This window comes from Caballeronia sp. EK, assembly GCF_014384845.1.
Lineage (GTDB): Bacteria > Pseudomonadota > Gammaproteobacteria > Burkholderiales > Burkholderiaceae > Caballeronia > Caballeronia jiangsuensis.
Genome location: NZ_JACSUE010000007.1, coordinates 225,966 through 622,127, shown reverse-complemented (window position 1 = coordinate 622,127; position 396,162 = coordinate 225,966). Strand labels below are relative to the sequence as shown.

General features: G+C 62.0%; 354 protein-coding genes, 3 pseudogenes and 3 riboswitches (1 of these 360 cut by a window edge). Of the genes and pseudogenes, 183 read left to right on the top strand and 174 right to left on the bottom strand.

From position 1 onward, the window contains the following. A partial coding sequence (locus IAG25_RS41205; protein ID WP_222946613.1) for a hypothetical protein occupies positions 1-244 on the top strand: 244 nt, incomplete at its 5' end. Beyond that, a complete protein-coding gene (locus tag IAG25_RS24260; RefSeq protein WP_187607101.1) occupies positions 189-440 on the top strand; it encodes a hypothetical protein in 252 nt (83 codons plus the stop codon). The genes IAG25_RS41205 and IAG25_RS24260, both read left to right, overlap by 56 nt. A gap of 162 nt (positions 441-602) precedes the next feature. On the opposite strand, the pseudogene IAG25_RS24255 reads toward IAG25_RS24260, so the two are convergent. After that, positions 603-758, bottom strand: a pseudogene (locus IAG25_RS24255) (phosphate acyltransferase); the annotation flags it as partial. Here IAG25_RS24255 and IAG25_RS24250 point away from each other — a divergent pair. Both IAG25_RS24250 and IAG25_RS24245 read left to right on the top strand, forming a co-directional pair. After that, positions 742-2,022 (top strand): site-specific integrase, encoded by a 1,281-nt coding sequence (locus IAG25_RS24250; RefSeq protein WP_187607100.1) that lies wholly within the window; start codon positions 742-744, stop codon positions 2,020-2,022. The pseudogene IAG25_RS24255 and the gene IAG25_RS24250 sit on opposite strands and share 17 nt — an antisense overlap. Before the next feature lie 260 nt (positions 2,023-2,282). Next, complete coding sequence (locus IAG25_RS24245; RefSeq protein WP_187607099.1) at positions 2,283-2,675, top strand: hypothetical protein; 393 nt, start codon at positions 2,283-2,285, stop codon at positions 2,673-2,675. A gap of 269 nt (positions 2,676-2,944) precedes the next feature. Here IAG25_RS24245 and IAG25_RS42145 read toward each other — a convergent pair whose 3' ends face one another. The 7 genes from IAG25_RS42145 to IAG25_RS24210 form a co-directional block, all read right to left on the bottom strand. Beyond that, positions 2,945-3,235, bottom strand: coding sequence for a DUF805 domain-containing protein (locus IAG25_RS42145; protein WP_309243964.1), 291 nt, complete (start codon positions 3,233-3,235; stop codon positions 2,945-2,947). Positions 3,236-3,502: 267 nt separating this feature from the next. Further along, a complete protein-coding gene (locus IAG25_RS24235; protein WP_187607098.1) occupies positions 3,503-4,105 on the bottom strand; it encodes an HAD-IB family hydrolase in 603 nt (200 codons plus the stop codon). Further along, on the bottom strand, positions 4,105-5,184 hold the full coding sequence (locus IAG25_RS42265; RefSeq protein ID WP_255503883.1) for a hypothetical protein: 1,080 nt from the start codon (positions 5,182-5,184) through the stop codon (positions 4,105-4,107). The genes IAG25_RS24235 and IAG25_RS42265 overlap by 1 nt, the downstream gene beginning before the upstream one ends. Positions 5,185-5,205: 21 nt before the next feature. Then, positions 5,206-5,847: a TerD family protein gene (locus IAG25_RS24225; RefSeq protein ID WP_187607097.1), complete on the bottom strand. Its 642-nt coding sequence runs from the start codon at positions 5,845-5,847 to the stop codon at positions 5,206-5,208. Positions 5,848-5,859: 12 nt separating this feature from the next. After that, complete coding sequence (locus IAG25_RS24220; RefSeq protein WP_187607096.1) at positions 5,860-6,495, bottom strand: vWA domain-containing protein; 636 nt, start codon at positions 6,493-6,495, stop codon at positions 5,860-5,862. A gap of 40 nt (positions 6,496-6,535) precedes the next feature. Then, positions 6,536-7,114, bottom strand: coding sequence for a TerD family protein (locus IAG25_RS24215; RefSeq protein WP_187607095.1), 579 nt, complete (start codon positions 7,112-7,114; stop codon positions 6,536-6,538). A 45-nt stretch (positions 7,115-7,159) separates the two neighbouring features. Beyond that, a complete protein-coding gene (locus IAG25_RS24210; RefSeq protein ID WP_187607094.1) occupies positions 7,160-8,209 on the bottom strand; it encodes a DUF475 domain-containing protein in 1,050 nt (349 codons plus the stop codon). Positions 8,210-8,720: 511 nt separating this feature from the next. On the opposite strand from IAG25_RS24210, the gene IAG25_RS24205 reads away from it, so the two are divergent. Both IAG25_RS24205 and IAG25_RS24200 read left to right on the top strand, forming a co-directional pair. Then, on the top strand, positions 8,721-9,470 hold the full coding sequence (locus IAG25_RS24205) for a hypothetical protein (protein WP_187607093.1): 750 nt from the start codon (positions 8,721-8,723) through the stop codon (positions 9,468-9,470). 12 nt (positions 9,471-9,482) lie between these two features. Continuing rightward, entirely contained in the window at positions 9,483-9,899 is a 417-nt protein-coding gene (locus IAG25_RS24200) for a DUF4279 domain-containing protein (RefSeq protein WP_187607092.1), read from the top strand. Between the two features lie 100 nt (positions 9,900-9,999). On the opposite strand, the gene IAG25_RS24195 is transcribed toward IAG25_RS24200, so the two are convergent. Further along, on the bottom strand, positions 10,000-10,992 hold the full coding sequence (locus IAG25_RS24195; RefSeq protein WP_187607091.1) for a LysR family transcriptional regulator: 993 nt from the start codon (positions 10,990-10,992) through the stop codon (positions 10,000-10,002). Positions 10,993-11,105: 113 nt separating this feature from the next. On the opposite strand from IAG25_RS24195, the gene IAG25_RS24190 reads away from it, so the two are divergent. Beyond that, a complete protein-coding gene (locus IAG25_RS24190; RefSeq protein WP_187607090.1) occupies positions 11,106-12,455 on the top strand; it encodes an NAD(P)/FAD-dependent oxidoreductase in 1,350 nt (449 codons plus the stop codon). Between the two features lie 74 nt (positions 12,456-12,529). Here IAG25_RS24190 and IAG25_RS24185 read toward each other — a convergent pair whose 3' ends face one another. After that, entirely contained in the window at positions 12,530-13,348 is an 819-nt protein-coding gene (locus tag IAG25_RS24185; protein WP_187607089.1) for a hypothetical protein, read from the bottom strand. Positions 13,349-13,636: 288 nt separating this feature from the next. Then, a complete protein-coding gene (locus IAG25_RS24180; RefSeq protein ID WP_187607088.1) occupies positions 13,637-13,885 on the bottom strand; it encodes an adhesin in 249 nt (82 codons plus the stop codon). A gap of 349 nt (positions 13,886-14,234) precedes the next feature. On the opposite strand from IAG25_RS24180, the gene IAG25_RS24175 reads away from it, so the two are divergent. After that, positions 14,235-15,767, top strand: coding sequence for a complex I subunit 4 family protein (locus tag IAG25_RS24175; RefSeq protein ID WP_187607087.1), 1,533 nt, complete (start codon positions 14,235-14,237; stop codon positions 15,765-15,767). Positions 15,768-15,772: 5 nt separating this feature from the next. On the opposite strand, the gene IAG25_RS24170 is transcribed toward IAG25_RS24175, so the two are convergent. Both IAG25_RS24170 and IAG25_RS24165 read right to left on the bottom strand, forming a co-directional pair. Continuing rightward, positions 15,773-17,176, bottom strand: coding sequence for an ATP-binding protein (locus IAG25_RS24170; protein ID WP_187607086.1), 1,404 nt, complete (start codon positions 17,174-17,176; stop codon positions 15,773-15,775). Next, positions 17,173-18,834, bottom strand: a complete 1,662-nt coding sequence (locus IAG25_RS24165; RefSeq protein WP_035503922.1) for an FAD-dependent oxidoreductase — start codon at positions 18,832-18,834, stop codon at positions 17,173-17,175. Before IAG25_RS24165 ends, IAG25_RS24170 begins: the two co-directional genes overlap by 4 nt. A 408-nt stretch (positions 18,835-19,242) precedes the next feature. Between IAG25_RS24165 and IAG25_RS24160 the strand changes: the two genes are divergently transcribed. The 4 genes from IAG25_RS24160 to IAG25_RS24145 all read left to right on the top strand — a co-directional run bounded on the left by IAG25_RS24160 (position 19,243) and on the right by IAG25_RS24145 (position 23,550). Next, the gene (locus IAG25_RS24160; RefSeq protein WP_187607085.1) at positions 19,243-19,830 is read left to right on the top strand and encodes a PAAR domain-containing protein; all 588 of its coding nucleotides are present in this window, start codon (positions 19,243-19,245) and stop codon (positions 19,828-19,830) included. A gap of 4 nt (positions 19,831-19,834) precedes the next feature. After that, on the top strand, positions 19,835-20,599 hold the full coding sequence (locus tag IAG25_RS24155) for a peptidoglycan recognition protein family protein (protein ID WP_187607084.1): 765 nt from the start codon (positions 19,835-19,837) through the stop codon (positions 20,597-20,599). 686 nt (positions 20,600-21,285) lie between these two features. Further along, positions 21,286-22,590 (top strand): dicarboxylate/amino acid:cation symporter, encoded by a 1,305-nt coding sequence (locus tag IAG25_RS24150; RefSeq protein ID WP_035503884.1) that lies wholly within the window; start codon positions 21,286-21,288, stop codon positions 22,588-22,590. 12 nt (positions 22,591-22,602) lie between these two features. Continuing rightward, positions 22,603-23,550: an amino acid ABC transporter substrate-binding protein gene (locus tag IAG25_RS24145; RefSeq protein ID WP_187607083.1), complete on the top strand. Its 948-nt coding sequence runs from the start codon at positions 22,603-22,605 to the stop codon at positions 23,548-23,550. Positions 23,551-23,560: 10 nt separating this feature from the next. Here the strand turns inward: IAG25_RS24145 and IAG25_RS24140 are convergent, their stop codons facing one another. From IAG25_RS24140 to IAG25_RS24105, 8 genes are all read right to left on the bottom strand, one after another. Continuing rightward, the gene (locus tag IAG25_RS24140; protein ID WP_187607082.1) at positions 23,561-25,213 is read right to left on the bottom strand and encodes a response regulator; all 1,653 of its coding nucleotides are present in this window, start codon (positions 25,211-25,213) and stop codon (positions 23,561-23,563) included. Between the two features lie 114 nt (positions 25,214-25,327). Next, the gene (locus IAG25_RS24135) at positions 25,328-26,851 is read right to left on the bottom strand and encodes a sensor domain-containing diguanylate cyclase (RefSeq protein ID WP_187607081.1); all 1,524 of its coding nucleotides are present in this window, start codon (positions 26,849-26,851) and stop codon (positions 25,328-25,330) included. A 150-nt stretch (positions 26,852-27,001) separates the two neighbouring features. Further along, positions 27,002-27,256: a hypothetical protein gene (locus tag IAG25_RS24130; RefSeq protein WP_187607080.1), complete on the bottom strand. Its 255-nt coding sequence runs from the start codon at positions 27,254-27,256 to the stop codon at positions 27,002-27,004. A 13-nt stretch (positions 27,257-27,269) separates the two neighbouring features. Next, a complete protein-coding gene (locus IAG25_RS24125; protein WP_187607079.1) occupies positions 27,270-28,205 on the bottom strand; it encodes an electron transfer flavoprotein subunit alpha/FixB family protein in 936 nt (311 codons plus the stop codon). Beyond that, on the bottom strand, positions 28,205-28,954 hold the full coding sequence (locus tag IAG25_RS24120) for an electron transfer flavoprotein subunit beta/FixA family protein (RefSeq protein WP_375336536.1): 750 nt from the start codon (positions 28,952-28,954) through the stop codon (positions 28,205-28,207). Before IAG25_RS24120 ends, IAG25_RS24125 begins: the two co-directional genes overlap by 1 nt. A 35-nt stretch (positions 28,955-28,989) precedes the next feature. After that, positions 28,990-30,129 (bottom strand): acyl-CoA dehydrogenase family protein, encoded by a 1,140-nt coding sequence (locus IAG25_RS24115; protein WP_187607077.1) that lies wholly within the window; start codon positions 30,127-30,129, stop codon positions 28,990-28,992. A 12-nt stretch (positions 30,130-30,141) separates the two neighbouring features. Further along, positions 30,142-31,320, bottom strand: coding sequence for an acyl-CoA dehydrogenase family protein (locus IAG25_RS24110; protein ID WP_187607076.1), 1,179 nt, complete (start codon positions 31,318-31,320; stop codon positions 30,142-30,144). 38 nt (positions 31,321-31,358) lie between these two features. Further along, a complete protein-coding gene (locus IAG25_RS24105; RefSeq protein WP_187607075.1) occupies positions 31,359-33,485 on the bottom strand; it encodes a 3-hydroxyacyl-CoA dehydrogenase NAD-binding domain-containing protein in 2,127 nt (708 codons plus the stop codon). Positions 33,486-33,597: 112 nt separating this feature from the next. Between IAG25_RS24105 and IAG25_RS24100 the strand changes: the two genes are divergently transcribed. Next, complete coding sequence (locus IAG25_RS24100) at positions 33,598-34,518, top strand: LysR family transcriptional regulator (RefSeq protein ID WP_187607074.1); 921 nt, start codon at positions 33,598-33,600, stop codon at positions 34,516-34,518. 15 nt (positions 34,519-34,533) lie between these two features. On the opposite strand, the gene IAG25_RS24095 is transcribed toward IAG25_RS24100, so the two are convergent. The 3 genes from IAG25_RS24095 to IAG25_RS24085 are packed head-to-tail and all read right to left on the bottom strand — an operon-like array spanning position 34,534 to position 36,109. Further along, on the bottom strand, positions 34,534-34,854 hold the full coding sequence (locus IAG25_RS24095; protein ID WP_187607073.1) for a CcdB family protein: 321 nt from the start codon (positions 34,852-34,854) through the stop codon (positions 34,534-34,536). Next, positions 34,855-35,142, bottom strand: coding sequence for a type II toxin-antitoxin system CcdA family antitoxin (locus IAG25_RS24090; RefSeq protein ID WP_187607072.1), 288 nt, complete (start codon positions 35,140-35,142; stop codon positions 34,855-34,857). Positions 35,143-35,200: 58 nt separating this feature from the next. Continuing rightward, complete coding sequence (locus tag IAG25_RS24085) at positions 35,201-36,109, bottom strand: DMT family transporter (protein ID WP_187607071.1); 909 nt, start codon at positions 36,107-36,109, stop codon at positions 35,201-35,203. Positions 36,110-36,195: 86 nt separating this feature from the next. On the opposite strand from IAG25_RS24085, the gene IAG25_RS24080 reads away from it, so the two are divergent. Next, complete coding sequence (locus tag IAG25_RS24080; RefSeq protein ID WP_187607070.1) at positions 36,196-37,065, top strand: LysR family transcriptional regulator; 870 nt, start codon at positions 36,196-36,198, stop codon at positions 37,063-37,065. Here the strand turns inward: IAG25_RS24080 and IAG25_RS24075 are convergent. Together IAG25_RS24075 and IAG25_RS24070 are read right to left on the bottom strand one after the other, a co-directional pair. Further along, the gene (locus IAG25_RS24075; protein WP_187607069.1) at positions 37,057-38,043 is read right to left on the bottom strand and encodes an FkbO/Hyg5 family chorismatase; all 987 of its coding nucleotides are present in this window, start codon (positions 38,041-38,043) and stop codon (positions 37,057-37,059) included. The two genes, IAG25_RS24080 and IAG25_RS24075, sit on opposite strands and share 9 nt — an antisense overlap. 3 nt (positions 38,044-38,046) lie before the next feature. Further along, positions 38,047-38,310 carry a hypothetical protein gene (locus IAG25_RS24070; protein ID WP_035510257.1) on the bottom strand — a complete coding sequence of 88 codons (264 nt, stop codon included), beginning with the start codon at positions 38,308-38,310 and terminating at the stop codon, positions 38,047-38,049. A 171-nt stretch (positions 38,311-38,481) separates the two neighbouring features. On the opposite strand from IAG25_RS24070, the gene IAG25_RS24065 reads away from it, so the two are divergent. Further along, complete coding sequence (locus IAG25_RS24065) at positions 38,482-40,668, top strand: hybrid sensor histidine kinase/response regulator (protein ID WP_255503881.1); 2,187 nt, start codon at positions 38,482-38,484, stop codon at positions 40,666-40,668. 6 nt (positions 40,669-40,674) lie between these two features. Here the strand turns inward: IAG25_RS24065 and IAG25_RS24060 are convergent, their stop codons facing one another. Next, a complete protein-coding gene (locus tag IAG25_RS24060) occupies positions 40,675-41,268 on the bottom strand; it encodes a nitroreductase family protein (RefSeq protein ID WP_187607067.1) in 594 nt (197 codons plus the stop codon). A gap of 23 nt (positions 41,269-41,291) precedes the next feature. Next, positions 41,292-42,623 carry an LLM class flavin-dependent oxidoreductase gene (locus tag IAG25_RS24055; RefSeq protein ID WP_255503880.1) on the bottom strand — a complete coding sequence of 444 codons (1,332 nt, stop codon included), beginning with the start codon at positions 42,621-42,623 and terminating at the stop codon, positions 41,292-41,294. Here IAG25_RS24055 and IAG25_RS24050 point away from each other — a divergent pair, their 5' ends adjacent. Genes IAG25_RS24050 through IAG25_RS24025 form a run of 6 tightly spaced genes read left to right on the top strand, consistent with a single transcriptional unit; the run spans position 42,624 to position 49,041 of the window. Further along, positions 42,624-42,818 carry a hypothetical protein gene (locus IAG25_RS24050; RefSeq protein WP_187607145.1) on the top strand — a complete coding sequence of 65 codons (195 nt, stop codon included), beginning with the start codon at positions 42,624-42,626 and terminating at the stop codon, positions 42,816-42,818. It begins immediately after the preceding gene. 57 nt (positions 42,819-42,875) lie between these two features. Continuing rightward, the gene (locus IAG25_RS24045; protein WP_187607065.1) at positions 42,876-43,613 is read left to right on the top strand and encodes an SDR family NAD(P)-dependent oxidoreductase; all 738 of its coding nucleotides are present in this window, start codon (positions 42,876-42,878) and stop codon (positions 43,611-43,613) included. 38 nt (positions 43,614-43,651) lie between these two features. Then, entirely contained in the window at positions 43,652-45,316 is a 1,665-nt protein-coding gene (locus IAG25_RS24040) for a rhodanese-like domain-containing protein (RefSeq protein ID WP_187607064.1), read from the top strand. Beyond that, on the top strand, positions 45,313-46,509 hold the full coding sequence (locus tag IAG25_RS24035; protein ID WP_187607063.1) for an LLM class flavin-dependent oxidoreductase: 1,197 nt from the start codon (positions 45,313-45,315) through the stop codon (positions 46,507-46,509). The genes IAG25_RS24040 and IAG25_RS24035 overlap by 4 nt, the downstream gene beginning before the upstream one ends. Continuing rightward, positions 46,506-47,837 carry an LLM class flavin-dependent oxidoreductase gene (locus IAG25_RS24030; protein ID WP_187607062.1) on the top strand — a complete coding sequence of 444 codons (1,332 nt, stop codon included), beginning with the start codon at positions 46,506-46,508 and terminating at the stop codon, positions 47,835-47,837. Before IAG25_RS24035 ends, IAG25_RS24030 begins: the two co-directional genes overlap by 4 nt. A gap of 1 nt (position 47,838) precedes the next feature. Continuing rightward, positions 47,839-49,041 carry an SfnB family sulfur acquisition oxidoreductase gene (locus tag IAG25_RS24025; RefSeq protein ID WP_255503879.1) on the top strand — a complete coding sequence of 401 codons (1,203 nt, stop codon included), beginning with the start codon at positions 47,839-47,841 and terminating at the stop codon, positions 49,039-49,041. 50 nt (positions 49,042-49,091) lie between these two features. Here IAG25_RS24025 and IAG25_RS24020 read toward each other — a convergent pair whose 3' ends face one another. Genes IAG25_RS24020 through IAG25_RS24010 form a run of 3 tightly spaced genes read right to left on the bottom strand, consistent with a single transcriptional unit; the run spans position 49,092 to position 51,785 of the window. Then, positions 49,092-50,090: an ABC transporter substrate-binding protein gene (locus IAG25_RS24020; RefSeq protein ID WP_187607060.1), complete on the bottom strand. Its 999-nt coding sequence runs from the start codon at positions 50,088-50,090 to the stop codon at positions 49,092-49,094. Between the two features lie 26 nt (positions 50,091-50,116). Then, positions 50,117-50,881, bottom strand: coding sequence for an ABC transporter ATP-binding protein (locus IAG25_RS24015; RefSeq protein WP_187607059.1), 765 nt, complete (start codon positions 50,879-50,881; stop codon positions 50,117-50,119). Continuing rightward, positions 50,868-51,785 carry an ABC transporter permease gene (locus tag IAG25_RS24010; protein WP_187607058.1) on the bottom strand — a complete coding sequence of 306 codons (918 nt, stop codon included), beginning with the start codon at positions 51,783-51,785 and terminating at the stop codon, positions 50,868-50,870. Before IAG25_RS24010 ends, IAG25_RS24015 begins: the two co-directional genes overlap by 14 nt. A gap of 246 nt (positions 51,786-52,031) precedes the next feature. Between IAG25_RS24010 and IAG25_RS24005 the strand changes: the two genes are divergently transcribed. Beyond that, positions 52,032-52,658, top strand: coding sequence for an NADPH-dependent FMN reductase (locus IAG25_RS24005; RefSeq protein ID WP_187607057.1), 627 nt, complete (start codon positions 52,032-52,034; stop codon positions 52,656-52,658). Positions 52,659-52,706: 48 nt separating this feature from the next. On the opposite strand, the gene IAG25_RS24000 is transcribed toward IAG25_RS24005, so the two are convergent. Together IAG25_RS24000 and IAG25_RS23995 are read right to left on the bottom strand one after the other, a co-directional pair. After that, positions 52,707-52,931 carry a hypothetical protein gene (locus IAG25_RS24000; protein WP_187607056.1) on the bottom strand — a complete coding sequence of 75 codons (225 nt, stop codon included), beginning with the start codon at positions 52,929-52,931 and terminating at the stop codon, positions 52,707-52,709. Positions 52,932-53,063: 132 nt separating this feature from the next. Continuing rightward, on the bottom strand, positions 53,064-53,813 hold the full coding sequence (locus IAG25_RS23995) for a DUF2278 family protein (protein ID WP_187607055.1): 750 nt from the start codon (positions 53,811-53,813) through the stop codon (positions 53,064-53,066). A gap of 217 nt (positions 53,814-54,030) precedes the next feature. On the opposite strand from IAG25_RS23995, the gene IAG25_RS23990 reads away from it, so the two are divergent. Then, positions 54,031-54,402 (top strand): NUDIX hydrolase, encoded by a 372-nt coding sequence (locus tag IAG25_RS23990; protein ID WP_187607054.1) that lies wholly within the window; start codon positions 54,031-54,033, stop codon positions 54,400-54,402. Between the two features lie 28 nt (positions 54,403-54,430). Here the strand turns inward: IAG25_RS23990 and IAG25_RS23985 are convergent, their stop codons facing one another. The 3 genes from IAG25_RS23985 to IAG25_RS23975 all read right to left on the bottom strand — a co-directional run bounded on the left by IAG25_RS23985 (position 54,431) and on the right by IAG25_RS23975 (position 57,464). Further along, complete coding sequence (locus tag IAG25_RS23985; protein WP_187607053.1) at positions 54,431-56,023, bottom strand: MFS transporter; 1,593 nt, start codon at positions 56,021-56,023, stop codon at positions 54,431-54,433. Positions 56,024-56,068: 45 nt separating this feature from the next. After that, entirely contained in the window at positions 56,069-56,434 is a 366-nt protein-coding gene (locus IAG25_RS23980) for a BON domain-containing protein (RefSeq protein WP_187607052.1), read from the bottom strand. A gap of 94 nt (positions 56,435-56,528) precedes the next feature. After that, the gene (locus IAG25_RS23975; RefSeq protein WP_187607051.1) at positions 56,529-57,464 is read right to left on the bottom strand and encodes a LysR family transcriptional regulator; all 936 of its coding nucleotides are present in this window, start codon (positions 57,462-57,464) and stop codon (positions 56,529-56,531) included. Between the two features lie 121 nt (positions 57,465-57,585). Between IAG25_RS23975 and IAG25_RS23970 the strand changes: the two genes are divergently transcribed. Next, positions 57,586-58,443 carry an oxidoreductase gene (locus tag IAG25_RS23970; RefSeq protein ID WP_187607050.1) on the top strand — a complete coding sequence of 286 codons (858 nt, stop codon included), beginning with the start codon at positions 57,586-57,588 and terminating at the stop codon, positions 58,441-58,443. A gap of 189 nt (positions 58,444-58,632) precedes the next feature. Further along, positions 58,633-59,562, top strand: a complete 930-nt coding sequence (locus IAG25_RS23965; RefSeq protein WP_187607049.1) for a LysR substrate-binding domain-containing protein — start codon at positions 58,633-58,635, stop codon at positions 59,560-59,562. Between the two features lie 144 nt (positions 59,563-59,706). On the opposite strand, the gene IAG25_RS23960 is transcribed toward IAG25_RS23965, so the two are convergent. From IAG25_RS23960 to sdhC, 15 genes and pseudogenes are all read right to left on the bottom strand, one after another. Next, positions 59,707-60,876, bottom strand: a complete 1,170-nt coding sequence (locus tag IAG25_RS23960) for an FAD-dependent oxidoreductase (RefSeq protein ID WP_187607048.1) — start codon at positions 60,874-60,876, stop codon at positions 59,707-59,709. Continuing rightward, on the bottom strand, positions 60,873-61,043 hold the full coding sequence (locus IAG25_RS23955) for a rubredoxin (protein WP_035510294.1): 171 nt from the start codon (positions 61,041-61,043) through the stop codon (positions 60,873-60,875). Before IAG25_RS23955 ends, IAG25_RS23960 begins: the two co-directional genes overlap by 4 nt. Positions 61,044-61,065: 22 nt before the next feature. Then, positions 61,066-62,121, bottom strand: a complete 1,056-nt coding sequence (locus IAG25_RS23950; protein WP_187607047.1) for an aromatic ring-hydroxylating oxygenase subunit alpha — start codon at positions 62,119-62,121, stop codon at positions 61,066-61,068. A gap of 266 nt (positions 62,122-62,387) precedes the next feature. Then, the gene (locus tag IAG25_RS23945) at positions 62,388-63,398 is read right to left on the bottom strand and encodes an SEL1-like repeat protein (protein ID WP_187607046.1); all 1,011 of its coding nucleotides are present in this window, start codon (positions 63,396-63,398) and stop codon (positions 62,388-62,390) included. A 139-nt stretch (positions 63,399-63,537) separates the two neighbouring features. After that, complete coding sequence (locus tag IAG25_RS23940; RefSeq protein WP_187607045.1) at positions 63,538-64,815, bottom strand: SEL1-like repeat protein; 1,278 nt, start codon at positions 64,813-64,815, stop codon at positions 63,538-63,540. 355 nt (positions 64,816-65,170) lie between these two features. After that, a complete protein-coding gene (locus IAG25_RS23935; protein WP_187607044.1) occupies positions 65,171-66,448 on the bottom strand; it encodes an SEL1-like repeat protein in 1,278 nt (425 codons plus the stop codon). Positions 66,449-66,452: 4 nt separating this feature from the next. After that, positions 66,453-68,396 carry a phospholipase D-like domain-containing protein gene (locus IAG25_RS23930; RefSeq protein WP_187607043.1) on the bottom strand — a complete coding sequence of 648 codons (1,944 nt, stop codon included), beginning with the start codon at positions 68,394-68,396 and terminating at the stop codon, positions 66,453-66,455. Beyond that, positions 68,393-70,788: pseudogene (gene vgrG / locus IAG25_RS23925) on the bottom strand (type VI secretion system tip protein VgrG). Before vgrG (IAG25_RS23925) ends, IAG25_RS23930 begins: the two are co-directional and overlap by 4 nt. A 674-nt stretch (positions 70,789-71,462) precedes the next feature. Next, on the bottom strand, positions 71,463-73,322 hold the full coding sequence (ilvD, locus tag IAG25_RS23920) for a dihydroxy-acid dehydratase (RefSeq protein WP_187607042.1): 1,860 nt from the start codon (positions 73,320-73,322) through the stop codon (positions 71,463-71,465). A gap of 107 nt (positions 73,323-73,429) precedes the next feature. Further along, complete coding sequence (locus IAG25_RS23915) at positions 73,430-74,062, bottom strand: TetR/AcrR family transcriptional regulator (RefSeq protein WP_187607041.1); 633 nt, start codon at positions 74,060-74,062, stop codon at positions 73,430-73,432. Position 74,063: 1 nt separating this feature from the next. Then, positions 74,064-74,486 carry a nuclear transport factor 2 family protein gene (locus IAG25_RS23910; RefSeq protein WP_187607040.1) on the bottom strand — a complete coding sequence of 141 codons (423 nt, stop codon included), beginning with the start codon at positions 74,484-74,486 and terminating at the stop codon, positions 74,064-74,066. Positions 74,487-74,676: 190 nt separating this feature from the next. Then, the gene (locus IAG25_RS23905; RefSeq protein WP_008354056.1) at positions 74,677-75,378 is read right to left on the bottom strand and encodes a succinate dehydrogenase iron-sulfur subunit; all 702 of its coding nucleotides are present in this window, start codon (positions 75,376-75,378) and stop codon (positions 74,677-74,679) included. 21 nt (positions 75,379-75,399) lie between these two features. After that, positions 75,400-77,175 (bottom strand): succinate dehydrogenase flavoprotein subunit, encoded by a 1,776-nt coding sequence (sdhA, locus tag IAG25_RS23900; RefSeq protein ID WP_187607039.1) that lies wholly within the window; start codon positions 77,173-77,175, stop codon positions 75,400-75,402. A 5-nt stretch (positions 77,176-77,180) separates the two neighbouring features. Further along, positions 77,181-77,549: a succinate dehydrogenase, hydrophobic membrane anchor protein gene (gene sdhD, locus IAG25_RS23895; protein WP_187605503.1), complete on the bottom strand. Its 369-nt coding sequence runs from the start codon at positions 77,547-77,549 to the stop codon at positions 77,181-77,183. A 2-nt stretch (positions 77,550-77,551) separates the two neighbouring features. Further along, positions 77,552-77,962, bottom strand: coding sequence for a succinate dehydrogenase, cytochrome b556 subunit (gene sdhC, locus IAG25_RS23890; RefSeq protein ID WP_035500390.1), 411 nt, complete (start codon positions 77,960-77,962; stop codon positions 77,552-77,554). 217 nt (positions 77,963-78,179) lie between these two features. On the opposite strand from sdhC, the gene IAG25_RS23885 reads away from it, so the two are divergent. Then, positions 78,180-79,076 carry a LysR family transcriptional regulator gene (locus tag IAG25_RS23885; RefSeq protein WP_187607038.1) on the top strand — a complete coding sequence of 299 codons (897 nt, stop codon included), beginning with the start codon at positions 78,180-78,182 and terminating at the stop codon, positions 79,074-79,076. 109 nt (positions 79,077-79,185) lie between these two features. Then, positions 79,186-79,935 (top strand): carbonic anhydrase family protein, encoded by a 750-nt coding sequence (locus IAG25_RS23880; RefSeq protein ID WP_187607037.1) that lies wholly within the window; start codon positions 79,186-79,188, stop codon positions 79,933-79,935. On the opposite strand, the gene IAG25_RS23875 is transcribed toward IAG25_RS23880, so the two are convergent. Next, complete coding sequence (locus IAG25_RS23875; RefSeq protein WP_187607036.1) at positions 79,932-81,515, bottom strand: alanine/glycine:cation symporter family protein; 1,584 nt, start codon at positions 81,513-81,515, stop codon at positions 79,932-79,934. The two genes, IAG25_RS23880 and IAG25_RS23875, sit on opposite strands and share 4 nt — an antisense overlap. Positions 81,516-81,755: 240 nt before the next feature. On the opposite strand from IAG25_RS23875, the gene IAG25_RS23870 reads away from it, so the two are divergent. Beyond that, the gene (locus IAG25_RS23870) at positions 81,756-82,268 is read left to right on the top strand and encodes a DUF2165 family protein (protein ID WP_187607035.1); all 513 of its coding nucleotides are present in this window, start codon (positions 81,756-81,758) and stop codon (positions 82,266-82,268) included. Then, a complete protein-coding gene (locus IAG25_RS23865) occupies positions 82,265-83,257 on the top strand; it encodes an alpha/beta fold hydrolase (protein WP_187607034.1) in 993 nt (330 codons plus the stop codon). The genes IAG25_RS23870 and IAG25_RS23865 overlap by 4 nt, the downstream gene beginning before the upstream one ends. 7 nt (positions 83,258-83,264) lie before the next feature. Here IAG25_RS23865 and IAG25_RS23860 read toward each other — a convergent pair whose 3' ends face one another. After that, positions 83,265-84,212, bottom strand: a complete 948-nt coding sequence (locus IAG25_RS23860) for a TauD/TfdA dioxygenase family protein (protein WP_187607033.1) — start codon at positions 84,210-84,212, stop codon at positions 83,265-83,267. Positions 84,213-84,251: 39 nt separating this feature from the next. Continuing rightward, entirely contained in the window at positions 84,252-85,265 is a 1,014-nt protein-coding gene (locus IAG25_RS23855; protein ID WP_187607032.1) for an ABC transporter substrate-binding protein, read from the bottom strand. Between the two features lie 214 nt (positions 85,266-85,479). On the opposite strand from IAG25_RS23855, the gene IAG25_RS23850 reads away from it, so the two are divergent. Further along, positions 85,480-86,310, top strand: a complete 831-nt coding sequence (locus IAG25_RS23850; RefSeq protein ID WP_187607031.1) for a class I SAM-dependent methyltransferase — start codon at positions 85,480-85,482, stop codon at positions 86,308-86,310. Here the strand turns inward: IAG25_RS23850 and IAG25_RS23845 are convergent. Genes IAG25_RS23845 through IAG25_RS23835 form a run of 3 tightly spaced genes read right to left on the bottom strand, consistent with a single transcriptional unit; the run spans position 86,307 to position 88,465 of the window. Then, positions 86,307-86,690: a DUF1801 domain-containing protein gene (locus tag IAG25_RS23845; RefSeq protein ID WP_187607030.1), complete on the bottom strand. Its 384-nt coding sequence runs from the start codon at positions 86,688-86,690 to the stop codon at positions 86,307-86,309. The genes IAG25_RS23850 and IAG25_RS23845 overlap by 4 nt on opposite strands. A gap of 53 nt (positions 86,691-86,743) precedes the next feature. Further along, on the bottom strand, positions 86,744-87,283 hold the full coding sequence (locus tag IAG25_RS23840; protein ID WP_187607029.1) for a DUF4142 domain-containing protein: 540 nt from the start codon (positions 87,281-87,283) through the stop codon (positions 86,744-86,746). A 42-nt stretch (positions 87,284-87,325) separates the two neighbouring features. Beyond that, a complete protein-coding gene (locus tag IAG25_RS23835) occupies positions 87,326-88,465 on the bottom strand; it encodes a GGDEF domain-containing protein (protein ID WP_187607028.1) in 1,140 nt (379 codons plus the stop codon). Between the two features lie 233 nt (positions 88,466-88,698). On the opposite strand from IAG25_RS23835, the gene IAG25_RS23830 reads away from it, so the two are divergent. The 3 genes from IAG25_RS23830 (at position 88,699) to IAG25_RS23820 (ending at position 89,861) form a co-directional block, all read left to right on the top strand. After that, a complete protein-coding gene (locus tag IAG25_RS23830; protein ID WP_187607027.1) occupies positions 88,699-89,283 on the top strand; it encodes a glutathione binding-like protein in 585 nt (194 codons plus the stop codon). Positions 89,284-89,387: 104 nt separating this feature from the next. Further along, a complete protein-coding gene (locus tag IAG25_RS23825) occupies positions 89,388-89,594 on the top strand; it encodes a hypothetical protein (RefSeq protein ID WP_187607026.1) in 207 nt (68 codons plus the stop codon). A gap of 51 nt (positions 89,595-89,645) precedes the next feature. Then, positions 89,646-89,861, top strand: coding sequence for a hypothetical protein (locus tag IAG25_RS23820; RefSeq protein WP_187607025.1), 216 nt, complete (start codon positions 89,646-89,648; stop codon positions 89,859-89,861). An 18-nt stretch (positions 89,862-89,879) separates the two neighbouring features. Here the strand turns inward: IAG25_RS23820 and IAG25_RS23815 are convergent, their stop codons facing one another. Beyond that, a complete protein-coding gene (locus tag IAG25_RS23815; protein ID WP_187607024.1) occupies positions 89,880-91,781 on the bottom strand; it encodes a potassium transporter Kup in 1,902 nt (633 codons plus the stop codon). Positions 91,782-91,998: 217 nt separating this feature from the next. On the opposite strand from IAG25_RS23815, the gene IAG25_RS23810 reads away from it, so the two are divergent. After that, positions 91,999-92,412 carry an RcnB family protein gene (locus tag IAG25_RS23810; protein WP_187607023.1) on the top strand — a complete coding sequence of 138 codons (414 nt, stop codon included), beginning with the start codon at positions 91,999-92,001 and terminating at the stop codon, positions 92,410-92,412. A gap of 113 nt (positions 92,413-92,525) precedes the next feature. Here the strand turns inward: IAG25_RS23810 and IAG25_RS23805 are convergent, their stop codons facing one another. Next, positions 92,526-92,729: a hypothetical protein gene (locus IAG25_RS23805; RefSeq protein ID WP_035500185.1), complete on the bottom strand. Its 204-nt coding sequence runs from the start codon at positions 92,727-92,729 to the stop codon at positions 92,526-92,528. A 151-nt stretch (positions 92,730-92,880) separates the two neighbouring features. After that, positions 92,881-94,089, bottom strand: coding sequence for a glycoside hydrolase family protein (locus IAG25_RS23800; protein WP_255503878.1), 1,209 nt, complete (start codon positions 94,087-94,089; stop codon positions 92,881-92,883). 496 nt (positions 94,090-94,585) lie between these two features. On the opposite strand from IAG25_RS23800, the gene coxB reads away from it, so the two are divergent. The 6 genes from coxB to IAG25_RS23770 all read left to right on the top strand — a co-directional run bounded on the left by coxB (position 94,586) and on the right by IAG25_RS23770 (position 100,968). After that, positions 94,586-95,641 carry a cytochrome c oxidase subunit II gene (gene coxB / locus IAG25_RS23795; protein WP_375336535.1) on the top strand — a complete coding sequence of 352 codons (1,056 nt, stop codon included), beginning with the start codon at positions 94,586-94,588 and terminating at the stop codon, positions 95,639-95,641. Beyond that, a complete protein-coding gene (gene ctaD, locus IAG25_RS23790; RefSeq protein WP_187607021.1) occupies positions 95,638-97,623 on the top strand; it encodes a cytochrome c oxidase subunit I in 1,986 nt (661 codons plus the stop codon). The genes coxB and ctaD overlap by 4 nt, the downstream gene beginning before the upstream one ends. Continuing rightward, a complete protein-coding gene (locus IAG25_RS23785) occupies positions 97,620-98,234 on the top strand; it encodes a cytochrome c oxidase subunit 3 (RefSeq protein WP_187607020.1) in 615 nt (204 codons plus the stop codon). The genes ctaD and IAG25_RS23785 overlap by 4 nt, the downstream gene beginning before the upstream one ends. Position 98,235: 1 nt before the next feature. Beyond that, positions 98,236-98,673: a hypothetical protein gene (locus IAG25_RS23780; RefSeq protein ID WP_187607019.1), complete on the top strand. Its 438-nt coding sequence runs from the start codon at positions 98,236-98,238 to the stop codon at positions 98,671-98,673. A gap of 5 nt (positions 98,674-98,678) precedes the next feature. Next, complete coding sequence (locus tag IAG25_RS23775; protein WP_255503877.1) at positions 98,679-99,980, top strand: c-type cytochrome; 1,302 nt, start codon at positions 98,679-98,681, stop codon at positions 99,978-99,980. 112 nt (positions 99,981-100,092) lie between these two features. Beyond that, complete coding sequence (locus tag IAG25_RS23770) at positions 100,093-100,968, top strand: glucose 1-dehydrogenase (RefSeq protein ID WP_187607018.1); 876 nt, start codon at positions 100,093-100,095, stop codon at positions 100,966-100,968. Position 100,969: 1 nt separating this feature from the next. Here IAG25_RS23770 and IAG25_RS23765 read toward each other — a convergent pair whose 3' ends face one another. The 4 genes from IAG25_RS23765 to IAG25_RS23750 form a co-directional block, all read right to left on the bottom strand. Further along, a complete protein-coding gene (locus tag IAG25_RS23765) occupies positions 100,970-101,350 on the bottom strand; it encodes a hypothetical protein (RefSeq protein ID WP_187607017.1) in 381 nt (126 codons plus the stop codon). Between the two features lie 26 nt (positions 101,351-101,376). After that, positions 101,377-102,009: a LysE family translocator gene (locus tag IAG25_RS23760; protein ID WP_187607016.1), complete on the bottom strand. Its 633-nt coding sequence runs from the start codon at positions 102,007-102,009 to the stop codon at positions 101,377-101,379. A gap of 90 nt (positions 102,010-102,099) precedes the next feature. After that, positions 102,100-102,795, bottom strand: a complete 696-nt coding sequence (locus tag IAG25_RS23755) for a nitroreductase (RefSeq protein ID WP_187607015.1) — start codon at positions 102,793-102,795, stop codon at positions 102,100-102,102. A gap of 111 nt (positions 102,796-102,906) precedes the next feature. Beyond that, positions 102,907-103,653, bottom strand: a complete 747-nt coding sequence (locus tag IAG25_RS23750; protein WP_187607014.1) for a glucose 1-dehydrogenase — start codon at positions 103,651-103,653, stop codon at positions 102,907-102,909. A gap of 164 nt (positions 103,654-103,817) precedes the next feature. On the opposite strand from IAG25_RS23750, the gene IAG25_RS23745 reads away from it, so the two are divergent. After that, positions 103,818-104,642, top strand: coding sequence for a class I SAM-dependent methyltransferase (locus IAG25_RS23745; protein WP_187607013.1), 825 nt, complete (start codon positions 103,818-103,820; stop codon positions 104,640-104,642). Here the strand turns inward: IAG25_RS23745 and IAG25_RS23740 are convergent. From IAG25_RS23740 to IAG25_RS23730, 3 genes are all read right to left on the bottom strand, one after another. Continuing rightward, a complete protein-coding gene (locus IAG25_RS23740; protein ID WP_187607012.1) occupies positions 104,639-106,264 on the bottom strand; it encodes an FAD-dependent monooxygenase in 1,626 nt (541 codons plus the stop codon). The genes IAG25_RS23745 and IAG25_RS23740 overlap by 4 nt on opposite strands. Before the next feature lie 105 nt (positions 106,265-106,369). Further along, positions 106,370-106,657: a DUF1634 domain-containing protein gene (locus IAG25_RS23735; RefSeq protein ID WP_187607011.1), complete on the bottom strand. Its 288-nt coding sequence runs from the start codon at positions 106,655-106,657 to the stop codon at positions 106,370-106,372. Beyond that, positions 106,654-107,520 (bottom strand): sulfite exporter TauE/SafE family protein, encoded by an 867-nt coding sequence (locus IAG25_RS23730; protein ID WP_187607010.1) that lies wholly within the window; start codon positions 107,518-107,520, stop codon positions 106,654-106,656. The genes IAG25_RS23735 and IAG25_RS23730 overlap by 4 nt, the downstream gene beginning before the upstream one ends. A 135-nt stretch (positions 107,521-107,655) precedes the next feature. On the opposite strand from IAG25_RS23730, the gene IAG25_RS23725 reads away from it, so the two are divergent. Continuing rightward, positions 107,656-108,537, top strand: a complete 882-nt coding sequence (locus tag IAG25_RS23725; RefSeq protein ID WP_187607009.1) for an IclR family transcriptional regulator — start codon at positions 107,656-107,658, stop codon at positions 108,535-108,537. A 662-nt stretch (positions 108,538-109,199) separates the two neighbouring features. On the opposite strand, the gene IAG25_RS23720 is transcribed toward IAG25_RS23725, so the two are convergent. Beyond that, positions 109,200-110,273, bottom strand: coding sequence for a porin (locus tag IAG25_RS23720; protein WP_035500200.1), 1,074 nt, complete (start codon positions 110,271-110,273; stop codon positions 109,200-109,202). A 470-nt stretch (positions 110,274-110,743) separates the two neighbouring features. On the opposite strand from IAG25_RS23720, the gene IAG25_RS23715 reads away from it, so the two are divergent. The 14 genes from IAG25_RS23715 to IAG25_RS23650 are packed head-to-tail and all read left to right on the top strand — an operon-like array spanning position 110,744 to position 123,890. After that, positions 110,744-111,061: a non-heme iron oxygenase ferredoxin subunit gene (locus IAG25_RS23715; protein WP_035500201.1), complete on the top strand. Its 318-nt coding sequence runs from the start codon at positions 110,744-110,746 to the stop codon at positions 111,059-111,061. Position 111,062: 1 nt separating this feature from the next. Then, positions 111,063-111,371 (top strand): recombinase-like helix-turn-helix domain-containing protein, encoded by a 309-nt coding sequence (locus tag IAG25_RS23710; RefSeq protein WP_187607008.1) that lies wholly within the window; start codon positions 111,063-111,065, stop codon positions 111,369-111,371. Positions 111,372-111,388: 17 nt separating this feature from the next. Next, positions 111,389-112,450 (top strand): aromatic ring-hydroxylating dioxygenase subunit alpha, encoded by a 1,062-nt coding sequence (locus IAG25_RS23705; protein WP_035500204.1) that lies wholly within the window; start codon positions 111,389-111,391, stop codon positions 112,448-112,450. Continuing rightward, the gene (locus tag IAG25_RS23700) at positions 112,443-113,186 is read left to right on the top strand and encodes an SDR family oxidoreductase (RefSeq protein WP_187607007.1); all 744 of its coding nucleotides are present in this window, start codon (positions 112,443-112,445) and stop codon (positions 113,184-113,186) included. Before IAG25_RS23705 ends, IAG25_RS23700 begins: the two co-directional genes overlap by 8 nt. A gap of 29 nt (positions 113,187-113,215) precedes the next feature. Next, complete coding sequence (locus IAG25_RS23695; RefSeq protein WP_035500207.1) at positions 113,216-113,743, top strand: cupin domain-containing protein; 528 nt, start codon at positions 113,216-113,218, stop codon at positions 113,741-113,743. A gap of 7 nt (positions 113,744-113,750) precedes the next feature. After that, positions 113,751-114,611, top strand: coding sequence for an alpha/beta fold hydrolase (locus IAG25_RS23690; RefSeq protein WP_187607006.1), 861 nt, complete (start codon positions 113,751-113,753; stop codon positions 114,609-114,611). Then, a complete protein-coding gene (locus IAG25_RS23685; RefSeq protein WP_187607005.1) occupies positions 114,608-115,468 on the top strand; it encodes an IclR family transcriptional regulator in 861 nt (286 codons plus the stop codon). The genes IAG25_RS23690 and IAG25_RS23685 overlap by 4 nt, the downstream gene beginning before the upstream one ends. After that, the gene (locus IAG25_RS23680; RefSeq protein ID WP_187607004.1) at positions 115,465-116,274 is read left to right on the top strand and encodes an SDR family oxidoreductase; all 810 of its coding nucleotides are present in this window, start codon (positions 115,465-115,467) and stop codon (positions 116,272-116,274) included. Before IAG25_RS23685 ends, IAG25_RS23680 begins: the two co-directional genes overlap by 4 nt. Further along, entirely contained in the window at positions 116,267-117,934 is a 1,668-nt protein-coding gene (locus tag IAG25_RS23675) for a thiamine pyrophosphate-binding protein (protein WP_187607003.1), read from the top strand. The genes IAG25_RS23680 and IAG25_RS23675 overlap by 8 nt, the downstream gene beginning before the upstream one ends. Continuing rightward, complete coding sequence (locus IAG25_RS23670) at positions 117,927-118,751, top strand: aspartate dehydrogenase (RefSeq protein WP_187607002.1); 825 nt, start codon at positions 117,927-117,929, stop codon at positions 118,749-118,751. Before IAG25_RS23675 ends, IAG25_RS23670 begins: the two co-directional genes overlap by 8 nt. A gap of 15 nt (positions 118,752-118,766) precedes the next feature. Continuing rightward, on the top strand, positions 118,767-120,257 hold the full coding sequence (locus IAG25_RS23665) for an aldehyde dehydrogenase (protein ID WP_187607001.1): 1,491 nt from the start codon (positions 118,767-118,769) through the stop codon (positions 120,255-120,257). A 10-nt stretch (positions 120,258-120,267) separates the two neighbouring features. Next, positions 120,268-121,233: a VOC family protein gene (locus IAG25_RS23660; RefSeq protein ID WP_035500218.1), complete on the top strand. Its 966-nt coding sequence runs from the start codon at positions 120,268-120,270 to the stop codon at positions 121,231-121,233. Continuing rightward, positions 121,226-122,443: an NAD(P)/FAD-dependent oxidoreductase gene (locus IAG25_RS23655; RefSeq protein WP_187607000.1), complete on the top strand. Its 1,218-nt coding sequence runs from the start codon at positions 121,226-121,228 to the stop codon at positions 122,441-122,443. Before IAG25_RS23660 ends, IAG25_RS23655 begins: the two co-directional genes overlap by 8 nt. 28 nt (positions 122,444-122,471) lie before the next feature. Next, complete coding sequence (locus tag IAG25_RS23650; RefSeq protein WP_187606999.1) at positions 122,472-123,890, top strand: MFS transporter; 1,419 nt, start codon at positions 122,472-122,474, stop codon at positions 123,888-123,890. Positions 123,891-123,939: 49 nt separating this feature from the next. On the opposite strand, the gene IAG25_RS23645 is transcribed toward IAG25_RS23650, so the two are convergent. The 3 genes from IAG25_RS23645 to tssB form a co-directional block, all read right to left on the bottom strand. Next, positions 123,940-125,058, bottom strand: a complete 1,119-nt coding sequence (locus IAG25_RS23645; protein ID WP_187606998.1) for a nucleoside hydrolase — start codon at positions 125,056-125,058, stop codon at positions 123,940-123,942. Positions 125,059-125,219: 161 nt separating this feature from the next. Beyond that, the gene (tssC, locus tag IAG25_RS23640; RefSeq protein ID WP_187606997.1) at positions 125,220-126,773 is read right to left on the bottom strand and encodes a type VI secretion system contractile sheath large subunit; all 1,554 of its coding nucleotides are present in this window, start codon (positions 126,771-126,773) and stop codon (positions 125,220-125,222) included. A 50-nt stretch (positions 126,774-126,823) separates the two neighbouring features. Then, positions 126,824-127,336 (bottom strand): type VI secretion system contractile sheath small subunit, encoded by a 513-nt coding sequence (tssB, locus tag IAG25_RS23635; RefSeq protein WP_187606996.1) that lies wholly within the window; start codon positions 127,334-127,336, stop codon positions 126,824-126,826. A 495-nt stretch (positions 127,337-127,831) separates the two neighbouring features. Here tssB and tssK point away from each other — a divergent pair, with 495 nt between their 5' ends. From tssK to tssE, 6 genes are all read left to right on the top strand, one after another. Beyond that, complete coding sequence (gene tssK / locus IAG25_RS23630; protein ID WP_187606995.1) at positions 127,832-129,184, top strand: type VI secretion system baseplate subunit TssK; 1,353 nt, start codon at positions 127,832-127,834, stop codon at positions 129,182-129,184. Beyond that, on the top strand, positions 129,181-129,909 hold the full coding sequence (locus tag IAG25_RS23625) for a DotU family type IV/VI secretion system protein (RefSeq protein ID WP_187606994.1): 729 nt from the start codon (positions 129,181-129,183) through the stop codon (positions 129,907-129,909). The genes tssK and IAG25_RS23625 overlap by 4 nt, the downstream gene beginning before the upstream one ends. A 5-nt stretch (positions 129,910-129,914) precedes the next feature. Then, entirely contained in the window at positions 129,915-131,588 is a 1,674-nt protein-coding gene (locus tag IAG25_RS23620; protein ID WP_187607139.1) for an OmpA family protein, read from the top strand. A 95-nt stretch (positions 131,589-131,683) separates the two neighbouring features. Continuing rightward, the gene (locus IAG25_RS23615; protein ID WP_035500229.1) at positions 131,684-132,169 is read left to right on the top strand and encodes an Hcp family type VI secretion system effector; all 486 of its coding nucleotides are present in this window, start codon (positions 131,684-131,686) and stop codon (positions 132,167-132,169) included. A gap of 114 nt (positions 132,170-132,283) precedes the next feature. Continuing rightward, positions 132,284-134,956, top strand: coding sequence for a type VI secretion system ATPase TssH (tssH, locus tag IAG25_RS23610; RefSeq protein ID WP_187606993.1), 2,673 nt, complete (start codon positions 132,284-132,286; stop codon positions 134,954-134,956). A gap of 11 nt (positions 134,957-134,967) precedes the next feature. After that, positions 134,968-135,396 (top strand): type VI secretion system baseplate subunit TssE, encoded by a 429-nt coding sequence (tssE, locus tag IAG25_RS23605; protein ID WP_035500231.1) that lies wholly within the window; start codon positions 134,968-134,970, stop codon positions 135,394-135,396. A 19-nt stretch (positions 135,397-135,415) separates the two neighbouring features. Here the strand turns inward: tssE and IAG25_RS23600 are convergent, their stop codons facing one another. The 3 genes from IAG25_RS23600 to sauS form a co-directional block, all read right to left on the bottom strand. Continuing rightward, positions 135,416-136,756, bottom strand: coding sequence for an MFS transporter (locus IAG25_RS23600; protein WP_035500232.1), 1,341 nt, complete (start codon positions 136,754-136,756; stop codon positions 135,416-135,418). A gap of 61 nt (positions 136,757-136,817) precedes the next feature. Then, positions 136,818-138,452 carry an AMP-binding protein gene (locus IAG25_RS23595; protein WP_187606992.1) on the bottom strand — a complete coding sequence of 545 codons (1,635 nt, stop codon included), beginning with the start codon at positions 138,450-138,452 and terminating at the stop codon, positions 136,818-136,820. Next, a complete protein-coding gene (gene sauS / locus IAG25_RS23590; RefSeq protein ID WP_187606991.1) occupies positions 138,449-139,912 on the bottom strand; it encodes an acylating sulfoacetaldehyde dehydrogenase in 1,464 nt (487 codons plus the stop codon). The genes IAG25_RS23595 and sauS overlap by 4 nt, the downstream gene beginning before the upstream one ends. A gap of 211 nt (positions 139,913-140,123) precedes the next feature. Here sauS and IAG25_RS23585 point away from each other — a divergent pair, with 211 nt between their 5' ends. Then, entirely contained in the window at positions 140,124-140,885 is a 762-nt protein-coding gene (locus tag IAG25_RS23585; protein ID WP_187606990.1) for an IclR family transcriptional regulator, read from the top strand. A 43-nt stretch (positions 140,886-140,928) separates the two neighbouring features. Here IAG25_RS23585 and IAG25_RS23580 read toward each other — a convergent pair whose 3' ends face one another. The 3 genes from IAG25_RS23580 to IAG25_RS23570 all read right to left on the bottom strand — a co-directional run bounded on the left by IAG25_RS23580 (position 140,929) and on the right by IAG25_RS23570 (position 144,336). After that, positions 140,929-142,368, bottom strand: coding sequence for an amino acid permease (locus IAG25_RS23580; RefSeq protein WP_035500237.1), 1,440 nt, complete (start codon positions 142,366-142,368; stop codon positions 140,929-140,931). A 104-nt stretch (positions 142,369-142,472) separates the two neighbouring features. After that, on the bottom strand, positions 142,473-142,862 hold the full coding sequence (locus tag IAG25_RS23575; protein ID WP_035500240.1) for a nuclear transport factor 2 family protein: 390 nt from the start codon (positions 142,860-142,862) through the stop codon (positions 142,473-142,475). A 40-nt stretch (positions 142,863-142,902) separates the two neighbouring features. Further along, positions 142,903-144,336, bottom strand: a complete 1,434-nt coding sequence (locus tag IAG25_RS23570) for an NAD(P)/FAD-dependent oxidoreductase (RefSeq protein WP_187606989.1) — start codon at positions 144,334-144,336, stop codon at positions 142,903-142,905. Positions 144,337-144,579: 243 nt separating this feature from the next. Between IAG25_RS23570 and IAG25_RS23565 the strand changes: the two are divergent. The 4 genes and pseudogenes from IAG25_RS23565 to IAG25_RS23550 form a co-directional block, all read left to right on the top strand. Further along, positions 144,580-144,771: pseudogene (locus tag IAG25_RS23565) on the top strand (DUF3311 domain-containing protein); the annotation flags it as partial. Positions 144,772-144,800: 29 nt separating this feature from the next. Next, positions 144,801-146,204, top strand: coding sequence for a sodium:solute symporter family protein (locus IAG25_RS23560; RefSeq protein WP_187606988.1), 1,404 nt, complete (start codon positions 144,801-144,803; stop codon positions 146,202-146,204). Then, entirely contained in the window at positions 146,201-147,853 is a 1,653-nt protein-coding gene (locus IAG25_RS23555) for an amidohydrolase (RefSeq protein WP_187606987.1), read from the top strand. The genes IAG25_RS23560 and IAG25_RS23555 overlap by 4 nt, the downstream gene beginning before the upstream one ends. Further along, positions 147,850-148,794: a CobW family GTP-binding protein gene (locus tag IAG25_RS23550; protein ID WP_255503875.1), complete on the top strand. Its 945-nt coding sequence runs from the start codon at positions 147,850-147,852 to the stop codon at positions 148,792-148,794. Before IAG25_RS23555 ends, IAG25_RS23550 begins: the two co-directional genes overlap by 4 nt. On the opposite strand, the gene IAG25_RS23545 is transcribed toward IAG25_RS23550, so the two are convergent. After that, positions 148,741-150,474, bottom strand: a complete 1,734-nt coding sequence (locus IAG25_RS23545; RefSeq protein ID WP_187606986.1) for a cobaltochelatase CobT-related protein — start codon at positions 150,472-150,474, stop codon at positions 148,741-148,743. The two genes, IAG25_RS23550 and IAG25_RS23545, sit on opposite strands and share 54 nt — an antisense overlap. Beyond that, positions 150,471-151,457, bottom strand: a complete 987-nt coding sequence (locus IAG25_RS23540; protein ID WP_187606985.1) for an AAA family ATPase — start codon at positions 151,455-151,457, stop codon at positions 150,471-150,473. The genes IAG25_RS23545 and IAG25_RS23540 overlap by 4 nt, the downstream gene beginning before the upstream one ends. Positions 151,458-151,610: 153 nt before the next feature. Between IAG25_RS23540 and IAG25_RS23535 the strand changes: the two genes are divergently transcribed. From IAG25_RS23535 to pdxR, 8 genes are all read left to right on the top strand, one after another. Beyond that, positions 151,611-152,366 carry an IclR family transcriptional regulator gene (locus tag IAG25_RS23535; RefSeq protein ID WP_187607137.1) on the top strand — a complete coding sequence of 252 codons (756 nt, stop codon included), beginning with the start codon at positions 151,611-151,613 and terminating at the stop codon, positions 152,364-152,366. A gap of 114 nt (positions 152,367-152,480) precedes the next feature. After that, entirely contained in the window at positions 152,481-153,329 is an 849-nt protein-coding gene (locus IAG25_RS23530) for an IclR family transcriptional regulator (RefSeq protein WP_187606984.1), read from the top strand. A gap of 281 nt (positions 153,330-153,610) precedes the next feature. Beyond that, positions 153,611-155,377 carry a sulfoacetaldehyde acetyltransferase gene (xsc, locus tag IAG25_RS23525; RefSeq protein ID WP_051626776.1) on the top strand — a complete coding sequence of 589 codons (1,767 nt, stop codon included), beginning with the start codon at positions 153,611-153,613 and terminating at the stop codon, positions 155,375-155,377. Positions 155,378-155,440: 63 nt separating this feature from the next. After that, entirely contained in the window at positions 155,441-156,454 is a 1,014-nt protein-coding gene (gene pta, locus IAG25_RS23520; protein WP_187606983.1) for a phosphate acetyltransferase, read from the top strand. Between the two features lie 9 nt (positions 156,455-156,463). Further along, positions 156,464-157,288, top strand: a complete 825-nt coding sequence (locus IAG25_RS23515) for an IclR family transcriptional regulator (RefSeq protein WP_250486411.1) — start codon at positions 156,464-156,466, stop codon at positions 157,286-157,288. Positions 157,289-157,497: 209 nt separating this feature from the next. Continuing rightward, positions 157,498-159,171: a GMC family oxidoreductase gene (locus tag IAG25_RS23510; protein ID WP_187606982.1), complete on the top strand. Its 1,674-nt coding sequence runs from the start codon at positions 157,498-157,500 to the stop codon at positions 159,169-159,171. Positions 159,172-159,202: 31 nt separating this feature from the next. After that, a complete protein-coding gene (locus IAG25_RS23505; RefSeq protein WP_035500259.1) occupies positions 159,203-160,516 on the top strand; it encodes an MFS transporter in 1,314 nt (437 codons plus the stop codon). Between the two features lie 129 nt (positions 160,517-160,645). Continuing rightward, positions 160,646-162,163 carry a MocR-like pyridoxine biosynthesis transcription factor PdxR gene (pdxR, locus tag IAG25_RS23500; RefSeq protein ID WP_187606981.1) on the top strand — a complete coding sequence of 506 codons (1,518 nt, stop codon included), beginning with the start codon at positions 160,646-160,648 and terminating at the stop codon, positions 162,161-162,163. Positions 162,164-162,173: 10 nt separating this feature from the next. Here pdxR and IAG25_RS23495 read toward each other — a convergent pair whose 3' ends face one another. After that, complete coding sequence (locus IAG25_RS23495) at positions 162,174-162,707, bottom strand: cytochrome b (protein ID WP_187606980.1); 534 nt, start codon at positions 162,705-162,707, stop codon at positions 162,174-162,176. Further along, positions 162,704-163,765, bottom strand: coding sequence for a catalase family peroxidase (locus tag IAG25_RS23490; RefSeq protein ID WP_187606979.1), 1,062 nt, complete (start codon positions 163,763-163,765; stop codon positions 162,704-162,706). The genes IAG25_RS23495 and IAG25_RS23490 overlap by 4 nt, the downstream gene beginning before the upstream one ends. 111 nt (positions 163,766-163,876) lie before the next feature. On the opposite strand from IAG25_RS23490, the gene IAG25_RS23485 reads away from it, so the two are divergent. Further along, a complete protein-coding gene (locus IAG25_RS23485) occupies positions 163,877-164,605 on the top strand; it encodes a class I SAM-dependent methyltransferase (RefSeq protein WP_187606978.1) in 729 nt (242 codons plus the stop codon). A gap of 45 nt (positions 164,606-164,650) precedes the next feature. Here IAG25_RS23485 and IAG25_RS23480 read toward each other — a convergent pair whose 3' ends face one another. The 7 genes from IAG25_RS23480 to IAG25_RS23450 all read right to left on the bottom strand — a co-directional run bounded on the left by IAG25_RS23480 (position 164,651) and on the right by IAG25_RS23450 (position 170,831). Then, the gene (locus IAG25_RS23480; RefSeq protein WP_035500266.1) at positions 164,651-164,980 is read right to left on the bottom strand and encodes a ribbon-helix-helix domain-containing protein; all 330 of its coding nucleotides are present in this window, start codon (positions 164,978-164,980) and stop codon (positions 164,651-164,653) included. An 89-nt stretch (positions 164,981-165,069) separates the two neighbouring features. Beyond that, a complete protein-coding gene (locus IAG25_RS23475; protein WP_187606977.1) occupies positions 165,070-166,653 on the bottom strand; it encodes a GMC family oxidoreductase in 1,584 nt (527 codons plus the stop codon). A gap of 36 nt (positions 166,654-166,689) precedes the next feature. Continuing rightward, entirely contained in the window at positions 166,690-167,340 is a 651-nt protein-coding gene (locus tag IAG25_RS23470; protein ID WP_187606976.1) for a twin-arginine translocation signal domain-containing protein, read from the bottom strand. Positions 167,341-167,401: 61 nt separating this feature from the next. Further along, complete coding sequence (locus tag IAG25_RS23465) at positions 167,402-167,800, bottom strand: VOC family protein (RefSeq protein ID WP_187606975.1); 399 nt, start codon at positions 167,798-167,800, stop codon at positions 167,402-167,404. A gap of 121 nt (positions 167,801-167,921) precedes the next feature. Further along, positions 167,922-169,484, bottom strand: coding sequence for a glycerol-3-phosphate dehydrogenase/oxidase (locus IAG25_RS23460; RefSeq protein ID WP_187606974.1), 1,563 nt, complete (start codon positions 169,482-169,484; stop codon positions 167,922-167,924). Positions 169,485-169,495: 11 nt separating this feature from the next. Then, complete coding sequence (locus tag IAG25_RS23455; protein ID WP_187606973.1) at positions 169,496-169,963, bottom strand: cupin domain-containing protein; 468 nt, start codon at positions 169,961-169,963, stop codon at positions 169,496-169,498. A 7-nt stretch (positions 169,964-169,970) separates the two neighbouring features. After that, positions 169,971-170,831: a class I SAM-dependent methyltransferase gene (locus IAG25_RS23450; RefSeq protein ID WP_187606972.1), complete on the bottom strand. Its 861-nt coding sequence runs from the start codon at positions 170,829-170,831 to the stop codon at positions 169,971-169,973. Between the two features lie 116 nt (positions 170,832-170,947). On the opposite strand from IAG25_RS23450, the gene IAG25_RS23445 reads away from it, so the two are divergent. Then, a complete protein-coding gene (locus IAG25_RS23445) occupies positions 170,948-171,871 on the top strand; it encodes a DMT family transporter (protein ID WP_187606971.1) in 924 nt (307 codons plus the stop codon). Between the two features lie 4 nt (positions 171,872-171,875). Here IAG25_RS23445 and IAG25_RS23440 read toward each other — a convergent pair whose 3' ends face one another. After that, on the bottom strand, positions 171,876-173,618 hold the full coding sequence (locus IAG25_RS23440; protein WP_187606970.1) for an IlvD/Edd family dehydratase: 1,743 nt from the start codon (positions 173,616-173,618) through the stop codon (positions 171,876-171,878). Positions 173,619-173,947: 329 nt separating this feature from the next. Here IAG25_RS23440 and IAG25_RS23435 point away from each other — a divergent pair, with 329 nt between their 5' ends. The 5 genes from IAG25_RS23435 to IAG25_RS23415 all read left to right on the top strand — a co-directional run bounded on the left by IAG25_RS23435 (position 173,948) and on the right by IAG25_RS23415 (position 179,201). After that, positions 173,948-175,054, top strand: a complete 1,107-nt coding sequence (locus IAG25_RS23435; protein ID WP_187606969.1) for a sugar ABC transporter substrate-binding protein — start codon at positions 173,948-173,950, stop codon at positions 175,052-175,054. Next, on the top strand, positions 175,054-176,064 hold the full coding sequence (locus tag IAG25_RS23430; protein WP_187606968.1) for an ABC transporter permease: 1,011 nt from the start codon (positions 175,054-175,056) through the stop codon (positions 176,062-176,064). Before IAG25_RS23435 ends, IAG25_RS23430 begins: the two co-directional genes overlap by 1 nt. Further along, entirely contained in the window at positions 176,064-176,870 is an 807-nt protein-coding gene (locus IAG25_RS23425; RefSeq protein ID WP_051626770.1) for an ATP-binding cassette domain-containing protein, read from the top strand. Before IAG25_RS23430 ends, IAG25_RS23425 begins: the two co-directional genes overlap by 1 nt. Before the next feature lie 19 nt (positions 176,871-176,889). Next, on the top strand, positions 176,890-177,633 hold the full coding sequence (locus IAG25_RS23420; RefSeq protein WP_187606967.1) for a FadR/GntR family transcriptional regulator: 744 nt from the start codon (positions 176,890-176,892) through the stop codon (positions 177,631-177,633). A 302-nt stretch (positions 177,634-177,935) separates the two neighbouring features. Continuing rightward, complete coding sequence (locus tag IAG25_RS23415) at positions 177,936-179,201, top strand: hypothetical protein (protein ID WP_255503874.1); 1,266 nt, start codon at positions 177,936-177,938, stop codon at positions 179,199-179,201. Here the strand turns inward: IAG25_RS23415 and IAG25_RS23410 are convergent. The 10 genes from IAG25_RS23410 to IAG25_RS23365 form a co-directional block, all read right to left on the bottom strand. Beyond that, entirely contained in the window at positions 179,194-179,529 is a 336-nt protein-coding gene (locus tag IAG25_RS23410; RefSeq protein WP_187606966.1) for a Rieske (2Fe-2S) protein, read from the bottom strand. The two genes, IAG25_RS23415 and IAG25_RS23410, sit on opposite strands and share 8 nt — an antisense overlap. Beyond that, entirely contained in the window at positions 179,526-180,344 is an 819-nt protein-coding gene (locus IAG25_RS23405) for an intradiol ring-cleavage dioxygenase (protein WP_187606965.1), read from the bottom strand. Before IAG25_RS23405 ends, IAG25_RS23410 begins: the two co-directional genes overlap by 4 nt. Next, entirely contained in the window at positions 180,341-181,396 is a 1,056-nt protein-coding gene (locus IAG25_RS23400) for a maleylacetate reductase (RefSeq protein ID WP_187606964.1), read from the bottom strand. Before IAG25_RS23400 ends, IAG25_RS23405 begins: the two co-directional genes overlap by 4 nt. Before the next feature lie 14 nt (positions 181,397-181,410). Then, positions 181,411-182,874, bottom strand: a complete 1,464-nt coding sequence (locus IAG25_RS23395; protein ID WP_187606963.1) for an aldehyde dehydrogenase family protein — start codon at positions 182,872-182,874, stop codon at positions 181,411-181,413. 87 nt (positions 182,875-182,961) lie between these two features. Further along, positions 182,962-183,957 (bottom strand): hypothetical protein, encoded by a 996-nt coding sequence (locus IAG25_RS23390; RefSeq protein ID WP_062261360.1) that lies wholly within the window; start codon positions 183,955-183,957, stop codon positions 182,962-182,964. Between the two features lie 44 nt (positions 183,958-184,001). Then, positions 184,002-184,493: a hypothetical protein gene (locus IAG25_RS23385; RefSeq protein ID WP_035500417.1), complete on the bottom strand. Its 492-nt coding sequence runs from the start codon at positions 184,491-184,493 to the stop codon at positions 184,002-184,004. A 137-nt stretch (positions 184,494-184,630) separates the two neighbouring features. Continuing rightward, the gene (locus IAG25_RS23380; RefSeq protein WP_187606962.1) at positions 184,631-185,077 is read right to left on the bottom strand and encodes a nuclear transport factor 2 family protein; all 447 of its coding nucleotides are present in this window, start codon (positions 185,075-185,077) and stop codon (positions 184,631-184,633) included. Between the two features lie 23 nt (positions 185,078-185,100). Further along, positions 185,101-185,478 carry a c-type cytochrome gene (locus IAG25_RS23375; protein WP_187606961.1) on the bottom strand — a complete coding sequence of 126 codons (378 nt, stop codon included), beginning with the start codon at positions 185,476-185,478 and terminating at the stop codon, positions 185,101-185,103. Further along, positions 185,475-187,199, bottom strand: coding sequence for an FAD-dependent oxidoreductase (locus tag IAG25_RS23370; protein ID WP_187606960.1), 1,725 nt, complete (start codon positions 187,197-187,199; stop codon positions 185,475-185,477). The genes IAG25_RS23375 and IAG25_RS23370 overlap by 4 nt, the downstream gene beginning before the upstream one ends. Positions 187,200-187,224: 25 nt before the next feature. Then, the gene (locus IAG25_RS23365) at positions 187,225-188,157 is read right to left on the bottom strand and encodes a transporter (RefSeq protein ID WP_255503873.1); all 933 of its coding nucleotides are present in this window, start codon (positions 188,155-188,157) and stop codon (positions 187,225-187,227) included. Between the two features lie 257 nt (positions 188,158-188,414). Between IAG25_RS23365 and IAG25_RS23360 the strand changes: the two genes are divergently transcribed. Further along, the gene (locus IAG25_RS23360; protein WP_187606959.1) at positions 188,415-189,260 is read left to right on the top strand and encodes a helix-turn-helix domain-containing protein; all 846 of its coding nucleotides are present in this window, start codon (positions 188,415-188,417) and stop codon (positions 189,258-189,260) included. 20 nt (positions 189,261-189,280) lie between these two features. Further along, on the top strand, positions 189,281-190,246 hold the full coding sequence (locus IAG25_RS23355; protein ID WP_035500298.1) for a LysR family transcriptional regulator: 966 nt from the start codon (positions 189,281-189,283) through the stop codon (positions 190,244-190,246). A 7-nt stretch (positions 190,247-190,253) separates the two neighbouring features. On the opposite strand, the gene IAG25_RS23350 is transcribed toward IAG25_RS23355, so the two are convergent. The 5 genes from IAG25_RS23350 to IAG25_RS23330 form a co-directional block, all read right to left on the bottom strand. Beyond that, on the bottom strand, positions 190,254-191,174 hold the full coding sequence (locus IAG25_RS23350; protein WP_187606958.1) for an AEC family transporter: 921 nt from the start codon (positions 191,172-191,174) through the stop codon (positions 190,254-190,256). 118 nt (positions 191,175-191,292) lie between these two features. Continuing rightward, entirely contained in the window at positions 191,293-192,342 is a 1,050-nt protein-coding gene (locus tag IAG25_RS23345) for a catalase (RefSeq protein WP_187606957.1), read from the bottom strand. Positions 192,343-192,401: 59 nt separating this feature from the next. After that, positions 192,402-192,770: a c-type cytochrome gene (locus IAG25_RS23340; RefSeq protein ID WP_309243960.1), complete on the bottom strand. Its 369-nt coding sequence runs from the start codon at positions 192,768-192,770 to the stop codon at positions 192,402-192,404. Between the two features lie 9 nt (positions 192,771-192,779). Continuing rightward, entirely contained in the window at positions 192,780-193,184 is a 405-nt protein-coding gene (locus IAG25_RS23335) for a hypothetical protein (RefSeq protein ID WP_187606956.1), read from the bottom strand. Positions 193,185-193,561: 377 nt separating this feature from the next. Continuing rightward, positions 193,562-193,783 (bottom strand): hypothetical protein, encoded by a 222-nt coding sequence (locus tag IAG25_RS23330; protein WP_255503872.1) that lies wholly within the window; start codon positions 193,781-193,783, stop codon positions 193,562-193,564. Positions 193,784-194,209: 426 nt separating this feature from the next. On the opposite strand from IAG25_RS23330, the gene IAG25_RS23325 reads away from it, so the two are divergent. Together IAG25_RS23325 and IAG25_RS23320 are read left to right on the top strand one after the other, a co-directional pair. Further along, a complete protein-coding gene (locus IAG25_RS23325; RefSeq protein WP_187607133.1) occupies positions 194,210-194,677 on the top strand; it encodes a zinc-finger-containing protein in 468 nt (155 codons plus the stop codon). Between the two features lie 28 nt (positions 194,678-194,705). Next, positions 194,706-195,179, top strand: coding sequence for a hypothetical protein (locus IAG25_RS23320; protein ID WP_187606954.1), 474 nt, complete (start codon positions 194,706-194,708; stop codon positions 195,177-195,179). A 21-nt stretch (positions 195,180-195,200) separates the two neighbouring features. Here IAG25_RS23320 and IAG25_RS23315 read toward each other — a convergent pair whose 3' ends face one another. The 3 genes from IAG25_RS23315 to IAG25_RS23305 all read right to left on the bottom strand — a co-directional run bounded on the left by IAG25_RS23315 (position 195,201) and on the right by IAG25_RS23305 (position 200,816). Then, positions 195,201-197,276 (bottom strand): TonB-dependent receptor, encoded by a 2,076-nt coding sequence (locus tag IAG25_RS23315; protein WP_255503893.1) that lies wholly within the window; start codon positions 197,274-197,276, stop codon positions 195,201-195,203. Between the two features lie 1,354 nt (positions 197,277-198,630). Then, complete coding sequence (locus IAG25_RS23310; protein WP_187606953.1) at positions 198,631-199,608, bottom strand: ParB/RepB/Spo0J family partition protein; 978 nt, start codon at positions 199,606-199,608, stop codon at positions 198,631-198,633. Further along, positions 199,605-200,816, bottom strand: coding sequence for an AAA family ATPase (locus tag IAG25_RS23305; RefSeq protein WP_187606952.1), 1,212 nt, complete (start codon positions 200,814-200,816; stop codon positions 199,605-199,607). Before IAG25_RS23305 ends, IAG25_RS23310 begins: the two co-directional genes overlap by 4 nt. Before the next feature lie 645 nt (positions 200,817-201,461). Here IAG25_RS23305 and IAG25_RS23300 point away from each other — a divergent pair. After that, entirely contained in the window at positions 201,462-202,868 is a 1,407-nt protein-coding gene (locus IAG25_RS23300; RefSeq protein WP_187606951.1) for a replication initiation protein, read from the top strand. Positions 202,869-202,917: 49 nt separating this feature from the next. Here IAG25_RS23300 and IAG25_RS23295 read toward each other — a convergent pair whose 3' ends face one another. Further along, the gene (locus tag IAG25_RS23295) at positions 202,918-204,186 is read right to left on the bottom strand and encodes a YbfB/YjiJ family MFS transporter (protein WP_187606950.1); all 1,269 of its coding nucleotides are present in this window, start codon (positions 204,184-204,186) and stop codon (positions 202,918-202,920) included. Between the two features lie 134 nt (positions 204,187-204,320). Here IAG25_RS23295 and IAG25_RS23290 point away from each other — a divergent pair, with 134 nt between their 5' ends. The 8 genes from IAG25_RS23290 (at position 204,321) to asnB (ending at position 213,639) form a co-directional block, all read left to right on the top strand. After that, a complete protein-coding gene (locus IAG25_RS23290; protein ID WP_187606949.1) occupies positions 204,321-204,590 on the top strand; it encodes a hypothetical protein in 270 nt (89 codons plus the stop codon). A 30-nt stretch (positions 204,591-204,620) separates the two neighbouring features. After that, positions 204,621-206,729, top strand: coding sequence for a phosphocholine-specific phospholipase C (locus IAG25_RS23285; RefSeq protein ID WP_187606948.1), 2,109 nt, complete (start codon positions 204,621-204,623; stop codon positions 206,727-206,729). Between the two features lie 264 nt (positions 206,730-206,993). After that, the gene (locus tag IAG25_RS23280) at positions 206,994-207,509 is read left to right on the top strand and encodes an NUDIX domain-containing protein (RefSeq protein WP_238216915.1); all 516 of its coding nucleotides are present in this window, start codon (positions 206,994-206,996) and stop codon (positions 207,507-207,509) included. A 208-nt stretch (positions 207,510-207,717) separates the two neighbouring features. Beyond that, positions 207,718-207,846 (top strand): hypothetical protein, encoded by a 129-nt coding sequence (locus IAG25_RS41510; RefSeq protein WP_255503871.1) that lies wholly within the window; start codon positions 207,718-207,720, stop codon positions 207,844-207,846. Between the two features lie 459 nt (positions 207,847-208,305). Then, positions 208,306-208,494, top strand: a complete 189-nt coding sequence (locus IAG25_RS23275) for a hypothetical protein (RefSeq protein ID WP_187606947.1) — start codon at positions 208,306-208,308, stop codon at positions 208,492-208,494. Between the two features lie 445 nt (positions 208,495-208,939). Further along, positions 208,940-210,166: a glucosamine inositolphosphorylceramide transferase family protein gene (locus IAG25_RS23270; RefSeq protein WP_255503870.1), complete on the top strand. Its 1,227-nt coding sequence runs from the start codon at positions 208,940-208,942 to the stop codon at positions 210,164-210,166. 271 nt (positions 210,167-210,437) lie between these two features. After that, a complete protein-coding gene (locus IAG25_RS23265) occupies positions 210,438-211,571 on the top strand; it encodes a glycosyltransferase family 4 protein (RefSeq protein WP_187606945.1) in 1,134 nt (377 codons plus the stop codon). A 46-nt stretch (positions 211,572-211,617) separates the two neighbouring features. Beyond that, positions 211,618-213,639, top strand: coding sequence for an asparagine synthase (glutamine-hydrolyzing) (asnB, locus tag IAG25_RS23260; protein ID WP_187606944.1), 2,022 nt, complete (start codon positions 211,618-211,620; stop codon positions 213,637-213,639). Between the two features lie 389 nt (positions 213,640-214,028). Here the strand turns inward: asnB and IAG25_RS23255 are convergent, their stop codons facing one another. Then, the gene (locus IAG25_RS23255) at positions 214,029-215,159 is read right to left on the bottom strand and encodes an MraY family glycosyltransferase (protein ID WP_187606943.1); all 1,131 of its coding nucleotides are present in this window, start codon (positions 215,157-215,159) and stop codon (positions 214,029-214,031) included. Between the two features lie 782 nt (positions 215,160-215,941). Here IAG25_RS23255 and IAG25_RS23250 point away from each other — a divergent pair. The 10 genes from IAG25_RS23250 (at position 215,942) to IAG25_RS23205 (ending at position 229,508) form a co-directional block, all read left to right on the top strand. Next, positions 215,942-218,182 (top strand): polysaccharide biosynthesis tyrosine autokinase, encoded by a 2,241-nt coding sequence (locus IAG25_RS23250; RefSeq protein ID WP_187606942.1) that lies wholly within the window; start codon positions 215,942-215,944, stop codon positions 218,180-218,182. A gap of 94 nt (positions 218,183-218,276) precedes the next feature. Next, a complete protein-coding gene (gene tviB, locus IAG25_RS23245; protein ID WP_187606941.1) occupies positions 218,277-219,554 on the top strand; it encodes a Vi polysaccharide biosynthesis UDP-N-acetylglucosamine C-6 dehydrogenase TviB in 1,278 nt (425 codons plus the stop codon). Between the two features lie 116 nt (positions 219,555-219,670). After that, on the top strand, positions 219,671-220,882 hold the full coding sequence (locus IAG25_RS23240) for a glycosyltransferase family 4 protein (RefSeq protein WP_035500332.1): 1,212 nt from the start codon (positions 219,671-219,673) through the stop codon (positions 220,880-220,882). Beyond that, positions 220,875-221,948, top strand: coding sequence for an SDR family oxidoreductase (locus IAG25_RS23235; RefSeq protein WP_187606940.1), 1,074 nt, complete (start codon positions 220,875-220,877; stop codon positions 221,946-221,948). Before IAG25_RS23240 ends, IAG25_RS23235 begins: the two co-directional genes overlap by 8 nt. After that, a complete protein-coding gene (locus IAG25_RS23230; RefSeq protein WP_187606939.1) occupies positions 221,945-223,111 on the top strand; it encodes a glycosyltransferase family 4 protein in 1,167 nt (388 codons plus the stop codon). Before IAG25_RS23235 ends, IAG25_RS23230 begins: the two co-directional genes overlap by 4 nt. Before the next feature lie 10 nt (positions 223,112-223,121). Continuing rightward, a complete protein-coding gene (locus tag IAG25_RS23225) occupies positions 223,122-224,285 on the top strand; it encodes a glycosyltransferase family 4 protein (RefSeq protein ID WP_187606938.1) in 1,164 nt (387 codons plus the stop codon). After that, positions 224,285-225,304, top strand: a complete 1,020-nt coding sequence (locus IAG25_RS23220) for a hypothetical protein (RefSeq protein ID WP_187606937.1) — start codon at positions 224,285-224,287, stop codon at positions 225,302-225,304. Before IAG25_RS23225 ends, IAG25_RS23220 begins: the two co-directional genes overlap by 1 nt. Positions 225,305-225,351: 47 nt before the next feature. Then, a complete protein-coding gene (locus IAG25_RS23215; RefSeq protein WP_238212433.1) occupies positions 225,352-226,434 on the top strand; it encodes a hypothetical protein in 1,083 nt (360 codons plus the stop codon). Positions 226,435-226,439: 5 nt separating this feature from the next. Continuing rightward, positions 226,440-227,450: a polysaccharide deacetylase family protein gene (locus tag IAG25_RS23210; protein WP_187606936.1), complete on the top strand. Its 1,011-nt coding sequence runs from the start codon at positions 226,440-226,442 to the stop codon at positions 227,448-227,450. Positions 227,451-227,573: 123 nt separating this feature from the next. After that, the gene (locus tag IAG25_RS23205) at positions 227,574-229,508 is read left to right on the top strand and encodes an acyltransferase family protein (RefSeq protein ID WP_187606935.1); all 1,935 of its coding nucleotides are present in this window, start codon (positions 227,574-227,576) and stop codon (positions 229,506-229,508) included. A 49-nt stretch (positions 229,509-229,557) separates the two neighbouring features. Here the strand turns inward: IAG25_RS23205 and murJ are convergent, their stop codons facing one another. Continuing rightward, positions 229,558-230,943 carry a murein biosynthesis integral membrane protein MurJ gene (murJ, locus tag IAG25_RS23200; protein WP_187606934.1) on the bottom strand — a complete coding sequence of 462 codons (1,386 nt, stop codon included), beginning with the start codon at positions 230,941-230,943 and terminating at the stop codon, positions 229,558-229,560. Between the two features lie 209 nt (positions 230,944-231,152). Then, the gene (locus IAG25_RS23195) at positions 231,153-231,716 is read right to left on the bottom strand and encodes a serine O-acetyltransferase (RefSeq protein ID WP_187606933.1); all 564 of its coding nucleotides are present in this window, start codon (positions 231,714-231,716) and stop codon (positions 231,153-231,155) included. A 1,092-nt stretch (positions 231,717-232,808) separates the two neighbouring features. On the opposite strand from IAG25_RS23195, the gene IAG25_RS23190 reads away from it, so the two are divergent. Beyond that, positions 232,809-234,017: a hypothetical protein gene (locus IAG25_RS23190; RefSeq protein WP_187606932.1), complete on the top strand. Its 1,209-nt coding sequence runs from the start codon at positions 232,809-232,811 to the stop codon at positions 234,015-234,017. A 70-nt stretch (positions 234,018-234,087) separates the two neighbouring features. On the opposite strand, the gene IAG25_RS23185 is transcribed toward IAG25_RS23190, so the two are convergent. Further along, positions 234,088-235,299 (bottom strand): GDSL-type esterase/lipase family protein, encoded by a 1,212-nt coding sequence (locus tag IAG25_RS23185; RefSeq protein WP_222946608.1) that lies wholly within the window; start codon positions 235,297-235,299, stop codon positions 234,088-234,090. A gap of 286 nt (positions 235,300-235,585) precedes the next feature. Beyond that, positions 235,586-237,958, bottom strand: coding sequence for a penicillin-binding protein 1A (locus tag IAG25_RS23180; protein WP_187606931.1), 2,373 nt, complete (start codon positions 237,956-237,958; stop codon positions 235,586-235,588). A 331-nt stretch (positions 237,959-238,289) separates the two neighbouring features. On the opposite strand from IAG25_RS23180, the gene IAG25_RS23175 reads away from it, so the two are divergent. The 3 genes from IAG25_RS23175 to IAG25_RS23165 all read left to right on the top strand — a co-directional run bounded on the left by IAG25_RS23175 (position 238,290) and on the right by IAG25_RS23165 (position 241,489). Beyond that, on the top strand, positions 238,290-239,654 hold the full coding sequence (locus tag IAG25_RS23175; RefSeq protein WP_255503869.1) for an NAD(P)/FAD-dependent oxidoreductase: 1,365 nt from the start codon (positions 238,290-238,292) through the stop codon (positions 239,652-239,654). 14 nt (positions 239,655-239,668) lie between these two features. Further along, positions 239,669-240,016: a cupin domain-containing protein gene (locus tag IAG25_RS23170; protein WP_187606930.1), complete on the top strand. Its 348-nt coding sequence runs from the start codon at positions 239,669-239,671 to the stop codon at positions 240,014-240,016. 66 nt (positions 240,017-240,082) lie between these two features. Next, positions 240,083-241,489, top strand: coding sequence for an amino acid permease (locus IAG25_RS23165; RefSeq protein ID WP_187606929.1), 1,407 nt, complete (start codon positions 240,083-240,085; stop codon positions 241,487-241,489). On the opposite strand, the gene IAG25_RS23160 is transcribed toward IAG25_RS23165, so the two are convergent. After that, entirely contained in the window at positions 241,467-242,294 is an 828-nt protein-coding gene (locus IAG25_RS23160; RefSeq protein WP_029672377.1) for a cupin domain-containing protein, read from the bottom strand. The two genes, IAG25_RS23165 and IAG25_RS23160, sit on opposite strands and share 23 nt — an antisense overlap. 89 nt (positions 242,295-242,383) lie before the next feature. After that, positions 242,384-242,926, bottom strand: a complete 543-nt coding sequence (locus IAG25_RS23155) for an Lrp/AsnC family transcriptional regulator (protein WP_187606928.1) — start codon at positions 242,924-242,926, stop codon at positions 242,384-242,386. A 144-nt stretch (positions 242,927-243,070) separates the two neighbouring features. On the opposite strand from IAG25_RS23155, the gene IAG25_RS23150 reads away from it, so the two are divergent. Continuing rightward, positions 243,071-244,087, top strand: coding sequence for a 1-aminocyclopropane-1-carboxylate deaminase (locus IAG25_RS23150; RefSeq protein ID WP_187606927.1), 1,017 nt, complete (start codon positions 243,071-243,073; stop codon positions 244,085-244,087). Positions 244,088-244,090: 3 nt separating this feature from the next. On the opposite strand, the gene IAG25_RS23145 is transcribed toward IAG25_RS23150, so the two are convergent. The 3 genes from IAG25_RS23145 to ppnP form a co-directional block, all read right to left on the bottom strand. Next, a complete protein-coding gene (locus IAG25_RS23145) occupies positions 244,091-244,963 on the bottom strand; it encodes a nucleotidyl transferase AbiEii/AbiGii toxin family protein (protein ID WP_375336534.1) in 873 nt (290 codons plus the stop codon). Continuing rightward, positions 244,941-245,960 carry a type IV toxin-antitoxin system AbiEi family antitoxin gene (locus IAG25_RS23140; RefSeq protein WP_187606926.1) on the bottom strand — a complete coding sequence of 340 codons (1,020 nt, stop codon included), beginning with the start codon at positions 245,958-245,960 and terminating at the stop codon, positions 244,941-244,943. Before IAG25_RS23140 ends, IAG25_RS23145 begins: the two co-directional genes overlap by 23 nt. 81 nt (positions 245,961-246,041) lie before the next feature. Continuing rightward, positions 246,042-246,362, bottom strand: a complete 321-nt coding sequence (gene ppnP, locus IAG25_RS23135; protein WP_061161676.1) for a pyrimidine/purine nucleoside phosphorylase — start codon at positions 246,360-246,362, stop codon at positions 246,042-246,044. A gap of 242 nt (positions 246,363-246,604) precedes the next feature. Between ppnP and vgrG (IAG25_RS23130) the strand changes: the two genes are divergently transcribed. The 7 genes from vgrG (IAG25_RS23130) (at position 246,605) to tssF (ending at position 259,206) form a co-directional block, all read left to right on the top strand. Continuing rightward, positions 246,605-248,974: a type VI secretion system tip protein VgrG gene (gene vgrG / locus IAG25_RS23130; protein WP_187606925.1), complete on the top strand. Its 2,370-nt coding sequence runs from the start codon at positions 246,605-246,607 to the stop codon at positions 248,972-248,974. A gap of 3 nt (positions 248,975-248,977) precedes the next feature. Then, positions 248,978-251,347, top strand: a complete 2,370-nt coding sequence (locus tag IAG25_RS23125) for a hypothetical protein (RefSeq protein ID WP_187606924.1) — start codon at positions 248,978-248,980, stop codon at positions 251,345-251,347. 22 nt (positions 251,348-251,369) lie between these two features. Then, positions 251,370-251,915, top strand: coding sequence for an XAC2610-related protein (locus IAG25_RS23120; RefSeq protein ID WP_187606923.1), 546 nt, complete (start codon positions 251,370-251,372; stop codon positions 251,913-251,915). A gap of 370 nt (positions 251,916-252,285) precedes the next feature. After that, positions 252,286-252,546 (top strand): PAAR domain-containing protein, encoded by a 261-nt coding sequence (locus IAG25_RS23115; RefSeq protein ID WP_187606922.1) that lies wholly within the window; start codon positions 252,286-252,288, stop codon positions 252,544-252,546. 3 nt (positions 252,547-252,549) lie between these two features. Continuing rightward, positions 252,550-253,860, top strand: coding sequence for a hypothetical protein (locus IAG25_RS23110; protein WP_187606921.1), 1,311 nt, complete (start codon positions 252,550-252,552; stop codon positions 253,858-253,860). Further along, positions 253,826-257,350 carry an ImcF-related family protein gene (locus tag IAG25_RS23105; RefSeq protein WP_187606920.1) on the top strand — a complete coding sequence of 1,175 codons (3,525 nt, stop codon included), beginning with the start codon at positions 253,826-253,828 and terminating at the stop codon, positions 257,348-257,350. The genes IAG25_RS23110 and IAG25_RS23105 overlap by 35 nt, the downstream gene beginning before the upstream one ends. Further along, a complete protein-coding gene (gene tssF / locus IAG25_RS23100) occupies positions 257,347-259,206 on the top strand; it encodes a type VI secretion system baseplate subunit TssF (RefSeq protein WP_187606919.1) in 1,860 nt (619 codons plus the stop codon). Before IAG25_RS23105 ends, tssF begins: the two co-directional genes overlap by 4 nt. A 245-nt stretch (positions 259,207-259,451) precedes the next feature. On the opposite strand, the gene IAG25_RS23095 is transcribed toward tssF, so the two are convergent. Continuing rightward, a complete protein-coding gene (locus tag IAG25_RS23095; protein ID WP_187606918.1) occupies positions 259,452-260,303 on the bottom strand; it encodes a class II aldolase/adducin family protein in 852 nt (283 codons plus the stop codon). A gap of 781 nt (positions 260,304-261,084) precedes the next feature. On the opposite strand from IAG25_RS23095, the gene IAG25_RS23090 reads away from it, so the two are divergent. Further along, the gene (locus IAG25_RS23090; protein WP_029672391.1) at positions 261,085-261,813 is read left to right on the top strand and encodes a Crp/Fnr family transcriptional regulator; all 729 of its coding nucleotides are present in this window, start codon (positions 261,085-261,087) and stop codon (positions 261,811-261,813) included. 632 nt (positions 261,814-262,445) lie between these two features. Here IAG25_RS23090 and IAG25_RS23085 read toward each other — a convergent pair. The 6 genes from IAG25_RS23085 to IAG25_RS23060 form a co-directional block, all read right to left on the bottom strand. After that, positions 262,446-263,273, bottom strand: coding sequence for an ABC transporter permease (locus IAG25_RS23085; protein ID WP_029672435.1), 828 nt, complete (start codon positions 263,271-263,273; stop codon positions 262,446-262,448). A 14-nt stretch (positions 263,274-263,287) separates the two neighbouring features. Further along, positions 263,288-264,541, bottom strand: coding sequence for an ABC transporter permease (locus IAG25_RS23080; protein ID WP_187606917.1), 1,254 nt, complete (start codon positions 264,539-264,541; stop codon positions 263,288-263,290). Between the two features lie 26 nt (positions 264,542-264,567). Next, positions 264,568-265,614 (bottom strand): ABC transporter substrate-binding protein, encoded by a 1,047-nt coding sequence (locus IAG25_RS23075; RefSeq protein ID WP_029672433.1) that lies wholly within the window; start codon positions 265,612-265,614, stop codon positions 264,568-264,570. A gap of 1 nt (position 265,615) precedes the next feature. Then, positions 265,616-266,797: an ABC transporter ATP-binding protein gene (locus IAG25_RS23070; protein WP_187606916.1), complete on the bottom strand. Its 1,182-nt coding sequence runs from the start codon at positions 266,795-266,797 to the stop codon at positions 265,616-265,618. 19 nt (positions 266,798-266,816) lie between these two features. Continuing rightward, positions 266,817-267,956, bottom strand: a complete 1,140-nt coding sequence (locus IAG25_RS23065) for a Rieske 2Fe-2S domain-containing protein (RefSeq protein WP_187606915.1) — start codon at positions 267,954-267,956, stop codon at positions 266,817-266,819. Positions 267,957-268,129: 173 nt separating this feature from the next. Further along, entirely contained in the window at positions 268,130-269,056 is a 927-nt protein-coding gene (locus IAG25_RS23060; protein ID WP_029672430.1) for a LysR family transcriptional regulator, read from the bottom strand. A gap of 175 nt (positions 269,057-269,231) precedes the next feature. Here IAG25_RS23060 and IAG25_RS23055 point away from each other — a divergent pair, with 175 nt between their 5' ends. From IAG25_RS23055 to IAG25_RS22995, 13 genes are all read left to right on the top strand, one after another. After that, on the top strand, positions 269,232-270,581 hold the full coding sequence (locus tag IAG25_RS23055; protein ID WP_187606914.1) for a flavin-containing monooxygenase: 1,350 nt from the start codon (positions 269,232-269,234) through the stop codon (positions 270,579-270,581). A gap of 31 nt (positions 270,582-270,612) precedes the next feature. Further along, positions 270,613-271,047 carry a RidA family protein gene (locus tag IAG25_RS23050; protein ID WP_035500367.1) on the top strand — a complete coding sequence of 145 codons (435 nt, stop codon included), beginning with the start codon at positions 270,613-270,615 and terminating at the stop codon, positions 271,045-271,047. Between the two features lie 20 nt (positions 271,048-271,067). Further along, complete coding sequence (locus IAG25_RS23045) at positions 271,068-271,745, top strand: DUF1028 domain-containing protein (RefSeq protein WP_187606913.1); 678 nt, start codon at positions 271,068-271,070, stop codon at positions 271,743-271,745. Next, positions 271,738-272,901, top strand: a complete 1,164-nt coding sequence (argE, locus tag IAG25_RS23040; RefSeq protein ID WP_187606912.1) for an acetylornithine deacetylase — start codon at positions 271,738-271,740, stop codon at positions 272,899-272,901. The genes IAG25_RS23045 and argE overlap by 8 nt, the downstream gene beginning before the upstream one ends. 77 nt (positions 272,902-272,978) lie before the next feature. Further along, positions 272,979-274,400 (top strand): purine-cytosine permease family protein, encoded by a 1,422-nt coding sequence (locus tag IAG25_RS23035; protein WP_187606911.1) that lies wholly within the window; start codon positions 272,979-272,981, stop codon positions 274,398-274,400. Positions 274,401-274,596: 196 nt separating this feature from the next. Further along, on the top strand, positions 274,597-275,928 hold the full coding sequence (locus IAG25_RS23030; RefSeq protein WP_187606910.1) for an epoxide hydrolase family protein: 1,332 nt from the start codon (positions 274,597-274,599) through the stop codon (positions 275,926-275,928). A gap of 203 nt (positions 275,929-276,131) precedes the next feature. Then, the gene (locus IAG25_RS23025; RefSeq protein ID WP_187606909.1) at positions 276,132-277,151 is read left to right on the top strand and encodes an alcohol dehydrogenase; all 1,020 of its coding nucleotides are present in this window, start codon (positions 276,132-276,134) and stop codon (positions 277,149-277,151) included. 172 nt (positions 277,152-277,323) lie between these two features. Beyond that, positions 277,324-277,728, top strand: a complete 405-nt coding sequence (locus IAG25_RS23020; RefSeq protein WP_187606908.1) for a thioesterase family protein — start codon at positions 277,324-277,326, stop codon at positions 277,726-277,728. Positions 277,729-277,755: 27 nt separating this feature from the next. Next, the gene (locus tag IAG25_RS23015; RefSeq protein ID WP_187606907.1) at positions 277,756-279,099 is read left to right on the top strand and encodes a phenylacetate--CoA ligase family protein; all 1,344 of its coding nucleotides are present in this window, start codon (positions 277,756-277,758) and stop codon (positions 279,097-279,099) included. Beyond that, entirely contained in the window at positions 279,096-279,866 is a 771-nt protein-coding gene (locus tag IAG25_RS23010) for an enoyl-CoA hydratase/isomerase family protein (RefSeq protein WP_187606906.1), read from the top strand. Before IAG25_RS23015 ends, IAG25_RS23010 begins: the two co-directional genes overlap by 4 nt. Then, positions 279,863-280,582: an HAD family hydrolase gene (locus IAG25_RS23005; protein WP_187606905.1), complete on the top strand. Its 720-nt coding sequence runs from the start codon at positions 279,863-279,865 to the stop codon at positions 280,580-280,582. Before IAG25_RS23010 ends, IAG25_RS23005 begins: the two co-directional genes overlap by 4 nt. Then, a complete protein-coding gene (locus IAG25_RS23000; protein WP_187606904.1) occupies positions 280,579-281,712 on the top strand; it encodes a branched-chain amino acid ABC transporter substrate-binding protein in 1,134 nt (377 codons plus the stop codon). The genes IAG25_RS23005 and IAG25_RS23000 overlap by 4 nt, the downstream gene beginning before the upstream one ends. A 76-nt stretch (positions 281,713-281,788) precedes the next feature. After that, entirely contained in the window at positions 281,789-283,624 is a 1,836-nt protein-coding gene (locus tag IAG25_RS22995; protein ID WP_187606903.1) for a sigma-54 interaction domain-containing protein, read from the top strand. On the opposite strand, the gene IAG25_RS22990 is transcribed toward IAG25_RS22995, so the two are convergent. The 7 genes from IAG25_RS22990 to glyA form a co-directional block, all read right to left on the bottom strand. Further along, positions 283,591-284,151 carry a hypothetical protein gene (locus IAG25_RS22990; RefSeq protein WP_187606902.1) on the bottom strand — a complete coding sequence of 187 codons (561 nt, stop codon included), beginning with the start codon at positions 284,149-284,151 and terminating at the stop codon, positions 283,591-283,593. The two genes, IAG25_RS22995 and IAG25_RS22990, sit on opposite strands and share 34 nt — an antisense overlap. Positions 284,152-284,987: 836 nt before the next feature. Next, positions 284,988-285,590, bottom strand: coding sequence for a dimethylsulfoniopropionate lyase (locus IAG25_RS22985; protein ID WP_187606901.1), 603 nt, complete (start codon positions 285,588-285,590; stop codon positions 284,988-284,990). 37 nt (positions 285,591-285,627) lie between these two features. Continuing rightward, entirely contained in the window at positions 285,628-286,824 is a 1,197-nt protein-coding gene (locus IAG25_RS22980) for a M24 family metallopeptidase (RefSeq protein ID WP_309243959.1), read from the bottom strand. Between the two features lie 13 nt (positions 286,825-286,837). After that, on the bottom strand, positions 286,838-287,962 hold the full coding sequence (locus tag IAG25_RS22975) for a hybrid-cluster NAD(P)-dependent oxidoreductase (RefSeq protein WP_187606900.1): 1,125 nt from the start codon (positions 287,960-287,962) through the stop codon (positions 286,838-286,840). A 124-nt stretch (positions 287,963-288,086) separates the two neighbouring features. Further along, positions 288,087-288,635 (bottom strand): GNAT family N-acetyltransferase, encoded by a 549-nt coding sequence (locus tag IAG25_RS22970; RefSeq protein WP_187606899.1) that lies wholly within the window; start codon positions 288,633-288,635, stop codon positions 288,087-288,089. Between the two features lie 27 nt (positions 288,636-288,662). Then, complete coding sequence (locus IAG25_RS22965) at positions 288,663-289,271, bottom strand: helix-turn-helix domain-containing protein (RefSeq protein WP_187607126.1); 609 nt, start codon at positions 289,269-289,271, stop codon at positions 288,663-288,665. A gap of 703 nt (positions 289,272-289,974) precedes the next feature. Beyond that, positions 289,975-291,222 carry a serine hydroxymethyltransferase gene (glyA, locus tag IAG25_RS22960; RefSeq protein ID WP_187606898.1) on the bottom strand — a complete coding sequence of 416 codons (1,248 nt, stop codon included), beginning with the start codon at positions 291,220-291,222 and terminating at the stop codon, positions 289,975-289,977. A 264-nt stretch (positions 291,223-291,486) separates the two neighbouring features. Further along, a riboswitch (guanidine-I (ykkC/yxkD leader) is annotated at positions 291,487-291,594 on the top strand. Positions 291,595-291,652: 58 nt separating this feature from the next. Between glyA and IAG25_RS22955 the strand changes: the two genes are divergently transcribed. The 7 genes from IAG25_RS22955 (at position 291,653) to atzF (ending at position 301,275) form a co-directional block, all read left to right on the top strand. After that, positions 291,653-292,717, top strand: a complete 1,065-nt coding sequence (locus IAG25_RS22955; RefSeq protein ID WP_035511463.1) for a putative urea ABC transporter substrate-binding protein — start codon at positions 291,653-291,655, stop codon at positions 292,715-292,717. Between the two features lie 30 nt (positions 292,718-292,747). After that, positions 292,748-293,572 (top strand): ABC transporter permease, encoded by an 825-nt coding sequence (locus IAG25_RS22950; protein ID WP_187606897.1) that lies wholly within the window; start codon positions 292,748-292,750, stop codon positions 293,570-293,572. Beyond that, positions 293,569-294,342, top strand: a complete 774-nt coding sequence (locus tag IAG25_RS22945) for an ABC transporter ATP-binding protein (RefSeq protein WP_187606896.1) — start codon at positions 293,569-293,571, stop codon at positions 294,340-294,342. The genes IAG25_RS22950 and IAG25_RS22945 overlap by 4 nt, the downstream gene beginning before the upstream one ends. 17 nt (positions 294,343-294,359) lie before the next feature. Beyond that, positions 294,360-295,067: an urea amidolyase associated protein UAAP1 gene (locus IAG25_RS22940; protein WP_187606895.1), complete on the top strand. Its 708-nt coding sequence runs from the start codon at positions 294,360-294,362 to the stop codon at positions 295,065-295,067. Positions 295,068-295,080: 13 nt separating this feature from the next. Then, entirely contained in the window at positions 295,081-295,725 is a 645-nt protein-coding gene (locus IAG25_RS22935) for an urea amidolyase associated protein UAAP2 (protein ID WP_035511453.1), read from the top strand. A gap of 164 nt (positions 295,726-295,889) precedes the next feature. Beyond that, a complete protein-coding gene (uca, locus tag IAG25_RS22930; protein WP_187606894.1) occupies positions 295,890-299,444 on the top strand; it encodes an urea carboxylase in 3,555 nt (1,184 codons plus the stop codon). Between the two features lie 31 nt (positions 299,445-299,475). Continuing rightward, the gene (gene atzF, locus IAG25_RS22925; protein ID WP_187606893.1) at positions 299,476-301,275 is read left to right on the top strand and encodes an allophanate hydrolase; all 1,800 of its coding nucleotides are present in this window, start codon (positions 299,476-299,478) and stop codon (positions 301,273-301,275) included. 4 nt (positions 301,276-301,279) lie between these two features. On the opposite strand, the gene IAG25_RS22920 is transcribed toward atzF, so the two are convergent. After that, a complete protein-coding gene (locus IAG25_RS22920; RefSeq protein ID WP_187606892.1) occupies positions 301,280-302,470 on the bottom strand; it encodes an MFS transporter in 1,191 nt (396 codons plus the stop codon). A gap of 19 nt (positions 302,471-302,489) precedes the next feature. Continuing rightward, positions 302,490-303,599 (bottom strand): alkene reductase, encoded by a 1,110-nt coding sequence (locus tag IAG25_RS22915; RefSeq protein ID WP_187606891.1) that lies wholly within the window; start codon positions 303,597-303,599, stop codon positions 302,490-302,492. Positions 303,600-303,867: 268 nt separating this feature from the next. Here IAG25_RS22915 and IAG25_RS22910 point away from each other — a divergent pair, with 268 nt between their 5' ends. Next, complete coding sequence (locus tag IAG25_RS22910; protein WP_187606890.1) at positions 303,868-304,989, top strand: Gfo/Idh/MocA family protein; 1,122 nt, start codon at positions 303,868-303,870, stop codon at positions 304,987-304,989. Positions 304,990-305,063: 74 nt separating this feature from the next. Continuing rightward, the gene (locus tag IAG25_RS22905) at positions 305,064-305,957 is read left to right on the top strand and encodes a LysR family transcriptional regulator (protein ID WP_222946624.1); all 894 of its coding nucleotides are present in this window, start codon (positions 305,064-305,066) and stop codon (positions 305,955-305,957) included. Here IAG25_RS22905 and IAG25_RS22900 read toward each other — a convergent pair. Then, positions 305,930-306,640, bottom strand: a complete 711-nt coding sequence (locus IAG25_RS22900; protein WP_187606888.1) for a GNAT family N-acetyltransferase — start codon at positions 306,638-306,640, stop codon at positions 305,930-305,932. The two genes, IAG25_RS22905 and IAG25_RS22900, sit on opposite strands and share 28 nt — an antisense overlap. Positions 306,641-306,736: 96 nt before the next feature. On the opposite strand from IAG25_RS22900, the gene IAG25_RS22895 reads away from it, so the two are divergent. Then, positions 306,737-307,714, top strand: coding sequence for a GlxA family transcriptional regulator (locus IAG25_RS22895; protein ID WP_187606887.1), 978 nt, complete (start codon positions 306,737-306,739; stop codon positions 307,712-307,714). Positions 307,715-307,719: 5 nt separating this feature from the next. Here the strand turns inward: IAG25_RS22895 and IAG25_RS22890 are convergent, their stop codons facing one another. Then, the gene (locus IAG25_RS22890; RefSeq protein WP_187606886.1) at positions 307,720-308,421 is read right to left on the bottom strand and encodes an SDR family NAD(P)-dependent oxidoreductase; all 702 of its coding nucleotides are present in this window, start codon (positions 308,419-308,421) and stop codon (positions 307,720-307,722) included. A 196-nt stretch (positions 308,422-308,617) separates the two neighbouring features. On the opposite strand from IAG25_RS22890, the gene IAG25_RS22885 reads away from it, so the two are divergent. Beyond that, entirely contained in the window at positions 308,618-309,607 is a 990-nt protein-coding gene (locus tag IAG25_RS22885) for a molybdopterin-dependent oxidoreductase (RefSeq protein ID WP_187606885.1), read from the top strand. Positions 309,608-310,095: 488 nt separating this feature from the next. Here IAG25_RS22885 and IAG25_RS22880 read toward each other — a convergent pair whose 3' ends face one another. The 8 genes from IAG25_RS22880 to IAG25_RS22845 all read right to left on the bottom strand — a co-directional run bounded on the left by IAG25_RS22880 (position 310,096) and on the right by IAG25_RS22845 (position 315,164). Beyond that, positions 310,096-310,353: a hypothetical protein gene (locus tag IAG25_RS22880; RefSeq protein WP_035511913.1), complete on the bottom strand. Its 258-nt coding sequence runs from the start codon at positions 310,351-310,353 to the stop codon at positions 310,096-310,098. Positions 310,354-310,397: 44 nt separating this feature from the next. Continuing rightward, positions 310,398-310,655, bottom strand: a complete 258-nt coding sequence (locus IAG25_RS22875) for a hypothetical protein (RefSeq protein WP_187606884.1) — start codon at positions 310,653-310,655, stop codon at positions 310,398-310,400. A 44-nt stretch (positions 310,656-310,699) separates the two neighbouring features. After that, positions 310,700-310,957 (bottom strand): hypothetical protein, encoded by a 258-nt coding sequence (locus IAG25_RS22870; protein ID WP_035511911.1) that lies wholly within the window; start codon positions 310,955-310,957, stop codon positions 310,700-310,702. Between the two features lie 453 nt (positions 310,958-311,410). After that, positions 311,411-311,668 carry a hypothetical protein gene (locus tag IAG25_RS22865; RefSeq protein WP_187606883.1) on the bottom strand — a complete coding sequence of 86 codons (258 nt, stop codon included), beginning with the start codon at positions 311,666-311,668 and terminating at the stop codon, positions 311,411-311,413. A 481-nt stretch (positions 311,669-312,149) separates the two neighbouring features. Next, positions 312,150-312,407 carry a hypothetical protein gene (locus IAG25_RS22860; protein WP_187606882.1) on the bottom strand — a complete coding sequence of 86 codons (258 nt, stop codon included), beginning with the start codon at positions 312,405-312,407 and terminating at the stop codon, positions 312,150-312,152. Positions 312,408-312,447: 40 nt separating this feature from the next. Beyond that, the gene (locus tag IAG25_RS22855; RefSeq protein ID WP_187606881.1) at positions 312,448-312,705 is read right to left on the bottom strand and encodes a hypothetical protein; all 258 of its coding nucleotides are present in this window, start codon (positions 312,703-312,705) and stop codon (positions 312,448-312,450) included. 44 nt (positions 312,706-312,749) lie between these two features. Continuing rightward, on the bottom strand, positions 312,750-313,007 hold the full coding sequence (locus tag IAG25_RS22850) for a hypothetical protein (protein WP_035511911.1): 258 nt from the start codon (positions 313,005-313,007) through the stop codon (positions 312,750-312,752). A 330-nt stretch (positions 313,008-313,337) separates the two neighbouring features. Next, the gene (locus IAG25_RS22845) at positions 313,338-315,164 is read right to left on the bottom strand and encodes an alpha/beta fold hydrolase (protein ID WP_187606880.1); all 1,827 of its coding nucleotides are present in this window, start codon (positions 315,162-315,164) and stop codon (positions 313,338-313,340) included. A gap of 456 nt (positions 315,165-315,620) precedes the next feature. Between IAG25_RS22845 and IAG25_RS22840 the strand changes: the two genes are divergently transcribed. From IAG25_RS22840 to IAG25_RS22815, 6 genes are all read left to right on the top strand, one after another. Further along, a complete protein-coding gene (locus tag IAG25_RS22840) occupies positions 315,621-316,694 on the top strand; it encodes a M4 family metallopeptidase (RefSeq protein ID WP_187606879.1) in 1,074 nt (357 codons plus the stop codon). A 95-nt stretch (positions 316,695-316,789) separates the two neighbouring features. Continuing rightward, positions 316,790-317,092 (top strand): protealysin inhibitor emfourin, encoded by a 303-nt coding sequence (locus IAG25_RS22835; RefSeq protein WP_187606878.1) that lies wholly within the window; start codon positions 316,790-316,792, stop codon positions 317,090-317,092. Between the two features lie 447 nt (positions 317,093-317,539). Continuing rightward, on the top strand, positions 317,540-318,304 hold the full coding sequence (locus tag IAG25_RS22830) for a helix-turn-helix transcriptional regulator (protein WP_255503864.1): 765 nt from the start codon (positions 317,540-317,542) through the stop codon (positions 318,302-318,304). 217 nt (positions 318,305-318,521) lie between these two features. Further along, entirely contained in the window at positions 318,522-319,208 is a 687-nt protein-coding gene (locus tag IAG25_RS22825) for a response regulator (RefSeq protein ID WP_187606876.1), read from the top strand. A gap of 80 nt (positions 319,209-319,288) precedes the next feature. Beyond that, a complete protein-coding gene (locus tag IAG25_RS22820) occupies positions 319,289-319,615 on the top strand; it encodes an HdeA/HdeB family chaperone (protein WP_187606875.1) in 327 nt (108 codons plus the stop codon). 232 nt (positions 319,616-319,847) lie between these two features. Further along, on the top strand, positions 319,848-320,288 hold the full coding sequence (locus IAG25_RS22815; RefSeq protein WP_035508847.1) for a cupin domain-containing protein: 441 nt from the start codon (positions 319,848-319,850) through the stop codon (positions 320,286-320,288). Between the two features lie 11 nt (positions 320,289-320,299). On the opposite strand, the gene IAG25_RS22810 is transcribed toward IAG25_RS22815, so the two are convergent. Then, on the bottom strand, positions 320,300-320,668 hold the full coding sequence (locus tag IAG25_RS22810; RefSeq protein WP_187607125.1) for a DUF2784 domain-containing protein: 369 nt from the start codon (positions 320,666-320,668) through the stop codon (positions 320,300-320,302). A gap of 181 nt (positions 320,669-320,849) precedes the next feature. Here IAG25_RS22810 and IAG25_RS22805 point away from each other — a divergent pair, with 181 nt between their 5' ends. The 3 genes from IAG25_RS22805 (at position 320,850) to IAG25_RS22795 (ending at position 324,607) form a co-directional block, all read left to right on the top strand. Continuing rightward, positions 320,850-321,806 carry a GlxA family transcriptional regulator gene (locus IAG25_RS22805; protein WP_238294924.1) on the top strand — a complete coding sequence of 319 codons (957 nt, stop codon included), beginning with the start codon at positions 320,850-320,852 and terminating at the stop codon, positions 321,804-321,806. Positions 321,807-321,948: 142 nt separating this feature from the next. Beyond that, entirely contained in the window at positions 321,949-323,160 is a 1,212-nt protein-coding gene (locus IAG25_RS22800) for a M24 family metallopeptidase (RefSeq protein ID WP_187606873.1), read from the top strand. Between the two features lie 79 nt (positions 323,161-323,239). Further along, positions 323,240-324,607: an MFS transporter gene (locus IAG25_RS22795; RefSeq protein ID WP_255503863.1), complete on the top strand. Its 1,368-nt coding sequence runs from the start codon at positions 323,240-323,242 to the stop codon at positions 324,605-324,607. An 8-nt stretch (positions 324,608-324,615) separates the two neighbouring features. Here the strand turns inward: IAG25_RS22795 and IAG25_RS22790 are convergent, their stop codons facing one another. The 3 genes from IAG25_RS22790 to IAG25_RS22780 are packed head-to-tail and all read right to left on the bottom strand — an operon-like array spanning position 324,616 to position 328,806. After that, positions 324,616-325,557, bottom strand: a complete 942-nt coding sequence (locus IAG25_RS22790) for an SGNH/GDSL hydrolase family protein (protein WP_255503862.1) — start codon at positions 325,555-325,557, stop codon at positions 324,616-324,618. A 49-nt stretch (positions 325,558-325,606) separates the two neighbouring features. Continuing rightward, positions 325,607-327,424, bottom strand: a complete 1,818-nt coding sequence (locus IAG25_RS22785; RefSeq protein ID WP_187606871.1) for a right-handed parallel beta-helix repeat-containing protein — start codon at positions 327,422-327,424, stop codon at positions 325,607-325,609. 32 nt (positions 327,425-327,456) lie between these two features. Beyond that, a complete protein-coding gene (locus IAG25_RS22780) occupies positions 327,457-328,806 on the bottom strand; it encodes a hypothetical protein (RefSeq protein WP_187606870.1) in 1,350 nt (449 codons plus the stop codon). A gap of 462 nt (positions 328,807-329,268) precedes the next feature. On the opposite strand from IAG25_RS22780, the gene IAG25_RS22775 reads away from it, so the two are divergent. Beyond that, positions 329,269-330,258 carry a GlxA family transcriptional regulator gene (locus tag IAG25_RS22775; RefSeq protein ID WP_187606869.1) on the top strand — a complete coding sequence of 330 codons (990 nt, stop codon included), beginning with the start codon at positions 329,269-329,271 and terminating at the stop codon, positions 330,256-330,258. A gap of 59 nt (positions 330,259-330,317) precedes the next feature. On the opposite strand, the gene IAG25_RS22770 is transcribed toward IAG25_RS22775, so the two are convergent. Then, entirely contained in the window at positions 330,318-330,866 is a 549-nt protein-coding gene (locus IAG25_RS22770; protein ID WP_250486529.1) for a putative colanic acid biosynthesis acetyltransferase, read from the bottom strand. Positions 330,867-330,982: 116 nt separating this feature from the next. After that, positions 330,983-332,473, bottom strand: coding sequence for a glycosyltransferase family 4 protein (locus IAG25_RS22765; protein WP_255503861.1), 1,491 nt, complete (start codon positions 332,471-332,473; stop codon positions 330,983-330,985). 295 nt (positions 332,474-332,768) lie between these two features. On the opposite strand from IAG25_RS22765, the gene IAG25_RS22760 reads away from it, so the two are divergent. Continuing rightward, positions 332,769-333,926, top strand: a complete 1,158-nt coding sequence (locus IAG25_RS22760; protein WP_187606867.1) for a glycosyltransferase — start codon at positions 332,769-332,771, stop codon at positions 333,924-333,926. Positions 333,927-334,046: 120 nt separating this feature from the next. After that, complete coding sequence (locus IAG25_RS22755; RefSeq protein WP_187606866.1) at positions 334,047-335,459, top strand: lipopolysaccharide biosynthesis protein; 1,413 nt, start codon at positions 334,047-334,049, stop codon at positions 335,457-335,459. Positions 335,460-335,497: 38 nt separating this feature from the next. Here the strand turns inward: IAG25_RS22755 and IAG25_RS22750 are convergent, their stop codons facing one another. Beyond that, the gene (locus IAG25_RS22750) at positions 335,498-336,751 is read right to left on the bottom strand and encodes a glycosyltransferase WbuB (protein WP_187606865.1); all 1,254 of its coding nucleotides are present in this window, start codon (positions 336,749-336,751) and stop codon (positions 335,498-335,500) included. Between the two features lie 29 nt (positions 336,752-336,780). Between IAG25_RS22750 and IAG25_RS22745 the strand changes: the two genes are divergently transcribed. From IAG25_RS22745 to IAG25_RS41500, 4 genes are all read left to right on the top strand, one after another. Further along, positions 336,781-337,002, top strand: coding sequence for a hypothetical protein (locus tag IAG25_RS22745; RefSeq protein ID WP_187606864.1), 222 nt, complete (start codon positions 336,781-336,783; stop codon positions 337,000-337,002). 229 nt (positions 337,003-337,231) lie between these two features. After that, entirely contained in the window at positions 337,232-339,445 is a 2,214-nt protein-coding gene (locus IAG25_RS22740) for a polysaccharide biosynthesis tyrosine autokinase (protein ID WP_255503859.1), read from the top strand. A gap of 42 nt (positions 339,446-339,487) precedes the next feature. Next, positions 339,488-340,606, top strand: a complete 1,119-nt coding sequence (gmd, locus tag IAG25_RS22735; RefSeq protein WP_187606862.1) for a GDP-mannose 4,6-dehydratase — start codon at positions 339,488-339,490, stop codon at positions 340,604-340,606. A gap of 671 nt (positions 340,607-341,277) precedes the next feature. Beyond that, a complete protein-coding gene (locus tag IAG25_RS41500) occupies positions 341,278-341,880 on the top strand; it encodes a glycosyltransferase family 4 protein (protein ID WP_309243958.1) in 603 nt (200 codons plus the stop codon). Between the two features lie 31 nt (positions 341,881-341,911). Here the strand turns inward: IAG25_RS41500 and IAG25_RS22725 are convergent, their stop codons facing one another. Both IAG25_RS22725 and IAG25_RS22720 read right to left on the bottom strand, forming a co-directional pair. Beyond that, a complete protein-coding gene (locus IAG25_RS22725) occupies positions 341,912-342,928 on the bottom strand; it encodes a phytanoyl-CoA dioxygenase family protein (RefSeq protein ID WP_187606861.1) in 1,017 nt (338 codons plus the stop codon). A 36-nt stretch (positions 342,929-342,964) separates the two neighbouring features. Continuing rightward, the gene (locus IAG25_RS22720) at positions 342,965-343,915 is read right to left on the bottom strand and encodes a GDP-L-fucose synthase family protein (RefSeq protein WP_187606860.1); all 951 of its coding nucleotides are present in this window, start codon (positions 343,913-343,915) and stop codon (positions 342,965-342,967) included. 407 nt (positions 343,916-344,322) lie between these two features. Between IAG25_RS22720 and IAG25_RS41495 the strand changes: the two genes are divergently transcribed. The 4 genes from IAG25_RS41495 (at position 344,323) to IAG25_RS22700 (ending at position 348,901) form a co-directional block, all read left to right on the top strand. Then, positions 344,323-344,796, top strand: coding sequence for a hypothetical protein (locus tag IAG25_RS41495; protein WP_187606859.1), 474 nt, complete (start codon positions 344,323-344,325; stop codon positions 344,794-344,796). Continuing rightward, on the top strand, positions 344,793-345,911 hold the full coding sequence (locus tag IAG25_RS22710) for a DegT/DnrJ/EryC1/StrS family aminotransferase (protein WP_187606858.1): 1,119 nt from the start codon (positions 344,793-344,795) through the stop codon (positions 345,909-345,911). Before IAG25_RS41495 ends, IAG25_RS22710 begins: the two co-directional genes overlap by 4 nt. A 99-nt stretch (positions 345,912-346,010) precedes the next feature. After that, entirely contained in the window at positions 346,011-347,489 is a 1,479-nt protein-coding gene (locus IAG25_RS22705; protein ID WP_187607122.1) for a mannose-1-phosphate guanylyltransferase/mannose-6-phosphate isomerase, read from the top strand. Positions 347,490-347,524: 35 nt separating this feature from the next. Beyond that, a complete protein-coding gene (locus IAG25_RS22700; RefSeq protein ID WP_187606857.1) occupies positions 347,525-348,901 on the top strand; it encodes an undecaprenyl-phosphate glucose phosphotransferase in 1,377 nt (458 codons plus the stop codon). Between the two features lie 30 nt (positions 348,902-348,931). Here the strand turns inward: IAG25_RS22700 and IAG25_RS22695 are convergent, their stop codons facing one another. Continuing rightward, positions 348,932-349,699 carry a class I SAM-dependent DNA methyltransferase gene (locus IAG25_RS22695; protein WP_187606856.1) on the bottom strand — a complete coding sequence of 256 codons (768 nt, stop codon included), beginning with the start codon at positions 349,697-349,699 and terminating at the stop codon, positions 348,932-348,934. Between the two features lie 580 nt (positions 349,700-350,279). Between IAG25_RS22695 and IAG25_RS22690 the strand changes: the two genes are divergently transcribed. Continuing rightward, a complete protein-coding gene (locus IAG25_RS22690; RefSeq protein WP_309243957.1) occupies positions 350,280-351,203 on the top strand; it encodes a GlxA family transcriptional regulator in 924 nt (307 codons plus the stop codon). 110 nt (positions 351,204-351,313) lie between these two features. Here the strand turns inward: IAG25_RS22690 and IAG25_RS22685 are convergent, their stop codons facing one another. Next, positions 351,314-353,233 carry an AAA family ATPase gene (locus IAG25_RS22685; protein ID WP_187606854.1) on the bottom strand — a complete coding sequence of 640 codons (1,920 nt, stop codon included), beginning with the start codon at positions 353,231-353,233 and terminating at the stop codon, positions 351,314-351,316. A 514-nt stretch (positions 353,234-353,747) separates the two neighbouring features. On the opposite strand from IAG25_RS22685, the gene IAG25_RS22680 reads away from it, so the two are divergent. Further along, a complete protein-coding gene (locus IAG25_RS22680; RefSeq protein WP_035508907.1) occupies positions 353,748-353,909 on the top strand; it encodes a DUF1328 family protein in 162 nt (53 codons plus the stop codon). A gap of 60 nt (positions 353,910-353,969) precedes the next feature. Here the strand turns inward: IAG25_RS22680 and IAG25_RS22675 are convergent, their stop codons facing one another. From IAG25_RS22675 to IAG25_RS22655, 5 genes are all read right to left on the bottom strand, one after another. Continuing rightward, positions 353,970-354,149 carry a hypothetical protein gene (locus IAG25_RS22675; protein ID WP_187606853.1) on the bottom strand — a complete coding sequence of 60 codons (180 nt, stop codon included), beginning with the start codon at positions 354,147-354,149 and terminating at the stop codon, positions 353,970-353,972. Positions 354,150-354,164: 15 nt separating this feature from the next. Then, positions 354,165-355,871, bottom strand: coding sequence for an FAD-dependent oxidoreductase (locus tag IAG25_RS22670; RefSeq protein ID WP_187606852.1), 1,707 nt, complete (start codon positions 355,869-355,871; stop codon positions 354,165-354,167). 22 nt (positions 355,872-355,893) lie between these two features. Beyond that, a complete protein-coding gene (locus IAG25_RS22665) occupies positions 355,894-357,240 on the bottom strand; it encodes an MFS transporter (RefSeq protein WP_187606851.1) in 1,347 nt (448 codons plus the stop codon). A gap of 143 nt (positions 357,241-357,383) precedes the next feature. Further along, complete coding sequence (locus tag IAG25_RS22660) at positions 357,384-358,202, bottom strand: helix-turn-helix transcriptional regulator (RefSeq protein ID WP_187606850.1); 819 nt, start codon at positions 358,200-358,202, stop codon at positions 357,384-357,386. A gap of 57 nt (positions 358,203-358,259) precedes the next feature. Continuing rightward, the gene (locus tag IAG25_RS22655; RefSeq protein WP_187606849.1) at positions 358,260-359,513 is read right to left on the bottom strand and encodes a cation:proton antiporter; all 1,254 of its coding nucleotides are present in this window, start codon (positions 359,511-359,513) and stop codon (positions 358,260-358,262) included. 115 nt (positions 359,514-359,628) lie between these two features. Then, positions 359,629-359,717: riboswitch (glycine riboswitch) on the top strand. A 2-nt stretch (positions 359,718-359,719) separates the two neighbouring features. Further along, positions 359,720-359,824, top strand: a riboswitch (glycine riboswitch). A gap of 65 nt (positions 359,825-359,889) precedes the next feature. Here IAG25_RS22655 and IAG25_RS22650 point away from each other — a divergent pair. Both IAG25_RS22650 and IAG25_RS22645 read left to right on the top strand, forming a co-directional pair. Next, positions 359,890-361,164, top strand: coding sequence for a D-amino acid dehydrogenase (locus IAG25_RS22650; protein WP_187606848.1), 1,275 nt, complete (start codon positions 359,890-359,892; stop codon positions 361,162-361,164). Between the two features lie 39 nt (positions 361,165-361,203). Then, positions 361,204-361,677 carry a VOC family protein gene (locus IAG25_RS22645; RefSeq protein ID WP_187606847.1) on the top strand — a complete coding sequence of 158 codons (474 nt, stop codon included), beginning with the start codon at positions 361,204-361,206 and terminating at the stop codon, positions 361,675-361,677. Positions 361,678-361,681: 4 nt separating this feature from the next. On the opposite strand, the gene IAG25_RS22640 is transcribed toward IAG25_RS22645, so the two are convergent. Beyond that, the gene (locus IAG25_RS22640) at positions 361,682-362,737 is read right to left on the bottom strand and encodes a substrate-binding domain-containing protein (protein ID WP_187606846.1); all 1,056 of its coding nucleotides are present in this window, start codon (positions 362,735-362,737) and stop codon (positions 361,682-361,684) included. A 227-nt stretch (positions 362,738-362,964) separates the two neighbouring features. Between IAG25_RS22640 and IAG25_RS22635 the strand changes: the two genes are divergently transcribed. The 5 genes from IAG25_RS22635 to IAG25_RS22615 are packed head-to-tail and all read left to right on the top strand — an operon-like array spanning position 362,965 to position 368,379. Beyond that, positions 362,965-363,957: a substrate-binding domain-containing protein gene (locus IAG25_RS22635; protein ID WP_187606845.1), complete on the top strand. Its 993-nt coding sequence runs from the start codon at positions 362,965-362,967 to the stop codon at positions 363,955-363,957. A gap of 7 nt (positions 363,958-363,964) precedes the next feature. Beyond that, the gene (locus tag IAG25_RS22630) at positions 363,965-365,485 is read left to right on the top strand and encodes a sugar ABC transporter ATP-binding protein (RefSeq protein ID WP_187606844.1); all 1,521 of its coding nucleotides are present in this window, start codon (positions 363,965-363,967) and stop codon (positions 365,483-365,485) included. After that, the gene (locus IAG25_RS22625) at positions 365,478-366,491 is read left to right on the top strand and encodes an ABC transporter permease (protein WP_187606843.1); all 1,014 of its coding nucleotides are present in this window, start codon (positions 365,478-365,480) and stop codon (positions 366,489-366,491) included. Before IAG25_RS22630 ends, IAG25_RS22625 begins: the two co-directional genes overlap by 8 nt. Continuing rightward, the gene (locus IAG25_RS22620; RefSeq protein WP_187606842.1) at positions 366,488-367,507 is read left to right on the top strand and encodes an ABC transporter permease; all 1,020 of its coding nucleotides are present in this window, start codon (positions 366,488-366,490) and stop codon (positions 367,505-367,507) included. Before IAG25_RS22625 ends, IAG25_RS22620 begins: the two co-directional genes overlap by 4 nt. Beyond that, complete coding sequence (locus IAG25_RS22615; RefSeq protein WP_187606841.1) at positions 367,504-368,379, top strand: sugar phosphate isomerase/epimerase family protein; 876 nt, start codon at positions 367,504-367,506, stop codon at positions 368,377-368,379. The genes IAG25_RS22620 and IAG25_RS22615 overlap by 4 nt, the downstream gene beginning before the upstream one ends. A gap of 686 nt (positions 368,380-369,065) precedes the next feature. Here the strand turns inward: IAG25_RS22615 and IAG25_RS22610 are convergent. Further along, a complete protein-coding gene (locus IAG25_RS22610; protein WP_187606840.1) occupies positions 369,066-370,367 on the bottom strand; it encodes an aspartate aminotransferase family protein in 1,302 nt (433 codons plus the stop codon). A gap of 76 nt (positions 370,368-370,443) precedes the next feature. Here IAG25_RS22610 and IAG25_RS22605 point away from each other — a divergent pair, with 76 nt between their 5' ends. The 6 genes from IAG25_RS22605 (at position 370,444) to IAG25_RS22580 (ending at position 375,315) form a co-directional block, all read left to right on the top strand. Continuing rightward, positions 370,444-371,328 (top strand): LysR family transcriptional regulator, encoded by an 885-nt coding sequence (locus IAG25_RS22605; protein WP_187606839.1) that lies wholly within the window; start codon positions 370,444-370,446, stop codon positions 371,326-371,328. Positions 371,329-371,548: 220 nt separating this feature from the next. Then, positions 371,549-372,058 (top strand): helix-turn-helix domain-containing protein, encoded by a 510-nt coding sequence (locus IAG25_RS22600; RefSeq protein ID WP_187606838.1) that lies wholly within the window; start codon positions 371,549-371,551, stop codon positions 372,056-372,058. Next, entirely contained in the window at positions 372,055-372,462 is a 408-nt protein-coding gene (locus IAG25_RS22595; protein ID WP_187606837.1) for a VOC family protein, read from the top strand. Before IAG25_RS22600 ends, IAG25_RS22595 begins: the two co-directional genes overlap by 4 nt. Positions 372,463-372,524: 62 nt before the next feature. Beyond that, positions 372,525-373,028, top strand: a complete 504-nt coding sequence (locus IAG25_RS22590; protein WP_187606836.1) for an SLATT domain-containing protein — start codon at positions 372,525-372,527, stop codon at positions 373,026-373,028. A gap of 150 nt (positions 373,029-373,178) precedes the next feature. After that, positions 373,179-374,162, top strand: a complete 984-nt coding sequence (locus IAG25_RS22585) for a phytanoyl-CoA dioxygenase family protein (protein WP_187606835.1) — start codon at positions 373,179-373,181, stop codon at positions 374,160-374,162. Between the two features lie 58 nt (positions 374,163-374,220). Next, positions 374,221-375,315: an acyltransferase family protein gene (locus IAG25_RS22580; RefSeq protein WP_187606834.1), complete on the top strand. Its 1,095-nt coding sequence runs from the start codon at positions 374,221-374,223 to the stop codon at positions 375,313-375,315. Between the two features lie 12 nt (positions 375,316-375,327). Here the strand turns inward: IAG25_RS22580 and IAG25_RS22575 are convergent, their stop codons facing one another. Continuing rightward, positions 375,328-375,531 (bottom strand): hypothetical protein, encoded by a 204-nt coding sequence (locus IAG25_RS22575; protein WP_187606833.1) that lies wholly within the window; start codon positions 375,529-375,531, stop codon positions 375,328-375,330. A gap of 238 nt (positions 375,532-375,769) precedes the next feature. Between IAG25_RS22575 and IAG25_RS22570 the strand changes: the two genes are divergently transcribed. Beyond that, positions 375,770-376,720 carry a hypothetical protein gene (locus IAG25_RS22570; protein WP_187606832.1) on the top strand — a complete coding sequence of 317 codons (951 nt, stop codon included), beginning with the start codon at positions 375,770-375,772 and terminating at the stop codon, positions 376,718-376,720. An 8-nt stretch (positions 376,721-376,728) separates the two neighbouring features. Here IAG25_RS22570 and corA read toward each other — a convergent pair whose 3' ends face one another. The 4 genes from corA to IAG25_RS22550 all read right to left on the bottom strand — a co-directional run bounded on the left by corA (position 376,729) and on the right by IAG25_RS22550 (position 381,207). Then, positions 376,729-377,706, bottom strand: coding sequence for a magnesium/cobalt transporter CorA (gene corA / locus IAG25_RS22565; RefSeq protein WP_187606831.1), 978 nt, complete (start codon positions 377,704-377,706; stop codon positions 376,729-376,731). Between the two features lie 156 nt (positions 377,707-377,862). Continuing rightward, positions 377,863-378,081, bottom strand: a complete 219-nt coding sequence (locus tag IAG25_RS22560; protein WP_187606830.1) for a hypothetical protein — start codon at positions 378,079-378,081, stop codon at positions 377,863-377,865. Between the two features lie 240 nt (positions 378,082-378,321). Further along, positions 378,322-380,247 carry a bifunctional diguanylate cyclase/phosphodiesterase gene (locus IAG25_RS22555; RefSeq protein ID WP_187606829.1) on the bottom strand — a complete coding sequence of 642 codons (1,926 nt, stop codon included), beginning with the start codon at positions 380,245-380,247 and terminating at the stop codon, positions 378,322-378,324. 117 nt (positions 380,248-380,364) lie between these two features. Continuing rightward, positions 380,365-381,207: an EamA family transporter gene (locus IAG25_RS22550; RefSeq protein WP_187606828.1), complete on the bottom strand. Its 843-nt coding sequence runs from the start codon at positions 381,205-381,207 to the stop codon at positions 380,365-380,367. Positions 381,208-381,312: 105 nt separating this feature from the next. On the opposite strand from IAG25_RS22550, the gene gcvA reads away from it, so the two are divergent. The 3 genes from gcvA to IAG25_RS22535 all read left to right on the top strand — a co-directional run bounded on the left by gcvA (position 381,313) and on the right by IAG25_RS22535 (position 386,078). After that, the gene (gene gcvA, locus IAG25_RS22545) at positions 381,313-382,221 is read left to right on the top strand and encodes a transcriptional regulator GcvA (protein ID WP_187606827.1); all 909 of its coding nucleotides are present in this window, start codon (positions 381,313-381,315) and stop codon (positions 382,219-382,221) included. 283 nt (positions 382,222-382,504) lie between these two features. Continuing rightward, positions 382,505-384,937 (top strand): glucose/quinate/shikimate family membrane-bound PQQ-dependent dehydrogenase, encoded by a 2,433-nt coding sequence (locus IAG25_RS22540; protein WP_187606826.1) that lies wholly within the window; start codon positions 382,505-382,507, stop codon positions 384,935-384,937. Between the two features lie 157 nt (positions 384,938-385,094). Then, positions 385,095-386,078, top strand: a complete 984-nt coding sequence (locus tag IAG25_RS22535) for a porin (protein WP_255503888.1) — start codon at positions 385,095-385,097, stop codon at positions 386,076-386,078. A gap of 19 nt (positions 386,079-386,097) precedes the next feature. Here IAG25_RS22535 and IAG25_RS22530 read toward each other — a convergent pair whose 3' ends face one another. From IAG25_RS22530 to leuC, 3 genes are read right to left on the bottom strand one after another with little or no spacing between them, the layout of a single operon-like run. Then, a complete protein-coding gene (locus tag IAG25_RS22530; protein WP_187606824.1) occupies positions 386,098-387,420 on the bottom strand; it encodes a 2-hydroxycarboxylate transporter family protein in 1,323 nt (440 codons plus the stop codon). A 58-nt stretch (positions 387,421-387,478) separates the two neighbouring features. Continuing rightward, positions 387,479-388,123 (bottom strand): 3-isopropylmalate dehydratase small subunit, encoded by a 645-nt coding sequence (leuD, locus tag IAG25_RS22525; protein WP_187606823.1) that lies wholly within the window; start codon positions 388,121-388,123, stop codon positions 387,479-387,481. Continuing rightward, positions 388,116-389,510, bottom strand: a complete 1,395-nt coding sequence (gene leuC / locus IAG25_RS22520) for a 3-isopropylmalate dehydratase large subunit (RefSeq protein ID WP_187606822.1) — start codon at positions 389,508-389,510, stop codon at positions 388,116-388,118. Before leuC ends, leuD begins: the two co-directional genes overlap by 8 nt. A gap of 105 nt (positions 389,511-389,615) precedes the next feature. Between leuC and IAG25_RS22515 the strand changes: the two genes are divergently transcribed. Then, positions 389,616-390,506: a LysR substrate-binding domain-containing protein gene (locus IAG25_RS22515; RefSeq protein WP_187606821.1), complete on the top strand. Its 891-nt coding sequence runs from the start codon at positions 389,616-389,618 to the stop codon at positions 390,504-390,506. A gap of 94 nt (positions 390,507-390,600) precedes the next feature. Further along, positions 390,601-391,764 carry a phytanoyl-CoA dioxygenase family protein gene (locus IAG25_RS22510; protein ID WP_187606820.1) on the top strand — a complete coding sequence of 388 codons (1,164 nt, stop codon included), beginning with the start codon at positions 390,601-390,603 and terminating at the stop codon, positions 391,762-391,764. A gap of 674 nt (positions 391,765-392,438) precedes the next feature. On the opposite strand, the gene IAG25_RS22505 is transcribed toward IAG25_RS22510, so the two are convergent. The 4 genes in view from IAG25_RS22505 to IAG25_RS22490 are tightly spaced (at most 7 nt apart) and all read right to left on the bottom strand, a layout consistent with a single transcriptional unit that may run on beyond the window. Beyond that, entirely contained in the window at positions 392,439-393,161 is a 723-nt protein-coding gene (locus tag IAG25_RS22505) for a FadR/GntR family transcriptional regulator (protein WP_187606819.1), read from the bottom strand. 7 nt (positions 393,162-393,168) lie between these two features. Next, complete coding sequence (yjfF, locus tag IAG25_RS22500) at positions 393,169-394,191, bottom strand: galactofuranose ABC transporter, permease protein YjfF (RefSeq protein WP_187606818.1); 1,023 nt, start codon at positions 394,189-394,191, stop codon at positions 393,169-393,171. Next, positions 394,188-395,246 carry an ABC transporter permease gene (locus tag IAG25_RS22495; RefSeq protein ID WP_187606817.1) on the bottom strand — a complete coding sequence of 353 codons (1,059 nt, stop codon included), beginning with the start codon at positions 395,244-395,246 and terminating at the stop codon, positions 394,188-394,190. Before IAG25_RS22495 ends, yjfF begins: the two co-directional genes overlap by 4 nt. Beyond that, positions 395,239-396,162, bottom strand: partial view of a sugar ABC transporter ATP-binding protein gene (locus IAG25_RS22490; RefSeq protein WP_187606816.1) — the 3' portion only. Its footprint extends 597 nt past the window's final position; only the last 924 of its 1,521 coding nucleotides appear in the window; the start codon falls outside the window, past its right edge; the stop codon is at positions 395,239-395,241. The genes IAG25_RS22495 and IAG25_RS22490 overlap by 8 nt, the downstream gene beginning before the upstream one ends.

Below are 396,162 nucleotides of genomic sequence, written 5' to 3'. Positions count from 1 at the left end.
TCGACTACCCGGCTTCTTCTCTGAGAACTCTGACAAAGTGGTGTCCATCAAATCGAAAGTGATGGACATCATTGTGCTGCGTACTGAGGTCACCCCCTACAACGGTCGAGACGAGCCGCTTACATTGCAAATACGGCTTCAGAGATTTGCAGCCGAAACGCATAACGCTGCCAACGAAGGAACAGGTCATGACCAGCGCGGAACTGACGGACATCCCCAGCCGAGAACTTGTCCATTTACTTGATTGGATGGTTTGGGAGATGAACCACCGAGGGCGCGATGACGTCCTGATGTGGCGCAAAGAGTTATTGGCCCGGCGCGACGCTGAATCGACAGACGTGACGCGAGCTATCGCCGTTTGCGACGATTACCTGGCGCCGGAGGGCTCGGAGGAAGCTCGGCTCGCCCAAGCGAAGGCGTGGCCCGAGCTCAAATCGTAACGCGGGAGATACGGTGAGGAAGACTGGCGCTGGTTGCCAGCTATCCGCCCCCTCACATCAAAAGCGGCCCCATCGATAGGGTCGCTCTTGTTTCTTGCACCCTTTCTATCCGAACTTACGCCTGCGCTCATCGCGTTGCCCAACCTGTCCTTCGATATTGACTTATGAGCGAGCTGAATATTGGCTCCGGTACGCTCCCGCATCTGCAACAAGGAGTGCCGTCATGTTGACGATTCGTCGCACAGTCGCCGATGCTGTCAGGACATGAACGGGCTTGGCCGCACCAAGCAGAATCGGCCCAATGGCAATGTTGTTGCGCGTCCCGCTTCGTGAAGGTCGTTCAACCGACCAAACATACGCAAATTATTGGGCAACTTTGCTCTGGGGATTCGAGGAGTTCTATAACAATCAAGTGTCAAGGGAAGACTTTGTACAGTTTGTCTACCTGAGCAAGACACAACAGGAGGCCGTCCCTGACTATGCTTGGGTTGACGTTTCTGACCTTCGAGCTATCCATACTCCGCACTCGTGTCGAGCTACCTATGCCACAAACCGCACGGGCTTGCTCGAAATGTCGGACATTGCTCTGCAGTTAGGACACGAAAGTACCGTCGTCACAGCGCACTATGCTGTATCGACATCAGAAATCATAGCCGAAAAGCTAGCATATGCAGACCGCATGATGCTCGCCGACTTCGGCCTAAGCGTGGTTCGTCCCGACAAGCCTGAGTCTGCCCTTCGACAGGGATTCCAGCGCGACCGCGATGCGACTATCAGAGACTTTATGTTTGCGCCGGCTGTCGCACTGTGGAGCATCGACGAGCTCAGCAAGACGAATGGCGGCCTCGACGCGTTACGAAAAATTCCAATGAGCGAGATTGTGTTTCGTGAAACACATATCTGCCCTGTTGGCGAGGCGTGTCCATCCGAGGTCGTCGAAAAGCTTGGCGCCCCGAAGCGGTGCGGCATGTGTCCATTAGCGATGAAGTGCGTAGACCATTTGCCTGGAATCGCTGCCAAGATGAATCAGCTCAAAATGAGAGTTAGGGTTGACATACGGCGCGCAGAAGCTTTGGACGCTCGGGGCGAACCAGAAGCCGTCGTTGACGCGCTATATGAAGCGGCCGAATCGGACGCCAACGAAATTGTCGGCTGGCAATTGAGTCATGACATCCTGTTGCAAATGCGGCGCGGTCAGTCGGGTTCGACCGAGTACCATGTTCAAGCTCCGGAGGTTGTGCAAAAGCACCTAGACTTGGTCACAACGGACCGCAAGATGAGCGAGTTTCTTCTCCAGAGGATTGTTGAAGCTGACGCTTACCCGAGTCTTGCCGACCCAGAAATCCAGCGTATCGCCGACCGATTTCACCGGCTTTTAATGGGCGCGTCTGTTCCGGACGCTGTCGACGACCCGGTTGCCAGCCTAGCTGGATTGATAAGAACGCAGTTGGCGCCACGAGGACTCACGTTGAAAGACTTGGCCAACTACGTAGACCACGCTGAGCAACGCTATGTAGCGACGTTGCCAGTTCTATTTGTGAAGTCTTCCGAGCAGTTTGCGCAAACCGGTTCGGAACTTTAACTATGGTGCAATCAAGTAACAATTTCGCAGCCTACCAGGCTGGTTTGGTAGAGACGCATCTCGCGAGAATCAACGCGGAGTTGAAGGACATCAGCGGGCGCTCGCGACTACAATTCGCAGATTTAGATAGTCTTGTCAAATACATCGCCAAGTTAACCGGGCTTCACCGAACTACACTGAAGCGGAACGCTGTTTATCGCAAAGTCCTTCCGACTTCCTTGCACAGCAGCCGGGTGCTACCTCCTTGGTGGACGTAGACAATGCCGTCACCTGAACTTTTACGGGCGATGGTGGAGGAACAGCGCCTGACCATCGCGAACCTCAATACCCAAATGAATGCCCTAAAGGCACGATTTGCCCAATTGGATTCAAACAGCGGCGCCGCCAATCTGCAGCCAATGGGTCCTTCGACGGTCAGTTATAGCGCGAACGAAGTCGCGTTCCAAGACACCGCGATGGCGCTGTGGCAACTCATCCAACATCTTAATCAGACTGCCGGCGTGGAGAGCATCGTGGTCGATGAAGAGTCCGGTGTCATCATCGACACCGCCATTCCGAATCCGAGCAAGCGACGTGAGATGGCTATTGGCCCAGAGCGAACAAAGTCATTCATGGCATGGTTTGCAGCGAACAAAGAACTGCTCAAACGGTGAAGAACCTAATGCGCACTCCGGTGCACATTATGAGTATTCTACAGACCCATATAGCGTCAGCCCTTCATCCCTTCGAGAAACTTATATGGACCGGGATTGGTTTAGATAATGGTTCGAGTCCCGCCCTGGGCACCAAATCATATTCCGGAAACGCCAGGCCGACCGGCCAGGCTCAGAAGCTTTTCGATGGCGGCGGACTGTCTTTGCTTGTCACGCCAGCCGGATAACGCCATGCGGGCGTTTCTTCCCCAGAGCCGCCGCCAGAAGGCTCAGCCCCGCTTCGGGTCCTGACCGTAGTTGTTGCTGCCCTTCTGGCCGTCTTGCACCAGAAAAAAGAGGTTCACGATAGGCAGAAGCAGCCACCAGCCGCTGCGCCCCGTATCGTGCAGCCGCCGCACGCCTACTGCGATACTGGGAAGAAAAAGGGCGAAGTTGAGAAGCGTGCCCGGCGCGTCGCCCAGAGCCAGCAGCTCTTCGATGAACACGACGAAGAACGTGAAGATGCCCACGAACAACGCGAAGAACCAATACTCTTTGCGTCGCGCGCGACCGCCGAACACGGCGTATTTCTTGAGAGCCGCGAGAAACCAGCCAAAGCCGCTCTTCTCGAATGATACTTCCTTGACGACCTGCGTCGATAACTGCGGCGCGCCGCAATTGGGACAACTCGGCGCGGTCTGGTGAAGCTGCTTCCCGCAGCCAACGCAACTCATCATACTCATCTCACTTCTCCCTCGAATTAGCGTCGCCGCCCGTTATTTGAATTGGATTGCCCACGAGCGACACGCTTTGATCATCGTCCGCCGCGGATAAGCCCCACTTCCTGCCTAGTTGCGGAAGGGCTTGTAGAACCGATGCCTCGCCTGCTGCAACATCTCGGTATCGCCAGCGCTGTCGCCGTATGCATAGACTTCGAAGTCTGCGAGCGGCTTGCCGAGTAACGCTTCGACGCGGGTCACCTTCTCGACCGCGCGGCAATTCAGGCCTTTCATGCGCCCGGTCGCCCGCGCGCCGTCGCATTCGATTTGCGTGCAGAGCAGATCATCGAAACCGAGCCCCTCTGCGATGTGCTCGAGATAAAGATCGAGCGATGCGCTGACCATGATGAGCCGATGCCCGCGCTCCCGATGCCAGCGAATTCGCTCCAGCGCGCCCGGCCGATACCACTTCGTTACATCGATCGCATGGTCGCGTCCGGCCGATTCGAGGCGCGCCCGATCGGCTCCGGTGAAAAGACGGGCGAGCAGGCGCTCCTTGAACCGGTCTCTCGTCGACAGTCCCGAGCAGACCTGAAGCGCCTGCAGGCCGAGCGAAGCGAACGCGAGGTTCACGCGGACCTTCCCGAACGCCTTGAACAGGTATGGCGCGAACGTGTCCCGGGTGGTGATGGTGCCGTCGAAGTCGAACAGCGCGAGGGTCTGCATCGTCATCAGGCTTCGACCATCTGAACGACGGCAAGCCGGCCGCCATCGCCTCGGGCAAGAAGGATCTGCTGGCCATCCTTGATCTCGAGCTTTGCGCCGATCGGGACATCGGCTTCGGCAGTCACGTCTCGAAGACCGGGCAGCCGTTCGTTGACGAGCCACCACTTGTCCCGATGGAACACGAAGTAACCCACGCGTGGCTTCTGATCGTCGCTCAAGCGTTCGTTCGGCACGATGAGACTGTTAGCGTGCCAAAGGAACAGCGATTGGTTGGTCCAGACCATCAGACGATGATTGTCCGGACGAAAATTGCCTTCCTTTCGCGACGAGTACAGGTTCAGAATCGGCAGCTTGCCCTTGAAGGGTGTGTTGCAGAAGGGGCATTTCGGCTTCGTCGAATTGTCGAAGACGTACCACTTCTGTTCGCAAGCGGTGTTCTGACATGGCTGAATCAGATCGACGGTCTTGACCAGTGCGCCTTCCCAGTCGCCCGCGGATGGACGCTTCGACGGATCGTGGAGGCCATCCACGAAGGCCGCCTTGAAGCAATTCGCGAGATAAGGTCCGGTGATCGTGTAGGGAAGCTTCTCGGTATCGGCCCAGGGCAACTCGGTGGGCCTCATGTTCTTCACCCGAATGCGGTTGCTCGCATCGGTCGGATGTTCCACGAACAACGCGCGTTCGCCCATTGTGAGCGACTCGTCGCGCTGTTCATCCTGCATGTCATGCACCTTGCCGCCACGTAGAGGATGACGGTATAGCAGGTACATGTAGATCAGCACGGCGAGCGCGTGCTGGTCCGTCTCGCGTCGTGGCAGGCTGCGTTTCGGATCGTCTTTCGCGAGGTGCGTGGTCTTGACGACTTCAGGCGCGATAAAGTCCTGCGTGCCTACGACGTCGGGTGGATACTCGCGAGCCTCGATGTCGAAGGTGATGATAGAGACGTGAACGCTCTCCAGCGCAAAGGGATCTTGCCGAAGCGCGCCGATCATCGCCTGCATGCCGACATTCACCGAGAGAATGGGCTCGCCGCGCATGGAACCGGACGTGTCGAGAAGGATGTAGACAGGAAGCCGCCTGCTCATGATGTCGCTCGCCGGTTACGCTCAGAGATACTTCTTCAGCCAGGTCACGAACGTGTCGGACTGATCGGGGCTGCCGATCGCATCGAACTTCCAGCCGTTCGTCTCGCGTTTGAGTTCCGCGAACAGCATGGAGCGGCAGTCGCTGAAAGCCGCGCCGCCCGACAGGTCGAAGCGCACCATTTCCTTGCTCTTGCCGTCTTCCGCGCGGATATACGCGTTACGCACCTTGTCGAAGCTCTGCTCGCGCTTCGCGCCTTCATAGATCTGAACGACGAAGACGATCTTTTCGTACACGTCGGGCAGATCATTCAGCTTGACGATGATCTGCTCGTCGTCGCCATTGCCCGAACCCGTGCGATTGTCGCCGGTCAGCCAGATGGTGCCCGTCCTGTGATGCAGGCTGTTGAAGAACACGACATCCCCGCCGACGAGCGTCGGACGGCCTTCCTTCAGCTCGCCCAGATGATGGACCTTGCCGTCTTTCTGGCAAAGGAATGCGACGACATCGAGGTCGTATTCCTCCGCCTTCTTCCCGAACAGACTGGCGAGAATGCCGGTGTTGCTATCGTTGATATCCCAGCCGAGCCCGATGGTGACCATCGACAGATCGTATTCGTTCTTCTTCAGGCTGACGCCCTGGCCTTTCTTTAGAGTGACTGCCATTTGATGATCCCGTTACAGCACCACGTTGACTTCCGGCGGCGGCGGCGGGAGATCGCCGAGACCGCTGACTTCCTTCTGCTGGTCGACCTTCTGGCTTCCCGTCGACACCGACGCCGACACCCACTTGAAGAAGGCTTTGATCGTGCTCGAATCCGCCGTGTCCAGTGCGACAACGACTTCGGTGATTTGCTTGAGGACAGCTGTGTCCGCGCCCTGACCCGCCGCGCACGCGACGATCACGCCCGTGCGAACCTTGCGCAGCTTTTGCAGGCCGCGCGCCCAGTCATCGGTCGGAACGCCGTCGGTCATGATGAAGACGAGCGGCTTCCAGTCGCCCTTGACTTCGGCGGTGGTCTTGTTCACTTCCGCGTCGATACGGGCGGCCAGTAACGCGAGCGCGTCGCCCAGCGCGGTCGTGCCGCTTGCCGCGAGATTCGGCGTCTGGAAAGCGGACAACTCGGTCAGGGGTACGGCCTGGCGCGCCGAGCTATCGAACGTGATCACCGAAAGATGCGCCGTTTCGAGCGCGTACGGATCCTGGCGCAGCGTCGAGACCAGAATCTGCACGCCGTTCTTGAGGGCCTCGATGGGCTCGCCGCTCATGGAACCGGACGTGTCCAGCAGCAGATAGACAGGGAGTCTTCTCATATCTTCCTCGTATTCTTTGATTTTTCGCCGCCGATCGCGATTACGCGACCTGGACGCCGAACTGCCCGCACAGCGCTTCGAGACCGCCCGCGTAGCCTTGGCCGACGGCCTTGAATTTCCATTCGTCGTTGTGGCGATACACTTCGCCGAAGATCACAGCCGTTTCGGTGCTGTAGTCTTCCGACAGATCGAAGCGCGCGATTTCGACGTCGTTATCGAGATTCACGATGCGCATGAATGCGCCCGACACCTGGCCGAAGTTCTGACGGCGCGCTTCGGCATCGTCGATGGTCACGCACACGACGACGCGCTTCACGTGATTCGGGACGAGCGTGAGGTCGATCTGCAGCGCTTCGTCGTCGCCCGCGCCCGCGCCGGTGCGGTTGTCGCCGGTATGTTCCACGGACCCGCAACGCGAGCTCAGCTGGTTGTAGAAGATAAAGTCCTCATCGCCGCGCACTTTGCCGCTTTCGGCGACCATGAATGCGCTGGCGTCGAGATCGTAGTCATCGCCGTCCGTGACGCGGGCTTGCCAGCCAAGACCGACGAGAATGCGCGACAGCGAAGGCGCGGACTTCGACAACGAGATGTTGCCGCCTTTGGATAAAGAAACTGCCATGACTCTGCCTTGCGACAATAACGAGGAGGTTGAAGGGTGAGCGCGTCAGTTCGCTTCGGCGTTCGGACGTGAATTGTTCTTACGGTGAATCAGCGACGACGTCATGGCCGCCGCGATGAACGCCACGCCAATGAAACCGGTCACCACTTCGCTGACGTGCCAGACGATGCTGCCGAGCATGATGAGAGCGAGCGCGCCGATCGCGTAGTGCGCGCCGTGCTCGAGGAACACGTATTCATCGAGCGTGCCTTTCTCGACCAGATAGACGGTCAGCGAACGCACGAACATGGCGCCGACCGCGAGGCCGAGCATGATGATCACCACATCGCGGGTGATGGCGAACGCGCCGATCACACCGTCGAACGAGAACGATGCATCGAGCACTTCGAGGTAGAGGAAGCCCATGACGCCCGATCGCTTCGCGACACGGCCTGCGGCGTCGGCCTGTTCGTCGTCTTCGAAGAAGACACTGAGGCTATCGACGAGCGCATACAGGAAGATGCCACCGACGCCGCCAACCATGACGGAGATGCGCGACGGCGTGTCGAGGGGAAAGAGCGCCTGGATCAGCAGCAGGATGGCGAGCGCGCAGATGGTGCCCGTGGAGCCGAGCTTGCCAAGGCCAGCGAGCTTCGCTTCCATCACGCCGAGCCAGTGAAGTTCTTTCTCGTCATCGAAAAGAAACGACGCGAAGACCAGGAACAGAAAGATGCCGCCGAACGCCGCGATGCCAGTGTGAGCGCCCGCGAGATAGGCGGAGTACTGGTCGGGCGCTTCCAGCGCCATTTGCGCGACGCTGAGCAAGCCCTGGCCCGTTGCCACGGCGACGACGAGAATCGGGAACAGCAGGCGCATGCCGAAGACCGCAACGAGAATGCCGACGGTCAGAAAAAGTTGGCGCCACTTCGGGTCCATATCCTTCAGGATCGCTGCATTGACCACTGCGTTGTCGAACGACAGGCTGATCTCCATCACGCCCAGCAACAACACCAGCGCGACGGCTGCAATGCCATTGCCTGTCGATGACTCGCCCCATAGGAAGCCTGAGATCACGCAAACGAGAGTGAAGAGGATCGAGTAACGAAAGTAACGCATCGGGAGTACCTTGGATGTTTTTTTATGAGCCGACGAGTTGTCTCATTGGCTTCTTCTAACGCATGCGATTCTGTTCGCATAACTATGCATTATCTGCACGCGCACTCAAATTCCGCTCACGGCAGCAGATGAGACGGACATACTGAACATTTATACGCCTCAGGATTGTCGCCTCTCATCAGCAACCACCATCATTCTCATTTTCAGCGGATGGTTACATATAGAAAAGGGATTGTAAATTGCACCGCTGGGCGGGGATCTGAACGTTGGATCAACGCAACTAGCGACTATCTTTGACACTATTTAATTTCAGATAGTTTATAAGAAGTACTGAAAATATTAATATTCGTATTATCTGGTTTGAATTTCAACCGATTGCGCCAATAGCCGCGCCCGTTCAATCAGGTTTCGTTTCGCTTCGATTAATGTGTCTTTGTGTGCAGGAGTGAAAGCTTGATCGATTAGCCATGCTATCAATACCCTCCATCATAAACAGAGAGAGAGGCAGAAGTTGATCCAAGAAATTCGGCTGGCGAACCGCTCACTGACACTGCGTAGGCGGCGCGACGTTCATTTCACCAGCGGGGCCGAGGAGCACCGCGCCGAAAAAAGCGGGCAAGCGTTTCTCGCTGGCTCGTTCGAATGGATGCGCGATAAGGCGTTCATGTCGAAGCTGAAAGAACTTCTGAACATTGACGAGGCCGCCCCCTCAAAAGTGCGCCGGAAAGTGCAACGCGCCTTCGAACTAGGCGAAGTGGTGACGATTCCGGACCCGCCAAACAACGGACTGCGTGGCGGACGCGACGGCGATGCGCCCAAGCCGCGCCCAGCCACTTTCACCCCGTCGCAACTCTTCAAGAACGCACCGCGCATAGCACGCACAGGCTCATACTATGACCGCCCGCTTCAACCACGACTTTTCGCGGACGATTGCATGACGGCTTGGCTCGCCAAGCCCGGCGACCTGCTACCCGATGGCGGTGGCGACTCGGACCAGGGCGGCTCATTGCTTGATGATGCGCAGACGTTCGACTATCAGCCCGATATACCGGATGGTGATTTAGAAGAACTGGCGGGGACAACGAATGAGCGATACGCGGCGAAAATGCTGGGCTATGACAGCTCTACGTTCCGCGAAATGATTCACAGATTCAAGAGAGTCAACGGCGTCGGGCCAAAGGATGACCTTGAATTCGAAAAGAACGGCGACGTGTCGCTCGATGGCGAATACATCGACAACTTGCACGACTACGGCAATTAACCGGGGGCGACAATGACTAGTCACGCACTTGCGTCTGCGAGTTTCACGATAACAGGCGATCGCGTCACGCCGGACTGGTGGACACAGTACTTCGGCGTACAGCCGGATGTGGCCGTAACGAAGGGGGAGCCGCTTAAGGACTGGACAGGACAAGGCCGCACCTTCGCACGGCGGACAGGGGTGTGGGGTATTGACAGCGAAAAGGCGGTTCGAAGCGATCAGTTGGCGTCTCATCTGCGTTATCTTGTCCGGGTGCTGGAACTGCCGCGATCGGACCTTAAAGCGCATATCGAAAGTGTCGGAGCAAAGATGCGCTTTTTTTGCTATTGGGTGAACGAGGCAGGGGACCGCGTGCCCGACGTACCCGACGATATCCGCACCATAATGGAGTCGTTGGGCGGCACCATCGAGATTGACGAGTATCGGTAGGCGGATCCTCGATTTCAGCGGGCGCGCGTCGCGCAGGTCATCTGCGTGTCGAATAGAAGGCGCGCTTCGATCTTCGATGGCTCGCGCCACGTGCTGCCAATCAGACCTTCCGACGAACACCAGTCGCATCGCCGACTTCCATCTTCTTCCGTCCCGAACGCGCCTTATGCATCTCCGGCGGCGCAGTCAACCCCGCCACCGCCGCTCCCGACTGCATCAAAAATTCCCTGAACGCATTGGCAACCTGAGGCAGACGTCGCTCCGACATATGCACCACATGCCACGCGCGCTCGATCGGCGTCGATGGCACGGGAAGCGTCGCGAGCAAGCCCGCCTGCATCTCCAGCGCGCACGCGTGCAGCGAAAGAAACGCGACGCCTAGTCCCGCTTCGACGAGCTGCTTGATCGCCTCGTTGCTCGATAGCTCCGATGCGGCATGCAGCTTCAGTCCCGCCTCCTTGAAAAGCCCTTCGATCGCGACGCGCGTGCCCGAGCCGCGCTCCCTGACGAGCAGATTCGCCGATTCGAGATCGGGCAGGCTCAGGCGCTTCGCATGCATGAGCGGATGCGACGGCGCGGCGACGAATGCCATCGGATGCTTCGCGAATGCCGCGGCGTTCGTGCGCAATTCGCGCGGTTGCCGTCCCATGATCGCGAGATCGATTTCATTCGTCGCGAGCATGCGCACGATGTCATCGCGATTGCCGATGCGGAACTGCAGCTTCACGCCGGGCCGTTCTTTCGTGAAGCGCACGAGCAACGGCGGCACGAGATACTCCGCCGTCGTGATTGCGCCGATGCGCAACGTGCCGCCCAGCTCGCCGCGCAGCGCCGCCACTTCCTCGCCCGCCTCGTTCCACAGACTCAGAATCTCGTTCGCATAACGCGCCATCACCTCGCCCGCGGCCGTGAGTTGCACCTCGCGCCCCACTCTGCGCAAAAGCGGCGTGCCCGCCGCCTCGCCCAGCAGCGAAATTTGCAGCGATACCGCGGGCTGCGTGAGGTGCAGTTCGTCGGCGGCGCCCGAGATGCTGCCCACGCGCGCAACGGTCTGCAGCGTGCGCAATTGCCGAAAGGTCGTCGTCTTTAACATTAGTAAAAACTTATGGGTCGGTGATAAATACTAAATAGCGCAAATGTTTCCGCGACCTTATATTTTTTCCAACGAGGTCGTCAAGCATCCAACAGCACTCCGGGAGATCCACGATGTTGAATCCTTATGCGCAACACCAGGTCGATTCGCCCCATCGCATCGTTATCGTGGGCGGCGGCGCCGCAGGGCTCGAGCTCGCGACGCGTCTCGGCAATGGCGTCGGCAAGCGTCGCCGCGCCGAAGTGATCCTCATCGACCGTTTCCCGACGCACTTCTGGAAACCGCTCCTGCACGAAGTCGCTTCCGGCCAGATCGACGCGTCGAGTCATCAGATCGATTACGCCGCGCACGCGAAGTGGAATCACTTCCGCTTCGAGCAGGGCGCGCTCGCGAGCATCGATCGTGGCCGCCGCGAGATCGTCATCGACGAGACGACCGATATCGACGGACGCCCGCTGCTGCCGAAGCGAACGCTCGCATTCGATACGCTCGTGCTCGCGCTCGGCAGCGTAACCAACTTCTTCTCGATTCCCGGCGCCGAACAGCACGCGTTGACGCTGGAGACGGTGGAGCAGGCGGAGACGTTCCGGCGGCGTCTGTTGTCGAGCCTGCTGCGTTCGAGTCACGCACGGCAAGCGACGCCCGGCGCGGTCGCATCGCCTGTTTCCGTGACCGTGATCGGCGGCGGCGCGACCGGCGTCGAACTGGCCGCCGCGCTGCGCGGCTCGGCCGAAATGCTGCGCGACTACCACCTCGCGTCGCTCGATCCGGCCAGCGATATCCGCATTCGTCTGCTGGAAGGCGCGCCGCGCGTGCTGCCCGCGCTGCCCGAGCGCATCTCGACGCGCGCTCAGGACGTGCTCGCCGGACTCGGCGTCGAGGTTCGGCTCGGCTGCCGGGTGCGCGCGGTGGACGCGAATGCCGTATCGACCGTGGATGGCGAAACGCTCGCCAGCGACATCACGATCTGGGCCGCGGGCGTGGAAGGGCCGCCCGTGCTGCGCACGCTCGAAGGTTTGCCGTTGAACAGGCTCGGACAGGTCATCGTCGATGGAACGCTGCAGATCGAACCCGGTTCGGGCATCTATGCGATGGGCGACTGCGCCGCGTGCGCCGCGTCGAAAGGGGAAGCGCTCGTGCCGCCGCGCGCGCAGGCCGCCTGGCAGCAGGCCGTCTATCTCGCCGATGCGCTCGCGCGCCGCCTCGACAATCGCGCCGTGCCGCTTTTCTCATATCGCGATCAGGGCACGCTCATTTCGTTCGGACGCGCGGGGGCGGCGGGCGCGCTGATGAGCGAGTTGCTGCGGCAGCCGCTTTTTATCGACGGATGGTTCGCGGCCTCGTGCTACCGGCATCTGTATCGCCGGCACATCATGGGCCTCACGGGCGTCAAGCGAGCGGTGATGTACGCCGCGAGCCAATGGCTTCGCGAACGCGTGCGGCCGACGGTGAAGGTGAACTGAAGAAGTGGATCGGGCGCGCCGCCATATGGACCCGGCAGCACGCGGTCGTGCTGCGCCCGATCATAAAGCGCGGATCATTGAAGATCCCACCACATAGACTCGTAAATACGCATGGCGAACCGATACTCCGATGAGTCGCGCGACTCGCACAGCAGCAGCGGCTCGATTGCGCTCACGTCGAGGGCAGGATCGCCTGCAAACAAGAGGCGTCGAATTGCACTCATCAGTGTATTTTTTCGTTCACTCAAGTGCTGCGATTGATCCAGCTCGTCGTACGCGATAGTCGAGGCGCTCATGTGTCTTGGCGTGGCAAGAAACGGCACGGTAATGTTGGCATTCAATGCGCCGGATGCAATCCAGTCCCGATACAGAATGTCGATGGGATATCTGATGTCTGGTCCTGCTTCAAAGAGCTTGCGCAGCGTTTCCTTTCCCTTGGGAGTAACAACGTAAGCAGCAGAGCAAAAAGCATAGACCGCATGCGCATTCGGGAAAGCCACGCCTACCATCTCGTGGCGATCGGCGCCCTTCGAGTCTTCCTGTTTCCGACCGGGCATATTCGTCTCTGCCGCCCTCATGAGCTGTGGCACGGCATCCTGAAAAGGAGCGCAGTCCAGGAAAAACATGTCGATTCCCGGATGAGTCGCGATTATGTTTTCGACTACGCCTTCGTTAATGACATGCGGGAGATATCGACTGAGTTCTACGTCGTCTTCGAGAATAATCGTCGCAGCGTCTTGATCGGATTCCAGGATAATCCGCTCATGCGAGCGACGGCATGCCCATACGCCATTTTGACCAACGGTGTCGAAGGGGCCATCGAGCGCCCCGTCAACCGCGCGAAAGCGCTGAAAACATTGGGCCAAGCCGATTTCTTCGAGTTGCGATTGCATTGAAGCGAGTCGGTCTTCGCTTCGGTCCAGATTAATAAAATAACCGTCTAACTTAATCACAATTTACTGCCGCACGAGAAGAGATTTACGATAACATCACCGAAACGCAGCTTATCCGTTCAAGCGGAGGCGTGTCGAGATGTGAAGAGCGAAAATCACAAATCTCTCTTTTTCGACTATGTAAATAATCGACAAGCGACGCGAATATCCGCGCGATCGCTCTGGGCGCGACTAGCCTGGTCAACCTCTCGGTTACTCTCTGCGCAAACCGTTCAACCGGCTGCCGTTTCACCGCATTGCCATTGCCTCGCCGGGCTGCGCGTGGCCCGATACGAGGCATTGCGATCTGAAGGCGTCGCGCTGGCTGCTCGCGGCGGCCTGACTGAAACCCTTGCTCAGCGCGTCGAACTCGACTTGCGCGGCGCTCTGGGCGCACGACGCCGCGCCGATGTCGCGGCCCTCCGCGTGGAGCATCGCGCGATCGGCGACGAGATATGCGACGAGCGCGAACACGACGGCCCTGAAAGCTTTTTTCATGCTTGTCTCCTTGCGTTCTAGGCTAAGGGCCAGCCGGCTCCGGGCAAATCAGGGCAACCCCGAACCGAACGTATGATTTATTCGACGCGACGGCCCCACGACCCGTCATCGGTAAAAATGTCAATGCCATCCGACGCAATGAATTTGATACGCCGCAATTCCCCAAAATCTTTTCTTTTCGGTTATGCTCGTTAACCCTTAGGAATACGCCTAGCGTATTCGGGTTGCGCTTCCGGATCCAAACCTCCGCGCATCTCGTCCTGCCTTACATTCCACTGTCGCCACGCGCTTCCAGCGAGCACGTCCATCGCGTGCTGGCCGTGCCTTGCGCCTGATTCAAGCCAAGCTTATGCATCTGCCGTCCGTTCTCAGCTTTCTCATCTGGATTCCCGTGGTGTCGGGCATCTTCGTGCTGACCTTCAGCGCGTCGGCCACGCTCGCGCGCGCCGTCGCCCTGTTCGGCGCGATCCTCGGCCTGCTGCCGGTCGTGCCGTTGCTGTCGCGCTTCGATGCGTCGTCGAGCGCGATGCAGTTCGTCGAGCGCGTCGAGTGGCTGCCGCAGTTCGGCATCTCGTACCATCTGGGCGTCGATGGCATTTCGCTGTGGTTCACGGTGCTCACGGCGGTGACGACGCTCATCATCTTCATCGCGTCGTGGCAGTCGGTCACGAAGCAGGTCGCGCAGTACTACGGCGCGTTTCTCGTGCTCTCGGGCTGCATGCAGGGCGTGTTCGCGTCACTCGACGGCATGCTGTTCTTCGTGTTCTTCGAGGCGTCGCTGATTCCGCTGTATCTGCTGATCGGCACATGGGGCGGCGAGCGGCGCGTGTATGCGGCCATCCGCTTCTTCTTTTTCTCGCTGCTCGGCTCGCTCGCGATGCTGGCCGCGCTGATCTATCTCTGGACGCAGGCGCATACCTTCGATATCGACGCATGGCGTCATCTGAAGCTCGGCTTCACGCCGCAGATCGCCGTCTTCGTCTGTTTCCTCGCGGCGTTGTCGGTCAAGGTGCCGATGTTCCCGGTTCACACGTGGCTCCCCGACGTGAATTCGGAAGGCCCGACAGGCGCTGCGGTGCTGCTCGGCATGCTCAAGATCGGCGGCTACGGCATGTTGCGCTACGTGTTGCCGATCGTGCCGGACGCTTCCCACTTCTTCGCCCCGGCGATGATCGCGCTGTCGCTCGTCGCCGTGATCTACGGTAGCCTCGTCGCGCTCGCGCAGACGGACATGCGCAAGCTGCTCGCCTACTCGGCGGTCGCGCACATGGGTCTCGTGACGCTCGGCCTCTTCACCTTCGACCGCATGGGCACCGAAGGCGCGGTCGTGCAGATGCTGTCATACGGCATCGTGTCCGGCGCGATGCTGCTGTGCACGGGCGTGCTCGTCGAGCGCACGAAGAACGGTTCGATCGATGCCTACGGCGGCGTCGCCAACACGATGCCCCGCTTCGCCGTCTGCGCGATGCTGTTCTCGATGGCCAATGTCGGCCTGCCCGGCACGTCGGGTTTCGTCGGCGAATTTCTGGTGCTGATGGGCGCCATCCGCCTCAATTTCTGGATCGGCGCGGCGGCTGCATCGTCGCTGATCCTGAGCGCGGCCTACACGCTGTGGATGGTCAAGCGCGTGATCTTCGGCGCGGTGAAGAACGAGCGCGTGGCCGGCCTGCGCGACCTCGGCAAGCGCGAACTCGCGCTGTTCGGCGCGATGGCCGTGCTGGTGCTCGGGATCGGCGTGCATCCGAAGACGTTCACGGACGCGATGGGCCCGTCCGTCGAGAACCTGATGTCGGCGGTACAGGGCTCCACATTGCCCGACGATGCCAGCGCGCCTTCCTACAACGCGCGTCATGAAGCGGTATCGGAGCGCACGCCGGGCTGACGTCGTCAAGCGGGCGCGGCACGCCGATGCACGAGCGGCAGCCGCACCTGGAACGTGGTCCCGCCTTCGTTCGCGACCACGGTGAGCCTGCCGTCATGCCGATGCACCACGGTCCGGTATGCGATGTGCAATCCGAGACCGTTGCCCTTGCCCGGCGGCTTGGTCGTGAAAAACGGCTCGAAGAGCCGGGGCATGACATCCTCCGGGATGCCGGGTCCGGTATCCGAGATTTCGATCACCGCGCAGTTGCCTTCCCGATGCGAGCGGATCGTGAGCTCGCCGCTTTCGTCCATCGCATCGACGGCGTTGTCGATCAGATTGGTCCACACCTGATTCAGCTCGCTGCCGTACACCGGGACGGGCGGCAGCGCGCGATCGTAGTCGCGCGTGACGGTGACGCCATGCTTCAGGCGATGCTGCATGATGGTCAACGTGTCCTCGATACCGTTGTGGATATCGACCACCTGCAACGGCGCCTGATCCATGTAGGAGTACGACTTCATCGCCTTCACGATTTCGGAGATGCGACCCGCGCCGAGCCAGGTCTGCTCGGACAGAAAGCGCATTTCGAAGGTCGCGGCGAGCCAGCCGATAGCCGCGCCGAATTGCTCGCGGCTCACACGTGACGCAATGGCTTCGAGTTCGTCCGGCGCGAAGCCGGCCGCCACGAGCCGCGGCGCGATCAGCCAGGGCTTCTCCAGTCCGTGCGACGAAAGCCACTGCGCGAAATGGTCTTCGGCTTCGCTTTGCCGCAATGCGCCCTGAGGCGTGGCATCGACGGCGGGCGGCGCGCGGCTCGCCCATTCATCGAGCGTATCCATGATGCCGGCGGGCAGCGCGCTGAGGACGAGCGCGCGCGTCGCCCGATGCAGGCTGTCGAGTGCATCGCGCATACCGTCCGCCGCGCGCGCCACGGCCGCCGCCGGATTGTTCAGCTCGTGCGCCAGCCCCGCCGACAACCGTCCGAGCGCGGCCAGCTTCTCGCCGCTGAGAATGAACATGTCGTATGCGCTGATGCGGCCGTACATCGACCGGAAGATCTGGCTGCTGAAGGACTCGCATTCGTTCATCAGCGTGCGCACGACGCTCTCGGTCAGCGAGACGAGATAGCAATCGGTGCTGGCGGTGAAGGTCAAGGGCAGCGGCATCCGCGCGAGCAGCGAAGCCTCCGCGATCGAAACCGGCGCGGCGCGCGTATCGTCGATCACCTGCCGGCCCGCGACACGCTTTTCCGTCAGCAACTCGCCTTCGAGCAGGATGAAGTGATGCGTGACCGTCTGACCTTCGCGCATCAGAATCTCGCCGCGCTTCAGGCGAAGCTCGCTCAGATTCGAGAGCAGCCATTGCTTGCGCCCGGCGGACAGCCCGGCGAAGAGCGGCATCTCGAAGAGCATCGATGGATCGCTCATGGATTCGCGAGATATTGATGAATGAAGTGCACGGCGATCGAGCCTTCGCCCACCGCGGCCGCGACGCGCTTGACGGAATCGGCGCGCACATCGCCCGCCGCGAAGATGCCGGGCACGCTCGTTTCGAGCAGGAACGGATCGCGGCCCGGCTGCCATCCCGCAGGCGCGCGGCCGCCTTTGACGAGCGCGCGGCCCGTCAGCAGAAAACCGTGCTCGTCCCGTTCGACGACGCCGCGCAGCCATTCCGTGCACGGCGCCGCGCCGATGAACACGAAGAGGCCGCTCGCCGGGACCGTTTCCGAACGCCCGGTCTGCACGTCGCGCAACGTGATCTCCGCGAGGTGGCCGTCGCCGCTCACGCTCTCGACTTCGGTATGCGGCCGCACGCGAATCGTCTCGGTCTCGTGAATCTGTTCGACGAGATAGTGCGACATGCCCACGCTCAGCGATGGTCCGCGACAGAGAATCGTCACCGAGCGCGCGTACTTCGACAGGAACATCGCGCCCTGACCCGCCGAATTCGCGCCGCCGACGATAAAGAGATCCTGATTCGAGCAGGCGACCGCTTCGACCAGCGCCGCGCCGTAATACACGCCGGCGCCGGTGAGTTCCTGCACGCCGCGGGCTTCGAGCTTGCGGTACGACACGCCGCTCGCGACCATCAGCGCGAGACAGCTCACTTCCGATCCATCGGAGAGCCTGACGAACTTGTACGGCGGCTCGATGCGCAGCCCTACCGCGTGCTGCGTGAGGATCATCTCGGCGCCGAAGCGACGCGCCTGCGCGAGCGCGCGCCTCGACAGGTCCGCTCCGCTCACGCCCGACGGAAAGCCGAGATAGTTGTCGATGTGCGAGCTCGTGCCCGCCTGCCCGCCTGGCGCATCGCATTCGATGATCGCGACATGCAGCCCTTCCGATGCGCCGTACACGGCCGCCGCCAGTCCCGCCGGCCCGCCGCCGACGATGACGAGGTCATAGAACGGCGTTGTCGAGCGCGTGTGCAGCCCGACCTTCTCGGCGATCTGCGCGATCGTCGGGCGGCTCGTGACGGTGCCGTCCTCGAACACGACCACGGGCAACTGACGCTGACCGGGAGCGAGCGCGTTCAGGAGCGGATCGGCCTCGGCGTGCCGCTCGACGTCGAACCAGCGAAACGGAATGTGATTGCGCGCCATGAAGTCGCGCAACTGATGCCCTTGCGGCGACCAGCGATGATCGAGAATCCGGATGCCCTGAAACGCCGAGCGCGAGGACGCGTGCCAGTCGGCGAGCAGATCGTCGAGCGCGGGATAGAAATTCTGCTCGGGCGGATGCCAGGGCTTGAGCAGATACTGGTCGAGATGCACCGTGTTGATCGCGCGGATGGCGGCATCGGTGTCGGCGTAAGCGGTCAGCAGCACGCGCTTCGCTTCGGGAAACAGTTCGATGGCCTGTTCGAGGAACTCGATGCCGCTCATCTTCGGCATGCGCTGATCCGCGATGAACAGCGCCACGGAACGATTCTGCAGCCGCAAATGCTGCGCCGCTTCCAATGCCGCCGGGCCCGAATTCATGCGCACGATCTGATAGTGCTCGCCATAGGCGACCTGCAGATCGCGCGCGACCGCGCCGGCCACGATCGGGTCGTCGTCCACGGCGAGGATCACGGGCTTGTCCATGATGGTTCGTGCGCCCATGCGTGCGGCGCGGCTTCCGTTGCAGACATTGTAGACGCTGCGGTGAGGAGGTTTCGGGCAGCTTTCGGCATTCACAGGACAGCGCCGGCGAGCCGTTGCTCGTCATGCGCCTCGCGAGCTGCCGCCCGCTAGCGGCAGCGTCACGCAAAAGACCGTTTCGTCGCTACTCGCGCTTCCGCTCAAAACGAGCGGAAAGCTCGGGAAAACCCGCGGACATCATCCTGCGACGACGTCAAAGTTTGTTGATTTGATATTTAGTTTTCCACGTCCCGTTGCGCTTCTCCGACGCGTTCGTATGCTGGCAACACCTGCTCAATCGAGTAGATTTCTTTGAGAACATAGACATATGCCAAAAAGCAAGCATAACGAATCATATAGCGGAGACCGAACATGATGCGACGATTCGCAGTAGTCGGGGACAAGCTCAGTAACAACGGAGAAATCTGCGATTACAAAGGGCTGATTTTCATGTTGGGTGGACATCAGGCTGCCCTCATCAATGGGGCAGCCTATTGTCCAATCTGCAAGACAACCGGATACATTGCCAAGGACGGCGGCCCACGTCGAATGAGCTTAGGTGCGAGCGAGATAGCGCTGGAGAATGATGTCGTCGTCTGTGGTTGCCCGGAACATCCCCGCATCTTTGCGAAGCTCGCGGGAGAGGCGTGGTACGACGATCTGGCCGAAAATCTTGGCGTCATCGGTTCGCGTGCTGCGTCAAACGGTTCGATCGAAGAGGCGACCAAGCGGAGCCAAAATGAAGACAAGCATACGAGCTGGTTCTACGTTTGGGACAGCGTTACAGGCGAGCCGCTGCGTAATCGGAATTTCGTCGCTCACGTAGCGGGAATCGATCAATCCGGCAGAACGGACGACAGCGGCTACGCAAAGATAGAAACAGACGGTGAGAGTTCTATCGATATGCACGTCATTTTCTCGTCACCCAAACGCGAATTAAGTCCAGGGAGAGCCGCGTAAGTATATGGCCGCAGATTACGACATTGAACATTGGACATCCACGCGTTCGGCACTGGGAGGTAGCAAAAATAACGCAATATCGATCTCTGTGGATAATCAAGCCGCAACTCGGCACGTGATTATCAATGCGCTGCGCAAACAAGGCTATGAGCTGATCGAGCGATCGGATTGGCACGCAAAACCCCCGAGTGGTAACTTGCGCGAGAGTCATTGGGATTATCAGGACATTGTTTTGCATCACGCAGGCCGTAGCTACTCCTGTGGCGCGCCGTCCATTGAAGAAATGCAACGTGTGCAAGCCGAGGATATGGGTAGAAGCCCGCCCTTCGACGATGCAGGATACCACTACGCTATCTCGTGCCAAGGTGAAATATACGAGGGCCGTGATATTAGATTTACCGGCGAACACGTTGCTGGCGACAATACGGGCAAGATTGGAATAGTTTTTCTTGCGGACCTTGTGCAGGCGGGTGAGGCCTATAAAGAGGAATATAGCCGCTTGTCCTTCGTTGATAAGCTTAAGAACCTTCGCGGAATCTTAACCGATCAGATCGTTCTTCGGCATGACAAGCCGACGCTCGAACAAATCAGAGCAAGCAGAACGTTGTGCAGCGTGCTAAAGGATTTTTTTAATATTAAAAGACTAGGTGAGCATCGAGAATATCAGCGGCTTGCAACAAACAAGGGGCGAGCATGTCCCGGAAATCTGGGAATGGATATTGTCAAATTGCTGCGCTCAGAGCTTCGCTTATCTGATCCCGGGGCGTAATCTGTTATGAGAATAAAGAGGGGCGTTGCCTTTTCTTTGATGATTGTAGTTTTGCTCATCCTCGGCTTTTGTCTAAGCGTTGGATATTACCACTCTTATATAGATCATGAGGACAATGTAATTTACTTCTTGAAAAAACGACCAACCCTAAGGAGAGAGTTCATCAATCCATTTGCGAATGAAGGAAATCCGTTGCCTTTGAATGAGCTAACGCCGGACGTACGAAAAGCGCTATCCGACTATTGCAAATATGCGTACGGAAAATTGATCGACGACGAGAAGTCCCTGAAAGACTGCAGGGAACGGATGATACGGGAAGTTCAATAATCGAACGCACGGTACGTCACATTGTCTGCCAAGGCCAGTCGCTCTCGCTTGCGCGAACTCGCGAGAGCGCCATCCAAATTCGGACACCCGTATCACCATCACTGATCGATGCGATGAATCGGGTGCGATTTCCCCCGCAACAAGACTTCACGTCCCCAATCACCCCGAAAGGCTTATGATAAGCACCTGCCGCCGTGCGCATCCACGCCCGCAAAACGTGGAAACGCGCCACACTCGGCAAGGATCGAGAAGCACGCTAACATCTGATCATACGCGGACCGCACGCCCGCCTTGCATCGCCTGCTCCACCCGAAATTTGAAATGCAATCGTTCGATATGCAGTCAATGGAGGCCTGGACATGAAGAAGAATTCCGCCGCCGTCTGGATCCTGGTCGCGATGGTCATCGGCATCGGGGTCGGCTACATGATCTACACGAGCTTCCCCGACAAAAAGACCGCCACCGAAGTCGCCGGCTACATCGCGCTCGTGTCGGACGTCTTTCTGCGGCTCATCAAGATGCTGATCGGTCCGCTCGTGTTTTCCACGCTGGTCGTAGGCATCGCGCACATGGGCGACGCGGCCTCCGTCGGGCGTGTGTTCGCCAAGGCGCTGGGCTGGTTCATCACCGCCTCGCTCGTTTCCCTGCTGCTCGGCCTGCTGATGTCGAATCTGCTCAGACCCGGCGACAACCTGGGCTTGCCATTGCCCGATATCGGCGCATCGGCGAATCTCGCGACCTCTAAATTCACGCTGAAGGACTTCGTCGGCCACATGGTGCCGCGCTCGTTCGCCGAAGCGATGGCCAACAACGAGATCCTGCAGATCGTCGTTTTCTCGATGTTCTTCGGCGTCGCGCTCGCCGCGCTCGGCGATAAAGGCAAGGTCCTGCTCGCCGCGATCGATCAGCTTTCGCACGTGATGCTGAAAATCACCGGCTACGTGATGAAGCTCGCGCCGCTCGCCGTGCTCTCCGCGATGGCCGCCACCGTCGCGGTCAACGGGCTGACCATCCTGCTGAAGTTCGCCGTCTTCATGGCGGATTTCTATCTCAGCCTGTTTCTGCTGTGGGGCCTGCTGGTGCTCGCGGGCTTCGCGTTTCTGCGGCGGCGCGTCTTCAGGCTCCTGTCGCTCATCAAGGAAGCGTTCATGCTTTCGTTCGCGACCGCGAGTTCCGAAGCCGCGTATCCGAAGATCCTCGACGCGCTCGACCGCTTCGGCGTAAAGCGCAAGATCTCCAGCTTCGTGATGCCAATGGGCTACTCGTTCAACCTCGACGGCTCGATGATGTACTGCACCTTCGCGACGCTCTTCATCGCGCAGGCATACAACATCCATCTGTCGCTCAGCACGCAGATCACGATGCTGCTGATCCTGATGCTGACGTCGAAGGGCATGGCCGGCGTGCCGCGCGCGTCGCTGGTCGTGATCGCGGCCACGCTCAATCACTTCAACATTCCCGAGGCGGGCCTGCTGCTGATCCTCGGCGTGGACACCTTCCTCGACATGGGCCGCTCCGCCACGAACGCGGTCGGCAATTCCATCGCGAGCGCGGTGGTCGCCAAGTGGGAAGGCGAGCTGTTGTCGGAACGGGACGCGGCAGCCAATGCGGCGCGCATCGAAGCCGAACAGGAAGCCTCGCTGGCGCATCCGGCGCAGGTCTGAGGGAGGCGAGCCATGAAGACGCAGCGCTTCTGGGCGGCGCTGGCTCTGGCCAGCCTGCTCGCCGTGGCCTTCGTCGCGCGTGCGGCCGACGACGTGCAGACGCCTCCGCCGAACAATGACGCCTACGCGCCCGCAACCTTGTCGGGCACGCTCGCCAAGGCGCGCGACACGGGCACGATCACGCTCGGCTATCGCGAATCGTCGGTGCCGTTCTCCTATCTCAATGCGCGCAAGGAGCCGATCGGCTACTCCATCGAACTGTGCAAGGCACTCGTCGCGGCGGTCGGCAATGCGGTCCACAAGACCCTGAAGATTCAGTGGGTGCCGGTGACGCCGGAGAATCGTATCGATGCGGTCGCCGATGGCCGCGTCGATCTCGAATGCGGCTCGACCACGAGCAACGTCGAGCGGCAAAAGCGCGTGGCCTTCTCGCCGATCTTCTTCGTGGCCGGCACCAAGGTGATGGTCAAAAAAGGCTCGCCGATCCGTTCGTTTCGCGATCTCGCGGGAAAGAAGGTCGCGGTGACGGCAGGCACCACCAACGAAAAGGCGCTGCGCGACATCGACAGGAAGTTCGGCCTCGGCATTCAGTTGCAGGTCGTGCCGGACCACGCGGAAGGCTTCGCGCGCGTGGCGAACGGCCAGGCCGATGCATTCGCCACCGACGACGTGCTGCTGTACGGCCTCATCGCCGAGAACGCGGCGAAGGGCGGCGCGTATCAGGTGATCGGCGATTATCTGTCGTATGACCCGTACGGCATCATGTATCGCAAGAACGATCCGCAACTCGCGCAAGTGGTGAGGGACACGTTCCAGGAGCTCGCGGCGGACGGCGAAATCGAGCGGCAGTACAAGCGCTGGTTCCTGCAACGTCTGCCGTCGGGCACGAGCCTCGACATGCCGATGAGCGCGCAGCTCGAAAGCATCATCGAGACGATGGCGGGCGGCGAGGCGCAGTGAGCGCGCGCCGCTATTCGTCCACCAGTTGGCGCACGCGGGCGGCGAGCGTTTCGATCGCGAACGGCTTGGTCAGCACCTGCATGCCGGGCTCCAGGCGGCCGTTGCCGATCACCGAGTTTTCCGCGTAGCCGGTGATGAAAAGCACCTTCAGATCGGGACGCGTCTGCCGCGCGGCATCGGCCATCTGACGGCCGTTCATGCCGCCGGGAAGCCCGACATCGCTGATGAGCAAATCGACCCTGACATTCGATTGCAACAGCTTCAGCCCGGCCACGCTGTCGGCCGCTTCGATGACCTGATAGCCGGCCTCTTCGAGGACATCGACGATCAGCATGCGCACGCTCGGTTCATCGTCGACGATCAGCACCGTCTCGCCCGCCTCCGCGCCCGAGATGGGCGAAGCGGCGTGATCGGCGGCGTCGCCATCGACACCGCCATAGAAACGCGGCAGATAGATGCACACCGTCGTGCCCTGCCCGGCTTCCGAATAGATCCGCACCTGACCGCCCGATTGTCTCGCGAAGCCGTAGATCATCGAGAGTCCGAGGCCGGTGCCCATGCCGATCGGCTTGGTGGTGAAGAACGGATCGAACGCCTTCGCGATCACGTCGGGCGTCATGCCGGTTCCGGTGTCGGTCACGCACAGCGACAGGAACTGGCCTTCGGGCATGTCGTGGGTCTGGGCCGCGCGCCGGTCGATCCATCTGTTGGCGGTTTCGATCGTGATGCGCCCGCCGTCGGGCATCGCGTCTCTTGCATTGAGGCACAGGTTCAGCAGCGCGTTTTCGAGCTGCCCCGAATCGACCAGCGCGGGCCACAGGCCCGCCGCGCCGACAGCCTCGACCTTGATGCCCGGCCCGGCCGTGCGCTGGATCATATCGGTCATGCCGTTCACGAGCGCGTTGACATCCGTGGGCCGCGGATCGAGCGTTTGCCGCCGCGAAAACGCGAGCAGCCGGTGCGTCAGCGCCGCCGCGCGCCGCACCGCGCCTTGTGCCGCGACGACGTACTTGTCGACCTCGGCGATGCGCCCCTGGCTCAGCCGGATGCTCAGCAACTGCAGCGAGCCCGACACGCCCGCCAGCAGATTGTTGAAGTCGTGCGCGAGGCCGCCGGTGAGCTGGCCGACCGCTTCCATCTTCTGCGCCTGTCGCAGTTGCTCTTCCGCGCGCATCAGCTCCGCCGTGCGCTCCGCGACCCGCTGTTCGAGCGTTTCATTGAGCGAGCGCAGCGACGCGTCCGCGCGATCGCGTTCCTCCTCGGCGTGCTTGCGCGCCGAGATATCGCGAAACAGCACCGATACCTGCCGCAGGCTTGCCGGTTCGACGCGCGCCGCCGACACCTCGATGTGCCGTCCCGCTGTCAGAAAGTAGCGCTCGAATCGGGTTGGGACGCCGGTGAGCAACACGGTGCCGTAGAGTTCGATCCAGTGGTCGGCCTCGGTCGGATCGATCTCGCGCAGGGTCTTGCCCATCACGTCCGGAATGCCCGTATGCCGCTCGTATCCCGAGTTCGCTTCGACGTGAACATAGTCGCTGAGCGGTCCATGCGGGCCGTCGAAGAATTCGATGATGCAGAAGCCATCGTCGATTGCGTTGAAGAGCGCGCGATAGCGCGCCACGGCGGAGAGACGATGTGCGTCGGAATCGGGGACTTGGGTCATCGGAGGGAATACGGTTGATCGCGCGGCGAGAGCTACGGCAACCCTAGCACACGGCGCACCCGATAAAAACGTCTCGTGCGCGCGACGAACTTTCGTCCAGTCTTCCGCGGTATTTCAGGCGGGGCTCGCCAGCATCACCCGATTGCGGCCGCGTGCCTTCGCGTCGTAGAGCGCCTCGTCGGCGGCGCGGATGAGCGCGCTCACGTCGTCATCGCGCTCTGGTCGCCAGCTCGCGAGGCCGATGCTCGCCGTGACGCGGCCGAACTCGCTGCCCGCGTGCTCGATCGACAGATCGCTGATGGCCGCGCGAATCTTCTCCGCGATTTTCGCGGCGCCATCGGCGGGGGTGTCGGGCAACACGACGACGAATTCCTCGCCGCCATAGCGCGCGGCGGTATCGCCGGGCCGCCGGATGTTGTCGCCGATGCAGCGCGCGACGGCGGCGAGCGCATCGTCGCCGGCCTGATGGCCGTAGGCATCGTTGAACGCCTTGAAGCGATCGATATCGACGAACAGCAGGGAAAAGAGACTGCGCGTGCGACACGCCCTGCGCCATTCCTGATCGAGAATCTCGCCCAGCGTGCGGCGATTGTGCAGCCCGGTCAGTCCATCGGTGCGCGCGAGCAATTGCAGTTCCGATTCCGCGCGCATGCGCCTTCTGAATTGCGCGGCGAGCACGAACGACAACGCGATGAAGCCGGCCGCGAGCACGCCCATCGACGAACCGATGATGAGCGCGCGCCGCCGCCACGCCGCGTAAATGTCCTCTTCCCCTTCGGCCACCATGATGATCAGCGGCAGGCTCGGAAAGTTGCGGAAATAGTAGAGGCGGCGCCGGCCGTCGATCGACGATGTCTCCGTGAAGCTGCCCTGCTCGGCCGCGCGGAAGTGCCTGAAGGTGTCGGCCTTGCTGATGTCGCGGCCGATCACGAGCGGATCGAAGGGTTGACGCATGATCATCACGCCGTCGTGATTGATCAGCGACACGGCGCCGTGCGGCCCGAGCGAAAGACCCGCGAAAAGATTGCGAAAGTATTCGAGGTTGATGGAGAGCATCGCGACGCCCGCGAACGAGCCGTCGGGATGCGACAGCCTGCGGCTGAGCGCGATACTGGGCGCGCCGCCGCGCAGTCGCGACGTGTAAGGGCTGCTGAGATAAAGCCCTGTGTCGGGGTTGTCGCGCTGAACCGTGAAGTAACGGCGGTCGGCAAAGTTACCCGCTCTGGGCGGCACGCTGCCGGAATCGATGACGATTTTGCCGGTCTCGTCGAGCACGAGGATCGAGCCCAGATCGCGGGCGGTCGCGGCCCGGTCGAACAGCACGTCGTTGCGCAGCCGGGGCGACAGGTTGATCACATCGTCGCGCTGTACGCCCTCGACGACGGCTTGCAGCGACAGCTCGTACAACTCGAAATTACGCTCGATATCGCGTTCGGCGAGCAGCGCCAGATTGCGCGACGTGTCGCGCGCGCGATCGAGCGCATCGACTCTGCCCTGATACAGAACCAGCGCGCATAGCCCCATCATGACGAGCGCGATGAGCGTGCCGCACAGCACGATGACGTTCGGCGTCGATGTTCGCGCGCGCGGCGGCGGCTGCGTGTTGAGACTCGGGTTGTAGATTTTTTCGGTTGCCACTATTTGGGTGTCCCCGGAATCCTGACTCGCGAGTTTTTGTTTGCTCTGAACGGTCCTCGGTCAGCGAGCAGGTCGTTATTCTCTCCTATTTGTCTGATTCAGGTGTGGGGAAGGGATTTTGGACGCATCGCAATACAAACCAACGCTATCTCAACGACGCCCCTCCGCCCTCTTGAGCCTGCCGCTGTAATGCCGCTCGCGCGAAACGCGGATCGCCGTGTCGAAGTCCGGTTCCGTCGCGAGATGCTTGTGATCCACGCTGACGAGCCATCCTTGCGCAGAACGGCACCAGCGGATTCGGCCTTCGTCGTAGAGTTCGGAGAACCAGCGCCAGAGCGTCGCGTCCTCCTTGTCGGCGAGCTTGGCCGCGTCGCTTCGCACCTTGTCTTGAATGATCGCCAGCATGGTTGTCGTGGCCTCAGGCCAGTTCGTTCGCGAGTTCCGGCACGAGCGTGAAGAGATCGCCGACGAGACCGTAGTCGGCCACGCTGAAAATCGGCGCTTCCGGGTCTTTGTTGATCGCGACGATGACCTTCGAATCCTTCATGCCGGCCAGATGCTGAATCGCGCCCGAAATGCCGACCGCCACGTACAGTTGCGGCGCGACGATCTTGCCGGTTTGACCGACCTGGTAATCGTTCGGCACATAGCCCGCATCGACTGCTGCGCGCGATGCGCCCAAGGCCGCGTTGAGTTTGTCGGCGAGCGGTTCCAGCGTCTTCGTGTAGTTCTCGCCGCTGCCCAGCCCACGTCCACCCGACACGATGATGTGCGCGCTCGTCAGTTCCGGACGATCGAGCTTCGTCACTTCACGGCTCACGAACTGCGAGATGCCTGCGTCGGCTGCGGCTTCGATCTTTTCGATCTGAGCGTTACCGCCTTCGGCCGCAACCGGATCGAAACCCGTCGCGCGAACGGTGACGACCTTGATCGAATCGCTCGATTGCACCGTTGCAATGGCGTTGCCCGCGTAGATCGGACGCTCGAAGGTATCGGCGCTATCGACGGCGGTGATATCGCTGATCTGCGCGACATCGAGATGTGCGGCGATACGCGGCGCGATGTTCTTACCGTAAGCCGTCGCGGGCGCGAAGATGTGCGAATAGTCCTTCGCGATGTTCAGTACCGTGCCTTCGATGTTTTCAGCCAGGCCGTCCGCGAGTTGAGGCGCATCGGCGAGAAGCACTTTCGAAACGCCCGCGATCTTCGCCGCTGCATCCGCCGCGCCCTGCGCGTTCGAACCTGCGACCAGCACATGCACATCGCCGCCAACCTTCGCCGCCGCTGCAACCGTGTTGAGCGTCGCTGCCTTGATCGACGCGTTGTCGTGCTCCGCAATAACGAGAGTCGTCATCAGATTACCTTCGCTTCGTTCTTCAGTTTTTCGACCAGCGTCTTCACGTCCGGCACCGTAATGCCCGCGCTGCGTTTCGACGGCTCGACAACTTTCAGCGTCTTCAGACGCGGCGTAACATCGACGCCCAGATCGGCGGGCTTCACCGTCGTCAGCGTCTTCTTCTTCGCCTTCATGATGTTCGGCAGCGTCACGTAGCGCGGCTCGTTCAGGCGCAGATCAGTGGTGACCACAGCGGGAAGTTGCAAAGAAAGCGTTTCTGCGCCGCCATCGACTTCGCGCGATACAGTCGCCTTGCCATCCGAGACCACGACTTTCGAAGCGAAAGTCGCCTGCGGCAGACCTGCCAATGCAGCAAGCATCTGACCGGTCTGATTCGAATCATCGTCGATAGCCTGCTTGCCGAGAATCACGAGTTCGGGCTTCTCCTGATCGACGAGCGCCTTCAACAACTTCGCGACGGCCAGAGGCTGCAAGTCCTCCGACGTCTCCACCAGCACAGCGCGATCCGCGCCGATGGCCAGCGCGGTACGCAACGTCTCCTGACACTGCGTCACACCGCACGACACAGCGATAACTTCCGTCGCAACACCTGCTTCCTTCAATCGCACAGCTTCTTCGACGGCAATCTCATCAAACGGATTCATCGACATCTTCACGTTGGCGATATCGACGCCCGTGTTATCCGACTTCACCCGGACCTTCACGTTGTAGTCGACCACGCGCTTTACAGGCACAAGTATCTTCAAATCCATCTCCCGGTTCGTTTTTGCATGACACGCGCTCAAGCCAGCGAAGCGCGCCCCAGTTCGATATATCGGGCGAGATGATGATCTTCATCGCCCAGTTGATGATCGATCATCACGAGCCGCTTCGCGTAATGCGCGAGCGGCAACTCCCACGTCATGCCGATCCCGCCATGCATCTGAATCGACTCTTCCGCGACACGCGCGCCGATGCGCCCGATCGAATACTTCGCCGCCGACAAGGCGCGTTCACGCGCGACGCCCGATTCACCGACCGCCGCCGCCGCATTGATCGCCGCCGAGCGCGCCTGCTCGATTTCGAGCAGGACATCGGCCATGCGATGCTGCAGCGCCTGAAACGCGCCGATGGGCGCGCCGAACTGCTTACGCGTGCGCAGATATTCGAGCGTGTGCTCCTTCGCGACATCCATCGCGCCGACCGCTTCCGACACGAGCGCGACGAGTCCATAGCCGAGCGCATGCGTGAGCACGGCGTAGCCATCGCCTTCCGTGCCGACGAGCGCATCGGCTTCGAGTCTGACGTTATCGAGCGACACCTCCGCGGCCCGTCCGCCATCGATCTTGCGATAGCCGCGCACATCGACGCCCGCTGCATCGCGCGGCACCACGAAGAGCGAAATGCCCGCTTCGTCATGATCGCCGCCCGATGTGCGCGCCGACACGAGCAACACATCCGCATGCTCGCCCTGCTGCACGACGCCCTTCGCGCCGTTCAGCAACCAGCCGTCGCCGAGCCGCGTGGCGCGTGTGCTCACGCGTGCACGTTCGTAATGCGAGCCGGGTTCGTCGTGCGCGAATGCCGCGATCGTCGCGCCTTCGATCATCTTCGCGATGATCCCGCGCTGCATATCGCTGCCGGCATATGCGAGCGCACGTCCGACGATCAGCGCATCGAGAAACGGTTCGACGACGAGCCCTCGCCCGAGCGCTTCGAACACGACGCTCACATCGAAGCCATCGCCGCCGAACCCGCCGGCCGCTTCATCGAAGAACGCGCCAATGATGCCGAGCTCGCAGAACCGCAGCCACATATCGCGGCTATATCCTTCTTCGGAACGCGCGATCTTGTCTCGCGCATCGAACCGATATTGCTCGGCGACGAAGCGGTTCAGCGAATCCGCGAGCATCCGCCGGTCTTCCGTGTGCTGGAAATTCATCGTGCGACTCCTTTAAAGCCCGAGCATCATCTTCGAGATGATGTTCTTCTGTATTTCGTTGGAGCCGCCGAAGATCGACAGCTTGCGATTGTTGAAGTACTGCGCCGCCGCGTTGGACGCCTCGTCGTCGCATTCGTCTTCGATGAATTGCTGCGCATACGGACCCATCGCGCGACGCATCAGCGACGAGATCTCCTGACGGATTTCGGTGCCGCGAATCTTGAGCATCGAGCTTTCTGCGCCCGGCACGCCGCCGCCCGCAACCGCCGCGAGCACGCGCAGATTCGTCGTCTTCATGTTCTCCAGATCGATCTCGACACGCGCAAGCCGCGCGGCGAACAAGGGATCGTCGATGAGCGCGCGGCCATTGCCTTGCAGCTTGCTCGCCGCCGCCTTGAGCCGGCCCAGCGCCGCCACCGAGAAGCCCACGCCCGCGATGTTCGTGCGCTCGTACGTCAGCAGATACTTCGCATAGGTCCAGCCCTTGTTCTCCTCGCCGACGAGATTGGCGGCAGGCACGCGCACATCGGTGAAGAACACTTCATTGACTTCGTGCTCGCCATCGAGCGTGATGATCGGACGCACTTCGACGCCCGGCGTGTTCATGTCGATCAACAGGAAACTGATGCCCTCCTGCTTGCGCACATCCTGCGCCGTGCGCACGAGGCAGAAGATCATGTTCGCGTAGTGCGCGAGCGTGGTCCACGTCTTCTGGCCATTGACGATGTAATACGTCTCGCCGTTCTCGATCGTGCGCACGGCTGTCGTGCGCACCGATGCCAGATCCGAGCCCGCGCCCGGTTCCGAATAACCCTGACACCACCAGTCGGAGCCATCGAGAATGCGCGGCAGCCAGTGACGCTTTTGCGCTTCGCTGCCGTACTTGATGAGCACCGGCCCGAGCATGTTCACGCCGAAGGGCACGATACGCGGCGCGCCCGCAATCGCGCATTCGTTCTCGAAGATGAACTTCTGTATCGCGGTCCAGCCGGGTCCGCCGTATTCCTTCGGCCAGTGATTCGCGAGCCAGCCCTTCGCGTTGAGAATGCCGTGCCATTGCGCCATGTCGCCGCGCGTGAGGCGCTTGCCGGTATGCACTTTTTGCGCGATGCCTTCCGGCAAGGACGTGCGCAGGAAGTCCAGCACTTCGGTGCGAAACGCCTCTTCTTCTGCGGTGAATTTCAGATCCATGACTGCGGTTCCATGAAGAGTTTGACGAAGCCCACGGCTCAGGCTGTCTGATTGATGCTCGCGAAGTTCCTGCCGCGCGCGACCAGATCGACGATCAATGGCGACGCGCGCCAGAAGAGCGGATCTTCCTTCGCGAATTCGCGGATATCGTTGAGGACAGTGTCGAGGCCGACGCTATCGGCGTAATGCATCGGGCCGCCGCGATAACGCGGAAAGCCGAAGCCGTGCATCAACGTGGCATCGACATCAAGCGGACGCTGCGCGATACCTTCATGCACGATATTCGCGCCTTCGTTGATCATCGCGGCCATGTAGCGGCGCACGATCTGCTCGTCGTCGAACGTGCGCGGCTCGACGCCCGCACGCACGCGCTCGGCATCGATGATCGCTTCGACTTCCGTATCCGGCGTGCCGGTACGCGCGCCGTCTTCATAGCGATAGAAGCCGCGTCCCGTCTTCTGGCCGAACCAGCCGCGCTCGCATAGCTCATCGCCGATGCGCACATAACGCGCGTTCGGATCGCGCGTCGCGGCGCGGCGCTTGCGCGCGGCCCAGCCGATATCGCCGCCCGCGAGATCGATGACCTGATACGGTCCCATCGGAAAGCCGAAGTCGCGCACAGCCTTGTCGATCCGATACGGCGACGCGCCGTCTTCCATCAGATGATCCGCTGCCGCGCGATACACCGCGAGCATGCGATTGCCGATGAAGCCGTCGCACACGCCCGCGCGCACCGCGACCTTCCTGAGCTTCTTCGCAAGCTCGAAACCCGTCGCGACGACATCGGCGGCGACACGCGCGGGCACGACCACTTCGAGCAGCTTCATGATGTTCGCGGGCGAGAAGAAATGCAGACCGAGCACGTCTTGCGGACGCGAGATGCTCGCCGCGATGTCGTCGATGTCGAGATAGGACGTGTTGGTCGCGAGCACCGCGCCGGGCTTGCATACGCGATCGAGTTCTGCGAACACGGCCTTCTTCACGGCCATGTCCTCGAACACGGCTTCGATGACGAGATCGGCATCGGCGAGCGCATCGTAGGTCGTGTCGCCATTGAAGCGCTGCAGCGCGCTCGCCTTCGTTTCGGGCGTCATGCGGCCTTTCGCGATCAGGCCGTCGTAGACCTTTTCGACATGCGCGCGGCCGCGTTCGAGCGATGCGTCGTCGCGTTCGATCATCGTCACCGAAAGACCCGCATCCAGCAGCGCCACCGCGATGCCCGCGCCCATCGTCCCGCCGCCGATCACGCCGACTACGCGAATCGCGCGCGGTTTCGCGTCGCGCGTTTCGGGCGACTTCTGCGCCTCGCGCTCGGCGAAGAAGGCGTGCACGAGTCCGCCGCGCTGCGGACTCTCGCGGCATTCGAGGAAGCGCTCGCGCTCGAAGCGCAGGCCTTCGTCGAACGGCAGATTCAAGGCCGCTTCCACGCATTCGACGATCTTCAGCGGCGACAGCAACCCCCGCGATTTCTTCTGCGTGTCGGTGCGCGCGGCGGCGATCGCGGCGGCGCTGGCTTCCTTGTCCGCGAGACCGCGCGCGTTCTTCGTGCGGCGCGGCGCGGCCTGCGTCGCGAGCAGTTCGTGCGTGTAGGCGAGGCCTTCGGCGAAGACGTCATCGCTCTGGCCGACGCGATCGACGAGACCGAGGCGCAGCGCTTCCTGCGCGCCGGCATGACGGCCGCTCAGCATCAGCGACAACGCCGCCTGCGCGCCGATCAGACGCGCCGAGCGCTGCGTGCCGCCCGCGCCGGGCAGAAGGCCCAGTTGCACTTCGGGCAGACCGAGCTTCGCGCCCTCGACGGCGATCCGGTAATGCGACGCCAGCGCGACCTCCAGCCCGCCGCCGAGCGCCGCGCCGTGAATCGCCGCGACGACCGGCTTGCTGCAAGCCTCGATGCGATTGCACACCTCGGGCAGCGAGGGCGGCACCGCGGGCTTGCCGAACTCGCGGATATCCGCGCCGGCGATGAAGTTGCGGCCCGCGCCCACGATCAGCACCGCGCGCACGGCGGCGTTCGCATCGGCGGTTTCGATCGCATCGATGAGGCCGCGCCGCACGTCGGCATTGAGCGCGTTAACGGGCGCGTGATCGATCGTCACGACGAGGACGCTGCCACGCAAGGCGTGCTGGACAGCTGCGGTTTCGGGCGCGCTCGAAAGCGTCATGGATGGCGACTCCGGTTGAGTATGTGCAAGCATTCTCGCGGGGACAAGCTTCCTTGACAATTACAGCGGCCATTGACAGACTGTCAAATCGCATTTGACAATCGGACGTACCGTGGACGTCAACGAACTCACGCTGCTGGTCGAAATCCTCGATGCGGGCAACCTCAGCGAAGCGGCGCGCCGCCTGAAAATGAGCCGCGCCAATGTCAGCTATCACCTGAATCAGCTTGAAAAGTCGGTCGGCCTGCAGCTCGTGCGGCGGACTACGCGCCGTGTCGAGCCGACCGAACTCGGCCTCGAACTCTACGAGCATGGCCGGTCAATCAGGAACGCGCTGCTCGCGGCGCAGGAATCGGTGTCGACGTTGGGGCAAAGGCTGCAGGGACGCGTGCGGCTATCGGTGCCGAGCGGCTACGGGCAGCTTGTGATGTCGGAGTGGCTGATCGCGTTCAAGCGCGAGTATCCGGATATCGTGCTCGACGTGATGTTCGAGAATCGCGTCGAGGATCTGCTGCGCGATGAAGTCGATATCGCTGTGCGCGTGATGCCAGAGCCGCCGCCGAGTCTCGTCGCGCGCGACATGGGGCCGGTGCGTTACGTCGCGTGCGCATCGTCCGGTTATGCCGATGCGCACGGCATGCCGACGCGGCTCGAAGAACTCGGCGTCGTGCCGGTGATCACCGCGTCGGTGGTCGGCAAGCAGACGCGCGTGGCCGCCTATCTCGACGACGAGCGTCACGAAGTGCTGCTGGAGCCGAGCGTGATCTCGGAGAACTTTCTGTTTCTGCGCGATGCGATTCTCGCGGGTCTGGGCGTCGGGATCGTGCCGGATTACGTCGTGGCGGACGACATGCGGCGCGGCGAGGTCGTCACCGCGCTCGATGAATGGCGGCTCAGCATCTTCGGCACGCATATGTACATGCTGTATATGCCGAACCGGCATCATACGCGCGCGACGCTGGCGTTTATCGAGTTCATGCTGGATCGGTCGCGGAAGGCGGGACGCGGACGGCTTCTTCCAGGCACGCACTAACCGAAACGTGCGCGGTCAATAGCCACCGAAAAGTCGGTCTCGCGCATCAGCGATCAGGCCGCGGAATTCGGCAAGCGAACCGATCCTCTTGCCAAGCGCGCCGGCCGGGATGGCTGCCATTGCCGGCGTGTCCAGAAAACAATCTTCACCGTCGATCACGAAGCTCGGGAGCAGATCGGATGGTGTACCTGAATAGCCCAGGACTTTCGAGCGTCGTAGAGGAATCACCACGCGAGTGGGCAGGCTCCCGACATGATCGCTTTGCAAGTCGACCACGTAAGGCGTGCTTTTCCGCGAATCTTCGTTGGGATTGATGTAAAGGTCAAAACGGGCCATTTAAAACGTCCGATACTTCGCCAGAGGCAGGCCTTCGCGTTCTACCATCACGGTATACGCCTTGACGAGTTCGGCATTCTGTTCTGCCCACTGGCGGGCCTCAACTTCCTGAACCTCTTCACGCAACCCTCTCTCGCTCGCGCGGGAAACATTGACGTTCAGTTCCTTCGCACGCTCCAACAAATCCGAGGGTAGCGAAACATTGGTCGGCTTGCGCGAGACCTTTAAGCCCTTCTCAGGCTGGCTTGCCGAGGCAAGCTCGGTGCGCGCTGCGAGTGCGCGAATCATGTTCATCTCCTATGCGCATAGACTATGTGCATAGTATCTCACACTGCTTGCTGCGGCGTCACCCATGCCGCCCCCGCTCCGCGAACCATATCGCCACCGACATCAACCCAATCCCCGCCATCTGCACGCCGCTCAGACGCTCGTCGAAAACCATCCAGTCGATGACGATCGCCACCGCTGGATAGACGAACTGAAACACCGCGATGCGCGCGGTATCGAGCCGCGCCATGCCGATATACATCAGCGTGTACGCGAGGCCCGTGTGGATCAGCCCGAGGCCCGCCAGCCAAGCCCACGACATGCCCCACGCGGGCCAGCCATGCTGCATCGGCCAGACCCACAGCAGCATCGTGCCGACACCGCACTGCCACCACGCGAGAATGCCGGCGGGCATGTCGCGCAGACGTTTCGCGATGATCGTCACGCACGCCATGCACAGCGAGCCCGCCAGACACGCGGCAACGCCCAGCCAGTATCCCGGCTGCAGCGCGCCGCCCGCCGCATGCTCGACGATGCCCGTCGCCAGCACGAGCCCGCACATCGCAAGCGAAACCGCAGCGACGCGCAGCCCGCCGATCGCTTCTTTCAGCCACAACGCGGCGAATAAAAGTACCCACATCGGCTGCACATGGAACAGCACAATCGCGACGCCCGCCGATATCCGCTCGACCGCGCCGAAGAACAAGGCCCAGCTCAGGACCATCAGCATGCTGGCCGCCAGCACCCACGGGCCGTTGGCTCGCGTGAGAAGCAGAGCGCGCGTTTGCCGCCGAGCGATCACCCAGACGCTCATGCCCAACAGCCCGAATGCGCAGCGAAACCACGTCGCGGTCAGCGGATCGGCGTTTGCTTCGTGCAGAAACACGCCGATCGTGCCGAGCAGCGCGCAGCCGGCGATGAACGGCCACGCGCCTGCCGTGCGTCGAGCCTCGCCCTGCGCAACGAAAGATGATGAGTTCGTGTTCATGACCGCAGTGTGTGCCGCGACGCATCGAACGAAAAGCGCATAATTCGAACTTCATCCATTCGATTTTCGAAAGCGACCTGAAGCCGATGAAACATCACGATCTGCAAACGGACTGGCTCAAGTGCTTCGTCGCCGTCGTCGACGCGGGGTCGCTGTCGAGCGCGGCCAGTGAAGTGCATCGCTCGCAATCGGCGGTGAGCATGCAGTTGAAGAAGCTCGAAAGTGCGCTTGGGCTGCGGCTAGTCGAGCGCGGCTCGCGCACGCTCGCACTGACTCACGACGGACAGACATTGCTCGGATATGCGCGACGCATCCTCGATCTGCACGCGGAAGCTCAGGTCGCGCTGCAGGGCGAGCAACTCACCGGCCGCGTGCGGCTCGGCGTGCCCGACGACTACGCGGCAAAATATCTGACGCCCGTGCTCAAACGCTTTGCGCCGCGCCACAGCGGCGTCGAAATCGAGCTGATCTGCGAACAATCGACGTCGCTCATTCCGCGTGTCGCGAATGGCGAGCTCGACATCGCGCTCGTGTCACGCGACCACGGCCGGCGTGGCACGTCGCTTTTTCATGAGCCGATGGTCTGGGTCGGCGCCGCGCAGTTCGAGTTATGGCGGCGCGATCCTTTGCCGATCGCCGTCTACGAAAGCACGAGCCTCGCGCGGCGCAGTGCGATTCATTCGCTCGCGCAACAGGGACGCAGATATAAGGTGGTCTATAACAGTTCGAGTCTCGCCGGGCAGATCGCCGCCGTCGAAAGCGGCCTGGCCGTGGCGGCGCTGACGCAATGCAGCGCGCCGGAACATTTGCGGATTCTGGGCCGCGAAGAAGGTCTCGGGCCGCTCGAACCGATGGAAGTCGCCGTGTACCGCAGCCGCGATTCGCGCGGCTCCAAAGCCGTCGATAGTCTGCACAGCCTGCTCGTGAAGACGCTGCGGCAATCCGCGTCAGTCTGAGCGATGCCGATGTGACGCGATCCCCTCGATCTCGACGAGCAGATCGCTGCGGCAGATATCGACGTTCAGATAGCGAACGCTCGCGTCCGGATGAAACGTGGCCTGCGCCAGTTTCATCACGCGCGGCAAATCCGCCGCATGCCGGTAGTACACCTTGATCTGGTCGAGTTCGCGCAGCGTATAGCCGCCACGCGAACCCTGCGCTTGCAGATTCTCCGAGCCGATCAGGTGCGCGATATTGCCGGTCGCCACGCTCCACTGCTTGTCGAGATCGCCTTCGTGCACGGTCTCGTGTCCGAGAATGCTGGCCGTGCCGGATACGAAGAGCGTGTCGCGCAATTGCGTGCCGCGCGCGAAGCTCGGCGATTTCGGACCGTAACGCTGCGGATACTCGTACGCGGGCGTCTGGCGCGAGTTCTCGATATGGCGTATCGGACTTTCGCGGCACGCCAGAAAATAGAAGCCGACGCCATCGCCCCATGTACCGATGCCCGTCGCCGCCGGCATGCCCGACGCGTGAGCATAGTCCTGCTCGAATGCGACAGCGCGCCCACGGCAGAAATCGCGATACACCTCAAGCCCTTCCTGATTCGCGCCGTTGATGTGCGGAATGAAGTTCCACATGCGGAAAATCTTCGGGAACTTCAGTTCGCCAACGAGCGCGAACGCATGGCCATAGGTTTGACGCGTGGCTTCGGTGTAGCGGTCGGAAACGGGGATGAAACCCGCGCAAAACAGGAACTCGTCGTCGTGCGCGAAGACGAGATCGTTGAAGCTGCCGCTGCGGATCGGTCCGGCGCTCGTCCAGATTTCGGCGAAGCCGTCGCGCGCGTCGTCGCACATCCCGAGGTGCAGCGTGGGCACGCCGTTCTCGATGCACGGCGCGCCGCTCGCATCACTGAAGACGATGCGAGCGAGCAAGTCCTCGCCGCATGGGGCGTCGATAGCGATGAAGCGGGACTCGATCGTCGCGGTCATCGATTATTCATCGGCCTGATCGCCGAACAGGTCCGCAGTCGCGACCCGATCCTGCAAGGGCGGCAACGCGCCGCTGCGCACCTGTTCGAGGACGGCCGGCGGCAGCCAGGTTTCTTCCATGGCGCTGATGCCGTTCTCGATCATCTGCTGGAGGAAGAACGATTGCTTGCGCCCCGTCACTTCCGCCAAGAGTCGCAGCCGTTGCTCGAATTGTGGATCGACCCGCACTGCGACCACCTTCAGCTTGTTTTCGGCGGTCCTTCTCACTGCATGCTCCTGTCACGTTCGTGCGCGCCGCAAGCGGGCGCGCGCATGCGGTGCTTATACCACAGCTCATCTACGGCACGACCGTGCGCGGCGCTGAAGCACGTGCGTGCTACCATCGAAACGGCGTATCGCTCGCGTCCGACAAGACCCGCGCACGCCTTACACAGCGTCATGAACGAATCAGAAGAACACTCCGGACTCGGCACCGCAGAGCCGTTGCCTTCCCTTCCTCCGCTCGACTTTCGCGCCGCGCGCAGGCGGCTCTTCGCCGCGCTCATCGCGTCCATCGTCATCCCGTTCGCGTTTTTCTGCCTGTACGGCTACTACACCTATGAACGCGCGCTCAGCGAAACGGGCCAGTCGCTCGAACGGCTGGTGCGCATCATCGACGAAAAAGCGAACACGGTGCTCAGCATCAACCGCGAGTTGATTGCGCGCATCGACGAGATGCTCGGCAATGGCGACGAGGACTTCATCGCGCGCAGTCAGCCCGAACTGCACGACAAGCTCGCGCATCTCGCACAGAGCCACGCGCAGATCGCCGCGCTGTCCGTGCTCGACAGTCACGGCAGGCTCATTCTCAGCAGCCGCTTTTTTCCGGCGCCGAACGTGTCCATCGCCGATCGCGCCGATTTCATCGCGACGCGCGACACGCGTTCGACGTTCCACGTCTCCATGCCCGAGCGCGGGCGCGTGAAGAACACCGACATCATCAATACGCTGAGCGCGCGCTTCGCGAACGACGGGCGCTTTCTCGGCGAGATTTCGATCTCCGTGCGGCGCGATTATCTGATCGGCTTCTATCGCGAACTCGCCGCGCGCGATCCCGCGCTCACGCTCGCGCTGCATCGCGACGACGGCGCCGTGCTCGCGCGTTATCCGCCTGCGTCCGTGCCCAATCCGCCCGATCGCCATCTCGTGCTCGCCGACGCATTCGCGCAAGGCAAGCCAACGGGCCTCATGCGTTACCTGTCGCCGCTCGACGACGACGAAAAGCTCGCCGCCTGGCGGCGCGTCGGCGACTATCCGGTCTATGCCGCCGCGGGCTTCTCCATCCACGACATACGGCTCGCATGGTGGCGGCGGGATGTATCGATTGCATCGATTGGGCTGATTCCGTGCATCGCGCTGTGGGTGCTGATCGGCTTCTCGCTGCGCCGCCTCAAGGCCGAAGAAGCGGCGTGGCATAACTGGCGCGGCGAACTCGCGCTGCGCCGCTCGGCCATCGCCGCGACGAGGCGATTGCAGCGCATGGGCGCGCTCGGCACGCTGGTTGCGAATGTCGCGCACGACTTCAATAATCTGCTGATGGTCGTCACGGCCAACATGGAGATGGCGCGGCGCAAGGGCTTCAATGACCTCGAAAAAGAAGTCAGCGCGGTGGAGCGCGCATCGACCAATGCGCAATCGCTCGCGCGTCGTCTTCTGAGCGTCGCGCGCCGTCAGCCGTTGCAGATGCAGGTCATACGGCTCGATCGCTGGATGGCGGAATCGGAGCCGCTCGTACGCGCGTCCGTGGGCGACAAGGTGACGCTCGGCACGCGTGTATCGGATGCGACGTGGCCCGTGCGCGTCGATGCGACCGAACTGACATCGGCGCTCATCAACATCGCCGTGAATGCGAAAGACGCGATGCCCAATGGCGGCGATTTTCAGATCGCATGCAGCAACGTGCGCTATGCGGAAGCGCACGACGGTCTCGGCGCCGGCGATTATGTCGTGATCTCGTGCAGGGACAGCGGCATGGGCATGCGGCCCGATGTCGCGAGGCAGGCGTTCGAGCCGCTTTTCACGACCAAGGGCGCGGGCGCCGGCACGGGGCTCGGCCTCGCGCAAGTGCTGGCGATGGCCGAACAGGCGGGCGGCACCGCGCGCGCGAATTCGGCGTGGGGCTTCGGCACGACCATCGATATTTATTTGCCGCACTGGACCGGCGAAGCCGAAGCGCTCGCAGAGGCGCCGCCTGTCGAGGCCATCGAACACACCGCGCTTTCGTCCACCGTGCTCCTCGTGGAAGACAACGAGGAAGTCGCGGCCGGACTATGCGCCGTGCTCGACGTGCTCGGCTGGCAGACGCGTCACGCAGCGTCCGGCGATGCCGCGAAGCAGATGCTCGAAGCGGGAAACGCGTTCGATCTCGTGCTCTCCGACATTCAGATGCCCGGTAATTACGACGGCATCAAGCTCGCGGAATGGATCAAGACGACGCGCCCGACGCAGCCGGTCACGCTGATGACGGGCTACGCCGATCAGCTCGACGAGGCGCGCCGCACGGGCTTTGCGATTCTCGCGAAGCCTTTCAATATCGACGATCTTCAGCGGCTGCTCAACGGTCTCTCGATGCGCGCCGCGAAGTGAGTTCGATCAACGCGTTTCGCGCCACGCGCCGAATTGCGCGATATCTTCGAGCGACAGGCGCGCACGCGGCGCGAGCTCACGCTCGGCCAACGATGCAGGCAGCGCGCGGGCGTCGCCATGATGCGCAATGGAAATCACCGAGAGCGCCGTGAAGCGCTCCGGGATATCGAACGTTTGTTTGAGGCCGTTCGCGTCGAATCCGCCCATCGCGTGTGCGGCGAGTCCCTGCGCGTGCGCCTGAAGCAAGAGCGCCATCGCGGCCGCGCCCGCATCGTAGGCTGCGCTCGCGTTGATCTCGCCTTTCGCGTTCAGCGTGTCCGCGAGCACCGCGATCAGCACTTGCGCATTCGCATTCCATGATCGATTGAACGGCACGAGCAATTCGAATGCGCGCGCGAAGGCATCGGCATCCTGCGCCTTCTCGAACACGACGAAGCGCCAGGGCTGCACGTTATACGCCGACGGCGCCCAGCGCGCCGCTTCCAGCAACGCGACCACCTGCGCATGCGCGACGGCGCGATCCGCATAAGCGCGCGGGCTCCATCGTCCCGCGATCAGCGGATGAATGGCGATATCGGTAGGAGCGGGTCGATGTGTCATGAATGAATCGAATAATAATTTAGTCATAAAACGCGATGACGCGCGCCCGGATGCGTTTCGTTGAGACGCGGCCCGCGCCCGGCAAAGAGCTTTTCGCGCAACGTGCCCTCGGCATACGCGGTGCGATAACGTCCGCGACTCTGCAATTCCGGCACCACGAGATCGACGAACGATTGCAGGCTTTCCGGCATCACGAGCCTTCGCAGATTGAAGCCATCGACGCCGGTTTCATCGGCCCACGCGATCAGTTGATCCGCGACCTCGCGTGGATCGCCGACGATGAACGGCCCGCGCCCGCCGATCTGATCGAAGCGCGTCATGTCGCGCGGCGTGATCGGACGGCCCGCGCGTTTCGTGAGATTCTCGACCGTCGATTGCAGCGCGTTGCTCTTCACATAGCGAATCGGCTCGTCGATGCCGAGCGCCGCGAAGTCGATGCCCGTCCATCCCGAGACAAGCGTGAGCTGCCCGAGCACATCGACGTATTCCGCGTATTCGGCGTGCAGTTCGCGCGCCTCCTTCGACGTGCGCGCGACGACCACTGTCGCGCCGAGATACAGCAGGATGTCGTCGGCGGCGCGGCCGGCATCGAGCGCATGTTGACGGATATCGCGCGCGGCCTGCGCGACGATCGCGGGCGTCTGTCCTTCGAGGAACACGCATTCGGCATGCTTGCCCGCGAACGCCTTGCCACGTCCCGACGCGCCCGCCTGATACAGCACCGGCGTGCGCTGCGGCGACGGATCGGCGAGATTGAAGCCATCGACTCGGTAATACGGCCCTTCGTGCCGCACACGGCGAATGCGCGACGGATCGGTGTACTGACCCGTGCGCCTGTCACGCACGACGGCGCCATCGGCCCAGCTTCCTTCCCATAGCTTGTACACGGCTTCCAGAAAGTCCTCGCCCGCCGCATAACGTTCATCGTGCTCGCGCGCCGTATCGAGGCCCATGCCGCGCGCCGCGCTCTCCAGATAACCGGTGACGACGTTCCACCCCGCGCGCCCGCCGGTCAGATGATCGAGCGTGGAAAAGCGCCGCGCGAACTGATACGGATGCTCATACGTGAGGTTCGCCGTCACGCCGAAGCCGAGATGTTTCGTCGCGTACGCCATTGCGGGCACGGTCAGCATCGGATCATGCGATGGCGATTGCGCCGCGGAATGGTGCGTCGCATCGGTGTTGCCGCCGTAGACATCGTAGATGCCGAAGACATCGGCGAGAAACACGCCGTCAAAGAGACCGCGCTCGGCGGTCTGCGCGAGATCGACCCAGTAAGCGAGCGTGTTGTGCTCCGTCGAGCGGTCTCGCGGATGCCGCCAGAAGCCCGCCCACGAATGCGCAGGCGCGTTCATGTGAAACGCGTTGAAGTGGATGTGCCTGCTCATGTGCGCAATGCGTCGCCGGATATGCCGAAGAAAAATCATAAGAGCGATGTCCTTCGGCACAAACCAATTTACGCTGCTAAGCAAATGAATACGTTTCGCACATACGCAGCTATTCAAAGCATCGAATCGTTCGAAAGCATCGCTGAAAAGATCGGTTTGTGACGACTGTGCGCGCGACGAAGATAAGTTTCTTTTCTCTGACGTCGAGGCGCGCACATCATGAGTTCGACTTTCGAAGATCGCGTCTATTGGGTGACGGGCGCATTCGGCGCATTGGGCGCGGCCACGGTAAAGCGTCTCGCGGATGCGGGCGCGCACGTGATCGCGTCGTCACGCAACGTCGATACGGAACGCTTCGCCGATGCGCCGCGCGTCGTGCCGCTTTCCGTCGATGTCGCCGACGATCACAGCGTGCGTTCCGCGTTCTCGCATATCGAAGAGCGCTTCGGTCGTCTCGACGGGCTCGTCACGAGCACGAATGTCGCCGCGTTCGGCGACTTTCTCGATCTCACCGATGACGACTGGCAACGCGTCATCGACGCCAAGCTGCTCGGCTCCGTGCGTCCGATCCGCGCCGCGCTGCCACGCTTCATCGAACAGGGACGCGGCGCGATCGTCGCGATCAGCGGACGTGGCGGCATCGCGCCGCCGCCGAATCACTTTCCCGGTTCGAGCGTGAATGCGGCGCTCGATCTGCTCGTGCAAGGGCTCGGACGCAAATACGGACCGCAGGGCGTGCGCGTGAACGCGGTCGCGCCCGGTCCGATCCGCTCGCCGCGCTTCGATGCGATGGCGACCGCGCAAGCAGGCGACGAGCTCACGCGCCTCACCGCGCTCGACGGCCCCGGAACGCCCGAGGACGTCGCGGCGGCGGTCGCCTATCTGCTTTCCGACGACGCGCGCTTCGTCACCGGCACGCGGCTTTATGTCGACGGCGGCGGGCCGCCCTACGCCTGATGCCATCTTCCTGACTACGCACAAAGGATTCATCGCCCATGCCTCGCTTCGTTTCTCCCGCGCAATTGCGCACGCTCATCGCTCAACGTTCCGAACTCGCCGTGCTCGACGTGCGCGAGGAAGGCGTGTCGGCAAGAAGGCGTCTTTTCTATTCGTCGGTCGCGCCGGTCGGCCGGCTCGGGCTCTTGATCGAACGGCTCGTGCCACGGCGCGGCACGCCTGTCGTTCTCGTCGATACGAACGGCGAGCACACGCCGCGCGCCGCCGCGCTGCTCGCGCGCTGGGGCTATACGGATGTGTCGATACTCGAAGGCGGCGTCGATGGCTGGGCGAACGCAGGCTATGAAGTCTTCAGCGGCACCAACGTGCCCGGCAAGGCGTTCGGCGAAGTGATCGAACACGAACTCCATACGCCGAACATCGACGCGGAAACACTGAAGGCGCGCCAGGACGCGGGCGACGATCTCGTCGTGCTCGACTCGCGTCCCTTCGGCGAATTCAACACGATGAACATTCCGGGCGGCATCGACTGCGCGGGCGCGGAGCTCGTCTATCGCGCGCTCGCGGCAGCGCCTTCGCCGGAGACGCTGATCGTCGTGAATTGCGCGGGCCGCACGCGCAGCATTCTCGGCGCGCAATCGCTCATCAACGCGGGCGTGCCGAATCCGGTCGCGGCGCTGACGGGCGGCTCGATGTCGTGGCTGCTCGCGGGTCTCGAACTCGAACATGGAGAGATCCGCACCGCGCCGCGTCCCGACGCCGACACGCTCGCCGCCGCACGCGAGCTTGCGATCGCGGCCGCGCGCAAGGCCGACGTGCCGATCATCAATCGCGAGACGCTCGCCACGCTGGAGCGCGAAAAGGGCGAACGCACGCTGTATCGCTTCGACGTGCGCGATCCGCTCGAATACGAAGCGGGTCATCCGTCGGGCTGGCGTTCGGCACCGGGCGGCCAGCTCGTGCAGGCGACCGACGAATACATCGGCACATTGCACGCGCGCGTGGTGCTGCGCGACGACGATGGCGTGCGCGCGCGCATGACTGCGTCGTGGCTCAGGCAACTCGGCTATCTCGACGTGCGCGTGCTCGACGACGATGCAAGCGCCGCGCTAAGCGCCGATGCGTTCGAAGCCGGTCCCGAGCCGCTCGCCGTGCGTCCGCATGGCGCGCGCACGCGCTGGATCGAGGCGGATCAGTTGCGCAAGTCGATCGAAGAAGGCGCGGCGCAAGCGATCGACATCGACAACAGTCTCGCTTTCAGGCGCGGCCACGTGACCGGGGCGCGCTTCGTCGCGGCGAGCGAACTGCTCGCGCATCTCGACGACTTCCCGAACGACAAGCAAGTCGTGCTGACTTCGGACGATGGCGTGCTCGCGGGTCTGGTCGCCGCCGAGCTTGCGCGCGAAAAGCCGCACATCGCCGCGCTGATCGGCGGCACGCGTCGCTGGAGCGCGCTCGGGCTGCCGCTCGAATCGGGCGACAACAACAACCTCACCGGCGACGACGACGCCTGGTACAGCCCGTATCACGCCGCGCCGGATCGCGTCGCCGGGCAGATGAACGCGTACCTCGAATGGGAACTGCAGCTCGTCGCGCAACTGGAGCGCGACGCGATCGCATCGATCGACGTGCTCGACTTCGAGACCGCGACTGCGGCGCGCAGCCACGAGCGTTTGAGCGCGCTGAAGGAGAGCGCCCTGTGACGCCTGCGTTCGACGGCACCACGAGCCCCGCCGACATCCCCGGAAGCCCGCTGCACGCGGCGTTTCAGCAGCCGCTGATGCTCGGCCTCTTCCTGCCGATCCAGAACGGCGGCTGGTCCATCTCGACCTTGCCGCGCGGCACCGACTGGCGCTTCGATTACAACGCGCGTCTCACGCAAAAGGCCGAGGCGCTCGGCTTCGATCTCGTGTTCGGCCTCGCGCAATGGCTCGGCAAGAACGGGCATGGCGGCACGCTCAAGTATCGCGAGCAATCGCTCGATGCGTTCATCGCGACGAGCGCGCTCGCCGCGATCACCGAGCGCATCGTGCTCATCTCGACGGTGCATGCGCTCTATGGTCCGTGGCATCCGCTGCATCTCGCGAAGTTCGGCGCAACGCTCGATCATATTTCCAACGGGCGCTGGGGCATCAATCTCGTGACCGGACATGTGGCGAGCGAATGGGCGATGTTCGGCCAGCCGATGATCGAACACGACGAGCGCTATGTGCGCGCGGCGGAATTCGTCGGTGTGCTCGACACGCTCTGGCGCAGCGACGCGAACCTTCATATCAGGACGAAGCACTGGCAATTGAACGATGCGTTCGTGAGCCCGCGCCCGCGCTTTCATCGGCCCGTGCTGGTGAACGCGACGGGCTCGGCGGCGGGCATCGATTACGCTGTGCGGCATTCGGATCTCATCTTCATCACGAGCCCCGCGGGCGCGGATTTCAACGACGCCATCGGCGCATTGCCCGCGCATACCGCGACGATTCGCGAAGGCGCGCAACGCGTGAACCGGCGCGTGCGCACATTGATCAATCCGACCATCGTGTGCCGGCCGACCGAGCGCGAGGCGCGCGCGTATCACGATGCGATCGTCGCCCATGCCGACGAAGGCGCGCTCGATGGCTTCGTCGGCATGCACGGACGCAGCGATGCGAAGGCGTGGGCGAAGCACAAGCGCGAGCAACGCATTCTCGGCGGCAATCTGCATCTCATCGGTTCGCCCGAACAGATCGTCGAGCAATTGCTCGCATTGAAGCATGCCGGATGCGACGGCGTGCAGCTCACCTTCTTCGACTTCGAACCCGATCTCGCGTATTTCGGCGACGCCGTATTGCCGCTGCTCGTCGAGGCGGGCTTGCGCATTCCGGCTTCCGCTCATCAACCGCATCTTCATACGACATCATGAGCCACACGCGACAACTGCATCTGAACACCAACGTCACCGGTGTCGGACGTCATCCCGCAGGATGGCGCACGCTCGACAATCCACGCTCGATCATCGATCTGAGCTTCTTCAAGGAGATCGCCGCGATCGCCGAGCGCGGCAAGCTCGATGCCGTGTTTCTCTCCGATCTGCTCGCGCTGCGCAATCACGCCGAAGGACCGTCGCAGGCGCTGGAACCGACCGTGCTGCTGACCGCGCTCGCGGGCGCGACGACGCATATCGGCCTGATCGGCACGGCATCGACGACATTCAACGATCCGTTCAATCTCGCGCGGCGCTTTGCATCGGTCGATCATTTGAGCGGCGGGCGCATCGCCTTCAATGCGGTCACGACCTACGATGCCGCCGCCGCCGCGAACTTCAGCCACGACGTGCCGCTCACGACCGAGGAACGCTATGCGCGCGCGCAGGAGTTCGTCGAAGTGGTGACGAAGCTGTGGGATAGCTGGGAAGACGAAGCGGTTATCGCCGATCAGAAGGCGGGCCGTTATGCCGATCCATCCCGCGTGCATGCGATCGAACATCGCGGGACTTACTTCTCGGTGCGCGGGCCGCTCACCGTGCCGCGCAGTCCGCAAGGGCGGCCCGTGCTCGTGCAGGCGGGCTCGTCGGAAGGAGGCCGTGCGCTTGCTGCGCGCTTCGCCGATGCCGTGTTCACCGCGCAGACGACCTTGCCCACGGCGCAGGCGTTCTATGCCGAGATGAAGGAGCGCGTGCGGGTGCATGGACGCAATCCCGATCACTTCCTGCTGTTGCCCGGCTTGTATCCGGTGATCGGCGGCACGGAGCGCGAAGCGCGCGAGCGCAAGGCCGAGCTGGATGCCCTGCTCGATACCGATCGTGAAGTCGCGCGTCTTGCGGGCGCGCTCGGCCTCGCGCCGGATGATCTGCATATCGATGCGCCTTTGCCTTTTGAACTCATCGCGAAGGTGAAACGTCCGGATCTCTCCCGTGGCTTCATCGATTCGACTGTTGCGCTCGCGAAGAGCGAAAGCCTCACGGTGCGCGGTCTGCTGGATCGCAACCCGGGAGCGCACCGGATCATCGTCGGCACGCCGGAGCAGATCGCCGACGATATCGCGCTCTGGTTCAACGAGCGCGGCGCGGATGGCTTCAATCTCAACGCGGACGTGTTTCCTTCCGGACTCGCGGCGTTCGTCGATCATGTCGTGCCGTTGTTGCAGAAGAAAGGCATTTTCCGGCGCGATTACGAAGGCACGACCTTGCGCGAGCATCTGGGCTTGCCACGGCCGGAGAGTCAATATGCGCGTGCGGCGCGGGCGGCGTGACATGCATATCAATCTTATCCGGTCGGACAATGAAGCACTCGAAATCGCGCGCCGTCTTGCGAGCGAATTCGCCGTCGATGCAGCGCGCCGTGATCGCGAGCGCCATCTGCCTTCGAACGAAGTCGAAACGTTCAGCGGGTCGGGGCTGTGGGGCATCAACGTGCCGCGTGCGTTTGGCGGCGCGGATGTTTCGGTTGGCACGATCGTCGATGTGTTCGAGATCATATCGGCGGCCGATTCATCGCTTGGACAAATTCCGCAGAATCATTTCGCCACGCTCGAACGGTTGAAACACGACGGAACGCCGAGCCAGCAGGACTTCTTCTTTTCACGCGCGCTTGCGGGAGAGCGCTTCGGCAATGCGACCGCGGAACCGGGCGACAAGCTGCCGTCGGAGCATGAGACGCGTGTGCGTCGCAGCGGAAGCGGATTCGTGCTGTCGGGGCGCAAGGTCTACTCGACGGGAGCACTCTTCGCACACTGGATTCCCGTCGCCGCGCGTGACGACGATGGTTTGACTGTCACCGCATTCGTCGCACGGCATGCGCGCGGCGTCGAAGTTATCGATGACTGGTCCGGCTTTGGGCAGCGCACGACGGCGAGCGGTCAGGTGCGGCTCGATAATGTCGAGCTAGACGAGTTGCAGATCGTGAAGCGCGGCCGCCGCGCGAATATCGATGCGGCCAACGCGGTCTCGCAACTCATTCATGCGGCGATCGATCTGGGAATCGGGCACGCGGCGCTCGACGATACGAAGCGGTTTCTGAGAGAGTTGTCGCATCCGGCGCGTGGAAGTGCCGTGACACGCGCGGTCGATGATCCGTTTTCGCTGCGTGATATCGGCGCGCTGACGGTTGCATATCACGCGGCGCAGGCGCTGACAATGCGTGCGGCGGCGCTTATCGATGCAGCGCGTGGAGAAGCGGAGCGGAGCGATGTGGCTGCGGCTATCGTCGCGACGGCCGAGGCCAAGATACTCACTACGCAATTCGCGCTCGATGCGTCGAACAAGCTTTTTGAATTGGCGGGAACGCAATCGACGCTGGAAAAGCATAACCTCGATCGGCATTGGCGCAATGCGAGAACGCATACGCTGCATGATAGCGTGCGGTGGAAGTATCACGCGGTGGGGCAGTTTGCGCTGAATGAGTTGCTTTGCGATCCGTTTACTTATGCGCATCCATATAGCGCGATTCAGGCGTAAAAAAAGGCGCGCCACACGGCGCGCCTTTTCTCATAAGCAGATGACACCCATCACTTCGCCGCCATCGCCTGCGCATCGAACACCGGATTGAACTCCACATCGACCTTGATCTTGTTCTTGATATCCCCCGACCGATAAAGCGTATCCGCAATCCGCTGCTCTCTCGCGACGAGCTGCTTATCGAGCGGATAAAAAACCGACCTTCCATTCTCCGCAGAAAACTTCGCCCGCGCCGGGCTCTGCTTCATCTTCTCCAGATAGATCTTCTCGACCGCCGGCACGTTCTGCGACCACCACGTCCACGAATTCTTCAGGCGCCCGAGAAAATCGCCTAATGCCTGACTCCTAACCGGATCGCGCAGCACTTCCGTACGTGCCGTGAACACCGACAACGCCGGAATATCGAGTTCATCGCTCTTGATGACGACCCGCGCATCGCCCTTGTCGACGGTCTCCTTCACAGGTCCATAGCCGCCCGAATACACCGCAACCTGCCCCGCATTGAACGCGGACGCCGACACGTTCCCATCGCCGAACTTCACGCCCTGAAAATCCTTCGGCCGCAGATCGGCCTTGTTATACGACAGCACGTATTGCAGATAATTGAAGCCGCCAAAGTTATAACCCCACGTCTTGCCGCGAAGATCAGCGAGGTTCTTCACGTCGGCTTCCTTGCGCACGACCGTGACGATAGGCGGATAGCTACTGTCGGGATTGCGCCATCCCGCGATGATCTGCAACGGCGCCGTCTCCGGCGTCCACGGCGCGCGCGCGTTGCCCTGCTCGATAATGAGCGACGTATCGCCCATCAGCCCCACATCGAGCACTTTCGAATAGAGCGCGGAGAGCTGCGCGGCAGGCCCGGTCAGCACGGCCCATTTAACCTTGTACGGCGCGCCGTCGAGCACGTGCGATGCCTCGACGATCAGCGGCCACGCGGCGTCCTGCGTGCCGATGGTCAGCGTGAGCGGTTCGTCGGCAAATGCGGACGCCGACACGCCGAAGAGACTCGCGACGAATAGAGCGGTAAAGCGTTTCCTGATGCGCATGGATGTGTGGTGAGTGAATTAAATCGTTATGCCGCTTTGCGCGGCGAATCTTGCGTGACGCCGAGTTCGGCGAGCAGCCGCGTTCTGAGCGCAATGGATGCTTCGTCGCTGCGCGAGCGCGGACGCGGAAAATCGACGACCACATCCGCGCTGATCTCGCCTTGCGACAGCACGACGATACGATCCGACAGCAGAATCGCCTCGTCGATGTCATGCGTGACGAGCACGACCGCCGGCGTATGCGCGCGCCACAAGCGCGCGACCAGTTCATACATGCGGATGCGCGTGAGCGCATCCAGCGCGGCAAAGGGTTCATCGAGCAACAGCAGCTTCGGCTCTCGCACGAGCGCACGCGCCAGTGCGACGCGCTGCGCTTCGCCGCCAGAAAGCGTCTTTGGCCAGCCATCGGCATGGGTCGCGAGTCCCACTTCATCGAGCGCGGCCAGTGCGGAAGGCTTCGCGGCGCTGAGGCGGTCATGACCGATCACGACGTTCTCCCACACGCGCTTCGCCGGCACGAGACGCGGTTCCTGGAACACGACAGAGCGCGCACCCGCGACACGCACGCGGCCGCTGTCGGCCTGATCGAGGCCTGCAAGAATGCGCAGGAGCGTCGTCTTGCCCGCGCCCGATGCGCCGAGCATCGATACGAACTGGCCGCGTCTCACGTTGAGCGATACATCCTTCAGCACCGCGCGGCCCGCGAACACGCGGCTCACGCCATCGAGTTCGAGCGCGGTCTCGCGTTCGTCGCGCACGGACCTGGCGTATGCGTTATCAGGCGAGTTCAAAGCGCGGCCTCCAAGGAAGAGCGAGATGTTCGAGCGCACGCATGATGAGATCGGTCACGATGCCGAGCGCCGCATACACGAGAATGCCCGCGATGATGATGTCCGCGCGCTGGTTCTGGTTCGCGTTCACGAGGATGTAGCCGATGCCGTTCTGCGCGTTGATCTGCTCCGCCACCACGAGCGCGAGCAACGCCACCGCCGACGAATAGCGCACGCCGACGAGTATCGAAGGCAGTGCCGTCGGCAGAATGATGCGCAGCGCGATCTGCCGGCTCGACAGGCCGAACACGTTCGCCGCTTCGAGCAGTTTCGGATCGACACCGCGCACGCCCGCATAGGTGTTGAGATACATCGGGAAAATGGTGGCCGCGAGGATCACCGCGACCTTCGCGCCTTCGCCGATGCCGAACCACGTAATAAAAAGCGGAATCAGCGCGATGAACGGAATCGTGCGCAGCATCTGCAATGGCGCATCGACGATTTCCTCGCCCACACGCCACAGCCCCGCAAAAAGTCCCGCGAACAAGCCGACGCCACCGCCGATCGCGAGGCCCGTCGCCGCGCGCACGAGCGACACGCCGATCGCGCTTTGCAATTCGCCATCGGCGATCAGTTCCTTCAATGCCCCGATGATGACCGTGGGCGACGGCAAGGTTTCGGGCGCGACGAGTTGCAGCGACGACGCGAGCTGCCACAACACGATGATCGCGAGCGGCACGCCGACACGCAACGCCCGCGAGCGCAGCACGGACCATTGCAGCACGGTGCGGCGGCGCACTTCGCGCGTCGGCAGATCGATGAGCGCGCGTGGATCGACGGCGCGTGCATCGGCGCCATGAGTGCGATCAGGCGTCGTGCCCGGATCGAGCCCGAGCGCGGCGGATGGAAAGCGTGGGACGTTCATGGGCGTTCGTCGGAATCCGAAAGGAATGGAACATCCGATGGTACGGTCGCATGTCCTCACGTCAAACGAACGCTTTGCAAGATGCTATGCGCAGTCCGCGTCATTTGGATTCCAACGATCCGATAAAGGCGCGAACCGTGCATTGCTTAGCAGATTCGCTTCGTTGGCGAATGTGGCGCGCTCCCCTAACGTATGCGGATGATGTCTTGGGGATATCAGACAGCCTATTTTCAGGGAGTATCGATCTTGTCTCGATTCATTTCATCGCGCGGGCCACGGGTGGTCGGCATCGGCGGCACGACGCGGCCTCAATCATCGACCGAACGGGCACTCGCATTCGCATTGCGCGGCGCACAGGAAAGCGGCGCGAGCGTGCAGCTTTTCGGCGGCGCGTTCCTGCATAGCCTGCCGCACTATGCGCCGGAATCGCGCGAACTCACCGACGAGCAACATGAACTCATCGAGGCCGTGCGCGCGGCCGATGCGCTCATCATCGCAACGCCCGGCTATCACGGCGGCATCTCGGGCCTCGTCAAGAACGCGCTCGATACGCTGGAGGAACTGCGGCTCGACGAGCGCCCTTATCTCGACGGACGCGCGGTCGGCAGTATCGTCACGGCATATGGATGGCAGGCGGCGGGCACGGTGCTCACGTCGCTGCGCTCGATCGTGCACGCGTTGCGCGGCTGGCCGACGCCTTTCGGTGCGACGATCAATACGCTGGAGACGCGCTTCGAATCAGCCGATACCTGTTCGGATCCGAAGGTCGTCGAGCAGCTTCGCACCGTGGGGAAACAGGCGTCGAGCTTCGCGCTGGCGTTCGGTGCGGCGCGGGCGGACGCGTATCACGAAGTGGAACTCGCACAGCATTGAGTCACCGATGATAAAGCTGCGCATCGCGCGCAGCTTGTCTCTTTCGTTTCAGTGCAGCGGGGATTCGCTGGGCAACTGGAACGCATCGACGGTATAGCCCATGTTGAAATAGCCCGCGCGTGCGTAGGCGGAAATATGTTCGAGCTGTTCCGCGCGCGTGGTTTCGCTGACGGCGTGCGCGTCCTGCGCCGCCGATTCTTTCGTGAAGTGCTTACGCACGCGCCCGGCCGGCGCCGATAGCGCCTGCCAATAGTGAGTCAGGAATTGCGGCATGGCTCGCCCCCTCGGTGCACGAATAGCTCAACTCTAGGCTGTCAAAATCGTTTGGACAAACAAGGTTTTCTGCAATGCATTGCAGGGTGCACCGGGTTGGCGCATGGGCCGTAGTTCAAATGATCGCGCGTATCACTTCGCACCATCCAGAATCGGATGCGACTGCCCCGCTATCGGCCGCCCGCGATTATCGGTCGGCACGAGTTGCGTCTGGAATGCGACGAAGAGCGCCTGAAACTTGCCATCCACTTCGATCATCACCGCGCCGTCCTGAAACACGCCGTTCTCGTTCGAATGGTCCTTGATATGGCTGCCCTTGCCCGGCTTTGGGTTGCCCTGATTCATGTGCGTTTCGTGCAGCCCGTCTTTGCCCGGTTCGAACAGGAAGCCGAAGCCGTAGACAGTGACTTCTTTCGCAGGCTTCCATCCGAGGCGATCGTCGCTATAAGCGGGCGTCTTGTAGACATAGTCGATGCCGCTCGACGACATATCGAGTTGCAGCATCTCGTTGAGCAGCGCGTTGATATCGTTGTGCTCGTCCTTGGTGTCGAGCGGAATTGGACGCATCGCCGTGAGATCGAGAAGGCGCTTGTCGTGCACGTAATCGAGCTTCGGGAAATTCGATGTGGCGATGCCCGCAGGCAGCCGGGCGAGATCCGCGGTCATCGGATGATCGAAATATTGATCCCACAGATACAGCACGAGATAACCCGCCGGGCCCGTCAGGGAGCTGTCCGATTTCACATTGGTGACGATGTTGAATGGCTTGCCATTCGTGTCTTCACCGACGATCACATAATGCGGATCGCCCTTGTAATTCTGGAGATAGGGAACGCCGAGCGTGACCGTGCCCTTGAACAGAACATATTCATTGCGCGCCATGATGCTGCTCCATGAAGTGAACGATCATTTGATTCGACAAGTGTGACATTCCTGCGATCGAAACGTGATCCAGCGGAACACGTCTTGCTGAAACGCAATTCGGAAATGCCGCCGTCATCGAGCGCTCCACAATGAAACTGTCATTGGTACACTAGAACCCGCCTGCACGACGCACCGCGCACATTCACATGAACAGAAAATAAAAGTCGGAGCCAGTTTGAGGAAGCGAGCCACGGTCATCTGTCGAAAAGGCAACCGGATATTGCTGGTTGCACGACGTCGCACCAAATGGGCGCTGCCCGGCGGCATGCTCAAGCGAGGCGAGCATCTGCCGGACGCCGCGCTGCGCGAGCTCAAGGAAGAGACACGTCTCGCAGGCAAGTCGGCAAAATTTCTGTTCCACCATCGAGGACGGCAGAAGCACCATCACGTCTTCTTCTGCGATGTGCCGAAAAGCGCGAAACCCCGCGCGAGCAACGAGATATCGCGGTGCCGCTGGGTCCACGTTTCCGAAATCCCGCGGCTCGCCACCACTGCGCCGACCAGGCTGATCGTCAAAGCGCTCGCCGACGAAAAGCGCAAGCGCTGAGCCTTCCTCGCTCGCGGCGACGAAACCGTCAAGCGCCCTGCTGTTTCGCATCGCCGTACACGACGCGCACCGCAGGCACGAACCACGCGAGACACAAGCCGACGAATGCCGCCATCGCGGCCACCACGAGCCCGACGTGAATCGATGCGACCAGCGCCATGCGCGCCGAATGCATCATCGCATCGCCCGACTGGCCCGCGGCGACGAGGCGTTCGATCAGCGCCGACTGTTCCGCACGATCGATCAGCAAATCCGGGCTCGCGAACGATTTGAGCCACTGCGTCGCCTGATACGCATCCAGCGGACGATGCACGTTGCGCGCATAGAAGTGCCCGAGCAATGCGCCCGTGATCGCGGTGCCGAGCATGCCGCCGAAAATGCGCAGCGATTGCAGCAATGCCGTGACCGCGCCGATCTGATCGTGCGCGACGATCTGTTGCGAGCAGATCGTGAGATTCGTCGCGACGAGCCCGAGGCCGAGTCCGCTCGCGCCCATGCACGCCATCCACACGGCATGCGGCTCATGGCCGTTGAGCGACACGAGCGCGAGGCAGCCTGCCACGCACAGCGCAAAGCCCGCGTACATGAGCACGTTGGCGCGCGGAATGCGGGTAACGATGCGATTGTTGAGCATGCTGCCGACGCTGGTGCCGAGAAGGAGCGGCGTGATCAGCATGCCCGAATCGTGCGGCGACATGCCGTAGCCGCCCTGAAACAGCAGCGGAATGTAGAAGGCCATCGAGAAGAGCGCGAAGCCGCCGAGCACGGAGATCGCGAAGAGCGCGGCGAGCTTGCGGTCGACGAGCACATCGACGGGCACGACGGGATAGCCCATGCGCTTCTCCCAGAAGTACAGCGTCGCGCCGAACACCAGTGTGATGAGCGCGAGCACGATCGTCATGCCGCTCACGCCTTCCTTCGGCAAGAGTTCGATCAGCAGTTGCAAAGCGCCGAGCGTCACCGCGACGACACACGCGCCGAGCCAGTCGAGTTGAATCCGTCCGCGCTGCTTCAGACGATGCAGATTCGGCACGAACAACAGCACGAACAATAGCGAGACGATGCCGATGGGCACGTTGACGAAGAACACGAGCCGCCAGCCGCGCATCTGCGTGAGCATGCCGCCGAGCGTCGGGCCGATCACGTTGGCCACGCCGAATGTCGACGTGACGAGCACGAGCCAGCGCAGACGCAGCTTCGGATCGGGAAAGAGATCGGCCACGGCGGCGAATACCGTCCCGAGCAGGATGCCGCCGCCGATGCCCTGCACGCCGCGCGCGATCACGAGAAACAACATGCTGTTCGCGAAGCCGCACAGCACGGACGCCAGTGTGAACAGCACGATGGCCGCGAGCAGAAAAGGCTTGCGTCCATACAGATCGCCGAGCCGCCCGAAAATCGGAATCGTGATGACGGATGCGAGCATGTACGAGGTCGCGACCCACGCGTACAGATCGAAGCCCTTCAGTTCCGCGACGATGCGTGGCATCGCGGTGCCGACGATGGTCTGGTCGAGCGCGACCAGCATCGTGACGAAGGCGATGCCGAGCATCGCGAGCAGCGATTCGCGAAACGGCAGGCGCTGCCGTTCCGGATCGTGAACGTCAGCGAACGAGTTCATGACGGGCGCGAGCACGCAAGTTGTTACGCGCTCGCGAGCGGGAGCCTACTGCCCGCCTTCCTGAATCGTCAGAACATTCTTCACGGACGTGACGCCGCTCACGCCTTTCGCGATCGACACGGCCTTGTCGATCTGCTCCGCGTCGGCGGCGTGTCCGGCAAGCGTGATCGCGCCGTTCTTCGCGATCACATCGATGCCGTTCAGATCGACGCCTCCCTTCTGCATCGCCTGCGACACTTTCCTGCTGAGCGCATGGTTGGCCTTGCGGGCCGCCGATTTTGAGCTTCCGGCGCTCGCCGACGGCGTTGCGGACTGGGTCGAGGCCGCATCGCTGGTCTGGGACCATGCGTTGACGGAGAAGGCAATCGCTGATGCAACGGCGGCAAGTCTGAGCGCATTGATCGTTTTCATCGCTTGGCTCCAGGTTGGCTTCATTGACTGTGGTGGCACGAGGGCACGATGCATTCTAGTCGCGGCTTCGCCATATCGCAGGGATTCGGGCCATTCATTTCGCGAACGCGCGCAATTCCGCCGATGACAGGAACAAATCCCCGTTGTCCGCGAGCCTTTCGATCATGAAGTCAATGAACGTTCGCACTCGAAGCGGCTGCTCCGTCCGATGCCGGTAGTAGATGTAGATCGATTCGCGCTGCGTCAGATGCCGCGTGAGCAAGGGCACGAGCCGCCCTTCGCGGATATGCGTGACCGCCGAGAAACTCCCGAGTTGGCCGATCGCGAGACCGGCGAGCACCGCGTCGGCTTCCGCATCGATATCGTTGGTGCAGAGCGCCGCCGCGATCTCGCGATAGACAATCTCGTCGCCGATCATGAATTCCCACGGCGCCTGCTTGCCCGTGTTCGCGCGGCGATAGCCGGTGCAACGATGCGACGCGAGATCGTCGACGGTACGCGGCGCGCCGTGTCGTTCGATATACGCAGGCGACGCGCACACGATGAGCTGGATCGGCACGAGCCGCCTTGCAATCGCGCCGCCAGCGGGCGCCGAGCCGCCGCGCAAACCGACATCGGCGCGTTCCTCGACGAGATCGGTGAAATGGTCGTCGAAACGCACATCAAGCTCGACGTCCGGATAAAGCGCCGCGAACGCCAGCACCGGCGGCCACAACGCGCGCCCGAGCGCTTTCGGCGCGCTGATGCGCAACGGACCGGCGATGTCTTCCTTTGCGCTCTTGGCGTCCGCGATCGCCGATGTGAGCATCGCGAGCGCCGGCTCGACGTTCTGCAATAGCCTCTGCCCTTCCTCGGTCAGCGAGAGCTTGCGCGTCGTGCGATGAAAGAGGCGCACACCGAGCGACTTTTCGAGCTGCATCACCGCGTGACTCGCGGCTTGCGGCGAAATCCCCTGATCAATGGCCGCACGCCGCAGACTACCGAGCGTGGCGGCGCGCACGAAGATCGATATCGCGCGGACCTCGTTCATGGACGCCTCGATTCGCAAATTAAAGTTGATTATCAGTCTAGCGTTTGACGGCTAGTTCGTGCGAATCGGACGCCCTATGCTTCGTTTCACGTTCACCACCACCGACACAACGGAGCACATCATGAGCAACGCAACCCAACAGCAATACAAGCGCGTCTGGTTCATCACGGGCGCATCGCGCGGCCTCGGCGCGCTGATCGCCCGCGCGGCGCTCGACGACGGCAACGCGGTCGTCGCCGCAGGCCGCAATGTCGCGGCGATCGTCGAGCGCCTCGGCGAATCGCCCGCGCTGCTGCCCGTCGCGCTCGACGTCACGAGCGAAGCGCAGGCCAAAGCGGCCGTCGAAGCCGCCGTCGCGAAGTTCGGCCGCATCGACGTGCTGATCAACAACGCGGGCTTCGGGCTGCTCGCGGCCGTCGAAGAATCGAGCGACGCCGACGTGCGCCGCATGTTCGACACCAATGTCTTCGGCCTTCTCAACGTGACGCGCGCGGTGCTGCCCGTGATGCGCAAGCAGAAGAGCGGCCACGTCGTGAACATGTCGTCGATAGGCGGCTATCGCTCGGCAGCGGGATTCGGCGTCTATTGCTCGACGAAATTCGCCGTCGAAGGCATCACCGAAGCGTTGCATGCGGAACTGCAACCGCTCGGCATTCACGCGACAGTCGTCGAGCCGGGTTACTTTCGCACGGACTTTCTGGATGCGTCGTCGCTTCTCGTGGGCAAGGAAATCATCGACGATTACGATGCGACTTCCGGCAATGTGCGGCGCTTCGCTGTGGGCATGAATCACAATCAGCCGGGCGATCCCGAGAAGCTCGCGACCGCGCTCGTCACGCTCGCCGATGCGCACACGCCGCCGCTGCGTCTCGCGCTCGGCACCGACACGCTGAAGGCCATCGCGGAAAAGAACGCGTACGTCACGGCGGAAACGGAAAGCTGGCGCGAGTTGTCGGCTTCGACGGACTTCGCGAGCTGATCGATTGCGCATAACACCGCGACCATTCTCAGCATAGTTCCGCGGGCATGAATCAGGCGGCATAAGGCTTGAGCGGCATCGTCGGTAAAGGCCCTGCGTTGACCATCGCAATATCCGTCCGTATATTGCGATGACACAGGGCCACGACGAACGACAAGATGCCCCCCACGCCAGAGGTCAAGCCGCACGATGTCCAGGGAAAGCATCGACTCGCACATGATTCGTGTGCTGCATACGCTCCTTACCGAGTCGAGCGTGTCGCGCGCCGCCAGTCTGCTCGGACAATCGCAGCCTACGGTGAGCATTGCCTTGCGCCGCTTGCGCGAAATTACAGGTGATCCTTTGCTGGTGCGTAGCGGCAGCCGCATGGTGCCGACGAGCCACGCGCTCACGCTGATCGAGCCGGCCGCGCAGGCGCTCAGCAACATCGACGCGATCCTGCATCCGAACACCACGTTCGATCCCGTCGCGAGCACGCGCACGTTTCGCATCGGCTCGCCGGATTATCTCGACGTGTTCTTCGTGCCCGCCGTCATTGATGCGTTTCATCAGGCCGCGCCGCTCGCGAAGCTCGAATTCAAGCATTTGATGATGGTGGACGGCGGCTACGAGAACGGGCTCGAAACGGGCCTGCTCGATCTCGTCATCGGCAACTGGAGGACGCCGCCGGAGCATCTGCATCTGCAGCCGTTGTGCAAGGATGAACTCGTGTGCCTGATGCGCTCGGATCACCCCATCGGCAATGGCAAGCTCACGCGCGATGCCTACGAAAGCGCCGAGCATCTTTCGGTCACGACGTACAACACGACGGCATGGGGCACCATCGACACGGAACTCGCGCGCAACGGCCTCACGCGCACCGTGACGACCACGCTGCCCTACTTCGGCATGGCGCCGTATGTGCTCGTTCGTTCCGACCTTCTCTTCACGACGACGCGCGCGCTCGCATCGCACTATGCGCGCATTCTGCCGTTGCGCATCGAGCCGATTCCCGGCGAAACGAACGCGTTGACCTACTATCAGCTGTGGCACGAAAGAACGCATCGCAGTGCCGCGACGCGCTGGCTGCGCAAGCTCGTGACGACCGTTTCGCGCACGCTCGTCAGCGACGTCGCCTGAAAAGCAAAAAAACGCCGCGTACAAAGCGCGGCGTCAATGCGTTCAACCGATGAACAAAGCGACAGGCCTTCGGTGCATCATCGGTGAACGCGACGCGGGTCGGTCAGAAGCAAGCTGCGTCGTTATCGTTGTTTGGTCACCGGTTCAGAAGCATCCCGCCGCCATCGCCTTGATGAGCGCGGCCTTGCCTTGCGTCGCCGCGCCGAGCAATGCGAAGCCGAGCGCGCGCTTGTCGGCGGCGTGTTCGCACAGCGCGGAAAGGCCGTCGAGCGGATCGTCGCTCGCCGGAGCAAAACGCCATGTGCCGGATTCATTCGGCGGCACGACGACCGTCGGCGATGCGGGCGATTTCACCGTGATCGGCATGACGGGAAATTCGACGCGCGTCGGCTCGCCGGCGAGCGTGCGTGCGAGTGCGCGCGCGGCATGCATGATCGGCAGGACATACGGCTGCACCTTGCCTTCGATTGCCGCGCAATCGCCCAATGCATAGATATCGGGCGCGCTGGTTCTGCACCACGCGTCGGTGCGAATGCCGATGTCGATATCGAGCCCCGCCTGCGCAGCCAGTTCGGTGCGAGGGGCAAGACCGATCGCCGATAACACCACATCCGCGCCGATGACTTCGCCATCGTTCAACGTGACGTCGTAACCTGATTCACGCCTGTTCACGCACGTAACCGATTGCCCCAGGCGCAGGCGAATACCATGACGATCCAGTGCACGCGCGAATGCGTCGCCGGCGAGTTCGGGAAGCAATCGCGAAAGCGGCGTGGCCGCGGGATCGATCAGCGTCACGTCGTAGCCCGCGAGCGCGAGATCGTTGGCGAACTCGCAGCCGATCAATCCCGCGCCGAGCAGCGCGATCGATTTCGCGCCTTCGATACGCGCCCTGAAACGCGTGTAATCGTCGAGACTGTTCACGGAAAGCACGTCGGACGCGCCATCGCCGACAAGCGGAATGCGGCGTGCGTCCGCGCCCAGCGCGAGCACGAGCTTCGCGTAACGAAGCGGCGCGCCGTTCACGATCACCTCATGCGCATCGGCTGCGATGCGCTCCACCTTGCGATGCGCGATGATGCCCGCGTTCAGTTGCGCGCGCATTGCGCCGGCATCGAACGTGACGAGTTCATGCGGCGCCTTCTTCATCGCGAGCGCGTTGGAGAGCGTCGGCTTCGAATAGAAATCGCCGGCATCTTCGCTGATGAGCACGATGGGCACGTTCTTGTCGAGCTTGCGCAGTTCGCGCGCGACCGTATAACCGGCGATGCCCGTGCCGACGATGATCACGCGATCTTCAGTATCAGTGCTCATGCCGTCACCACCTGCATGTCGAAGTCCTGCTTGCCGGTGCCGCAATCGGGGCAGAGCCAGTCATCGGGCACGTCTTCCCAGCGCGTGCCCGCCGCGATGCCCGCTTCGGGCAAACCTTGCGTTTCGTCGTAGCGAAAGCCGCAAATCACGCATTCCCAGATCTTCATGATGATGTGCTCCGTATGCGCTTCAGCGGACGTAGTTCTGGCCAAGCCCGATCTCGGCGAGCGCGCGGCGATACGCACCCGACGAGCGATCCGCGAGGATGGGCGCTTCGGCGGCGCGATCGATCGGCAAGTCTTCGGGACATTGCAGTTCGACGATCGCGCGGTCTTCTTCGAACACCTGCCGGTTGAACGCGTAGACGTCATCGAGCGGCAAGTCCCTGTCGAAGTTCCGCGCGATCGGCACGAACAGACGCGTGAGGCGCGCGGACACGGGGCTCGCCGCATTGAGGATCGCGAGCCGACCGCCTTCGGGAAACTGCACGGTGAGACGCGCGAAGAACGGTACATCGACTTCGAACACGCGGCGCCACAGAAAGCCATCGGGCGCGCGATGCTGCATCGACTTCGGGAAGTTGCTCACGCTGCTCACGTATTCGGCGCGCATGCCGTTGTCGCGACGCTCGACCGTATAGTTGGGCACGACGGGATTGCGCCGGTCCGCGAAGCTGTGATGATGAATCCACGCGAAGTGCGCGACATCGATGAAGCCTTCGGTCTGACGTCCCGCCGATGCCTTGATGTCGATGGAAGGCGGAAGGATCTGCTGGAAGCCTTCGGTGTTCCATGCGGGAAAGTCGGGCAACGGTTGCGCGCCGCCGCCGAGCGAGACCCAGACGAGGCCGTAGGCTTCCTGCGCGGCATACGTCGTCAGGCACAGGCGATCGGGGATCGGCCCGCCTTCCTGCGAAGGAATGTGGTTGCACTTGCCGTTCGCGCCATACGAGAGGCCGTGATACGGGCACACGAGGTTGCCGTTCTCGACCCAGCCCTGGCTCAACGGCGCGCCGCGATGCGGACACACATCGCGCGCGGCCACGAGCGTGCCGTTCGAGCGGAACACGACGAGCGATTCATCGAGCAATTGCGCTCTGAAAGGCTTGTCCGCGATATCCGACGCGAACGCGACCGGGTGCCAGTACTGGCTCAGGATTTGCCAGTCATGCGGATCGAACGTGCAGTTGCGAGGAAGGTTGGGTGCGCGCTGGAAGGTGAGCGGCGCGACGGTGGGGGTCGCCATGATTGTTGTCTCCAATCTGCTGGATCTTGGCGGTCTTGCACGGTGCGACCGCGTGGAGATAACGATATCGGTGTGTGGTGTGTCGCCCAATCGCTGGGGGGACATTAAGTCTATGTTTTGAGGGGAATGGGGCGTGATGGGGCGATGACGTCAGCGGCACGGCACTTGAGCGGGGAGGCTCTCCAGACGCCGGTTTGCGGACATGCTTTCCAGTGCATGGGCCGTCATGCCGAGCGGCGGCTTGCTGCCCCCCGCGCCGATCTCTGCTATGGCGTCAAAGGCAAGCCTGTCGACGAATCCAGATTCCTCTCTTTCGCCAACCGTTCGATCAACTCATCCGATGGCTTCGGCGGAATCCGGGCGTGCGCCTTCTCCCATTCGAATGTGCCATCCCATGGCGGGAGTTGAGCCGGTGGAAGTGGAACGATCTTGTCTATGTCTGGAACTTTTGGATTGCTCAGTTCGTTCTCGCTTAGAAACTTTCTGATCATTTCGTATCGACGGGATCGCTCGAGATCCCTTCTAACGTCGAGAAAATAGAGTTCCCGAGCATCTGGCCTATCCAAAAACGACTCGGCAAGGCTTGACGCCGAAGCACTGTTCCCAGCCATCACTCCCTTCTGATATGCCAGTAGGGATTCGTTGAATTTCCGATCATCCTCGCGATAGACCCCCAGCTCATACGCCGCCTGCCCGTGTCCCTGATCAGCAGCGCATCGAAGCATCAGATCCGAAACGTCCAATTCTGTTCTATTCTGCGCCAGTAAATCCGAGACATGGTACTGGGCATCGGCATTACCCAAGTCCGCTGCCTTGCGAATGTATTTCAACGCCATCTCAGGATCCTGCTTTAGACCATAACCAGATTTCAGATAGTAGCCAATGTCGTAGTAGCCAGCCGGAATGCCTTGCTCAACGAGCCGCGTCGCCCACTCGACCGCCTCGTGGGCAGCGCTTGGCGAATCAGCGAAACCGCTCGAGACAAGCTGCTGCACGTTATGGTTTGCTTTGTAATGGCCGTGCGCCGCCGCAATCCGATAGTAGCGCGCCACTTCATTGAAATCCTTAGGCCCGTCTCGCGTGTGTAGATAGCGACCGTAACGGAACACCGCGTCAGCATCCGGATCAAGTGCTGGCAGCCGATCTGCTTCACGGCTGCATGTGAACCCAACATTGGCGCGTGATTGCGCCACGTTTTTCGAATCAGGCAAAGGACTCTCCTGCGAGCACGCGGCTAAGGCTAGGATCGTAAAAAGAGCGAGCGCGAGAAATTTCATTTTTCTAGTCGTCAAAGGTTCGCTTCGGATCATCTCCGTGATTCAACTAAGGAAGCGTATGGGACATCTGGTCCATCGAGTGTCCCGCATTTCCGCTGCTGTCAGGTAGGAACAAGCGATGATCGTTAGACGATGGTACTTATGCATCGTCTCCAAAGGAAATCAAGTTCCATACACCATCCGTGTGCATACGGCGCGTGCCTAGTACGCTATCGAGCAGTGCAATGCGGCGCCGCTGTTCGACGTGAAGAAGAGGCAACTCATCCCCCTTCCGAAAGGCTCGTTCGGCACTTTTCGCGACATAGCCCGCAGGCGGGCAAGCTCTCCACACGCCCGTTTGCGGACATGCTTCCAGTGCACGAGTCGTAGTACTGAGCGATAACTTGTTCTCTCCCGCGCCGATCTGCTGTTGCGTCAAAGGCAAGCCGGTCGACGGATCCAGATTCTTCTCTTTCGCCAACCGTTCGATCAACTCATCCGATGGCTTCGGCGGAATCCGGGCGTGCGCCTTCTCCCATTCGAATGTGCCATCCCAAGGCGGAAGTTGGGCCGGTGGAAGTGGAACGATCTTGTCTATGTCTGGGACCTTGGGATTACTAATCTCGTTCTCGTCGAGAAATGACTTGATTTTCTCGTAGCGGCGTGCTCGTTCCTCATCCTTGCTGACGTTAAGTGAGTAGAGCTCGCGGGCCTCGGGTTGATCCAAAAACGCTTTTCTGAGGTTTGATGCGGAAATACTGCTTCCCGATTCCACCCCTTTTTGATATGCAGCTAGCGATTCTTGAAAATCCTTCCTGACCTTAAGATATACGCCTAGCTCATAGGCTGCGCGCTCATGGCCTTGGTCAGTCGCGCATCGAAGCATCTCGCGCCATACGTTAGATTGTCTGTCATATCGCGACAGTAAGTCCGAGATGTAATATTGAGCGTCGGCATTACCCAAATCCGCAGCCTTCCGGATGTATTTCAACGCCATCTCAGGGTCCTGCTTTAGTCCATAACCAGACTTCAGATAGTAGCCAATATCATAGTAGCCAGTCGGAATGCCTTGCTCAACGAGTCGTGTCGCCCACTCGACCGCCTCGTAAGCAGCGCCTGGCGAATCAGCGAAACCACTCGCGACGAGTTGCTGAACGTTATGGTTCGCTTTGTAATGACCGTGCGCCGCCGCAATCCGATAGTAGCGCGCCACTTCATTGAAATCCTTGGGCCCGTCTCGCGTGTGTAGATAGCGACCGTAACGGAACACCGCGTCAGCGTCCGGATCAAGTGCTGACAACCGATCCGCTTCACGGCTGCAGGTGAATGCAACATTGAGGCGTGATTGCGCCACGCTTTGCGAATCAGGTAAAGGACTCTCCTGCGAGCACGCGGCTAAGGCTAGGATCGCAAAAAGAGCGAGGGCGAGAAATTTCATTGTTCTAGTCGTTATAGGTTTACTTCGGATCATCTCCGTGATTCAACTAAGAAAGCGTATGAAACATCTAGTCCATCGAGTTCCCTTCCTTTCCGCTGCTGTCAGGTAGGAACCAGCGATAGCCATCAGCGGTTCGCTCGCGAACTGCAGCGCTTTATCCGGTTCCCCGGCCAGCACTTCGTTCTCGGCATCGAAACGCCCGCTTTCTGATCCAAGTAAAACAGGCGAAACCCCAGCGCGACGCCCTACGCGAGCGCAGGACGTTCGGGCAGCTAGTGTCAGAAGAATTCCTTGATTCTTTGCGATCGTTAAGCGATAGTGCTTACGCCGTACGGCTAAAGTAACCACCCCGCGCTCACGCTTCGTCTCCATAGGAAATCAACTTCCATACACCGTCCGTGTGCATACGGCGCGTGCCTAGTACGCTATCGAGCAGTGCAATGCCGCGCGGCTGTTCGACGTGAAGGAGAGGCAACTCATTCCCCTTCCGAAAGGCTCGTTCGGCACTTTTCGCGATATAGCCCGCAGGCGGGCAAGCCCTCCACACGCCCGTTTGCGGACATGCTTCCAGTGCACGAGCCGTAGTACCGAGCGGCAACTTGCTCTCTCTCGCGCCGATCTGCTGTTGCGTTAAAGGCAAGCCTGTCGACGGATCCAAGTTCTTCTCTTTCGCCAACCGTTCCATCAACGCATCCGATGGCTTCGGCGGAATCTGAGCGTGCGCCTTCTCCCATTCGAATGTGCCATCCCAAGGCGGAAGCTGGGCCGGTGGAAGTGGAACGATCTTGTCTATGTCTGGCACTTTTGGATTGCTTAGCTCGTTCTCGTCGAGAAATGACTCGATTTTCTCGTAGCGGCGTGCGCGTTCCTCATCCTTGCTGACGTTAAGTGAGTAGAGCTCGCGGGCCTCGGGTTGATCCAAGAACGCCTCCGCGAGGCTTGATGCAGACTCACTGCTTCCCGATTCCACTCCCTTTTGATGCACCACTAGCGACTCGTGAAAATCCTTCTTGACCTTAAGATATACACCTAGTTCGTAGGCCGCGCGCCCATGTCCTTGCTCGGTCGCGCATCGAAGCATCTCACGCCATACGTTAGATTGTCTGTCATGTCGTGACAAGATGTCGGATAAGTAGTACTGGGCATCTGCATTACCCAAATCCGCTGCCTTGCGAATGTATTTCAACGCCGTCTCAGGGTCCTGCTTGAGACCGTAACCCAATTTCAGATAGTAGCCAATGTCGTAGTAGCCGGTCGGAATGCCCTGTTCAACGAGTCGTGTCGCCCATTCGACTGCCTCGTGGGCAGCGCCTGGCGAATCAGCGAAACCGCTCGAGACAAGTTGCTGCACGTTATGGTTCGCTTTGTAATGGCCGTGCGCCGCCGCAATCCGATAGTAGCGCGCCACTTCATTGAAATCCTTAGGCCCATCTCGCGTGTGTAGATAGCGACCGTAACGGAACACCGCGTCAGCATCCGGATCAAGTGCTGGCAACCGATCCGCTTCACAGCTGCAGGTGAAAGCAAGATTGGCGCGTATTTGGGCAACGTTTTGCAAATCAGGCAAAGGAGTCTCCTTCGAGCAGGCGGCTAATACTACGATCGTGACAAAAGCGAGGGCGAGAGAATGCATTTCTTTAATCGTTATAGGTTCGCTTCGGACTATCTCTGTAGAATTCAACTAAGGAAGCGTATGGAGTGTTAAGTCCCTCGAGCTTCTCGATCTTGTTCGTTTGAATAATTTCACCCCATTTTTTAAATGCATGCTCGGCATCAAGACGCCCACTCGAACTCTTTTTCCCCACGCCCATGCCCTTGCTATGAATCCGCCAAAGTTTCTCCCGCAAAGGCTGCGTGACCCGAGCGGACTCGTGACAGATATTCAGTTCGCTATCCACCTGCATGCTGCGCAGATTAACGTTGGCTGATCCATGCGTAACGAACACATCGTCGATGATCATCAATTTCGAGTGAATGTACACTTCGTCCCACTGCATGCCTTTCGGCGTATCGGGCGGTACTAACGTGCAAATATGTACCTTGAGGCCTGGAATATCCACCTTCTGCGGATCCTCCGTCTTCGCCCCCTCCAGTTTCGCCTTCACATCGGCCGCGTGCTGAGACGCCTGTGCAGCGTCCTGCTGAAGACGTGCGAAATAGTCTGCGACTCCCACTGCCGAACCGGAAAACGGATCGATCTGGATATGCTCCGCGCGATCAAGCGCCTGATTGGCTTGCTTCTCCGCGTCGAGCGCTTCCTTATACTGCTTCTCGAAGTCGTCCGCCCGTTCAAGCTTCGCAACCCCTGGCAACACATCCGAGCGCCCCAGAGCATTGAGCATCTGGTACGTGCTGACCGTACCGTCGCCCATTCCCTCGTCGCTCGAATTTGTGACGACGAAAAGGTAAAGAGGCGGCTTGCGTCCACCCGCCTGATAAGCTTGCACGAGCTTCATCAGCTTTTCCGCGAACGGGGGAAAACGAAAATATTGATTCTCGATATAGATGAAGTTACTGACGTTATTAAGCGCCTGTAGATATAGCGCTTCGATATCTCTGATGCCGTGTTTGCCGTACTGAGATTGGGTGCGCAGAATCTGCGCCATCACCGGTACGTCATCCTGGCCACAACGAAGGGCCGGTTGCTTAGCGGATCGCCGCTGCTCCGTCAACTTTTGCCCCGTCGCCGCATCCCAGGCCTGACAAAAGTTTGCATTCAGATCAATCAGAATCGGCCCTGTTACTTGGGCGGAAATGTCCTGGCGCGGATGGAAGCCATTACGGCCCATTTGAGGATGTAGTCGTAGATGGCTATGACCGTGGGTGTCCCAGTATTCGTCGAGCGTGTTGTGCCCCATCACAAAGCCCGTCGCAACATCGGGGTATTCATAGTCGATCAACACCATTTTCTGATGGTGCGTAGGGAACGAGGTAAGCGCCACGCTATTCATTACCCTGGCATGCGTTCCACGGTCAGAATATTTACTGTCGTAGGCGCTACGCCATGCAATTTCCGCGCGCTCGATCACGTCGAAATCCCGCGTTGCGAATTCGATCCGGTTGAACGCAGGATCACGTACAACACGAGCCGCGAAATTTACGCTTAGACCGCTCGTGGCGTTCTTTCTGTCCATCTTGACCTGGCCATACCACCACGCGTCGAATTCTTTTTGCGTCGAGTTCCGGTTGTCATTGGCCGTTGTGAAGCGTCCTCCCGGCATCATGTTCTCCGAGAACTGCGCAAGATGCAGCGAGTCGCCCCAAACCAACAAGCGTATCTTCTTGTTCTGACTCGCCTTCTCCAAAAGCAGCTGCCCGATTGGCACGGTGCCCTGCCCAGAGGTGCCGCGCTTGAAGTACATGGACGGTTGAAAGCCCCAACAAACGATGTCGATAGTATGTTGCGCGGCGCTGATCGCATCGTACACCGCGGCAAATGCTTCCTCTCCACACACCAACGGACGATGCGTGGCCGCCTTCGGTTTGTACTCGGCCTCCTGTACATAATGAGGCAACGTCAGCGTCGCGGTATTTCCGCATGCCTGCGCGATTGGTGTCGTAATTGCTGCGGTCTCGCTCATGACTGTGCTTCCGTTTCTGCGTCGTCGTTATTCGGATTCAGAAGGTTGTAATAATGTTGACGATGTGCCGCTCGATCTTCCCCGTCAGCGGTCTCGCCCTGCTCAAAGAAATGAAAGCCTTGGTTCGCCAAATTACCGTTGACGGCGTCACCCCGAAATTCTTCGTTAACTGGAATGTTGTAAGCCACGCCGTTTGCTAGCTCAACTCGATAGGACTGGGTGCCAGGGCGATGATCGACAAGAATTTTTCCCGTCGCATCGATCACGCCCTGCGCCACCAAAGAACCTTTTGCGTATAGCTTGTAAGGAACATCCTGCGGGATGCTGAGCTTCGCGGAAGGCGAGGATGCCATGTTCAAGATGAGCTTTTCGGCCGGGAGTGCGTTCGGCAATGTATTGCTGATTTGCGCGCTGGCCGCACCTGCTTTGCTCCACGCGGCGCACTTTTCCAGAATGTCGCCAGGCGTGCCGTTCTCGATCCGGTTAGCGTTGATCTTGACGTATGACCCGCCTGCGCCAATCCAGACTTCCTTCGCCGCCGAAAGCACGAGACGACCGTTTACGCTGGAGATCGTCACGTCCTTGAGCGCTGACAGCGCCATCTCGTCGTTCTGCGATTGGATCTCCACTTTCCCCTTCGCAAACAGTTTCATCCCCATCCGCTGCGCGAACATCGAAATCGCGTCGCCCGCCGCAACGGTAAATCGCCTAAGCACGCCAATGTCGGCGCTACCGCCCGCTGTCGCGATGAGGTTCTGGTTCGCGCTGAACTGCATGTGCGAGCCCGACACAAGGCCAACGCCGTCGGGAGCGCTTACCAACACGCCCGCCTTCTTCAGTTGGGTCAGAGTCTCGTCAAGAAACTGCTTCTGCTTCTCGTAATCCGCTGCGATCGCCTGCGCCGCCTTGGCCGCTTCGGAGAGCGACTGCATCTGCTGATACGCCTGTTCGAGCAGACCTTGAGCAGGCTGCATGTCGAGTTGCTTGCCGTTCGCTGCAAACTGAGCATCGGCGGAAATGAACACGCCCTTCGCTGCGCGCACCGCCACATGCTCGTCCGAGCGCAATTCCGCGCCCCTACCCCTTTCCTTGCGATCACCATCGACCATATGCCCCAGATTCAGCTCGCTGGTCTGATACGGCGTGGTCAGGTGAATATGCTCGATGCCTTCTTTATCCTCCATGCGCAATTCGTTTTGCGCGGCGGTCCTGATGAGGTTCCGAGTGTTGTTGAGGTTATTGACAAGATCCGGATTCAGGCTGTCATGCAGTGCACCCATGATCACCGGCCTATTCGGATCTTGCGCCGTAAAAATGAGCGCGACTTCCGTCCCGTCAATTAACGGAAAGTGGTGCCCATAGTTGGCGCCCGCATACGGCTTGGCCATCCGGATTGCACGGCTCCTTCCACCGGGACTCCACTCGTCCAGATCGAACGGCATCTTCACGACGTACAGCCCCTTCTCCGTCAAATAGCTGTATTGGTATTTGCCGGGAGAATCCACCCGTGCTGGAAGAATGCCTTCGATCTTCGGTGGCTTGACCGAATCGATGCTCGTGCGCCATCGGCGATCCGCCGGAATCGCGCGGAAGGCAGTCCAATACGACGTGCCACGTCCACCACCACAGCGGATCGACGTGATGAAGAGCCCGTGCGGCGCATCCTTTGGATTCGCATCAAGCCCCATCACCTCGCCGACTTCGAGCGAGAACGGATTGCCCCGGCCGCGATAGCTGATCTGCGTGGCCAGATGCTCCTCGTGACGCCGACGCGCAATCTCGCGACCTTCTTCCAGCGTCTCGTAGTGCTCGCCCCAATGACTATCGACACCGTCCGTGGTCTTGTCGCCCGGCGCGGCGTAGTTTCGTGAAACTGAGTAACGTACTCGAACCGCTTATATTTTCCGCGCAAACTCTTGAAGTCGAAATCGACGCCCAGTCGATAGCCGTAGTGGCGCAACGTATCCGTGATGATTTCGACAACGGATTGCTTTTGAAATAGCCTGCTTTTCCTCGCCCTGGCGAGGTCTGCTATTTCCGGAACGAGCGTGACGCGATAGCGGGTTTCGTCGGCCGATGGCCCGAGGTTCTCGAAGCGCTGAATAACTCCGTGGGTCGAGTACTTCGACGGCATCTTGCTGAAGTCTTTCCATCGCGACCCGAACATCTGTTCCAGGTAATCTTGAGTAGGATCGACGGGCTCGACGGAGAACGTCGCCGGCCTGCCTACGACCTGATCCATCGGAATGTCAACAACCGGGCTTGTGAACTCAATACGGTATTCGTAAAGCTTACTGATTTCTGCTTGCCCACTGAATCGGAGAACCGAGATCGGTGCCGATTGCGGCTTGAGGGTCAAGCTGTAGGCCTGACTGGGTATGACCATCGACATGCGAAGAGAACTCCTGAGGTTGCGCCGTCCGGCTTAATGGAAAACACCGGGGCGGTCCAATTCCAGCTCCATCGGACTCTGCTCTACGATTACGCGATGTCCACCATTCAGCCATTGCGGGGATGATTACATAAATACTTTCTGTTTTTGGTCATAAACATGTCGCAGTCCATATGGATTATGCGATTGCTTGAGGTCAATCAGTAACTTAGGTTTTTAGCGAGAGCCAGCTTTTCGGAGCTGTCTTAAATGCGCATTTCTGAAACTTGAGCGAATCACTCAACGAAGCTGGACATAAGTGTTCGCGTGGCACGTCAGAGTGTTTGTCGCGAGGGGTAGGCGAGGTATCGAGCGTCAGCCCGTGAACGCCCGCCATATTGCAGCGTACGCTGCCTACGACTGATATTGCTGCGTTTAGTCAGTGACATGCCAAGCCCGGCTTTGTCTTCCTTGAAGCCGTTCAGCGCTGATCGAGAGCGAAGATGCGTTCTAAGCGGCGGCCCGCGCACGAATCGAAGCCAGCACCGTCACCAACTTACGGACTCAAACGCCTGAGGCAAATAGCAGGAGCTGGCCGACTACAGCCTATTCACAATCTGTCTCCCGGAAACTCCACGACGACCCATAAAAAAGCCGCTCCAAAGAGCGGCTCTCAACACTGCAATCAACCACCCTCAATCATCAAGCAACGACAAATCCCGCACCGCGCCCTTATCCGCCGACATCACCAGCTTCGCATAAGCCTTCAACGCCGCCGACACCTTCCGCGGACGCTGCTTCGCCGGCTTCCAGCCCTTCGCGTTCTGTTCCTCGCGACGGAGCGCGAGTTCATCGTCGGAGAGCAGCACGTCGATCGTGCGATTCGGAATGTCGATGCGGATCTTGTCGCCGTCGCGCACGAGCCCGATCGCGCCGCCCGCTGCCGCTTCGGGCGAGCAATGACCGATCGACAGCCCCGACGTGCCGCCCGAGAAGCGGCCATCCGTCAAGAGCGCGCACGCCTTGCCGAGACCCTTCGATTTGATGTAGCTCGTCGGATAAAGCATTTCCTGCATGCCCGGACCGCCCTTCGGACCTTCGTATCGGACGATGACGACATCGCCGGCCTTGACCTTGTCGTTGAGGATGTTCTCCACGGCTTCATCCTGCGATTCGGTGACGTGCGCCGTGCCTTCGAACACGAGAATGCTTTCATCGACGCCCGCGGTTTTCACCACGCAGCCGTCCAGCGCGATATTGCCTCGCAGCACCGCGAGACCGCCTTCCTTCGAGAACGCATGTTCGTTAGAACGGATGCAGCCTTCGGCGCGGTCCGTGTCGAGACTCGGCCAGCGCGTGTTCTGGCTGAACGCCGTTTGCGTCGGAACGCCGGCGGGACCTGCCATGTAGAAGGTCCTGACCGCTTCGTCCTCGGTGCGCTTGACGTCCCACTGATCGAGCGCATCTTTCAGCGTGGGCGCATGCACGGTCGGCACGTCGGTATGCAGCTTGCCCGCACGATCCAGCTCGCCCAGGATCGCCATGATGCCGCCCGCGCGATGCACGTCCTCGATGTGGTACTTGTTCGTGTTGGGCGCGACCTTGCACAGTTGCGGCACGGTGCGCGAAAGACGGTCGATATCCGTCATCGTGAAGTCGATCTCGGCTTCGCGCGCAATGGCCAGCAAGTGCAGGATGGTGTTGGTCGAGCCGCCCATCGCGATATCGAGCGTCATCGCGTTTTCGAAGGCCTTGAAGCCCACCGAGCGCGGCAGCACGCGCGCTTCTTCCTGCTCGTAGTAACGGCGCGCCAGTTCGACGATGCCGCGTCCCGCGCGCTTGAAGAGTTGCTCGCGGTCGGCGTGCGTCGCGACGACGGTGCCGTTGCCCGGCAAGGAGAGGCCGAGCGCTTCGGTGAGGCAGTTCATCGAGTTGGCCGTGAACATGCCCGAGCACGAGCCGCACGTCGGGCATGCGGAGCGTTCGACTTCCGCGACTTCCGCGTCGGAGTATGACGAGTCGGCGGCGATCACCATCGCGTCGACGAGATCGAGCTTCTTCAGTTCGATGGCCTTCGTCTTTGGATTCGCGAGGCGCGTCTTGCCCGCTTCCATCGGGCCGCCCGACACGAAGATCACGGGGATGTTCAGGCGCATCGCGGCCATCAGCATGCCCGGAGTGATCTTGTCGCAGTTCGAGATGCAGACCATCGCATCGGCGCAATGCGCGTTGACCATGTATTCGACCGAATCCGCGATGATGTCGCGGCTCGGCAGCGAATACAGCATGCCGTCGTGACCCATCGCGATACCGTCATCGACCGCGATGGTGTTGAATTCCTTCGCCACGCCGCCCGCGGCCTCGATCTCGCGCGCGACGAGCTGTCCCAGGTCTTTCAGGTGCACGTGGCCCGGCACGAACTGCGTGAACGAGTTGACGACGGCGATGATCGGCTTCGAAAAATCTTCGTCTTTCATGCCGGTGGCACGCCACAACGAGCGCGCGCCCGCCATGTTGCGGCCGGCGGTGGAGGTTTTGGAACGGTATGTGGGCATCGTGGTTGCTGTTGGAATATCGCTGAATGAAAGCGGGCCACGAGGGTAAAGGCCCTTGCGCGCCGGAGTCGGCGACCTTTTGGGTCGGGCGGGCGCGAATTTTGGGATTATCCCATACCTGCTTCGTCCAATTCGCTTCGCCTCGCCGCATCCACCAGCGCGCGAATCGCCCAGCGCTTCACCTTGCGCGTACGCGCGTCGTCGAGTTGCAGCACGTCCTTGCAGACCAGCATCGCCTCGGTGCCGATCACGAGCGCGAGCGCCTGAGTCAATGTGTCGATAGCCGCGGGCTTGAACTGATCGTGCGCGGGCTCCAGCGCCGCCTCGATCAACGGCGTGCGGCGATTCTGCCGTAACGGCACTTCCTCCGCGGCTTCGCCCTTCGCCACACGCTCCAGCGAATGCGCGAGCATCATGCGCAGCGGCACTTCGTTGGCGAGAATCATGTCGTGGAGCGCAGCATCGACACGCAGCAAGCGCGCGACCGGATCAGCCGACGCGCGCGCGGAAAAAAGCTTGTCAGCATCCGGCGTATCGACATCGAGCGATGCTTCCAGCAAGAGCGCGTCGACACTCGTGAAGTGCCGATACGCCGTCGCGCGCGACACCATCGCTTCAACCGCAACTTCCTCCAGGCTCGGCTTGTGCCCTTGCTTCATGAGCCGCGATGCCGCCAGCAGCAGATCCTTGCGCGTGCGCTGCTTCTGATTGCCGCGCGTGCTCGTTGACGGATCTGCCATGTCAGGCCTGCGGCAACTGGCCGATGATCGCCGCGAGATCCACCCACACGTTCTCACGCCTGATCTGTCCGCGCTCGCTGAATTCGACCACATGCAGCATGCGAAATTCGAGCGGACGCCCACGGCCTTCGAGCCCGAACGGTCTGCCCGGCGCCTTGCCGCGCCACAACGATTCGTCGATGACGAAGCCATCGCCATAAAGACGCCGCAGACACTCGACCCGGCTCTCCGACAGGTCAGCGAACAACGCTTCGTAGAAAGGCCGCGCACCCGCGCGTCCATGCGCGGGACCGGCGGGCCAGCCGACGACATCGTGTTCGACATCTTCCGTGAGCGTCGCGAGCACGCCTTCGACATCGTCGCGTCGCTCGAAGTTGAAATGCTCGTCGATCTTCCGGTCCATCTCCACAGGGGTCAGCGTCATGATTGCCTCCTTGCGCGGGTCATGCTTTCCGATTCATTCTAGTGAGACAACAGTCTCATTACAAGATCGAAATATCAGCGCCCACAGCTATGGTTAGCTATGCAATCACTTCACTTCGTGGCGAAATCACGGATAAAAAAATGGCGCAGCCTCTTTCGAGGCTGCGCCATTTCTTCGTTCGATCCGGATATCAGACAGCGCGGCGCACCATCAATTCCTTGATCTTGCCGATCGCCTTGGTCGGATTGAGCCCCTTGGGGCACACGTCGACGCAATTCATGATCGTATGGCAACGGAACAGACGGTACGGATCTTCCAGGTTGTCGAGGCGTTCGCCCGTCGCCTGATCGCGGCTGTCCGCGATGAAGCGATAGGCTTGCAGCAAGCCCGCCGGGCCCACGAACTTGTCCGGATTCCACCAGAAGCTCGGGCACGACGTCGAGCAGCTCGCGCACAGGATGCACTCGTAGAGTCCATCCAGTTCGTCGCGCTCCACCGGCGATTGCAGGCGTTCTTTCTCGGGCGGCGGCGTATCGTTGATCAGGTACGGCTTGATCGAATGATACTGGTTGAAGAACTGCGTGAAGTCGCAGATCAGATCGCGCACCACGGGCAGTCCCGGCAGCGGGCGCAGCACGATCTTCTGCGGCAGTTCATTCAGATTCGTCAGACACGCGAGCCCGTTCTTGCCGTTGATGTTCATCGCGTCCGAGCCGCACACGCCCTCGCGGCACGAGCGACGGAACGACAGCGTCTCATCCACTTCCTTGAGCTTCACCAGCGCATCGAGCAGCATGCGTTCATGCGTCAGATCGAGCTCGTACGACTGCATGCGCGGCGCCGCGTCCTTGTCCGGATCGTAGCGATAGACTTCAAAAATACGTTTTGCCATTTCGATTTCCTTGCGCTTTCCTTAGAAGGTACGCGCCTTCGGCGGCACCGATTCGACCGTCAGCGGCTTCATCTGGACCGGCTTGTAATCCAGCCGATCGCCCTCGCTGAACCACAGCGTGTGACGCATCCAGTTCTCGTCGTCGCGATGTTCGTAGTCGCTGTGCGCGTGCGCGCCGCGACTCTCTTTGCGCGCTTCGGCCGATACCATCGTCGCGCGCGCCACTTCGATCAGGTTCGCCAGTTCCAGCGCCTCGACCTTCGCCGTGTTGAACACCTTCGACTTGTCCTTCAGATGCACGTGCTTCACGCGCTCGGCCAGTTCCGCGATCTTGCCGACGCCTTCTTCGAGCAGCTTCGACGTGCGGAACACGCCCGCATGCGCCTGCATCGACGCGCGGATATCGTTGGCGATGTTCTGCGTGTACTCGCCCGAGGTGGATTTCTCCAGCACCGCGAGGCGTTCCATCGCGAAGTCGGCGGCATCGGCCGGCAGCGGCTTGTGCTCTTTCAGTTCCTTCGCGTGCTTGATGATGTGATTGCCCGCCGCGCGGCCGAACACAACCAGATCGAGCAGCGAGTTCGTGCCCAGACGGTTCGCGCCGTGCACCGAAACGCACGAGCATTCGCCCACCGCGTAGAAGCCGTTGACCGGATCGTCATAGCCCTTCGCGGTGCCCACGACCTGACCGTGCATGTTCGTCGGAATACCGCCCATCTGATAGTGGATGGTCGGCACCACCGGAATCGGCTCCTTGATGCAGTCGACATTGGCGAACTTCAGCGCGATCTCGCGAATCGACGGCAGACGCTTCATGATCGTCTCGGCGCCGATGTGCGACAGATCCAGCAGCACGTGATCCTTGTTCGGACCGACGCCGCGGCCTTCCTTGATCTCCTGGTCCATCGAGCGCGAGACGAAGTCGCGCGGCGCGAGGTCCTTCAGCGTCGGCGCGTAGCGCTCCATGAAACGATCGCCGTTGGAGTTGCGCAGAATGCCGCCTTCGCCGCGCACGCCTTCGGTGATCAGCACGCCCGCGCCCGCCACGCCCGTCGGGTGGAACTGCCAGAACTCCATGTCCTGCAGCGCGATGCCCGAGCGCGCGGCCATGCCGAGGCCGTCGCCCGTATTGATGAACGCATTCGTCGATGCCGCGAAGATGCGCCCCGCGCCGCCCGTGGCGAACAGCGTCGTCTTGCCTTCGAGGATATAGACCTCGCCCGTTTCCATTTCGAGCGCGGTCACGCCGAGCACATCGCCATCGGCGTCGCGGATCAGATCCAGCGCCATCCATTCGACGAAGAAATGCGTTTTGGCCGCGACGTTCTGTTGATACAGCGTGTGCAAGAGCGCGTGGCCGGTACGGTCGGCCGCAGCGCATGCGCGTTGCACCGGCTTCTCGCCATAGTTCGCGGTGTGGCCGCCGAACGGGCGCTGATAGATCGTGCCATCGGCGTTGCGGTCGAACGGCATGCCCATGTGTTCGAGCTCGTACACCGCGTTGGGCGCTTCGCGGCACATGAACTCGATCGCGTCCTGGTCGCCGAGCCAGTCGGAGCCCTTGATGGTGTCGTAGAAGTGATAGTGCCAGTTGTCTTCGCTCATGTTGCCGAGCGATGCGCCGATGCCGCCTTGCGCGGCCACCGTATGCGAGCGCGTCGGAAACACTTTGGACAGCACCGCCACCGACAAGCCCGCGCGCGCGAGTTGCAGCGATGCGCGCATGCCCGAGCCGCCCGCGCCGACGATGACCACGTCAAAGCGACGACGCGGCAGGGAAGTCTTGATTGCAGCCATGTTCTTTAAACTCTCCAGAGAATCTGTGCGGCGTAGCCGGCGCATCCGATCAGCCACAGGATGGTCAATACCTGCAAGAGCAGGCGCAAGCTCATCGGCTTGACGTAGTCCATCCAGATGTCGCGAATGCCGACCCACGCGTGGTAGAAGAGGCAAAGCAAGGCCACGAAAGTCGCGAGCTTCATCCACTGGGTCGCGAAAATGCCCGCCCAGCCTTCATAGGAGAAGTTGTGCGCGCCGAAGAACCAGAACAGCAGAATGACGGTATAGACGGCCATCACCACCGCGGTGATGCGTTGCGCGAGCCAGTCGCGCAGACCGTAGTGTGCGCCGACAACCAGGCGCTTGGGGCCGACTCGATTTTGCGTTGCCATGTTTAGAACACTCCGAAGATCTTGAGGGCCATCGCGAGCGTGAGCAACAGCGAAACGATCAGCACGATGAGGGCGGTCTGACGGCCGCCTTCCTTGTTCACCGCGACGTGGGTGTCGAGCAGCAGAAAGCGAATGCCCGCGCAGAAGTGATGCAGATACGCCCACGACAGCACGAGCGTGACGATCTTGACGATGGGGTTGGCGAGAAAGCCCTTGAACGCGTCGAACGAGATCTCCGACGTGAGGCTCTGATCGAGCAGGTACAGGATGAACGGCAGACACACGAAGAGCAAGAGCCCGCTCACACGATGCAGGATGGAGACCTTCCCTGCCAGCGGCAAGCGATACTTCGCGAGCTGGCCGATTCCGATGTTCCGGTATTCCGGCCTTGGTTTTTTCAATGCTTCAGCCACGTTAGACCCCTTCCCAATCTGATTGACGATTCGCGCGTCGTCGATGCACGACACGGGCGCGACTCGTCCAGCCTGATCCGCCTCGAAAAGCGCCCGGCGATGTCGTTGGGGATAAGTTTTTTGCCCGCGCACTGCGCGATAGCGGTATTTTGTCGCGCGATTGATATACTGTCCAATATCTATCTCGTCTTTCTGAAATATCTTTGACAGATATCGCATGGAACTGCGCCACATTCGCTACTTTCTGGCCGTCGCCGAGGAGCGCAACGTAACGCGCGCGGCGGAACGGCTCGGCATCGGCCAGCCGCCGCTTAGCCAGCAGATTCACGCTCTGGAGGACGAACTCGGCGTGCGGCTCTTCCGGCGCACCGGGCATGGCGTCGTGCTGACCGAAGCGGGAGAGGCGTTCGCTGTCGATGCCAAGCGCCTCATGAACGACGCGCGTCTCGCCGTTGAAAAGGCGCAGAGCGCGGGGCGCGGCGAGATCGGGCAACTCAATATCGGCTTCACCGGGTCGGCGGCGTTCAATCCGGTCGTGTCGAAACTCATCCGCTCGTATCGGCAGGCTTATCCGAACGTCACGCTCACACTGACCGAGGGCAACACCGCGCAATTGCTCGCCCATCTCGACGCCGGCCGTGTCGATGTCGCGTTCGTTCGGCTCGGCAGCCAGTCGCCTGCGGGCGTGCAGATCAATCACATCGCGATCGAGCCGATGAAAATCGTGCTGCCCGCCACGCACAAGCTCGCGAAGAAACGCAAGGTGCCGCTCGCGGCGCTGGCGGAAGATCCCTTCGTGATGCTGCCCCGCGAAGCGAGCCCGACCCTGCACGACGTCATCATCGGCGCGTGCCGTGAAGCGGGATTCGAGCCAGTCGCCGGGCAGCAGGCGCCGCAGCTTTCATCAGTCGTGAATCTGGTCGCGGCGGAATTCGGTGTGTCGCTGGTGCCGGCTTCCGTGTGTCAGATTCAGGTCGATGGCGTCGCCTACACCGATGCCCTCGGCAGCGCGATCACGATTCGTCTCGCACTGGCCTCGCGCATCGACGCGACGGCCGCCAAGACCGCCAACTTCCTCGATATCGCGCGCCACATCGTTACGTCATCGGCGTGACATTGTCATCAGAACAAGCGCGCATTGCATTCGACGCGTTTTCGTCCAACACTTCAGTTCGCAAGAAGAGCGTCAAGAAGGCCCAATCCTTGGATCGAGGAGCAAGGTCATGCGCGAAGAAATGAAGCATCCGCTGCAATGCACGCCCGAGTGCCGCCGGGGTTTCCTCAGATCAGTGGCATCCGCAGGTATCGTCGGGCTTGCGGGTCCATCGCTTCTCATGACCTCGGCCCACGCCGATGCGTTGACGCACGCGCAGCGCGACAGCATGACGCCCGAGCAGATCATCGACCTGATGAAACGTGGCAACGAGCGGTTTCAGAAAGGCGAGCGCAAGCCGCGCAATTATCTGCGTGAACAGAAGGCGAGCGCGAAGGGCCAGTATCCCGCGGCCGTGCTGCTCAGTTGCATCGACTCGCGCGCGCCCGCGGAAGTCATCATGGATCTGGGTATCGGGGATATCTTCAATTGCCGTATCGCGGGCAATATCGAAAACGACGACATTCTCGGCAGCATGGAATTCGCGTGCAAGCTGATGGGCGCGAAAGTCGTGCTCGTGATGGGGCACACGTCGTGCGGCGCGATCAAGGGCGCGATAGCGAATGCCGAACTCGGCCATCTCACCGGTTTGCTCGCGCGCATCAAGCCCGCCGTCGATGCAACGCAGTATGACGGCGAACGGTCGGCGACCAACTACACGTTCGTCGATAAAGTGGCGCGCAAGAACGTCGAACTGACCATCGCGCAGATTCGCCGCGACAGCACAGTGCTGAGCGAGATGGAAAGCCAGCACGGCATCAAGATCGCCGGCTCGATGTACAACCTAAGCACGGGCGCGGTGGAGTTTTTCGGCTCCTAAGCTTCGACGCGCTCGCGAACGCCATCCTCTTGCTTCGCGACGCCGCGCTTAGCCGTCCAGTACTCCGTGCGCACGCCGATATCGTCGGATACGAACGGCCCGCGGCGCGTCGACCGGTAGTTCGCCAGCGCCTTGTACACGAGGCGTTGCCCGATCAGCAGAATCGGCACGTTGAGCAGCACCATCACGATATTCATCAGATCCGACAGCGCCCAGAGGTTCGGCAACTCGAGGCCGGCGAGCACCGTGAGCGCGCCGAATGGCACGAACACGAGCGAGCCGACGACGCGAATACCGGTAATGAAGCCGCGACTGCGCGAGATGAAGTTCGCCGATATCTCCGCGAACGAGATCATGCCGAGCAAGGTGGTGAACGCGAAGAGGCCATAACATACGCACATCACGATCTTGACGATGTGCGCGACCCCAACGGGCACGAGCGTTTCGACGGATGCGAGATAGACCGTGATCTTCGACGCCCTCACCGATTCCCACGCCTGCCCGTCGACGGTGCCGGTCCAGACATGCGCCATCACGACGATGAAGCCGGTCATCGTGCAGATGACCATCGTGTCGAAGAACACGCCGAGACTTTGCACGAAGCCCTGTTCGCACGGGTGATCGTTGTCGGCGATCGCGGCGGCCATCGTGATGGTGCCCTGCCCCGCCTCGTTCGACATCAGCCCGCGCTTGACGCCCTGCGCGAGCGCGGTGCCGATTGCGCCACCGAAGAGCGCATGCGGTGCGAATGCGCCGACGATCACCTCATGAAAGAAGTACGGAATCAGCGGCAGATTGATGAGGATGATGACCAGGGACATCAGGCAGAACAGCGTTGCCTTGATCGGCACGAGCACATCGGTATAGGCGGTCACGCGACGAATGCCGCCCATGATGATGAACGAGCACGCCGCGATCAACACGGCGGCGATGACGTAATACACCGTCGACTGACGTGCGAGATGCGTACCGGTCACGGTATCGGCAATAGTGCCGATCGCGGTGAACACGTTGAACGTTTGCGGCGGCACGTTGAAAAGCGCATAGACGATGAACACGAGCGACAAGAACGTGCCGACGATGCGCCTGTCGCCGAGAATGCGCCGTCCATAGAACGGCAGGCCGCCGACGAACTCGTCGTGCTTCTTCTCCTTGAAGAGCTGCGCGAGCGTCGATTCCATGAACGCGGTGGCCATGCCGAAGAATGCGGCGACCCACATCCAGAACAATGCGCCCGGCCCGCCGACGGAAATCGCGCCCGTGATGCCGACGATATTGCCCGGCCCCGCGCGCATCGCGAGCCCGAGCATGAACGATGCGAGCGCGCTGACGCCGGTCTTCGACGACTGTCTGCGCAACATGATGCGCACGATCTTGCCGACGTTCATCGTCTGAATGAAGCGCGTGCGAATCGTGAAATGGATGCCCACGCCGACGAGCAGGAGAATCGCGAACGGGAATTGCCCGAGCACGGGAATGCTTGAATATGCCTTGAAATTAGTGGGGAAATCCCACAAGAAATCCGATACGGGTGCAATGAAGGCAAACAATGCATTCACGGACTGAAAGAGACTTTCCACGCGAGGCGTTCCGAATGTTGATAAACCGGCGTCGTTCGAAGCTGGCCGACGTGCCTGCGTCGGCACGTAATCTTTTGAGGCAGCGATTATACGGCCAGCGATCGACCTCTCTCTGTTGATGGCTATTGGCGAAGCTGAAGAAGTGGCGCGTTCGTGCGGGACAGTTAGTTGCGGCGCGTCGTCATGCCTATCTAATTCTTTTCTCGCACAATCGGGTGCACAACGTGTCAGGAGAACGGGATGACCGAACGACTCGCGAAACTTTTCGCCGTGGCCTCGATGGCCCTGCTGGCATCGCTCGTCAGCTTCGGCAATCTGACGGACTATGGCAGCAACCTGCAATTCGTCGAGCACGTCTTGCGGATGGACACGACGTTCCCCGGCAATGCCAACATGTATCGCGCGATCACGTCACCGATGCTTCAGCATCTCGGCTATGACCTGATCATCCTTCTCGAGACCGTGACCGCGCTGCTCTGCTGGGTGGGCGTCATCGCGATGTGTCGCGCGATGCGGCAAGAGAATGCCGTGTTCGCGCGAGCCAAGCGCTGGGCAATCGCGGGACTCACGCTCGGCTATCTCACCTGGCAGGTCTGTTTCATGTCGATCGGCGGCGAATGGTTCGGCATGTGGCAGTCGCAGCAATGGAACGGCACGGAGAGCGCGTTTCGCTTCTTCATGACCTTCCTCGTGATATTGATCTTCGTGACGCGCGCAGAAACGCATCCACCCTTTTTGAGAACAACCGCATGAACACCAACGATGCAACCAGCGCGATTCAGGTGCGCGATATCGGCAGCTTTCACGTCGGCGGGAAGATGGTCACGCTGTCGGGCATGAGTCCGCGCTCGCGCGTAAGCACGGCGCACGGCGCCGTTCATCCGGTCGATCCCAACGGCGAAGTGATCGTCGGTCAGATGTATGTGCAGTACGTGAGGCTCGCATCGGCGCGCTCCCCTCATCCGCTGTTGCTCTGGCATGGCGGCGGCATGAGCGGCGTGAACTGGGAGACGACGCCCGATGGACGCCCCGGCTGGCAGATGTACTTTCTGCGCGCGGGCTTCGATGTCTATGTGTCCGATGCCGTCGAACGTGGCCGCGCATCGTGGGCGCCCTATCCCGACGTGTATCCCGAGGCGCCCTACTTCCGTACGGCGCGCGAGGCATGGGAAGAAACGTTTCGGTTCGGCCCGGCCGGTTCGTGGCACGCGCAGGCGCAATCGCGCCGGCCTCATGCGGGCATGCGCTTCGATGTATCGAAGATGGAAGCCTTCATGAATCAGTTCGTGCCGCGCTGGTCGACGAACGACACGCTTACGCAACATGCATACGACGCGTTGATCGAACGCCTGCGGGGCAGCATCGTGCTCACGCACAGTCAGGGCGGCAACTTCGGTCTGCGCGCCGCGCTGAATGCGCCCGAGCGCGTGACGGCGGTCATCTCGCTCGAACCTTCAGGCGCGCCCGACCCCTCGCAATATGATCCGCGTATCCTGCGCGGCGTGCCGCATCTGTTCGTCTGGGGCGACTATCTGGAGCGGCATCCGTTCTGGGTCGAGTCCGTGCCGAAGGTGCGGCGATGGCACGATGCGCTCGCCGCGGCTGGCGTCGATACGGAATGGATCGATCTTCCCGCGCGCGGCATCGAGGGAAACAGTCACGCGCTGATGGCCGATGACAACAGCGATGACATCGCGGGCATCGTGCTCGAATGGATGCGGGCGCGGCGGCTCATCGACTGATTCATATTCAGTTCAACGCCACCGCGGCCGCCGCGCCCACCGGCGACCCCTCGATCGCCAGCGACCTCTGCCCATCCGGCCCGACCGGCACATCGCCGACGAGCGTCGTGCGATACAACTGGCGATCGAAGTCGAGATCGAAGATATCCGTGGGCGCGAGATGAGCGGTCGCGCGATTGTCCCAGAACGCAATGCTGCCCGGTTCCCACTTGAAGCGCACCGTGAATTCCGGCCGCGTCACATGCTCCCACAAGAGTTCGAGCAACACCTGGCTTTCACGCGACGCCAGTCCCGCGATGTGCTTGAGGAAGCCCGGACTCACATACAGCGCGCGCTCGCCGGTTTCGGGATGCACGCGCACGAGCGGATGTTCGCTCACGAGCGTGTGATCCGTCACGGCCTTCGTGAACGCATCGGTGCCGCTCGCGCCTTGCGGCGGCGCGAAGCGATGCACGCCACGCAAGCCATCGACGAATGCGCGCAGCGGCGCGGAGAGCTTCTCATACGCAATCACGAGATTGGTCCATTGCGTATCGCCGCCATAAGGCGGGATCGTCACGCCACGCAGGATCGATGCGAACGGCGGATTCACCGCCGCCGTGACGTCCGTGTGCCAGCCGGTCCAGGGACGCAGCAGCGAAGGCCCTTCGAAGCGCGTCGCCTTGCGAAACTTCGAGATCGAGTAGATCTCGGGATGACCTTCGACATGTCCGAACACCGGATGTCCCACCGTGAGCTCGCCGAATTGCGCCGAAAACGCGATGTGCTGCTCGTGACTCAGAAACTGTTCGCGAAAGAAGATCACGCGCCATTTGAGCAGCGCTGCGCGAATCGCTTCGACCTGCGCGGGAGACAGCGCACGCGTGAGATCGACGCCGCCGATCTCTGCACCGATATGCGCCGAGAGCGGATTGACGGTCAACTCTGCTTCTTTCTGGATGGCAGCGGCATTCATTTCGGATTCCTTTATATGTGGGATAAATGGATGATGCGCTCAACTGCCTTGCGCGTTCGCGTCGTCGGCGAAAAAGTAATCGCGCCACGACTTCGGTTCATGACGAATCACGCCGACCTTGTGCAGGAACGCACCCAGTTGCAGCGTGTTTTGCGGCGTCGTCGCGAAGCTGGCTTCCTTGTCGCTCAAAATGCGTTCGACGAACGCCGGCGAAAGCTTCGACCCGTCCTGACGTATATAAATGGCCGCCGCTTGCGCCTTGTCCTTGCCGACGAGCTTCGCAGCATCGTCGAGCGCGGCGCGCACGGCGGCATAGGTCTTCGGATTGTCCTTCCGCCATGCGCCGGAAGTCACGACGACGCTGCCCGTCGATGGACCACCGAGAATGTCGGTGGAACTCGTCACCTTGTGAATCTTCGGGTCTTCGAGTTCCTGATACTGATACGGCGCGTTCGAGAAATGCAGGTTGACGACAGAGTTGCCCGATAACATCGCGGTCGTCGCATCGGCGTGCGGCATGCTGACTTCGAAGCGGTCCAGACGCGCATAGTCGGCATCGCCGAAAGCTTTGGCCGATGCCATCTGCAGAAGCCGTCCCTGCTGCGACACGGCGACGGACACCACCGCGATCCGATCCTTCTCGCCGATATCCCGGATGCTGCGAATGCGCGGATCGTTCGTCACGAGATACACCGGCACCGCGCTTTGCGCCGCCATCGCGCGAAAGTCCTGACGCCCGTGCGTGCGGTCCCAGATCGTCATCAAAGGCCCGATGCCGATGGTCGCGATATCCGCCGCGCCCGACAGCAACGCCTCGTTCACAGCCGCGCCGCCCGAGAGCGTGCTCCATTGCACGTCGATGGCAAGTCCCTCGCGCGCACCCGCTTTCTCGATGAGCTTCTGATCCTTCGCCACTTTCAGCAGCAACGAGCCGATGCCGTATTGATCGACGATCGTCACCTTCCCTTCGGCGTGCGCGCGATGAATCGGCAACGCGAGCAACGCCATCGACGCGAACACGGCGAGTAAACGCTGCAATAAAAATGTCGTCATGCGGGATTTCTTCGAAGAGCGGCGAACGATAAATGTACTCGTCGCTTACTCACACGCGAACGAAGAAATCCCGATACGGATAGCTTCGTCCGCGATAAGCGCGCGGGCAGCGCTCTTTTTCACCGAAAGTTATCTGAAATATTTGGGGGCAGGAAGTGGCTTTTGTCGCGCAGCCACTAACATGAAAGGGGCACGCACACGCGAGGTCACAGCCATGAATCCTTCCGTCAGTTCCACCGGCGCCTACGTGCTCGGCCATTCCGATCCGGAAGTGCAGCGACTGGAGAATCAGGCGCGCTTCATCGGCGATCTGACCGAAGAGATCCTGCGCCGCGCGGGGCTCGCGCCCGGTATGCGCGTGCTCGATCTGGGCTGCGGCACGGGCGATGTCTCGTTTCTGGCCGCATCGCTCGTGGGACCGGACGGGTCGGTGTCCGGCATCGATCAGGCGCCCGGCGTGATCGACAAGGCCCGCGAACGGGCGCGGCAAGCGGGCCTCGGCAACGTGCGCTTCGACGTTGCGAGCGTGGCGGATTTCGAACTCACGGAACCCTTCGACGCCATCATCGGCCGTCTCATCCTGCTGCATCTGCCCGATCCCGCCGCGACCTTGCGCCGCCTCGCCGACCGTGCGGGCGCGGGCACACTCTTCGTCTTTCACGAGATGGACATGAGCACCGCGCGTTCGGTGCCCGAGTCGCCGCTATGCGCGCAGGGCATGCACTGGATCAGGGAGACGTTCACGCGGGCGGGCGTCGAGACCGACATGGGATCGAAGCTCTTTTCGACGTTTCGCCGCGCCGGCCTGCCCGGCCCGCAGATGCTGCTATCGGCGCGCTTCGAAGGCGGGCCCGACTCGTTCGCGTATCAGTATCTGGCCGAGGTGTTGCGCACGCTGTTGCCGCTTGCCGAGCGCTTCGGCGTTGCGAGCGCGGATGCCATCGGCATCGATACGCTGGCCGCACGACTGCGCGATGAAATCGTCGCGCTCGATGGCGTCATACAGCCGCCTGCCTTCATCGGTGCGTGGGCACGCGTGGCCTAGCCGGCCGCTTTCTTCTTCGATTTCGACTGATTGAACTCGATTGCCGCGCGCACGAGATTCTTCAGCGCACGCGCGTCGATCTTGTCGCCCTCGAAAAAATCGATCGCGCGCCGCGCATTGCCCTCGAGTCCCGCGTTGAAGAGCTGTTCGGGATCGGCAAGGCTCGCGCCGTTGGCGAAGGTCAGCTTCACTTTTCCCTTATGCGCGTTAGCCACCGCGATCATGCCGTCGCGATACCACACCGGGCTACCCATGTATTTCCACTCCTCGACGATCCCGCTATCCGCCGCCAGAATGGTCTTGCGCACATTGGCGAATGTCTCGCCGCGCCAGTCCGTGATGCCGGCAATCAACGCGTCGATTCGTTCCGAAGGGCTCATGCATATCTCCGTGCTTTTGCGTTTTGTTTATGCTTCGCTCGACCACCGCGGCGTCAGCGTATCAGACCCGGACTGCCGATCGTGATTTGCAGCCGTTGAGCCTGATCGAGATGAAAAATGAATGACGGTCGCGAGCGGATCAGCAAGGTCCGCACCTCCGCGCTGCGCGCCGTTCGAATATAGCCATCGACGGTATTGACCAGCTTCTGCAAATAAGCGACTTCGCGATCGAGATACGCTTCGTCGAAATCGTAAATGCTGGTCTGATCGAGATCGGCTATATCGTCGCGGCTTTGCTTCGTCAATGCCTCGCTCGTCGCGCTGCGTTGCGGCTGCGTGCCGTATCGCTGCATCAGCGTGGCGATCTCCTGATTGACTTGCGCATGTTCCGACACGATCCGCTTCGCGAAGACCTGCAGGCTATAGGAGCGCGTCTTGCGCAAGGCCAGACTGGCCGTGGCAATTTCCGCCTGATTCGCGACGAAAATCACGCCGAGCATTTGCTCATCGGAGAGGGGCCGTTCCTGCGCGTTCGCACAGAACGTCCACGTCAGCAGCAGCAGCAACGCCGTTGCGATGCGTTTGCCGTTCATCCGCGTCTCCGGGTTATATCGATACTGACGACTCTACCTTGATCAGACCGTCAGCGTGTTGCGGCCCGCGAGCTTCGCACGATACAGCGCGACATCCGCGCGTTGCAGTGCTTCGTGGAAGCTCGCATCCTGCGCGCCGATCTGCGATACGCCGATGCTCGTGGTCCATTCCGGCATGCCTTCGGTGTATTTGCGGCACGCAGCGTGAATCTGGTTCGCGCAGGCCTGAGCATCCGATGCGCGCGACGCCGGAACGATCGCGACGAACTCGTCGCCGCCGAGCCGCCCGAACTCGCCGCCCAGCGACGCGACTTCCGCGCCCGCGAGCCGCGCGAGTTCGATCAGCACGTTGTCGCCCGCGAGGTGACCGTGCCGGTCGTTGATCTGCTTGAAATGATCGAGGTCGATGGCGAGCACGGTCGCGCCCGGCGCGGCGAGGCGCATCGCGTAAAGCTCGAATCCGGCGCGATTCCAGACGCCTGTGAGCGGGTCGCGCAGCGCGGCATCGCGCAAACGGCGTTGCGCTCGTTCGGCAGGAATCGCCAGCAGGCCGAGATTGAGTACGCCCAGTAGCAACTGGTCCGAGAGCATCGGAATCAGCGCGAGGTAATTGATGTGCGAGCCCGACCACGCATAGGCTGCGAGCGTCACGGCATAACCGGGCAGATAACCCAGCATCGCGAATCCGGCGATGCGCCGCGCGCGGCTCTTCTCGCGCCGCCCGCGGCTCTTCTCGCGCCGCCCGCTCGACCAGAGGATGATGCCGGTGATCGCGGCCGAGATCGCGACACTGATCGTATCGCCCGCGTGCGTCAACATCGCCGCTACCGGACCGGGACCGACGATCCATCCCGGCAGGACATGCGCCACCGCGCAACCCAGAATCGGCGCGAGCATCCATGAGCGGAACGGAGGCTTGCCGTCGAAAGCGCGCAGGCCCGAAACGATCAACATGTTGGTGGCCGCGAGCGCGCCGAGCAGCAGGCCGATCAGGACCGGATTGCCGCGCGCGGGCTCGAAGCCGGTCAGCACCGCCGCGTAGAGGAACGCGCTCGCCGACCAGTGCACGAACTGCGGCTCGATCTTGCGACCGAAGCGCACCAGCGCGAAGACGAGCCCGAACGCCGTGCTCGCGAGCACGCTGCAAAGGCGAAGTGTTTCAGTGTCAGGTGTGTGGAACATGGAAAAGCCCGCCACGTGCGGTGGCCGGGACATCGACCGTCATCGACGGCGGACCGCGCATCGCGACAAAACGGCCGTATCATACCTTTCGCCTCCGGGCGCTGCGGAAACGGCACTTTCGGGTCAACGGCACGCACGCGGCAAAACTTTAGCGCCGTCCACCTTTTCGCGGCATGAGCCTTGCTCGCCGAATAGGGTTCCCGCACAGCCATAACGGAAAGGAGACGCGCATCATGAAACTGTATTACGCACCCGGCGCATGCAGTCTCGCCGATCACATCGCGATGCATGAAGCAGGCCTGAACTTCGATCGCGTGAAAGTCGATCTCAAGACCAAGATCACCGAGGACGGCACGCCGTTCAACGAAATCAATCCGAAGAGTTACGTTCCCGTAGTCGAATTCGACGACGGCAAGCGGCTCACCGAGAACATCGCGATTCTCTATTGGGTCGCGCAAAAGGCGCCATCGCTTGCGCCTTCCGGCGACGACGGAAGTTTGCGTCTGCTGGAAATGCTCGCGTTCATATCGACTGAGATTCACAAGCAGTTCGGCCGCGTGTTCCGCCCGTCTTCCGATGCGGAAGCCGCGGCCGCGCGCGAGAAAATCGGCCAGCGCTTCGCGCTCATTGCGAAGACGATGCGTGGCGATTATCTGTTCGGCGACAAGGTGAGCGTCGCGGATGCATATCTATTCACGATGCTGACGTGGGCGCGGAAGATGAGCGTCGATATGCCCGCCGAGCTTCAGGCGTTCTACAAGCGCATGCGCGAGCGGCCGGCCGTGAAGCTCGCATTCGAGCACGAGGGACTTGAGTGACCTGTCGCGCGTGACGCACGGCACATCGCCAGGCGGGTCCGGCACTTGCTGTACCGATAGAAGGCGCGCATCGGCGCGCCATCTCACGATTTCCGGAGGCCATCATGGAGCCAGGCAAGCCTGTGCCGCACGCCACCGCCGATGACATGGACGAACCCGTGGGCCGCGACGAATCCACGCCGACGCCCTCCGAAGACACGAAGCAGCGTCAGCTCGACGAACGCGAAATGCGCACGCACGAGGTATCGGAAAACGAGTTGCCATCGTCGCAGGAAAAGAATCCTGTTCCGCCCGATTCCCGCAAGCCGTGACCTCGCAGCGAGCGGTCGCGACGCGGATTCCACTCACTGGGAGATCACATCATGTCTACCGAGACTTACGTTCGCAACGGGCACCATGTCGAGATCACCATCGATCAGGATCCGACGGGGCAATGCACCTGGTCTTACACTGTCGATGCGGACGGCTACACCGAAATGCGCGATCGCCCGCTGGACACACACGATGCGGCGTTGGAAGCGGCGAAGAACCACGCAAATGCGAAGGCGGACATGCTGCCCGCGGGCACCGCGCAGTGATTGCATGAATCACGCGCGTTACAGCACGACCTGAACGCCAAGTTCAACGACATCTTCACTTCGAAGTCCGTAATATTCCGCGCTCGTTGCCGAATGGAACGCCATCTCGCCGAAGAGGCGCTCGCGCCAGCGCGGGATCTGCCCGTGCGAGCAGCCGGGCGTCGCTTCGTCGCGCGGCAGGAAGAACGTCGTGTGCTTCGGATCGAATCGCCAGTCGCCGAGTTGTCCATCGAGCGATGACAGCAGGCGCGGCAGGTTCGGCCGTTCGACGAAGCCATGACGCGAGATCACTTCATAGCAGCCCGCGCCCAGATCGCGCACTTCGATGCGCGTGTGTTCGTCCACACGCGGCGCCGATTCCGCGCGGTTCGCGAAGATCACCGTCGTCTCGTGCAGCACGCGGTTGTGACGCACGTTGCTCGTGAGCGCGGAAGGCGTAGCGCCCGGCGTGCTGCCCGGATAGACGGCAGTGCCCGGCACACGCGCGGGCGGCTCAGGCTTGCTCAGCACATCGCGCAGGAATTCCGTGAGCGGCGGCGCGTGCGATGCATGTAAATGTGCGAGTTGGAGCCCGCGATGCCATGTCGCCATCAGCACGAACAGCACGATACCGATCGCAACCGGAAACCAGCCGCCTTGTGGAATCTTATGGACGTTGGCCGCGACGAGCAGCGCATCGATTGCGATGAGCGGAACGCTGAGCGCGGCGACCGCGAGCCACGGCCAGCGCCAGATATTGCGCGTGACGCTCACCATCTGCACGGTGGTGATCAGCATCGTGAGACCGACGGCGATGCCATATGCGGATGTCAGCCGGTCCGAACTGCGGAAAGCGATCACGAGGAACATCACCGCGATGAACAGGACCGCGTTCACCGCGGGCACATACACTTGCCCGCGCTGCGATGCGGACGTTTCGATTACGCGAAGCCGTGGCAGGAAGCCGAGTTCGATCGCCTGACTCGTCATCGAAAAAGCCCCTGAAATGACGGCCTGCGATGCGATCACCGTGGCGAGCAATGCTATGAGCACCGTCGGCACCAGCGCCCACGAAGGCGCGGCGAAGAAGAAGGGTTGTCTGGCCGCGCCTGGCTGATACAGAATCGTCGCGGCTTGCCCGAAGTAACCGATGACGATGGCCGGAAACACGACGATCATCCATGCAAGCCGGATCGCGCGCCGGCCGAAGTGACCGATGTCGGCATAGAGCGCTTCGGCGCCCGTCAACGCGAGAATCACGGCACCGAGAATCGTGAATGCGAGCGCGGAGTGCCCGAGCACGAGCGACCACGCATACGCTGGCGAAAGCGCACGCAGCACGTCCGGATGCTCCACGATCCGATAGACGCCCACCGCGGCAAGATACACGAACCAGAGCAGCATGACCGGCCCGAACGACTTGCCGACAACCGCCGTGCCGCGCGACTGAAACAGAAAGAGCGCGATGAGGATCGCCACTGCGATCGGCACGATGAACGGCTCGAACCTGGCGCTCACCTGACTCAGGCCTTCGACTGCGGACAGCACCGAAACCGCGGGCGTGATCATCGAATCGCCGTAGAACATCGCTGCGCCGAACAAGCCCGCCATCAGCAGAAGATGCGGAACGCGCCGCCCCTGTTGCTCGTAGCCCGAACGCGCGAGCGCCGTCAGCGCGACGATGCCGCCTTCGCCTTCATTGTCCGCGCGCATCACGTAGCACACGTACTTGCCCATCACGACGATGACGACGGCCCACACGATCATCGAAAGAATGCCCATCACGATCGATGCATCGACGACGCCCGCGTCGCTCACGCCTTGCCTCAACGCGTAGATCGGGCTCGTGCCGATGTCGCCGAACACGACGCCAAGCGCGCCGAGCATGAGGCCCGAGAGCGCTTTCTTCGGCGCGTGGACATTGTTCGAAGTCGATGTCATCCGACGCGTGGGTCTCCGGTATACCGTGCCGAAGACATAGCAATCCGCATTCCGCACAGGTAATTGGCGCTTTCTTTCAATAGCATTAAGTATTAAATGCGCCTTCTCGCGTAATCAAAGGTAAGCGTTGCTTACACATGCTCACGTCATTCTTCCGATTCATTGCGTACAGTCCCGGCATCGAGATCATCCCTTCGCAACTTTCAAGAGGAAGAACATGAAGAAGAATCGAATCGTCGCCGCGCTGCTTTGCGCGACCATCGGACTGACGACGGGTGCGGTATTCGCGCAGCCCGCACCGAATGGCCCGGACGGCTACCACGACATGAATCGCGGGCCCGGCGGACCCGGCGCGCCCGGCCACGGCCCCGAGATGAACGGTCACAACGGGTACGATCACAATGCCCCGCGCCCGCCCGAGCATGCGAACAACGAGCCGCATCATTCGGATTGGCGCAAGGGCGAGCGCCTGTCGTCCGATTACCGGAATCATCAGTACGTCGTCGACGACTGGCACGGTCACGGCTTGCACCAGCCGCCGCGCGGATATCAATGGGTCGGCGTAGGCGCGGATTATCTGCTGGTCGCGGTCGCGTCGGGCGTTATCGCGCAGGTCGTGATGTCGCAATAACTACGCATTCGCTTCCTTCGTTCGTTTGAACGCCCGGAAAGAAAAGCCCGCCTGTTCAGGCGGGCAATGATGCGCTCAACGAGAGGGGATCGAGGCGCACATCCAAAAAGCAATCAAGCCTTTCCGCGAATCGTATCGGGCGCGTCGCGTTGTTGTGTCGCGCCGCCCGGCCGATCCGGCGTCGTGACCGTCTGATCGAAGATAAAGCCCATCGCGATATGCTCGGTGTTCGTGGAGCCGCAGGCGGGACACGTATCTTCTTCGAGAGCATCGTCCGAGTAAATGAGCTTGTTGCATGCTACACAGCGGATCAGCATCTTTACTCCCGAATATGAGTGAGAAGTAACTCATTTATATGCCAAAAAGAGCGGACAGCCAATTGCTCTTTACACGTATCGCATTAACACTGTATCCACTAAATCCTTAAATGCGCCAGCAAGCGTCGAGCCTGCTCGTCGATCGATAGCTTTATCGCGGATTCGTCGCGATGAAGTTTTTGACCGCCGTGTATGTCGGCTTCTTCGTCACGCCATCGTTCAGCATGATGCCGTATGGGCCTTGTCCTGTCGGCGGATCGTCGTAGAGCTCATAGACCTGAAGCGACTGAATGTTGTATTGCGGCGCGATGGCAAGCAGCGCGCCCATCATGTTGTTGGCCATGAACGTCGCCGCCTGGTCGGCCGTGCCGGGAAAGTTCGGCCGCATGCCCACTTCATTGATCCAGATCGGCTTGCCGAGCGATTGCAGCGTGCCGATCACGTTGTAGCAAAGCGTTCCGCATGCGTGGGTAATGTCGCCCTGCTCCGAGTACCAGTGCCACGCGGTGATGTCCCACGTGACGACCGGATGCCCGCTCGTGCCGTCGGGCTGCGTGCCGTTCGCCAGCATCACGTCCAGGCCCAGATGCATCCACGTATTGCCGCCGATCACGATCTTCCCGGCGGGATCGACCGACTTGATGCCCGCGATCAAGCCGCGTATGACGCCGCGCGCAATCTGGAAGCAATCGTTCTTGTAGTCAGTGCTGTTCACGCCGTCGACCCAGCCGACGAGACACTCCGGCGCCAGTTCGTTGGTTACTTCGTAATAAGCATAGTGCTGCACATTGACGATCTGCTGTGCAAGCGTATAGCTCGCCTGATAGGCCGAGTTTTCGTCGGGGAAGTTGAGCTGCTGCAGGAGCACCGGATAAACCGTCACGCCGGATTGGGCCATCATCTGCGCGACGCTCGCCAGTTTTTGCGCACCGACCACGCTGGAGACATCGCTGCGATACAGCGTGACACCGAGATCCTTCAGTTGCGCGAGTTGCTGTTCGGGCGTCGAGCTCGTGTACGGACCCGCTGCGTTGACATGGCCGTTCATGCCATAGAACACGCTGCCCGAAGGCGCGATCACGGACAGCGCGGTGCTGGCTGCGCCGCTCGCCGGCGCCGGGCTCGACGCGGCCAAAGGCGCCGACGCGCCGCTCTCCGCTGGACTCGATGCAGCCGAAGGACTCGACTGCGCACCACCCGTTGTGGTGGCGCCGCCACCGCCATCGCGGCTACCGCCTCCGCATGCCGCCAGCATGAAGACGACCGTGAAACTCAGCAACGTCGATAGTCGTCCCGGCGAAGCAGTTCGACGCAACCTGAACATGCGTGCAACGGAGGAGATATAAATGCTCTTGGTCATGGCAACTTCGGAATGTCGAAAACGATATCGAGCGATCGTTTCATTGCCGGCAGTGAAACACCCAACCTGCGCGGCGACATCATCGCGAATGAGTGCAGGCCGCGTCCGCAATGGCGAACGCAGCGCGCTTCGATACGAGAAATAAAGGAGCACCCCGATGGCCGATGCGCAAGTAACGCGATGGCCCGGACATGGCGCTCACCGAATGCCACAGGGGATCTTCGCGCTTCGGTTGAACAGAAGCGCGCGAAGAAGGATCGGAATTTTTGTAGATGAAGCGAACATGCAATCGACATGCATGTCACGAATACGTTAGTACATCATATCGTCCGCCCCGGCATATTCAAGCGCTGAAGGCCCCTCGACAAAAATACCAATCGATTCGGTTACGCTGATTAGGCTGAAGAAATATCAGTAAGGCTTTCGTTGGGATCACGGATTGCTTGCGCGAAGAAACCCGGCGCATAACCTTGAGCCCAATCTTTTCCGGAGACGTATGCGGATGCTTGCTATGCACAACGCGATTCATTGTGCAAGGCGAAGCACCCGCGCAGTGATCGCCCCGCTCGTCGCGCTCGTCTATCAAACGAACGTACGCGCTGATGCACCGCTGAACTATTTCCTTCACGCCGATGGCCCCGCCGCCACGCCGACGATGCGCCTCGGCTGGGCGCTCGCGGCACTGGCTGTCATCGTGGCGCTGATCGTGACAGGCTTGCTCGTCGCGGCAATCATGCGCAGGCGGCCACCACCTGCGGAACGCGATGCGGCACACCTTCAGGCTGAAGGCGGCGGAATGCATTGGGTATGGATCGGCACGAGCATTTCGTCGGTGGCGCTGTTCGTCACGCTCGCGTATGTACTCGTCACGCTCGAATCAGTTGCATCGCCGCGCAAGGCGCCGGAGCTGACCATCGCGGTCACGGCCTACGACTGGTGGTGGAAGATCGACTACACGCGCACGAATCGCGGCGAAGCAGGCGTGACCACGGCGAACGAGATTCATATCCCCGTCGGCGAGCCGGTGAAGATCGAGTTGCGCAGCGCCGATGTCGTCCATGCATTCTGGGTGCCGCGTCTCGCAGGCAAGACGCAGACGATACCGGGCGTCGTCAACGAGCAATGGATCGAGGCGGATCATGCGGGCGTGTATCGCGGGCAATGCTCGCAGTTCTGCGGCGCGCAGCATGCGCACATGGCATTCGATGTGATCGCGGAGCCGCGCCCGCAATTCGATGCGTGGTACGCGGCGCAAGCGCTGCCGCATGTTGCGGATGCAAGTGTGAATGCCGGCGCAAAGCTTTTTCTCGATCGATGCGCGGGCTGTCACGCCGTGCGCGGCAGCGATGCAAGCGGCACGCAGGCACCCGATCTCACTCATCTGAACTCGCGCCGTCTCATCGCGGCCGGCGCGTTGCCGAATACCGCATTGAATCAGCTCGACTGGATACGACATGCGCAGCGCATCAAGCCGGATGCGTTGATGCCGTCGATCGCGCTATCCGCATCGGACGCCGCCGCGCTCTCCGCCTATCTTCGGACACTGCAATGACCGAACACGCCGCCACGCCCGCGCCGCTGCAACGCACGCTCACGATCGGCCGTATCGAGCCCGGCAGCGAGCAGGAGAGCAAGCTGCGCGAACTCTGGGAGACGCCGCCCGGCTGGCGCGGCTGGCTCTCGACGGTCGATCACAAGCGCATCGGCTTGCGTTATCTCGTCACCGCTTTCGCGTTTCTGATCGCCGGTGGCATCGAAGCGCTCGTGATGCGCGTGCAACTCGCGCGCCCCGACGCAACGCTGCTCACGCCCGAGCAATACAACCAGCTCTTCACGATGCACGGCGTGACGATGATCTTCCTCTACGCGCTGCCCGTGCTGTCGGGGTTCTCGAACTATCTGTGGCCGCTGATACTCGGCGCGCGCGACATGGCGTTTCCACGCCTGAACGCGCTGTCGTACTGGATCTTTCTGTTCGCCGGACTGTTCCTCTACGCGAGTTTTCCATTCGGCGAAGCGCCCAATGCGGGCTGGTTCAACTACGCGCCGCTCGCGGGACTCACCTACAGCACGGGCCCGAACATCGATATCTATGCGCTCGGCATGGTGTTGCTCGGCATCTCGACGACAGTCGGTTCGATGAACTTCGTCGTCACGTTCTTGCGCATGCGCGCGCCGGGTATGTCGCTCGATCGCGTGCCGGTGCTGGTATGGGGCACGCTGACCGCTTCGGGCGGCAACCTGCTCGCGGTGCCTTCGGTGAGTCTCGCGTTCTTCATGCTATGGCTCGACCGGCGCATCGGCACGCACTTCTTCGATGTGCTCAACGGCGGCCGCGCGCTGCTCTGGCAGCATCTCTTCTGGATCTTCGCGCATCCGTGGGTGTATGCCGTCGTGCTGCCCGCGATGGGCATCGTCTCCGATGCGCTGCCCGTGTTCTGCCGCAGGCCGCTCGTCGGCTATCTGCCGGTCGCACTGTCGACGGTCGCGACGATGGTCGTCGGCTTCGTCGTGTGGATCCATCACATGTTCGCGACCGGCATCCCCGCGCTCGCGCTGTCGTTCTTCGGCGCGGCGAGCATGGTGATCGCGATACCGAGCGCGGTCGCGACCTTCGCGTGGATCGCGACGATCTGGACCGGCAGGCCGGTGTTCCGCGTGCCGTTTCTGTACTTCGCGGGCTTCGTTTTCCTCTTCGTCATCGGCGGATTGTCGGGCGTGCTCACCGCCGCCGTGCCGTTCGACTGGCAGCTCACGGACACCTACTTCATCGTCGCTCACCTGCATTACGTGCTGCTCGGCATCAACGTGTTTCCGGTCATCGGCGGCATCTACTTCTGGTTCCCGAAGTTCACGGGACGCATGATGAGCGAGAAGATCGGGCGCATCGGCTTCTGGATCCTGTTCGCGGGCTTCAACATCGCGTTCTTTCCGATGCATATCGCGGGCCTGCTCGGCATGCCGCGGCGCATCTATACCTATGCGCCCGACATGGGCTGGAACACGGTGAACATGATCACGTCGATCGGCGCGTTTCTGTTCGCGTTCGGCGTGCTCGTGTTTCTGTGGGACTTCGCGTATAGCCTGAGACGCGGCCCCGTCGCGGGCGATAACCCCTGGGATGCGCCGACGCTCGAATGGTCGACATCATCGCCGCCGCCGCCCTATAACTTCGCAATCGTGCCGCGCATCGCGAGCCGTCATCCGCTGTGGGAAGAGCGCATATCGGGCACGATGCGCTCGCGGCTCACCGAGGGTTATGTGCTCGACCAGGGACGCGAAGCGCTCGGCACGACCGCGCTCGACGGCGATCCCGACGTGATCCTCAAGATGCCGGAAGACTCGTACGCGCCCTTCTGGCTCGGCGTCGCTTCGCTGGTTTTCTTTACCGGGCTCGCGTTGACCGCGTGGTGGCTCGCGGCATTCGGGCTTGCCGCGTGCGGCGCGGCCATCGTCGTATGGCTGTGGCCGCGCCGCGAACTCGGCCAGCGCGACGACACGGCCCATCCGCGTGAATCCGGAGCGACGTCATGAGCGATCTTGCGGAAACGCTGCCCGAGCGTGCGCGCTTGCCGGTCGGCAGTCCGGGCGAACGTTCGGGCGGCTGGTGGGGATGTCTCACGCTCGTCGCCACCGAAGCCGGGCTCTTCGGCTATCTGATCTTTTCGTATCTGTATCTCGCGTCGCAGACGACGGAGCGCTGGCCGCCCGAAGGCATGCCGAAGTTCGGACTCGGCATCGCGAACACAGGCATCCTTCTGTCGAGCAGCGTGTTCGTGTGGGCGAGCGAGCGCTTCGTACGGCGCGGCAGGCGCGGCATGGGCGTGGCGATGCTCGCGATCGCCATCGCGCTCGGCACCGCCTTCGTCGCGATACAACTCAAGGAGTGGGCCGATCATCCCTACGGTCTGACGACGCATCTCTACGGCTCGCTCTACTTCACGATCACCGGCTTTCACATGATGCACGTGCTTGTGGGCCTCGTCGTGCTCGCGTTCCTGTTGCTCTGGACCGCGCTCGGCTACTTCGACCGGGCGCGCTCGGCGGCGCTGACCATCGGCGGGCTGTACTGGCATTTCGTCGATGTCGTGTGGCTCTTCATCTTTGCGACGCTGTATCTGTCGCCCTATGTGCTGGCGAGATGAAATGAACGACGCCTCGTCCATCGGTGATCACAGGCATCCGGCGCGCCCCGGCGGCATCGCGCTCGTGCTTGGCCTGCTGCTCGCACCCGCTGCGTGGATAGCGCAAACGACGCTCGCGCAGATGCTCGCCGCGTGGGGATGCTTCCCGCACGAACGTCCGGTGAATGCGCCCGCGATGCCCTGGCTCGAGCGCGGGATCGTGATGCTGGGGTTAAGCGCGTTGCTGCTCGGCGTCGCGGGCGGCGTCATTGCATGGCGCAACTGGCGGCGCACGGGCGAACTTGCGTCGATGCTGAAAGAGCATGGATCGATCGACAGACATGCCGCGCGTGACGCGTTCATCGCACGCGCGGGTGCGCTTGCAAGCGCGCTCTTCGTATTCGCGCTGATCGCGACGGATCTCGCGTGGCTGCTCGTATCGCCATGCGGCGGACGGTGATCGCCATGACGCTCCGACGCCGCGCGCTCCTCTGCATCTTCACGATCGCCTTGTCGACGCAACACGCTCACGCGCAGACGCCCGATCTCATCGCGCGTGGCGCATACCTCGCGAAGGCCGCCGATTGCGCCGGTTGCCACACCGCCGCGCCCGTGCCGGGAAAGGCGCAACCGCATCCGTTCGCGGGCGGCCTGCCGATGGGCTCGCCCTTCGGCACGATCTGGTCGAGCAACATCACGCCGGACGCGCAACACGGCATCGGCCGCTATAGCTACGAGGACTTCGCGCGCGCGTTGCGTGAAGGCGTCGCGCCCGGCGGCAAGCATCTTTATCCGGCGATGCCCTATCCGTCCTTCTCGAAGATCGACGACAACGACATGCGCGCGCTCTATGCGTATTTCATGCACGGCGTGGAACCCGTCGCGCAGGCGGCGCCCGAGACGCGCCTGCCGTTTCCGTTCAACCAGCGCTGGGCGCTCGCGATGTGGAACTTCGCCTTCGCTCCGACAAAGCCATTCGCGCCGGACCCAAAACGCGATGTGCAATGGAATCGCGGCGCGTATCTCGTGCAATCGCTCGGGCATTGCGGCGCCTGCCATACGCCGCGCGGACCGGCTTACGATGAACTCGGCTATACCGAATCGTCGCGCGCCTATCTCACGGGCGGCACCAATGACCACTGGCACGCGCCGAACCTGACGGGGATATCGGGCGCGGGCCTGGGTAGCCTGTCCGCCGACGATATCGCCGCATTTCTGAAGACCGGTCATGGCGCGGGCCTGGTCACATTCGGCAGCATGGTGCAGGTTGTCGAGGACAGCACGCAGTATCTCGACGATCGGGATCTCCGTGCGATCGCGTCGTATCTGAAGACCCTGCCCGCGAGCGGAAGCGGCGGTACTTATGATGCGCACTCGCGCATGGCCACGCAGAGCGTGGCGGCGCTGCGCACCGGCGACGACGAACGCCCCGGCGCGGGTCTCTATCAGAGCGCATGCGCGCGTTGCCACAAGAGCAATGGCGGAGGCGAGCCGTTCAAGTATCCGCGGCTCGCGGGCAATCCGGCCGTGCTCTCGGAGAAGCCGGATTCGCTGGTGCGAATGGTGCTTCAGGGCGGACGCGCGCCATCGACGCAACACGGACCCGAGCCCGAGAAAATGCCCGCCTTCGCCGACAAGCTCACCGATACGGAAATCGCGCGCGTATTGACGTTCGTTCGCTCGGCATGGGGCAACGATGCCGCGCCCGTCACGACGCGCGACATACGAAGCATGCGCGATGCCGTCACCGCTGGAACACGTCAGTGAATTTTTAGTTTTATGTCCTAACGAAATGAATCCGGGAACGACCCATGCTGAATCGCTGACATGGCCGCGTGAGTGGCCGTCCTTTTTACCCGGCACTGGAAGGGAGAACGTCATGACCGATACCGCCCAATCCGAATATCCACGCCCGCCCCTGCCGCCTCAGCAGCAGGACAGGCGTCCCGGACTCACCGCCCCGATGGATCCGCAGCCGGATCACGGCGAATCGACGTACAGGGGCAACAACAGGCTCGCGGACAAGATCGCGCTCATCACGGGCGCGGACAGCGGCATCGGCCGCGCGGTGGCGATCGCCTATGCGCGTGAAGGCGCGGACGTCGCCATCGCGTATCTGGACGAGCATGACGACGCGAAGGAAACCGCGCGCTGGGTCGAGAAGGCGGGACGGCGCGCGCTGCTATTGCCCGGCGATATCACCGACCGCGCGCATTGCAGGCAGCTCGTCGAGAAGACCGCGGAGACGTTCGGGCGCATCGACGTGCTCGTGAACAACGCCGCCTATCAGGCGACCTACGACAAGCTCGAGGACATCAGCGACGACGAATGGGACAAGACCTATTCGACCAATATCGGCGCGATGTTCCGCATCACGAAGGCGGCGCTCGCGCACATGAAGTCTGGCAGCGCGATCATCAACACGACCTCCGTCAACGCGGACGCGCCGAATCCCGGCCTGATCGCGTATGCGAGCACGAAGGGCGCGATTCAGAACTTCACGGGCGGCCTCGCGCAACTGCTGGCCGAGCGCGGCATACGCGCGAATTGCGTCGCGCCCGGGCCGATCTGGACGCCGCTCATTCCATCGACGATGCCGCCGTCGAGCGTCGAGAACTTCGGCAACCAGACGCCGATGAAGCGCCCCGGCCAGCCCGTGGAACTCGCCGCCGCTTACGTGATGCTCGCATCGGATGAGGCGAGTTATATGTCCGGTGCGACCATCGCCGTGACGGGCGGCAAGCCGATCATCTAGGTCAGGCGGCGAGCGGCGTGTGCAGTCGCTGGTCGATGTCTTTCTTTCCGGCAATCAGCGCGAACGCGCGAGCGTCTTCGGCGCAGGCGAAATGGCCCAGGACGCCGCTCGCGCGCTGAATTCCGTCGCCATCGCAGACGATCGTCATCGCCGCATATAGACCGCCGTCGAACGCGGCCATCGGCGTAATGACGAAACCGCGATACGCGAGGCTGGATTGGAGCATGGCACCCTCTCTCTCATTTGATAGCTGTCTTCGCTCTTTTCCGGCGGTGCGCGCCGCCGCAAGGCTGTGAGTCAGATTGTCCAGTGACGCAATCAGCCGACGATTAGGGAAAACCAGAAAAAGCGACGGGATAGCTATCGCTGAAATCGAATACATTTCAGCCCGAGATTTTCGCGGATGGATCAGCGGCGCGCTTCGGTCGCCATTCTCACCGCGAGGCCGGCGAGCACGGTGCCCATCAGCCAGCGTTGAATCAGAAGCCATGTCGGCCTGCGCGCCAGGAAAACCGCGATCGATCCGGCGGTCATCGCGACGATCGAATTGACGCTGATACTCAGCATGATCTGCACGACGCCGAGAGCGAGCGACTGGCCGAGCACGCCGCCGTGCGCCGGATCGATGAATTGCGGCAGCAGCGAGAGATACAGCACGGCGATCTTCGGATTGAGCAGGTTCGTGACGAAACCCATCGTGAAGAGCTTGCGCGGGCTGTCGACGGGCAAATCGCGCACCTGAAACGGCGAACGCCCGCCCGGCTTGACCGCCTGCCACGCGAGATAGAGCAGGTAGAGCGCGCCGCCGAAGCGCAACGCGTCGTAGGCGAACGGGATCGCGATCAAGAGCGCGGTGATGCCAAATGCCGCGCACAACATGTAGAACACGAAGCCGAGCGCCACGCCGCCGAGCGAAATGAGCCCCGCCGTGCGGCCCTGGCAGATCGAGCGGGAAATCAGATAGACCATGTTCGGTCCCGGCGTAAGCGCCATGCCGAGCGCGACGAGGGCGAACGCGAAGAGTTGCGGCGTGTGAGGCATCGGACGTGCTCCGGTTAAAGAGGTCGATGCAGTTTCTCGCGCGTCTGGCCGCGCAGCCAGATACAAATTCGAAGACGCCCGTCGATACAGTCAATCGAAGCCGAGAAAGGTCGAGAAATTCCGCACGGGCTCGCGCGTCATATCGATGGAGTTGATGGGCGATGCTTCATCGGAGAATCCGAGGCTCATGCCGCAGACGACTTCAAGACCGGAAGGCAAGTCGAGCTGCTCCGCGATGACGTCCTGAAAGCGCGCGAACGACACCTGCGCGCAAGTCGCGAGGCCGACCGCACGCGCGGCCAGCATCACCGTTTGAATGAACATGCCGTAATCGAGCCAGCTATATTTCGTGAGCGTGGAATCGATCGCGAAGATCAAACCAATGGGCGCGCCGAAGAAGTCGAAGTTTCTCGCCGTCACGCGCGCACGCTCCTGAAGATCGGACTTCGGTACGCCGAGCGCACCGTAATAGCGCATGCCGAACGCTTCCTGCCGCGACCGCATATCGTGCGGCAACGCATCGGGCATATGCCGCAATGGCGGATGTCCATCGTCGACGTGCGCTCGCCGCAATGCTTCGCTCATCGCGGCCTTGCGTTCGCCCGTCAGCACATAGACACGCCACGGTTGCGTGTTCGAATTGCTCGGCGCGGAGCGCGCGACGTCGAGTATTTCTTCGACTACGCGGCGCGGAACCGGATCATGCGTGAAGCGCCGGATCGCGCGGCGCGAACGGATGGTCGCATCGACGACTAAGGCATCGGGATGAGCGAGACGGTCGATCATGGGGCAAGTGCGCTATGACAGGTTGCCCCATGATGACACGGCGAAAAGCCGCGCCGCCGCGAAGTATCTGCAAGACCATCTTGCACGATGCTCAACGCGGCGCGATTCGCATCAGCGCATGCCGCCGCTCGCGATGAGGCTTTCGCCGGTCATCCAGCGCGCATCGTCGGAAGCGAGGAACACCGCGATCGATGCGATATCGTCCGGCTGGCCGAGACGTCCGAGCGGCGTTTGCGCGAGCGCGGCCGCATCGAATTCGGAACCGATGATGCCCGCGCTGTGCGTGCCTTCGGTCACCACGACGCCCGGGTTGATCGAGTTCACGCGGATCTTTCTCGGGCCGAGTTCGCGTGCGAGCGCGCCAGTGATCGCATCGATGGCGCCCTTGGTGCCGCTATACACCGCGCTCGTCGCCGGCGTAATGCGGGTCACGACCGAGCTGATGTTGACGATGCTCGCGCCTTCGCCGAGATGCTTCGCGGCGGCCTGCGTGGTCAGCAGCGTGCCTAGCACGTTGATATTGAACTGCTTATGAAAGTGCTCTTCGGTGATCTCTTCGAGCGCCGCGAATTCATACACGCCCGAGTTGTTCACGAGAATATCGAGCCGTCCATACGTTTCGACCGCTGCATTCACGATGCCTTGCGCATCCGCGGCCTTCGAGACATCGCCGCCGACGGCGATCGCCTTGCCCTTCGATGCGGTGATGTCCGCGACGACCGCATCCGCGCCCGCCTTGCTGCTCGCATAGTTGACGACGACCGACGCGCCTTCCGCGGCGAGCGCCTTTGCAATGGCCGCTCCAATACCTTTCGACGCGCCCGTGACGACCGCCACCTTGCCTGCGAGTTTGCTCATGATCGAATCCTTGAAGAGATTATTTAATGCCGGGACTGACCGGTCGTGCCCGTTGCACAACCGTCTTGACAGGGTTCAATGTAGACATCTCTTCGAACGCGATAAAGCAGCGTAGAGTGAAAAGACTTGCGGGATCAGACGAATAATCGAACGCGGGAGGCGATATGGACACGAACACGCCACGGCACGACGCCAATTTCGCCGGCCAGATTCCCGAGCTTTACGACCGCTATCTCGTGCCGATGCTCTTCGCGTCCTACGCAGCCGATATCGCGCAACGCGCGGCGGCGCTCGAACCATCGCGCGTACTGGAGACTGCGGCGGGCACCGGCGCCGTCACGCGCGCGATGGCGCACGTGTTGCCCGCACATGTCGATATCGTCGCGACGGATCTGAATCAGGCGATGCTCGATCGCGCTGCAAAGTTGGATACCGGCAGAACCGTGACATGGCAGCAGGCCAATGCTTTGCAATTGCCTTTCGACGATGCGAGCTTCGATATCGTCGTCTGCCAGTTCGGCGCGATGTTCTTTCCCGACAAGACAGCGGCGTTCGCGCAAGCGCGTCGCGTGCTGCGGCCCGGCGGCGCGCTCCTGTTCAACGTGTGGGACCGCATCGAAGAGAACGAGTTTGCGGACACGGTAACCGACGCGCTCGCCCGCGTCTTTCCCGCCGATCCGCCGCTTTTCATGAAACGCACGCCGCACGGCTATTTCGATCGGGACGTGATCGCGCGCGATCTCGCAGCCGCGGGCTTCGATGCGAAGCCGCGCTTCGATACGATCGCGCAACGTAGCCGCGCGTCATCGGCGGATGTGGCCGCTATCGCCTATTGCCAGGGCACGCCCTTGCGCAACGAGATCGAAGCGCGCGGCGGCGCGAGTCTGGATGAAGCGACGTCGGCATGTGCGAAAGCCATCGCGGCGCGCTTCGGTTCAGGCGCCGTCGATGGCAGGATTCAGGCGCATGTGATCGTCGTGCGGCGCTAACGCGTGACGTCTCGGCCCAGCACGCGATCGAGCCATGCGATCAGCGTGTCCGATGAGCAAGACGCGCTTCGGAAGCCGATGTGCCCGTCCGGCCGTATGGCCCACACCGTGCCTTGCTTCGCACCGAACGCATCGGCGAATTCGCCTGCGTTGTCGCAGAGCGTTCGATACGCCTCGCGCGCAGGCTCGAACGATGCCGCGTTCGCTACCTTCGGCGACACGATCAACACGGCGCTCGCTGCCGCGCCGAGTGCGGCGCGCCATGCATCGACGGCCGCATCGAAGGCGGCGATGCGCGCGCTGTCAACGTCATCGATATACGCTACGAGCGTGTGACGTCCGCGCCCGAGATGATCGTGCAAACGCTGCGCATGGCCGATGAAAGCCTCCACGAGACCGCCGGCCTGCGGCGCGCGATCGCCGGGCGCGGGCAACTCCGCGGCCATGTCCGTGCATTCGTCCGTGACGATAGGACTGCCGCCGCGATAACCCACGAGCAATTGCGTCTCGCGCATCGCGGGCTTGATCTCGCCGTGCGCGAGAACCGTGTTCAACGCACGGCTCGTCGATTCGACGACATCGAGCCCGACCGGCCGCCGCTCCGCTTCGTAGCTATCGAGCAGCGCCTGATTCGCGACGCCGCGCGCGGCGAGCGTGAGCTTCCACGCGAGATTGTGCGCATCCTGCAAGCCGGTGTTCATGCCCTGCCCGCCGACGGGCGGATGGATATGCGCGGCATCGCCCGCGAGAAACACGCGCCCGCGCGCATAGTTCTGCGCGATCCGATGACTCACGCGATACACCGACGACCAGCGCATCGACGAGAGCCGCGTACCCTTCGGCAGAATCGGCAGCATGATGCGTTCGATCTCCGCGAAATCGGGCGTGGAGTTCAGCGTGTGGCGGGCGGCATCGTCGGGAAGCAGGACCATCGAGAGCCGATAGCGGCGCGCGGAGCCGCGTACCGGCAGCGCGGCGAGCGCGATCGATCCCGCGCCGCCCTCACCCGACACGTTGAAGCGATACATGCGGCCGCGCGGCAGACCCCACTCGACGTCGACATCGGCGAGCATGAAGGTTTGCGGATACTGATCGCCTTCGTAGGCGATGTTCGATTGCCGGCGCACCGTGCTGCGCGCGCCGTCGCAGCCGACGAGCCAGCGGCACCGAATCGTGCGGTTCTTGCCGCATGCGTCCTGTATGCGCACGTCGATGGCATCGCCTGCATCGCTGAAATCGACGAGCGTCGCGCCGTATTCGACGTGCCCGCCGTTGCGTGCGAGCGCCGCTTCCAGAATGCGCTCGGTCTCGAACTGCGCGAGCGAGAGGGCGCCGTACGGAAGTCCGGCGCGCGGAACCTCGGCGCTGAACGCGGGCGCGCCGTCCTGAAACGTGTCCGCGCCGGTGAGCCACACACCGGCATCGATCGCGTCGCGCGCGATGCCCAGATCCTCGAAAATCTCCAACGTGCGCGCCGTGACGCCGAGCGCCTTCACGAAGAAGACGCGTTCGTCGTGCGCATCGATCACACGCGCCTTCACGCCATCGCGGCGCAGTTCGGCGGCAAGCATCAGGCCGACGGGGCCCGCGCCGGCGATCAGCACATCGGTCGTATCGAACATGGTGCGATATCTCCTGAGGAAACCGGCGAATGCCTTCGTGCGCGACGTCTTCGCCGGCGGTCGTCAGAGAGAATAACCGTTACGTGTGTGCTTGTGGCGGGCGCGTCAGCCCGCGAGCGGCGCGAGACGCAGGCCGATCACGCAGCCCGCCGCGATCACGGCGAGCACCGTCGCGGCGATCGTCACATAGAGGAAGTTTCGTTGCTGCGCGAACACGGCGAGCATCACGACGACGCGCAGCACCGGCAGCAGAATGAAGAGCGCGACGCCCGCGCTCAATGCCTTTGTGTCGAAGAACAGTCCCGCGCCGATCAGCGCGCACGCGGCCCATGTGCCGCACTGGAGAAAGCGGGCGAGCAGACGATCCATCGAAGCTGACGTGGCGCATTTCATCGACCGATGTACTCCATAAGATCGATGCCGAAACCCTGCATGACCATCTGACACGCGACGAGCAGCAGCATCGACAGGAACAGCACGCGCAGACGTTCGCTGCGGACTTTCATCAGCACGCGCGCGCCCACGATCGCGCCGACCACCGAGCCGAGCGCGACTGGTCCCGCGATGGCGCTCACGATCTCGCCGCGCAGAAAATAGGCGCTCGCGCTCGCGGCGGCCGTCACGCCGATCATGAAGTTCGATGTCGCGGTCGATACCTTGATCGGCAGGCGCAGGGCGTTGTCCATCGCCGGAATCTTGAGGATGCCGCTGCCGATGCCGAGCAGCGCGGAAACGAGTCCGGCCGCAACCATCAACGAGAGACCGGCGGGCACGCGCCGCACTTCATACGCGACATCGCGGCGCAGCGTGGCGTCCGGATAGCTCGAATGGAGATCGAGCGCGGCTGCAAGTCCTCGCGCCGGAATCGGCCGCGACATGCCCGCCGTATCTTCGCGGCGAATGAACATCTGCCACGCCGACACGACCAGCACGCCCGCGAAAAGAAAATCCAGCGCGGCCACGGGGACGATGCCCGCGAGGAGCACGCCTGTGAGCGCGCCGAGCGTGGTGCCGGTTTCGAGCACGAGGGCGAGTCGCACGTTCGTGAGGCCGCCGCGCAGAAAGGCCGCCGCGCCGCCGCATGAACACGCGATCACGGACACGATGCTCGTGCCGATGGCGGCGTGCATGTCGATATGGAAGAACATCGTGAGAATGGGCACGATGAACAGGCCGCTCGCCATGCCCAGCATGCCGCCCACCGCGCTGGCACCGACGCCCGCGCAGAAGAGCCAGAGGGTTGCTTCGAAGCTCATTGAATCTGCCTCGGAGAAGTATCGTGATGGCATTAATATAACATGTCATAACAAGTAGCAAAAGCTACGGACGGATGAGGTCCGATCGTCTCGCGCTATGATTTGGCCATTGCACGACGACAACTAAAGCCAACCATGGCCCGACGAAGCAAACAGGAAGACACTCAGGCGCAAACCCTCGACACCACGGACGATGACGCATCGTCCGGCGGCGGTTCGAGCTATCTCGTGCCGGGCCTCGAACGCGGCTTGCGGATCCTGGCGGAATTCTCCGCGCGGGAGCCGGTGCTGGGCGCGCCCGAGTTGTCGCGGCGCATCGGCATTCCGCGCACGACGACGTTTCGTCTGCTGCAAACGCTCGAATCGCTCGGCTTTCTCGAACGTGTGAATGGCGACCGCAATTTCAGGCTGGGCGTCGCTGTGTTGCGGCTGGGCTTCGAATACGTGAACTCGCTCGAACTGACCGATCTCGGCACGCCGGTTCTGGAGCGTCTGCGCGATGCAACCGGTCTGTCGACGCATCTGCTGATCCGCGATCAGCGCGATGTCGTATTCGTCGCGAAGGCGCAGAGTCATGAGCCGTTGTTCAGTTCGGTGAAGGTGCATGTCGGCACTCGGCTGCCCGCTCATGCCACGGTGCATGGACATGTGCTGATGGGCGATCTTTCGCTTGACGCGCTCAAGGCGCTCTATCCCGAGGTTCAACTGGAAAAGTACACGGAGCGTACGCCCGCGACCGTCGATGAACTCTTCGAACGCGTGCAGGAGTGCGTGGCGCTCGGTTATGGATTGAGCGAAGCGTCGTTTGAGCGCGGGATATCGGTGGTCACCGCGCCGGTGCGGGATCATTCCGGAGGGATCGTTGCGGCGGTGGCGGCGACCGTGCCGCGCTCGGATATCGGGGCGGATGATGAGAAGTCTCGGCTCGTTGAGACGATCTGTGGTGCTGCGGTTGAGCTTTCGATGCGGCTCAACTATCGGCCTTCGGCGGATGATCGGACTGCTGCGCTGGCTTGAGGTTTTTTTTCGCCGGATCCCGTTTTCGTGTTGGTTTATTAGCACTGCCCCTGTGCGGGGCGGCAGTCACTTTCTTTGCTGCTGCAAAGAAAGTAACCAAAGAAACAGCTATCCCCAGCCTAAGCACTTCACACCGGCCGCGGCACAGGCGATTGGCCTAATGGCCCGGCAATAGCGAGTGCCCTCGAAGGTCTCGCGGGGCTTGGACCGCGCACGGTCTGCCGCACCAAATGTTTTGCCTCACTGGTTCAGCACCAAATAGCTCCGGCCCGCTACGCGGCCGACCGGTCAATCGGGTGTGCGCGTGCTTCCTCTTCGATGGTTTCCCTTGCATACCCAACGGCAGCGCGTAGCGCTGTGCCGAAGCCATTTCGTGCTGAACCAGCGCGCCAAAACATTTGGTGCGGCAGACCGTGCGCGAGCCAAGCCCAATTGGTCCTTCGAGGGCGACACTTAGGCGAGTGCCATTGGCGGCTGGCAAGCATGGCCAAACTGCGTGTGACCGCGGGCCTGAGCGAGCTGCTTTCTTTGGTTACTTTCTTTGCAGCAGCAAAGAAAGTGACCCCCGCCCCGGGGAGGGGCAGTGCTAATAGACCACCACGAAAACAGGATTCCACGCTAACAGGATTCCACGTTAACGGGATCCCCCGAAAAAACCCCCATCAAAACGAGTGATGAATCCCCGCAAGCACAATAACCTGATTCGCGGTACTCGAAACACCTGCAGTAAAGAACGCCGCCTTAGCACCACCAGTCGCGTGCTCATAAAGCGCATTCACATAAAGCTGCGTCGATTTCGACAACATATAGATATCGCCGATCTCGAACTGCGTCCACCGCCCGCCCGCGAAGGTCGTGGTAGCCGCGCCGCCAGCGATCCAGTTCCAGGCCACCGGCTTGAACGTAAGACCCGCATCGTATGACTGAAACGTATCGGACTGACCATTCGATTGCAGCTTCACGCGCGTATAAAGACCATGCACGACGAACTTGCCGATTTCATATGACGCGCCCGCGCCCATCACTTCCTGCTTGTCAGCCATGTACGTTGCGGCAGGCTGACCCTGGAACGTTGTAAGACCGGTCGTCGCAATCGCAGGGGTGCGGTTGTGCTCGTTCGAATACGTGGCCGCCGCGCTGAACGGACCGTTCGCATACGTGATGCCGAAGCCGTAGTTGCGGCCCGTCGAGAAGTTCGTCGTGTTGCCGAGGCCCATCATCGCGCCTGCGGAAAAGCCATAGAAGTTCGCCGAGCGGAATTTCACCGAGTTGTCGTAGGGCACGACGCCGGTGTCCGCGAGCTGGTCGATGTTGCCCGGATGAAACGCATACCAGCTCGCCGCGAGATACGCGGTGGAGAGCGGCCCGAGCATGTCGAAGCTGAACGGCGTCTGATGACCGAGCGTCAGCGTGCCGACGTTTTCCTGACTCAGCCCGAGATACGCCTGGCGATTCCAGAGCGTGCCCGCTTTCGCGAAGTTGCCGGTGTTCGTATAGAAGCCGTTCTCCAGTTGCGCGACCGTCTTCAAGCCGCCGCCCAGATCCTCGACGATGCGAAAGCCCCAACGGTCCGGCTGCATGTTGCCCTGCTCCTCCATCCATTTCGGATGGCCGCCGACGTTGTTGATATATGCGATGCCGGCATCGAGGCTGCCGTAAAGCGTGACTGTGCTTTGCGCGGCCGCGCCCGTCGCGACCCCGGCTCCGATGAGCCCCGCTGCAATGATGTGCTTCACCCTTCGTTCTCCTAACCGTGTGGTTCAAGGACGGGCTGTGCCCGCTCTCCCGTTCCCGCTTGTAGCCGTTATTGCGCTTTATCCCGGCTCCGGATGGCCGTGCTTCGCGCCGCCCGGAAGGCATCCCGTCGATCTCGATTTATGTTCCACCTATGGATCAACGTACTGCCTATGGAAAGTATAGTGAGGTTTCCAGCGCCAAAACAATAAATTTGAGAGGACATCGGGTAGACCCTGAGGCACGTTGGATGCGTGTCCATCGTGACAAAAAGAGCTTACGAATCAATGTCGAACGGGCGTTCTTACTTGCGGGCAAATGCACGGGCGATCTTTTAAACGGGCTGGATTCAGTGTTTTCACCTAGAGATTCATTTTTTTATTTTCTGAGGCTGAGACCACTCCTATAATGCCCATACACGAACTGATGTTCCTTTAGTGGAACACAGACGAACCAGAGGAAAGGGTGAAAGATGTCTGAACAATGGCGCTGCGCCGGACATGCCGGCGATCTGTCGGAAGACGCACCGATCGAATTCAAGCTCGATGACGGCGCGGAGATCGGTATCTACAAAGTGGGCGACGAGCTGTATGCGCTCGAGAACGTCTGCCCGCACGCATATGCACTGTTGACGCAGGGTTTCGTCGATGGCGACACCGTCGAATGCCCGCTGCACGAAGCGGTGTTTCACATCCCCACGGGCAAATGCCTGAAAGAGCCCGGCGGCCGCGACCTGAAGACGTATTCGGTACGCCTCGCCGGCGAGGAAATCCAGATCAAGGTGGCGTGACATGGAAAAAGTCGTGAACTTCAACCCGAATCTCAAGCCGTGGCTCGCGCCGCAGCCCAACAACGTCGCCGGCAAGGGCGTGATCGAGAAGCCGGGTCAGACAGAGAACTTCATCTGGCAAACGCGCAAGGCCGAGCCTACGCAATACGAGAACGACTTCGGCGATGCGCTCGAACGCGTCTTCGAAGCGGGCGCGCTGGAACTGGAGCAAGTGGTCGCGGGCTTGAACAAGGACGGCTTCCGTACGCCGGAAGGCGCCACGTGGACCGCCGAACGCCTCGCCGCCGAGTTGCGCACGCTCGCTGACTAAAGAAGGAGCTTTCCCCCATGACGTCCCCTCAGCAAACAACTGTCGCCGCCGATCCCGTTCAGGCTTATCTCGATCGCGGCTTGCGTAACTACTGGTATCCCGTCGCGCCGAGCTGGCAAGTGGCGAATGCGCCCATCGGCCTGACGCGCCTCGGCGATCAGATCGTGCTCTGGCGCGACAACGAAGGCAAAGTACACGCGCTCGAAGACCGCTGCCCGCATCGCGGCGCGCGTCTGTCGCTCGGCTGGAATCTCGGCGGCAGCGTCGCATGCTGGTATCACGGCATCGAAATCGATGGCAGCGGCACCGTGCAGAAAGTGCCCGCCGTGTCGGCGTGCCCGCTCGAAGGCCAGAAGTGCGTGAAGTCGTATCCCGTCGAAGAGCATGCGGGCGCGATCTTCCTCTGGTTCGGCGATGACGCCAATAAGGAACCTGCGCCGCTCGTGCTGCCGGAAGAACTCGTCGGCGACGAATACGCGAGCTTCCTGTGCATGTCCCACTGGAAGTGCAATTACCAGTACGCGATCGACAACGTGATGGACCCGATGCACGGTGCGTATCTTCACGCGACATCGCACTCGATGGCCGAAGGCGACAAGCAGGCCGACATGCGCGTGCGCAAGACCGAAACCGGCCTCATGTTCGAGAAGGTGAATCAGCGCGACGTGAACTTCGACTGGGTCGAGCTCGGCGAAACCGGCTGCCTGTGGATGCGTCTCGCGATTCCATACAAGAAGAAGTTCGGCCCGGGCGGAAACTTCGGGATCATCGGCTTCGCCACGCCCGTCGATGACGACAACTGCCAGGTCTATTTCTGGCGCACGCGCAAGGTGTCGGGATGGCAGCGCGATGCATGGCGTTTCCTGTATCGCAATCGACTCGAAGGGCTGCACTGGGCCGTGCTGGAACAAGACCGCTACGTGCTCGAAAGCCTCGCACCGAACGCGCGCAATCACGAATTCCTCTATCAGCACGATGTCGGCATGACGCGTGTGCGCCGCATGCTGAAGCAACGCGCGCAGCAGCATCTCGCCGCGCTCGACGCGCTGCCGAAGAACCCGGAGCACGCTCATGCGTGACGCGCTCGATGGCCGCCGCGTGCTCGTGACAGGCGGCGCTCGCGGACTCGGCGCGGCGTTCGTCAAAGCCCTCGTCGAGAGCGGCGCGCGCGTCGCGTTCGGCGATGTGCTGCATGCGGAAGGCGAGGCGCTCGCACGTGAACTGCCGAATGCGCACTTCTTCCCGCTCGATCTGAACGAGCCGCAGAGCATCGCCGCATTCGTCGAAGACAGCGTGAAAGCGCTGGGCGGACTCGACGCCCTCATCAACAACGCCGCGATCACGAACTCGGGCGGCAAGTCCGCCGATGAACTCACGCCGCAAACGTGGGACGCCGTGATGAACGTCAACGTGCGCGGCTCGTGGCTCATGAGCGTCGCGTGCCTGCCGCATCTGAAGGAATCGGGACGCGGTGCGATCGTGAACATCGCATCGGATACGGCCTTGTGGGGCGCGCCGAAGCTGCTCGCCTACGTCGCGAGCAAGGGCGCCGTGATCGCGATGACGCGTTCGCTCGCCCGCGAGTTCGGCGCGAGCAACGTGACCGTCAACGCAATCGCGCCCGGTCTCACGGAAGTGGAAGCCACCGCCTACGTGCCCGCCGAGCGCCACGAGTACTACCTCAAAGGCCGCGCACTGACGCGCGCGCAAACGCCCGACGACGTGAACGGCCCCGTGCTGTTCCTGCTCTCGGATGCGGCGCGCTTCGTGACGGGCCAGTTGCTGCCGGTGAACGGCGGCTTCGTGATGAATTGATTCGTTCTACTTAGAACCTGGAGAAAGCAATGGCCGATGCAGACATCGAACGCAAATCGTGGGATCAGCCCGCCGACGCGAGCTTCGAGCAATGGATGGACTCGCGTGTCGCGCGCCTCGAAACGCGCCGCTACGACTGGGACGCGCTCAAGTTCCAGGCCGATTACGACCCGAAGTATCGCCGCGCGCAGATGCGCTATGTGGGCACGGGCGGCACGGGCGTCGCGAAGGACATGAACACGGTTCCCTCGGGCAGCTTCACGTTTTCGACGATGGTCATTCCCGCAGGCAACATCGGGCCGAGCCATATTCATATCGACGTCGAAGAGATTTTCTTCGTGCTGCGCGGGAAGATGAAGGTGGTCTGCGAGAAGGACGGACAGACGTGGGAAGCTGTGCTCGGTGAGCGCGATCTCATTTCCGTGCCGCCGGGCGTGTATCGCACGGAGATCAACATCGGCGAGGAAGACGCGCTGATGTGCGTGATGCTCGGCGCATCGAAGCCGATCACGCCGACGTATCCGCCGGATTCGCCCCTGGCGAAGCTCAAGCGCTGAGGCTGCGATGAACAACGAGACGCTCGCGCGCTTTCCGGACATGCACATCGATACCGCGCACGGCATCACGGCTTATCGCGAGGCAGGTGCGTCGCATCTGCACACGCTGCCCGTCGTGTTGCTGCACGGGATCGGGTCGGGCGCGGCGTCGTGGGTTCGGCAACTCGACGTGCTCGGCGCGAAGCGTCGCGTGCTCGCGTGGGATGCGCCGGGTTATGGCGTGTCCACTCGCGTGGCGAATGAATCGCCGGTTGCTTCCGACTATGCGAATGCGCTGCACGCGTGGCTCGATGCGCTGGACATCACGCGTTGCGTGCTCGTCGGTCATTCGCTCGGCGCGATCGTCGCGGGTTCGTTTGCCGCAAGTGCGCCGGAGCGCGTCGCGGGCTTGCTGCTGATATCGCCCGCCGCGGGTTACGGCGCCGCATCGAAACAACTGCGCGAATCGAAACGCGATGCGCGTTTGAAGATGCTGAACGAACTCGGTCCGCAAGGACTCGCACGCGAGCGCAGCGCGAACATGGTCTCGCAATACGCCGATGACACCGCGCGCGAATGGGTCCGCTGGAACATGGCGCGCATCGTCCCCGAAGGCTACGCACAAGCGACGCATCTGCTCGCGAACGCGGACCTCGCGGCGGATATCGCGCGCTTTCATGGGCGCATCGCGGTGGCGGTCGGCGCGGACGACGCGATCACGCCGCCCGCCGCGTGCGCGCCCATCGCGCAGGCCGCGCACGTCAGCCTGCAAGTCATGCCGCGTGCCGGACACGCGGGTTATGTCGAATCACCCGCCGCCTATACGGCGCTGATCGATTCGTTTTGCCAGGGCATCGAATGTCACATGAAAGACGGAGTACCGCAATGACATCCATCGCCACCGAAGACGCCGACAAGGGCGAACCGACTTACATCGTGCCGGGCCTCGAACGCGGACTGAAGATCCTCACCGAGTTCTCGCCGCGCGAACCCGTGCTCGGCGCGCCGGAACTGTCGCGACGCCTCGGCATTCCGCGCACGACGGTTTTCCGGCTGCTGCAAACGCTCGAATCGCTCGGCTTTCTGGAGCGCGCCGACAAGGACCGCAACTATCGCCTGGGCGTGGCCGTCCTGCGTCTCGGCTTCGAATACCTGAGCTCGCTCGAACTGACCGATCTCGGCCTGCCGATCATCGAGGCGTTGCGCGATGCGACCGGCCTCACGAGTCACATCCTGATTCGCGATGGCCGCGATGTCGTGTTCGTCGCGAAAGCGCAGAGTCATGCGCCGATCTTCAGCTCGGTGAAGGTGAATGTCGGCACGCGCCTGCCCGCGCATGCGACGACGCACGGTCACGTTCTGATGGGCGATCTCTCGCTCGACGAATTGCGCGCGTTGTATCCGGAACAGCATCTGGAGCGCTTCACGAAGTCGACGCCCGAGACCGTGGAAGAACTGTTCGAGCGCGTGAAAGTAGACGCCGAACGCGGCTACGCGACGAGTCAGTCGTCGTTCGAGCGCGGCATTTCGGTCGTCACCGCGCCGGTTCGCAACGACACGGGGCGCATCGTCGCCGTCATCACGACGACGATCCCGCGTCCGGAAATCGATGCCGCATTGCTCGGCAGCGGCCTCATCGACAAGGTTCGCGAAGCCGCCGATGCGCTCTCGATGCGTCTCAACTATCGTCCGGCCGCGCGCGCTTCAGCGTCGAGCCGATACATGAAGTCTCTGGGGTTGCAATGATTCAGATCGATCTTTCAGGGCAGGTTGCGGTCGTGACCGGCGGTTCGTCGGGCATCGGCTACGCAACGGCGCGCCTGTTCTTGCAGGCGGGCGCATCGGTGGCCATTTGCGGACGCGACGGCGAACGGCTCAAAGCCGCACAAGCCGCGCTGGCAAAAGAATTTCCGCAAGCGCAATTGCTCGCGTCACGTTGCGATGTGCTCGATGAGAACCAGGTGAACGCCTTCGCGTCACGCATCGAGGAACGCTTCGGCCGCGTCGACATGCTGGTGAACAACGCGGGACAAGGCCGCGTGTCCACCTTCGCCGATACGACCGACGACGCCTGGCGCGACGAACTGGAGCTGAAGTACTTCAGCATCATCCGCCCGACGCGCGCCTTTCTGCCGCTGCTGAAAGACGCGCCCTCGCCCGCGATCGTCTGCGTGAATTCGCTGCTCGCGTTGCAGCCCGAGCCGCACATGGTCGCGACTTCGTCGGCGCGAGCAGGCGTGCTGAGCCTCGTGAAATCGCTCGCGACGGAACTCGCGCCGCAACGCATCCGCGTGAATTCGATTCTGATCGGCATCGTCGAATCGGGGCAGTGGAAGCGGCGTTATCAGGACTATTTCCAACAGGCGCAAGAGCCGCGTCAAAGCTGGCAGGAATGGACCGGCGAACTCGCGCGCAAGAAGAACATTCCGCTCGGCCGCTTCGGGCATCCCGAAGAAGCGGCGCAGGCGCTCTTTTATCTCGCAACAACGCTGTCGTCGTACACGACCGGCAGCCATATCGATGTTTCCGGAGGCTTTGCTCGTCATGTCTAAGAAAACCACGGTCGGCGAACTGATCGCCGCGTTCCTCGAACAATGCGGTGTGCGCACGGCGTTCGGCGTGATCTCGATTCACAACATGCCGATCCTCGATGCGATCGGCCGTCGCGGCAATATCCGCTATGTCGGCGCACGCGGCGAAGCGGGCGCGCTGAACATGGCCGATGGCCTCGCGCGCGTCTCGGGCGAACTGGGCGTCGCGTTCACGTCGACGGGCACCGCCGCCGGCAATGCGGCGGGCGCGATGGTCGAAGCCCTGACCGCGGGCACGGCGCTCCTGCATGTCACGGGGCAGATCGAAACCGAATATCTCGATCAGGACCTCGCGTATATCCACGAAGCGCCCGATCAGTTGTCGATGCTGCAATCGATCTCGAAGGCCGCGTTCCGCGTGCGCACGGTCGAAACCGCATTGCCGACGATCCGCGAAGCCGTGCGCGTCGCGCTGACCGCGCCTGCGGGTCCGGTAAGCGTCGAGATTCCGATCGACATTCAGGCTGCCGAAATCGAATGGCCCGCCGATCTGGCCGCGCCGCATGTCGGTGCGCTCACGCATGACAGCCTGCGCGTGAAGCAACTCGCCGATGCGCTCACGAACGCCAAGCGCCCGCTGCTGTGGCTCGGCGGCGGCACGCGTCATGCGAAGAGCGCGGTCGAGCGGCTGGTGAAGCTCGGCTTCGGCGTGGTGACGAGCGTGCAGGGACGCGGCGTGCTGCCGGAAGATCATCCGGCGACGCTCGGCGCGTTCAATGTGCATCCGTCCGTCGAAGCGTTCTACAAGACGTGCGATGCGCTCGTCGTCGTCGGCTCGCGTCTGCGCGGAAACGAAACGCTGAAGTACAAGCTCGCGCTGCCGCAACCGCTCTATCGCATCGACGCCGATGCGCTCGCCGACAGCCGTGGCTATCGCAACGAGCTGTTCGTGCATGGCGACGCATCGCGCGTGCTCGACGAACTCGCGACGCTGCTCGAAGGCCGCATCCGTATCGATCCGGCATTCGCGAGCGATCTCGCCGCCGCGCGCGAAACGGCGGTCGCGGAGGTATCGAAGGGACTGGGACCGTACAAGCGCCTCGTCGATTCGCTGCAACGCGCGGTCGGCCGCGATTACAACTGGGTCCGCGACGTGACGATCTCGAACAGCACGTGGGGCAATCGCCTGCTGAAGATTTTCAATCCGCGCGCGGGCGTGCATGCGCTCGGCGGCGGCATCGGCCAGGGCATGCAGATGGCGATCGGCGCGGCGCTTTCGGGCGCGGCGAAGAAGACCGTCGCGCTCGTCGGCGATGGCGGTCTGATGGTCAATGTCGGCGAACTCGCCACGGCCGTGCAGGAAAAGGCGAACGTGATGATCGTGCTGATGAACGATCAATGCTATGGCGTCATCCGCAACATTCAGGACGCGCAGTACGGCGGACGCCGCATGTTCGTCGATCTGCATCAGCCGGATTTCGCGCAGTTCTGTGCGAGCCTCGGCCTCGCGCATCGCCGCATCACGTCGCTCGATCAGGCCGATGACATCGTGCGCGAAGGACTCGCCATCGACGGTCCGGTGCTCGTCGAAGTGGACATGCTGTCGGTCGGCTCGTTCGCGACCGCGTTCGCAGGCCCGCCGGTGAAGAAGGAAGAGCCGAAGGAGCCGGAATATGCGTGATCCTCGTCACGCACAGCACGCGATCGATATCGCGATGATCGGCTTCGGCGCGATCGGCAGGGCGGTGTTTCAGGCGCTCGATAACGATCCGCTCGTGCGCATCTCGCATGTCATCGTGCCGGAGCGCGATCGCGATCACGTGCGCTCGGTGCTCGGCGATCACGTCGATGTCGTGTCGCACGTCGATGCGCTCGCGAGCCATCCCGAGTTCGCGCTCGAATGCGCGGGACACGCGGCGCTCGTCGATCACGTCGTGCCGCTCTTGAAGTCGGGCACGGACTGCGCGGTCGCATCGATCGGCGCGCTGTCCGAAGCCGGCCTGCTCGATGCGCTCTCCCGCGCCGCCGACGAAGGCGCGGCGACTATCACGCTGTTGTCGGGCGCGATCGGCGGCGTCGATGCGCTCGCGGCAGCGAAGGAAGGCGGCCTCGACGACGTGCAATACACGGGCCGCAAGCCGCCGCTCGGCTGGCTCGGCACGCCCGCCGAAAGCGTGTGCGATCTGAGGTCGCTGACGGCCGAGAAGGTCATTTTCGAAGGGACCGCACGCGATGCCGCGCGGCTCTATCCGAAGAACGCGAACGTCGCGGCGACCATCGCGCTCGCCGGGCTCGGGCTCGACGGCACGCGCGTGCGGCTGATTGCCGATCCGGCTGTCGAGCGCAACGTGCATCGCATCGTCGCACGCGGCGCGTTCGGCGAGATGTCGCTCGAAATGTGCGGCAAGCCGCTGCCGTCGAATCCCAAGACATCCGCGCTCACCGCGTTCAGCGCGATCCGTGCGTTGCGCAATCGCGCCGCGCGCTGCGTCATCTGAAGGAGCTTTAGAACGATGAATCATCCCGACACTTCGCTCGTGACGTCCGGCGATATCTTTATCGGCGGCGAATGGCGCCAGGGGCGTGGCAATCAGTACGCGAGCATCTATCCCGCCGATCAGAGCGTCAACGCGGAAATCAGCACGGCGAACGCCGACGATGCGCGGGAAGCCGTCGAGATCGCGGATCGTGCTTTTAGAAAGGCCGACTGGGCCGGATTGAAGCCGCATCAGCGGGCCGCCGTTCTGCATCGCATCGCAGGTCTGATCGAAGCGCGTCACGAAGCGCTCGCGCAATTGCAGCGCCGCGACAACGGCAAGCCGATCAGCGAAACGCGCGCGCTCGTCACGAGTGCGGCGAGCACGTTCCGCTACTTCGCGTCGTGCCTCGAAACGCTCGAAGAAGAACTCACGCCTTCGCGTGGCGACTATCTGACGATGAGCGTGCACGAGCCGCTCGGCGTCGTCGCGGCGATCACGCCGTGGAATTCGCCGATTGCTTCCGACGCGCAGAAGCTCGCGCCCGCGCTCGCCGCCGGCAACGCCGTCGTGCTGAAGCCCGCCGAAGTGACGCCGCTCGCATCGCTCGCACTTGCGCGCATCTGCGAGGAAGCGGGTGTGCCGAAGGGCGTCGTCAGCGTGTTGCCGGGCAAAGGTTCCGTGATCGGCGATGCGCTCGTGCGGCATCCGCTCGTGAAGAAAGTCGCGTTCACGGGCGGCACGGAAGTCGGTCGCGGCATCGCGCGGCTCGCCGCCGAGAAGCTGATGCCGGTGTCGCTCGAACTCGGCGGCAAGTCGCCGACCATCGTGTACGCCGATGCCGATCTCGATCACGCGGTGAACGGCGTGCTCTACGGCATCTTCAGTTCGTCGGGTGAATCGTGCATCGCGGGTTCGCGGCTCTTTGTCGAGCGCAAGGTGTACGGCGAATTCATGGCGCGGCTCGCCGATGGCGCGAGGAAGCTGCGCGTCGGCGACCCGACGCGCGAGAACACGCAGATGGGCCCGCTCATCACGGGGCAGCATCGCGAAAGCATCGAGCGCTTCGTCGCGCTCGGTCTCGAAGAAGGCGGCGCGCTCCTGTGCGGTGGCGAGCGTCCCACGGGCGATGGCCGTGAGAAAGGCTTCTTCTATCTGCCGACGATCATCGAAGGTCTTAGCAACGACGCGCGCATGTGTCAGGAAGAGATCTTCGGACCGGTGCTCGCCGCCCTGCCCTTCGACGACGAAGCCGCGCTGCTCGAACAGGCGAACGACAGCGTGTTCGGCCTCGCGGCAGGCATCTGGACGCGGGACTACAAGCGCGCATGGAAGATGTCGCGTGCATTGAACACCGGCACGGTCTGGATCAACACCTACAAGCAGTTTTCGATTTCGACGCCTTTCGGCGGCTGGAAAGACAGCGGCATGGGACGCGAGAAAGGCCGTCTGGGCCTGCGCGAATACATGCAGCAGAAGAGCCTGTACTGGGGCTTGAACGATGCCCCGCTGCCGTGGGCGAACTGAAGGAGTTGCCATGACGATTCTCGGCATTGAACGAATCACGTACGGCGTGACGGACCTCGACACCTGCCGGCGCTTTTTCGCCGACTGGGGCCTGAAGGAAGTCGCGCACGACGAAACGCGCGCGCGTTTCGAAACCCTGAACGGCTGCGAAGTGCTGCTCGCGCTGTCCGACGACCCCGCGCTTCCGCCCGCCTTCGAAGGCGGTCCGACACTGCGCGAAGTCACGTGGGCCGTCGCGACGCGCGAAGAACTCGATGCACTGCGCGGACGCTTCGCGGGCCAGCCCGGCCACGTCGAAACGGATGACGCGGTGGGCTGCATCGATCCGAACGGCATGGCGATACGCGTCGAAGTCACGAAGAAGCGCGACATCGACGTGAAAGGCTCGCCCTCGAACGTGTGGGGACAAACCCTGCGCGTCGATACGCCGAGTCCCGTGTACGAGCGCGCGGAGCCGGTGGAAGTGGGACACGTCGTGTTCTTCACGAACTGCGTCGCGGAGCAGGAGAAGTTCTATCACGAGCTGCTCGGCTTCGAGACGTCGGATCGATATCCGGGCCGCGGCGCGTTCATGCGCTGCGCGCCGCACGGCGGCCATCACGATCTGTTCCTTTTGCAATTGCCCGACGGCAAGCGCGGCCTGAATCACGTCGCGTTCACCGTGCGCGATATCCACGAAGTATTCGGCGGCGGCCTGCACATCAGCCGCTGCGGCTGGACGACCCAGCTCGGGCCGGGACGTCATCCGGTTTCGTCGGCGTACTTCTGGTACTTCAAGAATCCGGCGGGCGGACTCATCGAGTATTACGCCGATGAAGACGTGCTCACGCCCGAATGGCAGCCGCGCGATTTCGAGCCCGGCCCGACCGTGTTCGCGGAATGGGCCGTCGATGGTGGTCTCGACGGCAACACGCGCCGCCAGAAAGATGCGAAGGCGCCGGAAGGCAAGTTCATGACGGAGCGCAAAAATGGCTGATCTTCAAACGGTCGTGGTGATCGGTGGCGGACAGGCGGCGGGCTGGATCGTGAAGACGCTGCGCAAGGAAGGTTTCGATGGCCGCCTCGTGATGATCGCCGACGAGATTCATCTTCCCTACGAGCGCCCGCCGCTGTCGAAGGCCGTGCTCGCGGGCGATGCGGATATCGACACCGTGCGCATCGTCGATCACGAAGCGTTCGCCGAGCTGAACGTCGAAGCGTGGCAGCCGGAATGCGCGGCATCGATCGATCGGGACGCGCGCATCGTGCGCACCGCGAGCGGACGCGAAGTGCACTACGACCGCCTCGTCATCGCGACGGGCGGCGCGGCGCGGCGTCTGCCGGAGTCGCTTGTGAAGACCTCGCATCTCGCCTATCTGCGCACGCTCGACGACGCGATGCTCATCGGCAAGCGTCTGCGCGAGAGTCATAGCAAGCGGCTACTCGTGATCGGCGGCGGATGGATCGGCCTCGAAGTCGCGGCGACAGCGAAGAAGCTCGGCGTCGATGTGACGGTGATCGAAGGCGCGCCGCGTTTGTGCGGACGTTCGGTGCCCGAAAGCGTGTCCGATTTTCTGCTGAAACTGCATCGCGATAACGGCGTGGATGTGCGCCTGAATGCATCGCTCGTGTCGCTCGATGACTTCGGCAACGGCGTGCGCGCGCAACTCGCCGACGGCACGACGGTCGATGCCGATTTCGCGGTTGCGGGCATCGGCCTCGCGCCGCATACGGCGATCGCGGAACGCGCGGGCATCGACGTGAACGATGGCATCGTCGTCGATGAATTCGGCGCGACCAACGATGCGCATGTGTTCGCGTGCGGCGATGTCGCCAATCATCCGAACGCGTGGCTGAAGCGCCGCGTGCGCCTCGAATCGTGGGCGAACGCGCAGAACCAGGCGATCGCGACGGCGCGAGCGGTGCTCGGCGTGCGCACGCCGTATGCCGAGATTCCGTGGTTCTGGTCGGATCAATACGACGTGAACCTGCAGATTCTCGGCGACATTCCGGCGGGCGCGGCGCCGGTCGTGCGCGGCGATCTGGACGCGCGTCGCGCGTCGCTGTTCTTCTTCGAGGGCGATGCATTGCGCGGCGTCATCGCGATCAACGCGACGCGCGATCTCAAGGTCGCGAAGAAATGGATGAGTCAGGGGCGCGCGGTCGATATCGCGGCGCTCGCGGACACCGCGAAAGCACTCGCATAACACACAGACGGGAGCAGGCATGAGGAGCATGGGCAATACGGCCGTTCAACACGGCGGCACCGCCACGACAGTCGCCGACGCGGCCACTGCCGCTCACGCGGTCACGAAGGGATCGATCATCGCGCGCATCGAGCGGCTGCCCGCCAACGCGATGCAGGTGCGCGCGCGTATCCTGATCGGCGCGGCGACGTTCTTCGATGGCTTCGATGTCATCGTCATCGCGGCGACGCTGCCGCTGCTCATCCAGAAATGGGGGCTTACGCCGGGGCAGGTCGGCTTTCTGATCGCGTCGGGCTCGATCGGGCAACTGATCGGCGCGTTCCTGTTCCCGTCGCTCGCGGAACGCTACGGGCGCGTGCGCTCCATCGCGTGGAGCTCGGGCATCATCGGCCTGACGAGCATCGCGTGCGGTTTCGCGCCTTCGTTCGCGGTGTTCGTCGCGTTGCGGATCGTGCAGGGCCTCGGGCTCGGCGGCGAGTTGCCGGTCGCGGCGACGTACATCAACGAGATCACGCGTGCGCATGGACGCGGCCGTTTCGTGCTGCTGTATGAGATCGTGTTTCCGATCGGCCTGCTCGCATCGAACGCGCTCGGCGCGTGGATCGTGCCGCGCTTCGGCTGGGAAGTGATGTACTTCATCGGCGGCGTGCCGCTCCTGCTGTTCTTCCTGCTGCGCACGCTGGTCCCGGAATCGCCGCGCTGGCTCGGCGAACGCGGCCGCATGCGCGAAGCCGGCGACGCGCTCAACGCGTTCGAAGCCACCGTGAAGCAGCCGCTGCCGCCGATCGGCAATCTCGCCGAGTTCGAAGCGATGGCGAACCGTCATCCGAAGCGCCGCCGTCTCGATCTGATCGGCCCGGCGTATCTGAAGCGCACGATCGCGGTCGCGCTTCTGTGGATGACGTGCGGCGTGATTCAGTACGTCCTCTCGACGTGGCTGCCGACGATCTACAAGACCGTCTATCACGCACCGTTGCAACTCGCGCTGAATCTGGCGGTGGCGGCATCCGTGCTCGGCGTGATCGGCTCGCTGACATGCGCGCTGATCGTCGACAAGGTCGGGCGCAAGCCGGTCATCAACTGGTCGTTCGTGTTGTGCGCGGTGTCGCTGGTATGTGCGGGCGTGTTCGTCATGCAGTCGGTGTATGTGGTCGCGACGTTCTGCGCGCTCGCGCTCGGCTTCATGGCGTGCGGGTTCATTACCGCTTATGTCTATACGCCCGAGCTTTATCCGACGAGCATCCGCGCGTTCGGATGCGGCCTCGGCGGCGCATGGCTCAAGATCGCCGCGATTTTCGCGCCGGCGCTCGTCGGCAAGACGTTGATGGGCGGGAATATGAATGTCGCGTTCTATGCGCTGGCTGTGGTGCCGCTGGTCGCGGCCGTCGCGGTGCATTACATGGGGATCGAGACGAAGGGGAAGGTGCTGGAGCAGTTGGAAGTTTGATGCTTTTGGTGGGCCGGCGGGCTGCACCGCCGGCCCTGAACTTTTGGCGTTACTGGAATTTCACGGGGACGGGGCGCGTCAGCAGATCGATGTAGAAGTTGAAGAATCGGTCGTTGTCGTAGCGCGTCACATAGGTGATCTTTTGCGGCGATGCTCCGGCCTGCGGCGCATCCGGATACACCTTCACGTGCCCCTGATCCTCGCCGGGCGTCGTTTCGATGTCGAGATACGCGCTCTGCGTCTGTGTCGCGTAAGTCGAGTCGAGAAAATAGCCGATCGTCAGCGTGTCGTAGATATCCGTGTTCGTAGAGAATGCGCCCGCGTTCGCGATTGCGTAGACCTTCGTCACCGCCGTCTGTCCCGTCGGCGGATTGACGATCTGGTTGTAGACCGATTCCGTCAGCGGCACGGTGTTGGTCACGTCGAGCGGGATGACTTTCTGCGGGATCGTCGTCTGCAAGAGTGTTCGCACCGCGACGGGATCGAACCACCAGTTCAGCTCGCCGACCGCGTTCGCATTGCCCGGCACATTCATCGCACCGCCCATATAGACGATGCCCTTGATGAGCGGAACGATCTCCGGCGCTTTCTGCACGGCGGTGGCGAGATTGGTCGGCGGTCCGACCTCGATGATCGTCACCTGGTTCGGATAGCGCTTGATCGTCTCGACGATGAAGTCGGCAGCGCTCTGGCTTTGCAGCTTCGCCGTCGTCGCGAAGCCGTCGGGCGGCGCGGTCAGTTGCGACTGGCTCGTCGGCTCGGGACGCATCCATGCGCCGAAGTAGCCGTTCGGATTCGCGGCCTGCTGCGCGCGAATGCTCGCGACGTCGTATTGCAGCGGATAATTCGCGCCGGCATAGACGCCGACCTTGTCCTGCACGCCCATGCGTTCGACCGCCTTCAGCGCCTCGGCTTGTTCCTGCAACAGCCAGTCGTTGCCGGTCACGACGCACAGGCCCAGCAGATTGACCTTGCCCTCGCCCATTAGCTGCGTCGACATCGCGAAGAGCTGGCCGTCGTCGCCCATCGTGTTGAAGTCCGAATCGATGATGATCTTCGGCGCTTTGGAAAACGCGGGCTGGTTGTCGTCGTCGGAACCGCCGCAACCGGCGAGCATGGCGACGATGACAACAGAAACGATCAGGAATGCTGCGCTGCAACCTCGCATGATGTCGTCTCCCGAAGCGATTTGTGTAGTAAGCGCGCCGTGACATGGCGCAATTCATTCTACGATCGATCGGGAGAGCGCGTTTGGCGGCTCGCAAAACGACAACGCCGGAACGACGCATGAGTCGTCCCGGCGTTCCAGGCAAGGCGCTACCGCGATGGTCAGTTCTTCGCCTTCGGCATCTGCGAAACCAGCGACAAGCCAATATCCATGCCTTCCACCTGGAAGTGCGGCACGATGAAGAGCTTGATGCGGAAGAAGCCCGGGTTGTCCTCGATGTCCTCGACCATCACCTTCGCCTCACGCAGCGGATGCGATGCCTGCAGTTCATCGCCCGGATCCTTCATCTCGGTGACGAGGCTCTTGATCCAGTTGTTCAGTTCGAGTTCGAGCAGACGCCGGTCCTTAGTCGTGCCGATGTTCTCGCGCTGAATCAGCTTGAGATAGTGCGCGATGCGCGAGAGCAGGAAGATGTACGGCAGGCGCGCGTTGATGCGGCTGTTCGCGGTCGCTTCCTTGGTCTCGTAGAGCGCAGGCTTTTGCGTCGAGTTCGCCGAGAAGAAGCACGCGAAATCGTGGTTCTTGTAGAACGAGAGCGGGATGAAGCCGAGGTTCGCGAACTCGAACTCACGCGTCTCGGGAATCAGCACTTCTGTCGGGATCTTCGGCTGCACGCCGGTGCCGAGGTCGTACAGATGCACCGGAAGATCCTCGACCTTGCCGCCCGCCTGCGGACCGCGAATCTGCACGCACCAGCCGTTGTTCACGAAGCTGCGCGTCATGTTCGCCGCGAACGCGAACGACGCATTCACCCACAGATAACGATCGTGGTCCGGACCCTTCACCTGCTCTTCGTAGTTGAAGGCGCGAACAGGCGTGGTGTCCTTGCCGTACGGCAGGCGGCCGAGCACGCGCGGCATCACGAGGCCGACGTAGCGCGCATCGTCCGTGTCGCGGAAGCTCTTCCATTTGATGTACTCGGCGCGGTCGAAATAGTTGCCGATGTCCTGGATCGCCGCGACTTCTTCCATCGACTTCTTGCCGAAGAAGGCCGCGCCCACCGCGCCGATGAACGGCATGTGCGCCGCCGCCGCGACCTTCGAGATATTGCGCAGCAAGGCCACGTCCTGCGGCGAATTGGCGAATTCGAAGTCGCTGACGAGCGCGCTGATCGGCTGGCCGCCCGGCGTGTCGTATTCCTCGATGTAGGTCAGGCGATACAGGCCGCTCTGGATCAGTTCGGGCGCGTCGTCGAAGTCGCGGACCAGCGCGTCCTTCGATACGTCCAGCACTTCGATGCGCGCGTTCTTGCGGAAATCCGTGCGCGACACGAGCATCTTCAGGCCGCGCCAGCGGCCTTCCAGCGCCTGGAACTCGGGGTTGTGCATCACCGAATCGAGCTGCCTGCTGATCTGGCGATCCAGCTGACCGATGAAGAAATCGAGCAGCGATTTGTCGAGGCGGTCCACGGGCTTGCTCGTCTGCGCGACGAGATCGAGGAACGCGCCCATGCCGCGCGCGAGACGCTCGTCGGCCGATGCTTCGGAAAGCATGTCGTTGTCGCGGAATGCCTCGAGCGGACGCGCCTGCGCTACCGGGCTCAGATTGATCTTGTTGCACAGCGATGCATAGACGCTGTCGCCATACGACTCTTGCGGGGCGTCGAGCACGACGGTTTCGCCTGCTGCGCTCGCGCGGACTTCTTTCTTACTCATAGATTGTCCTGTCTGGGAAGCTTGTCGGTTGAAGGCTGAAGGCTGAAGGCTCAGGCGTTGCCTTCGGGCTGCGTCGCCGCCGTGGCGATCTGCGAAAGCTCGCCGCGCAGCTTGTCGGAGAGTTCCTTGTTCTTCAGGATTTTTTCGAACTCGCGACGGAACGTACCGTTGTCCAGCAGGTTCGACTTCAGATCGCGCAGCAGATTGCGCACGGCGAGCAGCGCCTGCAGTTCCGGAATCTGCCGGGCCACTTGCTCCGGCTCGAAGTCCTTCATCGAACGGAAGGAGAGGTTGACCGGCATATCGGAGCCGTCGTTCGCGAGCGTGTTCTCGGTGGCGAATTTCAGGTCGGGCGCGTAGTCCGCCAGAACCGCGTCGAAATTGTTCTTGTCGATATTGACCTTCTTGCGCTCGGAAAGCGGCGCCTGCTCGCGCCCCGCGCTGAAGTCGCCCGCGACGAGCAGCTTGAGCGGCAATTCGACCTTCTTTTGCGCGCCGCCGGTATGCAGATCGAGCGTGATCGAAACACGGCTCTTGGGAATCTCTCTCTGAAAGCTATCCATCAATAATCCTTAATAAATAGATGACATGCATCTCAATATAGAGAAGCCGGACCAAAGTCTTTGGGCCTGCCCGACCGGGCGGAAGACATACCCAGTCTACGAATCTGTCTTTCGAACGTCATTGGGGTCTCATTAGAACAGGTTTCACCTCAATAAAAAAGTATCGTTAGCTTGCCTTGATATTTGGAAATCGAGACGGAACAACGCGCGCGGACGTTGATATAAAAAGGTTTTTCAAATCTCTCTCACGGTCTTCCTTCGAGTTCCAAGACGGCGGCTCATTCCAAAATCCGACACTATTTGACACTTCTCGCGGACCGCGATTCGTCTTGAAATTAGTCCACACGCCTCGTGACCGACGGCAAGTTGCTGTTATCAAGCAAAATTTTTATTTTTTGATCGGTAATCAATCCGTTTTCATGAGTAGGTATACGAATTAAATGCAGGCCTATAGAATCCATTCCAATACAAACGAATAGCATCACCAAATATATTATGCGGATCGATAAGCCGCTCTGGCACGAAGGACTGATTCTCACGCAGCAGCATTTCCAGCAACAGGAGCGGTGGACGGAATTCGCCCTGCGGCAGTTCACGTCGGCCGCGCTCGCGCAGCCGTGGGGAACGCTCGACGTCGAGGTCGACGAAGACGCGCTCGCAGCCGGCCGCTTCAAGCTGTCGCGGCTCAGGCTGCGGTTTCCCGACGGCACGCCCATCGATACGTCGCTGGCGCAAGCGCTGCCACCCGCGCGCGATCTCACGCAAGGCGTGAGCGCGGAACGGCAAAGCGTGACCGTGCTGGCCGCGCTCGCGCTGCCCGACGCCAACGGCAACAACTGCCGCATGGACGATACGCCGCTCACGCGTCCGCGCCGCGCGTATCGCGAGTTCGTCAAGGTGGTCGACCTGAACGGAACGGACGAAACCGAGATCGCCGCGGAGCGTCACGCCGTGCGCCTGCTTCTCGACTTCGAGCCGCATGCCGACGACACCGTCTGCGCCATCGCGCGCCTGACGCGTTCGACGAGCGGGCAGTTCCAGCTCGACCGGCGTTACGTGCCGCCTTGCCTGTCGCTGGGCGCGCATGCGCTGCATGTCGAGCGCATCAGCCGGATGGCCGACATCCTGCTCGCCAAGAGCCTCGCGCTCGGCGTGCGACGCAGCGAGCGCATCGAACAGGTCGCCGAATACGGCGTGGCCGACGTGCAGCTGTTCTGGCTCCTGCACTGCATCCATGCGGCGTGGCCGAAGCTGCGGTTCCTCGCGTCGAATCCGAACCTGCCGCCCGAGCGGCTGTATACGGTTCTGGCCGAGCTCGCCAGCGCGTTGATGACCTTCTCCACGAGCGCGCAACTCACGGATATCCCGTCCTACGATCACGTGCGCGCAGACGAAGTGTTCGCGGAGATCGAATCGATGATCCGCAATCTGCTCGACGCGATCATCCCGTCGCGCGTCGTGCCGATCAATCTCACGCACGACAACGCGACGACGTGGAGCGGCAAGATTCTCGACACGCGTATCGCCGACGGCGCCGCCGACTGGTATCTGTCGGTCAACTCGACGCTGCCCGCCTTCGAGCTTATCGAGCGCATCCCGCGGCTGTGCAAGATCGGCGCGCCCGACGAGGTCGATCACATCGTCAATTCCGCGCTCGCGGGCATTGCGCTGAAGGCCGTTCAGCGCGTGCCGGCGGCGATTCCCGTGCGTCTCGACAACCAGTACTTCGCACTCGATGCCGCGAGTCCCGCGCTCGCGCGCATGCTGGCCGCGCGCGCATGCCAGGTCTACCTGCCGACATCCGTGCCGGATGTCTCGCTCGAACTCTACGCGGTGCTGCGCTCATGAACATGCTGTCCACGTCTTCCGCCCATCCGGGTCTCGTCGATGCGGGGCCGGGTGTCGCGCCGGCCGCCGTGAGCGGCATCCGCGATCTGCTGCGCGACACCGCCCTCTTCGTCGCGAACCTGTCGACGGGCGGCACCGTCGAGAATTTCAATGCGTTGCGCACGCGCTGCGCGTCGATGGTCGCGGATCTGAGCGCTGCGCTCGAACGGCGCGCTTATCCGGAAGACGTTCGCGACGATGCAGTGAAGGCGCAATGCGCGCTGCTCGACGAAACGGCGCTGCAACACCTCTCGCACGAGGACAAGCCGCTATGGTCCGCGCAGCCCTTGCAAGTCGAGAAGTTCAAGCAGCACGACGGCGGCGAGCGCGTCTTCGAGCGGCTGGAATTCCGCATGCGCGAGCGTTCGCCACAAGTCGATCTGCTCGAATGCTACGCGGCGATTCTCGGCCTGGGATTTCTCGGCCGATACGCAGTTCACGGTGAAAATGAACGTCAGGCGCTCATCGCCGAACTGAATGCGCTGATCGGGCGCCTCCGCCCCGAAGGCGAGCGCGCCCTCATGATCGATCAGCCGGGCCGGCGCTTCGGCGACTGGTTTCGGCGCATCTCGCCGTGGGCTATCGCCGGACTCGGCTGCGTCGTCGCGCTCGTGACGTGGGTGATCTGGCGCATCGCGCTCGATGCGCAACTCGCCGCGTTGATTCCCCACGCCGTCAAGCCGTGAGCAATATGCAAAGGTTGGGTTATCCGGCGCGCAGCATTGTCGTGTTTGCGGCGCTTCTCGCGCTCGCGGTGCAGTGGTTTGTCGAGCCTTTCGGCAAGGAATGGGTCTGGTTTTCCACGGCCGCCATTGTCGTTGCAGCGACGGTTTTCATCGTCTGGCGCACCCGGCAACTGTCGCGCGCGCGTCGGCGGAGCGCGCATATCCTGCACGCGCTGGGCGCCGCGACCGTCGACATCCCGCTGAATCTGCGCGCCCGCATGCCGCTCGTGCTCGTCACGGGCGATGCGCTCGCCTCGCTCTTCGATCGCGGCGCACATGAGCCGCGCCTCGTATATATCGGCGATGGTGCGATCTGGCTGCGCGTGGATCGTCCGCAGGATCTGCCCGAGGTCGCGCTTGCGATGCGGCAATGGCGCGACGGCCATCCGCCCGATGGTGTCGTGCTGAGCATCGCGCCCGCGCTGCACCTCGACGCCGACGCGCTCTCGCAACGTCTGCGCGTCGCACGTCAGGCGCTCGCCGATGCGTCGCGTCTCGTGAGTGCGCGGCTGCCGGGTTACATCGCCGTCTATCAGCGACTGACGAACCTTGCGCCCCGCGACGCGAACTCAACGCGCGAATGGCACAGCGTATCCGCCGCCGCGCCGATCATCGACGCGAGGCGTTTCGAGATCGTCATCCGGAATGCGGAAAGCGAAGCCTCCGGCGATCGCTATGCGGCCGCTCATGCCGCCGCGCTTGCATCGATCGTCGGCTGGACGCAGCGCGTGATATTCGGCACGCTCACCGATCCGCGCCAGCCGGCCGCGCCCTGGGCGCTTTATGGCGCGGGCTGGATCGATTGCGGGCCCGCGAGCGATGCATCCAGACCGTGGGAGCGTGACGTGCAATCGCAGACGCGCGTTGCGCCCGCGAAAGTCGACGCGACGCCCGCGCCGTGGCCGTTGCCGCAGTCGTTGATCGAAGCGATGCCGCGCCGCGTCGCGATGTCGCCGCGCGTCGCCGCCTTCGCGCACGCAATCGGCATCGCGGCACTCGCTGCGGGCGCCGCGTTTCTCGGCGCCGGCCGCAACAACGCGGCACTGCTCAACCGTATTCACGCGGATCTGGACCGCTACGCATCGATCACGCCGGATCACGACGCGGCCCGGCGCGATGCGCGGCGCTCGCTCGTCGCCGATCGCGACGAACTGGATCGCTACGCCCGCACCGGCGAGCCGCTCAAACTGTCGTTCGGGCTGTATCACGGCGCGCAACTGGTGCCCGCGTTGAATACGGCAATCGCGAGCTATCAGCCGCCGCCTCCGCCGCCCGCCGTAATAACGCTCGACAGCATGTCGCTCTTCGACAGCGGCAAGGCGCAGTTGAAGCCCGGCTCGACGCGCGCGCTCGTCGACGCCGTCGAGATGATCAAGGCGCATCCCGGCAAACGGATACTCGTCGCAGGTCACACGGACAACGCCGGCGACGCCGCCAGCAATCTGAAACTGTCGAACGCGCGCGCGGCGGCATTGCGCGACTGGCTGATCGACGCCTCTGGCATTCCGGCCACGCAGTTCGCGGTTCAAGGCTACGGCGACACGCGCCCGATCGCCGCCAACGGCACGCCCGCGGGCCGCGCGAAGAACCGTCGCGTCGAGATCACGCTGGTGCCGGACAGAACAAATAGCGCGAACTAGCATCGCGAATCGAATCCCCGGGGTTCCCTCTCCGGGATCTTGTCGCTCAGGAGTTTTCCTGGGCATTGCTTGGCAGTACCAAAGAGGAGTAGTAAATGGCAATTCCCGCATACATGTGGCTCAAGGATGACGGCGGCGCCGACATCAAGGGTTCCGTCACGGTGCAAGGCCGCGAAGGCAGCGTCGAAATGGTCGCGTTCGATCACGGCGTGCACATCCCGACCGATGGCAACACCGGCAAGCTGACCGGCACGCGCGTTCACGCGCCGATCACGCTGACCAAGGAAACCGACGCATCGACGCCGTACCTGTACAAGGCGGTGACGAGCGGCCAGACGCTGAAGTCCGTCGAGATCAAGTGGTACAAGATCGACGACGCGGGCAAGGAGAAGGAATACTTCAACACCAAACTCGACAACGTCAAGGTCGTGGCCGTGCGCCCGAAGATGCTCGACATCAAGAATCCCGATTACGAGAAGCACAACCATCTGGAAGAAATCGAACTGCGCTACGAACAGATCACCTGGTCGTACAAGGACGGCAACATCATCCACAAGGACACGTGGAACGAGCGCGCGTAAGCGTCTCATGACGACGTGAGTCGTCGAAGCCAGTCCGCATCGCGGGCTGGCTTTTTCTTCCGAATTCCCGCAGCCCCGCACGCACTCCTTCATCCCCTCGTCACCGAACTTCATATGACAACGCGCGACTCCACTCATCTGCTTCGCCGGCTCAACCCGCACTGCGCCCGTACGCTCGAAGCGGCCGCGAGCCTGTGCCAGTCGCGCTTTTCCGACGAAATTACCGTCGAGCATTGGCTGCTCAAGCTGATCGAAGCAGACGAAGGGGATATCCCCGCGATCCTGCGTCACTATGAAATCGACGTCGATGCAATCTGGAACGCGTTGCTCGCCGCGATCGACCGCCAGCCGCGCAATCTGCGGGGCATGCCGTCGCTCTCCATTCAGCTCGCGAGCGTGCTGCAGGACGCGTGGAATCTCGCGTCGCGCGAGGATATGGAAGGCACGATCCGCTCGGCGCATCTGCTGCGCGCGATCATCGCCGCGCCGCACGTGATGCGCACGCAGGATGCATGGCCGCTTTTCTCGCTGTCCGGTGCGCAGATCGAACGTCTGGTGCCGCGGCTCGGACGCGCTTCGTGCGAGAACGCATCCCAACAGGAAGACGATGAAGCCGATGAACCAAGCGCGCCCTCATCCGATACGAACACACCTGCACCCGCTCAACCGAAACCACCCCGCTCGACCGAAGGCGAAGCGCTCGAACGCTTCGCCATCGATCTGACGGAGAAAGCGCGTCGTGGCGAAATCGATCCGGTGTTCGGCCGCGATCGCGAAATCCAGCAGATGATCGACGTCCTCGTGCGCCGCCGCAAGAACAACCCGATCCTCGTCGGCGAACCGGGCGTCGGCAAGACGGCGCTCGTCGAAGGGCTCGCGCTGCGCATCGCGGAAGGCAGTGTGCCGTCGCTGTTGCGCGAGGTGCGCATCCTCACGCTCGATCTCGGCCTCTTGCAGGCGGGCGCTGGCGTGAAGGGCGAGTTTGAGCAGCGCCTCAAAAACGTGATCGACGAAGTGAAGGCATCGGCGACGCCGATCGTGCTCTTCATCGACGAGGCGCACACGCTGATCGGCGCGGGCAATTCGGCAGGCGGTTCCGATGCGGCCAATCTGTTGAAGCCGGCGCTCGCGCGCGGGGAACTGCGCACGATCGCCGCGACGACGTGGACGGAATACAAGGAATACTTCGAGCGCGATGCGGCGCTGGAGCGGCGCTTCCAGTTGGTCAAGGTCGAGGAGCCGGACGACGATGCCGCCTGCCTCATGCTGCGCGGCCTCGCGACGCGCTACGCGAAGCATCACCATGTGCATATCCGCGACGAAGCGCTCGTCGCGGCGGTCAGGCTCTCGCGCCGATACATCCCCGCGCGCCAGTTGCCGGACAAGGCCGTCGATCTGATCGACACGGCCGCCGCGCGCGTGCGCATGGGTCTCGATACGCCGCCCGCCGAGTTGCAGCGTGCCCGTGCGGCCGCGGCGGCGCTGGAACTCGAACGCGCGACCATCGATGCGGACGAGCGCGCGGGCATCGACGATGCAGCCGCGCGCCGCGACGCGCTCGACGCCGCGATTGCGCAGGCGAACCAGGAACTCGCGGAGATTCAGGCGCGTTATGAGCGTGAGCTGTCGCTGGTTCGCGCGCTGCTGGAGCAACGCGGCGACGGCGCGGCGAAGCCCGACGCGCACGCCTTCGCCGCAGCGAAGCACGCGCTCGACGAAGCGCAAGGCAAGACGCCGCTGATCTTCGCCGATGTCGATGCACAAGCCATCGCGCGCGTGGTCGCCGAATGGACCGGTGTGCCGGTCGGCAGTCTCGTCGAAGATGAACTGCTGAATCTGCTTACGCTGGAGGACCAGTTGCAAAAGCGCGTGGTCGCGCAAGACGACGCGCTCGGCATGCTCGCGCAAAGCCTGCGCACCGCGAAGGCGGGACTCAAGAGCGAGCATGCGCCGCTCGGCGTGTTCCTGTTGACGGGAACGTCGGGTGTCGGCAAGACGGAGACCGCGCTCGCGCTCGCCGATGTGCTCTTCGGCGGCGAGGCCGCGCTCACGACGATCAACATGTCGGAGTATCAGGAAGCGCACACGGTATCGCAGTTGAAGGGCTCGCCGCCGGGTTACGTCGGTTACGGGCGCGGCGGGATTCTGACCGAAGCCGTGCGCCAGCGCCCTTATAGCGTCGTCTTGCTCGATGAAGTCGAGAAGGCGCATCGCGACGTGCTCGACATGTTCTATCAGGTTTTCGACCGCGGCTCGATGCGCGATGGCGAAGGCCGCGAGATCGATTTCCGCAACTGCGTGATCCTGATGACGTCGAACCTCGGCAGCGAACAGATTCACGATGCGACCACCGACACGCCCGACATCGCGCACGCCGCGCTGCTCGACGCCATTCATGATCCGCTCGTGAAGCACTTCCAGCCCGCGCTGCTCGCGCGCTTCCAGACGCTCGTCTACAGGCCGCTGGACGTGAACGCGCTCGGCAGCATCGTGCGGCTGAAGATCGCGAAGATCGCGGATCGCCTGAAGCGTCAGCACGACGTGGCGCTGGTCTGCGACGATTCGCTGATCGCATCGCTCGCCGAGTTGTGCCTGTCGCGCGATTCAGGCGCACGCAACATCGACGCGTTCCTCGATCAGCGCATCCTGCCGACGGTCTCGCGCGAATTGCTCACGCGCATGGCGAGCGGCGCCGCGCCTGCGGAGATACACCTTGCGCAATCCGGGGAAGCGAATCTGACGATCGAATTCATCGATCGCGGCGAGCCCGAGCAAGCCGCCCTCTGAAGCGAGCGACGATGCCAGCCGGTCCATCCCTCTACGAAATGCTGCTCGGCCAGATCGACGGCGAGCCGCTCAGCGATTTCGACGACCGCACGCTCGAAGTCCTGAGCGTGCAGCAAAACGTGCGGCGCATCCTGAATACGCGGGCCGGTGCGCTCAAGCATCTGCCCGACTACGGGTTGCCCGATCTGACCAACATCTACAAGGCGCTGCCCGCGTCCTCCCAGGCGCTCAAGGAGCAAATGGAAGCGACGCTCCTGAAGTACGAGCCGCGCATCCGGGCGATCGACGTGGAGATGGTCGACACGCCCGAACCCGGCCTGCAAGTGAGCTTCGAGATGACCTGTCATCTCAAGCGCGCGGGTCTCGTGCGCTTCGGGACGTATTTCGTTCCGCCGGGTGTTTTCAGGCTGGAGCGGCGCGTGCGCGAGGGGAAAATCTAAAGCCGCCCCTCAGCCCACCCTACTCATGCCACTGCCCCGCCCCTCCCGCAAACGCCGGCACACCCATCTCACCGCGACTCTGCGCCTCCCGCGCCTCATCGGCCTCAACAGTCTTGCTCGTGTCGATGAAAAGCGCCGCGAACGCGCCGACCGCGAGCAGCCCCGCCGAGATCGTGAACGGCACGTTATAGCTGCCCGTCTCCTGAATCAGATAGCCGAACGCAACCGGCGACGCCATCCCCGCGAGACCGAAGCCCGTGTTCATCATGCCGCCCGCCGTGCCTGCATACTTGCCCGCGATATCGAGCGGCAAGGTCCACAACACCGGATTCGTGATCTCCAGGAAAAAGAAAGACCCGGTCAGGAACCACACCGCCGCGATCGGGCTCGGCGCATTGACCATCGGTATGAGGAACGCGAGCGAACCGCCCATGCCGACGACCAGAATGCTGCAACGCGCGAGACGCAGCCGTCCGGTCATCTTGAAGATGCGGTCCGATAGCACGCCGCCCAGCGTATCGCCGATCACGCCCGCGAGCAGCGGCAACGCGGTGAAGAGCGCGAGTTGCTTCAGATCGAAGCCCCGCGATTCCTTCAGATACGAAGGGAGCCACGTCAGATACACCCACAGCAGCCAGCCGTAGCAGAAGTCCACCAGCGTCACGAGCCACATGCGATGAATCAGCTTGCGCCACGGCGTCGGGTTCTTTCTCGCACGCGCGCATTCACCCGCGCGATAGCCGATTTCAGCGGTCTCCTCGGGCGTCACACGGCGGTTTTCGTCGGGTGAATTGGTGAAGACGAAGAGATACAGCACCGTCCACGCGAGACTCGCGATACCGAGCAGAATGAACGCCTCGCGCCAGCCGCTCGCCGCGACCACCGCGAGCACGAGCGGCGGCGTCACCGCGCCGCCGAGCCGCGCGAAGCTATGCGTGATGCCTTGCGCGAAGCCGCGTTCGTGCACCGGCATCCAGAACGTGAATGCGCGCGTCGCGGTCGGGAACGCGCCGCCCTCGCCGATGCCCAGTGCGAGACGCAACAGCACCAGCATGCCGATGCTGCCCGCGAAGCCCGTCGCTAGCGTCGCCGCGCCCCAGATCAGCGAGAGCACGGTCAAGACGAGCTTCGGCCCGAAACGATCGGCGAGCCATCCGCCGACGATCTGCATCACCGCGTACGGATAGGCAAACGCGGAGAAAACGAGCCCGAGTTGTACGGACGTCAGTCCCATCTCCTGGCGAATCAACGGTCCCGCCACGGCGATATTCACCCGGTCGATGTAAGAGATGAAGTACATCAGGCACATCACGCCGAGAATGATATGGCGCGTCTTCACGCGCTGACGTTGCTTGTTCACGTTGTCTCCTTCAGTCCATCTGATGTGGAATGTCAAGTCGTGCGAATTAATTCGCGTCGGCTTACGTTGCAGGCTGCGGACTCTCAACGAGCTTCAGGCGCTGCACCTTGCCCGACGGGCCGCGCGGCAATGCATCGGTAAAGCGGAATTCACGCGGTGTCTTGTAGCGGCCCAGTTCGCGCAGGCAGTACGCGCGCAGTTCCGCGACATCGAGCGAAGCCGCGCCGCCGCTCGGCACGATATACGCGACGATGTCCTGCCCATACGCCGCATCGGGCACACCGACCGCGGCCGCTTCGAGCACGCCGGGATGACGCAGCAGCGCTTCGTCGATCTCGCGCGGCGCGATGTTCTCGCCGCCCTTGATGATCAGTTCCTTCGCGCGCCCGTTGATATAGAAGAAGCCCGCCTCGTCGCGATAGCCGAGATCGCCGGTGCGCAGCCAGCCGTCCGTGGTGAACGCGTTGCGCGTCTCTTCCGGGCGCTTGTAGTAGCCGCTCATCAGTTGCTCGCCGCGCAGCACGAGTTCGCCGGTTTCATTGGACGCGCATTCGCGCCCGTCGAGATCGACGATCTTCGCTTCGCCGCCCGATGGCAGACCGATGCTGCCGAGTCTCCTCATCGTTTCATCATATGGATTACTGAACATCGGTGCGGCGGTTTCTGTCATGCCCATCGTTTCGATGACGCCGATGCCGAAGCGCTCCTCGAATGCGCGATGATGATCGGCCGGCAGCGCCGCCGATGCGCTGCGGCAGAACTTCAGCGCGGAGATATCGCAGTCTTGCTCGCCTTCCGCATTCAACAGATACGCGACGATAGTCGGCACCACGTTGATCCACGTGCATCCGGAATCCGATGCTTCGCTCCAGAACGTGCGCGCGGAAAAGCGCGGCGTCAGCACCGCCGAGCCGCCGTGCCAGAGCGGCGTCAGCAGCGCGACGACGAGGCCGTTGATGTGATACAGCGGCAGCGATACGAGCACGCGATCATCGTCGGTAAGGCGATGCTCCGCGCTGATATTGCGCATGTTCGCGAGCAGGCTCCGATGACTCAGCAGCACGCCTTTGGGCGCGCCCGTGGTGCCCGACGTGTACATGAGCAGCGCGGTATCGCCGGGATTCGGCGCGCCCGCATCGCTCGCGACGATCTGTGTGCCGGGCGTTTCGTCGCGCACCAGCGGAATCGCGCGCGATGAAAGCGCGGGTATGTCCGGCAACTGCGTCGACGCTGGCGAGGTGCGCACCACCGCGATCTCGCGATCCGTGCCTTCGCTGCGCAACGCATCGATCGCCTGGACGATTGTGTCGTGCGTATCGTCCGCGACGAAGATCACGCGCGTATCCGAATGCTCGACGATATAGCTCACCTGCGAAGGCTGGCACAGCAGATTCAGCGGATTGGCGACAAGGCCGCTGTACATCGTCGCGAGCAGCAGGCGCGCGGTCTGGATGCCGTTGCCCATGAAGACGGAGACGACATCGCCCGGAAGCAGGCCGGCTGCCTTGAAACGTGCGTCGAGTGCGATGCAATCCTCGCGCAATGCGCCGAACGTCAGTACGTCGTCGTGAGCGGTGGAAAGCAGGAACGGCTTGTCGGGTGCGCTTTGCGCGCGCGCGTCGATCAACGCGCGTAACGTCGGCGCATCGAGCGGCATCCGATCAGACGCAACGATTCGATCCGGCAGCGCGCTCATCGTCCGACCCTCCGGAAGTAATCGCCGAGAAGCGCGTCGACTTCCGGCACGCGCTCCGCTATCTGGTACGCGACGCGCGTGACGTTCAGGTATTGCCGATAGCCGAGATTCGACGAGAAATTATTGCCGCCCCATGTGCCGCAACCCATCGAGAGCGAGAACGGCAGGCCGTTGTCGAAGTTGCCGCCGGTCGCGAGGCAATGCGCCTGATCGACGATCACGCGCGCCACCGGCAATTGCGTGCCGAGCGTGATTGCGAGCGCATCGTCAGCGCCATGCACGCCGACCGAATGGCCCGCGCCCATATAACCGTAGATGCCGCGCACGATATCGATCGCCGCGCCGATGTCCCGCGCGCGATAGACCGTCAACACGGGCGAGAGCTTCTCGCCGGAAAACGGATGATCCGCTCCGTAGCCGGTCTCTTCGACCATCAGGAACTTCGGCTCGCGCGCGGCGATATCGTCGAGGCCCGCTTCGCGCGCGATCGCGGTCGCAGAACGCGCGGTGCAGCGCGCCGAGAGCTTGCCGTCGTGCCACATCGCCGCCTGCAATTGCGCCTTCTGCGCGGCGTCGAGCATCACGCCGCCCTGCTTCGTCAGCGCATCGAGCATGCGCGCGTAAATGGGCTCCTCGATCACAACGCTGTTCTCCGACGAACAGCTCGTCGCGTTGTCGAACGTCTTGGACACGGCGATCTTGCGCGCCGCATCATCGGGATTCGCGTTCGCCGTGACGATCGATGCGACATTGCCCGCGCCCACGCCGAAAGCCGGCGTGCCGCTCGTATAGGCCATGCGCACGTTGGCCTGCGAGCCGGTCGCGACGACCAGATCGGCGAGGCGCATCAGCGCGGCGGTCGCTGCCTTGCCGATCGGATGCGGCAACATCTGCACGAGATCGGGATCGAGACCGGCCTTCGCGAACTCCGCATGAATGAAGCCGATGAGCGTCGCGCACGACGAATAGCCCTTCGGCGAAGGCGCGACGATGACCGCGTTGCCGCACTTGAGCGCGTTGATGATCTTGTTCGCGGGCGTCGCCGCCGGATTCGTCGATGGCGTGATCGCCGCCACCACGCCGACCGCGCGCGCGATCTCGACGATGCCGTGTTCCTCGTCGCGCGCGATCACGCCCGTCGTCGCGACGCCGTGTAGATCGCGCAGCAGCCCGAGCGTCTTGCGATGGTTCTTGCGAAACTTGTCGTCCGCGTTGCCGAGGCCCGTGTCGCGCACGGCCTGCTCGGCCAGCAGCCGGTTGCGCTGCGGCTCCATGATCGCCCACGCGGCAGCCGCGGCGGCGATGTCGAGGGTCTCCTGTCCCGCCTGCTCGAAGCGTCGTTGCGCGTCGCGCGCTCGCGCCACGAGCGCGCCGACGGCACGCTCCACATCGGGTTCCTGTGTGTTCTGCGCGTTCTCGCTTGGACGCGCGAGCGTTGCGCCGCTTGCCATGTGATTCATGCGATAAACCTCGGCTGTTGGAAGATTGGCGATGCTTTCCAATCTAGTCAGCCGCGTTCGTCGCGCGGTCCCGTTTTCTGGACTAACGCATGCAGCGAAATCGCGAGCATCGGAAATTCAACTTTTCGGGACTTTCACGAGTCCCGAAAACCGGCGTTTTCGACGCACAATGAAATAGAAACGCAAACCACGCAGATGGAGACAAGGCAACGTGACGTCGAATCAATCGAATGCCGCCGCCGTGCGCGCGTTCCGCGTGCTCGAAACGCTCGCCGAAGCGAATCGCCCGCTCTCGATGACCGAGCTCGTCGATGCGTTGGGCCTGCCCAAGCAGACTGTGCATCGCATCCTCGTGCAACTGATGGACGCATGGCTCGTCACGCGCGGCGCGAGCGACAAGCTCTACGAATGCTCGGCGCGCGTGCGCACGCTCGCCATCAATGTGCTGATGCACGCCGGCCCCGCTGCGGCGCGTCATGCGCTCCTGGAACAGCTCGTCGCACGCGTCGGTGAAACCTGCAATCTGACGATGCTTGCGGGTAACGACGTCGTCTATGTCGATCGCGTGGAAACCGGCTGGCCGTTGCGCATGCACTTGCAGCCGGGCTCGCATGTGCCGCTGCATTGCTCGGCAAGCGGCAAGCTGCTGCTGAGTTTTCTGCCGAAGGAACGGCGCGAGCGCATGATCGAGCGCCTGCCGCTACGCTCGTATTCGGAGCGCACGATCACCGATCGCGATGCGTTGCGGCGCGAACTCGCATTGACGCGCCGCCGCATGCTCGCCATCAACAATCAGGAGCATTTGCAGGGACTCGTTGCGATAGCGGTGCCGGTGATGCTCGATCGCAATCGCGCGTGCGCCGCGATCGCCATTCAGGCGCCTGTGGGACGCGTCGCGCTCGATCAACTGCTCGCCTTCGAACCCGATCTGCGCCGCGCGGCCGAAGAAACCGCCAGGACATTCAGGGAATAAAAAGCCGGTTTGCAATGCAGCAAACCGGCCGCCGTCTCAGTGCTTATCGTTCGACGGTTTGCAGATGCCGCGTCGAATGCGCATCGTCTTCGATCTCGGTTTCCTTGCGGCCGCGCTTGAACACCATATACGCGACGATCAGAATGCCCAGGCTCGCGACGCCCAGCCACAACGGCTTGCGCTGATCGGGGATGAAGGCCATTGCGACGAGAATCGCGGTCATCCCGAAGATCGCGAGCCACGTGAGATAGGGAAATCCCCACATGCGCACGCGCAGGTCGTTCGCCTCGAAGCTCGTCATACGGGCGCGCAGACGAAGTTGCGAGAACGCGATCAGCAGGTACACGAAGATCGCCACCGTGCCGTACGAATTGACGAGGAACGCGAACACCGTATCCGGCGAGATATACGACATCACCACCGACACGTAGCCGAACACCGTGCCGAGCAGGATCGCGCGTACCGGCACGCCGCGCTTGTTCACCTTCGCGAGGCCGAGCGGCGCATCGCCGTGACGTGTCAACGCGAACAGCATCCGCGACGCGGCGTACAGGCCCGAGTTGAGCGCGGACAATACGGCGGTGAGGACGATCGCGTTCATCACGTTGGCCGCGGCGGGCATGCCCATTACTTCGAGCGCGCTCACGTAGGGCGTCGCCATCTGATGCGAATTCCACGGCACCAGCGCGACGACGAGCGCCACCGATCCGACATAGAACACGAGCACGCGCGTGATGACCGAATTGGTCGCCTTCGCAACGGCCTTCGCGGGCTCCTTCGCTTCGGCCGCCGCGATCGTGACGATCTCCGCGCCGAAATAGAAGCCTGTCGCGGCGACCGCGCCCGTCATCACCGGACCGATGCCCTTGGGCATGAACCCGCCGTGACCGAGGAAGGTCGTGGCGACGTCGGTCGTGTGCATCGCGGCGGGCCAGAAACCGCATACGTACAAGCCGCCGAGGAACAGGAACACGATGATCGCGCCGACCTTGATCGACGAGAACCAGAACTCGAACTCGCCGTAACTGCCCACTGAAATGAGGTTGGTCAGCGTGAGCACGACCAGCAGCACGAGGCTGATGATCCACGCAGGCACATCGGGTATCCAGAACTGAACGAGCTTCGCGCCCGCGACCGCCTCCAGCGCGATCACGATGACCCAGAAGTACCAGTACATCCAGCCCGTCAGAAAGCCGGCGAGGCGGCCCGGCCCGCGCTGCGTCCTGAAGGCGAGGCGCGCATATTCGTAGAACGAGCCGACGGTGGGCATCGCGCAGGCCATCTCGCCGAGCATGCGCATGACGAGAACCACGAGGCCGCCCGTGATGAGAAAGGAGAGAATCGCGGCGGGCCCGGCCTGCTGGATCACCACACCGCTACCGACGAAAAGTCCGGCGCCTATGACGCCGCCCAGCGCGATCATCGTCATGTGGCGCTGCTTGAGGCCACACTTGAGATCGCCTTGATCCGTGTTCGATTGCATGTCGTCTCCTGCTTTGCTTGTATCGATTCGAGGCTCGCTCGCCGGTTCATTGCCAGCGAGTCGAGTCATTCATTCAGTCATGCGATGCCGGTCTCCTTCATTCTTCAAAGCGCCGGGCGGTCCTTGCGATACGCGTTCTTCACGGCGATCCTGCCGTCGCTGAAGGTGAAGACATCCACCATGCGGGCCTCGACGCGCGAGCCGTCCGCTTTCGTGCCGCGAAACGTCGATTCCGATACGCCGCGCTCGCCGCTCACGAAATGCTCGCCCTCTTTCCACGATGCGTCGGGGAAGGTTTCCCAAGCGAGCGCGAAGCCCTTGCGGACCTCGTCGCGGCCCTTGAAGGTGCGTCCGAGCGCATCGGGTCCGGCCACGCCGTGAAAGACGCATTCTTCAGCCATGCAATTCATCAATGCATCGATGTCGTGGCGATTCCACGCATCGTTGAATGTCTCCAGCAGCCGAATGTAATCCTGATTCGTTTGAGTGCTCATGTCGATATTTTCAGTGCGTTGCGAAAGGGTTCGGCGGGATTCAGCACTTCTCGTCCTGCGCCAGATACTTGTGATAAAGGAATCGTTGACCGACGCGGCGGAACGGCGCGAAGCCTTTCCATCGCACCATGCCCATCACGTTCGGATATTCGAGCGCGGAGTCGTAGATCGGCAGATCGTCGCGGCTGTGCTGCCATTTGCCCGCGACGCGCTCGGCCATGCGCCGCCCCGCATGCGCGGAGAACGACACGCCGTTGCCGCCGTATCCGACCGCATAAAAGATGCTTTCCTGCGGATCGGGCTGCGCGACGCGCGGCATCATGTCGTGACTCACATCGACCCAGCCCCACCACGAATAATCGATGCGAATGCCCTTCAACGAAGGGAACTTGCGATGCAGGCCTTCGATGAGCACATTCATGTGCCGCGGGTTCGCGGCATCCGCGCCCGTGATCGCGCTGCGGCTGCCGATCTGCACGCGATTGTCCGGCAGCAGGCGATAGTAAAAGCGCAGCGTGCGCGTATCGGTGATGACCTCATGCGTGCGGAAGTTGGTCGATGCGATTTCTTCCTGCGTGAGCGGCCGCGTGACGAGCGAGTTCGAAAGAATCGGCATGATTTTCGCGGACAGCGTGCGATGCATGTCGTTGCGCGTGTAGCCGCCGGTCGCGAACGCAACCGCTTTCGCGCGAATCACGCCGCGCGGCGTGCGCACGTGATGCACGCCGCGAATCGTCTCTACGTCGACCACGGGCGTGCTCGTATGCACCTTCACGCCGAGCGAGCGCGCCATGCGCATATAACCGAAAGCGAGCTTGAGCGGATGCACGCCAATGCCATCGGGTTCGTGCAGCGCACCACAATTTTCGCGGTCATCGACATACGATTGCGCGACTTCCTTCGCGCTCAACATGCGCGCGTCGTAGCCAAAGACATCGCGCATCACCTTGCATTCGTTCGTCAGAAAATCCATTTTTCGCGCACGATGCGCGATATACAGATGCCCGCCCGGCTGCGGATCGCACGCGAATTCGCCGATCAGTTTCTTGAAGGTGTCGAAGCCTTCGCGGATTTCCGCGTCGAGCCTGAGCGCCGTCTGCTTGCCCCATCGCTCGATCCATTGCGAGCGATAGAGACGGCCGCTCGCGTTCTGCCCCTGCCCGCCGTTGCGGCTCGTGCAGCCCCACGCGGTGCGGTTGGCATCGACGACGGTAGCGCGGATGCCATGCTCCCGCGCCAGAAAGAGCGCGGTGGAAAGGCCGGTGAATCCCGCGCCGACGATCAGCACATCGACGTCGGCATCGCCGGGCAAGGGTCCGTCGTCTTCTGGCGGCTCGCCGGCGGTCGCGACCCAGTAGGTCGGCGCATAGTCCATCGCCTGACGGCCGATCGGCGAGACGAGCGGGTCGTAGAGCGGATCGTATGGGGCGCACGCGCCTCGAAGGGCCGGCGCAACGTAATCGAGAGTAGCCACCGATAACTCCTTGGAAAGTACCCTCATACTGCACCGAACTTCACGCCCCGCTTAGAGCCACGCCGGAATCATCGTTAGTGCCAGGACGCTCCCTGCATGGGCCGATGCTCGCGGCGCTGGCCCCAGCGATTGGTCCTTTCTGGTACTACGACCGTCCAATTTTGTCTGGTCATACTGGGCCGAATCCTCTTTCTCTCGCGCATTGAAGGCCTCGCGCGGGCCAATGATCATACGGAGTGGTCCATGCTCAAGTTCCTGATCGGAATCGGTTTGCCGTTTGTCGGGGTCATCGGCTTGTTGCCGTGGGCTGCGTCGAACGATTTCTACGTGCTCGGCGTTCCGTTTATTTATGCGTGGATTTTCGGCTGGTTCGTGCTGACGTCGGTGTGTCTCCAGCTTTGCTGGGTTTTGTTCGACAAAAAACGGAACAGCGCGAAGCGCACGGCGCATAAGGAGACATCGGCATGGCTTCCACGGTATTTCTTGGCTTCATCGCGCTGTCGTTGTGGCTCGCGCTGCGTGCAGGCAAGGGGCGCGGCTCGCAGAGCGTGCACGACTTCTTTGTCGCGTCGCGTCAGTTCGGCGCGTGGCTCGTGTTCTTTCTCGCGGCGGGCGAGATCTACAGCATCGGTACGATGGTCGGCTTTCCAGGCGGCATCTATGCGAAGGGCCCGACGTATGGCGTCTGGTTTCTCGGCTATATCCTGCTTGCCTATCCGATCGGCTATTTCGTCGGACCGAAAATCTGGGAAGCGGGCAAGCGCTATAACGCGATCACGCTGCCCGATCTGTTCAAGGGGCATTTCGGAAGCCGCGCACTCGAACTGATCGTTGCGATTTCCGCGCTGATCTTTCTGCTGCCGTGGGGCCAGTTGCAGTTCACCGGACTCGTCGCCGCGCTCAAGGGTCTCGGCTGGAACCTGAATCCGGTGCTGCTCATCATGATCTCCGCGCTGCTCGCGTTCGCGTATATCGCGATCGCAGGCGTGCGGGCATCGGCGTATATCGCCATTCTGAAGGACATCCTGATGGTCGCGGCGATCGTCATCACAGGCATTGCGGTTGCGTGGGAGGCGGGCGTCGAACCGGTGTTCAGGGCCGCGAGCCAGCACGTATCGAACGCGATGTCCGCGCATCAACTCACGTTCTCGATGAGCACGATGCTGTTCCAGTCGCTCGGCTTCTACGTGATGCCGTTTGCGATCCAGAACTTCTTCACCGCGAAAAGCGCGAACACGATTCGCCGCTCGCAAGTGGTGATGCCGCTCTACATGCTGATGTACCCGTTCCTCGTGGTCGCGTCGTACTACGCAATCGCGCAGAACGTGCCGCTCGCCTCGCCCAACGAGGCGTTCTTCACCGCTGTCGTGCATCTGTTGCCACCGTGGCTCGTGGGCCTGGTCGCGGCGGGCGCGTCGCTGTCGGGCCTGCTCGTGCTCGCGGGCATCTGTCTCGCGATCGGGCCTGTGGTCACGCGCAATCTGCTGCCGAACATGCCGGAGACACGTCAGAAGGCCAGCGCCAAAGTGGTGATCGGCGTTTATCTGCTGCTTTCCATCGGCATGACGCTCGCGACGCCGAACCTCATGCTCACGCTCATCAACATGACGTATTACGGCGTCACGCAGTATTTCCCCGGCGTGATCGCGATCGTGCTCGGGCTGCGCGTGGGTGCGCGCGCGATCGCATCGGGGCTGCTCGTGGGCCAGTTGCTTGCGGTCGTCCTGTATGTGTTCCATGTCGATATCGCCGGAATCAATATCGGCCTCATCTGTCTCGCGGTGAATGTGCTCGTCGTGTTTCTCGCCAATCCGAGCGCGGGACGCAAGCATGTTCACGCTGACCTGATCCACTCGAACGACTCATGAATCGAACCGACGACAACGCAGTAAAAGTGCTTGTGGCACGCAAGATTCTGACGATGAATCCGCGTCAGCCCGTCGCGACGCACGTGGCGATTCGCGACGGCAAGATCCTCTCGGTCGGCACGCGCGACGACATGCGCCAATGGACCGATGCCGAACCGGACACGAGCTTCAGCGACAAGGTGCTGATGCCCGGTCTCGTAGAAGGCCATTCGCATCTGATGGAAGGCGCGATGTGGAGCGCGGTCTATGTCGGCTATTACGAGCGGCGCGGACCCGATGGCACGCGCTGGCCCGGCCTGCAATCGCTCGATGCGGTGATCGCGCGATTGCGGGAAGCCGAGCGTCAACTCGATGATGCCGATGCGCCGCTGCTTGCATGGGGCTTCGATCCGATCTTCTTCGGCAGCGAGCGTCTGACGGTGAAGCAGCTCGAACGCGTATCGGCGACGCGTCCCATCGCGATCCTGCATGCGAGCGTGCATCTGATGAACGTGAATTCGCCGATGCTCGAACTCGCCGGCATCGATGAAGACACCGACGTCGACGGCATCGTGAAAGACGAGAGCGGCCAGCTCACGGGCGAATTGCAGGAGTTCGCGGCGATGTTCCCGGTGTATCGCGTGATCGGTGCGAAGCTGTCGCTGTCGGCCAGCGACAACCCCGACGCGATCCGCGCTTTCGGCAAGGTCGCGCAACTCGCCGGCGTGACGACGGCCACCGACCTGCTCAACGATCTGTCCGACAAGGGCATGCGCAATCTCGTCGAAGTTACGCGCGACGCGCGCTTTCCGATTCGTCTCGTGCCCGCATTCGGGCCGCAACGCAACCCCGAAGGCGGACCCGATCGCGTGCTGGAAGCCGTGAAGCTCAACTCGGACAAGCTGCGTTTCGGGCCGGTGAAATTCATCGTCGATGGCTCGATCCAGGGCTTTACCGCACGCCTGCGCTGGCCCGGTTACGTGAACGGACGGCCCAACGGTTTATGGCTGATTCCGCCGGAGCAGTTTGTCGAAACGTTCCTGCCGTTCCATCTGGCAGGCTTGCAACTGCACATCCACACGAATGGCGATGAAGCCACCGAACTCGTGCTGGATGCAATCGAAACGATCCTGAACCGGCATCCGCGATCGGATCATCGGCACACGTTGCAGCATTGTCAGATGGCCGACAGAAGACAACTCGAACGCGCCGCACGGCTCGGCATGTGCGTGAACTTCTTCTCGAATCACATCTACTATTGGGGCGACGCGCACTACACGCAAACGATGGGCGCCGACCGCGCAAACCGCATGGACGCGGCAGGCACGGCGAGCGAACTCGGCATCACGTTCGGTCTGCATTCGGATGCGCCGATCACGCAGCTCAATCCGCTTTTCACCGCGTGGTGCGCCGTGCAACGTCAGACCGCATCCGGGCGCGTGCTGGGCGAAGCGGAGCGGCTGAGCGTCGCCGATGCGCTGCGCGCGATCACGCTCGGTGCGGCCTTCACGATCGGCATGGACGACGTCATCGGCAGCATCGAGATCGGCAAGTTCGCGGATTTCGCCGTGCTCGATGAAGACCCGAGCGAGGTGCCGTCGGAGCGCCTGGGCCAACTGCGCGTGTGGGGCACCATTCTCAGCGGCCGCGCACATCAGGCGCCTGCATGATGACGCCGATTCCTCTTGCCGTCATCGGCGGCTATCTCGGCGCGGGCAAGACCACGATGATCAACGCGCTGCTGACCAACACCGATGGCCGGCGCATCACCGTGCTCGTCAACGACTTCGGTTCGGTCAATATCGATGCGGCGCTGATCCGCGAGCGTAGCGACGATGTGATCGGGCTGGAGAACGGCTGCGTGTGCTGCTCGATCGGCGGCAAGCTGATGGAGACGCTGATCGATATCAGCGCGCGTGAGTTGCGGCCCGATCTGCTCGTGATCGAAGCGAGCGGCGTGTCGGACCCGGTACGCATCGCGCAGGTCGGCATGCTCGATCGCGCGTTCCGGCTTCAGGGCATCGTGGTCGCGGTGGATGCGGAGCGCATCGAAGAGACGCTCGCCGATGCGTATATCGGCGATATCGCGCGGCGGCAGATCGAAGGCGCGAGTTCCATTGTGCTGACGAAGACCGATCTGACTTCCGCCGACGATGTATCTGCCGTGCGTGCGCGTTTGATGGAGATCGCGCATACGCGCATCGTGTTCGAAGCCGATCGCGGCAAGGTGCCGAATACGCTTTTCTTCAGCGATGAACCGTCCTTGCGCGAACGCATCGCACCGCGTGCATTCACGTCATCGAACCACCTTCCCGCCGATCTGCGCAGCGTCACGTTTCGCTCGGATGAGCGCTTTGACCGCCGGCAACTCAAGGCCGCATGCGCGTCGTTCAGCGATCGGCTCTTGCGCGCTAAAGGCTTTGTGCGCCTTCAGGATGGCACCTGTGCGGAGATTCATGTCGTCGGCAAGCGCTGGCATATCACGCGATGCGTTGATGTCGAAGAGACTCGTATCGTGTTTATCGGTCTTTTCGCATCCGACGACATTCATCGCGCGCTAAGTGTGGTGTCTGCGCCGCGTACCGAGCCATGCAGCGAGCTTCGCGAATAAGGTCATATCCGGTGCGACGGACAGATCGACCGCAAAGTGATGCCGATAATACGGGCTGAGATCGAGCCCGACGCCGAGCCCGAGCACTTCAACGGTGCGCGCCGTCTCGTACTGCGCGACGACTTCGCGCAAATGCTGATCGAGATAGTTCGGATCGTTAGCCTGCGCGGTTGCGCTGTCCATCGGGCTGCCATCCGATATCACGACGACGATGCGCCGCGCTTCGCCACGCGCGACAAGCCGCGAACACGCCCACTCCACCGCTTCCCCGTCGATGCCCTCGCGAAAGAGATCGGCCTTGAACAGCGCCGCGATGTCGCCGCGTGCAGCACGCCAGCTCGCATCGCCTTCCTTGAAGATCATGGTGCACGCTTCGTTGAGCCGGCCCGGATGCTTCGGCCGGCCCTTCGTGAGCCAGTCGAGCTTCGCGCGGCCGCCGTTCCATGCGCCGGTCGTGAAGCCGAGCACTTCGGTCGCGACGCCCGCCATGCCGAGCGCGCGCACGAGCACGTCGATCATCACCGCGACAGGCTCGATGCTCGCCTTCATCGAGCCCGAGCAATCGATCAGAAAACTCACCGCGCAATCCGCGTGCGGACGTTCGCGCTCGCGCCTGAAGACGCGCCGCTCATTCGGCGATGCCACCACTTGCGCAAGCCGACGCCCATCGATGCGCCCTTCTTCTTCGCCGAACGACCAGCCGTCGCGACGCGGCACGGTGAGCGCCGCTTGCAACATGCGCGCGAGACGCGGCACGTTGATATGCCGCGCGGCGATCAGATCGTCGAGACGTTCGCGATATTCACGCAGCAACGCGGCGCGAATCAGCGTCGCCGGGCGAATGGTCTTGTCATAGCGCGTGCTGAACACGCGATAGTGCTCGCCCGACGCTTCACGCGCGGTGCTATCGCCACTCGAGGCGAGCACGAGCCGTTCGATGCTGCCTTCTTCATCGTCGATGTCGAACCACGCGCCGAGCATCGTGCGCGCGGCCTCTTGCTTGTCATCGTCGGATGAAGGGTTACTTTCGACGAACGCGTGCTGCACGTCGCGAATCATTTCGCCAATGTTCCGCGCGATGGCGAGCGCATGAACCGCATAAGCGCGTTGACCCGCGCGATGCCGCCGCATGCCCGCAAGCGCATGTCCGAGCGATGGCGCGAGCGCCGCGCGCGTGGCTTCGATGATGCCCTCGGTCGCTTCGAACACAGCGCGCCCGGATAGCCGCGATTCGGCCATCTGCGCGACGGTGTAGATCAACAGGCCGATATCGCTGTCGAGCACGCCTGTCTCATGGCACGCGTGCGACCACGCATCGAATCGATGCCGCACATTGCGCCTCACGCCTTCCATGCCCGCAGGCACGCACGCTTCGCAGCGCAACTGTTCCAGCATGTCGAAGACCATGCGCTCGACCGGCTCATCAGGCGTCATGTCCCGATGCAGCGCGGCGTCCGAATACGCGATGCGCAACGCGGACGCATCGGCGGCGCCGCGTGTCGAATCCAGGTCTTCATCGTCCCTGCTTTCGCCGCGCAAATGCGGCGCATGCAACGGCACCGGCCGCAAGTGACGATACAGCTTGCCGCCGCGATAGTGCAGCGCTTCATCGCCCGTCAAAGCGCGCACGGTGGCCGCGCATAACGCGTCGCGTCGCGCGAGTTCACGCGGCCCGTTCATTTCGCCGACTCGTCGTGCCACTGCGATAGCGTGTTCAGCTCATCGCCGAACGCGCGCTGAAAATATTCCGCGACATTCGGCCGTTCCGCTTCGTCGCACTTGTTCAGGAACGTGAGACGCAGCGCCAGCTTCACGTCGTGGAAAACTTCGCAGTTCTCGGCCCAGTTGATGACAGTGCGCGGCGACATCAACGTCGACAGATCGCCCGCCGCGAAGCCGCGCCGCGTGAGTCCGGCCATGCTCACCATCGAATCGACGAGCGCCCGGCCCGCGTCGTCATCCAGATGCGGCACGCGCGCGAGCACAATACGCGCCTCTTCTTCGCGCGAGAGGTAGTTCAACGTTGCGACCACGTTCCAGCGGTCGATCTGCGCGTGATTCAACATCTGCGTGCCGTGATACATGCCGTTCAGATTGCCGAGGCCGATCGTATTGGTCGTCGCGAACAGGCGAAAAAATCGATGCGGCTGGATCACGCGGTTCTGGTCGAGCAGCGTGAAACTGCCGTCGCGTTCCAGAATGCGCTGGATCACGAACATCACATCGGGGCGGCCGGCGTCGTATTCGTCGAACACGAGGGCCACCGGCCGTTGCAGCGCCCACGGCACGATACCTTCCTGAAACTCGGTGACCTGCACGTCATCACGTACGACGATTGCATCCTTGCCGACGAGATCGAGCCGGCTCACGTGGCCATCCAGATTCACGCGCATGCACGGCCAGTTGAGCCGCGCCGCCACCTGCTCGATATGCGTCGATTTTCCGGTGCCGTGCAAACCTTGCACCATCACGCGCCGGTTGCACGCGAAGCCTGCGAGAATCGCCAGCGTGACCTCGGGATTGAAGCGATACGCTTCGTCGATTTCCGGAACGTGCGGATCGCGCGTGCTGAACGCCGGCACCTGCAAGTCCGTATCGATGCCGAAAAGCGTGCGCACGGACACTTTCCGGTCCGGCTCGTCCAACCATGTGTCGCGCATCATGAGGCTTCGTCTCCCGTGACAGAGGCTCCAGCATATCAATTATATTTTTTCGGAACAATTCATTTCGTTTATTTTTATCCAAACGGCCTATACGGCGCCGATCGGCACCTCATTTAAAATAATGTCGAACGAATTCACATGGAAACCATGCCGATGGACAAGCCCGACACGCCCACGCTGCGCGCCTTCGCGTTGCTGGAATACCTGGTTCAGGCGGGCAGCCCCGTGTCGCTGACGGACATGGCCGACGACATGGGCATGCCGAAGCCTTCGCTGCACCGCATGCTTGCGTCGCTGGAAGCGGGCGGACTCGTGATTCGCGAGCCGGGCGACAAGAACGCCTATGTGGTCGGCCCGCGCCTCGCGCAACTCGGCCTCAATGTGATGACGCACGCCGGCGCGCGACGGCTGCGGCACGCGATCCTCACGCGGCTCGTCTCCGATCTCGGCGAAACCTGCAATCTCACGATGCTGCACGAGAACGAAGTGCTGTATCTCGACCGCGTCGAAGCGCCGTGGCCGCTGCGGCTCGATCTGAAGCCCGGTTCGCACGTGCCCGTCTGGTGCAGCGCGAGCGGCAAGCTGCTACTCGCGCTTCAGCCGCGCGACGAACGCAATGCGCTCGTGCGCGCAATGAAGCTGGAGCGCTACACCGCCAACACGATCACCGACACGGAGATGCTCGAAGCGGAACTCGACCGCATCGCGAAGAAGGGCGTCGCGATCGACAACGAGGAGTTCGTGCAGGGCATCGTGTGCGCGGCGGCGCCCATCGCCGATGCGGGCGGCACATGCATCGCGGCGATCGCGGTTCACGCGCCGGTATCGCGCACGCCGCTGTCGCGGGCGCTGGAAATGGTCCCTCGTCTCAAGGAAGCCGCCGCGGAGCTGGGCAAGACGTTCGGTTGAACAGGCTCTCCAAGCAATAAAAACGCAACCCGGCATTCCGAAAATTGTGGCGCGGTGACGGGACACGCGCGTAAAGTAGCCGTAATTCGAAACCAAACGTTCCGTTTCCGGCCCATGCGCAACGTCACACATCTCGATTCCGCCGAGCATGCCGGCGATGAATCGCGCACGCTCCGTCCGCTCGCCGTGCTGGAACAACTGGCTGCGGCCGGTCACGCTTACACGCTGTCGCAACTAGCGGCGCGCGTGCGCATTCCCAAGGCGACCTTGCTGCGACTGATCGATTCGCTCGAAGCGCAAGGCTATGTCACGCACATGCCCGACTCGCGCGGCACGGACCGCGGCATCGCGCTCGGACCCCGCGCCGCCCAGCTCGCGCTCGCCACGCTCGCCAACAACGCGTTCACGCGCGCCTGCCGTTCGATCCTGCGCTCGCTCGTCGATGCCACGGGCGAAAGCTGCAATCTCACCGCGCTCGATGGCGATACGGTCCTCTATATCGAGCGCGTCGAGACGGCCGAACCGCTGCGCCTGCATATGCAGGCCGGCATGCGGGTGCCGCTGCATTGCACCGCGAGCGGCAAGCTGTTTCTCTCGCAGATGCCGCTCGCCGAGCGTCGCCAGATCCTCGGTCGCCTCACCCTCACGAAGAAAACGCATCGCACGCTGACCGATCGCACGCTGCTCGAAGCCGAGCTCGACCGGCTCGCCGCGCGTGGCATCGGCATCGACAACGAGGAGTTCGTGCTGGGGATGGTGGCCGTGGCGGTGCCCATCACCGATGCCGCGACCGGACGCGTGCTCGCGTGCCTCGCCGCGCACGCCCCGACCGCCCGCGCCAATCTCAACGACCTGCTCCAGGCGGTTCCGCAGTTGCGCGAGACCGCCGTGAAGCTCGCAACGCTCATCGATTCCTCCGATGGACTGACGCTCATGGCGCGCCAGCGCCCCGCAGCGCGCTAGTCCACTCTCCCGCCGAGACGCCCGCCGCGCGGGCCCCGGCGGCGCTTCCCGCTCACCATCGCTAAAAATTCCGAATTTTTTAGAGACAAAACATTCCATTTATTTGAAAAACTGGTTGACGCCGAAATCGGCTCGTCCTACGATGTCTTCACGATACATATTCCGGAACCAAACGTTCCGATTTATTTCACCCGGAGACACTCATGAGCGAGCACGACCAAGCCCGTCCTTCCCAGACCACTCTCGCCGCCACCAGCGCGGCGCCCGCCGGTCCGCAGTCGATGACCCCGTCCGAAGCATTCGTCGAAACGCTCGCCGCCAATGGCGTGACCGAGATGTTCGGCATCATGGGTTCGGCCTTCATGGACGCGATGGACATCTTCGCGCCCGCCGGCATCCGCCTGATTCCGGTCGTGCATGAACAGGGCGCGGGCCACATGGCCGACGGCTATTCGCGCGTGTCGGGCCGTCACGGCGTCGTGATCGGTCAGAACGGCCCGGGCATCAGCAATTGCGTGACGGCGATCGCGGCGGCGTACTGGGCGCACAGCCCGGTCGTGATCGTCACGCCGGAAGCGGGCACGATGGGCATCGGCCTCGGCGGCTTCCAGGAAGCGAAGCAATTGCCGATGTTCCAGGAATTCACGAAGTATCAGGGCCACGTGACGCACCCGGCGCGCATGGCCGAGTTCACGGCACGCTGCTTCGACCGCGCGATGTCGGAGATGGGCCCGACGCAACTCAACATTCCGCGCGACTACTTCTACGGCCAGGTCAAGGTCGAGATTCCGAAGCCGCAGCGTCTCGATCGCGGCCCCGGCGGCGATCAGAGCCTGAACGAAGCCGCCGATCTGCTCGCCGAAGCGAAATTCCCCGTCATCATCTCGGGCGGCGGCGTGGTGATGTCCGATGCCATCGAGGAATGCAAGGCGCTCGCCGAGCGTCTCGGCGCGCCGGTGGTCAACAGCTATCTGCACAACGACTCGTTCCCGGCGAATCATCCGCTGTGGTGCGGCCCGCTCGGTTACCAAGGCTCGAAGGCCGCGATGAAGCTGCTCTCTCAAGCCGATGTCGTGATCGCGCTCGGCTCGCGGCTCGGACCGTTCGGCACGCTGCCGCAGCACGGCCTCGACTATTGGCCGAAGGAAGCGAAGGTCATCCAGATCGACGCGGACCACAAGATGCTCGGCCTCGTGAAGAAGATTTCCGTCGGTATTTGCGGCGATGCGAAGGCGACGGCCATCGCGCTCACGCAGCGGCTCGCCGATCGCAAGCTCGATTGCGATGCGACGAAGGACGCCCGCGCGAAGACCATCGCCACGGAAAAGGCAGCATGGGAGAAGGAACTCGACGATTGGACGCACGAGCGCGATCCGTACAGCCTCGACATGATCGAAGAGCAGAAGAACGAGAAGCCCTTCAGCGGCGGCCAGTATCTGCATCCGCGTCAGGTGTTGCGCGAGCTCGAAAAGGCGATGCCGGAAGACGTGATGGTGTCGACCGACATCGGCAACATCAACTCGGTCGCCAACAGCTATCTGCGCTTCAACAAGCCGCGCAGCTTCTTCGCGGCGATGAGCTGGGGCAACTGCGGCTACGCGTTCCCGACGATCATCGGCGCAAAGGTTGCGGCACCGCATCGTCCGGCCGTCTCGTATGCAGGCGATGGCGCCTGGGGCATGAGCCTGATGGAAACCATGACCTGCGTGCGCCATAACATTCCGGTGACGGCTGTCGTGTTCCATAACCGTCAGTGGGGCGCGGAGAAGAAGAATCAGGTGGACTTCTACAATCGCCGCTTCGTTGCGGGCGAGCTCGACAACCAGAGCTTCGCCGAGATCGCGAAGGCGATGGGCGCGGAAGGCATCGTCGTCGACAAGCTGGAGGATGTCGGGCCTGCGCTGAAGAAGGCCATCGATCTGCAGATGAATCACGGCAAGACGACGATCATCGAGATCATGTGCACGCGCGAACTCGGCGATCCGTTCCGCCGCGACGCACTCTCGAAGCCGGTGCGCACGCTCGACAAGTACAAGGACTACGTCTAAGTCCTGCGCCACGCCGCTCCGCGCCCGGAGCGGCGTTTTCTTAACCATGACAGTGAGCCCGACATGAAAGCCATGCATCGCATCATCGATCAGGCTCGCGACCTGCCGATGCGCATCGTTCTCTCCGAAGCCGAAGATACGCGCGTGCTTCAGGCGGCGGAACGCGCGCACAAGGAAGGCATCGCGCGCATCGTGCTCGTGGGCGCGCGAGCGCGTGCGTTTCAGGTTGCAGATGGCGCGGGCATCGATCTCGAAGGCATCGACGTGATCGATCCTTCTCATTCCTCACATACCGAACGCTTCGCGGAGGAGCTTTTCGCGCTGCGCGAGAAGAAAGGCATGACGCCCGATCAGGCGCGCGCCGCCGTGCTCGATCCGCTCTGCTTCGCGAATCTCTTGGTGCGCACGGGCGAGGCGGACGGCTCCGTGTCCGGCGCAGTCAACACGACGGCGGACGTCGTGCGCAACGCGATACAGATCATCGGCGTGCGGCCGTCGTTCAAGCTTGTTTCGAGCTTCTTCCTCATGATGCTGTGCGAGCCTTTTCATACGATGAAAGGTGGCCTCATCTTTTCCGATTGCGCGCTCGTCGTCGAGCCGAATGCAGAGCAGCTCGCCGAAATCGCGCTGGCCGCCGCCGACAGTGCGCGCAGCCTCCTGATGGAAGATGCGCGCGTCGCGATGCTCTCGTTCTCGACGAGCGGCAGCGCGCACCATGCAGCCGTCGACAAGGTTATCGATGCGACGAGGCGCGTGAAGGAAGCGCGCCCCGGCCTCGCCATCGACGGCGACGTGCAGCTCGATGCCGCGATCGTCGCGGAGATCGCGATGCGCAAGGTGCATCACTCGCAGATCGAAGGCCACGCGAATACGCTGATCTTCCCGAGTCTCGAAGCGGGCAACATCGGCTACAAGCTCGCGGAGCGCATCGGCGGAGCGAAGGCTATCGGACCCTTGCTGCAAGGGCTCGCCAAACCCGCCAACGATCTGTCGCGCGGCTGCAGCGCCGACGATATCTATCACGTGATCGCCGTAACCTGCGTGCAGGCGCAGGCCGCGCGACATCAGACGGCGTGAGTGCGCATCATGGATACGCGAGCCGATACCGAAGCCTTCGTTCAACCTGAATCGACGGAAAGCGCGGCGCTCATCGACCACGCCGCGCGCACGGACACGCCTACGCTGCGCGCGTTCAGCGTGCTCGAACATCTCGTTGCGGCAAAGGGCGCGCTGTCGCTCGCGGAACTCGCGAACATCATCGGGCAGCCGAAGGCCTCGCTGCATCGCATGTTGCAGTCGCTCGAAGCGGGCGGCTTCGTCGCGCGTGAGCCGGGCCAGAAGAATGCGTACGTGATCGGTCCGCGCCTCGAACGGCTGGGCGTGGACGTGATGATGCACAGCGGCGCAAGGCGTCAGCGCCACGCAATTCTGGAGCGACTCGTCGCCGATCTCGGCGAGACCTGCAACCTGAGCACGCTGCACGACACGCAGGTGCTCTATCTCGATCGCTGCGAATCGCCGTGGGCGCTGCGGCTCGAACTCAAGCCCGGCTCGCACGTGCCCGCGCATTGCAGCGCGAGCGGCAAGCTGCTTCTTTCGACGATGCCGCGCGACGAACGCGCCGCGCTCATCCGCGCGATGCGGCTCGAACGCTTTACGCCCAATACCCTCGACGATCCGAACCTGCTCGAAGCGGAACTGGATCGCATCGCGCACAAGGGCATCGCTGTCGATAACGAGGAGTTCGTGCTGGGCATCGCGTGCGTCGCCGTGCCGGTGTTCGATTCGCGCGGCAAATGCATCGCGGCCATCGCCGTGCATGGTCCGGTGTCGCGCATGGCCTTGTCGCGCGCGCTGACCTTCGTGCCGCGTCTTCAGGAAGCCGCTGCCGATCTCACGGCGACCTTCTGACGCGCCGCAGCATCGATATTTCGGATGGCGAATCAATCTCAGGGACAACCCGAATCGCCCTCCTGTTTCTGAATCGGATTTCGCATTTTCCGTTTCACTTTCGCGAGCTTCCGCGCTTTTCTCTTGGCTTCCTTGCCCGCTTCTTCCACATTGAACGAAACGCAAACGAAACGATTCGTTCCAAAAGAAGACTTCAGGAGACAGGTGTCATGCAGCAGGAAGTCGATTACGTCATCGTCGGTGCGGGCTCAGCGGGTTGCGTGCTGGCCAACCGTCTGAGCGCCGACCCGTCCAACGTCGTCATGTTGCTCGAAGCGGGCGGCCCAGACACGAGCCCGTGGATTCATATCCCCGTCGGCTACTTCAAGACGATGCACGATCCCGAGCTCGACTGGTGTTATCGCACCGAAGCGGACGATGCCGTCGCCGGACGCAGCATCGACTGGCCGCGCGGCAAGGTGCTCGGCGGCTCCAGCTCGCTCAACGGGCTGCTCTATGTGCGCGGCCAGCGCGAGGACTACGACCGCTGGGCCGAACTCGGCAACGCCGGATGGAGCTACCGGGACGTGCTGCCCTACTTCAAAAAGTCGGAAGATCAGGAGCACGGCGCGAGCGAGTATCACGGCGCGGGCGGTCCCTTGAAGGTATCGGACCTGCGTTTGCGTCGCCCGATCGCGGATCACTTCATCGCGGCGGCGCAGGAGATCGGCATCCCGTTCAACACGGACTACAACGGCGCGACGCAGGAAGGCGTCGGCTATTTTCAGCAGACCGCTTATAAGGGTCTTCGCTGGAGCACCGCGAAAGGCTTTCTCAAGCCGGTGCGCGATCGCCGCAATCTCATCGTGCAGACGCGCGCGCAGACCCGCAAGGTGCTGTTCAACGGCAAGGAAGCGACGGGCATCGAGTACGTGCATGAAGGCGTCGTGAAGACGGTTCGTGCGCGCGTCGAAGTGATTCTCGCGGCCGGCGCGATCGGCTCGCCGCAGATTCTGCAGAACTCGGGCGTCGGTCCCGCGAGGGTGCTGAACAACGCGGGCGTGCAGGTGAGACACGAGCTGCCCGGCGTCGGCCGCAATCTCCAGGATCATCTGCAAGTGCGGCTCGTCTTCAAGACGCGCGAGCGCACGCTCAACGACGAGGTCAACAATCCACTGAAGAAGGCGCTGATCGGTCTGCAATACGCGCTATCGCGCACCGGGCCGCTCACGCTCGCGGCGAGTCAGGTCGCGATCTTCACGCGTTCGTCGCCGGACGTCGCGCGTCCCGACATCCAGTTTCACATGCAGCCCCTTTCCGCCGACAAACCCGGCCAGGGCGCGCATCCGTTCTCGGCGTTCACGTCGTCGGTGTGTCAGTTGCGGCCGCACAGCCGCGGCAGCGTCGAGATCCGCTCGAACGATCCGCTGAACTATCCGGCGATTCACGCGAACTATCTTTCCGACGAACGCGATCATCCCGTCGTGATCGGCGGCATCAAGGTGGCGCGCCGCATCGCCGCCGCGCCTTCGCTCGCGAAGCACATCGTGTCGGAGTTCATTCCCGGTTCGCAGTATGGGACGGATGCCGAGCTGCTCGATGTCGCGCGCAAGTTCAGTCAGTCGATCTATCACCCGGCGGGCACCTGCAAGATGGGCAGCGACGCGCTCGCGGTCGTCGACGAACGCCTGAAGCTGCGCGGCATCGGACGCCTGCGCGTGGTCGATGCGTCGATCATGCCCGAGCTGGTGTCGGGCAACACGAACGCTCCCGTCATCATGATCGCGGAGAAAGCCGCCGACATGATCCTCGAAGACCGGCGCTATCAGCACGTCACGCGCGTGGAAGACGTACCCGAAGTCGTTGTGGAAAAACCCGTGGCCCACGCAGGCCAGAGAGACTGAGCACAAGTCTCACACACATCAGGAGACAACCATGAACGCACTGCCCCGAACCGATGGCAAGCAGATGAGAAAGGTCGTCGTCGCCAGCCTGATTGGCGCGACGATCGAGTGGTACGATTTTTTTCTATACGGCGTGGTCGCCGGCATCGTCTTCAACAAGCTGTATTTCCCGAACAGCGATCCGCTCATCTCGACGATGCTCGCCTACGGCACCTTCGCCGTCGGCTTTCTGAGCCGGCCATTGGGCGGCGTGATCTTCGGCCATTTCGGTGACCGCGTCGGCAGAAAGAGCATGCTCGTGATGACGCTGACGATCATGGGCGTCGCGACGGTATTGATCGGCATGGTGCCGACGTATGCGCAGATCGGCATCTGGGCGCCTTCGCTCCTGCTGTTTCTGCGCGTGCTGCAAGGCATCGGTCTCGGCGGCGAATGGGGCGGCGCGGTGCTGATGGCCTTCGAATATGCGCCGGAGAACAAGCGCGGCTTTTACGCGAGCATTCCGCAGATCGGTCTCGCGCTCGGGCTGTGTCTGTCGTCGGGTGTCGTCGCGGGGCTGTCGCTCACGCTGACCGATGCGCAGTTCCTTGCGTGGGGCTGGCGCGTCGCGTTCTTCCTGTCGTTCGCGCTCGTGGTCATCGGCATGTATATCCGCCTGAACGTGATGGAAACGCCGGAATTCGCGCGCATCCAGAAGACGGGCAGCGAAGTGCGCATGCCTATCCTCGAAGTGATTTCGAAGTATCCCGGCAACACGATCGCGGGCATGGGCGCACGTTTCATCGACGGCGTGTTCTTCAATGTGTTCGGCGTGTTCTCGATTTCGTATCTCACGGGGACGCTGCATCTGCAACGCACCGATGCGCTGCTCGGCGTGATGGTCGCCGCGTTCGTGATGATCTTCACGATTCCGTTCTTCGGGCGTCTTTCGGATCGCGTCGGGCGTGCGCGCATCTACTTCTGGGGCTCGCTCGCGACGGGACTCTCCGCGTTCTTCGGCTTCTGGCTCATGAAGAACAGCGGCGGCAACACGATGCTCGCGTGGCTCGCGGTCGTGATTCCGCTGGGCGTGGTGTATGCATCGATCTACGGTCCCGAAGCCGCGCTCTTCTCCGAACTCTTCGATGCGAAGGTGCGCTATTCGGGCATATCGTTCGTGTATCAGTTCTCGGGCATCTTCGCGAGCGGCATCAGCCCGATCGTCGCGACCTGGCTCTTGCAGCGCAACGGCGGCGATCCGTGGATGATCGCGGGATATTGCCTCGCGGCGGGCATCATCAGCGCGCTGTCGGCGGCTTGGGTCGGGCTGAGGCAGCGTCGCGAGATGGCGTTTTCCGTGGGCTGATCCTTCTCGCGTGAACATCGACAGCCGCTGCGCCGGACCCTCGGCGCGGCGGCTTTTTGTTGCACTGGCAAGCGGTGCAAGCCGCACGTAATATCTGGATATCACCAGAACATTTCGCAGGAGACATGCATGCCCACACGCCCAGCCGCCACGCTTTGGGCGCAGCTTTTCGAACGTTCGCGGGTCTCGGGGATGAGCCTGCAGAACCAGATCCGTCAGATGATCGTCAATGCGATCCTGAGCGGTCATATCGCGCCCGATTCCGCGTTGCCTTCGAGCCGCGAGCTCGCCGATCAGCTCAACGTGTCGCGCAATACCGTCGTGCTCGCGTATCAGCAACTCGTCGAAGAAGGCTATCTCGTGTCGCGCGAACGCAGCGGCCATTTCGTGAATCCGGCGACGGATGAATTGCAGCGCGGCTTCACCGCAACGGGCGTCGCCGACACGACAGCCATCGACGCACAGCAAGGTCATCCCGACTGGAGCGCACGCATCCGGCATGCGCCCTCGCATCAGCGCAATATCGTCAAGCCGTCGAACTGGCAGAGCTACGAATATCCCTTCATTTACGGGCAATTCGATACCGAACTGTTTCCGACGAGCGACTGGCGCGAGAGCTGCATGCACGGGCTGTCGGTGATGGAGATTCGCAACTGGGCGCCCGATCTGATCGAACGCGACGACGAGACGCTCGTCGAACAGATTCGCACGCGCGTGCTGCCGCGCCGCGGCGTGTTCGCGATGCCCGACGAGATCGTCGTCACGAACGGCTGTCAGCAGGCGCTGTATCTGATGGGCGATCTGCTTTGCGCGACGCAAACGAAAGTCGGCATGGAGAACCCCGGCTATCCCGATGCGCGCAATATCTTCCAGCATCACAACGCGCAGATCGTTCCGCTGGAGGTCGATGAAGACGGCGTCGTCATCGACGATGAAAGCGTGATCGCCCAGTGCGATTACGTGTATGTCACGCCGAGCCATCAATGCCCCACTACGGTGACGATGCCGATCGAGCGGCGGCGCAGGCTGCTGGATCTTTCGGTGAAGCACGATTTCATCGTCATCGAGGATGACTACGAGAGCGAGAACACGTTTTCCGGCACGCCGCATCCGGCGCTGAAGAGCCTCGATACGGCGGAACGCGTCGTGTATATCGGTTCGCTATCGAAGACGCTCGCGCCGGGCTTGCGACTCGGGTATATCGTCGCGCCGCGCACCTTGATACGCGAATTGCGCGCGCTGCGCCGATTGATGATCCGGCATCCGGCCGCATACATTCAGCGCGCCTTCGCGACTTTTCTCGCGCTCGGTCATCACGACACGCTGTTGCGCAAGCTCGGGCGCGTCTACAAGGAGCGCGCCGAAGTGCTGATGGATGCGCTCGCCACGCATCTGCCGGAGTTGCGCGCGTCGAAGGTGACGGGCGGCGCATCGTGCTGGGTCGAGGGTCCGCCGTGGCTCGACGCGACGCGCCTCGCGAAAGACGCGCAAGCGCTCGGCGTGCTGATCGAACCGGGCAGCGTGTTCTTCGCCGATCCCGCCGATGGTCAGCGATGCTTCCGCATGGGCTTTTCAGCGATACGCGCGGAGCTGATCGAGCCGGGCGTGCGGGCGCTGGCGCAGGTCGTGCAGCAGCGGCGCCCTTGAGCCTTCGCGCTTACTTCCACGGCGCCATCGCATGAAACACGCCGTCGCGCCGCACGAGCGCATGAAACAGCGCGGCCGCGAGATGCACGACGATCAACGCGAAGAAGCACAGCGCGAGAAAGCGATGCGCGTTCCAGAGCAGCGTGTGCAATGAATTGCTATGAGGCAGAAGCGACGGCAAGCGCCAGCCGCAGATCACGACAGGATAGTCCGCCGCCGACAGCATCCCGTAGCCGAGCAGCGGCAACGCGATCATCAGCGCATAAAAAGCATAGTGCGAGAGATGCGCGGCGAGCTTCATCGGCTCGGGCATGTTCGCGGGCAGCGGCGGCGCACCGCGTGCGATCCGCACCGCGAGACGAATCAGCGCGAGCACGAGTATCGCGACGCCGAGCGGCTTGTGGATGGACACGAGCGTCAGGTAGTCCGGCTTTACCGTCGACACCATGCCGACGCCGATGAACAGCATCGCGAGAATGCATATCGCCATGATCCAGTGCAGGGCGCGTTGCAGCGGCGAGAACCGCTCGTTGATCGCGTTCATGGCTTGGCTCCTTGCGCGGGCGTGTGCGGGTAGTCCTTGTCCTCGGCGGTGCGTCGATTGAACGATACGGAATACGCGGCCGAGCGCGCGGCGGGGAAGGGATCGTCGGACACGCGCATGCCGGATGGCAGCACGGTCGGGTCGAAGTTGATATCGCGGCACGCGCCGTCCGGCTCGGGCTCGATGGCCTTGACGACGAGCGTGCCCACTTCCACCGTGTGCCGGTCTTCGGGCCACGCCTTGCTCGGGTCGGCGGTGGGATCGCCGGGATTGGCGACGGTGACGACCATCGCCCAGCGCTGCGGCCCGCCCTGCACGCGCTGCGTGATCTCGGCATCGAGGAAATTCGCGCCCTTCTGCTTCAGCTCGTCCGGCGTCAGGTTCTCGGGCTTTGCGGCCGGAATGAAGGACCAGCGCACCGTCTGATCCTGTCCTTCCGCATTCGTGAAGACGAAGCTGTTCAGGCTGTTGTAGCGTTCGTCCGCATACGAGGCCGTCCACGGCGCGCTGCCCGCCCAGGCGCCGAACGCGCCGATCTCCGGATGCGCGGCGGCGAACTTCTGCATCGACTCGGGGTCGTTCTTGTTCGCGAGCGCGCGCTGCAGGTCGTAGAAGGCCTGCGGGGTCGCGACGGGGAAGAACGGAGCGTCGATCATCGCGGAGCGCCACTCGCTTGCATCGGGCATCACGATGCGCAGGCTCAGGCCGCGCACGCGGGCCATTGCGTCGGATGCTTTCGGGTCCGGCGTCGCGAGATTGAACCGGCCGGTGACGGGATACGTGCCCGGCATGAACATTTTCGCTTTGGAGAGCGCCGCGCCCGAACCGTTCGATTCGAAATCGCCGGTGAAGCAGATGCCCTTCGCGTGATTGCGCCTGAACCCCGGCACCGCGCCGCCGGGCGGCGCGAGGCTGCCGACGATCTTCGCCGGCGTGAGGCGATTCGGCGTGAGCCAGCCTCCCGTGTAGGCGAAGGCCGCGACCAGCACGACGACGACGGCCGCGATGAGGATCAGCGCGGGAAGGGGCGAACGGGGGGAAGCGGGTTTGTCAGCCATCGTAGTCTCTCGATCAACGATTCTGTTGCACGGTAATCTAGCAGCGTGAGGGGAATCGTGCCAGCAACGCGCAAAATTCGCAGATACCCCTGTTTATCTGGAGTTGCCCGCATGACGCAGAACATTTACGACGACCCGGATTTTTTTTCGGGTTATAGCCGGCTGAATCGATCGATTCATGGGCTCGATGGCGCGCCGGAATGGCCCGCGCTGCGCGCGCTCTTGCCGGAGATGCGCGGGCTCCGCGTGCTCGATCTGGGATGCGGATATGGATGGTTCTGTAGATGGGCGGCCGAACATGGCGCGGCGCATGTGTCGGGTGTGGATGTGTCGGAGAAGATGCTCGAACGGGCCGGAGCGTTGAATGCGCATCCGGCGGTTGCGTATCGGCTCGGCGATCTCGAGAGCGTCGAACTAGCCGATTCGGGTTTCGATCTGGTCTATAGCTCGCTCGCGTTTCATTACATAGAGAATCTGCCGCGCCTGATGCTTGCGATTCATCGGGCGCTCGTGCCGGGCGGCAGGCTCGTTTTCTCGATCGAGCATCCGATTTATATGGCGCCGCGCAATCCCGCGTTCGATGTGGACCGCGATGGACGCAAGATCTGGCCGCTCGACGGTTATCAGAACGAAGGCGCACGCGTGACGAACTGGCTTGCGGAAGGCGTCGTGAAGCAGCATCGGACGATGGGGACGCTCGTCAATACGCTCATCGATTGCGGTTTTACGCTCAGACGGTTGATCGAGTGGGGACCGACGCGGGAGCAGGTCGGCGCGATGCCTGCGCTGGCGGAAGAGGTCGAGCGGCCGATGATGTTGCTTGTTGCCGTGGAGCGGTGAGGGGCGCAGCGACCCCGGGTCCCTCCGCGCTCGAACGCGCCAACCCTACCCGGTTTTCAACACCCGCAACGCAACCGCCCCCGCCGCCTCGCTCTCCGCATTCTGCTTCGCCTCTCGCATCGACAGATAGCGCAGACAGCACACGCGCAGAAACGACGCGAAGTTGGTCGGCACCTCGCCGCGCAAAGCGATCAGTTCGTCGTAGAGCTTGACGGCGAACTGGCTCGTCGTCAGATTCTCGCGCCCGGCGATTTCCTGCAGCACGTCCCAGAACAGATTTTCGAGCCGGACCGTCGTGATCACGCCATGAATGCGCAGCGAACGCGTGCGCGACTCATAGAGGATCGGGTCGGCGTTGATATACACCCCACACATGACGAAAGCCTCCACAAAACGGGCCGCCGCGCGCGCGCACGACGGCCAACTGAAAAAGCTACTCCGCTACGTGTCGACCGGCAATCGCGTCAAACCCTGCGCTGCTTCATCTGCCCGGCGATGTAATCCGCCTGCCGGATCGCCAGCGTGACGATCGTGAGCGTCGGGTTTTCCGCGGCGCCCGTCGTGAACTGGCTGCCATCGGAGATGAACAGGTTCGCCACTTCGTGCGTCTGGCCGTGCGAATTGCAGACGCCGTCGCCGGCTTTCGCGCTCATGCGGGCCGTGCCGAGATTGTGCGTCGATGGATACGGCGGCACGAGATACGTCGCCTTCGCGCCCGCCGCTTCGTAGACCGCGCTGCCCTGCTTGTACGCGTGCTCGCGCATCGCTTCGTCGTTCGGATGATCGTCGAAGTGAACGTTCGGCACCGGCAGGCCGTACTGATCCTTCACGTCGGTATTGAGCGTGATGCGGTTCGATTCGCGCGGCATGTCCTCGCCGACGATCCACATGCCCGCCGTGTACTGATACTGATCCATCGCTGCCGCGAAGTTCGGTCCCCAGGAGCCCGGATCGAGAAACGCCGCGTAGAACGGCAGCCCGAGCGAAAGCGTCTCCAGGTGATAGCCGCCCGCGAAGCCGCGCTTCGGATCGAACACGGATTCGTCCTCGATGATGCCGGCCATCGTCGTGCCCTTGTACATCTCGACCTTGTCGTTGAACACGCCATAGACCGAGCCTGTGGTGTGCCGCATGTAGTTGCGGCCCACCTGGCCCGAGCCGTTCGCGAGGCCATCGGGGAATTTGCTCGAATGCGAGTTGAGCAACAGGCGCGGCGTCTCGATCGCATTGCCCGCCACGGCGACGACGCGCGCCTTCTGCCGCTGCAGCTTGCCGTCCTTGTCGTAGTAGACGACGCCTGTCGCCTTGCCGCGCGCATCGTGCTCGATCTTGACGACATGCGACTGCGGGCGCAGTTCCATGCGGCCCGTCGCCTGCGCGCGCGGCAGCTCGGTGTAGAGCGTCGACCACTTCGCGCCCGTGCGGCAGCCCTGAAAGCAGAAGCCGCGCTGGAAGCAGTGCGTGCGATCGTCGCGCACCGTGCTGTTGATCGCCATGTGGCCGGTGTTGCACTCCTTGTAGCCGAGCTTCGTTGCGCCCGCCGACATGACCTTGAAATTGTTGTTCCCCGGCAGGCCCGGATTGCCGTTCGTGCGCGTCACGCCCATCTTCTTCTCGGCGCGGTCATAGTAAGGATCGAGTTCCGCGCGCGTGACCGGCCAGTCGAGCAGATTGGCGTCCTGCACGTCGCCGTAGGTCGTCTTCGCCTTGAACTCGTGCGGCTGGATGCGCAGGCTCGCGCCCGCCCAGTGAACGGTGGTCCCGCCTACCGTCTTGCAGATCCACGCGGGCAGGTTCGGAAAGTCCTTCGCGACGCGCCAGTTACCCGACGTCGTGCGATTGTCGAGCCACGAGAGCTGCTTGAACGCGCTCCACTCTTCCGTCGCGAAATCACCCTGCGTGTGCATCGCGCCCGCTTCGAGCACGACCACGTCGACGCCCTTCTGCGCGAGTTCGTTGGCGAGCGTCCCGCCACCCGCCCCGGATCCGATGATCACCACGACGTGATCGTCGGTGTGTCTGAACTGCACCTTGTTGTCCGTGTACATGTCTGTCTCCGTTTTCCGTCGGATCGCTCTGATGGGTTAGCTGTCTTTCGGAATCGGGCCGCTGTCGGCCGCGGGCGGATCGGGCAGCCACGTCAGGTTATTGAAGCCCTGATAGAGATAGCCGCCATCGCCCTTCGACGCCCCATAGCCGAAGTGCTCGTAGGCCAGCGGGTTGCTGTAGAGGGAAACCACGGCCGTGCTGCGAACCGTGCTGAAGAACGGCGTGCCCGCGAGCGCGGCGACGTCCTGCGCCTTGTCGTTCGCGCCGCGCTTCGTCCAGTCGGCGCCGGCTTTCGCATCGAGTTGTGCAACGCCGTCGGCGAGTTGTTGACGCACTGCGGGATCGGCTTTCGCCTTGGCATCGAGATCCTTGACGACGAGCGCGTAGACGGCGTCATCGAGCGTCGCGTGCGGATAGATCTGGCGGGTCACCTGCAGCAGCACCTCGCCCTGATGCGTGCTGAGCCCCTGCATCTCGAGCGCCCAGACGCGGCTCGGCGCGAGACTCGCGAAAATCGACGTCGCGGCGATCGTCCCGACCAGCACGCCGGTGCCGCGCAGGAACTCGCGTCGCGTCAGTGCGATCTTCGGCGGGGCGGCGGCGATTTCATCGTGATCGTGATCGTGATGATGTCCAGCATCGTGCGCGCGCCGCTGCGCGACGATCGGAATGATCGTGTCTCGCATGTCTCTCTCCTTGTGGGGTGCTGCAACAACTTTTGTATGTGGTCCCGCGGTGCCGCCGTGACTACTCGTAATGCCCGTGACGCTCCAGCACTTCGATCTTGTAACCGTCCGGATCCTGAATGAAGAAATATCGCGCGATCAGCGAGCCGTCGTCGTTCTTGAACTCGCGCACGTCGTTGGGCGTAAGCCCCAGGCCGATGAGACGCTCGCGCTCCGTCTTCACATCCGGCACGCTCACCGCGACATGGCCGTAGCCATCGCCATGCGTATAAGGCTCGGCGCGCCCCTTGTTCCAGGTGAGTTCGAGCTCGGCGTGCGTTTCATCGTTGCGGAGATAGGCGAGCGTGAAGTCCGGAAAATCCAGCCGATGCGCAACGCCGAGATTGAAAGCCTTCTGATAGAAATCGAGCGAGCGTTGCAGATCCTGCACGCGAATCATCGTGTGAATGAGTTTCGACATGGGCGCCTCCTCCTTGTGAGACAAGTGTAGGAAGCGGCGCGCGCAAAGGGTAATGGCGGGTTAAATCGGGCAGTAGGCGTTTCCCCGAGGCGCACGCGCGCCGGCCGGGGAAATCGAGCCGCTACGACAACATCCAGGTGCGCGCGAAGTCATCGAAACGCGCGACCTCTTCGGCTCGCCACTGCGCGCTTCGCCCTAGCTCTTCCGCGATGATCCGGGCGACTTCCGGCGCGGCGTCGCGGGCGGCGGCGGCATCGAGAAACAGCGCACGATTGCGCCGCGCCAGCACATCTTCGACACAGCGCGCGAGTTCGGCCCGAACCGCGAAGCGCGTCTGCGCCTCGGTCAGCCCGCTGGCCTTCACCAGCAAGTTATGCGCGCCGGGCAGACGTTCGATAGCGGCTGCATCGGAACCGTAATGGCCGTGCTGCTCCGCCGTCGCGCCATGCAGCGGCAGCGACGCCGTGCGGCAAGGCGCCTCCGGCAACAGCCGCTTCGCGACGGCCAGATCGATGACCTGCTGCGCCATCAGGCGATACGTCGTCCACTTGCCGCCCGTCACGGTGATCATGCCCGTCGCGTTCATTTCGATCGTATGTTCGCGCGAGAGCGCCGCCGTCGATGCGTTCGAGTCGGCCTTCACGAGCGGACGAAGGCCGGCCCATACGCTAAGTACATCGTCGCGCGAAGGCTTCACGGACAGATAATCCGACGCCGTCGCGAGAATGAAGTCGATGTCCTCGTCGCTCGCGCGCGGGTCGAGCGGCAAGTCCTGACGCGGCGTATCCGTCGTGCCGACGATCGTATGGCCGTGCCACGGCACCATGAAAAGCACGCGTCCGTCTTTGGTCTTCGGCACGAGAATCGCGTCGTTGCTTTGCAGGAAGCGGCCCGGCAACGTGAGATGAACGCCCTGGCTCGGCGCCACGATCGGGCGCACGCCGGGCTCGGCCATCGCGCGGATCGAATCGACCCAGACGCCTGTCGCGTTGACGAGGCAGCGCGCGCCGACGTCGAGGCTATCGCCCGTTTCGACATCCGTCACCGACACGCGATGATGCCCCGCCGCACGATCGAACCCGATGCCGCGCACGGCCGCATTGTTCAGCGCGAGGCCGCCGAGATCGAACAGCGTGCGCATCAGCGCGATGGCGAGACGCGCGTCGTCGAACTGGCCGTCGCAGTAGAGCGTGCCGCCGCGCAGCGCGTGACCGTCGAGGGAATCGGCGAGCATCGGCGATATCGCGCGCGTTTCCCCGAGGCTCAGGCTGCGGCTCGCGCCGAGGTTCGACGCGCCCGCGAGCCAGTCGTACATCTTCAGTCCCGCACCGTAGATCAGCTTGTCGCCGAAGCGATACGCCGGAACGACGAAACCGAGCGCATGCACGAGATGCGGCGCGTTGCGCGCGAGCAGGCCGCGCTCGCGCAGCGCCTCGCGCACGAGCGGGATGTTGCCTTGCGCGAGATAACGCACGCCGCCATGAACGAGCTTCGTCGCCTTGCTCGACGTGCCCTTGGCGAAGTCGCGCGCCTCCAGCAGCAAGGTCCGGTAACCGCGCGAGGCCGCATCGACGGCCGTGCCGAGACCGCTCGCGCCGCCGCCGATCACGACGACATCGAATACGGGCGTTTTGTCGAGTTCGCGCAGCAGCGATGCGCGGTCGGAAGGCTTGGTGTCTGTCACTGGTAGTCGTACTAGCGCTTTGCCGGATCGATCGGCGTGCCATCCTTGTGCACGAAGCGGCCATCGGCGTTGGCGCTCATCATGTCGATATCGGAGCAGGTCGTGAGGTCTTCATACACGCGGCTGCCGACTTCCAGATACACGGCCACCCGGTCCGAACGGTTGATCATGTGATGGCCGTTGCCCGTGCCCTTCGGAAACGCCGCGCAATCGCCCGCGCGCAAGGTCGTTTCGCCTTCGTCCTCGATCAGCACCAGTTCGCCTTCGAGGACATGAACGAACTCATCCTCGTGCGAATGCCAGTGACGCTGGCTCGACCATCCGCCCGGCGGCAGATGCATCAGATTCACGCCGAAATCACCGAGACCGCCCGCATCGCCGAGACGCTGGCGGGTGCGATCGGCGCACGGCGCATCGAAGGGCGGCGGATATCCCGAGCCTTTTATCCGGGGCACGGCGGCGATATCGATCTTCGGCATGGCAAGCCTATGTGTTGGCGATCAGCAGTTCTTCGGCATTGTTCGGCGGACGCAGGCCATCGGTTCTGTTCGCGAAGTATCGCTGTGTCAGATCCTCGGCCGAAACGTGGCGCGCGTCCTTGAAGCCCGCATCGTGAGCCAGCGCCTTAATTTGAGCCGGCGTGAAGAAGCTGATGAACGGCGTGCCGCTCGCACGCGCGCCCTTCTCCGCCATCTCCAGACCCGGACGCACGTCGGGGTCCGCGAGTTCGATCGGCAGCAGGAAGGTCATCGCGAAGGTCGATCCCGATGCAAAGCCCGCGACTTCGCGCAACGTGGCGGCGTTCGCTTCCTTCGTGAGATACATGCTGACGCCCGTCGATACGACGATTGCGGGCCTGCTCTCATCGAAACCGTTCTGCACGAGCTTCTCGCGCCACGATTCTCCCGCTTCGAAATCCACGGGCACGAAATGCAGCCGCTCCGGCACGCCGTAGCCGAGCTCGATCAGACGCCGACGCTTCCACGCCTGCGGTCCCGGCGGATCGACTTCGAAAATATTCAGTCGCGCGGCGATCTCCGGCCTGCGTTGCGCGAAGCTGTCGAGACCCGCGCCGAGGATGACGTACTGCGCGACATCGCGATCGAGCGCTTCGACGACGAGATCTTCGATGAAGCGCGCACGCGCCACGATCGACGCGCGAAAAGGCCGCGTGAACTGCGGGTTCATGTCGCCGCGTTCGCGCCAGTTCGCATCGGGCGCGAGCAGTTCGAGGCCGATGGTGTCTTTCAGGACATGCGGCGGCGCATCGGCTTCGGCGTGCAGCGCGCGCCACATCGCGACGCGTGCGGCGGTGCTGTCGGGCGCCCCGTTGATGTTGTCGTTCATGGTTCAGCGTTCGATCGAATCGATGAGGTTGTAAGCACAGAATGTCTCACACTTCGACGGCGTCGTCTCGACCACTACAATCGGTACTTTCGCTGCACACGAACAAGGACGCGAATATGGCGCAGGCGCCGCGCATCGACCGGAATGAAGCAAGCAGCACGCAGAACGAACGCCGCTGGCTCACCATCGGCGGACCCATCCTCTTTCTGCTTCTCTGGTCCGCGGGATTTCCGATTGCGAAGACCGGCCTGCACTACGCGTCGCCGCTCACGTTTCTATCGATACGCTTTGCGTTGAGCGTCGGCGTGCTGCTCGCCGTATGCGCGATCAAGCGGCCGCGATGGCCGAGCAATGCGCGCGCGTGGCTGCATCTCGGCGTCGTCGGCTTTCTCGTGCAGGTCATGTACTTCGGGCTCAGCTATCTGTCGATGACGGCGGGCATCGCGACCTCCGTGCTCGCGTTGATCGTCTCCTTGCAGCCGATTCTCGTCGGCGTGCTCGCGCCGAAGTTCGTCGGCGAACGAATCGGCGTGCGACGCTGGATCGGCCTGCTGCTCGGGCTCGCAGGCGCGGCGGGCGTGATCGCCGCACGCGGGCCGCTGCATGCGGATTCGCTCGGACCGGTGCTGCTCGCGATCGGCGCGCTCATCGGCATAACGGGCGCGATGCTGTACGAGAAGCGGCTCGGCACGGCGCAGGATCCGATCACGTCGAACCTCGTGCAATACAGCGTCGGCTTCGTGTTCTGCGCGCCGATGGCGCTCGCCTTCGAGCACACGCAAGTGCAATGGACGCCCACGTTCATCGCGACGCTCGCCTATCTCGTGATAGGCAATTCGCTGATCGCGATCACGCTGCTGCTCGCGATGACCCGCGCGGGCAAGGTATCGCAAGTGGCGTCGCTGTTCTTCTTCATCCCGCCCGCGGCGGCCGTGCTGTCTTACTTCTTCCTCGGCGAAGTGCTGCCGGCAGCCGCATGGTGGGCGATGGGCGTCGCGGTGCTCGGCGTCGCGATTGCGACATGGACGCCGCGCAAGTGAGCGCTCAATGCGAATGCTTCGGCACTTCCGCGCCACGGCAGCCGACGAGAAAGTCGAAGTCGCAACCTTCGTCGGCTTGCAGCACATGCTCCACATATAGCTTGCGATAGCCGCTGCGATCCTCGGGAATCTCGCTCTTCGCCGCCAGCCACGCATCGAGACGCGTGCGGATTTCATCGTCGTCGATATCGATGCGCAGCACGCCCTTGTCGCAATCGAGTTCGATCCAGTCGCCATCGCGCACGATCGCAAGCGGCCCGCCCGCGCGCGCCTCGGGCGCGACGTGCAGCACCACCGTGCCATACGCCGTGCCGCTCATGCGCGCATCCGATACGCGCACCATGTCCGTCACGCCTTGCGCCAGCAGCTTCGGCGGCAGGCCCATGTTGCCGACCTCGGCCATGCCCGGATAACCCTTCGGCCCGCAGTTCTTCATCACGAGCACGGAGTCCGCCGTGACATCGAGATCGGGATCGGCGATGCGCTGCTTGTAGTCGTCGAAATTCTCGAAGACGACCGCGCGGCCGCGATGCTTCAGAAGCGCGGCCGTCGCCGCCGATGGCTTCAGCACCGCGCCGTTCGGCGCGAGATTGCCGCGCAGCACGCACAATCCGCCATCCGCGACGAGCGGCTTTTCGATCGGCCGGATCACTTCGTCGTTGTAGAGCGGCGCTTCCTTCACGTTCTCCCAGAGCGTGCGGCCGTTCGCGGTGAGCGCATCGGGATGCGGAATCAGGTTCGCTTCGCCCAGACGCCTCAGCACCGCCGGCAAACCGCCCGCGTAGTAAAACTCTTCCATCAGGAAGCGCCCCGAAGGCTGCAGATCGACGAGCGTCGGCGTGCCGCGGCCGATGCGCGTCCAGTCGTCGAGTTCGAGCTTCACGCCGATGCGTCCCGCGATCGCCTTCAGGTGAATCGCGGCATTCGTCGAGCCGCCGATCGCCGCATTCGCGCGGATCGCATTCTCGAAGGCCTCGCGCGTGAGCAGCTTCGAGAGACGCAAATCTTCCAGCGCCATCTCGACGATGCGCATGCCCGACAGATGCGCGAGCACATAGCGCCGCGAATCGACGGCCGGAATCGCCGCATTGTGCGGCAGCGTGACGCCGAGCGCTTCGGCCATGCACGCCATCGTCGATGCGGTGCCCATCGTGTTGCAGGTGCCCGTCGAGCGCGACATGCCCGCTTCCGCCGACATGAATTCGTGGATCGAAATCTTGCCCGCCTTGACCTGCTCGCTCAGTTGCCACACGACGGTGCCCGAGCCGATGTCGCGGCCGTGGTGCTTGCCGTTCAACATCGGGCCGCCGGAAACGACGATCGCGGGCACGTCGCAGCTCGCCGCGCCCATCAGGAGCGCGGGCGTCGTCTTGTCGCAACCGACGAGCAGCACGACCGCATCGACGGGATTGCCGCGTATCGCTTCCTCGACGTCCATGCTCGCGAGATTGCGCGTGAACATCGCGGTGGGCCGCAGATTCGATTCGCCGTTCGAGAACACCGGAAACTCGACGGGAAATCCGCCGGCTTCATACACCCCGCGCTTCACGTGCTCGGCGATCTTGCGGAAGTGCGAGTTGCATGGCGTTAGTTCGGACCACGTATTACATATGCCGATGATCGGCTTGCCCACGAACTCGTGATCCGGAATGCCCTGGTTTTTCATCCAGCTCCGGTACATGAAGCCGTTCTTGTCGGCGGTGCCGAACCACGCGGCCGAGCGGAGCTTGGTTTTGGGGGCGCTCATGGCTGTGCTCACTCTGCGAGAAAGTTGTATAAATAGCATGACTATATCGATGACACCCACCGGGAAAACGCTAATCGCAACGTCAAAACAGTCTGCATATAGTTTGTCTATTGAAGTCGGCGCGCGGGCTTCGCAGATCCCAATTACTAGTTCAAACACGCCGCGCTTTCGAATCGCCCTCTCGCACACTGCTCGCATCGTCTTCCGCAACACTGCCGTCTTTCATTCATGAAAGCGGCGTGCGGTCGACATGCCGTGGAACCCAGTATCTGAACGTGATCGACGATGAGTCGACCCATCGACCAACGAAGAAGAGAACGGAGGAAGACATGGCGCAAGATCGGGATGACGACGCAAAAGACAGCAGCCTCATCAGCGCGGGCCGGCGCGGCATCATGCAGGGCGCGGGGCTCGGTGCGGCGCTGTCGCTGCTCGGCGGCGTGACAGGTGGCGGCGGGCTGATCTCGAGCGCGCAGGCGGCCGAAGCGGCGTTCCCGCAGCACAAGAAATGGAAGATCGTGTTTGTCAATCATGTGACGACGAATCCGTTCTTCGTGCCGACGCAATACGGCATCCAGGACGCATGCGCCATGTTCGGCATGGACTATCAGTGGACCGGCTCGGCCACGTCCGATGCGGGCGAAATGGTGCGCGCGGTGAATTCCGCGATCGCCGCGAAAGCCGATGCCATCGCCGTGCCGATCGTCGATCCGAACGCATTCGACAAGCCCATTCAGGCCGCGCTCGACGCCGGCATTCCCGTGTTCGCTTACAACGCCGACGCGCCGCGCGGCAAGAGCAATCCGCGGCTCGCGTATATCGGGCAGGATCTGTATTTGTCGGGCTATCAGATGGGCGAGCGCATCGCGAGCATGATCGACAGCGGCATGGTGGCGCTCTTCATCGCGACGCCGGGCCAATTGAACATCCAGCCGCGTCTCGACGGCGCAAGCGATGCGATCAAGAAGTCCGGCAAGAAGATCGACATTCAGACCGTCGCGACCGGCGCGACCGTCAACGAAGAACTCTCGAAGATCAAGTCGTTCTATCTCGGCCACCAGGATCTGAAAGGCATGTTCGCCGTCGATGCGGGCAGCACGCAGGGCGTCGCTCAGGTGATGAAGGAATCGAATCTGCCGTCGAAGGGCGTGCATGGTGGCGGCTTCGACCTGTTGCCGCAGACCATCCAGCTCATCCACGAAGGCTTCCTCGATTTCACCATCGACCAGCAGCCCTACGTGCAGGGCTTCTACACGGTGATGGAAGCGTTCGTGTTCCTCGCGTCGGGCGGGCTCGTCGGGCCGGCGAACATCAACACGGGTCTCAAGTTCGTGACGAAGGATACGGTCGAGCCTTATCTCAACACCTCGACGCGTTATGAAGGCAAGACCACCAAGCCGCAAATCGTGCCGATGAAAGGCGCGATCAAGTCCTGATGAACACGGTGAACGAACCTCGTAAAGCAACCACGCCCGCGCAGACTGTAAGTCCGCGCGGTGCGTGGGCGTCGCATTGGGCGCCCGAGTTGCGCATCCTGCTCGTCGCCGTGCTGCTCGCGGCGTATTTCCAGTTCGTCAATCACGACTTCCTGCTCAGCAACGCGAGCCTCGTCAATCTCTCGCAGTACGTTGCGCCGGTCGCGATCATCGCGTTCGGCGAGATCATGCTGATGATCGGCGGCGACATCGATCTCTCGGCGGGCATGGTGTTCGCGTTCGCGCCGTTCATGATGGTGTTCGCGAACGATGCGGGCGCACCGATGTGGCTCGCGGTGATCGCGGGGCTGATCGCGGCCGCGATCATCGGCTTCGTGAACGGGGCGGTAACGGTCTTTTTGCGCCTGCCTTCGTTCGTGACGACGCTCGGCACGCTCTTTCTGATCAACGGCATTACGCTGACCGTTTCGCGCGGCACGCCCGCCGCGACGCCGGGCTCGCCCGCGTTCGCCGCCGTGATGGGCGCGTGGGGCTATAGCGAGATCATCTGGACCGTGGCGATCGCGTTCGTCATGCATGTGCTGCTGCGGCATACGCGCTGGGGTCTGCACACGCAGGCGGCCGGCGCGAACGCGCTCGGCGCGAGCGAGGCGGGCATCCATGTGAACCGGCTTCGGCTCGGCAACTTCGTGATCGCCGCCGTGCTCGCGGGCTTCACCGGCATCCTCGAAAGCTTCCGCATCACGTCGATCGATCCGCAAGCGGGCGGCAATCAGATCATGTTTCTCGCGGTCGCCGCTGCGGTGATCGGCGGCACGCCGTTGACGGGCGGCTCGGGCACGATCGTGGGCGGCCTGCTCGGCGCGGCGGTGCTCGGCATTCTGAGCGACGGCTTCACGCTGATCGGCATCAACGCGTTCACGTTCAACATCATTCTCGGGGCTGCGATTCTCGCCGCGATGATCTTCAATATTCACGTCGGACGCATCCGCCGCAAGGGAGCACGGTGATGGCAGAACCGCTAACGGCTCCCGCCGCATCCGCCGATCTCGCGCTGCGCGGCGACAACCTCGTGAAGCGCTTCGGCGCGGTCACCGCGCTCGACGGCGTGTCGCTTTCGCTCGGCAAAGGCGAGATTCTCGGCATTCTCGGCGACAACGGCGCGGGCAAGTCGACGCTCGTGAAGATTCTCACGGGCTTTCATCAGCAGACGAGCGGCACGCTCTCCGTGCACGGCGAGGAGACGCTGCTCAAGTCCGTCGATCATGCGCGCGCGCTCGGCATCGAATGCGTGTATCAGGATCTCGCGCTCGCGAATTCGCTGTCGATCTATCACAACATGTTCCTCAATCGCGAGATCGTGCGGGGCGGGCCTGCCCGTCTGTTGCGCCTCGTCGATCACAAGCAGATGCGCGAGCGCGCGGCGCAATGCCTCGAGGATATCGGCGTGCATGTGCCTTCCGTCGATCTGCCCGTCGAGCGTTTGTCGGGCGGTCAGCGTCAGGCCATCGCGGTTGCGCGCGCGGTGCATTCGAACGCGAGAATCCTGCTGCTCGACGAACCCCTCGCCGCGATGGGTGCGCGCGAGGCCGCGCTCATCATCGATCTCGTGATGCGCCTGAAGGAGAAAGGCGGACTCTCGATCATCATGATCATGCACAACTATGCGCAGACGCTCGACATCGCGGATCGCATCATGTTGATGCAGCGCGGACGCGTTACTTACGAGCAGCGCAGCGCGAATACGTCGGTCGCGGAGTTGATGGATATCGTGAGGCGGGAATATCGGGCGATGCGCGCGACGACCGCTGGTTAGACGCCGCGCGCGCCGCATCATGGATTACCGCAACCCCAAGCAACGAAAGAGCATGCACGGGCGCATCGTGCAGGAACTCGGCATGCGGATCGTGAGCGGCGGCATCAAGCCGGGCGAGCGTCTGCCCGCCGAGCCCACGCTGTGCGAAAGCTATGGCGTGAGCCGCCCGGTGCTGCGCGAGGCGACGCGCGTGCTGGTCGCGAAGGGGCTCGTCGTGTCGAAGCCGCGCGTGGGCAGCGTCGTGCGCCCGCGCGACGAGTGGCACATGCTCGACCCCGACGTGCTCGTGTGGACCATCAGTCATCTTCCCGAAGGCGAGTTCTTCCGCTCGCTGATGACGGTGCGCCAGATCATTGAACCCGCCGCCGCCGCGCTCGCGGCCATCTCCGCCACCGATGAAGACATCGCGCGCATCGGCGCTGCGTACGAGCGCATGGAAGGCGCGCAAACCGCCGCCGATCTGCTCGATCCGGATCTGGCGTTTCATCGCGCGATCATGACGGCGACGCATAACGACATGCTCGCGTACATCGGCAACATGCTTTCCCTCGCGCTCAGCGAATCGATCAAGCTCACGAGCCGTCATCCGAACACGCACGCGCTGTCGCTGCCGCGTCACAAGGCGATCTTCACCGCGATCGCGAACCGCGATGCGCTCGCGGCGCGTCAGGCGAGCGTCGTGCAGCTCGACAATGCGCGCGCCGACGCCACGTCGATCCTCGGCGGCGCGGCGCTCGAACCGGATCGGCCGCTTTCGGGCTAAAAATTTCCGATTCCGCGCGGCCGTAGCGTTCGCTTCTCGCGAAACGCGTTCAAGTCTCGTCCATCCCCGCCGTAAACCCTATTGAGACCGGCTTCGACGCGGTCTCCTCTTCGCCCCCCGCTTCCGGCAGCACCCTCCTCCGGGCGGCTCATCGGGGCTATTAGACGAGCATTCCACCATTCCTGCGTTCGACGCGGGATGAAGGTCCGTCATCGGTCCGTCCGCGTTCGCCCGGACGACTCGCGGAACGTGCGCCTACTTCGTGGACATGGATGTTGACCATTTAGTAGTGCGTATCTGACATGATGAACTTCGTTCAATCCGGTATTCCGGCTTCGCCCTTCATTCGATGCAAGGCCGTCGCGCTCGCTGCTGCGGCAAGCCTGCTGCTTGCGGCATGCGGCGGCGGTGGTGGCGGCGGCCCTGCCTCATCCTCGGACGCCTCGCGTAGCGGCGCTTCGGCGGTGTCTGTTCCGGCGACGGATCTTCCGGCCTCGGGCACAGGGACATCGAAGCTCACGACGAGTCCTCCTTCCGCCAACGGCGCCACCGAAAGCACCGCTCCGGCGAGCGGCGCGTCGTCGCCCGCCGTCGGCGCGCCCGATCCGGCCTCGAACGCCGGCAATACCACGACGCCGCTTCCGACCGTCCGGCCCTTCTACGGCGTGAACGGCCACAACAACGAGGGCGGCGCCTACGATCTCTCCAGCTTCGCGCTGCAGCTTTCGCAGTTGCAGGACCTGGGCGCGAAACTGTATCGCAACGAGGTGTATAGCCAGGGCACCGCGAACAAGCTCGCGGGCGTCGCTCAACTGATGGCTGCCGGCGGCGTCACCGTGTATCCGGTGATGCTCATGGGCATCGATACGTTCAACAACGAAACCGAAGGCTACAACGCGGGCTTCGCACTCGGACAGCAGACGGCGACCTCGCGCCATTACCCGTACTACGAAGTCACGAACGAGATGGAAGCGGAACTGCTCATCGGCAATGTGGATGGCGTTTATCCGCAGCAGTTCGATGTCGTGAAGTTCAGAATCCTGCGCGGTGTGATTCGCGGGATGATCGCGGGCATCAAATCGGTGGATGCGTCGGGCAAGATCATCATGGGCGGCGGCACGTGGCTGCACTACGGCTTCCAGAAGATGCTCGCGGCCGGCATGGAGCCCGACGGCAGCATCGGGCACGCGGTTGTCGACTGGGATATCACCGCGTGGCACTGGTACTCCGAGCAGGGCGATATCACCAACGCGTGCGGCGGCACGGGCTGTCATAACGTGCTCGCCGAGCTCAAGTCGCTCGGCAAGCCGATCTGGATCAACGAGTTCGGCGTGCGCCCGAACTACGGCACCGATCAGCAGATCGCGGCGTATCTCGTCGGCAACCGCATGATGGCGCAGTTCGTCGCGCTTGCATCGACATACGATATCGAATCGATCCAGAGCTACGAGCTATACGACGATCCGATAGGCGGAGAAGGCGCGTTCGGCTTGCTCAAGAACGATGGCTTCACGCAAAAGCCCGCTTACGCCGCATACAAGAGCTTCGTCGCGGCGCATCCTATGTGATGTCCGTGGCTTCGATCATCACGCGGCCATTCTCGATGCGGATCGGAATCCGCCTGAGGCTCGCGCCGAGACAGGGGCCATCGACGCACATGCCGTCCTCGAAGCGAAACATCGCGCTGTGATGCGCGCACATCAGCAGTCCGCCTTCGTAAGTCCAGAACGCATCCGGTTCGTAGTTGAGCGGTATCGAGAAGTGCGGGCACTCGTTGCGATACGCCCACGCTTCGCCTCCGCGACGTAGCACGAGAACCGATGGCGCGGCTTCGAGGCCGCCGCCGTCGGGCACGTCGTGGAGCGCGCAGACATCGTTCGATGTGGAATGGCTCACGCTCGTCCTCGCGGGATCAGCACGAAATCTCGCGCCGCGTCGTATCCGCCGTCCTTGCTCACATACTCGATGACGAGCGAGGGCTTCACGCCGAACACCGCATCGGAGTGCACGTAGGGATCGTCGGACGAATAGAGCGCGGTCGTCAATGACTCGTAGCCGGGCGCGTCGATGCGAAAGTGGATATGCGCGGGACGCATCGGATGGCGGCCCGTCGCGAGCAGCATTTGGCCGACGGGGCCGTCTGTCGGAATCGGATAGCTCGTCGGCTTGATCGAATGAAATGCATACGCGCCATCCGCGTTCGTGCGAAAGCGCCCGCGCAGATTGCCTTCGGGCTGATCCGGGTCTTGCCCTTCATACATGCCGTTCGGCGCGGTCTGCCAGACTTCGATCAGCGCATCGGAGACGGGCTTTCCGTTCACATCGCTGACGACGCCATGAAAGAACACCGGCTCGCCATCGCTCTGCGCGATGTTCGCGCCGAACGCCGATTCCTTCACGCCATCGCGATAGAACGGGCCGAGCAGGCTGCTCTCGGTCGCGCCTTCGTCGTGATGCTGGTTGATGTCGTCGAGCACGATCGAAAGCCCCAGCGTGTCCGACAGCAGGATGAACTCCTGCCGGATGCCGTCGCACTTCTTGCCCGTGGCCGTCAGGAACTCGATGCCTCGCCGCCATTCGTCGTGCGTGAGGTTCACTTCGCGCGCGAACGCGTGCAGATGACGCACGAGCGCGGTGACGATTTCCTTCGTGCGCGCGTCGGCGCACTGGCCGAAGGCTTGCGTGACGTTTTGCGTGAGTGACTCGTTCATGGTCGTCGTCCTTCGTAGGCCGCTTCCAGCAATGCGCGCAGCGGTGCGTGCTCGATCGGCCGCGGGTTCCAGTACGGGCTTTTCAACGCGACATCGACGGCGATATCGATATCGCTTTCCTTCATGCCGATGTCCTTCAGCGCAGTCGGCGCGCCGTTCACGCGCGCGAGTTCGAATGCGCCGATGGCGGCATCGTCCGCGCCGAGTGCGCGAGCGATGCGCTTCATTGCGTCGGGCGCGGCATCGCGGTTATAGGCGAGCGCATGCGGCAGCACGATGGTATGCGTCTCCGCGTGGGGCAGATTGAACGTGCCGCCGAGCGTATGACACAGCTTGTGATGCAGCGACATGCCCACGCTGCCCAGCACCGCGCCGCACAGCCACGCACCGTAGAGGCAATCGCTGCGGGCATCGAGATCGTCCGGCTTCGCGACGACCTTGCCGATGCCCTGCGCGAGCGCGCGAATGCCTTCTTCCGCCATCAGGCTCACGACGGGATTCGCGTCCTGCGCATAAAGCCCTTCGGCGGCGTGCGCAATCGCGTTGATGCCGCTCGTCACCGAAAGCGACGCGGGCAGCGACACCGTGAGTTGTGGATCGTAGATCACGGTCTTCGGCAGCACGCGCATGTCGCGGCCAGTCTTCTTCAGGCCCGCTTCCGTGAGGCCGTAGATCGGCGTCATTTCCGAGCCGGCATACGTGGTCGGCACGGCGAGTATCGGCAGCGACGATGTCAGCGCGATCGCCTTGCCGAGGCCAGTTGTCGAGCCGCCGCCGATGGCGATCGCGCAATCCGCGCCGATGCGCTGCGCATACTCGCGCGCCTCGCGCGCCGTTTCGACCGGCACATGCATCACCGCTTTCGCGAACACGCCGGCCGCGCGATGTCCGATGCGTTCCGCGAGCGCTTCGGCCTGATCGCGCTGCGGCGGCGTCGAGAGGATGAGCGCGCGCTGCGCGCCCAGAAGCTCGATCTCGCGTTCGACATGTTCGATGCTGCCCGCGCCGAACACCACGCGCGACGGCATGCCCTGATAGATGAACGATTGCATGATTCCCGATGCGCTCAGCGCGGATAGTAAGGCGGAATACTGGCGTCGACATTCACCCATACCGACTTAGCCTGAGTATATTCGCGCATCACTTCGAAGCCCATCTCGCGGCCATATCCGCTCGCGCCAACGCCGCCGAAGGGCGATCCCGGACTGACGCGCTTGTAGCAGTTGATCCACACCATGCCGCTTTTCAATTGCCGCGCGAAGAGATGCGCGCGTTGCAGATCGCGCGTCCAGAGGCCCGCGCCGAGGCCGTATTCGGTGCCGTTGGCGATCGCGAGCGCTTCTTCATCGCTCTTGAACGTGCTGACCGCGACGAACGGGCCGAACACCTCTTCCTGGGCGACGCGATCGGTCGGCTTCGCCTGCACGATGGTCGGCTCGACATAGCAGCCGTTCGCGAGCGCGGCGGCGTCCGGCGCCTTGCCGCCCGCGAGCACGCGTCCGCCCTGCTCGCGCGCGACATCGACGTAGGACAGCACGCGGTCGCGATGCATCTGCGATGTGAGCGGCCCCATTTCCGTCGACGGATCGAGCGGATCGCCGATGCGGATCGAGCGCGCCAGCGACGTGAAGCGTTCCAGCAAGTCATCTGCGATCGACTCATGCACGATCAGTCGCGATGCCGCGATGCACGCCTGACCCTGGTTATGGAAGATGCCGAACGCGGAGCCTTGCACGACGGCATCGATGTTGGCGTCGGCGAACACGACGTTCGCGCCCTTGCCGCCGAGTTCCAGTTGCACTTTCTTCAGATTGCCGCTCGATGCCTGCACGATCTTGCGGCCCACCGCCGTCGATCCGGTGAACGCGACCTTGCCGATCTCCGGATGCTCCGCGATATATTGCCCCGCGACGTGCCCGAGCCCCGGCAGCACATTGACGACGCCCGCCGGAAAGCCGACTTCGGCCATCAGTTCGGCGATGGCGAGACTCGACAAAGGCGTGAGTTCAGCGGGCTTCATCACGACGCAATTGCCGGCCGCGAGCGCGGGCGCCATCTTCCAGCTCGTGAACATCAGCGGAAAATTCCACGGCACCACTTGCCCGACGATACCCACCGGCTCGCGCGTCAGATAGTTGAGAAAGCCCGCTTCGACCGGAATCACCGAACCTTCGAACTTGTCCGCCATGCCGCCGAAGTAGCGGAACGTTGCCGCCGTGCGCGGCACGTCGAGATTGAGCGTGTCGCGGATCGGATGGCCCGTGTCCATCGATTCGAGACGCGCGAGTGCATCGGCGTTGGCTTCGATGGCGTCGGCGAGTTTCAGCAGCAGGCGTCCGCGATCGGCGGCCGCCATGTTGCTCCACTTAGGAAACGCTTTTTTCGCGGCTTCTACTGCGCGATCGACGTCCTCGCGGCCGGCCATCGAGACCTGCGCGATCTCACTGTTGTCGTGCGGATTCAGGGTCGCGAGCGTTTCGCCGGAAAGGGCGGGCACGAAGCGGCCATCGATGAAGAGTTGCGTTTGCATGTCTTGCTCGTGTCGAAAATTGAAGACGAAACATTCCCGCGACGCCCGATGAGAGCGCCGACGTATCGAAGAGGAACGCAGAGAGTGTTAAAGCGCGACCGGATACGGCGGCAGTTCGCCGCTTTCGTAGCGCTTGGGCAGATCGGGCGTCGCGTTCTCCCAGACGAGCAGCATCGAGCGCTTCTGCGAATAGCCCTTGTGGCGGATGTCGGCGGGCATCGCGGCGATATCGCCGGCGTTCATCGTGATGCGCGCGCGCGGCTCGCCGGTGTCCTTGTCGGCCACGTCCCAGATGATCTGATCCGACAGTTGCAGGAACCATTCGACGCGGTCGTTGCCATGAAAGACCGGCAGCACGAATTCCTCGGTCGTCGGGCAAAAGAGGCTTTGCTTGCACACCGACGTGACCGACGGATTCCACGTGACGTCCGAACGCGACAGATACTTGAACAGGCTGAACGCGTGCAACTGACCTTCGAATCCAGGCTCGGCGTGAATCTCCGGCTCGTCCTGCGATACGTCCGCGAACTGGCGATTCACCGGGAAGTCGTCGCGCAGCGGCGAGTCGCCTTCGAGGCCGGGCATGCGCTTCGTCGCGATACGCGTGCGATCGATCGCCGCGATGTTGTCGCCGTGCTTCGCGCCGAATGCCGAGCCGGTTTCCTCGGGCGCGGCGAACGGATCGAAGCCTTCGTTGACCCAGTCCTTCAGGATCGCCTTGAAGGTCGCCATGATGATCGGCGTTTCGAACTGCTGCGTGTAATCGACGCCCGCCTCGCGGAAGCTCGCGTTATACGCACCGGCGTACATGTCGACCTTGCCGTAGTGATTGCGCGTGCCGATCACTTCGTCGAAGTTGACCCAGCCGTAGAAGAAGCCCCATGCGACGTCGCGCATCATCGCGCGCAGGAAGTCGTCGGCGTGCATCTGATGCGAGCGCGTCTGTCCTTGCGCCGGCCATTTCACGGTGACGAAGTAGGCGTCGCGGCTGAATTCGAAATCGCCCAGCTTGAACGTGCGGTAGCCGGTGTTCGCATCGGGGTCGGTCGCGACGACGCTTTGAAGGAATGCTGCGTGATCCATGATGGTGTGCTCCGGATGTTTGAAAGAAGTTGGCGTATGCGTGTTCACTGAATGCAGATCTCGGCCCACTTCTCGACCGATGCCGAACCGATGATCGTCTGCACGAGCAGCACGCCAGTCTTTCGCGCTTCGAAGCGATACGCCGCGCCCGCGGGCAGCAATGCCTGATGACCGCGACGCAGACGCACGAAGCCCATCTTCTGGCCCGAAGGTTCGCCTTCGAGCTTCACCGTACCTTCGACGCCTTCGCTGACCAGCGCGCCATCGGAAGGCTTGATGAAGTGCACGTCGATTTCGCCATCGAGCGCGACCACGAATTCATCGTGCGACGCGCTGAACCACGGCGACACGCCTTCCGCGCGCAAGGTTTCGATCACGTATTTGAGGTTCTTGCCGACGACCACTTTTTCGTAGGGCGCGGCGTGGCTCGCGACTTCGAACACGTTGGACATCACGTAGTGCGAGGCCTTGCCCTTGATGACTTCGATGGTGCCCTTGCGATAGTTATCGAGGCTGCCGAGTTGTGTCTGTTGCATGTCTGTCTCCATGTCTGCGTTCACGTCCGCGGTGTCGCGCTGGAATCAAGATTAGGGCTGCGAGCGGCGGGAGGCAATGAATCGAGGTTCGCGTTTGCCGAACGATGCGTCCTCGATCGCGGCCCTAGGGAAAGTACTTACTTCTGCGCCTGTTTATCCGCGAGCCACGGATAGCGCTGCGTGTCCGCGCTTTCGTAGTCGGGATCGAGATAGATGAAGCAGCGCTGGATCTTGAAGTCGCGGATTTCGAATACGTCCGTCCAGCGGCCCGCGTGCGTGACGCCCGCGCGCCACTCGACACCGCTTTTCGTCGCGCCGTAGCTCGTGCCTTCGACGACCACCGTATCGCCCTGCTGGATCACGTTCAGATACGCGAGGTCGTGCTTGAACTTCGCGACGACGGAACCGAGATCCGCGAAGAGCTGTTCGAAGGCCGCACGGCCTGTCGCGATGCCCCACTTCGGGAAATAGACTTCGGCGTTGTCGTCGAACAGATCGAAAAATGGTGCGCCGCGATCTAGCCTGCGCAGATATTCGAGCGCGATGGTCTTGCGCTGTTCGTCGGTCATGGTGATGGGATTCATGCTTTCGTCTCCAGTTGTCCAGTTCAATGCAGCGTGCGCAGATAAGCGATGATCTTCTGGCGACGCGCTTCATCGCCTTCGAAATAGGTCATCGCGTTGCCGGGTGCGACGGATTGCGTATCGGTGAGCCAGGCATCGAGCAGCTTGTCGTCCCAGACCTTGCCCGATGCAGCCGCCTTCATGCCCGTCGAATACTTGAAGCTCGGGTCGGACGCCATCGGCTTGCCGACGATCCCGAAGAGATTCGGCCCTTGCCCGTTCGGCTCGCCCTTGCCGAAGGTGTGGCACACGGCGCAATTGTTCGTCGTGAGCTTCTTGCCGAGCGCGACGGGGTCTTGCTGTGCATGCGCCGCGGCGCTCACGAGCGCGAGCATCGTCAATAAATTAGTTATCCGAATCATGATTGAACTCCGCTGGCGGATTGCGCCGCACGATAAGCAAACGCGAGGATCGGTCCGAGCGTGCCGCCGCCCGCCCAGTAAGCCCGCGCGGACGCCGACGCGACGCAATTGCCGACGCCGTACAGGCCCTTGATCGGCTCGCCGCGTGTATCGAGCACCTGTCCATGCGAATTGGTTTTCGGGCCGCCCTTGGTGTCGAGATTGCCCGCCACGATGAGCGCCGCGTAGTACGGCCCTTTCGCGCTCAACGGATACATCGTCTCGTTCTTCTGATCCGCTTTCTTCGATACGGTCCCGTTGAACAGCTTCTCGACGATGCGCTCGCCGCGATGAAAGTCCTGATCCACGCCCGTCTTCGCGAAGCCGTTGAAGCGTTTGATCGTCGCGTCGAGATTGCGCACGAAGTCGTCGGAAAGGTCGGCGTTGCCGAGCGCGCTCCTGTACTTCGCCATGCGTTCGCGAATCGCGCCCGCCAGTTCCGCGAGCGTATTGCCGCGCAGCACGTGACGGTCGTTCGAGCCCTTCGGCACGATGAGACTGCCGTAGTCATCGCTCGCGCAATGGTCCTGCGCCTGCTGGTCCCAGATCGAAATGAGCGTGAGATTCGGATACTCGCCCTTCGCGCCGTCCCATTCGGAGAACGTCGCGCAAACCTCGTTGTACGCGAGCTTTTCGTTGACGACGCGCTTGCCGTACTTGTTCACGTAGAGCATCGAATCGCCGGTCGGCGTGAAGATGCCGGAGAGCGAGCCGTCTTTCGCGATGGCCTTGTCGAGCGAGATCGGCGCCATCCACGAGTAGTTCATGTTGCGCAACTGCACGTCGAGCGCGCTCGAAATGCGCACGAAATCGCCTTCGTTGGTGGGCGCGGCGCAGCCGCCATACACCGCGCCATGCAGGAAGTTCTTGCGCAATTCGGGATCGTGCGTGAAGCCGCCGGTCGCGAACACCACCGCCTTCTTGGCGCGCACACGAAAGAGCTCGCCCTCTTCCGTCAGCGATTCGACGCCGATCACCGCACCCGATTCATCGACGAGCACCTTCTGCACGCGATAACCCGTCTTGATGTCGATGCCATCGCGTCGTGCCGCGGCGCTCATCGTTCGGATCGCGACGCGCCCGCCATCGGACATGCTCGGCAAGCCGTCTTTCGGAAACAGCACGCGGCCGCGCGGCGCCTTGTCTTCGGGCAGTTCGGCCCAGTAATCCGGCACCGCCGCTTCATGCCGATACGGCAGCGCGCCCTTGCTCGCGAGCAGTTCCGCCGCCGGCGACGCGCTATCGTAGATCGCCTCGCACATCTCGTACTCCCAGTCCGAGAGGCCGAGCTTCGGCAACGAAGGATCGTATTGCTCGGGCCGCGACAGGCGCGCGACATAGCGCATGTAATCGGCCTTCGGATCGGCGATGCCCGCGCGGCGCATCGGCTCGTTGTTCGGCACCCAGTACCAGAACGCGGCCTTCGCAGCCGTGCCGCCGACGCTGCCGGCCTTCTCCAGAATCACGACGCGGTTGCCGAGCCAGCGCGAGAACAGCGCGCACGGCAGGCCGCCGCCACCGCCGCCGCACACGACGACGTCGTATTCCGCATCGAACCTGGTTTCGCTCGCGGCGCGCGCGGTCAGCGACACCGCGCCGAATGCGGCCGCCGCCGTTCCGGCGCTCGCGGCCTTGATGAAGTTGCGCCGCGATGCGGCGGGAAGCTTGTTCGTGTCACTCATGTTCGTCTCCATCGTTTGAATGTGCTCACCAGTAGTGCCACGCCTGCACGAGAATTCCGTTGGTGAGCGTGGTGTTGCGCCCCGAAACCGAGTGCTGGTACTGGATGGAAAGCTGGTCGTACATCTTCTGGTGCAGGAACGGCAGGCTGTTCGGCTTGAACTGGAACAGGACGCCCAGTCCCACGGTCGTTTCGCGGCTCGCGCTGTTCGAGAGCGGCATCGACGCGGTCTGGTTGAAGGTGCCGCCGCTCGTCTGGTAATCGAGACCGACGAACGGAATCGCGAAGGGGTTATCCGGCGGCGAGATGCTGTAGCCGACGCGCAGGTTCAGATGAAACGTGTTGTCCGGACTCAGGTCGTCCTGACCGGAGCGCAGCGTGCGTCCGCGCAAAATGCCGCCGAGCAGCAGATCGACGTTCACATGCCCGTACCAGTCGTCGTAGAAAACGGATGGCCAGAACGACCACGTATTCGTCGATACGGCGTTCTGTCCGATCGGCACCTGCACGTAGGCCTGAAAGCCGAGCGTCGTCGCGGGCGCGGGGTTGTACCAGACAAGACCGCCGATGAGCGGATCGCCGATGCCGCTCGCGGAAAACTGCGAGCCCTGCGTGCGAATCTCGGGCAGCGTGATGCTCGCGTTGAAGCCGACATGCGGCAGCGACGGCACTTTCCAGTAGTGAATGAACGTCGAGAGGCCTACGAACGTATTCGTGCCAGGACCGGCGACCTGATTGCCTTGCGAATCGAATGCGCGGTTGTCGTGATTCCATTCGAGGTTCTGGCCGAAGGAATCGTAAGTGCCTTCGAAGTCGCTGCTGAACTGCCAGGTCTGCGGGCGGTCCGTCGCGAAGGGAATGCCCGAAGCGTGCGCCGTGATCGAGCAAACCGCGCCAAGCAGGGCGAGTGCGCAAGTGCTCCGCCTTCGAATGGTCTTTCGTGTGTGCCGCTTTTGCATCGTCGTCTCCGTCGTTCGTGTCGTATGAGCGAACGTTACGAAGACGCGGCGCGCGGGTCTTTCAGGTTTTGCGGATTACAGATTCCGGGCGGCTTGCGAACGGATTCGGGTTTACACCGGGACGCAAAGTGCGCACGCGGCGTTCGCGAACGGCGACCCATCGCGCGTGCAAGGGCTTCCCGCGCGCATCTATACTCGCGTGAACAGCGGCGTCCGGCGATCCGATGGCAAGCCGCGCAAAACACGGAGACACCACCATGAGCGCCACCGCCGCGCCCGCTCGCATCGACCGCTTCAGCGCGGTCACAGGCGTTCCCGGACTCGAATACTGCATCTCCGGCCCGCGCCCCTATTCGCTGGAGCTGAGCAATTCGTCGGACATGATCTGCCTTTTGCTCGGAACGATCGTCTCCGATACGCGTTACGACGACGGCCCCGCAGCGCCCTTCACGTTTCGCGCCGAAACGGCCGCCTATCATCCGCGCGGCGGCAGCATGCGCATCGATGCGCACGACGTGCGGCATGGCTTCATCGCGTTTCGTTATGCGGATGCGTTCGTGAATCGCATCGCCGATCGCAGCGCGGAGCCGCTGCGTCGCGCGGGCAGCCGCAGCAATCTCGGCGCCGATTCCATCCGGCATCTCGTGCGCTATGCGCGCCAGAAAGCGCCCGGCGAATCGGGCAAGGTCGATCCGTGGGAGCTGCAATGCGTCGCCACGCTCGCGTGGATCGAAACGACGCGGCATCTCGAACGCGCGTCGCGCGAGCGCAAATCCGCGCTGACGGATGCCGGATTCGCCACGCTCGAAACGTATGTCGCGGACAACATCGACCAGAGTCTTTCCTGCGCAGATATCGCCGCTGAACTCGAACTGCCCGTGCGCGCCGTCTTCGATGGCGTGAAGGCGCGCACCGGTTATTCGCTGTATCGGTATGTGCTGGAAAAGCGCATCGGCGCTGCGGCGCGCATGCTGCGTTCGGGCGATGCACCGCTCGTCGATGTCGCCGCCGCGTGCGGATTCTCGTCGCAGCAACACATGACGGCGCTCTTTTCCGAGCGTCTCGGCACGACGCCGCTGCGTTACCGGAACGGCGCGGCCTAGCGACGAAAACAGGAGGAAGCATGGACCTCTTCATGTCGATGGAGGCCTTCGTCCGCGCAGCCGAAGCGCAGAGCTTCGCGAGCGCGGCGCGTCAGCTCGGCGTGGCGAAATCGGTCGTCACGTCGCGCGTGAAGCAACTCGAAGAGCATTTCGGCGTCGCGCTGTTTCATCGCTCGACGCGTGCGGTGAGGTTGTCGGAAGTCGGCGAAACGTACTATCGCGATTGCCTGCTGCTCGTCTCGAAGGTGGGCGAACTGTCGGGCCGCGCGAGCGAGCAGACGCAATCGCTGTCGGGCACGCTCAATGTTCATGTGCTGCCGGGCTTCGCGCTCGGGCATTTCTCGCAGGCGCTGATCGCGTTTCGCGAGGCGCATCCGCGCATCGAGTTCGTCGTGACGGTGAACGATCGCGTGATCGATCCCGTGCAGGAAGGCTTCGATCTCGCGCTGCAGATCTATCCGCCTGCGTCGAACCTGCTCGTCGAACGCAAGCTCTTTCCGGTGCGCGGCGTGTTGTGCGCGACGCCTGCGTATCTGAAGGAAGAGCCCGTGATCGAGACGCCGCTCGATTTGCTGCGTCACGATTTCGCGCGTTACGCGCACTATCCGTGGGGCGACAACTGGCCGCTCATGAAGGGCAACGAGTGCTATGAGATCGCGCTCAACGCCGTGTTGAAAACGAACAGCGTGCATCTGCTGCTCGAATTCGCGCGCGCGGGCGCGGGTGTCGTCTATCTGCCGACGATGGTCGCCGCGAGCGATCTGCTCGAACGCCGGCTCGTGCGCGTGCTGCCCGACTACGCGGCGCCGCCGCTGTGGTTGAGCGCGGTGTATCCGACATCGCATCGATCGACGACGAAGGTGAAGGCCTTCGTCGATTTCCTGCGCGAGCGCTATCTGAGCGAGCCGCAATGGGACAAGGCGCTCGGCATTTCGCCGCCCGACGATGAAGAGCGCAACGTCGATGAAGAACTGGGCGATGTGTGAAGCGTCGCTAAAGGATGTAAAGCCAAGCTAGCAATGTGACGATCGAGAAGAGCGTAGTCATCGAAATGACCGCGCCGACGACGCTTTTCTCCAAGTCGTATTCCGAGGCAAGCACGTAAGCGCTCTTTGCAGTCGGCACGGCGGCGCAGACAACCGCGGCGATGGTCGCGGTGTGGCCGAGTCCGCTCGCGATGCAGAGGACGTACACGACGAGCGGCACGATGGCGAGTTTGAGCACGGTCAGAAGCGCATAGAGATTCACGCGTCCGCGCAACTCGCCGAAGCTGAGATCGAGACCGATCGCGAAGAGCGCGCACGGCGTCAGCGCTTCGCCGAGTATCGTGAGAAACGAAGCGACCGGCGCAGGCAGCGTCAATCCGCCGATCGACCACAGCAATCCGCAGATCGTCGCGAGAATCACGGGATTGGTCGCGATCTGGCGAACGAGCGCCGTCACGTCGATTTTGCGCGACGCATCGAGACGGCCGATTTCGATCAGCACGACGAGCACGGGAAACATGATCGCGCCGACGAACACGGTCGCGACCGCCGCTGCGAGCACGCCGGGTTTGCCGTAGAGCGTCTTCAGGATCGGCAGCGCGACGAAACCCGTGTTGGTCATCGACACGGCGGCGGCGAGCATCGCGCTCGCGGCAAGACTCGCACCGCGTGCGATTCGCGCGACGAGCAGCACGGCGGCGAAGCAGATCATCGAGCCGCCGCCGAACGCGGCGAGAAAGCGCCATTCGAGCAGCGAGTGCAGCGACTCGTCGGCGATGGTCAGGAACACCAGCGCGGGCATCGCGACATAGTAGGCGAAGCGCATCAGCGATGGCGCCAGCGCATGCGGCATGTAGCCCGAGACGCGCGCCAGCCATCCCGTCAGGATGATGGCGAAGATCGGAAGAATCATGCCGGCAAGATGCATGGCGGGCTCCGATGTAGGTGAAGCGCCCGAGCACGATGGCCCGTTTCTGAATGCGCACCATTATCGGAGAAAAGCGTCGCGCGACTCGCCATCTTGCGCAGTCGCGCGATGGCGAACGTCAGTGGCCGCTCAAAAGCGTGCGCGCTTCGTCGCTCGAAAGAACGCCCCGTCCCTTGCGATTCGCGGCGCTCGCCGCATACACATCCTTGCGCGCATGCGTGATGCCGAGCGGTGCGAAACCGTTGGCCGGATTGAACGCGAGCTGGCTGATGCGCGCTTCCTCGTCGATCGACGGCGGCGCATCGATTTCGAGCTCGCCGATCATGACCACGTCCGACTTCCATGCGACGGATGCATCGTTCACCGGCGTCGTTTCTTCGTCGATGAAAAATTGCAGGCCGAGCTGCCACATCACCGGACGTTGCTCCAGGCGATTGAATATGTCGGCGCGCAGATAGTTATCGCCATGACGCTCGGCATTCGTTCCGGCAGGCGTCGATGGGTGCGGGTGAAGCGAGTATTTGATCGCGGCCCGCCCGAGTTGCACGACCGATCCCCAGTAATGTTCGGTCGCCACGCTGCCGACGTGATGAGCCTTGGTTTCCTTGAAGAGGATCGCCAGAATGCGCGCGCCCTCGACGGGCCCGAGCCGCGCCATCATCATCTCGCGCAAGCCCTGCGCGATGCCGCTGACCGTTCCCTCGGCAAGCAACGCGACGATGATATCGGCCACCGCCATGAATTGCGCCGCATCGCGGGCATGCGAGCGCCCGCCTTCGTTCGTCATCAGCAGATCGGTTTCGACGCCTTGCTGCGTGAAAAACTTCAGCGCGATGCCGCGAACATCGGATGACGTATCGGCCTGCGGGCAAGGCTGTCCGTTGGAGATGCGGCACGCGACGCGATACGTGGCCGGTCCCGCCGACGCGAACGGCCCGAAGCGCGCGGCCTCGGGAATTTCGTCTGCAATGCGAAGCGTGCCGAACGCACCGAGCAGTTGCTTCTGATGCTGTGCGCGGTCGATCAGCCCGTTCAGGCCCGTGTGGCTGCTGGCGGCGAGCTTCGTCTGCTGCGTGCCGATCGCCGTGACGAGCATGGCGAGCGTGGTCGCATCGTCGAGCTTGTCGGACCAGCCGGTGCCGTCGCTGATTGATTGAGTGAAGCTCATGATTCACCTCCGTTCGCGCTTCGATTGAAAGCGCGCATTTAAAGTCTAGTTGCGTTATCTCACTCGCGACCCGGCATCGCGCCGGCAGCGAGACTGCCATCGGCGCGTGCGGCGAAGTAGCGGTAGATATCGTCGATATGATTCTCGATCAGCGGATTGCCGCGGTAGGCGGGCATGCCCATTTGCGGATTGCCGTCGAGAATCGCGGCGATGAAGCGCTCGCGGCTCTGCGTGCGCGCAAAGCCGACGATCGACGGCGCGGCGAGTCCCTCGTGATCCTTGCCGTGACAACGCGCGCAGTCGGCGACACGCACCGCGCGCCAGCCATCGGCGAGCGCGGCGTCGGCTGCGCCGGGCGTCTGCGCGTGCACGGACAGCGACGCGCCGACCATGCACGCGATCAAGCACGACAGCGAGCGTTGAGTCACGAGGACCGCTCAATGTTTGCGATCGGCCAGCCGGCCGACGTACTTCCAGCCCTGATCGCGCATCCATACGTAGGTGAAACCCGTCGGGCCGTCGATGAAGACGGTCATCGGACGCTCGCTGGCGGACGCTTCCTTTTGCGGTTCCGCCGACGCTTGTGTAATGCGCGCTTCCGTGGGCTTGAGACGGGCGTCGCGATCGTCGAGCCGCCAGCCGTCTTCATCGGCGTAAATCAGGCGCGATGTTCCACCCGATGGCGTCTGAACAGTGAGCGTGAGCGGACCGCCGTCGACGGCGATGAGGCGTGCATCGGCATCGTCCGTGCCGTTCGCGGCGAGGCTCGTTTCGCATGTCGCGCCGAACGCCGCCAGGGTGATCGCGAGGAACATCGCGTACTTCGTCAGATGGGATCTCATTTCGGTACCTCCTTGCTGGCCGCGTGACGGCGGCTGTCCAGATGGGCTCATGCATAGAGAACGAACGTGGCCTCAACGAATGTGAAGCCAGGAAATCCGCGAGCGTCGGCAATATCAGAGCGTCGCGCATGCCGCGCGTTCTCGCCGCTTCGCCGCAGATGGGAGTCTGTCGTGTGGAGAACCCACGCGTGGCCGATCAGTGGCCGTCTTGTGATGGGCTCTACTATCGACCGAACGATCGTCGGGAAAAACCACGCATCGGGAGGGGCAGCACCCCGCCATTGGGGGACTGCGAAATGGAAGAGAACTGACTGGCGGAAGAAATGAGATCGAAGGCGTCCCCGCCGCCTTCGGCACGTCGCTACGGAAACTCTGCCTTATTGACCGCTATAGATATTGCAGCTCAGTCCCGGCGTGCAGAGCTGAGTCGTGCTGCCCGTCCACGCATCGCGCGAGGCGCTGCCCGACTTGCTCGTCGACATTGCTCCGCCGTAGCTCGAATCGCTCGTCGCGGTGCCGCTGTCTTGCGCGCTTTGCTGCGCGACGCTGCCCTGTGCCGGCGACATCTGCATGTCTTGCGCCTGAGCGACAGTGCTCATCGCGAAGATGCCAGCGGCCGTTGCTGCCAATAAATAATTTGCTCTCATCGCCATCACCTCTCGAATCATTAATCAATTGAGGACTGCAAGCTTGCGACGAGCTTGCGGGCACGCATGCACGGACCCGGTCGGGCGCGAGGACGATGCGCCTTCCAGGCTTCTGATCGAACGTGAGGGTTGGAGCCTGTAGGCTCCGAAGAAGCGCGTGGCTTGTAGCACGCACTCCTTACCCTATACCGTGGATCGGAAAAGTAAATTCCCGATCGAAGGGCTCCTTTGCACTCGCGCGTGAGGAGCCCTTTGCGAACGAGCTTGCTTTAAGCGGGCTGCGATATCGCTCGATGTCCGGAACTTTCGGGGAGCATGCATTTCGAAGCGGACTTCCAGTTTTGCTATATTGGTTTTCCCTCTCGTGAGTTTCTGGCAATGCGTGTCGGCCGACCTGTCAAACCGCTTCCCCATCCGAACTGCGACTACTGCGGCGCGCCCGCGACGTTGACGCGCGCGGGTGACGAAGCCTATCCGTATCGCGACGATCACGGCCCGCTTTGGATGTGCGCCGATTGTCAGGCGTGGATCGGCATCTTTCCGCGCAGCACGCGCAATGTCCCGCTCGGCCGTCTCGCCGATGCGCGATTGCGCGATCTGAAAGTGAAACTACATGCGGCGCTCGAACCTCTCGTGCAGGCCAAGGTCCGGCGCGACGGCTGCAATGTCTTCGAGGCGCGGTCCAAGGGAATGAAGTGGCTCGCGCAGACGATCGGCGTCGAACCCGACAAGTGCAGCATCCACACGCTCGACGCCGATCAGTGCGAGCGCGCGATCGCGGTGGTCGAACATTTCGCACAGGAACGCGGTCAGCACCCTTCAGATTCGGCGATCGATGAACGTTAACCTGAGAAGGTCAACCATCGATGCTCGCATGTCACGCACTCTTCCCTTCCAGCGCTCGCCTCAGGCGACGCGCGCGCGGCTCAGCAAGGCGCAGCTGCTTCCCATTCCGCGCGCGGTGGCAGACGAGCTCGCGCTCGCGGCCCATATGTCGCTGACGGCCTTGCGTTCAGGCTCGCCGGATATCGCGCCCGCGCAGCACATCACCGAGGCGATGTATCTCGCCAAGTTCCTCGCGGAAGCGGGCCACGGCGACTTCTCTCACGACGAACTGCTTCGCGCGGATCAGACGATGGCCGCCGTGTTCGACGCTGGCCGGACGTCTGGTTCCTGGACGCTCGCGGCGGAGGACTTCGAGCGGCTCGCCGCGATCGTGTCGCTTTACGATCATCAGTTGCGGCGCGCGTCGATGGGTGCGCTTTCCGTCGCGAGCGATCGGCTCGAACGCTTCAAGGCGGGCGAACCTTATCAGCCGCTTCCGGCGCGCAAGTCGGCGCCGCTCTGACGCTGCCCGCTCGCCTCGCCGTCAGAAGGCGGTCCGCAAGCCGATCATCACGCTGCGGCCGCCTTCGGGCGCGATGTCGCGCACGACCGAGCTCGCATAGCGCACTTCTTGATTCGTCAGATTCTGCCCGCGCACGTAGGCGAGCCAGTTCGTCGAGCCGAAGCGGAACTTGTACGTCAGGATGACGCCGATCGTCGTGTAGCTGCCGGTCGGAAGGTCGTTTTCGGGAACGCGATGCTGCGCCCACGCATGAACCAGCTCGGTTCTTGCGCCGTACGGTCCGTAGACGTAGTCGAGCGCGAGCGTCGCGCGCAGCGGTGAGATGCGCGGCAACGCCTCGCCGGTATCGAGATTGCGCGCGTGCGTGTAGTCCGCGACGAATTCGACGTCGAGACGCTGCGCGCCCTTATCGAAGACGCGCCAAGTGCCGTCCAGCTCCACGCCGTAGAACTCCGCGCGCACGCCGCGGTAGACAGCTTCGTTGAGCGCATCGTCGGTGCCGGGCGCGACGGGTTCGTCGTCATCGTTGACCAGGCGGCCTGTATTGAACTCGGTCAGGTAGTTGCGAAAGCGGCTGTAGAAGACGCCCGCGCTCGCCTTGTTCGGGCCGCTCGCGAAGCGCAACGACAGATCGGTCGATATCGCTTTTTCCTTCTGCGCGTCGGGGTTGCCGATCAGATATTGGCCTGTCGCATCGTGCGGGCCGTTCGAGTAGAGCTCGTAGTAAGTGGGCGCGCGCTCCGTGTACGCGATATTCCCGGCCACGCTCCAGGCCGCGTTCAGTTTGAACAGCGCGCCGGCGGAGATGCTGCCCGCGTTGAAATCGCGCTTTGGCGAATCGGCGAACTTTTCGTTTCCACCGGACGTCGGGTCGATGTTCACGTGTTCGTAGCGTGCGCCGATGCTCAGCTTGAGCGCGTCGGTGACGGTCCACTCTTCAAGACCAAAAAGCGCCGCATTGGTCGTTTGCGACGTGGGCACGAGCGCTTCGTCGCCGAGCGCCGAGAACGTGTTCTGGCTCAGTTGCACGCCGATCGCGCCGTCGAGCGGGCCAATTTTCTTGTGCCGCGCCTCGATGCGCGCCTCGTAACCGTGATTGCGGAAGGTCGTGCCGGTCTCGCCGTTGTCGATTTCCTTGTGCTCGTAATCGGTGTAGGCGAAGTTGAACTTCAACTGGCTGAACGGGCCCTGCAGATTACGAATCTCGGATGCCGCGGCGATGTGGTCCTGATGCATGCGCAGACGCACATCGTCCTCGGCGACCGAACCGTAGTTCGCGTCGTAACCGTTGTAGCTGATGCCCGCGTAGCCGTCCGCCCATGTGTACGACGAACCGACGGCGCCGCCATGCCAGCGGCCATCGCTGTTCGGAATGATGCCGTAGGGTTGCGGAACATCGGGTCCGTCGATCGCGCGCTGTCGATCGGAATGCGCGAATCCGGGGATGCGTTCGTTGCTCGTTTCGCGATCGAAGGCATCGACGTGGAACGCGAAACGTCCGTTTCCGCCCTCGACTTGCGCCGCTCCGGCGCGCGCATCGTTGGCGCCGCCGTAGCTGGCATCGACCTGGCCCGTTACGCCTTCGATCGATTCCCGCGGAATGCGGTTGTCGATTGTATTCACTACCCCGCCGATCGCGTTGCCGCCGTAGAGCAAGGCGGCGGGCCCGCGCACGATTTCCACGCGTTCCACCGACAAGGTCTCTTGCGGCACGGCGTGGTCGTATGACAGCGACGATGCGTCGAAAGCCGCGACGCCGTTTTGGAGCAGGCGGATTCGGTCGCCGTCCATGCCGCGGATGATCGGTCGGCCGACCATTGGGCCGTACGTTGTCGTGGAGACGCCGGGTAGTCCGTTGAGCGTTTCGCCCAGGGAATTCGCCTGTCGCAGGGTGAGTGCGTTTCCGTCTAGCGCGCTCGTTGGAGACACCAAATTGTTCGAGCCTAGTGGGTTGGCGGTGACGAAGATCGGGGGGATCGGAGTGTCTTCGATCGCGTTCGATTGGGCTCGGGCGGATGTTGTAAGAAGGAGCGCGGTCAGGGCTATGAACTTTGGGCCGGGCGTGGTGGATGGGTTGCGTTTGTTTTCGTTGGTCATCATGTAATGATATAACGTTTCTTTTATCGATCAGATATATACGCCTGTTTATAGTCCCTGAGGGCGCGACGTGATGATATAACGTAGCATATGATCTTGGCGACTGGCGTTTGGAATAGCTAAATACGACGGTTTATTAGCCTAATCCAAGCGATACGCAATCAGTATCGTTCGTTACAGATGCCCAATTAGATGGCTGGTCAGGCAGCGACTCCTTCGTCTTCGAGCGGAGAAGAACACGTCGCACAGCACAAGGGGTGCTATCCGTGAAACAAGTTCCGAAGATGAATGCAACTCGTTGATTTTAATATGATAAATTCGAGATGAATTTTTTTCTGACTGTTTCACGGTACGAGCATGGTCCGCTGGGGCGAAATCGGTCTGTGAGAGCGGCGTCGAGATGCTTCAGTGCGATGGAGCACGTGCATTCGACCGATCGTCGCGCTGCGCCAACGCTGGGTATTCTTGCGCGGCCGAGCACGTGCGACGGACTCGTTCCGCCGTCGATGGACCATTGAAATCCGCAGGGGTCTGCCGTTTGACGACGAGCGTTAGGGCTGTCGCGCGGATGGTAGAGAGTTGCACCCATAAAGTGCCAGCCGATTCCCCGGATTATTGGGCGACACTCCATAAGCAGCGGCAACAGTCCAAGAGTGGTCGAAGAGTTCTCCGACCACGTTTCATCATCGCCTCTGCATTCAAGTCTGCGACTGCAGGAAGGTTTCTGCTCGAGCTGTTTTTATTTCCCAAACGCTGCCTAGTGATCCCACTGTGAGCGCCGTTCTGGGCCGTTCTTAGACAGACTGACCGTCAGCGAACCGTCTAACTGGACGAGAGGTCCTTATCACGCGTTCTCTGCCCAGGATGGCTAGTTCAAGGCTCACGCTCGGAATTCTCGTTTCGATTCATCAAGCGTATAAATCTGCACGCGGAGGTGTTGAACGCCGGGGCATGGCGGTTGAGCTTTGGGGATGGTAGAGCGTCGTTTTCGCAGTGCGTGAGGTCCTATGGCCGCAGAAGGTTGCGTACCACTTGCTCTTACCTTAACGGGGGCGTATGAAGTTAGCGCTGACCCGGACTGAGAATTGGCGTGTTCGCCCGTGCATTCTGTTGCGCCTCAGGCGTAGGGCTAGACCCCTTCCCACGGAGCGATCAAAGTGTCCGAATTCGGACACTAATGCCCCATCAAAACCAAGGCCTTCCCACTGAGCGCCAAACATCTTGTCCAACCCCGTCTCGAGTGTCCGAATTCGGACACTCGATCTGAGTGCTGCTAAGTCCAGGGTCAAAAAGACCGGTCCAAACCACCACCAACAGAGATGAAAAAACCCGCCGAAGCGGGTCTTGGATCCGATCACTCAGACTGTATGGAGAACATCTTTCCTATGTGTTCCCTCAGCTGATTTTCCTGCTCCTCCGTCATAACACCCGCCTTGAACTTAAAAGTCAGCCCCTTCACGTCCTTCGTGATGCTTCCAGCCTGAACCTTTCCCGCGAATATCTTAAGAATGCTTCGGCCGCCGGCATCCGTCGCCGGTTCTCCACGACTCGCCTGCGCGCTCAGACTCGCCGCCACCTTGGTCTGAACCAGATCGCCCGAAAGAACCTGCGGCCACAATTCCCGCAGCGCCTTGAGCCCTTGCTCTCCGGTCTTCTTCAACGCGTTGACTATATCCTGCGCCGACGAAGCTCCAAGCACTGACGGATTCAGATCCAGGTCTCGCTTCACAAAGTCCGGCAACGAGTCGTACGCAAGAAATCGATAAAGGTCGCTTCGAGTGATGCCCATTGCCTCCGCAAGCCGCGTTCGATTGGGAAACTCTGCTTCAGCCCGGCGAATCGCGATCGCGATTTCGTAATCAGAAAGATCATCGCGCGTGACGTTTTCCATCAGCGCGAGAGCCGCCATATCCTGATCCGTGCAATCGATCACAACCGCACGAACCGTCGTCTTGTTGATCAGCTTGTGCGCGCGCCAACGTCGCTCTCCCGCGACGAGTTGAAACGCCTCTCCCACGCGTCGAACCGTGACTGCCTGCAGCAATCCGACTTCGCCAATCGATCGCGCCAGTTCCGCGAGCTTGGCCTCGCTGAATTGACGACGCGGCTGCCATGGATTCGGCACGATGATGTCGACGGAAATCTCGGTTTCGACACCCCGCGCCTCGAGTTCCTGAATCCGAAGCTGGGCAGCAGCCAAAGCGCTCGTGATGCCCGGCATCGTTTGCGGACCGCGGTTCGTCTTATCTTTCTTGTTCTCGCCTTTGAAATCCGCTGGCTTCGGAAGGTTGGCCGTCTTGGCCATGAGCTGTTCTCGGATGTTATTACTCATGCCGGCTCCTTCCACGATTTGACGAACATATCATCCAGCCATTTGGCATATTGAATCATGGGCTGGCGCACCCGCTGAAGTGACTTCGCCGTGGAGTGCGTACTGACGACGTCAAGAGCGGTCGAGAACGAAAGGGCTCCACCGCTCATCACGGAGCTAGCAGGAATCTCGAACGGATCGAGCCAACGACCATATGCGCTTTGGGCCCATTGACGCACGACCGGCGCCGACGATGTCTTGCCATAGTCCACCTTTGACAACAGGATGGAAATGAAGTCATAAACTTTGTCCTCTTCATATGGAAGAAAATCTTCCGCGACGTCGGAGAACAATCGCCAGAAAGCGAGCGAACTAATGAAGTCGAGATTCTCGGGAATCATCGGCATAACGAGCGCGTCTGCGGCAAGCAACGCGTTAAGGTTCATATACGACAGCGACGGCGACGTGTCGATCAAAATGTAGTCGTACTGCGAACGCAGCGGTTCGAGGCCCTCGCGCAACACCGCCCAGAATCGATAACCCTGAATCGTTTTTTGGCGAGCGGGCAGAAGGAACTCCGCCCCATATAAGAAGGTATGACCGGGGATGATGTCGAGGCCGTCCCAGTACGTCGACTGCACACTTGCCCCGAGGCCACCCTCGACGTTTTGATCGTAGATATAGGGCAGCACGGTGTCGTCGCCGGATATTTCCTTCTCGGCATAGAGGCCACACAACTCCGACGCCGAAGCCTGCGGATCGAGGTCAACGAGCAACACCTTGCGGCCGAGAAGGGTCAACGCTTGTGCCAGGCAAACCGTCGTCGTGGTCTTTGCCGAACCGCCCTTCAATTGTGCAGTCGTCAGAACCTTGCCGCGGAAAGCACTATCGCCGTCGCCGAGGCGCGTCTGGTAAATGTCGGAAGCCATCTTCACCCACATGCGCACTTCGGGCAGAGTAAATGTTCGGCTCCGGCCGCTTCCGTTGAGCGTTCCCGGTGGCAAACCTCCTTCGCCCTTTGTCACCAGATATTGAATCTGCTGCCGGGTCAGATTGCACATCTCAGCCAACTCGCTGATCGTGTAGAAAGGCGCGAGCTTGCGCGGCCGTGGAGCGAGAATTTGCTCCCGAAGGTTGTCCGAAAAGGGCTCGAGGTTATCGGCGAACTCCGCCACTTCGCGAAGGGTAACTTTCCGGTCTTCCATAGGTAGGGTGCCTACGTTTGCCATTCTGCGCTTTCTCCAAGTATTGACGCCGAAGCGCAGAATACACGAATACGCGTAAACAAGGTTGTGTTGCGCGGAGAATTGACTATTCGGACAGGACCAAGCCCGCATTCGATTGATTTTTCGGGCTTTTTTATGGTCTGCCGCGTACTCAATCGACCACTTTTACAACCGCACTTTTGCGTCTCACTTCCGCAGTTTTCTCAACCCCGCATTCCCGTCGCACAAAAACCACCCCGGGGGCGGTTTTTGTGTAAGTCCCGCCCCGAAAAATACCCCCAAATATTCAATTACTTAACGACTTTGCTGCGTCGTTCCAAGTAAACATCACGGCAACGTCTGTCATGTTTTTTGTAAACCTAGACCCACCCACCAACAAACAGAACCACCCATTTCCCTTAAAAATCAATCACAAACCCTGTGGATAGGGACGCTTTTTGTGAAGCGTGGGGCGGTTTTTGTGACGCAGGATTCGCAAATTGGGCAAATGGGGCCGGTAATTGTGGCGACCGGGGCGGAAATTGTGATCGCTACCGGCAATCGGGACGGTTTTTGTGCGGATAATCCTGAGGATCCCCGGGGTGGTTTTTGTGTTGACACCCCTCGCTCGCCTGATAGAGTGCCGGGGATCGAAGCCGAATCGGAAGCATGGAAAACCAAGACCTCATCGTCACGCCGAAACAACTGGCGCTGGACATTTACGAAGACATGTCCGCGCAAGGTTCGGCGATCTGCGAATCGACAAGGGACATTGGTTTCCTGCGCAACAACATCTTCACCCGGGTCGGCGGCTTGGGCATCGCCGCGCGCCGCGTGCTCGATGCCGCGTACTTCATCGTCGCGACCAAGGCGCCTGAAGAGCTCATCGACGACAAGGTCTATACCTTCACGGCCGACATCAACTACTTCAAGTGGCTGATGCGTTACGACAGCCGAAACCACAGCCACCTCATTGCGCAGATGCGTTCCGCGGCCCGGGCGCGCGTCGAAATCATGACGGCGCCGTCGATCGAGGAACTGACCGAAAAGGACTCGTGGGGAACCATCAGCCTGCTGGGCGATTGCTACATCGAGCGTAACGTCGTTTGCATCCTGCTTGCGGGACGCGTCATCAAGTATCTGATCAGCCCGTACAAGGCGCATTGGCTGAGCCTGCGTGCATCGACGGCTTTCTCGCTCTCGCTCGCCCGCGCGATCTACGACCGCCTGATCCCGTGCGAAGGCCACGGCGTGACGGAGTGGTTCGCGTTCGAAGACGTACTGGAATGGCCGGGCAAGGTCGGCGAGTCGCGCAAGGAAGTGAAGGAATTCAAGAAGCGCTTCCTCGAGCCCGCTATCGATCAACTCAACGACGTCTCGGATTTCGATGTCAGTTGGGAGCCCAACGCCGAACGTGTTCCGGCGGAAAAGCTGAAGATCCGTTTCCGCTTCACGAAGAAGCAGGGCGCGGACGCGGCGCGCGCCGGCATTCAGGATTCGATGTATCTCCTGTTGCACAACGAGTTCGCGTTCGATACGCCCGACTTCGAGCGCCTCGCCAAGCGCCGCGACGTCTGGACCGACGAGCGGCTCGAGCAAGCGATCGAATACACGCGGTTCAAGCTCAACGAGGGCAAGGTGACGGTCAGCCCGCGCGGCTATCTCTTCAAGGCGCTGGAGGGGAATTACCGCATCGGCGAAGCGGACCGGAGAATGGCGTCGATCAAGGCGAAGCAACTCGAGGACGACAAGAAGGACCGTCGCTCGCGCGATACGGCGCAGGCGCATCTTCAGGCCAGCATCCAGGTTCAGAACGACACGGCCAAGGCCAAGATGAGCGAAGAGATCCAGGCCGGCCGCGAGTACTTCGAGTCGGTCGACGCTTCCGCGCGCAAGGAGCTTTGCCACTCGTTCGTGAGCCAGTTGATTCCGCAGCGGCTGATCGAAAAACAGGGCCTATCACGCGAGAGCGTGAGCGCCGAAAATATTCTCACGGTCAATCGCGTGGTCGCCGACGCGTTCTGCGCCCATGTCTACGCGAAGATGAAAAAGGCGCGCGCGGGCAGCCGGATCTGATTCTCGCGAGCGCCGCGGATTCATCTGGAATCCGTAATATCCCTCACCCCTATCTAACAGGCCGGATCAGCGGCTTCTGACACGCCGCGAGCACCGCGCCCGCCGCCAGAACGAGCGCGGAATACACGAGGCCGCGAGTGAGCCCCGCGCTATCAGACACTCGCCCGATCACCACCGGCCCGACGATCTGCCCCAGCGCGAACACGATCGTGAATGCGTTGATGCCCGTCGGCCATTGATTCGCCGGCAGGTTGTGCCGCACGAATGCCGTCGTCGATGCCACCGCGGACAGAAACGTCGCACCGAACAACGTGCCCGAAACGAATGCCGCCAGCGGATGCACGAGCATCGCAGGAATGAGCGTTGCCGCGGCGAGCAGGCCGTTCAGGATCGCCAGTGCCTGACCGCCACGCATGCGATCGAGCAGCCCGGACCACATCCGCGCCGATACCACCGTCGCCACACCCAGAAGGACGTAGAAGCCGCTCACCACCTCCGCCTTCATGCCCGCATTGCGAAGCAGGGCGACGATGAACGTCATGTAGCCGATATAGCCGATGCCGAAGCATCCATATCCGGCGAGCGCGAGCGCGAAGCGCCGACGTTGCACCGGCGCGCCGGACGGGGACTCCGCACCGTGACGCGCCGACGAGAGCGGGTGTGCGGATTCGATCCGCCGCGCGGCCCAGACCGCAATGCCGGAAAACGCGGCGCAGGCCGCGGCGAGCGCGAACCACGCGAAGCGCCAGCCGTGCGCAACCGGCAAAACCGTGAGCGGAACGACTATCGACGAAATCACGATGCCCCAGCCCGTGCCGCCGTAGTAGAGGCCGATCACGAGTCCCGCGTCGCGCGGCGACATCGATGCAAGCCGTGCAGCGAGCACACCGCCGCTCACGAAGATGAGCGCGCTGCCGATGCCCGTCGCGACGCGCAGCACGAGCAGGGCGTTGGTATCGGTCGTTGCGCCGCTCGCCGCCATCAGTAAAGCCGTGAGCGCGCAACCGGCGATGAACGGCGTCCGGGAGGCGACGCGCCTCGACAACCGGGAGAACGCGAGCGCGCCGAGCAGATAGCCGAACGCGTTCGCCGTATTCATCGCGCCGGCCTGGGCGAAGTTCCACGCGAGGTCGAGTCGCATCGGCGGAAGAAGAAGTGCGTAGGAAAAGCGTGCGAGCCCGAGTGCGATGGCGCTGCCGAGCGATAACGCCACCGCGAGCAAGAGCGCGTGCCTGCGATCGGCTTCGTGGACGATCCCGCTGGAATGGGCCGGCTTGTTCTCGCGAAGGTCTCCGCTCGCATCGTCGTGCTGTATCACGCTCTTGTCGTCCTTTGGATGGCGATTCGTCTTGTCATGTCTATGGTATCGCGGACCGGTCACATTGCTTACACAAGCCGTGGCTAAGCTTCGCAGCGCTGTATCGATATGCGCGACCCCGCCGGAGAATCCCGATGTCGATCGTCCCGATCCGCCACGCCGTGGTGGCGTGCTTTGCCGTTTGCGTCTGCGCAATCGTTTGCGGATGCGGCAGGCAGGAAACGGCCAGCGAGCCGTCCGCGACACCCGCCATGAGCGCGACGAACGCGACAGAAGCAACGAGCGAGCTTCAGGACTGGGCGAAGCAAGCCACGGCAGGCGCATCCGATCCAACCGCGCGAGCCGCCGTCGCACGGGTTGCGTCGGAGCCGCTCGTAACACCCGTGATTCACACGGTGGACTGACCTTTCCTATTCACTTCCCCCGCGAAACGAATGAAAAACAAGAACCGTCGTGATTTTCTGCGCGCGGCCGTCGAGGCCGCAGGCGCGACCGCCGCGCTGAACGTGATGCCGCTCGGCATTCGCCAGGCGCTCGCGATTCCCGCGAACAACCGTCATGGATCGATCGAGGACATCGAGCATATCGTCGTGCTGATGCAGGAGAATCGTTCGTTCGATCATTACTTCGGCACCTTGCGCGGCGTGCGCGGCTTCGGTGACAAGAGCGCGGTGACGCTGCCGGGCGGCAAGCCCGTTTTCAACCAGCCGATCGCAGCCGGCGCGGGCGAAGTGCTGCCGTTTCATCCCGGCGCGTCGAACCTCGGCCTGCAGTTCCTGCAGGATTTGCCGCACGACTGGGTGAGCGGGCAGGGCGCATTCCACGGCGGTCTGTACGATCAGTGGGGGCCGTTCAAGGGCACGACGACGATGGCGTATCTGCAACGCGACGATATCCCGTTCCACTATCAGCTCGCTGACGCCTTCACGATCTGCGACGCCTATCACTGCTCGACGAACACATCGACCGATCCGAACCGCTACTACATGTGGACCGGCTACGTCGGCAACGATGACGCCGGCGGCGGTCCGGTCGTCGACAACGCGGAAGCGGGCTACGGCTGGTCCACGTTTCCCGAAGTGCTCGAGCGCGCGGGCATCTCGTGGAAGATCTATCAGGACATCGGCACCGGACTCGACGCGAAGCACTCGTGGGGCTGGACCGACGACGCGTACATCGGCAACTACGGCGACAACTCGCTGCTCTATTTCACGCAATATCAGAACGCGCAGCCTGGCAGTCCGCTGTACGAAAAGGCGCGTCGCGGCACGAACGCGGCCGCCGGCGACGATTACTTCGCGATCCTGAAGCGCGACGTGCAAGCGAACACGCTGCCGCAGGTCTCATGGATCGTCGCGCCGGAAGCGTTCTCCGAACACCCGAACTGGCCCGCGAACTACGGCGCCTGGTATATCGATCAGGTCTTGCAGGTTCTGACGTCGAACCCGGAGGTATGGAGCAAGACAGCGCTTCTCATCAACTACGACGAAAACGACGGCTTCTTCGACCACCTCGTTCCGCCGTTCCCGCCGACTTCGAGCGCAAACGGCCTTTCGACCGTCGATACGACCGCCGAGATTTTTCCGGGCAGCGCGAAATACGCGAGCGGTCCGTATGGCCTTGGCGCGCGCGTGCCGATGCTCGTCGTGTCGCCGTGGTCCAAAGGTGGCTGGGTGTGCTCCGAAACCTTCGACCATACTTCCGTGATCCGCTTCATCCAGAAGCGCTTCGGCCGTGCGCACGGTCTGGCCGAGCCGAACATCTCGCCGTGGCGCCGGGCGATCTGCGGCGACCTGACATCCGCGTTCGACTTCCGCAATCCAAACACCGCGATGCCCACGCTGCCCGGCACGAGCGGCTACGTGCCGCCCGACAAGCTGCGCCATCAAGACTACGTGCCCGTTCCGCCGACTACGCAGGCGATCCCGAAGCAGGAGCCCGGCGTGCGCGCCGCGCGCGCGTTGCCGTACGAGCTGTTCGTGCGCACACGTCCGTCGAAGGGCGCCGTGTCGTTCGATTTCGTCAACACCGGCGGCGTGGGCGCGGCGTTTCTGCTCTATCGCAACGCGAGCGCCGATGCGCCGCGCACCTACACGGTCGAGGCGCGCAAGCGTCTCGCGGACCGCGTCGCGGCGAATCCGGACGGCAGCTTCGACTTCGTCGTGCACGGCCCGAACGGATTTCTGCGGCGGATCGCGGGCACGGCGGACGCGCCGTCGTCCGGCTGGTGGTCGCGTGAACAGGCCGCGCCGGAAGTCGCGGAAGGTTACGACGTCGCCAACGGCAATCTGCAACTGCGGCTCGTGAATCGCGGAACGGCCGCGTGCACCTTCAGCGTGACCAATGCGTACGATCCGTCGAAGACCATCACGCGGCGCGTGCGCGGCGGAGACACCGCGCAGGTCTACCTCGATCTGCGCGACGCCCACGGCTGGTACGACGTCGAAATCAAGGTCGACACCGATCGCGCGTTCTTGCGGCGCCTCGCAGGGCACGTCGAGACCGGACGCGACAGCATGAGCGATCCGGCGCTCGGCGAATGACATCGACGGCAACAATGGCTTGCTCAACGTAGTAGGTATCGCAGGCCGTGCGCATTCCAAACTTGCGCACGGCCGCGCGTCGGACGCATCTTCTCCCGACCGGACTCCCTGACATTCCCGCCATCTCGGAAGTCTTTTCCGATCCTGCCTCGTCAGGCAGCGCACATACGTGGGACATCACGCATTGCGAAGCGCAACGAAGCCTGTGAAGATCGAGCGTGCACGCCAGTTCATGCTTAAGATCGGGGCGACGGTGAAATCAAAATGGCACGCCGGGCCTCGTATCGCACCATCAAATCCAACAACGAATTGGGGTGCAACACGGAGACGGGGATGAGAGAACGAGCAACAGTGCTGCTGGTTCGTCACCAGTCAGTGCTGCTGGTCCGGGAGCGTGGCGGACCGTGGTTGCTGCCAGGCGGAGCGGTAGCATTCGACGAATTGACGATTATTGCGGCGATCCGAGCGCTGCACGAAGACACGGGAGTGCAGGCGAGCGCTGCCGCTTTTCTGTTTCAGCAGGTATCGGCGCATCATCTGCATCATGTCTTTCGCATTGCGATACCGGACGACGTGCATGTGCGGCCGAAAGCCGACGCCAGGTTCCACGAATTGTTGTGGATCGACGCGCGTCAGCTCGCGAACGTCAGCGCGACGCCCGGCACCAGGGCCATCCTGACGCGTGCGATGGGCGGCGGCCGCGATTCGCCGAGGCATGCGTGGAGCCACGGTGGCGCGGAGTCGGAGGTGGCGGCCGGCTTTAGCCGACGTGGCCGCTAGCGCGGACCGGTTTCCCTTCGACTGACGATTCTTCTTGTCTGCGCAAACCGCGCGGGCGCGTATTTCGCTGCGAAATGAATACTTTTTCGGCGAAGTTACGCCTATGCTACCGTTTGAAACGCTTGCGGGCGCTCGTGCGTGTATCGCCGAGCGCCCGTTGCAGCCTTGAGCAACGGAGGCATTCGCCCTTTGATTGGCGGAGGAAACCATGAAGCTCGTCAGCATGTTCGCCGGGACCGTCGGATTTGTGGCCGTGGTGGGCCTCTCATTGTTGGCGGTCGCGGACATTCTCTTGACAACATCCGACAAACCCACGGAGAAAGAACGCCTCGCATGAGTTTGGGCCTTCTTATAGCCGAATGACCGGTTAATTGTCGGTCAAATAGGCGGCCGACTGTCGAAGAAACGTCGTATATCAGTTGAAGACATTCGAATGGCGGAATGCTGCCTTTCGAAAATTGGCCGCAATAATTAATACACCGCGTATCGAAATTCGATTAATCGCGGTCGCGTCCGTCGCACGGCGTGAGGTGACGTGCACGACGCCAGCGTCCCGCGGAGCGCGCCGGGCATGGCTCCTTGCGCCGCCGGTCGCCGGAACAGACGTGCTTTCACCCATTTGTTCAGGGATTTGCGCGCACCGGATGCGTCGGAAAATCATGCTGGAGGTCGCGTGGCGGAAATCGGCCGATTAGCCATGTGATATAATCAGGAATAAATCAAAGTCATTCGGTCAAACTTTCAGCCACGGGTTTTATCTAATGCTTGATTCATCGCGGATGAGCGCGGAGGAAGCATGTCAGTAGTCGGTGTTATAGGCGCAATTGTTTTTTTCGCAATAATCGGTCTTGCATTGCTGGCCGTGTTCGAAATTATCTTTTCGCCTTCTTCCAGACATAAGGCAGATGAAACGAGCGAGCCGGGTCACAAGCGGCAGACCTGGTTTCGCAGGCGCGAAGTCGCCGTGCGCCGTGATGAGCCTTGATTCACGAAAAATTTTCCTGCTCCACCAACAAGTTAGGATCTCCGCCGCCATCGGCGAAGCAGCCTCCCGCCAAGCCGCCGATCATCACGCAACGCCGCATTTCCTGCACAGCCGTTCAAATCCCTCGCATTAATTAGCTGTCGCAACAGTGTGCGATAGCGCACCGCACGCACATTCCCCAGACTCTAGTCTTTCTTCGCCGGCATCAACATGAAATGGACTGTTCATCATTTCAAATGCCGGACCACAAAACATATAAAGACAGTTAAGCGTTTAGCTAAAGATGGAAGTGCGATCGGCTGGCAAATCGCTGCTGTCTGAGGGAAAAGAAATGGCGCAACCCGCATATCCTTCCGTGCTCGAGTGGTGGACGCGCGTCGAAAAGCGGATCTACGGTGACTCCGACGAGACACCGCGGATCCCCTCTCATGCCCGTGCACCGATCATGGTTCTGTACGACGGCTGCGAGAACATCGAGGCGCTGTGGAAAGCGCTGCTCCAATGCCGAACTCCGCACATTCAGGTCGTATGGAAGTCGCCCGAATCGGACGAGATGCGTCTGCTGGCGGAATCGTATGTCGCGATACCGGAAAAGCTCTTCTTCCTGAAGTCGCTGCAGACGAGTCTGCGGCGCGTCGCCGTTCTCGTCGAGCGGGCGCAGAAGCGTCTGGAGGCGGCCTCGTCGCCTCGTGATCTTCCGCTCGTCAAGGCGAAGGCGCGGACGGCGCGTCTGTCGGCTTTCACGTCGGCGTGTTTTGCGTTGCGGCATCTCGGACGCAAGGTGCTGAACCAGCCGCTCAAGCTGCTGATTCAGCGCGGGCACTGGGTATTGGCGTATCGACGCACGGGCGCGGAGAACAGCGTCGAAGGAGACGAAAGCCGCAACTGGGTCACGCTTCCCGGCATGACGTCGCAGTTTCACGCCGATCCGTTCCTATGGCGCGGCAAGAACGGCGACTATCACCTGTTCTTCGAGAGCCTTCCCTACGACACGAACCGCGGCACGATCAGCCATATCGCGTTCGATCCGGTCACGCAAAGGTGGCAGGAGACGCCGCGCGTCGTGCTCGACAAGAGCTATCACCTGTCGTACCCGTTTCTCTTCGAGCATGAAGGCGAAGTTTTCATGATCCCGGAGACCTGCGGCAATCGTACGATCGAAATGTACCGCGCCGCCTCGTTTCCGACCGACTGGGTGCTGCACAAGGTCATCATGCGCGACGTCGTCGCGGCCGACACGACGCTCTATCACGACGGCAAGACGTGGTGGATGTTCACGAGCATGACCGAAGACGGCGGATCGAACTGGGATGAGCTGTCGATCTTCCACTCCGACAGCCCGTTCGGCGAATGGACCGCGCATCCGATGAACCCGGTCGTCTCCGACTGCCGTCTCGCGCGCATGGCCGGTAACCTGTTCAAGGACGGACAGAACCGCCTGATCCGTCCCGCGCAGAATTGCGAGCGCGAGTACGGCGCCGCGCTGACGTTCCGCGAGATCACCGAACTCACGACGACGACCTACGCCGAACGGACCGTGTCGATCCGCACGCCGCCGCGCGGCCATCAGGGACTTCATACGTGGAATGCGGTCGGCGGAATCACGGTCATCGATCTGAAGACGCAGCTTCGCAAATGGAATCCGTGGCGCGGCCCGATGAGGCGCGCATGACGCAAACGGCGCCCGCGGCCAGTCGCGCGCGGGCAAGACAACCGGCGTGTGGCGCGTCGCACAGTGCGTGCCACGGGCGCCGGCTTACATTGATGACTCATCGGAGACTGGAAGCCGCATCGGGCAATATTTTGCGCGCGCGTCACACAGGTCATCCGGCGAGGCAGCCCATCGCCATAAAACACACCCGTCAGCACCAGCATCTCCGCCAGCAGCGCGCGCGCCGGTTGCCTGGAGACGGGCCCATCGCAGAAAAACGGCAGCCGGGACCATGAAGCTTCTCCATGTCATCGTTGCGCTCAATGCGGACGGCGCTGAACGCATGCTTCAGCGCCTCATCGAGTCGCACATCGAAGATCCGCGGTTTCGTCACGTCGTCTGCTCGCTCACGACGACCGGCAAGGTCGGTGAAGAACTGGCCGCTCGCGGCATCGACGTGCATAGCCTCGGCATGCGTTCGCCGCTCGGCTTTCCGCGCGCGTTGTGGCACCTCGTGAAGCTGATTCGCAAGGTGCGCCCCGACATCATTCAGACGTGGATGTACCACGCCGACTTTCTCGGCGGACTTGCGGGACGGCTCGCGGCGCACAAGCGCATCGTGTGGGGCGTGCGCACCACCGACGTGAAATCGGGCGGCTCGCGCGTGACCGTGCTGTTGCGCAAGATCTGCGCGTGGCTGTCGTACTCCGTGCCGCAGGCGATCGTGTGCGCGGCCGAGGCATCGCGCCGGGCGCACGTGTCGGTCGGTTATGACGCGAGCCGCATGATGGTCGTGCCGAACGGGTTCGATGTCGCGCGCCTTTCCGCGACGCCCGAGCAACGCGCCGCGATCCGCCAGCAATGCGGATTCGAGGACGGCACGGTCGTGGTCGGCATTCTCGGCCGCTTCCACCCGGTGAAGGATCATGAGAATTTCGTGCGCGCGGCGGGCATGCTGGCCGCGCGCCATCCCGACGTGCGCTTCATGATGGTCGGCCGCGATCTCGACGCGAACAATCGCGAGCTCGCGGAGTGGATCGCGAAGACGGGATTTGCGTCGCGCTTCGTGTTGCTCGGCGAGCGGCGCGACGTGCCCGCGTGTCTGTCGGCGATGGACGTGTTCTGTCTCTCGTCGCGCACGGAAGGCTTCCCGAACGTGGTCGGCGAGGCGATGGCGATGGCGCTGCCATGCGTCGTCACCGACGTCGGCGATGCGGCCATGCTCGTCGCCAACACGGGCGTGGTCGTCGCGAAGGAAAACACCGACGCGCTCGCGGCCGGACTGTCCCGCGTCGTCGACATGACGCCCGACGAGCGTATCCGTCTCGGCCAGATGGCGAAGGCGCGCATCCACGCCGAATTCACGATGATGCGCGCGCGCGAGCGTTTCGAAGATATCTACCTGCGGCTCGTCCAAGAAAAGTGAGCATCGCATAAGCGTGGCCTCTGGCCGCATCTGAAGGAGAACGAACATGTGCGGTATCGTCGGCTTTCTGGGTGGTCGCGGCATCGGCCCGGGCGACTCGAAGACAACGGTCCGGAAGATGGCGCTTGCCATCGCCTATCGCGGACCCGACGACGCGGGCGACTGGACCGATGATCTGCGCGGCATCGCGCTCGGTCATCGCCGGCTGGCGATTCTGGATCTCTCGGCGGCGGGGCATCAGCCGATGTCGTCGGGCAGCGGCCGTTATGTCATCGTCTTCAATGGCGAGATCTATAACCATCTCGATCTGCGTGAGGAACTCGAAGACACGCAGCGTGCGCCCTTCTGGCGCGGAAGTTCGGATACCGAAACATTGATGGCCGGCTTCGATGCATGGGGCATTCAGGCGACCATCGAGCGCGCGGTCGGCATGTTCGCGTTCGCCGTGTGGGACCGGCAGGAATGCCAGCTCACGCTTGCGCGCGACCGGATCGGAGAAAAGCCCCTTTATTACGGGTGGCAGGGGCAGGGCGAAGAAGCCGCGTTCGTGTTCGGTTCCGAACTCAAAGGGCTGCGCGAGCATCCCGCGTTCGAGAACAACGTCGATCGCGGCGCGCTGACGCTGCAGATTCGCCACGGCTGCGTGCCCGCGCCGTATTCCATCTTCGAAGGCATCTACAAGCTCGAACCGGGCAAGATGCTCACCGTGTCGCTCGAACGGCGTGAGCCGCGCATCTGGGCGTACTGGTCGGGCGTCGAGGCGGCCGTCAACGGCGCCGCGCGCGGTTTTGCGGGCACTGCCGAGGACGCCGTCGAAGAGCTGGAGCACTTGCTCAGCGATGCGATCCGCCAGCAGATGCTCTCCGACGTGCCGCTCGGCGCGTTTCTCTCGGGCGGCGTGGATTCGTCGACGATCGTCGCACTGATGCAGAAGCAGTCGTCGCGTCCGGTGAAGACCTTCACGATCGGCTTCAACGAAAGCGACTTCGACGAAGCAAAGCTCGCGAAGGCAGTCTCCGCGCATCTCGGCACCGAACATACCGAGCTGTACGTGACGGCGCGTGAAGCGCTCGATGTCATTCCGCGTCTGCCCGAACTCTATGACGAACCGTTCGCGGATTCATCGCAGATCCCGACGTTCCTCGTCTCGCAACTCGCCCGGCAACACGTGACGGTGTCGCTGTCCGGCGACGCCGGCGACGAGCTCTTCTGCGGCTATCAGCGCTACCGCACCGCGCCGGACATGTGGGACAAGATGACGGTGCTGCCGGCGTCGTTGCGCAAGCTGGCGGCATCGGGCATCGTCGGGATTTCGCCGAAGCGCTGGAACAGCATGGCCGGGCTGATGGAACCGATACTGCCGTCGTCCCTGCGCGGCGTGAAAGTCGGCGACAAGCTGCACAAGGGCGCGCAATTGCTGTCGTGCCAGTCGCGCGACGAGGTGTATCTGCATCTGATGTCGCAATGGAACGACCCGGCGGCGCTCGTGATCGGCGGTCATCAGCCGCCCACGCTGATGACCGGCAACGCGCCCGCTTTCACCGGCCTCGACGACGTGCAGCGCATGATGGCGCTCGACATGATCACCTATCTTCCCGACGACATTCTCACGAAGGTCGATCGCGCCGCGATGGGCGTCTCGCTCGAAACGCGCGTGCCGTTCCTCGATCATCGCGTCGTGGAGTTCGCGTGGCGCCTGCCGCAATCGATGAAGGTGCGCGACGGGCAAACCAAATGGGCGCTGCGCCAGGTGCTCTATCGTCATGTGCCGCGCGCGATGATCGAGCGGCCCAAGCAGGGTTTCGGCGTGCCGATCACGCACTGGCTGCGCGGCGAGCTGCGCGACTGGGCTGAAGCGCTGCTCGACGAATCGCGGCTGCGTCGCGAGGGCTTCTTCGATCCGGAGATGGTGCGGGCGAAATGGCAACAGCATCTGTCGGGCGAGCAGAACTGGCATCGGCAGCTTTGGAACGTGCTGATGTTCCAGCAGTGGCTCGAGCATCAGAACGCTTCGTCGATCCCGCTCTTCACGTCCCCCACGGCGGATCTCGCCGGCATGGCAGGCTGATATCGCCGGGGGGCGTTCACGCGCCGCTCATGACGATGTTTATAACGAAAGGCCCTGGTCTACCGGACCAGGGCCTTTTTATTTGCGCGCAGACTGGTGCGATGATCGACGCGCCGTAGTCGTATCGCGTTTCACGGCGGTTGAATATGCGCGGAGAGAGTATGCCGATGCGCGACTCATGACGGCCGGCCCGAAGCGATAAAGGCACATGACGGCAAGCCCAAAGCCCAAAGCCCAAAGCCCAAAGCCCAAAGCCCAAAGCCCAAAGCCCAAAGCCCAAAGCCCAAAGCCCAAAGCCCAAAGCAAAAAGGCCCCGGTTGTATCGACCAGGGCCTTTCGCCTTTCTGCCATCTCCGGCGCACATCGCGCCGGAATCGCGTGACTTCGATTTACTTGTGATGCGTCGTCTGCTCGGGCACGGCGGCGGGAACGACGGCCTGTCTGCTGCCCACGAGCCAGCGCGGCGTCTTGAACCGCACGATCGCGGTGTACAGCCAGACGTACGCGACGACGAACACGGCCGCGGTCACCGCGAGCACCACCGGGTTGTGCCAGAAGAGCGAGGCCGGCACGATGCCGATCATGCTCAGCACCCACAGATACGGCGACGTGCGCGCGTTTCTGCGCTGGCGCTGTCGCGGATCGCTTCCTTTGCGTACGATCCGCTTGAAGATCAGCGTATGCAGGTGGATGCCGTCAGGCGCGCCGACCGGCCGGCCGCGCACGATCCTGCGGCGGTAGATCGAGAACAGCGTTTCGAAGAGCGGATAGATCGCGACGACCATCGCATACCACGCGCAGACGGTCGGGTGCCGGGCGACCAGCAGCACGAGCAGCTCCGCGATCGTGAAGCCGATGAAGTACGCACCGCCGTCACCGAGGAAAATCGACGCAGCCGGATAATTCCAGATCGCGAAGCCGCCGATCGCGCCGATCATCGTGAGCGCGGTGCTCATCACGAGCAGATCGCCGACTTCATGTGCGACATAACCGATCGAGCCGAAGATCAGAATCGACACGACCGCAGCGAGTCCGTTGAAACCATCGATGATATTGACAGCGTTGGTGAGCCCCGCGACCGCCAGCACCGTCAGGCCGATCGCGATGGGCGCGACGGAAAGAATCGGATCGACGAGCGGCAGATCCACACGGCCTACCACGCCGTTGAGCAGAAACGCGCCGAGGAGCGCCGCCAGCATCGCACTCAGAAGCCGCGCACGGACGCTGACGCGCTTCGTCAAATCCTCGATTACGCCACTTCCGAATGCCGGCGCCGCGCAGAGCAGCAGCAGCAGGGATTCGTCGCGAGGATTTCCCCCGAAAATCGCGGCGATGGGAAAGGTCACGCAAGCCGCGACCATCAATGCGATGCCGCCGATCCTGGGGACCGGATGAGAATGATTCTTCTGAACCCCGTTCAAATCATGATCCAGGGAGAGCGCCCCGTAGCGCCCCGCGAATCGAACTATAAGTAGCGTCATGCAGAAAGAACTGATGAAGCCAAGCGCAAGGTTTAACATTTTTTTCACTCACGAAGAGGGCGCATCTCTTTTCGAATATCAAAACCCGAAAGCGTATGGTAGGTACAACCCCTGTCATTGTCCACGCATTTATGGCGCTTTAATGTGTGAAACCGAGCCTACCGGGATTATATTGGGACTTCCCCCGATTATTCATACAAACGCGATTTTAATATCCCATAAAAACACGATTTTCATATAAAGGACTTAAAATCCGTTTTAAAAGAATCGTGCATAGTCGGTGCGCAAGCCCACCTTCGCACGCAGATTTTTGGAGGGTCGGTACGTTTTGCCACGGAGGGAGCGCCTAGGGCTGTCTCTATGCCTAGCATAGGCCGGAAGGAGCCCCACCGGTAGGCGAAAAAATGTCCGGAAATCGAACCCCGGCTAAACCGGCTTTCTTCATAAAATTAGCAGTTCGATTAAAAGCAATTATATGTGCGGTGCCGCGCATACAACAAGACCCGTTGTGATAATTTTCGATTTGCTCAAATGGCCCGCATACTCAATAAATTCTTAAAAGTGGGTTATAGAACACTCGGCCGCGTTGAAAGGTTCGATAAACAACAAAAATCGTCTGTGGGAATTTCTCTTTTTTTGAGTCGTGTGTTTCAATACGACTGCAATGCCGGGGCGGGATATTAACGGCCCTGAATGCCGGCCTGAATTCAAGAATAAGGAAATGGTGTTTGCGCCCTTTTGGGTGCGCTGCAAGTGTTTCGATCCGCATCCGGTGCGCATACCGCGCGCCGGTCCCATAAGAGCCTGTAACGAGACGTTCCATGAAAGTTAAAAATCAGGCGTCAGCCGTAACGGCCGAGACCGACAAAGAGATCGAGCTCACGTCGATTCTCGAAACGCTGGGCCGTCACTGGAAGATGATCGCGACGACCGTGGCGGTCGTCTTCAGCATCGGGGTGGTGTACGCGTATTTCTCCGCGCCGATTTATCAGGCAGGCATGCTCGTTCGGGTCGACGACTCGAGCAGCGCGCCGCCGACCGACTCACGCGACATGGTGAGGACCGCGGCCTCGATGTTCGACCAGCGGGCGACGGCCGAAGGCGAGATCCAGGTCATCGGCTCGAAGTTCGTGCTCGGTCCCGTCGTCGATGCGCTCAAGCTGTATATCCAAGCCGCGCCGCATCGCTTCCCGCTGATCGGCGGGATGATCGCGCGCACCACCGACGAAACGTCCACGCCGGGTCTGTTCGGTCGCGGCGGTTACGCGTGGGGCGCCGAATCGATCGACGTGTCCGCGTTCGACGTGCCGAAGAAGTTCGAAGGCCAGGAATACACGCTGCGCTATCTCGGCAACGGCCAGTATCAGGTTCGCGGCCCGGGCATCGAAACGGGCGTCGGCGGCCAGACCGGCACCGTGCAGCGCTTCGACACTGAAGCAGGCCCGATCTCGCTGCTCGTCGGTTTCATTCATGGCGAAAAGGGCGTCGAATTCGATCTCACCCGCAATTCGCGCGTGTCGGCCATCAATCGCCTGCAGAACTCGCTGACGATCGCCGAGCAAGGCAACAAGTCGGGCGTGATCAGCACGTCGCTGGAAGGCAAGGACCCGGTGCTCGTCGCGGCGACCATCAACGAACTCTCGCAGATGTACATCCGGCAGAACGCCGATCGTCGCGGGATCAACGCCGAGAAGTCGCTCGAATACCTCGAGCAGCAGCTTCCCGACGCCAAACGTCAGATGGAATCGGCCGAGGACAACTACAACGCGTATCGCAACAGCCGGACGATGTTCAATCCGGACGAAGAAGGCCGCATCGTCATGCAGCAGGCTTCGCAGGCGGACGCGCAGTTGCTCGACCTGAAGCGCCGCCGTTCCGACCTGGCCGTTCACTTCTCGCCGTCGCATCCGAGCGTGGTGGTGATCGATCAGCAGATCGCGGCGACCGAGAAGTACATCAACGACCTCGCGGCGCGTGTCAAGGCCATGCCGGCAGCCGAGCAGGGCGCGCTGCGCCTGCAACGCGACGTGCGTGTGAGCACCGATGTCTATTCGGCGTTGCGCAACAACATCGAAACGATGCGCCTCATCCGGGCTGGCCGCGTGCCGACCGTGGAACTGCTCGACCGCGCCGAAGTGCCCGAGCGTCCCGTCAAGCCGGTCAAGGCGCTGGTGCTCGTGATCGCGGCAGGTATCGGACTGTTCATCGGCATCGTGCTGGCTTTCGCTCGCGACTTCCTGTTCAAGGGCGTGCTCGATCCGAAGGAACTGGAATCGAAGACGGGTCTTTCGGTATTCGCGACCATTCCGGACAGCGAACGCCAGAAGGAACTCGCGAAGCGTATCGCCGACAAGCGGCCGGAACAGCTCGCGCTCGCCTCGCGATATCCGACGGACCCGGCCGTGGAAGGCCTGCGCATGATGCGCTCGTCCCTGCACTATGCGTTGATGGATGCGCCGAACAACGTGGTGATGCTGGCGGGTCCGCTGCCGGGTATCGGCAAGTCGTTTGTGTCGGCGAATCTGGCGACGCTCCTTGCCGCCGGCGGCAAGCGCGTGCTGCTCGTCGATTGCGACCTGCGCCGCGGCCACCTGAACCAGTACTTCGGCCTGCCGCGCGGCAAGGGGCTCGTGGATATCGTCAACGGCTCCAGCACGCTCGAAGAAACCGTGCATCGCTCGGTGCTGAACAACCTCGACTTCGTGCAGTGCGGCTTCTATCCGCCGGACCCGGCCGAACTGCTTCTGTCGAACGCGTTCACGGAATCGGTGAGCCGCGCATCGGAGAACTACGACATCGTGCTGCTCGACGCGCCGGCCATCCTGGCGGTGTCGGACACGGCGATCATGGCGCCCGTCGCGGGTTCGATCTTCCTGGTTGCGCGTTATGGGGATACGCGCTCCGGGGAAATCTCGGAGTCCGTGAAGCGGCTTGAACAGTCGGGCGCAAGCGTGACCGGCGTGCTGCTCAACGGCTTCAAGGTGCATTACGGCAACTACGCCCAGGCGCGTCAGTACGGCGGCTACGCCTACGCTGCCTACAAGGCCGACAACGAAGGCTAGAGCCTGACTTATCCGGCATACACTCGTGCTGGACCCCGAATCAAAAAGTAGTACTAAATAAACGTCCTGAGTCGTATAACGAGGAGAAGTGAATATGTTCTCGCCGCAAGAGTTGAAACTCGGCATCGTGGGCCTGGGTTATGTCGGCCTGCCGCTAGCCGTCGAATTTGGCAAGCGTCATCCTGTCGTGGGCTTCGATATCAACCGCGCGCGCATCAACGCGCTGAAGGAAGGCCGCGATGTGACGCTCGAAGTCGACGATGCCGAGCTGGCCTCCGCGACGTTGATGCAGTACAGCGCCGAAGTCGAAGATCTGCGCAACTGCACGGTCTTCATCGCCACCGTGCCGACGCCGATCGATCACTACAAGCGTCCGGACCTCTCGCCGCTGATCGGTGCGTCGACGACCATCGGCAGCGTGCTGAAGAAGGGCGATGTCGTCATCTATGAATCGACGGTTTATCCCGGCGCGACCGAGGAAGAATGCGTGCCCGTGCTCGAGAAGATGTCGGGCCTGAAGTTCAACGAGGACTTCTTCGTCGGCTACAGCCCGGAGCGGATCAATCCGGGCGACAAGTCGCACCGTCTGCCGGACATCAAGAAGGTCACGTCCGGCTCGACGCCCGAAGTGGCCGATTTCGTCGACGAGCTGTATCGCGGGATCATCACCGCGGGCACGCACAAGGCGAGCAGCATCCGCGTCGCTGAAGCGGCCAAGGTGATCGAGAACACGCAGCGCGACGTCAACATCGCGCTCATCAACGAACTTTCGATCATCTTCAACAAGATGAATATCGATACCGAATCGGTGCTGCTCGCGGCCGGCACGAAGTGGAACTTCATCCCGTTCCGCCCGGGCCTCGTCGGCGGCCACTGCATCGGCGTGGACCCGTATTACCTCACGCACAAGGCGCAGGCGATCGGCTATCACCCGGAGATCATCCTCGCCGGGCGCCGTCTGAACGACAGCATGGGCAACTACGTCGTCTCGCAACTCGTGAAGACGATGACCAAGCGCGAAATCGCCATCTCGGGCGCGCGCGTGCTGATCATGGGCCTCACCTTCAAGGAGAACTGCCCGGACCTGCGTAACACGCGCGTGGTCGACATCATCGCCGACCTCAAGGAATACGGCGTCCAGGTTGACGTGTACGACCCGTGGGTGTCGAAGGAAGAGGCACATCACGAGTACGGCATCGATCCGATCGAGCAGCCGGCGAAGGGCGTCTACGACGCGATCGTGCTCGCCGTGGCGCACCGCCAGTTCGCCGATGAAGGCGCGGACGGCATCCACGCCTACGGCAAGGCGAAGCACGTGCTGTGCGACCTCAAGTACATCCTGCCGGCCGAGGCGAGCGACATGCGTCTCTGAAGCTCGGTGGCATCGGGTTCAGCCGATGCAGGCCGTCGCACAACATCGCCGCGGTTCGGCTCCCGAAAATTCGGGGGTTGCCCGCGGCGATGTCAACCGGACCTTCGGAGTTCGCAATGAAGATGCCCAAGGTAGTTCTGTACGCCAACACCGATTGGTATCTATTTAACTTTCGCCTTTCGTTCGCTCGCAAACTGCGCGATGCGGGTTTCGAAGTCATTCTGTTATCACCGGACGGCGAATACGGCCCGAAGCTGCGCGATCTCGGTTTTCGCTGGCACGCGGTGCCGATGAACCGTCGCAGCCTGAATCCGCTTCGCGAACTGGCGCTCGTGCTGTGGCTCGCGCGCTTCTTCCGGCGCGAAAAGCCGCAGCTCGTGCACGGCTTCACGATCAAGAGCGCGGTGTACGGCTCGTTCGCGAGCAAGCTCGCCGGCGTCCCCGCGCGCGTGAACGCGGTCGCGGGCATGGGCTACGTCTTCACGAGCCGCGACCTCAAGGCGCGTATCCTGAAGCCGGTCGTACGCCAGGTGATGCGCACGGCGCTGAATGGCCGCGACAGCATTCTCGTCCTGCAGAATCCGGACGACATCAAGCTGTTCGAAGCCGCGCGCATCGTCGAGTCGAAGGGGATCCGCCTCATCAAGGGATCGGGCGTCGATCTGACGCGCTTCAAGGTGCGCGAGGAGTCGCCCGAGGACGCGGTCAAGCCGCTGCGCATCCTGCTGGCGGCGCGGCTCGTGTGGGACAAGGGCATCGAGGAATATGTGGAGGCGGCGCGCATGCTGCGGCGCGAAAATCGCACCGTGCGCTTCCTCCTCGCGGGCTCGCCCGATGACGGCAATCCGGCGTCGGTGAGCACGGCGATGGTGCAGGGCTGGGTGAAGGAAGGGCTCGTCGAATGGCTCGGTCATGTGAGCGACATGCCGAAGCTCTTCGCCGAAGTGGATGTGATGGTGCTGCCGAGCTATCGCGAAGGCTTGCCGAAAGCGTTGATCGAGGCCGCCGGTTGCGCGTTGCCGCTGATCACGACGGATGCGCCGGGTTGTCGCGAAGTGGTCAGCGAGTCGGGCGTGGATGGCTTGCAGGTGCCGGTGCGCAATGCCGGCGCGCTCGCCGACGCGATCCGCCAGCTCGACGACGACCGCGCGCTCGCGAGAAAGCTGGGCCTCGCCGCGCGGGAAAAGGCACTGAAGAATTTCGACGAACGCATCGTCATCGAGAAGACGCTGGCCGTGTATCGCGAGCTGGTGCCCTCGATCGCGATAGAAGGCGAGCGCCGCGAACACGCCGCGCCCGTCGGTAATCTTGGAGACTTTCATGTCTGATCGTTACGAATCGATCCGCCAGCAACTGACGCGCACGCCGCGCAAGTGGCTGATCACCGGCGTCGCCGGGTTCATCGGCTCGAACCTGCTCGAAGCGCTCCTGAAGCTCGATCAGGAAGTGGTCGGGCTCGACAACTTCGCGACGGGCCATCAGCGCAATCTGGACGAAGTGCGCTCGCTCGTGACGCCCGCGCAATGGGACCGTTTCAGCTTCATCGAAGGCGACATCCGCAATCTCGACGATTGCCGCGCCGCGGTGAAGGGCGCCGCCCACGTGCTGCACGAAGCGGCGCTCGGCTCGGTGCCGCGTTCGGTGAACGACCCGATCACGACGCACGAAGTGAACATCAGCGGCTTTCTGAACATGCTGGTCGCCGCGCGCGACGCGAAGGTGGAGAGCTTCACCTACGCGGCGTCGAGCTCGACCTACGGCGATCATCCGGGCCTGCCGAAAGTCGAGGATCGCATCGGCCAGCCGCTTTCGCCCTACGCGGTGACGAAGTACGCCAACGAACTGTACGCATCGGTATTCGCGCGCACGTATGGCCTGAACGCCATCGGCCTGCGTTACTTCAACGTGTTCGGCAAGCGTCAGGACCCGGACGGCGCGTATGCGGCCGTGATTCCGAAGTGGACCGCCGCGCTCATCGACGACGAGCAGGTGACCATCAACGGCGACGGCGAAACCAGCCGCGATTTCTGCTTCATCGACAACGTCGTGCAGATGAACATCCTCGCGGCGCTGTCGGACGCCGAGGCGCGCAACCAGGTCTATAACGTCGCGGTCGGCGATCGCACGACGCTCAATCAGCTCTATGACGGCCTGAAGCGCGTGCTCGCCGAGAACGGCGTGCTGAACGACGGCAGCCCGGTGTACGCGCCGTTTCGCGCTGGCGACGTGCGCCATTCGCAGGCCAACGTCGACAAGGCCGCGCAGTTGCTCGGCTACGCGAACGCCATTGCGCTCGCCGACGGTCTCGCGATCGCGATGCCCTGGTACATCCGCTTCCTTTCCGGGCGGCGTCTCGAGCCGGCCGAAGCCGAAATGGCGACGAGGACCGCATGAAGATCGTCGTTTTCATCTACTCGATGCACGGCGGCGGCGCGGAGCGCGTCACCGCCAATCTCGCGAACGAGTGGGCGGCGCTCGGCTGGGAAGTGACCGTCGTCACGCTGACAGCCGGTGAAGGCGACGTCTATCCGTTCCATCCGGGCGTGAAGCGCATCGAGCTGGGGCTTGCGGGCGGCGTCGAAGGCGGCGGCGTGCTGCGCACGGCGCTGTCGAACCTGAAGCGCGTGCTCGCCTTCCGCAAGGTGCTGCGCGAGACGAAGCCGACGGTCGCGCTCGGCGTCATGGCGACCGCCAACGTGCTCGCCGTCCTCGCGGGCATCGGCTTGCCGTACAAGATCATCGCGAGCGAGCACACGCATCCGCCGAGAGCGCCGCTCACGCCGTTCTGGGAGCGTCTGCGGCTTCTCACGTATCGCTTCGCGGACAAGGTCGTCGCGCTCACCGACGAGACCCGCGAATGGATCGAAACGCATTGCCGCTGCACCGACGTGAAAGTGATTCCGCCGCCGTTCACGCTGCCGATCGCGAGAACGAATCCGATGATCGAGCCGCGCAGCGTCGTCGGTGACGAGCGTCGCGTCCTGCTCGCGGTCGGCCGGCTGTCGCCGGAAAAGGGCTTCGACAGTCTCATCGACGCGTTCAGGAAAATCGCCGGCTCGCTGCCGCAATGGGACCTCGTGATCGTCGGCGAAGGTCTTGCGCGCGCGAGCCTCGAACGGCGCGTCGAAGAGGCGAAGCTGCATGGCCGCGTGTTCCTGCCGGGCCGCGCGGGCAACGTCGCGGACTGGTACGACCGCGCGGATCTCTACGTGCTGAGCTCGCACTTCGAAGGCTTCTCGATGACGCTCGTCGAAGCGATGGCGAGCGGCTGCGCGGCCGTGAGCTACGACTGCGATTCCGGGCCGCGCGTGATCGTCACGCACGGCATGAACGGGCTGCTCGTGAATCCCGTCGGCGATTCCAATGCGCTCGCGAAGTCGCTCGAAACGCTGATGCGGGATGACGCCGAGCGTCATCGCATGGCGCTGTGCGCGACCTCGGTCAACGACACTTTCGCGCTGCCGAAGACCATCGCGCTGTGGCAGGAAGTGTTCGAAGAGTCCGGCGTGAAGGTTCCGCTGCGCGCGGACCTGCGCGTGCCCGTTGTCGAACGATGAGGAGCCGACGATGAAAATCATGCTCGTCGTCAGTTCGATGGGAAGCGGCGGCGCCGAGCGCGTCGCGGCTTCGCTCGTCAATGCATGGGCGCAACGCGGCGATACCGTGACGCTCGTGATCACGTACAGCGGCCGCGGCGCGTGCTTCTATCCGCTCGCCGAAAACGTGCGCTGCATCTTTCTCGCCGATCGCGTGAAGGCCGGCGCGCGCATGCTGCAATATCCCGCGCGCTTTCGGGCGTTGCGCGGGCTGATCCGCGAGAGCGCGCCGGATGTCGTCGTGTCGTTTCTCTCGAACGTGAACATCACGACGATTCTCGCCACGCGCGGGCTGGGCGTTCCGGTGATCGCGTGCGAGCACATCGACCCTTCCGCCGATGGCCGCTCGCAGCTCATGAGTCAGATGTGCCGCTTCGTCTATCCGAGCGCGGATCTGCTGACGCTGCTCACGGACAACATGGAGGCATCGTTCAGAAAGATGGTGCCGCGCGTGAAGCGCATCGAAGTGGTGCCCAATCCGCTGCCGGACGAGTTGTTGCTGTTGCAGCCCGAAACGGTCGAGAAAAGCGCGCGCAAGCGGCTCGTCGCGGTTGGGCGTCTGAACACGCAGAAGCAGTTCGATTTGTTGATCGATGTGTTCGCGACGCTCGCGCCCGAGTTTCCCGACTGGGACCTGTGGATCTGGGGCGAAGGCCCGGAGCGCGCGGTGCTCGAAGCGCAGGTCGCGCAGTTGCAGATGGGCGAACGCGTGCTGATGCCGGGCAAGACCACGAGTCCCTGGGAGGAGATGGCGCGCTCGGATACGTTCGTGCTGTCGTCGCGTTATGAAGGCCTGCCGATGGCGATGCTCGAAGGCATGGCGCTCGGACTTGCGACCGTCGCGTTCGACTGCAAGAGCGGCCCGCGCGAACTGACGCGCGACGGTCAGGACGGCGTGCTCGTGCCGCCCGGCGACAAGGCCGCGCTGATCGATGCGCTGCGCCGCGTGATGTCGGACGAAGCGCTGCGCGTCGAACTCGGACGCAAGGCGGCGGCTTCGGTGCGGCAACGCTACTCGTCGCCGGCGATTTTGCGCCAGTGGGACGCCATCTTCGCGCAACTCGGCGCGCGCTCGCGTGGCGACGAAAGCAAGGGCACGGCTTATCGACGCACGATCACGGGAGAGAAAGCGTAATGGTCGACCGGCGACGCGTGATCCACTCGCTGCTGATGGGCGCCGTGGCCGGCGGCTCGGGCGCGCTCGGCCTGAACGCGCGCGCGGCCGAGCGGCGCGACGTCGTCACCGACAAGTCGTTCGGCGTGAAGGGCGACGGCAAGACCAATGATCGCGTGGCGCTGCAAATGGCCATCGACCGGTCCGTCGATCAGACGCTGTTGATCACGGGCCGGTGCCGCATCGACGAGAAGGGGCTCGATCTGCGTCGCAACAGTCACGTGCGTTTCGCGCCGGGCGCGTCGATCAAGCTGTTGCCGCACGACACGTCGTTCTATTCGATCTTCCGCATCTGGGACGTGAACAACGTGCTCGTCGAGAACGCGGTGCTCGACGGCAGCAAGGAGCTGAACGCCGCCAAGCCGGAGCTGCGCGAGAACGGCCACGGCATGGGCTTTTCGATCGCGGGCAGCACCGAGGTGACGCTCATCTCGCCGAAGACGGTCGGATGCTGGGGCGACGGCATCTATATCGCGAACAGCTACAACGTCGGATTCAAGTACAGCAGCGGCATTCGCGTGGTGAATCATCATGCGGACCGCTGCCGCAGACAGGGCGTGTCGATCATCAGCGGACGCAATATCGTGTTCGAAAATCCGCTGTGGGAGAACATCGGCGGCACGCAGCCTGAAGCGGGGCTGGACGCGGAGCCGAACAGCAATGCGGACATTCTCGAGAACATCCGCATCGTCAATCCGACGACGCGCAAGTGCCGGTACGGCATCATCGTCTGGCTGGAGGAGATCGTCGGGCCGATGCCCAAGCATATCGATATCGGCATCACGAATCATCGCGACGAAGGCGCGAGCGATGCGGCGTTCGCGGTGTCGGCGCTCAAGCTGAACGGGCGCAAGGTATCCGGGCAGATCGCCAGCCATTCGCCGACATGGGTCAGCCCGCGGCTTTCCACCGTCGAGAGCATCGATTACGACAAGGCGGGACCGAAGATCGTCGTCACCAACCTGAGGCTCGTGCCATGACAGCCCGCGCCCAAGGACAATAACTAAAGCGGAACAAGGCCAATACGATGCAATCAACGACAATGGACAACACCGCGCAGCAAGTTGCACCCGCGAAGCGGATACGCGGATTCGCGTACTTCATGACGCCCTCCGGATGGGCGTTCCTGGTGCTGGCGACCGCCGCGATTTCGATCGTCGCGTTCCGCGAGCGCAGCGTCGGGCTGATCTTCGACCAGGAAGCGTACATCCAGTACTTCCGCTCGACGGATTGGCACTGGCTCGTGCAGTTCTATCAGAACCGCGAGTCGGACATGGGCTTTCTCATCAGCCTGATCACCGAAGAGCTCGGCTGGCGCTCGTGGGTCATTCTGCTCAACGCGTTCGGCGTGACGCCCGAAGGCGGCATTCGCACGACGGTGGTGCTGCTCAATCTGATCGTGATGTATTCGCTGCTGCAGACGCGGCGGCCGCTGATCGGCCTGCTCTTGTGGCTCGTCATTCCGTACGCGCTCGCGACCGTCGGACTGTTCCAGATCCGCCAGGGCTTCGGGCTCGCGATCGCGATGCTGTTCGCCTGCCGCTTCAACCGCCCGACGCTCGGCATGGGTCTCGCGAGCTTCGTGCATACGACCTTCGCGGTGCCGACCGCGCTTCTTCTTGCCGCGGGGTTCGGCGGCGAGAAGAAGCGCTCGCTCATCGTGGTCAGCGTGACGGCGATCGTGCTGGCGTCGGCGGCGAAGTTCCTGTTCGCGACCTACGGCGGACGCCGCATCGACGAATACACCGGTTATCAGGAAAACTTCACGATCAAGCTGCTGGCGCTGCTGTTCTTCTACACAATGGCGTCGATCATGGTGCTGTACTCGTCGTGGCGCTCGCCTGAAACGAAGCGCGAGATCAACTACACGCGTCTGTCGATCATGCATTTCGGCCTGTTCGTTTATCTCGTCGTCGCGTTCTTCGTGTTTCCGTTCGCGAAGGGCCGCGTCTGGTATTGCGTGCCCTTGCTCCTGCCGTTCCTCGCGCCGGAGATCAAGTTCAAGAACGCGGCCGTTCTCGTCATCACCTTCGGCGTGTTCGTGGCTGTCGCCGCTGACGCAACGAAGAGTTATTTCGAAGGCGTCTATCACTACTTCCTGATGCCCTGACGACGATGTCCTACTTCCTGATTTCACTCGATTTCGAATTGATGTGGGGCGTGCGTGACCATCGCACGATCGCTACATATGGAAAGAACATCCTCGGCGTGCGCGAGGCGATTCCGGCCATGCTCGCGATGTTCACGAAGTATCACGTGAAGGCGACATGGGCGACCGTCGGCATGCTGCTCTTCGATAACAAGAAGGACCTGCTCGCGAATCTGCCCGATGTCCGGCCGACTTATACCGACGCGAAACTGAGCCCTTACACGAACGGTTATCTCGATTCGATCGGCGCGGACGAAAAGAGCGATCCGTACCATTATGGCCTTTCGCTCGCGCGGCAGATTGTCGATACCGAAGGCAGCGAGCTCGCGAGTCACACGTTCTGTCATTACTACTGTCTCGAAGCGGGGCAGGACAAGGCGCAATTCGCCGCCGACATGCACGCGTCCGTTGCGGCGATCCGGCGTCTCGCCGATCCGCCCGCGAGCATCGTGTTTCCGCGCAATCAGGTGAACAACGCGTATCTATCGGTCTGCGCGCAGGAGGGGCTGATCGCGTACCGGGGCACCGAGCGCAACTGGATGTATCGCGAAACATCGCGCGCCGACGAAGCCGCGCTGCGCCGCGCGGCGCGTCTCGCCGATGCCTATGTCAATCTCTCGGGCGATCACGCCTTCGATCCGCGCCCTTCGCGCGGGCTCGTCGATGTGCGCTCCAGCCGCTTCCTGCGTCCGTATGCGCGCAACAAGCGGGCGCTCGAATGGCTGCGCATCCATCGGATCAAGCAGTCGATGACTTCGGCGGCGCGCACCGGACGCTCGTTTCACTTGTGGTGGCATCCGCATAACTTCGGCGCGAATCTCGCTGAAAACCTCGCGGTGCTCGAAGCGGTGCTCAAGCATCATGCGCATCTGAGAGACACCTACGGTGTGCAGCCCGCGACCATGGCAGAAGTCGCGCGGGCGACGCAATCGGAAGAGAGCAGGCTTGCGGAGATGGAGTTCGGGCTGTTCGTTTGACGAAGTACGAAAGACGGTAACAAGACACTAGAAAACCACCGCGGACCGCGGGTGCGCTGCATTGGCGATGGCCATTGCAGTGCGTCGGCGCGTGCGCGGGATAAGAACAAAGGGGGAAGTGCGATGAATTTCCGTAACGACATAAACGGCTTGCGCGCGTTCGCGGTTCTCGCGGTCGTCCTTTTTCACTTCGATGTGCCCGGCTTCAAGGGCGGCTTTCTCGGCGTCGACGTGTTCTTCGTGATTTCAGGCTACCTGATGACGAGCATCATCTTCAGGCGCATGGAGAAGGGCAGGTTCTCGGTGCTCGAGTTCTATGCCGATCGCGCGCGGCGCATTATTCCGGCGCTCGCGTTTCTCTGCTTCGCACTCGGCGTGCTCGGCTGGCTCGTGTTCCTGCCTTCCGAGTTTCGCGCGTACGGCAAGGCGGCGGGATCGAGCCTCGGGTTCTTTTCCAATATCGTTTATTGGCGTGAGGCGGGTTACTTCGATGTCCGCTCGCATCTGAAATGGCTGTTGCACACGTGGTCGCTTTCCGTCGAATGGCAGTTCTATCTGCTGTATCCGCTCGGCATTCTGCTCGTGCGCAAGCTCGTCGGGCAACGCGGGACGGTGATCGCGCTGATCGGCGTCGCGCTCGCGTCGCTTGCGGTGTGCGTCTATCTCTCCGATCCGACTAAATGGCCGACGGCCGCGTTCTTCCTGCTGCCGACGCGCGCCTGGGAGATGCTCGCGGGCGGTCTCGTGTACCTGTTCCCGGTGACGCCGCGCAGGTCCGTTCGCCGGACGATCGAATTCGCCGGTCTCGCGATGATCGTGTACGGCGCGCTCACCTTCAACGAAAGCAACGCGTGGCCCGGCTATCTCGCACTCGTGCCGGTTCTCGGCACGGCGCTCGTGCTGCTCGCGGCGCGCAAGCATTCGATTTTCACGTGCAATCCGCTTGCGCAATTCATCGGCAAGATTTCGTATTCGGTCTATCTCTGGCACTGGCCGTTCGTCGTTGCGCTCACGTACTTCGACAAGGACGGCTCGCTGCCCTGGCGCGTGGGCGCCATCGCGGGCGGCTTCGTGATGGGATATATCTCGTATGCGCTCGTCGAGTCGAAGACGAGAAAGGCGTCGCAAGGCGAGGCGCGCGCGTTCCCGAGGTTCATCACGCTGCGTCCGATTCTCGCGTTCACGCTGCTGCTCGCGGCCGGCGGCGGCAGCATCTATGCGAGCCAGGGCGTGCCGAATCGCTTCGACCGTTCCGTGTTCATCGCCGATAGCGAGACCTACGATACGAATCCGCACCGCACGAAGTGTCACATGATGATCGATCCATGCGATGTCGCGAACAAGCAGAAGGATAGCCGCGTGGTGGTCCTCGGCGACAGTCACGCGGAGGCCATCGCCGAAGCGGTCGTCGATGCGGTGCCCAACGGCAAGCCGGAGGATGTCCTGCTCATCACGATCGAAGGCTGTCCGACGATCTACGGCATCCGTCGCGGCAACGGCGACTGCTTCGATCAGGACCGCAAGTACATCGACATCCTGAGCCGCGACGAGACCGCGAAGACGCCCGTGATCATCGCCAATCACTGGTCGCAGTACTGGTCGGGTCCGACGATGGATGAGTTTGCGTTCGTCAATCCCGAGCAGCCCGCGCAGACGCCCGCGCCGTTTTCGACCGAGCTGTATCGCGAGCACTTGCTGTCGACGGTCTGCCGCATCTCGAAGATCCGGCCGGTCTATCTGGTGGAGCCGATTCCGGAGTTCGACTTCAATGTTCCGCTGATGCTCGCGCGCGAGAAGATGAAGGACCCGCACGCGCCCGATCTGTCGATCACGCTGTCCGATTACGCCCAGCGCAACGGCGGCTTGCTGCAGGCGATGCGTCAGGCGCACGACCAATGCGGCATCCATCTGCTCGACCCGCGCCCGTTCCTGTGCCCGGACGGCAAATGCATGGGCTCGCACGACGGCCGGCCGCTCTATTCCGACTACCACCACATGAGCGAATACGGCAACCGCTTCCTCGTGCCGATGTTCCGGCGGGTCTTCGAGCAGAGCTGAGAGACAGCAGGATGATGCGAACGCGCGGCCTCCCTCGGGAGGCCGTTTTTCATTGGGGCGTAGCGGTATCGGGTGTCGGGCCGTTACCGGTGAAAGGCGGCGCGAAGCGCGTCCAGAAGATGTAGCACGCGAGCACGGAGATCGCGCCGATGCCGGTTGCGAGCAGCACGCCCTGAGCGCCGTAGAAACGCACGAGAATGACGTTGCCGATGATCTTGGTCGCGAAGCCGATCAGCGAAATGACGGAGATAGCCCGATAGCGCGTTTCGCTCGCGAACAACTGCACGAGCACGCACATGCCGAAGTAGAACGGCACCTGCAGCAGCCCGTAGCGAAAGAGCGTGGTGACCGCGATCGTGTCCTCGGGCGTGAAGGCGCCCTTCTGGAACAGCAGCTTGACCACATACGGCGCGAGCGCGTAAGCGAAGAGTCCGCCGACGAGACCGAGCATCGTCATGATGCCCGACCACTTCAGCGCGGTGCTGCGCGCGCGCGCATGATCGCCGCGATGAAGAATCTCCGCGAGGATCGGCAAGGTCGCGCGCGTGATCGCGAGCGCGCCCATGCTGAGCACGAGCGAGAGCAGCCGGTTCGCGTAGCCGAGCGTCGCGATGGCGCCGTCGCCTTGCTGCGCCATGAAATATTGATCGATGGGAAGCCAGAGACTCGCCACGACCGAGCCGATCGTGAGCATGCCCATCGAGCGGATCGTCGATGGCCATTGCTTCGCGCGTGCCGAGACGCGTGGCAGCACGGGCATCGCGTCGGCGCGCTTCGCGAGCACCCGCAGCCACGCGGCCTGCACCACGAAGCCGAGCGACGTGCCCAGCACGAGCGGCGTGATCGACGTGTTGTTGCGCGCGGCGAGCACGAAGACCAGGAGGCCGATGGCCGGCACGCATTCCAGCAACGTATTGATGTGCTTGCCCGAAGCCTGCAGGCGCGAGGAAGAAATGCAGATCGTGAAGGTCAGCAGACCGACCGGCGTCATGCTGATGATCATCGCCCGGCACATGTCGCGCGTCGATTCCGCGAGACTGCCCGCGATGACATCCGCGAGATAAGGCCAGAACAGCCAGAGCAGGAGAGAGGACGAGAGGCCGATGACGAGCCCGATGCCTTCCAGCTCGCCGAGAAAGCCGTCGCGTTGTGACTTGTCTTCCTTCAGCGACACGAGCGCAGGAACGAGCAGCACGGCGAGCACGTTCGTGAGCATCGTAGGCAGCCAGGTGACGAGCGTAAGCGCGAACTGATAGGCGTCGACGGTGCCGCTGATCCCGTAGCGATACGCGATCGCCATTTCCTTCGATGCGCCGATGCATTTCCCGGCGATCACGAATATCAGCAGGACGACCGCGCTTCTCGCGATTCGCTTGTGATCCTGATGCACGCCGCCGAGACGTCGTCTTACCGATTGCACAGCTGCGCTCAGCACGTGTACTCCTCCTGCGTTGGAGCCTTTCGTCGCGTGGCCGGACGTCGGGTCGAAATCGCCATGCGATCGGATACGCGAAGGCCAGCGGCATTCGCGTGAGAGTGACGAGCATGCACGAAAACGGGCGCCTCGACTGTTCGCCAAGGCACCCGGCAACGCCGATGGCGGCGCGTGCTGTCTTCAGGGAAAACGCGTGGAAGAGGTATTTCTTACGACGAGTGTTCCGCCCAGGGTCGCATGATGTAGCGCGCCGCGCGGTGGAGCGATGCATCGTCCGTCAGAATCCGCGCCGGGCAGCCGGCCACGGTCACGTTCGGCGGAATATCGCGGGTCACGACGCTGCCCGCGCCGATCGTGACGTTATCGCCGATGGTCACGTCCTCGACGATGCACACGTTCGGCCCGATATATACGTTGTTGCCGATCGTCGCCGCCTTGCCGTGGTTCGATCCGATCGTCACGCCCTGCGAGATGTTGCAGTTCGCGCCGATGACCGCGGTCGGATTTACCACAAGCGAGCCGACGTGGCTGATGTAGAAGCCCGGCCCGATCTTCGTGCGCGGGCTGATCACAAAGCCGAACCTGCGCTGCTTCAGGCGGATGACATGGTTGAGCACGAGCCGCACCGGTCGGGACGAGGCAGCGCTCGCCAGCCGCAGCCAGAACATGTAGTTGAACCCTTCGTTCAACACCAGTTGCTCGAGGAGGAGCATGAAGCTGTACTCGCCGCTGTAGCGGTAGAGATCGCTTTTGATCAGATCGAAGGTCTTCATTGCAGCGTGTCTTTTTGGTTGCGTGGACGCTTGGGGCGGTTTCGACCCGACCTTAAGACTAGGGATTGCGGCCATCGAGTTCAGTGCGCAATGAAACACTGGACTGTTTCGCAACGGAAAGGATTTCCGATTTCATCTATTTTGTCTGCTGAATAGCGCGATGTTATTTAATCAGATTATTAGAGATCCGCCGCAAGTCCAGCCGACATGGGAAAACGAGAAGAAGCAGGGTAACTTGGTATAAACCCGATAGGGGTATTCACCGTAGGGTCTTTCGTTTTTTAATCGAAAAAAAGTTTGCAGCCCGCGCTTACAAAATCTGATTCCTCAGTTGAAAAGTAGAAAAAGCCACTTTCATTTTGTAATTTTTGCATATACGGGGTGGTGAAGACGGTAAATCAAAGCCGCTAAATGAGAATTGTCCGCGGCATGAGCGGTAAATGAAGCGAAATAATCAGCCTATTGATGATCGTTTCGGCATACGAAAGGCGCTCCGTCAGGCCTTGTATGGCCTCCCGCGAGGACCTGACACGGGGTCTTCGCGTGAACGTTCGTGTACTTAAAATCGAATGTTCATATGAATATTAATCGTCTTATCGAATGTGGATTAAAGTGGTGTTATTCATATACGGTATTAACATTAAAACCGGCGTAGTTTATTTCACTCCTGGAAGAATGAAAGAGAAAATACGCCGCGATAAAGCGTCGAAAAAATAAAAGGAATAGTTACAAGCGTACATTCTGTTACAAGTAACGGGTAGGAATACTCTGTAGCAATCTGTAGTATTAATAAAAGACGGTAATTACTGCCGTCAGACTTCAGTGCTTCGACGGGCCGTACCCGGATCGTTCGAGCATGGGCTGGTCAGGTTTTCCGGAATATCTGGTTCCTCAATCCCGAAGTCGAAACTGTTTTTCGCCGAGATGCCTTTCGGAGTCGCCGTGTGCGGCTGTCGAGCGCTGGGCGGCGCAATCGTTTGCGCCTGCTCTATTCGCGTCGGTCATCTCATTGCCCATAAAGAAACGTTGCGTGCGACCGATGTTGCAGGAACCGGTTCGCCCGTAGATAACGTACGACCTATTGGAAAGACAATGCTTCCGAACCTCACTCAGGCAGACAACCAGGCAGACAACACCCGTATCGCAACCCGTCGCAAGCTGTTGACCTCGCTCATCGCGGGCAGCGGCGCGTTCGTGCTCGCCGCATGCGGCGGTGGCAGCGACGGCGGCGCGGCTGATTCTGTTGCCGATCGCTGGAGAAGAAGGAACAACAACGGTGGCGCCTCGACGGCGACGCCCGCGAGCTCGGCCTCTTCCGCGGCGCCCGCCAGCGCGGCGGCTCCCGCCAGCCCTGCCGCACCGGCAAGCTCGACGTCCGCCGCGGCCGATAACACCGCCGGCACCATCGCCGCTTCGTCGTTCGGCGTGAAGGCCGATGGCAAGACCAACGACCGCGCCGCGCTGCAAGCCGCCATCGACGGTTCGGTCGGCCAGATCCTGCTGATCTCCGGCCAGGTCCGCATCGACACGACGGGTCTCACGCTGCGCACGAACAGCCACATCCGTTTCGCGTCGGGCGCTTCCATCAAGCTGCTTGCGCACAACGCCGACATCTATCAGATGATGCGTATCGTCGACGTGAACAACGTCATCGTCGAAAACGCGTACCTCGACGGCAGCAAGGAACTGAACTCGGCGTCGGGCGGCGAGCACGGCATGGGCTTCACGATCATGGGCGCGACGAACGTGCACCTGATCGCGCCGACCACGATCAACACGTGGGGCGACGGCATCTACATCAACGATAGCCAGACCAAGAAGAACACCCCGACGTACAAGCTCGTGGTCGACAACCACAAGGCCGACGGCTGCCGCCGTCAGGGCGTGTCGATCATCTCGGGCGACACGATCACGTTCAACAGCCCGGTGTGGCAGAACATCAACGGCACGGCGCCGGCGTGCGGTCTCGACTTCGAACCGAACGACAACTCGGCCGTGTTCAAGACCATCACGATCAACAGCCCGACGACGGCGAACTGCAAGGGCGGCGGCATCAACGTGTGGTTCGGCTCGCTGCCGGGTCCGATCAGCAAGACGGTCACGATCGCGATCAACAACCACGTCGACACGACGAGCCCGGGCGGTTCGTTCGCGGTTCAGGGTCTGTCGCTCGACGGCTACATCGTGAACGGCCAGATCAGCAGCACGAATCCGAAGTGGAAGTACCCGCTGATCGTCGAGCAGTGGGACAACGCGGGTCCGCGCATCAACGTGCAGAACCCGACGATCGTCAAGTCGTAATCGACGACGAAAGAACAACGCCATGCGAAAGGAGCATCTTTCGCATGGCGTTTTTGCGTTTTCGCGCCGCCTACTTGAACCAGCCCAGATTCACAGAATTGGCGATGGCCTGCATCCCCGCCTGATTCGGATGCAGGTTATCGCCGCTGTCGTACGCGCCGAGCATGACGGGCGGATTGGAAGGATCGCCGATCGCGGCGGCCTGATCGAGCACGGCGTCGCAGCCGCTGTCGGCGCTGGCGACGAACGCGTTCACCGCCGCGCGCGTCGCTTCGATGTCCGGCGTCCACGACGACACGCCCTCGAACGGCGTGAGCGTCGAGCAGATCACGCCGACGCCCGCCGCGTGCGCGCTCTGCGCGAGCTCGCTGAACGCGCTGTTCAGACGGGCCGCTGTCGGCGGCGCGCCACCGATCAGATTGTTGACCGCGTCGTCGGAAATGATCACCCACTTCACGTTGTACTGGTCGAGCACGTCGCGCTGGAAGCGCGTGAGACCGGCCTCGCCGGAACCGTTCGTGAAGAAGTCGTTGCCGGAAATGCCCTGGTTGAGCACGCCGACCGTCATGCCGGCTTGCTGAAGGCGCGCGGCAAGCAGGTTCGACCAGCGGCCGTTGGTGTTCGGCTGCGACGCGACGCCTTCTGTGATCGATGCGCCGAACGCGACGACGGCGCCCGTCGCACTGGCGTTTTGCACGACGACGTCGGTGAGGTAGTAATAAGACTGCTCGCCGAGTGCGTTGACGACGCCGCCCGTGAAGTTCGGGTCGGCGCTGACGTCGCCGGGTGCGATGTACACGTCCTGAAGCGCGTCCACGTGACCGGTCGTTCCGCTCGGCGTCTGCTGCGGCAGATAGGCGCTGACGACGATATCCGTGAGCGCCGGCACCTGAAACGCGACCGGGTCGCTCATCATCACGCGGCCTGGCGGGATCGTGACGAAGGGCTGCCCGTCGAAGGTGACGGCCTTGTCGGTGCCGGGTACGGTGCGCTGGCCGCTCGCCCTTAGCGCGACACGCACGTCGCCAATCACGAGCGGATCGCTGCCATACAGATTCGAGAACTGCACGCCGACGGCCGTTCCGCCGATGCTCGTGTGCACGATCTGCCGGATCGTCTGATTATTGAAGCCGCCGTCGCGAGTGGCCATCGGCGCGGTGCTCCACGTGCCGGTCCACGGCAGGGTCGCGCTGATGCTCTGGGCAAAACTGGACGACGAAAGCGGCAGGACGAGCGCGGTGGCCACGAGGGCTCGCTTGACGCGGGGAAATTGCTTGTTCAACTCGTTCTCCGAAACCAGCCGGGCATGGAAAGGACGTATCGCGTGACATGGGGACGTCCGTGGAGCGGGAAACCCTGGAAGGCCAGGTTTCCGTTCCTGTTTGGCTGGCGCGTGTGGCCACAGCGCGCCATTGTGTCGGCGAAATCTTCGGTGGACTTGTTTCGCCTTGATGCATCGAAGCACCATTTCCGCGCATGCTCTGTGCGCGACCGCGCATAAGGGCGGAAGGGCGATTTTGAAACGATTGCGCCGCAACTAACCGGCTTCGATGGACGCCCACCGGGCGTTATTGCTGCGCGCCGGACGCGGTCTCGGGCGCCGATGCCGCCGTTGCGCCGCTTGCGCTTTCGCCGTTCGATGCCGACGGCAGGATCGGCGGCATCGTCGTGAACACCGGCGGTTGCGGCGTCTCTTCGGTCACTTCGGCCACCGGCTCCGAAGGCGCGCGCTTCGTGCGCGCCGGAGGCTGCGCCGCGGTCTGCGCGGTTTTCGGCTTGCCCGGCTTCGGCGCTTTCGAGAATGTCTCGTCGAACCAGGTTCGCACGCGGGTGGTCATCGTCTGCCATAGGCCCGGCGTTTCCTGCGTGTCGAAGCGCGCGCGTGCGTCGATCAGATGCGAACGCAGCGAGCGCTGCACGAAATCGCCGACGATCGGCAGTGCGCTATGCGCGCCTTGTCCCCAGTAGTCGCTGCGCAGCGTGACGCGGCTGTCGTTGAAGCCGACCCACGCGCCCGCCACGAGTTGCGGATGCATCAGGATGAACCAGCCGTCGGCGTTGTCCTGCGTCGTGCCGGTCTTGCCCGCGACGTCCGCGCGAATGCCGAAGCGCGTACGGATCGCCGTGCCGGTGCCGCGGTTGATCACGTCGCGCATCACATCGACGAGCTTGCGCGTCGCATCGACGGACAGCGCGCGTTCGGGCGCGCTCTCGAACTGCGCGAGCACGTCGCCGTCCTTGTTCTCGATGCGCGTGACGAGCAGCGGCTCTATATAACTACCGTCATTGGCGATGGTGCCGTATGCCGACACCATCTCCTTCAGCGTGACCGGGCTCGTGCCGAGCGCGAGCGATGGCACCACATCGAGATGACTGTCGCGCACGCCCATGTCGCGTGCGAGCCGCGCGACGCGCCCGGGCCCGACCTGTTCCATCAGTTGCGCGGTGATGCGGTTTTTCGAATAGGCGATTCCGTCGCGCAGACTCACGGGGCGGCCGGAGGGCGGCGAATCGTCGGTCGGACGCCAGGTTTCGGCGCCGCGCACCGGAATCTCCACGGCCTGATCGATGAACGTGTCGGTCGGCTTCGCGCCGCGCTCGAACGCCGCGCCGTAGACGAAGGGCTTGAACGTCGAGCCAGGCTGGCGGCGCGCCTGCGCGACGTGATCGAACGGGTCCTGCGTGAAATCGCGGCTGCCGACCCACGCCTTGATCTGGCCGTTGCGCGGATCGAGCGCGAGGAACGCGGCCTGCACGCGCGTCTTGTTCTCGCACAGCGCCTGCATGAACGCGCGGTCCGAGCCGAGATTTTTGATGGCATCGGCATCGTTCGCGCCGCTCGTGCGCAGCGCGCGATACTGATCCGTCTCGCGGATGAACGCGTGCGCGAGATCCGCGTTCGTGCTCGCGCAGCCACCTCGTCCGCCCCACGCCGCATTCGCGATCGATTGCAACTGATTGCCCTGCAGCGCGAGCGCGTTCGTCGCCATCGTCTGCAGACGCGAGTCGATGGTCGTGCGCACGACGAGGCCATCCGAATAGATGTTGTAGTCGTTGTCGTCGGCCCAGCCGATCAGCCACTTGCGCAACTGCTGCGCGAAGTGCGGCGCGCGGCCGGGCTCTTCTGTTTGCCGCTCGAAGTCGATGCGCAGCGGACGCTTCTTGAGCGCGTCGAGCTTCGCCGCTTGCAAGTGGCCGAACTTCACCATCTGCCCGAGCACGATGTTGCGCCGGTCGAGCGCGCGCTCGGGATTGATCACCGGGTTGTAATAGCTGTTGCCCTTCAACATGCCGATGAGCGTCGCGCTCTCGAGCACGTCGAGCTGGCCCGCGGATTTGTCGAAGTAAGTGCGCGCGGCCATTTCGATGCCGTACGCGTTGTAGAGGAACGGCACCGTGTTCAGATAGGTTTCGAGAATCTCGTCCTTCGAATAGAGCGCTTCGATCTTGAACGCGGTGATCGCTTCCTTCAGCTTGCGCGTGAGCGTCTGCGAGCGGCCGATTTCCTCGGGATACAGATTGCGCGCGAGCTGCTGCGTGAGCGTCGAGCCGCCCTGGCGGTCGCCCGAGAACGTATGCAGCGCCGCGCCCGCGGTGCGCCTGAAATCGATCCCGTGATGCTGATAGAAACGCCGGTCTTCCGTCGCGATGAGCGCGTCGATCACCTGCGGCGAGACTTCTTTGAGGCTCACCCATTCGCGATGCGTCGGCTTGAACTCGGCGAGCAGCTTGCCATCGGCGGAATAGATCTGCGCGGGCTGGTCGACCTTTGCCTTACGGATATCGCGGATGCCGGGCGTGAACGGGATCAGCACCAGCACGTAGAGCAGGAAGAGGGCAGGCAGCAGAAGCAGCGTGCGCGGCCGCAGATGCGGACGCAGCCGCGACGCGAGGCGAGCCAGAATCGCCTTGGCCAGGGCTTTGAAATCAGACGCGGTCACAACGAAACGGGATGCCCGGACATGGAAAACCCTGAATCGTAGCGTAATTTTTCAGCAGGTCTTTCGCAAATTTGTCATCGGGGTGACGGCGTGCGGGCGCCTCGCGATGCGTCACGGCTACGCTGGCGTGATCGCTCGCGGGAAAACCCTGATTCTCTCATCGCAAACATTTCCCTATTGTCCTGTTCTACAGAAAACATGTAGCCTTTTTGTTTGAGAAGGATTGGGCCGGTCTACGGTCCTCTCGGGAAAAGCACAAATGACTAAGGGTGTTATGAAAGTTTCGACCTCTTCGCGGCGGGAGATCACGTCTCTCCAACGAAGTTTCTGGATGCTCGACGCCGAGCCGCAACTGGACGTAGCCGCGGCACTGTCCACATCCGAGGAAGCCGACGTTGTCGTTGTGGGCGGTGGGTTCGTCGGGCTCTGGACGGCGCTGACCATTCGCGAGCTGAGTCCGGCGGCAAAGGTCGTCGTGCTCGAGCGTGACGTTTGCGGCGGCGGCGCGTCCGGGCGTAACGGCGGTTTCGTGATGTCGTGGTGGCCGAAAATCGCGTCGCTGCTGGCGTTCATGGATGTCGAGCAGGCGCTGTTTCTGGCGCGTGCGTCAGAGCGTGCGATCGAGGAACTCGGAGACTTCTGCGAGCAGCACGCTATCGATGCGCATTTCCGGCGCGCCGGCTGGTTGTGGACGTCGACCTCGGAAGCGCAGGGCGACTCATGGACCGCGACGGTCGAGGCCTGCGCCAAACTGGGCGTGCGTCCTTTCGAACAGGTCGCTTCAGAGGAAGTCGCTCGCAGAACGGGCTCCGGTATTCATCGGGCCGGCGTGTTCGAGCGCAGCAATGGCACCGTACAGCCGGCGGCGCTGGTTCGAGGCATGCGCAGGCTCGCATTGAAGCGCGGCATCCGCATTTATGAGAACACGCCCGTTCTGGAAATCAGCCGTGAGTGTCCGTCCATCGTGCGCACCGACAAAGCTCAGGTGCGCGCGAACGCCGTTGTACTGGCAACGAATGCATGGGCGACGGCCATTCCCGAGATCGCACGCTTGATCGTGCCGGTTAACAGTTCCATCGTCGTGACCGAGCCGATCCCGGAACAACTGCGTTCGATCGGCTGGACGGGAGGCGAGGCGATCACCGATTCGCAGTTGATGGTGAACTACTACCGGACGACCCGTGACGGACGCATTGCCTTTGGCAAGGGAACCGGGGCGCTCTCCAGAGGCGGGATTATCGACGAAACGTTCAGCCGTCACGCCGAGAGTTGTGCGATGACGGAGCAGGACTTCCGGCGTACCTATCCGATGCTTGCCGGCGTGCGCGTCACGCACGCGTGGTCCGGTCCGATCGACCGAACCTACGACAGCTTGCCGGTCTTCGGCACGCTCTCCGGCACGCAGCATATTCACTATGGCGTCGGCTGGAGCGGTAATGGCGTCGGACCCAGCCGGATCGGCGGAAAGATTCTCGCCAGTCTTGCGCTTGAGCGAAAAGACGAGTGGAGCGGTTGCGCGCTCGTCGGGCGACGGGCGCGGACGTTTCCGCCGGAGCCGATCAGATATATCGGCGGGTCGCTGGTACGCGGCGCGGTGCGCAGAAAGGAATGCCGGGAAGCGGCGGGCGCGGTGCCAAGGACGTTCGACGTCGCGCTGGCAAAGCTTGCCCCGTCCGGATTGGAAGATAAATCATAAGGATGTCGAAGTATATGAAGCCCGTTGTTTACCGATATGAAGACAGCACGCGCTTTTCGCCTTGGGCGAGCGTTGCCGCGCCCATTGGCGACCCAGTGTCCCGAACGAGAACGGCGCACGATGGGCGTTCAGAGGAGGAGGGGGTTGCATTCGGCGTTTGGGAGTGCAGCCGTGGAGTGTGGCGTCGGCAAGTCACGAAGCGCGAGTTCAGCCATATTCTTGCCGGCCATTGCTTCTTCACGCCGGACGACCAGGCGCCAATCGAGTTGCGCGCGGGGGACAGTGTCTATTTTCCTGCGAACTGCAATGGAATCTGGGATATCCGCGAGGACATCCGAAAATCCTATTTGATCATCGACTGATTTCAAAGGCGATCGGCGACGCATCGGTTTGAAACGCAGTTATTTAGAAGTACAAAAGGAGACTCCATGTCTAACTTCCATGACGGAACGCTCAAGGGCGGCCTTCAGTCACGTCATATGACCATGATTTCCATCGCGGGAGTCATTGGCGCCGCTCTGTTCATAGGGTCGGGCAAACAAATCGCGCTCGCGGGTCCATCGGTCATTCTCGCTTATGTGGCAGGCGGCATTCTCGTCTTTCTCGTCATGCGGATGTTGGGTGAGATGGCGATCGCCCAGCCCGATACCGGGTCGTTCTCGACGTATGCGGACCGCGCCATCGGCCGTTGGGCAGGGTTCACGATCGGCTGGCTGTATTGGTATTTCTGGGCGATGTTAATGGGCTGGGAAGCCTACGTCGCTGGCCAGATTCTGCATGCCTGGTTCGCTTCGATACCCGACTGGGCTTTCGCGCTGATGCTCACCCTCGCGTTTATCGGCACGAATCTCATGAACGTGAAGAACTACGGTGAGTTCGAATTCTGGTTCGGCATGATCAAGGTGACGGCGATCATTTTGTTTCTGGTGATCGGCAGTCTCGCCGTCGTGCATCTCTGGCCTTTCGGACATGCTCGCGGCTTTTCTCATCTGAGCGATTCGGGCTTCATGCCGAACGGACCCAAATCGGTCATCACAGCATTGCTCGGCGTGATGTTCGCCATGATCGGGGCTGAGGTCGTGACGGTGGCGGCGAGCGAGTCCGTCAATCCAGGAAAGGAGATCTTCAAGGCGATTCGCTCGGTTGTGTGGCGCATCATCCTGTTCTATGTCGGATCGATCTTTCTGGTTGTGTGCCTCGTGCCGTACAACGATCCTGCGCTGGTGGATCCTACGCGCGGAAGCTACACCGTCGCACTGGATGCGCTCGGTATTCCCCATGCCCGATTGATCGTCAATTGCGTGGTGCTGACTTCGGTTTGCAGTTGCTTCAATTCGTCGCTCTATACGGCGTCGCGCATGCTCTTTTCGCTCGCCGGCCGTGGCGATGCACACCGGATCATGGCCAGGACCGCGAACGGGACCGGTACGCCTTATGTGGCCGTTGTGATATCGAGCGTTTTTGCCTTCACCGCGGTTTATATGATGGCAAGCTCCAAGATGGATCTTTACGACGTCCTGATGCAGACCACAGGCTGTGTCGCGTTGCTCGTCTATCTGACGATAGCCTGTTGCCAGTTGCGTATGCGTCGGCAACTGGAGGCGCAAGGTGTCGAACTGAAGTTGAAGATGTGGTTGTTTCCGTGGCTGACCTGGGCCGTCATCGTCTTCGTGATTGGCGCGCTGGTCACCATGACAGTGGAAGGAACCTACCGCGCGGAGGTGCTGTCCACGTCGTGTCTCGCGGCCGTCATCGTGATCATGGGGCTGATCGCGCAGCGTTACGGAATTGGCAAGGGCAAAGCACACACCACTAAAAACTCTTGGGTGTGTTGACCCAGATAAGCACCGTTGGCTCGTCACCCGTAGCCTTCCAGCTATGCGGATGCTGGCTCGGAAAAGCGATGCTATCGCCAGGCCCGAGGACGTGTTGCACATCGTCCACTGCGATATGAAATGCACCGGATAGAACGTGGATAAACTCTTCGCCTTCGTGGGAGTAGAACCCGCTACTTTCCGCGCCAGGCTGAAGCACCCACTTCTGGCAGTCGAGCAGGCTAAGCGACTCGGCCAGTTGAAGGATGCGGATGTTCTTGCCGAAGCCCGCAATACTGCGCTCTTTCCCGCTTCGAACGACCTCGCGGTGAGGCTTGCTGCGTGACGGTTGAGACAGATCCGTTACCGTCGTCCCGTAGCACAGCGCCAGCGCCTGCATGCTCGCGACGGTGGCGCCTTGCGAAGTGCGTTCGAAGGTCGAGATAAAAGAAATGGCGAGCCCGGTCGATTCTGCCGCTTCGCGCAAAGACAACCCGGCTTTTCGTCTGGCCAGCCGGAAGCGGCTGCCCAGTCCGTTTTGTCCGCTTTCGTTGAGCCCTTCCGTTTCGGGCTCGCGTTCAAGGGACTCAGGCGCATTGTCGAGGTCTTTTTCCGCAAGCGCCTTGCGGATCGCGGACATGTTCAGTCCTTCGACTTTCCGCATGTGCTGTATGGCCCGAATCTTTTCGATATCGGCCTGATCGAAAACACGCTGCCCGACTGCCGAGCGTTTCGGCGATACCAGTCCGTGTTGTTCCCATAACCGAAGCGTGGATACGTTCGTTCCTGTCAGGCGGGCTACGTCGGTAATACGGTGTAGTGTCACTTATGAACCTCGGCTTTCGCAGCGTGCCCTCAGACAGAGATCATGATGTGGCTGCATTTTACAGAGTCCTTTTGCGTCGGGCGGTCGCTCTATGCTCGAGTGATGTCCTGCGTGCGCGCGCCGGCCGAGTCACCGATCGGAAACGCGGTCGTCGAAAGAATCTCGCGCAACACGACGAAGGTGCGTATCTGGCGCACGCCGGGAAGATAAAGCAGCTTCTCGGCATGGAGGCGGTTGAAGCTTTCGCTGTCGCGCGTGCGGATCAGCATGAAGAAATCGAACTCGCCCGTCACGACATGGCACTCCATGCAGCCGGGCACTTTCTGCGCGGCCTTTTCGAAATCGGCGAAGGAATCCGGCGTCGAGCGGTCGAGGATCACGCCGATCAGCACGAGCATGCCCGCGTCGAGCGCTTTCGGATCGAGCAGCGCGACGGTCGCGCGGATCAGTCCCGTTTCGCGCAGCCGCTCGACGCGCCGCAAACACGCGGGCGGGCTGAGATTGACCTTCTCCGCGAGCGCGACGTTCGAGATCGACGCGTCGCGCTGCAACTGACGCAAGATCGCGCGATCGACACGATCGGTCTGAATGCCCGCCAGATGCGGGTTCGGCGCGGATGAGGTTTTTTTCATTGCGTGTCTTCGGTGTCGGACGAAATAAAAATTTGCATCGGTATCAGTATCTCCAGAAACGTTAGGCCGAGAACATTTTTTTCGCAACCCGGCTGATCGCGACAATCTCTACGATGGTGTTCCACCCTCACGAGGACGCCGATCATGAACCTGCAACGTTTTCCCCGTTATCCGCTGACCTTCGGACCGACGCCCATCCAGCCGCTCAAGCGCCTGTCCGCGCATCTCGGCGGCAAGGTCGAGTTGTATGCGAAGCGTGAGGACTGCAACAGCGGCCTCGCGTTCGGCGGCAACAAGACGCGCAAGCTCGAATACCTGATTCCCGAAGCGATCGCCGAAGGCTGCGACACGCTCGTGTCGATCGGCGGCGTGCAGTCGAACCAGACGCGCCAGGTCGCGGCGGTCGCGGCGCACCTCGGCATGAAATGCGTGCTCGTGCAGGAGAACTGGGTCAATTACTCCGATGCCGTCTATGACCGCGTCGGCAATATCCAGATGTCGCGGATGATGGGCGCGGACGTGCGGCTCGTCGCGGATGGCTTCGATATCGGCATCCGCAAAAGCTGGCAGGAGGCGATGGACAGCGTGCGCGCGGCGGGCGGCAAGCCGTTTCCGGTACCGGCGGGTTGCTCGGAGCATCCGCTGGGCGGTCTTGGCTTCGTCGGTTTCGCGGAGGAAGTGCGCGCGCAGGAAGCGGAACTCGGCTTCAGCTTCGATTACATCGTCGTGTGCTCGGTGACGGGCAGCACGCAGGCGGGCATGGTCGTCGGCTTCGCGGCGGACGGGCGCGCGCGGCGCGTGATCGGCATCGATGCATCGGCGAAACCGCAGCAGACGCACGATCAGATTCTGCGTATCGCGAAGCACACGGCGGAGCTCGTCGATCTCGGCCAGGACATCACGCGCGAGGACGTGATTCTCGACACGCGCTTCGGCGGCCCCGAATACGGCCTGCCGAACGAAGGCACGCTGGAGGCGATCCGTCTCTGCGCGCGGCTCGAAGGCGTGCTGACCGATCCCGTCTACGAAGGCAAATCGATGGACGGCATGATCCAGATGGTGCGCAACGGCGAATTCCCCGAAGGCTCGAAGGTGCTGTACGCGCATCTCGGCGGCGTGCCCGCGCTCAACGCGTACAGTTATCTGTTCCGCAACGGATAACGTCTAAAACGCTTCGCGGAACGCGTAAAACAACGCGGCGACGCGTTCCGACGTATCGGCTTCGAAGACCGCCATGCGTGAGCCGAGCATGTGCGTGAGGATCGGCGGCGCGGGATCGTCCACGCGCAGGATCGCGAGAATCTGCGTGCGGATGTCGCCGTCATTCGCGATGGCTGCGGCGTCCCGCCCGAGCAGCGCCGCGCCCGCGATATCCGGATCGTGGCCGTGGCGCTCGACGAGATCGAAGGCGTCGGAATAGAGGCGGTCGAGATTGCCGGCCTGCGCGTAGTGCGCCATCAGGAAGAGCAGATCGATCGCGTCCTTGCGATCCGCCGCGTGCCGGTCCTGCCACGCGACGATCTTGAGCATCGCCTGCGCGGGCAGCGATGCGACCGGCACGACGAGATCGCGGTCGATGCGCACGGCGATCGCCGTATCGAGCGCCTGCCTGAAACCCGCGACGTTCATCCGCACCGACCCGTCCGGCGGCCACGCGATCTCGCCGTGCTCGTCCTGCACGCCGCCGAACGGCACGATATCGAGCCACGTGCGCTCGCCGGTTTGCGGGGCGCTGTAATTCAGGCGATGCGCCGAGCCTTTCGGCGCTGTGAAATTGCCCGACGCGAGCAGCGCGCGCCGCAACGCGTCGTGACCGGTCCAGCCTTGAATCGAAATGCCGATGTCGATGTCGGCGGTTGCGCGCGTCGCTTCGATATCGTGGACGTGCGTGAGCAGGATGTCGCGCGCGCTTGCGCCGCCGACGAACCACGCGATGCCGGTCGCCTCCGATGCGGCGACGACTTCGCGCAGCATCGTCGACATGACGCCGACGAGCAGGCGATGCGGCAGCAATTCAAGCGGCGAGGTAGCGTTCACGCAGCATCCTGGCGGTTTCGAGATTGCGCGGGTCGCCGCTCGCAACGAGATCGGCGTACACGATCAGCGGCGCGACGACGTTCGGCGGCAATCCGTCGATGGGCGCGAGCGCGACGGGCGCGCGCAGGAATTCGACGTTTCCGGCGGGATCGGGCCGCAAGCGCGCCTGCATGATCCACTCGCGCGGCACGGCGGCTTCGGCGCAATAGGCGGTGACCGTCGCCGGTTTCAGATACTCCGTGAGTATCGCTGCGGCCGGCTCGCCGCCGAACTGGCATCGACCCGGCAGATCGGGCGCGTCGCGCCACCAGTCGTTCGAGTCCGCGCGATATCGCCCGATGACGAGCGATTCGCGCAATTGCCGCGGATACAGCGTGACCCATTCGTCGATGAGCCGTTCCTTGTCGGCGAATTGCAGGCCGCGCCCATCGGGCCGTTCGAACACATCGCGATGATCGAAGAGCGCGCGCACGGCGTTCTGCACCGTGCCGTGACTGACGCCCGCGTTCTGCGCGATGTCGCGATAGCCGCGCTCCAGCAGCGAAGGCGTGATGAGCAGCGCCAGCGTGACGCGCAGTGTCGATTTGGTCCAGGTTCTGGAACGATGCGCCTTGCCTTTCGCTGCGCGCGGACGGCCCGAAACGATCACGACGCTATTGCCTTCGATGAGGCTCGCGTTGCCGGCGAGATCGAGCGCATCGATGCCCAGTTCGCGGCAGGCGCGGATCATGTCCGGCGACAGATACAGGGTGACGAGTGTAGGATTCGCGCTGCCGTCGCGCGTGGCCGATGCGGCGAACGCCGACAGCGCGCTGAAGCGGTCGATGTTTTCCCGCACGACGACGGGACGCTTGACGCGCGCGCCGCCGATGCGGAATTCGATGGCGGCGTCGTATTCGCCGCGCGCGGGCGGTTTTACGCGGCGCGCGGCGAGGCCGGTCGCGTCGCTGAAGGCGGCGGCGGCGGCTTCGACGAGTTGCTCGGCATTCGGCGGCATGGGTGCGGCTCGTTGTCCAGTTTCATGGAGTGTACACGAAACGTGTACATCGATAAAAATTGGACGATCGATTCGAATCGCTCAGAGGTAACTGCAAACGTAGTCGAGCGTTTCGACGACATCGATGTCGAAGCGGCTCTTGCCCGGCACCGAGAACGATTCGCCCGCGCCATACGTCTTCCACTCGTCGCTGCCGTCGAGGCGGATGCGGCATTGGCCGGCCTGCACTTCCATGAGCTCGGGCGCGTCGGTGCCGAAGTTGAGCGTGCCGGGCAGGATCACGCCGAGCGTCTTTTTGGTGCCGTCGGCGAAGAGAACGGTGTGCGACACGCACTTGCCGTCGAAGTAGACGTTGGCGCGTTTGATGACGGAAACCTGATCGAATTGCGTTGCGGCGGTCATGGCGGTGGTCCTTCGGTTGTCGGGAATGGTTGGTCCGCCATCATACAAAAAAGGGCGATGCGGTTTCCACGGCGTCGCCGGTTACGGACGAGACCGCCGTCCCGATTCCTGAGAGAAATCCTATTTATCTTCATTGTTCTGACGATTCAATTGACGGCTTCCAGTTGCAACCCTAAATTTCAAGGCGAAAGCTCCGAACGAACCGATGACACATCGTTTCGTTCAAGAAAATAGGGGTGCAAATGAATGCCGTCACAAAAAATCTAACCGATGCACTGAGCCATCCGAGCGCGCGCCTCACCCAGCATCTGAGAATATGGATCGGCACGCTCGATCTCGGCCTCGACGTGCTCAAGTTCAAGGTCAAAGCGGGGCTATGCGAGGACTACACGGTAGAGGTGACCGCTACCTCGCCGCAACTGGATATCGACGGCAAGCTGTGCGTTGGACGGCGCTCGGGCTTGCAGATCGACGAGCGCGTGGCCGTGCCGTCGGTGAACTACGTCGAGCCTGTCGATCATGAGGCCGCGGCCTTCAATGGCATCGTCACGCGCTTTAAACGCGTCAGCGCGAACCGCGAGGAGGCGACCTATAAGCTTCGCATCGAGCCCAGGTTTGCCGCGCTTTGCAAGCGCATGAATGGTTCAGGCGTGTACAAGGACGTCACCTTTCAGGAGATGGTGACGCAATTGCTGGTGGATCGGACGAACTTCGATGCCTTCGATATCGAATTCCACCTGGAAGGCGCGCAGGAGAAGATGGAGCAGGTCGTGATGTACGAAGAGTCCGTCTGGGACTTCATAGCACGTCACGCGAAACGTAAGGGCATCGGCTGGTTTTATAAGCAGGGTCGCGGCAAGGATGGTCAGCTCGATATCCTCGTGTTCACCGATAATCCGCGTGCCTACGTGCGCTCGATCGATGTGCCTCTCCTCTCCGACTCGGGCATGAACAGCAACTGGCACGAGGCGGCGCTGTCGGTCAGCGAGGCGCGCGCGCTGGTGCCGGCCACGATCGAATTGTGGGAGCGCAACTATCGCACGCCGGAGGATCCACTGCGAGCCACGGCCAGCGTCTCCGATGGGGCGAACGACCAGTCGGTGTTCGGTCGGATCAACCGAAGCGCGGAACTTCATCTGACGCCGCAGCAGGCTAAGGCGCTGGCGCAGACCCGGCGCGACGAGCAGATCGCGAAGCAGACGAAAGTGTCGGGCACGACCAACGCGAAGGGCGTGGCGCCGGGCGTGGTGGTCAAGCTGACCAATGCCAAGCTGGCGAGCGCGCCATACGGATTCGTGGTCGAGTCGATGACGATGAAGGGCAGCCGTACCAAGCCGGCGTTTGTCCGATTCAAGGCGATGCCCGCGCATCTGGCTTACCGTCCCGAATTCGTCTACGAGCGGGACTGGAGATTTCTGAAGGGACCGGTCGTCGGCGTGGTGACGACGTTCGACTCATCGCCTTACGGATGCATGGACGAGCACGGGCGCTATCCGGTGCTGCCCAAGTTTCTGCAGGGCACGGCCAGCGACGACAAACAGTTGCTGAAGCTGCGCCTGCTGCGTGCGTCCTCGTCGTATCAGGCGGGCTTTCACTCGCCTTTGCTACCGTCGACGGAGGTGCTGCTGGGGGCGGCCCATGCGGATGTGGATCGCATGCACATCATCGGCGCCCTGCATGACTATTCGCATCCTGACGTGGTGCACGGCGCCGATGCGATGTTCAGCTACGCGATCTGGCGCTCGCCGTTGCGCGGCGCGGAGACCGTGTTCAACGACCTGCAGGGCAAGGAAAGCGCGCGCATCGCGACGGTGTACGGCCAGTCGGCATTCAATCAGGGCTATCTGCTCAACGGGAAGAAGCTTCCAAGAGGCGAAGGGTTCGAAACGACGACCCAGGCGTGGGGCACGGTGCGCGCGGCGAAAGGACTGTTTTTCACGGCGGATGCGGCGGCCGGCGCCGATACACCGCATCTCGAGATGCCTGCAGCCGTTGCCCAACTGAAGGCGGCGTTGCAGCGCGTGACGGAACTGGCAACGGCGACGACGCAAGCCAAGGGCGATCCAGCGGACAAGGCCACGCAGGCGGCGCTGCTGGACGGGCTGAACCAGTTGCGCGACGCCGGGTTGCTGGCGAGCGCCCCGGGCGGTATGGCGTTCACCACGCCGAAATCCATTCAGCACTCGGCGGGCGAGAACGTGATCGTCACGACGGGTCAGGACATGGACGCGAGCATCACGAGGCGGCTGCGCATGGTGGCGGGAGAACTCATCTCGATGTGCGCGCTCAAGCTGGGCATCAGGATATTTTCGAAAGGGAAGATCGAGATGCAGGCGCAAGAGGCGTCCATGGATCTATTCGCCGATCAGCAACTGCACGTGTCGAGTGCGAACGCGAACGTGCTCGTCAACGGCAAGACGAAAGCGGTGCTCGCCAGCGGCGGCGCGGCGATCAAGATCGAGAACGGAAGTGTCGAGGTGATCTGTCCGGGGGATTTCAAGATCAAGGCGGGGTCGTTCACGTTCGAGGGGCCGCAGAACTTGAATCCGACCTTACCGAACTTGCCCAAGAGCGAACTCAAAATCGCAGAACAATATATTCAGTCACGCTAAATCATGATTATCAGCCCCCCGTTCCTACCGGCTGAAGGCTTCAACGTGCCCGCCGAGAAGTGGAAGACCGACCCGATGATGGATGTGGTCGACACGTTTGAGTTGCCACATAGCGGCGTCTTCCCGGTCGCCTTCGATCGCCGCTGGCACTGCGGTATGCATTTGGTGCCGTTCGGCGGCGCCGGCCAGCTTGAGCCGATTCGCGCGATCGCGGACGGAGAAGTCATCGCCTACCGCGTAGCCAAGAACGCCATCTCGGATGGGCAAAAGAATGCGGATGGCACTGCAGCGCTCAACAGCAACACCGGCTTTGTGCTGCTCAAGCATGTGACTGATACCGGCGAAGGCCGTACGATCACGTTCTATTCGCTGTACATGCATCTGCTCGACCTGGTCAGCACGAATGCACTCGTACCTCAACCGAATAGCCCCTCAGCAGAAAGTTCGCCAAACGCGCTGCCTGTGTGGCTGCTCAGGGAAACCAACGGAGTACAGGCGGGCGCAGGCAAGAAGGTCTACCGCAAGGATCGGCTAGGTTTTCTGGGCAAGAACCACGGTGAAGCGCATCTGCACTTCGAGATTTTCATGACCGATGCAGACTTCACTACCTATTTCGAACGGGAAGGACATAAGGTCGCGTTAGGCGAGCGGGAGCCGGTAACGCCGTCTTCGAAAGACTACTGGGGACGCACTTATTTTGTGATACCGAAGGGTGCCACGTTTGTCAGCGTGCCACCAGGCTTGGGAAGTGCGAAAACGACGGGGCACGACGCCAGGCTGCTTTTTCCGCCTCTGGATGGAGGTTCTTTGGATGCCAACAGCACCCTGTATGTGGAAGCGTTTTTCAGTCGTGGCGAGCGCTTCACGCGCGCTTGGATCGACAAAGGCGACGGAGCATTAATTTCTCTGACATCTGATCCGGTGCAGGACAAGTTCGAAGAATATGAATACAACTTGTATGAGCGTGCCACCACGCTTTACGAGACCTGCCCAAGTGATGGCTATGAGTTGCTGCGCTTCGGACGCATCCTGAGTACGGACACGCCAACTTTGCATGTCGATCAACGGGCGACCTGGATGGCCGTCCCGTATGCAAGCGGAAAAATCGGCTATATCGACGTGAATGCGGCGACTATCCAGAAGCTGTCGGACGCGGACTTCCCGCTCTTCCGGGATTGGCAGAAGATCGAGGACGGCAATACCCCGTTCGATCCGGAGGGGCTGTGCGGTTACGACGAGCTCTGCCAAATTGCAGGTGTGACGGACGCAGAGCCTTCCTCACAAGGGTCGATGCCCAACGAATTCAGTCACGATCAGCGATTGGCCGCCTATGTCCAAGGCAAGGTCGAGGTGCGGGCGAAGCTCAAGGGTTTCATCTGTCACGCCAAAAGTGAATGGGATGAGAGTAATAACGACGAGCGGTATGGCGGACTGAATGCATCGGAGGGCTTCTTCGGAAAGCGCAAGGAAACTGATCCGCACGGTTACGAGAACTTCATCAATTTCGTGAAGGAGTTTCAGTTCATGGGGCAGACCCCGTTGACTGAAGGCAAGAAATTTTGGTTTTTTCATCCGACTGCACTTATCCGCCATTTCAGAAAATGCGGCTGGGTAAGCGCGAGAGAGCTAGCGCAGTGTATTCCGAGCAAGGTGATCGATGAAACGAAAAATGCTGCGAAACAAAAGATCTTTCCGTTAGCATCTATTAAATGGGAAAGGGCTTATTCAAGAGCACAGAGGTTCTTGCCTTTTTTGAGTCTGACGTTGAGAAAGTACGGAATTTCAAACGACGGCCTGAGAGTCGCGTATTTTTTCGGCAATGCTATTCAAGAGACCACATACTTATCAACCACGGTAGAGGGAGGAGGGCCGAGTACTCGCTATGCTCCGTGGTACGGGCGCGGCGTTATTCAACTTACCTTCGAGGAAAATTTTAAGCGATATGGAGACTATCGGGGTTGGAAAGAGTCGGCATCTGCATATAGGGACTCTCTTGAGACGGATTTAGCACGAGCTTGCGACTCTGCAGGATTCTACTGGATAACATGTGCAAAGCCTTTGGGAAGTACACACAACATAAATCGCGAAGGCGATCGAGTTCCAGTTATTAGGCAAGCCATTCTTTCGAATGCGTGTAAAAACTACGATTATCATTCAAAGACATGTGTAGGAGGTGTCTCGAGCATGGACTTCCGTTCCAGTGCAGAGTTCGAAAGATCAGCGCGAGCAGTAAATACGGGAAACCCCGAAAGCACCCATGCGATGAATGGTCTGGTGCCTCGGACTAACGTCTTTCTAACAGCAGTCGTTAAAATGACGGATTTGTTATTAGATTACGAGGAAGCGTACACTCAGAAAGAACATGCACGCTAAACGATCGCCGGAGAATTATCTAATGAAAACGATGGTTATGTTTATTGTTGCGCTCTGTTTCAGTGATTTTGCGGTATCCGGTCCGCAAGTCCCAGTAACAGGGGTCGTTCAGAACAGCATTCATGTAACGACACCTTCAGGAAAGCTGCAGATCATTGCTGTCAACCATGAAGTAACGCGAAGCGATATAAAGTTCGAAGATTTTAACTTTGACGGGGTGACGGATCTAAAAGTGCTTAGAGACAGAGGGGCGAATCAAGAATTCTACGACGTGTACCTGTATTCGAAAAGGAGTGGTTTGTACCAGTTCAACGAGGAAATGAGTGATCTTCCGTGCATTGAGGCAGATGCAAAGCGAAAAGAAGTAATCGGTGCCTGTTTCCATGAGAGCGCTTGCGAGAACTGGGAGGAACATTACTCCATAACTTCAAAAGGAAAACTATCGCTCGTCGGGAAGACAGGAACGTATTGTGTCCCAACGGGGGAAGCCTATGCATATACGGAGCGCTATAAGAATGGAAAGAGAATATCTTCTCAGGTGAGAGAAATTAAATGGCGTTCGGAATAGTGAAAATATTTATTCGTATGTTCTCGATGCTCCAGCTTCCGCATCATACCTGCCCGACATGAATTCTCTCGCGGCGGCGAGATCAACACGGGGGCTCCGAAAGACGCATGATAAAGTTGGTCCAAGTCGGTCTTAGCATTTAATATTTAAAGGAATGTATGAAGCGATGCGATTATTGCTTGCACTAGTTACTGGAGATCTCCCGCTCTACGCCTACTGCGATGTATCAACGGAGGTGCACTGGTTTGCATATAAGCCATCCCAATGCTACTTGATATCAAGCGGAAGTCAGAAAGCCCTCGATTGTTCGAAAGCATACAAGTCACAATTCGCGACGCGTCACATCGATATCGAAGGAATGTAAATTACAGTGCGCTCCCCCATCCGCGAATACGACAAACTCGAACACGGCGGCGAAGTCACCAGCGGCTCGCCATACACCATGTTCATGGGCCGCAGACTGGCCCGAGTCGGCGACAGCGCCCAATGCGACCTCCACGGCAACACTACGATCGCCGAGGGCGATACGCGCTTTCCCGACCGGGACGGTCAGCCCTATGCGATGCACCACCACCGCTGCGCCTGCGGGTGTGGCCTGATCTCGTCTTTGCAAAACGTGAACTTCGCCTGACGCATGCCGGTTGATCTGTCCGAAGTCGGCGCGTTCTATCGCTATCCCTCGCACGGCCCGCGCATACTACCGTGGTTCGGAATATGGCTCGTGTGCTGTGCGCTGGGTGTGCCGCTGATGCTGCTAGCCTGGCCGGCGAGCGAACCTGCAAGCGGTCCGTCGTTCTGGTGTGCCGTTATCGGCGTGCCGAATTTCGCATTTCTTGTGTTGCTCTGCATCGCCCGCGTGAATCACGAGGCATTGTGGACCTACGTGCACAACCGCAATCGAGCCAGGGAGAAGGGGCTGGCTGCACGCTTGCGCGTCGCGCAAAAGCCTTTGCAAGTGTTGGGCGTGGGCTATTGCGTGCCGGCGCTCACATCGAACCTGCCGGATGCCGTCGCAGCCAAGAAGCTGCTCTTCAGGTCGCAAAGTCCACGCGATGGTGTCGGTCAAGTGGTTCACAACCGGTTCGAGGAGGCATCGTGGTCCGAAGAACCCGTGCTTGCGACTGACTGGGAAGACGATCCCGACATTCAGTTGCATGACCACGACCCTCAAGCACCGCGCCGCGTTGCCACCATCGTCCTCAAGCTGGTTCAGGCACTTGAACCGCTCGTGCCCGAACTGCAAGCGTTATCGCAATATGGGCCTCAATACGCGCCGCTCGTGCGCGTGCTCGCGCCTCCGGATGAAGCCGACAAGGCGGCGCAGCACGCGCGCGACGCACTGCGTCTGGCGGGCCTGCCCGCACTCGATTGCGTTGCCGTATCGGAGGCACACGGCTTGATGGTCGCCGATGATTGGCTCGACGCACGCGAGCGGCGCGCGCTGCTCGTTCTCGCCTACGCATGGCATGACGCGCATCCACCGGAAAGAAGCAGCGAGGCGGCCGTCGCCGTGCTTTTGAATGCGGGCTTTTATCAGTTGCCGGAGTCCGTGCAAGCGCTCGCGACACTGCATCGTCCGATTGAGGACCAGCCTGAAGCCGACACGCTTCGCGATCTCGCGCTAAACGCGGCGCTATGGGGCAAGACAGAACCGCGCAACATTACGCATGCGTGGATCACGCGCCTGGACGCCGATCACGATCTCACGCTGCTCGATGAACTCAAGAAAGCCGCCTTTACCGGAATCGCGTCGCATGAAACGCGTCGCCGTCCTGATCGTTTTATCGGCGACACTCACGCTGCCACGCCGTGGCTTTCCATTGCGGCGGCCATCGAATCCGGCGCCACGAGCCCGCACCTGATCCTGGATCGGACGCAGGCTGCCGTTCTTCACGTACACCAAGTTCCGCATGACCACCCCGAGCAGCAACCTGAAGTCGCTTGACTCTCAACAATCCGAACGCGCATCCTCCGGCCTTCTCAAGCTCTGGGGCGTACCGCTGGCCGCTATCTTGCTAGCTGCGGTGCTTGCCGCGCTGGCGTGGTGGGGCCATCCTGGTATCACGGGTCTGAACACCCTCGAGATGCGCATTTCGGCGTTGCTCAAGATTTTCGGCTCGCTGGGCGTCGTGTTGGCGGCGCATGCCGTTGCACTTTGGCTCGGCATCTACGAGAAGATTGCGCATCGCGTCGGCCGGATGGGAGACGACCAGAAGCCCGACACGAAGTTCAAATACGACGCTCGCCTGCAATATCTGCACGATGAACTGCGCACTTCCTTCGGCTGGCGTTGGCGTCGCGCGATACCGTGGCTCATGCTCACGGGTGACGACGCGCTCATCGACGCCGTCGCGCCCGACCTCAAACAGACCGGCGTGATGCGCACGAGCGATATCGTGCTCGTACATGCCGAGCCCGATGGCATCGATACGCAAATGTGGCGCCGGCAGCTTCGCCGCTTGCGTCGCAACCATCCGGTCGATGCTGTGATCCCCGTGATCCGAACAAGCGAGCCATCTCCCTCCGACGATGAACTGCCTCGCACGCTCTCGAAACTGGCTCGCGATCTCGGCTGGGGCGCACCGATCGTCTTCCTTCACGCGGTCAAGGCAAGCGGTCAGTGTCAGGATGCATTTCGTGCGGTCGGTGCTTTCGCCGATGCGCAAGCCTCGGAAGCGACGCTTGATCATCAATTGAGCGCTCTTGAGCATATGACAGCGGAAGAGGGCGTCGGGTTATGCGCGCGTTCCGAGCCGGTCCTCTGGCTCGCTCAGATGTCGCAATACATCGCTTCACAGCGTGAGCGCATGGTGAAGACGTGGCTGGCGCATTGCATGTCGAAATGGCGGCGCGCACCGCTCGCAGGCGTAATGTTCGCGCCGGTATTCGCCGCGCCTGCCGTGCCCACACCGGTACCGGCCGATCAGGAGGACATCGCGAAGGATGTCGCCGAACGACTTTCGCAGCGCGTCAGTGTGGCACGCGAGCAGCCTCGCGCGTTGCAACTTATTTGGCACGAGATCGGCACGGGTATAAAGCCGCAGGATGGCCGCCGCATCGGCTTTTACTGGCCCAACGCGCTCGCCGCACTGGTGATGGTCGCGGCCATCGCCTGGTGCGTGGCGATGACCGCCTCGTTCATCGGCAATCGCGCCGTCATGAACGATGCACACGCGGTAGCCGATGCCGCACTCGCCGAGAAGCCAGGCACGGCGGCGGCATTGCGCGCGCAACTCGCGCTGCAAAAGCAAATCGGCACGTTGGAATATCGCCAGCAACACGGAGCGCCGTGGTACTTGCGTGCGGGCCTGAACCGTAACGATCAGATTCTGGACGCGCTGTGGTCGTCGTATGCGACCGTGGCGGCGCGCAACCTGCGCGATCCGACCGTCCATCAACTGGAGAGCGCGCTGACCCAACTCGCGCAGGCCCGCGCCGACGCACTTCCCAGCACCGAAGAACAGCAACGCGACTACAACGCGCTCAAGACCTACTTGATGCTGGCACAGCCTCAGCATGCCGATGCTGCCTACCTCGCCAAACAACTGCCGACCATGTGGCCTGCTGCCGCCGGCATGAGCGCGGGCGAATGGCTCGACACGTCGCCGCGCCTCGCGTCGTTCTACGCGTCGCACCTGCGCGCGCATCCTGAATGGCGGCTCAACGCGTCCAGCGATCTGACCCAAGCCTCGCGCAACATGCTCGTGAACCAGATCGGCCTGCAGAATTCCGACGACACGCTGTATCAGTCCGTGATCGAGCAGGCGAAAGGCAAGTACGCGGACATGTCGCTCGCCACACTCATCAACGGCGCTGACGCGCGCGGACTCTTCTCGACGAGTCAGACGGTGCCCGGCGTTTACACGCGCGCCGCATGGGACGGCATGATCGGCGATGCGATCGACAAGGCCGCCAGGGAAGGGCGCGTCGCCGCCGACTGGGTGCTCGCCGACGAGCGCGCCGCCCGTGTGCCGGGCGCGGCGCTCGAAGCGGAGCAGGATACGGAGGAAGTAAAGCAGCGCCTGCGTGCGCGGTACTTCGCTGAATACACCGCAGCATGGCAGGCAATGCTCAACAGCATTCAGTGGCGCAACGCGTCGAATCTGAGCGACGCCATTAGCCAGCTCGCGCGCCTGACCGATGCCCAAACATCGCCGCTGATCGCGCTGATGAAATCGGTTCAATATCAGGCGCAGGCGGGCCGTCCGTCGCAGGCGCTGTCCGATACGCTCGTGCGCAAGGCACAGGACCTGATCGGGAACAAGACGGGAATAACGAGTGCCCCGGAAGTGAATCCGCTGGACAAGCCCTTCGGTCCTTTACTCGCGCTGATGGGCGACGATGTCGTGACCGGCGCCAATAGCGCAAGCGGCAAGCGCGAAAAAAACGCGGCCGACTTCAGCAGCGTGAGCCTCGCGCACTTCCTGACCGTGGCCACCACGATGCGCCTGAAGTTGCAGCAGATCGCCACCAGCGCCGACGCACAGGCGATGGCGCGCCAAATGGCACAGGCCGTGTTCCAGGGCAAGCTCTCCGAACTCACGCAGGCGCGCGACGATGCGGCGCTCACCGCCGCGAGCCTCGGCTCACAGTGGTCGGGCTTCGGCGACGCGCTATTCGCCCGCCCGCTCGATGTGGCATGGCAGACTATCCTGCAACCCGCGGCAGCGAGCCTGAACGAGGCGTGGCGTTTGTCGGTTGCCGCGCCCTTCACGAGCGCCTTCGATGGCCATTATCCGTTCTCGGACACCGAAGCCGATGCCTCTTTCGTCGAGTTGGGCCGCTACATCAAACCGGATACCGGGCTGATCGCGCGTTTCGTGACGACGCAGCTCGCGGGCATGCTTCAGCCTCAAGGCAACGCCTGGGCGCCGAGCGAACTTGCGCCGCAAGCGTTGCAATTCGATCCCGAGTTCCTCGCGGCGCTGCGCCAGTTGTCGACGCTCGGCGCGCAGATGTATGCGCAGGGAGATGCCAGCTACCGATTCCAGATCATGCCGCATCCGACGCCCGAAGTGACGCGCAGTATCCTGAGCATCGACGGCACGAAGATCGAGTACTTCAATCAACTGGAGGCGTACACGTCGATCGTATGGCCTGGCAACGGCCAGAACGGACGCGTGCAGCTGACATGGGAATCGATCGATGCGGGGATGCGCATGGCGTTCGCCGCGAATGGCGATTGGGCGTGGCTGCGTTTGCTCGGCACGGCGCAGGTCAAACCGCTGGACAGTACGACCTATGCGCTGACCTTCAATCAGGGCAACGGCGCTTCTCTGCACTATGACCTCAAGACGCAGGTGGGCGCGGGGCCGCTCGATCTTCTCAAGCTGCGCGGCTTCAGGATGCCGCAGCGCATCTTCATGATCGGCAAGGGCGGCGCGCTTGCCGGGCTCGCATCCCTGCCGCCGTTGCCACCGGGGATGCAGCCATGACCGCGCCGTGGAAGCATTCTGCGCTCGAACACGAGAACCCGTTCCTCAAATACTTCGACGCCGAAATGCGCTATCTGCACGCGGTGTCGGGCGAGTTCGCCAAAGCACAGCCCGACGCCGCGCGTCGCATTGGAATGCGCTATGGCGAGCTGGGCGACAGCGTGCGTGCCACCTTCGAGGGCTTCGCGCTGCTCATGGCGCGTCTGCGCATGAAGCTCGATGACGGCAATCCGGAGTTCACCGAAGCGCTGATCGACAACCTGTACGAACATGCGGCGCGGGCCATTCCCTCGATGTCGATCATCGAATGCACGCCGCTCGGCCGCGGGGCCGCTGCGGCGGCGCAGATCTCCGCGGGGGCCGTTGTGCGCTCGACGCCCATCGGTCCCGATCAGGTGCAGTGTCTTTATCGAACGACGCAGGCCGTCCAGTTGCTGCCACTCTCGGTGGAGGATGCGGTCGTGGCGGTGCGCGACGGCGGACGCACGGTCATCCGCCTCACGTTCCGACTGTGGCTGGGCGAGCAGCGCGAGGCCACCGACCTGTCGCGCATACGGCTATATCTCCATGATGACCGGCCCGCCGCGGCCGCGCTGTATGCGGCGTTGACACGTCAGGTCACGTCGATCAGTCTGCGTCTGCCCTCGGTGCGCGACGGCGAATTGCAGCCGCTCGATGACGTGTGCTTTGAAGCGGCGGGTTTCGGGCCTTCGGCGCGGCTGTGGCCGGTGACCGAACCCGAGCGTGACCGCAGCCTCGATCGCGAGCAGACGCTGCTCGAATATTTTGTGTTCCCGCAGAAGTTCCACTTCGTCGATCTGTGCGGATTCGACGCGTCGGCGCTGCCGGCGGGCGAGTCGCAAATGACCTTCGAGATCGAACTGGATGGAGGCGTGCCCGGAAATTATCCGGTCAGTCGCGAGAGCTTTCGCCTGTTCTGCACGCCCGTGATCAATCTGTTCGAAGTGGATGCGTTGCCGCTGCGGCCCACGGATTCGCATGACCGTGAGCACCGCGTTCTCGTGCAGCCGGGCGTGGACGATCACATCGAGCCGTATGACGTGCTTGCGGTTACTGCCGCCGATCGGGAAGACAGCGCGCGCCATGCCTATCAGGCGTTCACGAGTTTCCGGCACCGCGGCTGGATGCTGCGTTACGAGCATCCGGAACGGTACTTTCGCAGCTCGAAGCGCTTCGGCGTTGCCGGGCGCGAACTCTGGCTGACGCTCTCGGGGCAGCTATGGGAACGCTTTCAAGCGGAGGCGCAATACGATGAGAACCGCCCGCAACCGGACCGGTATCTGACCGTGCGCGCGCTCGCGAACAACGGCCGCTTGCCGCGCATGGCGCTCGCCGACGCGACGATCACCCAGACGGTGTCGGGTTTCACCGGGATCGCGTCGGTGCGCAACCTCACCGCTCCAACCCTTCCGCTGTATCCGCCGCGCCATCACCCTGAATACGACTGGCGCGTGCTGGGGCATTTCGCGGCAGGTTGCGCGAACGAATTGAACATGATCGGGATGGCGGGCGCACCGGTCTTGCGCGCAGCACTGGAACTCTACGACTGGTCACACGACGACGGCATCGAGCGGCGCATCAACGCGATCGAAGACGTGCGGCTGACCGAACATCACACGGCGGGGCGGCGGCATATGCAATTCGAGATTCGCGTTCATGTCCGGCTCGACGCGACCGCCTTTGATGGGCCGGGCGACGCGGCGCTCTTCGGCGATGTGCTCGCCCGGTTCGTCGGGCGCTATGCGAGCTTTCACCATGCGACGCGGCTGGTGCTGAGCATCGACGGAAGGGAATCGCTTTATCCGCTCATGGAATTCGAGGGTGCCGTTCTTTGATGGCGCGATCCGTCTCGCAAAACTTGTTCGGCGCTCGTGCGATGCACGTGCTGGGGCGCTCGAAGAAGCATTTAAAACGGCTGAAATAGGATTTTGGGGGGTGAGGCCGGCGCGACGGCTTGCCCATCTCTTTTATTTTTCCAGCTCGATCCGCGTTGGCGGTCGGACGTCGCTTGCAAAGCCCGCACGTAAGAATTTCCCCTCGCCTTTCTCCGAAGGCGAGGTATTACGGCAAAAACGATCGATCAGTCGAACATGTCAGGCTGCGTCGCAACCAGATCATTCCAGATGGTCTGAAAGTGCAGCCAGCCGATATAGTCGCTCCCCACGTGCTCGCGGCTGTAGCGCGCGCGATCTTCGGGCACGAGCTTCGGCGTGATGCCGGTCGCTTCGATCATCAGTTGCTGCTGGCAGCAGCGCTCCAGCGCGATGAACCAGAACGCCGCCGAATCGATGCTGTGACGGCTCGCGGTCAGCAGCCCGTGGTTCTGGTGAATCGCGGCCTTCACGCCCTTGAACGCGTTCGCGACCTTGTTGCCGCCTTTCACTTCGACCGCGACCTTGCCCGCTTCGTCGCCGATCACGACGTGGTCCTCGAAGAACGCGCAGGCGTCCTGCGACATCGGGATAAGCGGCTTGCCGAGCGCCGCGAACGCGGTGCCGTAGACGGTATGCGCGTGGCACATCGCGACGATGTCCTGATGCTGCTCATGCACGGCGGCGTGCAGCACGAAGCCCGCGCGATTGAGCGCGTATTTGCCTTCGACCACGTTGCCCCGATGATCGGCGCAGATCAGGTTCGAGACTTTCACTTGCGCGAAGTGAACGGCCATCGGATTGGTCCAGTAGAGCGACGGATTTTCCGGATCGCGCACGGTGAGATGGCCCGCGAAACCGTAATCGAAGCCGTGCAACGCGAACGCGCGGCACGCAGCGACGAGGCGCTCCTTCAGGTATTTGCGATGTTCGGCGTGGCTCGAAAACGTCGGCACCTCGGGGAAGATCAGGCCTTCCTGTTCCGGCTGATAAATCGACACGCGGCCTTTGAGGTCGATTGCCGAATCGTTCTTTGCGGGAGTCTCCATGACGTCGCTCATCTTTTTTCGCTCCAATGCGGATCAAAGTGGGTATGCCACGCATGGTGCCGCGAGCGATGCTTGCGCACAAACGAAGGTTGTTCAAGGAAACATGAGCCACATTCATGCTTGGGCTTTTTTGAAGCCTCCGCGGAGTTGCCAATGCCCTTAGGTATAAGCAATGCAACGTTTTTCGCGTCGCCGCAAATCCGCCCCCGATCACGCGAGCCCCGGGATCAATACTTGGGCGAATCCCGTAGAGGCCCGCCACATAAGGCTCGGCGCCAACGCAACGCAAGGCCTTCAAAAGCAGCGCACAAAGCCGTTAACCACGTTTGCAACATTTTGCGAGCGGAGCGCGTTTCCACCGCGACAAGGCTTTGAGGCGTGCAATCAGCAGCGTTTTGAAGACAGCCGCTTCACCTGAAGCCCGGTGCGACAAGGTATTAGCCAGACGAAAACGTTTGGCGTCAGTTGAGCTTCCTGTGCGATCCGTATGAAGGACGCCTTTCACGATTGAATCAATTTTGTTCGTACTTGAGCGCACGTTGCCGCGCGCTACGTGCGGACTCGCGCAAACCCCAGTTGGTATAAGGATTGGCGTGCGCTGGCACACCTCTCGCTAATGTATGACCACGCACGAAGGTCACCGCGATCCTTCAACAACAGATAAGAGCGGTGAATTCGTGCTACGGGGCTGGTCGCAACAGGGTTCGATGTACGCCGACAGATGCATACACGAATCCTGTTGCGAGCCAGAAGAAATCAAAAGCGCGAAGCGCACACGCACGAGACTAATAAAATGTTGACTCTTCAATCAGACCTGCACGGCAATCATCTGTTGGGCGCGCTTCCGGCACAGGAATGGCAAGCCATCGCGCCTCATCTCGAACTCGTTCAATTGCGCACGGAACAACTGCTGTGCGATTCGGGCCAGCGCATTCACCATGTGTATTTCCCGACCACGGCGATCATCTCGCTTCTGCATACGATGGAAGACGGCGGCTCCGTCGAAGTCGCGGCGGTCGGACGCGAAGGGATGTCGGGTGTTCCGGTGCTGACGGGCGGCGACACCATGCCGACGCGCGTACAAGTGCAATGCGCGGGCTTCGCGTATCGCATGAGCGCGGGCGCGTTGCGCGAGCACTTCGGCCGCTCGGACTTCCTGCGTCGCGTGATGTTGCTGTACATGCAAGCCCTGCTCACGCAAGTGGCGCAGACGGCGGCGTGCAATCGTCATCACTCGCTGTCGAAGCAACTGTGCCGCTGGCTGCTGATCCAGACGGATCGCACGCCGTCGGATCAATTGCGCGTTACGCAGCAGATGATCGCCGATATGTTGGGCGTGCGCCGTGAAGGCGTGACTGAGGCAGCTGGCAAGCTGCATGATGCAGGGCTTATTCATCACAGCCGTGGCTGCATCAAGATTCTGGATCGTGCGGGGCTCGAGGAGCGGGCTTGTGAGTGTTATGGCATCGTCAAGCGGGAGTTTGATCGGATGTTGCCGCGGCGGGCTGAAGCGGTGGTTTAAGGATGTCTCTTTCGCCGCGGGTCCCTTCTTCGTGTCGGTCTATTAGCACTGCCCCTGTGCGGGGCGGCAGTCACTTTCTTTGCTGCTGCAAAGAAAGTAACCAAAGAAAGCAGCTCGTTTAAGCCCGCGGTCACACGCAGTTTGGCCATGCTTGCCAGCCGCCAATGGCACTCGCCTAAGTGTCGCCCTCGAAGGACCAATCGGGCTTGGCTCGCGCACGGTCTGACGAGCTAGTGAATTAAGCGCGCTGGTTCAGCACCAAATAGCTTCGGCACAGCGCTACGCGCTGCCGTTGGGTATGCAAGGGAAACCGAAGTAGAAGCGCGCACGAACCCGATTGACCCATCGGCCGCGAAGCGGGCCGGAGCTATTTGGTGCTGAACCAGCGCGCTTAAACATTTGGTGCGGCAGACCGTGCGCGGTCCAAGCCCTTATCTGCTTGTGGGGGCACTCGCTAGTGCCGGGCCATTAGGCCAATCGCCTGTGCCGCGGCCGGTGTGAAGTGCTTAGGCTGGGGATAGCTGTTTCTTTGGTTACTTTCTTTGCAGCAGCAAAGAAAGTGACTGCCGCCCCGCACAGGGGCAGAGCTAATAGACCAAAAAGAAATCGGGATCCGGCGACGAAAAACCCCATCAAACAACCCCACGACTGGCCGCAGCCGCCCTCCCTCGCAACCAATTAATGCTAGCAAAAAGCACCACAGCAAACACGATCAACATCGTCGCGACCGCGAGAATCGACGGATCGATCGAATCGCGGATACCGCTCCACATCTGCCGCGGCACGGTCCGCTGATCCGGCCCGCCGATAAACAGAATCACGATCACTTCATCGAACGAAGTCGCGAAAGCGAACACGCTGCCCGTGGCGACCGCCGGCGTAATGAGCGGCAAAGTCACGCGCCGAAACGCAGTCCAAGGCTTCGCGCCGAGACCGGAAGCCGCGCGCAAAAGACTCTGATCGAACGACAACAATGAAGCCGTCACGGTGATCACGACAAACGGCGTGCCAAGCGCCGCGTGCGCGAAAATCACGCCGGGATAAGAGTTCACGAGCCCGAGCGGCGCGAAGATCAGATAGAAGCCCGCCGCGACGACGACAATCGGCACGATCATCGGCGAGATGATGATCGGCATGATCACCGAGCGCAACGGAAACTGCGATCGCGAAAGACCGAGCGCCGCGAGCGTGCCCAGGCACGTGGCGATCAACGTCGATGCCGCGCCAATGCCGATGCTGTTCAACAGCGAGCGCTGCCAGTCCGAACTAGTCAACGCCTGCTCGTACCAGCGCAGCGAAAAGCCCTGCAACGGATACGAGAAATACGATCCCGAGTTGAACGAAAGCGGGATGATCGCGAGAATCGGCGCGACGAGAAAGAACAGCACGATCACGGTATGCACGCGCACCCAGCGCGATGCGATGCGTTCGGTCAGCACCTTGTTGCGTTGCTCTGTCATGGAAGAAAGACTCCTCAACCGAAGCGCAACCGGTCGATGCCGACGATGCGGTTGAACAGAAAATAGAAGATCGCCGTGAAGATCACGAGATACGCGGAAAGCGCGCCCGCGAGTCCCCAGTTGAGCTGCGTGTTCGTTTGCAGCGCGATGAGCTGACTGATCATTTCATCGCCAGCGCCGCCGAGCAGCGCGGGCGTGATGTAGTAACCGAGCGCGAGCACGAAGACGAGGAAGCAGCCCGCGCCGACGCCCGGCAGCGTCTGCGGAATATAGACGCGCACGAACGCGGTGAACGGATGCGCGCCGAGCGATTGCGCCGCGCGCACGTACACGGGCGATACACCTTTCATCACCGAATAGATCGCGAGAATCATGTACGGCAGAAGCACGTGCGTCATGCCGATCAACACGCCCGTGCGATTGAAGATGAGCGGCACCGGATGCGTCGCGAGGCCGAGACCCGCCAACAGACCGTTGATGACGCCGCCCGGTTGCAGCAGCACATACCACGCCGTCGTGCGCACGAGCAGCGACGTCCAGAACGGCACGATCACGAAGAGCATCAGGCGGTTGCTGCTCTGCGCCGGAAGATTGGCGAGCAGCCACGCGACCGGATAACCAAGCACGAGGCACAAGAGCGTGACGGATGCGCTGATCGATATCGTGCGAAGAAACGCCTGCCGATACACCGACGAGTTATCCGGCACGAAGGCGAGGTTGCCTTGCGGCGTCACTTGCGCATCGACGGCGGCGAGCAGATAGTCGGGCGTCGGCGATGTGGCCGCGCGCTTCAAAAGACGCCATATTTCAGGGGAATTCCAGCGTTCGTCCATCTCGATCAACGCGGGCTTCCACGCGGTCGGCGTCTCGTCGCGGACGCTGCGCGCGGTGCGCATCAACAGGCTGCGAAATTCGGGCTGCGCGAAGTTGAGCCTGCGCGCAACGGTGCCGAGCTGTCCGCTCTGCTGCGCATCCTTGAGTCCGGCCGCGAGCAGCGCGAACACATGTTCATCGGGCACGCCGCGCCCGTCCCACGCATCGAGCGCGCGAGTGAGCGCGGGCATGCTGCCCGGCACTTCCCTGTTCTCGACACTGCGTGCGAGCAAAAGCGCGATCGGTGCGATGAACGTCGATAGCAGAAAAACGATCAGCGGCAATGCAAGCAACAACGCCTGCACCGATGCGCGACGGCGCGCTCTTTGAAACGAGGCGCGGCCATCGGCTCTCGTCGGAGAACCGGAGGCAGGCGCGTGGATCGATGCAGGCATGAGGTCTCTCTGGTCCTTGAACGGCGTTACTGCGTCAGCCACACCTGGAAGCGCTTGTTGATCTGGTCGGCGTTATCGGCCCAGAAGTTCGCGTTGATCTGCACGGCGCGCTTGAAGTTATCCGGCGCGGTCGGCATGTCGGCGAGACGCTGCTTGTCCACGAGCGCAACCGCATCCTTGCGCGGCGGCGCATAAGCGATGTACTTCGACAGATCAGCCGATGCCTTCGGCTGCGCTTGCGACACGATGAACTTCGCGGCCGTATCGGCGTGCTTCGCGCCCGTCGGAATCGCCCACCATTCGAAGTCGTAGACCTGCGCATCCCAGACCGCCTTGAACGGCTTGTTGTCCTTCTTCGCGGCATCGTCGATGCGGCCGTTATAGGCCTGCACCATCACGACCGCGCCATCGGCGAGCAGTTGCGGCGCCTGCGCGCCCGACTCCCACCACACGATGTTCTTCTTGATCGTGTCGAGCTTCTTGAAGGCGCGATCGACGCCGGCGGGCGTGCCGAGCACCTTGTACACGTCTTTCGGATCGACGCCATCGGCGATCAACGCCCATTCCATCGACACCTTCGGCGACTTGCGCAGGCCGCGCTTGCCGGGGTATTTCTGCAAGTCGAAGAAGTCGTTGACGGTGCTCGGCGCGGTCTTCAGCTTGCTCGCGTCGTAGGCATAGACGGTGGACCACACCATGCTCGCGACCGCGCAATCGCTGATCGAGCCGGGGATGAAATCGCTCGTCTTGCCGATCGACTTCTTGTCGAACTTCTGCAGCAGGCCTTCATCGCATGCGGTGATCGCGTCGTTGGTTTCGAGATCGATCAGATCCCACGTCGTGTTCTTCGCCTGCTCCATCGCGGATAGCTTGGCCAGGCCGCCGTCGTACGATTCGGTCGAGAAGTTCACGCCCGTAGCCTGCGTGAACGGTTCGAACCAGGCCTTCTTCGCAGCGGCTTCATACGCGCCGCCGAAAGTCACGACGGAAAGCGTCTCCGCCGCGTGTGTCGGGATGGTTGCAAACGCAAATACTGCGAGTGCGGCGCATTGTGCTTTGATGTGAGTGCGCATGTCAGTTGGCTCCTGCGGGTGCGGTCGAGATGAGGGAAGGTGACGGCGGTGTGGTTGGGGCAATCGCGGGGGCGCTCTTTGGCGCCATCATCGCGAGAATCTTGCAGTCGTCGTGACGCCATGCAATTTCTATCGTGCTGCCGGCTGCGGGCAACGCATGACGCTGCGTATTGGGCACTTTTACGACGAGAGAATCGCGCGAGCCCAGCTTCAGATGCACGCGATGATGATCGCCGCAATACACGAGTTCCTCGACGCAGGCGCGCACGACGTTGCTGTGCTCGTCGGGCTGCACGCCTTCCGCGCCCGGAATATGCGCGCGTTCGGGACGCAGCGCGAGCATCGCTTCGTCGCCGGCGCGCAGGCCGTGTTCGCAGCGTCCGCGAATGACGCTTCCGTCCGACAGCGCGAGCGTCGCCCATTCGTCGTTCACACTCGTGACGTGACCCGTGAGTCCGTTGTTCTCGCCGACGAAGTTCGCGACGAATGCGTTCTGCGCGTTCTCGTAGAGCTCGCTCGGCGTGGCGGCCTGCTGGATGCGGCCATCGGAAAAGACGGCGACGCGGTCGGACATCGTCAATGCTTCGGCCTGATCGTGCGTTACGTAGACGATCGTCAGCGAGAGCTCGCGATGCAGCCGCATGATTTCGTATTGCATCGTTTCGCGCAGGCGTTTATCGAGCGCGCCGAGCGGCTCGTCCATCAGCACGACGCTCGGCTCGAACACGAGTGCGCGTGCGAGCGCGACGCGCTGTTGCTGGCCGCCGGAAAGTTGCGAGGGACGCCGGTTCGCGAGATGCGGCAACTCGATCATCTCCAGCGCGCGTTTGACGCGCGTCTTCTGCTCCGCGCGGCTCACGTGCCGCACGGAAAGCGGAAACGCGACGTTCTCCGCAATCGTCAGATGCGGAAAGAGCGCGTAGTTCTGAAACACCATGCCGATGTCGCGCTGATGCGGCGGCTTGTCGTCGAGACGCCGGCCATCGAGGCGAATCTCGCCTTGCGTCGGCGTTTCGAAGCCCGCGAGCATCATGAGCGTGGTCGTCTTGCCCGATCCCGACGGTCCGAGCAGCGAAAGAAACTCTCCCTTGCGCACGTCGAGGTTCAGGTCCTCCACGACATAGTGCGCGCCGTCGTACGATTTGCTCACGCCCGAGAAGGAGATGAAGGAAGGGTCTGACATCGTGATCGCGTCCTGTCTTTCAGTGCTGTGCGAGCTTCGACGCGATATAGCGCGCGAAGTCGTAATTGGGCCGTTCGAGATGACTCAGGTTGCCGGGCTTTGCGAGCGGCGCATGTACGCCGCGAAACACTGCCTGCACGCCGCGCCTGTCTTCCGCGTTCACTTCGTCGAGCAGCTTCTTCAATGTCGTCATATGCGCGTTCGCTTCCGGATCGGCGATGAATTCAGGCGCAAGCCCGCCGCCGAAGCGGATATGCACCTGTCCGACGCCGCGCGGTTGCAGCACGAGATACCAGAAGTAGCCGGGCGTGAGCGTCACGAGATGCGTCGGATAGATCGCGAGCAGCGCGGTCGTCTTGCGCCAGTGACCCGACAAGCGCGTGTTGTCCGGATGCGCATTGCCGATCGGCAAGCTCGCTTCTTTCGTGATCCAGTGATAGTTGAACGCGGGATAGCCTGGCGGACATTCCATTTCTTCGAGTCTGGAATGCGGCCCTACGGTTGCGCGATGCAGCATCGGCAAGTGATAGCTTTCCATGAAATTTTCCGCGAGGATTTTCCAGTTCGTGTCCCACACGTGCTCTTCATAGAAAGTTTCGATGTAGTCCGTCATGCCGTACGCGCCGATGAGTTCGCTCAATTCGGCCAGTTGCTTTTGAACGGGCGGCGCGTTTTCATCGAGCGTCACATAGATCCATCCTTGCCATTCTTCGCAGCGAATAGCGGGCAATATATAGCTTTCCTTGCAGAAGCCTTCTTGCCGGTCCATGAGCGGCGCGCCCTTCAATTCGCCGTCGAGCCCATAGCTCCATGCGTGATACGGACACACGATACGGCGCTTGTTGCCGCGCCCTTCGAGCAGCACCGACATGCGATGCAGGCACACGTTCGACATCGCCTTGAGCTGCATCTGCTCGTCGCGCAACACGGCGATCGGTTGTTCGCCGATTTGCGCCGTCAAATAGTCGCCGGGCTCTTTCAACGCGCTTGCGCGGCCGACACACTGCCATTCGTGCGCGAAGATTTCACTCTCTTCGAGCGACAGAAACTCAGGCGATGTATAGACACCGGGCGGCATGGCGCGCGCATCGCTGAATGGTCGTTCGCAATTCGACCGCAACTGGTCGATGAGCGTTTGCACCGCGATCGTCCTTGTCATGAGGCTCTCCATGTGCCTTCCCGTGGAAGCGCGCCAACGCGAGGTTGCAAGGCGTTGCGCACGACATGGACATCAATCTATCAAGCCAAATTGCCAGCCAAAATATTGTTTTCGGATACAAAGCAAAGCTTTTGCCTATGCAGCGCGGATAACTTCTCCATTCGATGCGCGCATCATGTGTCGATATGCAGCCGCCGGATATAAGTCTCGCAAAAGGACGAGAAGCGATGCACGACTTGCCTCGGGCGCATCGTGCGCGATTGCGCGATGCCCAGCGTCGTCGCGTTGACGTTGTCCTTGAAGCGCTTAATCACGAAGTCTTCGCCGTCCACCGTGCGATTCGATTTGAGCGGAAAATTGAGGATGCTGTAGCCGAGACCGTTCGCCACCATGCCGCGCACGACCTCCGGCTGCGATGAACGAAAGGCGGGCACAGGGCGGCTGCCGACCGCATCGAAGAGCGCGGCGAAATACTCGCGGCTATGCGGCAGATCCAGCATCACATAAGGCTCCGGCAGCAAGTCGGCGAGCGATACCTTGCGCGCCCGGGCCAGGCGATGCGTCTTCGGCAGGATCGCATAGGGTGGCAAGGAAATCAGCGGCGTGAAGGCGATGTCTTCGGTCAGGTCCAGGCTATAGGTCAGCGCGATATCGAGCGAGCCGTCATGCAGGCCGCGCAACAAGCCATCCTGATGTGCCTCGACCGTGCGAAACGAAATGCCCGCATGCCCAGCCGTGAAATGGCTGATGAGACCCGGCATCAACGGCGGTGCGAGCGAAACGAGGCAGCCGAGCGCGATGGAGCCGGTCATGCCGCCATCCATTTCCTTCGCGGCCATTTGCAGTTCTTCCGCGATCTTCAGCAGATTGCGCGCTTGGCCGAGCAGATCGCGGCCCGCCTGCGTGAGCGACAGACCGCTCGCGTGACGTCGGATGAATAGCTGCACGCCGAACGATTCTTCGAGATCGGCGAGCGCGGTCGATATCGAAGGCTGCGAGATATGCAGTCTTTTCGCCGCCGCGGTGAACGACAACGCTTCCGCCGTGACGACGAAATAGCGCAGCTGCCGCAGCGAGTAGCGAAGGGGATGGATTTCCATCGACGATGCTCCAGAGATCATGCTTCGATGTGCCGCATTGTGAAGCGCTCAAAATTCACTGCATAGCCAAATCCGATGCTATGCATTTTTTAAATATATTTTTCAGATTTGGACGGGGCGCGTAGATTTTCACCAAGACATCACGGATACAACGGCCTTTCGGAAGGACATAGCCATGACAGTGGAAAGGAAATCAATCGACACGCTCGTGGTCGGCGCAGGACAAGCGGGCGTCGCGATGAGCGAACATCTGAGCAAGCTCGGCGTGCCGCATCTCGTGCTGGAACGCGATCGCATCGCGGAGCGCTGGCGCACGGGCCGATGGGATTCGCTCGTCGCCAATGGTCCCGCATGGCACGATCGTTTCCCTAATCTGGAATTCGCGAATTTCGATCCCAACGCGTTCGCATCGAAAGAGCAGGTCGCGGAATACTTCGTCGACTATGCGAAGAAGTTCGACGCGCCCATTCGCACGGGCGTCGAAGTTAAAAAGGTCGTGCGCAATGCAGGGCGGCCGGGCTTTACCGTCGATACCTCTGAAGGAACGATCGAAGCGAATCGCGTCGTCGTGGCGACAGGGCCGTTCCAGCGTCCCGTGATTCCGCCGATCGCGCCGACGAGTGCAGCGCTCACGCAGATCCATTCCGCCGACTATCGCAATCCGCAGCAATTGCCCGAAGGCGGCGTGCTGGTCGTGGGCGCGGGATCGTCGGGCGTGCAGATCGCCGATGAACTGCAGCGCGCGGGCCGCCGCGTGTATCTGTCGGTCGGCGCGCACGATCGTCCGCCGCGCGGCTATCGCGGACGCGACTTCTGCTGGTGGCTCGGCGTGCTCGGCGAATGGGACGCGGAAGTCATGAAGCCCGGCCGCGAGCACGTGACGATCGCGGTGAGCGGTGCGCGCGGCGGTCATACGGTGGACTTCAGGCGTCTCGCGCATCAAGGCATCACGCTCGTCGGCCTGACGAAATCATTCGACGATACCCGCGTCACGTTCGAAGCCGATCTCGCGGACAACATCCGCCGTGGCGACGAGAACTATCTGTCGCTGCTCGATGCCGCCGACGCCTATGCACGACGCAACGGACTCGATCTTCCCGAAGAGCCCGAAGCCCGCAACATTCCCGCCGATCCGGAATGCATGACGCATCCGCTCTTCGAGCTCGATCTGGCGAAGGAAGGCGTGACGTCCATCATCTGGGCGACGGGTTATGCCGTCGATTTCACCTGGCTGCAAGTCGATGCATTCGACGACAAAGGCAAGCCGAAACATCAGCGCGGCGTCGCGAAAGAGCCGGGCATCTATTTCCTCGGCTTGCCGTGGCTGTCGCGCCGTGGCTCCGCGTTCATCTGGGGCGTGTGGCACGACGCGAAACATATCGCCGATCACATCGTCACGCAGCGCAAATACCTCGCTTATTACGACGCGCCGCAACATCACGAAGACGAGACGCGTGTCGAAAGCGTCGAGGCCGCACCGGACGAATCGCGCGTCCACAAGGTCAGCGAGATGGGCGTCAACTGATTTCAAACAATCCCGTATCAAGGTGCATTCGATGAGCCAACCCACGCATACCCGTATCCGCATGTTCAACACCAAGGATACGTATCCGAATCAGACGCTCGATAACGATCTTTGCCAGGCCGTGCGCGCGGGCAATACCGTTTATGTGCGCGGTCAGATCGGCACGGATTTCGACGGCAATCTGATCGGTCTCGGCGACCCGCGCGCGCAGGCCGAACAGGCGATGAAAAACGTCAAGCAATTGCTCGAAGAGGCGGGCAGCGATCTCTCGCACATCGTCAAGACCACGACCTATCTCACCGATGTGCGTTATCGCGAGCCGGTGTATCGCGAAGTCGGCAAGTGGCTGAAAGGCGTGTTTCCGATTTCGACGGGCCTCACCGTGGTGGCGCTCGGTCAGCCCGAATGGCTGATGGAGATCGACGTGATCGCCGTCATTCCCGATGGATGGACGCCTCAGGCCTGAGCGACGCAAAAGGAGGGCACATGACTTTTTCTATCGTCGGACGATGTGAAGAGACCGGGCAGCTCGGCATCGCGATCAGTTCATCGAGCATCGCGGTGGGCGCGCGTTGTCCGTGGGTGCGCGCGGGCGTCGGCGCAGTCGCGACGCAGAACATCACACTGCCCGCGCTCGGTTCGCAGATTCTCGACCACATGGAAAGCGCGAAGCTCGATCCCTCGGCGGCGCTGGATCGCGCGCTGGCCGCGAACGAATGGAGCGAGTATCGGCAAGTGACGGTGGTCGATGCGCAGGGCCGCACCGCGTTCTTCAGCGGCAAGCAGGCGCTCGGCACGTTTCACGCGGTCGCGGGCAGGCAATGCGTCGCGGCGGGAAACATGCTCGCGGGCGTTCACGTGATCGAAGCGATGATTCCCGCGTTCGAGAACGCATCCGGCCATCTCGCGGACCGGCTTCTCGCGGCGATGCACGCGGCGATCGCAGCGGGCGGAGAAGCGGGCCCCGTGCATTCGGCGGCGCTGAAGATCGCGGGCGAGCAAAGCTGGCCGCTCGTCGATCTGCGCGTCGATTGGGCGGATGACGATCCCATCGGCAAGCTCGATGGTCTCTGGCAGGCATACAAGCCGCAGATGCAGGACTACGTGACCCGTGCATTGAATCCGACCGCCGCGCCGAGCTACGGAGTGCCGGGCGATGAATGACATGACGAGCCGCGATCTGCTCGAACGGCTGATCGGCTTCGCAACCGTCAGCCGCGATTCGAATCTCGAGTTGATCGAATTCATCCGTGACTACCTCGCGAAGCATGACGTCGAGAGCGAGCTGTTCTACAACGCGGAGCGCACGAAGGCGAATCTGTTCGCGACGATCGGACCGCGCGATCGCGGCGGCATCGTGCTGTCGGGACATACGGATGTGGTGCCGGTCGATGGCCAGCCGTGGACCGTCGATGCATTCCGCCTCACCGAGAAGGATGGTCGCCTGTATGGCCGCGGCGCAGCGGATATGAAAGGCTTTCTCGCGTCGGTGCTGGCCGCGGTGCCCATGCTGCTGAAGCGCGAACTCAGGTTGCCGGTGCATCTCGCCTTTTCCTACGACGAGGAAGTCGGATGCCTCGGCGTGCGGCCGATGCTCGCGCAACTGGCGCAACGCGCGCACAAACCCGTGCTGTGTCTGATCGGCGAGCCGACGTCGTTGAAGCCGGTGCTCGGGCACAAGGGCAAGCTCGCGATGCGCTGTCAGGTGAAGGGCGCGCCGTGTCATTCCGCATACGCTCCGTATGGCGTCAATGCCATTCAGTACGCGGCGCGCCTCATCAATCGTCTGGAAGAGATCGGCGAGAAGCTCGCGCAACCCGAGCATCACGACGCGCGTTTCGATCCTCCGTATTCAACCGTGCAGACGGGCACGATCAAGGGCGGCCGCGCGCTCAATATCGTGCCGGCGGAATGCGAATTCGACTTCGAAGTGCGCGCGCTGCCGGGCTTCGACGCCAGCACGGTTGCCGATGATTTAGAAACATACGCGCAAGCCGAACTGCTGCCGAAGATGCGCGCCGTGAAGCCCGACACCGACATCACCCTCGAAGCGCTGTCCGCCTATCCCGGACTCGCGACGCCGCCCGACAGCGAAGCCGCGCGTCTGCTCGCGTTGCTCAGCGGTTCGTCGGATTTCGGCACGGTGGCATTCGGCACGGAAGGCGGACTCTTCGATCATGCCGGCATTCCGACGGTCGTATGCGGTCCCGGCAGCATGGATCAGGGACACAAGCCCGACGAGTTCGTGACCGTCGAACAACTCCGCGATTGCGACGCGATGCTGATACGGCTCGCGGACCATCTCTCGACCATAGCCTGATTACTCAAGCGCCTGAAGCGATCCCGACGCCCTGAGCGTCAGGGCATCGCTTTGCCGCGCGCATTAAGGAGACGACTTTGACTAACGCGCAACGCAATGCTGCTCCGTTGATCGAGAAGCACACCATCGGCTACGTGCCGCCCGAGGATCGTCACGGCAAGGTGCGCGATCTCTTCACGCTATGGTTCGGCGGAAACATCGCGCCCTTGCCCATCGTGACCGGCGCGCTCGGCGTGCAGATCTTCCATCTGAACCTGTTGTGGGGCATCGTCGCGATCATCGTCGGTCAGGCGGTCGGCGGCGTGCTGATGGCGCTGCATTCGGCGCAGGGTCCGCAAATGGGCATCCCGCAGATGATCCAGAGCCGCGCGCAGTTCGGCTCATGGGGCGCGCTGCTCGTGACCGTCATAGCAGGCGTGATGTACGTGGGTTTCTTCGCGTCGAATATCGTGCTCGCGGGAAAATCGCTGCATGGCATCGAGTCGTCGGTGTCGGTGCCTGTCGGCATCGTGATCGGCGCGGTGGGATCGGGATTGATCGGCATCATCGGATACAAGTTCATTCATATCCTGAACCGCATCGGGACATGGGTGCTCGGCATCGGTATTTGCGTCGGCTTCGGCTACATCCTCACGCATATCTCGACGAACGATTTCCTCACGCGCGGCGGCTTCGACTTCGCCGGCTGGCTCGCGACCGTTTCCCTCTCGGCGCTGTGGCAGATCGCGTTCGCGCCCTACGTCTCCGATTACTCGCGCTACCTTCCGGCGAACGTGCGCGTCGCATCGACGTTCTGGGCGACGTATCTCGGCTGCACGATCGGCTCGACGCTCGCGTTCGTGTTCGGCGCGGTCGCGGTGCTGGCGGTGCCGCCCGGCGTCGATGCGATGGATGCCGTGAAGCTCGCCACCGGACCGCTCGGCCTGCCGATGCTCGTGTTGTTCCTGTTGAGCGTGATCAGCCACAACGCGCTGAATCTCTACGGCGCGGTGCTCGCGTCGATCACGTCGCTGCAAACCTTCGCGTATCGCTGGATTCCGACGGCGAAGGCGCGCGCGGTGTTGTCGGTCGTGATTCTGGTCGCGTGCTGCTACTTCGCGATTGGCGCATCGACGAACTTCGTCGCGAATCTCGTCGATCTCGTGCTCGCGCTGCTCGTCGTGCTGGTGCCGTGGACCGCGATCAATCTTATTGACTTCTATGTGATCCACAAAGGCAAGTACGATATCCAGTCGATCTTTCAGGTGGACGGCGGCATCTACGGGCGCTTCAATCCGCAGGCGCTGATTGCTTACGCGATCGGCATCGCCGTGCAGATTCCGTTCATGAATACGCCGATGTACGCGGGCCCGGTGCCGAAGTATCTTGACGGCGCGGATCTGTCATGGGTCGTCGGATTGCTGCTGACGTCGCCGGTTTATTACTGGCTGGCGTCGCGCGACACGGTTTATCGGCGTCGGCAGAACGGCGCGCAGGTGGCGTCCGGTGCGTCGCGGTAACAAATGAAGCCATGCCGGGCGGGACTTTTTCCCGCCCGACAAAAGTGTTGTACGTCCGCCTGCGTTTACGCGTCATGTGCATATGCACATAATCGCGTCACCTGCTGCGAAAACCCTTCGCGGCGCATCGAGGCGGTGACGATAAGGCTTGTCGGCATGCATCGCCCCTCCTCGCTCAAGTATTCAGGAGGTTTGTATGTCGAACGATATTTCTCTCGAAACGCCGTCGCGCCGTCACTTCATCGGCATTGCGGCGGCGACGCTCGCCGCTGGCGCATTGAGCAGCCTCGCCTTCGCCGAACCGGCTCCGGGCAGCGCGGAAATCGTGCAGGTGAAGGGCGGCGACAAGACCGCCATTCGCCCGCTTCGCGTGCATGTGCCGGATGCGCAAATCGCCGATCTGAAGCGGCGCGTCAAGTCCACGCGCTGGCCCGAACGCGAAACCGTCACCGATGCATCGCAAGGCGTGCAACTCGCGACGATGCAAAAGCTCGCGCGCCACTGGGTGACGGATTACGACTGGCGCAAGGTCGAGGCGCGGCTGAACGCGGTGCCGAATTTCGTCACCGAGATCGACGGTCTCGACATCCACTTCATCCACGTTCGCTCGAAACATGCGAACGCGTTGCCGGTTATCGTCACGCACGGCTGGCCCGGATCGATCATCGAGCAACTGAAGATCATCGATCCGCTGACCAATCCGACGGCACACGGCGGCCAGGCATCCGACGCGTTCGATGTGGTGATCCCGTCGCTGCCCGGCTACGGTTTCTCCGGCAAGCCGGCGGCGACCGGCTGGGACCCGCAGCGCATCGCGCGCGCGTGGATCGCGTTGATGCAGCGTCTCGGCTATACGCGCTATGTCGCGCAGGGCGGCGACTGGGGCAATGCGGTGACCGAGCAGATGGCGCTCATCGCGCCGCCGGAACTCGTCGGCATTCATACCAACATGCCGGCCACGGTGCCCGACGATATCGCGCATGCGCTCAAGTTCGGCGATCCCGCGCCCGCCGGTCTTTCGGCGGACGAGGCCCACGCATTCGAGCAACTCGACTTCTTCTACAAGCACGGCCTCGGTTACGCGCAGGAAATGGCGAATCGGCCGCAGACGCTGTACGCCATCGAGGATTCGCCGATCGGCCTCGCCGCGTGGATGATCGATCACGACGCGGCGAGCCAGGCGCTTATCGCACGCGTGTTCGATGGGCAGACCGAAGGACTCTCGCGCGACGACATCATCGATAACATCTCGCTCTACTGGTTCACGAACACGGGAATTTCCTCGGCGCGGCTGTACTGGGAGAACAAGCTCAATTTCTTCGCGCCCAAGCACATCGCGATTCCGGTCGCGGTGAGCGTGTTCCCGGACGAGATCTATGCCGCGCCGAAAAGCTGGACGGAGAAGGCGTATCCGAAGCTGATTCACTACAACCGTCTGCCGAAAGGCGGGCACTTCGCCGCCTGGGAGCAGCCGCAGGCGTTCTCGGACGAGGTTCGTGCGAGCTTCCGTTCGCTGCGTTCGGCGTAAGGCAATGCGCGATGCCTCCGCGGCATCGCGTGCGTTCGTTGGTCTGGCCGCGCAGCGCATGCATCGGCGCGAGACCTGTCACAATCGCAATCTCCGACGTTCCTCGACGATGCGGTCGGGATTGCGATTTTGCCGGGCCGTGTCATCCGATTGCGGCGTGCCAGCCGCGCCGCGCGTGTTTCTCCCATGACAAGGAGCAAGCGATGCCAACGATGCAGGCAGTGCAGGTAGCGAAAGCGAACGGTCCGCTGGAAGTCGTCGAGCGCGACGTGCCCGAGCCGCCCGACGGACACGTGTTGATCAAGGTGCAGGCCTGCGGGATCTGCCACAGCGATTCCCTGACCGTCGAGGGTCTGTGGCCCGGCCTTCAGTTTCCGCGCGTGCCGGGTCATGAGATCGCGGGCGTGATCGAGAAGCTCGGCGCGGGCGTCGAAGGATGGGAGAAGGGGCAGCGCATCGGCGTGGGCTGGCACGGCGGGCATTGCGGACATTGCGAGCATTGCCGTCACGGCGACTTCGTGCTTTGCCAGCGCGCGCTGGTGCCCGGCATCAGCTACGACGGCGGCTACGCGGACTACATGGTCGCGCCGCAGGAAGCGCTCGCGCGCATGCCCGACGATCTCTCCGATGTCGATGCCGCGCCGCTCCTTTGCGCGGGCATCACGACCTTCAATGCGCTGCGCAACAGCGGCGCGCGCGCGGGCGATGTCGTCGCGATTCTCGGCATCGGCGGGCTCGGTCATCTGGGCGTGCAGTTCGCGCGCAAGATGGGCTTCGTGACGGCGGCGATCGCGCGAGGCAAGGACAAGGAGCCGCTCGCGAAGCAGCTCGGCGCGCATCACTACATCGACAGCGAATCGCAGAACGTAGCCGACGCGCTCAAGGCGCTCGGCGGCGCGCGCGTCATTCTGGCGACGGCCACGAGCGGCAAGGCGATGAACGCGGCCATCGGCGGTCTGGGGCTCAACGGCAAGCTGATCATGGTCGGGATATCGGAAGAGCCGGTCGAGGTGCCGATCACCCAGTTCATCATGGGCCGCAACTCGGTGCAGGGCTGGCCGTCCGGCACGGCAGCGGATTCGCAGGAAACGCTGGCATTCAGCGCGCTGTCGGGCGTGAAGCCGATGATCGAAGAATTTCCGCTCTCGCGCGCAGCCGAAGCGTACGCGCGGATGATGAGCGGCAAGGCGCGGTTCAGAGTGGTGCTGACGCCGGGGAAGTGAAGCGCATCACCGTAAAACAACCCGACGACCGTTTCGAATCGCAACGTTAAGAATCTTTCCACTACGCCGGTCCACGGCATCCGCGAAACCCGCAAAGCCCCGCCAGCCGGGGCTTTGACGCATATGGCCCGCGCCTTGCATTGATTGCGCTCCAGACAACCCGGAGCCGCACATGATCGAACGAGGCCGAGCCGCCACGCTTACCCACACCGTCACATCCGCCGATCTCGCATCCGCCCACGCGCAAGGCGCGGGCGAACGCTATCCCGACGTGCTGTCCACACCCGCGCTGCTGTCGCTGATCGAGCGCGCGTGCGCCGAAACGCTGCGCGATGCCGTCGGCGATGGGCAACTGTCCGTCGGCGTGACGACGCATCTCAATCATCTCGCGCCGACGCCGCTCGGCGCCGAAGTCTCCGCGACCGCGACTTTCCGCGATCTCGAAGGCGCGCTGTACTGGTTCGACATCGTCGCTTCCGATGCCGGTGGCCCGGTCGGCACGGCGAGCCACGCGCGCGCCATCGTCGAGCGATCCGCGATCGAAGCGCGCGCCGCGAAACGCCGCCGCACCGAATGACGCATCCACACGACGAGAGAAAAGCACATGGCTGATCATTCCCCGACGCACGGCGTCTTCTTCGACGAAGCGTTCGAAACGCTCCCGCCCGCCGACGTGCGCCGTCATCAGGACGCGCTCTGGGCGTCGCACTGGCCGTATCTGCGCGCGATGTCGGCGTTCTACCGGACGCGGCTCGCGCACTGGATCGGCCGCGACGACGTCACGCTCGACACGCTTCAGGAGATGCCCTTCACCGAGAAGGACGAACTGCGCGTGAGCCAGGAAAGCGCGTCGCCCTACGGCGATTACGTCGCGTGCGCGGAAGGCGGCATCGCGCGGCTGCATCGCACGTCGGGCACGACCGGCCGGCCGCTGATTCTCGCGAACAGCGCGCGCGACGCTGCGGATATCGCTCGCGTCGGCGCGCGCTCGATGTGGGCCGCCGGCCTGCGCCCGGACGATCGCGTCGTCCATTGCCTCAACTACTGCATGTGGACCGGCGGCTTCACCGATCACACGATCCTCGAAGCCACCGGCGCGACGGTCGTGCCGTTCGGCGTCGGCAATACGCGGCTCCTGATCGATTCGATCCTCAATCTCGGCATCAACGCGATCTCCTGCACGCCGTCTTATCCCGCGCTGATCGAACAGGTGTTGCGCGAGACCGGCGGCCCCGCGCCGCGCGATCTCGGGCTGAAGCTCGGCCTGTTCGGCGGCGAAGCGGGCCTCGACAATCCCGAGCTGCGCGCGGCGATGGAAGAGAAGTGGGGCTTCAAGGTGCGCAACGCGAACTTCGGTCTCTCGGAAGTGCTGAGCATTCTCGGCGGACAGACCGGCTGGACCAATGATCTTCTCTATCACGCGGGCGATGTCGTGTTCGCCGAGATCATCGATCCGCAGACGCTCGCGCGCTTGCCGATCGAAGCGGGCACGACGGGCGAACTCGTCTGCACGCACTTGCGCAAGCAATGTCAGCCGCTCGTGCGCTATCGCACCCGCGATGTCGTCACGGTGACCGCCACCGATCCCGGCCCGGATGGCCGCAGCGCGTGGCGCTTTCGCGTGACGGGCCGCACCGACGACATGTTCAACGTGCGCGGCGTGAACGTGTTCCCGGGCGCGGTGCGGCTCGCGGTCGAGTCGCTGCCGCAATGGGCGTCGGGCATGTTCCGCATCGTGCTGAAAGGGCCGGGCCCGTACGACCGCATCGCGATGACGGTCGAGGCCGCGAACGGCTTGCCCGTGCCACGCTGGGACGATGCCGCGACGCGCATCGAAGCGGCCGTGCGCGAACGCATCGGCGCGAGCGCAAGCGTCACGATGGTCCCGTTCGAGCATTTTCCGCGCACCGAAGGCAAGACACGCTGGATCGACAAGGAGCCCGCATGAGCTACGTGAAGACACGCATGGATGGAGCCGTTTGCATCGTGACGCTCGATCGTCCCGAGCGCATGAACGCGATCGGCGGGCCGCTGCTCGACGATCTGCACGACGCATTGCAACGCGCGAACGATGACGCCGCCTGCCGCGTGATCGTGCTGACGGGCGAAGGCCGCGCGTTCTGCGCGGGCGACGACCTGAAGGAATTCGGCGAGCAGAGCGCGAGCGATGAAAGCATCCGCAGCCATATCGAACGGATTCAGCGCATCACGCGCGATCTGATGTTCAACGCGAAACCGGTCGTCGGCGCGGTGCATGGCTTCGCCGTCGGCGGCGGTTTCGAATGGATGCTCAATTGCGACATGGTCGTCGCTTCCGACGATCTCGTCGCGTTCTTTCCGGAGATGGAGTGGGGGCAGTTCGTCACCGGCGGCATCACGCATCTGCTGCCGCAGGCGATCGGCCATCAACGCGCGATGGAGCTGTGGCTGCTCGGCGAACGGCAAAGCGCGCAGTCGTTGCTGTCGATGGGCCTCGTCAATCGCGTCGTGCCGCGCGGCGCGATGCTCGACACGGCGATGACGCTTGCGGCGCGCATCGCGGAGAAGTCGCACACGTCGATCGCGCGGCTCAAGCGGCTCGTCACCGCGGAACTGTCGGACACGCTTTCGCGCAGTCTCGAACTCGAATTCGCGGCGACCATCGACGCCTTCGCGGACCCCGACGCCGCCGAGCGCGTGAAGGCCTTCGCGACACGCAAGGAGAACGCACGATGAACCCGAAAGCCCTGACCTTCGACTACTTCGGCACGCTCGTCGATGTCGATCGCGGCGGCACGCTCGGCATGGCGGAAGTGCTGCGGCGGCTGTCCGTCGAAACGGATGACGCGCCGTTCGACATCTATCTCGACTGGGACATCCGCAATGTGCGGCTCTATCGCGGCCAGGCGTACGCGCGTTATCGCGATGTCGCGCAGCAGGCGCTCGCGGCCGTGCTCGATGCGCGCTGGCCCGGTGCGCGCCGCGGCCACACGATGGATGCGCTGACCGACGTGTTCCTCACGCATCTCGTCGAGGCATCGCCCGCGCACGAGGACGCGGCGCCGTTTCTCGACTGGGCCGCGTCGCGCTATCCGCTCATGCCGATCACCAACATGGACAGCGACCTGTGGCGACGCACGCAACTCACGCGCTACTTCGAGCACGTGACAACGGCGGAGATGGCGCAGGCGTACAAGCCGTCGCAGGCGATCTTTTCGCTCGCGCTCGACCGCCTCGCGCTGCCCGCGCAGAACGTGCTGCATTGCTCGCTTGCGAGCTGGGCCGATATCGACGGCGCGAAGCCGCTCGGCATGGCGGTCGCGTGGATCAATCGCGGCGGCGATACGCTCGGCACGTGGCAGCCGCGCCCGGATTTCGAGTTCGACACGTTGTCGCCGGTACGGGACGTTCTGGATAGTCTGTCATTCACAGCGACTGGGGAAACGATATGAAACCGATGAAGATGGCGATGGCGTGCGTCGCGTCCGCTGCGATGCTATGCAACGTTGCACAGGCGCAGCAGGTGGTCAAGATCGGCGTGGCGGGGCCGCTGACGGGCAGCGCGGCGCAAAGCGGCAAGGACGACGAGCGCGGCGTGCGCCTCGCCATCGACGAGCTGAACGCGAAAGGCTTCACGATCGCCGGCAAGCCCGTGAAATTCGAGCTGATCTCGATGGACGATCAGGGCGATCCGAAAGTCGGCGTGAACGTCGCGCAGAAGCTCGTCGACGATGGCGTGTCGGCGGTGATCGGCCATTACAACTCGGGCGTGAGCATTCCGGCGGCGCGCATCTATAACGATGCGCATGTCGTGATGATGACGGGCGCATCGTCGAATCCGGATCTCACGCATCTCGGCTATCCCTACGTGTTTCGCCTCGCCACCAACGACAACGTGATGGGCGGGCGCATGGCGGTCTATGCATCGAAAGTGCTGGGCGCGCAGCGCGCCGCCGTGATCGACGACCGGACCGCATACGGCACGGGCGTCGCCGATGTGTTCATCAAGACCGCGCAGAAGGAGGGCTTGCAGATCGTCGCGCGCGAATACAGCACCGACAAGTCGACCGACTTCAAGGCGATCCTCACGCAGATCAAGTCGCGCAATCCGCAGGTCGTGTTCTACGGCGGCTACTACGCGCAGGCCGCGACGCTCGCCCGGCAGATGGGCGAACTCGGCGTGAACGCGACGCTCGTCGGCGGCGACGGCATCTGTTCTCCCGAGTTCGACAAGCTCTCGGCGGGCGTCGCGGACAAGCGCATGTTTTGCGCGCAGGGCGGCGCGCCGCTCGACACGCTGCCCGACGGCAAGACCTTCCGCGCGAAGTTCAAGAGCGCGTTCAGCGCCGATGTCGATACCTACGCGCCCGCGTTCTATGCAGCGACGCTCGTGGTCGCCGACGCGATGCAGAAGGCGGGATCGGCGAAACCCGAGGTGTTCGTGAAGATCTTGCGCGATCAGTCGTTCGCGAGCATCCTCGGTCCCGTGAAGTTCGATGCGAACGGCGACTGGATCGATGCGCCGGTCACGGTGTATCGGCTGAACGGCGGCGCGCTGACCGCGATCGCGCAGAAGGACTGATGCGCCACGCGACGCCGGGCGGCGGCATTTTGTCCTGATATATTCGAAGCCGTTGCCCGACCGTTCGCAGGGAGACATGGCCACCGTCGCGCTCGATCCCGACATCGCCACGCTGGAGAGTGCGCTCGCGTCTCCCCGTTGGCGTGAAGCCCGCCGTCTCGCGGCGCGTGAAGCGAAAGCATGCATCTGCACGCTGGATCGCGGCGGCCATGTGCTCGAAGGCGCGGCGCATATCGCCGATGCCACGCTCGATGCGTTCTTCGCGCAGTGTCCGTCCGAGCGGCTGGCAGCGCTCGCGGAAGCGGCGACGGCGACATCGGATGGACCCTGCGTGATGCTTTCGCTGCAAGGCGCGGCCGCATCGGTGGCGCAGGCATTCGCGCTGCGCGTCGATGCGCACGGGCGGCGTGTCTTTCTCGTCGCGTTGCGTTCGCCTTCATCCGACGATCCGACGCCCGCTCCGTGGATCGCACTGCTCGGCGCGACGCTCGACGTCCTTTTGCACAGCGCCTTCGATCTCGCCGCCTACGACACGCTCGTCGAGGAACAGCGCGCGATCATCGATCATATCGGCGACGGTCTGATGGTCATCGGGCGAGGCCAGGTGCTGAGGCACGTCAATTCGGTCGCGGGGCGCATCCTCGGCATCGATCCGAAGACGAGCATCGGCAAGACGCTCAACGAGGTGATCGACTTCGAGCCGATCGTCGGACCGATTTATCGCACGGGCGTGGGCTATGTCGATCGCGAGCTGATCATCGATTCGCCGGCGCGGCATCTGCATCTGCTCGACACTGCCATTCCGATCAAGAACCGCTGCGGCGAAGTGGTGTCGGTCGTCAACACGTTTCGCGAGATGCGGCGCGTGCGCAAGATGGCCGGGCGCTACGCGGGCAATCACGCGCGCTTCACGTTCGGCAGCGTGATCGGATCGAGCGCGGGTCTGAAGCGTGCCGTCGATGCCGCGAAGAAGGCGGCGCGCGGTGCGTCGAACGTGTTGTTGTCGGGCGAGAGCGGCGTCGGCAAGGAAGTCTTCGCGCAGGCCATCCACAACGCGAGCGCGCGCGCCGCGCAGCCGTTCATCGCGATCAACTGCGCGGCGTTACCCCATGCGCTGATCGAAAGCGAGCTGTTCGGCCATGCGCCCGGCAGCTTCACCGGCGCGGCGCGCGATGGCCGTCCCGGCAAGTTCGAATCCGCCGATGGCGGCACCGTGTTTCTCGACGAGATATCGGAATTGCCCATCGACGTGCAGGCGAAGCTGCTGCGCGTGCTGCAGGAGCGCGAAGTTACGCGCATCGGCGATACGCGCGGCATTCCCGTCGATGTGCGCATCATCTGCGCGAGCAATCGCGATCTCGCGTCGATGGTGCTCGCGAAGACCTTCCGCGAAGACTTGTACTACCGCTGCAATGTGATCGAAATCACGATCCCGCCGCTTCGCGAGCGTCGCGAGGATATCCGTGCGATGGCGGCATTTTTTCTCGATCGATACTGCACGCGCATGCACAAGCCGACGCCCGAGATCGCGGAAGATGCGTTGCGGCAACTCGAAGCGCACGACTGGCCGGGCAATGTGCGCGAGATCGAGAATCTCGTCGAGAAGATCGTCAATTTCAATGAGGGCGAGCGTATCGCGGATGTGTCGTCGCTTCTCGGAAGTGCGTCTGTCGCGCAGACGGGCGGCGCGTCGGCGGCGCATCTCGGCGCGCCGGTCTCGCTGAAGGAAGCGGAACGCATCGCGATACAGGCCGCGCTCGAAGCGTGCGGCTTCAATGTGACGAACTGCGCGAAACTGCTGCAGGTGTCGAAGCCCGCGCTGTACGCGAAGATGAAGCGGCATGGGATTCGTATTGAGAGGTCGATACGGCAGGCGATTCAGGATCCGAAGCAGGAACCCGACTTCTTCTGATCGCGTTTCGGGATGAACACGCCATCCAGGCGAAGCTGTGCCATGCCGCTATCGCTCGATACGCCGAGTGCAAGCGCTGCGCCGATCGCATGCCAGGTTATGGCTTCTGCCCACGAAAGATAGAGCGTACCGCGATTAGGTTCGTAGAAGATTTCAGGCGCGCCCAATGTTTCAGCGTGCCTGTTCTCATCGAATGACGCGTGCAGATGCGGTATGCCTGGTGCCGCTTCGATGAACGGGAATGCGCAATCGATCCATTGCGCGGGCATGGTGAAAATGTCCCAATCCTTGATTCGCTTTTGCGAGTCGAGCACCAAGGAGAACGTCCCGCCCGTCAAGACGTAGTTTCGCGCGACGATATTGAAATCGCGATTCAATCTATCGCTCAATGTATCTGGTTCGGCTTTCGCACCATGCGCGACGGAATAGTCAACTTCGCACGATAGTGTCGATCCTTCGTCGTCCCAATGCGTGGTGACGCAGGGAAGATCAGTGTGCGCCACGTCGATAACAATCGAGGGCTTCATCGCTTGATGGACTCATAGACGAAATGCAATATCGTCTGGTCTTTTTCTCGGACAAGGATCTCCAGCATATAACTTCTCCCGTTGCGTAGAATAGGATATGTGTACATGTACAAACCCTCTCCAGCTCTGGGGTCCGGGGCACGCTTTCCGTATCTTATAGCAAGGCGAAGGATGTGGACCGGTACGTATCGGTCCGGATTCTGCATATGCATCAGGGGCCTGGCAGCAAATCTTAATTCTCGCTGCATCAATGCGTGATATCGCGAACGCAGACCGAAAAGTGTGGTTTGAGTGATAGAGACGCCTACGCCTCTTATTCCGGAACTCGTGAAGCTTCGAAGTCCCGCTCGCCAAAAACTACCGACGATCAACAATAGATCGAACGGATCGATTAACGGGCTTTCCAAAGGCTTCTCGCTCAGCGTCACCGTTCCGTCGATTGAATAGAGCCGCGATACGCCAGAGAGTTCTTCCTGGTAGCCGATGATGCAATTGAGGTCCGCGTCGTAGATGGGCCTTGCATTCATCGACAGGCCGGGCGGACGTGCGTCGAATAAGCCTGCCGTCTTCGGTATTTGGCGAGGGTCCCACGAGAATGAAGGTTCATCCGCGGGCGTGGTATCTATTTGCCGCTTTATCGACATATCAACGATCCGTTCAGTAGAAGGGACAACCCGGCGCGCCGCATTGCGCCGCACCGGGTCATGCTCGTGGATATGCTGTGGACTGAAAATACGATAGGTCTTAAAGCGGATCGCCAGCGAAACTTAAATCGGAGGGGGGGGCTCACTTCGAACGTGTCTTCGTTACGCGTCACGCCGCCCAAGTCGAGACGCCTAGTCTTCCTCCCTCGTCAGCAGCGACCAAACGGCGAGAAACGGCACGGAACCGGATCGCATCGCATGCGGATTGTTGCGAACGTTATGAATGCCTCCGCCGATGCCCGGATCGATCCATTCGCCGCCGTCCTGCCGGAATTCACCGGGCGTGAAAAGCACATAGGCTTCCTCGGGCGGATGGCTGTGGTCGGGATAGCGCGTGTGCGGCAACATCAGCGAGAAGCCCAGTTGCACGTCATAGCGGCTTTCCGCGCCACCGGGCCCGCAGATCATGCCGTGCACGTGCGCGTCGATGTAATCGTCGCTGCCATTCACGCCCGATGAGCGGCGAGACCATCCGAGATCGGGTTCGAGCGATTTGATCGCGCGTGCGGCGGCGCCGAATGCCGTGTCGTCGTCGATGAAAGGCGCAAGCGTGGCGTCGAGCCACTCGCACGCGGGATAGCGCGTGTGGTGCCGCACGCCGTCGTCGGATGGCGTCTGCAGCCGCTCGAACACGCGCGCGGCGACGCGGCGCCCGCCCTCCGGCAGTCTCTCCGACTGAAACAGCTTCTCCGCAATGGCGATGAAAGCCGTCACGTTATCCGGACGACGATTCATAAGAGGCTCCCTCGTAACCAGGTGCTTCGATTCTCCGTCACAACCAGTCCGTTTCAAAGCTGCATGTCGTGAGCGGCACGCAGCCGTGCTGCGTGAGCACGACTTGCTGTTCCAGCTTGACGCCCTGGCTGCCGCCTTCCGCGCCGATATAACTTTCCACGCACAGCGTCATGCCGGTTTCGAAACGGCCGTCATAACCTGCGCTGTCCCAATCCACCCGATGCGCGATCGACGGATATTCATCGACCATGCCGATGCCATGCGCCACGCAGCTATACCGGTTCTTCAGATACAACGCTGGAATCTTCCACGCTTTCTCGCTGAATTCGCGAAAGGTCATGCCGGGACGCAACAGATCCATGTTGAAGTGGACTTGCGACCAGGCGAGTTCGTACAGCCTGCGCTGCTCGTCCGATGGCCGCGCGTCGCCCACGATCCACGTGCGCGATATGTCCGAGCAGTAGCCGTGCGGACCGACCATATCGGTGTCGAACGCGAGCAGCTCGCCGTTTTGCAGCACGCGCGACGAGCATTCGTGCATCCACGGATTGGTTCGGTCGCCGGAAGCGAGCAGCCGTGTCTCGATCCACTCGCCGCCTTGACGGATGTTCTCGAAGTGAAGATGCGCCCATAGCTCCTGCTCGGTGATTCCGGGCCGCAGCTCGCGTCGCATGCGCTCGATGCCTTTCTCGCATGCGCGCAGCGATTCGCCGATCAGCACGAGCTCGCCCGCCGACTTGATCGCGCGGGCGTCTTCCATCATCGCTTGTCCGTCGAGCAGCGTGAGGCCGCTTTTGACGAGAAGCGCCGTGCCGATGGGATCGAGCCGGTCGACCGCGAGCCGGCATTCGCCGCGCGCGTGGGCGCGGAATACGTCGATGATTTCGTTCGCCCAGAGTTCTGCGCGGCTTTCGGCTTCGTGGCCCGCGTTGAAGTAGATCCAGCTCACCGCGCCGCGCAATTCGACGCCCAGGTCCAGCGCGTCCCACACGTGTTCGCAACGATGGAACTCCCACGCGACGATGCGGCCATCGGCGAACACCATGATGTAGCGCGACGGATTGCGCGCCGTCCATATCTGCATGTTCGACGTGTCCGTCGCATAGCGGATGTTGACGGGGTCGTACAGCAGGATCGCGGGGCATCGATGCTGCCTCAACTGCTCCAGCACGCGCGCGAGACGGTATGTCCTCACGTCGCGCAGGGTTTGCGTCTTGTCTTCGGATTCGATCACGCTGCCTGTCTCCTCACAGTTCCAGCACGAGGTCCGAAGTCGGACGGCTGCAGCACAACAGACGGAAGCCCTTCTGGACTTCCCTGTCGCGGATGCCGCCGTTGTGTTTCATGTCGACGGTGCCTTCCAGCACGCGGGTCTTGCATGTGCCGCACACGCCCTGACTGCACGACGACGCGACAGCGACGCCCGCCTTCTTCGCCGCCGACAGCACCGTCTGCGATGCGTTCATCGTGAACGACTTCGACGAGCGCGAGAGCCTGACCGTGAACGTGTCCGACGCGGCGGGCGCGGCTTCAGGCTCCGCCGCGACGCCCGCGCCGATATCGAAGCTTTCCTGGTGATAGCGCGCCGGGTTGTGGCCGCCTTCCCGAAGCAGCGTGCGCACCGCGTTCATATATCCGGCCGGGCCGCAGGTGAAGACCTCGCGTTCCAGATAGTCCGGCGCCCACTGCGACAGCAACTGAAGACTGAGACGGCCTGTCGGACCATTCCAGTCCGCTTCGTCGCCGATGCCTTCGCACACGAAAAACACGCGCAGTCGTGGCGAAAGCTTCGCGAGCCACGCGAGTTCATCGCGGAACACGATATCGGCGGGCGTGCGCGCGCTATGGATGAAGACGATGTCGCGGTCCAGACCGAGATCGATGCTCGCGCGCGTCATCGACATCAGCGGCGTGACGCCGGAGCCCGCGGACAGGTAGAGCGATTTCGTCGCGGGCGCGGCTGTCGGCGTGAAGGCGCCGGAAGGACCATACGCGCGTAAGGTGCTGCCGGGCTTCATGTTGTCGTGCAGCCAGTTCGACACGGTCCCGCCCGGAACGCGCTTGACCGTGATGGACAGCAGAAACGGACGCGTCGGCGCGGATGAAATCGTGTAGCAGCGCGCGACCGGTCGTCCCCGCACGTTCGCCGATATCGTCATGAACTGACCCGGCTCGAACCGCACGGGCAATCCGTCTTCCGTGCGGAATTCGAAGCTTCTGACGTCGTGCGTTTCATCGATGACGCGGCAACATGTCAGCGTCTGCTGCTCGCCGTTCGGCCAGAGCCGGCCGCCGTGTTCCCAGGTGATGGCATCGGCGAGGCGGTCGGTGAGATCGAGAGCAGGGGCGAAGTTTCTGTCTACGGAGTTCATGGCGCTCAAAGTGCGTTTGCAATGAGCGCAGTATTGGAGCGCGCAAAAACACCGTCAACGCGCTTTATTTTCCGTTTTCCATAACTTCAAATTATGCGTAGTTTCGGGACGCTGGCTGGTCCGTTCAGCCGTCCACGGGTTGCGCGGGCGTCTCCAGATTGAGCTGATAGAACGCCGCGTCCAGCCAGCGGCCGAACTTGAATCCGACTTCCCTGACGGTTCCGGAATGCGTGAAGCCCAGGCGCGTATGCAGGCGGATGCTCCCTTCATTCGACGCGTCCACGCAACCGACGAGCACATGCACCTGCGCTTGCCTCGCGCGATGGATCAGTTCGCGCAACAGGCGCTCGCCGAGCCCGAGTCCACGGCAATCGCGATGCACGTAGACGCTGTGCTCCACCGTGTATTTGAACGCGGGAAACGCGCGGAACGTGCCCCAACTCGCGAAGCCCATCAGCTTGCCCGATGCATCGAATGCGCCCACGACGGGGAAGCCGCCCGCGCGTTTTGCCGCGAACCACGTCGTCATGGCCTCGACGGGGCGCGGCTTGTAGTCGTACAGCGCGGTCGAATTGACGATGGCTTCGTTCAGGATCTCGAGAATGGCGAGCGCGTGCTCGGCTTCGTTGCAGTCGATCAGGCGCACGTCGTCGTGCGGGGCGATGGTGTTCATTCGGTATCCGTTCAGGCTGAGGATGAATCAGGTCGCGGGCGCGTCGCCGATGGCGAGGATGTAGCGCGCTGCTTTCGAAGCGGGATTGCTGAAGATCAGCGGCCGGTCCAGCCGCATCGCGAGGCAGTCGCCTTGCTGGAGCGCGTGAAGCTCGTCGCCGATCACGATGTCGATGAGGCCGCTCATCACCCAGACTTGCTGATGCATCGTCGATTCGCGTCCGCTTCGTTCGTAGGCGACGCGCGCGCCGGGTGGGAAATCCACTTCGACCAGTTGGAATGGGGATGGCCAGCCGGGAGGTGACAGGTTTCGGCGCGTGTAGCCGGATTCGGGGTCGCGCCATTTCAGTTGCTGGCGGCGGCGGGCGAGTGGTTCCGCTGGCGTGCCTTCCTGTTCGCCGCCGAAGAGGCTGGCGAGGGATACGCCGAGGCCGGAGGCGAGCTTGTCGAGTACCACCGCCGTCGGGCTGGCGGCGCCGCGTTCGATCATCGAAATCATGGAGCGGCTTACGCCGCAGCGGGCCGCGAGTGCATCGAGGGTGTAGGCGCGGGCGGCGCGCAGCTCGCGGATGCGATCGGCGATGCGTTGGTTGATATCGCCGCTGGCGGTGGTTTCTTCGGGCGTTGTGTCTAGCATAGTGGATGTAGTGTCCAGTAAACTAGATGTCGGTGTCAAGGTTCGTTGTTGCCGGATCCCGGTTTCTTAGTGGTCTATTAGCTCTGCCCCTGTGCGGGGCGGCAGTCACTTTCTTTGCTGCTGCAAAGAAAGTAACCAAAGAAAGCAGCTCGTTCAGGCCCGCGGTCACACGCAGTTTGGCCATGCTTGCCAGCCGCCAATGGCCCTCGCCTAAGTGTCTCCCTCACAGGCCCAATCGGGCTTGGCTCGCGCACGGTCTGACAAGCTAGTTATGTTAGGGCGCTGGTTCAGCACCAAAGAGTTTCGGCACAGCGCTACGCGCTGCCGTTGGGTATGCGAGGGAAACCATCGAAGAAGCCCGCGCGCACCCGATTGACCCATCGGCCGCGAAGCGGGCCGGAGCTATTTGGTGCTGAACCAGTGAGGCAAAACATTTGGTGGCGCAGACCGTGCGCGGTCCAAGCCCTTATCTGCTTGTGGGGGCATTCGCTACTGCCGTGCCATTAGGCCAATCGCCTGTGCCGCGGCCGGCGTGAAGTGCTTAGGCTGGGGATAGCTGTTTCTTTGGTTACTTTCTTTGCAGCAGCAAAGAAAGTGACCCCCGCCCCGGGGAGGGGCAGTGCTAATAGACCACCGCGAAATCGGGATCCGGCAAAAGCCTGCAGCGAGCCACAAGCTCCCGCCAAGACCCCGACCCCCAACCTCAACCGTACACAGGAAACCGTTTCGTCAACTCAGCGACCTGCGCGCGCACGCGTTCGAGGTTACCCGCATCTTCCGGGCTTTCCAGCACATCGGCGATGAGATTCCCAACGATCTCCGCTTCCTTCGTACCAAATCCACGCGTGGTCATCGCCGGCGAGCCGAGTCGCACGCCGCTCGTGACGAACGGCTTTTCCGGATCGTTCGGAATGGCGTTCTTATTGACCGTGATATGCGCGGCGCCGAGCGCAGCTTCAGCAGCCTTCCCAGTGATCTTCTTGGCGCGCAGATCGACGAGCATCACGTGGCTCTCGGTGCGACCCGACACGATGCGCAGACCGCGCTTCACGAGCGTCTCGGCCAGCACCCGCGCATTATCGACGACGCGTTGCTGATACTCCTTGAACTCCGGCGACAGCGCTTCCTTGAACGCGACAGCCTTCGCGGCAATCACGTGCATCAGCGGCCCGCCCTGAATGCCCGGGAAAATCGCAGAATTGATCTGCTTCTCATACTCGGCCTTCATCAGGATCACGCCACCGCGCGGTCCGCGCAGGCTCTTGTGCGTGGTCGTGGTGACGAAGTCCGCGTGCGGCACCGGATTCGGATACACACCCGCCGCGATCAGGCCGGCATAGTGCGCCATATCGACCATCAGATACGCGCCGACGTTCTTCGCGATCTTCGAAAGCCGCTCGAAGTCGATCTTCAGCGCAAACGCCGACGCCCCCGCGACGATCAGCTTCGGCTTGTGCTCGTTCGCGAGCTGCTCGGCCGCTTCGTAATCGATGTCCTCGGCTTCGTTCAGTCCGTAGCTCACCACGTTGAACCACTTGCCCGACATGTTGACAGGCGAGCCGTGCGTGAGGTGGCCGCCGTGCGCGAGACTCAGGCCCATGATCGTGTCGCCGGGCTTGAGCATCGCGAAGAACACGCCCTGATTGGCCTGCGAGCCGGAGTTCGGCTGCACGTTCGCGGCTTCGGCGCCGAAGAGCTGCTTCACGCGATCGATCGCGAGCTGCTCGACCACATCGACATATTCGCAGCCGCCGTAATAGCGCTTGCCCGGATAACCCTCGGCGTACTTGTTCGTGAGTTGCGAGCCCTGTGCGGCCATCACAGCGGGGCTCGTATAGTTTTCCGACGCGATCAGTTCGATGTGATCTTCCTGGCGACGGTTTTCATCGTTAATGGCGGCCCAGAGTTCCGGATCGACGTTTTCAACGGTGCTGGCTGCGCGACTGAACATGATGGTTACCCATGTGAGAAGAGAACGGGTTGCTGCGGGAACTCCGACTGTCCCGTATTCCATCGAAAGCCGACGCATCCGGATAGAAGAATTCCGACATTACGCTGGAATGCGGGCACCCGTTTGGTGCGCCCGTGCGTCGGGCACATCGCGGATGCGCTTCGTATCTGTGCACGAATCCGCGCCATATACGCCGAAGCCACGTACTTTCGGCCCTGGCACGCTTATCGCATAACGAGCTTCAGGAGTGGCAGTCACAATCTGGCAATGGATGACTAGGGTTCCGGTCCGCATCGATGTCGATGCGCGATGCTGGTCCGAGAGTTGTCGACCTCGAACGAGGTTACACGGCGGGACAAAAGCCCGGGAGAGAACGCGATGCGTCGCGCCGCTCCTGCCGTCGATAACCGTTCAATGCGAGGTCAACCTCATGCGCGTCCGTTTTCTCGCCGCTGCCGCCGTCGCTCTCTCCGTCTGCTTCTCCACGCCTTCATTCGCTCAGGCCCGCAAGGACTTCAAGGTCTGCTGGACCATCTACGCCGGCTGGATGCCGTGGGGCTACGCGAAGACTCAGGGCATCATGTCCAAGTGGGCGAAGAAGTACGGCATCAATGTCGATGTCGTGCAGCTCAACGACTACATCGAATCGATCAATCAATACACCGCCGGCAAGTTCGACGGCTGCGCGATGACCAACATGGACGCGCTGACCATCCCGGCGACGGGCGGCGTGGACAGCACCGCGCTGATCGTCAGCGATTACTCCAACGGCAACGACGGCGTGCTCATCAAGGGCGCGGGCAAGAAGGTCGCCGATCTCAAGGGCCAGCCGGTCAATCTCGTCGAGCTTTCGGTGTCGCACTATCTGCTCGCGCGCGCGCTCGAATCGGCAGGGATGAGCGAGCGCGACATCAAGACCGTCAACACGTCCGATGCCGATATCTCCGGCGCATTCGCAACCGCCGACGTGCACAACGCGGTCACATGGAACCCGATGCTCGCCGATCTCAAGGCGAAGCCCAACGTCACCGAAGTGTTCGATTCGAGCCGTATTCCCGGCGAGATCATGGACATGATGGTCGTCAACACGAAGACGCTGCACGACAACCCCGCGCTCGGTAAAGCACTTACCGGCGCATGGTTCGAGATCATGCAGACGATGCACGGAACGTCGCCGGATAGCGAGGCCGCGCTTACATCGATGGCCAAGGCATCGGGCACCGATCTCGCCGGCTACAAGTCGCAGCTCTCGACCACCGCGCTGTTCTACACGCCGCAACAGGCGCTCGACTTCGCGACGAGCCCGAACATGCCGAAGATCATGACGCGCGTCGCGCAGTTCTCGTTCGATCACGGTCTGCTCGGCAAGGGCGCGCCGAACGCGGGCGCGGTCGGCATGGCGTTCGAGAACAACGTGGTCGTCGGCAGCAAGAGCAATCTGAAGCTGCGTTTCGATCCGACCTACGTGCGCATGGCCGCGCAAGGCAAGCTGTGAGCGGCGCGGCGTTCTGAAGAGGAGAGGCCCATGCGGCTCATCAACCGACACCCCGGCCGCACCGGCAGTCTGATGCTGTTGCTGCTGCCGTTCATCGTGCTCATCGCGGTGTATTTCACGGGCTCGTCGATTCGCCTGCAGGCGAATCCCGACGACAAGCTGCTGCCGTCCGCCACGCAGATGAAGGCCGCGCTCAACGAGTACGCGTTCACGGAGGACAAGCGCACGGGCGAGCATCTGATGCTGAGCGACACGGTATCGAGCATGAAGCGGCTCGGCATCGGGCTCGTCGCGAGTGCGGCCATCGCGCTCGTGTTCGGCATCGTGACGGGCAGCATTCCGCTTGTTGGCGCGACGCTGTCGCCGTTCATCACGGTGATATCGATGATCCCGCCGCTCGCCGTCCTGCCGATTCTGTTCATCGTGTTCGGCCTCGATGAACTGTCGAAGGTCGTGCTGATCGTGATCGGCATCACGCCGATGATGATCCGCGATCTGCAACAGCGCACGCGCGATATTCCCGAGGAGTTGTGGATCAAGGCGCAGACGCTCGGCGCATCGAGCTGGACGTTGATCTTGCGGGTGATCGTGCCGCAACTGCTGCCGCGTCTGTTGATCGCGCTGCGGCTCGCGTTGTGTTCCGCGTGGCTCTTCCTGATTGCGGCGGAAGCGATTGCATCGACGGATGGTCTCGGCTATCGCATCTTCCTCGTGCGCCGCTATCTCGCGATGGACGTGATTCTGCCGTATGTCGCGTGGATCACGCTGCTCGCATGGCTCATCGACGAAGCGCTGCGTCGTCTCACGCAATGGGCGTTCCCCTGGTATCAGGAAGGTCGCGGAGGCCGCGCATGATCGAGATCCGCAACCTGTGGAAGCAATACGACGATCAGGTCGTGCTGGAGCGGCTCAATCTGCGCATCGCGGAAGGCGAGTTCTGCTCGATGGTCGGTGCGTCGGGCTGCGGGAAGTCGACGTTTCTGCGCATGCTGCTCGGCCAGGAACGTCCGACGCGCGGCGAGATATTGCTCGACGGCGAGCCATTGCCGAGCGAGCCGGACCCGCATCGCGGCGTCGTGTATCAACGCTATTCGGTGTTCCCGCATCTGACCGTGTTGCGCAACGTGATGCTCGGGCTCGAGCTGCCGCATGCGCGTTTCACGGGACGTCTGTTCGGCGCGCGCCGCCGTCTCGCACGCGATGAAGCCGTCGCGATGCTCGCGCGCGTCGGTCTTGCGGATTCGCTCGACAAATATCCGCATCAACTCTCGGGCGGCATGCAGCAACGTCTCGCGCTCGCGCAGGCGCTCGTGATGAAGCCGCGCGTGCTGCTGCTCGACGAACCCTTCGGCGCGCTCGATCCGGGCATCCGCCGCGACATGCACGAACTGCTGACGAGCCTCTGGCGCGAAGCGAAGCTGACCGTCTTCATGGTCACGCACGACCTGAAGGAAGGCTTCACGCTCGGCAGTCGCGTGCTGGTATTCGACAAGGTGCGCATCGATCCGCAAGCGCCGCAGGCATACGGCGCGCGCATCACTTACGACATTCCGCTCGAACGCAACGGCGTGCGCGAAGCGCAACCGGCGATGGAGGTTCCGCCGCTGCTCGCCGTGCCCGCATGATCGAAAGGACATAACACATGAACGAAATCCTGCTCGAAGAAACGATTCCCGGCGGCGGCCATGCATCGCTGATCATGAAGCGCGGCCAGTTGCTGCGCATCACCGACGTGCGCGGCGGCGCGAACGTCGCGATGCTGCTTTTCAATGCCGCCGAAAAGAGCGAGCGTCTGAACCTGCCCGATACGCTCAAATGCCAGCACACCGCGAAGCTGACCAAAGGGCATTGCCTCTATTCCGACATGGGGCGCGTGCTGGCGGCGATCGTCGCGGATACGTGCGGATGGCACGACAGCCTGGCCGGCGTATCGAATGCGGCGGAAGTATTCGAGAAGTATGGCGAAGGCCGCTATCAGGAACTGCGCAACGCGTTCTATCGCAACGGCACGGATAACCTGCTTGTCGAACTAGGCAAATGGGGCCTCGGCATCGCGGACTTGCTGATGACGCTGAATCTATTCAGCCGCGTCGACGTGACCGATGCGGGCGCGTTGCACTTCGTGCAGGGCAATTCGCAGGCGGGCGACTATATCGAACTGTATGCGCCGATGAACACGCTCGTCGTGCTGACGGCGATCCAGCATCCGCTCGACCCGAATCCCGAATACGCGCCAAAGCCCGTGAAGCTCGCACTGAGCAATGCGGATGCACAAGTCGCGGAAATCTGCCGCGCATCGTGCGATGAAAACGCGCGCGGCTTCATCAACACCGAACGATTCTTTCTCTGAGCGAGAGACGCGCATGACGACATCCAATCTCACGGCCAGCACGCTCGATCCAGTCAACGCGATCTTTCGCGAGACCTTGCCCGCGGGCGAACCGTGGCTCAAGGAACTGAAAGCGGGGCAGACGCTGCGCATCCGCGACGTCGAAGGCAATCAGGCCATCGATACGCTCTTCTACAGCGCCGCAGATCCGCGCGAGCGCTACGACGCGCAACGCACGCTGCGCCGTCAGCAAAGCCTCTATCTGACGACGGGAACCGTGCTCTATTCGAATCTCGGCAATCCGATGCTGACGATCATCGCGGACACATGCGGGCGGCACGACACGCTCGGCGGCGCATGCGCGCAGGAAAGCAACACGGTGCGCTACGCGCTGGAGAAGCGCTACATGCACAGTTGCAGGGATAACTATCTGCGAGCCTGTGCGCACGATGGCAGGCTCTCGAAGCGCGACATCGCCGCGAACATCAACTTCTTCATGAACGTGCCGGTGACGGCCGAAGGCGGCCTCACGTTCGAGGATGGCATTTCGGGCGCGGGAAAGTACGTCGAACTGCGCGCCGAGATGGACGTGATCGTGCTGATCTCGAACTGCCCGCAACTGAACAATCCGTGCAACGCGTATAACCCGACTCCGGCGGAGCTGACGATATGGAACTGAGCACCTTGCGCCGCTGGCTCTACACGGTGATGAAAGCGCGCGCGCAGCGTCTGCTGCAGTTCGAAGGCCGCGCCAGGCACTGATGAACGCCAACCTGCCGGGGACGACCCCGGCATGCATGCTCACGTGGCGGGACGGCCCGCCCACGCATTGAACATCCACTCATGTTCGACAAAGTCCTCATCGCGAATCGCGGCGCGATCGCGTGCCGCATTTTGCGCACGCTGCGCGAGCTGAATGTCACCGGTGTCGCCGTCTATAGCGAAGCGGATCGCGCGAGCCGCCATGTCAGTCTCGCCGATACCGCATGCAGTCTCGGCGATGGCGCCGCGAGCATCACCTATCTCGACATCGCGAAGATTCTCGCTATCGCGCGCGAAGAAGGCGTGCAGGCGATTCATCCGGGCTACGGCTTTCTGTCGGAGAACGCGTCGTTTGCAGAAGCATGCGAAGCGGCCGGCGTCGCGTTCATCGGACCGACGCCCGCGCAGTTGCGCGCCTTCGGCCTCAAGCACACCGCGCGCGCGATCGCCGCTGAAGAAGGCGTCCCGATGCTCGAAGGCACCGGCCTCCTGGATGACATCGACGCCGCGCTCGAAGCGGCGCAACGCATCGGTTATCCGGTGATGCTGAAGAGCACCGCGGGCGGCGGCGGTATCGGCATGCGCGTATGCCGTAGCGCCGACGAGCTTGCCGCGCAGTTCGATATCGTCAAGCGACTGGGTCAGAACAATTTCAGCGATGCGGGCGTGTTCCTGGAGAAGTACATCGAACGCGCGCGGCATCTCGAAGTGCAGGTGTTCGGCGACGGCAAGGGCGACGCCATCGCGCTCGGCGTGCGCGACTGTTCGGTGCAGCGGCGCAACCAGAAAGTGCTCGAAGAAACGCCCGCGCCGAATCTCCCCGAAGGCATGGCAGCCGCGCTCTGCGAAGCCGCGATCCGGCTTGCGCGTGCAGTGTCGTATCGTTCGGCGGGCACGGTCGAATTCGTCTACGACAGCGAGGCGGCGCGCTTCTATTTCCTCGAAGTGAACACGCGCCTGCAGGTGGAGCATGGCGTGACGGAACAGGTGTGGGGCGTCGATCTGGTGCGCTGGATGATCGAGCTTGCAGCGGGCACCTTGCCCTCGCTCGACACGCTCGCTCGCGATCTCGAACCGCGCGGCCATGCGATCCAGGCGCGTCTCTATGCCGAAGATCCGGGCCGCGATTTCAAGCCCTGTCCGGGATTGCTCACCGATGTGTCGTTTCCATCATCCGATGGCCGCGCGCTTCGCATCGACACATGGATCGAAGCCGGTTGCGAGGTGCCGCCGTGGTTCGATCCGATGCTCGCGAAGCTGATCGCATGGCAACCGACGCGCGACGCCGCGCGTCATGCGCTCGATGCCGCGCTCGACGCGACGCGCATCTACGGCGTCGAAACGAATCGCGGCTATCTGCGGCAGATTCTCGCGGATACGCCGTTCGCGAGCGGTCATCCGTGGACGCGTTGTCTCGAAGGCTTGCGCTATCGCGCATCGACATTCGAAGTGCTGAGCGGCGGCACGCAAACGACCGTGCAGGACTATCCGGGAAGGCCGGGCTATTGGGCGGTGGGCGTGCCGCCTTCCGGTCCGATGGACGATCGCGCGCTGCGCCTCGGCAATCGCCTGCTCGCCAACGACGAAGATGCCGCCGCGCTCGAAATCACGATGAGCGGTCCGACGCTGCGCTTCAATACGGATGCGATCGTGGCGGTGACGGGCGCAACTTTGCCCGTCATGCTCGACGACATCGCGCAGCCGATGAACACGACATTTCTCGTCGCGGCCGGCTCGACGCTCGCGCTCGGCACGATCCGCGGCGCGGGCGCGCGAGCGTATCTGTGCGTGCGCGGCGGGCTCGATGTCGCGCGCTATCTCGGCAGCCGCAGCACGTTCACGCTCGGCCAGTTCGGCGGGCATGGCGGGCGTGCATTGCGTGCGGGCGACGTGCTGCATGTTCATGGGCTCACGAACCGCGAAGCAGGCGCGACGTTGTCCGATTCACTCGTGCATCGTCTCGACGATGTGCGCGTGCTGCGCGTGATCTACGGTCCGCACGGCGCGCCGGAATACTTCACGGCGTCCTATATCGACCGCTTCCTCGACACCGACTGGGAAGTCCATTTCAATTCGAGCCGCACAGGTGTGCGCCTCATCGGTCCGAAGCCCGAATGGGCGCGTGCCGATGGCGGCGAAGCGGGGCTGCATCCGTCGAACATTCACGACAATCCGTATGCCGTCGGCGCGATCGATTTCACCGGCGACATGCCCGTGATTCTCGGTCCCGATGGTCCGAGCCTCGGCGGCTTCGTGTGTCCGGTCACGGTGATCGAGGCGGACCTTTGGCAGATCGGCCAGTTGAAGGCGGGCGACAAGGTGCGCTTCGTTCCCGTGGATATCGCGACCGCACGCACGGACCCCGTGCCGCAAACGACATTGCAATCGCCGGTCGTGCTCGACATCGGTGATGACGATGAACGGCTCGTCGCGCGCCTCTCCGGCGACACGCATCTGCTGCTCGAACTCGGTCCGCCCGAACTCGATCTCGTGCTGCGCTTTCGCGGCCATGCGTTGATGCAATCGCTCGAAGCATCGGAATTGCCGGGCGTCGTCGATCTGACGCCGGGCATCCGCTCGCTGCAAGTTCACTATCAGCCGGAACGATTGCCGCTCGACACGCTGCTGGAACATGTCGCGTCGGCATGGCGCAGCGTGCTGCTGCAAAAGGACCTGCGCGTGCCGTCGCGCGTCGTGCATCTGCCGCTGTCGTGGGACGATCCCGCGTGCCAGCTCGCCATCGACAAGTACATGACCACCGTGCGCAAGGATGCGCCGTGGTGCCCGAGCAACCTGGAGTTCATCCGCCGCATCAACGGGCTCGATTCGATCGATGACGTGAAGCGCGTCGTCTTCGATGCGCGCTATCTCGTGATGGGCCTGGGCGATGTCTATCTCGGCGCGCCGGTCGCGACGCCGCTCGATCCGCGTCACCGGCTCGTGACGACGAAATACAACCCGGCGCGCACGTGGACGGCGGAGAACTCGGTCGGCATCGGCGGCGCGTATCTGTGCGTGTACGGCATGGAAGGGCCGGGCGGGTATCAGTTCGTCGGACGCACGTTGCAGATGTGGAACCGCTATCGCGAAGTCGCGGATTTCGCGGGACGTCCGTATCTGTTGCGCTTCTTCGATCAGATTCGATTCTACGAAGTCTCCAGTGATGAACTGCTGCGCATACGCGAGACGTTTCCGCTCGGACGCTATCCGTTGAAGATCGAGGAGACAGAGCTGTCTCTCGCCGACTATCAGGCCTTTCTCGATCGCGAAGCAGACGGCATCGCGCAGTTTCGCGCGCATCAGCAAGCGGCGTTTCAGGACGAGCGGCAACGCTGGCACGAAGCGGGCAGCGACGAAACGGCGCTCGATGCACCCGTCGCCGTCGATGCGGAGATCGCACCGCTCGCCGATGGCCAGATCGCCGTCGATAGCGAGATCGCGGGCAATCTGTGGCAGGTGCGCGTCGAGGCCGGCGCGAGCGTCGAAGCGGGCGACGTGCTCGTCGTCATCGAGTCGATGAAGATGGAGATATCGGTGATCGCGCCGTGCGCGGGCATCATCGGCGAGATTCATGTCGCGCCGGGTTCGTCGGTTCGCGCGGGGCAGCGCGTCGTCGTGATCGAACAGCGCGCTTGAAGCATTTCATATCAACAAGGAATCATCGGACATGGATTCATTCGACCTGCGTCTTCCCGCACTGCGCGCCGCATATCGCGAAGGCCGCACGACGCCGCGCGCGCTGATCGGCGCGTTGCGCACGCGTGCGGCTGAGTTGAACCCCGACTATCGGCTCTTCATTCATCTGTTGAACGATGACGAAATCGAGCCGTATCTCGCGACGCTTGATGCACGCGATATCGATTCGCTGCCGCTCTACGGCGTGCCGTTCGCGATCAAGGACAACATCGATCTCGCGCTCGTGCCGACGACGGCCGCGTGCCCCGCGTTCGCATACACGCCGGAGCAGTCGGCGACGCTCGTCGCGCAGCTGATCGCGCTCGGCGCGGTGCCCATCGGCAAGACCAATCTCGACCAGTTCGCGACCGGCCTGAACGGCACGCGCTCGCCCTACGGCAGGTGCCGCAATAGCGTGCTGGCGGACTATCCGTCGGGCGGATCGAGCGCGGGGTCGTCGCTGGCTGTCGCGCTGGGCGTCGCGAGCTTCGCGCTCGGCACCGATACTGCCGGATCGGGCCGCGTGCCCGCCGCGCTGAACAATCTCGTCGGCACTAAGGGGACGAAGGGCCTGTTGTCGACGGCGGGCGTCGTGCCCGCGTGCCGCACGCTCGACTGCGTGACGTATTTCACCGCGAGCGCGAGCGAGGCGAGCACGCTGCTCGCGCTCACGGCCGCCCACGATCCCGCCGATGCGTACAGTCGCGCGAATCCGCAATGGAACGATGGAGCGGCGTTCGGCAAGGTCGCGCGCTTTCGCTTCGGCGTGCCGCGTCAGCTCGAATTCGCGGGTTGCGATGAAAGTCCCGCGCTTTTCGCCAACGCACGCGCGGCGCTCGAAGCGCTCGGCGGCGAGGCGATCGACATCGACTTCGCGCCTTTCCTCGAAGCCGCGCGCCTGCTCTACGAAGGGCCGTGGGTCGCGGAGCGCTATAGCGTCGCCGGCGCGCTGATGGAGTCGCAGCCGGATGCCGTGTTGCCCGTGATTCGCGACGTGCTCGCGAAAGCGCCGGGCGCGACCGCCGTCGATGCGTTTCGCGCGCAGTACAAGCTTCAGGCATTGAAGCAGCGCTGCGACGCCGTGCTCGCGGATCTCGATTGCGTGCTGACGCCGTCGATTCCGCGCGCGGTCACGCTCGCCGAGCTGGAGCGCGATCCGATCGGTGCGAACTCGCTGCTCGGGCATTACACGAACTTCATGAATCTGCTCGATTACGCCGCCATCGCGACGCCCGCAGGTTTCATGCGCAACGGCCTGCCGTGGGGCGTGACGTTTTTTGGCCGCGCCTTCACGGATCAATATCTGCTGAGCGTCGCCGATGCATTGCATCGCAAGCTCGACGTGTTGCTCGTCGGCGGCGCGCGCCAGGACACGGATGCGGCCGCACACGCCGCGCGTGACGACACGATGAAGCTCGTCGTGTGCGGCGCGCATCTCGCGGGCTTGCCGCTGAACGGGCAACTGACCGCACGCGGCGCGCGCCTCGTCGAAGCGACATCGAGCGCGCCGCGCTATCGCCTTTACGCGCTCGCGGGCGGTGCGGTTCAGCGGCCCGGCATGACACGCGACGAAGCGAACGGCGCGGCGATCGCGGTCGAAGTGTGGACGTTGCCGAGCGCGGAGGTCGGCTCCTTCCTCGCGGGCATTCCCGCGCCGCTCGCGCTCGGCAAGGTCGAACTTGCGGACGGCCGCTGGGAAACCGGCTTCGTGTGCGAGGCGCATGCGCTCGAAGGCGCCGTCGACATCACACGATACGGCGGCTGGCGCGCCTGGCTCGACCGCGCCGTGTGAGCGATCATCGGCCGAGCACGGCGGCGAGCGTGTGCCGCTTCGTGCCGAACGATGCGAGCACGGCCAGCCCGAGCGCCGAGAGCAGCACGCCGAGATGCATCGCGCCGGTCGCGCCCGCGTGATCGACCGCGATGCCGCCCGCGAGCGAGCCCGCCGCGATCGCGGTCTGCACCGCGCTGACGAAGAGCGCCGATGCCGCTTCCGGCTGCTTCGGCGCTGTCAGTTGCATCCACACGCTCAGGCACAGCGGAATCGCGCCATACGCGATGCCCCACGCGAGCACGCCCGCCACGACCGCGCCCGCAACGTGCGCGAAGGCCGGCAGCGCGAGCAGCGACGCGATGACGAGCGCGGTCGTCGCAGCGAGCGCGAGACGCGGATGCGACTTCACGAACGCCGACGCGACGAAGTTCGACAGGAAGCCGACGATGCCGAAACCGAGCAGCAGCGCGGTGACCCAGGCCGCGCCGAGCACGGCGTCGACTTCGAGAAACGGCGCGATATACGTGTAGGCGCAAAAGTGCGCGCCGAACAGCAACGCAACGAGCAGCAGGCTGCGCAACACGGTCGTGCGCGCGAGCATGCGGCCGAAATCGCCGATGCGTGCGGCGGCGCGCGGCGGCAAGTCGGGCAGCAGCATCGCCTGAAGGAGCAGCGCGGCGAGCGCGAGCGCGGCCGTCGCGAAGAACGACACGCGCCACGACGACAATCCCGCGATGAACGTCCCGAGCGGCACGCCGATGACCGTCGCGAGCGTGATGCCCATGAAGATGGTCGCGCTCGCGCGGGCGCTGTCTTCTTCCGCGACGATCTGTCCCGAGACGCCGAGCGCGACGGTCCAGAATCCGCCGAGGCTGATGCCGAGCAGGGCGCGGCCGGCGAGCATCGTCGTGAAGTCGGTCGCGAACGCCGAGACGACGTTCGATGCAACGAGCGCGATCGACAGCAGAAGCAGGATCAGCCGCCGGTTCAGGCGTCCCGCGACGAGCAGCAGAACGGGCGCTGAGATCGCGGCGATGATGCCCGGCGTCGTGGTCATCAGGCCAGCCGTGCCGGGCGTGACGCCGAGATCCGACGCGATCGCCGGCAGCACGCCGACGGGCATGTATTCGGTCGTCACGAAAGCGAACGAGCCGAGCGCGATGGAAAGCACCGCGAGCCAGCGCCGGCTGGCGCTGGACGAAGACGTAGTCATGTTGGGAACTCCGGCGATATCACGCGGCGATGGCTTGCTCGTCGAGGAACGGATAGTCGGTGTAGCCCGCATCCGTGCCGCCGAAGAAGGTCGCGCGATCGTAGGGATTGAGCGGCAGGTGCTTGCGCAGGCGCTCCGGCAGATCGGGATTGGCGATGAAGTGGCGGCCGAACGCGACCAGATCGGCGTCGCCGGACTGGAGGATCGCTTCGGCGCTGGCGCCGTCGAAGCCGCCCGCGACGATGATCGGGCCACGGAAATGCGCGCGCAGCGACTTCGCCGCCAGCGGCGTCTGATCGCGCGTCTCATCCTCGACATTGCCCGCGATGCGCGGCTCGATCAGATGCAGATACGCGATGCCGAGCTTGTCGAGCTCCGTCGCGACGTAGGCGAAGAGCGCCTGCGGATCGCTGTCGGACATATCGCCCCACGAACCGCTCGGCCCGAGTCGCACCGCGACCTTGTCCGCGCCCCAGACGCCGATCACGGCGCGCGCCGTATCGAGCAGCAGGCGCGCGCGATTTTCGATCGTGCCGCCGTATGCGTCGGTGCGACGGTTGCTGCCGTCCTGAAGGAACTGGTCGAAGAGATAGCCGTTGGCCGCATGCAGTTCGACGCCATCGAAGCCCGCCGCGACGCCGCGTTCCGCCGCCGCGCGAAAACTTTCGACGATGCCCTCGATCTCCGAAGTTTCGAGCGCGCGATTCGGCGTGTTCGGCACCCAGCCGGCCTCGGTGTACGCGACGCCGCCGTGCGGCACTTCCGACGGCCCGACCGGGCGGCCGCCATCGGGCTGCAACTGCGCGTTCGACTGACGCCCTGCGTGATAAAGCTGAAGAAAGATGCGGCCGCCCTTTGCGTGCACGGCATCGGTGACGGCTTGCCATCCGGCGATCTGGCTGTCGTCGTACAGGCCGGGCGCGCCGAGATAGCCGTTGCCTTCCGGCGCGGCGATGGTCGCTTCGCCAATCAGGAGCGCGCCGGGCGAAGTGCGCTGTGCGTAGTATTCGGCCATCAGCGGGCCGGGACGCGCGCCCGATTCGGCACGCATGCGGGTGAGCGGGGCGAGGACGACGCGATGGCCGAATTCATACGAGCCGACTTTGACGTGCGAAAACAGTTTGGACATTTCGTTTCTCCACAATTCCGGGTAGCTGTTGCGTGACGCCGACGACCGGCGACGCTTGACCCGGACTGTAGACGCGGCGCGCCCCGAGAAAAACCGCCCGCGAGTTCAGGCACCCCGGACACGCGTGTCCGCAATCGCGCCTCGCCCAGCCGTGGCGGCGAAGCGGCGATTGTTTGGGTGAGCAGAACAGTCATGTCGCTGTTGCGGCATTTATCCGCCCGACTGCCGTTCCGATAATCCACGCCACCTTTCGGACATTGGAAACATCATGGAAACAACACACATCGCTCCGTTGCGCGTGGGCGTGATCGGCGTCGGCAACTGGGCGCGGCATGGGCATCTGCGGGTGCTCGATCTGCTGCCGCACTACACGCTGCAGGCCGTGTACAGCCATCGGCGCGAGGCTGCGGAGGATGCAGCGCGCGAGTACCGGATCGGGCGCGTGGCGGCATCGATCGATGAACTCGTCGAAAGCGACGATATCGATCTCGTCGTCGTGCTCAACACGGCGCCGCAGCACGCGGACACGGTGAAGCGCGTGATCGCCGCCGGCAAGGACGTCTACTGCGAATGGCCGCTCACCACCACGCTCGCGCAATCGCAGGAACTGCTCGCGCTGGCCGAAGCGCGCGGCGTGCGGCATGTCGTCGGCTTGCAGCGGCGGCTCGCGTCGCACAATCGTTATGTGCGCGATCTGATCGGGCAAGGCTATGTCGGCGAACTGCGCTCCGTGCGCATGCACGTCAGCGTGAATTACTTCCAGGCGATGCGCTCGCGCGCGCTCGAATGGACCGTGCCGCCCGAGAACTTCTCGTCGATCGTGTCGATTTACGGCGGCCATTTTCTCGACATGCTGCTCCACGCGACCGATTGGCCCGTGTCGATCGCGGCGTTCACGCCGAATCAGTTTCCGCTCGTCACGATCAGGGAGAGCGGCGTGTCGATGCAAACGAGCGCGCCCGATCAACTCGTGCTCGCGGGCATGCTGAACGGCGATGCGGTGCTGTCGGTGCATATCGAGGGCGGCAAGCGCAACGGGTCGGGCGTGCAGATCGACATCACCGGAACGGAAGGCGACTTGCGCATCACGAATACGTCCGCGTTCGGCGATGTCGGCGACGATTACCGCATCGTCGGCGCGCATGGCGACAAGGCGCCGCTCGCGCCGCTCGATGTGCCGCCGGAGCGTTATCATCGATTGCCGGAATCGGGCTTGCCTTCCGCCGTGCTGGAACTGGCCGAGCTGTACTGGGCCTTTGCGCATGACGTGGCGAACGGCACGCATGACGCGCCCACGTTCGCCGATGCCGTGCGCATGCACGAACTGATCGATCGCGCGCAGGCATCGTATGCGTCGCGTCGATTCATGGGGATCGGATCGTCGGAATGACGGAGAGCCTTGCGATGAACGAGACGCCGACCGCAAGCGCGACCAGCGCAGCCGCCGCGCGCGCGCCCGGCGCGCTGGACCACATGAGCGGCATGGTCGTCTTCACGCGCGCGGCGGAAACGCTGAGCTTCGCGGAAGCGGGGCGGCAACTCGGGCTTTCGGCATCGGCGATCGGCAAGGCTGTCGCGCGGCTGGAAACGCGCGTCGGCGTGCGGCTCTTTCATCGCAGCACGCGCAGCGTGCGTCTCACGCCCGAGGGCGAACTATTTCTCGCGCGTTGCCAGCGCATTCTCGGCGAGATCGAAGAGGCCGAATCCGAACTGGCGATATCGCGCGCGAAGCCGATGGGCCGCCTGCGCGTGAGCATTCCGCTCGTCGGCACGCTGCTGATGCCGGTGCTGTCGGCGTTCATGCACGCGTATCCCGAAGTGCAGCTCGATATCGATTTCAGCGACCGTCTCGTCGATGTCATCGACGATGGTTTCGATGTCGTGCTGCGCACCGGCGACGCAATCGATTCGCAACTCACGATGCGCACGCTCGGGCATTACACGCATCTGATCGTCGGCTCGCCGGATTATCTCGAAGCGCGCGGCGTGCCCGCGACGCCCGAGATGCTCGGCGCGCACGCGTGCCTTCAGCATCGCTTCTCGCGCACGGGACGTCTCAGGCGCTGGACCTTCGTGCGCGATGGCGCGCCCTTCGACGTGGAACTTCCGTCGACGGCCATCGCGAGCGCGGTCGAGCCGCTCATCGCGCTGGCGGAGCAGGGCCTGGGTCTTACCAGCGTGCCCGACTATGCCGTGCGCGCGCAACTCGCGGATGGCTCGCTCGTCGCCGTCCTGCGCGATTTCACGGCGGACCGCATTCCGTTTCGCGCGCTCTGGCCGTCAGGGCGCATGACGCCGCCGAAGGTGCGCGTGTTCGTCGACTTCCTGCATCAACACCTGTTTCCGGATTCGGCCTGACTGATCTGCGTGAGCGCGAACGCGTGACGCAATTCGAAGCCGAGCCGTTCATACAGGGCGATGGCGCTCTCGTTGTGACTGAACACGTGCAGAAACGGCGTTTCGCCGCGTAGCCCGATTTCCTTGCGCAGGATGTTCATCAGCCGGCCGGCGAGACCGCGTCCGCGACAGCGTTCGTCGACACATACCGCGCTGATCTCGACATGACCTTCGATGGCCATGCGTTCGCCCGCCATCGCGATGAGTTCTCCCCGCTCGCGAATTCCGATGTAGTGACCCATCTCGCGCGTGCGCTTGCCGAACGGGCCCGGCTTGGTGCGTTGCACGAGCGCGAGCATGTCGTCGACATCGGCGGGGCCGAGGTCGATCACGTCGCTGTCGTCGATGCTTTGCGTGAAGCGCTGCATCGCGACCATCTGATGAATCGTGCCGACGCGCTTCGCCTGCAAGGTATCGATGGCCGCGACCGTATCCGCCGACAGCATGGCGACCTGCTCGCCGGGCTGCAACAGCGCGTGCAGCGCGCGCCACGCGTCCGGCGTTTCCGACGCGACCGCCGCGAAAGGCGCGACGTCCGGATGAAAGCGCCGCGCGAGCGTGTCGCCCAGGCCGAGATGCGCCTGTCTCGTCGTCAGCGCGGTCCAGATCGGGCGGTCGAGTGCCGTTTGCATCGGAAGGCTCATGTCTGCTCCGTGTAATGAATCGGATAACCGTCACTCTAGACAGATCGACGCGTCGCGGCTATTGTCGGAAATGACACTTTTAGAATCATTTACGCCATGCGCACGACAGTTCTCGCCCTCGACGGCGTATTCGATACGGCGCTGTCCGCTGTGCTCGACGCCTTCACCACCGCGAACGAGCTGGCGGAGATGCTGGAGCCGGGCGTCGGTCCGCGCTTCGAGATCGAACTGATCGGCGTGCGGCGCGACGTGCGCACCGCGCTCGGCATGCGCGTGCCGGTCAAATCCGCGAGCGCGATGGCGCGGCCCGACTGGCTGATCGTGCCTGCGCCCGCGACCAAGATGCCCGCTCAACTGCTGCCGGCGCTCGCCCGCCGCGACGTGAAAGACGCCATGCAGTTGCTCGCGGAAAATCACGCGGACGGCGTGAAGATCGCGGCGGCGTGTATCGGCACGTTCGTGCTGGCGGAATCCGGCTTGCTCGACGGTCACGAGGCCACCACGAGCTGGTGGCTCGCGCCGTTGTTCCGACAGCGCTATCCCGACGTGCGCCTCGACAGCGGACGCATGGTCGTGCCATCGGGCGAATTCGCGACGGCGGGCGCCGCGATGGGCCATCTCGATCTCGCGCTCTGGCTGATGAATCAGGCGAGTCCCGCGCTGGCCGCGACGGTGGCGCGTTACCTGATCGTGGACGCGCGTCCTTCGCAGGCGCCTTACATGATTCCGGATCATCTGGCGCGCGCCGACCCGCTGGTCGAGCGCTTCGAGCGTTGGGCACGCGGGCGGCTCGCGCAGGGTTTTTCGCTCGACGCCGCCGCGCACGCGCTCGCGACGAGTACGCGCACCTTGCAGCGGCGCATCGAGGCGGTGCTCGGCAAGTCGCCGCTGTCGTATTTCCAGGATCTTCGCGTGGAGCGGGCGGTGCATCTGCTGCGTTCGAGCCGGCTCGATATCGAGGCCATCGCCGCCGAGGTCGGCTATGTCGACGGCGCGACGTTGCGCACGCTGTTGCGGCGGCGGCTCGGGCGCGGGGTGAAGCAGATACGGGCGGGCGGCGCTGACGAGACCTGAGGCGCTCAGAACTTTTCCACCCACGGCCGCAGCTCGATTTCCCAGGCCCACGCGCTGCGTTGCTGGCGCAGCACATCGATATAGGTCTGCGCGATGGCGTCGGGGTCGAGCGTGCTGTCCGGCGCGTCGGGCGGATCGGCGCGTTGATCGGAGCGCACGCCGCCGTCGATGACGAAATGCGCGACGTGAATCCCCTTCGGCGCGAGTTCCCGCGCGGCGCTCTGCGCGAGGCCGCGCAACGCGAACTTGCCCATCGCGAACGGCGCGGACAGCGCGAATCCCTTGACGCCCGCGGTCGCGCCCGTCAGCAGGATCGCGCCTTTGGCCGCCGGGATCATGCGTCGCGCCGCCTGCTGCACCGCGTGGAACGCGCCGAACGCCGAGACGGCGACAGCCTGTTCGACCGCCGCGGCGTCGAGTTCCGCGATGGGCCCGCGAACGCGCCCGCTCGCGTTGTAGATGACGATTTCCGGCGCGCCGATGCGCGCATCGGTTTCGGCGAAGAGCGCGGCCGTCTGGTCGGCATCGGATGCATCGACGGGCAGCGCGATTGCGCCGGTTTCATCGACGAGCGCCGACAGCTTGTCGACGTTGCGCGCCGCGATGACGACCGGAATATTCTCGGCGCGCAGACGCCGGGTCAGAGAACCGCTGATGCCGCTTCCGGCACCGATGATGAGGGCGCTGCGGTAAGGAAGAGTGCTCATGGCTTCACGCTCGGAAGGATGACGAAGCCGATGATAACCGTGCGCTGAAATCGGCGCGCGACCGGGGGAGGCCGCATGACAGAGCGCGCCGTGCCCCTAGTCGCTACCACGCATTGCCAATTGCCTGAAATTCTGCGAACGTCGCTCGCTGTATTCATGCCGATATAACGTGTCCGATATTTCAGGGAGCTGACCGATGGGATTTTCACGTGACGTAAAGCGTCTGGCCGCGCTGCTGTGTTCGCTGGCGCTGCTGCCGATTGCGGCAACCTCGTGTGGTGGCGGCGACGACAACGGCACCTCGTCGCAGACTGTTTTGTCGGTGTCGGGCGACGTGACGGCATCGACGAATTTCACGCTTGCACAGGTCCAGGCGCTACCGGCCAGCACGCAGACGGTTTCGTTCGGCAGTGGCACCGGTCAGCAAACCCACGTCTATACCGGCGCGAGTCTGTGGACCTTGCTGAACCAGGTCGGCATCGTGACCAACCCGGCCGTGCACAACGACGTGCTCGCGAAATACGTGGTGGCGACCGGCAGCGACAACTACCGCGCGCTGTTCGCGATGGGCGAGTTGAGCCCGGACTTCGGCAATCGCGGCAATCAGGTGGTCTACGCCGAGACGGTGAACGGCGTCAGCGCCGCGCTCACATCGACGGATGGTCCGCTGCGTGTGACCGCGCCGGGCGACGTCAAGGGCGGACGCTACGTTTCCAATCTCGTGAAGCTGCAAGTCGGCACGGCGGTTTCTCAGGTCACGGCGAGCGGCGGCGGAACCACCACGCAATTCCAGTTGAGCGGAGCGGTGGCGCATCCGGCAACCTTCGACATGGCCGCCCTGCAGGCGCTGCCTGCCGTCACGCGGACCATCGGCGCGAATACCTATACGGGTGTGAGTTTGTGGAACCTGATCGACGCGGCGGGCGTTCAGACCAGTGCGACGGCCAAGAACGACCTGCTGGGCTTCTATGTGATCGCGACTGGCAGCGATGGTTATCGCGTGGTGATTTCGCTTGCGGAGTTATCGCCGGATTTCGGCAATCAGCCGGATATCGTCGCCTATGCGATGAACGGTGCGGCATTGCCCGGAACCGGCTTTGCCCGGCTCGTGATTCCGGCTGACAGCAAGGCGGGGCGCTACGTGTCGAATCTGGTGGCGCTGGAAGTGGTGTCTGCGCCGAGGTGATTTGCGCGGGAACCGGTGTCTTTCAGGCTAGTTGCTTGCCGATGATCTCTTCGCGCCGGCACCGAAGCGTGAGGAGAGGTTCGTTGCGCTCGCAGCTACATATGCGAGGGCTGTGCCAGGCAGAGTTGGAAGCTCGACCGAATCGCTCTAATGCGTTGATTTTTAATAGAAAAATAATTTGATCTTCGCCTTTATGAGGCGACTTCGCGCTGAAGACGCCGGACTAGATGTTGGTCGAAGAAAAACATAAGGACATGATCTGTCGGTGTTAGGCGAACAGGCACGGAGGAAGGCAAACCGCGGCGCGTAGAGGGACCCGATGAAAGCGTGAACTCGCTTTCTTAAGAATCGACGGTGCGGGATAATAATTCGGAAACCGAATTATTTACAATGCGATGCGGACACTCGAGTAGAGCGTCGCAGTGGGGAAGAAACGAGAAAAAGGGAGAAGGAAATCGTTCCTTCTCCCTTGGATGAAGCGATTCGTCTTATACCTTCACGCCTTCGAGCAGGCTGCCGACCGACGACAGCGACTTCGTGACGTTGGTCAGATCGACGTTCGTGTGCGTCGAGGCATCCACTTGCGTCACCGGGGCGACGTTGGTTTGCGGGCTGGCGAAGGCGAAGCCGCTGATGGAGTTGGCGTTGATGCCGTTGTTCTGGAAGATGCTTGCACCGCCGACGATGGCGCCCATTTCAGCGCGGCCGAGTTCTTTGCTGACTGCGAGGTTGTCGATCTTCAACATGATGGTTCTCCGAATGAGTGTGTGGTTTGGGATGAGACGAGTTATCAGACCGCGACGCCGCCGAGCAGGCTGCCGACCGACGAGAGCGACTTGGTGATGTTCTTCACGTCGACGTCGGTGTGTTGCGAGGCATCGACCTGCGTCACGGGAGCGACGTTGGTCTGCGGGCTGGCGAAGGCGAAGCCACTGATGGAGTTGGCGTTGATGCCGTTGTTCTGGAAGATGCTCGCGCCGCCAACGATGGCGCCCATTTCAGCGCGGCCGAGTTCTTTGCTGACTGCGAGGTTGTCGATCTTCAACATGATGGTTCTCCGGATGAGTGTGTGGTTTGGGATGAGACGAGTTATCAGACCGCGACGCCGCCGAGCAGGCTGCCGATGGACGAGAGCGACTTGGTGATGTTCTTCACGTCGACGTCGGTGTGTTGCGAGGCATCGACTTGCGTCACGGGAGCGACGTTGGTTTGCGGGCTGGCGAAAGCGAAGCCGCTGATGGAGTTGGCGTTGATGCCGTTGTTCTGGAAGATGCTTGCACCGCCGACGATGGCGCCCATTTCAGCACGGCCGAGTTCTTTGCTGACTGCGAGGTTTTCGATCTTCAACATGATGGTTCTCCTGGACTGGGTGGGTTGGTTGAGCATTAATCGTTGCGCTCGCAGCTACATATGCGAGGGCTGTGCCAGGCGGCGTTGGAAGCTCGGCCACATCGCGATAATCCGTTGATTTTTAATAGAAAAATAATTTCAGATCCGATTCGCGAGGTGATTTAGACTCGACGGCTCGGGACTAGCTGTCGGTCGCAGAAAAACAGTTAGGCACGATCAGTCGGTGTGTAGCGAACAGGCGCTATGAAGCCGAACCGCGGTGCATAGAGCGACCGGATGAGCGCGCAAGCTGCAAGAGATGTTTTCGTCGAAATCGACAGCGCGGGATAATAATTCGGAACCCGAATTATTTATAACGTGATGTGGACACTCGCGTAGAGCGTCGCAGGGGAGCAGAAACGAGAAAAAGGGAGAAGGAAATCGTTCCTTCTCCCTTGAATGAAGCTGTGTGTCTTACACCTTCACGCCTTCGAGCAGGCTGCCGACCGACGACAGCGACTTCGTGACGTTGGTCAGATCGACGTTCGTGTGCGTCGAAGCATCCACTTGCGTCACCGGGGCGACATTGGTTTGCGGGCTGGCGAACGCGAAGCCACTCACCGAGTTGTAGTTGACGCCGTTGTTCTGGAAGATGCTCGCGCCGCCGACGATGGCGCCCATTTCAGCGCGGCCGAGTTCTTTGCTAACTGCGAGGTTTTCGATCTTCAGCATGATGTGTCTCCTGGGACTGTGTGGTTGGATGAGAGCACCAATCGTTGCGCTCGCATATCTATATGCGAGGGGCGTGCCAGCAAGATATGGAAGATCTGTTCGGTTAATCCAACTCGTTGAAAACGAAGGCAAATAAATGTTCGATGAGAAATGCGCGAGCGATTGGCGAAGTATCGGCCCGATCGATTCGTCGGATAGCGGAAGACACATCGCCGGAACGTGTCGGCGTGGGACTGACAACTCGATCGACGGCTACAGAATCGATTCGGTCATGTTCCGGCGCATGTAGACGCAGAAACGCAGCACCGAATGCGCGCGCACGAGCTTCCAGGCGATTGCCCTTAGGACGAGAATTTGGAGCGAGGACGGCCGCGTGAATCCGCGCGTTGCGCGCGAGGGCCTGCAAATCGATGACGAAGCGGAAATGCGAAGAGAGGGAGAAGGAAACGTCGTGGTTCCTTCTCCCTTCGAGGGTCGATGCTTACACCTTCACGCCGCCGAGCAGGCTGCCGACCGCGTCGAGCGACTTCGTGACGTTGGTCAGATCGACATTCGTGTGCGTCGAAGCATCCACTTGCGTCACCGGCGCGACGTTGGTTTGCGGGCTGGCGAAGGCGAAGCCGCTCACCGAGTTGTAGTTGACGCCGTTGTTCTGGAAGATGCTTGCGCCGCCAACGATAGCGCCCATTTCAGCGCGGCCGAGTTCTTTGCTCACTGCGAGGTTGTCGATCTTCAACATGATGTCTCTCCTGATAACTTGAATGAATGATTGAGTGGCTTTAGACCTTCACGCCGCCGAGCAGGCTGCCGACCGCGTCGAGCGACTTCGTGACGTTGGTCAGATCGACGTTCGTGTGCGTCGATGCATCCACTTGCGTCACGGGAGCGACGTTGGTTTGCGGGCTGGCGAAAGCGAAGCCGCTGATCGAGTTGGCGTTGATGCCGTTGTTCTGGAAGATGCTCGCGCCGCCGACGATAGCGCCCATTTCGGCACGGTCGAGTTCTTTGCTGACTGCGAGGTTGTCGAGTTTCAACATGATGGTTCTCCGAATGAGTGTGTGGTTTGGGATGAGATGAGTTATCAGACCGCGACGCCGCCGAGCAGGCTGCCGATCGAGGAAAGCGACTTGGTGATGTTCTTCACGTCGACGTCGGTGTGTTGCGAGGCATCGACTTGCGTCACGGGAGCGACGTTGGTTTGCGGGCTGGCGAAAGCGAAGCCGCTGATGGAGTTGGCGTTGATGCCGTTGTTCTGGAAGATGCTTGCACCGCCGACGATGGCGCCCATTTCAGCGCGGCCGAGTTCTTTGCTGACTGCGAGGTTTTCGATCTTCAACATGATGGTTCTCCTGGACTGGGTGGGTTGGTTGAGCATTAATCGTTGCGCTCGCAGCTACATATGCGAGGGCTGTGCCAGGAGGGGCTAGAAGATCTGTTCGGTTAATCTAACCGGCTGATTAAGCGAGGGAAATTTAGACATCGACGCGACTTGGCGTCGATTCGACACCGGAGATTCGGCGTCAACGTGTCGGCGGTCTAAAAACAGATCGGGGATGTGTGTTGGTGTCGGACGAACATCGTCACGAACCGAGGCGTCTTGTCTTCGATACGGACCCGCGCCCGGCGAAAGCGGGCCGCGTTCCGTATCGAAGACGACGTAGGGATCAACTCAAAGTTGCTGAGATACGCCGAGCGGCGCAATGGCTTCCATCACCGGCGCGCTGGCCGGCTGCAGATCGCGAATGAAGGTCTCGGACAACGCAATCACGCTGGCCAGCGCGCGCGTGTCGTAGAGCGCGTGATCGACATCCCTGCAAACAGCGGCCTTCACTCTCGTCGTTCGCGAGAGCTTCTTCCCGTGCCTGCCGAAATGGGCGTTGAGCTGGTCGAGCCCTTCGTCACCTGCGCCGTACACGAGCAGCGTGCGCACGCCCTTGCGTTCGAGCGCATGAACGACGCTGTGCGGATCGGTCAGCGAGTGATTGCCGCCGGTATGCGCCTCTTTCTTGCGGGTCACACCGAGCATCTGCGATTGCAGTCGCGCTGCGGCATTCGATGCAAACGCCTTCACAATCGGCTTGAGCCTGCGTTGACCGCTCAGCACGAGCCACCATTTCTTCGGCTTCAGAATGGCCGGCCCGAGACGCGCCATCGTGTTGCGCCGCTGGTTCCTGAGTTCTTGCAGCGTCAGCCGCTCAGGGATGTAGAAGCGCTGCAGATTCACGGCGATCACGGCCGCGATAGCCGGCTCGACGAGCGAAGCGCGCAACGCGCTATACGCCCCCGAGCAGATTCCGAACGCGACGACGTTATCGTAGCCCTTGCGCTTGAGCCATGCGCCCGCCGTCGCGACATCTTCGATCGTGCTTTCCGCATGGATCGATGCGGTCGTGTCCAGCGTTCCATCCGGCGAGCGCGCGGGGCTATCGCCGATGCCGCGCGCGTCGAAGCGCAACGATGCAATGCCGCGTTGCGCCATTTCCCGCGCGATGCGCACGGACAAACGGCTGTCGCCTTGATGCACGCTCCCTGCCGTATTGGTGATGACGATCACGGGTCCGCCCGCGAGCCTGTCGCGCGGCTCGCACAAGATGCCGAAAAGCCCGGCCGCGCCGAAGATCACCGGGCGCTCGATGGCTTCCGGCGTTTCGATGATCGCATCGTCGCTCATGCTCGGCCGCGACGCCTTTCTCATGCGGTCCGGCATGGCATCGCCGAGTTCGTCTTCGGCCATGCTTTGCGCTATCCATTGCGCGGTCCGCTTGAGCGTTTTTTCCGGCAAGGTAGACGATGCTGTCTCCTGCATGAATTCGAAATAGTCGTCGAAGCTTTCCGCTTGCACTTCGACGCCTCGATCGCGCAATGCAGTGCATAGCGACTGGCTTGCGCCGGGCCGTAGATCGGCCACGAACACGCGCTTGGGCATCGCGCGATGCCGGCTTATGGACTTGCCGAGATCGAGCGCGCCAAGGCGGCTGCGGAACGCTTCGCTATAGACTTGCCCGAGCACATGAAAGGGCGAATCGATCTGTCCTGCTCGCACGTCCATGGGAAGATTCTCGACCCACGTCTTTCGCAAAGCCGTCAATTCGCGCAGATAGTGACGCCCGTTGATCACGGGTGCGAGCAGCGCGAGCGAATCCACTAGCGGATGTTGCGATGCCAGCGCCGCCAATGTCCCGCCAAGACGCAAGCCGCACAACGTGACCTTGGTCACGCCGGCGTCGTGCCGCAAACGTTCGATCGCCGCGCCGATATCCGCGACAAACTCGTCGAGCCGATCGCTTTCGTGATCGATGCCGACTGAATCGCCCGTTGCGAGATAGTCGAAACGCAGGACCGGAATATCCCGCCGGGAAAGCTCCTCGGCGAGATAGCGCATGGCCTTGTGTCCCCAAGCCTCTTCGTGCCCGAAGGGATTGCACAGCACGACGCCGTGGCTTCCCTGACCGACATGAAGCCACCCGAAACGGCCTCCGAAAACGATCGGCGTCATGCGTCGCCTCCGCTTTCGAAATTACCGACGCACGCATGCATCTTTCGGTAAAACGCGACGCTGGCAACGTCACGCATCCCTGAGCCGCTTAATTCTTTAGTAAGGTCGCGCATTTTCTTGAGTTTCTCATTGCACGTTTTGCAAGGATTTAACATCCTTTCCATTCTTCAGTTCGGTGCGGTGGCCAACAAATTGATGATTTGGGTAAACCTTTAGTGGAGACAGCGCGTTCGGCCGCCGGGTGCCGTTCTCGATGGCCCGAACGGGAGGATGGACACTTCAATCGCGTTCAATCGAAACCTTAGTACGCCTATATTAGATTCGAATAACGCGCATGAAGCGGTTCACGAGAACGCGTTCGGTAAAAGCGCCCGCATTGACTATTCGGTGTCATCGTCTAGATTTTTCGTCGTAGCCGCGTCACCAATCCAACTCGTTTCTAACAAGGACAGGATCATGTGCAATCAACTGAAGCCGGGACGTCCTCATTCGATCTACTGCATTCTGCCGCCGCATATGCTGGAGAACATTGCAAAACATGGTGATGCGAAACAGCGCGAGATTGCCATCGACACCTTGTCGAAGGACCACACGATGCGGCATTTCCGTGCGGTGCAGGCAGCGCTCGCACCGCGCCGCGCCGCGCCGATGCCCACGGCTGCCACACCTTCGGCAAACAGGACCATCTACACGGCGAACCATACGGAGACGCTGCCGGGCACGGTTGTTCGCGCCGAAGGCGGCAAGCCCGTGAAAGACGAGGCCGTCGACGAGGCCTACGACGGGCTAGGCGCGACCTTCGAGTTTTATCTCGAAGTGTTCCATCGCAATTCGATCGACGATGCCGGCTTACCGCTCATCGGCACGGTTCATTTCGGAACCGACTACGACAATGCGTTCTGGAATTCACAGCAGATGGTCTTCGGCGATGGCGACGGTGAACTCTTTAACCGCTTTACGATTGCGCTGGATGTCATCGGTCATGAATTGACGCATGGCGTGACGGAGCACACGGCCGGCCTTAACTACATGACGCAGGCGGGTGCGTTGAACGAGTCGGTGTCGGATGTATTCGGTTCGCTTATCAAGCAATATGCGCTCAAACAGACGGCCGACAAGGCAGACTGGCTCATCGGAGCAGGATTGCTCGCCAAGGGCGTAAAAGGCGTCGCGCTGCGCTCGATGAAAGATCCCGGCACTGCCTACGACGATCCGCGCCTCGGCAAGGATCCGCAGCCGGACAACATGAGCCACTACGTTCGCACGACGCAGGATAACGGCGGCGTGCATATCAATTCGGGCATTCCAAACAAGGCGTTCTGTGTGGCTGCGCTCGAAATCGGCGGACATGCGTGGGAGAAGGCCGGACGAATCTGGTATGAGACCCTGACCGACTCGCATCTCAAGCCGACGGCGACCTTCAAGACGTTCGCGAAGCTGACGCTGTCAACCGCGAGCAGGCTTTATGGCGCGAGCAGCGCGGAGTCGGCGGCGGTGAAGAAAGGATGGACCGAAGTCGGTGTATTGTGACGTGTGCAAGGGTCCGTGTGCTTGCGGGACTCTATGTCGGCGCGATACTGCTCTGCATGGGCTGCGCCTTGCATCAATCGTCACGGGAGCCTTCGATGCATGCGGAACTGACGACGGATGGCGGATTCGCTGCGATTCCGGGACTTGCACGGCCAGTCGTTCTGGACGAACACGATCTGTCGCCGGAAGACAGCGCCGAATTCGCTCGCCTCGTCGCCGCCGCGCGTGACGAGGCAAGCGTGCCCGGTCCGCGCGCCGCGAAGCCGGTGCCGGACGGCCGCACGTATCGAATCAACATCGAGGGCGGCGACGCACTGCGGCTCCAGGCAGCGGACCCATCCATTCCTCCCGCCTTCGCTGCCTTGATGAATTTCGTGAAAGGGCATGGTCATCGTTGAAGAGCAGTCGTTCGCTAACGCTCCGCGACGCGATGTGCAATGCATCGGAGGGCTCGCTGCTTTATATCGCGCGACGCGTATTCGATCAAAAGCGACATGCCATACTGAACGTTCGTTCGATTTTTTCGCAGGGCGTCACGACACGCATGATCGTTTGATTTCGAATCAAGAAATTGTGCCGAAATCGTCGTGAATCACGGGCCAAAACGACAAGACGACCTACGTCGAGCTTCCTAACATAGCGCCACTCGAATCACTGGTATTCAAGTGGGCTTACAAGCTTGCACCTGAATATTCATTCGATCGCGCGAACGACACGACGTAAATCAGCGGTGAATCATCGCCCAAAAATGTTCGCGCCTGGTGCCTTCCAGCGCTCAGAAGGCAACCTTGCTCCTGGCTTCTTGAGCGCGATCCGAGCATCGTTTTCAAGGCATGAGCATCCGTATGAATCCGCGAGACTTTGCAGATGTCCTTCCTTTCTCCAACTGTGTGCGCGCGGCAGGCACCGACGATTTCGGCGATAGCCTGATCAACGCGCTGGCCGGAATCGTCGAGATCGAGCATTGCGTGATCGTCAATGTCAAGCCGCGTCACGCGGAGATATCGGCGCTTGCCAGCCGGCGCTCCCGTGGTGTCGCCACGCGCCTGACCGAAGCTTATGTAGGCGGCCGCTATCGTGAGGATCCGCTGGTGCGTGAGTTCGCTTGCGCCGAAGCGATGGCCGCGACACATCCGGTCATGCCCGCGGTGCGTTCGATGATGTTGAATCGCGAATCGAATGCCGAATACTACGAGCGGTTCTTTATCGAACCCGGCATCGCGGACAAGCTCTCGGTGATCGCGCCCGGACCCGGTTACACGGCGTTTCTCAGCGTCTATCGGTCTACGGCGATGGGGTGCTTCACAGACCGCGATAAAGCCTGCGTTGCTGCCTTTGCGGACTTTCTCGCCGCGCTCGCCTCCACACACGCGAGACTGAGCGCGACGCCGAACGTGCCGCGCGAAGTCTCGATCAAATGGCACACAGCGCTGTCGGAGCGCGAGCGATCCGTCGCGAAACTTCTGGGGCAGGGCGAGACCGCGAAAACCGTGGGCGCGATACTCGCGCTCTCTCCGGCGAGCGTCATTACCTACAAGCAGCGGGCGCTCGCGAAGCTCGGCATCGGCACGCAGCGCGAACTCGTTGCACTGACTGCCTTGCTCGGCTAGCGGGCGAATGATTGTTGTCCTGTTTCGTGAGGACAGACATGCGATCGCCTGGACTCTAAACTGCACTTGCTCGACTGATCATCGTTGACCGGAATCAGTCGGAATGAACCGCCGGAACACCATCCATATCGATTCGGAATCCGTAATAAAAGTCAGTGACGGTGTGCCTGCATTTTTCAACGAACTGCGACGAACAATTTCCACAAGAAGGGACATCATGCGCGTGTTACTGGTTGAAGATGATCTGCAAATGGGGCAGGCCCTGTTCCGGGCCTTGAAGGACGATGGCTACCGCGTCGACTGGGTCCGCGAGGCGCGAGCGGGCCGTCTCGCCATCGACGCGGCCTATTACGCGGTCGTATTGCTCGACCTCGGCCTTTTATGCGGTGGCGGTCTCGAGTTGCTGAGGGCATCGCGGGAATCGGGCAACAAGGTGCCGATGCTGACATTCACCGCATGCAACGACCCGGAAACGCGCGTGCGCAGTCTCGATGTCGGCGCGGACGATTGCGTGCTCAAACCCTTCGATGTGCGCGAGGTGCTCGCGCGAATTCGCGCGGTTCTGCGTCGTCAGGCTGGCTATGCAACGTCGTGCATCGGCGATGAAGAACTGAGCCTCGATCTCGACCGCCGCACGCTCTGGCGCGAGGGCGTCGCGTCGCCATTGTCCGCGCGGGAATTCGCGTTGATGCATGCGCTTCTCGAACGGCCCGAAGCGATTCTTTCCCGCGCGCAACTCGAAGAACGCATCTATGGCTGGGGCAACGAAGTGGAAAGCAATGCGCTCGACGTGCTGATCCACTCGATGCGCAAGCGCTTCGGGCGCGCACTGATTCGCAATGTGCGCGGTATCGGCTGGACGCTGCTGGGCTCTGGCCATGTACGCGCAGCACAGCTCGCTTGAATAATTCTCGGCTAACTCTGCATTACTAAGATGTGCTTGTAGTTTGAAGAAACCCCAATCATCCATACAAGGAATGTCTTATGAAGCCTGCCAAAATTCTGCTTGCCCTGATCTGTGTTTGCGCCGCCGGCGCCGCCAGCGCGAAGGAAATAAAGGTCGCCCCAGCGAAAATGACGTGTGCGGATTTCGTGCAGGTCGATGAAGCGTATCAACCCGCGCTCGTCTACTGGGTAGCTGGTGTCGACAAGCTCGGCGTGAAGGAAACGGAGACCACGGTGATCGATACGGCTCAGCCGGTGGGCGCGACCGTTGCGGAAGCGTGCAAGCTGGATCCCAAGACGAAGTTCATGTCGAAGGTCCGTTCGATGGTCAAGGCAAATCAGATCGCGCTCTTCGATCATCACTGAGAACGCGCGCGCTTTTGTCATACAAGGAACACCTTTTCCGTTTGCGATTGCCCGAGACGCGGTATGATCAATAAACATTACAGAATGTAATGTGATCGCTGAACGAATTTCTTGCGAATTTGTCTGCACATAGACGACACATCAGGCGATGCAAAGCACTGGTGAACACGCAAGGCACAGCAGCTTCTCGCTTGGTTCATGACCGATCATCAGCAACCGTAAAGGAGCCTTCATGACAACGCCCGTTTTCGAGTCCGTGCGTCTGGATGACGTATTGCTCGAACCAGACCCGATCGACCCGGCATGGGTCCTCGAAGGAAGTCCAGTCGCGCGCAGCGGCAGGTGGTCTCAAAGTCTCGACACCACGACAACTTCCTGGGTCTGGGATTGCACCGCCGGCCGCTTCAACTGGTACTTCGAAGAAGACGAGACGATCTATGTGATCGAAGGCGAAGTCATCATCACCGCTGAAGGCCAGGAACCACGTACATTGCGCGCGGGGCACGCAGCGTTGTTCTACGCGGGTACGCGCTCCGAGTGGCACGTTCCCCGGTATGTGCGCAAGCATGCGATCCTGCGTCCGCATATCACGAAGCCGGTATTGCTCGCCCTCAAGGTGAGCCGCAAGCTCCAGGGCAAACCGGACGGCTATCTTCCGCGCACGACGGTCTGAATCGCGATCCGTCACAAGTATGGCGGAATGCGGCGCCACGTCATCGCCACGGCGAGGAAGAAAACGACGTAGGCGAGCGTGAACACCCAGACCGGCAAATCGAAATACAGGCAGGCGCCGACCCAGCGCTGCACGAACCGTTGCGCGCCCGTCTCCCCGGCGCGCAACTGATCTTCCAGAACGGTGAGCGGGCAGGGAAGTCCGACGACAGCGAGCGTCGCGACGATACCGATAGCCGCGATGTGCGCCCTTCGAAACGCGCGGTTTCGAACCCACTTGCAATTCGTCGCAGCGCCCACCCAGATAGCGATCAATCCGCCGACGATGAAAAGCACGATCAGCGCGTGCAGCACGAGAATCGCGTTGGCAAGCCAGATCATTTTCAAGTTGCGCTTCGTTTCCCGCTATGAGTGGTAGCGTTTGAGCCTCTGATCTTATCCCATGCGAATAGCCTTCTATAAAATGGAGCGATATTGAGTCACGCGATAAGTAATGCCTCTGATGCCATCCACGACCAATTTCGCTAGAACGACAAGGCAACCGCATTCTGGCATGCACGACATGCGTGTCATGCGAATTGGCTTTCTGCTTCTGGAAAACTTCTCGCTGATCGCGCTCGGCACGGCTGTCGATCCGTTGCGCATTGCCAATATGCTCGTCGAGCGTGTGGTCTACGAGTACACGCTGATCGGCGCGAACGGTGACGTCGTGCGTTCGAGCGACGGCATCCGCGTGATCCCCGATGTCTCGATGCCGGAGGCGGGTGACTTCGACGCGGTGTTCGTCGTCGGACCGAATCCGATTCCACGCAAGGGCGTTGGCGCGATCATGGACTGGCTCCGCTTGCAGGCACGTCGCGGCAGCGCGCTCGGCGGTCTCGATACGGGCAGCTATTTTCTCGCGCGCGCGGGGCTGCTCAATGGATATCGCTGCACGATTCACTGGGAGGACCAGGACACGCTGCTGGAGCAGTTTCCGAAGCTCACCGTGTCGAATCGGCTCTACGAGGTGGATCGTGATCGATACACATGCAGCGGCGGCGTCGCGCCGCTCGATCTGATGGTGCATTTGCTCGCGCTTCCACCGGGCAGTCCCGCGCTTGCGGCGCGCGTGCTCGAATTGCTCGTCGCAGAGAGGCGCGGTCATGAAGAGCGACAGGTGACGTCGCTCAGGCAATACATCGGCGATGCACACGCGAAACTCGACGAAGCACTGCAGGTCATGGAAAGCAATATCGAAGAGACGCTCAGCATCGCGGAAATCGCGGCATTCGTGAAGGTCTCTCAACGTCAACTCGAGCGATGGTTCCAGGAGCGCTTCGACAAGACACCGGCGCAGGCTTACCTCGAAATACGCCTTCTGCGCGCGCGTCAATTGCTTTATAGAACCGCGCGCACGCTTGAAGAAGTTTGCACGCGCACCGGCTTCACATCGCTCACTCATTTCTCTACGCGCTACAAGGCTCAGTTCGGCATCTCGCCGATAGCCGATCGCCGGCGGTATCAAAAGTCCCTTTAAAAGCGGCGTACAGGCGCGCCGTTCATGGTTAACCCTCGATGTCGAAAATGAGAATTTTGACGTCGAATCGGGAAATATTCGAAACCACCACGCTCCTACCATTCACTCACACCGACGGACTTTTCACCCAGGAGCTGAGTGCATGAAAATGGAGAACCTCATCCGCATCGAGAACGGCGATAAAGCGAAGCACACGTTCTCCGACGCCGAATACGCGAATCGCTACGGCAGGCTGCGCGAACTGATGGCCCGCGAACACATCGACGCTGTCCTGTTCACGTCGTATCACAACATCAACTACTACGCTGACTTTCTGTATTGCTCGTTCGGGCGCAAATACGGTCTTGTCGTGACACCGAAGAAAGCCGTGTCGATTTCAGCGAACATCGACGGTGGCCAGCCGTGGCGCCGCACCGTGGGCGACTACAACGTCGTCTATACGGACTGGCAACGCGATAACTTTTTCCGCGCCGTGCAAGGAGAAATCGAAAACAAGGGACGCGTGGGTGTCGAGTTCGATCAGCTTCCGGTCGAGATGTTATCGAAGCTCAAGGCCGCGCTGCCATCGGTGGAATTCGTCGATATCGGCGTGCAGACGATGCGCATGCGCATGATCAAGTCGGCGGAAGAAATCGATGTCATCAAGCATGGTGCGAATGTGTGCGATGCCGGCGGTGCGGCGCTCGCACAGGCCGTTCGCGAGGGCGTGCCCGAGCACGAAGTGGCGCTTGCATCGACGCAGGCGATGGTGCGCGAGATCGCCCGCCGCTTTCCCGATTCGGAACTCATGGATACCTGGACCTGGTTTCAATCCGGCATCAACACCGACGGCGCGCACAATCCCGTCACCACGCGCAAGGTCGAAAAAGGCGACATCCTCAGCCTCAATTGCTTTTCGATGATCGCGGGATATTACACGGCGCTCGAACGCACGATGTTCTTCGATCACTGCTCCGACGCTCATCTGCGCCTGTGGAAGATCAACGTGGAGGTCCATGAGGCGGGGCTCGAGCTCATCAAGCCGGGCGCGCGATGCTGCGATATCGCAAACGAGCTCAACAAGATTTACGCCGAATACGGCGTGCTGCAATACCGCACGTTCGGATACGGTCACTCGTTTGGCGTGCTTTCGCATTACTACGGGCGCGAAGCGGGGCTCGAACTGCGCGAGGACATCGACACTGTGCTCGAACCAAACATGGTCGTCTCGATGGAGCCCATGATCATGCTGCCGCAAGGTCTGCCCGGTGAGGGCGGTTATCGCGAACACGACATCCTCGTCGTCGGCGAGAAGGGCGCGACCAACATCACGGGCTTTCCTTACGGACCCGAGCACAACATCATCGCTGCCTGAGCGGGCACTGCACGAACCGGCGACGGTGTCGTTGCCGGAGCGCACGAAGCAATCGCATCATCACGTCCGGAGACATTCGATGAACACGGAAAGAGCGGTAACCGCGCAGGTTGCGTTGCCCGAGGTGTTGGATAAGGAAAGCACGCAAGTCGATCCGAAGCTATTGAAGCGTGCCGCGTGCGCGAGCTTCATCGGCAATTTCGTCGAGTGGTTCGACTACGCATCTTATGGCTATCTGGCGACGATCCTTGCCGTCGTGTTCTTCCCGAAGACCGACGGCGCAACGGGTTTGCTCGCCGCCTACGGCGTATTCGCGATCTCGTTCATCGTGCGGCCGATCGGCGGCATCGTGTGGGGCCACGTCGGCGACAGGATAGGCAGACGCACTTCACTGTCCTTGTCGATTCTCATCATGTCGTGTTCGACTTTCGTGATCGCGCTGTTGCCGACCTATGCGCAGGTCGGCATGCTCGCGCCGGTTCTGCTGCTTCTGGTGCGCGTGGTGCAGGGGTTTTCGGCTTCGGGTGAATATGCGGGCGCGGCCGCATTCCTCGCCGAATACGCGCCGGACAAGCGGCGCGGCTTCTATACAAGCATTGTTCCGGCCAGCACGGCTGCGGGTCTTTTATTCGGTTCGATTCTCGTCGCGCTCATGCATGCCGCGCTCACGAGCGAACAATTGCACTCTTTCGGCTGGCGTCTGCCGTTTCTGCTGGCCGCGCCATTTGGCCTGATCGGGCGGTATATCCGCGTCAAGCTGGAAGATACGCCGCGCTTCAAGGCTATGGAGCAAAATCATCATGGCGCGCAGACGCCGATAGCCGAATTGCTGTCGAAACATCGTGGGCGGATGCTGATTGCCTTTGGCGTGACCTGTCTCAATGCAGTGGCGTTTTATCTTGTGCTGAGCTATATGCCGACGTATCTCTCTACAGAAATGGGAATGAGCGAGACGGCCTCGTTCATGGCGGCGACCATTTCCCTTGCGACGTATATCGGCCTGATCTTCGTGATGGGCGCGATATCCGATCGCGTGGGACGCAAGTCGATGCTTATCGGCGCATCGATTCTGTTCGCCGTATTGACGGTGCCGCTTTTCAAGGGCTTGGCGGGCGCGAGCTTCGCGATGATCGTCGCGATCCAGATTGCGTTCGGCGTGCTGCTCACGATGAACGACGGCACGCTGCCGTGCTTTTTGTCGGAGATCTTCCCGACTCGCGTGCGTTATAGCGGCTTCGCATTTTGCTTCAATGCGGCGAATGCGCTCTTTGGCGGCACGGCGCCGCTCGTCGCGACATGGCTCATCGGCGTCACGGGCAACAGGCTGGCGCCGGCGTGGTATCTCGTGGGGCAGCGGGTGTCGCGCTCGTTGCGATGCTCGCAAGCCGCGAGACTTCGAACGCGCCGCTGGCGGATGAGTGACGGCGGCGAGAAGCGTATGCGGTAGCTCGGGTACTACCAGTTCCTGGACGAAATGAAAGACTTCAACTGCGCGGCGACGATGCCGTATCCGGCATCGTTGAGATGGACCGTGTCCGAGCGCAAGGAAGTCGGCGGGATATTGTTCATATGGTCCATGACATCCTGAGGAAGGTTCGGATCGTACGAATTGACCAGAACAGTCTCGATGTCGACGAAATTGTCGGGATATGCCGCTTTCAATTCGGCATTGATCTGGTCGATGTGTTGCGCGCCAAGGGCGCCGGCATACTCGTAGCTGAACTCGCCTTTTATGACCGACAGTACGGCAAAATGCGCGCTGGAAGGCTTGAGCCACTGCACGGTAGCTTTGACATCGGCGACGACGGTTGCAACGTCGTCGTAGTTGTTTCGACCGATCCATATGATGGCAGTCCATGCATCATAGCCGTCCGAATCGGCGAGGAACGCGGAAGCCGGAGAACACGAGACTGCCTGGCCGGGTGCGTCACGAGTGAATGTGTAGATCTCGCTCGTGGAAGGTGGACCACCGACGGCCGTACGTTGCAGCACCCCGTGAGCCGAACAGAGGCTTCCGGACTTGCTGCGCGTGGTGTCGTCGGCGGGTGTCGATAACAGATCGATAGACAAGCTGGTGACGCTGACTGCAGTGGCGCTCGCCGGGACAGCGTTTCCGTCGAGCGTCATTGCCGACGGCAGCGCACCGATCCGAGACGCTATTTGCGTCGATGTCTGACCTCCAATGCCGAGATTCGCAAAGGGCCTGTCATTCAACATTCCAGAAAGCACAGCAGGATATCCCCCATTACTCGATCCGACTCCTTCCGTCAGGCTATCGCCGATAGCAACCAGATTTGGTGAAGACGTCGTGGGTGCCTTGACGGCCTGTGCAACGTCTGATGAAGAAGATCCGCCGCCGCAAGCGTTCAGCAAAAGACCGGCGGCGATCGCTGCCATGATTGACTGCGCACGGTTCATCGTCTTTCCCTGGTTTGTCGGTGTCAATTCAATTGGTGCATGTGTTGCCGCTGGCGAATTCAGGGCAGCCGCTGCGCACCATCGTGTTATTTTGAAAAACGTTGTATTTCGGCGCTCCCACGTTGTCGATCAGTATGTCTTTGAGATGCAGATACTTGCTATAAACACTTCCGGTATACGGGACGGCCTCCAACCCGCGCATAAAGGGCCCGTCGGGATCGCGGACCGCAGCTGCCTGCCAGGTGAGACCCCGGTCATCTATCTCGATTGCCGGATTGCTGTCGATGAATACATTGTCGGAAACTACGTTGTCTCTGCCACCGCCCACAAAGACTGCGTGGGTAACGCGAACGAACTCGTTCGCCAAAACATACGTTCCGCTGATTTGATCGTCGAGATAGACGCCCCGCACATCCCGGGAAGGTGTTCCGATGTCATGGAGATGGTTATCGCGTATAACATTGCCGCGCTGAGTCCAGTCCTGACCCATGTAGACTGCACCGGCGTCGCTCGAGTCCTGAACCACGTTGTATATTTCATTGGATGCGAGCGTATGGTCGTTGCCCTCTAGTTTGACGGCCATATGCGGTGCGTCGTGAATGCGGTTTCCGGTCGCGATGTTTCCAACGCCCGACAATTGAATTCCGGGGCGATACGTATAATTCCAAAGGCTGAAGTTGTAGATGTCGTTACCGGAGACGGTTGATTCGCCCGGTGCCAGACTCGTCCGATCTCCCGCTGTTATGTACACCCCGCCGTCGCCCACGTCGTGGATGCTGCAATTCTTAACCTGGATCCGGTTTCCTGAGGCGTCGATGGCGCGTCCACCGATGTTGTGAATCGTCGAGTTGATCACGCGGATGTTATCCGAGTTCGTGATCACGATCGCCGGGCCACGAGACAATTCGAAATCAAGGCCGTTCAGTTCAACGTCGCTTGCGCCGTCCAGTGTCATCAATGATTCGGCATTCGATATCTCAGTGCCCGAGATATCGTTGGAGGGCGGCCAGAAAAGAATACGCCGGCCCTTGACATCCAGGACCCAATCACCCGGAGCCGTCAGTTGGGAAGGAACATTTTCCAGGAAAAATCGTCCGCCGATCTGGACTGGAAGAGACGGAGCCGCGCCGAGCACGATACGGCTCCCGCTGCTGTTTGCCGCAACCACCGGCAGTGCCTCCATGGCCCAATCATAGGAAAGGTAGCCTGCCGCAAATAGGGTTATCTCACTTGTGAATCGACCGGGAGGTGTGGGCGTGACATAGACCGTGTCAGGTTCACCGGCATTCGCGGAAGTGATGGTGGCATAGTCAGTCCGCGGCCAGCGCGCCAGGCGCATTCGCGCGCCCTTGAAGTAGAGGTCCGTGTTCGTCACGGTGGCTGGATTGTTCCAGCCATGCGCCTCCAGATCATGAAGTCCGGAAGGGCTTGCCGAGAAATCGAAGACACGAATAGCCGACCTCGCAGCAGCCGGAACGTCCGTTACCTCGCCCGACTTCAGAGAGCGTGATTGAGTAATCTCTTTACCACCGCTGATTCGTACCGCACCAGCATTGATGGCATAGATTCGCAAAGGAGGGAGCGGCGGTCCCGACGCGTTTTGCGCGATCCGGATGGGCGCTGCAATCCGATATACGCCGTCCATGACCGCAATGGACACAGTCGCTGGCGCTTTGGAGTTGTAATACTGACTTGCTCTTTTTATCGCTTCTCCGATATCCGCGAGCGGGCCGTTTGAAGTACCAAGTGCGGTGCTTAGGCCAGAAGACTTGTTGTTCCCGTGCTCCGCGACATACAACGTCGTACCGTAGCCGTGTCTTACACTCAACAGAAAAAGTGCAAGCATCAGCCATCTCACGCATGACCGGGATTTCGGTTTCATGGTGCAGCAGCGACATCTTTGATCGGCTTCGCGAGCCTGGAAGGTAAGGCTCTGAGATAAGGAATGCGATCCACAGGCCCATCCTCTAACGGCAAACTCCGCCGTCCGTTGTTTGCGTCGAAGCGCGCCTTGAAGAGTATCAGGGATAAGGAAATCAGGGTCGCCTTATCGTAAGTAAAGATACTGCCATTGAATTGCATCGAAAGAACGAGAAAGACAATCTCGGGAAAGCTGCAGCGCAGAAAGAGGATCGCCAACAAGGCAATCCCTCCACATATCCCGTATAGGAGAAACATGTTGATGAGCCCATTGTCACTTGCACCGGCGCCCAAATCCGTTGCGGCTAAAACCTCATTCGATACCAGCTTCGCCAGGGATTCGGACGGGACGCCGAGCACGTAACCTTTTTCCAGAACCTGACTCACCGCCTGGAAGGGGTAGGTGAATCGTGCGAGGAACGACATGTCCGTTCCCCGCATGATGTCGGAGACTCGGTCGCTCATCACGACGCCGGCGCCAGTCGCGAAAAGAAGAGCGGCGAGTATGATCCCCGCCGTCTTCGCGGGGGACGGTCTGGTCGCGAAGAGAAGCATGATGACGATGGAGATGATTCCGCTCGTCGTCTGAGCAAGCAAGACCGTCGCCATCGCGGCGGCGATGAAGGCCATCTTCCCGCCGCCGTGGCGTCCCTTGAGGACATTCTGGCTCACGAAAACGAGGCATAGCACGATAAACCCGAGGTACGACGGCTCCGAATACGTAGCAGATGGCCGTATCACGGTAAGGATGCCGTGCGCTTGTTCGAACTGAAGCCAGCAGGCCGCGATCGTCCAGCACCCGCCCGGCGTGCTTGGGGGAGCAAAAAACGCGTAAGGGACAAAGAATAGTTCGCTTCGACTGTATTTGAGATCGATGGCCTGCAGCGCACTCATAACCAGCAGCGCGATCATGAGTATCCAGATTACTCTTGCGATTCTCGCCTGGCTCTCGAAGCTGAAGTTCAACGTTACTGTCTTGAGGACGACGAGAACAAAGAAGCAGGCCGCTTCGCGGAGAGACCGATACAACGCATCGACCGCGAAATCGTCCGGTGAAAAAAGATGTGGAATGACGACGAGCACGACACCGAGAAGCCCCACACCGAGCCAAAGGGGCGTCAGCCTTTTGATCGTGTAGATGCAGGCGAGGGCGAAGCAAGCGCTTCCTATCGACAGGTGAACGGTGTGGCCGAACTGGATAGAAATCACGCACGCCATTCCCGCCGCGACCACGATCCAGCTTGCTTCCGCCGGTAGGGTAGTCGGCAGTGGCGTGACATCATCGAAATGTGTGCTCGAAGTACGCATAGGTCGGCAATGTCACTCATTGAGCGCGAGCTAGATCGAGAAGTGGACTGTCAGGCGTCGCGTTGTGGAAATGTACGCCGTTGCGAAAGAGCGGATGAAGGTCAGACGGAAATCGCCAACACCTTGTCGGGACCCACCCAATCCATCTGCCGAAGCTTGCATTTGCCTCTAGAAGATAATAAAAGTCTCTTCATAAAGTATGAATTAAAAGCAGCTCAATAGCTTTGATATGACGTGATTCATGCATCACGTCTATACGAACGTCCGTAACCATTCATCCGTATGATCGATGTTGAATTTTTTTCATATGGAAAGCTATTTTTGTCGAAGTCTCGACGTAATTTTTTCTTGCCTGTAACCTGCTCTCGTGTGCTCGTCGAATCGCACGTTTCGATGAAGCCCGGTAGTCGATCTGCTCATTTAGTACGAAGAACACTAACGCAACGACCTAGGGGCTCCGTCATGTCAACCTCATCCCACGTGTTCGACGCGATAGCTTGCAATAACAATCGCACTCGTCCCGTAAAGGATTCTGCGGCGGTCAAGCATGTCGGCATTGTCATATACGATGGATTCTCTTTGCTTGCCGCCGGTACGCTTGCCGAGGCGCTTCACGTGGCAAACGAGTTGCAATTCGAAGCTCAGAGCCGGTCATTGACCTATCGCGTCAACCTCTTATCGGTTCGTGGTGGCACGGTTTCGTGCTCTTCTTCGATGTCGGTCTGGACAGAACAGTTGGCAGGCAGGGAATTCGATAGCCTCGATAACCTCTTCGTCACCGGCGGAAGCGGTGTCGCACGCGCGTCTGCCGATGATGGCCTCATCGATCTATTGCGACGGGTCAGTGCAAAGAGTGTCACCATCACCGCGATCGGCAATGCTCAGATGCTCTTGTCGGCCGCTGGTTTGGGCAAGCGCGACTGGCCATCGATCAAGCAGGGCATACGTCCCGAGTCACCGCCGAGCGTTCCGGAGCATGAGCGCGACCAGGCGCTGATGACCTCGCTCGCGTTACTCAGAAGGGATCTGGGTGCTGAACTGGCTGTGCGCGTAGCGGACCGCCTCGGCTCTGCCGGGGAAATATCTTTAGCGGGTTCGTTCGAGGAGATGTGTGACCAGACGCTTGCGGAAAAAGCGCGCGCATCGGCGCGTTGGCTTGCGCAGAACTGCTCGAAGCCGATATCCGTCGTCGATGCCGCGCGAATGTTCTCGATGAGCGAGCGAAACTTCCTGCGCTTGTTCAAGCGCGAGATAGGGCTCACGCCTTCGAAGTACCTGCTGCGCGCACGGCTCGAACTCACCTGCAAATTGCTGGAGAGTAGCGATCTTCCGGTCGACAAGATCGCTCGTCGAACAGGGCTCAGCAATGGCGAAAGGCTTTCGAAGCTGTTCCGCAAGGAATTCTCGATGTCTCCGACGGAATTCCGTGGACGGTCGCGGAAACGGCTTTGATGTTGTCGTCAGATAACCGATGCTATGCTCCGCGCAGGATATGCATCGGCCATCGACAATCAATCGAAACGCTTGCGAATGAAGCGGCACGGGTTGCCGCCATACACACCCTCGGGCGCAAGTGAACGATGTACGACGGACATCGGCGTGACCACTGCTGAACGGCCGATCGTCACGCCCATTTGCACAACACAGTTCGCCGTGATCCACACACCGTCTTCGATGACGATCGGCGCGACGCGCAGGTTCATCGTCGTGCCCATGGCATGCGATCCGGTCGTGAGGAACGTGCTCTGCGAGATGCAAACGTGCGAGCCGATACGAATGGGCGCCTGATTGTAGATCCAGGTATCGAAGCCGAACCAGCAATGATCGCCGACCACGAGATTCCAGGGCGCTTTCACGCGAACGGGATGCAGGAAGCGGCAGCCCACGCCGATCCTGGCGCCAAATAGACGTAACAGCGCAACGCGCAGGCCGGAGAAAGGAACGAGCTTGTTATTGATGATGCTAGCTTCGACGATGAACCAGAGCGCCTCGACGAGCGGCGAGCGCATCTTCACGAAGTTGCCCTTTCCGGCACGGCTAAGGTCGATCACGCCGCCCATTGGATAGTCATCGTTCGCTTCCTCCAAAGGAACCTCCGGGGCTGACGTTTGTTCGTAGCCGAGTTCTGATGCCATTTGGATTCCCCTTGTTGCAGCATTGCACAAGACACGGATTCTCAGACTTTGCGGGTTCTGTTCGCCTGGAGCGAATACCCACGTTCATTATGAGGAGTCGGCGGGCTAGCCTCCCAACACATACGCCTCGCCTGGAACGCCTCCAGCGCGCGCTGAAGCACCGAAAGGCGCCGGTCATCCGTGAGCGACGCGATCCGTTGTCTTCCTCGTTCGACGAGAGTCTGCCGCAGGCCGGGATCGATCATGAGCTTTCGAAGCGAGTCGGCCATACTGTACGGATTGCAGAGATCGATAAGAAGACCCGCGTCACCGACCTGATCGCGCAAATCCTTGAGATCCGAATACAGCACCGGAACCCCTAGTTGAAATGCTTCGTACGGCGGCAGGTTCGTGGGTCCGAAATACGTGGGCATCACCAACGCGGTCGCCTGTCGGTAGAGGCAGGGCAGCTCGTGATCGGGCACGTATCCGGCGAAGCGGACTCGATCGGTCAACCTGAGCTCGGCCGCGACGGATCGTACGTAAGCAAGATTTCCGAAGTCCCGCCCCGAGAACACCGCACCCATCTTGATGCCGAAACGATCTTCCAGACTGCGTAATCCCCGCAGCAAATAGACATGATTCTTATGCGGCCAGAATTGCGCGGGATAGTAGATGTAGTCGCAATTCAGGCCATATTTGGCCTTGATATCGACGAAGCGATCCGGATGATCGAGTTCGTGCTCGGGTAGCTGGGTTGCAACGCCGGGAGAGAACGGAATCACATGCACTCTATCTTTATCGACGCCGTATCGTCGGACCACGTTGTCGTGACCCGCGTCCGAGTCCACGATGATGCCGGTCGCCTTCTTCAACGCCTGTTGATAGATCTGCTCGCGACGCTCGAACTCGCCACCTGACCGCACCTCGGGGAAGTCGACTTCGTCCCTGTGCGACAGATCCCAGACAGTAAAGAGATAACTGAACTGCGTGGTAACCAGTGCCAGGAAAGACGGACATGTGAAATAGACCAAGTCCGTGCCGATGTCTCGCAGAGCTCTATCCAGCCAATTGAAGTGATTCTTCTGCTTAAGCAATGGGGATGGATTCAGCTGTCGCCACATCACATGAAAGCGCGCGAGCAACCGCTGCAAACGCCCACTGGGAAGGTAAATAGCGTCGATACCAATACCATGTAATTCTTCGATCGTCGACTGACGTGTCGTGACTAGCGTCACGGTGCAGAGTTCGGGCGGCAGACGTTTGGTCAGAAGCGCGGCGTTGATCGCCTGTTGAAATCCTCCGCCCATCGAATTGTCCTGCTCGAAGATAACAACCAATCGGATGGGGCGGACATGAAATTTCTTGGGCGGCAGATCCGCGTCGTCTGGGTGTTCGAGATAATCGGCGCGTGGAAGGGTAATGCGGGGAACTGCCAGATCACCATCGTATAGCGCATTCGATGCAGCTCTCTTGGACAGCATATCTTCAATCCCTCGGAATAGGATGCGTGCGGCGCAGTAGGGCGCTCGTTGATCGGATCGCTGATTCATGCACTCTCAACGGTAGCCGGTCGTGTATGGGCGGACCGTGTTCTGACTGATCTCAACAAGACGTTGGCTGACCGATTGAGGCAGTCGTGCGCGCTCCGACCATGATCCGCGCGCGAGGGCAGCGGCCAAAAGCTTGATGATTTCCGCCAATGGCGTTTTTCAGGCGGATCAGCCACTACGATGGCTATCCGGAGCGAACGCGGTTCATGGTGGCCTCGGCAAGCGGATGCGACAGCACGACAGTCCATTCTTCTTATGGTGGCTCGCGCGGATCACGAATCATCGGAGGACGTCTTTGAAAACGCTTCACATCATTCCGTCCCTGGAAGCGCGCTATGGCGGCCCGGCCGAGGCCCTCAAGAGGCTCGCGACAGAACTGCGCCTTAGCGGACACACGGTCGACATCGTTTGTCTCGACTCTTCGGTGCATGCCGACAAGACGGACGATGGCGCATTCGATCGAGTGGTCCGCCTTGGGCACTATGCTGGCAAATACGCCTTGAGTCTGCGTCTGATTCGATGGCTCAAACAACACGGCAGGCAATACGATGGGATTGTCGTAGACGGAATCTGGCAATTTCACAGCGCGGCGGCGGTGTTTTCGCTGCGTCCTGGAAATATCCCCTATTTCGTCATGCCGCATGGCATGCTCGATCCGTGGTTCAACGTCGGTAAGCCGCTCAAGTACGCAAAGAAGCTGATCTATTGGCTGTTCGTGGAACGGCACGTGGTCAATGGCGCAAAAGGCGTTCTATTCACGACGGAAAGCGAGCGCGAACTGGCACGCAAGGCCTTTCCGTTGTACAGAGCCAGGGAAACGACGATGACGATCGGGACCGCGCCACCACCTTCGATCGGGATGACAGAGATCGAAAGATGGCGTTCTCCCGGCGAGTCGGGAAACAAGAAACTCATTCTTTTTCTCGGGCGGATTCATGAAAAGAAGGGTTGCGACTTGCTGATCCGATCGTTTAACGAAATAAAGGACGCCGCCGCCGATTATCGGCTCGTCATCGCAGGGCCGGACAACGACGGACTCGCAGTGAGACTGCGTCGCGAAGCGGAGCAACTCGGACTTTCCGGGCGCATCACCTGGCTCGACATGGTGAAGGGAACCGATAAATGGTCCCTGTTGCAAGCGGCGGACGTCATGATCCTGCCATCGCATCAGGAGAACTTCGGCGTGGTAGTGGTTGAAGCACTCGCATGCGGAGTGCCGGTGCTTTTGACCGATAAGGTCGGAATCTGGCAGGAAGTCGTCGGCGATGGCGCCGGACTCGCGGACGAAGACACGCAGCAGGGCATCACCCGCCTCCTTATGCAATGGACGCGTTTGCCGGAAGACACCAAGACTGCGATGAGAGTCGCGGCGAAGCAATGCTTCGAAGATCGCTTCCACGTTTCCCGCGTAGCTCAAAACTATATCGCTTTGATGAGCGGCCGGATTGCGTGAACTTTGGCGTGCTTGCGCGCCCGTCCGAAGTTGTCGATGCCGATGTTCCGTTTAACCGTCGCTGTTCTTTCCCTGGGTTATCGTCGAGCGGAAGAGAAGCGTCATAGATGAGACGACCTCATGGCGCTTTCAGATCGTTCTTTCGCGCGCGCACCAGCTTCTATCCTGAGGTTATGCTTTCGTCGTTTGCCTTTTGGTGTCGGCGCTTCCGAAGGGCGCGACAGGGAGCGCTATGCTCGCGCCGCGCGCTCGGTCGGCTGCAACGCGGTAAGTGCGGCGCTGGGCTTTGCGGTGGTGGTGCTGTCAGTATCCTTTACGCTTCCCTATCTCGGACAAGAGCGTTTCGGCATCTGGATGACGATATCGAGTCTCGCGGTCATGCTGCAGGTTCTGGATCTGGGCGTCGCGAACGGGCTCGTCAATCTCGTTGCCGATGCCAAAGCGGCCGACGATGACGACGCCGTGCAGACGATCGTAACGCGCGGGGTATTACTGCTCACCGTAATCGGTCTGGCGGTCGGAGGCGTATTGATCTGCGCCGTGATGTTGATCGACTTTCAGCGGGTGCTCAAGATCGGGTCGGCGGAGGTTGCGCGGGAGGCTGTATTTTCCACGCTTACCTTCATCGCGCTGTTTTGCGTGAACATTCCGCTGGGCGGCGTGAGAAAAGTGTTCTTCGGTCTGCAGCGGGCGTGGGAGCCTCATACCGTTGCGGCGATCGGATATTTTTGCTCGTTGCCGCTGCTCTATCTCTGTGCGCGCTCGCATGCGCCCATGCCATATCTCGTCCTGTGCACGTACGGCGTGCAAGTCGCGAGCGCCTTGATCCTTCTGGTGCGCCTTCATCGCGAGCGGATATTTTCACTCTGCCGCCGCATCTGGGCCGGGCCTGGCTGGCGTGACAGCACGGTGCTGATGAAGACGGGGAGCATATTCTTCATCCTCCAGATCGGAATGATATGCGGCAGCGCCTGCGACCCGTTGATCGTATCGAACGTTCTCGGTGTCAAGGAAGTGGCGAGACTCGCGGTCGCCCAACGGCTATTCCAGGCGATCGCCGTGACGATCGGGATGCTGTCGGTCCCGCTGTGGGGTCTCTATGCGGACGCGCGATCACGAGGCGAAAAGGTATTCATCAGAAACACGCTGAAGATGTCCATGTGCGTGACCACGGGAACTGCGTTGCTGATGAGCATGACGATCCTCGCGTTGTCGTCCTGGCTTATGAAGGTCTGGACCGGCGATCAACTCGATGTGCCGTTTGAACTCCGGTGTGCCGTGGCCGTGTCCGCCGTGGTCGAAGCAACGGGCAATTCCTTCGCGATCTTTCTCAACGGCGTGAATGAACTGCGACCGCAGTTGCTTACCGTATTGGTCTTTTGCCTGATCTCCATTCCGCTCAAGATATACCTGCTCAAGAAGTTCGGCACGGTCGACTGGGCGATCTGGGCAACCATCATTGCCAGCGTAGTGGCGGACTATGCCGTGTACATCGGGTTATTCAGAAGGCGCATTCTTGCGCACGTTGTGTGAGTCGAAATGCCGGATTGCCGCGTACACGCGGCACCGACTCAAGTAATGACGCGATCCGGGATTCCACGCTTCTTCCGGAGGTCGATCACGACTCGGCTCTCGAACGCAGTGAGGATCTTTTCTCGCGAAAGATGGGTCGTCGCATAACCTCGTCCGAGCGCGCCGAGGCGTTCTCGCAATGCAGGATCGTCGGCGAGGCGGGCAATCGCCTGCGACATTGCGGCCGCGGAGCCGGGCTCGGTTACGATGCCCACCGCATGAACGATGTTCCATAACTCCGTATGTTCGGCGGCAGTTGCGACAACCGGCCGTTCGCTCGAGAGCATCGCGCCGAGCTTGGACGGCATCACGAGATCGGCCGCGTCGGCACGTTGAGGGAGAACGTGGATATCCGCAAGGCCCATCAATTCATTGAAACGCTTGTTCGATTGCAAGCCGATAAGCTTGATATTCGGAAGCCCTGCAGCTTGCGCCTTCAGATGCTCTCGCGCCGGACCATTGCCGCATATTACGAAGACGATGTCACGTCGATGCAGCAGCAATTGCGCGGCTTCAGGAAGCAGTTCGAGGCCTTGCTTGGCGCCCAGATTCCCGGCATACAGCACCACGATCGCGTTTTCGTCGATACCGAGCCGGCCACGGTAAGCACTCGTTCGCCCCAATGGCCGAATGTTCGCGGTGTCGACCCAGTTTGGCACGAGACATAGCTTGTCATCGGCTACGCCTTTCGAGGCGGCGCGTTGCGTCATCGCCGCCGAAGGGGTTGAAACGCCGTCCACGCGCGTAAGAAGCGCTCGCTCGACCTTCAGGCAGAGCCTTTGCAGGCCGTCACCTTTGAGCATGCCGAGGTTGAATGCCGCATCGATCTCATAGTCCTGGATATGAAGCCAGCAAAGCGCGCCGCTTGCGCGCGCGGTCAGCAATGCGAGCGGGCTCGCGAACAAGGGCGGCTCGACGAACCACACGAGATCGGGACGCCAGCGTATCTGAGCAAGCGCCCGGGGTACGGCGGCAATGGCGAAACTCATCAGGTGAATCAGGCGTTTTATTCCGGAGGGCCGCCGGGGACACCAGAACGGCACGCGCATCACCGATACGTCGTTGAGCGTTTCTGTCGAGTACCTGCGAGCGCTATACCCTTCCTGTACCCGCCAGCCTGGATAGTATGGTGACGCCGTGATCACGCGTACTATGTGGCCCCGCTTTGCGAACCATTCTGCAAGCTCTGACGAATACTTCCCGATGCCAGAGACCTCGGGGGCATAGTTCAGCGAAATCATCAGGATTTTCATTCGGGTACCTAATTAGAATTTGGAATTGAATGAACATTCGTCAATGGGTTTCGCGCGGCGAATATGTGAAGCTTGATATCAGTTATCCGTCGGATGGTACAAGACGCTTGTTCGCGCCAGCCGACAAAGCCTTGCCGAAGCACGCCACCCATCCGTACGACGGTCCGGTTATTACCGGCAATATTGCCGTTGCCGACAACATCTTGGCGATTTCAGTCGGCGGGCGAAACGTGCGACGGAGATATATGTAGAGTTCTCATCGTGGCGGAGACAGGGAACCTCGTGGACCTATCGTTCCATGATTCCGTGCTGCTTCGTTTCTTCGTTGACGAGAACCAGGGTAACTGTCCGGACGAACGCACACTCGACGCGTCGTTCTTCACACAATCGCGTCTCCCGGGCGTGCCTTGCTTTCGGGACGCAACGAACCCGATCGGCATAAATATGGTCTCGATGAAGCAGAGCACGCGGGGAGATTCGATGCACGGGGACAACGTGTCGATATCGGAGTACTTCCGGGTCGTCTTCGACAGCCGGCGTCTCGTATGCGCGGTCGCGCTTGGCACTTTCGCGCTGGGAGCGTTCTACGGAGCGTTGAATCAGCCGATGTATCGAGCGGATGCGCTCGTGCAAATCGGCACGCAGACGTCGAGTTCCTCGGACACCGAAGCGCTGGGCCGGCTTTCCGCAATATTCGATTCGAAGGTGAAGGCTGACGCCGATACCGAGATGGAGCTGATTCGTTCGCGGCTCGTGGTAGGCGAGACGGTGCGCCAATTGCACCTCGAAGTTGCTGCGCATCCGCGCTATTTTCCGCTTATCGGTCGCTGGATCGCGAGGCTAGGCGGTGGAGGATGGAGTGGCTCGGAACTGCCTTTCGGTTTGCGGCGTTTCGCATGGGGTGACGAGGCAATCGAAGTCTCGGCGTTCGACGTGCCGCGCTCGGCAATCGGCCAGCAGTTTCTCGTCAAGGCTGGAAAGGACAAGTCGTTCGAACTGATCGCGCCGGATGGAATCGTTCTCGGACAGGGAACGGTGGGAAAGCAATTGACGACGCCTTATGGCAATGGAGAAGTCCGCGTGCTCGTCGCCGACCTCGACGCGCCCGCCGGCTGTGAATTCACCCTGACGGCGAACTCGGCACAGGCGGCTATTCTTGCACTCCAGAATGCCTTATCGATATCGGAACGCAAGGCTCAGTCGGGCATGATCGGCATTGCGCTCGAGGGCGCAGATCCATTGCGCGTGGCCGATATCGTCAATACGGTCGCTCAGGAATACCTCGCGCAGGACCTCGCGAGAAGGTCTTCAGAAGCCGAGCATTCGCTTCTTTTCCTGGAGAGTCAGTTACCGAAACTCCGGGAGGAACTGCAGCACGCGGAAGAGCAATACAACGCTTTTCGAAACAGCAAAGGGACGATCGATCTCAGCACCGAAAGCCGGCTGTTGTTGCAACAAGTGGTCGATCTCGATACGGCCATGCGCTCACTCACGCAGCAGCGCGACGACGTCGCGCAGCACTATCAGCCGGGCTATCCGACACTCACGGGGATCAATGCCAAGATAGCCCGCCTGCAGCAGGACCGCGAAGCTCTGAGCAGGCGCGTCGCGACCTTGCCGGATACCGAGCAGACGGCGCTTCGTCTCATGCGCGACGTGCGTGTCGACACCGAGCTATATACGAGTCTCCTGAATAGCGCGCAACAGCTTCGCGTCATCAAGGCGGGTAACGTCGGCAATGTGCGTATCGTGGATCGCGCCATGACGCCGGAAAAGGCGGTAAAACCAAATTGGCGCGTGCTCCTGTCGTTGTCCGCGGTGCTGGGCATCGTCCTCGGAATCGCTGCGGCATTCCTGCGCAGAGCGATGATCGGCGGCGTGGAGCGAAGCGTCGAGATCGAGCGGGCTCTTGGCATTCCCGTTTGCGCGGTGGTGCCCCATAGCGAGCGGCAGGTGAGATTGCAGGACGACATACGCCGCAGACATCCCGGCGTTCACGTGCTGGCGGCGCGCTCACCATGCGACGTCGCGGTGGAAGGCGTGCGAAGTCTCCGTACGGCGTTGCAGTCGATCAGCGCGACGCCGCGCAACAACGTGATCATGATTACGAGCTCGACGCCCGGCGCCGGCAAGTCGTTTCTATCGGCCAATCTCGCGGCTGTTCAGGCGGCCGGCGGAAAGCGAGTCCTTCTTATCGACGCCGACATGCGCATGGGCAACATGCACGCGTCTTTCGCGCCGTCCGCCGGTCCTGGATTGCGCGAGCTGCTGAACGGAGACGCATTCGACGATGTGGTGCGGCGCGACGTCATGGACGGCGTCGATCTGATCTCGCGCGGCGGCGACTCGCTCAATCCCGCGGACATTCTCATGAGCGGACGCCTGAGCGAATTGATCCACGCGGTATCCATGCGTTACGACTGCGTCGTGATCGATACGCCGCCCGTGCTGGCTGTCACCGACGCGACGCTGATCGGACGCCAGGCAGGGACGACCCTCTTCGTGGTGCGGCACGGGAGACATTCCGTCGCCGAAGTTCACGAGGCGTTGAGCCGCTTGCAAAAGGGCGGCGTCAGCGTGAGCGGCGTGCTTTTCACCGATGTTCCCGCCGACAGATCCACATACGGCTCGGGATACGGTGCCTCGTACGGATATGGCAGCGGACGAGGCGAGACCAGCATCAAGACCGCCTGAATGAATTTTGAACGTGGCGTACGCACATGAGGAGAAGAAACGATGCCGAACAAGGTCGCGCTGGTTACCGGGATTACCGGTCAGGACGGTTCCTATCTCGCACAATTCCTGCTGGACAAGGGCTATGAGGTGCATGGCGTAAAACGCCGTTCATCGCTCTTCAACACCGACCGGATCGACCATCTGTATGAGGACGATCATGTGGCGCAGCGCCGCTTCCATTTGCACCACGGCGATCTGACCGACTCGACCAGCATTCTGCGCATCATTCAACGTGTTCAGCCGGACGAGATCTACAATCTGGCCGCGCAGAGCCACGTCGCCGTGTCTTTCGAGGAGCCCGAGTACACGGCCAATGCGGACGGACTGGGCGCTCTTCGGATACTGGAAGCAATTCGCATATTGGGTCTGGAGAAGCGCACGCGTTTTTATCAGGCATCGACATCGGAGTTATACGGGTTAGTCAGGGAAGTGCCTCAGCGGGAGTCCACGCCGTTTTATCCGCGAAGCCCTTATGCCGTGGCAAAGTTATATGCGTACTGGATCACGGTGAATTATCGCGAGGCTTATGGGATTTATGCGTGCAACGGGATTCTGTTCAATCACGAGTCGCCCGTTCGTGGAGAGACATTCGTGACGCGCAAGATCACGCGAGCCATTGCCCGCATCGCGATCGGATCGCAGGACTGTCTGTATCTCGGCAATCTCGGGGCGTTGCGCGACTGGGGACATGCACGCGACTACGTTCAGATGCAGTGGCTCATGCTTCAGCAACCGGAGCCGGAGGACTTCGTCATCGCATCGGGCGTGCAATACAGCGTGAGGGAATTCGTTCAGAAGGCGGCGTCGGAACTCGGCGTCAAGCTTCGCTTCGAGGGAAGCGGTGTCGATGAAGTCGGCATCGTCGAAGCCGTCACCAGCAAGGAATGCCGCGTTCCGCCGGGCACGGTTATCGTTCGGGTCGATCCTCGCTATTTCAGGCCAACGGAAGTCGAAACGTTGCTGGGAGACCCGTCGAAAGCCCATGCAAAACTGGGATGGTCGCCGACAGTGACGTTCGATGCGCTCGTGAAGGAGATGGTGCTCTCCGACTATCAGATAGCGAAACGCGACGCGCTGATCACGCTCGCCGGATACCGGGCGCTGGAGCATCACGAGTGAGGAAGGGCTTAGCCCGAGTCGGGCGCCTCGCGTGAACTTTGGCGAGCGCCTGCCATCGGGCGACGTAGCCCGGAATCACCCTTTCGAACACGTGCTGCGGAGTGGACATGCTGGTGTTTATCGCGCCCTACAGCGCAGCCAATCGCGAGTCGAACAGAGACCTCGGCGCCGCTCGCAAACTGGAGTTCTTTCTCACTCTGGCCACACAACTGACGCGTGATGTCGTGTTGGTGAATACTGCGCACGAAGAAGAAGCGTATTTGCCCAGAGACGTTCGCGATGCGCGCGTCGGCGACGCGCATATCCGTGAGATTACGCTGCGCCGATATCCCGCAAGACCGGTCGGGAAGATGTTGAATCTATTCGAAGTGGCGGCCGTGAGTCGTGAAATCTTGAAGCTTGGAAATCCGGATGTCGTATGGATCTATAACCCGTACGCATTCGAATCGATGCTGGCTCGCGTGCTGACGAGACGGTCAGGAGCGCGTCTCGTTCTCGAGTTCGAAGACTGGCTTTTCTCGCGAAGACGCTGGCATCCCAAACCCATGCTCGACTTCATTGCATGGCGTTTCCTTCTGCCAGCCCCGACGCTATGCCTCGCGGTGAATGAATATCTATCGATACGTGAGCATCGACGTAGCGGCTGCCCCGTCGTGTTGTGTCCGGGCGTGGTGTCCGACGGCCTGCTCGAAACATGCGGGCGGCGACTGCCGTTCTCACGCGCGAAAGGTGAGCGGACCGTCATCGGATATTTTGGCGGGCTGAGTGCCGAGAAAGGCGCCGATGTCGTTCTCGATCTGATCCGATTATCCAACGGTCGCTTCACCTTCCATGTGTGCGGAACGGGTCCGCTTGCATCGGAGTTCGCGGCGCTTTCAGCCGAGAATCATTCGGTGCACTTTCACGGCCGTGTCGACGAAGGGACTTTGCTCTCACTGATTTCGGACTGTGATGTGCTGGTCAATCTGCACGCTTCGATCGAAAAGATGAGCAATGGCGTCTTTCCGTTCAAGGTTATAGAGTATGTCGCGTCTGGAAGACTGGTCATATCCACCGACCTTCCGGCTATCAGCGTGAAGGAGATTCACGAAGCCATATGCTTTGCGAAGCCGGAAGCGGCGTCGATCGTCGATGCGCTCGGAAGCGCCGAGGAGATCTATCTGCGCAAGCGAACGAAGATCGAGCAGGCAATAGCCGCGACTTCGGGCCTGCTGACACAAGGCGCCTTCAGACGCACGCTATCTTCGATCCTCGCGGAACGCGCAACGCAGTAGGCGCTATCGGTGCATCGTCGATTGCCGAAAGTCATCGCCCGATCATCTTCCTTAACGTGGGCCTGAGAGCCTGGGGAATGCTCGCGAACGCCGAGCGCGCCATCTGGTAAAACATGTACTTTCCCATGACGGACATCATGGTCCCGTCGAGCGGAAGCGAATTGAGCGACGTATTGGGAAAGACCTCATAGTTCGAGGGACGACCGAAACCGAGGAACGTCGAGATTCGATCGTCGAGTCTCGAAATGAATTCGGTATTGACGATGATGGGCTCGGATTTATTGATTTCACTGTCGACCTGAAAGAAGACGCTCTTCCTGACAAAGTTCTTGTCCACCACCGGTCTCGCCCGGTGAATGCCATATGTGTTGTAAATAACGAGCGATCCACGCGGCATCTTGAAGGATTTGACGGAGGACGAAAAGTTATCGGCAATGAACTCGTCCGTATAGTCGCTGTACGCTTTTTCTCCGGACCACAAATGCGAGCCTTCGACGTACTGAAACTCGCCGTCTTCGACATCGGAAACATAGAAGATAAAGATGATGCCGGGGATATGGGCGAACTCCCGGTCGGTCTTGTTGTCGGTATGCCACTGCATATGGTGGCCGCCATAGGTTTCGTAGTATCGCAACGCCTTGAGGCGGAACTGATCGCCGAGATATCCTTCGCACACCCCGAAGACGAACGGTGAGGTCGAGAACTCGTAGAAAGTTCTGGAAATCGCGAGCAGGTTCGTCAGATAGTATTGCCGTTCCGAGAACACGCCGCTGACCTTGTTGACGTTCAATTTATGCTTCGTTTCGGTCGCATCGCGTTCTATGGTCTCTATGGCCTCGGGCGATAGCGCCGAAGGAAACGCGAAGTATCCTTTCTGATTCAGCTCGTCGACCACGTGCCCGACATCGACGGAGAGGAACTCGGAGGTAAAGAGCGCTTGTTCCGTCTCATGAGCGGACAGGTCGGCATGAGCCGGCGCATTGTGCGCGGCGTCCTGGATTTGCCCGTCGTCGAAGGTCGAATCTGCGTTCAGAGGCAAGCTTGCCATGGGATTCTCCGAATCGTTGTGAGTGGCGCGTGCGGGCTAGGCGTTGGCGTATCCGTTTCTCTGCACGTTCGCCGTGAAGTCGGCATACGTCGCCGCGATGCCGTCTCTTAGCGTTATCGTGGGCGACCAGCCCAGCGCGACCAGCTTCGACACGTCGAGCAGCTTTCTCGGCGTTCCATCCGGCTTCGACAAGTCGAACTTCAGCGATCCGGAAAAGCCGACGACATCGCAGATCAGGCGCGCGAGGTCCGCAATCGCGATGTCTCTGCCATACCCGATATTGAACACACCCTCGGCGTGCGCGCTGTCCAGCAGGGCGAGCACGGCGGAGGCGAGATCGTCGACGTGCAGGAATTCCCGTCTCGGCGATCCGGAGCCCCACACGGAGAGCGAGTCCATCTCGTTGAGCTTCGCCTCATGTGTCTTGCGTATGAGCGCTGCCAGAACATGCCCGTTCTGCAGATCATAGTTATCGTTCGGGCCATAGAGATTCGTGGGCATCACCGATATGTAGCGCATTCCGTGCTGCCGGCTATAGGCTTCACAGAGCTTGAGCCCGGCGATTTTGGCGATAGCATAGGCCTCATTGGTCTGCTCGAAGCCGCTCGTGAGCAGATAGTCTTCGCGGATAGGCTGTGGGCAGTACTTCGGATAGATGCAGGACGAACCGAAGAAGACCAGCTCGGGCGTGCCATGCGCAAACGCTGCATGGATAACATTGGTTTCGATGACGAGATTCTCGTAGAGAAACGAGGCGGGCTGGGACGAGTTCGCATGTATTCCGCCCACCTTGGCCGCGGCGAGGAGCACGACGTCGATGTTCTCCCTGGCGAAGAATTCCGTCACGGCACGCTGATCCAGCAAGTCCAGTTGCTGTCGTGATCGCGTGATTACATCGCGATACCCGCGACTGGCGAGGCACCGTAGAAGGGCTGAGCCGACCATGCCTTGATGTCCGGCGACATAGATCCGAGAACCTTTGTTCATGTTGATGCTCAATCGTCCATTGAGGTGCGTTGATCGGAACGTGATTTCCCGCAGACACTGGATTCCGAGAGGCTTGACGTACGAGCTTGACGTGCGATTGTCAGGTTAGCCATGCATATAAACAAGGTTTGGGTTGTGGCGGACGGTGCCAAGATATTGTCGCTAGCTGCGCTTTCTCTCGGTCGACAACATCGTCGATAAGAGCGTGCATGAACCATCACGTACCGCGAGATCCGCTTCGGCCAACGTCATGGTTAATTCGGCCATTCGAGTCCGCTCATCCGTGTGCCGGTCCTAAGCTTCGTGGGCGTGCGGAGGCCGTTCACGGGCTCGTGATTTGCCTCGAGCGGGCTTCCGGAACGTTTGCAGTGCCGGAAGGATGCGGCAGGCTCTCGTCGGGGATAAACATGGAATCTTTATCGGCAGAAGGAAACACTGAGGTCGTTCAGAATCCGAATCTCGAAGTCATCTCGGTTGCGGGCGTCACGCTGGCCATCATCGTCCGCGACTCGTACTCGAAAGAAGGGGTCAACTTTCTGACGCCAAGAGAGTTTCCTCAGCAGCTCGCCTACATGGAACATCCAGCAGGAAAATTGATCGACGCGCATGTGCATACATGTATCCCGCGTCGGATCGAGTGGACGCAGGAAGTCCTTTTTATGAAGCGTGGCCGTATGCTGGTCAGGCTCTATACCGCGGATCGGGAACCCGTGACGAGCCGCGTGTTGCTGCCCGGCGATGTCATCCTGCTGGCGGCGGGCGGACACGGCTTCGAAGTACTCGATGACGCATCTTTCATCGAAGTGAAGCAAGGACCGTATATTGGTGAGCAGGAGAAAGTGCGTTTCAAGGAACTCGAAACCGAAAGAGGACCGCGATGATTCCCGTCAATGAACCCCTGCTCGATGGAAATGAAAAGATCTACCTGAACCAGTGCATCGAGACCGGCTGGATATCGTCGGATGGCGCATTCGTCGAGCGCTTCGAACAGGCAATGGCGCAATATGTGGGCCGCAAGCATGCGATCGCAGTGGCAAACGGAAGCGCGGCGCTGGACGTCGCCGCTGCGGCGCTCGGGCTTGGTCCCGACGACGAAGTAATCATCCCGACACATACGATCATTTCCTGCGCATCCGCGATCGTTCGTACAGGCGCGAAGCTGCGACTGGTCGATTCGCGCGCGGATACATGGAACATGGACGTCGCGAAGATCGAAGAGGCCATCACGAGCCGCACGCGTGCGATCATGCCCGTGCACACTTTCGGTTTGCCCGTCGACATGACGCCTGTGCTGGATCTCGCGCGGAAGCACGGGCTCACGGTCATCGAAGATGCGGCGCAGGCCATTGGTCAGACCTACGAAGGGCGGCAGTGCGGTAGCTTCGGTGAGATCTCCTGCTTCAGCTTCTATGCGAACAAGCATATCGCGACGGGCGAAGGCGGCATGATCCTCTGCGACGACGACGCGCTTGCCGCGCGGGCACGAAGCCTGCGAAATCTGTGCTTCAAACCCGAAAGGCGTTTCGTGCATGAAGAGCTCGGCTGGAATTATCGAATGAGTAACCTTCAGGCAGCGGTAGGGCTTGCGCAGTTCGAAAAGCTCGATGCGCACATCGCGAGAAAGCGGGAACTGGGGCGTCGCTATGAATCGCTTTTGCGCGGTGTCCGGGGAATCGAACTTGCACCGGTGGCGTGCGCATATGCCGATAACATCTATTGGGTATTCGGTCTGGTGCTGGATGAAAGCGTGCCCATCGACGCGGACGAAGCGCGCGCCATGCTGGCCGAAGCAGGCGTAAGCGCACGGCCTTTTTTCTGGCCCATGCACGAGCAACCGGTCTTCCTCAAACAGGGTCTCTTCGAGGGGGAGCAATATCCGGTCGCCGAACGCATGAGCCGGCGCGGATTCTATCTGCCGAGCGGCCTTGCGCTTACCGAGGCGCAGCAGGATCAGTCGGTGGCCGCGGTTCGAAATATGCTGGCTACATTTCTTTAGGCGAGACAGTCGGGTGCAGCGTTCCCCTCAAAGGTTCATCGTGACCACTCACGGAGTGCAGCCATGGAAAGCGCAACGAGTTCTGAAGGCGTGGTGACAATGGCGCTCGAGCAGACGCCGGGAATCCGGTCCTGCCGTCGCATCGTCCCGGTCATACTCGCGGGCGGATCGGGCACACGTCTGTGGCCGATGTCGCGCGAGCAGTTTCCGAAGCAGCTGATCGGCGTGGTCGGACGGGACTCGCTGCTGCAGGCTACCGTCATAAGAATGGACGGGTTCGCGGGCGACTTCGACGTCGATGCGCAACCGATCATCGTATGCGGCGAAGAACATCGCTTCACCACGGAAGAGCAGGTGCGGCTCTGCGGTGTGGATGCGAAGATCATCGTCGAGCCTGCACGCCGCGATACGGCGCCCGCGCTCACGCTCGCGGCGCTTGCGGCCATCGATCGCGGCGAGGACGCGATTCTCGTGGCGATGCCGTCGGATCATTCCATTTCGGACATCCCTGCGTTGCATGGCGCAATCGCCATCGCCGCGGACCATGCGGAACGCGGCATGATCGTGACCTTGGGCATTCCGCCGACACGGCCCGACACCGGCTTCGGTTATATACGCCTGGGTGAAGCGCTCGATAACGGTGCGCATCTTATCGACCGCTTCGTCGAAAAGCCGGCGGCCGAACTCGCCGCGCAATACGTGGCCGCGCAAAGTTATTGGTGGAACAGTGGTATCTTCGTCGTTCGGGCGAGCGTGTGGCTCGATGTGCTTCATCACCTCAACGGCGAGATGCACGCGACATGCATCGCCGCGCTCAAGGACGGCAAGGTCGACGGCCGCTTCATTCGTCCATGTCCGGATCAGTTCGGGCGGGTTCCTTCCGACTCGATCGATTACGCGGTGATGGAGCATATCGGCGACGCCACCTCACCTTGCAAGGGCGTGGTCGTGCCGCTGACGGCGGGCTGGTCGGATCTCGGCTCGTGGGACGCGGTGTGGGAAGCGATGGAGAAGGACGGACTCGGTAACGTATCGAGCGGACGTGTGGTCTTCGAAGGTGCGACTTCGAGCTATGCGCGATCCGAGGGTGGCCGACTGGTCGCGTGCGTCGGGACCGCCAACGTCGTCGTAATCGATACCGATGATGCCGTGCTCGTCGCGGACCGTTCGCATGCGCAGGATATCAAGCGCCTCGTCGCGCGCATTCGCGAGCAGCATGCGCCCGAGGCGGAGATGCACCGCAAGGTGCGTCGTCCCTGGGGCTTTTACGATTCGATTGAACGCGGCGAGCGTTTTCAGGTCAAGCATATCGTGGTGGCGCCGGGCGCGCGGCTCTCGCTGCAGATGCATCATCATCGTGCAGAGCATTGGGTCGTCGTGCGCGGCACGGCGCTCGTCACGCGAGGCGATGACCAGTTTCTGCTCTCGGAAAACGAATCGACGTATATTCCGCTTGGCGTGCGGCATCGTCTGGAAAACCCGGGCAAGGTGCAGCTCGAAATCATCGAAGTTCAATCGGGCTCTTATCTCGGCGAAGACGACATCGTGCGTCTGGACGATTGCTACGGCCGCATCTGATCTTATCGACAGCGCTCTCGAAACCGAGGTATGACATGCGCGATTTTCAGGGATTGCTGGCGCGGCTTTTCGATGTCGTCATGGTGGTGGGCGGCGCCACCGTAGCATCGCGAATCCGGTTCGACAGTATTGCCGAGCCGGGCTACTACATGCCTTTCGTCGCCTTTGCAGCGGCGTTTTCGCTCGTGCTGTTCCCGGGTTTCGGCGTGTACGAGTCGTGGCGCGGGCGCAGTAAGCTCGTGCTGGCGAGTCATGTTTCGCTCGCGTGGCTCGTCGTGCAGGCATGCGTACTCGTTCTGATGTTCTCGTTGCATCGAATCGACGATGTCTCCCGGCTCTGGTTTGCATACTGGACCGCCATGTCGGGTGCGCTGATGATCATGGGGCGTCTTGCCACGCATGCGGTGCTTGCGCGCATGCGTCAGGCCGGAATGAACTTTCATCGGGTGGCTGTCGTCGGTTGTGGGCGGCATTGCGAATCGATCATGAGAAGAATCGAGCGCGCGAGCCATTCGGGTTTTCGCACGATCGCCGTATTCAACGCATCCGCCGAATTGCCGATAACTTCGAGCGTGCCCGTATTCGATGATTTCGATGCATTCGTCAGGCATGTCCGCGAGGAGCGGGTGGACGAAGTGTGGCTTGCGCTGCCGCTATCGCAAGATCGAACCATCCTGCGCTTCGTAAATGAATTCCGCGACGATCTCGTCAATGTGCGGTTCATTCCCGACGTGCGCAGTCTCGCGCTTTTCGAAAGCGGCGTGACGGACTTGCTGGGGGTGGCCGCGATCAATCTCATGGCTTCTCCGATTTCGCAGAGAGCATTGCTGCAGAAAGACGTTTTCGATCGGCTATTCGCGCTCGCGGCGCTCGTCGCAATTGCACCACTTTTGATCGTCATCGCCATTGCGGTCAAGGTGAGTTCGCCAGGGCCCGTATTTTTCAGGCAGCGGCGCAAGGGCGCGGACGGACGGGAGTTCACCATCTACAAGTTCCGCTCGATGCGCCTGCATGCCGAGAAGGCCGGCGTTCTCCGGCAAGCCACACGTAACGATCCGCGAGTGACGCGCGTCGGCGCTTTCCTGCGTCGCACGAGCCTCGACGAACTGCCGCAATTCTTCAATGTATTGCGTGGGGATATGTCCGTCGTGGGACCGCGTCCGCATGCGCTCGAACATGACGATCTGTATCAGAAAGTCGTGCAAGGTTATATCCATCGATATCGGATAAAGCCGGGAATCACTGGGTGGGCGCAGGTCAATGGCTTTCGTGGGGAGACGGACCGGATAGAGAAAATGGAAGCGCGCGTGGCGCATGATTTGTACTATCTGGGGAACTGGTCTTTCTCACTGGATATGCGCATCATCGCCGCGACGGTGTTCAAGGGGCTGCGCAGCATCAACGCTTATTGATCCGGCCGCATTGCGCGGGCAGGGCGCGCATCATCTCTTTCTCGCGACGAACGTCGCCGACAAATCCGCGGCGCCGAGTTCGCCGCCCATCCATCTCACGCTATCGAGTATCTCGAAGCCACTGAGATCCAGCATGAGCTCGACTTCGGGCCTGAACATATAGCGCATGACGTGAGTCTCGAGAACTGTCTCGACGCTTTGCGTTTTCCAGTCCGTCATGAGGATCGTGTATTTGACGGCTACCGTATTATCGTGCGGACGCATCATCGGCTCGGCGATCCGTATCAGCCCGGTATCTTCGCTGCATGCGCGCTTGATGCGCACTTTTGGCGGATCGGCAAGCACCGCCGGGCCGTACCAGCAATCGAACAGGAACAGCCCGGAGCGCGGCAGATGCGTCGCCGCCGTGTGGCACATGGCCATGAAGTCGGCGTTGGTCGTTTGATAGCTCGCGACATGGAACAGCGAGACGACGGCGTCATAGAGCTCGTCCGTTCGGACGGTGCGTGCATCGCCTTGCTGGAACTTCAGCCGCCTGGCGACCGAGCCCGGCAGCGTGATGCGCCTCGCATCCGCGCGGGCGAGCATGTCCGCACTGGTGTCGATGCCGGCCACGCTGAATCCTGTCGTTGCCAGTTCCGCCGCGTGGCGGCCGGTTCGACAACCGAGGTCCATCAGATTGCCGCCGACTATTCCATATCGTCCTAGAAGGTTGGCCACGAACTCGGCTTCTGCCTTGTAGTTTTTCTCATGATAGAAAAGATCATAGTATTGCGAGTAGCGCTGACTGAAGCTCATGAGAGGCGGCTCCGAAACGAAAACAAGTCCTCGAGATGTACTCATTCACGACAGAGGGTAGCCACCGCGCGGTTCACGGCTGTACGCGTGACGGAATTCGGCAAGGTGTTGGCCGGGTCGCCGATAGCTTTTGAAAGCGCCGTTTTCGACGTGGACAAACCAATACATCGAACTGCAATTCGAATGAGATAACTTTCATTCGGACTGAATCTTTAGATTCCGGGAAATGGAAAAAAGAAAACGTTTGCGCTTTCCCTCGTTGCGCCATTCGAAGGGCATGCGTTTCGTAAGCTTCCAAATAGATTGGTAGTCCGAATGCTATCGCTGATTACGCGAAGAAACGCGAGAAAAGTAGAAGGCCGTGGGCGCTTGTCGGATCGATGCGGCATTCTCGGCCAAGATCATGCTCTTGCCCGCCACGGCGGAAAGAATGTACCGAATAGAAGACTAACCTGCCGGAATCATACGCAAACTACCCCATATATCTGCAACCGAAACATAGGGAGCTAACGCCATGTCTCACGTTACGGCCTTCGGCGATGCAGAGATCAGCAGTCTTTATCACTCATCTGAAGAGAGAGTGACAAAGCTCATAGGAATTTTGCTTTACGACGGATTCTCTCTTCTCGGTGCAGGAACGCTCGCCGAGGCGCTTCATATCGCCAACGAAACGCAGTCGTCCGGCCTCAGCAATGGCGTGACTTATAGCGTCCGTCTGGTCTCCGCGCGCGGCGGCGCGGTTGCCTGTTCGTCGTCGGTATGCGTATGGACGGAGCGATTGGGCGGTCAGCGGTTCCAGGGCTTCGATGCGCTGTATGTCGCGGGCGGAACCGGCGTGACGCGTGCGGCCGCGGATGAAAGCCTCATCGATTCATTGAGGATCGCCTGTTCTCAAAGCGGCGTGGTCAGTTCGCTCGGCAATGGCGACGTGATGCTTGCGGCCGCGGGCATTTCACGGCGCGACTGGGCGTCGGTAGGCCGTGGCGTATGGCATACCGGGACGTCGAAGAGTGCGGCCTCGACAGAACGCAACGACGCGCTGATCAACTCGCTCGCGCTCGTGAAGCGCGATCTCGGCTACGACATCGCGACCGCGGTGGCTGACCGTCTCTCTTCGTCGAACGATCAGCATCTGCCGATCATGCTGAGCACGATCGGCACGACCACGCTGGCCGAAAAGGCGCAGGAATCCGCACGCTGGCTCGAACGCAATTGCGGACGTCCCATCTCGGTCGGCGATGCGGCCCGCACCGTCGCGATGAGTGAGCGCAACTTCCTGCGCCTGTTCAAACGTGAGATGGGGCTCACGCCGTCGCAATATCTTCTGCGGGCGCGCCTCGATCTGAGTTGCGAACTGCTCGTCAAGAGCGACTTGCCGATCGACAAGATCGCGCGCAGAACGGGATTGACCAATGGAGAGAGATTTTCGAAGGTATTCAGAAAGCAGTTTCTGATGTCGCCGACGGAATACCGGTCGAAGCGGAAAAACGGCGATGCGTTGTGATTGCCGTCGGCATCGAGGATGACGAACATCGGCTCGAAACCGAACGCGGTTTCGAGCCAACGGAACGCGGCGTTTGCGTCCCGATACGTTTCCCGCGATAGCAGAAGCGCTCAGGCGGCGAGCACTTCGTTGACCGCCGCTTGCGCATTCTCCACTGCCGCCGCGTGCTCGCGAATCAGCCGGTAAACGGTCTCGCCAGGCACGGTCTCAGATTCGAGCAACTGATCGGCGATCGCACGCAACACCGGCTCGTTCGCCTGCAGTAGCGCGAAGCATTCATCGCTCAGATCGTGCAGCAACGCGTTCGCGTGTCCGATCGAATTCTTCAGTTGCAAGCCCGCATACTGCTGCGGCAGGGCGGCAAGACTGAACAGATTGCCGTCCTCGTTGAAGCCGAATTTCGACACCATGTCGAGGCTGATACGCGACGCTTCCTGAAGATCCGACGCCGCGCCGCTCGATGCTTCGTCGAACATCAGCAGTTCCGCATTGCGCCCGCCGAGCAGCACCTGAATCTCGTTGCGCAGTTCGGTCTCGCGATACAGATGCTTGTCCTGCATCTTCGTGATGAGCGCTACGCCCAACGCGCCGCCGCGCGGCAGGATCGTCACTTCTTCGAGCACGCCCGTGTCGAGCAGCGCCGCGACGAGTCCGTGACCCGCTTCATGCACCGCGATGCGCGTGCGTTCGTCGTCGGACAAGGCGCGCTCCGCGCCGTTGACATCCCCGATACGCGCGATCTTGATCGCTTCGAGGAAATGCTTCGCGGACACTTCACGTTCGCCCGCCTTGCGCGCGACGAGGCCCGCCTGATTGACGATCATCGACAGCGTCGCCGGCGAAAGACCCGTAGTGAGACGCGCGAGCTGATCGAAGTCGATGTCCTCGTTTTTCTTCTTCAGATTGGCCGCATAGAAACGCAGGATCTCGGCGCGATCGTCGAGACTCGGCAGACGCACCTGCACCGTGCGGTCGAAACGGCCAGGGCGCCGCATTGCTTCGTCGAGATTGTCCGGATGATTCGTAGCAGCGACGATGATCACGCCTTCGTTCGATGCGAAGCCGTCCATCTCCGCGAGCAGTTGATTGATGATGCGGTTGCTCTCCGCTTCGACGGGGCCGCCGCCGGTATCGGTGCGCTTGCCGAGGCCATCGGCTTCATCGATGAAGATCACGGTCGGCGCGTTCTTGCGCGCGAGTTCGAACAGATGCTTCACCTTCTGGATGCCGACGCCGTAATACTTCGCGCTGAAATAGCTGCCCGTGATTGCGATGAAGTTCGCGCCGCATTCGCCCGCGAGCGCTTGCGCGAGGCGCGTCTTGCCGACGCCCGGGCCGCCCGCCATCAGAATGCCGCACGGTGCGCGCACGCCCATGCCGGTAAATTGTGCAGGCTCGGTCAGCCATGCGCGCACATCCGTGAGCGCGGCTTTCGCTTCGCCCGCGCCGATGACGTCGTCGAAACGCAGCGTCGGCGACTCGCCGAGCAACTGCGCGCCGCCGCGCATCTCGCGACGCATGAACCAGAGAATGCCGCCGAGCATCAAGAGCGGCAGCAGAAGGCTCAGGATGTCGCGCGAACGATCGAACATTTCGCTCCAGCGCGCCACGCCGGTTCGCACGTCGGCGTCGGGCAGCCAGACGAGTTGATAAGGCGTACTCGCGCCGGGCTTCATATCGCCGAGCAGCAGCGCATTGGAGAATGCGCCGTTATGGTCGGCCACGTAGTACTTCTCGCCCTTCAGCGTGGACACGAGAATCGCATCCGGACTGACGCCGATCGTCGCGACATTTTTGTCGCGGATATCGGTCAGCATTTCCGATGCGTCTTTCTCCCGATGCGTCCACGCCGATGCGTCATGGCGCATCTGACTAGCGACGCCTGCGAGCGCCGCGGACTGCGATTGCGCAGCGCGCAACTCATGGCGCCAATGCAGGAAGCCCGCGCCCGCCACGAGCGTGGCTGCGATCACACCATACGCGATATATCGGCCAACACGTGACCGCAGCGAATTCCTTGCCGGTTTCATCAATTCTTTCCCAGTGGGACCGCGAGGGCGGCGCCCGTCAATCTATCGTCGGAAGAAATGGCATCCGAACGTGTCTCTGTTCGTGCTCCGGTGGTGGGATGCCCGCGCGATGTCTTGATCCTCAAGATGGCGAAGCGATCGACCTTGAACCGCAGATCGTCAACCATGCGAGCATGGCCCTTTTATCGGGAAGTGCTCCGCTGGAATGGTGCCCAAAATGCATGACCATTCGATAACGCGGAACAGCGCGCGAACGAGCGTCAAACACGTCGTTTCAGCTTTCACGTCCCTTTTTTTAATTAACGGCAGGTGACGAGTCTTCTTGACGACCGTGTAAAAAGCGGATGATCCGCGCTCGCGGCGTGATGCAGGTTTGATGGCGTATGCAGGACGGAGCAAGGATATCACGGGAAAAAGCTATGCTCCATCCGGTAAGGAATACTGCTTGCTTAAGCTAGTCCACTGTCCGCGACATGGGGCGCGCGGCGGATCTGAACCGGAGGGACATAACATCATGTTGTATTACGCGTTGGTCTTTTTCATTATCGCGATCATCGCCGCCGCCCTCGGGTTCGGCGGCATCGCGGCAGGCGCAGCGAGCATCGCGAAGATTCTATTCTTCATATTCCTCGTCATCTTCCTCGTGACGCTGGTGATGGGCCTCATGCGACGTTGACGGCCGTCTCGTACGAGCGTCGTGTCGAGGCTGGTCGGCACGACGCTTTTTCTTCGCGAATCAATCTGCGATCCCATCGCTCGCTTCGTCGATCAACTTGAGCGACGCGTCCGGGTCGTTCATCTCGCCGATTGCAAGCAAGGCAAAGCGCGCGAGAAAAAGCGATGCTTTCGCTTCACCGAGTTGTGTCATCGTTTTGCACAGGCGCGTGTAGACGGCGTCGAGTTCTGCATCGTTCATGATCTTCTCCCTCGTTCAATCGGTTGATGCGGACAGCGCGCGTGCGATCGCCGCTTCGATATCGTGCGGTTGCGCATCGCGCCAGCGGCCGAGCACGTGTCCATCGGGCCGCAGCAAATACACAGTGCCGGGCCGTGCGTCGTAACGCTCGAAGATGCGGCCCGTGTGATCCCATGCGTGCACGCCCTGCGTTCGCGGATGCAGATGCGCGCTCAACGGCACCGCCCTGAACGGCAATCCGCTCGCGCGCAACGCGTGCGCGAGCGTCGCGAATGCGACGGGCAAAGCGCCGTCTTCGGTAAAGCACAGCGCGGTTAAGCTCGGGCCGGCGAGATCGGTCAGATGCGCTTCGCGTCCATGCCCGGCCTCCACGATCGTCACCGGATACTCCGCCAGCACCGCGCCGGGAACGGGCCCCGATGCGAACACATCGCGATCGGCGACGTTCAATGGCGAGGTCGCATATGTAATCGCCGAGGTCTGCCGCGGATTGATCAGCGAGCGCACTTCGGGATGCCTGGCCGCGAGACTCAGCACCGCCGTGCGCATCAGATCGAATGCGAACGAAGGCGGCGCCATGAACTCCGTGCTCTTCGTGCCGTAGCTCAGATTCTCGTGCGTGGCGGCGACGCGCTCGTCCGAATAGCTGTCGAGCAGCGTATCGGACGCGAGTCCCTTCACGACGAGCGCGAGCTTCCACGCGATGTTGTCGGCATCGTCGATACCGGAGTTCGCGCCGCGCACGCCGAAGATCGGCACGAGATGCGCAGCGTCGCCCGCGAACATCACGCGCTGATGGCGATAGCGTTCCAGCGTCAGCGCATTGGCCTTGTAGATCGTGATCCAGATCGGCGACCATGCGCCCGTTTCGCCCATCATGTCGAGCAGGCTTTGCACGCGCGGGATGACGTTATCGGGCTTCACGGCTTCGTCGGCATCTTCGCCGTCGCGTAGTTGATAGTCGATGCGCCATACGTTGTCGGGCTGTTTGTGCACGAGCACGGTCGAGCCCGGATTCGACGATGGATCGAAGTATGCGAGCCGCTCCGTCGGCCGCTCGCTTTCGAGCTCGATATCGACGATCACATAACGGCCTTCATAACTCGTGCCCTTGAGTTGAAGACCGAGCGCTTCGCGTATCGTGCTGCGGCCGCCGTCGCTCGCGACGACCCAGCCGGTTTCCAGCGCGTAATCGCCATCGGGTGTCGTGAGTTGCAGCGTCGCGCCATCGTCGCGCGCGTCGATCGATTTCACGCGTGTCTGCCAGCGAATATCGATGAAGTCAGCGCGCTTCTCGGCGGCATCGAGCAGAAACTGTTCGATGTGATATTGCGCGAGGTTGACCATCGGCGGCAGCTTCTGGTTTTCGTCCTGCGGCATCGTGAAATGCAGCACTTCCGTGTCGCGATAGAAGCTTCGGCCACCCGTCCACGGCAGGCCGGTTTTCAGAAAGCCGTCGAGCGCGCCCAGACGTTCGATGATCTCCAGGCTGCGCCGCGAGATGCAGATCGCGCGGCTGCCGTGACACACGGAATCGTCCGCTTCGATCAGCACCGAGCGCACGCCATGATTCGCGAGGCCGAGCGCAATCGCGAGCCCGACTGGGCCGCCGCCGACGATCGTCACGTCATGACGTTTCACATCGATGCCTTTTTCCAGCGCCGGAACGCGCGCCGCATACTTTTTCGCCGTGAACGGATACGGCTTGAATGGCTTGTTCATCCAGTGCTCCTTGCGTGATTCCTTAGACGGCTTGCGCTTTGTTTTGCGTGATCGGCAACATCATCACGACGACCGCGCCGAGCGCGAGCAATACTGCCGAATAGATCAGCCCCGACGTGAAGCTGTGCGTCGCGTCCTTCAGCCAGCCGACGATCAACGGATTGAGCGCCGAACTGATGTTGCCGGTCGCATTGATCACCGCGATGCCGATGGCGCGCGCTCTAAAGCTCAATGCGTGATCGGGCGTGGTCCAGAAGATCGACATCGCCGTATACGAGCCCGCCGACGCGAGGCACACGCCGAGCATGCGCAGCGCGGGGTTCGTCGAACATGCGGTGCAGAGCCAGCCCGCGGCGGAGAAGAGCATCGGCAGCATGAGGTGCCATTTGCGCTCCTGCTTGCGATCCGAGCGGCGGCCCCAGACGATCATCGCGACGATCGTGCAGATCTGCGGAATGGCCGCGAGCAGACCGATCGTGCGATTGCTCGCATCGGCGCTGAAGCTCTTGACGATGAGCGGCGTCCATACCGCGACCATCGCGAGCGTGTTCACGAGACAGAAGTATGCGATCGCGAACTTCACCACGGTCGGCGAAAGCAGTTCCGCGACGATGCTCGCGCCTCGTGCATGCTGAGTCGGCGTGGTCGCGTCGCCGGAATGTTCGGATGCGAGCGTGGCGGCGAGCGCGCGTTTCTCGTCGGCATCGAGCCAGCGCGCGGTGGCGGGACTGTCGTCGAGATAGCGATACACGACGAGGCCGAGCAGCGCCGACGGCAAGCCTTCCAGCAGAAAGAGCCATTGCCAGCCCTTCAGGCCGAGCGTGCCGTCGAGCCCGAGAATGAAGCCGGAAAGCGCCGAGCCGACCGCCGCGGTCACGGGCATCGCGATCATGAAAAGCGCATTGGCGCGCGCACGGTATGCGCCGGGAAACCAGTACGTGAGATAGAGCAGAATGCCGGGCAGAAAACCCGCCTCCGTCACGCCGACCAGCACGCGCAATACGTAGAGCGACGTGGGGCTCGTCGCGAACATCGTGGCCGTCGATGCGAGGCCCCACGCGATCATGATCGTGCCGATCCAGCGGCGCGCGCCGATGCGCGCAAGCACGATATTGCTCGGAATGCCGAACGCGATGTAGGCGACATAGAAGAGCGTCGTCGCGAGCCCGAATTGCGTGCTCGTGAGACCGAGGTCCTTCATCATCGTCAGGCCTGCGAAGCCGATGTTGATGCGGTCCAGAAACGAAAAGAAGAACAGCACGAAGAGGAACCACAGCAGATGCCGCGAGACCTTCGCGATCACCGGTTGTTCGTGCGTATGGGGTATGGGGGTCGCGTTCAATGCGCCGCTTGCGCGGGTGGATTCCATGCTGTCGTCTCCGGTCGTGTCGCTGTGTCGGACATCTGATGCGTCGGAGTATGAAGCGCGGGATCGGGCCGCCTGTCCTCAATTTGGGTACAGCGCGAGGCCCTCAGCGGATCGGGGAAAACACGGATACGTTCGAAGAATTGTCAGACCTTGCCCGGCCCGATGCACAGCGCGAACAGTTGCCGCTGGCTCGAAATGCCGAGCCTGCGGTATGCGCGCTTCTGATACGTGACGACGCTCGTCGCCTTGATGCCCATCGCATCGCCGATTTCCTGCGCGGTGCGGCCTTCGAGCACGCCGGTGAGCACGTCGAGTTCGCGCTTGGAGAGTTCGGGGCACAGGCCGCGCACGCGCGCGAGCATCAGATGCGAGATCGGCATGTCGCGCTGCCCGCAGATCGCGTAATGATGCTTCGCCGCGTGCGCGATGAGCGGCGCCATCGCTTCGATCAAAGCGATCTCGCGCGGATGGTAATTGCCGAAGCGCGTGTCGCGATACAGGTTCACGGAGAGCCACAGATCCGCGCCCGGCTGCACGAGCAGCGACACGCGGTCCGACACGTTCGGCTGGTGATAGCACGCCGCGCGATACGCCTCGTTGGCGATGTCCTCGCTCGTCTGCCGATGCAGCACGAGCATGGAGCCGGGCTTCTCGTTGCGCGCCGAGGAAACGATCTTCTGATTGCCGTCGAGCGCGTAGAAATGGCGCGCGTAAGTGTCGGCGACATCGCGCAGGAAGCGCCCGCCGCGATGATCCGCCACCGACACCGTGCGCGGCCGGTTGCCGAATTCATACGCGAAGATCGTGCATTGCGAAATCGCGGCGACGTCGCCGAGCAGCTTCAGCACTTCGGCGGCGAGCGCGTTGGAATCCTCGCTGCCGATCGACGATACAAGCTCCGTCGCGCGGCTGAGATCCAGCTGCCCGTTCGAGGAGACGCGGTCGAGTCGCCAGGAGCGCATGATGGGCTAGACGAGATACGTGTGGATCCCGCTATTCTAAGCCCGCGCTCCCATCCGCTAACGCGCGATGGCCGAGCGCAGCGCCGAATTGCGGCGCACGATCCAGTTGAAGAGCGGCGTGGCCATCAGCGTGCTGAGCACGGCCATCAGCACGAGGATCGAAAACAGTCCGGGCAGGATCACGCCCGCTGCAAGGCCGATGTTGATGATGATGAGCTCCATCAGCCCGCGCGCGTTCATCAGCGCGCCGATGGCCATCGCGTCGCCGGAAGGCTCGCCGTTCGCGCGCGCGGCCGCCCAGCATGCGATGCCCTTGCCGCCGAACGACGCCAGCAGAATCGCCACGGCCGCGAGCATGATGGCCGGGTCCATCAGCATGTCGAGGCGCGTGTTGAGGCCCGAGTAGGTGAAGAACATCGGCAGCAAAAACACGACGACGAAGGGCTGCAGCATGTCGCGCAGCTTTTCCGTCAGCGGGCCGCGCGGCAGCGCGACGCCGAGCAGAAAGCCGCCAAAGACTGCATGAATGCCGATGGCGTCCATCGCGAATGCGCACAGCGAGAACAGCGCCAGCACGGTGGCGAGCACGCTCGTGGGCAACGGCGCGTGCGGATTCAATCCGGCCGCGAGCCGGCGCAGCAACTTGCCGCCGGCGAAGATCATGAAGAGCGCGAAAGCCGCGCCGCCGCCGATCGCCGCATACGCGCCCGTCCACGAGCCGCCGAAGCTCGCGAGCACGATCGCGAGGATGCACCACGCGGCGGCGTCGTCGAATGCGCCCGCGGTGAGCGCGAGCGTGCCGAGCGACGTGCCGGTCAGCCCGCGTTCGTGGATGATGCGCGCGAGCATCGGAAACGCGGTGATCGCGATCGCCGCGCCGAGAAAGAGCGACGCCTCGTAGAGCCGCACCTTTTCCGCGAAGAGACCGGGGATCGTGTGCAGCCACGGCGTCAGCGCGAACGCGAGCGCGAACGGCGCGACGATGCCCGCGATCGACACGCTCATCGCGCTTTTAGCGCGGGCGCGGAAGTGGTCCGCGCGAAACTCCGTGCCGACGAGAAACATGTAGAGTCCGACGCCGAGCTGCGCGGCGACGTAGAGCATGCCCATCGTCGCCTTGGGAAAGAGCGCCTGCTGCCAGTGCGGCAGCAGCATCCCGAAGAGCGAAGGGCCGAGCAGCACGCCCGCGATCATCTCGCCGACGACTTGTGGCTGACCCACGCGCTGCGCGAGCCTGCCGACGAGCTGGCTCGCGAGCACGATCACCGCGGCCTGGGCGAAAAAATAGACGGACAACTGGGAAGACGGCATCTTTTGAGCAGCGAATAACGGACGACGGGAGTCTGAGGGCGAGGGCGGCGATCTGTCAACGTGTCGGCGGGGGCTTGCCATGCGCATTTCGTACCGGTATTGTGCAAGCGTTCGACAAAGCGTCACGGAAGAGTTCGTCCTCGCGACGACGCCGACGGAGCAACCGCCCCGGAAACTCTCAGGCAAAAGGACCGTGCGCGCTGGAACATCTGGAGAGCGGCGCCTTTGCGCGCCCACCGAAGGGGAGCCCAGGCTGCCGGCGTGAACGTCGGGTGGCACGCGGGCGAAACTCTCAGGTACATGGACAGATGGGGCATCGGTGCCGGCTGCGGCATGTGGCCAAGGCCGGCGATGCTCAATCAATCTGGATCATGTCATGTCACGAATCGCCATCATCGGCGCCGGGATCACCGGCGTCACGACCGCTTACGCCCTTGCGCAGCGTGGTTTTCACGTTACCGTCATCGAGCGTCATCGCTATGCGGCGATGGAAACGTCCTTCGCCAATGGCGGGCAACTGTCGGCGAGCAATGCCGAAGTGTGGAACAGCCGCGCCACCGTGCTGAAAGGCCTGAAGTGGATGTTCACGCGCGACGCGCCGCTCCTCATGAATCCGCGGCCCGGCTGGCACAAGTACAGCTGGATGGGCGAGTTCCTGCGGCAGATTCCGAACTATCGTGCGAATACGGCCGAAACCGTGCGCCTTGCGATCGCGGCGCGCGAGCATCTGTTTCGCATCGCACGGGACGAGAAGATCGACTTCGATCTCGAACGGCGCGGCATCCTGCATTTCTACGCGAGCCGCAAGGAGTTCGACGCCGCATCGAAGGTCAACGAGATCCTGACCGGCGCGGGCCTCGACCGTCACGCGGTCTCGCCGGAAGAGATCGCATCGATCGAGCCGACCCTGCGCGGTGCGTTTCATGGCGGCTTCTTCACGCCGTCCGATTCCACCGGCGACATCCACAAGTTCACGCGCGGACTCGCCGATGCATGCGCGCGGCGCGGCGTCGAGTTCCGCTACGACACGTCGGTGACATCGATCGACGAACAGGCGGGGCGGCTCGCGCTCAACGTCGAGCACGCGGGCGAGACGCAGGCGCTCCAGTTCGACGGCATCGTGATCTGCGCGGGCGTCGGCAGCCGCGCGTTCGCATCGATGGCGGGCGATCATCTCAACGTCTATCCGGTCAAGGGCTATTCGATCACCGTCTGCCTCGACGACGCGCGCAGCCGCGATCACGCGCCGTGGGTCAGCCTGCTCGACGACCGCGCGAAAATCGTCACGAGCCGGCTCGGCGCGGACCGTTTCCGCGTGGCGGGCACGGCGGAGCTGAACGGCTTCAATCGCGATATCCGCGCGGATCGCATCGCGCCGCTCGTCGAATGGACGCGGCGTCATTTCCCCGATGTATCGACCGCGCGCGTGATTCCGTGGAGCGGCCTGCGCCCGATGTTGCCGAGCATGCTGCCGAAGGTCGGGCAGGGCAAGCGTCCGGGCGTGTTCTACAACACCGGACACGGGCATCTCGGCTGGACGTTGTCGGCCGCGACGGCCGAGATCGTCGCGGAAACGGTGTCGCAGCGCCTGCCTTCGAAGCGCGTGCACGTCGGTTCATCGTCGCAGGTGAAGGTGAATACGCCGGCGTGATATCGTCGGCGCACTGTTCACTGTCCGAAGGAGCGCGCAATGGCCGAACTCGTCAATTGCCTGTGGTTCGACGGTAATGCCCGTGAAGCGGCGGAGTTCTACGCCGCCACCTTTCCCGATAGCCGCGTCGGCGCGGGCCATGCGTCCGCGAAGCCGGGCGTGGGGCAGGGGCCGGAACTGACCGTCGAGTTCACCGTGCTCGGCCAGCGCTTCCTCGGACTGAACGGCGGCCCCAACTTCAAGCCGAACGAAGCGGTGAGCTTCATGGTGCATACCGCCAGCGCGGAAGAGACCGATCGCTACTGGAACGCGATCGTCGGCAATGGCGGCGAGGAAAGTCGGTGCGGCTGGTGCAAGGATCGCTGGGGTTTTTCATGGCAGATCACGCCGAAGCGGATGCTCGAGATTTTCAGCGGCCCCGATCGCGAAGCCGCAAGACGCGCGATGGACGCGATGATGACGATGAAGAAGATCGACATCGCCGCGATCGAGCGCGCGGCGGCGGGCGGCTAAAAGCTCAACGATCGAATTCCTTCGTCTGATCGGCTTCCTCGAACATCTTGCCGAAGCCCGTCGGCACGAGCACGACGGAGCGATCGGCGGGATCGTAGTGATCGGCGAGTGCGAACGCTTCCGAGATGATCGTCTGCACGTCCTGGCGCAGCATCGTCACGTCGAAGGACAGATGCGCGGCGAACGGGTCCCAGTCGAAGCACCCGACGACCGCCGATTTCCACGCATCGGGCGATAACGTCGATGTGAACTGCACGAGACCTTCGAAGGCGGTGATCGAGTTCATCAGCAAGCCCGATGGCAACCGCCCGAGCTTCTCGTGGCGAACCGCGAGCGCGCGTCTCGCGGACGCGGCGTTGTAGCCGCAGCATTCCACGGCATCGGACGCGGGCGCGATGCGCCGTGCTTCGAACGCATCGCGAAAGCCCGCTATGCGCGTCTCGGTCGCGTATTCGCCAGCCACGCCGCCAAGCAGAATCAGTTCGTCCGGAGATTCGCCGCGCGCGATGAGCTTGTCGATCAGCACATCGGTGATCGCGCGCGCGCCGCTGCGATTGTCCGACACGACCGACGGCGCGCCGTCGCCGGGCAGATCGACATTGATCGACGGCACGCCAGCCGCCGCACAAAGCGCGTTGAGCGGCGCCGGATTGCGCACGCCGGCGATGAACAGCAATTCCACTCGTTGTGACAGCAGCGTCTCGGTGACGCTCACTTCGACAGCCGGATCGCGCTGCGTGCCGACGACGATCGGACACAGGCCGCGGCTGCGCGCCTGATCCTCGAAAGTCTGCGCGAGGCCCGCGAAAAAGCGGTTGCGGTAGTGCGGCAGCACCATGCCCGCGAGCCCCGATCGCGACAGCCGCAGCCCGCGCGCCTTCATGTTGACGTTGTAGCCGAGCGTGCGCGCGCTCTCCAGAATCCGGTTCGCCGTCTCCTCCTTGATGCGATAACGCGTCCAGGTGCCGTTCAGCACCATGCTCACTGTGGCCGTCGACGATCCCGTCGCCTTCGCGATGTCGTAGATCGTCGACTTTTTTCCGGGGGTATTGCTGACCATCGGGCTTCGCTCCAACCGCGTGTGTTTTCCCAGACGGTAGCCTGTCCGAAAGACGGAACCGAACTAGGGTTTGTCCGAGTCGACCCTGTTGCTGAATAGATTCAGCATACGCCGAACCGGGTTGCTGAATGGATTTAGCGTCATTCGTCCAGACACCGGCGCATCTGGAATTCCGATCACTCAACTGGGCGTCTGCTCGATGTGTGCGGATGTCCTCCGGAGGAGACATGTCCAAGAATATGATTCGCTCGTTGTGTGCAGGCGTGGCCGCATTCGCGTTGGCAATCGGCATGGCCTCGGCGTCGCCCGACAAGCCGGTCATCGGTGTCGTCGTGAAGATCGGCGGCATTCCGTGGTTCAACGCGATGGACGCCGGCATCAAGAAGCGCGCCGAGCAACTCGGCGTGAAGGCGTTCATGGTCGGCCCGACGAGCGCCGATCCGGCGCTGCAGGTGCGTGCGATCGAAGATCTCATCGCGCAGAAGGTCGATGTGATCGGCGTCGTGCCCAACGATGCCGAAGTGCTCGAACCCGTGTTGCAGCGCGCCCGCGCGGCAGGCATCAAGGTCATCACGCACGAATCGCCCAAGCAGAAGAACGCCGACTGGGACTTCGAGCTCGCGTCGGTCAAGGGCTTCGGCGAGGCGTACGCGAAGCGTCTGGGCGAAGCGCTCGGCGGCAAGGGCGAATACGCGGTGTTCGTCGGCTCGCTAACGGTGCCGCTGCATAACGCATGGGCCGATGCGGCCATCGCGTACATCAAGGCCAACTATCCGGGCATGACGCTCGTCGGCGACCGGTACGGCGTCGCGGAAGACGTCGATGCATCGCGCAAGACCGCGCTCGATCTGATGCGCGCGCATCCGAATCTGAGGGCGATTCTCGCGTTCGGCAGCCAGGGGCCGATCGGCGCCGCGCGCGCGGTCCAGGAAAAGCAGATGAAGGGCAAGGTGCTCGTGCTCGGTCCGTTCTCGCCGGGACAGGGCCGCCGTCTCGTTCACGACGGCGTGCTGACCGGCGGCTACATGTGGAATCCGGCGCAGGCCGGCGAAGTCTTCGTGACGCTCGGCACGATGGTCGCGAAAGGTCAGCCGATCAAGGACGGCACGAACATTCCGGGTCTCGGCGTCGTGCATCCCGATGGCCACAACCTGATCGTCGATCAGCTGGTCGATCTCAACGAGAAGACCGTCGACGAACTCGCGAAGTCGGGCCTCTGAGCGTTGCATGATGCGCGAAGCCGCCGCCGCCGAACCTGACCGCACGCCTTTGCTTGCGCTCGACAACATCTCCAAGGTGTTCGGCGGCGTGAAGGCGCTGAAGGCCGTGAAGTTCGACGTCATGCCCGGCGAAGTGCTGTGTCTCGCGGGCGAGAACGGCTGCGGCAAGAGCACCATCATCAAGATCATCAACGGCGTGTATCAGCCGGAGCCGGGCGCGGTGATGCTGATGGACGGCGAGTCGATCGAAGGTCTCGATCCGGCGCGGGCGCGCGAGCTCGGCATTCAGGTCATCTGGCAGGATCTCGCGCTCTTTCCGGAGATGACCGTCGCGGAGAATATCGCGTTCGAGCAGAACCTCGGCGGCCGTCCGCGCTTCGTCAATTACGGGAAGATGAAAGAGGCGGCGCGCAGGATTCTCGCGCGGCTCGGCGTCGGCATCGATCTGAACCGGTCCGTGCGTTCGCTGTCGATCGCGCAGCGCCAGATCGTCGCCATCGCGCGGGCGCTCGTGCGCGATGCGCGCCTCGTGTTCATGGATGAGCCGACGGCATCCCTGAGCCACGCCGAGACCGAGGCACTGCTCGCAATCGTGCGTCGCCTGTCGGCGGACGGCATCGCGGTGGTGTTCGTGAGTCACCGGCTCGCGGAAGTGCTCGAAGTCTGCACGCGCGTGACCGTGCTGCGCGATGGTCAGTACGTCGGCACGTTTCCGACCGAAGGGATGACGCAGACCCGTCTCACGGAACTGATGACGGGCCGCACCTTCGATTACGAAGTGCGCAAGACGGACCTTTCCGCGGCGCCAGTCGTGCTGGACGTGCGGGGATTGTCGCGTGGCCGCGAATACGCCGATATCTCGTTCGTAATCCGCCAAGGTGAAATTCTCGGCATGACGGGACGACTGGGCGCGGGACGCACGGAGCTTGCATTGTCGTTGTTCGGCATGACGCGGCCGCGCGCCGGATCGATGCATATCGAAGGCAGAGAGATCGCGCTGCGCTCGAATCGCGATGCGATCCGCAAAGGCATCGCGTATGTGTCCGAGGACCGCCTTTCGCTCGGACTGGTGCAGCCGCAGTCGATCGGCGACAACACGGTCGCCGCGGTGCTCGACCATCTTCTGGACGCGACGCATCTTATTTCTTCGCGCAAGCGCAACGACCTGATCGCGGACTGGATCGCGCAACTCGCGGTGAAGATCGGCAAGCCGGACGATGCGGTCTCGACGCTATCGGGCGGAAACCAGCAACGCATCGTGCTCGCCAAATGGCTGGCGACGAACCCGAAGCTGCTGATCCTGGATTCACCGACTGTCGGCGTGGACGTGGGCGCGCGCGCCGGCATCTTCGCGATCATCCACAAGCTGGCGGCGCTCGGCATGGCGATCCTGCTCATCTCCGACGAAATTCCCGAGGTCTATTTCAACTCGGATCGCATTTTGCACATGCGCGACGGCCGCATCGTCGGGGAATATGTGCCGGGCGCGACGACCATGGAACACATCGAGCGAGACGTCCATGCCTGATCTGCGCAAATTCGGGATCGGTTCGATCGAGGCGCTGCTGATCCTCGTGATCGCCGTGATGATGATCGGCCTGAGCCTCACGACATCGACGTTCCTCACGCTGTCGAATCTCTTCGATCTGCTCAACCAGAGCTCGGTCAACATCATCTTCGCGGTGGGGTTGCTGGTCGTGCTGATCGCGGGCGGCATCGACATTTCGTTCGCGGTGGGGGCGTCGGTCGCGCAGTATCTGACCGCGCTGACCGTGATACGGCTCGGCGGCGGCAACTGGGCGCTCGGCTTCATCGCCGCGGCGTGCTTCGGATTTCTGCTCGGCGCGTTCAACGCGACCATCATCTATCGCTTCAAAATCGTCTCGATCGTCGTGACGATCGCCACGTTCAACGTGTTCTTCGGCGGCCTCATGTTTCTGACGGGCGGCGTGTCGATCTACGATCTGCCGGACTGGTGGGTCGATCGCGTGTCGATCGTGCATTTCGATACCGCGAGCGGCGCGGCGAATCTCGCGCTGCCCGTCGCGGTGATGGTCGCGATGGTCGCGGCGACATGGTTCCTGCTGCGCCGCACGACGACCGGCCGCCAGCTCTACGCGATGGGCGACAACCCCGAGGCGGCGCGGCGCGTGGGCGTGAACATCGGCGCGATGCATTACATCGCGTTCGGCTGGCTCGGCATGATGGCCGGCATCGCGGGACTGATGCAGGCGCACTACGTGCAGGAAGTGGTGCCCAACGCGCTGTACGGCCGGGAGCTCGATGTGCTCGCGGCGGTGGTTCTGGGCGGCGCGCGTCTCGGCGGCGGACGCGGCACGATCCTCGGCGCGATCCTCGGCATCCTGCTCACCGCGATCACTGCGAACGGGCTGAATCTGCTCGGCATCTCGCCGTATGCGTTCAAGATGATCATCGGCGCGATCATTCTCGTCGCGATCACCTTGTCGAGCGGCGGCTTCGCGAAGCTGGTCGGATCGCGTTTCGCGCCGGCAGGCGGCAGGGCTTCGTCATGAAAACGCGCTCGTCCCAACCGCTCGTTCCCGCCGATGTCGCCGGTCTGCTCGGCTTTCTCGTCATCGTGATCGTCGCGATGAGCTTCGCGTCCGATCGCTTCTTCACGGCGAGCACGTTCGTATCGGTCGCGTTCCAGTTGCCCGAGCTCGGCTTCTTCACGCTCGCCATGCTGATGCCGCTGATCTCCGGCGGCTTCAATCTCGCGGTGACGTTCACGGCCAACATCTCGGGCCTCGCGATGGCCTATGTGCTGCACACGCACGGCGGCGCGGACGCGGGCGCGCTCGCGATCCTGCTCGGCATCGCCGCCGCGCTGGCGACGGGCGCGGCATCGGGCTGGGTGATGGGCGCGGTGATCGCGCGAACCGGCGCGAGCCCGATTCTCGTCTCGCTCTCGATGATGATCTTCCTGCGCGGCCTCGGCGAATTCCTCACGCGCGGCGGCGATATCTCGGGCTTTCCGCCGTTCGTGCGCGAGATGGGCAACGGCGTGTTTCTCGGCGTGCCGATTCCGCTGTGGATTTTCATCGGCTGCGCGGTGCTGTGGCATGTCGTGATGACCCGTTCGCGGCTCGGCTTCGCCACCCGCATGATCGGCTCCAATCTCGAAGCGACGCGCTATTCCGGCATCGCGACGACACGCGCGGTCACGCGCATCTACATGTTGTCCGGACTGATGTGCGGCGTCGCGGGCGTCGTGATGGCGGCGCAGTTCAATTCGGTGCGCGTGGGTCATGGCGAGGCGTTTCTGCTGATCTCCGTGCTGGCGTGCTTCCTTGGACGCGTCGATCCGTTCGGCGGATTCGGGCGCGTGGTGCCGGTCGTCATCGCGCTGGTGATTCTTCAGGTGATCGCGTCCGGGTTGAATCTGCTCGGCGCGAATCAACATCTCGCCACCGCGTTGTGGGGCGTGTTCCTGCTGGTGGTGATGCTCATCCGTTGGGCGTGGGCCAACGGCATTTCCAAAACACGGTTCCGCAGGCGCGTGACCGCATCGGAGGGAGTCGCACGATGAACAAGCTTGGCGTACATGCACTGGTGTGGGAGGGCGATCTGACGCCGGAATCGACGCGCAAGGTGATCAGCCAGACCAGGGCCGCCGGTTTCGATCTGGTCGAGCTTTCGCTGCACGGGCCGAAGGTGATGGATCTCGCGTTGACGCGCGATCTTTTGCAGGAGCACGGGCTGGATATCGGCTGCTCGCGCGGACTGACGTTCGATGCGGACGTTTCAAGCGAAGATGCCGCGACGGTCGCGCGAGGTGTCGCGTTGCTGGAGGAAGGTATCACGATTACTTCGGAACTGGGCGGCGGTTATTTCGGTGGCATTCTTTATGGCGCGATGGCGAAGTATTCCGCGCCCGTCACGAAGCAGGGCCGACGCAATGCGGTGGATTCGCTCAAGCGCATCGCCGAATTTGCGCAGAAGAAGAACGTGACGCTCGGGCTCGAGGTGGTGAATCGCTATGAGAGCAATTTGCTGAACACGGCGTCGCAGGCGCTCGCGCTGATCGACGAGGTGAACGCGCCGAATGTCGTCGTGCATCTCGATACGTATCACATGAATATCGAGGAATCGGATTTCATGCAGCCGGTGCTGGAGTGCGGGAAGCGGCTCGGGTATGTGCATATCGGGGAGAGCAATCGAGGTTATCTCGGCTCGGGGACGATCGACTTTTCGCAGTTCTTTCACGCGCTCGCGATGATCGGATATCAGGGCGTCGTGACCTTCGAGAGTTTTTCGTCGACGGTCGTGAACGAGCAGTTGTCCAATGCGCTTGCGATCTGGCGCAACCTTTGGGACGACGGGATGGATCTCGCGATGCATGCGCGTGAGTTCATCGCGGGGGGGATTAATGCCGCGGCGATGGCGCGGGAGCATCATTGATGTTGGTGTTGGGTTTGGGGTAGCGTGGGGGGTTGTTTCGCCGGATCCCGTTTTCTTTTTGGTTTATTAGCGTTGCCCCTATGCGGGGCGGCAGTCACTTTCTTTGCTGCTGCAAAGAAAGTAACCAAAGAAACAGCTATCCCCAGCCTAAGCACTTCACACCGGCCGCGGCACAGGCGATTGGCCTAATGGCCCGGCAGTAGCGAGTGCCCTCGAAGGTCTCGCGGGGCTTGGACCGCGCACGGTCTGATACATCGCACCACACAAGAAACTGGTTCAGCACCAAATAGCTCCAGCCCGCTTCGCGGCCGATGGGTCAATCGGGTGCGCGCGGGCTTCTTCGATGGTTTCCCTCGCATACCCGACGGCAGCGCGTAGCGCTGTGCCGATGCTATTTGGTGCTGAACCAGCGCGCTAAAACACCTAGCGCGGCAGACCGTGCGCGAGCCAAGCCCGAATAGGCCTTTGGGGGCGACACTTAGGCGAGGGCCACTCGCGGCTGGCAAGCATAGCCAACGTGCGTGTGACCGCGGGCTTAAACGAGCTGCTTTCTTTGGTTACTTTCTTTGCAGCAGCAAAGAAAGTGACCCCCGCCCCGGGGAGGGGCAGTGCTAATAAACCAACACGAAACCGGGATCCGGCGAAACAAACCCCGAACCACAACAGCCGCCTCCCCAATGAAACCTCTACAACGACCGCTCGATAGCCTTGCCGAGCAAATCAATCCCGAGATCGATCTCTTCCTCGCTGACGGTGAGCGGCGGCGCGATACGAAACACCCCGCCCATGCCAGGCAACTGCACGATATTCATGCTCAACCCGAGATTCATGCATTCGCGCGTGATCTTCGCCCCGAGACCATCGGCGGGTTCCTTGGTGCGTCGATCCTTGACGATCTCCACGCCGAGCAGCAGACCGCGCCCGCGCACATCGCCGATGCAGTCAAACCGTTCCATGAGATCGAGCAGGCCGCGCCTGAGCCGCGCGCTCATCACGTTCGCGCGCGCGACGAGCCCATCGCGCTCGACCACATCCAGCACGCGCAGCCCAACAGCAGCCGGCAATGGATCGGACACATGCGTCGTATAAAACAGATAGCCGAGCTCATGCGCTCTTTCTTCGATCGCCGCCGACGTCACGGTGGCCGCAAGCGGCAAGCCCGCGCCCAGCGTCTTCGATAGCGTGAGGATGTCGGGCGTGACGCCGTCGCGCTGGCACGCGAACATCGTCCCGGTACGGCCGATACCGGTCTGCGCTTCATCGAGGATCAGCAGCATGCCGCGCTCCTCGCACTTGCGCTTCAACGCCGCCATGTAGCCTTCCGGCAATTCGATGATGCCGCCCGAGCTCAGTATCGGTTCCGCGATGAAAGCCGCGAGATTCCCGCTCGACTGACGATCGACGAGATCGAACGCGTAATCCAGTTCCGCCAGCCAGTCGTAATGACCGTTGCGCTCAAAGCGCGCGCGATACGGAAACGGCGCGGGAATCGCGAACGAGCCGACCGCCGCCGGACCGACGCCCTTGCGCCCCGCGCTGTACGTGGCGGACGCGGCATGTCCCGTCATGCCGTGCCACGACTGCGCGAAGCCGACGATTTCATATCGCCCCGTCACGAGCTTCGCCATGCGGATCGCCGCCTCGTTCGACTCCGCGCCCGTGCTGAGCAGAAGCGCGCGATCGAGCCCGGCGGGCGTGATGTCGGCGAGACGTGTCGCGAGATCGACCACGGGACGCGACAGCATCCCGCTGAAGAGATGGTCCAGCTTGCCCGCATATTCGCTGATCACCGACACGATGTCAGGGTGACTATGACCCAGCACGGCGCTCATCTGTCCCGACGTGAAATCGAGAATCGCGCGGCCGTCCGCGTCGTAGACGAAGCTGCCCTGGGCGCGCTCGATGATCATCGGCTCGAACGTGCCGCCGTAGCGGATGAGGTGCTGCCTGGCGTTCTGCCAAAAAGTTGCGTCGTTGTTCTTGGACACCGTGCTTCTCCTGGCGAAAGGTGAAAGAACTTGCAGTGTAGTCGGCGCTCTGGTTTTATAGAATCGAATAGTTCTAATGCGAGATAGAAGAGGATCTAATATCTTGAGTCTTTCGCTTGAGATCGAATTGCTGCGATCGTTCGCCGTCATCGCGGAAGTGCGGGCGCTTAGCCGCGCGGCCGAGCGCATCGGCCGGACGCAATCCGCGCTCAGCCAGCAGATGAAGCGGCTGGAGGATATCGTCGATCAGCCGCTCTTTCAGCGCACCGGCCGCGGCGTCGTGCTGACGAATCCCGGCGAGCGTCTGCTCGTGCACGCGCAGCGCATTCTGCGGCTTCACGATGAAGCGATGGCCGATCTGTGCGGCAAAGGGCTTTCAGGCAGCATCCGCTTCGGCTGTCCGGACGATTACGCCGCCGTTTTCCTGCCGAGCCTGCTGCGGCAGTTTTCGAGTCAGCATCCGCATGCGCTCGTTGAAGTCGTGTGCGGCCCGACGCCCCGGCTCGCCGAGCAGTTGAAGAAGCGCGCGCTGGATCTCGCGATGCTCTCGCTGCCCGAAGACAGCCCCGGCGACGACGTGATCCGGCGCGAGCAACTCGTCTGGATCGGCTGTCCGGGGATGGATTCGGCGCACTACGATCCGTTGCCGCTCGCGCTCTCCGATCCGGACACGCTCGATCACATCGCCGCGTGCGACGCGCTGCAGCGCGCGGGCAAGGCGTATCGCATCGCGTATGCGAGCAGCAGTCTCGCGGGTCTCACCGCGCTGGTGCGCTCGGGACAGGCTTTCGCGGTCATCACGCAGACAGCGGTGCCCGCCGATCTCTGCGTGCTGAATGCCGATCCCGGTCTGCCCGCGTTGCCGGGCGTGGGCATATCGCTGAAGTTCGCGCGGGAGCGGCCGTCGCTGCTGACGGCGGCGTTTGCGGAGCACATCCGGTTGACGCTGCCGTTGCTTTGATTCGATTCGGCGAAATGAACCGCAAATCGCCCGCTTTCCGGCGCTTGGCGCTGCATTTGCGCGCGCTAAGATGCTTTCCATCCCCTCTAGCTCTTTTCCCTCCAGGGAGTGAGCGATCTTCGCGTCGTGCGGATTTTCGTCCGCACGACGCTTTTCTTTTGCGGCCGAAGCTGGCGTGTGCGGGCTACACTAACCGCTTACTTTTCGCGCTCCGAACGCCATGCCATCACGCGATCACGACAGCGCCGACGCCTCGCAAGATCCGGCACTGCTGCGGCGCCTCCTGCGCGCCAAAGACCGCATGGATGCGTCGTCGCACGAAGACTGGCCGGTCAGGCGTCTGGCCGACGTCAGCGGCGTCTCCGAAGCGCATTTCGCGCGCTCGTTCAAGCGAGCCTTCGGCATTCCGCCGCATCGCTATCTGCTGACGCGGCGCATCGAGCAGGCCGTCACGCTGCTGCGCGACACCGACCTTTCCATCACGGACATCGCGTTTGTCACCGGCTGGGAAAGCCTCGGCACCTTCGGCCGCATCTTTCGTGATGTCACGGGCCACAGTCCGGGCGCGATGCGCGTCGAGTCCCGCGCCGTCGCGCCCGCGCTCGATCGCGTGCCCGCCTGCGTACTGAAGGCTGCGCAGCGCCCCGATCTCACGATCGCAGTTTTGGAGAAGCGGCGGCGGGGCGCGACAGGTACAGTGCGGCCATCTTCAACGAAGGAGGTCACATGAACCAGGGCATCAGCGTGGTGGGCATCTATGTCGACGATCAGGACGAAGCGCTCGCGTTTTACGTCGACAAACTCGGATTTCGCGTTCACACCGACGTGCGCAACGGCACGTACAGATGGCTCACCGTGCAGCATCCGGATCAGCCATCGTTCCAGCTCGGCCTGTTCGCGCCCGGCCCGCCCATTCACGACGACGCCACCGCGCTTACCCTGCGCGCGATGGTCGCGAAGGGCGCGATGCCGCCGCTCGTGTTGTCCGTCGCGGACTGCCGCGCGACCTACGAACGGCTGAAGGCGGGCGGTGTCGAGTTCACGCAGGAGCCGGTGGATCGCTTCGGCAGCGTCGATGCGGGCTTTCGCGATCCCGCCGGCAACGGCTGGAAGATGATTCAGGCGCCGCGCTGAACGGGACACGATCTGTCCGTGTTCGCGGCGACGATGAGGTCTGTTCATGAAATGCTTCGAACATGACCGACTTGCTCCTTCAATCGCAACGAACCGGCACGCCTTCCTCGTATGATCCGCCTCGCGACACGCCGGCGCTCGTGCTGGCGTGGATCAGGCGCGCCCGCGAATCGCAGATTCGGCACTACACGACGGCCGACCGGCTGACGCGCTGCGGCCGACGCCTCGGTCTTGGCGTCATCGGCATCACGGCGGCGACGGGCACGTCGGCGTTCCTTTCGCTCGTCGCGCAGGCGGTGTCGCCTGACGTGCGCATCATCATCGGCATGACGAGTCTGAGCGCGGCCGTGCTCGCCTCGTTGCAGACGCTCCTGCGCTACAGCGAGCGGGCCGAGCTGCATCGCCGTGCGGGCGCGCAGTACGGCGCGGTGCGGCGGCGTCTCGAAGCGCTCCACGCCGCCAGTCCCTGTGTGCACGACGCATGTGTGATCGATGCGGTGCGCGACGAACTCGATCACATCGCGCAGACCGCGCCGCATTTGCCGCGCGCGGCGGCGAAGTCGTGATCGTCGGAAACCCCGCCGGCGTTTTTGCCACTTCAGGCCAATCCCTTGGCGGAATCCGTCAGGAGCGACGCAGGCCGACTCTTTCGACGTAGCGTGTAAGGGCTCCCGAGAGAGCGATCATGCCGGTCTAATCAGCCTTCGGTGCCCACCATGTACAAGATCCTTAGTCCGATTGGAACTGAAATCGAAATTCCGGAAAGCGTGGCTCAGAACTCGACCACATTCGACTTGATCGACCTCGCCGGTGCAAAGCAATACTACGAGGAGAATGGCTATGTCGTCGTGCGCGGCGTAGTGGATCAGACCGTGTGCGATTCCATTCGCAATGCGTTCGAGAATACCGTCAAGCGCTATCCGGGATACATATATCGGCAGGCGACGGCGAATCCGGAAAAGAACAGGATCAACGAATACGGGTTCGTGATGAATCCGCTGCTCAATCTTCAATCTCTTGGTGATCTGGAGTTCGCGCCGCTAAAGCAGTTAGCGGTCAGAGCCTTTGCGAGTACGCCGATCAAGGCCATCACGCGAGAACTCTTTGCGGAAGACGGCAAGCTCGTGCAGAGCATGTATTTCGAAGGAAACGCGGAAACGTGGCCTCATCAGGACACGTATTATCTCGATAGCGAGAGAATCGGCACGATGGTGGGCTGCTGGTACGCCTTGGAGGATATCGACGCGGGCGCGGGGCGCTTCTTCGTGGTGCCGCGCAGTCATCGTATCGACATGGTGAAGAACGGAAAGAACTTCGACGTTGCGTTCAATCACGGTCAATACAAAGAGCTTGTGAGGAAGATCCTCGCTGAACAACAACTCGAATTCCGCGCGCCATTTCTGCAGAAAGGCGACGTGCTTGTCTGGAACTCGAAAACGATACATGGAAGCTTGCGCACGACGCGGCCGGAATTTTCCCGCAGTTCTCTGACGTCGCATTTCATTCCGGCCTCGCACCGGTTTCTGCAGTTTCAGTCGAAGATCAAGCCGCTGAATTTGCGCGAGTTCAATGGCATGGCGTTCAATTGCCCGAAGGACATGGAGCGGCTGTCCAGCCGCGTGGTGCTGGGCATTGAAACCACATTCCCCAAGACATTCCAGATGGCAAAGAAGCTGGCCATCAAGGCCCTGGTGAAATGAGGCGCTCGAGGCCTCAAGAAATGTATTGACGACACCGGCGCCGACGAGGTTATCCGCAATGACCAAACTGGATTCTTTGCAAGGGCTGCGCGGCATCGCGGCCAGCCTTGTCGTGGCATTTCACGCGGTCAATAGCCTGAAAAACGCCGGTTGGGTTCCCGAGTACACGTCGGGATTTGCTATCCGGGGCATGGCGGGCGTCGATATCTTCTTCGTGATCTCCGGCTTCGTGATGGTATTGACCACGGCCAACAAGCCGCGGGGAATCGATGCCGCCCGGAAGTTCATGCTCGCGAGACTGACTCGCATTGCACCCATGTACTGGCTTTTGACGACGTTCATGGTGATGCTCCTGTTGTTCGCGCCTTCCGTTTTCAGCACCGAAAAATTCAACCTCGCGCGGACCATCACGTCCTATCTCTTTCTGCCCTATGAAGTCAAAGAGGCGGGACATGCATATCCCGTCCTGTACGTAGGGTGGACACTCACGTATGAGATGTTCTTCTATCTAGTCTTTGCTGTCTCGCTATGCTTTGCCGAGCGTCCCATGCGGTATTGCATCGTGGCGTTCTTCGTGGTGCTTGGACTCGGGTCGTTCATAGCTCAGCCGAACGCCTTTTACTGGCGTTTCATGACGAACCCGATGATGCTCGAATTCGTTTTCGGCTGCATCATCGGATGGATGTATACGCAACGGATGAAGGTTCCCATGGCCGTCTCAGCCTGCATGGCAGTGGCTGGAATACTGGGATTCTTTGTGTCTCCCATCACGCCCGAAATGGAGCATCGGTTCATCTTCGCCGGCATTCCATCGGCGCTGCTCGTGGCAGGGTTTGTTTTCTGGGAATCGGCGAACGGATGGATTCCAAAACTCGTTCTGCTTCCCGTCGGCAATGCGTCTTACTCGATCTATCTTACGCATACGCTCACGGTACCCGTTATCGCCCACGGTCTCGGACACTTCGACAAGTCGCGGGCTTTGCAGGGTGATATCGCATGCGTTCTGCTTGTGATGGCCTCCATATTCGTTGGCTATCTTGCCTATCTGACGATGGAGCGTCCTCTGAACGAAGCTTTGCGCGCCTTCATGAAAAGAACGAAGGACGGAACCCTGCAATCCGAAGCGAGCGTGACTCCACTAGTCGAACGATGAGCTCAGCGCCGATTATCGCGGGCACATCTTTCCGCGCGTCAGGTGATAGCCTGCGACCAGCCCCATGTCATAGGCGCTTTCCAGCGCGCGCACGATATCGATCGGCTTGACGGCGATGCGATCGTCGAGTGCATCGCCGCTTCTGAAATCGACATCGAAGCAATCGGTGGCGATCTCGCTCAGTGTGGTCAGGCGTTCATCGGTCAGCAGGCTCATTTCATCGTCCTCCGCTCAGGTATGCGTGCATATCATGGGGGCGCTGAATTAGCTCCGAATTAACGGCCGCGTCGCGAAAAGAGCCTTATTCGCCTGACAATTGAACGCTTCCCGATGCGTTTGTTTGATCTTCCGAAACGTTGCCCGGTATGCTACGGTGATTCGTATGTATTACTTGCGACCGGGCGATCGCTGATTGTCGATCGGCCTTCCGAACTGATTCGGACGGAGTGTGACAATGGACCAGCGGGCCGGCGGCTCGTCGCTATATCTCATCATCTGCCCCCGGTGTGAAAGCCTTTCATCAGTAGAAGAAAGCGTATGCCCGTTCTGCGGCGCCGACCGGCACGGAGCCGTACTCACGAAGGGCGCGGAGACCGCGGTGCGAGCGGTCGAGGCGGCGCGCGGCGTAACACGTCATTTTCAGGAACCGAGCGAAGTGGCGCGCGTGCGCTGGAGCGTGCGTCCGCGCCGGCGCGAGCCGCGTTTGCCCGCACCAGCAACCGCCACGGCCAGCACGGTCGTAATCGAACCGCAGCGCGCTTCGAACTCGATACTGGCCACGGTCGCGATGGGCGGCGTCGTGATCAGCGCGTGTTTCCTGATACGCGCTTATTTCGGACAACATCCGTCGACGGCGCGCGCGGCCGGACTGCCTGTCGCGGTCGCGGGCAGCGTCGGACAACAGGCACCGCCGAAAGTCGATGTGGCGCCGCAGCGAATCGTCGAGGCGACGCATCGCGGGCCGGCGAATTCTTCAGCCGAAACGCCTTCGCCGTTGATGGCAGTAGCCGCGTCGAGTGAAGTCCACGACACTCCCCCGGTTGTCGTTCCCGAACGACCGGTCGCGGCGAAACATCCGGCGTCCCGCGCGCAGCACGCGGTCAAAGCCGCGCCCAAAACGGTTTCGAAGGCCGATTCGAAAGCCGTATCCAAGGTCGCTTCCAAAGCAAAACCCGCCGCCGCATGTGCGCACAAAGCCGGTCGCGCATGTACCGAGCCGCCGCAACGCCGCGTGGCTAGCGCGGAGCCGAAGAATCGGCAGGCGGCCAAGTCGCCGAGTCCCGCGCCGGTCGCACGAACGAAAACCGCGCCGAAAGAATTCCAGAAGGTCGCGGCCATCCCTGCGCCGGTGAAACCCGCCATGACGACTGACGGAAGCTGGAAGCCGGGCAAAACGAAGAATTAAGCGGAAGCTCAAATCCACTTCGCCTTTCGAAACCAGCGAAAGAGCAGGAAGTCGATGGTGACGATCGCCGCGATGACGATCGGATAGCCAAAGCGCGCGTGCAATTCCGGCATGTGCTCGAAGTTCATGCCGTAGATGCCGGCGATCATCGTCGGCACCGCGAACATCGCCGCGAAGGTGCCGAGACGCTTGGTGATTTCGCTATCGGCGAGCGCGATCATGCCGAGGTTGACCTGAATCGCGGTGATCACCATTTCGCGGCGTCCTTCGATCGCGCCGACAATCCGCTCCAGATGAACGTAGACGTCCTTGAAATAGGCGGTCATGCCTTCGCAGAGGCCCGGCACGCGGCCGCCGGTCAGCTTGCCGACGCCTTCGAGCAGCGGGCCGACGTGATGACGCAGCACCACGAGCTGCCGCTTGAAGCGATACAGGTCTTCGATCAGCTCGCGCGAATCGCGGCCCTCCTGACGCGAGAAGATGCGGTCTTCCAGCACTTCGAGTTCGGCGGTCATCGTTTCCAGCACGGAAAAATAGCCGTCGACGATATCGTCCATCAGCGCATAGAGCACGAACGCGGAACCTTGCCTGAGAAGGGGCGGTTCGCGCTCGCAGCGTTCGCGGACTTTCTTGAAGCCGTGCATCGTGCGCATGCGCACCGAGAGCACGTAGTTCCTGCCGACGAACACATCGACTTCGCCGAACAGCAGACTGGCGTCGTCCTGCAACTCGACGGTGTGCATCACCGCGAAGAGCGACTCGCCGTATTCCTCGATCTTCGGCCATTGATGATGCGCGCGCACATCCTCGACAGCGAGCTCGTGCAGACCGAATTCCTCTTTCATCGCATCGAGTTCGGCGGGCTCGGGATCCTTCAGCGCGACCCAGACGAAGCACTCCGGCTTCTGCACGTAATCGCTGATTGCTTCGATGGTAATGTCGCCGAGCTTTCGGCCGTCCTGATAGGCGGCGCAGGCAATCAACATTGTCGGTCTCCATGCAAGACAGACATGCATCGTGCATCGCCCAGTCGACGCTTTTATGACATCGCGCACGACGTCAGTGCGTTTTCAGCGCGATGCGGCGGGGGAAAATTGGCAGGGGATGCGCTTCGCGCGAGACGCGAAGCGCATTTGCAAGGCTTATGCGGCGGGTTGCCAGTGATCGTCCACGGTCTTGTCGGTCACGCGGACCTTCGCGACCATCGGGGCATATCCGCGCAGCTTGATTTCGTCGGCGGCGAGTCTTTCCGAGCGATAGACCTGCTGCGTGATCTTCGTGCCGTCATGGAATTCGAGCGTGTAGCCGTCGATCGGTCCCCACTGGCCCTTCGGCATCGGTTCGATATAGACATTCTGCATTGCGTTACTCCCGCGTGATTGGAAAGCACTGGGCGGTCCGCATCGGCGAACGTGCACCTCTTGTATAAGAGGTTATCGAAGAAACGACGGCGGCCGGGTGCCGTACGTGGTGTTGCGCACCAAATAAAAATCGATATGAATCAACGCGCTATGCGCACGCTCTCATGATGAGAAAGCCGATCCTCCGATGTGCAACCCGCGCCGTGCTGCCATGCAGCGTAGATTTTCGGGAAACGGACCTCAATTCCGCATCGTGAGAATTTCGTGTCGATAGTCGTCGATCGCGGGCGTCGCGGCTTCGGCAAATACGGGGGCGAAGCGAAAGCCGTTGCGCCCCTTGCGCTTGGCCTCGTACATCGCGCGATCGGCGTCGGCGAGGATCGCTTCAGCGGAGGTATCGAAGCCGCCAGCGCACATCGCGATGCCCACACTCGTGCCGAGGTGCGCCTCTCCGCAACCGAGCTCGAAAGGCCGGCCGATCGCGCGGCAGATATCCTGCGCGATCCGGCTGCATGCGCTCGCCGACGAAATGCCCCGCGCGAGCAGCACGAATTCGTCGCCGGCCAGGCGGCAGACGAGGTCGCCGGCGCGCGTCGTCTTTTTCAGGCGCGCGGCTACTTGTCTGAGGAGTGCGTCGCCCGTGTCGTGGCCGTGCTGGTCGTTGACGCTCTTGAAGCCGTCGAGGTCCATGAAGAAGAGTGCGAAGGGCACGTCTTCGTCACGGGCCGCATCGACGGAAAGCGCGAGCTGCTCGGCGAGCGCGCGGCGGTTGGGCAGGCCCGTCAGCGCGTCGAGCATCACTTCGGAGCGCATCTGGTTCTCGCGCCGCTTCGTCTCGGTGATGTCCTGCGACATGATGTAAAAGCCGCCGACATCATCGCGCCGGTATTCGGGGATATACGTCGCGTTCCAGATGCGGCCGGGCGCGCCCTCGTAGACGATGTCCTCGTGCGTCACGCGTTCGCCCGCGAGCACACGGCGAAAGTAGGGCAGGCAACGCTCGAACGTCGCCGCGCCGATCGTGTCGAGCACGTATTTGCCGCGCAATGCGGCCGGCTCGACGCCGAACACCTCCCGATACATCTGGTTGTTGAAGCGGTAGCGCAGATCGGCATCGACATGAGCGATCAGCACCGGCAGGTTGTCCGTGATCGTCTGCAACGTGGTGCGGCTGCTGGTCAGTTCGCAGGTGCGTTCGAGCACGCGGCGTTCGAGTTCCTGCCGGTAATCGCGCAACATCTGTTCGCTGTGCTTGCGGCTCGTGATGTCGTGCATCACGCTCACGAAGTGCAGCGGCAGGCCACGTTCGTCGCGAATCAGCGCGACGGAAAGCTCGATCCACACAGGCTCGCCGTCGCGGCGTCTGTATCGTTTTTCGAGCGTATAGGTCTTTCTCGCGCCGTCGAGCAGTTCGCTCACGAGTTGCAGATCGGCGGGAAGGTCCGCTTCCTCGGTGATCTGCTGAAAGGTCATCGTGACGAGTTCATCGGCGCTATAACCGGTGATTTCGCACAGCTTTGGATTGACTTCGACGAAGCGGCCGCTCAGATCGACGATCGCCTTGCCCGTCGGCGTTCGCTGGAAGATCGTGTGAAAGCGCGATTCGGACAGACGCAGCTTGCGGCGGTCCGCTTCCTGAAGCTCGCGCGTCTCGCGTGCGGCTTCACGCTGAACGATTTCGCGCTCGACGGTCGCCGCGAGATCGCACAACGAGGCTTGCAGGGACGCGCTCAACGTTCTCGGCTTCGTGTCGATGGCGCATAGTGTGCCGAGCACGAGGCCATCCGACGAGCGCAAGGGCACGCCCGCATAGAAGCGGATATGAGGCGCGCCCGTGACGAGCGGATTGCCCGCGAAGCGTGGATCGTCCCGCGTATCTTCGACGAGCAGCAGACGCCCGGAATGCAGCGCGTGCGCACAGAAGGACACGTCGCGCGCGGTTTCGCATACATCCAGTCCGACGCGCGATTTGAACCACTGCCGATGTTCATCGACGAGCGACACCAGCGCGATAGGCACCTGCAACAACTCGGCGACGACGCGCGTCACGCGGTCGAAGACTTCTTCCTGCGCGGTGTCGAGCAGCTCGAGGCTGCGCAGCAACTGGAGCCGTTTCGCTTCATCTGCGGGCAGAGGCGCCGCGTGCCATTCGTGTACGGGTTGCAAGGTTCTTCTCGATTCTTATCGGTAACGTGCCCAATGCCACGTCGGCAATTTATCGAACCCTGCGCAATCCCGATTCGTCGATCAAAGGCAGGCTTGGGCCTTAGTTCGACGCATGCTCTATAGCCCCAGGCACACGGCGCCAGCCGCGACGACCACGCACGCGAGCCAGCGCTTCGCGCTGACCGGCTCGCGCAGGAACACGCGTCCGATGAGCGCCGCGAACACGACGCTCGTCTCGCGCAACGCGGATACCGCGCCCATCGCGCCGGACTGCATCGCCCAGATCACGATGCCATAGGCGGCTATCGACACGAGTCCGCCCGCGAGCGACGAACCCACGGCCATCGGCGCTTCCTTCACCGGCGTCCAGAGCGCCGGGAGGCCGCGCTTCGCGACGAAGATCACCGGCATCAGCCAGTAGAACATGAACATCCACGTGGTGTAGGTGAGCGCTTCGCCGTCGGAGAGACGCACGCCGATGCCGTCGATCACCGTGTAGATCGCGATGGTCACGCCCGTCGTCAGCGCGGCGAGCACGCCCGCGCGCGACACGCGGCCGCCCTGCAAAGCGAGCGCCATGATGCCGCCGGATATCAGCACGATCCCGAACGCATGCAGCGCGCCGATGCCTTCGTGCGCGAAGAGCGCCGCGCCGAGCGTGACGAGCATCGGCGAAGAACCGCGTGCGATCGGATAAGCCTGCGCGAGATCGCCACGACGATACGAGCGCACGAGGCTCACGTTATAGACGATATGCACGAGCCCCGAAGCGACGATGTACGGCCACGCGGCTTTCGGAGGCATCGGCAAATAGAAGACGACAACCGCCGACACGACCCCGATGGCGATGCTCATCCATGTCATCGAGAGGAAGCGGTCGCGGTTGCCGTGGAGCATCGCGTTCCAGCTCGCGTGGAGTACCGCTGCAAAGAGAACGACACCGCCGGTGTAGGTGAACATGCGTTTTTATGTCGGTTATGTGACGGATAGTTCATAGAATAACTATCTTGTAAGCCCCGCACAAACCATATAAATTGCGTTGTCGTGTTAGAAAAACTCTGGTGAATGAGACCGGCATTGCCTTCGCTCAACGCGTTGCGCGCCTTCGAGGCTGCGGGGCGGCTCGGCAGCTTCAAGGAAGCCGCGGCGGAACTGCATGTGACTCACGGCGCGATCAGCCAGCAAGTGCGCCTGCTCGAAGCGTGGCTCGGCGCGTCCCTGTTCGAGCGTCATAACCGGCGCGTCGTGCTGACGCCCGCGGCGCGGGCTTATCTCGCGGAAATCGGTCCGCTTTTCGATCGGCTTGCACAGGCCACGGCCCGCTATGGCTTGTCCGAGACAGTGTCGCGAACGATGACCGTGAATGCGCCCGCCACATTCACCTTGCGCTGGCTCGTGCCGAGGCTCGAACGATTCCGCGTGCTTCATCCCGATGTGGAAGTCAGGATAGAGACATCGAACGAGCCGGTGGAGAGCCTGAAGGACACGCATGACATCGTGATCCGCGGCGGCCCGGATACCTTTTACGGCTATGCGATGCGGCCGTTTCTCGAAGAAGAACGCTTTCCCGTTTGCAGTCCGGCGCTATTGCGGCGCTTGCCGCTGCGAACGCCTGAAGACATGCAGCGGCACACGTTGCTGCATACGTCGAGCCTGCCGCGCGTCTGGCCGGACTGGCTCGCGCAGGTGGATCTGCCCGCGCTGACGCCCGCGGCGGTACTGACCTTCGATCACTTCTATCTGACCTTGCAAGCCGCCGTCGATGGCATGGGCATCGCGATGGGCCCGACCGCGCTCGTCGCCGATGATCTCGCCGCAGGCCGTCTCGTCGCGCCGTTCGACGGTCCACGTTTGCCGTCGCGAAGTTACTGCACCTATGTCGCCGATGACAAGGCCGATGACGATGTGATCGTGCTGTTTCGCTCGTGGCTGGAGCGGGAGGGCGAGGCGTTCGCGAGCGAGCACGAAGTCTGAATGCAGCAAACATTTAACTATCCAGTTAGAATATAGTGGTTTACGCCAATGCCCTTGCCGGTTCTCGTGACCGCACAGGGCAGGCGATCCAGCCGCGCACTTCGGCGCACGCATTCACGCGTTGCCGATTCCTTATGTGCCGCGGCATCGGCGAATGACGAAGTGCGTCGTCCGGCGCGCTAACTTCAACGGAACGCTTTTCATCGCGCGGCGCGACATGGCCGCGGCATTCCGTTTCGCCGACCGATGCCGGATCGCATGGCAGATTCCTGGAGAAGATTCGATGTCTACGAGTGAAGCCCATCTCTCAGCCGCGCTGAGAACAGGGTGCGTACTGCTTGGCCTCGCGTTGCTGGCCACTGGTCTGTTTTTCGTCGTCGGCGGGGCGAAGCTCGCGCTGTTGCACGGCAGTCTCTATTTCGTGATCGCGGGCGCGGTCATCGTCGTTTCGGCGGTGCAGTTCATGCGGGCGAAAGCGTCGGCGGTGCTCGTGTATGCAGCGGCGTTCATCGGCACGCTCATATGGGCGCCCATCGACGCCGGTTTCGATTTCTGGCCGCTCGTGTCGCGTCTGATGCTGCCGGCCGGCTTCATGGTGCTCGCGCTGCTCGCATGGCCATCGTTGCGCAGGCATGAGACGTGCAAGCGCGCATCGAAGCGTGCATACGGGCTTGCCGGCGTCATCGCGGTGGGCATGCTCCTCGCCTTCGTGCAGATGTTCCAGCCGCATCCGACCGTCGCGTCCGAAGGAAACGAAGCGCCGCTCGTGCCCGTTGCGAAGGAACACGCGCAGAAGGACTGGAGCAACTACGGCAATACGCCCGGTGGCAGCCGCTTCGTGGCGCTCGACCAGATCACGCGCGACAACGTGAAGGATTTGCATGTCGCGTGGACGTTCCATACGGGCGATATCCCCGACAGTCCCACCGGCAACGGCGCGGAAGATCAGGAGACGCCGCTGCAGATCGGCGATCGCATCTACATGTGCACGCCGCATAACAACGTGATCGCCGTCGATGCGGACAGCGGCAAGCAAATCTGGAAGCGCGAGATCGACGCGCAGGCGCAAGTGTGGAATCGCTGTCGCGGTCTCGCCTATTTCGATGCGACCCAGCCTTTGGCACAACCTTCCGTGGCAGGCTCGACGCCCGTGACCGCTGTTTCCGTCGCGGCGGGAGCGAGTTGCCAGCGCCGCGTGCTGATGAACACGATCGACGCGCGCCTCGTCGCGATCGACGCCGATACCGGCGCGCTGTGCGAAGGCTTCGGCGATCATGGTTTCGTGAATCTGAAGGCGGGCCTCGGCGTCGCCGACGATCCGAAGTACCAGCTCACCTCAGCGCCGACGCTCGCGGGCACGACGGTCGTCGTGGGCGGGCGCGTGGCGGACAACGTCCAGACCGACATGCCGGGGGGCGTGTTGCGCGGTTTCGACGTCATCACCGGCGAGATGCGCTGGGCCTTCGATCCGGGCCGCGACGATCCCAACGCGCGCCTGCAACCGGGCCAGACCTACGCGCGCAGCACGCCGAACTCGTGGGCGCCGATGTCCTACGATCCCGCGATGAACACCGTGTTCATTCCGATGGGCAGCTCATCGGTGGATTTGTGGGGCGGCAATCGTACGCCGCTGGATCATCGCTACGCGACCTCGATCCTCGCGCTCGATGCGACCACCGGCAAGCAGAAGTGGGTGTACCAGACGGTCCACAACGATCTGTGGGACTTCGACGTGCCGATGCAGCCGAGTCTCATCGACTTTCCGGAGCAGGACGGATCGACGAAACCCGCCGTCGTGTTCGGCACCAAGTCCGGCCAGATCTTCGTGCTCGATCGCATGACGGGTACACCGCTCACGCGTGTCGAAGAACGCAGGGTGAAGACGGGCACGATCCCCAACGAGCAATACTCGGCCACGCAGCCGTTCTCGGTCGGCATGCCGACGATCGGCGCGGACACGCTGAAGGAATCGGACATGTGGGGCGCCACGCCGTTCGATCAACTGGTGTGCCGGATCAGCTTCAAATCGATGCGCTACGACGGCCTCTTCACCGCGCCCGACAAAGACGTTTCGCTGAGCTTTCCCGGCTCGCTCGGCGGCATGAACTGGGGCAGCCTGTCGACCGATCCGAACCATCACGTCGTCTTCGTGAACGACATGCGTCTCGGCCTCTGGGTGCAGATGGTGCCGCAAAAGACCGACAGCGCGCCCGCGAGCAACGGCGGCGAAGCGGTGAACACGGGCATGGGCGCGGTGCCGCTGAAGGGCACGCCTTATGCTGTGAACAAGAACCGCTTCATGTCGCCGCTCGGCATTCCGTGCCAGAAGCCGCCGTTCGGCACCTTGTCGGCCGTCGATCTGAAGACGCGGAAATTGTTGTGGCAAGTGCCCGTCGGCACGGTGCAGGACACGGGACCGTTCGGCATCAAGATGCGCATGAAGATGCCCATCGGCATGCCGACGCTCGGCGGCACGCTTGCGACGCAAGGCGGACTCGTGTTCATCGCGGGTACGCAAGACTACTATCTGCGCGCGTTCGACAGCGCGACGGGCAAGGAAGTGTGGAAGGCGCGCCTGCCGGTCGGAAGCCAGGGCGGACCGATGAGCTACGTATCGCCGAAGACCGGCAAACAGTACGTGCTGATCTCGGCGGGCGGCGCGAGGCAATCGCCCGATCGCGGCGATTACGTCATCGCGTATGCATTGAATCGCTGATCGTCCGCCCGGGCGATTATCATGGCGGGCGGCGGCGCTGGCGTGCTTGCCGCCGCTTCGTCCGGCCAACCCTTTTACCTGATCGTGTCGGCTCGTTATTTGGGCCGAAGATTTCATGCGTCCGACAAAGACTTTCATTCGCTTGCTCGCTGTGTCGATGTCATGCGGCATCGTTGTATCGACGGCTCACGCGCAGAGCGCCGTGACACTGTACGGAACAATCGACACCAGCATCGAAGTGACGAACCCCGGCTCGTCGTGGACGCCGCGCATGGATTCGGGCGCGTATCGCGGCTCGCGCTTCGGCTTGCGCGGCTACGAGCAATTGAGCGCCGACACGCGCCTCATCTTCGATCTCGAAAGCGGCTTCAGTTCGGCGGACGGCACCTTCGCGACCGCCAACACGATCTTCAACCGGCAGGCCTGGATCGGCCTCGGCGTGCCGTGGGGCGAGTTGCGCATGGGCCGCCAGTACTCGCCGATCTATATCCCGTTCAAGGGCGGTCTCGATGCTTTCGGCGCGGGCACGATCGCGTCGGGCCTCAACAATCTGTCGAAGATCACGCCTTATACGGATAACGGCATTGCGTATCTGTCGCCCGATTTTCACGGCTTCACGACGACGCTCATGGTCGCCTTGCGCGATAGCGGCGATGGCAACGGGCTATCCGGCAACTACGAGACATTCGCGTATCACAACGGGCCGTTTCGCATTTCCTACGCGCATCAGGATACGCAGGGTGACACCGGTTTGCGTGCGAATCTCGGCGGCGTGTCGTATCGCATCGGCAAGACGACGGCCTTTCTTTCGTACTTCAACGGCGATGGCGGATCGCCGCGTTATCACAGCGACGGTCTTTCGCTATCGATGCGCTATGCAGTGACGCCGCGCCTGCGCGCGTCGCTCGGCTATGCGTATGCGCGCGATCGCTCGGGCGGCGACAACGACGCGGACCAGTTCAGCGTCGCGTGCGAATACGATCTTTCACCGAAGGTGCTGCTCTACGCGAGCGGCGCGATGCTGCGCAATCATGGTGACGCGACATTCACGCTGCGCGGCGTGAACGTCGTCGGTATTCCGGCGGCTTATCCCGGTGCGCCGGTGCGCGGCGTGCAGGTTGGCATGATCGAGCGGTTCTGACGCGAAGAGCGCAGGCGAATCAGCCGAACCATTTCATCATCAGCGTGGCGAACACGACCATGCCCGCGCCGCCGATGCGCGTCGAGATTTGCGCGAAGGGCATGAGGCCCATGCGGTTCGACGAGGAAAGAATCGCGACATCGCCGGTGCCGCCGAGGCCGGTGTGGCACGCGGTGATGATCGCCGCTTCGACCGGATACATCTTCAGCCACGCACCGACGAAAAAGCCCGACACGATCATCGCCGCGACCGTCGATGCGCAGATCACGAAATACGCGGGCGAGAATGCGCCGACGAGCTTGTCCCACGACACGAACAGCGTGCCCAGTCCGACGAGAATCGCGAAGGTGAGATTCGTCGACATGAACTTGTAGATCTGATATGCGCCGATTTCCATGCGCTCGGGAATCGCGCGCGCGACCTTCAGCACCGCCGCCGCGACGATCATCAGCACAGGACCGGGGATGCCTGTGACCGGCGCGAGCAACATGCCGAGAATGAAGAGCGTGCAGCCGAGCAGCAGACCGAAGCCCATCAGCCGCAGGTCGAGCGCGGCCTCGGCCTTTTGCTCCTTGAGGAGCGCCTGATCGTCGCCGCTCTTCACGAGCATGCCGTCGCCGCTATACGCGCGATGCTTCTCGCCGAAGCGCTTGAGCAAGCCGCTCGCAAGAATCGCGACCACGTTGCCGATGAGCGCGGCCGGCACCATCATCGCAATGAGATGACCTTGCGCCGCGCCGGTGATCTCCGCATAGCCGATCGACAGCGGCAGAATGCCTTCGCCGATGCCGCCGCCGAGAATCGGCATGACGATATAGAAGAACGTGTGCTTCGGGTCATGGCCGAACATGAGGCCGACGAGCACGCCCGCCGCGATCGCCGTCACGGTGCCGACAAGCAGCGGCACGAACATCTTCAGAAAGCCTTGAATCAGGATCTTGCGATTCATCCCGAGGATGCTGCCCGCGACGAGACACGCGATATACAGATATTGCAGGTTCGCGGTCTTCATCGTCGTGGTGATGGCCTTGAGCGCGGCGTCGTCCATCAGCTTGTAGCCGAGCAGCGCCGATGGCACGAAGAGGCAGAGAATCGCGGGTCCGCCGATATGCCTGAACACCGGAATGCGGCTGCCGATTTCGCCGAGCAGCAGGCCCGAGAGCATCAGCACGGCGAAGCCGCCGATCATGTCGTTCGGCAACTTGCCGGTGGCGGCGGCGAGAATCGTCACCAGTGCGAGCGCGGCGAACATCGCGATCGGCATGCCGCCGATGGTCAACATCGAGAAGCGGGCGCGCAGTCCGAGCGGCGCCGCGCCCGTGCGCAACGAAGGGCTTTCCATAACTTGTCTCCTGATGGGGGATGGTGCGGCGCTGGACGCTCGTGCGTCTCTTCTTGCGTTACGCCGCCTGAGTCTTGCGTTGCTTCGGCAGATCGATCTTCATCCACGGATGCGCGGCTTCATGCTTCGCTTCGAACGCGCGGATCGCTTCGCTGTCGGCGAGCGTCATGCGAATCATGTCGAGGCCTTCGATGAACATGCGCTTCTGGCGCGGCGGCAGATCGAATGCATAGTGAGTGCCATCACTCGTGCTCACGCGTTGATGCTCGACGTCGATGGTCAGGCGGTTCGTTGCCGGATCGCTCACGAGCGCGGTCAAGGTCGCAACGATGGCTTCATCGAGCGTGATCAGCAGCAGCCGGTTGTTCTGCGCGTTGAAGTAGAAGATCTCGCCGAAGCTCGGCGCGATGACCACATCGATGCCCGCTTGTTGCAGGCCCCATACGGCGTGCTCGCGGCTCGATCCGCAACCGAAGTTCGCGCCCGTGACGAGAATGCGCGCGCCCGCGTATTCGGGCTTGTTCAACGCGAAGTGTTCGCGCGCGTTGCCCGACGCGTCGAAGCGCAAGTCGTACAGCACGCCCCGCGCGAGACCGGACTTGTCGATGCCGAACAGGAACTGCTTCGGCATGATCTGGTCGGTATCGAGATTGTTCAGGGGAAGCGGCGCGGCGATGCCCGCCAGTGTTGCGTGCTCAGACATGCTCGAACTCCTTTCGTACATCGACGATGCGGCCCGCGAGCGCGGCAGCGGCCGCCATCGCCGGGCTCATCAGATGGGTGCGTGCGCCGCGTCCCTGGCGGCCCTCGAAATTGCGGTTGGTCGTGGAGGCGCAGCGCTGGCCGGGTTGCAGGATGTCGTCGTTCATCGCGAGGCACATCGAGCAGCCGGGCTGACGCCATTCGAAACCCGCTTCGATCAGCGCGCTCGCGATGCCTTCGCGTTCCGCCTGCTCGCGGACCATGCCGGAGCCGGGCACGACCATCGCACGCACGGAAGGCGCGACCTTGCGGCCGCGCACGACATCGGCGACGGCGCGCAGGTCTTCGATGCGCGCGTTCGTGCACGAGCCGATGAACACGTGATCGATCGCGAGCCCGTCGAGCGCCTGCTCCGCATCCAGCCCCATGTAGTCCAGCGCCTTCGATGCATTGCGTTTCGCGACCGGTTCATCGGCAAGGCGGGGAATGCGCGCGTCGATCGCAATCGCCTGATCCGGACTCGTGCCCCAGGTGACGAAGGGCGCAACGTCGCGTGCGTCGAAGCGATGCGTGATGTCGAACGATGCATCGGCATCCGAATGGATCTGCTTCCATTGCGCGACGAAGGCATCGTCGCCGATGCGCTCGGCCACGTAACGGATCGTCGTCTCGTCGGGCGCGATCAGCGCGCCGCGCGCGCCCGCTTCCACGGTCATGTTGCACAAGGTCATGCGCGCTTCGGCGGAAAGCGCGTCGATTGCGCTGCCCGCATATTCGACGACAAAGCCGCGCGCGCCCTGCGCTCCGATCTTCGAGATGATGTAGAGCACGAGATCCTTCGATGTCGTGCCATGCGCCAGCGCGCCATCCACGACGATGCGCATGTCCTTCGCCACGCGATAGACGAGCGTTTGCGTCGCGAGCACATGTTCCACCTCCGACGTGCCGATGCCGAAGCCCAGCGCACCGAGCGCGCCATACGTGGTCGTGTGGCTGTCGCCGCACAGCACGACCATGCCCGGACGAATCAGCCCGATTTCCGGCGCGACCACATGCTCGATGCCTTGCGCGCGGTCCCGCACGTCGAAGAGATGAATGCCGTGCCGCGCGCAGTTGCGCGTGAAGTTCGCGGCCTGATGCGCGGCCGCGTCGATCATGATCGTGCGCTTGTCGACGGCCACGGGATGCGTCGGAATCACGTGATCGACGACGCCCATCTGCTTCTCCGGGCAACGCACCGGCAGGTTTTTCTCCGCGAGCCCCGCGAATGCCTGCGGGCTCGTGTACTCGTTCATGATGTGCAGGTCGGCGTAAAGCGCGACGTGCTCGTCATCGACGCGAAAAACCGTATGGCTCTCCACGATCTTCCGGTAAAGCGTCTGTCCCATGCTGTCTCCCTCGATGCCCCTCGGATAAGTCGAAGCCAGTGTAATTCGATACTGGAGGCCGTAAAATGCAGACTCATTTAACCCATTATTAAGATGGATTTATAAATGAACTCGATCGCGGACCTGGAGTTTTTCGCGCGGCTCGTCACGCAGGGCAGCTTGTCGGCGCTTGCGCGCGAGCTCGGCGTGACGCCGCCCGCGGTGAGCGCGCGTCTGAGTCAGCTCGAACGGCGTCTCGGCGTGAAGCTCCTGAATCGCACGACGCGGCGGCTCGCGTTGACACAGGAAGGCGAGCTTTATCTGGGCACCGGCTCGCGCCTGCTCGAACAGGTGCAGGAACTCGAACGCATGGTGTCGAGCAGCCGCGATCTGCCGCGCGGATTGCTGAAGGTGAACGCGACGTTCGGCTTCGGGCGGCGGCACATCGCGCCGGCGCTGTCGGGGTTTCGCCGGGAATATCCGGAAGTCGACGTGCAGCTCGATCTCACCGATCGTCCGATGAATCTCGCCGAGTTCGCGTTCGATGTCGGCATACGCTTCGGCGAGTTGCCGGACATGCGCGTCGTCGGCAGGAAGATCGCGGCGAACCGGCGTTTCGTGTGCGCATCGCCGGCGTATCTGAAGGTGCACGGCACGCCGAAAGAGCCTGATGATCTGCGCGGTCATCGGTGCATCGTGCTGCGTGAGAACGACACCGCGTATGGCACGTGGCATTTCACGAAGGGCAAGCGACACGAGACGGTGAAGGTGCAGGGCGCGATGAGCAGCAACGACGGCGAAGCGACCCTGCGCTGGGCGCTCGATGACCACGGCGTGCTGGTGCGCTCCGAATGGGACGCGCAGCCTTATCTCGATTCGGGGGCGCTTAAGCAAGTGCTCGTCGACTGGTCGATGCCGCCCGCCGATATCTACGCGATCTATCCGGAGCGGCTGAATCTGTCGGCGAAGGTGAGGGTGTTCATCGACTTTCTGGAGCGCTATCTGAAGCGGGCGTAACGCTTGTTCAAACGGAATCTGATGGTTTTTTGATGTTTTATTGATGGTTCACGTTTCGCCGCACCGGCTATGCTTAGGGAAAACGGAGCGAGACATGAACGAGACGAACTGGTACACGGAAAGCGGCTGTTCGCTCGACGAGTTTGCGAGCCTGCTGGAGCGTGATACCGCGCGGAAGCCGGCGTTCGCGTCGGATATCCAGCGGCAGATTCCGCTTTACGACTGCGGCGCGCTCGCGGGCGTATTGCGCGACCCATCGCAGGTGATGGCGTTGCAGGCGGAATGGGCGACAGTGCTGCGCGACGGCGCGGGCGTCTTCGTGCTGAAGCATGCGTATGCGGACACCGGCCCGGTCGACGAAGCCACCGCGATTTTCGAATCCATCATCCGCGAGGAGCGTGCACAAGGCGTGAGCGCGGGCGATCACTTCGCGAAGGCGGGTGCGAACGATCGCATCTGGAATGCTCAGGAAAAGCTCTGTCTCCAGGCGCCCGGTGTGTTCGCGCGTTACTTCGCGAATCCGTTTATCGAGTGTGCGGCGCAAGCGTGGCTCGGTCCGGGTTTCCAGATGACATCGCAGGTCAATGTCGTGCGTCCGGGCGGCGACGCGCAGCAGGCGCATCGCGACTATCACCTTGTCTTCCAGACGGCCGATGAAGTGCGGCGCTATCCGGCGCATGTTCACGCGATGTCGCCGTTTCTCACGCTGCAAGGCGCGGTCGCGCATAGCGACATGCCTGTGGAGAGCGGTCCGACGAAACTGCTGCCGTTCTCGCAACGGTACGCCCGAGGTTATGTCGCGTGGCGTCGCGCGGACTTTCGCGAGTACTTCGAAGCACGCTACGTTCAATTGCCGCTCGGAAAGGGCGACGCGCTTTTTTTCAGCCCTGCGCTGTTTCATGCTGCGGGCGCGAATCGCACGCACGACGTGCAGCGCATGGCGAACCTGTTGCAGGTTTCATCGGCGTATGGCCGCGCGATGGAATCGCTCGATCGCGCGCGCATGTGCGAAGCGGTTTTTCCGGTGCTGCTCGAGTGCAAGTCGACGGGACGAATGAGCGATGCGGAACTGGATGCGGTTATCGCGTCATGCGCGGAAGGTTATGCGTTTCCGACGAATCTGGATCGCGATCCACCGATTGGGGGGCTTGCGCCGAAGAGTCAGCAGGCGCTGCTTCGCCAGGCAATCGATGAGGTTTGGTCTGTCGATGCGCTCGGCGAGGCGCTGGAGGGGAACGCTTGGCGACGGTGCACGTAGGGTGGAATTTGTTGACGCGGTTTTCGCTTTTCGTTTTTCGCCGGATCCCGTATTCGTGTTGGTTTATTAGCACTGCCCCTGTGCGGGGCGGCAGTCACTTTCTTTGCTGCTGCAAAGAAAGTAACCAAAGAAAGCAGCTTGTTTAAGCCCGCGGTCACACGTAGTTTGGCCATGCTTGCCAGCCCGCGATGGCACTCGCCTAAGTGTCGCCCTCGAAGGACTAACCGGGCTTGGATCGCGCACGGTCTGCCGCCCGAGAGGTTTCAGCGCGCTGGTTCAGCACGAAAGAGCTTCGGCACAGCGCTACGCGCTGCCGTTGGGTATGCAAGGGAAACCGTCGAGAAGAAGCGCGCGCGCACCCGATTGACCCATCGGCCGCGAAGCGGGCTGGAGCTATTTGGTGCTGAACCAGTGCGCTCAAGGTTATGGCTCGTCAGACCGTGCGCGGTCCAAGCCCCGCGAGACCTACGAGGGCACTCGCTACTGCCGGGCCATTCAGCCAATCGCCTGTGCCGCGGCCGGTGTGAAGTGCTTAGGCTGGGGAAAGCTGTTTCTTTGGTTACTTTCTTTGCAGCAGCAAAGAAAGTGACTGCCGCCCCGCATAGGGGCAGTGCTAATAAACCAACACGAATACGGGATCCGGCGAAAACCCCCCAAAAACCTACGCAAAAACACTATTCCTGATAAACCGCCGACAACACACTTTGCGCATCGGCCAGTGCATTGTCGAGTTGCACGAGACTCGCATGCCGCGCCCCGAGCGGATCACGATTCGCAATCGCGGTGAGAATCGCCTTGTGCCGAGGCAAAGACAGCGCATGCGTATCCGGATGACGGCTCGTCAGCTTGATCGACTCCGACAGCGCCAGCGTCAGCATATGTCCGATGTACATCAGCATATCGTTGTGCGTCGCGGTCATGATCGCGCGATGAAACTCGAGATCGGGCGCGAGCAACGCCTCGGGCGTGTCCGCGTGCGACATGCGCTCGAACGCATCACGGATGAGCGCGACATCCTCCTCCGTCGCGTTCGACGCGGCGAGCGCTGCGGCCGCAGGCTCGACGATCCTGCGCACCACGAGCAGCGACTGAAAGAACTCGCCTTCGTGCACGCTGTTGATCGTCCAGAAAAGCACATCGGGATCGAGCGTGTGCCATTCATCGCGCGGACGTACGACACTGCCCAGACGCGGCTTCGACAGCACGAGGCCTTTCGCGACCAGCACGCGCGTCGCTTCGCGCAGCACGGGCCGGCTCACGCCATACGCTTCGCACAGCTTCGCCTCGGCGGGCAGCCGGTCGCCCGGCTTGAGCTTGCCGCTCACGATCTCGATGCCGAGCTCCTGCACGATGCGCGCGTGCATGCTCTTGCGGGGCTGTGGATGGCGATAGTCCATATCGTCGTCAGCGCTTCGCCGCGCCGCGCTCACCGAACGCCCGCTGCGACAGACAGAACACGAGCAGCAGCGCGCCGACCGCGATCTTCGTCCACCACGAACTGAGCGAGCCGTCGAAGGAAATAAGCGTCTGGATGATGCCGAGCAACAGCACGCCGAACAGCGTGCCGATCACATAGCCGACACCGCCCGTCAGCAGCGTCCCGCCGATGACGACCGAAGCGATCGCGTCGAGTTCGAGGCCCATCGCATGCAGGCCGTAACCCGAGAGCATGTAGAACGTGAACAGCACGCCGCCGAGCGCCGAGCAGAAGCCCGACAACGCGTAGGCGCCGATGGTCGCCGCATTCACCGGCAAGCCCATCAGCAGCGCGGAATGCGGATTGCCGCCGACCGCGTAGATGGTGCGTCCGAACGGCGTGTAATGCGCGACGAACACCGCGGCAGCGAGCACGACGAGTGCGATCACCGCGCCGAGCGATAGCGACGCGCCGCTCATCACGGGAATGCGAAGCTGCGAGACGGCTGCATACCACGGGTCCGTGATGCTGATCGAATCGATGCTGATGAGATAGCACAGCCCGCGCGCGAGGAACATTCCCGCGAGCGTGACGATGAACGGCTGCAGCCGGAAACGCGCGATCAGCCAGCCCATCAGCGTGCCGAAGGCGGTGCCCATCGCGAGCACGAGCGGGATCACCACGAGCGGATGCCAGCCCGCCTTTTCGACGAGCGCGGCGGAGACCATCGTCGTGAGCGCGATCACCGATCCCACCGACAGATCGATGCCGCCCGACAGAATCACGAAGGTCTCGCCCACCGCGACGACGATCAGAAACGCATTGTCGATCAGCAGATTGAGAAAGACCTGCGGCGAGAAGAAGCCGGTGTACATCACCGAGCCGAGCACCGAAACGGCGACGAACAGCGATATCGTCGCGGCGAGCGGAAGGTAGCGGCTGCGCGATGTCTTGCGCGGCGGCGTTTCGCCCTTGCGATGCTGCGTGAGCGTGGGCAGGCCCGAATTCATCGGCGCACCTCGCGGTCGGAAAGAGCGGGGCGGCGCGCGAACTTCGCGACCGTCGCGCGGAATTCGCCCGATTGCAGCATCATCACCACGAACACCACGATCGCCTTCACGACGAGATTCACCTCCGGCGGCACGCCGAGCGAATAGATCAGATACGTGAGCGTCTGGATGATGAGCGCGCCGATCACGCTGCCCGCAAGCGTGAAGCGCCCGCCGGTCAGCGCGGTGCCGCCGAGCGTGACGGCGAGGATCGCGTCGAGTTCGAGCAGCAGGCCCGCGTTGTTGCCGTCGGCGCTCTTTACGTTCGAGCTGATCAGTATGCCCGCGACGCCCGCACACAATCCGCTGAACGCATACGCGCCGAGCGTGAGCCTGCGCGCCTGCACGCCCGCGACGCGCGCGGCGGTCGGATTGATGCCGATCGCCTGCAGGAACAGCCCGAGCGCCGTGCGTGTGATCGCGAGATAGAGCAGCACGAACACGAGCGCGACGATCAGGATCGACACCGGCACGCCGAGCAGATAACCGCCGCCGAAGAAGAAGTAGGGCGAGTAGTAGATCGTGATGATCTGGCCGCTCGTGATGAGCTGCGCGATGCCGCGTCCCGCGACCATGAGAATGAGCGTCGCGATGATCGGCTGCATGCCCGCGCGCGCGACGAGCACGCCGTTCCACAGCCCGCACAGCAACGCGACGCCGAGCGCGAGCACGATCACGACGGGCAGCGGAAAACGCGTGACGGTGCCCGCGACCGACCCGCCGATCGCCCATGCGGCGACCGCGCCCGCGATGGCGACGACCGCGCCCACGGAGATATCGATGCCGCGCGTCGCGATCACGATGGTCATGCCGAGCGCGACGACCGCGAGCGGCGCGCCGCGATTGAGAATATCGACGAGGCTGCCGTAAAGATGATGATCGCGCCATTCGACATGCAGGAAGCCCGGATTGAACGCCGCGTTCAACGCGAGCAACAGCGCGAGCGTGACGATCGGCCAGCCGAGCCGATGCTCCATCGCCGAGCGAAGCATTCCACGCCGCACGGTGTCATCCATGTTCGGCTCCGATCATTTCGCAGACGGTGTCCTCGCTCGTTCCCGCCGGAAGCTCGCCGACCTTGCGACGGTCGCGCAACACGACGATGCGGTTCGCGATGCGCACGATCTCCGAGATCTCCGACGAGATGAAGAGCACCGCCATGCCCGTCGATGCGAGGCGCATTATCTCGTCCATGATTTCCTGCTTCGCCGCGACATCGATGCCGCGCGTGGGTTCGTCGAGAATCAGCAGGCGCGGCTCGGTCGCGAGCCATCGGGCGATGAGCGCCTTTTGCTGATTGCCGCCGGAGAGCAGGCCGATCGGCATGTCGAGCGTCGCGGCCTTGATGCCGAGCGCGCGCACGAAGCGTTCGGCGAGCGCGTTCTGTTCGGCGCGCGTGAGGCAGCGTCGCGCGCCCATGCGCGCCTGCAACGCGAGCGCGATGTTCTCGCGCAACGACAGCTCCGCGACGATGCCATCCGCCTTGCGCTCCTCCGGACAGAACGCGATGCCGTGACGGATCGCCTGCGCGGGCGTCGCGAACGACACCGGTACGCCATCGATGCGCAGTTCGCCTTCGTCGGGCTTCTCCAAACCGAAGAGCAGCTTCGCAAGCTCGGTGCGTCCGGACCCGAGCAGCCCCGCGACGCCGACCACCTCGCCCGCGCGCACGCGCAGATCGAGCGGTTGCAATTGCCCTTTCTGGCCGAGCCGGATGGCGTCGAGCACGGCGTTATCCGCGACGCCTGCCTCGGACTCTTCAGGCGGCGCCTGACGCGCCTGCGCGGCGGCGAGCTCGCGCCCGAGCATCGCCGCGATGAGCGCCTGCGTGCCCAGCTCATTCGCGCGCCATTCACCGACGCGCCGGCTGTTGCGCAGCACCGTGATGCGATCGGAGATCGCGTAGACCTGATTCAGAAAGTGCGTGACGAA

What these genes read in the sequence shown, in the direction of transcription:
- IAG25_RS23780 (WP_187607019.1), top strand. Translation starts at nt 98,236, where the DNA reads ATGAACGACGCCTCGTCCATCGGTGATCACAGGCATCCGGCGCGCCCC.
- IAG25_RS23235 (WP_187606940.1), top strand. Translation starts at nt 220,875, where the DNA reads ATGTCTGATCGTTACGAATCGATCCGCCAGCAACTGACGCGCACGCCG.
- IAG25_RS22510 (WP_187606820.1), top strand. Translation starts at nt 390,601, where the DNA reads ATGAACGAGACGAACTGGTACACGGAAAGCGGCTGTTCGCTCGACGAG.
- IAG25_RS22590 (WP_187606836.1), top strand. Translation starts at nt 372,525, where the DNA reads ATGACCGACTTGCTCCTTCAATCGCAACGAACCGGCACGCCTTCCTCG.
- IAG25_RS24235 (WP_187607098.1), bottom strand. Translation starts at nt 4,105, where the DNA reads ATGACGATGCAGACCCTCGCGCTGTTCGACTTCGACGGCACCATCACC.
- IAG25_RS23930 (WP_187607043.1), bottom strand. Translation starts at nt 68,396, where the DNA reads ATGAGCGAGACCGCAGCAATTACGACACCAATCGCGCAGGCATGCGGA.
- IAG25_RS22615 (WP_187606841.1), top strand. Translation starts at nt 367,504, where the DNA reads ATGAACAAGCTTGGCGTACATGCACTGGTGTGGGAGGGCGATCTGACG.
- IAG25_RS23760 (WP_187607016.1), bottom strand. Translation starts at nt 102,009, where the DNA reads ATGCCTCACACGCCGCAACTCTTCGCGTTCGCCCTCGTCGCGCTCGGC.
- IAG25_RS24125 (WP_187607079.1), bottom strand. Translation starts at nt 28,205, where the DNA reads ATGACGACTCTCGTTATTGCGGAGCACGACAACGCGTCGATCAAGGCA.
- IAG25_RS23360 (WP_187606959.1), top strand. Translation starts at nt 188,415, where the DNA reads ATGAGCGCCACCGCCGCGCCCGCTCGCATCGACCGCTTCAGCGCGGTC.
- IAG25_RS23045 (WP_187606913.1), top strand. Translation starts at nt 271,068, where the DNA reads ATGACTTTTTCTATCGTCGGACGATGTGAAGAGACCGGGCAGCTCGGC.
- IAG25_RS22945 (WP_187606896.1), top strand. Translation starts at nt 293,569, where the DNA reads ATGATCGAGATCCGCAACCTGTGGAAGCAATACGACGATCAGGTCGTG.
- IAG25_RS22755 (WP_187606866.1), top strand. Translation starts at nt 334,047, where the DNA reads ATGGCGCTTTCAGATCGTTCTTTCGCGCGCGCACCAGCTTCTATCCTG.
- IAG25_RS23675 (WP_187607003.1), top strand. Translation starts at nt 116,267, where the DNA reads ATGTCTAAGAAAACCACGGTCGGCGAACTGATCGCCGCGTTCCTCGAA.
- IAG25_RS23395 (WP_187606963.1), bottom strand. Translation starts at nt 182,874, where the DNA reads ATGCAAACGCAACTCTTCATCGATGGCCGCTTCGTGCCCGCCCTTTCC.
- IAG25_RS22825 (WP_187606876.1), top strand. Translation starts at nt 318,522, where the DNA reads ATGCGCGTGTTACTGGTTGAAGATGATCTGCAAATGGGGCAGGCCCTG.
- tviB (WP_187606941.1), top strand. Translation starts at nt 218,277, where the DNA reads ATGTTCTCGCCGCAAGAGTTGAAACTCGGCATCGTGGGCCTGGGTTAT.
- IAG25_RS23435 (WP_187606969.1), top strand. Translation starts at nt 173,948, where the DNA reads ATGGCGCAAGATCGGGATGACGACGCAAAAGACAGCAGCCTCATCAGC.
- IAG25_RS23885 (WP_187607038.1), top strand. Translation starts at nt 78,180, where the DNA reads ATGGAACTGCGCCACATTCGCTACTTTCTGGCCGTCGCCGAGGAGCGC.
- IAG25_RS24010 (WP_187607058.1), bottom strand. Translation starts at nt 51,785, where the DNA reads ATGAACGTCCCACGCTTTCCATCCGCCGCGCTCGGGCTCGATCCGGGC.
- IAG25_RS22865 (WP_187606883.1), bottom strand. Translation starts at nt 311,668, where the DNA reads ATGCTGAAGATCGAAAACCTCGCAGTTAGCAAAGAACTCGGCCGCGCT.
- IAG25_RS23805 (WP_035500185.1), bottom strand. Translation starts at nt 92,729, where the DNA reads ATGCTGATCCGCTGTGTAGCATGCAACAAGCTCATTTACTCGGACGAT.
- IAG25_RS24190 (WP_187607090.1), top strand. Translation starts at nt 11,106, where the DNA reads ATGTTGAATCCTTATGCGCAACACCAGGTCGATTCGCCCCATCGCATC.
- IAG25_RS24175 (WP_187607087.1), top strand. Translation starts at nt 14,235, where the DNA reads ATGCATCTGCCGTCCGTTCTCAGCTTTCTCATCTGGATTCCCGTGGTG.
- IAG25_RS23055 (WP_187606914.1), top strand. Translation starts at nt 269,232, where the DNA reads ATGACAGTGGAAAGGAAATCAATCGACACGCTCGTGGTCGGCGCAGGA.
- sauS (WP_187606991.1), bottom strand. Translation starts at nt 139,912, where the DNA reads ATGAATCACATGGCAAGCGGCGCAACGCTCGCGCGTCCAAGCGAGAAC.
- IAG25_RS24065 (WP_255503881.1), top strand. Translation starts at nt 38,482, where the DNA reads ATGAACGAATCAGAAGAACACTCCGGACTCGGCACCGCAGAGCCGTTG.
- IAG25_RS23860 (WP_187607033.1), bottom strand. Translation starts at nt 84,212, where the DNA reads ATGAATGCCGCTGCCATCCAGAAAGAAGCAGAGTTGACCGTCAATCCG.
- IAG25_RS23955 (WP_035510294.1), bottom strand. Translation starts at nt 61,043, where the DNA reads ATGAAGATCTGGGAATGCGTGATTTGCGGCTTTCGCTACGACGAAACG.
- IAG25_RS22620 (WP_187606842.1), top strand. Translation starts at nt 366,488, where the DNA reads ATGAAAACGCGCTCGTCCCAACCGCTCGTTCCCGCCGATGTCGCCGGT.
- IAG25_RS22530 (WP_187606824.1), bottom strand. Translation starts at nt 387,420, where the DNA reads ATGGAAAGCCCTTCGTTGCGCACGGGCGCGGCGCCGCTCGGACTGCGC.
- IAG25_RS23550 (WP_255503875.1), top strand. Translation starts at nt 147,850, where the DNA reads ATGATGACGCCGATTCCTCTTGCCGTCATCGGCGGCTATCTCGGCGCG.
- IAG25_RS22785 (WP_187606871.1), bottom strand. Translation starts at nt 327,424, where the DNA reads ATGCTTGCACTTTTTCTGTTGAGTGTAAGACACGGCTACGGTACGACG.
- IAG25_RS22650 (WP_187606848.1), top strand. Translation starts at nt 359,890, where the DNA reads ATGTCACGAATCGCCATCATCGGCGCCGGGATCACCGGCGTCACGACC.
- IAG25_RS23355 (WP_035500298.1), top strand. Translation starts at nt 189,281, where the DNA reads ATGGACCTCTTCATGTCGATGGAGGCCTTCGTCCGCGCAGCCGAAGCG.
- IAG25_RS22700 (WP_187606857.1), top strand. Translation starts at nt 347,525, where the DNA reads ATGCGCGATTTTCAGGGATTGCTGGCGCGGCTTTTCGATGTCGTCATG.
- IAG25_RS23545 (WP_187606986.1), bottom strand. Translation starts at nt 150,474, where the DNA reads ATGAACGGGCCGCGTGAACTCGCGCGACGCGACGCGTTATGCGCGGCC.
- IAG25_RS23555 (WP_187606987.1), top strand. Translation starts at nt 146,201, where the DNA reads ATGAATCGAACCGACGACAACGCAGTAAAAGTGCTTGTGGCACGCAAG.
- IAG25_RS23325 (WP_187607133.1), top strand. Translation starts at nt 194,210, where the DNA reads ATGCGTGTCGGCCGACCTGTCAAACCGCTTCCCCATCCGAACTGCGAC.
- IAG25_RS22685 (WP_187606854.1), bottom strand. Translation starts at nt 353,233, where the DNA reads ATGAAACCGGCAAGGAATTCGCTGCGGTCACGTGTTGGCCGATATATC.
- IAG25_RS23365 (WP_255503873.1), bottom strand. Translation starts at nt 188,157, where the DNA reads ATGCAAAAGCGGCACACACGAAAGACCATTCGAAGGCGGAGCACTTGC.
- IAG25_RS22935 (WP_035511453.1), top strand. Translation starts at nt 295,081, where the DNA reads ATGACGACATCCAATCTCACGGCCAGCACGCTCGATCCAGTCAACGCG.
- IAG25_RS23580 (WP_035500237.1), bottom strand. Translation starts at nt 142,368, where the DNA reads ATGCAATCGAACACGGATCAAGGCGATCTCAAGTGTGGCCTCAAGCAG.
- IAG25_RS23710 (WP_187607008.1), top strand. Translation starts at nt 111,063, where the DNA reads ATGGAAAAAGTCGTGAACTTCAACCCGAATCTCAAGCCGTGGCTCGCG.
- corA (WP_187606831.1), bottom strand. Translation starts at nt 377,706, where the DNA reads ATGTTGATTGCCTGCGCCGCCTATCAGGACGGCCGAAAGCTCGGCGAC.
- sdhA (WP_187607039.1), bottom strand. Translation starts at nt 77,175, where the DNA reads ATGGCTGCAATCAAGACTTCCCTGCCGCGTCGTCGCTTTGACGTGGTC.
- IAG25_RS23540 (WP_187606985.1), bottom strand. Translation starts at nt 151,457, where the DNA reads ATGATGCGCGACACATGGTTGGACGAGCCGGACCGGAAAGTGTCCGTG.
- IAG25_RS23455 (WP_187606973.1), bottom strand. Translation starts at nt 169,963, where the DNA reads ATGCCGAAGATCGATATCGCCGCCGTGCCCCGGATAAAAGGCTCGGGA.
- IAG25_RS22570 (WP_187606832.1), top strand. Translation starts at nt 375,770, where the DNA reads ATGGACCAGCGGGCCGGCGGCTCGTCGCTATATCTCATCATCTGCCCC.
- IAG25_RS23960 (WP_187607048.1), bottom strand. Translation starts at nt 60,876, where the DNA reads ATGAGCACTGATACTGAAGATCGCGTGATCATCGTCGGCACGGGCATC.
- IAG25_RS23050 (WP_035500367.1), top strand. Translation starts at nt 270,613, where the DNA reads ATGAGCCAACCCACGCATACCCGTATCCGCATGTTCAACACCAAGGAT.
- IAG25_RS22790 (WP_255503862.1), bottom strand. Translation starts at nt 325,557, where the DNA reads ATGGCAGCGATCGCCGCCGGTCTTTTGCTGAACGCTTGCGGCGGCGGA.
- IAG25_RS22770 (WP_250486529.1), bottom strand. Translation starts at nt 330,866, where the DNA reads ATGGGCGGCGTGATCGACCTTAGCCGTGCCGGAAAGGGCAACTTCGTG.
- yjfF (WP_187606818.1), bottom strand. Translation starts at nt 394,191, where the DNA reads ATGAATTCGGGCCTGCCCACGCTCACGCAGCATCGCAAGGGCGAAACG.
- IAG25_RS24185 (WP_187607089.1), bottom strand. Translation starts at nt 13,348, where the DNA reads ATGCAATCGCAACTCGAAGAAATCGGCTTGGCCCAATGTTTTCAGCGC.
- IAG25_RS22710 (WP_187606858.1), top strand. Translation starts at nt 344,793, where the DNA reads ATGATTCCCGTCAATGAACCCCTGCTCGATGGAAATGAAAAGATCTAC.
- IAG25_RS22550 (WP_187606828.1), bottom strand. Translation starts at nt 381,207, where the DNA reads ATGTTCACCTACACCGGCGGTGTCGTTCTCTTTGCAGCGGTACTCCAC.
- IAG25_RS23870 (WP_187607035.1), top strand. Translation starts at nt 81,756, where the DNA reads ATGACCGAACGACTCGCGAAACTTTTCGCCGTGGCCTCGATGGCCCTG.
- IAG25_RS23165 (WP_187606929.1), top strand. Translation starts at nt 240,083, where the DNA reads ATGTCTAACTTCCATGACGGAACGCTCAAGGGCGGCCTTCAGTCACGT.
- atzF (WP_187606893.1), top strand. Translation starts at nt 299,476, where the DNA reads ATGGATTCATTCGACCTGCGTCTTCCCGCACTGCGCGCCGCATATCGC.
- IAG25_RS23300 (WP_187606951.1), top strand. Translation starts at nt 201,462, where the DNA reads ATGGAAAACCAAGACCTCATCGTCACGCCGAAACAACTGGCGCTGGAC.
- IAG25_RS23070 (WP_187606916.1), bottom strand. Translation starts at nt 266,797, where the DNA reads ATGTCAGACCCTTCCTTCATCTCCTTCTCGGGCGTGAGCAAATCGTAC.
- IAG25_RS22875 (WP_187606884.1), bottom strand. Translation starts at nt 310,655, where the DNA reads ATGTTGAAGATCGACAACCTCGCAGTCAGCAAAGAACTCGGCCGCGCT.
- IAG25_RS23025 (WP_187606909.1), top strand. Translation starts at nt 276,132, where the DNA reads ATGCCAACGATGCAGGCAGTGCAGGTAGCGAAAGCGAACGGTCCGCTG.
- IAG25_RS22845 (WP_187606880.1), bottom strand. Translation starts at nt 315,164, where the DNA reads ATGACGCCGATCGTTTTCGGAGGCCGTTTCGGGTGGCTTCATGTCGGT.
- IAG25_RS23290 (WP_187606949.1), top strand. Translation starts at nt 204,321, where the DNA reads ATGTCGATCGTCCCGATCCGCCACGCCGTGGTGGCGTGCTTTGCCGTT.
- IAG25_RS22540 (WP_187606826.1), top strand. Translation starts at nt 382,505, where the DNA reads ATGTCTACGAGTGAAGCCCATCTCTCAGCCGCGCTGAGAACAGGGTGC.
- IAG25_RS41510 (WP_255503871.1), top strand. Translation starts at nt 207,718, where the DNA reads ATGAAGCTCGTCAGCATGTTCGCCGGGACCGTCGGATTTGTGGCCGTG.
- IAG25_RS22670 (WP_187606852.1), bottom strand. Translation starts at nt 355,871, where the DNA reads ATGAACAAGCCATTCAAGCCGTATCCGTTCACGGCGAAAAAGTATGCG.
- IAG25_RS23855 (WP_187607032.1), bottom strand. Translation starts at nt 85,265, where the DNA reads ATGACGACATTTTTATTGCAGCGTTTACTCGCCGTGTTCGCGTCGATG.
- IAG25_RS22725 (WP_187606861.1), bottom strand. Translation starts at nt 342,928, where the DNA reads ATGGCAAGCTTGCCTCTGAACGCAGATTCGACCTTCGACGACGGGCAA.
- IAG25_RS42265 (WP_255503883.1), bottom strand. Translation starts at nt 5,184, where the DNA reads ATGAGCAGGCGGCTTCCTGTCTACATCCTTCTCGACACGTCCGGTTCC.
- IAG25_RS24195 (WP_187607091.1), bottom strand. Translation starts at nt 10,992, where the DNA reads ATGTTAAAGACGACGACCTTTCGGCAATTGCGCACGCTGCAGACCGTT.
- IAG25_RS23255 (WP_187606943.1), bottom strand. Translation starts at nt 215,159, where the DNA reads ATGTTAAACCTTGCGCTTGGCTTCATCAGTTCTTTCTGCATGACGCTA.
- IAG25_RS23715 (WP_035500201.1), top strand. Translation starts at nt 110,744, where the DNA reads ATGTCTGAACAATGGCGCTGCGCCGGACATGCCGGCGATCTGTCGGAA.
- IAG25_RS23320 (WP_187606954.1), top strand. Translation starts at nt 194,706, where the DNA reads ATGTCACGCACTCTTCCCTTCCAGCGCTCGCCTCAGGCGACGCGCGCG.
- IAG25_RS23140 (WP_187606926.1), bottom strand. Translation starts at nt 245,960, where the DNA reads ATGCCGCCGAATGCCGAGCAACTCGTCGAAGCCGCCGCCGCCGCCTTC.
- IAG25_RS23285 (WP_187606948.1), top strand. Translation starts at nt 204,621, where the DNA reads ATGAAAAACAAGAACCGTCGTGATTTTCTGCGCGCGGCCGTCGAGGCC.
- IAG25_RS23645 (WP_187606998.1), bottom strand. Translation starts at nt 125,058, where the DNA reads ATGCGAGGTTGCAGCGCAGCATTCCTGATCGTTTCTGTTGTCATCGTC.
- IAG25_RS24085 (WP_187607071.1), bottom strand. Translation starts at nt 36,109, where the DNA reads ATGAACACGAACTCATCATCTTTCGTTGCGCAGGGCGAGGCTCGACGC.
- IAG25_RS24095 (WP_187607073.1), bottom strand. Translation starts at nt 34,854, where the DNA reads ATGGCCCGTTTTGACCTTTACATCAATCCCAACGAAGATTCGCGGAAA.
- IAG25_RS23265 (WP_187606945.1), top strand. Translation starts at nt 210,438, where the DNA reads ATGAAGCTTCTCCATGTCATCGTTGCGCTCAATGCGGACGGCGCTGAA.
- pdxR (WP_187606981.1), top strand. Translation starts at nt 160,646, where the DNA reads ATGCCCACACGCCCAGCCGCCACGCTTTGGGCGCAGCTTTTCGAACGT.
- IAG25_RS23800 (WP_255503878.1), bottom strand. Translation starts at nt 94,089, where the DNA reads ATGACCAAGAGCATTTATATCTCCTCCGTTGCACGCATGTTCAGGTTG.
- IAG25_RS23810 (WP_187607023.1), top strand. Translation starts at nt 91,999, where the DNA reads ATGAAGAAGAATCGAATCGTCGCCGCGCTGCTTTGCGCGACCATCGGA.
- IAG25_RS23655 (WP_187607000.1), top strand. Translation starts at nt 121,226, where the DNA reads ATGGCTGATCTTCAAACGGTCGTGGTGATCGGTGGCGGACAGGCGGCG.
- IAG25_RS24000 (WP_187607056.1), bottom strand. Translation starts at nt 52,931, where the DNA reads ATGCCGCAATTCCTGACTCACTATTGGCAGGCGCTATCGGCGCCGGCC.
- IAG25_RS24110 (WP_187607076.1), bottom strand. Translation starts at nt 31,320, where the DNA reads ATGGATCTGAAATTCACCGCAGAAGAAGAGGCGTTTCGCACCGAAGTG.
- IAG25_RS22970 (WP_187606899.1), bottom strand. Translation starts at nt 288,635, where the DNA reads ATGAACACCATCGCCCCGCACGACGACGTGCGCCTGATCGACTGCAAC.
- IAG25_RS23705 (WP_035500204.1), top strand. Translation starts at nt 111,389, where the DNA reads ATGACGTCCCCTCAGCAAACAACTGTCGCCGCCGATCCCGTTCAGGCT.
- IAG25_RS23020 (WP_187606908.1), top strand. Translation starts at nt 277,324, where the DNA reads ATGATCGAACGAGGCCGAGCCGCCACGCTTACCCACACCGTCACATCC.
- IAG25_RS23075 (WP_029672433.1), bottom strand. Translation starts at nt 265,614, where the DNA reads ATGCGCACTCACATCAAAGCACAATGCGCCGCACTCGCAGTATTTGCG.
- IAG25_RS22585 (WP_187606835.1), top strand. Translation starts at nt 373,179, where the DNA reads ATGTACAAGATCCTTAGTCCGATTGGAACTGAAATCGAAATTCCGGAA.
- IAG25_RS23335 (WP_187606956.1), bottom strand. Translation starts at nt 193,184, where the DNA reads ATGAGATCCCATCTGACGAAGTACGCGATGTTCCTCGCGATCACCCTG.
- IAG25_RS23945 (WP_187607046.1), bottom strand. Translation starts at nt 63,398, where the DNA reads ATGAAATTTCTCGCGCTCGCTCTTTTTACGATCCTAGCCTTAGCCGCG.
- IAG25_RS23425 (WP_051626770.1), top strand. Translation starts at nt 176,064, where the DNA reads ATGGCAGAACCGCTAACGGCTCCCGCCGCATCCGCCGATCTCGCGCTG.
- IAG25_RS24040 (WP_187607064.1), top strand. Translation starts at nt 43,652, where the DNA reads ATGCCTCGCTTCGTTTCTCCCGCGCAATTGCGCACGCTCATCGCTCAA.
- IAG25_RS23190 (WP_187606932.1), top strand. Translation starts at nt 232,809, where the DNA reads ATGCTTCCGAACCTCACTCAGGCAGACAACCAGGCAGACAACACCCGT.
- tssE (WP_035500231.1), top strand. Translation starts at nt 134,968, where the DNA reads ATGCCAGCCGGTCCATCCCTCTACGAAATGCTGCTCGGCCAGATCGAC.
- IAG25_RS23310 (WP_187606953.1), bottom strand. Translation starts at nt 199,608, where the DNA reads ATGAGTAATAACATCCGAGAACAGCTCATGGCCAAGACGGCCAACCTT.
- IAG25_RS24200 (WP_187607092.1), top strand. Translation starts at nt 9,483, where the DNA reads ATGACTAGTCACGCACTTGCGTCTGCGAGTTTCACGATAACAGGCGAT.
- xsc (WP_051626776.1), top strand. Translation starts at nt 153,611, where the DNA reads ATGACCCCGTCCGAAGCATTCGTCGAAACGCTCGCCGCCAATGGCGTG.
- IAG25_RS23865 (WP_187607034.1), top strand. Translation starts at nt 82,265, where the DNA reads ATGAACACCAACGATGCAACCAGCGCGATTCAGGTGCGCGATATCGGC.
- gmd (WP_187606862.1), top strand. Translation starts at nt 339,488, where the DNA reads ATGCCGAACAAGGTCGCGCTGGTTACCGGGATTACCGGTCAGGACGGT.
- IAG25_RS23085 (WP_029672435.1), bottom strand. Translation starts at nt 263,273, where the DNA reads ATGACAGAGCAACGCAACAAGGTGCTGACCGAACGCATCGCATCGCGC.
- IAG25_RS22595 (WP_187606837.1), top strand. Translation starts at nt 372,055, where the DNA reads ATGAACCAGGGCATCAGCGTGGTGGGCATCTATGTCGACGATCAGGAC.
- IAG25_RS23980 (WP_187607052.1), bottom strand. Translation starts at nt 56,434, where the DNA reads ATGAAAACGATCAATGCGCTCAGACTTGCCGCCGTTGCATCAGCGATT.
- IAG25_RS22720 (WP_187606860.1), bottom strand. Translation starts at nt 343,915, where the DNA reads ATGAACAAAGGTTCTCGGATCTATGTCGCCGGACATCAAGGCATGGTC.
- pta (WP_187606983.1), top strand. Translation starts at nt 155,441, where the DNA reads ATGAAAGCCATGCATCGCATCATCGATCAGGCTCGCGACCTGCCGATG.
- IAG25_RS24030 (WP_187607062.1), top strand. Translation starts at nt 46,506, where the DNA reads ATGAGCCACACGCGACAACTGCATCTGAACACCAACGTCACCGGTGTC.
- IAG25_RS23740 (WP_187607012.1), bottom strand. Translation starts at nt 106,264, where the DNA reads ATGTTCGATACGACCGATGTGCTGATCGCCGGCGCGGGCCCCGTCGGC.
- IAG25_RS22645 (WP_187606847.1), top strand. Translation starts at nt 361,204, where the DNA reads ATGGCCGAACTCGTCAATTGCCTGTGGTTCGACGGTAATGCCCGTGAA.
- IAG25_RS23725 (WP_187607009.1), top strand. Translation starts at nt 107,656, where the DNA reads ATGGCCCGACGAAGCAAACAGGAAGACACTCAGGCGCAAACCCTCGAC.
- IAG25_RS22850 (WP_035511911.1), bottom strand. Translation starts at nt 313,007, where the DNA reads ATGTTGAAGATCGAAAACCTCGCAGTCAGCAAAGAACTCGGCCGCGCT.
- IAG25_RS23745 (WP_187607013.1), top strand. Translation starts at nt 103,818, where the DNA reads ATGGACACGAACACGCCACGGCACGACGCCAATTTCGCCGGCCAGATT.
- IAG25_RS23470 (WP_187606976.1), bottom strand. Translation starts at nt 167,340, where the DNA reads ATGCGAGACACGATCATTCCGATCGTCGCGCAGCGGCGCGCGCACGAT.
- IAG25_RS23155 (WP_187606928.1), bottom strand. Translation starts at nt 242,926, where the DNA reads ATGAAAAAAACCTCATCCGCGCCGAACCCGCATCTGGCGGGCATTCAG.
- IAG25_RS23735 (WP_187607011.1), bottom strand. Translation starts at nt 106,657, where the DNA reads ATGAAATGCGCCACGTCAGCTTCGATGGATCGTCTGCTCGCCCGCTTT.
- IAG25_RS23490 (WP_187606979.1), bottom strand. Translation starts at nt 163,765, where the DNA reads ATGGCTGACAAACCCGCTTCCCCCCGTTCGCCCCTTCCCGCGCTGATC.
- IAG25_RS24155 (WP_187607084.1), top strand. Translation starts at nt 19,835, where the DNA reads ATGGCCGCAGATTACGACATTGAACATTGGACATCCACGCGTTCGGCA.
- IAG25_RS23515 (WP_250486411.1), top strand. Translation starts at nt 156,464, where the DNA reads ATGGATACGCGAGCCGATACCGAAGCCTTCGTTCAACCTGAATCGACG.
- IAG25_RS23465 (WP_187606975.1), bottom strand. Translation starts at nt 167,800, where the DNA reads ATGTCGAAACTCATTCACACGATGATTCGCGTGCAGGATCTGCAACGC.
- IAG25_RS22840 (WP_187606879.1), top strand. Translation starts at nt 315,621, where the DNA reads ATGTGCAATCAACTGAAGCCGGGACGTCCTCATTCGATCTACTGCATT.
- IAG25_RS22900 (WP_187606888.1), bottom strand. Translation starts at nt 306,640, where the DNA reads ATGAGCCTTCCGATGCAAACGGCACTCGACCGCCCGATCTGGACCGCG.
- IAG25_RS23695 (WP_035500207.1), top strand. Translation starts at nt 113,216, where the DNA reads ATGGCCGATGCAGACATCGAACGCAAATCGTGGGATCAGCCCGCCGAC.
- IAG25_RS24165 (WP_035503922.1), bottom strand. Translation starts at nt 18,834, where the DNA reads ATGGACAAGCCCGTGATCCTCGCCGTGGACGACGACCCGATCGTGGCC.
- IAG25_RS23065 (WP_187606915.1), bottom strand. Translation starts at nt 267,956, where the DNA reads ATGACAAGGACGATCGCGGTGCAAACGCTCATCGACCAGTTGCGGTCG.
- IAG25_RS23700 (WP_187607007.1), top strand. Translation starts at nt 112,443, where the DNA reads ATGCGTGACGCGCTCGATGGCCGCCGCGTGCTCGTGACAGGCGGCGCT.
- IAG25_RS24215 (WP_187607095.1), bottom strand. Translation starts at nt 7,114, where the DNA reads ATGGCAGTTTCTTTATCCAAAGGCGGCAACATCTCGTTGTCGAAGTCC.
- ilvD (WP_187607042.1), bottom strand. Translation starts at nt 73,322, where the DNA reads ATGCCCACATACCGTTCCAAAACCTCCACCGCCGGCCGCAACATGGCG.
- IAG25_RS23450 (WP_187606972.1), bottom strand. Translation starts at nt 170,831, where the DNA reads ATGAACGACAACATCAACGGGGCGCCCGACAGCACCGCCGCACGCGTC.
- IAG25_RS24170 (WP_187607086.1), bottom strand. Translation starts at nt 17,176, where the DNA reads ATGAGCGATCCATCGATGCTCTTCGAGATGCCGCTCTTCGCCGGGCTG.
- IAG25_RS24245 (WP_187607099.1), top strand. Translation starts at nt 2,283, where the DNA reads ATGCCGTCACCTGAACTTTTACGGGCGATGGTGGAGGAACAGCGCCTG.
- IAG25_RS23270 (WP_255503870.1), top strand. Translation starts at nt 208,940, where the DNA reads ATGGTTCTGTACGACGGCTGCGAGAACATCGAGGCGCTGTGGAAAGCG.
- IAG25_RS23060 (WP_029672430.1), bottom strand. Translation starts at nt 269,056, where the DNA reads ATGGAAATCCATCCCCTTCGCTACTCGCTGCGGCAGCTGCGCTATTTC.
- IAG25_RS22965 (WP_187607126.1), bottom strand. Translation starts at nt 289,271, where the DNA reads ATGCTAGACACAACGCCCGAAGAAACCACCGCCAGCGGCGATATCAAC.
- IAG25_RS22775 (WP_187606869.1), top strand. Translation starts at nt 329,269, where the DNA reads ATGTCAACCTCATCCCACGTGTTCGACGCGATAGCTTGCAATAACAAT.
- IAG25_RS24020 (WP_187607060.1), bottom strand. Translation starts at nt 50,090, where the DNA reads ATGCGCATCAGGAAACGCTTTACCGCTCTATTCGTCGCGAGTCTCTTC.
- IAG25_RS22910 (WP_187606890.1), top strand. Translation starts at nt 303,868, where the DNA reads ATGGAAACAACACACATCGCTCCGTTGCGCGTGGGCGTGATCGGCGTC.
- IAG25_RS23965 (WP_187607049.1), top strand. Translation starts at nt 58,633, where the DNA reads ATGTCCAGGGAAAGCATCGACTCGCACATGATTCGTGTGCTGCATACG.
- IAG25_RS23215 (WP_238212433.1), top strand. Translation starts at nt 225,352, where the DNA reads ATGCAATCAACGACAATGGACAACACCGCGCAGCAAGTTGCACCCGCG.
- IAG25_RS22890 (WP_187606886.1), bottom strand. Translation starts at nt 308,421, where the DNA reads ATGAGCACTCTTCCTTACCGCAGCGCCCTCATCATCGGTGCCGGAAGC.
- IAG25_RS22805 (WP_238294924.1), top strand. Translation starts at nt 320,850, where the DNA reads ATGCGTGTCATGCGAATTGGCTTTCTGCTTCTGGAAAACTTCTCGCTG.
- IAG25_RS23690 (WP_187607006.1), top strand. Translation starts at nt 113,751, where the DNA reads ATGAACAACGAGACGCTCGCGCGCTTTCCGGACATGCACATCGATACC.
- IAG25_RS24150 (WP_035503884.1), top strand. Translation starts at nt 21,286, where the DNA reads ATGAAGAAGAATTCCGCCGCCGTCTGGATCCTGGTCGCGATGGTCATC.
- IAG25_RS23405 (WP_187606965.1), bottom strand. Translation starts at nt 180,344, where the DNA reads ATGAACGAGTCACTCACGCAAAACGTCACGCAAGCCTTCGGCCAGTGC.
- IAG25_RS22985 (WP_187606901.1), bottom strand. Translation starts at nt 285,590, where the DNA reads ATGAATCGTCGTCCGGATAACGTGACGGCTTTCATCGCCATTGCGGAG.
- IAG25_RS23845 (WP_187607030.1), bottom strand. Translation starts at nt 86,690, where the DNA reads ATGAGCCCTTCGGAACGAATCGACGCGTTGATTGCCGGCATCACGGAC.
- IAG25_RS22835 (WP_187606878.1), top strand. Translation starts at nt 316,790, where the DNA reads ATGCATGCGGAACTGACGACGGATGGCGGATTCGCTGCGATTCCGGGA.
- IAG25_RS23935 (WP_187607044.1), bottom strand. Translation starts at nt 66,448, where the DNA reads ATGCATTCTCTCGCCCTCGCTTTTGTCACGATCGTAGTATTAGCCGCC.
- IAG25_RS22705 (WP_187607122.1), top strand. Translation starts at nt 346,011, where the DNA reads ATGGCGCTCGAGCAGACGCCGGGAATCCGGTCCTGCCGTCGCATCGTC.
- IAG25_RS22515 (WP_187606821.1), top strand. Translation starts at nt 389,616, where the DNA reads ATGAACTCGATCGCGGACCTGGAGTTTTTCGCGCGGCTCGTCACGCAG.
- IAG25_RS22600 (WP_187606838.1), top strand. Translation starts at nt 371,549, where the DNA reads ATGCCATCACGCGATCACGACAGCGCCGACGCCTCGCAAGATCCGGCA.
- ctaD (WP_187607021.1), top strand. Translation starts at nt 95,638, where the DNA reads ATGACCGAACACGCCGCCACGCCCGCGCCGCTGCAACGCACGCTCACG.
- leuC (WP_187606822.1), bottom strand. Translation starts at nt 389,510, where the DNA reads ATGGGACAGACGCTTTACCGGAAGATCGTGGAGAGCCATACGGTTTTT.
- IAG25_RS22870 (WP_035511911.1), bottom strand. Translation starts at nt 310,957, where the DNA reads ATGTTGAAGATCGAAAACCTCGCAGTCAGCAAAGAACTCGGCCGTGCT.
- IAG25_RS23170 (WP_187606930.1), top strand. Translation starts at nt 239,669, where the DNA reads ATGAAGCCCGTTGTTTACCGATATGAAGACAGCACGCGCTTTTCGCCT.
- IAG25_RS23765 (WP_187607017.1), bottom strand. Translation starts at nt 101,350, where the DNA reads ATGTATTCGATTTCAGCGATAGCTATCCCGTCGCTTTTTCTGGTTTTC.
- IAG25_RS24220 (WP_187607096.1), bottom strand. Translation starts at nt 6,495, where the DNA reads ATGAGAAGACTCCCTGTCTATCTGCTGCTGGACACGTCCGGTTCCATG.
- IAG25_RS23280 (WP_238216915.1), top strand. Translation starts at nt 206,994, where the DNA reads ATGGCACGCCGGGCCTCGTATCGCACCATCAAATCCAACAACGAATTG.
- IAG25_RS23660 (WP_035500218.1), top strand. Translation starts at nt 120,268, where the DNA reads ATGACGATTCTCGGCATTGAACGAATCACGTACGGCGTGACGGACCTC.
- IAG25_RS22640 (WP_187606846.1), bottom strand. Translation starts at nt 362,737, where the DNA reads ATGGTCAGCAATACCCCCGGAAAAAAGTCGACGATCTACGACATCGCG.
- IAG25_RS23390 (WP_062261360.1), bottom strand. Translation starts at nt 183,957, where the DNA reads ATGGATCACGCAGCATTCCTTCAAAGCGTCGTCGCGACCGACCCCGAT.
- IAG25_RS22830 (WP_255503864.1), top strand. Translation starts at nt 317,540, where the DNA reads ATGAATCCGCGAGACTTTGCAGATGTCCTTCCTTTCTCCAACTGTGTG.
- IAG25_RS22635 (WP_187606845.1), top strand. Translation starts at nt 362,965, where the DNA reads ATGTCCAAGAATATGATTCGCTCGTTGTGTGCAGGCGTGGCCGCATTC.
- IAG25_RS23975 (WP_187607051.1), bottom strand. Translation starts at nt 57,464, where the DNA reads ATGAACGAGGTCCGCGCGATATCGATCTTCGTGCGCGCCGCCACGCTC.
- IAG25_RS23755 (WP_187607015.1), bottom strand. Translation starts at nt 102,795, where the DNA reads ATGATCGACCGTCTCGCTCATCCCGATGCCTTAGTCGTCGATGCGACC.
- tssF (WP_187606919.1), top strand. Translation starts at nt 257,347, where the DNA reads ATGACCGCGCCGTGGAAGCATTCTGCGCTCGAACACGAGAACCCGTTC.
- IAG25_RS23595 (WP_187606992.1), bottom strand. Translation starts at nt 138,452, where the DNA reads ATGAGCGCGCTGCCGGATCGAATCGTTGCGTCTGATCGGATGCCGCTC.
- leuD (WP_187606823.1), bottom strand. Translation starts at nt 388,123, where the DNA reads ATGTCTGAGCACGCAACACTGGCGGGCATCGCCGCGCCGCTTCCCCTG.
- IAG25_RS23415 (WP_255503874.1), top strand. Translation starts at nt 177,936, where the DNA reads ATGATGAACTTCGTTCAATCCGGTATTCCGGCTTCGCCCTTCATTCGA.
- IAG25_RS22920 (WP_187606892.1), bottom strand. Translation starts at nt 302,470, where the DNA reads ATGACTACGTCTTCGTCCAGCGCCAGCCGGCGCTGGCTCGCGGTGCTT.
- IAG25_RS23505 (WP_035500259.1), top strand. Translation starts at nt 159,203, where the DNA reads ATGAACGCACTGCCCCGAACCGATGGCAAGCAGATGAGAAAGGTCGTC.
- IAG25_RS24075 (WP_187607069.1), bottom strand. Translation starts at nt 38,043, where the DNA reads ATGACCGCGACGATCGAGTCCCGCTTCATCGCTATCGACGCCCCATGC.
- IAG25_RS24260 (WP_187607101.1), top strand. Translation starts at nt 189, where the DNA reads ATGACCAGCGCGGAACTGACGGACATCCCCAGCCGAGAACTTGTCCAT.
- IAG25_RS22695 (WP_187606856.1), bottom strand. Translation starts at nt 349,699, where the DNA reads ATGAGCTTCAGTCAGCGCTACTCGCAATACTATGATCTTTTCTATCAT.
- IAG25_RS41495 (WP_187606859.1), top strand. Translation starts at nt 344,323, where the DNA reads ATGGAATCTTTATCGGCAGAAGGAAACACTGAGGTCGTTCAGAATCCG.
- IAG25_RS22780 (WP_187606870.1), bottom strand. Translation starts at nt 328,806, where the DNA reads ATGCGTACTTCGAGCACACATTTCGATGATGTCACGCCACTGCCGACT.
- IAG25_RS23775 (WP_255503877.1), top strand. Translation starts at nt 98,679, where the DNA reads ATGACGCTCCGACGCCGCGCGCTCCTCTGCATCTTCACGATCGCCTTG.
- sdhD (WP_187605503.1), bottom strand. Translation starts at nt 77,549, where the DNA reads ATGGCAACGCAAAATCGAGTCGGCCCCAAGCGCCTGGTTGTCGGCGCA.
- IAG25_RS23815 (WP_187607024.1), bottom strand. Translation starts at nt 91,781, where the DNA reads ATGACATCGACTTCGAACAATGTCCACGCGCCGAAGAAAGCGCTCTCG.
- IAG25_RS23080 (WP_187606917.1), bottom strand. Translation starts at nt 264,541, where the DNA reads ATGCCTGCATCGATCCACGCGCCTGCCTCCGGTTCTCCGACGAGAGCC.
- IAG25_RS23220 (WP_187606937.1), top strand. Translation starts at nt 224,285, where the DNA reads ATGGTCGACCGGCGACGCGTGATCCACTCGCTGCTGATGGGCGCCGTG.
- IAG25_RS22535 (WP_255503888.1), top strand. Translation starts at nt 385,095, where the DNA reads ATGTCATGCGGCATCGTTGTATCGACGGCTCACGCGCAGAGCGCCGTG.
- IAG25_RS22880 (WP_035511913.1), bottom strand. Translation starts at nt 310,353, where the DNA reads ATGTTGAAGATCGACAACCTCGCAGTCAGCAAAGAACTCGGCCGCGCT.
- IAG25_RS23750 (WP_187607014.1), bottom strand. Translation starts at nt 103,653, where the DNA reads ATGAGCAAACTCGCAGGCAAGGTGGCGGTCGTCACGGGCGCGTCGAAA.
- ppnP (WP_061161676.1), bottom strand. Translation starts at nt 246,362, where the DNA reads ATGACCGCCGCAACGCAATTCGATCAGGTTTCCGTCATCAAACGCGCC.
- IAG25_RS23380 (WP_187606962.1), bottom strand. Translation starts at nt 185,077, where the DNA reads ATGAATCCCATCACCATGACCGACGAACAGCGCAAGACCATCGCGCTC.
- IAG25_RS24180 (WP_187607088.1), bottom strand. Translation starts at nt 13,885, where the DNA reads ATGAAAAAAGCTTTCAGGGCCGTCGTGTTCGCGCTCGTCGCATATCTC.
- IAG25_RS23240 (WP_035500332.1), top strand. Translation starts at nt 219,671, where the DNA reads ATGAAGATGCCCAAGGTAGTTCTGTACGCCAACACCGATTGGTATCTA.
- IAG25_RS24210 (WP_187607094.1), bottom strand. Translation starts at nt 8,209, where the DNA reads ATGCGTTACTTTCGTTACTCGATCCTCTTCACTCTCGTTTGCGTGATC.
- IAG25_RS23225 (WP_187606938.1), top strand. Translation starts at nt 223,122, where the DNA reads ATGAAAATCATGCTCGTCGTCAGTTCGATGGGAAGCGGCGGCGCCGAG.
- IAG25_RS23995 (WP_187607055.1), bottom strand. Translation starts at nt 53,813, where the DNA reads ATGGCGCGCAATGAATATGTTCTGTTCAAGGGCACGGTCACGCTCGGC.
- IAG25_RS23495 (WP_187606980.1), bottom strand. Translation starts at nt 162,707, where the DNA reads ATGAACGCGATCAACGAGCGGTTCTCGCCGCTGCAACGCGCCCTGCAC.
- IAG25_RS23440 (WP_187606970.1), bottom strand. Translation starts at nt 173,618, where the DNA reads ATGAGCGCCCCCAAAACCAAGCTCCGCTCGGCCGCGTGGTTCGGCACC.
- IAG25_RS23730 (WP_187607010.1), bottom strand. Translation starts at nt 107,520, where the DNA reads ATGAGCTTCGAAGCAACCCTCTGGCTCTTCTGCGCGGGCGTCGGTGCC.
- IAG25_RS22665 (WP_187606851.1), bottom strand. Translation starts at nt 357,240, where the DNA reads ATGGAATCCACCCGCGCAAGCGGCGCATTGAACGCGACCCCCATACCC.
- IAG25_RS22950 (WP_187606897.1), top strand. Translation starts at nt 292,748, where the DNA reads ATGCGGCTCATCAACCGACACCCCGGCCGCACCGGCAGTCTGATGCTG.
- IAG25_RS23970 (WP_187607050.1), top strand. Translation starts at nt 57,586, where the DNA reads ATGAGCAACGCAACCCAACAGCAATACAAGCGCGTCTGGTTCATCACG.
- IAG25_RS23330 (WP_255503872.1), bottom strand. Translation starts at nt 193,783, where the DNA reads ATGAGCACTGTCGCTCAGGCGCAAGACATGCAGATGTCGCCGGCACAG.
- IAG25_RS22895 (WP_187606887.1), top strand. Translation starts at nt 306,737, where the DNA reads ATGCGCACGACAGTTCTCGCCCTCGACGGCGTATTCGATACGGCGCTG.
- tssK (WP_187606995.1), top strand. Translation starts at nt 127,832, where the DNA reads ATGCGGATCGATAAGCCGCTCTGGCACGAAGGACTGATTCTCACGCAG.
- IAG25_RS23195 (WP_187606933.1), bottom strand. Translation starts at nt 231,716, where the DNA reads ATGAAGACCTTCGATCTGATCAAAAGCGATCTCTACCGCTACAGCGGC.
- IAG25_RS23150 (WP_187606927.1), top strand. Translation starts at nt 243,071, where the DNA reads ATGAACCTGCAACGTTTTCCCCGTTATCCGCTGACCTTCGGACCGACG.
- tssH (WP_187606993.1), top strand. Translation starts at nt 132,284, where the DNA reads ATGACAACGCGCGACTCCACTCATCTGCTTCGCCGGCTCAACCCGCAC.
- IAG25_RS23015 (WP_187606907.1), top strand. Translation starts at nt 277,756, where the DNA reads ATGGCTGATCATTCCCCGACGCACGGCGTCTTCTTCGACGAAGCGTTC.
- IAG25_RS23850 (WP_187607031.1), top strand. Translation starts at nt 85,480, where the DNA reads ATGAATCCTTCCGTCAGTTCCACCGGCGCCTACGTGCTCGGCCATTCC.
- IAG25_RS23430 (WP_187606968.1), top strand. Translation starts at nt 175,054, where the DNA reads ATGAACACGGTGAACGAACCTCGTAAAGCAACCACGCCCGCGCAGACT.
- IAG25_RS22800 (WP_187606873.1), top strand. Translation starts at nt 321,949, where the DNA reads ATGAAAATGGAGAACCTCATCCGCATCGAGAACGGCGATAAAGCGAAG.
- IAG25_RS23910 (WP_187607040.1), bottom strand. Translation starts at nt 74,486, where the DNA reads ATGACGCTGACCCCTGTGGAGATGGACCGGAAGATCGACGAGCATTTC.
- IAG25_RS23315 (WP_255503893.1), bottom strand. Translation starts at nt 197,276, where the DNA reads ATGACCAACGAAAACAAACGCAACCCATCCACCACGCCCGGCCCAAAG.
- IAG25_RS22625 (WP_187606843.1), top strand. Translation starts at nt 365,478, where the DNA reads ATGCCTGATCTGCGCAAATTCGGGATCGGTTCGATCGAGGCGCTGCTG.
- IAG25_RS23670 (WP_187607002.1), top strand. Translation starts at nt 117,927, where the DNA reads ATGCGTGATCCTCGTCACGCACAGCACGCGATCGATATCGCGATGATC.
- IAG25_RS22505 (WP_187606819.1), bottom strand. Translation starts at nt 393,161, where the DNA reads ATGGACTATCGCCATCCACAGCCCCGCAAGAGCATGCACGCGCGCATC.
- IAG25_RS23530 (WP_187606984.1), top strand. Translation starts at nt 152,481, where the DNA reads ATGCGCAACGTCACACATCTCGATTCCGCCGAGCATGCCGGCGATGAA.
- IAG25_RS22855 (WP_187606881.1), bottom strand. Translation starts at nt 312,705, where the DNA reads ATGTTGAAACTCGACAACCTCGCAGTCAGCAAAGAACTCGACCGTGCC.
- IAG25_RS22750 (WP_187606865.1), bottom strand. Translation starts at nt 336,751, where the DNA reads ATGAAAATCCTGATGATTTCGCTGAACTATGCCCCCGAGGTCTCTGGC.
- IAG25_RS23820 (WP_187607025.1), top strand. Translation starts at nt 89,646, where the DNA reads ATGTCTACCGAGACTTACGTTCGCAACGGGCACCATGTCGAGATCACC.
- gcvA (WP_187606827.1), top strand. Translation starts at nt 381,313, where the DNA reads ATGAGACCGGCATTGCCTTCGCTCAACGCGTTGCGCGCCTTCGAGGCT.
- IAG25_RS23950 (WP_187607047.1), bottom strand. Translation starts at nt 62,121, where the DNA reads ATGGCGACCCCCACCGTCGCGCCGCTCACCTTCCAGCGCGCACCCAAC.
- IAG25_RS23620 (WP_187607139.1), top strand. Translation starts at nt 129,915, where the DNA reads ATGCAAAGGTTGGGTTATCCGGCGCGCAGCATTGTCGTGTTTGCGGCG.
- IAG25_RS22575 (WP_187606833.1), bottom strand. Translation starts at nt 375,531, where the DNA reads ATGAGCCTGCTGACCGATGAACGCCTGACCACACTGAGCGAGATCGCC.
- IAG25_RS24160 (WP_187607085.1), top strand. Translation starts at nt 19,243, where the DNA reads ATGATGCGACGATTCGCAGTAGTCGGGGACAAGCTCAGTAACAACGGA.
- IAG25_RS23485 (WP_187606978.1), top strand. Translation starts at nt 163,877, where the DNA reads ATGACGCAGAACATTTACGACGACCCGGATTTTTTTTCGGGTTATAGC.
- IAG25_RS23275 (WP_187606947.1), top strand. Translation starts at nt 208,306, where the DNA reads ATGTCAGTAGTCGGTGTTATAGGCGCAATTGTTTTTTTCGCAATAATC.
- IAG25_RS24060 (WP_187607067.1), bottom strand. Translation starts at nt 41,268, where the DNA reads ATGACACATCGACCCGCTCCTACCGATATCGCCATTCATCCGCTGATC.
- tssC (WP_187606997.1), bottom strand. Translation starts at nt 126,773, where the DNA reads ATGAGTAAGAAAGAAGTCCGCGCGAGCGCAGCAGGCGAAACCGTCGTG.
- IAG25_RS23125 (WP_187606924.1), top strand. Translation starts at nt 248,978, where the DNA reads ATGATTATCAGCCCCCCGTTCCTACCGGCTGAAGGCTTCAACGTGCCC.
- IAG25_RS23230 (WP_187606939.1), top strand. Translation starts at nt 221,945, where the DNA reads ATGAAGATCGTCGTTTTCATCTACTCGATGCACGGCGGCGGCGCGGAG.
- IAG25_RS24055 (WP_255503880.1), bottom strand. Translation starts at nt 42,623, where the DNA reads ATGAACGCGCCTGCGCATTCGTGGGCGGGCTTCTGGCGGCATCCGCGA.
- IAG25_RS22915 (WP_187606891.1), bottom strand. Translation starts at nt 303,599, where the DNA reads ATGTCCAAACTGTTTTCGCACGTCAAAGTCGGCTCGTATGAATTCGGC.
- IAG25_RS22975 (WP_187606900.1), bottom strand. Translation starts at nt 287,962, where the DNA reads ATGAACTCCGTAGACAGAAACTTCGCCCCTGCTCTCGATCTCACCGAC.
- IAG25_RS22580 (WP_187606834.1), top strand. Translation starts at nt 374,221, where the DNA reads ATGACCAAACTGGATTCTTTGCAAGGGCTGCGCGGCATCGCGGCCAGC.
- IAG25_RS23090 (WP_029672391.1), top strand. Translation starts at nt 261,085, where the DNA reads ATGTTGACTCTTCAATCAGACCTGCACGGCAATCATCTGTTGGGCGCG.
- IAG25_RS23905 (WP_008354056.1), bottom strand. Translation starts at nt 75,378, where the DNA reads ATGGCAAAACGTATTTTTGAAGTCTATCGCTACGATCCGGACAAGGAC.
- IAG25_RS23420 (WP_187606967.1), top strand. Translation starts at nt 176,890, where the DNA reads ATGGATTACCGCAACCCCAAGCAACGAAAGAGCATGCACGGGCGCATC.
- IAG25_RS23005 (WP_187606905.1), top strand. Translation starts at nt 279,863, where the DNA reads ATGAACCCGAAAGCCCTGACCTTCGACTACTTCGGCACGCTCGTCGAT.
- IAG25_RS22680 (WP_035508907.1), top strand. Translation starts at nt 353,748, where the DNA reads ATGTTGTATTACGCGTTGGTCTTTTTCATTATCGCGATCATCGCCGCC.
- IAG25_RS23475 (WP_187606977.1), bottom strand. Translation starts at nt 166,653, where the DNA reads ATGTACACGGACAACAAGGTGCAGTTCAGACACACCGACGATCACGTC.
- IAG25_RS24145 (WP_187607083.1), top strand. Translation starts at nt 22,603, where the DNA reads ATGAAGACGCAGCGCTTCTGGGCGGCGCTGGCTCTGGCCAGCCTGCTC.
- IAG25_RS24090 (WP_187607072.1), bottom strand. Translation starts at nt 35,142, where the DNA reads ATGATTCGCGCACTCGCAGCGCGCACCGAGCTTGCCTCGGCAAGCCAG.
- IAG25_RS23510 (WP_187606982.1), top strand. Translation starts at nt 157,498, where the DNA reads ATGCAGCAGGAAGTCGATTACGTCATCGTCGGTGCGGGCTCAGCGGGT.
- IAG25_RS23615 (WP_035500229.1), top strand. Translation starts at nt 131,684, where the DNA reads ATGGCAATTCCCGCATACATGTGGCTCAAGGATGACGGCGGCGCCGAC.
- IAG25_RS23535 (WP_187607137.1), top strand. Translation starts at nt 151,611, where the DNA reads ATGGACAAGCCCGACACGCCCACGCTGCGCGCCTTCGCGTTGCTGGAA.
- IAG25_RS23880 (WP_187607037.1), top strand. Translation starts at nt 79,186, where the DNA reads ATGCGCGAAGAAATGAAGCATCCGCTGCAATGCACGCCCGAGTGCCGC.
- IAG25_RS23985 (WP_187607053.1), bottom strand. Translation starts at nt 56,023, where the DNA reads ATGAACTCGTTCGCTGACGTTCACGATCCGGAACGGCAGCGCCTGCCG.
- IAG25_RS23345 (WP_187606957.1), bottom strand. Translation starts at nt 192,342, where the DNA reads ATGAGCTTCACTCAATCAATCAGCGACGGCACCGGCTGGTCCGACAAG.
- IAG25_RS22655 (WP_187606849.1), bottom strand. Translation starts at nt 359,513, where the DNA reads ATGCCGTCTTCCCAGTTGTCCGTCTATTTTTTCGCCCAGGCCGCGGTG.
- IAG25_RS23835 (WP_187607028.1), bottom strand. Translation starts at nt 88,465, where the DNA reads ATGTTCCACACACCTGACACTGAAACACTTCGCCTTTGCAGCGTGCTC.
- IAG25_RS23830 (WP_187607027.1), top strand. Translation starts at nt 88,699, where the DNA reads ATGAAACTGTATTACGCACCCGGCGCATGCAGTCTCGCCGATCACATC.
- IAG25_RS23840 (WP_187607029.1), bottom strand. Translation starts at nt 87,283, where the DNA reads ATGAACGGCAAACGCATCGCAACGGCGTTGCTGCTGCTGCTGACGTGG.
- IAG25_RS23375 (WP_187606961.1), bottom strand. Translation starts at nt 185,478, where the DNA reads ATGATTCGGATAACTAATTTATTGACGATGCTCGCGCTCGTGAGCGCC.
- IAG25_RS24105 (WP_187607075.1), bottom strand. Translation starts at nt 33,485, where the DNA reads ATGACGCTTTCGAGCGCGCCCGAAACCGCAGCTGTCCAGCACGCCTTG.
- IAG25_RS23940 (WP_187607045.1), bottom strand. Translation starts at nt 64,815, where the DNA reads ATGAAATTTCTCGCCCTCGCTCTTTTTGCGATCCTAGCCTTAGCCGCG.
- IAG25_RS22885 (WP_187606885.1), top strand. Translation starts at nt 308,618, where the DNA reads ATGGGATTTTCACGTGACGTAAAGCGTCTGGCCGCGCTGCTGTGTTCG.
- IAG25_RS22745 (WP_187606864.1), top strand. Translation starts at nt 336,781, where the DNA reads ATGAACATTCGTCAATGGGTTTCGCGCGGCGAATATGTGAAGCTTGAT.
- IAG25_RS22955 (WP_035511463.1), top strand. Translation starts at nt 291,653, where the DNA reads ATGCGCGTCCGTTTTCTCGCCGCTGCCGCCGTCGCTCTCTCCGTCTGC.
- glyA (WP_187606898.1), bottom strand. Translation starts at nt 291,222, where the DNA reads ATGTTCAGTCGCGCAGCCAGCACCGTTGAAAACGTCGATCCGGAACTC.
- IAG25_RS23350 (WP_187606958.1), bottom strand. Translation starts at nt 191,174, where the DNA reads ATGCATCTTGCCGGCATGATTCTTCCGATCTTCGCCATCATCCTGACG.
- IAG25_RS22605 (WP_187606839.1), top strand. Translation starts at nt 370,444, where the DNA reads ATGCGAGATAGAAGAGGATCTAATATCTTGAGTCTTTCGCTTGAGATC.
- vgrG (WP_187606925.1), top strand. Translation starts at nt 246,605, where the DNA reads ATGAATGCCGTCACAAAAAATCTAACCGATGCACTGAGCCATCCGAGC.
- IAG25_RS23205 (WP_187606935.1), top strand. Translation starts at nt 227,574, where the DNA reads ATGAATTTCCGTAACGACATAAACGGCTTGCGCGCGTTCGCGGTTCTC.
- IAG25_RS22815 (WP_035508847.1), top strand. Translation starts at nt 319,848, where the DNA reads ATGACAACGCCCGTTTTCGAGTCCGTGCGTCTGGATGACGTATTGCTC.
- IAG25_RS23210 (WP_187606936.1), top strand. Translation starts at nt 226,440, where the DNA reads ATGTCCTACTTCCTGATTTCACTCGATTTCGAATTGATGTGGGGCGTG.
- IAG25_RS23110 (WP_187606921.1), top strand. Translation starts at nt 252,550, where the DNA reads ATGCCGGTTGATCTGTCCGAAGTCGGCGCGTTCTATCGCTATCCCTCG.
- IAG25_RS22740 (WP_255503859.1), top strand. Translation starts at nt 337,232, where the DNA reads ATGCACGGGGACAACGTGTCGATATCGGAGTACTTCCGGGTCGTCTTC.
- IAG25_RS24130 (WP_187607080.1), bottom strand. Translation starts at nt 27,256, where the DNA reads ATGCTGGCGATCATTCAAGACAAGGTGCGAAGCGACGCGGCCAAGCTC.
- IAG25_RS23680 (WP_187607004.1), top strand. Translation starts at nt 115,465, where the DNA reads ATGATTCAGATCGATCTTTCAGGGCAGGTTGCGGTCGTGACCGGCGGT.
- IAG25_RS23385 (WP_035500417.1), bottom strand. Translation starts at nt 184,493, where the DNA reads ATGCAACAGACACAACTCGGCAGCCTCGATAACTATCGCAAGGGCACC.
- IAG25_RS23030 (WP_187606910.1), top strand. Translation starts at nt 274,597, where the DNA reads ATGTCGAACGATATTTCTCTCGAAACGCCGTCGCGCCGTCACTTCATC.
- IAG25_RS23915 (WP_187607041.1), bottom strand. Translation starts at nt 74,062, where the DNA reads ATGGCAGATCCGTCAACGAGCACGCGCGGCAATCAGAAGCAGCGCACG.
- IAG25_RS23785 (WP_187607020.1), top strand. Translation starts at nt 97,620, where the DNA reads ATGAGCGATCTTGCGGAAACGCTGCCCGAGCGTGCGCGCTTGCCGGTC.
- IAG25_RS23370 (WP_187606960.1), bottom strand. Translation starts at nt 187,199, where the DNA reads ATGAGTGACACGAACAAGCTTCCCGCCGCATCGCGGCGCAACTTCATC.
- IAG25_RS22795 (WP_255503863.1), top strand. Translation starts at nt 323,240, where the DNA reads ATGAACACGGAAAGAGCGGTAACCGCGCAGGTTGCGTTGCCCGAGGTG.
- IAG25_RS23175 (WP_255503869.1), top strand. Translation starts at nt 238,290, where the DNA reads ATGCTCGACGCCGAGCCGCAACTGGACGTAGCCGCGGCACTGTCCACA.
- IAG25_RS23825 (WP_187607026.1), top strand. Translation starts at nt 89,388, where the DNA reads ATGGAGCCAGGCAAGCCTGTGCCGCACGCCACCGCCGATGACATGGAC.
- coxB (WP_375336535.1), top strand. Translation starts at nt 94,586, where the DNA reads ATGCGGATGCTTGCTATGCACAACGCGATTCATTGTGCAAGGCGAAGC.
- IAG25_RS22675 (WP_187606853.1), bottom strand. Translation starts at nt 354,149, where the DNA reads ATGAACGATGCAGAACTCGACGCCGTCTACACGCGCCTGTGCAAAACG.
- IAG25_RS24080 (WP_187607070.1), top strand. Translation starts at nt 36,196, where the DNA reads ATGAAACATCACGATCTGCAAACGGACTGGCTCAAGTGCTTCGTCGCC.
- IAG25_RS23685 (WP_187607005.1), top strand. Translation starts at nt 114,608, where the DNA reads ATGACATCCATCGCCACCGAAGACGCCGACAAGGGCGAACCGACTTAC.
- IAG25_RS22630 (WP_187606844.1), top strand. Translation starts at nt 363,965, where the DNA reads ATGATGCGCGAAGCCGCCGCCGCCGAACCTGACCGCACGCCTTTGCTT.
- IAG25_RS23400 (WP_187606964.1), bottom strand. Translation starts at nt 181,396, where the DNA reads ATGCAATCGTTCATCTATCAGGGCATGCCGTCGCGCGTGGTGTTCGGC.
- IAG25_RS22495 (WP_187606817.1), bottom strand. Translation starts at nt 395,246, where the DNA reads ATGGATGACACCGTGCGGCGTGGAATGCTTCGCTCGGCGATGGAGCAT.
- IAG25_RS24025 (WP_255503879.1), top strand. Translation starts at nt 47,839, where the DNA reads ATGCATATCAATCTTATCCGGTCGGACAATGAAGCACTCGAAATCGCG.
- IAG25_RS22810 (WP_187607125.1), bottom strand. Translation starts at nt 320,668, where the DNA reads ATGATCTGGCTTGCCAACGCGATTCTCGTGCTGCACGCGCTGATCGTG.
- IAG25_RS24225 (WP_187607097.1), bottom strand. Translation starts at nt 5,847, where the DNA reads ATGGCAGTCACTCTAAAGAAAGGCCAGGGCGTCAGCCTGAAGAAGAAC.
- IAG25_RS22860 (WP_187606882.1), bottom strand. Translation starts at nt 312,407, where the DNA reads ATGTTGAAGATCGACAACCTCGCAGTGAGCAAAGAACTCGGCCGCGCT.
- IAG25_RS23095 (WP_187606918.1), bottom strand. Translation starts at nt 260,303, where the DNA reads ATGAGCGACGTCATGGAGACTCCCGCAAAGAACGATTCGGCAATCGAC.
- IAG25_RS22560 (WP_187606830.1), bottom strand. Translation starts at nt 378,081, where the DNA reads ATGCAGAATGTCTATATCGAACCGATGCCGAAGGGCCAGTGGGGACCG.
- IAG25_RS23305 (WP_187606952.1), bottom strand. Translation starts at nt 200,816, where the DNA reads ATGGCAAACGTAGGCACCCTACCTATGGAAGACCGGAAAGTTACCCTT.
- IAG25_RS22995 (WP_187606903.1), top strand. Translation starts at nt 281,789, where the DNA reads ATGGCCACCGTCGCGCTCGATCCCGACATCGCCACGCTGGAGAGTGCG.
- IAG25_RS23250 (WP_187606942.1), top strand. Translation starts at nt 215,942, where the DNA reads ATGAAAGTTAAAAATCAGGCGTCAGCCGTAACGGCCGAGACCGACAAA.
- IAG25_RS22660 (WP_187606850.1), bottom strand. Translation starts at nt 358,202, where the DNA reads ATGCGCTCCTGGCGACTCGACCGCGTCTCCTCGAACGGGCAGCTGGAT.
- IAG25_RS23480 (WP_035500266.1), bottom strand. Translation starts at nt 164,980, where the DNA reads ATGTGTGGGGTGTATATCAACGCCGACCCGATCCTCTATGAGTCGCGC.
- IAG25_RS22990 (WP_187606902.1), bottom strand. Translation starts at nt 284,151, where the DNA reads ATGAAGCCCTCGATTGTTATCGACGTGGCGCACACTGATCTTCCCTGC.
- IAG25_RS24250 (WP_187607100.1), top strand. Translation starts at nt 742, where the DNA reads ATGGCAATGTTGTTGCGCGTCCCGCTTCGTGAAGGTCGTTCAACCGAC.
- IAG25_RS23010 (WP_187606906.1), top strand. Translation starts at nt 279,096, where the DNA reads ATGAGCTACGTGAAGACACGCATGGATGGAGCCGTTTGCATCGTGACG.
- IAG25_RS22765 (WP_255503861.1), bottom strand. Translation starts at nt 332,473, where the DNA reads ATGAATCAGCGATCCGATCAACGAGCGCCCTACTGCGCCGCACGCATC.
- asnB (WP_187606944.1), top strand. Translation starts at nt 211,618, where the DNA reads ATGTGCGGTATCGTCGGCTTTCTGGGTGGTCGCGGCATCGGCCCGGGC.
- IAG25_RS23575 (WP_035500240.1), bottom strand. Translation starts at nt 142,862, where the DNA reads ATGAGCACTCAAACGAATCAGGATTACATTCGGCTGCTGGAGACATTC.
- IAG25_RS23120 (WP_187606923.1), top strand. Translation starts at nt 251,370, where the DNA reads ATGAAAACGATGGTTATGTTTATTGTTGCGCTCTGTTTCAGTGATTTT.
- IAG25_RS23000 (WP_187606904.1), top strand. Translation starts at nt 280,579, where the DNA reads ATGAAACCGATGAAGATGGCGATGGCGTGCGTCGCGTCCGCTGCGATG.
- IAG25_RS22820 (WP_187606875.1), top strand. Translation starts at nt 319,289, where the DNA reads ATGAAGCCTGCCAAAATTCTGCTTGCCCTGATCTGTGTTTGCGCCGCC.
- IAG25_RS23625 (WP_187606994.1), top strand. Translation starts at nt 129,181, where the DNA reads ATGAACATGCTGTCCACGTCTTCCGCCCATCCGGGTCTCGTCGATGCG.
- IAG25_RS23650 (WP_187606999.1), top strand. Translation starts at nt 122,472, where the DNA reads ATGGGCAATACGGCCGTTCAACACGGCGGCACCGCCACGACAGTCGCC.
- IAG25_RS23445 (WP_187606971.1), top strand. Translation starts at nt 170,948, where the DNA reads ATGGCGCAGGCGCCGCGCATCGACCGGAATGAAGCAAGCAGCACGCAG.
- IAG25_RS23560 (WP_187606988.1), top strand. Translation starts at nt 144,801, where the DNA reads ATGGCTTCCACGGTATTTCTTGGCTTCATCGCGCTGTCGTTGTGGCTC.
- IAG25_RS23665 (WP_187607001.1), top strand. Translation starts at nt 118,767, where the DNA reads ATGAATCATCCCGACACTTCGCTCGTGACGTCCGGCGATATCTTTATC.
- IAG25_RS23105 (WP_187606920.1), top strand. Translation starts at nt 253,826, where the DNA reads ATGACCACCCCGAGCAGCAACCTGAAGTCGCTTGACTCTCAACAATCC.
- IAG25_RS23770 (WP_187607018.1), top strand. Translation starts at nt 100,093, where the DNA reads ATGACCGATACCGCCCAATCCGAATATCCACGCCCGCCCCTGCCGCCT.
- tssB (WP_187606996.1), bottom strand. Translation starts at nt 127,336, where the DNA reads ATGGATAGCTTTCAGAGAGAGATTCCCAAGAGCCGTGTTTCGATCACG.
- IAG25_RS24140 (WP_187607082.1), bottom strand. Translation starts at nt 25,213, where the DNA reads ATGACCCAAGTCCCCGATTCCGACGCACATCGTCTCTCCGCCGTGGCG.
- IAG25_RS24115 (WP_187607077.1), bottom strand. Translation starts at nt 30,129, where the DNA reads ATGAATTTCCAGCACACGGAAGACCGGCGGATGCTCGCGGATTCGCTG.
- uca (WP_187606894.1), top strand. Translation starts at nt 295,890, where the DNA reads ATGTTCGACAAAGTCCTCATCGCGAATCGCGGCGCGATCGCGTGCCGC.
- IAG25_RS24045 (WP_187607065.1), top strand. Translation starts at nt 42,876, where the DNA reads ATGAGTTCGACTTTCGAAGATCGCGTCTATTGGGTGACGGGCGCATTC.
- IAG25_RS22940 (WP_187606895.1), top strand. Translation starts at nt 294,360, where the DNA reads ATGAACGAAATCCTGCTCGAAGAAACGATTCCCGGCGGCGGCCATGCA.
- argE (WP_187606912.1), top strand. Translation starts at nt 271,738, where the DNA reads ATGAATGACATGACGAGCCGCGATCTGCTCGAACGGCTGATCGGCTTC.